This window comes from Rhizobium sp. P32RR-XVIII, assembly GCF_012641395.1.
In the GTDB taxonomy this organism is placed as follows: domain Bacteria; phylum Pseudomonadota; class Alphaproteobacteria; order Rhizobiales; family Rhizobiaceae; genus Rhizobium.
This window is the reverse complement of record NZ_JABAIH010000002.1, coordinates 1-448571: the sequence shown is the minus strand read 5'-3', so window position 1 is coordinate 448571 and position 448571 is coordinate 1. Positions and strand designations below refer to the sequence as shown.

At 60.8% G+C, this 448571-nt stretch carries 448 protein-coding genes, 3 tRNA genes, 7 pseudogenes and 1 other annotated feature (1 of these 459 running past the window's edge); of the genes and pseudogenes, 207 read left to right on the top strand and 251 right to left on the bottom strand.

Going from position 1 to position 448571, the window contains the following annotated elements:
* Together pstS and HGP14_RS07245 are read right to left on the bottom strand one after the other, a co-directional pair.
* Positions 1–613 carry the 5' portion of a phosphate ABC transporter substrate-binding protein PstS gene (gene pstS / locus HGP14_RS07250; RefSeq protein WP_168829182.1) on the bottom strand. It extends 410 nt beyond the left edge of the window, so only the first 613 of its 1023 coding nucleotides appear in the window; its start codon is at positions 611–613; the stop codon falls past the left edge of the window.
* Positions 614–907: 294 nt separating this feature from the next.
* The gene (locus tag HGP14_RS07245; RefSeq protein ID WP_205927057.1) at positions 908–1795 is read right to left on the bottom strand and encodes a LysR family transcriptional regulator; all 888 of its coding nucleotides are present in this window, start codon (positions 1793–1795) and stop codon (positions 908–910) included.
* Positions 1796–1893: 98 nt separating this feature from the next.
* Here HGP14_RS07245 and HGP14_RS07240 point away from each other — a divergent pair, with 98 nt between their 5' ends.
* Positions 1894–2304, top strand: a complete 411-nt coding sequence (locus HGP14_RS07240) for a CidA/LrgA family protein (RefSeq protein ID WP_168829180.1) — start codon at positions 1894–1896, stop codon at positions 2302–2304.
* Complete coding sequence (locus HGP14_RS07235; protein ID WP_168829179.1) at positions 2294–2998, top strand: LrgB family protein; 705 nt, start codon at positions 2294–2296, stop codon at positions 2996–2998. Before HGP14_RS07240 ends, HGP14_RS07235 begins: the two co-directional genes overlap by 11 nt.
* Here the strand turns inward: HGP14_RS07235 and HGP14_RS07230 are convergent, their stop codons facing one another.
* From HGP14_RS07230 to HGP14_RS07215, 4 genes are all read right to left on the bottom strand, one after another.
* Positions 2999–3343 carry a cupin domain-containing protein gene (locus HGP14_RS07230; RefSeq protein ID WP_168829178.1) on the bottom strand — a complete coding sequence of 115 codons (345 nt, stop codon included), beginning with the start codon at positions 3341–3343 and terminating at the stop codon, positions 2999–3001. It abuts the gene before it with no gap.
* Positions 3344–3351: 8 nt separating this feature from the next.
* Complete coding sequence (locus tag HGP14_RS07225; protein ID WP_168829177.1) at positions 3352–3969, bottom strand: LysE family transporter; 618 nt, start codon at positions 3967–3969, stop codon at positions 3352–3354.
* A gap of 12 nt (positions 3970–3981) precedes the next feature.
* Positions 3982–5265, bottom strand: a complete 1284-nt coding sequence (locus HGP14_RS07220; RefSeq protein ID WP_168829176.1) for an O-acetylhomoserine aminocarboxypropyltransferase — start codon at positions 5263–5265, stop codon at positions 3982–3984.
* A 103-nt stretch (positions 5266–5368) separates the two neighbouring features.
* Positions 5369–5797 carry a CoA-binding protein gene (locus HGP14_RS07215; protein ID WP_168829175.1) on the bottom strand — a complete coding sequence of 143 codons (429 nt, stop codon included), beginning with the start codon at positions 5795–5797 and terminating at the stop codon, positions 5369–5371.
* Positions 5798–5893: 96 nt separating this feature from the next.
* Between HGP14_RS07215 and HGP14_RS07210 the strand changes: the two genes are divergently transcribed.
* Both HGP14_RS07210 and HGP14_RS07205 read left to right on the top strand, forming a co-directional pair.
* Complete coding sequence (locus HGP14_RS07210; RefSeq protein WP_168829610.1) at positions 5894–6217, top strand: hypothetical protein; 324 nt, start codon at positions 5894–5896, stop codon at positions 6215–6217.
* A 450-nt stretch (positions 6218–6667) separates the two neighbouring features.
* Positions 6668–7504: an EamA family transporter gene (locus tag HGP14_RS07205; protein ID WP_168829174.1), complete on the top strand. Its 837-nt coding sequence runs from the start codon at positions 6668–6670 to the stop codon at positions 7502–7504.
* Here HGP14_RS07205 and HGP14_RS07200 read toward each other — a convergent pair whose 3' ends face one another.
* Complete coding sequence (locus HGP14_RS07200) at positions 7505–8338, bottom strand: enoyl-CoA hydratase (RefSeq protein WP_168829173.1); 834 nt, start codon at positions 8336–8338, stop codon at positions 7505–7507.
* Between the two features lie 368 nt (positions 8339–8706).
* On the opposite strand from HGP14_RS07200, the gene rplM reads away from it, so the two are divergent.
* Together rplM and rpsI are read left to right on the top strand one after the other, a co-directional pair.
* Positions 8707–9171, top strand: a complete 465-nt coding sequence (gene rplM, locus HGP14_RS07195; protein ID WP_168829172.1) for a 50S ribosomal protein L13 — start codon at positions 8707–8709, stop codon at positions 9169–9171.
* Positions 9172–9173: 2 nt separating this feature from the next.
* Positions 9174–9644: a 30S ribosomal protein S9 gene (gene rpsI / locus HGP14_RS07190; RefSeq protein WP_168829171.1), complete on the top strand. Its 471-nt coding sequence runs from the start codon at positions 9174–9176 to the stop codon at positions 9642–9644.
* 115 nt (positions 9645–9759) lie between these two features.
* Here rpsI and HGP14_RS07185 read toward each other — a convergent pair whose 3' ends face one another.
* Both HGP14_RS07185 and HGP14_RS07180 read right to left on the bottom strand, forming a co-directional pair.
* A complete protein-coding gene (locus tag HGP14_RS07185; protein WP_168829170.1) occupies positions 9760–10137 on the bottom strand; it encodes a VOC family protein in 378 nt (125 codons plus the stop codon).
* Between the two features lie 135 nt (positions 10138–10272).
* On the bottom strand, positions 10273–10734 hold the full coding sequence (locus tag HGP14_RS07180) for an Lrp/AsnC family transcriptional regulator (RefSeq protein ID WP_168829169.1): 462 nt from the start codon (positions 10732–10734) through the stop codon (positions 10273–10275).
* Positions 10735–10885: 151 nt separating this feature from the next.
* On the opposite strand from HGP14_RS07180, the gene HGP14_RS07175 reads away from it, so the two are divergent.
* From HGP14_RS07175 to HGP14_RS07150, 6 genes are all read left to right on the top strand, one after another.
* Entirely contained in the window at positions 10886–11677 is a 792-nt protein-coding gene (locus HGP14_RS07175; protein WP_168829168.1) for a phenylalanine 4-monooxygenase, read from the top strand.
* Between the two features lie 95 nt (positions 11678–11772).
* Positions 11773–12075 (top strand): putative quinol monooxygenase, encoded by a 303-nt coding sequence (locus tag HGP14_RS07170; RefSeq protein WP_168829167.1) that lies wholly within the window; start codon positions 11773–11775, stop codon positions 12073–12075.
* Between the two features lie 108 nt (positions 12076–12183).
* Positions 12184–13137: an agmatinase gene (gene speB, locus HGP14_RS07165; RefSeq protein WP_168829166.1), complete on the top strand. Its 954-nt coding sequence runs from the start codon at positions 12184–12186 to the stop codon at positions 13135–13137.
* A 75-nt stretch (positions 13138–13212) separates the two neighbouring features.
* The gene (gene argC / locus HGP14_RS07160; protein ID WP_168829609.1) at positions 13213–14136 is read left to right on the top strand and encodes an N-acetyl-gamma-glutamyl-phosphate reductase; all 924 of its coding nucleotides are present in this window, start codon (positions 13213–13215) and stop codon (positions 14134–14136) included.
* On the top strand, positions 14133–14273 hold the full coding sequence (locus HGP14_RS07155; protein ID WP_168829165.1) for a hypothetical protein: 141 nt from the start codon (positions 14133–14135) through the stop codon (positions 14271–14273). Before argC ends, HGP14_RS07155 begins: the two co-directional genes overlap by 4 nt.
* 60 nt (positions 14274–14333) lie before the next feature.
* Positions 14334–15098, top strand: coding sequence for a DUF4239 domain-containing protein (locus HGP14_RS07150; RefSeq protein WP_168829164.1), 765 nt, complete (start codon positions 14334–14336; stop codon positions 15096–15098).
* Between the two features lie 14 nt (positions 15099–15112).
* On the opposite strand, the gene HGP14_RS07145 is transcribed toward HGP14_RS07150, so the two are convergent.
* Together HGP14_RS07145 and HGP14_RS07140 are read right to left on the bottom strand one after the other, a co-directional pair.
* The gene (locus HGP14_RS07145; RefSeq protein WP_168829163.1) at positions 15113–15997 is read right to left on the bottom strand and encodes an aminoglycoside phosphotransferase family protein; all 885 of its coding nucleotides are present in this window, start codon (positions 15995–15997) and stop codon (positions 15113–15115) included.
* Positions 15998–16062: 65 nt separating this feature from the next.
* Positions 16063–17166, bottom strand: a complete 1104-nt coding sequence (locus HGP14_RS07140) for a COX15/CtaA family protein (RefSeq protein WP_168829162.1) — start codon at positions 17164–17166, stop codon at positions 16063–16065.
* A 112-nt stretch (positions 17167–17278) separates the two neighbouring features.
* Between HGP14_RS07140 and HGP14_RS07135 the strand changes: the two genes are divergently transcribed.
* Both HGP14_RS07135 and HGP14_RS07130 read left to right on the top strand, forming a co-directional pair.
* Positions 17279–17488, top strand: a complete 210-nt coding sequence (locus HGP14_RS07135) for a DUF2842 domain-containing protein (protein WP_168829161.1) — start codon at positions 17279–17281, stop codon at positions 17486–17488.
* 123 nt (positions 17489–17611) lie between these two features.
* Positions 17612–18850, top strand: coding sequence for a GNAT family N-acetyltransferase (locus HGP14_RS07130; protein WP_168829160.1), 1239 nt, complete (start codon positions 17612–17614; stop codon positions 18848–18850).
* A gap of 7 nt (positions 18851–18857) precedes the next feature.
* On the opposite strand, the gene HGP14_RS07125 is transcribed toward HGP14_RS07130, so the two are convergent.
* Positions 18858–19814, bottom strand: coding sequence for an alpha/beta hydrolase (locus HGP14_RS07125; protein ID WP_168829159.1), 957 nt, complete (start codon positions 19812–19814; stop codon positions 18858–18860).
* Positions 19815–19929: 115 nt separating this feature from the next.
* On the opposite strand from HGP14_RS07125, the gene HGP14_RS07120 reads away from it, so the two are divergent.
* Complete coding sequence (locus tag HGP14_RS07120) at positions 19930–21021, top strand: acyltransferase (RefSeq protein ID WP_281408073.1); 1092 nt, start codon at positions 19930–19932, stop codon at positions 21019–21021.
* 15 nt (positions 21022–21036) lie between these two features.
* On the opposite strand, the gene HGP14_RS07115 is transcribed toward HGP14_RS07120, so the two are convergent.
* The gene (locus HGP14_RS07115; RefSeq protein WP_168829157.1) at positions 21037–23190 is read right to left on the bottom strand and encodes a GumC family protein; all 2154 of its coding nucleotides are present in this window, start codon (positions 23188–23190) and stop codon (positions 21037–21039) included.
* 191 nt (positions 23191–23381) lie between these two features.
* Between HGP14_RS07115 and HGP14_RS07110 the strand changes: the two genes are divergently transcribed.
* The 6 genes from HGP14_RS07110 (at position 23382) to HGP14_RS07085 (ending at position 28531) form a co-directional block, all read left to right on the top strand.
* A complete protein-coding gene (locus tag HGP14_RS07110; RefSeq protein WP_168829156.1) occupies positions 23382–23957 on the top strand; it encodes a polysaccharide biosynthesis/export family protein in 576 nt (191 codons plus the stop codon).
* Positions 23958–23963: 6 nt separating this feature from the next.
* A complete protein-coding gene (locus tag HGP14_RS07105; RefSeq protein ID WP_168829155.1) occupies positions 23964–25145 on the top strand; it encodes a glycosyltransferase family 4 protein in 1182 nt (393 codons plus the stop codon).
* Positions 25146–25191: 46 nt separating this feature from the next.
* Entirely contained in the window at positions 25192–26739 is a 1548-nt protein-coding gene (locus tag HGP14_RS07100; protein WP_168829154.1) for an undecaprenyl-phosphate glucose phosphotransferase, read from the top strand.
* Entirely contained in the window at positions 26736–27977 is a 1242-nt protein-coding gene (locus HGP14_RS07095) for an O-antigen ligase family protein (RefSeq protein WP_168829153.1), read from the top strand. Before HGP14_RS07100 ends, HGP14_RS07095 begins: the two co-directional genes overlap by 4 nt.
* 39 nt (positions 27978–28016) lie before the next feature.
* A complete protein-coding gene (locus HGP14_RS07090) occupies positions 28017–28310 on the top strand; it encodes a helix-turn-helix domain-containing protein (RefSeq protein WP_168829608.1) in 294 nt (97 codons plus the stop codon).
* Positions 28311–28381: 71 nt separating this feature from the next.
* Positions 28382–28531, top strand: coding sequence for a hypothetical protein (locus HGP14_RS07085; protein WP_168829152.1), 150 nt, complete (start codon positions 28382–28384; stop codon positions 28529–28531).
* A 10-nt stretch (positions 28532–28541) separates the two neighbouring features.
* Here HGP14_RS07085 and HGP14_RS07080 read toward each other — a convergent pair whose 3' ends face one another.
* Entirely contained in the window at positions 28542–28754 is a 213-nt protein-coding gene (locus HGP14_RS07080; RefSeq protein WP_168829151.1) for a hypothetical protein, read from the bottom strand.
* Positions 28755–29049: 295 nt separating this feature from the next.
* Between HGP14_RS07080 and HGP14_RS35425 the strand changes: the two genes are divergently transcribed.
* Positions 29050–29313: a hypothetical protein gene (locus HGP14_RS35425; protein ID WP_168829150.1), complete on the top strand. Its 264-nt coding sequence runs from the start codon at positions 29050–29052 to the stop codon at positions 29311–29313.
* A gap of 92 nt (positions 29314–29405) precedes the next feature.
* Here HGP14_RS35425 and HGP14_RS07070 read toward each other — a convergent pair whose 3' ends face one another.
* From HGP14_RS07070 to HGP14_RS07060, 3 genes are all read right to left on the bottom strand, one after another.
* The gene (locus HGP14_RS07070) at positions 29406–30989 is read right to left on the bottom strand and encodes a Na+/H+ antiporter (RefSeq protein WP_168829149.1); all 1584 of its coding nucleotides are present in this window, start codon (positions 30987–30989) and stop codon (positions 29406–29408) included.
* A 1192-nt stretch (positions 30990–32181) separates the two neighbouring features.
* Positions 32182–32258: transfer RNA gene (locus HGP14_RS07065), tRNA-Pro, on the bottom strand.
* Positions 32259–32350: 92 nt separating this feature from the next.
* Positions 32351–33016: an HAD family hydrolase gene (locus HGP14_RS07060; protein ID WP_168829148.1), complete on the bottom strand. Its 666-nt coding sequence runs from the start codon at positions 33014–33016 to the stop codon at positions 32351–32353.
* A gap of 236 nt (positions 33017–33252) precedes the next feature.
* Here HGP14_RS07060 and HGP14_RS07055 point away from each other — a divergent pair, with 236 nt between their 5' ends.
* A complete protein-coding gene (locus HGP14_RS07055; RefSeq protein ID WP_168829147.1) occupies positions 33253–33567 on the top strand; it encodes a DUF1236 domain-containing protein in 315 nt (104 codons plus the stop codon).
* A gap of 40 nt (positions 33568–33607) precedes the next feature.
* On the opposite strand, the gene HGP14_RS07050 is transcribed toward HGP14_RS07055, so the two are convergent.
* Entirely contained in the window at positions 33608–35230 is a 1623-nt protein-coding gene (locus tag HGP14_RS07050) for a response regulator (protein ID WP_168829146.1), read from the bottom strand.
* 173 nt (positions 35231–35403) lie between these two features.
* Between HGP14_RS07050 and HGP14_RS07045 the strand changes: the two genes are divergently transcribed.
* Together HGP14_RS07045 and HGP14_RS07040 are read left to right on the top strand one after the other, a co-directional pair.
* Positions 35404–35751 (top strand): response regulator, encoded by a 348-nt coding sequence (locus HGP14_RS07045; RefSeq protein ID WP_168829607.1) that lies wholly within the window; start codon positions 35404–35406, stop codon positions 35749–35751.
* A 49-nt stretch (positions 35752–35800) separates the two neighbouring features.
* On the top strand, positions 35801–36865 hold the full coding sequence (locus tag HGP14_RS07040; RefSeq protein ID WP_246704376.1) for a class I SAM-dependent methyltransferase: 1065 nt from the start codon (positions 35801–35803) through the stop codon (positions 36863–36865).
* A 24-nt stretch (positions 36866–36889) separates the two neighbouring features.
* Here HGP14_RS07040 and HGP14_RS07035 read toward each other — a convergent pair whose 3' ends face one another.
* From HGP14_RS07035 to HGP14_RS07010, 6 genes and pseudogenes are all read right to left on the bottom strand, one after another.
* The gene (locus tag HGP14_RS07035; protein ID WP_168829145.1) at positions 36890–37426 is read right to left on the bottom strand and encodes a MerR family transcriptional regulator; all 537 of its coding nucleotides are present in this window, start codon (positions 37424–37426) and stop codon (positions 36890–36892) included.
* 182 nt (positions 37427–37608) lie between these two features.
* A complete protein-coding gene (locus HGP14_RS07030) occupies positions 37609–37947 on the bottom strand; it encodes an integration host factor subunit alpha (RefSeq protein WP_168829144.1) in 339 nt (112 codons plus the stop codon).
* Between the two features lie 110 nt (positions 37948–38057).
* Positions 38058–39029: a beta-ketoacyl-ACP synthase III gene (locus HGP14_RS07025; protein WP_168829143.1), complete on the bottom strand. Its 972-nt coding sequence runs from the start codon at positions 39027–39029 to the stop codon at positions 38058–38060.
* 19 nt (positions 39030–39048) lie between these two features.
* A complete protein-coding gene (plsX, locus tag HGP14_RS07020) occupies positions 39049–40095 on the bottom strand; it encodes a phosphate acyltransferase PlsX (protein ID WP_168829142.1) in 1047 nt (348 codons plus the stop codon).
* Between the two features lie 104 nt (positions 40096–40199).
* Entirely contained in the window at positions 40200–40754 is a 555-nt protein-coding gene (locus tag HGP14_RS07015; RefSeq protein WP_168829141.1) for a DUF177 domain-containing protein, read from the bottom strand.
* Positions 40755–40764: 10 nt separating this feature from the next.
* Positions 40765–41357 (bottom strand): annotated as a pseudogene (locus HGP14_RS07010) (ubiquinol-cytochrome C chaperone family protein).
* Between the two features lie 187 nt (positions 41358–41544).
* On the opposite strand from HGP14_RS07010, the gene HGP14_RS07005 reads away from it, so the two are divergent.
* Positions 41545–42072, top strand: a complete 528-nt coding sequence (locus tag HGP14_RS07005; RefSeq protein ID WP_168829140.1) for an outer membrane protein assembly factor BamE — start codon at positions 41545–41547, stop codon at positions 42070–42072.
* Between the two features lie 68 nt (positions 42073–42140).
* On the opposite strand, the gene HGP14_RS07000 is transcribed toward HGP14_RS07005, so the two are convergent.
* The 3 genes from HGP14_RS07000 to HGP14_RS06990 form a co-directional block, all read right to left on the bottom strand.
* The gene (locus HGP14_RS07000) at positions 42141–44276 is read right to left on the bottom strand and encodes a sodium-translocating pyrophosphatase (protein WP_168829139.1); all 2136 of its coding nucleotides are present in this window, start codon (positions 44274–44276) and stop codon (positions 42141–42143) included.
* Positions 44277–44469: 193 nt separating this feature from the next.
* Positions 44470–44952: a transcription antitermination factor NusB gene (gene nusB, locus HGP14_RS06995; protein ID WP_168829138.1), complete on the bottom strand. Its 483-nt coding sequence runs from the start codon at positions 44950–44952 to the stop codon at positions 44470–44472.
* Positions 44949–45410, bottom strand: a complete 462-nt coding sequence (locus tag HGP14_RS06990; protein WP_168829137.1) for a 6,7-dimethyl-8-ribityllumazine synthase — start codon at positions 45408–45410, stop codon at positions 44949–44951. Before HGP14_RS06990 ends, nusB begins: the two co-directional genes overlap by 4 nt.
* Before the next feature lie 333 nt (positions 45411–45743).
* Here HGP14_RS06990 and HGP14_RS06985 point away from each other — a divergent pair, with 333 nt between their 5' ends.
* The 3 genes from HGP14_RS06985 to HGP14_RS06975 all read left to right on the top strand — a co-directional run bounded on the left by HGP14_RS06985 (position 45744) and on the right by HGP14_RS06975 (position 47280).
* Complete coding sequence (locus HGP14_RS06985; protein WP_168829136.1) at positions 45744–46103, top strand: hypothetical protein; 360 nt, start codon at positions 45744–45746, stop codon at positions 46101–46103.
* A 112-nt stretch (positions 46104–46215) separates the two neighbouring features.
* Positions 46216–46719: a cupin domain-containing protein gene (locus tag HGP14_RS06980; RefSeq protein ID WP_168829135.1), complete on the top strand. Its 504-nt coding sequence runs from the start codon at positions 46216–46218 to the stop codon at positions 46717–46719.
* Between the two features lie 27 nt (positions 46720–46746).
* Positions 46747–47280, top strand: a complete 534-nt coding sequence (locus tag HGP14_RS06975; protein ID WP_168829134.1) for a GNAT family N-acetyltransferase — start codon at positions 46747–46749, stop codon at positions 47278–47280.
* Here HGP14_RS06975 and HGP14_RS06970 read toward each other — a convergent pair.
* The 8 genes from HGP14_RS06970 to HGP14_RS06935 form a co-directional block, all read right to left on the bottom strand.
* Entirely contained in the window at positions 47243–47863 is a 621-nt protein-coding gene (locus HGP14_RS06970; protein ID WP_168829133.1) for a riboflavin synthase, read from the bottom strand. The two genes, HGP14_RS06975 and HGP14_RS06970, sit on opposite strands and share 38 nt — an antisense overlap.
* Positions 47863–48945, bottom strand: coding sequence for a bifunctional diaminohydroxyphosphoribosylaminopyrimidine deaminase/5-amino-6-(5-phosphoribosylamino)uracil reductase RibD (ribD, locus tag HGP14_RS06965; RefSeq protein WP_168829132.1), 1083 nt, complete (start codon positions 48943–48945; stop codon positions 47863–47865). Before ribD ends, HGP14_RS06970 begins: the two co-directional genes overlap by 1 nt.
* A 3-nt stretch (positions 48946–48948) precedes the next feature.
* Complete coding sequence (gene nrdR / locus HGP14_RS06960; protein ID WP_022714748.1) at positions 48949–49425, bottom strand: transcriptional regulator NrdR; 477 nt, start codon at positions 49423–49425, stop codon at positions 48949–48951.
* A gap of 9 nt (positions 49426–49434) precedes the next feature.
* Entirely contained in the window at positions 49435–50733 is a 1299-nt protein-coding gene (gene glyA, locus HGP14_RS06955) for a serine hydroxymethyltransferase (protein ID WP_168829131.1), read from the bottom strand.
* A 165-nt stretch (positions 50734–50898) separates the two neighbouring features.
* Complete coding sequence (locus HGP14_RS06950; protein ID WP_168829130.1) at positions 50899–52203, bottom strand: murein L,D-transpeptidase; 1305 nt, start codon at positions 52201–52203, stop codon at positions 50899–50901.
* Positions 52204–52615: 412 nt separating this feature from the next.
* Positions 52616–53458: a glycosyl transferase gene (locus HGP14_RS06945; RefSeq protein ID WP_168829129.1), complete on the bottom strand. Its 843-nt coding sequence runs from the start codon at positions 53456–53458 to the stop codon at positions 52616–52618.
* A gap of 182 nt (positions 53459–53640) precedes the next feature.
* The gene (gene ldtR, locus HGP14_RS06940) at positions 53641–54156 is read right to left on the bottom strand and encodes a transcriptional regulator LdtR (protein WP_168829128.1); all 516 of its coding nucleotides are present in this window, start codon (positions 54154–54156) and stop codon (positions 53641–53643) included.
* 131 nt (positions 54157–54287) lie between these two features.
* On the bottom strand, positions 54288–54725 hold the full coding sequence (locus tag HGP14_RS06935; protein ID WP_168829127.1) for a DUF6163 family protein: 438 nt from the start codon (positions 54723–54725) through the stop codon (positions 54288–54290).
* Between the two features lie 126 nt (positions 54726–54851).
* On the opposite strand from HGP14_RS06935, the gene hemB reads away from it, so the two are divergent.
* The 6 genes from hemB to HGP14_RS06905 all read left to right on the top strand — a co-directional run bounded on the left by hemB (position 54852) and on the right by HGP14_RS06905 (position 58896).
* Complete coding sequence (gene hemB, locus HGP14_RS06930; RefSeq protein ID WP_168829126.1) at positions 54852–55865, top strand: porphobilinogen synthase; 1014 nt, start codon at positions 54852–54854, stop codon at positions 55863–55865.
* 70 nt (positions 55866–55935) lie between these two features.
* Positions 55936–56394, top strand: coding sequence for an RDD family protein (locus HGP14_RS06925; RefSeq protein ID WP_168829125.1), 459 nt, complete (start codon positions 55936–55938; stop codon positions 56392–56394).
* A gap of 169 nt (positions 56395–56563) precedes the next feature.
* A complete protein-coding gene (locus tag HGP14_RS06920; RefSeq protein WP_168829124.1) occupies positions 56564–57340 on the top strand; it encodes an arginyltransferase in 777 nt (258 codons plus the stop codon).
* Entirely contained in the window at positions 57341–58225 is an 885-nt protein-coding gene (locus HGP14_RS06915; RefSeq protein WP_168829123.1) for a DMT family transporter, read from the top strand. It abuts the gene before it with no gap.
* Positions 58226–58285: 60 nt separating this feature from the next.
* The gene (locus HGP14_RS06910) at positions 58286–58507 is read left to right on the top strand and encodes an AbrB/MazE/SpoVT family DNA-binding domain-containing protein (protein WP_168829122.1); all 222 of its coding nucleotides are present in this window, start codon (positions 58286–58288) and stop codon (positions 58505–58507) included.
* Positions 58507–58896, top strand: a complete 390-nt coding sequence (locus HGP14_RS06905) for a type II toxin-antitoxin system death-on-curing family toxin (RefSeq protein ID WP_168829121.1) — start codon at positions 58507–58509, stop codon at positions 58894–58896. Before HGP14_RS06910 ends, HGP14_RS06905 begins: the two co-directional genes overlap by 1 nt.
* Here the strand turns inward: HGP14_RS06905 and HGP14_RS06900 are convergent.
* Positions 58885–59340 (bottom strand): SRPBCC domain-containing protein, encoded by a 456-nt coding sequence (locus tag HGP14_RS06900; RefSeq protein WP_168829120.1) that lies wholly within the window; start codon positions 59338–59340, stop codon positions 58885–58887. The genes HGP14_RS06905 and HGP14_RS06900 overlap by 12 nt on opposite strands.
* A gap of 154 nt (positions 59341–59494) precedes the next feature.
* Positions 59495–61750 (bottom strand): DNA topoisomerase IV subunit A, encoded by a 2256-nt coding sequence (parC, locus tag HGP14_RS06895; RefSeq protein ID WP_168829119.1) that lies wholly within the window; start codon positions 61748–61750, stop codon positions 59495–59497.
* Positions 61751–61971: 221 nt separating this feature from the next.
* Between parC and HGP14_RS06890 the strand changes: the two genes are divergently transcribed.
* Entirely contained in the window at positions 61972–63159 is a 1188-nt protein-coding gene (locus HGP14_RS06890) for a hypothetical protein (protein WP_168829118.1), read from the top strand.
* Positions 63160–63206: 47 nt separating this feature from the next.
* Here HGP14_RS06890 and HGP14_RS06885 read toward each other — a convergent pair whose 3' ends face one another.
* Positions 63207–64694, bottom strand: coding sequence for a SulP family inorganic anion transporter (locus tag HGP14_RS06885; protein WP_168829117.1), 1488 nt, complete (start codon positions 64692–64694; stop codon positions 63207–63209).
* A gap of 67 nt (positions 64695–64761) precedes the next feature.
* Positions 64762–64817 (bottom strand) — a sequence feature (sul1 is cis-regulatory element that is thought to sense ions involved in sulfur or methionine metabolism; They are found in Alphaproteobacteria).
* Between the two features lie 95 nt (positions 64818–64912).
* A complete protein-coding gene (gene aspS / locus HGP14_RS06880; protein WP_168829116.1) occupies positions 64913–66703 on the bottom strand; it encodes an aspartate--tRNA ligase in 1791 nt (596 codons plus the stop codon).
* Between the two features lie 255 nt (positions 66704–66958).
* Here aspS and HGP14_RS06875 point away from each other — a divergent pair, with 255 nt between their 5' ends.
* The 4 genes from HGP14_RS06875 (at position 66959) to HGP14_RS06860 (ending at position 72358) form a co-directional block, all read left to right on the top strand.
* Positions 66959–68350, top strand: coding sequence for a multicopper oxidase family protein (locus tag HGP14_RS06875; protein WP_168829115.1), 1392 nt, complete (start codon positions 66959–66961; stop codon positions 68348–68350).
* Positions 68351–68640: 290 nt separating this feature from the next.
* Entirely contained in the window at positions 68641–69786 is a 1146-nt protein-coding gene (gene rnd / locus HGP14_RS06870; protein ID WP_168829114.1) for a ribonuclease D, read from the top strand.
* Positions 69787–69879: 93 nt separating this feature from the next.
* The gene (locus HGP14_RS06865; RefSeq protein WP_168829113.1) at positions 69880–70953 is read left to right on the top strand and encodes an adenylate/guanylate cyclase domain-containing protein; all 1074 of its coding nucleotides are present in this window, start codon (positions 69880–69882) and stop codon (positions 70951–70953) included.
* A 46-nt stretch (positions 70954–70999) separates the two neighbouring features.
* Positions 71000–72358, top strand: coding sequence for an esterase-like activity of phytase family protein (locus HGP14_RS06860; protein WP_168829112.1), 1359 nt, complete (start codon positions 71000–71002; stop codon positions 72356–72358).
* A gap of 64 nt (positions 72359–72422) precedes the next feature.
* Here HGP14_RS06860 and HGP14_RS06855 read toward each other — a convergent pair.
* From HGP14_RS06855 to HGP14_RS06835, 5 genes and pseudogenes are all read right to left on the bottom strand, one after another.
* A pseudogene (locus tag HGP14_RS06855) lies at positions 72423–73300 on the bottom strand (aldo/keto reductase family oxidoreductase).
* 133 nt (positions 73301–73433) lie between these two features.
* Positions 73434–74957, bottom strand: a complete 1524-nt coding sequence (gene ppx, locus HGP14_RS06850) for an exopolyphosphatase (RefSeq protein ID WP_168829111.1) — start codon at positions 74955–74957, stop codon at positions 73434–73436.
* Between the two features lie 12 nt (positions 74958–74969).
* Positions 74970–77174 (bottom strand): RNA degradosome polyphosphate kinase, encoded by a 2205-nt coding sequence (locus HGP14_RS06845; RefSeq protein ID WP_168829110.1) that lies wholly within the window; start codon positions 77172–77174, stop codon positions 74970–74972.
* A gap of 65 nt (positions 77175–77239) precedes the next feature.
* Positions 77240–77938, bottom strand: coding sequence for a DnaA regulatory inactivator HdaA (gene hdaA, locus HGP14_RS06840; protein ID WP_168829109.1), 699 nt, complete (start codon positions 77936–77938; stop codon positions 77240–77242).
* Entirely contained in the window at positions 77935–79056 is a 1122-nt protein-coding gene (locus HGP14_RS06835) for an AI-2E family transporter (RefSeq protein ID WP_168829108.1), read from the bottom strand. The genes hdaA and HGP14_RS06835 overlap by 4 nt, the downstream gene beginning before the upstream one ends.
* 242 nt (positions 79057–79298) lie before the next feature.
* Here HGP14_RS06835 and purM point away from each other — a divergent pair, with 242 nt between their 5' ends.
* Together purM and purN are read left to right on the top strand one after the other, a co-directional pair.
* Complete coding sequence (gene purM / locus HGP14_RS06830) at positions 79299–80372, top strand: phosphoribosylformylglycinamidine cyclo-ligase (RefSeq protein ID WP_168829107.1); 1074 nt, start codon at positions 79299–79301, stop codon at positions 80370–80372.
* The gene (purN, locus tag HGP14_RS06825; RefSeq protein ID WP_168829106.1) at positions 80369–81031 is read left to right on the top strand and encodes a phosphoribosylglycinamide formyltransferase; all 663 of its coding nucleotides are present in this window, start codon (positions 80369–80371) and stop codon (positions 81029–81031) included. Before purM ends, purN begins: the two co-directional genes overlap by 4 nt.
* Positions 81032–81036: 5 nt before the next feature.
* Here purN and HGP14_RS06820 read toward each other — a convergent pair whose 3' ends face one another.
* Positions 81037–82200, bottom strand: a complete 1164-nt coding sequence (locus HGP14_RS06820; protein ID WP_168829105.1) for an alpha-D-ribose 1-methylphosphonate 5-triphosphate diphosphatase — start codon at positions 82198–82200, stop codon at positions 81037–81039.
* A gap of 172 nt (positions 82201–82372) precedes the next feature.
* Between HGP14_RS06820 and HGP14_RS06815 the strand changes: the two genes are divergently transcribed.
* Positions 82373–82612 (top strand): type II toxin-antitoxin system Phd/YefM family antitoxin, encoded by a 240-nt coding sequence (locus HGP14_RS06815; RefSeq protein ID WP_168829104.1) that lies wholly within the window; start codon positions 82373–82375, stop codon positions 82610–82612.
* Positions 82612–83016 carry a type II toxin-antitoxin system VapC family toxin gene (locus HGP14_RS06810; RefSeq protein ID WP_168829103.1) on the top strand — a complete coding sequence of 135 codons (405 nt, stop codon included), beginning with the start codon at positions 82612–82614 and terminating at the stop codon, positions 83014–83016. The genes HGP14_RS06815 and HGP14_RS06810 overlap by 1 nt, the downstream gene beginning before the upstream one ends.
* Here HGP14_RS06810 and HGP14_RS06805 read toward each other — a convergent pair.
* Together HGP14_RS06805 and HGP14_RS06800 are read right to left on the bottom strand one after the other, a co-directional pair.
* Complete coding sequence (locus tag HGP14_RS06805; protein ID WP_168829102.1) at positions 83013–83606, bottom strand: NUDIX domain-containing protein; 594 nt, start codon at positions 83604–83606, stop codon at positions 83013–83015. The two genes, HGP14_RS06810 and HGP14_RS06805, sit on opposite strands and share 4 nt — an antisense overlap.
* Entirely contained in the window at positions 83603–85726 is a 2124-nt protein-coding gene (locus HGP14_RS06800; protein ID WP_409527063.1) for a molybdopterin-dependent oxidoreductase, read from the bottom strand. The genes HGP14_RS06805 and HGP14_RS06800 overlap by 4 nt, the downstream gene beginning before the upstream one ends.
* An 82-nt stretch (positions 85727–85808) precedes the next feature.
* Between HGP14_RS06800 and HGP14_RS06795 the strand changes: the two genes are divergently transcribed.
* The gene (locus HGP14_RS06795) at positions 85809–86678 is read left to right on the top strand and encodes a 23S rRNA (adenine(2030)-N(6))-methyltransferase RlmJ (RefSeq protein ID WP_168829100.1); all 870 of its coding nucleotides are present in this window, start codon (positions 85809–85811) and stop codon (positions 86676–86678) included.
* A gap of 58 nt (positions 86679–86736) precedes the next feature.
* Positions 86737–87333 (top strand): glutathione S-transferase, encoded by a 597-nt coding sequence (locus HGP14_RS06790; RefSeq protein WP_168829099.1) that lies wholly within the window; start codon positions 86737–86739, stop codon positions 87331–87333.
* A 52-nt stretch (positions 87334–87385) separates the two neighbouring features.
* On the opposite strand, the gene HGP14_RS06785 is transcribed toward HGP14_RS06790, so the two are convergent.
* On the bottom strand, positions 87386–88021 hold the full coding sequence (locus HGP14_RS06785; protein WP_168829098.1) for an outer membrane protein: 636 nt from the start codon (positions 88019–88021) through the stop codon (positions 87386–87388).
* A 368-nt stretch (positions 88022–88389) separates the two neighbouring features.
* On the opposite strand from HGP14_RS06785, the gene HGP14_RS06780 reads away from it, so the two are divergent.
* From HGP14_RS06780 to HGP14_RS06760, 5 genes are all read left to right on the top strand, one after another.
* A complete protein-coding gene (locus HGP14_RS06780; protein ID WP_168829097.1) occupies positions 88390–89157 on the top strand; it encodes an SDR family oxidoreductase in 768 nt (255 codons plus the stop codon).
* Positions 89154–91193 (top strand): excinuclease ABC subunit UvrC, encoded by a 2040-nt coding sequence (gene uvrC / locus HGP14_RS06775; protein ID WP_168829096.1) that lies wholly within the window; start codon positions 89154–89156, stop codon positions 91191–91193. The genes HGP14_RS06780 and uvrC overlap by 4 nt, the downstream gene beginning before the upstream one ends.
* Positions 91194–91303: 110 nt before the next feature.
* A complete protein-coding gene (gene pgsA, locus HGP14_RS06770) occupies positions 91304–91891 on the top strand; it encodes a CDP-diacylglycerol--glycerol-3-phosphate 3-phosphatidyltransferase (RefSeq protein WP_168829095.1) in 588 nt (195 codons plus the stop codon).
* Positions 91891–92145, top strand: coding sequence for a molybdopterin converting factor subunit 1 (gene moaD / locus HGP14_RS06765; RefSeq protein ID WP_168829094.1), 255 nt, complete (start codon positions 91891–91893; stop codon positions 92143–92145). Before pgsA ends, moaD begins: the two co-directional genes overlap by 1 nt.
* 255 nt (positions 92146–92400) lie before the next feature.
* The gene (locus HGP14_RS06760) at positions 92401–92862 is read left to right on the top strand and encodes a molybdenum cofactor biosynthesis protein MoaE (RefSeq protein ID WP_168829093.1); all 462 of its coding nucleotides are present in this window, start codon (positions 92401–92403) and stop codon (positions 92860–92862) included.
* 4 nt (positions 92863–92866) lie between these two features.
* On the opposite strand, the gene HGP14_RS06755 is transcribed toward HGP14_RS06760, so the two are convergent.
* Positions 92867–93763 (bottom strand): branched-chain amino acid ABC transporter permease, encoded by an 897-nt coding sequence (locus HGP14_RS06755; protein WP_168829092.1) that lies wholly within the window; start codon positions 93761–93763, stop codon positions 92867–92869.
* A gap of 67 nt (positions 93764–93830) precedes the next feature.
* Here HGP14_RS06755 and HGP14_RS06750 point away from each other — a divergent pair, with 67 nt between their 5' ends.
* Entirely contained in the window at positions 93831–94379 is a 549-nt protein-coding gene (locus HGP14_RS06750) for a CGNR zinc finger domain-containing protein (RefSeq protein ID WP_168829091.1), read from the top strand.
* Positions 94376–94885 carry a hypothetical protein gene (locus tag HGP14_RS06745; RefSeq protein WP_168829090.1) on the top strand — a complete coding sequence of 170 codons (510 nt, stop codon included), beginning with the start codon at positions 94376–94378 and terminating at the stop codon, positions 94883–94885. Before HGP14_RS06750 ends, HGP14_RS06745 begins: the two co-directional genes overlap by 4 nt.
* 236 nt (positions 94886–95121) lie before the next feature.
* On the opposite strand, the gene ndk is transcribed toward HGP14_RS06745, so the two are convergent.
* Both ndk and HGP14_RS36625 read right to left on the bottom strand, forming a co-directional pair.
* Positions 95122–95544 (bottom strand): nucleoside-diphosphate kinase, encoded by a 423-nt coding sequence (gene ndk / locus HGP14_RS06740; protein WP_168829089.1) that lies wholly within the window; start codon positions 95542–95544, stop codon positions 95122–95124.
* 84 nt (positions 95545–95628) lie between these two features.
* Positions 95629–95763, bottom strand: a pseudogene (locus HGP14_RS36625) (glutathione S-transferase family protein); the annotation flags it as partial.
* Positions 95764–95978: 215 nt separating this feature from the next.
* On the opposite strand from HGP14_RS36625, the gene HGP14_RS06730 reads away from it, so the two are divergent.
* From HGP14_RS06730 to HGP14_RS06715, 4 genes are all read left to right on the top strand, one after another.
* Positions 95979–97022, top strand: coding sequence for a diguanylate cyclase (locus HGP14_RS06730; RefSeq protein ID WP_168829088.1), 1044 nt, complete (start codon positions 95979–95981; stop codon positions 97020–97022).
* 53 nt (positions 97023–97075) lie between these two features.
* Positions 97076–98959: an ABC-F family ATP-binding cassette domain-containing protein gene (locus HGP14_RS06725; protein WP_168829087.1), complete on the top strand. Its 1884-nt coding sequence runs from the start codon at positions 97076–97078 to the stop codon at positions 98957–98959.
* Positions 98960–99110: 151 nt separating this feature from the next.
* Positions 99111–100037 (top strand): Gfo/Idh/MocA family protein, encoded by a 927-nt coding sequence (locus HGP14_RS06720; RefSeq protein ID WP_168829086.1) that lies wholly within the window; start codon positions 99111–99113, stop codon positions 100035–100037.
* 43 nt (positions 100038–100080) lie between these two features.
* Complete coding sequence (locus HGP14_RS06715; RefSeq protein ID WP_168829085.1) at positions 100081–100299, top strand: hypothetical protein; 219 nt, start codon at positions 100081–100083, stop codon at positions 100297–100299.
* Between the two features lie 42 nt (positions 100300–100341).
* Here HGP14_RS06715 and HGP14_RS06710 read toward each other — a convergent pair whose 3' ends face one another.
* Positions 100342–100791, bottom strand: coding sequence for a DNA polymerase III subunit chi (locus tag HGP14_RS06710; RefSeq protein WP_168829084.1), 450 nt, complete (start codon positions 100789–100791; stop codon positions 100342–100344).
* A gap of 8 nt (positions 100792–100799) precedes the next feature.
* Entirely contained in the window at positions 100800–102293 is a 1494-nt protein-coding gene (locus HGP14_RS06705) for a leucyl aminopeptidase (protein WP_168829083.1), read from the bottom strand.
* A gap of 162 nt (positions 102294–102455) precedes the next feature.
* Here HGP14_RS06705 and HGP14_RS06700 point away from each other — a divergent pair, with 162 nt between their 5' ends.
* From HGP14_RS06700 to rsmA, 7 genes are all read left to right on the top strand, one after another.
* Positions 102456–103229, top strand: a complete 774-nt coding sequence (locus HGP14_RS06700) for a phosphatase PAP2 family protein (protein ID WP_168829082.1) — start codon at positions 102456–102458, stop codon at positions 103227–103229.
* Positions 103230–103327: 98 nt separating this feature from the next.
* Positions 103328–104509: an LptF/LptG family permease gene (locus HGP14_RS06695; RefSeq protein WP_168829081.1), complete on the top strand. Its 1182-nt coding sequence runs from the start codon at positions 103328–103330 to the stop codon at positions 104507–104509.
* On the top strand, positions 104506–105594 hold the full coding sequence (gene lptG / locus HGP14_RS06690; protein ID WP_168829080.1) for an LPS export ABC transporter permease LptG: 1089 nt from the start codon (positions 104506–104508) through the stop codon (positions 105592–105594). Before HGP14_RS06695 ends, lptG begins: the two co-directional genes overlap by 4 nt.
* Positions 105594–107954: an LPS-assembly protein LptD gene (locus HGP14_RS06685; RefSeq protein ID WP_168829079.1), complete on the top strand. Its 2361-nt coding sequence runs from the start codon at positions 105594–105596 to the stop codon at positions 107952–107954. The genes lptG and HGP14_RS06685 overlap by 1 nt, the downstream gene beginning before the upstream one ends.
* 171 nt (positions 107955–108125) lie before the next feature.
* Positions 108126–109076 (top strand): peptidylprolyl isomerase, encoded by a 951-nt coding sequence (locus HGP14_RS06680; RefSeq protein ID WP_168829078.1) that lies wholly within the window; start codon positions 108126–108128, stop codon positions 109074–109076.
* A 5-nt stretch (positions 109077–109081) separates the two neighbouring features.
* The gene (pdxA, locus tag HGP14_RS06675; RefSeq protein ID WP_168829077.1) at positions 109082–110104 is read left to right on the top strand and encodes a 4-hydroxythreonine-4-phosphate dehydrogenase PdxA; all 1023 of its coding nucleotides are present in this window, start codon (positions 109082–109084) and stop codon (positions 110102–110104) included.
* Positions 110104–110931, top strand: a complete 828-nt coding sequence (rsmA, locus tag HGP14_RS06670; RefSeq protein ID WP_168829076.1) for a 16S rRNA (adenine(1518)-N(6)/adenine(1519)-N(6))-dimethyltransferase RsmA — start codon at positions 110104–110106, stop codon at positions 110929–110931. The genes pdxA and rsmA overlap by 1 nt, the downstream gene beginning before the upstream one ends.
* Here rsmA and gmk read toward each other — a convergent pair.
* The 7 genes from gmk to fabD form a co-directional block, all read right to left on the bottom strand.
* Complete coding sequence (gene gmk / locus HGP14_RS06665; protein ID WP_168829075.1) at positions 110928–111590, bottom strand: guanylate kinase; 663 nt, start codon at positions 111588–111590, stop codon at positions 110928–110930. The genes rsmA and gmk overlap by 4 nt on opposite strands.
* 3 nt (positions 111591–111593) lie before the next feature.
* Positions 111594–112481, bottom strand: a complete 888-nt coding sequence (locus HGP14_RS06660) for a YicC/YloC family endoribonuclease (RefSeq protein ID WP_168829074.1) — start codon at positions 112479–112481, stop codon at positions 111594–111596.
* A 14-nt stretch (positions 112482–112495) separates the two neighbouring features.
* On the bottom strand, positions 112496–113716 hold the full coding sequence (gene mltG, locus HGP14_RS06655; protein WP_168829073.1) for an endolytic transglycosylase MltG: 1221 nt from the start codon (positions 113714–113716) through the stop codon (positions 112496–112498).
* Positions 113717–113833: 117 nt separating this feature from the next.
* A complete protein-coding gene (gene fabF / locus HGP14_RS06650; RefSeq protein WP_168829072.1) occupies positions 113834–115096 on the bottom strand; it encodes a beta-ketoacyl-ACP synthase II in 1263 nt (420 codons plus the stop codon).
* Between the two features lie 95 nt (positions 115097–115191).
* Positions 115192–115428 carry an acyl carrier protein gene (locus HGP14_RS06645; protein ID WP_027507378.1) on the bottom strand — a complete coding sequence of 79 codons (237 nt, stop codon included), beginning with the start codon at positions 115426–115428 and terminating at the stop codon, positions 115192–115194.
* A gap of 283 nt (positions 115429–115711) precedes the next feature.
* Complete coding sequence (fabG, locus tag HGP14_RS06640) at positions 115712–116449, bottom strand: 3-oxoacyl-[acyl-carrier-protein] reductase (protein WP_168829071.1); 738 nt, start codon at positions 116447–116449, stop codon at positions 115712–115714.
* A gap of 30 nt (positions 116450–116479) precedes the next feature.
* On the bottom strand, positions 116480–117424 hold the full coding sequence (gene fabD, locus HGP14_RS06635) for an ACP S-malonyltransferase (protein ID WP_168829070.1): 945 nt from the start codon (positions 117422–117424) through the stop codon (positions 116480–116482).
* Between the two features lie 203 nt (positions 117425–117627).
* Here fabD and HGP14_RS06630 point away from each other — a divergent pair, with 203 nt between their 5' ends.
* Positions 117628–118671, top strand: coding sequence for an aldo/keto reductase (locus HGP14_RS06630; RefSeq protein WP_168829069.1), 1044 nt, complete (start codon positions 117628–117630; stop codon positions 118669–118671).
* 85 nt (positions 118672–118756) lie between these two features.
* On the opposite strand, the gene HGP14_RS06625 is transcribed toward HGP14_RS06630, so the two are convergent.
* Complete coding sequence (locus tag HGP14_RS06625) at positions 118757–120247, bottom strand: DUF1254 domain-containing protein (RefSeq protein WP_168829068.1); 1491 nt, start codon at positions 120245–120247, stop codon at positions 118757–118759.
* 631 nt (positions 120248–120878) lie between these two features.
* On the opposite strand from HGP14_RS06625, the gene rpsF reads away from it, so the two are divergent.
* From rpsF to rplI, 4 genes are all read left to right on the top strand, one after another.
* The gene (gene rpsF, locus HGP14_RS06620; RefSeq protein ID WP_168829067.1) at positions 120879–121337 is read left to right on the top strand and encodes a 30S ribosomal protein S6; all 459 of its coding nucleotides are present in this window, start codon (positions 120879–120881) and stop codon (positions 121335–121337) included.
* A gap of 12 nt (positions 121338–121349) precedes the next feature.
* Positions 121350–121598 (top strand): 30S ribosomal protein S18, encoded by a 249-nt coding sequence (gene rpsR / locus HGP14_RS06615; protein ID WP_004680498.1) that lies wholly within the window; start codon positions 121350–121352, stop codon positions 121596–121598.
* Between the two features lie 159 nt (positions 121599–121757).
* Positions 121758–122741, top strand: a complete 984-nt coding sequence (locus HGP14_RS06610; RefSeq protein WP_168829066.1) for a DUF2232 domain-containing protein — start codon at positions 121758–121760, stop codon at positions 122739–122741.
* 20 nt (positions 122742–122761) lie between these two features.
* Positions 122762–123343 carry a 50S ribosomal protein L9 gene (gene rplI / locus HGP14_RS06605; protein ID WP_168829065.1) on the top strand — a complete coding sequence of 194 codons (582 nt, stop codon included), beginning with the start codon at positions 122762–122764 and terminating at the stop codon, positions 123341–123343.
* A 58-nt stretch (positions 123344–123401) separates the two neighbouring features.
* On the opposite strand, the gene HGP14_RS06600 is transcribed toward rplI, so the two are convergent.
* The 3 genes from HGP14_RS06600 to HGP14_RS06590 are packed head-to-tail and all read right to left on the bottom strand — an operon-like array spanning position 123402 to position 126603.
* Positions 123402–124466 (bottom strand): HlyD family secretion protein, encoded by a 1065-nt coding sequence (locus HGP14_RS06600; protein ID WP_168829064.1) that lies wholly within the window; start codon positions 124464–124466, stop codon positions 123402–123404.
* 15 nt (positions 124467–124481) lie between these two features.
* Complete coding sequence (locus HGP14_RS06595; protein WP_168829063.1) at positions 124482–126149, bottom strand: MFS transporter; 1668 nt, start codon at positions 126147–126149, stop codon at positions 124482–124484.
* A gap of 10 nt (positions 126150–126159) precedes the next feature.
* On the bottom strand, positions 126160–126603 hold the full coding sequence (locus tag HGP14_RS06590; protein ID WP_168829062.1) for a MarR family winged helix-turn-helix transcriptional regulator: 444 nt from the start codon (positions 126601–126603) through the stop codon (positions 126160–126162).
* Positions 126604–126908: 305 nt separating this feature from the next.
* Between HGP14_RS06590 and HGP14_RS06585 the strand changes: the two genes are divergently transcribed.
* The 3 genes from HGP14_RS06585 to HGP14_RS06575 are packed head-to-tail and all read left to right on the top strand — an operon-like array spanning position 126909 to position 129101.
* Positions 126909–128402: a replicative DNA helicase gene (locus HGP14_RS06585; protein WP_168829061.1), complete on the top strand. Its 1494-nt coding sequence runs from the start codon at positions 126909–126911 to the stop codon at positions 128400–128402.
* 49 nt (positions 128403–128451) lie between these two features.
* Entirely contained in the window at positions 128452–128742 is a 291-nt protein-coding gene (locus tag HGP14_RS06580) for a DUF6516 family protein (protein ID WP_205927053.1), read from the top strand.
* Complete coding sequence (locus HGP14_RS06575) at positions 128739–129101, top strand: transcriptional regulator (protein ID WP_168829060.1); 363 nt, start codon at positions 128739–128741, stop codon at positions 129099–129101. Before HGP14_RS06580 ends, HGP14_RS06575 begins: the two co-directional genes overlap by 4 nt.
* 67 nt (positions 129102–129168) lie before the next feature.
* On the opposite strand, the gene HGP14_RS06570 is transcribed toward HGP14_RS06575, so the two are convergent.
* The gene (locus HGP14_RS06570; protein WP_168829059.1) at positions 129169–130395 is read right to left on the bottom strand and encodes an alpha-D-ribose 1-methylphosphonate 5-triphosphate diphosphatase; all 1227 of its coding nucleotides are present in this window, start codon (positions 130393–130395) and stop codon (positions 129169–129171) included.
* 285 nt (positions 130396–130680) lie between these two features.
* Between HGP14_RS06570 and alr the strand changes: the two genes are divergently transcribed.
* Positions 130681–131841 (top strand): alanine racemase, encoded by a 1161-nt coding sequence (gene alr, locus HGP14_RS06565; protein WP_168829058.1) that lies wholly within the window; start codon positions 130681–130683, stop codon positions 131839–131841.
* Between the two features lie 5 nt (positions 131842–131846).
* Here alr and HGP14_RS06560 read toward each other — a convergent pair whose 3' ends face one another.
* Positions 131847–132482, bottom strand: coding sequence for a LysE family translocator (locus HGP14_RS06560; protein WP_168829057.1), 636 nt, complete (start codon positions 132480–132482; stop codon positions 131847–131849).
* 163 nt (positions 132483–132645) lie between these two features.
* Between HGP14_RS06560 and HGP14_RS06555 the strand changes: the two genes are divergently transcribed.
* The 6 genes from HGP14_RS06555 (at position 132646) to HGP14_RS06530 (ending at position 138000) form a co-directional block, all read left to right on the top strand.
* On the top strand, positions 132646–132903 hold the full coding sequence (locus tag HGP14_RS06555; RefSeq protein WP_168829056.1) for a type II toxin-antitoxin system ParD family antitoxin: 258 nt from the start codon (positions 132646–132648) through the stop codon (positions 132901–132903).
* Positions 132904–132949: 46 nt separating this feature from the next.
* A complete protein-coding gene (locus HGP14_RS06550; RefSeq protein WP_312862120.1) occupies positions 132950–133207 on the top strand; it encodes a type II toxin-antitoxin system RelE/ParE family toxin in 258 nt (85 codons plus the stop codon).
* A gap of 4 nt (positions 133208–133211) precedes the next feature.
* A complete protein-coding gene (gene radA / locus HGP14_RS06545; RefSeq protein WP_168829054.1) occupies positions 133212–134615 on the top strand; it encodes a DNA repair protein RadA in 1404 nt (467 codons plus the stop codon).
* A gap of 94 nt (positions 134616–134709) precedes the next feature.
* Entirely contained in the window at positions 134710–135327 is a 618-nt protein-coding gene (locus HGP14_RS06540) for a CvpA family protein (protein WP_168829053.1), read from the top strand.
* A 172-nt stretch (positions 135328–135499) separates the two neighbouring features.
* Positions 135500–136990, top strand: coding sequence for an amidophosphoribosyltransferase (gene purF, locus HGP14_RS06535; RefSeq protein ID WP_168829052.1), 1491 nt, complete (start codon positions 135500–135502; stop codon positions 136988–136990).
* A gap of 269 nt (positions 136991–137259) precedes the next feature.
* Positions 137260–138000 (top strand): SDR family NAD(P)-dependent oxidoreductase, encoded by a 741-nt coding sequence (locus HGP14_RS06530; RefSeq protein WP_168829051.1) that lies wholly within the window; start codon positions 137260–137262, stop codon positions 137998–138000.
* 9 nt (positions 138001–138009) lie between these two features.
* Here HGP14_RS06530 and HGP14_RS06525 read toward each other — a convergent pair whose 3' ends face one another.
* Positions 138010–138762 carry a GH25 family lysozyme gene (locus HGP14_RS06525; RefSeq protein WP_168829050.1) on the bottom strand — a complete coding sequence of 251 codons (753 nt, stop codon included), beginning with the start codon at positions 138760–138762 and terminating at the stop codon, positions 138010–138012.
* Between the two features lie 337 nt (positions 138763–139099).
* Between HGP14_RS06525 and cysS the strand changes: the two genes are divergently transcribed.
* From cysS to rarD, 7 genes are all read left to right on the top strand, one after another.
* Complete coding sequence (gene cysS, locus HGP14_RS06520; RefSeq protein WP_168829049.1) at positions 139100–140476, top strand: cysteine--tRNA ligase; 1377 nt, start codon at positions 139100–139102, stop codon at positions 140474–140476.
* A 238-nt stretch (positions 140477–140714) separates the two neighbouring features.
* Positions 140715–141083 carry an endonuclease domain-containing protein gene (locus tag HGP14_RS06515; RefSeq protein ID WP_168829048.1) on the top strand — a complete coding sequence of 123 codons (369 nt, stop codon included), beginning with the start codon at positions 140715–140717 and terminating at the stop codon, positions 141081–141083.
* On the top strand, positions 141080–141559 hold the full coding sequence (locus HGP14_RS06510; protein WP_168829047.1) for a GFA family protein: 480 nt from the start codon (positions 141080–141082) through the stop codon (positions 141557–141559). The genes HGP14_RS06515 and HGP14_RS06510 overlap by 4 nt, the downstream gene beginning before the upstream one ends.
* Entirely contained in the window at positions 141556–142032 is a 477-nt protein-coding gene (locus HGP14_RS06505; protein ID WP_168829046.1) for a GFA family protein, read from the top strand. Before HGP14_RS06510 ends, HGP14_RS06505 begins: the two co-directional genes overlap by 4 nt.
* Positions 142029–142985: a prolyl aminopeptidase gene (gene pip / locus HGP14_RS06500; protein WP_168829045.1), complete on the top strand. Its 957-nt coding sequence runs from the start codon at positions 142029–142031 to the stop codon at positions 142983–142985. Before HGP14_RS06505 ends, pip begins: the two co-directional genes overlap by 4 nt.
* Before the next feature lie 33 nt (positions 142986–143018).
* A complete protein-coding gene (gene cimA, locus HGP14_RS06495) occupies positions 143019–144635 on the top strand; it encodes a citramalate synthase (protein ID WP_168829044.1) in 1617 nt (538 codons plus the stop codon).
* 108 nt (positions 144636–144743) lie between these two features.
* On the top strand, positions 144744–145658 hold the full coding sequence (rarD, locus tag HGP14_RS06490) for an EamA family transporter RarD (RefSeq protein ID WP_168829043.1): 915 nt from the start codon (positions 144744–144746) through the stop codon (positions 145656–145658).
* A gap of 108 nt (positions 145659–145766) precedes the next feature.
* Here the strand turns inward: rarD and HGP14_RS06485 are convergent, their stop codons facing one another.
* Positions 145767–146390 carry a TIGR00730 family Rossman fold protein gene (locus tag HGP14_RS06485; protein ID WP_168829042.1) on the bottom strand — a complete coding sequence of 208 codons (624 nt, stop codon included), beginning with the start codon at positions 146388–146390 and terminating at the stop codon, positions 145767–145769.
* A 156-nt stretch (positions 146391–146546) separates the two neighbouring features.
* Here HGP14_RS06485 and HGP14_RS06480 point away from each other — a divergent pair, with 156 nt between their 5' ends.
* The 5 genes from HGP14_RS06480 to HGP14_RS06460 all read left to right on the top strand — a co-directional run bounded on the left by HGP14_RS06480 (position 146547) and on the right by HGP14_RS06460 (position 152666).
* Positions 146547–148556, top strand: coding sequence for a LysM peptidoglycan-binding domain-containing protein (locus HGP14_RS06480; RefSeq protein WP_168829041.1), 2010 nt, complete (start codon positions 146547–146549; stop codon positions 148554–148556).
* 224 nt (positions 148557–148780) lie between these two features.
* A complete protein-coding gene (locus HGP14_RS06475; RefSeq protein ID WP_168829040.1) occupies positions 148781–150658 on the top strand; it encodes an ABC transporter ATP-binding protein/permease in 1878 nt (625 codons plus the stop codon).
* Between the two features lie 88 nt (positions 150659–150746).
* On the top strand, positions 150747–151493 hold the full coding sequence (locus HGP14_RS06470; RefSeq protein WP_281408072.1) for a phosphatidylserine decarboxylase: 747 nt from the start codon (positions 150747–150749) through the stop codon (positions 151491–151493).
* Positions 151494–151510: 17 nt separating this feature from the next.
* Positions 151511–152356, top strand: a complete 846-nt coding sequence (gene pssA / locus HGP14_RS06465) for a CDP-diacylglycerol--serine O-phosphatidyltransferase (protein ID WP_168829038.1) — start codon at positions 151511–151513, stop codon at positions 152354–152356.
* A 166-nt stretch (positions 152357–152522) separates the two neighbouring features.
* A complete protein-coding gene (locus HGP14_RS06460) occupies positions 152523–152666 on the top strand; it encodes a hypothetical protein (protein WP_168829037.1) in 144 nt (47 codons plus the stop codon).
* Between the two features lie 9 nt (positions 152667–152675).
* Here HGP14_RS06460 and HGP14_RS06455 read toward each other — a convergent pair whose 3' ends face one another.
* Genes HGP14_RS06455 through HGP14_RS06445 form a run of 3 tightly spaced genes read right to left on the bottom strand, consistent with a single transcriptional unit; the run spans position 152676 to position 154459 of the window.
* The gene (locus HGP14_RS06455; protein WP_168829036.1) at positions 152676–153299 is read right to left on the bottom strand and encodes a LysE/ArgO family amino acid transporter; all 624 of its coding nucleotides are present in this window, start codon (positions 153297–153299) and stop codon (positions 152676–152678) included.
* A gap of 34 nt (positions 153300–153333) precedes the next feature.
* A complete protein-coding gene (locus HGP14_RS06450) occupies positions 153334–154095 on the bottom strand; it encodes an SOS response-associated peptidase (protein WP_168829035.1) in 762 nt (253 codons plus the stop codon).
* 43 nt (positions 154096–154138) lie between these two features.
* Positions 154139–154459, bottom strand: a complete 321-nt coding sequence (locus HGP14_RS06445) for a YnfA family protein (RefSeq protein ID WP_168829604.1) — start codon at positions 154457–154459, stop codon at positions 154139–154141.
* A gap of 82 nt (positions 154460–154541) precedes the next feature.
* On the opposite strand from HGP14_RS06445, the gene HGP14_RS06440 reads away from it, so the two are divergent.
* The 9 genes from HGP14_RS06440 (at position 154542) to HGP14_RS06400 (ending at position 160215) form a co-directional block, all read left to right on the top strand.
* Positions 154542–154958 (top strand): NUDIX hydrolase, encoded by a 417-nt coding sequence (locus HGP14_RS06440; RefSeq protein ID WP_168829034.1) that lies wholly within the window; start codon positions 154542–154544, stop codon positions 154956–154958.
* Between the two features lie 61 nt (positions 154959–155019).
* On the top strand, positions 155020–155451 hold the full coding sequence (locus HGP14_RS06435; RefSeq protein WP_168829603.1) for a TIGR02301 family protein: 432 nt from the start codon (positions 155020–155022) through the stop codon (positions 155449–155451).
* 100 nt (positions 155452–155551) lie between these two features.
* The gene (locus HGP14_RS06430) at positions 155552–155809 is read left to right on the top strand and encodes a hypothetical protein (protein WP_168829033.1); all 258 of its coding nucleotides are present in this window, start codon (positions 155552–155554) and stop codon (positions 155807–155809) included.
* Positions 155810–155818: 9 nt separating this feature from the next.
* On the top strand, positions 155819–156568 hold the full coding sequence (locus HGP14_RS06425; RefSeq protein WP_168829032.1) for a hypothetical protein: 750 nt from the start codon (positions 155819–155821) through the stop codon (positions 156566–156568).
* Between the two features lie 73 nt (positions 156569–156641).
* Positions 156642–157481 (top strand): folate-binding protein YgfZ, encoded by an 840-nt coding sequence (locus HGP14_RS06420; RefSeq protein ID WP_168829031.1) that lies wholly within the window; start codon positions 156642–156644, stop codon positions 157479–157481.
* A gap of 26 nt (positions 157482–157507) precedes the next feature.
* Positions 157508–158083: an HD family hydrolase gene (locus tag HGP14_RS06415; RefSeq protein ID WP_168829602.1), complete on the top strand. Its 576-nt coding sequence runs from the start codon at positions 157508–157510 to the stop codon at positions 158081–158083.
* Positions 158080–158610: a tyrosine phosphatase family protein gene (locus HGP14_RS06410; RefSeq protein ID WP_168829030.1), complete on the top strand. Its 531-nt coding sequence runs from the start codon at positions 158080–158082 to the stop codon at positions 158608–158610. Before HGP14_RS06415 ends, HGP14_RS06410 begins: the two co-directional genes overlap by 4 nt.
* A gap of 67 nt (positions 158611–158677) precedes the next feature.
* Positions 158678–159577: a mechanosensitive ion channel family protein gene (locus HGP14_RS06405; protein ID WP_168829029.1), complete on the top strand. Its 900-nt coding sequence runs from the start codon at positions 158678–158680 to the stop codon at positions 159575–159577.
* 62 nt (positions 159578–159639) lie between these two features.
* On the top strand, positions 159640–160215 hold the full coding sequence (locus HGP14_RS06400) for a hypothetical protein (RefSeq protein ID WP_168829028.1): 576 nt from the start codon (positions 159640–159642) through the stop codon (positions 160213–160215).
* 29 nt (positions 160216–160244) lie between these two features.
* On the opposite strand, the gene HGP14_RS06395 is transcribed toward HGP14_RS06400, so the two are convergent.
* Together HGP14_RS06395 and HGP14_RS06390 are read right to left on the bottom strand one after the other, a co-directional pair.
* Complete coding sequence (locus HGP14_RS06395; RefSeq protein ID WP_168829027.1) at positions 160245–160760, bottom strand: superoxide dismutase family protein; 516 nt, start codon at positions 160758–160760, stop codon at positions 160245–160247.
* A 120-nt stretch (positions 160761–160880) separates the two neighbouring features.
* Entirely contained in the window at positions 160881–161204 is a 324-nt protein-coding gene (locus HGP14_RS06390) for a hypothetical protein (RefSeq protein WP_168829026.1), read from the bottom strand.
* A gap of 332 nt (positions 161205–161536) precedes the next feature.
* Here HGP14_RS06390 and HGP14_RS06385 point away from each other — a divergent pair, with 332 nt between their 5' ends.
* Both HGP14_RS06385 and HGP14_RS06380 read left to right on the top strand, forming a co-directional pair.
* Positions 161537–162181, top strand: coding sequence for an HD domain-containing protein (locus HGP14_RS06385; protein WP_168829025.1), 645 nt, complete (start codon positions 161537–161539; stop codon positions 162179–162181).
* A 9-nt stretch (positions 162182–162190) separates the two neighbouring features.
* Entirely contained in the window at positions 162191–163045 is an 855-nt protein-coding gene (locus HGP14_RS06380; RefSeq protein WP_168829024.1) for an MOSC domain-containing protein, read from the top strand.
* On the opposite strand, the gene recO is transcribed toward HGP14_RS06380, so the two are convergent.
* From recO to rpoZ, 11 genes and pseudogenes are all read right to left on the bottom strand, one after another.
* On the bottom strand, positions 163042–163809 hold the full coding sequence (gene recO, locus HGP14_RS06375; protein WP_168829023.1) for a DNA repair protein RecO: 768 nt from the start codon (positions 163807–163809) through the stop codon (positions 163042–163044). The two genes, HGP14_RS06380 and recO, sit on opposite strands and share 4 nt — an antisense overlap.
* A gap of 55 nt (positions 163810–163864) precedes the next feature.
* Positions 163865–164272 (bottom strand): annotated as a pseudogene (locus tag HGP14_RS06370) (response regulator); the annotation flags it as partial.
* A gap of 201 nt (positions 164273–164473) precedes the next feature.
* Positions 164474–165226, bottom strand: a complete 753-nt coding sequence (locus HGP14_RS06365) for a Crp/Fnr family transcriptional regulator (protein ID WP_168829021.1) — start codon at positions 165224–165226, stop codon at positions 164474–164476.
* Positions 165227–165379: 153 nt separating this feature from the next.
* On the bottom strand, positions 165380–166321 hold the full coding sequence (gene era, locus HGP14_RS06360) for a GTPase Era (protein WP_168829020.1): 942 nt from the start codon (positions 166319–166321) through the stop codon (positions 165380–165382).
* 7 nt (positions 166322–166328) lie between these two features.
* On the bottom strand, positions 166329–167048 hold the full coding sequence (gene rnc / locus HGP14_RS06355; RefSeq protein WP_168829019.1) for a ribonuclease III: 720 nt from the start codon (positions 167046–167048) through the stop codon (positions 166329–166331).
* Positions 167045–167788, bottom strand: a complete 744-nt coding sequence (lepB, locus tag HGP14_RS06350; protein WP_168829018.1) for a signal peptidase I — start codon at positions 167786–167788, stop codon at positions 167045–167047. The genes rnc and lepB overlap by 4 nt, the downstream gene beginning before the upstream one ends.
* A 111-nt stretch (positions 167789–167899) precedes the next feature.
* Positions 167900–168304: a holo-ACP synthase gene (gene acpS / locus HGP14_RS06345; protein ID WP_168829017.1), complete on the bottom strand. Its 405-nt coding sequence runs from the start codon at positions 168302–168304 to the stop codon at positions 167900–167902.
* On the bottom strand, positions 168301–168885 hold the full coding sequence (locus tag HGP14_RS06340) for a DUF2062 domain-containing protein (RefSeq protein WP_168829016.1): 585 nt from the start codon (positions 168883–168885) through the stop codon (positions 168301–168303). Before HGP14_RS06340 ends, acpS begins: the two co-directional genes overlap by 4 nt.
* Before the next feature lie 139 nt (positions 168886–169024).
* A complete protein-coding gene (locus tag HGP14_RS06335; RefSeq protein ID WP_168829015.1) occupies positions 169025–169174 on the bottom strand; it encodes a DUF3563 family protein in 150 nt (49 codons plus the stop codon).
* Between the two features lie 161 nt (positions 169175–169335).
* A complete protein-coding gene (locus tag HGP14_RS06330) occupies positions 169336–171552 on the bottom strand; it encodes a bifunctional (p)ppGpp synthetase/guanosine-3',5'-bis(diphosphate) 3'-pyrophosphohydrolase (RefSeq protein ID WP_168829014.1) in 2217 nt (738 codons plus the stop codon).
* 120 nt (positions 171553–171672) lie between these two features.
* Positions 171673–172077, bottom strand: a complete 405-nt coding sequence (gene rpoZ / locus HGP14_RS06325; RefSeq protein ID WP_168829013.1) for a DNA-directed RNA polymerase subunit omega — start codon at positions 172075–172077, stop codon at positions 171673–171675.
* 295 nt (positions 172078–172372) lie between these two features.
* On the opposite strand from rpoZ, the gene HGP14_RS06320 reads away from it, so the two are divergent.
* The gene (locus HGP14_RS06320; protein ID WP_168829012.1) at positions 172373–172954 is read left to right on the top strand and encodes an NYN domain-containing protein; all 582 of its coding nucleotides are present in this window, start codon (positions 172373–172375) and stop codon (positions 172952–172954) included.
* 128 nt (positions 172955–173082) lie between these two features.
* On the opposite strand, the gene smpB is transcribed toward HGP14_RS06320, so the two are convergent.
* Both smpB and dapA read right to left on the bottom strand, forming a co-directional pair.
* Positions 173083–173562, bottom strand: a complete 480-nt coding sequence (gene smpB / locus HGP14_RS06315; protein WP_168829011.1) for an SsrA-binding protein SmpB — start codon at positions 173560–173562, stop codon at positions 173083–173085.
* 110 nt (positions 173563–173672) lie between these two features.
* The gene (dapA, locus tag HGP14_RS06310) at positions 173673–174557 is read right to left on the bottom strand and encodes a 4-hydroxy-tetrahydrodipicolinate synthase (RefSeq protein ID WP_168829010.1); all 885 of its coding nucleotides are present in this window, start codon (positions 174555–174557) and stop codon (positions 173673–173675) included.
* Between the two features lie 214 nt (positions 174558–174771).
* Between dapA and HGP14_RS06305 the strand changes: the two genes are divergently transcribed.
* Both HGP14_RS06305 and HGP14_RS06300 read left to right on the top strand, forming a co-directional pair.
* Entirely contained in the window at positions 174772–176844 is a 2073-nt protein-coding gene (locus HGP14_RS06305; RefSeq protein ID WP_168829009.1) for a lytic transglycosylase domain-containing protein, read from the top strand.
* Positions 176845–176903: 59 nt separating this feature from the next.
* The gene (locus tag HGP14_RS06300; protein ID WP_168829008.1) at positions 176904–177788 is read left to right on the top strand and encodes an alpha/beta fold hydrolase; all 885 of its coding nucleotides are present in this window, start codon (positions 176904–176906) and stop codon (positions 177786–177788) included.
* Between the two features lie 91 nt (positions 177789–177879).
* Here the strand turns inward: HGP14_RS06300 and HGP14_RS06295 are convergent, their stop codons facing one another.
* A complete protein-coding gene (locus HGP14_RS06295) occupies positions 177880–178968 on the bottom strand; it encodes a porin (protein ID WP_168829007.1) in 1089 nt (362 codons plus the stop codon).
* A gap of 854 nt (positions 178969–179822) precedes the next feature.
* On the opposite strand from HGP14_RS06295, the gene HGP14_RS06290 reads away from it, so the two are divergent.
* The 6 genes from HGP14_RS06290 to HGP14_RS06265 are packed head-to-tail and all read left to right on the top strand — an operon-like array spanning position 179823 to position 185441.
* Positions 179823–180353 (top strand): hypothetical protein, encoded by a 531-nt coding sequence (locus HGP14_RS06290; RefSeq protein WP_168829006.1) that lies wholly within the window; start codon positions 179823–179825, stop codon positions 180351–180353.
* Between the two features lie 28 nt (positions 180354–180381).
* Positions 180382–181968: an ABC transporter substrate-binding protein gene (locus HGP14_RS06285; RefSeq protein WP_168829005.1), complete on the top strand. Its 1587-nt coding sequence runs from the start codon at positions 180382–180384 to the stop codon at positions 181966–181968.
* Positions 181969–183051: an ABC transporter permease gene (locus HGP14_RS06280; RefSeq protein ID WP_168829004.1), complete on the top strand. Its 1083-nt coding sequence runs from the start codon at positions 181969–181971 to the stop codon at positions 183049–183051.
* Positions 183048–183905 (top strand): ABC transporter permease, encoded by an 858-nt coding sequence (locus HGP14_RS06275; protein WP_168829003.1) that lies wholly within the window; start codon positions 183048–183050, stop codon positions 183903–183905. Before HGP14_RS06280 ends, HGP14_RS06275 begins: the two co-directional genes overlap by 4 nt.
* Positions 183898–184722 (top strand): ATP-binding cassette domain-containing protein, encoded by an 825-nt coding sequence (locus HGP14_RS06270; RefSeq protein WP_168829002.1) that lies wholly within the window; start codon positions 183898–183900, stop codon positions 184720–184722. Before HGP14_RS06275 ends, HGP14_RS06270 begins: the two co-directional genes overlap by 8 nt.
* A complete protein-coding gene (locus tag HGP14_RS06265; RefSeq protein ID WP_168829001.1) occupies positions 184719–185441 on the top strand; it encodes an ABC transporter ATP-binding protein in 723 nt (240 codons plus the stop codon). The genes HGP14_RS06270 and HGP14_RS06265 overlap by 4 nt, the downstream gene beginning before the upstream one ends.
* Here HGP14_RS06265 and HGP14_RS06260 read toward each other — a convergent pair.
* From HGP14_RS06260 to HGP14_RS06170, 19 genes are all read right to left on the bottom strand, one after another.
* Positions 185438–185605 (bottom strand): hypothetical protein, encoded by a 168-nt coding sequence (locus HGP14_RS06260; RefSeq protein WP_168829000.1) that lies wholly within the window; start codon positions 185603–185605, stop codon positions 185438–185440. The two genes, HGP14_RS06265 and HGP14_RS06260, sit on opposite strands and share 4 nt — an antisense overlap.
* Before the next feature lie 135 nt (positions 185606–185740).
* Entirely contained in the window at positions 185741–186040 is a 300-nt protein-coding gene (locus HGP14_RS06255; protein ID WP_168828999.1) for a YciI family protein, read from the bottom strand.
* A gap of 28 nt (positions 186041–186068) precedes the next feature.
* A complete protein-coding gene (locus HGP14_RS06250) occupies positions 186069–187010 on the bottom strand; it encodes an ABC transporter permease (RefSeq protein WP_168828998.1) in 942 nt (313 codons plus the stop codon).
* Between the two features lie 24 nt (positions 187011–187034).
* Entirely contained in the window at positions 187035–188546 is a 1512-nt protein-coding gene (locus HGP14_RS06245) for a sugar ABC transporter ATP-binding protein (RefSeq protein ID WP_168828997.1), read from the bottom strand.
* A 57-nt stretch (positions 188547–188603) separates the two neighbouring features.
* Positions 188604–189887: a sugar ABC transporter substrate-binding protein gene (locus HGP14_RS06240; RefSeq protein ID WP_168828996.1), complete on the bottom strand. Its 1284-nt coding sequence runs from the start codon at positions 189885–189887 to the stop codon at positions 188604–188606.
* Positions 189888–190064: 177 nt separating this feature from the next.
* The gene (locus HGP14_RS06235) at positions 190065–191129 is read right to left on the bottom strand and encodes a maleylacetate reductase (protein WP_168828995.1); all 1065 of its coding nucleotides are present in this window, start codon (positions 191127–191129) and stop codon (positions 190065–190067) included.
* Between the two features lie 9 nt (positions 191130–191138).
* On the bottom strand, positions 191139–192020 hold the full coding sequence (locus HGP14_RS06230) for an intradiol ring-cleavage dioxygenase (RefSeq protein WP_246704373.1): 882 nt from the start codon (positions 192018–192020) through the stop codon (positions 191139–191141).
* 15 nt (positions 192021–192035) lie between these two features.
* On the bottom strand, positions 192036–193094 hold the full coding sequence (locus HGP14_RS06225) for an SDR family oxidoreductase (RefSeq protein WP_168828994.1): 1059 nt from the start codon (positions 193092–193094) through the stop codon (positions 192036–192038).
* Positions 193095–193099: 5 nt separating this feature from the next.
* Entirely contained in the window at positions 193100–194083 is a 984-nt protein-coding gene (locus HGP14_RS06220) for a zinc-binding dehydrogenase (RefSeq protein ID WP_168828993.1), read from the bottom strand.
* 10 nt (positions 194084–194093) lie between these two features.
* The gene (locus HGP14_RS06215; protein ID WP_168828992.1) at positions 194094–195107 is read right to left on the bottom strand and encodes a Gfo/Idh/MocA family protein; all 1014 of its coding nucleotides are present in this window, start codon (positions 195105–195107) and stop codon (positions 194094–194096) included.
* Positions 195104–195388 carry a YciI family protein gene (locus HGP14_RS06210; RefSeq protein WP_168828991.1) on the bottom strand — a complete coding sequence of 95 codons (285 nt, stop codon included), beginning with the start codon at positions 195386–195388 and terminating at the stop codon, positions 195104–195106. Before HGP14_RS06210 ends, HGP14_RS06215 begins: the two co-directional genes overlap by 4 nt.
* Positions 195389–195407: 19 nt before the next feature.
* Positions 195408–196175, bottom strand: coding sequence for an SDR family NAD(P)-dependent oxidoreductase (locus tag HGP14_RS06205; protein ID WP_168828990.1), 768 nt, complete (start codon positions 196173–196175; stop codon positions 195408–195410).
* Positions 196176–196177: 2 nt separating this feature from the next.
* Complete coding sequence (locus HGP14_RS06200) at positions 196178–197251, bottom strand: 2,3-butanediol dehydrogenase (RefSeq protein WP_168828989.1); 1074 nt, start codon at positions 197249–197251, stop codon at positions 196178–196180.
* A 17-nt stretch (positions 197252–197268) separates the two neighbouring features.
* A complete protein-coding gene (locus tag HGP14_RS06195; protein ID WP_168828988.1) occupies positions 197269–198036 on the bottom strand; it encodes an SDR family NAD(P)-dependent oxidoreductase in 768 nt (255 codons plus the stop codon).
* 22 nt (positions 198037–198058) lie between these two features.
* Positions 198059–198847 carry a glucose 1-dehydrogenase gene (locus HGP14_RS06190; RefSeq protein WP_168828987.1) on the bottom strand — a complete coding sequence of 263 codons (789 nt, stop codon included), beginning with the start codon at positions 198845–198847 and terminating at the stop codon, positions 198059–198061.
* Positions 198848–198869: 22 nt separating this feature from the next.
* The gene (locus HGP14_RS06185) at positions 198870–199850 is read right to left on the bottom strand and encodes an ABC transporter permease (protein ID WP_168828986.1); all 981 of its coding nucleotides are present in this window, start codon (positions 199848–199850) and stop codon (positions 198870–198872) included.
* Complete coding sequence (locus HGP14_RS06180; RefSeq protein ID WP_168828985.1) at positions 199850–200815, bottom strand: ABC transporter permease; 966 nt, start codon at positions 200813–200815, stop codon at positions 199850–199852. Before HGP14_RS06180 ends, HGP14_RS06185 begins: the two co-directional genes overlap by 1 nt.
* Before the next feature lie 9 nt (positions 200816–200824).
* On the bottom strand, positions 200825–202315 hold the full coding sequence (locus HGP14_RS06175; protein ID WP_168828984.1) for a sugar ABC transporter ATP-binding protein: 1491 nt from the start codon (positions 202313–202315) through the stop codon (positions 200825–200827).
* 63 nt (positions 202316–202378) lie between these two features.
* The gene (locus HGP14_RS06170; protein ID WP_168828983.1) at positions 202379–203512 is read right to left on the bottom strand and encodes an ABC transporter substrate-binding protein; all 1134 of its coding nucleotides are present in this window, start codon (positions 203510–203512) and stop codon (positions 202379–202381) included.
* A 361-nt stretch (positions 203513–203873) separates the two neighbouring features.
* Here HGP14_RS06170 and HGP14_RS06165 point away from each other — a divergent pair, with 361 nt between their 5' ends.
* Both HGP14_RS06165 and HGP14_RS35420 read left to right on the top strand, forming a co-directional pair.
* Positions 203874–204803: an NAD(P)-dependent oxidoreductase gene (locus tag HGP14_RS06165; RefSeq protein ID WP_281408071.1), complete on the top strand. Its 930-nt coding sequence runs from the start codon at positions 203874–203876 to the stop codon at positions 204801–204803.
* 68 nt (positions 204804–204871) lie between these two features.
* Positions 204872–206650, top strand: a complete 1779-nt coding sequence (locus HGP14_RS35420) for an extracellular solute-binding protein (RefSeq protein WP_168828981.1) — start codon at positions 204872–204874, stop codon at positions 206648–206650.
* 42 nt (positions 206651–206692) lie between these two features.
* Here HGP14_RS35420 and HGP14_RS06155 read toward each other — a convergent pair whose 3' ends face one another.
* The 6 genes from HGP14_RS06155 to HGP14_RS06130 all read right to left on the bottom strand — a co-directional run bounded on the left by HGP14_RS06155 (position 206693) and on the right by HGP14_RS06130 (position 213658).
* Positions 206693–207673: an ABC transporter permease gene (locus HGP14_RS06155; RefSeq protein ID WP_168828980.1), complete on the bottom strand. Its 981-nt coding sequence runs from the start codon at positions 207671–207673 to the stop codon at positions 206693–206695.
* Between the two features lie 49 nt (positions 207674–207722).
* Positions 207723–209240: a sugar ABC transporter ATP-binding protein gene (locus HGP14_RS06150; RefSeq protein WP_168828979.1), complete on the bottom strand. Its 1518-nt coding sequence runs from the start codon at positions 209238–209240 to the stop codon at positions 207723–207725.
* Complete coding sequence (locus tag HGP14_RS06145; protein ID WP_168828978.1) at positions 209237–210262, bottom strand: ABC transporter permease; 1026 nt, start codon at positions 210260–210262, stop codon at positions 209237–209239. Before HGP14_RS06145 ends, HGP14_RS06150 begins: the two co-directional genes overlap by 4 nt.
* A gap of 16 nt (positions 210263–210278) precedes the next feature.
* Positions 210279–211385 (bottom strand): sugar ABC transporter substrate-binding protein, encoded by a 1107-nt coding sequence (locus HGP14_RS06140; RefSeq protein ID WP_168828977.1) that lies wholly within the window; start codon positions 211383–211385, stop codon positions 210279–210281.
* Between the two features lie 52 nt (positions 211386–211437).
* The gene (locus HGP14_RS06135) at positions 211438–212499 is read right to left on the bottom strand and encodes a ketopantoate reductase family protein (protein ID WP_168828976.1); all 1062 of its coding nucleotides are present in this window, start codon (positions 212497–212499) and stop codon (positions 211438–211440) included.
* 124 nt (positions 212500–212623) lie between these two features.
* Positions 212624–213658, bottom strand: a complete 1035-nt coding sequence (locus tag HGP14_RS06130; RefSeq protein WP_205927052.1) for a ketopantoate reductase family protein — start codon at positions 213656–213658, stop codon at positions 212624–212626.
* A gap of 496 nt (positions 213659–214154) precedes the next feature.
* Between HGP14_RS06130 and HGP14_RS06125 the strand changes: the two genes are divergently transcribed.
* Positions 214155–215249, top strand: a complete 1095-nt coding sequence (locus tag HGP14_RS06125) for a LacI family DNA-binding transcriptional regulator (protein WP_168828975.1) — start codon at positions 214155–214157, stop codon at positions 215247–215249.
* Positions 215250–215262: 13 nt separating this feature from the next.
* Here HGP14_RS06125 and HGP14_RS06120 read toward each other — a convergent pair whose 3' ends face one another.
* Complete coding sequence (locus HGP14_RS06120; protein WP_168828974.1) at positions 215263–215568, bottom strand: putative quinol monooxygenase; 306 nt, start codon at positions 215566–215568, stop codon at positions 215263–215265.
* 31 nt (positions 215569–215599) lie between these two features.
* Complete coding sequence (locus HGP14_RS06115) at positions 215600–216496, bottom strand: SDR family NAD(P)-dependent oxidoreductase (RefSeq protein WP_168828973.1); 897 nt, start codon at positions 216494–216496, stop codon at positions 215600–215602.
* A gap of 306 nt (positions 216497–216802) precedes the next feature.
* On the opposite strand from HGP14_RS06115, the gene HGP14_RS06110 reads away from it, so the two are divergent.
* The 4 genes from HGP14_RS06110 (at position 216803) to HGP14_RS36175 (ending at position 222933) form a co-directional block, all read left to right on the top strand.
* The gene (locus HGP14_RS06110; protein WP_168828972.1) at positions 216803–217834 is read left to right on the top strand and encodes an ABC transporter substrate-binding protein; all 1032 of its coding nucleotides are present in this window, start codon (positions 216803–216805) and stop codon (positions 217832–217834) included.
* Between the two features lie 141 nt (positions 217835–217975).
* Positions 217976–219007, top strand: coding sequence for an ABC transporter substrate-binding protein (locus tag HGP14_RS06105; RefSeq protein WP_168828971.1), 1032 nt, complete (start codon positions 217976–217978; stop codon positions 219005–219007).
* 135 nt (positions 219008–219142) lie between these two features.
* Positions 219143–220432 carry an alpha/beta hydrolase family protein gene (locus HGP14_RS06100; protein WP_168828970.1) on the top strand — a complete coding sequence of 430 codons (1290 nt, stop codon included), beginning with the start codon at positions 219143–219145 and terminating at the stop codon, positions 220430–220432.
* Positions 220433–221025: 593 nt separating this feature from the next.
* Positions 221026–222933, top strand: a complete 1908-nt coding sequence (locus HGP14_RS36175; RefSeq protein WP_168828969.1) for a flagellin — start codon at positions 221026–221028, stop codon at positions 222931–222933.
* Here HGP14_RS36175 and HGP14_RS06090 read toward each other — a convergent pair.
* The 5 genes from HGP14_RS06090 to HGP14_RS06070 all read right to left on the bottom strand — a co-directional run bounded on the left by HGP14_RS06090 (position 222930) and on the right by HGP14_RS06070 (position 227063).
* Positions 222930–223664, bottom strand: a complete 735-nt coding sequence (locus HGP14_RS06090) for a LuxR C-terminal-related transcriptional regulator (RefSeq protein ID WP_168828968.1) — start codon at positions 223662–223664, stop codon at positions 222930–222932. The genes HGP14_RS36175 and HGP14_RS06090 overlap by 4 nt on opposite strands.
* Positions 223665–224018: 354 nt before the next feature.
* Entirely contained in the window at positions 224019–224390 is a 372-nt protein-coding gene (locus tag HGP14_RS06085) for a hypothetical protein (RefSeq protein ID WP_205927051.1), read from the bottom strand.
* Between the two features lie 80 nt (positions 224391–224470).
* Positions 224471–224561, bottom strand: a tRNA-Ser gene (locus HGP14_RS06080).
* 84 nt (positions 224562–224645) lie between these two features.
* Positions 224646–225863, bottom strand: a complete 1218-nt coding sequence (locus HGP14_RS06075; protein WP_168828967.1) for an NAD(P)/FAD-dependent oxidoreductase — start codon at positions 225861–225863, stop codon at positions 224646–224648.
* A gap of 84 nt (positions 225864–225947) precedes the next feature.
* On the bottom strand, positions 225948–227063 hold the full coding sequence (locus HGP14_RS06070; RefSeq protein WP_168828966.1) for a Gfo/Idh/MocA family protein: 1116 nt from the start codon (positions 227061–227063) through the stop codon (positions 225948–225950).
* A 196-nt stretch (positions 227064–227259) separates the two neighbouring features.
* Here HGP14_RS06070 and HGP14_RS06065 point away from each other — a divergent pair, with 196 nt between their 5' ends.
* From HGP14_RS06065 to iolB, 5 genes are all read left to right on the top strand, one after another.
* The gene (locus HGP14_RS06065) at positions 227260–228135 is read left to right on the top strand and encodes a MurR/RpiR family transcriptional regulator (protein ID WP_168828965.1); all 876 of its coding nucleotides are present in this window, start codon (positions 227260–227262) and stop codon (positions 228133–228135) included.
* Between the two features lie 88 nt (positions 228136–228223).
* Positions 228224–230158, top strand: coding sequence for a bifunctional 5-dehydro-2-deoxygluconokinase/5-dehydro-2-deoxyphosphogluconate aldolase (gene iolC / locus HGP14_RS06060; protein ID WP_168828964.1), 1935 nt, complete (start codon positions 228224–228226; stop codon positions 230156–230158).
* A 195-nt stretch (positions 230159–230353) separates the two neighbouring features.
* On the top strand, positions 230354–232204 hold the full coding sequence (iolD, locus tag HGP14_RS06055; protein WP_168828963.1) for a 3D-(3,5/4)-trihydroxycyclohexane-1,2-dione acylhydrolase (decyclizing): 1851 nt from the start codon (positions 230354–230356) through the stop codon (positions 232202–232204).
* Positions 232205–232377: 173 nt separating this feature from the next.
* Positions 232378–233295 carry a myo-inosose-2 dehydratase gene (iolE, locus tag HGP14_RS06050; protein WP_168828962.1) on the top strand — a complete coding sequence of 306 codons (918 nt, stop codon included), beginning with the start codon at positions 232378–232380 and terminating at the stop codon, positions 233293–233295.
* Between the two features lie 172 nt (positions 233296–233467).
* The gene (iolB, locus tag HGP14_RS06045; RefSeq protein ID WP_168828961.1) at positions 233468–234265 is read left to right on the top strand and encodes a 5-deoxy-glucuronate isomerase; all 798 of its coding nucleotides are present in this window, start codon (positions 233468–233470) and stop codon (positions 234263–234265) included.
* Between the two features lie 40 nt (positions 234266–234305).
* Here iolB and HGP14_RS06040 read toward each other — a convergent pair.
* Both HGP14_RS06040 and HGP14_RS06035 read right to left on the bottom strand, forming a co-directional pair.
* Positions 234306–235672: pseudogene (locus tag HGP14_RS06040) on the bottom strand (MATE family efflux transporter).
* Positions 235673–235742: 70 nt separating this feature from the next.
* Complete coding sequence (locus tag HGP14_RS06035) at positions 235743–236180, bottom strand: glyoxalase superfamily protein (protein WP_168828960.1); 438 nt, start codon at positions 236178–236180, stop codon at positions 235743–235745.
* Positions 236181–236517: 337 nt separating this feature from the next.
* Here HGP14_RS06035 and HGP14_RS06030 point away from each other — a divergent pair, with 337 nt between their 5' ends.
* Positions 236518–236868 carry a hypothetical protein gene (locus tag HGP14_RS06030; protein ID WP_168828959.1) on the top strand — a complete coding sequence of 117 codons (351 nt, stop codon included), beginning with the start codon at positions 236518–236520 and terminating at the stop codon, positions 236866–236868.
* Between the two features lie 260 nt (positions 236869–237128).
* Positions 237129–237995: a LysR family transcriptional regulator gene (locus HGP14_RS06025; protein WP_168828958.1), complete on the top strand. Its 867-nt coding sequence runs from the start codon at positions 237129–237131 to the stop codon at positions 237993–237995.
* 41 nt (positions 237996–238036) lie between these two features.
* Here the strand turns inward: HGP14_RS06025 and HGP14_RS06020 are convergent, their stop codons facing one another.
* Positions 238037–238483 carry a host attachment protein gene (locus HGP14_RS06020; RefSeq protein ID WP_168828957.1) on the bottom strand — a complete coding sequence of 149 codons (447 nt, stop codon included), beginning with the start codon at positions 238481–238483 and terminating at the stop codon, positions 238037–238039.
* A 256-nt stretch (positions 238484–238739) separates the two neighbouring features.
* Here HGP14_RS06020 and HGP14_RS06015 point away from each other — a divergent pair, with 256 nt between their 5' ends.
* Complete coding sequence (locus HGP14_RS06015) at positions 238740–239147, top strand: PilZ domain-containing protein (protein ID WP_168828956.1); 408 nt, start codon at positions 238740–238742, stop codon at positions 239145–239147.
* A gap of 115 nt (positions 239148–239262) precedes the next feature.
* Positions 239263–240375: a pyridoxal phosphate-dependent aminotransferase gene (locus HGP14_RS06010; protein ID WP_168828955.1), complete on the top strand. Its 1113-nt coding sequence runs from the start codon at positions 239263–239265 to the stop codon at positions 240373–240375.
* A 103-nt stretch (positions 240376–240478) separates the two neighbouring features.
* Here the strand turns inward: HGP14_RS06010 and HGP14_RS06005 are convergent, their stop codons facing one another.
* Positions 240479–240745 (bottom strand): sel1 repeat family protein, encoded by a 267-nt coding sequence (locus tag HGP14_RS06005; protein ID WP_168828954.1) that lies wholly within the window; start codon positions 240743–240745, stop codon positions 240479–240481.
* A gap of 437 nt (positions 240746–241182) precedes the next feature.
* On the opposite strand from HGP14_RS06005, the gene HGP14_RS06000 reads away from it, so the two are divergent.
* On the top strand, positions 241183–241521 hold the full coding sequence (locus tag HGP14_RS06000) for a DUF2147 domain-containing protein (RefSeq protein WP_168828953.1): 339 nt from the start codon (positions 241183–241185) through the stop codon (positions 241519–241521).
* 55 nt (positions 241522–241576) lie between these two features.
* Here the strand turns inward: HGP14_RS06000 and HGP14_RS05995 are convergent, their stop codons facing one another.
* Positions 241577–242278 carry a glutathione S-transferase family protein gene (locus HGP14_RS05995; protein ID WP_168828952.1) on the bottom strand — a complete coding sequence of 234 codons (702 nt, stop codon included), beginning with the start codon at positions 242276–242278 and terminating at the stop codon, positions 241577–241579.
* Positions 242279–242442: 164 nt separating this feature from the next.
* Between HGP14_RS05995 and HGP14_RS05990 the strand changes: the two genes are divergently transcribed.
* Together HGP14_RS05990 and HGP14_RS05985 are read left to right on the top strand one after the other, a co-directional pair.
* The gene (locus tag HGP14_RS05990; protein ID WP_168828763.1) at positions 242443–242616 is read left to right on the top strand and encodes a hypothetical protein; all 174 of its coding nucleotides are present in this window, start codon (positions 242443–242445) and stop codon (positions 242614–242616) included.
* Positions 242617–242695: 79 nt separating this feature from the next.
* A complete protein-coding gene (locus HGP14_RS05985) occupies positions 242696–244195 on the top strand; it encodes an AMP nucleosidase (protein WP_168828951.1) in 1500 nt (499 codons plus the stop codon).
* A gap of 3 nt (positions 244196–244198) precedes the next feature.
* Here the strand turns inward: HGP14_RS05985 and HGP14_RS05980 are convergent, their stop codons facing one another.
* Complete coding sequence (locus HGP14_RS05980; protein ID WP_168828950.1) at positions 244199–244420, bottom strand: hypothetical protein; 222 nt, start codon at positions 244418–244420, stop codon at positions 244199–244201.
* Between the two features lie 154 nt (positions 244421–244574).
* Here HGP14_RS05980 and HGP14_RS05975 point away from each other — a divergent pair, with 154 nt between their 5' ends.
* Genes HGP14_RS05975 through HGP14_RS05960 form a run of 4 tightly spaced genes read left to right on the top strand, consistent with a single transcriptional unit; the run spans position 244575 to position 246912 of the window.
* The gene (locus HGP14_RS05975) at positions 244575–244931 is read left to right on the top strand and encodes a YciI family protein (protein ID WP_168828949.1); all 357 of its coding nucleotides are present in this window, start codon (positions 244575–244577) and stop codon (positions 244929–244931) included.
* A 10-nt stretch (positions 244932–244941) separates the two neighbouring features.
* Positions 244942–245301, top strand: coding sequence for a YciI family protein (locus HGP14_RS05970; protein WP_168828948.1), 360 nt, complete (start codon positions 244942–244944; stop codon positions 245299–245301).
* 3 nt (positions 245302–245304) lie between these two features.
* Complete coding sequence (locus HGP14_RS05965) at positions 245305–245664, top strand: YciI family protein (RefSeq protein ID WP_168828947.1); 360 nt, start codon at positions 245305–245307, stop codon at positions 245662–245664.
* Positions 245665–245667: 3 nt separating this feature from the next.
* Positions 245668–246912, top strand: coding sequence for an RNA polymerase sigma factor (locus tag HGP14_RS05960; RefSeq protein ID WP_168828946.1), 1245 nt, complete (start codon positions 245668–245670; stop codon positions 246910–246912).
* On the opposite strand, the gene HGP14_RS05955 is transcribed toward HGP14_RS05960, so the two are convergent.
* Positions 246880–247842, bottom strand: a complete 963-nt coding sequence (locus HGP14_RS05955; protein WP_168828945.1) for a lysylphosphatidylglycerol synthase domain-containing protein — start codon at positions 247840–247842, stop codon at positions 246880–246882. The genes HGP14_RS05960 and HGP14_RS05955 overlap by 33 nt on opposite strands.
* Positions 247843–247917: 75 nt before the next feature.
* On the opposite strand from HGP14_RS05955, the gene HGP14_RS05950 reads away from it, so the two are divergent.
* From HGP14_RS05950 to HGP14_RS05940, 3 genes are read left to right on the top strand one after another with little or no spacing between them, the layout of a single operon-like run.
* Positions 247918–248931, top strand: a complete 1014-nt coding sequence (locus HGP14_RS05950) for a glycosyltransferase family 2 protein (protein ID WP_168828944.1) — start codon at positions 247918–247920, stop codon at positions 248929–248931.
* Positions 248932–248950: 19 nt separating this feature from the next.
* On the top strand, positions 248951–250435 hold the full coding sequence (locus tag HGP14_RS05945; RefSeq protein ID WP_168829599.1) for a glycosyltransferase family 39 protein: 1485 nt from the start codon (positions 248951–248953) through the stop codon (positions 250433–250435).
* A gap of 1 nt (position 250436) precedes the next feature.
* Complete coding sequence (locus tag HGP14_RS05940; RefSeq protein WP_168828943.1) at positions 250437–251945, top strand: glycosyltransferase family 39 protein; 1509 nt, start codon at positions 250437–250439, stop codon at positions 251943–251945.
* On the opposite strand, the gene HGP14_RS05935 is transcribed toward HGP14_RS05940, so the two are convergent.
* A complete protein-coding gene (locus HGP14_RS05935) occupies positions 251942–253309 on the bottom strand; it encodes an aspartate aminotransferase family protein (RefSeq protein ID WP_168828942.1) in 1368 nt (455 codons plus the stop codon). The two genes, HGP14_RS05940 and HGP14_RS05935, sit on opposite strands and share 4 nt — an antisense overlap.
* A 53-nt stretch (positions 253310–253362) precedes the next feature.
* Between HGP14_RS05935 and HGP14_RS05930 the strand changes: the two genes are divergently transcribed.
* The gene (locus HGP14_RS05930; RefSeq protein ID WP_409527062.1) at positions 253363–254745 is read left to right on the top strand and encodes a glutamine synthetase family protein; all 1383 of its coding nucleotides are present in this window, start codon (positions 253363–253365) and stop codon (positions 254743–254745) included.
* On the opposite strand, the gene HGP14_RS05925 is transcribed toward HGP14_RS05930, so the two are convergent.
* Complete coding sequence (locus HGP14_RS05925) at positions 254742–255692, bottom strand: diacylglycerol/lipid kinase family protein (RefSeq protein WP_168828940.1); 951 nt, start codon at positions 255690–255692, stop codon at positions 254742–254744. The genes HGP14_RS05930 and HGP14_RS05925 overlap by 4 nt on opposite strands.
* 309 nt (positions 255693–256001) lie before the next feature.
* Between HGP14_RS05925 and HGP14_RS05920 the strand changes: the two genes are divergently transcribed.
* Entirely contained in the window at positions 256002–257222 is a 1221-nt protein-coding gene (locus HGP14_RS05920) for an MFS transporter (RefSeq protein ID WP_168828939.1), read from the top strand.
* On the opposite strand, the gene HGP14_RS05915 is transcribed toward HGP14_RS05920, so the two are convergent.
* Positions 257190–257585, bottom strand: a complete 396-nt coding sequence (locus HGP14_RS05915; protein ID WP_168828938.1) for a helix-turn-helix domain-containing protein — start codon at positions 257583–257585, stop codon at positions 257190–257192. The genes HGP14_RS05920 and HGP14_RS05915 overlap by 33 nt on opposite strands.
* Before the next feature lie 104 nt (positions 257586–257689).
* Between HGP14_RS05915 and HGP14_RS05910 the strand changes: the two genes are divergently transcribed.
* Together HGP14_RS05910 and mgtE are read left to right on the top strand one after the other, a co-directional pair.
* Entirely contained in the window at positions 257690–258703 is a 1014-nt protein-coding gene (locus tag HGP14_RS05910) for a zinc-binding alcohol dehydrogenase family protein (RefSeq protein ID WP_168828937.1), read from the top strand.
* Positions 258704–259011: 308 nt separating this feature from the next.
* Complete coding sequence (gene mgtE, locus HGP14_RS05905) at positions 259012–260388, top strand: magnesium transporter (protein WP_168828936.1); 1377 nt, start codon at positions 259012–259014, stop codon at positions 260386–260388.
* Here mgtE and HGP14_RS05900 read toward each other — a convergent pair.
* The 5 genes from HGP14_RS05900 to HGP14_RS05880 all read right to left on the bottom strand — a co-directional run bounded on the left by HGP14_RS05900 (position 260369) and on the right by HGP14_RS05880 (position 264711).
* Positions 260369–261181 (bottom strand): ABC transporter ATP-binding protein, encoded by an 813-nt coding sequence (locus HGP14_RS05900; RefSeq protein WP_168828935.1) that lies wholly within the window; start codon positions 261179–261181, stop codon positions 260369–260371. The genes mgtE and HGP14_RS05900 overlap by 20 nt on opposite strands.
* Positions 261174–262175: a FecCD family ABC transporter permease gene (locus HGP14_RS05895; protein WP_168828934.1), complete on the bottom strand. Its 1002-nt coding sequence runs from the start codon at positions 262173–262175 to the stop codon at positions 261174–261176. Before HGP14_RS05895 ends, HGP14_RS05900 begins: the two co-directional genes overlap by 8 nt.
* A complete protein-coding gene (locus HGP14_RS05890; RefSeq protein WP_168828933.1) occupies positions 262172–263170 on the bottom strand; it encodes an iron ABC transporter permease in 999 nt (332 codons plus the stop codon). Before HGP14_RS05890 ends, HGP14_RS05895 begins: the two co-directional genes overlap by 4 nt.
* 27 nt (positions 263171–263197) lie before the next feature.
* A complete protein-coding gene (locus tag HGP14_RS05885; protein WP_168828932.1) occupies positions 263198–264130 on the bottom strand; it encodes an ABC transporter substrate-binding protein in 933 nt (310 codons plus the stop codon).
* 107 nt (positions 264131–264237) lie between these two features.
* Positions 264238–264711, bottom strand: coding sequence for an Lrp/AsnC family transcriptional regulator (locus tag HGP14_RS05880; protein ID WP_168828931.1), 474 nt, complete (start codon positions 264709–264711; stop codon positions 264238–264240).
* Between the two features lie 145 nt (positions 264712–264856).
* Here HGP14_RS05880 and HGP14_RS05875 point away from each other — a divergent pair, with 145 nt between their 5' ends.
* The 3 genes from HGP14_RS05875 to HGP14_RS05865 all read left to right on the top strand — a co-directional run bounded on the left by HGP14_RS05875 (position 264857) and on the right by HGP14_RS05865 (position 266424).
* Positions 264857–265765: a DMT family transporter gene (locus HGP14_RS05875; protein ID WP_168828930.1), complete on the top strand. Its 909-nt coding sequence runs from the start codon at positions 264857–264859 to the stop codon at positions 265763–265765.
* A gap of 96 nt (positions 265766–265861) precedes the next feature.
* Positions 265862–266059, top strand: coding sequence for a type II toxin-antitoxin system VapB family antitoxin (locus HGP14_RS05870; RefSeq protein WP_168828929.1), 198 nt, complete (start codon positions 265862–265864; stop codon positions 266057–266059).
* Positions 266056–266424, top strand: a complete 369-nt coding sequence (locus HGP14_RS05865) for a type II toxin-antitoxin system VapC family toxin (protein WP_168828928.1) — start codon at positions 266056–266058, stop codon at positions 266422–266424. The genes HGP14_RS05870 and HGP14_RS05865 overlap by 4 nt, the downstream gene beginning before the upstream one ends.
* Positions 266425–266427: 3 nt before the next feature.
* Here the strand turns inward: HGP14_RS05865 and HGP14_RS05860 are convergent, their stop codons facing one another.
* Entirely contained in the window at positions 266428–268092 is a 1665-nt protein-coding gene (locus HGP14_RS05860; RefSeq protein WP_168828927.1) for an electron transfer flavoprotein-ubiquinone oxidoreductase, read from the bottom strand.
* A 240-nt stretch (positions 268093–268332) separates the two neighbouring features.
* Between HGP14_RS05860 and HGP14_RS05855 the strand changes: the two genes are divergently transcribed.
* The 7 genes from HGP14_RS05855 (at position 268333) to HGP14_RS05825 (ending at position 277834) form a co-directional block, all read left to right on the top strand.
* On the top strand, positions 268333–269724 hold the full coding sequence (locus tag HGP14_RS05855) for an FAD-binding oxidoreductase (RefSeq protein WP_168828926.1): 1392 nt from the start codon (positions 268333–268335) through the stop codon (positions 269722–269724).
* 51 nt (positions 269725–269775) lie between these two features.
* Positions 269776–270564, top strand: a complete 789-nt coding sequence (locus HGP14_RS05850; protein WP_168828925.1) for an SDR family oxidoreductase — start codon at positions 269776–269778, stop codon at positions 270562–270564.
* A gap of 153 nt (positions 270565–270717) precedes the next feature.
* The gene (locus tag HGP14_RS05845) at positions 270718–272004 is read left to right on the top strand and encodes an efflux RND transporter periplasmic adaptor subunit (RefSeq protein WP_168828924.1); all 1287 of its coding nucleotides are present in this window, start codon (positions 270718–270720) and stop codon (positions 272002–272004) included.
* Complete coding sequence (locus HGP14_RS05840) at positions 272001–275114, top strand: efflux RND transporter permease subunit (RefSeq protein ID WP_168828923.1); 3114 nt, start codon at positions 272001–272003, stop codon at positions 275112–275114. Before HGP14_RS05845 ends, HGP14_RS05840 begins: the two co-directional genes overlap by 4 nt.
* Positions 275115–275277: 163 nt before the next feature.
* Complete coding sequence (locus HGP14_RS05835) at positions 275278–276570, top strand: Hsp70 family protein (RefSeq protein WP_168828922.1); 1293 nt, start codon at positions 275278–275280, stop codon at positions 276568–276570.
* Between the two features lie 57 nt (positions 276571–276627).
* On the top strand, positions 276628–277509 hold the full coding sequence (locus HGP14_RS05830) for a uracil-DNA glycosylase family protein (RefSeq protein WP_168828921.1): 882 nt from the start codon (positions 276628–276630) through the stop codon (positions 277507–277509).
* A 133-nt stretch (positions 277510–277642) separates the two neighbouring features.
* Complete coding sequence (locus HGP14_RS05825; protein ID WP_168828920.1) at positions 277643–277834, top strand: hypothetical protein; 192 nt, start codon at positions 277643–277645, stop codon at positions 277832–277834.
* 141 nt (positions 277835–277975) lie between these two features.
* Here the strand turns inward: HGP14_RS05825 and HGP14_RS05820 are convergent, their stop codons facing one another.
* Entirely contained in the window at positions 277976–278869 is an 894-nt protein-coding gene (locus HGP14_RS05820) for a hypothetical protein (protein WP_168828919.1), read from the bottom strand.
* 186 nt (positions 278870–279055) lie between these two features.
* On the bottom strand, positions 279056–279994 hold the full coding sequence (locus HGP14_RS05815) for a DMT family transporter (protein WP_168828918.1): 939 nt from the start codon (positions 279992–279994) through the stop codon (positions 279056–279058).
* 395 nt (positions 279995–280389) lie between these two features.
* Between HGP14_RS05815 and pepN the strand changes: the two genes are divergently transcribed.
* Both pepN and HGP14_RS05805 read left to right on the top strand, forming a co-directional pair.
* Entirely contained in the window at positions 280390–283038 is a 2649-nt protein-coding gene (gene pepN, locus HGP14_RS05810; RefSeq protein WP_168828917.1) for an aminopeptidase N, read from the top strand.
* A 182-nt stretch (positions 283039–283220) separates the two neighbouring features.
* Positions 283221–285560, top strand: coding sequence for a PAS domain-containing sensor histidine kinase (locus tag HGP14_RS05805; protein WP_168828916.1), 2340 nt, complete (start codon positions 283221–283223; stop codon positions 285558–285560).
* Here HGP14_RS05805 and HGP14_RS05800 read toward each other — a convergent pair.
* The 4 genes from HGP14_RS05800 to HGP14_RS05785 all read right to left on the bottom strand — a co-directional run bounded on the left by HGP14_RS05800 (position 285550) and on the right by HGP14_RS05785 (position 292667).
* Positions 285550–288504, bottom strand: a complete 2955-nt coding sequence (locus HGP14_RS05800; protein WP_168828915.1) for a bifunctional [glutamine synthetase] adenylyltransferase/[glutamine synthetase]-adenylyl-L-tyrosine phosphorylase — start codon at positions 288502–288504, stop codon at positions 285550–285552. The two genes, HGP14_RS05805 and HGP14_RS05800, sit on opposite strands and share 11 nt — an antisense overlap.
* Before the next feature lie 347 nt (positions 288505–288851).
* Positions 288852–290261 carry a sensor histidine kinase gene (locus HGP14_RS05795; protein ID WP_168828914.1) on the bottom strand — a complete coding sequence of 470 codons (1410 nt, stop codon included), beginning with the start codon at positions 290259–290261 and terminating at the stop codon, positions 288852–288854.
* The gene (locus HGP14_RS05790) at positions 290258–290935 is read right to left on the bottom strand and encodes a response regulator transcription factor (protein WP_168829598.1); all 678 of its coding nucleotides are present in this window, start codon (positions 290933–290935) and stop codon (positions 290258–290260) included. The genes HGP14_RS05795 and HGP14_RS05790 overlap by 4 nt, the downstream gene beginning before the upstream one ends.
* 154 nt (positions 290936–291089) lie before the next feature.
* Positions 291090–292667 (bottom strand): Do family serine endopeptidase, encoded by a 1578-nt coding sequence (locus HGP14_RS05785; RefSeq protein WP_168828913.1) that lies wholly within the window; start codon positions 292665–292667, stop codon positions 291090–291092.
* 280 nt (positions 292668–292947) lie between these two features.
* Between HGP14_RS05785 and HGP14_RS05780 the strand changes: the two genes are divergently transcribed.
* Both HGP14_RS05780 and HGP14_RS05775 read left to right on the top strand, forming a co-directional pair.
* Positions 292948–293538 (top strand): ankyrin repeat domain-containing protein, encoded by a 591-nt coding sequence (locus tag HGP14_RS05780; protein WP_168828912.1) that lies wholly within the window; start codon positions 292948–292950, stop codon positions 293536–293538.
* 29 nt (positions 293539–293567) lie between these two features.
* Positions 293568–294086, top strand: a complete 519-nt coding sequence (locus tag HGP14_RS05775) for a YHS domain-containing (seleno)protein (RefSeq protein ID WP_168828911.1) — start codon at positions 293568–293570, stop codon at positions 294084–294086.
* 2 nt (positions 294087–294088) lie between these two features.
* Here HGP14_RS05775 and HGP14_RS05770 read toward each other — a convergent pair whose 3' ends face one another.
* The 25 genes from HGP14_RS05770 to HGP14_RS05650 all read right to left on the bottom strand — a co-directional run bounded on the left by HGP14_RS05770 (position 294089) and on the right by HGP14_RS05650 (position 317262).
* A complete protein-coding gene (locus tag HGP14_RS05770; RefSeq protein WP_168828910.1) occupies positions 294089–296293 on the bottom strand; it encodes an adenylate/guanylate cyclase domain-containing protein in 2205 nt (734 codons plus the stop codon).
* An 87-nt stretch (positions 296294–296380) separates the two neighbouring features.
* Positions 296381–296854: a cytochrome c-type biogenesis protein gene (locus HGP14_RS05765; RefSeq protein ID WP_168828909.1), complete on the bottom strand. Its 474-nt coding sequence runs from the start codon at positions 296852–296854 to the stop codon at positions 296381–296383.
* Positions 296851–298839: a heme lyase CcmF/NrfE family subunit gene (locus tag HGP14_RS05760; protein WP_168828908.1), complete on the bottom strand. Its 1989-nt coding sequence runs from the start codon at positions 298837–298839 to the stop codon at positions 296851–296853. Before HGP14_RS05760 ends, HGP14_RS05765 begins: the two co-directional genes overlap by 4 nt.
* Positions 298836–299288: a cytochrome c maturation protein CcmE gene (gene ccmE, locus HGP14_RS05755; RefSeq protein ID WP_168828907.1), complete on the bottom strand. Its 453-nt coding sequence runs from the start codon at positions 299286–299288 to the stop codon at positions 298836–298838. The genes HGP14_RS05760 and ccmE overlap by 4 nt, the downstream gene beginning before the upstream one ends.
* Positions 299285–300421 carry a c-type cytochrome biogenesis protein CcmI gene (gene ccmI / locus HGP14_RS05750; RefSeq protein ID WP_168828906.1) on the bottom strand — a complete coding sequence of 379 codons (1137 nt, stop codon included), beginning with the start codon at positions 300419–300421 and terminating at the stop codon, positions 299285–299287. Before ccmI ends, ccmE begins: the two co-directional genes overlap by 4 nt.
* Positions 300422–300556: 135 nt before the next feature.
* The gene (locus HGP14_RS05745; protein ID WP_168828905.1) at positions 300557–300982 is read right to left on the bottom strand and encodes a hypothetical protein; all 426 of its coding nucleotides are present in this window, start codon (positions 300980–300982) and stop codon (positions 300557–300559) included.
* A gap of 117 nt (positions 300983–301099) precedes the next feature.
* On the bottom strand, positions 301100–302503 hold the full coding sequence (locus HGP14_RS05740) for a sensor histidine kinase (protein ID WP_168828904.1): 1404 nt from the start codon (positions 302501–302503) through the stop codon (positions 301100–301102).
* Entirely contained in the window at positions 302493–303164 is a 672-nt protein-coding gene (locus HGP14_RS05735) for a response regulator transcription factor (protein WP_168828903.1), read from the bottom strand. Before HGP14_RS05735 ends, HGP14_RS05740 begins: the two co-directional genes overlap by 11 nt.
* Positions 303165–303215: 51 nt before the next feature.
* Complete coding sequence (locus HGP14_RS05730) at positions 303216–303461, bottom strand: hypothetical protein (RefSeq protein WP_168828902.1); 246 nt, start codon at positions 303459–303461, stop codon at positions 303216–303218.
* A gap of 182 nt (positions 303462–303643) precedes the next feature.
* Entirely contained in the window at positions 303644–303862 is a 219-nt protein-coding gene (locus HGP14_RS05725) for an iron-containing alcohol dehydrogenase family protein (protein ID WP_168828901.1), read from the bottom strand.
* Positions 303863–303884: 22 nt separating this feature from the next.
* Positions 303885–307724, bottom strand: a complete 3840-nt coding sequence (locus tag HGP14_RS05720; protein WP_168828900.1) for a glycoside hydrolase/phage tail family protein — start codon at positions 307722–307724, stop codon at positions 303885–303887.
* 336 nt (positions 307725–308060) lie between these two features.
* Entirely contained in the window at positions 308061–308513 is a 453-nt protein-coding gene (locus HGP14_RS05715) for an NlpC/P60 family protein (RefSeq protein WP_168828899.1), read from the bottom strand.
* The gene (locus HGP14_RS05710; RefSeq protein WP_168828898.1) at positions 308510–309400 is read right to left on the bottom strand and encodes a DUF2163 domain-containing protein; all 891 of its coding nucleotides are present in this window, start codon (positions 309398–309400) and stop codon (positions 308510–308512) included. The genes HGP14_RS05715 and HGP14_RS05710 overlap by 4 nt, the downstream gene beginning before the upstream one ends.
* Positions 309397–310035, bottom strand: a complete 639-nt coding sequence (locus HGP14_RS05705) for a DUF2460 domain-containing protein (RefSeq protein ID WP_168828897.1) — start codon at positions 310033–310035, stop codon at positions 309397–309399. The genes HGP14_RS05710 and HGP14_RS05705 overlap by 4 nt, the downstream gene beginning before the upstream one ends.
* Positions 310036–310042: 7 nt before the next feature.
* Positions 310043–310585 carry a phage tail tape measure protein gene (locus HGP14_RS05700; protein WP_168828896.1) on the bottom strand — a complete coding sequence of 181 codons (543 nt, stop codon included), beginning with the start codon at positions 310583–310585 and terminating at the stop codon, positions 310043–310045.
* A 156-nt stretch (positions 310586–310741) separates the two neighbouring features.
* Entirely contained in the window at positions 310742–310918 is a 177-nt protein-coding gene (locus HGP14_RS36620) for a phage tail assembly chaperone (RefSeq protein WP_246704397.1), read from the bottom strand.
* Between the two features lie 77 nt (positions 310919–310995).
* Positions 310996–311361, bottom strand: a complete 366-nt coding sequence (locus HGP14_RS05690; protein WP_168828895.1) for a gene transfer agent family protein — start codon at positions 311359–311361, stop codon at positions 310996–310998.
* Positions 311361–311768 carry a phage major tail protein, TP901-1 family gene (locus HGP14_RS05685; protein WP_168828894.1) on the bottom strand — a complete coding sequence of 136 codons (408 nt, stop codon included), beginning with the start codon at positions 311766–311768 and terminating at the stop codon, positions 311361–311363. The genes HGP14_RS05690 and HGP14_RS05685 overlap by 1 nt, the downstream gene beginning before the upstream one ends.
* Before the next feature lie 84 nt (positions 311769–311852).
* Positions 311853–312257, bottom strand: a complete 405-nt coding sequence (locus tag HGP14_RS05680; RefSeq protein ID WP_168828893.1) for a DUF3168 domain-containing protein — start codon at positions 312255–312257, stop codon at positions 311853–311855.
* A 102-nt stretch (positions 312258–312359) separates the two neighbouring features.
* Positions 312360–312692, bottom strand: a complete 333-nt coding sequence (locus HGP14_RS05675; protein WP_168828892.1) for a phage head closure protein — start codon at positions 312690–312692, stop codon at positions 312360–312362.
* Positions 312692–313261: a head-tail connector protein gene (locus HGP14_RS05670; protein ID WP_168828891.1), complete on the bottom strand. Its 570-nt coding sequence runs from the start codon at positions 313259–313261 to the stop codon at positions 312692–312694. The genes HGP14_RS05675 and HGP14_RS05670 overlap by 1 nt, the downstream gene beginning before the upstream one ends.
* 190 nt (positions 313262–313451) lie before the next feature.
* Positions 313452–314705: a phage major capsid protein gene (locus HGP14_RS05665; protein WP_168828890.1), complete on the bottom strand. Its 1254-nt coding sequence runs from the start codon at positions 314703–314705 to the stop codon at positions 313452–313454.
* A gap of 9 nt (positions 314706–314714) precedes the next feature.
* The gene (locus HGP14_RS05660) at positions 314715–315299 is read right to left on the bottom strand and encodes an HK97 family phage prohead protease (protein WP_168828889.1); all 585 of its coding nucleotides are present in this window, start codon (positions 315297–315299) and stop codon (positions 314715–314717) included.
* A gap of 138 nt (positions 315300–315437) precedes the next feature.
* Positions 315438–315752: a DUF6107 family protein gene (locus tag HGP14_RS05655; protein WP_168828888.1), complete on the bottom strand. Its 315-nt coding sequence runs from the start codon at positions 315750–315752 to the stop codon at positions 315438–315440.
* A gap of 352 nt (positions 315753–316104) precedes the next feature.
* Entirely contained in the window at positions 316105–317262 is a 1158-nt protein-coding gene (locus HGP14_RS05650; RefSeq protein ID WP_168828887.1) for a phage portal protein, read from the bottom strand.
* A gap of 182 nt (positions 317263–317444) precedes the next feature.
* Here HGP14_RS05650 and HGP14_RS05645 point away from each other — a divergent pair, with 182 nt between their 5' ends.
* Positions 317445–317888 (top strand): SRPBCC family protein, encoded by a 444-nt coding sequence (locus HGP14_RS05645; protein WP_168828886.1) that lies wholly within the window; start codon positions 317445–317447, stop codon positions 317886–317888.
* Between the two features lie 62 nt (positions 317889–317950).
* Here HGP14_RS05645 and HGP14_RS05640 read toward each other — a convergent pair whose 3' ends face one another.
* Positions 317951–318259: a Dabb family protein gene (locus HGP14_RS05640; protein WP_168828885.1), complete on the bottom strand. Its 309-nt coding sequence runs from the start codon at positions 318257–318259 to the stop codon at positions 317951–317953.
* Between the two features lie 21 nt (positions 318260–318280).
* The gene (locus HGP14_RS05635; RefSeq protein WP_168828884.1) at positions 318281–318964 is read right to left on the bottom strand and encodes a hypothetical protein; all 684 of its coding nucleotides are present in this window, start codon (positions 318962–318964) and stop codon (positions 318281–318283) included.
* Positions 318965–319092: 128 nt separating this feature from the next.
* Between HGP14_RS05635 and HGP14_RS36170 the strand changes: the two genes are divergently transcribed.
* Positions 319093–319227, top strand: coding sequence for a hypothetical protein (locus HGP14_RS36170; RefSeq protein ID WP_281408070.1), 135 nt, complete (start codon positions 319093–319095; stop codon positions 319225–319227).
* A 36-nt stretch (positions 319228–319263) separates the two neighbouring features.
* Here the strand turns inward: HGP14_RS36170 and HGP14_RS05630 are convergent, their stop codons facing one another.
* Positions 319264–320706, bottom strand: coding sequence for a terminase large subunit domain-containing protein (locus tag HGP14_RS05630; RefSeq protein WP_312862098.1), 1443 nt, complete (start codon positions 320704–320706; stop codon positions 319264–319266).
* Positions 320681–321355, bottom strand: coding sequence for a hypothetical protein (locus tag HGP14_RS35205; protein WP_205927048.1), 675 nt, complete (start codon positions 321353–321355; stop codon positions 320681–320683). Before HGP14_RS35205 ends, HGP14_RS05630 begins: the two co-directional genes overlap by 26 nt.
* Positions 321356–321711: 356 nt before the next feature.
* Between HGP14_RS35205 and HGP14_RS05620 the strand changes: the two genes are divergently transcribed.
* Entirely contained in the window at positions 321712–322821 is a 1110-nt protein-coding gene (locus HGP14_RS05620; RefSeq protein ID WP_168828883.1) for a calcium-binding protein, read from the top strand.
* A 119-nt stretch (positions 322822–322940) separates the two neighbouring features.
* Here HGP14_RS05620 and HGP14_RS05615 read toward each other — a convergent pair whose 3' ends face one another.
* The 3 genes and pseudogenes from HGP14_RS05615 to HGP14_RS05605 all read right to left on the bottom strand — a co-directional run.
* A complete protein-coding gene (locus HGP14_RS05615; protein WP_168828882.1) occupies positions 322941–323543 on the bottom strand; it encodes a hypothetical protein in 603 nt (200 codons plus the stop codon).
* Between the two features lie 135 nt (positions 323544–323678).
* Positions 323679–323978 (bottom strand): hypothetical protein, encoded by a 300-nt coding sequence (locus HGP14_RS05610; protein WP_168828881.1) that lies wholly within the window; start codon positions 323976–323978, stop codon positions 323679–323681.
* A 253-nt stretch (positions 323979–324231) separates the two neighbouring features.
* Positions 324232–324465 (bottom strand): annotated as a pseudogene (locus tag HGP14_RS05605) (transposase); the annotation flags it as partial.
* Positions 324466–324725: 260 nt separating this feature from the next.
* On the opposite strand from HGP14_RS05605, the gene HGP14_RS05600 reads away from it, so the two are divergent.
* Positions 324726–325223 carry a c-type cytochrome gene (locus tag HGP14_RS05600; RefSeq protein ID WP_168828880.1) on the top strand — a complete coding sequence of 166 codons (498 nt, stop codon included), beginning with the start codon at positions 324726–324728 and terminating at the stop codon, positions 325221–325223.
* Positions 325224–325353: 130 nt separating this feature from the next.
* Here HGP14_RS05600 and HGP14_RS05595 read toward each other — a convergent pair whose 3' ends face one another.
* Positions 325354–326268 carry an SDR family oxidoreductase gene (locus tag HGP14_RS05595; protein ID WP_168828879.1) on the bottom strand — a complete coding sequence of 305 codons (915 nt, stop codon included), beginning with the start codon at positions 326266–326268 and terminating at the stop codon, positions 325354–325356.
* Positions 326269–326371: 103 nt separating this feature from the next.
* Between HGP14_RS05595 and HGP14_RS05590 the strand changes: the two genes are divergently transcribed.
* A complete protein-coding gene (locus HGP14_RS05590; protein ID WP_168828878.1) occupies positions 326372–326953 on the top strand; it encodes a TetR/AcrR family transcriptional regulator in 582 nt (193 codons plus the stop codon).
* 72 nt (positions 326954–327025) lie between these two features.
* Positions 327026–328534 (top strand): mechanosensitive ion channel family protein, encoded by a 1509-nt coding sequence (locus HGP14_RS05585; protein WP_168828877.1) that lies wholly within the window; start codon positions 327026–327028, stop codon positions 328532–328534.
* Positions 328535–328536: 2 nt separating this feature from the next.
* On the opposite strand, the gene HGP14_RS05580 is transcribed toward HGP14_RS05585, so the two are convergent.
* Positions 328537–329013 (bottom strand): YcgN family cysteine cluster protein, encoded by a 477-nt coding sequence (locus HGP14_RS05580; RefSeq protein WP_168829595.1) that lies wholly within the window; start codon positions 329011–329013, stop codon positions 328537–328539.
* Between the two features lie 186 nt (positions 329014–329199).
* Here HGP14_RS05580 and HGP14_RS05575 point away from each other — a divergent pair, with 186 nt between their 5' ends.
* Positions 329200–331338: a transglycosylase domain-containing protein gene (locus HGP14_RS05575; RefSeq protein WP_168828876.1), complete on the top strand. Its 2139-nt coding sequence runs from the start codon at positions 329200–329202 to the stop codon at positions 331336–331338.
* Between the two features lie 11 nt (positions 331339–331349).
* Here HGP14_RS05575 and HGP14_RS05570 read toward each other — a convergent pair whose 3' ends face one another.
* Positions 331350–331670: a HigA family addiction module antitoxin gene (locus HGP14_RS05570; RefSeq protein ID WP_168828875.1), complete on the bottom strand. Its 321-nt coding sequence runs from the start codon at positions 331668–331670 to the stop codon at positions 331350–331352.
* Positions 331642–331926: a type II toxin-antitoxin system RelE/ParE family toxin gene (locus HGP14_RS05565; RefSeq protein ID WP_168828874.1), complete on the bottom strand. Its 285-nt coding sequence runs from the start codon at positions 331924–331926 to the stop codon at positions 331642–331644. The genes HGP14_RS05570 and HGP14_RS05565 overlap by 29 nt, the downstream gene beginning before the upstream one ends.
* 136 nt (positions 331927–332062) lie before the next feature.
* Between HGP14_RS05565 and HGP14_RS05560 the strand changes: the two genes are divergently transcribed.
* Together HGP14_RS05560 and HGP14_RS05555 are read left to right on the top strand one after the other, a co-directional pair.
* Complete coding sequence (locus HGP14_RS05560) at positions 332063–332650, top strand: DUF1214 domain-containing protein (RefSeq protein WP_168828873.1); 588 nt, start codon at positions 332063–332065, stop codon at positions 332648–332650.
* A complete protein-coding gene (locus HGP14_RS05555; RefSeq protein ID WP_168828872.1) occupies positions 332643–333194 on the top strand; it encodes a DUF1254 domain-containing protein in 552 nt (183 codons plus the stop codon). Before HGP14_RS05560 ends, HGP14_RS05555 begins: the two co-directional genes overlap by 8 nt.
* A 3-nt stretch (positions 333195–333197) precedes the next feature.
* Here HGP14_RS05555 and HGP14_RS05550 read toward each other — a convergent pair whose 3' ends face one another.
* Entirely contained in the window at positions 333198–333365 is a 168-nt protein-coding gene (locus HGP14_RS05550; RefSeq protein WP_168828871.1) for a hypothetical protein, read from the bottom strand.
* Between the two features lie 522 nt (positions 333366–333887).
* On the opposite strand from HGP14_RS05550, the gene HGP14_RS05545 reads away from it, so the two are divergent.
* Together HGP14_RS05545 and HGP14_RS05540 are read left to right on the top strand one after the other, a co-directional pair.
* On the top strand, positions 333888–334094 hold the full coding sequence (locus HGP14_RS05545) for a hypothetical protein (RefSeq protein ID WP_168828870.1): 207 nt from the start codon (positions 333888–333890) through the stop codon (positions 334092–334094).
* A gap of 230 nt (positions 334095–334324) precedes the next feature.
* Positions 334325–335350 (top strand): DUF2336 domain-containing protein, encoded by a 1026-nt coding sequence (locus HGP14_RS05540; protein ID WP_312862097.1) that lies wholly within the window; start codon positions 334325–334327, stop codon positions 335348–335350.
* Here the strand turns inward: HGP14_RS05540 and HGP14_RS05535 are convergent.
* Complete coding sequence (locus HGP14_RS05535; RefSeq protein WP_168828868.1) at positions 335347–335703, bottom strand: DUF1491 family protein; 357 nt, start codon at positions 335701–335703, stop codon at positions 335347–335349. The genes HGP14_RS05540 and HGP14_RS05535 overlap by 4 nt on opposite strands.
* Positions 335704–336118: 415 nt before the next feature.
* Between HGP14_RS05535 and HGP14_RS05530 the strand changes: the two genes are divergently transcribed.
* Complete coding sequence (locus HGP14_RS05530; RefSeq protein ID WP_168828867.1) at positions 336119–336748, top strand: TetR/AcrR family transcriptional regulator; 630 nt, start codon at positions 336119–336121, stop codon at positions 336746–336748.
* Positions 336749–336822: 74 nt separating this feature from the next.
* Here the strand turns inward: HGP14_RS05530 and HGP14_RS05525 are convergent, their stop codons facing one another.
* From HGP14_RS05525 to HGP14_RS05500, 6 genes are all read right to left on the bottom strand, one after another.
* Positions 336823–337938 (bottom strand): porin, encoded by a 1116-nt coding sequence (locus HGP14_RS05525; protein WP_168828866.1) that lies wholly within the window; start codon positions 337936–337938, stop codon positions 336823–336825.
* Between the two features lie 399 nt (positions 337939–338337).
* Positions 338338–339441, bottom strand: a complete 1104-nt coding sequence (locus tag HGP14_RS05520) for a porin (protein WP_168828865.1) — start codon at positions 339439–339441, stop codon at positions 338338–338340.
* Between the two features lie 323 nt (positions 339442–339764).
* The gene (locus HGP14_RS05515) at positions 339765–340871 is read right to left on the bottom strand and encodes a porin (protein ID WP_168828864.1); all 1107 of its coding nucleotides are present in this window, start codon (positions 340869–340871) and stop codon (positions 339765–339767) included.
* 341 nt (positions 340872–341212) lie between these two features.
* Positions 341213–341836 (bottom strand): TetR/AcrR family transcriptional regulator C-terminal domain-containing protein, encoded by a 624-nt coding sequence (locus HGP14_RS05510; protein WP_168828863.1) that lies wholly within the window; start codon positions 341834–341836, stop codon positions 341213–341215.
* Positions 341837–342677: 841 nt separating this feature from the next.
* On the bottom strand, positions 342678–343607 hold the full coding sequence (locus HGP14_RS05505) for a peptidoglycan-binding domain-containing protein (protein WP_168828862.1): 930 nt from the start codon (positions 343605–343607) through the stop codon (positions 342678–342680).
* A complete protein-coding gene (locus tag HGP14_RS05500) occupies positions 343579–345108 on the bottom strand; it encodes a HAMP domain-containing sensor histidine kinase (protein ID WP_168828861.1) in 1530 nt (509 codons plus the stop codon). Before HGP14_RS05500 ends, HGP14_RS05505 begins: the two co-directional genes overlap by 29 nt.
* Before the next feature lie 451 nt (positions 345109–345559).
* On the opposite strand from HGP14_RS05500, the gene HGP14_RS05495 reads away from it, so the two are divergent.
* Both HGP14_RS05495 and HGP14_RS05490 read left to right on the top strand, forming a co-directional pair.
* Entirely contained in the window at positions 345560–346051 is a 492-nt protein-coding gene (locus HGP14_RS05495) for a DUF5330 domain-containing protein (RefSeq protein WP_168829594.1), read from the top strand.
* 204 nt (positions 346052–346255) lie between these two features.
* Positions 346256–346678, top strand: coding sequence for a SufE family protein (locus HGP14_RS05490; RefSeq protein ID WP_168828860.1), 423 nt, complete (start codon positions 346256–346258; stop codon positions 346676–346678).
* A gap of 6 nt (positions 346679–346684) precedes the next feature.
* Here HGP14_RS05490 and HGP14_RS05485 read toward each other — a convergent pair whose 3' ends face one another.
* The gene (locus HGP14_RS05485) at positions 346685–347578 is read right to left on the bottom strand and encodes an AraC family transcriptional regulator (RefSeq protein WP_246704370.1); all 894 of its coding nucleotides are present in this window, start codon (positions 347576–347578) and stop codon (positions 346685–346687) included.
* A 165-nt stretch (positions 347579–347743) separates the two neighbouring features.
* Between HGP14_RS05485 and HGP14_RS05480 the strand changes: the two genes are divergently transcribed.
* Complete coding sequence (locus tag HGP14_RS05480) at positions 347744–348472, top strand: SDR family oxidoreductase (protein WP_168828859.1); 729 nt, start codon at positions 347744–347746, stop codon at positions 348470–348472.
* A gap of 93 nt (positions 348473–348565) precedes the next feature.
* Here HGP14_RS05480 and HGP14_RS05475 read toward each other — a convergent pair whose 3' ends face one another.
* Positions 348566–349339: a siderophore-interacting protein gene (locus HGP14_RS05475; RefSeq protein ID WP_168828858.1), complete on the bottom strand. Its 774-nt coding sequence runs from the start codon at positions 349337–349339 to the stop codon at positions 348566–348568.
* A gap of 352 nt (positions 349340–349691) precedes the next feature.
* On the opposite strand from HGP14_RS05475, the gene HGP14_RS05470 reads away from it, so the two are divergent.
* Positions 349692–350270, top strand: coding sequence for an HdeD family acid-resistance protein (locus HGP14_RS05470; protein WP_246704369.1), 579 nt, complete (start codon positions 349692–349694; stop codon positions 350268–350270).
* Between the two features lie 45 nt (positions 350271–350315).
* On the opposite strand, the gene HGP14_RS05465 is transcribed toward HGP14_RS05470, so the two are convergent.
* From HGP14_RS05465 to HGP14_RS05415, 11 genes are all read right to left on the bottom strand, one after another.
* Entirely contained in the window at positions 350316–351110 is a 795-nt protein-coding gene (locus HGP14_RS05465; protein WP_168828856.1) for a DUF6456 domain-containing protein, read from the bottom strand.
* Complete coding sequence (locus tag HGP14_RS35400; RefSeq protein WP_246704368.1) at positions 351103–351540, bottom strand: helix-turn-helix domain-containing protein; 438 nt, start codon at positions 351538–351540, stop codon at positions 351103–351105. The genes HGP14_RS05465 and HGP14_RS35400 overlap by 8 nt, the downstream gene beginning before the upstream one ends.
* 207 nt (positions 351541–351747) lie before the next feature.
* The gene (locus tag HGP14_RS05455; protein WP_168828855.1) at positions 351748–352179 is read right to left on the bottom strand and encodes a MucR family transcriptional regulator; all 432 of its coding nucleotides are present in this window, start codon (positions 352177–352179) and stop codon (positions 351748–351750) included.
* A gap of 431 nt (positions 352180–352610) precedes the next feature.
* Positions 352611–352943 carry a monovalent cation/H(+) antiporter subunit G gene (mnhG, locus tag HGP14_RS05450; RefSeq protein WP_168828854.1) on the bottom strand — a complete coding sequence of 111 codons (333 nt, stop codon included), beginning with the start codon at positions 352941–352943 and terminating at the stop codon, positions 352611–352613.
* A complete protein-coding gene (locus HGP14_RS05445; RefSeq protein WP_168828853.1) occupies positions 352940–353329 on the bottom strand; it encodes a cation:proton antiporter in 390 nt (129 codons plus the stop codon). Before HGP14_RS05445 ends, mnhG begins: the two co-directional genes overlap by 4 nt.
* Positions 353326–353799, bottom strand: a complete 474-nt coding sequence (locus HGP14_RS05440; protein ID WP_168828852.1) for a Na+/H+ antiporter subunit E — start codon at positions 353797–353799, stop codon at positions 353326–353328. The genes HGP14_RS05445 and HGP14_RS05440 overlap by 4 nt, the downstream gene beginning before the upstream one ends.
* Entirely contained in the window at positions 353796–355343 is a 1548-nt protein-coding gene (locus tag HGP14_RS05435; RefSeq protein WP_168828851.1) for a Na+/H+ antiporter subunit D, read from the bottom strand. The genes HGP14_RS05440 and HGP14_RS05435 overlap by 4 nt, the downstream gene beginning before the upstream one ends.
* 314 nt (positions 355344–355657) lie before the next feature.
* On the bottom strand, positions 355658–356035 hold the full coding sequence (locus tag HGP14_RS05430; RefSeq protein WP_168828850.1) for a Na+/H+ antiporter subunit C: 378 nt from the start codon (positions 356033–356035) through the stop codon (positions 355658–355660).
* Positions 356035–356454, bottom strand: a complete 420-nt coding sequence (locus HGP14_RS05425) for a Na+/H+ antiporter subunit B (protein ID WP_168828849.1) — start codon at positions 356452–356454, stop codon at positions 356035–356037. Before HGP14_RS05425 ends, HGP14_RS05430 begins: the two co-directional genes overlap by 1 nt.
* Entirely contained in the window at positions 356451–358829 is a 2379-nt protein-coding gene (locus HGP14_RS05420; RefSeq protein ID WP_168828848.1) for a putative monovalent cation/H+ antiporter subunit A, read from the bottom strand. The genes HGP14_RS05425 and HGP14_RS05420 overlap by 4 nt, the downstream gene beginning before the upstream one ends.
* A 192-nt stretch (positions 358830–359021) precedes the next feature.
* Complete coding sequence (locus HGP14_RS05415; RefSeq protein WP_168828847.1) at positions 359022–359222, bottom strand: hypothetical protein; 201 nt, start codon at positions 359220–359222, stop codon at positions 359022–359024.
* Between the two features lie 192 nt (positions 359223–359414).
* Between HGP14_RS05415 and msrB the strand changes: the two genes are divergently transcribed.
* Positions 359415–359825: a peptide-methionine (R)-S-oxide reductase MsrB gene (msrB, locus tag HGP14_RS05410; RefSeq protein ID WP_168828846.1), complete on the top strand. Its 411-nt coding sequence runs from the start codon at positions 359415–359417 to the stop codon at positions 359823–359825.
* A gap of 25 nt (positions 359826–359850) precedes the next feature.
* Here msrB and HGP14_RS05405 read toward each other — a convergent pair whose 3' ends face one another.
* The 4 genes from HGP14_RS05405 to HGP14_RS05390 all read right to left on the bottom strand — a co-directional run bounded on the left by HGP14_RS05405 (position 359851) and on the right by HGP14_RS05390 (position 362159).
* Positions 359851–360357, bottom strand: coding sequence for a hypothetical protein (locus HGP14_RS05405; RefSeq protein WP_168828845.1), 507 nt, complete (start codon positions 360355–360357; stop codon positions 359851–359853).
* Positions 360354–360860, bottom strand: coding sequence for a GNAT family N-acetyltransferase (locus tag HGP14_RS05400; RefSeq protein WP_168828844.1), 507 nt, complete (start codon positions 360858–360860; stop codon positions 360354–360356). The genes HGP14_RS05405 and HGP14_RS05400 overlap by 4 nt, the downstream gene beginning before the upstream one ends.
* Before the next feature lie 114 nt (positions 360861–360974).
* A complete protein-coding gene (gene trhA, locus HGP14_RS05395) occupies positions 360975–361643 on the bottom strand; it encodes a PAQR family membrane homeostasis protein TrhA (RefSeq protein ID WP_168828843.1) in 669 nt (222 codons plus the stop codon).
* A gap of 105 nt (positions 361644–361748) precedes the next feature.
* The gene (locus HGP14_RS05390; protein WP_168828842.1) at positions 361749–362159 is read right to left on the bottom strand and encodes a universal stress protein; all 411 of its coding nucleotides are present in this window, start codon (positions 362157–362159) and stop codon (positions 361749–361751) included.
* Between the two features lie 375 nt (positions 362160–362534).
* Between HGP14_RS05390 and HGP14_RS05385 the strand changes: the two genes are divergently transcribed.
* Positions 362535–363395: a VOC family protein gene (locus tag HGP14_RS05385; RefSeq protein WP_168828841.1), complete on the top strand. Its 861-nt coding sequence runs from the start codon at positions 362535–362537 to the stop codon at positions 363393–363395.
* A 101-nt stretch (positions 363396–363496) separates the two neighbouring features.
* Complete coding sequence (locus HGP14_RS05380; protein ID WP_168828840.1) at positions 363497–364663, top strand: AI-2E family transporter; 1167 nt, start codon at positions 363497–363499, stop codon at positions 364661–364663.
* Between the two features lie 27 nt (positions 364664–364690).
* On the opposite strand, the gene HGP14_RS05375 is transcribed toward HGP14_RS05380, so the two are convergent.
* The 3 genes from HGP14_RS05375 to HGP14_RS05365 form a co-directional block, all read right to left on the bottom strand.
* Positions 364691–365485: a polysaccharide deacetylase family protein gene (locus tag HGP14_RS05375; RefSeq protein ID WP_168828839.1), complete on the bottom strand. Its 795-nt coding sequence runs from the start codon at positions 365483–365485 to the stop codon at positions 364691–364693.
* 151 nt (positions 365486–365636) lie between these two features.
* Positions 365637–366239, bottom strand: a complete 603-nt coding sequence (locus HGP14_RS05370) for a hypothetical protein (protein ID WP_168828838.1) — start codon at positions 366237–366239, stop codon at positions 365637–365639.
* A gap of 307 nt (positions 366240–366546) precedes the next feature.
* A complete protein-coding gene (locus tag HGP14_RS05365; protein ID WP_168828837.1) occupies positions 366547–366936 on the bottom strand; it encodes a DUF930 domain-containing protein in 390 nt (129 codons plus the stop codon).
* Positions 366937–367177: 241 nt separating this feature from the next.
* Here HGP14_RS05365 and HGP14_RS05360 point away from each other — a divergent pair, with 241 nt between their 5' ends.
* Complete coding sequence (locus HGP14_RS05360) at positions 367178–369286, top strand: S9 family peptidase (RefSeq protein WP_168828836.1); 2109 nt, start codon at positions 367178–367180, stop codon at positions 369284–369286.
* A gap of 222 nt (positions 369287–369508) precedes the next feature.
* Positions 369509–370033, top strand: coding sequence for a DUF1697 domain-containing protein (locus HGP14_RS05355; RefSeq protein WP_168828835.1), 525 nt, complete (start codon positions 369509–369511; stop codon positions 370031–370033).
* Positions 370034–370053: 20 nt separating this feature from the next.
* On the opposite strand, the gene HGP14_RS05350 is transcribed toward HGP14_RS05355, so the two are convergent.
* Positions 370054–370692 carry a TetR/AcrR family transcriptional regulator gene (locus tag HGP14_RS05350; RefSeq protein WP_168828834.1) on the bottom strand — a complete coding sequence of 213 codons (639 nt, stop codon included), beginning with the start codon at positions 370690–370692 and terminating at the stop codon, positions 370054–370056.
* Between the two features lie 202 nt (positions 370693–370894).
* On the opposite strand from HGP14_RS05350, the gene HGP14_RS05345 reads away from it, so the two are divergent.
* Positions 370895–371851, top strand: coding sequence for a homocysteine S-methyltransferase family protein (locus HGP14_RS05345; RefSeq protein ID WP_168828833.1), 957 nt, complete (start codon positions 370895–370897; stop codon positions 371849–371851).
* Between the two features lie 9 nt (positions 371852–371860).
* Positions 371861–372112 (top strand): hypothetical protein, encoded by a 252-nt coding sequence (locus HGP14_RS05340; RefSeq protein ID WP_168828832.1) that lies wholly within the window; start codon positions 371861–371863, stop codon positions 372110–372112.
* Here the strand turns inward: HGP14_RS05340 and HGP14_RS05335 are convergent.
* Positions 372109–373557: a DHA2 family efflux MFS transporter permease subunit gene (locus tag HGP14_RS05335; RefSeq protein WP_168828831.1), complete on the bottom strand. Its 1449-nt coding sequence runs from the start codon at positions 373555–373557 to the stop codon at positions 372109–372111. The two genes, HGP14_RS05340 and HGP14_RS05335, sit on opposite strands and share 4 nt — an antisense overlap.
* Before the next feature lie 258 nt (positions 373558–373815).
* On the opposite strand from HGP14_RS05335, the gene HGP14_RS05330 reads away from it, so the two are divergent.
* Positions 373816–375318 (top strand): YdiU family protein, encoded by a 1503-nt coding sequence (locus HGP14_RS05330; RefSeq protein WP_168828830.1) that lies wholly within the window; start codon positions 373816–373818, stop codon positions 375316–375318.
* A 31-nt stretch (positions 375319–375349) separates the two neighbouring features.
* On the top strand, positions 375350–375901 hold the full coding sequence (locus tag HGP14_RS05325; RefSeq protein WP_168828829.1) for a glutathione peroxidase: 552 nt from the start codon (positions 375350–375352) through the stop codon (positions 375899–375901).
* A gap of 331 nt (positions 375902–376232) precedes the next feature.
* On the opposite strand, the gene HGP14_RS05320 is transcribed toward HGP14_RS05325, so the two are convergent.
* Both HGP14_RS05320 and HGP14_RS05315 read right to left on the bottom strand, forming a co-directional pair.
* Entirely contained in the window at positions 376233–377447 is a 1215-nt protein-coding gene (locus HGP14_RS05320; protein ID WP_168828828.1) for an MFS transporter, read from the bottom strand.
* The gene (locus HGP14_RS05315; protein WP_168828827.1) at positions 377444–377590 is read right to left on the bottom strand and encodes a hypothetical protein; all 147 of its coding nucleotides are present in this window, start codon (positions 377588–377590) and stop codon (positions 377444–377446) included. Before HGP14_RS05315 ends, HGP14_RS05320 begins: the two co-directional genes overlap by 4 nt.
* Positions 377591–377736: 146 nt before the next feature.
* Here HGP14_RS05315 and HGP14_RS05310 point away from each other — a divergent pair, with 146 nt between their 5' ends.
* Positions 377737–378630: a LysR family transcriptional regulator gene (locus HGP14_RS05310; protein WP_168828826.1), complete on the top strand. Its 894-nt coding sequence runs from the start codon at positions 377737–377739 to the stop codon at positions 378628–378630.
* A 103-nt stretch (positions 378631–378733) separates the two neighbouring features.
* Here HGP14_RS05310 and HGP14_RS05305 read toward each other — a convergent pair whose 3' ends face one another.
* The gene (locus HGP14_RS05305) at positions 378734–379780 is read right to left on the bottom strand and encodes a GGDEF domain-containing protein (protein ID WP_168828825.1); all 1047 of its coding nucleotides are present in this window, start codon (positions 379778–379780) and stop codon (positions 378734–378736) included.
* Between the two features lie 410 nt (positions 379781–380190).
* Here HGP14_RS05305 and HGP14_RS05300 point away from each other — a divergent pair, with 410 nt between their 5' ends.
* The 3 genes from HGP14_RS05300 (at position 380191) to HGP14_RS05290 (ending at position 383527) form a co-directional block, all read left to right on the top strand.
* Entirely contained in the window at positions 380191–380397 is a 207-nt protein-coding gene (locus tag HGP14_RS05300; protein WP_168828824.1) for a hypothetical protein, read from the top strand.
* 166 nt (positions 380398–380563) lie between these two features.
* On the top strand, positions 380564–382903 hold the full coding sequence (locus HGP14_RS05295) for a glucose/quinate/shikimate family membrane-bound PQQ-dependent dehydrogenase (protein ID WP_168828823.1): 2340 nt from the start codon (positions 380564–380566) through the stop codon (positions 382901–382903).
* A gap of 129 nt (positions 382904–383032) precedes the next feature.
* Positions 383033–383527 carry a hypothetical protein gene (locus HGP14_RS05290; protein WP_205927045.1) on the top strand — a complete coding sequence of 165 codons (495 nt, stop codon included), beginning with the start codon at positions 383033–383035 and terminating at the stop codon, positions 383525–383527.
* Positions 383528–383608: 81 nt separating this feature from the next.
* Here the strand turns inward: HGP14_RS05290 and bla are convergent, their stop codons facing one another.
* From bla to HGP14_RS05270, 4 genes are all read right to left on the bottom strand, one after another.
* Positions 383609–384499, bottom strand: a complete 891-nt coding sequence (gene bla, locus HGP14_RS05285; RefSeq protein ID WP_168828822.1) for a class A beta-lactamase — start codon at positions 384497–384499, stop codon at positions 383609–383611.
* Positions 384500–384573: 74 nt separating this feature from the next.
* On the bottom strand, positions 384574–385533 hold the full coding sequence (gene dmeF / locus HGP14_RS05280) for a CDF family Co(II)/Ni(II) efflux transporter DmeF (protein WP_168828821.1): 960 nt from the start codon (positions 385531–385533) through the stop codon (positions 384574–384576).
* A 21-nt stretch (positions 385534–385554) separates the two neighbouring features.
* Entirely contained in the window at positions 385555–385827 is a 273-nt protein-coding gene (gene dmeR, locus HGP14_RS05275; protein WP_168828820.1) for a Ni(II)/Co(II)-sensing transcriptional repressor DmeR, read from the bottom strand.
* A 155-nt stretch (positions 385828–385982) separates the two neighbouring features.
* Entirely contained in the window at positions 385983–387812 is a 1830-nt protein-coding gene (locus HGP14_RS05270) for a phospholipase D-like domain-containing protein (RefSeq protein WP_168828819.1), read from the bottom strand.
* A gap of 292 nt (positions 387813–388104) precedes the next feature.
* Between HGP14_RS05270 and HGP14_RS05265 the strand changes: the two genes are divergently transcribed.
* The gene (locus tag HGP14_RS05265) at positions 388105–388599 is read left to right on the top strand and encodes a GNAT family N-acetyltransferase (RefSeq protein ID WP_168828818.1); all 495 of its coding nucleotides are present in this window, start codon (positions 388105–388107) and stop codon (positions 388597–388599) included.
* Positions 388600–388633: 34 nt separating this feature from the next.
* Positions 388634–389212: a type 1 glutamine amidotransferase family protein gene (locus HGP14_RS05260; RefSeq protein WP_168828817.1), complete on the top strand. Its 579-nt coding sequence runs from the start codon at positions 388634–388636 to the stop codon at positions 389210–389212.
* 110 nt (positions 389213–389322) lie between these two features.
* On the opposite strand, the gene HGP14_RS05255 is transcribed toward HGP14_RS05260, so the two are convergent.
* From HGP14_RS05255 to HGP14_RS05240, 4 genes are all read right to left on the bottom strand, one after another.
* On the bottom strand, positions 389323–390282 hold the full coding sequence (locus tag HGP14_RS05255; RefSeq protein ID WP_168828816.1) for a hypothetical protein: 960 nt from the start codon (positions 390280–390282) through the stop codon (positions 389323–389325).
* A gap of 207 nt (positions 390283–390489) precedes the next feature.
* Positions 390490–391404, bottom strand: a complete 915-nt coding sequence (locus HGP14_RS05250; protein ID WP_168828815.1) for a cytochrome c — start codon at positions 391402–391404, stop codon at positions 390490–390492.
* Between the two features lie 104 nt (positions 391405–391508).
* Positions 391509–391952: a cytochrome c gene (locus tag HGP14_RS05245; protein WP_168828814.1), complete on the bottom strand. Its 444-nt coding sequence runs from the start codon at positions 391950–391952 to the stop codon at positions 391509–391511.
* 166 nt (positions 391953–392118) lie between these two features.
* A complete protein-coding gene (locus HGP14_RS05240) occupies positions 392119–392757 on the bottom strand; it encodes a LysE family translocator (RefSeq protein ID WP_168828813.1) in 639 nt (212 codons plus the stop codon).
* Between the two features lie 130 nt (positions 392758–392887).
* Here HGP14_RS05240 and HGP14_RS05235 point away from each other — a divergent pair, with 130 nt between their 5' ends.
* Complete coding sequence (locus HGP14_RS05235) at positions 392888–393583, top strand: YafY family protein (RefSeq protein ID WP_168828812.1); 696 nt, start codon at positions 392888–392890, stop codon at positions 393581–393583.
* A 4-nt stretch (positions 393584–393587) separates the two neighbouring features.
* Here HGP14_RS05235 and HGP14_RS05230 read toward each other — a convergent pair whose 3' ends face one another.
* On the bottom strand, positions 393588–394367 hold the full coding sequence (locus HGP14_RS05230) for an SDR family NAD(P)-dependent oxidoreductase (RefSeq protein ID WP_168828811.1): 780 nt from the start codon (positions 394365–394367) through the stop codon (positions 393588–393590).
* A gap of 172 nt (positions 394368–394539) precedes the next feature.
* Between HGP14_RS05230 and HGP14_RS05225 the strand changes: the two genes are divergently transcribed.
* Entirely contained in the window at positions 394540–395448 is a 909-nt protein-coding gene (locus HGP14_RS05225) for an AraC family transcriptional regulator (RefSeq protein WP_168828810.1), read from the top strand.
* Here HGP14_RS05225 and HGP14_RS05220 read toward each other — a convergent pair.
* The 3 genes from HGP14_RS05220 to HGP14_RS35395 all read right to left on the bottom strand — a co-directional run bounded on the left by HGP14_RS05220 (position 395445) and on the right by HGP14_RS35395 (position 397475).
* Entirely contained in the window at positions 395445–396290 is an 846-nt protein-coding gene (locus HGP14_RS05220; RefSeq protein WP_168828809.1) for a metallophosphoesterase, read from the bottom strand. The two genes, HGP14_RS05225 and HGP14_RS05220, sit on opposite strands and share 4 nt — an antisense overlap.
* Before the next feature lie 84 nt (positions 396291–396374).
* Complete coding sequence (locus HGP14_RS05215; protein ID WP_168828808.1) at positions 396375–396926, bottom strand: alpha/beta fold hydrolase; 552 nt, start codon at positions 396924–396926, stop codon at positions 396375–396377.
* A gap of 300 nt (positions 396927–397226) precedes the next feature.
* Positions 397227–397475 (bottom strand): hypothetical protein, encoded by a 249-nt coding sequence (locus tag HGP14_RS35395; RefSeq protein WP_246704367.1) that lies wholly within the window; start codon positions 397473–397475, stop codon positions 397227–397229.
* 368 nt (positions 397476–397843) lie between these two features.
* On the opposite strand from HGP14_RS35395, the gene HGP14_RS05205 reads away from it, so the two are divergent.
* Positions 397844–398728, top strand: coding sequence for an amino acid ABC transporter substrate-binding protein (locus HGP14_RS05205; protein ID WP_168829590.1), 885 nt, complete (start codon positions 397844–397846; stop codon positions 398726–398728).
* Between the two features lie 119 nt (positions 398729–398847).
* Here HGP14_RS05205 and HGP14_RS05200 read toward each other — a convergent pair whose 3' ends face one another.
* Positions 398848–399450, bottom strand: coding sequence for a superoxide dismutase (locus HGP14_RS05200; RefSeq protein WP_168828807.1), 603 nt, complete (start codon positions 399448–399450; stop codon positions 398848–398850).
* Between the two features lie 212 nt (positions 399451–399662).
* Here HGP14_RS05200 and HGP14_RS05195 point away from each other — a divergent pair, with 212 nt between their 5' ends.
* The 4 genes from HGP14_RS05195 (at position 399663) to HGP14_RS05180 (ending at position 403952) form a co-directional block, all read left to right on the top strand.
* On the top strand, positions 399663–399992 hold the full coding sequence (locus tag HGP14_RS05195) for a hypothetical protein (RefSeq protein WP_168828806.1): 330 nt from the start codon (positions 399663–399665) through the stop codon (positions 399990–399992).
* 209 nt (positions 399993–400201) lie between these two features.
* The gene (locus HGP14_RS05190) at positions 400202–401746 is read left to right on the top strand and encodes a hypothetical protein (RefSeq protein WP_312862096.1); all 1545 of its coding nucleotides are present in this window, start codon (positions 400202–400204) and stop codon (positions 401744–401746) included.
* A gap of 77 nt (positions 401747–401823) precedes the next feature.
* Positions 401824–403152, top strand: a complete 1329-nt coding sequence (locus HGP14_RS05185; RefSeq protein WP_168828804.1) for a hypothetical protein — start codon at positions 401824–401826, stop codon at positions 403150–403152.
* Entirely contained in the window at positions 403149–403952 is an 804-nt protein-coding gene (locus HGP14_RS05180) for a hypothetical protein (protein WP_168828803.1), read from the top strand. Before HGP14_RS05185 ends, HGP14_RS05180 begins: the two co-directional genes overlap by 4 nt.
* A 60-nt stretch (positions 403953–404012) precedes the next feature.
* On the opposite strand, the gene HGP14_RS05175 is transcribed toward HGP14_RS05180, so the two are convergent.
* On the bottom strand, positions 404013–404327 hold the full coding sequence (locus HGP14_RS05175) for a DUF2613 domain-containing protein (protein ID WP_168828802.1): 315 nt from the start codon (positions 404325–404327) through the stop codon (positions 404013–404015).
* Positions 404328–404401: 74 nt separating this feature from the next.
* The gene (locus tag HGP14_RS05170) at positions 404402–404548 is read right to left on the bottom strand and encodes a hypothetical protein (RefSeq protein ID WP_168828801.1); all 147 of its coding nucleotides are present in this window, start codon (positions 404546–404548) and stop codon (positions 404402–404404) included.
* 236 nt (positions 404549–404784) lie between these two features.
* Between HGP14_RS05170 and HGP14_RS05165 the strand changes: the two genes are divergently transcribed.
* Positions 404785–405516, top strand: coding sequence for a sulfite exporter TauE/SafE family protein (locus tag HGP14_RS05165; RefSeq protein WP_168828800.1), 732 nt, complete (start codon positions 404785–404787; stop codon positions 405514–405516).
* Between the two features lie 108 nt (positions 405517–405624).
* On the top strand, positions 405625–406026 hold the full coding sequence (locus HGP14_RS05160; protein WP_168828799.1) for a VOC family protein: 402 nt from the start codon (positions 405625–405627) through the stop codon (positions 406024–406026).
* A 308-nt stretch (positions 406027–406334) separates the two neighbouring features.
* Here HGP14_RS05160 and HGP14_RS05155 read toward each other — a convergent pair whose 3' ends face one another.
* Positions 406335–406676 (bottom strand): nuclear transport factor 2 family protein, encoded by a 342-nt coding sequence (locus HGP14_RS05155; RefSeq protein WP_168828798.1) that lies wholly within the window; start codon positions 406674–406676, stop codon positions 406335–406337.
* 171 nt (positions 406677–406847) lie between these two features.
* Here HGP14_RS05155 and HGP14_RS05150 point away from each other — a divergent pair, with 171 nt between their 5' ends.
* Positions 406848–408080, top strand: a complete 1233-nt coding sequence (locus tag HGP14_RS05150) for an MFS transporter (RefSeq protein WP_168828797.1) — start codon at positions 406848–406850, stop codon at positions 408078–408080.
* A 77-nt stretch (positions 408081–408157) separates the two neighbouring features.
* Here HGP14_RS05150 and HGP14_RS05145 read toward each other — a convergent pair.
* Both HGP14_RS05145 and HGP14_RS05140 read right to left on the bottom strand, forming a co-directional pair.
* A tRNA-Ala gene (locus tag HGP14_RS05145) sits at positions 408158–408233 on the bottom strand.
* Between the two features lie 142 nt (positions 408234–408375).
* Positions 408376–409263 (bottom strand): branched-chain amino acid aminotransferase, encoded by an 888-nt coding sequence (locus tag HGP14_RS05140; protein ID WP_168828796.1) that lies wholly within the window; start codon positions 409261–409263, stop codon positions 408376–408378.
* 253 nt (positions 409264–409516) lie between these two features.
* Here HGP14_RS05140 and HGP14_RS05135 point away from each other — a divergent pair, with 253 nt between their 5' ends.
* Together HGP14_RS05135 and HGP14_RS05130 are read left to right on the top strand one after the other, a co-directional pair.
* Positions 409517–410557: a zinc-dependent alcohol dehydrogenase family protein gene (locus tag HGP14_RS05135; RefSeq protein WP_168828795.1), complete on the top strand. Its 1041-nt coding sequence runs from the start codon at positions 409517–409519 to the stop codon at positions 410555–410557.
* Positions 410558–410644: 87 nt separating this feature from the next.
* On the top strand, positions 410645–411709 hold the full coding sequence (locus HGP14_RS05130) for a patatin-like phospholipase family protein (RefSeq protein ID WP_168828794.1): 1065 nt from the start codon (positions 410645–410647) through the stop codon (positions 411707–411709).
* On the opposite strand, the gene HGP14_RS05125 is transcribed toward HGP14_RS05130, so the two are convergent.
* Positions 411710–412594 (bottom strand): LysR family transcriptional regulator, encoded by an 885-nt coding sequence (locus tag HGP14_RS05125; RefSeq protein ID WP_168828793.1) that lies wholly within the window; start codon positions 412592–412594, stop codon positions 411710–411712.
* 77 nt (positions 412595–412671) lie between these two features.
* On the opposite strand from HGP14_RS05125, the gene HGP14_RS05120 reads away from it, so the two are divergent.
* Both HGP14_RS05120 and tam read left to right on the top strand, forming a co-directional pair.
* Positions 412672–413298: a cysteine hydrolase family protein gene (locus HGP14_RS05120; protein ID WP_168828792.1), complete on the top strand. Its 627-nt coding sequence runs from the start codon at positions 412672–412674 to the stop codon at positions 413296–413298.
* 128 nt (positions 413299–413426) lie between these two features.
* On the top strand, positions 413427–414197 hold the full coding sequence (tam, locus tag HGP14_RS05115) for a trans-aconitate 2-methyltransferase (RefSeq protein ID WP_168828791.1): 771 nt from the start codon (positions 413427–413429) through the stop codon (positions 414195–414197).
* A 1-nt stretch (position 414198) separates the two neighbouring features.
* Here tam and HGP14_RS05110 read toward each other — a convergent pair whose 3' ends face one another.
* Both HGP14_RS05110 and HGP14_RS05105 read right to left on the bottom strand, forming a co-directional pair.
* Entirely contained in the window at positions 414199–414507 is a 309-nt protein-coding gene (locus HGP14_RS05110; RefSeq protein ID WP_168828790.1) for a type II toxin-antitoxin system RelE/ParE family toxin, read from the bottom strand.
* On the bottom strand, positions 414504–414794 hold the full coding sequence (locus HGP14_RS05105; protein ID WP_168828789.1) for a type II toxin-antitoxin system ParD family antitoxin: 291 nt from the start codon (positions 414792–414794) through the stop codon (positions 414504–414506). The genes HGP14_RS05110 and HGP14_RS05105 overlap by 4 nt, the downstream gene beginning before the upstream one ends.
* Before the next feature lie 153 nt (positions 414795–414947).
* On the opposite strand from HGP14_RS05105, the gene zwf reads away from it, so the two are divergent.
* Complete coding sequence (gene zwf, locus HGP14_RS05100) at positions 414948–416453, top strand: glucose-6-phosphate dehydrogenase (protein WP_168828788.1); 1506 nt, start codon at positions 414948–414950, stop codon at positions 416451–416453.
* Positions 416454–416469: 16 nt separating this feature from the next.
* Here zwf and HGP14_RS05095 read toward each other — a convergent pair whose 3' ends face one another.
* Positions 416470–417363, bottom strand: coding sequence for a LysR family transcriptional regulator (locus tag HGP14_RS05095; RefSeq protein ID WP_168829589.1), 894 nt, complete (start codon positions 417361–417363; stop codon positions 416470–416472).
* Between the two features lie 99 nt (positions 417364–417462).
* Here HGP14_RS05095 and HGP14_RS05090 point away from each other — a divergent pair, with 99 nt between their 5' ends.
* Positions 417463–418878: an aldehyde dehydrogenase family protein gene (locus HGP14_RS05090; RefSeq protein WP_168828787.1), complete on the top strand. Its 1416-nt coding sequence runs from the start codon at positions 417463–417465 to the stop codon at positions 418876–418878.
* Between the two features lie 66 nt (positions 418879–418944).
* Here HGP14_RS05090 and HGP14_RS05085 read toward each other — a convergent pair whose 3' ends face one another.
* The 4 genes from HGP14_RS05085 to HGP14_RS05070 all read right to left on the bottom strand — a co-directional run bounded on the left by HGP14_RS05085 (position 418945) and on the right by HGP14_RS05070 (position 422866).
* Positions 418945–419247, bottom strand: a complete 303-nt coding sequence (locus HGP14_RS05085; RefSeq protein WP_168828786.1) for a hypothetical protein — start codon at positions 419245–419247, stop codon at positions 418945–418947.
* 158 nt (positions 419248–419405) lie between these two features.
* Entirely contained in the window at positions 419406–419753 is a 348-nt protein-coding gene (locus HGP14_RS05080; protein ID WP_168828785.1) for a hypothetical protein, read from the bottom strand.
* 57 nt (positions 419754–419810) lie between these two features.
* Positions 419811–422252, bottom strand: a complete 2442-nt coding sequence (locus HGP14_RS05075) for an arylsulfatase (RefSeq protein ID WP_205927044.1) — start codon at positions 422250–422252, stop codon at positions 419811–419813.
* 221 nt (positions 422253–422473) lie between these two features.
* Complete coding sequence (locus HGP14_RS05070; protein ID WP_168828784.1) at positions 422474–422866, bottom strand: hypothetical protein; 393 nt, start codon at positions 422864–422866, stop codon at positions 422474–422476.
* Positions 422867–423056: 190 nt separating this feature from the next.
* Here HGP14_RS05070 and HGP14_RS05065 point away from each other — a divergent pair, with 190 nt between their 5' ends.
* Positions 423057–424631 carry a helicase HerA-like C-terminal domain-containing protein gene (locus HGP14_RS05065; protein ID WP_168829587.1) on the top strand — a complete coding sequence of 525 codons (1575 nt, stop codon included), beginning with the start codon at positions 423057–423059 and terminating at the stop codon, positions 424629–424631.
* A gap of 216 nt (positions 424632–424847) precedes the next feature.
* Here HGP14_RS05065 and HGP14_RS05060 read toward each other — a convergent pair whose 3' ends face one another.
* A complete protein-coding gene (locus HGP14_RS05060; protein ID WP_168828783.1) occupies positions 424848–425150 on the bottom strand; it encodes an alkylphosphonate utilization protein in 303 nt (100 codons plus the stop codon).
* Between the two features lie 417 nt (positions 425151–425567).
* Between HGP14_RS05060 and HGP14_RS05055 the strand changes: the two genes are divergently transcribed.
* Positions 425568–427094: an ABC-F family ATP-binding cassette domain-containing protein gene (locus HGP14_RS05055; RefSeq protein WP_168828782.1), complete on the top strand. Its 1527-nt coding sequence runs from the start codon at positions 425568–425570 to the stop codon at positions 427092–427094.
* A gap of 100 nt (positions 427095–427194) precedes the next feature.
* Here HGP14_RS05055 and HGP14_RS05050 read toward each other — a convergent pair whose 3' ends face one another.
* The 5 genes and pseudogenes from HGP14_RS05050 to HGP14_RS36165 all read right to left on the bottom strand — a co-directional run.
* On the bottom strand, positions 427195–427953 hold the full coding sequence (locus tag HGP14_RS05050) for an alpha/beta hydrolase family protein (protein ID WP_168828781.1): 759 nt from the start codon (positions 427951–427953) through the stop codon (positions 427195–427197).
* 192 nt (positions 427954–428145) lie between these two features.
* Positions 428146–428808, bottom strand: coding sequence for a hypothetical protein (locus HGP14_RS05045; RefSeq protein ID WP_168829586.1), 663 nt, complete (start codon positions 428806–428808; stop codon positions 428146–428148).
* Positions 428809–429338: 530 nt separating this feature from the next.
* The gene (locus HGP14_RS05040; RefSeq protein WP_168828780.1) at positions 429339–429758 is read right to left on the bottom strand and encodes a cupin domain-containing protein; all 420 of its coding nucleotides are present in this window, start codon (positions 429756–429758) and stop codon (positions 429339–429341) included.
* A gap of 12 nt (positions 429759–429770) precedes the next feature.
* Positions 429771–430958: an MFS transporter gene (locus tag HGP14_RS05035; protein ID WP_168828779.1), complete on the bottom strand. Its 1188-nt coding sequence runs from the start codon at positions 430956–430958 to the stop codon at positions 429771–429773.
* A gap of 47 nt (positions 430959–431005) precedes the next feature.
* Positions 431006–431110 (bottom strand): annotated as a pseudogene (locus tag HGP14_RS36165) (IMP dehydrogenase); the annotation flags it as partial.
* Positions 431111–431259: 149 nt separating this feature from the next.
* On the opposite strand from HGP14_RS36165, the gene HGP14_RS05025 reads away from it, so the two are divergent.
* On the top strand, positions 431260–432156 hold the full coding sequence (locus HGP14_RS05025; RefSeq protein WP_168828778.1) for a LysR family transcriptional regulator: 897 nt from the start codon (positions 431260–431262) through the stop codon (positions 432154–432156).
* Positions 432157–432282: 126 nt separating this feature from the next.
* On the opposite strand, the gene HGP14_RS05020 is transcribed toward HGP14_RS05025, so the two are convergent.
* The 4 genes from HGP14_RS05020 to HGP14_RS35390 all read right to left on the bottom strand — a co-directional run bounded on the left by HGP14_RS05020 (position 432283) and on the right by HGP14_RS35390 (position 437589).
* Complete coding sequence (locus HGP14_RS05020) at positions 432283–432987, bottom strand: LssY C-terminal domain-containing protein (RefSeq protein WP_168828777.1); 705 nt, start codon at positions 432985–432987, stop codon at positions 432283–432285.
* A 218-nt stretch (positions 432988–433205) separates the two neighbouring features.
* Positions 433206–435560, bottom strand: coding sequence for an arylsulfatase (locus tag HGP14_RS05015; RefSeq protein WP_168828776.1), 2355 nt, complete (start codon positions 435558–435560; stop codon positions 433206–433208).
* A 233-nt stretch (positions 435561–435793) separates the two neighbouring features.
* Complete coding sequence (locus tag HGP14_RS05010) at positions 435794–437038, bottom strand: hypothetical protein (RefSeq protein ID WP_312862095.1); 1245 nt, start codon at positions 437036–437038, stop codon at positions 435794–435796.
* A gap of 218 nt (positions 437039–437256) precedes the next feature.
* Positions 437257–437589, bottom strand: coding sequence for a hypothetical protein (locus HGP14_RS35390; protein ID WP_246704365.1), 333 nt, complete (start codon positions 437587–437589; stop codon positions 437257–437259).
* Between HGP14_RS35390 and HGP14_RS05005 the strand changes: the two genes are divergently transcribed.
* Positions 437579–438232 carry a transglutaminase-like cysteine peptidase gene (locus HGP14_RS05005; protein WP_246704364.1) on the top strand — a complete coding sequence of 218 codons (654 nt, stop codon included), beginning with the start codon at positions 437579–437581 and terminating at the stop codon, positions 438230–438232. The two genes, HGP14_RS35390 and HGP14_RS05005, sit on opposite strands and share 11 nt — an antisense overlap.
* 65 nt (positions 438233–438297) lie before the next feature.
* Here HGP14_RS05005 and HGP14_RS05000 read toward each other — a convergent pair whose 3' ends face one another.
* The 4 genes from HGP14_RS05000 to HGP14_RS04985 are packed head-to-tail and all read right to left on the bottom strand — an operon-like array spanning position 438298 to position 443788.
* Positions 438298–438957: a ribbon-helix-helix domain-containing protein gene (locus HGP14_RS05000; protein WP_168828774.1), complete on the bottom strand. Its 660-nt coding sequence runs from the start codon at positions 438955–438957 to the stop codon at positions 438298–438300.
* Position 438958: 1 nt separating this feature from the next.
* On the bottom strand, positions 438959–440251 hold the full coding sequence (locus HGP14_RS04995) for an HlyD family type I secretion periplasmic adaptor subunit (protein WP_168828773.1): 1293 nt from the start codon (positions 440249–440251) through the stop codon (positions 438959–438961).
* Positions 440248–442407, bottom strand: a complete 2160-nt coding sequence (locus HGP14_RS04990) for a type I secretion system permease/ATPase (protein WP_168828772.1) — start codon at positions 442405–442407, stop codon at positions 440248–440250. The genes HGP14_RS04995 and HGP14_RS04990 overlap by 4 nt, the downstream gene beginning before the upstream one ends.
* A gap of 19 nt (positions 442408–442426) precedes the next feature.
* Positions 442427–443788, bottom strand: coding sequence for a TolC family outer membrane protein (locus tag HGP14_RS04985; RefSeq protein ID WP_168829584.1), 1362 nt, complete (start codon positions 443786–443788; stop codon positions 442427–442429).
* Between the two features lie 469 nt (positions 443789–444257).
* Here HGP14_RS04985 and HGP14_RS04980 point away from each other — a divergent pair, with 469 nt between their 5' ends.
* Positions 444258–444869 (top strand): GGDEF domain-containing protein, encoded by a 612-nt coding sequence (locus tag HGP14_RS04980; RefSeq protein WP_312862094.1) that lies wholly within the window; start codon positions 444258–444260, stop codon positions 444867–444869.
* A gap of 57 nt (positions 444870–444926) precedes the next feature.
* Here HGP14_RS04980 and HGP14_RS04975 read toward each other — a convergent pair.
* Positions 444927–448571: VCBS domain-containing protein (locus HGP14_RS04975; protein ID WP_168828770.1), on the bottom strand; the 3645-nt coding region annotated here is incomplete at its 5' end.

The following is a 448571-nucleotide window of genomic DNA, read 5'->3' as shown; positions in this document are numbered from 1 at the left end:
CGACGCCTTCGTTGCCCTTGCCGCCGATGCCGACTGGCCAGTTGACGGCGGTGCCTTCACCGACCTTGGACTTCCAATCCGGGTTGACCTTGGAGAGGAAGTTCGTCCAGTTGAACGAGGTGCCCGAGCCGTCCGAACGGTGGACGACGGCGATCTGAGAATCGGGCAGCTTCAGGCCGGGGTTGAGGTCGGCGATGGCCTTGTCGTTCCACTTGGTGACGTTGCCGAGATAAATGTCGGCGAGAACCTTGCCCGTCAGCTTCAGCTGGCCAGTCTTGATGCCCTTGACGTTGATGACCGGAACGATGCCGCCAACAACGAGCGGGAACTGGCCGAAGCCACCGGCTGTCAGGTCTTCAGGCTTCAGCGGCGCGTCGGAAGCGCCGAAATCGACCGTTGCAGCCTTGATCTGGGCGATACCGCCACCCGAACCGATCGACTGATAGTTCAGCTTGTCGCCGGTCTGCTTGTTGTAGTCAGCCGACCACTTGGACAGGACCGGATAAACGAAAGTAGAACCGGCGCCGGTGATGTCGGCGGCGGAAGCGGAGACTGCGAAAACGGCAGCCAGACCCGCACCGAGGCAGGCAGAAAGAAGTTTCTTGGTGAGCATTTAATCTCTTCCTGAATAGCACAAAACAACGGCGAGAGCGCTCCATGGAGGGGCTATCCACTTGTCTGGAGCACCGAAATTCCCGCCATAATAGGCGGGCTAGGCGCTCTACATTACAGTTTGATGACGGTTCGATGACGGCGGCACGACGGTTCGGCGAGCCGACCTACCCTTAGGTCGAGAAATCAAAGACTTAGCGACAAACGATTGGAAACATTACAAAACTTTAATGTGGGACTGCCTTGGTTTTGCCATACCGAAAGGGGCGAAGGTGCCGGGAAGAGACCGCGGCGCTCAGGCGTCAGGACCGCTCCGCGCGGCAGCCAGCTCCAGCCAGGTGCGCGCAGCGTCGGACATGTAGGAGCCGCGCCGCCATATCCAGGCCATGTGCCAGGCCATCGATGGCCGCGTGACGGCGACGTGGCGCACGCGGCCGTGCACCCGCTTCTCAGCAATGAAGCGCGGCAGGAAACCAATACCCAGGCCGGAGGCCACCAGCTCGACGATGAAGGTAATCTGGCTGGAGCGGGCAGCGATCGCCGGCGTGAAGCCCGCCAAGCGGCAGGCATCCAGAATCATCGGGTTCAGCGCAAAGCCGGTGTCGAACAGGATGAAGGGCATATCCTTCAGCATGGCCAGTTCGATTTCGCCAGCGCTGGCCAGCGGATGGTCAAGGGGAAGGAGCACGTCCATCGGCTCGTTGCGGACATCCTGCCATTCGAACTCGTCGGGTACCGGGAGAAGCGATACTCCGAGATCGACCTCGCCACTGCGCACGAGTTCCTCCAGCCGCTTGCTTCCGTGCTCGGCGAGCTGGATCTCGATGCCCGGATAACGTTTCCTATAGACCGCGAAGAGAGGCGCGAACAGCGCGTCGCTGCCGATCGGCGGAAGTCCGAGCCGCAGCCTCCCCCGTCTCAGGCCACGCAGCTCCGCCAATTCGGAAATCAGGTCGCTCTGCTCCGCCAGCATTTGGAGTGCACGCCGGTAGACGATATCGCCTGCCGCCGTCAGGCTGGACCGATGGCCGATCCTGTCGAGCAGAAGAACGCCGAGCTCGTCCTCGAGTTGCTTCACCGCCTTGCTGACGGCCGATTGCGTCAGGAAGACAGTCCTTGCCGCCTGAGAGAAGCCTCCCTGGCGCACGACCTCGACAAATATCCTCAGCGTCCGCAATTCCATGTTCATTCCAGTATGGACTTATTTGTATTCAATCAATTCATTTTTCTCATGGATCGGCCGGCTTTATATGCATGGTGCAGTTTTTAGAGAACGCAGCCATGTCCCTTGTTCGAATCGCCTCCATTACCCGTCTACGGGAGGGCCGCTTCCTCCAGATCGGCCTGATCATGACCTTCTGGATAACAGGGGAAGCATTCGCCCGCCTATCCGGCGTGCCGGTTCCCGGCAGCGTCATCGGCCTGTTCCTGGTGCTTGCGCTGCTTGCGGCCGGATGGATCAAACCTGCCGCCATGCGCCGGGGCGCGCAGTGGTTCATGGCGGAAATGCTGCTGTTCTTCATTCCGGCCGTGCTTGCCGTGCTCGACCATCGCGAGTTTCTCGGCCTCCTCGGCCTGAAGGTCCTTGCCGTCATCGTAACGGGAACGCTTGTCGTCATGGGTACGACGGCGCTTGCCGTGGAGCTTGTCCTGCGGCTGACGGCGGTCCCCGGAGGCCCCGATGATCTCTGAGGCCGCCCCTCCGCTGCTGCTCGCCGCCTTCTGGTCCGCGATCACCATTGCGCTCTACCTTTTCGCCAAGGCGGCTTATCGGCGCTGGCCGCGTCTGTGGCTGTCGCCACTTGTCTTCGCGCCCGCGCTCCTCATCATCCTTGCGATCGTGATGCGCGAAACCTACGCCGACTACATCCGCTCAACCCACTGGCTGGTGATGCTGCTCGGCCCTGCGACCGTTGCCTTCGCCGTCCCGATCTACGAACAGCGGGCGACGATCCGGCGTTACTGGCCGGCGCTCGCGCTCGGTGTCACCGTCGGCAGCGGCGTCGCGGTGGGCTCCGCCTGGGCGCTTGCGAGCCTCCTCAGCCTCGACGGCAACCTGCGGCTCAGCCTGCTGCCGCGCTCGGTCAGCACGCCCTTCGCCATGACGGTTTCGGCTGATATCGGCGGTGTGCCGGACCTGACCGCCGTCTTCGTGGTCATCACCGGCGTCCTCGGCGCGGCACTCGGCGAGACCCTGCTGCGTGTCCTGCCGCTGAGATCGGCACTCTCGCGCGGCGCGCTGCTCGGCATGGGAGCGCACGGCGCAGGCGTTGCCAAGGCGCAGCAGATCGGCGCCGAGGAAGGCACGATCGCCGGTCTCGTCATGGTGCTGGTCGGGCTTGTGAACGTTCTCGCGGCACCGCTGCTCAGCTTGCTGCTTCGCTAGTCAGATGCGGATCACATAATCCTTACGAGTCGTTTCAACGACTTCCCAGGTTCCCTTGAAGCCCGGTCTCAGGATCATCCGGCTGCCCGCCTTGAGATGGACGGGCTCGCCGCCATCCTCGGTAACGATGGAATGGCCGGAGAGAATGCTGAAATATTCCCATTCGTCGTAGACGATGCGCCATTTACCGGGCGTCGCTTCCCAGATGCCCGCATAGAGGCCGCCTTCGGCCTCCTCCAGGTTCCAGGTGCGAAATTGCGGATCGCCGGCGATGACGCGGTCGGCAGCGGGCGCTCCCATTTCGGGTTCGACAGCCTCGGGATCAAGGACGAGCTGGTGCTGCATGAGATCTCCTACCGGGCGGACGTCAGAAGCTTCATGCCGAAGCCCATGAAGATGACACCGGCCATGGCATCGATACCGCGGCGGCCCCGCGCATAGGCTCCGGCGACCGCAGGATTGCGCAGGATCGTGAACACGAAGGCGTACCACAGCGAGGAGACGAGAACCATGGTCGCGACCGCCAGGGCACCGTGCAGCCAGGAGTGCTCGGCAGGCAGCGTCGCCGCAAAGAGACTGGCAACGAAGAAGGCCGATTTCGGGTTCGCAAGATTGGTGACGAAGCCGGAATAGAAGGCCTGCTTCGTACCGATTGCCGGACGCGCGGCTGGCTCGCCGGAGGAACCGGCATTCGTATAAGTCTTCCAAAGGAGCTTTGCGCCGAGCCAAAGCAGATAGGCGCCACCGGCAATCTTCAGGAAGAGATAGGCAAAGGGCGCGGCCGCGAACAATGCGCTGATGCCGAGCCAGCCGGCCAGTCCCCAGCAGAAGGTGCCGAGGATGACGCCCGCAATAACGGCTACCGCCGCACTCCGAGATCCCTCCAGCGCCGTCCGTACGACGATGAAGAAATTTGGACCCGGCGTCATGGCGGCAACGGCCCAGATGGCTGCAACGGAAAACAGGAACATGAGAGCCTTTCCTCAGATCCTCGATAGCGACTGTTCGAGATCAGCGATGATATCCTGCACGTCTTCTATGCCGATCGAGAGCCGGACGACATCCGGGCCGGCGCCGGCGGCTGTCTTCTGCTCGTCCGTCAGCTGACGGTGCGTGGTGGACGCCGGGTGGATCACCAGCGAGCGCGTATCACCGATATTGGCGAGATGGGAGAAGAGCTCCAGCCCTTCAACGAGCGCCTTGCCAGCCTCGTAGCCGCCCTTGACGCCGAAGGTGAAGACGGAACCGGCGCCCTTGGGAGAATAACGCTGCTGCAGGCTACGGTTCGGATCATCGTCAAGACCGGCGTAGTTCACCCAGGCGACCTTGCTGTGTGCCTTCAGCCATTTGGCGACCGCAAGCGCATTGTCGCAGTGGCGCTGCATCCTGAGCGGCAGCGTCTCGATGCCGGTGAGGATCAGGAACGCATTGAAGGGCGAGATTGCCGGACCGAGATCGCGCAGGCCAAGGACACGGGCTGCAATTGCAAAGGCGAAATTGCCGAAGGCCGCATGCAGCACCATGCCGTTATATTCCGGGCGCGGGCTTGAGAGCATCGGATAGTTGCCGGACTTCGACCAGTCGAAGGTACCGCCGTCGACGATGATGCCGCCCATGGAATTGCCGTGGCCGCCGAGGAATTTCGTCAGCGAATGCACGACGATATCGGCCCCATGTTCGATCGGGCGGATGAGATAAGGCGTCGCCATGGTGTTGTCGACGATCAGCGGCAGGCCATGCCTGTGCGCCACCTCGGCGATGGCTGCAATATCGACGAACGTGCCGCCGGGATTTGCAAGGCTCTCGACGAAGATTGCCCGCGTCTTTTCATCGATCTGGTTTTCGAAGCTTGCCGGGTCAGCGGCATCCGCCCAACGCACCTGCCAGCCGAAATTCTCGAAGGCATTGCCGAACTGATTGATCGAGCCGCCGTAAAGCCGCGTCGCCGCGACGAAGTTTTCCCCCGGGCGCATGATCGTGTGAAAGACGATGACCTGTGCTGCATGGCCCGAGGCCACCGCCAGTGCCGCCGTGCCGCCCTCGAGTGCCGCCACACGCTCCTCGAGCACGGCCTGCGTCGGGTTCATGATGCGCGTATAGATGTTGCCGAAGGCCTGCAGTCCGAAGAGCGAGGCCGCGTGATCGGAATCATCGAAGACAAAAGCCGTCGTCTGGTAGATCGGCGTCGCCCGCGAGCGTGTTGCCGGGTCCGGCTGCGCGCCTGCGTGAATTGCCAGCGTGTTGAACCCCGGACCGTACTTCGCCATCTTTTCCTCCCTTGCTATCGATGGCGGGAGCATAGCCTAGGAACCGCAAATGTTAACCGCTTTGCGTTTCAACCATCGGACATCAAGAGAAAAATCCGTGCACTCACGCAGCCAGGCGGGGTATTTCGATTGCGGGACAACGGTCCATCACAACTTTGACGCCGGCCGCTTCCGCCTTCGCCGCGGCAACGTCGTCGCGCACGCCAAGCTGCGACCAGATCACCTTCGGCAGCGTGCGCAGAGTCAGCGCCTCATCCACCACGCCCTGGAGATGTTCCGAGGCGCGAAACACATCGACCATGTCGACCGGGACCGGAATATCGGCGAGCCGGGCATAGACGAGCTGGCCGTGTATCAGCTTGCCGGCCTGCCCGGGATTGACGGGGATAACGTTGTAGCCGCGCGACAGGAGATACCCCATCACGCCGTTGCTCGGCCGCGCCGGATTGGGGGACGCCCCGGTGAGTGCAATCGTCTTTACCGATTTCAGGATTCCGGCGATGTAGTCGTCTGGATAACGGTCATGATTCATCAGCTTTTTCTTCCATCCATTCTTCGCGGTAAATTGAAACCGGCAGTTCTTTTTAGGCGTATATATAATATCCGGCTTTCCAAGGAGGAATATCCTATGAAAAAAGTTGCTCTCGCTATGGCGCTGGTCCTTGTCGCCTCGCCCGCGCTGGCGATCTCCCGCTACAATCCGCTGTCCATGAGCTGCCAGAGCGCGCGGGCCGCCATTCACAACGAGGGCGCTGTTATCTTCCGCTGGACCTCGCCAAGGGGTTTGCCGATCTTTGATCGCTATATCCGCAACAGTCGCTACTGCGACGCTCACGAATATGCTGAGTGGAGGAACATCCCAACGGGAAACGACCCCACGTGCCCGGTTCTTTACTGCGAGGATATAGACAACCGAAAAGGGCTGTTCTTTATCCCTGACAACTATTTGTAGTGGCGAATACGGGTTGCGAAACCGGTTTCTCAAGGGCTGCAGCCTGCGGCTTGCGGCCCTCGCCGAGCCTTGAATGCCTGAATTACTACTTGAATTTGCGCAAACGTAACTACTGCAAAACTATAGAATATACTCTACTTTTCAGTGGTATAGCCGAGGTCATTAGTCATACTTTTTTCACAAAACCTCTTTCGTCTTCCTTTTGTTCATTTTTTGTTCTAGCGTCCATTAGTAACATCTCATAGTTGAAAGAAGAAATTCGAAATGAACGTATGTCGAGCGCCCTCTGAAAGCCAATTTTACAGCCAGGACACTGCGCGAACTGAGTGTCTGATTTGCCATTTTGGCCTCGAGGCCAGCCTACGGTTGTAAATACTTCTTGCAAGATTGATTTTCCGGCCGACACAGTTCATACCCGCTCACTGCCTGCCACCCATCCCGGTCTCCATCGTGCCCCTCGACGTCATCCTGCTTGTCCTCTTCGGCGCGTTTCTTCACGCGACATGGAACGCAATCATCAAGGCGGGGACGAACAAATCACTCGATGCGGCGCTCGTTTCGGCCGGCGGTGCCGTGGCGGCGCTGCCGTTCCTGCCCTTCCTGCCTTTGCCGCAGCCTTCAGCCTGGCCCTTCATAGGGGCGTCGGCTGTCTTGCAATTTGCCTATTTTCAGCTGGTCGCGGCAGCCTATCGGGCGGGAGATATCGGCCTGGTCTATCCGCTGATGCGCGGCTGCGCGCCGCTTCTCATCGTCGCCACTAGCGGCTTTGTGCTGGACGAGAAGCTTTCGGGCGGCGCGCTCATCGGCACCATGACGATCTGCGCCGGCATTCTGACGCTTGCTTTCGAGGCGCGGCGCGGCAGCAGACACGCCATCATGCTCGCACTCGTCAACGCCTGCGTCATCGCGACCTACACCTATGTGGACGGCATCGGCGCGCGCCTGTCCGGCAATGCGATTTCCTATACGCTCTGGATGTCGCTGCTGCCGCCGGTGCTGCTCTTCACATGGGCAATCTCGCGCCGCGGTATTGTCGCCGTCGCAACCCATGTTCGCGTCAACTGGTGGCGCGGCCTCATCGGCGGCTCCGGCTCGATCGCCTCCTATGGCCTGGCGCTCTGGGCCATGACGAAAGCGCCGGTCGCGACCGTTGCCGCCCTGCGCGAGACCTCGATCCTCTTTGCCCTCGTCATTTCCGTGCTGGTGCTGAAGGAAAAGGCAAGCCCCTGGCGCTATATCGCTGGCTTGGTCATCGCGCTCGGCGGACTGGCCCTGAAGCTGGCGTAGCTACTCGCCCTTCCATTCCGGTAAGCGCTTGCCGAGAAAAGCACCGATGCCTTCGATCGCATCGGCGTTGAGCATATTCTCCACCATGACCTCAGCCGCATAGCCATAGGCTTCGTCGACAGGCATTTCGAGCTGGCGGTAGAAAGCCTCCTTGCCGATCCTCAGCGCCGCCGGGGATTTCGAGGCAATCACCGAAGCATATTTCGTCACGACCTGCGTCAGATACTGCTTGGGCACGATTCGGTTGACGAGGCCGAAATCCTTGGCCGTCGAAGCGTCGATCGTCTCGGCGGTCAGCAGCATTTCCATGGCCTGCTTGCGGTGCGCGGCACGCGAGACGGCCACGGCCGGCGTCGAGCAGAAAAGCCCGATATTGGCACCCGGCGTGCAGAAGGTCGAGGTGTCGGTGCAGATTGCAAGATCGCAGCTCGCGACAAGCTGGCAGCCAGCCGCCGTCGCCAGACCGTCGATCTCCGCGATCACCGGCTTCGGCAGGCGGGTGATTTCCAGCATCAGATCCGCGGCGAGCGCGAAGGTTTCCTCGAAAAATGCCACGCCGCCATCCGCATCGGCGCGATGGGCCGTCAGTTCCGCCAGGTCATGCCCCGCCGAGAAGACATTGCCGGTCGAAGCGACAACCACGACCCGGACATTCGGGTCTCCTGCGGCGCTCTGGAGTTCGCCCATCAGCGTTTCCAGGACCGCGACCGAAAGGACGTTGACCGGCGGATTGTTTAGCGTGAGCCGCAATATCCCGTCGCCGAGCTGCCGAAGCACGAGCGCACCCTCCCCTGCCTTGTTTGGATCTTTCCGGAAGGATACGACTTCGGCCATGGACCAACTCCTCACATCGCGATTTTCGTGCCATCAATTCTGCCATAGGCTACCGGCAAATTCGAGGAGAAGCGATGCGCCAGCTATCGACGCCTCAGAGGAATTTGGACAAGCCATGGCCTCCCAACAAGGGATAAACTTACGGTATCATATTACCTCACAGATAACGCATTGATTCTAATAGATAATTTTTCATGTCATCCAAATCGGCAATCTTGACCGAAGAGGCCTTTGCCTTTATACACCGCGCCAGAACGCAGCCCTTTCCGGCTGCTTTCTTTTTTGCCGCGCCTCCGGGTTCGTCAAACCAAGCAACAAGAAACGCCCTTCGCCTTCGGGCACAAGGGATCCAAAAGAGAGTAACTACTATGGCAACTTTCTCCCAGAAGCCTGCAGAGGTGGAGAAGAAGTGGGTCATCATCGACGCCGAAGGGCTCGTCGTTGGCCGTCTTGCTTCCGTCATCGCTATGCGTCTGCGCGGCAAGCACAAGGCAACCTTCACGCCTCACGTTGACGACGGCGACAATGTTATCGTCATCAACGCCGACAAGGTCGTTTTCACCGGCAAGAAGTACGAAGACAAGGTCTACTACTGGCACACCGGTTATGCCGGCGGCATCAAGGAGCGCACCGCGCGCCAGATCATCGAAGGCCGCTTCCCGGAGCGCGTCCTCGAGAAGGCCGTTGAGCGCATGGTTCCGCGTGGCCCGCTCGGTCGCCGCCAGATGAAGAACCTCCGCGTCTACGCCGGTTCCAACCATCCCCACGAAGCACAGCAGCCGACCGTCCTCGACGTCTCCAAGCTGAACAAGAAGAACGTAAGGAGCGCCTAAGAATGGCTGACCTCTCCTCCCTGAAGGATCTCGGCACGTCGTCGGAAGCAGCAGTTGCTCCGGCTCACGTCCGCAAGGTCGATTCGCTTGGCCGTTCCTATGCGACCGGCAAGCGCAAGGACGCCGTCGCCCGCGTTTGGGTGAAGGCCGGCTCCGGCAAGATCATCATCAACGGCAAGGACTTCACGGCATATTTCGCCCGTCCGGTCCTGCAGATGATCCTGCGCCAGCCGATCGTCGCTGCTGCCCGTGACGGCCAGTTCGACATCGTTGCAACGGTTGCTGGCGGCGGTCTTTCCGGCCAGGCCGGTGCCGTTCGTCACGGTCTGTCCAAGGCCCTCACCTACTTCGAACCGGGCCTGCGCTCGGTACTGAAGAAGGGTGGCTTCCTGACCCGCGACAGCCGCGTCGTCGAGCGTAAGAAGTACGGTAAGGCCAAGGCCCGCCGTTCGTTCCAGTTCTCCAAGCGTTAAGCGCTTCGGAAATACGGATTTGGAAAAGGCCGGGTTTTGCCCGGCCTTTTTCGTTGATCATGTCTCTTTGAAATCTGGAGCGGCAGCATCACCGTCACGGCGCCGGGTTGCGCCGTCACTCCCCCATATTGAAATAGGCCTCGAGCCGGTAGCCGTCCGGGTCGATGATGAAGGCAGCGTAGTAGAACTGCCCGTAATCCGGCCGAATCCCCGGCTGCCCGTTGTCCTCGCCGCCGTTTGCCAGGCTCGCAGCATGAAAGGCGTCGACCGCCGCTTTGCTCGGAGCGACGAAGCAGAAGTGCAGGCCGGATCCTCGATCCGCCGGAACCGGTCTTTCGACCTCGCTCACCCAAAAGCGTGCCCTGTCCTCGCCATAGCCAACCGTGCCGTCAAAATTAGACAGACGCTCATAACCCAGCGCGGTCAGAGCGGCATCGTAGAACTTCCGCGCCCGTTCGAGGTCTTTGACGCCAATCGACACATGATCGAACATGAAGCACTCCTCTTGTTGCCCGCTGCGGAAACGAACAATAGCCAACGACCGACGCTTCGCAAGCGCCAAGCAGCAAGCTAAAGCTTATGACTGGGAGCCTCAAGTCAGCAAACCGGTGGATCGCTGCAACGCTTGTTAGATCGGCAGTTCGGTCGTCGACTTCAGTTCGCGCAGGACAAAGCTGGAAACCACGTTGCGGACATGCGGATTGCGCATCAGGTGGCGGGTCATGAAGGCCTCGTAGGCTTCGACGTCGCGCGCCCTGATCTTCAGCATGTAGTCGAAGGTTCCCGACAGCGCGTAGCACTCCATGATCTCCGGCCGGTCGCGCACGACGCTGGCAAAGGCTTCTATCGCCTCCTCGTGATGGTCCTCAAGCGTCACATGCGCGATGATGCAGAGCTTGAGGTCGAGTTTTGCCGGATCGAGAAGAGCAACCCGCTTGCGGATGACGCCCTCGGCCTCCAGTTCCTGCATCTTGCGCCAGGCGGTGCTTTGCGACATGCCGGCCTTCTCCGCCAGCGCAGCGAGCGATGAACCATCTCCGGTTTGCACGAGTCGCAGGAGCTTGCGGGCAGCTTGCAAGCTTTCTTTCATCTTTGGCGCCCTCCCGGATTATTCTCCCATATTCTAACCATAATCCGGCAATCCTGAAATGTTTACCCGGATTTTCGTGGATATAATGGTGATCTGGCAGCCGGCGGCTGGAACACCCCGGCTCATCGGACGTAAGGACGGGAGGCCGCTCATGCCCAAGGAAAGTACCTATACGGCGAACCTGCCGGATGCGGAGGGCATCTACCATTACACGGAAGAAGATGACCGGATCTGGAGCGAGCTCTATCAGCGCCAGATGACGCTGCTCGCCGACAAGGCCTGCCAGGAATATCTGGACGGCGTGAAGATGCTCGGATTGAAACCGGGCAAGGTTCCCCAGCTTGGCGATGTCAACCGGCGCCTCAACCAGACGACCGGGTTCGGTGTGGAGGGCGTGCCTGCGCTCATCCCGCCGTCGCGTTTCTATGAATTGCTGTCGCAGGGCAAATTCCCCTTGGCGACGTTTATCCGCCGCCGCGAGCACATCGACTACATCGAGGAGCCGGACATCTTCCACGAGGTCTTCGGCCATTGTCCGCTGCTCACCCACCAGAGCTATGCGAATTTCGTCCGCCGCTTCGGCGAGAAGGCCGTCGGGCTCGGCAAGGAATACTCCTGGCACCTGTTCCGGATTTTCTGGTTCACCGTCGAGTTCGGCCTCATCAACACGCCGAACGGCCGCCGCTGCTATGGCGCCGGTATCGTCTCCTCGCCGAACGAAACGCGTGCAGCAATGGAAGGCAAGGCATGCGAATTCCGCCCGTTCGACCTGATGACGGTGCTGAGAACCCCCTATCGCATCGATATCCTGCAGCCGATCTACTACGTCATCGAGAGCTTCGCGCAGCTGGAAACCATCATCGAGGAGGATATCGGCGCCCGCATCAAGGAGGCCAAGGCGCTCGGCGATTTCCCGCCAACTTTCGAGGCCAAGGCCTCCTGATCGCGGCAAGTGTTCTCAAAGCAGCTCAATTCGGTCGCGAGTTGATGTTAGCTTGATCGCCGGCGCTTAGAACGCGCAAGCCAGAGGAGGCAAGGATGACCAAGCTCGCACTGCATGTCGAACTGAAAGCCAGATCCGGCAAGGAAGACGAAGTCGCGGATTTTCTGAAGAGCGCCCAGGCGCTTGTCGCGGACGAACCCGAAACGACCGTGTGGTTTGCCGTGCGCTACGATCACAACACGTTTGCCATTTTCGACGCCTTCAACAATGAGGCCGGCAGGCAGGCACATTTGAACGGCAAGGTAGCGGCGGCCTTGATGGCGCGCGCCGCAGAACTGTTTGAAACGCCACCGCAGATCAAGAACCCGGAGGTTCTGGCGGACCGACTGCCCGGTTGACACTCGCCAGACGATAGGCCGGCTCCGTCCGGCCTTTTTCCTTCTCCTGCTTTCTTGAAGTCTGCTTCCAATCCGCTTAGTTGATCCATCCACTACGAGGAGCAAATCTTGGCGAGCAAGTCGATCGACCACGCCTTCACGGCAACCAGCCTCACTTCCGCCGCCAGCGATCCGACCTTCGCAGGAGCGCTTTCCTTCATGCGGCGCCGGTTCACCAAGGACCTGAGCGGCGTCGACACCGTCGTATGGGGCGTTCCCTTCGATGCGGCAACTTCCAACCGGCCCGGAACGCGTTTCGGGCCGCAGGCGATCCGCCGCGCCTCGGCGATCTTCGACAACGATCCGCAATATCCCTTCAACCGCGACCTCTTTGCCGAGATGGCGGTCATCGACTACGGCGACTGTTTGCTCGACTACGGCAATCACCAGGAGACGCCGGCGGCGATCGAGCGGCAGGCGAACACGATCCTCGATAGCGGTGCGTTCATGCTGACGCTCGGCGGCGACCACTATGTGACATGGCCGATCCTTAAGGCGCATGCCGCCCGGCACGGCCCGCTGGCGCTGGTGCAGTTCGACGCGCATCAGGATACCTGGCTCGACGACAACAGGCGTACCGACCATGGCTCCTTCGTGGCCCGCGCCGTCCGCGACGGCATCATCGATCCCGACCGCTCGATCCAGATCGGCATCCGCACTCATGCGCCGGAGGATTTCGGCATCCGGATTCTCTATGGCCACGAGGTCGAAGAGATGAGTGCCGCCGAGATCGCATCGACGATCATCGCCCACACCCAGGGGCATCCATCCTATCTCACCTTCGATATCGATTGCCTCGATCCGGCCTATGCACCGGGTACGGGCACGCCGGTTGCGGGCGGACCGTCGAGCGCCAAGATCCTTTCGGTGCTGCAGCGGCTGCAGCAGCTCGACATCCGCGGCGCGGACGTGGTCGAGGTCTCACCGCCTTACGACCATGCGGATATTACCGCCATTGCGGGAGCAACAGTCGCGATGTATATGCTGGGCCTCCGCGCCGAGAGGCGCGCCGCGGCCCGTTAGGCCGTTATCAAACTGATTCAACTTCATGGCAAACTGAAGCCGGAAGAACTTCGAACTCATCGAAAGCGCAGGATTATCATGGCAAAGATCTTCATCGATGGCGAGGCCGGAACGACGGGTCTGCAGATCCGCGGGCGTCTGGCTGAGCGCCGAGATCTTGAGTTGCTGTCGATCCCGAGCGAGAGCCGCAAGGACAAGGCCGTCCGTGCCGCCCTGCTCAACGAGGCCGATATCGCCATCCTCTGCCTGCCTGATGACGCCGCCAAGGAAAGCGTCAGCCTGATCGAGAACGACCGGACGAAGGTGATCGACGCCTCGACGGCGCACCGCGTCGCCGAAGGCTGGGCTTACGGCTTTCCGGAAATGAGCAAGGAGCAGGCCGGCATCATCGCCTCGGCCAAGCGCGTATCCAATCCGGGCTGCTGGCCGCAAGGGCCGATCGCCACGCTGCGCCCGCTTGTCGAGGCCGGCCTCGTCCCGGCCGATTTCCCGGTTACCGTCAACGGCATCTCCGGTTATTCCGGCGGCGGCCGCACCATGATCGAGGATTATGTCGCCAAGGGCGAGGACACGGCGGAATACATGCCCTACGGCCTGACCTTCCAGCACAAGCATCTGCCGGAACTGCAGCGCTACGCCAAGCTCACGCGCGTGCCCTTCTTCCAGCCGGTCGTCGGCAATTTCGCTCAGGGTATGGTCGTCACGGTGCCGCTGCAGCTCTCGCACCTGCCGAAGGTGCCGAAGGGTGCCGAGCTGCATGCCGCAATCGCCGACTACTACGCCGGCACCAAGGGCTTCGTGGAGGTCGCTCCTTTCGAAGCGCCGGAGCGCACGCCGGAGCTCAACCCGGAGATCTACAACAACACCAACCGCATGCGCCTGCACGTCTTCGCCAATGACGATACGGCACAGGCGCTTCTCGTCGCCGTCTACGACAATCTCGGCAAGGGCGCCTCCGGGGCGGCAGTCCAGAACATGGACCTGATGCTGGGCGCGTGAGGCTTGGGGCATTTTTTGCCCCTTCCGGCTCAAGCCTGTTCGACCTTGCGAAGGAAAACACCTTCCACAGGATTTATATCCTGGTTGCCGCATCCGCGACCGGCGGCGTGCCGGTCTGCGATCGCCTGCTGATCTGAAAACCGCCCGATTGCCCGTCTGCCGCGAAGGCCGTACACTTTGCGCGCGGGAGACGATTCATGACGTCAGTTTTGATTGGCATCGCCTTCACCGGGGGAACAACGGCGGTCGTGCTCGTGGCGTATTTCGCCATGCGTTTCCTCATGGGCGGCGATCCGGATGGCCGGGACCGAGAGCTTGCAAGCTCTGTCGCGACGCGCATCGCGAGCCTTCATGCCCTCATCCTGGCACTCGTCTTCGCACAGGAGATGCTGGAATATCAGGCGCTGAAGTCCGAAAGCGCGGTGGAAAGCAATGCCGTCGGCGACATCTATTACGATGCCGAGCGCTACGGCCCGCAGGCGCAGGCGCCGATCCAGAAGGCGCTGGCGGACTATGTCCGCATCGTCATCACTGAGGAATGGAACGAGCTCGCGCGCTCCGGAGAGCTTTCGTCGTCCGCCTGGGACCAGTGGAACATCGTCTATCTGACGGCTCTCGAACTCGCGCCCGCCAACGCGAAACAGGAAAGCCTGCGCAGCCACATGCTCGAGGAAATACACCTGATTTCGGAGTCCCGCGACCAGCGCGAAAACAGCGGCACCGACTCCGTCAGCCCGATCTTCTGGTTTGCAGCGATCTCGGGCGTGGTCTTCACCGCCATCGGCTACTACCCCTACCAGCCCGACAGTCGCAACCTGCTGCTGCTATCGATCTTCGGAGCCTTCACCGGCATCATCCTGTTCTTCATCTACGCCTTCTCGAACCCCTACAGCCCGCCCGCGACGTTGTTTCCCACCGCCTTCGAGCGATTGCAGGAGGAGATCAGCGGGCCGGATCCCTGACGCGAGAGCTGCGGTCAGGCGTAGCGGCGATGGTCCTCGATCACTTCGTCGATGATGCTCCAGGACTTCTCGATATCGCTCGGCTTACCCCCGGCCATGCCGGCGGCAACGATCAGCGCCTTCCAAATTGCCCAGCCGCGGCCGCGCGCCCAGGTGCCGCCGTCGAGCGACAGGACCTCACGATAGGCCGCGCGGCTCTTGCCTCCAAACATTGTCCAGGCGATCACCAGATCGCAGGCCGGATCGCCGATGCCTGATATGCCAAAATCGATGACCGCGCTAAGCCGTCCTTCCTCGACCAGAAGATTGCCGTAGGCGACATCGCCGTGAAACCAGACGGGCGGACGCTCCCATTCGGTCGACAGCGCCGCCTCCCAGACTTCCTTTGCGGCAGCCGTATCGACGCGGCCCTCCAGCATTTCGAGCGCCCGGCGCGTTTCCGAGTCATAGACCGCAAGCGAGCCGCCGCGAAAGAAATTGTGCGGTCCGGCCGGCGGCCCGCTGGTCGGATCGACTGACTTTAGGGCAAGCAGAAAGCGCCCGAGATCGACAGCGAACTCCGTAAGATCACGGATCCGATGCGGAAGTGCCGCCTCGCCCTTGCGCCAGGCATAGACCGACCAGCGGAAGGGATAGTCCTCCCCCGGCTCGCCCATCGCCAGCGGCACCGGGATCGAAAGCGGCAGGTGCGGGGCAAGCCGTGGCAGCCAGTACTGCTCCTTCTCGACCTGCGCGGCGTAACGTTCGGCGCTCGGCAGGCGAACAGTCATTGCATCGCCGAGACGGAAGGTGCGGTTGTCCCAGCCGCCGTCCGCGACGGGACGAATGGGAAGATGTGCCCATTGCGGAAACTGGGCGGCGATCAGGCGCGCGACGAGTGTGTTGTCGATGACAAGCATGGCGTTTCCTCGGCTGAAACGACGTTTAGTCGAGATGCCGCGCGTGCACCACCCTGAAGCCGGTCTCAGTCGCGACGGTCGACCGCAGTCTCACGCGGAAATTCGCCATAGAAGCCGCGCCAGTTGGCCACCGCAAAACCGAAGACGACCAACGCCCCTGCCTGGTGCAGGAGAGCGAGGTCCAGCGGCACCTGCATGACAAGTGTCGCGATGCCGATCGCCGCTTGCAGCATCACGAGCCCAAAGAGGAGGACAGCGCGGCGGGCGTGGGTGGTTTGAGGCGCAAAGCGAAGCGCGATCACCATGTTGACGAAGGTGATCGCAAGGAGCGTGTAGGCGCCGAGGCGATGGATGAATTGGACGGTCTTCGGATTTTCAAACAAATTGATCCAGGCGGGCTGCTGGATGAAAAGATCCGACGGGATGATCGCGCCGTCCATCAGCGGCCAGGTGTTGTAGGAAAATCCTGCATCGAGGCCGGCGACCAGCGCGCCGAGATAGATCTGGAAGAGCGAGAAGATCGCAATCACGCCGGCCCAGGTGTGCGAGCTTTTGGTCGGCGCCGGGTCGTTAGAATGCGGAGAGAGGCCGCGCATGATCCACATGCAGGAGGCAAAGATCAGGCAGGCCATGACGAGATGCGTGGCGAGGCGGTATTGCGAGACGCTGGTCAGCTTGGTGAGGCCGGAAGACACCATCCACCAGCCGATGAAACCCTGCAGGCCGCCCAATGCCAAAACGCCGACGAGCGGCCAGCGCAGCCGCTTCTCGATGCGGCCGGTGAACCAGAAGAAGATGAGCGGCAGGGCAAAGACGACGCCGATCGAGCGGGCCAGCAAACGATGCGCCCATTCCCACCAGAAAATCGATTTGAACTCGTCGACCGTCATATCGCTGTTCAGCTGCTGGAATTGCGGGATACGCTGGTAGAGCTCGAATTCCTCCTGCCATTCGACGGCGTTCAGCGGCGGAATGACGCCGTGGATTGGCTGCCATTCCGTGATCGAGAGGCCCGAATTGGTAAGACGCGTTGCGCCGCCAACGAGCACGAGACAGAAGAGTGCGAGCAGCACGAAACCAAGCCAGAGGCGCAGCCCGCGGCGGTTCCGGTCCTGCTTGCGGACCTTGCTCAAGATCGCCTGTTCCGTGGTCAAGTTCGCGACGGCCATGACTGCTCCTTCTTTCCGGCAGTTGATTTGCCCCACCGGCTCATGCAAAACAAGCCCCGAGCCTTTGCGGCATGCGGTCGCGCTGGCCATTCAGCCATCCGGAACATAAATCATGCCCATCCGCCTGCGCAAACTCATCGGTACGATCCTCATCGTCGTCCTCGTGCTGCTTTATGCGCTGCTGGCGAACACGATCGCGGTGGTAACGCTCGCGGACGCGCCGTCCTGGGCCCAATTTCTCTACTTCTTGCTCACGGGCCTGCTCTGGGTGCTGCCGGCGATGCTGATCATCAAGTGGATGGCCGGCCCGAAGGCGAAATGAGAGGCGTTAACGCCGGAATAACCGTGATCCGCGGAAAAACCGCTCTCACCACTTCCGTTTAAACCAAATGAAGGCGCTCGTCCGTTAGACCTCCGGCCAAGCCATCTTGACCGGAGAAGACGCGTGCAGACGCAAAAGCTCGATACCTATCAACAGGCGCCTGACGAAGCGGTGCGAACCGATGCGAGCATTTCGAGCCTCCTGTCGGTGAGCGCCAAGCTGGCGATCGCCGAACTCGAGGTCGTAGCCTTCGATACAATGGCTCCGCTGGAAAAGGACTGGCGCGCATTGGAGCGCGACAATCTGGTGTCGCTCCATCAAGGCTATGACTGGTGCAATGCATGGGTGAGTGCCTACCGGCGGCCGCTCGCGATCCTGCGCGGAAGCTGCGACGCCGAAACGGCTTTTATCCTCCCCATCGAAATCGAGCATTCCCACGGCGTGCGGATCGCGAGATTCATCGGCGCCGATCACAGCAACATCAATACCGGGCTTTTTTCGACAAGGTTTCTAGCCGGCATGGACGTTCTCGATTCGCGCCGCTTTGCCGAGAGCCTTCGACAGGCGCTTCGTGGAAAGGCCGATCTGCTGCTTTTACAGAACATCCCGCTGGAATGGCGCGGCCGGCGGAACCCGCTCGGCCTGCTCCCTACAGTGCAGAACCAGAACCACGCCTATCAGCTGCCGCTGCTTGAAAGCTTCGAGGCGACGCTCAAGCAATTGAATGCCAAGAGCCGCCGAAAGAAATTTCGCGTCCAGTCGAAGCGACTCGAGGCCCTGGGCGGCTTCGACTATATCGACGGCGGGTCGCCCAGCGAACAGCACGCCTTTCTCGACCGGTTCTTTGCGCAAAAAGCCGAACGCTTCAAGGCATTCGGGCAGCCGGACGTCTTCGCTGATGCGGAAACGCGGGCTTTCCTCCACGGTCTGATCGATGTTCGCAACGGCGATGGCTTCGGGCTCCAGATGCACGCGCTTCGCCTGAAGGGCGAGAACGAAGGACATATCGCGGCGCTCTCCGGCATCTCGCGCAAGGGCGATCATGTGATCTGCCAGTTCAGCTCGATCGACGAGCGTCTGGCGGCGGAGGCAAGCCCGGGGGAATTCCTCTATTGGCAGATGATCTCCGGCATGCATGGGAAGGGCGTCGCGCTTTTCGACTTCGGCCTCGGCGATCAGATCTACAAGCGCTCCTGGGCACCGGTTGAAACGGATCACCATGACGTGGTGCTGCCGATCTCGCGGATCGGAAGCATCGCAGGCTTGGCGCACCGCGCGGTGACACGCAGCAAGGCCTATATCAAGGCGCGGCCCGGCCTCTATAAATTCGCTCAACGCCTAAGGGCAAAGTTCGGGAGCTAGGGCGCTCTTATTTCGTGACATGGTCAATCAGGAAGTCAAAGAAGTCGTCATAGCGCGCCGGAATGCGTGCTGCACCATCGAGAAGCGTTATCGCCTGCCCGTTTTCTTTGGCGACCTTCTCAAATCCAGCCCCGAATTTCGGACTGTGAACGAGCGACATGTGATCGGTTGACTGATCCTGCAGTTCTTTGGAATACAAAAGCACGATTGGAGGCGAGTCCGCGCCCACCAAATGTGAGGGCGACAGCGCCATGATGGCATCGAGGAACTTGCTCCGTTGCGCCAGAAATGACTGAAAATCAGCCTCCGGCAGGCCAAAGGCATGTCCGCCGTAGTTGACCGACGGACTGACCCAATCGCGCATTTCCAGGGGATCGATCGTCGTTTGCGCATCGATTCCGCCCACAGCCTTGATCGGTGAAGGGTGCTCCTTCTCGACCGACAACGCGAGCCAAAGTGCATTGAAGCCGCCCGCTGAATCGCCCCATACGGCAAGCCGTGTGTTGTCGATACCCATGCTCCTCCCATTCTTCAGGAGGTATTGATAGGCGGATCTGGTGTCATCGAGCGGAGCCAGCACAGGCGGGAATATCGCGTCGCGTTTTGCCGCGACCAGATTGCGATAGTTGATAGCGACGACCGCGGCTCCCTTCGACACCATGTAATCTATTGTATCGTCGGTAAGAAACTTCTTGTCGCCGTTCCACCACCCGCCGCCGTGGACATAGATGATTGCCGGAAAGGGTCCCTTGCCGGGTGGCTTATAGAGATCCATTCGATTGCTGGGATCAGCTCCATAGGCGATGTCCTTAAAGTCTCTGCGATTGGCGTCGGACGACGCGAGAAGAACGTGCCATCCCGGCGCCAGCCAGAAAGACACGAGCCCGGCCAGTGCCAGCACCACCGCAATGCGTCCACTTAATCTAGAAAACACGTTATATATCTCACATCTTGCCATCTGCATGATGGTAAAAATATTTCATAGACAACATAATGTCAGTATGAATATAAATTCACCTTCAATCAATTCAAATAGATATTCTTTCTACTACTATTCTGGAGCGATGACGGTCTGAGGCATGAAGAAAACACATTATTATGTGATAGATCTAGTCAGAATATATGCTGCCGTCTTGGTTCTACTGTACCATTTCGCGACATTCGAGCTGCCTGAAGCGAGCGGGCGCGTCTTCCCGTTCCTCTGGCGCTTCGATGGGGTCGGCGATGTCGGTGTGGAAATCTTTTTCGTGATTTCGGGCTTCGTGATCTCCATGAGTGCCGAAGGCGCACGCAGCTTGGCAGGCGCCTTGCGTTTCATGCATTTACGGGCTGTCCGAATTTTGCCGGCCCTGTGGATTTCCAGCCTGATCGCATTTGCGGCATTGGCGTTTGCAGGGGAAGAGATTGGGTCGCTGGTCCCACCGCTCATCCGCTCTTCGGTTCTTTCGCCAGTTGGGCCTTACATCGACGGCGTCGTGTGGTCCCTCGTCGTCGAAGCGGTCTTCTATCTCATGGTGGGGATTACGATCGTCTTTGCGCCGCGCGTTTCCCTGGAAAGCCTCGCAAAAATCCTCTGCGCCATAAGCACGCTCTATCTCGTGGTCTGGTCGGTGGCATTTCTGCTCGACAAGGAGCTGTTTGCGGCGCTTTCGCGCTTTCCTTCGAAGGTTTTTCTCCTGCGCTATGGCGTATTCTTCGCGCTGGGAATGTTGCTGTGGCTCAGGCTACGCGGCAGTCGCTCCGTGACTGAAAACGGCCTACTCCTTCTCGCGGGTTTCATGTGCCTTGTCGAAATTTTCGTTGGCAGGGTTTTCTTGTGGGGGACCGGCACGGCAGCCGCCCTGCTCTGGCTGACGGCTGTCGGTCTCATGGTGCTGTGCATCACCCATTCAGACAGATTCGAAGTCCAGCTCAGCGACCTGCAGCGGAAAACGGTCCGATATCTCGGGAGCCTGAGCTACGCCCTATACCTTAATCACTACACCTTCGGCGGCTCGATCGTGCAGTCGTTGGCCACGATACTACCGCCCGTTTCCCCGGCATCGATGAGCCTGCTGTTCTGTGCCTCGATCGCTTGCGTGCTGTTGATTTCCTGCTTCGTCACCTCTGCTGAACGGCTCGTCAAAAAGCCGCTCATGTTGCTGCGCGAGCCGCAGTTGCGATCGAGCTAGAGGCGACAGATCCAACTAGGCCGCGTGGCGCGACAGGTCTTCCATCACGGCCTCGCCGCCCGACATCAGCACGACGCGCTCATAGCCAGCCTTCTCGAATGCCGTCATCGCCGAGACGAACTCCTCTTCGATCACTTCCGGCATCGAAAGGATGATTTCGACATCCTTCCTGCGCGTCAGACGCGAGACACCGGCAACGTCGGCCGCGCCGCATTCGACGATGACGAGATCGTAGGCGGAGACCAGTGCATCGAGAAGCAGTGAAAGCCGGTGCGCACCGCGCATCGCCTTGCGGACGTCGCTGGTGCCCTGCGGGATCAGATGGGCATCGGTGTAGCGATCGCCATGGATCGTATCGCCGAAGGCGGCAGCGCCGCACAGCAGATCGGTGACGCCGGGCGCATCCTGATCTTCAGCCATCAGCTCGGTCGGATAGCCGGACCCGGTCATGTCCACGAGAACCACGCGCTGGCCGGCATCGGCAAGGCTCCGAGCAAGCGAAACGGTTGCGGCGGAGCCGTCGTCACCAGTCGGTGATATGGCGATGGCGAGCGGGGCTCGGCTGCCGATCAGATATTCCGCGACCGAGCCGACCGAGAACTCGTTTTCTTCTTCGGGCGGCGCAGTCAGCTCTGCAGGCGCGTCTTCCTCCGGCTCTTCCTCGACCGGTGCTGACAGCATGCTGGGGGCCACTTCGCGCTTGGCTTTCGGTGCGGCGACGGCCTGCTGTTCGTCCTCGATCCGCGCCGCCGGCATGACGCCGCCCTCGACCGGGCGCAAAGCGCGACCACTGAAAAGCTCGGCGAGCATGATGACGATCGCGCTCATGAGCAGCGTCGCGACGGCGGCGACGATCACGATTGGCACGACCTTCGGGAAATAGGGATCGACGGGCTGGATCGCGCGCGAGACGATGCGGGCATCGGCCGGGCTTGAATTTTTGTCGGCGCGGGATGCGGCTTCGCGATAACGTACGAGATAGGTTTCGAGCAGTTGGCGCTGGGCGTTTGCCTCGCGCTGCAGGGCGTTCAGGCCGACCTCGTCCTCCCCCGCCTGGGCGCTGTTTGCCTGCAGCGTGCCGGACTGGCGCTCGAGCTCGGTAGCGCGAAGATCGGCGACCTTCGCTTCGTTCTCGATGCTGGCCAGAATTTTCTGCGTTTCCTGGTGGATCTGCGTCTTGATGTCGGCAAGCTGGGCGCGCAGGCTTTTCAACCTCGGATGATTGTTGAGCAGCGTCGTGCTGAGATCGGAAATCTGAGACTGGAGACCGGATTCAGTTGCCTTCAGCCGCTGCATGGACTGCGAAGACATGATGTCTGGCAGCGTATCCGAAGCCTCGCCCGAGGAGAGAGCATTGCGGACGGCCTGTGCGCGTGCCTCCGCATTCGCCTTTTCGCCGCGAACACGCGTGAGCTCGGCGGAAATATCGTTCAGTTGCTGCGTCGGAAAATTGCTGCCGCCGTTGGTCGGCAGGAGGCCGTGCTTGGCCCGGTATTCGGCGACCTTCTGTTCGGCGTCATTCACCTTCTGGCGCAGGCTTTCGATCTCCGGTTCCAGCCAACGGGTGGCTTCGGAATTCGTATCGAGCTTGGCGCCGCTCTGCGTGGCGAGATAGGCGCTCGCCATGGCGTTCGGAATGCGGGCGGCGAGCTTCGGGTCCTTCGACGCGAAGGCGATGCCGATGACGCGCGAACCGGGAACCTGAAAAACCTGGAGGCGCTCCGTGAACGCATCGATCACACGTTCCTCCGGCGGGTTTTCGAGCGGGTTCTTCTTGATATGCAGCGCGACGAGAATGTCGGTCAGCGCAGAGCCGCTGGCGGCATCGTCGAACTCGGGCAGGTCGTAGAGCTTCTCGCTGTTGATGACCTTCTTGATGAGATCGGCCGATTGCAGAAGCTGCACCTGGCTGGCGATATTCAGCTCGTCGAGAAGTGGCCCGGCGTTGCCGTCGTTCGATTGGGTGGTGTTGGCGAAAGCCGGTGCGCGCGGCTCGATCAGCAGACGCGTCTCGCCGCGGTACTGCGGCGAGATCATCTTGGCGCCCGCAAAAGCGACCCCTGCCCCGATCAGCGTGATCGCGACAACCTTCAGCCGGCGCGCCCAAACGGCGCGGACAAGCTGGCCAAGGTCGATGTCCACATCCTGATTACCCGCTACGCCGGACATACTCGTACTCCCAGAACAAACACGGTGCGAAGCGTAAACGACTACGGTAACCCAACGGTTAATGTCGCCAGGCCCGAACAAGCCCGGACTGATCGGGCAGAATCCAAAAAATCGCGCGCGTTTTTACCGCGCATTAACCCTAACGGATTGATAACGGCAGCACCGAGTTCATTTCCTGTGAGCCTATGCGGATGCCTTTCGCCCAGCCCAAGACGCTTCTGGCCCTGAGCCTTGTCGCCATGACTGCGGCGGTGAGCGGCTGCACCACCTATCAGCCCGCACCGAGAGCCTTCAATCAGGCCACGATACAGCCCTATTCGCTCGACAGCGGCGACCGCCTGCGCATCACGGTTTTCGATCAGCCCAGCATGACCAACACCTACATGGTCGATCAGGCTGGCTACATCGCCTTCCCGCTGATCGGGCAAGTGCCTGCGCGCGGACGCACGCTGCAGCAGCTGTCCGGCCAGATCGCCCAGAAGCTGAAACAGGGCTACCTGCGCGATCCCGACGTGACGATCGACGTCGACCGCTATCGCTCGGTCTTCATCATGGGCGAAGTCGGTCAGCCGGGCCAGTATTCCTATGTGCCGGGCATGACCGTGCAGAACGCGATCGCCGTTGCCGGCGGCTTCACCGCGCGCGCCAATCAGCGCATGGTCGATGTCACGCGCAAGATTAACGGCCAGGTACTGACCGGGCGCGTCAACATTTCGTCCTCGATCATTGCCGGCGACACGATCTATGTCCGTGAACGACTGTTCTGATCGCTGATGGCAGAACAGAAACCGCTCCGCATCCTCCATTGCTTCAGGTCCCCGGTCGGCGGAATATTCCGTCATGTCCGCGACTTGGTGGAGGAGCACAGCAGGGTCGGCCATGAGGTCGGCATTCTCTGCGACAGCTCCACCGGCGGCGAGCATGAGGATCGCCTTTTCGACGATATTCGTCCCTACCTCTCGCTCGGCCTGACGCGGATGCCGATCCGGCGCTCCATCGCGCTCTCGGATATCGGCGTCATATGGGAAACTTACAAGAACATCAAAAGTTTGCGGCCGGATGTGCTGCACGGGCACGGCGCCAAAGGCGGCGTGCTTGCGCGCCTTGTCGGCTCAGCCTTGCGGGTAAACAGGTATCGCGTTGCCCGCCTCTATACTGCGCATGGCGGAAGCCTGCATTATTCCCGCTCGTCGTTCGGCGGACAGTTCGTGCTCCGGATGGAGCGGCTGCAGGAATATTTCACCGATGCCCTCATCTTCATCTGCGAATACGAGCGCGACACTTATGCCAAGAAGGTCGGCCGTCCGAGAACCAAGACGCGGCTGATCTACAACGGGATCGGGGAGCGGGAATTCCAGATCATTCCCACCCGATCAGACGCCGTACACTTCATCTATGTCGGCATGCTTCGGGACCTCAAGGGTCCCGATCTGTTTGTGGACGCCTTTGCGAAGACCGAGCGGCTGATCGGCCGTCCCCTCTCCGCGCTGATGATCGGCGACGGACCGGACCGCGAAAGATACCGCGACATGATGGTCGAACGCGGGCTCGGCAAGCGCATCGGCATGCTGCCGCCGATGCGGGTGCAGGAAGCCTTCGCGATGTCGCGGAATCTTGTGGTGCCGTCCCGTGCCGAAGCCATGCCCTATATCGTCCTTGAAGGGCTCGGGGCCGGAAAGACGATCATCGCGAGCCGCGTTGGCGGCATTCCGGAGGCATTGGGAAAGAACAGCCCCGCCCTCGTCACGCCCAATGATGCGGATGACCTTGCCCGCGCGATGGCCGAAGCACTGACGACGCCCGGCTGGCATGACGCGGCCATGCCTTCGATCGAGTCGGTAAAGTCCACCTTTTCCGCCTCGGTTATGGCAAAGGATGTCCTGAAACTGTACTATCAGCTCGTCGAGAGACCGCCAGCCTCCGAAAGCTATGAGGCGTCCGTAAATCTTTCTTAGGGCCTTTCTGCTAATGCCGTTTGGGACAACGAGCGGCCGAAGCCCTATGACCAAAGCAGAGAGAAACGATCAGTTCGACGTGGAAGCGCTGCGCAAGCGGCTCTCCGAGATGAAGCCTGCCGACGAGCGGGAGAGCCCGGGCGAGATCAATCCTTACGCCCGGCAGATTGCCGAGCAATTCCGCGAAGGTACACATTCGCCGGCTATCGTCATCGGCCAGCTTCGGTTGTTCGAATTCGTCTCGCAATTCTTAATCGGACTCGCCGCCTTCCTGATCTGGCCGGGAGACGGCAGCGAGACCCTTGCGGCACGTGCCGGCATGGCCGCCATCGCCGCCGCGCTGGGCGTCCTGGCGCTGCAACTTGCGGATACCTATTCCATTCCAGCACTCAGGACCCGCGTGCGGCTGCTGCCGCGCATCTTCGGCGCCTGGACGGCTGCCTTTTCCGGAACGGAAGTGATTTTCTCGTTCTTTCGCGATCTCCCCTGGGCTCAGTTGAACCTGCATCTCCTCTGGTTCCTGCTTGCCGCCCTCTTCTTGCTTGGCTCGCGCTTCCTCGCCGCCCAGGGCATTCGCAGCTGGGCGCGCAACGGCATCATGGAACGCCGTGCCGTGATCGTCGGCGGCGGCGAGCCTGCCAAGGATCTGATCCGCATGCTCGAGTTGCAGGCGGACAACGACATCCGCATTTGCGGCATCTTCGACGACCGCGGGGAAAAGCGCTCGCCGGTCATGGTCGCCGGCTATCCGAAGCTCGGCACAGTTGCCGAGCTGGTTGAATTCGTGCGGCTGACCCGGATCGACATGCTGATCATCTCGCTGCCGCTCAGCGCCGAAGACCGTATTCTGCAGCTCCTCAAGAAGCTCTGGGTCCTGCCGGTCGATATCCGCCTTGCAGCGCATGCGAACCGCCTGCGGTTCCGCCCGCGTGCCTATTCCCACATCGGCTCCGTGCCGATGCTCGACATCTTCAGGAAGCCGATCCGCGACTGGGACTCGGTGGCAAAGCGCGGCTTCGACCTGTTCTTTGCGACGCTGGCACTTCTCCTGCTATGGCCGGTGATGGTTGTCACCGCAATCGCCATCAAGCTGACCTCCAAGGGGCCGGTCTTCTTCATGCAGAAGCGCCATGGCTTCAACAACGAGGTCATCAACGTCTTCAAGTTCCGCTCGATGTATACCAACATGAGCGACTACAATGCCAAGACGGTGGTGACCAAAGGCGACCCACGCGTGACGCCGGTCGGCCGTATCATCCGCAAGTCATCGATCGATGAGCTGCCGCAGTTGTTCAACGTATTGAAGGGCGATCTTTCGCTCGTCGGCCCCCGGCCGCACGCGGTCCTGGCGCAGACGAAGGATCGCGCCTGGGGCGACATTGTGGAAGGTTATTTCGCACGCCACCGCGTGAAGCCCGGCGTGACCGGCTGGGCGCAGATCAACGGCTGGCGCGGCGAGATCGACAACGACGACAAGATCAAGTTCCGCACTGCCTACGACCTCTACTATATCGAAAACTGGTCGCTGTGGTTCGACCTCAAGATCTTGTTCCTGACGCCGATCCGGCTGCTCAACACGGAAAACGCCTATTGAGCGCGATCGATGCGACATACTCCCGCGTCGCCCAGCCGCAGCGCGCGACGTTGCGCCTCATCGGCTCGGCCATGGTCGCCTTCGGCGTCTTCCTCTCCGGCTTCGTGATCGACGAGCCCGCGCCCTACGAGCTCTGGATGGCCGGGCTTGTCGGCATCTGGTTCATTCTCGGCCTTCGTATTTCGCGCTACACCGCAATCCTGCTAACGCTGCTCTTGACTTTCAATGTCGGCGGCATGCTTTCGCTGACGCAGATGAAGGATATGACCGGCGGTCCGATGTACATCGCCGTCTCGACGTTCCTTGCGCTGACTTCGGTCTTCTACGCCGCAATCATCGAAGACAGCGCCAGACGGCTAGCGCTCATCCTCAATGCCTGGGTCTTTGCCGCCCTCATCACATCATTGCTCGGTATCCTCGGCTATTTCCATGCCTTCCCCGGCGCGGAAGTCTTCACGCTATACGACCGTGCGAAGGGCGCGTTTCAGGATCCGAACGTCTTCGGCCCGTTCCTCGTCGCGCCGTCGCTCTATCTCGTTCACGGCATTCTGACGCGCGACCTGAAAACCTCGCTGCTTCGCGCCGGTGCATTACTGATCCTTGCGCTCGGCGTATTCCTGTCGTTTTCGCGTGCCGCCTGGGGCCTCTTCCTGCTCGGCGTAGTGCTGCTCATCTTCCTGATGCTCCTGAAGGAGAGAAGCGGCGCCTTTCGGTTGCGCATCCTCATCCTTTCCTTGTCGGCGATCCTCCTGATGGTCGCGGCGCTCGTCATCGCGCTGCAGTTTCCGAAGGTCAGCGACCTCTTCAGCACCCGGGCACAACTCGTCCAGCAATATGACGGCGAGTATCTCGGACGTTTCGACCGTCACCGCATCGGCTTCCAGATGATGATGGAAAGGCCGCTCGGTATCGGGCCGATGGTGTTCGGCACGATATTTCCGGAAGACGAACACAATATCTGGCTGAAGTCGCTGACGACCTATGGCTGGCTTGGCTTCGTCAGCTATGTGTCGATGTTCATCTGGACGCTTTACCTCGGCTTCAAGAACCTCCTCAAGGAGCGACCCTGGCAGCCCTACCTGATGGTCGCCTGGATCTGCCTCATCGGGCACGCCGCGATCGGCAATGTCATCGATCTTGACCATTGGCGCCATGTCTATCTGCTCTTCGGCATTGTCTGGGGATGCGCCGCGCTCGAACATAAGCACCAGTGCGATTTGGCTCGCTCAAGCAGCTAAGCACTTGAGAATGGCGAGATGAGCGCTAAACTCTCAAACATGATCACAGGAATTCAGATACGTGGCGCACGCGCCATGACCGGAATGAGCATCGATGAACTCGCAGCCGCGTCCGGCCTCGCGCCGGATATCATTGAAGCGCTTGAAGACGGCGATGGAGTGGGCGAACCCCGCGCTTTTCTCGCGGCCAAGCACGCGCTGGAAGCAGCTGGCGTAATCTTTATCTCAAGCGGCGGCCAGGACGAAGGCGGTCCGGGCGTGCGTCTTCGGGCGCGCTCGGAAAGCGACGATGGCATCCGTCCCGAATTTCTCAACGCCTCCAACGACGGCTAACAACTGCAACGCGGAACCCGAGTGAGCCTGCTGGCGTTTTCTCCGCACCGTCAACGGTTGGGGGATTTGTCTTGACCCGCAGCAATGGCCTCTATTTCGTCATCGGCGCTCTGGTCGTCATCGTCATCGGCTTGGGCGCCTATATTATCCACGAGGAACGCAAGCCCGAAGGCGTCGAGCTCCGCATCGGGGAGCATGGCATTTCGGTCGAGGAAAAGTGATAGGCGGAGCCTAGAGATAAGCCTGCGCAAGGGCCGTGAGTTTGGCGCAGTCCTTTGCGCCCTGGCGGTAGAGCTGGATAATTACCGCGCCGAGGCGTTCGGCCTCGGGTGTGTTGCGGCTCAGCCCTCTTTCCGCACAGACAGCGTCAAGCACTCTGGAAATCACATCCAGATCGCTTGAAAACAGCGGCAGATCAAGGGGATGAACTCGTGTATCCAGCATTGGGGCGCACTTTCCATTAGGGCGAAAGCACAACCGCTTCAATCACCGGCCGCCCATCCATAGCCGACGATGGTGATAGTATGCGCGCCGGCCTGCAGCTTGGCAACTGGCACGATTCCTCCAGAAAAATCTGGAGTGGCGGCGCGTTTTATGGGCTTTCCTTGTCGGCTTTTTTCGCGCGATAATTAAGCCTATGCTTCGCCGCATAGTAGTAGAGAGCCGTCAACTTTCGTGCTGCCGGCCTCTCGGAAAGAGCTGGCCGTCGCCCGTGGCAAATAATCAAAGGTCGCCAATGATGAAAATTTCAAGGATGATTTTGGTTGTTACCCTTGCGCTATCCGGCTGTAGCAACGCTTCCGAAGGCATCGAGCCAATCCGGGGAAGCATCACATATGGGGGTCAGCCAGCGGCGAAATTGACCAAATCGCCGCCCGGCTCCGTTCTTCCCCATACGTTTATCGACCCGACCGGCCGATGGGTCGAGGAGACATACATTATCCAGCCGGACAGGAGCCTCAAGCTCGTCAGGCGACGGGACGTGGTGGACAGTCACGACTGAGCAGACAGGCGGACAGCGTCGTCGACGCGGGAGGTCCGCATCGACGCGCCAGGTCTCTCTGCTTCTTCTCTCGTGAAATCAGGTTTGCCCCCTCACGACTTTGCAGAAATCGCACTTAGTTCCTCGAGATCGAGATCCCGTTCCAACTCCTGCAGCGTCTCGTCATCAATATCACCGGCTCGGTGAAGACGAATGAGTTCCCGGCGTCCAGTCGCCACGGCCCTGAGAACGACATCGAAATGAGCGTGTAGCACGGGCACGTACTGTTCCGTGCGCTCGGCATAGTCGATAATTGCGGTGGCCCTGCGCTGATATTGCTCCAGCAGGCGAGGATGAATGAGATTTCCCTCGGCGTCGTATGCCAGGCTTTGGACGGTCGCCAGTTGCGCCTGAGCCATGGCGGCTTCTGCCTGGCTCATGGTGAGGCGTGCTTTTTCCGACTCCGGATCGGTGAGCCTTACCCAACTGATCACCCGCCCCAACGTCGTGCCCTGCACGAGCACGGTTCCGATGATGACGGCGAACGACGTCACCAGAATGAAGTCGCGGCCAGGGAAGCCCTCCGGCAAGCTCAGGGCTAGCGCGAGCGTGACCACGCCGCGGACGCCCGCCCAGCTTAGGACGGTAGCGCCACCAACTCCAAGCGGCTGGGCTCTTTTCACGCCCAATGCGTTGCATAGCTTGATGACAAGATCGGATCCAAACACCCAGGCGAAGCGCGCGACCACGAGCGTAAGGAGGATTACCAATATCGGCAGCGCCATCGTCGCGACCACGGTGCCAAAGCCGCCGCCACGCTCGACGATGCCCCTCAGGGACAAGCCGATCAATATGAAGACCGAAGCTTCCATCAGGAAGATCATTACAGTCCAGAACGACGAGCCTCGCATGCGCGTTGCGGCCGAAAGCACGGTGTGCTGGTGCCAGGTCGCAATCAGGCCCGTGGTGACGGTGGCGATGACACCTGAAACGTGAAGCAGCTCTCCAAGCATATAGGAAATCCAGGCCAACAGCGTCGTCGCGGCGATGATAAGGTATTCATCGCCAAGGCGCCGAACGAATTTGACCCATGCGGTCCCGACAGCAACCCCTACGACGGCACCGCCGAGCCCCAGCAGGAAGAAGTTTCCAACGGCCTCGATCGTGCTGAAGGCTCCGGTTGCGGCGGCCGCAACCGCGAAACGAAAGAGCACGAGGCCGCTCGCATCGTTGAGAAGACTCTCGCCCTCAAGCAGAATCTGAAGCCGCCGAGGGAGTTTCACCCGCTCCAGAACGGCGCGGGCGGAAACGGCGTCTGGTGGCGATACGATCGCACCAAGGGCCGCGCAGGCAGCCCAGGGAAGCGACGGAAAGAGGAGATGGGTCACGACTGCCACGACGGCGCAGGTGAAGAACACCGCGCCGACAGCAAGCGAGGCGATACCGATCATATGGCGTTGCAAACGGGCGACGGCGATAGACCAGGCGCCGTCCAACAGCAGCGGCGGAAGGAAGATGACGAGCACGAGGCCAGGATCAACAGTGATCGCTGGCACGCCCGGCAGGAAGGCAAGCAGCGCGCCGCCGGCGAGCAGCGCGACGGAGGGTGGAAGCGTGAGCTTGTGGGCGGCATAATGAAGCGCGATGATCGCAAGAAACATCGCGATCACCAGCTCGAATAGGTGAATGCCCTCCATGCCCGCCCCCGGTGCTGGTTCATTGCGATGGTTCTCATCAAAAGGCGTAGTCAATCGAAATGCAATGGTTCCACAGCGTTGCTGCCTCATCATGGGAAAAGGCTGCCATGAGAGAGGGGGCATCAAACCATCGTCGCGCCCGCCGGCGTCCTTCGCGAAGAAGCAATACTTGGCAAGCGAGCGTGCGGATTCGTTTGCGGGTCGAGGACCGACATCGTGGGTGCTCCGGATTGTTATCGAAAGCTTCAGGCAAGCGAGTGAGGCGATAGAAGCGCTTGCAACAGGCGGCGTGAACATAGGTCTGGAGAATCGTTTCCGGCCGGCGCCCCACGATCATGAGGATCTTCGATTATGGTCTATGACTGGACCGGCGTGCGTACCCGTCGCATGCGCAACATTAAGCTGACAGCCGCCTCGATTCTGGCCTTGGTCATCGTCTCTGCACCTATTTTCGCTTTTGCCTGAGGCGTAGCGGCGCGACGGTACGCCTTCTCCTGGTCGTCACGATACTGCTTGCCGAAATCGGCCCCTTGGAGACCCTCGATATCCAGTTCCGCGTGTCGTATCGAAACGCGTCCGGTGGATATTAACCTGCCGTTATCCTTACCGGTTCATTGCAATGGCTCGAATCGCCCGGGCTCGATCAACAGTATGGGGCCGCATGCACCCCAGTGCGGCAAAAGGAGACCCGGCAAAAACCCTCCCAGGACCTAGGCCGGGTCTCCGCCATCGTTGCAACCCAATACCCGATACCCGCGCTTGGCAGGTCTAGGGCAAGGCTCACGGGCGTGGCCGGAGGTTGGCGCTCAGTAACCAGTGACGGGGTAGCTGGCTGATGTTCAGGTCCTGAACTTTGTGGATCGCACGTCTGGCCGGCCTCCGCAGACGACCGCGTCGACGTGATCGCCGCCTGCACCGAGCGCCCGCCCTATCCTTGGCCCCCGCTCCAACTCGCCTGCCGATTCACCATGGGCCTTTTCGATCAAGCACTCATCGACCCTGAGGTCCGTCGCGCGCACAAAGGCGACGATCGGTCAATTATTGTTCCCCTTGGCCGGGCGAGGACAATAATCCGAAATTTTGTTTGGGACTTTTCGGGCGTCGGAAAGCAGTATCCTGTCCGCTTTTCGCTCTGCTTCCTTGAGGTAGGAAGCGCCCAATAGTATTCTGACTGAGATTTCAAGGGGATAAATGGTCGGGGCGACTGGACTCGAACCAGCGACCCCTTGACCCCCAGTCAAGTGCGCTACCGGGCTGCGCTACGCCCCGACCTGCCGAAACGGCTTGTTTCGTTTAGTTTTTCGCCGCCTTTAATGCAAGCGGAAAAAGCCGCTATGCGTTCAAAAAAGCCGACATTCCTCTCACGCTCCTACCATCGTGATTGCGTTTTCGCCGATTGGCCGGACGCTCCATGCTTCGTAGTCCGCGATCGAAAAGTGCGGGGTCTCGAATGGTGTCGTATGTGTGGTGGTAATGACGGTGACGTCGGCTCCTGCGCCTTCTCCCGCAAGGATGCCCGCAACGGCATCTTCGAAGACCAGGCACCGCTTGGGATCGACGCCTAAGCGCTTGGCGCCGAGCAGATAGCATTCCGGACTGGGCTTGCCGGCGGAGACCTCCTCGCCGCTGACGATAACCTCAGGCATCGGAATGCCGGCGGCCGCCATGCGTCGTTTTGCAAGAGCGATCGGCGCGGAGGTGACGATTGCCCATTTGCCGGCGGGGACGCTCGCCAAAAACCGGATTGCGCCGGGGATCTCGACAATCCCGTCCACGTCCTCCATTTCCGCGATCAGCAGTTCCCTGGCCTCATGGTCCGGGTCCACGCCCGGAAGGGCCAACTGGCGAATGGTATCGCGGGCGCGCACGCCGTGTACCGTTTTCAGGAAGACTTCAGGCTCAAGGCCGTGACGCATTGCCCAATCGCCCCAGACGCGCTCGACCACTGGTATGGAATTGAGCAAGGTGCCGTCCATGTCGAAGAGGAAGGCGTCGTAGGGTTTACCGGGTACATTCGAGGTGGACACAGAAAATTCCTTGCAATGAAGCTTCGAGAGCAGGAAAGGCGGCGCGCGCTAGACCACGCCGGCAGAGGATCAGGATTGCGGTTGGCGTGCTCATGGCGCCAGACCGTTCCCTGCGATCCTCTGTAGCCAGATACAGCCGGTTTGCCAAGGTTGCGGACTGCCGCCGAGCTTTTCCGGAACAACGAACCTATGCGGGCGTTTTGACCATGGCTTGGTAAGAAAAGGAGAGTCATCCCATGCGCAAGACCATGCTGGCTACGGCCGCAGTAATGCTGACGGTCTGCTCTGCCGCCTTCGCGCAGAGTACGGTCGTCATCGACCCCGCACCGACCGGTTCCGTCGTGTTGCCGGGCGAAGTCCGCACCTATGTGATGGAGCAGCAAACGCCCTCCGTTGTCTATGACGGCGACGTAATCGTTGGCACCACGCTTCCGGATACCGTTGAAATCCACACTGTCCCCAACATGGACGGATATGCCTATACCGTCGTCAACGAACGCCGAGTGATTGTCGAACCAAAGACGCACCGGGTTATTCAGGTTCTTGAATAGCAGCGTCAAGCGCGAAGCCTCGACGGCTTCGCGCCCCCTCTCAAGGCGTACTCAGAAGCTCTCGGATTTTATGAGCGAGCTGCTCGAGGCTGAAGGGCTTGGCCAGCAGAGACACGCCGTGGTCCAGCACGCCGTTGTGGACGATCGCATTTCGCGTATAGCCAGTCGTGTACAGGATTTTCACGTCCGGCCATTTTTCGTTCACGGCGTCGGCGAGTTGCCTGCCATTCATCTCCGGCATGATAATGTCGGTGAAAACCAGATCGATATCGGGATTTTTCCCGAGCACCTCCAGCGCCTCACTGCCGCTCGAAGCCTCGAACACCGTATAGCCGAGTTCCCGCAGGCTCTCGATCGTCATGCGGCGGACCTCATCATCATCCTCGACGACCAGGATCGTATCTTTGGCGCTGCCTTGCGGCAGGGGCAAAGCGCCGGATTCGGCAAGCCGCCCGGTCTGCACTCCGACGTGACGGGGCAGGTAAATCTTCGCGGTCGTGCCCCCGCCAACCTCCGAATAAATCTTGATATGGCCCCGGCTTTGCTTCACGTAGCCGTACACTTGGCTCAAGCCGAGGCCGGTGCCCTTTCCCGGCCCCTTGGTCGTGTAGAAGGGATCGAAGGCGCGCTCTATGACCTCCTGCGACATGCCGATGCCGGTGTCTGTGATGCTCGTCATCACATATTGGCCTGCATCGACATCCGCATGCATGCGGGCGTAACGATCATCGAGTTCAGTATTTGCCGTCTCGATTGTCAGCTTGCCACCGCCGGGCATTGCGTCACGGGCATTCACCGCGAGATTGAGAATGGCGTTTTCAAGCTGGCTCAGGTCGGCGAAGGTCGGCCACAGCCCACCTGCGAGAACGGTCTCGATCTTGATGTGCTCGCCGAGCGTTCGGCGAAGAAGCTCGGACATGCCGCCCACCAGCCTGTTGAGATCAATGACCTCGGGCGCCAGGGGTTGCTGCCGTGAAAACGCCAGCAGCCGCGCCGTGAGCACGGCCGCACGCTGAGCACCGTCGCGCGCATTCTGGATGGAATTTAGAAGACGCGGATCCTCCTTCCCGGCCAGGCGGCGTTCCGCGAGATCGAGGCTGCCGATGATGATCGCCAGCATGTTATTGAAATCATGAGCGACGCCGCCCGTGAGCTGGCCGATCGTCTCCATCTTTTGAAGCTGGCGGACCTGCGCTTGTGCAGCAGCATGCTCCTCCATCTCATGCTTGAGTTGGGCGGTGCGCCGCGCCACGGTCTCTTCGAGCCGCGTGTTGAAATTTGCGAGTTCTTCCCGAAGCTTCCGCTGCCTGCGATGACTGATGATGATCGCCTGCATCAAGCAGATGACAATCAGGGCATTGATCAGAAACGTCGAAAGAGCGAGCCATTGCGAACCAACCTCGGGCCAGAACGCATTGTCCGGCTCAACAAAGAATAGCTGCACGAGAAAGGCGGATAGCACCGCCGCAAGAAGGCCCGGCCCGGCGCCGCCGAGGAAGCTCGCAAAAACAATCGCGGGAAAGAAACCCAGGAAGGGAAAACCGCTCAACACGTCGCCTGCGGCGAGCCGCAGAAAAAACGTTACAGCAACCAAGGCAACTGCCAGCGGATAGGTCATCCGGGGCTTTTGACGCAGCCAATCGGTCGCGCTCAACAAATCCATATAAAAGAGCCTTCCCTCACCCCTACGCCCGAGGCGTCCTTTCCGATTTTGCATATCGGATTCGAGGCGGCAATACGGGTTTTCTTCATCATTACGAATTCCATCTTGACGACACCCGCTCGCCCGGCAGAATATCGGTTCGACCACCTGGAGGAACACGGGTGCTGAGGGTCATCAAGGACATATTCATCGTCGAGGACGATGCGCTGATCGCGATGCTTCTCGAAGATATGCTCGGCGATATCGGATATCGCGTATCGGCAACCGCGGGCGATCTCGACCAGGCGCTGGCGAAAGCCGAGACCACAGAATTCGACGCAGCTATTCTCGACCTGTCGCTTGCAGGGCGGAGTTCGCTTCCGGTCGCAAAGCGGCTTGATCTCAGGGGAAAGCCCTATGTGTTTGCGACTGGCTATGGGGAACCGCCCGAAGGCATCGACGAGCGGACGCGCCCCATCGTTAAGAAGCCCTTTCAACTGTCTGATCTGCAGCAGGCACTGAGGAGCCTCGCTGGCGCTTGACGCCTGCAAGGCGTTCGCGAGCTTCCGCTATGCCACGCGAGGCGATGACATGCCAAACGATCCAACGCGATCTCATCTGGTGGCGATGAAAGGAGACGGCTTCTATAACCGTCATTCCGCGATGCAGGCGACTGGCATTGCCGCACTTCTTTCATTATGGGAAACCGCGTGCCGGACGGTAGTCGTTGGCGAAGGTCCCCTGACCATCGTTGATTACGGTTCCTCGCAAGGCCGCAATTCGATGGCCCCCATGCGCGTTGCGATTAAGACGCTGCGGTTCCGATCCGGCCCATCCGTGCCAATCGAAGTCGTCCATACGGACCTTCCATCGAATGATTTTTCGGCCCTGTTCGAAGCGCTTGTGTCAGAGCCGGGCAGCTATATGAACGACGCTTCTGATGTCTTTCCTTCCGCGATCGGCAGGTCGTATTTCGAGCAATTGCTCTCGCCTCAGCGCGTGCATCTTGGCTGGACAACCTGGGCATTGCAGTGGATGAGTGCCACCACGATAGAAGCGCCTGACCATATTCTCGCTGGAATGAGTGCCACGCCGACTGTGGTCTCTGCAGTGAAAGAGCAACAGGCAAGAGATTGGGAACGCTTCCTGACGCTGCGGTCGCGGGAAATGCGGCCTGGCGCTAAACTCTTAGCGGGGTTTACGGCCCGCACGGCGACCGTCACCGGCTGGGAATGGCTGCTCGGCGAGCTGTGGTCGGCTGTATGCGACATGAGGACGGATGGCCGGCTTTCGGAACGAGAGCAGAATCATCTCACGATACCGATTGGTCTTCGAACATTGGAAGAGATTCAGCAGCCGTTTATACAAGCTGAAAATTTCGCTGACCTTGAACTCGAGCATCTTGATCTCGTCAAACTCACCGATCCTTGTTGGGAGCAATTCGAAAGAAGTGGTGATGCATTGGCCTTCGCCAAGCATCACGGAGACATGACGCAAGCTTGGTGCGGGCCGATGATCGCCAGCTTGATTGAGCCGTCTCGCGAACAAGCCGCCTTGGTGACTGAGCTGTTTACCCGCTTTGAGCGTCGACTGTCTGAATGTCCCAGGCCCCATGAACCCTACATGGCCGCCGTGGTGTTGTCCAAACGAGCATAGCCGGATTCGCTCGGGCTTTGTCGCCTACCGGACCTGATCGAGAAGGCGCTTACATTCCAGGAGATCGTAAAGCGCCTCCTGAAGCAGCGCTCTATCCTCCTTGCCGACGCTCGACTTGCCGATCGAGACGTCGGCTTGATCATCGTCGCCGCTGACGAAGTTGAAGAAACGGCGCGTAATCGGTGCCTTTGCGCGCCCGACCAGCTGATCCTCATCTGCAACGCTGACGCGCGGCTCGCTCGAACCGCCATCCTTGGGGCCTGTCGCCAGTGCCTCGACGCTGGCGAGATCGCCTTGCGCAACAGCCACGACGAACTTGTTGCCGTTGGTCTTCAAGAGCTTCTGAACGCCCTTGATCGTGTAGCCGTGGTCATAAAGAAGATGCCGTATTCCCTTCAGAAGATCGACATCTTCCGGCCGGTAATAGCGGCGTCCGCCGCCTCGTTTCATCGGTTTTATCTGGGGAAAGCGGGTTTCCCAGAAACGGAGAACATGTTGCGGAAGATCAAGGTCGTCCGCAACCTCGCTGATTGTTCGGAAAGCATCGGGGCTCTTGTCCAACGTCGTACTCCCTACACCATCTAGCGTGGCGGTCGAAACCGCGACTCATCATATTTCAACGGTTTGAGGCGTCGAATTCAAGTCACGTCTTCGCGCAGCCCACAGATCGGAAGGCGAAACCGAAGAAAAAGATAGGGAGATATCAATCAGAGATAAGGAGGGCCAGCTCTTCGTCGGCGGCCTTACATGGCGGGATTTGCAGGCTTCTGCTTGATCTTCCGCATCGCGTGCGCCTTGAGAATGCGCGTTTTGAGGACATTCGAGGCCTTGAAGGTCATCACGCGGCGCGGCGAAATCGGAACCTCTTCGCCGGTCTTGGGATTTCGGCCGATGCGCTCGTTCTTGTCGCGGACCTGAAAGGTAGCGAACGAGGAAAGCTTGACGGTCTCGCCACGTACGATGGCGTTGCAGATTTCATCGAGCACGGTCTCTACGAGTTCAGCCGACTCGGTACGGGAGAGACCGACCTTCCGGAATACCGATTCCGCCAGGTCTGCTCGCGTCACTGTCTTTCCGGTCATGGTTTCCCCGCCACATTCTACAAATCTTTTATGAAAGTGAGCAAAGACTATTGTTCTTGCGTGTTACGGTCAAGCTCTTGTTCGTCGCCACTTTTTCGGATTTGTTACCGCTACCAGCGTAGGAGCATTGCCCCCCAGGTGAAGCCACCACCCATCGCCTCCAGCATCACAAGGTCGCCCTTTTTGATGCGCCCGTCGCCGGCCGCAGTGGCAAGCGCAAGCGGAATGGAAGCGGCGGACGTATTGCCATGCAGATCGACCGTCACCACCACCTTTTCGGGAGCGATGTTCAGCTTTTTGGCGGAGCCATCAATGATGCGGCGGTTCGCCTGATGAGGTACGAGCCAGTCCAGATCATCGGCCGTCGTGCCCGTTGATTCGAAGGCAGCCTGGATCACATCGGTGATCATGCCCACGGCATATTTGAAGACTTCGCGGCCTTCCATGCGCAGCTTGCCGACCGTGCCGGTGCTGGATGGACCGCCATCGACGTAAAGCTTCTCCTTATGGGATCCATCGGAACGAAGGTGCGCCGTCAGGACACCGCGGTCGGAAGTGCTGCCCTGCCCTTCAGCGGCTTCGAGCACGATCGCTCCGGCGCCGTCGCCGAAAAGAACACAGGTAGTACGATCGTTCCAGTCAAGGATACGCGAGAAGGTCTCGGCGCCGATCACGAGGGCGCGTTTAGCGAGGCCGCCACGGATATAAGCATCGGCCGTCGTCACCGCATAAACGAAGCCGGTGCAGACCGCCTGAACGTCGAATGCAAAGCCGTGGTGCATGCCGAGACGGTTCTGGATATTGACTGCCGTCGCCGGGAAGGTGTTGTCGGGCGTCGAGGTCGCACAGATGATGAGATCGATGTCAGCGGGCGTCAGGCCGGCATTGTCGAGTGCCGCGCGGGCGGCCTGCTCACCCAGCGAGGAGGTGGTTTCGCCCTCGCCGGCGATATATCTCTGGCGGATGCCCGTGCGCTGGACGATCCATTCGTCCGAAGTGTCAACGACATCTTCCATTTCGCGATTGGTCATTACGCGCTTCGGAAGTGCGGCTCCGAACCCGCGAACCACTGAACGGATCATTCTGCTTAAGTCCTATCGTTCATGCCGCTTCCGGCCCCTTCGGGGGCAAAGGCTTGGCATGATACCTCTTGAGATCGTTTTCTATTTTCTGATTGAGGCCATTCTTGGCCATGTCATAGCCGACTTCGATGGCAGCAGCGATACCATCGGCATTGGCGCCGCCATGGCTCTTGATGACGATGCCATTGAGGCCGAGGAACACGCCGCCATTGACCTTGCTGGGGTCCATCTTTTCGCGAAGCATGTCGAAAGCAGCCTTGGCGAAGAGATACCCGATCTTGGCAAGCAGCGTGCGCGTCATCGCCGCGCGCAGATATTCGCCGATCTGCTTTGCCGTACCTTCGGCCGCCTTCAAGGCGATATTGCCTGAAAAGCCCTCCGTGACGACGACATCGACGGTACCCTTGCCGATGTCATTGCCTTCGACGAAACCGGAATATTCGAGCGAATCGATGTTGGCCTCGCGAAGCAGCCGGCCCGCCTCCTTGACCTCTTCCTGGCCCTTCATTTCTTCGACGCCGACATTGAGCAGGCCGATCGTCGGGCGTTCGAGCTCGAACAGGGCGCGGGCCATGGCGCCGCCCATCAGGGCGAAATCCATGAGCTGCTGAGAATCGGCGCCGATCGTGGCGCCGACATCGAGAACGATGCTTTCCCCCCGCAGCGTCGGCCAGATCGCCGCAATCGCAGGGCGCTCGATATTGGCCATCGTGCGCAGACAGAACTTCGCCATCGCCATGAGCGCGCCGGTGTTGCCTGCCGAAACGGCTACATCGGCCTCGCCCGTCTTAACGGCTTCGATGGTACGCCACATCGTGGAAATATAGCGGCCGCGACGCAGCGCCTGGCTCGGCTTCTCGTCCATGCGGACGGCGAGCTCGCAATCGTGAAAAACGGAGTGTTCGCGGACTTTCGGAAACTTGGCAAGAACCGGATCACACTGCTCTTTCAGTCCGTAGAAGACGAATGAGATATCCGGATGCCTTTCCAGCGCCTTGGCGGCACCTGGGATGACAACCTCGGGACCGAAGTCGCCACCCATGAGGTCGAGAGATATTCTGATCACGCGTCCCTGATCCTTGATTCTTCCGCCGCGGGGCGAAAATTTCGGCCAAAATACCGGTTTTCCTGTCGCTTACAACTGAATTGTATCAAATACCCAACGGGTCTTCAGTCCTTCTTCCAGTCCTTGAGCGCTGCAAAGGCGGAGGGCTTTTTGTCGTTTTCGCCGGTATCCTCGATATGATCGGCGAACTCAATACCCTCTTTGCGTGGATAGGAATCGATCGCGAGCGCGGCGAATTCCGTGACCACTTCGCCTGCGTCGATCGTATCCCCGGTGAAGGTCTCGGGCAGATCCGGTCCGTCGGGATCGAGAACCATTTCGCCAGCGTCGTTGGCCGGGTGCCGGGCAAGTTTCGACGTCTCGGGTACGAAGATCTGTTCGAACTGCTCGTCGATCGAGGACGGCACGGGGTCGAGGGTGACGATGCACGCTTGAACGATCTTTGCCTGCACCCTGCCCTTGACGCGGATGCCGTCTTTTTTCCAGCGATTGATCTGGAGGTCGGCACGCAAATCATCGACGGAAAGAACGTCCCAGGCCTTCGCAAGCGCCTTCAACTCTTTCTGGTCCGCCTCGACGTGCACCTCGACGGGATTTGCGGAGATATGGCCGACCTTGACGAGGTAGGAAAACGGAATGTCGTCGTTGCGCTGTCTCATAGCTTCCTCCTTACGCTGCCTGCGGCAGCGTCGCCGAGCCCGTCGAGATCTTGTCCTCCGACTGAGCCGACAGATCGGCTTCGGCATCGAACATCCAGCTGGCAAGCGCCGTCATATCCTGCATGTCGGCAGTTGCCCCTGGGTGGATATTGCGCTGGAGAGCCACCGCAAGCGCCGCACGGTCGCCGGCATCCAATGCCGCCGAGTAGGACTCAAGCCGGCCGTAGAACATGCCGGCAAGCTTCTTCATCCGCTTCGGCACGCCCACGTCACCGATGCCAAGTTCGCGGATCGAATGGTCAATATCCTGAAAGAAGGCGTCCACGATCTCCTGAGCGATTTCCTGGCCGCTGGTCCCGGAGGAACGCGTGCGCCGGAAAAAAAGGATCATCACCAGAGACAGCATCTCGAAACGACCCATCACGGTGTCTGGGACATTCATGCCCTCATAGAATTGCGGCATGCGCGCTGCTGCGGTCAGCGTCGAGTACTACCGATCGATGATTGCCTGATTGCTGTTCTTCTTACGAAAAAGCCCGAAGATCATAGTTTCTTCCGGAAAAGCCTTATTCTTCACGCGCCGTAGCGCGGGCCGTGTTGCATGATTTCGAAAGCTGGTTTACCGAAGCAAGCGCGAATTGCAATGCCGAAGGTGACCACTTTCGGAACAGTGTCCTTGTAGGTTGGATCCTGGGGAATGGGAAAATTCGACCCCGGAAAGGCCACAAAGATTTTGCATCAGCGGTGATTGCAGGGCTCGAAGCTGCCTATCGATACTTAAAGGGAGTAAATGTCGTTGAAGAGACGGTATTTCAAGTATGACATGAAATTCTTCAGCAGCGCAGCCATTGCCATCATCATTTCCGCAGCAGGTCTTACCAGCTGCGAGAGCACCGGCACCGTCCTCAACGGCGGCTATGTCGTCGACCAGGAGTCCCTCAATCTCGTTCCCGAAGGTTCGAGCCGCGAACAGGTGCTCCTGTCGCTTGGCACGCCTTCGACCACGGCAACGTTCGACAGCGAGGTCTTCTATTATATTTCACAGAAGCGCACCCGTTCCGTCGCCTTCCAAAAGTTGAAGGTCGTGGATCAGAGCGTGCTTGCGATCTATTTCGACAAGGACGGCGTCGTGACACGGCGGGCGAACTACACCCTTCAGGACGGCAAGGTGTTTGATACGATTTCGCGCGTGACCCCGACGGGCGGCCGCGAGCTGAGCTTCCTTCAGCAGGTTCTGGCCGGCGGCGCCGGCAGCGCAGCCAAGAGCTTGTTCGGAACGCCCTCGGGCAATCCGGCGAACCCGGCAAGTATCCAGTAGGATCGAAACCCAAAAAGAAACCCGCCGGATCGCTCCGGCGGGTTTCTTTATTGTACCTTTCTGTTCGATCAGGCCAGCACGGCCAGCAGCAGCAAGGCGACGATATTGGTGATCTTGATCGCGGGATTGACGGCCGGCCCAGCGGTATCCTTGTAAGGATCGCCGACCGTATCGCCGGTAACGGATGCCTTGTGCGCATCCGAACCCTTCATATGGCGAACGCCGTTCTTATCGACGAAGCCGTCCTCGAAGGACTTCTTGGCGTTGTCCCATGCGCCGCCGCCCGAGGTCATCGAAATGGCGACGAAGAGGCCATTGATGATCACCCCGAGCAGCGATGCGCCAAGCGCCGCAAACGCCGAAGCCTTGGAGCCGGAGATCAGCAGGACGCCGAAATAGACAACGATCGGAGCCAGGACCGGCAGCAGCGAGGGGATAATCATCTCGCGGATCGCGGCTTTTGTCAGCAGATCCACCGCCTTGCCGTAGTCCGGCTTTTCGGTGCCCTGCATGATGCCTGGCTTCGTCTTGAACTGAAGACGCACTTCCTCGACGATCGCGCCGGCGGCGCGGCCGACCGCCGTCATCGCGATGCCACCGAAAAGGTAAGGAATAAGGCCACCGAAGAGCAGCCCCGCCACGACATAGGGATTCGACAGCTCAAAGGAGATCGTGCCGATATTCGCGAAGTACGGATATTGGTCGCCGTGCTGGGCGAAATACTGCAGGTCGTTCGCATAGGCTGCAAAAAGCACCAGCGCGCCGAGACCGGCAGAGCCGATCGCATAGCCTTTGGTCACGGCCTTCGTCGTGTTACCGACGGCGTCCAGCGCGTCCGTCGACTTGCGGACCTCCGGCGGCAGGTGAGACATTTCGGCGATGCCGCCGGCATTGTCGGTCACTGGGCCGAAGGCATCGAGCGCCACGATCATGCCGGCAAGTCCGAGCATGGCAGTGACAGCGATGCCGGTCCCGAAGAGGCCGCCCAGCTGGTAGGTCGCGATAATGCCACCGACGATGACGATTGCGGGCAGCGCTGTCGATTCCAGGGAGACAGCGAGGCCCTGAATGACATTGGTTCCGTGTCCGGTCACCGAGGCCTGCGCGATGGAATTGACCGGGCGCTTGTTGGTGCCGGTGTAATATTCGGTGATGACGACGATAAGTGCTGTCACCACGAGGCCGACCAAACCGCAGACGAAGAGGTTCGTGCCCGTGACTTCGGCACCGCCGACCTGACCGAGCGAACCCCATCCCACCGTCAGGGACGTTGCCAAACCAAGCCCAATGATCGACAGCAGGCCGGTGACCACCAGGCCCTTGTAAAGGGCGCCCATGATCGAGCCGTTGCTGCCGAGCTTGACGAAGAAGGTGCCGATGATCGAGGTGATGATGCAGGCGCCGCAGATTGCCAGCGGGTAGATCATCGCCGACTGCAGGATCGGTGCGCCGGCAAAGAAGATCGAGGCGAGAACCATGGTCGCGACGACAGAGACGGCGTAAGTCTCGAAAAGGTCGGCTGCCATGCCCGCGCAGTCGCCGACGTTATCGCCGACGTTATCTGCGATCGTTGCCGGATTGCGCGGATCGTCCTCGGGAATACCAGCCTCTACCTTGCCAACCAGGTCGCCGCCGACATCCGCACCCTTGGTGAAGATCCCGCCGCCGAGGCGGGCGAAGATCGAGATCAGCGACGCGCCGAAGCCGAGCGCGACGAGAGCGTCGATGACTTCGCGAGAACCGCTTTCGTGGCCGAGCAGGACGGTCAGGATGAAATAGTAGATGGACACGCCGAGCAACGCCAAGCCGGCAACGAGCATGCCGGTGATCGCTCCGGATTTGAAGGCGATGTCGAGGCCAGCGGAAAGGCTATGCGAGGCGGCCTGCGCCGTGCGCACATTTGCCCGGACGGACACGTGCATGCCGATAAAGCCGGCAGCACCTGAAAGAACGGCGCCGATCAGAAATCCGATGGCCGCCGTGCCGGAAAGAAGCAGCCAAGCTGCAATGAAAACAACGATACCGACGATCGCAATCGCTTTGTACTGGCGCATCAGATAAGCCTGCGCGCCCTCGCGGATATAGCCCGCGATTTCCTGCATGCGGCTGTTCCCCTGATCGGCGGCCAGCACCGACCGGGTTGCCCAGATGGCATAGGCCACCGAGAGCAGACCGCATATTATTACACTTATAAGAATGGTCATTCGCTCCTCCTCCCAATGCGCCGAAAACTCCTCCGCTCGGCGCGAGCGCAGCCGAATCGTCTTCTCTCCACTAAAACGGTCTAGCTTTGCGTCCGGAGATTGCGTGGCAGAAAACAGGACGTCAAGACCGCCAAGGGCGAAAACCCTTGCAGTGCAGCAGAAACAGGGAAATGGTGCGCTAGTGGACGGAAGGTTACTTCTTCGCCTCGCCGCGCACCTGCTTGGCGATGCGGTCGAGCACGGCGTTGACGAGCTTCGGCTCGTCATCTTCGAAGAAGGCCCGGGCGATCTCGACATATTCCGTGACGATCACAGCCACCGGCACGTCCTTGCGGTCGAGAAGTTCGAAGACCCCGGCGCGCAGGATGGCGCGCACGGTGCTGTCCAGGCGCGAAAGCGCCCAGTCGTCCTGGAGAGCGGAGGCAATCAGCGGATCAAGGCGCAGTTGCTCGCGCACGACGCCGGAGACGATGGAACGAAACCAGGCGGGATCGGCCTTGAGATAGGTTTCGCCGTCGATTTCCTGGCCGAGGCGATGCGCCTCGTATTCGGCGACAATCTCCAGAACACCGGCTCCGCCGACATCCATCTGATAGAGCGCCTGAACGGCAGCCAGCCGCGCAGCCCCGCGCTGGTTCGCCGTCTTCACCTGACGCTCCGGGTTTTCATTGCTCATTCGTATGCACCCAATTTCTTCTTCAGCTCGATCATCGTGAGAGCTGCGCGAGCGGCAAATCCGCCCTTGTCCTTATCCGAGCGGCGGGCGCGCACCCAAGCCTGCTCATCGTTTTCGACCGTCAGGATACCGTTGCCGATGGCCAGCGACTCGCTGACAGCGAGATCCATCAGTGCCCGGGAGGATTCGTTCGACACGATCTCGAAGTGATAGGTCTCGCCGCGGATAACCATACCAAGCGCGACATAGCCATCATAGTGCGTGCCGCCATTATCCGCGCCATCGAGCGCCATGGCGATCGTCGCCGGAATTTCCAGGGCACCGGGAACGGTCACGACCTCATAGGTCGCGCCAGCCTCTTTCAAAGCGAAGGTGGCACCCTCCAGAAGTGCGTCTGCCATGTCGTCGTAGAAGCGGGCTTCGACGATCAAAATATGGGGAGCGTTGTCTCGCGCCATGCATCACCTTCGGTTTTTGAGGACTTTGCCACTCGGCAGGCCGCGGTCAAAACACGCCTGCCGATGAATGGCAAGTAAATTCGGATCATGGCTGAAATGCAAATACGGAAATCGCTGCAACAGGATAGCAGATATGCGGGGCCACCCCTCGCGGCGAGCCCTGCCGAACGCCTTGAAAGGGGCAAATCAAGGGCAGCTAAAATGAATAATTTGTAATTATGTTTCAGTATGTTAGCCCATTGATTTCGCACGTCAGCTGACCCAATTCAAAATGCGTAACGCAGACGATCCCTGCATGACAGGCGACCGCCGCAGCTGATGAAAGGATACATCATGAACCGCGTTGCTAAAATCGCCATCGCTTCCGCCCTCTCCTCGCTCGCGCTTGCCGGCGTCAGCCGTGCTGAAAGCCTTGGCATGAACACCACAGGCGGCATCGACCAAACGCTGCGCAATTTCCACGGCACGGACTTTACCGTCCAGCAGTTCTACGCCTGGAACGGTGAGAACCCCGACGTAGAAGGTCCGCGCTCTGCTCCGCCGCGCTCGGCATACGATGTTCGCCGAATCCAGGCCTCGATCTATGCCAACCGAATGCTGACCCGTGAGCTCGCCAGTAAAGGGGTGAACGTCCATGATGTCGTCAACGCCGAACAGGCGGCGAACGGCAGCATCACGTTCTATACCAGCTGATCGAAAAGAGGCGGCGCAGTTCGCCGCGCCGCCTCTTTCAACAATTCTTCCGAAGCCTATTGAAATTCAACTCGGATTGGTGGTCTCCTGACCCTCGTAAAGGGGAGAAGACATGCCACGGGACATCAAACCGGTTCTCAATGTTGCCGATCTGACGCTCGAGCGCTGGACACAGGGCGCCCTCTATGAAAGCGCCGATGCTTCGTTCGGCCGCCTGCTCGGTCTTTCCAATCTCGGGATCTGCTACAACGAGGTGCCGCCCGGCAAATCGAGCTGTCCGTTCCACAATCACCATGTCGAGGATGAATTGTTCTTCGTGATTGAGGGAACAGGCGAATATCGCTTCGGCAGCGAACGTTACCCAATCAGGAAGGGCGACACGCTCGGCGCACCGGCTGGGGGCAAGGAAACGGCGCATCAAATCCTTAACACCGGTGCCACGACGCTGATCTATCTCGGCATTTCGACGATGGCAAAGACGGAGATCGTCGAGTACCCCGACTCCGGGAAATTTCTTGCCAAAACAAATCATGAGGAAGCGCAGTCCGGCCGCTTCCGCTTCATCGGACGGGCGGAAAGCGATCTCGACTATTGGGACGGCGAACCCGGCGCGTGAAATGGCGTTTTTCAGAGAACGATAGTCATGGTCAACATTCCCACCATCGAAACGCAGCGATTGATTCTGCGCGCCCATCGCCTCGAAGATTTCGATGATTATGTGGGCCTGTGGAGCGATGAAGCCGTCGTCCGCTTCATCAGCGGCATCCCCTCGACGCGCGAGCAAACCTGGGCGAGGCTGATACGCAGCGCCGGCATGTGGCATTTCATGGGCTTCGGCTTTCTCGCAATCGAAGAGAAGGAAACGGGCCGGCTTATCGGCGAAGCGGGCTTCCACGAGGTGCGGCGGGACATGAAACCGTCCCTCGAAGGCACGCTGGAGACCGGCTGGGTGCTGCTGCCGTCCGCGCATGGGCGCGGCTACGCCACCGAAGCCTTGAAAGCATTGCTTCGATGGGCTGAAGAAAATTTTCCCGGCAAGGCCGTGACCTGCATCATCAGCCCCGACAATGCGCGATCACTTCGCGTTGCCGAGAAACTCGGCTTTCGCGAGGTGGCGCGTTCCGACTATCACGGCGAAATCATTCTGCTTTCGCGGACGGGAACTCAGCCAGCCTAGCCGCATAGCGCGCCATCGTATCGACCTCGAAATTGACGAAATCGCCGGCCTTGCGCTCGCCCCAGGTCGTGACCTCAAGCGTGTGGCGGATCAACAGGACATCAAAATCGGCGCCGTCGACCGCATTGACGGTCAGCGACGTGCCATCGAGCGCTATCGAGCCCTTCGGCGCCACGAATTTGGCGAGATGCTCCGGCGCGCGCAGCCGGTAGCGCGTGGCGTCGCCTTCAGCGGTCACCGAGACGATTTCGGCTTTACCATCGACATGCCCGGAAACGATGTGGCCGCCCAGCTCGTCACCGATCTTCAGAGAGCGTTCGAGATTGACGCGCGTCCCCTCCTTCCAGGTCGCGATGGTCGTGAGCCGAAGCGCCTCCTCCCAAGCCTCGACCTCGAACCAGCGGCCGTTGCTGCCTTCGTCCGGCAGGCCGGTCACGGTCAGGCACACGCCCGAATGCGAAATCGACGCCCCCATATCGATGGTCGCCGGATCGTAAGCGGTGGCCACGCGGAGCTTCACGCCCTCGTTCATGGGGGAAACGGATTCGATCGTGCCGACGTCGGTGACAATTCCGGTGAACATCAAAGCTCTCTTTCGTATTCGTCCAGGCGGTCTTCGCCGAAAATAAACGTGCCTCTATGAGCAAAACCCGATGGCATGTCTGTCTTCTGCAGCGGCGATTCAATACCTCCCTCGCCGATCGTTCCCGGACCTTGATAAAGCTGGATGCGATCGACCAGCCCGGCGTCGAGGAAAAGCCGCGCCGTCTTCGCTCCGCCTTCCACGAGCAGCGAGGAGATACCGCGCGAGGCGAGTGCAGGTAGCAGCACCTCGGGATGGTAAGGATCGCAGGGAAGTATCTCGACGCCAGCAGACCGCAAGGGTTCGGCGCGAGCCTCGTCCATCTCTGGCCTCGCAACCACGATGACCGGCACGTCTCGCGCGGAGTTGACCAGTTTGCTGGTGAGCGGCAGCTCCAGCGCCGGATCAAGCACGGTGCGGATCGGCGATTGCGATTCGAGGCCGGGCGTGCGCACTGTCAGCAGCGGGTCGTCGGCGATTGCAGTACCAATGCCTACGAGGATGGCATCGGTTTCGGCACGCAGTGAATGAACCTGCGCACGGGCGGCCGGTCCGGTGATCGCAACCTGTCCTCCGCCTTCCCGCCCGATCATCCCGTCAGCCGAAATGGCAAGCTTAAGAGTGACATAGGGGCGGTTCTTTGTCTGCCGCGTGAGGTAGCCGGCAAGCGCACGGCGGCCCTCCTCCTCCAGCAGGCCGGCATCAACCTCGATGCCCGCAGCGCGGAGCAGCGCGATGCCGCGGCCGGAAACGCGTGGATCGGGATCGGTGACGGCAATGACGACGCGGGCGACGCCGTAGGCAATCAGGGCCTCCGCGCAGGGCGGTGTCTTGCCGTGGTGCGAGCAAGGCTCGAGTGTCACATAGGCGGTGGCGCCGCGGGCAAGCTCGGCTGCGTCAGCGAGCGCTTGCGGCTCCGCATGCGGGCGGCCACCCAGCGCGGTAACGCCGCGGCCGACGATCACGCCATCGCGAACGATCAGGCAGCCGACGGAAGGGTTCGTCGAGGTCAGGCCGGTATGCCAGCGGGAGAGCCGGATTGCCGCTGCCATGAAACGCTCGTCGTGCGGCCCGACGCCCATGGCTCAGGTCTCCAGCGTGTCGCGGCTGATCTTCGCGTTGATCTCGGAGATGACCTTTTCGAAATCCTCGGCATGCGAGAAATCCCGATAGACCGACGCATAGCGAACGAAGCCGACGTCGTCGAGGCTTTTGAGGGCCTCGAGCACCTGAAGGCCGATGGCCTCGGAACTGATTTCGACCTCACCGGAGCTTTCGAGGCGCCGGACGATGCCGGACACGGCGCGCTCGATGCGGTCGCGGTCGACCGGGCGCTTGCGCAGTGCGATCTCGAAGGACCGTACCAGCTTGTCGCGGTCGAACGGCACCTTGCGTCCGGTCTTCTTGACGACCATCAGCTCGCGCAATTGCACGCGCTCGAAGGTGGTGAAACGGCCCCCGCAATCGGGACAGATACGCCTGCGGCGGATGGACGTGTTGTCCTCCGCCGGGCGTGAATCCTTGACCTGGGTGTCTTCCGATCCGCAGAATGGGCAGCGCATGCGCTACTCTCAGCCGATGTAATCGTACATTGGGAAGCGGCCGGTCAGTTGGGTGACCTTGCCACGGACAGCGGCTTCCACAGCGGCATTCCCCTCGTCGGAATTGGCGACCTTCAGGCCGTCAAGAACCTCGACGATGAGATTGCCGATTTCCTTGAATTCCGCTTCCTTGAAGCCGCGCGTGGTGCCGGCCGGAGCGCCGAGACGCACACCCGAGGTGACGAAGGGCTTCTCCGGATCGAACGGGATGCCGTTCTTGTTGCAGGTGATGTAGGCGCGGCCGAGGGCTGCTTCGGCGCGCTTGCCGGTCGCGTTCTTCTTGCGAAGGTCGACGAGCATCAGGTGGTTGTCCGTGCCGCCGGAAACGACGTCGAGGCCGCCTGCGATCAGGGTTTCGGCCAGCGCCTTGGCATTCTTAACGATCTGGGCCGCGTAATCCTTGAATTCAGGCTGCAGCGCTTCACTGAAGGCAACGGCCTTGGCGGCAATGATGTGCATCAGCGGACCGCCCTGGAGACCCGGGAAGACGGCCGAGTTGAACTTCTTCGCCAGATCTTCGTCATTCGTCAGGATCACACCACCGCGCGGGCCGCGGAGCGACTTGTGGGTCGTCGTCGTCGCGACATGGCAGTGCGGGAACGGCGACGGATGCTGGTCACCGGCGACGAGACCGGCGATGTGGGCCATGTCAACCATCAGGTAGGCACCGACGGAGTCGGCGATCTCGCGGAAACGCTTCCAGTCCCAGATACGGGAGTACGCGGTGCCGCCGGCGATGATGAGCTTCGGCTTGTGCTCTTCCGCCTTGCGGGCGACTTCGTCCATATCGAGCAGGTTGTCGCCCTCGCGGACGCCGTAGGATACGACGTTGAACCACTTGCCGGACATGTTGACCGGCGAACCATGCGTCAGGTGACCGCCCGAGTTGAGGTCGAGGCCCATGAACGTGTCGCCCGGCTGCAGCAGCGCCAGGAAGACCGCCTGGTTCATCTGCGAACCGGAATTCGGCTGGACGTTCGCGAAATTGACGCCGAAGAGCTTCTTGGCACGTTCGATCGCCAGTTCTTCAGCGATATCGACGAACTGGCAGCCGCCGTAGTAGCGCTTGCCCGGATAGCCTTCCGCATACTTGTTCGTCATGATGGAGCCCTGGGCTTCCAGCACCGCGCGGGAAACGATGTTTTCCGAGGCGATCAGCTCAATCTCATGCCGCTGGCGGCCGAGTTCCTTCTGGATCGCGCCGAAGATTTCCGGATCGGTATCGGCAAGCGAACGATTGAAGAAGGTTTCGGTAGAAGCATTTGTCATCGGCGGGCTCCTCAACTGGAATGCGCGAAGCTTTAGCGTTCCGCCCTGCCAAGAGCAATACGAAGAACGACATTTGCTAGGCAAAGAGCGCGAGGTGGCAACCGCCGAACAAAAAACCGCGCTCGAAGGCGCGGTTCTCAGAAGACTGCGGTACAGCCGCCTATCTTATTGTACCGGCTGCTCCATACCCTGGGTCGTGTCGAGGGCGAGTTCGTCGTTGCCGTCGAGATGATAGATATCGTCGCGGAACTGAACGATGCCGTCCGGCATGCCCCAGGCGGAGATATAGACGAAATAGACCGGCACTTCCTCGGCAAGCGTGATCGGCGTGTTGACGCGGCTTGCGATGACCTGTTCCATCTGCTGACGCGACCAGCCGGGGGTTTCGCGCAACAGCCAGTTCGAAAGGTCGCGAACGTTCTGAACGCGGACGCAGCCCGAGCTATCGAAGCGCATCAGCTTGTTGAACAGGCCCTGCTCCGGCGTGTCGTGCATGTACTCGTTGTTCGGGTTATGGAAATTGATCTTCGTGGAGGCCATGGCATTGTTCTTGCCAGGGTCCTGACGGAACATCAGGTTCGGAGCCTTTTCAGCGTTCCAATCGATCGTTTCCGGCGCCACTTCGTTGCCCTTGCCGTCCAAGAGACGAATGTTGTTGCGCTCGAGATAGGTCGGGTCCTTACGCATCAGCGGCACGATGTCCTTCTCGATGATCGAGCGCGGTGCCGTCCAGTAAGGATTGAGGATGACCTCGTAGATCTTCGAGTTGATGATGTGCGTGGGGCGGGTGATACGGCCGACGATGGCCGCATGACGCGTCGCCACGCTGCCGTCCTCGACTGCCTCGACATAGGCGGCGGGAATGTTGACCATGACGTGGCGGCGGCCGAGATCTTCCGGGAAGGTCTGCATGCGGATCAGGTTGGTATTCAGCTGCTGCAGGCGCACCTCGACAGGAATATTCAACGCCTTCAGGGTGAATTCGCCAATGACGCCGTCGGCAGGCAAGCCATGACGGGCCTGGAAGCGCTTGACCGCGCCATCAACATAGGAGTCGAAGGCGGAAGACATGCCGGCTTCCTGCGGAAGGTCGCCGGTAATGGCCAGGCGCTGGCGCAGGGCCTGGACAGAAGGATCCGTCACGCCGAGCTGCAGACGCTGCTCGCCGGGATTGACCTGAGGCCAGCCGCCGGCCGAGGCGATCTGCTGATACTGCATAATCCCCTGCTGGATGCTCGGAACCGCCTGCGGGCTGAGGATCGGCGTATTGGAAACAACAGCGGCCGCCGTACGCGATGCCGCCTTGGCGTCGAACTGGTCGTCCCAATCGCCGCGGCGCGGTGCGTTGATCAGCGCATCAAGCGCCGACTGCGCGAAAGCCGGGGCGGCGATTGCGCTGGCGCCGACGGTTGCCGCAGACGCTAGAAAAGCGCGGCGCGAGAGAGCTTCAATACCATTCTTCTTCGACATATTCCCAACCACTGAATGCCGCAGCCTGAAAGGAAAACCGCGGGTTTGCGATTCACTGCGCCGCAACGCAGTCCAGTATCATTCCGTTTTTTTGGCACGTCACCATTTTTACGCCTCCGGACATCACAAGATTGCGAGCCGGAAGCGCGGACTACCTTGAATTACTGTGCCGGAAAGCGCCGCTTACGGTGCATTCCGCTCTCACACCAATATGGCCGATTCGTGTCGCATGACGCCCCGTATTGACAAACGCCGGCAGGTGAGCAGCACAGACGAAGCCATATCGATCCTCGAACCGTGCTGGTCAATAGCGGCTAAAAAGCGGCCTGGATACGGGCGACAACGCTTGGCTGCGATGCGTTGCAAAGATGACACGCAAGCGCGAAAGGCGCGAGCGCCCTTCCCTGCCGGCTCACTCGCGCCAGTGTTCGCCTACCCACGGCGTGGGGCGGATATAGTGGCGCAGGTAGCGGAACAACGGCCGCTTCTTCCGCCTGTCGGGGTCGAACATGCCGAGGATATGTTCGAGCGGCGTCGCCGCGCGTCCCCTCGGGCCGAACTGTCCCTCGACCGCAAATTGCGGATGAAAGCCGCGGGGGAACAGCACCACCCGCGCATCGGCCGGCAGGCGCGGCGTCAGGAAATAGTTCAGCGGCATCGGCCAGCGGCAATCCTGCCGGAAGTGCAGGACCCAGCGGCGCGGGAAGAACTTCGGCCCGCCGGGAGCATTCCGGGTCACGAAGCGCTGCTCGAATTCGTATTCGTCGGCCACGCCCTGCGGGTTGGAGCGGAACTTCTCCTGCAGGGGAACGAGCTTGCCGACCGAGAAGCGGAACAGCGAGGTCTGCCCCAGCCGTTCGAAGGGCGTCGTCTGGTTGCGGGACATCACGACGTCGTCCGCGTCGCCGATCTCGAAGAAGCCGTCAAGCGAACCGACGGTCACCAGATCGAGATCCAGAAAGAGGACAGGCCCTTTGAGATTGCCGAGCTTCGGACCCCAGAGACGCGCCTTGGGCCATATGCCTTTGGTGTTAACCGGCATGTTCTCGACATCGAGCGGTGGCAGGTCCTCGCAGAGGATCTCCGGATTGAGGTCGTTGCGATTATCGGTAAAGCAGGTGAAGGTGAAAGGCGGCGTGATATTGCGCTTCACCATGGCGTAGAGCCGGTTGATGAAGGGCGGGCCGTATTTCGTCCCCCAACTGATGCAGATCACCTGCTTGACGCCGCCGCTTGCGGCCAGAACATTTGTCATTGTCTTCCGTCGTTTCCGTTCCGGGCGGCGGATATAAAGTCCTTATCGGCTCGATGTTCAAGCCGCCTGCGTAGAATATCCGCTTCCGTCGCCGTCATTCATGAAAACGGAAGGGGTGTTCGAGCCGCGCCCGAACACCCCTGCCGAAGCGATCATTCCCGAATGTACCTGCCGCCAGAGCCCTAGAGGCGGTACATGATGCTGTCGTTCCAGAAGCGGTCGAGGCGCTGCAGGAGCTTGTTCATCTGGGTGAACTCGTCGGTGCCGATGCCGCCAACCTTGTCGATCGAGGTGATGTGGCGCTCGTAGAGCCTGGCGACCGTTTCGGCGATCTCGGCGCCGGTGTCCGTCAGGCTGATGCGGACGGAGCGGCGGTCGATGCGCGAGCGCTGGTGATTGATGAAGCCAAGGTCGACAAGCTTCTTGACGTTGTAGGAAACGTTCGAGCCGAGATAATAACCACGCGAGCGCAGCTCGCCTGCGGTCAGCTCGGAATTGCCGATGTTGAAAAGGAGCAGAGCCTGGATAGCATTGACGTCGCTGCGGCCCTGACGGTCGAACTCGTCCTTGATGACATCCAGAAGACGGCGGTGAAGACGTTCAACCAGATGAAGGGATTCCATGTAAAGATCACGGATGTCCTGGTCCTGCTGGTCACGGAAGTTCGATGCCGCCTGCGGCTTGATTTTCGTATTCATGATGACTGCCTCACTGTTTTGTTTGGCGGTGTTGGTTTTCTTCCCGCCTTGAGTGAGACCCTATCGAATACAAATAAAATTCTACTTAAACTGCAGGCTTAACAGCACCTTACCGGAAACCCCGCGTTGTATCAGGGTAAATCAACGCTTACCTGGCGGCGGTGGCGGCGGTTTTCCAGCCAGAGCACAAGGCGGAAAACCAGGTAGAGAAGCGCAACCACGCCATGCAGCAGAACGATGAGTCTGTTGGCGCCGAAGGTCTCGGGCAGCATGCCGTACATCAGAATCTGTCCACCGGCTGCGAGCACCCAGAGAACAGGCCCCCACGAAACCGTTAGCCAGAGACCGAGCGCCGCGACGGGGAAGAGAACGGCAAGGCTGGTGGCCGCGACCTTCCACGGAAGGCTCAGCAGATCGAAGCGCCCTGCCCCGGCCAGCGAATAGCCAACGAGCATCGCCCAGTATTGCAGGCCGAGACAGAAGCAGGAGATCGCGACCAGCCTCAGGAAGAGGATGAAGAGAATGTCCGTCAGCGTCCGCTTCGGCATTGTCGGAGAATCATGTTCCATGGCGCAGACGTTAGGTTTCCGGTTGGGCCAGCGGCTTGTCACCCGCGGCCAATCGCCCGGTTTGGTTTTCCAGGCTGTCGTGATAATGAGCGCACCGAGAAATAGAATGGTCAGGGACCAAAGACAATGCAGGACAAGACCCATCTCGTCGACGAAATCACCGGACACCGCCGCATGCGGCGAAACCGCAAGGCGGATTGGACGCGCCGGCTGGTGCAGGAAAATCGTCTGACGGTGGACGACCTGATATGGCCGGTCTTCGTGGTTCCCGGCTCCGGCATCGTCGAGCCGATCCCGGCCATGCCTGGCGTCAACCGCATGAGCGTCGACAAGCTGGTCGAAGCGGCCAAGGAAGCGGCCGATCTCGGCGTACCGGCGATCGCGACCTTCCCTAACATCGAGATGGCGCTGCGCGACGAAACCGGCTCCAACAGCCTCGAAGCCAACAACCTCATCAACCAGGCGACGATCGCACTGAAGAAGCACGTGCCTGATATCGGCGTGATCACCGATGTCGCCCTCGACCCCTTCACCAGCCACGGGCATGACGGCATTCTGCGCGGCGGCGAGATCGCCAATGACGAGACGGTCGATCAGGTGGCACGCGCTGCCGTCATGCAGGCCGATGCCGGTTCCGACATCATCTCGCCCTCGGAAATGATGGACGGGCGGATCGGCGCCATCCGCCGGGCGCTCGACGCCGCAGGGCATCAGAATGTCGGCATCATGAGTTATGCGACGAAATTCGCATCGGCCTTTTATGGCCCCTATCGCGAGGCGATTTCCACCGGCGGCCTGTTGAAAGGCGACAAGAAGACCTATTACATCGACCCCGCCAACGGCACCGAGGCAATCCGCGACGCCGCTCTCGATGTCGAGGAAGGCGCCGACATGCTGATGGTCAAGCCTGGCCTGCCCTATCTCGACATCTGTTGGCGGATGAAGGAAGCTTTCGGTCTTCCGACCTTCGCCTATCAAGTTTCCGGCGAATACACCCAGATCAAGGCTGCGGCGATGAACGGCTGGATCGATGGTGAGCGGGTGATGATGGAAACGCTGCTGGCCTTCAAGCGCGCGGGCTGCGACGGGATCCTGACCTATTTCGCGATCGAGGTCGCCAGACAGCTCGCCAAGCGGTGAGTTCACACATTATTGTATCTCCGGCCGCCGATACCATATCTTTGGCATCGTTTTTCCGAAGGAGACCTCGATGAGCATTAACCCGAACCCGCTCTATGCTGCACCGGAGGACTGGCGCGCCTACAGCGGCACGCTCAGCCGCCGGGTTTTTGCATTCATTCTCGACTACATCATCGTCCTGCTGCTCTGCGTTCCTGCCGCAGTGGTGCTGTTTTTCCTATCCATCCTGACATTCGGCTTGGGCTTTCTGCTCTATCCGGCGCTCTTCGTGCTGGTTGCCGGTCTCTACTTCGGCCTGACGGTCGGCGGGCCAAGCCAGGCATCGCTAGGCATGCGCGCAATGGGTATCGCGATCGTCCGCGTCGATGGACGGCCGATGGATTTCCTGACAGCGATCGTGCATCTGGCGCTGTTCTGGATCCTGAACTCGGTACTGACGCCGCTCATTCTGCTTGCTGGTCTCTTCATCGAACGCAGCCGCCTGATCCACGACCTCCTCGTCGGGACGGTTACGGTACGCACCGCCTGAGAGCCGCGCAATATAGTCCGCCACCGGTCTTTGCTGTCCGGTTGGCGATGCCATATCAACAAGAATGGAAAACGGATAGCGAGGACAGTTTAGCCGCGCTGTTGACGTTTTTTATTCTTAGGTCATGCTGTTATAAGGAAGACAGCGCAAAGGGGCACCTTTCCGGCAGATGAATACGCAGGTCTCGCCATCACCGCAGTTTTATCTGACTGCTCCGGCTGCATGCCCGTATTTGCCGCATGAGATGGAGCGGAAGGTTTTCACACATCTCGTCGGCCCGCGTGCTGCCGAAATGAACGACATCCTCACGCAAGGCGGCTTCCGCCGTTCGCAGAACATCGCCTATCGTCCCGCCTGCGAAGCCTGCCGCGCCTGCGTCTCCGTGCGTATTCTCGCCCAGGAGTTCCAGCCGACAAAGTCGATGAAGCGCGTGCTGGCGGCCAATGCCGACATCATCGCCACCGAATTTCCGGCACAGCCGTCCAGCGAGCAATATTCTCTCTTCCGCCGCTATCTCGACTACCGCCACCAGCAAGGCGGCATGTCCGATATGACGGTGCTCGACTATGCGATCATGGTGGAAGATACGCATGTGAACACCAGGATCATTGAATACCGCAGACGGGAAGAAGGCTCGGGCCTCGAGGCCCGTCCGCGGGGCGAACTCTTGGCTGCCGCGCTGACCGATTCGATGAGCGACGGCCTCTCCATGGTCTATTCCTATTTCAATCCGCAATATGACAAGCGCTCGCTTGGCACCTTCATGATCCTCGACCACGTAAAACGGACGCAAGCGCTCGGTCTTCCACATGTCTATCTCGGCTACTGGGTTCAGGGATCGCGCAAAATGGACTACAAGACGCGCTTCCAGCCGCAGGAACACCTGACCCCGCGCGGCTGGGAACGTTTCGATCCCGCCTCGCTGTCCGAAAGTACGCACGACTAAATGTTTCTCCCTGCCCTTTCCGATCATCGGAAGGGCCTCGCCCTGACGGCCGTCGGCGGCTTGGCTCTTTCCATGGACATTCCGCTCGTGCGTCTTGCGCACGGAGACATGTGGTCGATCCTCGGCCTTCGCAGCATCGCCACAGTTCTGGTGGCTCTGCTTATCGTCGCAGCGATCCGGATTTTTCGCGGGAAATGGCCCGTCCTGATCCCCGGCCGGCACGGCATCGTTGCGGGATTGCTCTATGGCCTGTCGACGCTGACGTTCCTGCTGTCGGTCTTCAATACGGCAACGGCCAACGTCGTCTTCATCGTCGCCTTCAATCCGATGTTCGGCGCTCTGCTTTCCTGGATCTTCCTCAAGGAACGGCCGCCGGTTTCCACCTTGTTGACGATGGCTGCCATGATTTTCGGCGTCGGGCTGATCGTCCATGACGGCATATCGAGCGGCCACATCTTCGGCGATGCGATGGCCTTGCTCAGCGCCCTTATCCTTGCCTCCGCAATCACCGTCGGCCGCGCCTCGCGGCGCGACATGGGCTTCGTGCCGCTTCTTGCCGCAATCTTTCCGGCGATCCTCGGCTTCGGCATGGCCTTGCCTGCAGGCATTTCGGTTGCCCATCCTGCCTGGATCATCTTCAACGGCGCCATCGTGATGCCCGTGGCCTTCTGGTGCCTGGCAACAGGCCCGCGCTACCTCTCCGCGCCCGAGGTCGGCATGTTCTATCTGCTGGAAACCGTGCTCGCGCCGATCTGGATCTGGTTCATCTTCGCCGAAGCGCCGGCGACGATGACGCTCGTCGGTGGCTCGATTTTGATCGCGGCGATCATGATGCATTCGCTGTGGATGGCTCGCGGAAGCAGCCTTCGGCAGGCAACGCAATAGGCGCAGCTTGCTGCTTTTAGTCCTTCATGTTATAACTTCGTTATCACGAAGGATAAAGCAATGAACATCACCATCCGCAAGATCGGCAATTCCGAAGGCGTCATTATTCCGAAAGAGATGCTTGATCGCTTCGGTCTCAAGGCGGGCGACTCTATGGAGTTACGTGCGGAAAACGGCGGCTTCTATATGCAGCCGGTCGAAGAGGACATTTCCGAGGAGCTCGAAGCAGCCCGCTACTTCATGGAGAAATACAAAGTCGCGCTCAAGAAGCTCGCGGAATAATGGCAATCAAGTTTCTGAACCGGCGGCTCATCGAGCAGTTGCATGGAATGCAAATCGAGCGGTTTGGCGGCCTTGCCGGACTGCGCGACGAAGGTTCGCTAGAATCTGCCATCGCGCGCCCCATCAACAAGGCCAATTACGGCTGCGAGGACATCATCGAACTGGCAGCTGCTTGTATATTCGGTCTCGCGCGCAACCACGCCTTTCTCGACGGAAACAAGCGCATCGCGATTGTCGCATGCGGCGTTTTTCTTCTTCGGAACGGCTACGAAATCGAGACGACTAATGCGCGTCTTTATGAATTCGATCTCGCCATTGCAGCCGGCGAGATCGATGAAGAAGGCGCTACGCGTTTTCTGCGTGATTTCAGCGTGCCTTTAGCTGGCTAGGCGGTTCGTCTGCTCCAGCACGCGTTCCAGGCCGAGCATCACATTCTTCCAGCCCTGACGGGTTTTCTCTTCGAAGGATGCCCATTCTGCGCACATTTCGTGCGCCAGCGTCAGCCGACTGCCCTCTCCGAGCGGTTCGATCTTGATGTCGACGCGGTCGGCATTGTGGTCGTGCTCCTCGGCGGAAAAGCTGAAGGCTATGTGTCTCGGCCGGCGAAGCTCCAGGAATATCCCCGAATGACAGGCATCGCCAGTGAGGCGCCGGTCAACGATAAGGAAGCGCCCGCCGACACGGGGGTTGATTTCGGCGCGGACAACGTGCCCCTGCTCGGTGGCGAAAAGAAAGCGCTTGGCGACCTGCGGGTTAAGCCACGCGTCGTAGATGACCGAAGGCGGGGCATTGTAGGTATGGTCGACGTGCAGCTTGATGGTATTGCAAGACATTGATGCTCCTCCCTGTGGGGGCAGTGCTCGCAAAGCAATGCCCACGTCATTCCAGCCGCCTTCGGAATGAACCTATCCCTTTTTTTTGGTAACAGGGGTGAGATAGAGGATGCGATCCGCTCGCCAAGAGTGGATCGCCAATTTGTTATTGCAGTCAGCCGTTGAATTTGCCGCTACGCGGGAAGCCCTTGGGGACAGTGCGGCCCGCCGAAGCGCGGTCAGCCAGCCACTCGGTGAGCTCTTCCTTGTTTTTCGTGAATGTGCGGCCCGCGCTGTCTTCCCAGACGAGGCCCTCGGCAATCGCGAAGGACCGGACGTCGGAAATACCGCCGTCCTTGTAGCGCTGCAGGCGCACTCCCTTGCCGCGAGCCATCTCCGGCACCTGCGCCAGCGGGAAGACCAGCATCTTGCGGTTTTCGCCGACGACGGCGAGGTGATCGCCGCTGATGGGAACGACAAGCTTGGTCTCGTCAGGCATGGAAACATTCATGATCTGCTTGCCCTTGCGGGTGTTGGCGGCCATTTCCGATTCCGACACGACAAAGCCGTTGCCGGCGGTCGAGACGATCAGCTGCTTGCGCGCCGGGTCATGAACGAAGGCCGTCAGCACATCCTGGTCGTTATCCATGTCGACCATGATGCGTAGAGGCTCGCCGTGACCGCGCCCGCCGGGCAGCTTGTCGCCGCCGAGCGTAAAGACCTTGCCGCCGGTCGTGACGACAAGGATCTTGTCCGTCGTCTGCGCCGGGAAGGCTATCTTCAGCGCGTCGCCCTCCTTGAAGGTCAGGCTCGCAGTGTCGGAGATGTGGCCCTTCAGCGCACGGATCCATCCCTTTTCGGAGACCACGACGGTGATCGGCTCCTTCTCGATCATCGCATGCTGGATCGCCTGCTCGTCAGCCTCGGGCGCCTCGGCGAACTGCGTGCGGCGACGGCCGAGTTCGGTCGCCTTGGCGAACTTCTTCTTCACCTCGCCGATTTCCCAGGCAACTGTCTGCCACTGCTTCTCATCGGAGGCGAGCAGCGCCTCGATACCCGCCTTCTCCTTGGTCAGTTCATCGAACTCGGTGCGGATTTCGAACTCCTCGAGCCTGCGCAGAGAGCGCAGCCGCATATTGAGGATCGCCTCGACCTGATTGTCCGTCAGCCCCCAGCGCGCCACCATCACCGGCTTGGGCTCGTCCTCCTCGCGGATGATGCGGATCACCTCGTCGATGTTCAGATAAGCGATCAGCAAGCCGCCGAGGATTTCGAGGCGCCTGTCGATCGCCGCAAGGCGGAAGCGCGAACGACGCTGCAGCACTTCCCGGCGGTGATCGAGCCACTCCTTCAGCACCTCGTTCAGCGCCATGACGCGCGGGATGCGCCCCATGGACAGAACGTTCATGTTCAAGGGGAAGCGGCTCTCCAGCTCCGTCAGCTTGAACATCGATTCCATCAGGATCGTCGGATCGACGCTGCGGCTCTTCGGTACGAGAACGACGCGCACGTCCTCGGCCGACTCGTCGCGAATGTCCTCGAGCAGCGGCAGCTTGCGAGCAAGCAGCAGCTCGGCGATCTTTTCGATGAGCCGCGACTTCTGCACCTGGAAGGGAATTTCGGTGACGACGATCTGGTAGCCGCCACGGCCCAGATCCTCGATCTGCCATTTGGCGCGCACCCGGAAGCCGCCGCGCCCCGTGCGGTAGCTTTCGATGATGCTCTCTCTGCTGTCGATGATGATGCCGCCCGTCGGGAAGTCAGGCCCCGGAACGAACTCGACCAGCTTTTCGACGGTGGCATCGGGATGCTTGATCAGATGCAGCGCCGCATCGCAAAGCTCATGCGCGTTGTGCGAGGGAATGGAGGTCGCCATGCCGACGGCAATACCCGAGGAGCCGTTCGCCAAAAGGTTCGGGAAGGAGCCCGGCAGAACCGTCGGCTCCTGATCTTCCTCGTTGTAAGTCAGGCGGAAGTCGACGGCGTCCTGTTCGATGCCTTCGAGGAGCAGCGCCGTGACATCGGTCATGCGTGCTTCCGTATAGCGGTAGGCGGCGGCATTATCGCCGTCGATATTGCCGAAGTTGCCCTGCCCGTCGACGAGCGGATAACGCTGGGAGAAATCCTGCGCGAGACGCACCAGCGCGTCGTAGACAGACTGGTCGCCATGCGGGTGGAACTTACCGATGACGTCACCCACGATGCGGGCGCATTTCTTGAAGGCAGCGTTCGGCCGTATGCCCATCTCGCTCATGGCGTGGATGATGCGGCGGTGAACCGGCTTCAGACCATCGCGCACGTCCGGAAGCGCGCGGTGCATGATGGTCGAAAGTGCATAGGCCAAGTAACGCTCTTCCAGCGCGGCCTTCAGATCAACCGGTTGAATATTGTCGTCATCCCCGCCGGAGGGTGGCAAAATCTCTTGTCCCATAGGCCCTGCCTAGCCCAGAAGGCGCTTCACGGCAAGGAATCAAGGGGGCTGGCCTGTGGATGACGTAACGGAAGGCGAGCAAAAAAAGCGACGAGCATTGCTTTCAATTTGGACTTCGGTTGCTGTTCCCTTCAACAGAATTTTAGAGACCTGCAAATATAAACCGCGTTCGATCCGTAGTAACTTCGCTGCACTCCCAACCGCCACCAAAGGATTTATCGATGACTTTTTTCCGGACCACCCGGCTGATGCTGTCTGGCGCCGCATTTCTGTCGCTCGCCGGCTCCGCGTTCGCGCTCGACGGACAGGATCTTCTGAAGAAGTTGAATGCCGCCTATAGCGCCGAGGGCGGAACGATCGCTGCCGAAGGCATTGATGTCGATGGTACGACCATGACCTTGAAGAATGCCACCTTCAAGCCGAATGGCGGCGAGGCCTTCACGATCGGCGATATCGCGCTCACCGGCGTCGAAGAGGACGAGGATGGCGGCTATTACGTCGAGGAAGCCAGGTTCCCGGACATCAACGCAGCCCAAGACGGCGCGACGATCACCGCATCCGAACTGACGATCAGCGGCATCTCCATCCCGGCCGATGCGAACGGCCAAGGGCTCGACTCCATGCTGCTCTACGAGACCGCTCACATCGGCCCGGTCAAGGTCGTCAAGGACGGCAAGGAAGCCTTCTCCATCGGCGACACAAAGATGAACCTCACGCTGCGCGAGGATGAATCCGGCTTCGACTTCGACGGCGCGTTCAAAGGCATGAAGGCAGATCTCAGCGATGCGCCGGATCCGCAGGCGAAGGAAGCGATCGAGAAGCTCGCCCTCCAGCACGTCAACGGCGATGTCACCGTGAAAGGCGCGTGGGACCTCGCTCCGGGAGCGATCGACATCTCAGAACTCACGTTTGATTTCACCAATATCGGCCGCCTGAACCTTGCCCTCAAAATCTCCGGCTACACCCTGCCCTTCGTGAATTCTCTGCGCGAAGCGGCCAAGGCCTCCGAGACGAATCCGAACAAGGAAGAAGCGCAGCAGGCGCTCGGGCTCGCCATGCTCGGCCTCATGCAGCAGCTTTCATTCAGCGGCGCCGAAATCCGCTTCGACGATGCTTCGATCACCAAGCGTGCCCTCGAATATGCAGGTGCTCAGCAAAACATATCGGCAAAGCAGATGGCTGACGCGCTGAAGGCAATGGCGCCGATCGCTCTGGCGCAGCTCAATATCCCCGAACTGCAAAATGCGATCTCGGCGGCGATCAACACCTATCTCGACGATCCGAAAAACTTCGTCGTCAGCGCTTCTCCGGCGCAGCCGGTCCCCTTCCCGACCATCATGGGCGCGGCAATGGGCGCACCGGACACGCTGCCCAACGTCCTCGGCGTGAAGGTGACGGCCAACCAGTAGGGTTCGAAGCTCAAAAGTAAGCCCGGCAGCGATGCCGGGCTTTCTGTTCAATGGGACGCACCGGAGACGGCAGCAGCTCCCTGCTTGTCATGAAGCGCAAAGCGATCAAGCATGTGCGCGCTCGCCGCATTGAGCCCTTTGACATCGACATCAATTCCCTTGCGGCGGTATCTCAGGACAACCTTGTCCAAAGCGCCCACTGCAGTGATATCCCAGAAGTGCGCTCTGCTGACGTCGATCGTCACTGTCTTGACCGGTTCCTCGAAATCGAAGGACATCGAGAAGCTCTCCGCCGACGCGAAAAACACCTGTCCATCGACCGAGTATGTCCGTGCGCTTCCATCTGCGGTCAGAGCGGAGTGAACGTGGAAAAGGCCGGCAACCTTGCCCGCGAAGAAGACACCCGACAGCAGAACGCCGACAAGCACGCCCTTCGAAAGGTCATGCGTGGCGACTACCGTTACGACAGTCGCGAGCATCACGAATGAAGATGACGGCGGGTTCCGGCGAACGTCGAGAATGGAGCGCCAGGAAAATGTTCCGATCGAAACCATGATCATGATCGCCACAAGCGCCGCCATCGGAACGACGCGCAGGATGTCGTCGAGCACCAGAAGCAGAACGAGAAGGAAGGCACCGGCAACGAAGGTCGAAAGGCGGCCGCGTCCACCTGAGGCAATGTTGATGCCCGACTGACCGATCATGGCGCAGCCGCCCATGCCGCCGATCAGGGCGGAGGCGATGTTGCTGGCGCCCTGCCCGAAGCACTCCTGGCTCTTGTTGCTCTGCGTATGGGTCATGTCGTCTACGATCTGGGCGGTCAGCAGCGACTCCAGCAGGCCGACGGCAGCGAGGCCGATAGAATAAGGGAAAATGATCCGGAGCGTTTCGAAGGTCAGCGGCACCTGCGGGATGGTGAACACCGGCAGGCTCGTCGGCAGTTCGCCAAGATCGCTTACGGTGCGGACATCGAGACCCAACGAGATGGTTACCGCGGTCAGTACCGCAATCGCGACCAGCGGTGACGGGATGACTTTCGTCACGTAAGGAAAAAGGTAGATGATCGCGAGCGCAACCACGATCATCACATAGGTTGTCTGCGGCATGCCAATGAGTTCCGGCAGCTGCGCCATGAAGATCAGGATCGCGAGAGAATTGACGAAGCCCGTCATGACCGAGCGCGATACGAAGCGCATCAGACGGCCCAGCTTCAGCATTCCGGCGATCAACTGCAAGACGCCCATCAGGATCGTGGCAGCGAAGAGATATTGCAGGCCATGCTCTCGGACGAGCGATCCCATGAGGACCGCGGTCGCAGCCGTAGCTGCGGAAATCATGCCAGGACGTCCACCGACGATCGCCGAGACGCAGGCAATGGCGACGGAGGCAAAGAGACCTATTTTCGGATCGACGCCTGCAATCACAGAGAAGCCAATAGCTTCCGGGATGAGGGCAAGAGCCACGACGATGCCGGACAGAATGTCGCCGCGAATGTTCGAGAACCATTCGCGCCTGTAAGCGGAGAGTTTGCTCATATCAGATTTTTCACAAGGTTCAGCGCAACCGGACTGAATCCGGCTCAACATAGGGAGAAATGTTGTGCGTTGTCTGGCGGATCGGCGGCCAGAAGAGCCACCCGGAGTTTCACCGGGTCCGGGGCGAATGCGAGACGTATAGTTGCAGCGTTTTGTCGTTGCAACATGAAAAAGCCCGGCAGCGATGCCGGGCTTTTCAATCTGTCCTGACGAGGACCTCAGTCCTTCTTGACCGGCGGGATCGGGCGGATCGCCAGTTCGCGCAACTGCGTCGGCGTCGCAGGCGTGGGAGCGCCCATCAGCAGGTCCTCTGCCTGCTGGTTCATCGGAAACAGCGAAATCTCGCGCAGGTTCTTCGCGCCGACGAGGAGCATGACGATGCGGTCGATGCCGGCAGCCATGCCGCCATGCGGCGGTGCGCCATACTGGAAGGCGCGGTAAAGGCCGCCGAAGCGCTCTTCGACGTCCGCATGGCTGAGGCCGACCTTTTCGAAGGCCTTCACCATCAGTTCCGGCGACTGGTTACGGATCGAGCCCGAGGCGATTTCGAAGCCGTTGCAAACCATGTCGTACTGGAAGGCCTTGATCGTCAGCGGATCCTGGTTCGCCAGCGCATCGAGGCCGCCCTGCGGCATCGAGAACGGGTTGTGCGCGAAGTCGACCCGCTTCTCGTCTTCATTCCATTCGAAGAACGGGAAGTCGACGATCCAGCAGAGTTCGAAACGGTCGCGGTCGATGAGGTTCAGCTCGTCGGCAGCGCGGTTGCGGGCTTCGCCTGCGAACTTGTAGAACTTGTCCGGCTCGCCGGCGACGAAGAAGCAGGCGTCGCCATCACCGAGACCGAGCTGGGTGCGGACCGCATCCGTGCGCTCTTCGCCGATGTTCTTTGCCAACGGGCCGGCGCCTTCGAGCTTGTCGCCTTCCTTGCGCCAGAAGATGTAGCCGAGCCCGGGCTGACCCTGGCTCTGCGCCCAGGCGTTCATGCGGTCGCAGAACGCGCGGCTGCCGCCGGTCTTTGCCGGGATCGCCCAGATCTCAACCTTCGGGTTGGACGCGATCATGTTGGCGAAGACCTTGAAGCCGGAGCCGGCGAAGTGCTCGGTCACCTGTTCCATGACGATCGGGTTGCGCAGGTCGGGCTTGTCGGAGCCGTACATACGGATGGCGTCATCGTAGGGGATGCGGCGGAACTGCTGGGTGACCGGCTTGCCTTCGGCGAACTCCTCGAAGATGCCGCGGATGACCGGCTCCATCGTGTTCCAGACGTCTTCCTGCTCGACGAAGCTCATTTCGAGGTCGAGCTGGTAGAATTCGCCCGGCAGGCGATCGGCGCGCGGGTCTTCGTCGCGGAAGCAGGGCGCGATCTGGAAGTAGCGGTCGAAGCCGGCGACCATCAGTAGCTGCTTGTACTGCTGCGGGGCCTGCGGCAGGGCATAGAAACTGCCGGGGTGGATGCGGCTCGGGACGAGGAAGTCGCGCGCGCCTTCCGGCGAGGAGGCCGTCAGGATCGGCGTCGAATATTCGGTGAAACCAACGTCTTCCATGCGGTTGCGCATGTCGCGGATGATCTTCGTGCGCGTAACGATGTTCTTGTGCAGCGTCTCGCGGCGAAGATCGAGGAAGCGATACTTGAGGCGCACGTCTTCGGGATAATCTGGCTCGCCGAAGACCGGCAGCGGCAGCTCCTTGGCGGCGGAGAGAACCTCGATCTCCTGCGCGTAGAGCTCGATTTCGCCGGTCGCCATTGCCTTGTTGATGGTGTCTTCCGTGCGAGCCTTCACAAGACCGTCGATGCGGAGAACCCATTCGCCGCGCACGGTTTCGGCCATCTTGAAAGCGGGCGAATCCGGATCGGCGACGACCTGTGTGATGCCGTAGTGATCGCGAAGGTCGATGAAGAGAACGCCGCCATGGTCGCGAACGCGGTGGACCCAGCCGGAAATGCGGGCGGTAGAGCCGACGTCCGACTTGCGGAGGGCGGCGCATGTGTGGCTGCGATAGCGATGCATTATTTCAATTCCCGGTATCTGCTGAGACGGCTGCAAGGGCAAAAATGACCCTCAAGCGCCGACAAGAAAATCGGGCGGAAAAGCGCATGGACGGTCTGATTTGTCAAGGCTTGGGCCGCAGGGACTGCCACTTTGGGGTGGTTTATTCCGAGCCTTGGGTAAAGGCAAGTGCGGCAGTTTGGTCTTCGCTTCCTTATTGATGAAATCCGCAGTCAACTTTAAAGATGGCGCCACCACCATGACCGGAGTGCCCCCATGCCCCTTCTCACCCGTCGCAATCTGCTGAAGGCATCCGCCGTTGCGGGCGCTTATGGCATCGGCATGGGCGCCGCAGGTAAATTCGGTTTGGCTGGATCGGAGCCGCAGCCACAAGTGCTGAAAGCGGTGAAGACCGAGGCCTCGCTCACAGACGCGGGCTCGACGAAGGACATCATGACCTGGGGCGACCAAGGCATGCCGCCGGTTTTGCGCATGCAGCGCGGCGAGCCGTTTGCGGCACGGCTGACGAACAGCCTGGACGAACCGACGACGATCCACTGGCACGGGCTGCGCATCGACAACAAGATGGATGGCGTGCCGTTCATGACGCAGCCTTATGTCTATACCGGCGACAGCTTCGATTACGCCTTCACGCCCCCCGACGCCGGTACCTTCTGGTACCATCCGCATTGCAATACGCTGACGCAGATGGGCCACGGCATGACGGGGATCATCGTCGTGGAGGATCCTGCGGACCCGGTCTTCGACGCGGAAATCGTGCTCAACTTGCGCGACTGGCGGCTCGGCGGCGACGGGCAGTTCATCGCGCCCTTCCGGCCGCGGGATGCGGCAAAGACTGGCACATACGGAACGGTGCGAACCGCGAACTGGCAGCGGGAACCGCAATACGATGCTCTAGCCGGTGGGCTGATCCGCCTGCGGATCGCAATAACCGACGTAACGCGCATCTTCTCTTTGAAGATGGAAGGGGCCGCCGCGACGGTGATCGCGATCGACGGCAATCCGGTGCCGAAGCGCTTTCCGCTCGAACTCTTGCAGGTCGGCCCCGGACAGCGGCTGGACCTTGCCGTGAGGATGCCGGACAGCGAGGGAGCGGTCGCAACATTGGAAGACATCCGCGGGACCACGCCAAAGACGATCGCGAGCCTGCGCGCTGTGGGAAAAACGCTGAAACGCGATGCGCTCGATCTTGGACGGCTGGCTGCAAACCCGGTCCGGCAAGCGGATTTGTCGTCGGCGGAGCGCATACCGCTGGTGCTTAGCGCGACGGCGGAAAGCGCGCCCGCCGACAGCATCTGCGGCACCCTCGGCTATAGCTTCTGGGCGATCAACAAGGTTCCCTGGCCGGGGGACACGCCCGATCCGACAGCCCCTCTCGCCGAACTGAAGCTTGGCAAGAGCTACATCTTCCAGCTCGAAAACGTGACGCCGCACCTGCACCCGATCCATCTGCATGGCATGAGCTTGACCGTCATTTCGTCCTCGACGCGCGAAGTCAGGCCACTCGTTTCCGACACCTATTTGATCCAGCCCGACGAAAAGGTGCAGCTCGCCTTCGTGGCCGACAATCCCGGGGACTGGCTGCTGCATTGCCACATCATCGAGCACCAGAAGACCGGCATGACGAGCTATGTGCGGGTGACCTGATCTAGTAGACCTCTCGGCCGCCATCGCACTACATTTGGAGGCAGATGTGCACTCAAAGGTTTGCTATCATGAACGGCATCGAAATCTTTGCTTTCATCATTCTCCCTGCGATTGTTGCCGCCGGGGCTGGATTGCCGTGCTCGCAAATGAACGCCACAACAGGGTAAAGCACAGGCTTCATCCCGGCGAATAGCCTTTGCCATACGTCACCCATCGCCCTCAACGTATTGACATATCCTGCGTAAAGGAGAAGGAAGGTTAATCGACCTTTTCCTTGCGAATGAATTGACATGATCGAAACAACCGCCGATTTGGCGGCCGCCTGCAAAGAGCTGGCCAAGTCTGAATTTATTACAATCGACACCGAATTCCTGCGCGAGACGACATTCTGGCCGGAGCTTTGCCTGATACAGATGGCGAGCCCGACGACGGAAGTCCTTGTCGATCCGCTGGCGAAGGGCATCGATCTCGCACCCTTCTTCGAACTGATGGCCAATCCGAACGTGCTGAAGGTCTTCCATGCGGCGCGTCAGGACATCGAGATCATCTTCCATCGCGGCGGGCTGATCCCGCATCCGATCTTCGACACGCAGGTTGCCGCCATGGTCTGCGGTTTCGGCGACAGCGTGTCATACGACCAGCTCGTCGGCAGGACGAAAGGCGTGCAGATCGACAAGTCATCGCGCTTCACGGACTGGAGCCGCCGGCCACTTTCCGAAAAGCAGCTCGACTATGCGCTGGCTGATGTCACGCATCTGCGCGATGCCTATCTTTATCTCAAGGCCGAGCTCGAACGCGAAGGCCGTTCGTCCTGGCTCTCCGAGGAGATGGACATTCTCGAAGCGCGCGAAACCTACGACCTGCATCCGGACGATGCATGGCAGCGCCTGAAGATGCGGTTGCGCAAGCCACAGGAGCTCGCAATCCTCAAATATGTCGCCGCCTGGCGCGAACGCGAGGCGCGCTCCCGCAACGTGCCGCGTTCGCGCGTCCTGAAGGACGACGCGATCTACGAGATCGCCCAGCAGCAGCCGAAGGATGCCGAGGCGCTGAGCCGACTTCGGACGATTCCAAAGGGTTGGGAGCGCTCCGCTGCGGGCGGCGCGGTTCTCGAAGCCGTCAACACGGCCCTTGCCCTGCCGAAGGCCGAAATGCCGCATGTGCCGCGCCACACGCAGGCGCCGGAAGGTGCTGCCGCTGCGGTCGAGCTGCTCAAGGTCCTGCTCAAGCTGATTTCCGAAAAACACGGCGTTGCGCCGAAAGTCATCGCCAACAGCGAAGACCTCGACAAGATTGCGGCGGAAGGCGAGAAAGCCGAGGTCGCGGCCCTTCACGGCTGGCGCCGCGAGCTGTTCGGCGCACCCGCGCTGCAGCTCATCAAGGGCGAGATCGCGCTCCGTTTCGCGGGCAAGAAGGTCGATACCGTTTCGCTTTGATGGCTACCGGCCTCTGAACCGCCCGCGAAAATTGCTTGACCGAAACGGCTTGCGTGGAAAAATGCGGGTGAACGTCAAAGCAGGCCGGATGCCATGAGAGAGATTTTTCCAGCGCAGAACTGGCTGCTCATCGCGGTTGTGATGGCTGCGAGCGGCGTCCTTTACGGCCGCATCTTCTTCCTGGAGGAAACACCCGTCATCGGCGCGATCTTCGCGCTACTCATGGGCATGCCGATCCTTTTATTCGAGCGGAGGGTCTTTCTTCGCGGCCTCTACCGGCGCATTCAGAGACTTCCGACGCTCGCCTTCATCATTTCCGGTCTCGTGATCTACGAGATCATGATGAGCATCGGTTACGCGCTTGCCGGCACGCTCCTCTCGTGGTTCGGCTTGCTCGAGCCCGCGCCGCCGAGCCACATTCTGATCATGCCCTTCAAGGTCTTCATCTACGCGCTGGCGGTCTGCGCCGTCATCATTTTCGTATTGCGCGTGCGTGAGCTGCTGGGGCGCGACGTCTTCCTCAGCATGCTGTCCAGCCGCTACCGGAATCCGGTCAAGGAGGAGCGCATTTTCCTCTTCATCGACCTTATCGATTCGACCCCTTTTGCCGAAAAACATGGCGACCTGCGGGCGCAACAGTTCCTCGGCGCGTTGTTTGCAACCTTCGCGGAGCCCGTGCGTCGCCACGGCGGCTCTATCGATGATTATGTCGGGGATGCCGCCATCATTACGTGGCCGCTCGCGCGCGGCTTGAAGGACGGCCGGTGCGTGCGCTGCGTCTTCGACATCCTGACCGCCGTCGAGGCGGATGCGGCAAGCTGGCTGAAGCAGTATGGACAGGTGCCCCGCCTGCGGGCCGCGCTTCACGGCGGGTTCGTCATCACGGCCGAAATCGGTGTCGACCACCACAAGATCACGTATTTCGGCGATACGGTGAATACGACCGCCCGGCTGGAAGGCCTCTGCAAAACACTGAACCGGCCTGTGCTGATTTCGAGCGAGCTTGCACAGCGCCTCACTCTGCCCGAAATGATAAACGCCGAAGATCTCGGCGTCCACGCTCTCAAGGGCCGGGGCCAGGGACTGGGCGTCATGGCGCTGGCCCGGGCTCTGCCCGCATCGGGAGCGTCACCAAAGCTTCATTCAACCTTCAATTCGGCGATATGAATGGACTGCTAATCGGGAACCGCCAACTCATTTGATGGGGGTCTCCATGAAAACAGCACTTTACGCTTCCGTGTCCCTATTGCTTCTGATTGCCACTTCCGCCTCCGCGGACCAGCAGGAGTTCACCGCAACGCTTGCCGGCCAGGCGATCCTGCCCGCCAACACCATCGTCGCCGCTCCGGCCGACGCCCCGGCCTTCCTGAAGACTTCCGGCAAGTTCACGACGCCGGATCGCAAGCGCACCGAAGCTCTCGGTAGCGTCCCGGGCAAGGACGGCGTCCGCGTCACCGACATCAAACTGCCGCTCGATGGCCAGCCAGTTCAGGGCTTCTCCGGCATCAAGATGATGGAAGACGGGACTTTCTGGACGCTTTCCGACAACGGCTTCGGCTCGAAATTCACCTCGTCCGACTCCATGCTCTTCCTGCACCAGATGAAGTTCGACTGGGCGGCGAACAAGGCTGAGGTCATGCAGAACCTCTTCCTCTCCGATCCGAACAAAATCGCTCCCTTCCCGATCGTCATGGAAGGCACCGACACGCGCTACCTGACCGGCGCGGACTTCGACATCGAATCCGTTCAACCGGTTGCCGACGGATTCTGGCTCGGCGATGAGTTCGGCCCTTACCTTCTGAAATTTGATACCAAGGGCCAGCTGACCGACGTCATCCCGACAACGGTCGACGGCAAGCCAGTCGTCTCGCCGGACAACGCGCTGATCCAGCTGCCGGCCAACCCGACCGCGAAGAACCCCGTCTTCAACCTGAAGCGCTCCGGCGGCTTCGAGGGGCTTGCCATGTCGAAGGACGGCGCCAAGCTCTACGGCCTGCTCGAAGGCGCGCTCTATCAGGACGACGGCAAGATGGAATCCGTTGACAGCCACACCGCGATCCGCGTCATCGAATTCGACGTCGCAGCCAAGAAGTGGACCGGCCGCAGCTGGCTCTATCCGTTCGAGGACAAGGGCGTTTCGATCGGCGACTTCAACATGCTGGATGACACGACCGCCCTCGTCATCGAGCGTGACAACGGCGCCGGCACGAAGGACAAGGCCTGCGCCGATCCGAAGCAGCCGAAGCCGGACTGCTTCGAGGCGCCGGCCGAACTCAAGCGCGTCTACAAGATCGAGTTCAACGACGCCAACGCCGGCAAGGCCGTGCGCAAGATCGGCTACATCGATCTCCTCAACATCAAGGATCCGGACAACAAGAAGAAGGCCGGAAACAAGGACGGTATCTACGACATGCCGTTCGTGACGATCGAAAACGTCGACCGCGTCGATGCCACACACATCATCATCGGCAACGACAACAACCTGCCTTTCTCGGCCGGCCGCGCAGTCGACAAGGCTGACAACAACGAGTTCAGCCTGCTCGAAGTGGGCGACTTCCTGAACGCGAAGTAATTCGTGTTCTGAAAAAATAAAGGGCGTCCGGCGAAAGCCGGGCGCCCTTTCGTTTGAGGCGCCGTCAGGCAGCCTTCGCCGAGGCAATGCCGTCGAGCTTCCTCACGGCGTCGGCCGGCAGAGTGATGTCGGCGACCGCAAGATTTTCCCTCAGATGCCCGCGCGACGAGGTGCCCGGGATCGGCAGGATGTTCGACGCGCGTTGCAGCAGCCAAGCAAGAGCAACCTGCATTGGCGTTGCACCGAGTTCGGCTGCGACATCCGAAAGCGTGGAAGACTGTAGCGGCGAGAAGCCGCCGAGCGGGAAGAATGGTACATAGGCCGCCCCTCCCCGGCAAGCTGCTGGATCAGCGCATCGTCTTGGCGATGGGCAAGGTTGTACTGGTTCTGAACGCAGACGATCGCCGTGATCTTTCGTCCGTCGGCGATCTGTTTGGCGGTGACGTTCGACAGGCCAATGTGTTTGACAAGCCCCTGACGCTGAAGATCGGCGAGAACGGTCAGCGGCTCCTCAAGAGAACCTTCCGCCGGTCCGTGGACGTCGAACATCGCGCGCAGATTGACCACCTCGATGATGTCGAGGCCGAGGTTCTTGAGGTTGTCATGGATCGCCTGGGTCAGCGCCTCTTTCGAAAAGGTGGGGTTCCAGGAGGCGTCCGCCCCGCGCGTTGCCCCTACCTTGGTGACGATCACCAGATCGTCCCTATAGGGATGCAAGGCTTCCTTGATGATCTGGTTGGTGACGTGGGGCCCGTAGAAATCGCTGGTGTCGATGTGATCGACGCCGCTTTCGACCGCTTCGCGCAACACCGCGACCGCCTCGGCGCGATCCTTTGGCGGGCCGAACACGGCCTTGCCGGCAAGCTGCATTGCACCGTACCCGAGCCGTTTTACGGCGCGGTCGCCAAGAGTGAATGCACCCGACTTTTCGATATTGGACATGATCTATCTCCGTTTCAAGACGACGCAAAATAGGCCACGGCGGCATCTTCGATAACTGGAGACAATCCGCACGGGCTGTCCGGATTTCCGGACAATGACTTCCGGCAAAGAAGCACGCCAGATCGCGACGCCCTTACTCGAAGCAGAAAGCCAGCCGCTTGTTCGTCAGCCTCGAGAGCTGCTGCATGCGTCCGTCGAGGCGCTCTCCGGCGAAGTCTTGGTATTCCGACGGCACGACGAGTTCGAGGTCGATTTCCGGATCGAATGATTTGCGGAACGTCAGGTTCTTCACCACGCCCGGCATCGATGCCGAGAAGAGATAGACGACACGCAGGATGCCACCGAGAAGCTTGGCGCGCTCGGCGAATTGCGGACCGGCAATCCTGGCAAGCGGCGCAGTGGATCCGTCATCGTTCAGCCCCTCGAAACGATGGTAATTGGCCAGCGCGATAAAGGCTCGGCCGGGATGGCTGATGCCGACGAAAGAGGAATGGGCGATGAGGTTCAACGCCTGCAGGCCGCGGTAATCCGGGTGCGCGCGCCAGCTGATGTCGGCGAGGAGGCAGGCTGCCTGCCGGTAGCGCGCTTCTTCGTCGGTTTCCGTGATGCCGAAATACAGCATTGCATTACCGGTCCACTCCGCAAGCTCCCGCGCATGCTCGGGCGAGCGGGCTCGAAGGATCGCAAGCTCGGAGGCTGCCGAAAGCAGCGGATCTGCGCGGCGCTCGCCTTCCGAGAGCAGCGAATAGAGATAACCTTCGCGTACGCCCTGCGCAGAGAAGGAAATGATGGCGGGCTTCATCGCACCCAGCACTTCCTTCATGGCTACGGCACCGAAGGGGAGAAGCGTGCGGCGGTGCTTCGAAACCGCCTGGAACGCCGGGTCCTTGGAATCCCTTGCCACTTCCACCTGCTCGAGGAACGTCATCATCGCCTCGAGAGAGACCTCGTAGCCCTGCATCATATGCAGTGGGTACTGCGTCATTTCCATGTGAAGCTTGGCGATGTTACGCCAGGTGCCGCCGACGGCGTAAAAGGTTCGGCCGGCGCCGTTTTCCAGAATTTTCGCAGCGCTTCGAACATGCTTGCGGGCAAAAGTATGGGCTTTGGCGAGAGAGCCGCCAGCATATTCCGAGAGGCGCAAGCCCCCGAGCGGCAAGGTAATCCCTTCGCCGATCTTGCGCTCATTGATGTCGATGAGCTCCAGCGAGCCGCCGCCGAGGTCGCCGGCAATACCGTCCGGATGGTAGAAGCCGCTGACGACGCCGAGCGCGGAGAACTTGGCCTCCTCGCCTCCGGACAATACCCGGATCTTGCGTTGGAGGATCGTTTCCGCCTTGTGAATGAAATCGGGGCCGTTGGAGGCTTCGCGCGCGGCGGCCGTCGCAAGCACGTACATGGTCGAGGCGCGTGCCTGCGCAGACAGAGCCTTGAAGCGGTGGAGAGCGGCCAGCGCGCGGGCGACGCTTCCTTCATCCATCTTGCCGGTCAAAGCGATGCCCTTCCCAAGGCCGCAAAGCACCTTTTCGTTGAAAAGGATCGTCGGCGACCGGGCGAGGCCCTCGTAAACGACCAAGCGGACCGAGTTCGACCCGATATCGATGACGGAGACCGGGGCTATTCCTGGAAGGCGCCCCTGGGCTTCTGATTCAACCATGCAGGTCCAGTTTTATCTCTTGGTCCAGCCGGAAAGCAGACTGGCAATCAGCTTTGGAGCGCTGGATTTCAGGGCTTCACCGCGGCCGGACAGGCTGGGGTTAGTCATGAAATACTGCTGCGCGTTGAACGGCTCTTCGCCCTTGCGCACTTCCATGCGCCGAGACGTGCCGTCGGGCAATATCTCGTAGCTCTGCTGATTGTCAATGATATTGCCGAGCATGATCTGGGACAAAACCTGCTCGTGGACAGTCGGATTGGTGAGCGGAACAAGCGTTTCGACGCGGCGGTCGAGGTTTCTCGGCATCATGTCGGCGGAGCCGATATAAACGAGCGCCTTGTCCGACGGCAGCCCATGGCCATTGCCGAAGCAGAAGATGCGGCTGTGTTCCAGGAAGCGGCCGACGATCGACTTGACGCGAATATTGTCCGACAGACCCGGTACTTGCGGCCGCAGGCAGCAGATGCCGCGAACGACGAGATCGATCTCCACACCGGCGCGGCTTGCCGTATAGAGCGCATCGATGATCTCAGGATCAACGAGCGCGTTCATCTTCATCCAGATAGCGGCAGGCGCTCCGTTCTTGGCATGGGCGATCTCCTCGTCGATGTGACGAAGAATGCGGTCGCGCAGCGTGTAGGGCGAAACCGCGAGCTTCATGCTTTCTTCCGGCTCGCCGTAGCCGGTGATGAAGTTGAAGATGTTCGCCATGTCGTGGGCGATCACCGGATTGCAGGTGAAGAAGGAAAGGTCGGTGTAGATCTTCGCGGTGATCGGATGGTAGTTGCCGGTGCCGAGGTGGCAATAGCTGCGGAGCCTGCCCTCCTCGCGGCGAACGACCAGTGACATCTTTGCATGTGTCTTGAGTTCGATGAAGCCGAAGACGACCTGCACGCCGGCGCGCTCGAGATCGCGCGCCCAGCGGATGTTCGCCTCTTCGTCGAAACGGGCCTTGAGTTCGACAAGGGCAGTCACCGACTTGCCCGATTCGGCGGCGTCAATCAGCGCGCGGACGATCGGGCTGTCATTCGAGGTGCGGTAAAGCGTCTGCTTTATCGCCAGAACGTCAGGATCGCGCGCAGCCTGGAGAAGAAACTGGACCACCACGTCGAAAGACTCGTAGGGGTGATGAACCACCATGTCCTTCTCGCGGATTGCGGCGAAGCAGTCTCCGGCGTGTTCGCGGACGCGCTCGGGAAATCGCGCATTGTAGGGTGGAAATCGGAGATCGTCGCGCGGCGCCTTGGTGATTTCCGAGAGCGTGTTGAGCGCCAGCAGGCCCGGCAGAACGGCGACGCGATTGTCGGGCACGTTCATCGCCTGCACCACGAAATGACGCAGCGACGCCGGCATTTCGGAATCCGTTTCGATGCGGATCACCTTGCCGCGGCGCCGGCGCTTGAGTGCTGTTTCGAAGAAGCGCACGAGGTCTTCGGCCTCTTCCTCGACTTCGATATCGCTGTCGCGGATGATGCGGAACGTACCCGAGCCCTGCACCTCGTAGCCGGGGTAGAGGCGGTGGATGAAGATGTTCGCCACGTCTTCCAGCGTGATGTAGCGGATCGTCCCTCCGTCATCCGGCAGGCGCACGAAACGGTCCAAGGCGGGCGGCAGGCGCAGCAGCGCCGTCATCGGCTCACGGCCGTGCTTGCTGGTAAGCTGCAGACCGATCGAGAAGCCGAGATTGGGAATGAAGGGGAACGGGTGGGCCGGGTCGATCGAGAGCGGCGTCAGAACCGGAAAGATCGCCTGTTCGAACTCTGCCGCCAGCCACTGCCGATCGGCGTCGCTGAGAGCGCCGGGGCGTACGAACAGAATGTCTTCCTTGGCGAGATACTGCTGCAGAACGGCGAGCGAAGCCTGTTGTTCCATCTGCAGATTGTCGATCTCCCGCAAAATGGCATCGAGCTGTTCGGCAGGTGTCTTGCCGTCCGGTGTGCGGATGGCGATGTTCTGCCGGACCTGGCCCTCGAGGCCCGCGACGCGCACCATGAAGAACTCGTCGAGGTTGGCGGCGGAAATCGACAGGAAGCGGACGCGTTCAAGCAGCGGATGCTCGGTGTTCAGGGTTTCCTCAAGAACACGGCGGTTGAACTGCAGCCAGGAAAATTCGCGGTTGATGAAGCGTTCAGGACTGCTCAGCAGCTCTTCCAGCGGAGGGACGACGGCCGGTGTTGGAGGAAGGGATTCCTGATGCTCTGCAACTGCACTGTCCATATGTCGATCCGCCCCGTTTATTCGTCCCTGCGAATTATATCAGTTTCACGACGGAACTGTGACAGTCAATCAAGCGAACCGGAATTTCCCAATTCATTCAATACCTCGGCTGCCATCGCTCGAGTGATCTTGGTGCCTCGCGACCAAGCCAGCCGATCGAGCCGCTCGACAATCGTCTGAGCCGCATTCAGCGACCGTTCCATCCGGTTGACGATATAGAGCACGAGTTTGTCATCTATATTAAGCTGACGGTCGGAGAAGAGCTTGACGATGACCTGCGACAGCAATTCCTCGTCGGGCTCGCCGATTTCGACGGTCGTCGCCGCCTTGAGCCTTGAGCGCAGGTCGGGAAGCTGAACGGGCCAAGACATCGGCCAGAGACGGCTGGTCATCAACAGGCTGTTGCCGTTTTCGCGCACGCTGTTGATGACGTGAAAAAGCTCGGTGTCGTCGAAGCCGAGGCGGTCGACATCCTCGAAAAGAACCGGACCGTTGGCAGCGGCAAGCGCGGCGTCGGATCCGGACTTCGGGTGAATGCGTTCGGCCCCGCTGCGCTCCTCCCAAATCGTCGCCAAATGCGTCTTTCCGGAACCGACCGGTCCGGCGAGAATGACGACAGGAGATGGCCATTGCGGCCAGGCGTCGACGATAGTCACGGCAGCGCTCAGGCGGTCCGAGATCAGGAGATCGTCCCGGCTGCTTGCGGCATCATGAGAAAAGACCAGCGGGAGCTGCTCCCCCGCGCTGCGCTTCACGTCGCTCATTTTGAATCGGCTTTTGTCTTCCGGGCCGCAGCAGGTTGCGACTGGCCCGCATAAAGATCGCTCTGAAGGTAGCGCGCGAGCGCAAAACGGACAAGCACGCCGACGACGGCGGCTGCCGGGACGGCAACCAGCAGGCCGACAAAGCCGAAGAGCGCACCGAACGCAAAAAGGGCGAACATCAGCCAGACCGGATGAAGGCCGACGCTATGGCCGACGAGCTTCGGCTGCAGGATATTGCCCTCCAGGAACTGACCGCTGAAGAAGACTGCCAGCACCGCGCCGATCCACAGGTAATCCGGCCAGAACTGCACGATGGCAACGCCGACGGCAAGAACCAGACCGACCAGCGAGCCGACATAGGGAATGAAGCTGATCATGCCGGCAAAGAGGCCGATGAGCAGGCCAAAGTTCAAGCCGACGAGCGACAGCCCGGCCGCGTAGTAAATCCCGAGGATCAGGCAGAGAGAGCCTTGCCCGCGAACGAAACCGGCAATCGCCTGATCGATTTCGCGGGCAATCTGGCGGACGTCGTTGAGATAGTCGCGGGGGATACACTGATCGACCTTGGCGACCATGCGGTCCCAATCGAGCAGCATATAGAAGGCGACCACCGGCGTTACGACCAGCAGCGAGATGACATCGACGATCGCCTTGCCGGAGTTCCATATCTGCGCAAAGAGGCCGGTGAGGAAGCCCATGCCTTCCGTAAGGACTGCGGAGAAATTGTCCTTGATCGTACCAAGCTGGTTCTTGACCCAGTCCGGCATCACGGAATCCTGTGCGTCGGCGATGTAGGCCTGCAACTGGCTGATATAGCCCGGAACGCGCTGCGCGAAATCGTTGAACTGGTTGATCAGCACCGGAATGAGGATCATCAGCGCCAGCGCGAAGACGATGACGAAGGCGACCAGTATGACGATCGTCGCCATCAAGCGGCTCATGCCCAGGCGCTGCAGACGGTCGGCGACGGGATCGAGGAAATAGGCGATGGCCATGCCGGCAATGAAAGGCAGCAGGATGGAGCTGAAGATGTAGAGGAAGATGACGAAGAAGACGAAGACGCCCAGCCAGAAAAAGATCTGACGCTTCAGACTAGCCCCGCTGACCTGATTTGGCATCGTTTTCCCCGTTCGTCCGCCCCTGGCGCGATCGCTTCGCGCCGGTACTTGAAGCACATAGGATGCAGGCTGGAACATGGTCAACCCTGCTGCGAAAAATCCCGTCATCCCCTATGGAAAGAGCAGGAAATTAGGGCTTTTCTCTATGCGGCGCCTTGCATAAAGCGCACTCTCATGCAATTGCGACCGGCATTGTGAAGATCGGTTAAAAAACCGCCCGAAGACAGCCATCGGAGATTAGCATGAGCCAGTCTGGAAAAAACGGCCTGACCTATAGCGACGCAGGCGTCGATATCGATGCCGGCAATCTTCTGGTAGAAAAAATCAAGCCTGCCGTGCGTTCCACGCGCCGCCCTGGCGCCGATGGCGAAATCGGCGGCTTCGGCGGCCTGTTCGACCTCAAGGCCGCGGGCTTCACCGATCCGGTTCTTGTCGCCGCCAATGACGGTGTCGGCACCAAGCTGAAGATCGCGATCGACGCCGATTATCATGAGACGGTCGGCATCGACCTGGTGGCGATGTGCGTCAACGATCTCGTCGTACAGGGTGCGGAACCGCTTTTCTTCCTCGACTATTTCGCGACCGGCAAGCTCGATCCGGACCAGGGCGCGGCGATCGTCGGCGGTATCGCCGCTGGCTGCCGCGAGGCGGGATGTGCATTGATCGGCGGCGAAACAGCGGAAATGCCGGGCATGTACTCCTCCGGCGATTACGATCTTGCAGGCTTTGCCGTCGGTGCCGCCGAGCGGGGCCAGCTTCTGCCTTCCGGCGACATTGCTGAAAGTGACATCATCCTCGGCCTCGCCTCCTCCGGCGTTCACTCCAACGGCTTCTCGCTGGTGCGCAAGATCGTCGAGCTTTCCGGCTTGAGCTGGGACGCGCCGGCGCCTTTTGCCGAAGGCAAGGTGCTCGGTGAGGCATTGCTCACGCCGACCCGCATCTATGTGAAGCCGCTGCTCAAGGCCATCCGCGAAACCAAAGCCATCAAGGCACTGGCGCACATCACCGGTGGCGGTTTTCCCGAGAACATTCCGCGCGTGCTGCCCAAACATCTCGCCGCCGAGATCGATCTTGCCGCCGTCAAGGTGCCGCCAGTCTTCTCCTGGCTCGCCAAGACGGGCGGCGTCGAAGCCAAGGAAATGCTGCGGACCTTCAACTGCGGCGTCGGCATGATCGCCGTCGTCTCGCCTGAAAACGTGGCAGCGGTAACCACCGTTCTGGAAGCCGAAGGCGAAAAGGTTGTCACCCTCGGCCGCATGATCGCCCGCGCGGAAGGCGCCGCCGGGACGGTTTACAAGGGCACGCTTGCCATATGACCATGCCGCGCAAACGCGTCGTCGTCTTCATTTCCGGCGGCGGCTCCAACATGATGGCGCTCGTTGAGGCGGCGAAAGCCGAAGACTTTCCGGCGGAGATCGTCGGGGTGATTTCCGACAACGCAAATGCCGGCGGTCTTGCGAAAGCTGCTGCTGAAGGCATTCCTGCCTTCGCCTTCATCCGCAAGGACTATGCAAGCAAGGAAGCGCACGAGGCGGCGATCCTCGAAGCGCTGGACCGGCTCTCGCCGGACATCCTGTGCCTTGCCGGCTATATGCGGCTTCTGAGCGCGACATTCATTCGGCGTTATGAGGGCCGGATGATCAACATTCACCCTTCCCTCCTGCCGCTCTTTCCCGGGCTGCACACGCATCAGCGCGCCATCGACGCCGGCATGCGGATCTCGGGCTGCACCGTGCATTTCGTGACCGAGGGCATGGATGAAGGCCCGGTGATCGGCCAGGCGGCCGTGCCGGTCTTCTCCGGTGATACGGCCGATACACTTGCTGCCCGCGTGCTCACCGTGGAGCACCAGCTTTATCCCCGGGCGCTGCGGCTTTTTGCCGAGGGCAAGGTGCGGATGGAAGGAAATAAGGCTGTCGGCGCGGATGCAGCCACGCTGGGTAGCTCCAATCACATCATTTCCCTGATCGCCTGATCGCTTCAGGCGGCGAGCGCCTGAAGCTGATGCAACGTGCCGTCGCTATAGACGAAGCGCCCGCCGCGGAAGGTCGCGCGGATGCGATGCACATTGCCCGGCTCGACCACGACCAGATCGGCACGCTGGCCGATGGCGACCTCGCCGCGATCCGTCAGACCTGCGGAGCGGGCGGCATTCCGTGTCGCCATCGCGACTGCGACCGGTATTGCGGTGTATTCCGCGATCTTGAAGATGCCGGGGACGAACGCTGCCGGGTGATAATCCGCCGCGATCACCGTCAAAAGGCCGGACTTGGCGGCATCGAGCGCGCTCAGATTGCCGGACATGGACTGGCCGCGAAGCGCATTCGGCGCGCCCATGAGCGTCCAGAGCCCGCGACGCCGGGCCTCCTCGGCCGCCGGCAGCGTGACCGGAAACTCGCTGATCGTCACGCCGAGATCATGCATCTCCGCGACCTTTTCGACGCTGTCATCGTCATGCGACGCAAGCGAAAGCTTCTGCTTCAGCGACAGCGCGACGATTTCCTTCAGCTTTGCTTCGATCTCGGGATTGTTGCGCAAGGCGATGCGCTTGGCGACCATTTCCGCCGCGATCTCCTCGGAGATCGCACGGCGCTCGGCGATGCTCAATATGTAGCTCTGAATGTTGTTGTACTGCCCCTGCCCCGGCGTATGGTCCGTCAGCGAAACCATATCGATCTGGCCGGCTTCGAGGAGTTTTTCGAGGGCGGGCGCGGCCCCCACATTGGTGATTTCGTAGCGGGCATGGACGCGGTGGTCGACCAGCAGATTGTGCTTGAGGCGATTGATCCCTTCGATGACGGCGTTCGTCGTTTCCAGCGATCGGACGTGGCAGTAAACACTTTCGGTCGCGAAGGAAATCGCCGCATAAGCCGTTGTCACGCCTGCCGCCGCGAGCTTCTTGTCCAGCTCGTGAATACCGAAGTCGATCGGCATAATGGCGTTCGGCCGCGGCGCGATTTCACGCTCGATCATGTCGCCATGTAGATCCACGAAACCCGGCATCAGCAACCGGCCCCCGCCATCGATCGCGGCGTTGGCGACTGGCTCGTTCCGTATCTCGGCAATCGCGCCGTCCTCAATGCGCACCGAGCCCTGGCTCACAACTTCTTCGGGCAGAACGAGCGTGAAATTGCTGAGCCACATGACTTTTCTCCTGACGGCATGCGATGATCGGCCAAGCAGCAGCGCATAGGCTTGCTTCGTGACAACGAGATGAATGGAAATGAGCTTTTTTCGGAGTCCACCATCACTTGACCAAGTGGTTGACCAACTTCTGATGGAGACATAACTTATGGGCTGGCTATGGAGTTTGGGCATGACGATCAAAGTGAAAGTTGGAGAGGCGAAAACTCATCTGTCGGACCTGCTGACCAAGGTGGAAGCGGGCGAGGAAATCGTCATCTCACGCGGCAGCCAGCCAGTTGCGCGAATGGTCAAATTCGACGATCGCCGGCTTCGCATGGAAGCCATCCGGTCGCTGCGGGCAGAGCGCGAAGCAAGAGCCGGCGCGACAGCCGCTGAAATCCAGGAATGGCGGCGCGAAGGCCAGCGCTGATGGCCTTCGTCATCGATGCATCCGTCGCCGCCGCCTGGCTTTTGCCAGATGAAACAAACGGCGATGCCGAGAAAGCCCTGTCACTTCTTGAGACCGAGGACGCACTCGTTCCGGACCTTTTCTGGCATGAAATCCGCAACATCCTGATTTCGGCAGAACGCCGGAAGCGCATCAGCGGCGAAGACATACTCGCCTGTCTCATGCGGCTCGACAGCCTGCCCATAGTAACAATTCCCGGCAGCGATCACGTTACGATCATCCGGCTTTCACGCGCCCATCGGCTATCGGCGTACGATGCAGCCTATCTTGCCCTTGCCATTTCCGAAGGCGCACCACTGGCGACCCTTGATGCGCGGCTGATCGAGGCGGCGCGCGCAGAGAAAGTTGCGCTTGCCGCGGGCTAGGTGAGCTTGTCCCTGTTCATCGCCGCCCATTGCAGCAGGATGATCGTTTTCATGTCGCAGATTTCGCCGGTTTCGATCATGGCGATCGCCGTGTCCAGCGGGATTTCCAGCACTTCGATATCCTCGTGCTCGTGGTCCAGGCCGCCGCCATGGGAAACGCGATCGGCGGTATCGATCTGTGCGGCGAAGAAATGCACGACTTCGGTGTTCGAACCGGGCGAGCTGTAGGCCTTGAAGAGAAAATCGACGTCCCGGATGCGGAAACCCGTTTCTTCCACGGCTTCGCGGCGGATCGCGGCTTCCGGCTCCTCGCCGTCCAGGAGCCCGGCCGGTGTCTCGATTATGAAGGCTGGCTCACCGTGAAGGTGGGGCGCCAGACGAAACTGTTTGACGAGGACGACGGTCGAGCGCTTCGGATCGTAGAGCAGGATCGTGGCGGCAGGCGTGCGGTGATAGACTTCGCGGTGGAGGCGATGGGTCTCGCCTTCGGAATCCGTGTAGTCCAGCTCATAGGTGCTGAGGCGTGTCCAGCCTTCCGAGAGCGTCGTTTCCGCGGCGATCTCGGCCTTTGCCTTGGCGAACTTCATCATGCGGCGTCCTTGCGCAGCCAGACCTTATTGTCGTGGACCGCCGCACCGCCATAGGGCGCAACGGGATCGGCGCCGGTCAGCACGTTGATGCCTTCGCCATCGACATGCGCCTTGTTCGGCCACAAGCCTTCGGCGATCAGCACTCCGGGCTTGACCTCTGTGGTAACGCGGGCATGCAGGCGCACTTCGCCGCGCTGGTTTCCGACCTGGACGAGATCGCCGTGAGATACGCCGTTTGCCTCGGCGTCCTCCGGGTTTATCATCAACTCGGGGCGCCCCTCCTTCTGCCGCGAGGTCTTCGTCTCGGCGAAGCTCGAATTCAGGAAGTTGCGCGCCGGCGAGGTTGCCAGCCGGAAGGGGTGGTCGGCATCGGCCACTTCAATGACGTCGACCTGGTTCGGAAAGGTTGGCAGCTCGGAATGCGGGCCGAGCAGGCCTACCGATTTCGGCGGGCGGTTGGGAGCCGGCTGGTTCATCCAGTCCGGCCGGAAGCGGAACTTGCCGTCCGGATGCGCAAAACCATTGAGGTAATGGGCCTCTTCGAAGGCAGGCTGGCGGTCGAACCATTTATGCTCGAGGAAGTGGTCGTAACCCGGCAGGCCGCTCGTCTCTAGAATGCGGTCGACCATTTCCCGTGCGGTAAAGCCGAAGCCGGGCCGATCCGCGACGCCGAGGCGCTTCGCCAGTTCTTCGATGACGAAAAGATTCGTGCGCACGGTCGGCGGCGGTTCGACCAGCTTCGGCCCGAGCAGGATATGGTTCTGCCCGCCGGCGCGGTAGATGTCGTCATGTTCGACGAACATCGTCGCGGGAATGACGATATCGGCCATTTCGGCCGTCTCGGTCATGAACTGCTCGTGCACGGCAATGAAGAGATCGTTGCGGGCGAAGCCCCGCTTCACCCGCCGCTGCTCGGGCGCGATGTTTACCGGATTGGTGTTCTGGATCAGCATGGCGGTGACGGGCCCGCGATGGCGCAACGCCACGGGATCGCCGGTCAGCGCGCGGCCGATCTGCGACTGGTCGAGCATCCGGATATCGGGATCCTTCATCGACCTGCCAGTCAGCTCCGCATTGTTCATGCGGAAGATGCCGCTGTTCGAATGGAAGGCGCCGCCGCCCTCGTATTGCCACGAGCCGAGCACAGTGGCGATCGAAGCCGCGGCATGCATGGCGACCGCGCCGTTGCGCTGACGGGTGAAACCGTAGCCGAGGCGGAAATAGGTTTTCTTCGTCGTGCCGACGAGCCTTGCGAAAGCCTCGATCTCATCGACCGAAAGGCCTGTGATCGCGGCAGCCCATTCCGGCGTCTTCGTCTTGAGGTGTTCTTCGAGGCCTGCCGGGTCGTCGGCATATTTCGCCATATAGGCCCGGTCGGCATAGCCGTCGCGGAAGGCGACGTGCATGACGGCGCAGGCGAGCGCGGCATCGGTGCCGGGCCTGACTGTCAGCGCCATGTCGGCCTGCTTCATCGTCGGATTGTCGTAGATGTCGATGACAACGATCTTGGCGCCCCGTTCCTTGCGGGACTTGATTGCATGCGTCATCACGTTCACCTGGGTCGAGACCGCATTGGTGCCCCAGATGACGACGCAGTCGGTGCGGCCCATTTCGCGCGGATCGGGGCCGCGGAGCGCGCCCGTCGCCATGGTGAAGCCGGTCCAGGCCGGGTTGGTGCAGATGGAATCGAAGAAGCCGGAATAGCGCTTGGCATGGCGCAGGCGATCGATGCTGTCACGCTGCACCAAGCCCATCGTGCCCGCATAGTAGTAAGGCCAGATAGCCTCGCTGCCGTCCTTCACTTCCGCCTTCACGAAGGCCTCGGCGATCTCGTCCAGAGCCTCATCCCACGAAACCTGCTGCCAGCGCCCCTCGCCTTTCACCCCGATACGGCGCAGAGGATGCATCAGCCGGTCCGGATGATAGAGACGCTCGGCATAGCGCGCGACCTTGGCGCAGATGACGCCCGACGTATAGCTGTGATCGTTCGCGCCGCGCACCCGGCCGATGCGGCCGTCTTCCGTGATGTCCACCTCCAGCGCGCAGGTGGAGGGACAGTCGTGCGGACAGGCGCTGTGGCCGATTCTTGATTTGGCGTGAGTGGGGGTCGCAATGTTCATGTGATTTCTATATGCCAAGCGGCAACCGGCCAAAAGCCGGAAAAAGCGCCGATCAGGCGAATTCATACAGGCATCAACGACCATGAATTACCGCCACATCTATCATGCGGGCAACTTTGCCGATGTGCTGAAACACGCCGTTCTGGCGCGCCTTATCCGCTATCTGCAGAAAAAAGATGCGGCTTTCCGTGTGCTCGATACGCATGCAGGCATCGGGCTCTACGATCTCTCCTCCGAAGAGGCGCAGAAAACCGGTGAATGGCGCGACGGCATCGGCAAGATCATGGAAGCTGAACTTGCGCCTCAGGTCGCCGGTTTGCTGGAGCCGTATCTTACGGTAATCCGCGAACTCAATCCGGATGGCGAAATCCGCTTCTATCCCGGTTCGCCGAAGCTTTCGCGCATGCTCTTCCGCCCGCAGGACCGGCTTTCGGCGATGGAATTGCATCCGGAAGACTACGCCCGCCTTCACCGGCTGTTCGAAGGCGATCACCACGCCCGCATCACCGAACTCGACGGCTGGCTGGCGCTCGGCGCGCATCTGCCGCCGAAGGAAAAGCGCGGCCTCGTCCTCGTCGACCCGCCCTTCGAGGAAGACGGCGAATATGCCCGGCTGGTCGAGGGCCTGGTGAAAGCCTATCGCCGCTTTCCGGGCGGCACCTATTGCCTGTGGTACCCGCTGAAGAAGGCCGTGCCCATCAAAGAGTTTCACGAATCGCTGCAGGCGACTGACATTCCGAAGATGCTGTGCGCCGAACTCAGCGTGCGCAGCGACCGCGAGATTACCGGCCTCACCGGGTCCGGCCTCATCATCGTCAATCCGCCGTTCACGCTGAAGGACGAGTTGCACGCGCTGCTGCCGGCGCTCAAGGACCATCTGGCGCAGGATCGCTTCGCCTCCCAACGCGCCTTCTGGCTGCGCGGCGAAGCGAAGGCGACAAAGGCTGATTGACCGCTTGCCGCGCGTGCGAAATAGTCCGCGCCGCAACTGCATTCCTTAAGGTGAAAATATGAAACTTCTTTGCTCCCCAGCGTCGCCTTTTTCCAGCAAGGTGCGTATGGCCGCGCGCTATCTGGAATTGGACGTCACCGAGATCAGGGTGGACACCAATGCCGGCCCGGCGATTCTCGTCGACAACAACCCGCTCGGCAAAATCCCCACGCTTCTGACGGACGACGGGCTCTCGGTCTTCGACAGCGTGGCGATCATGCATTATTTCGACCGGCTCAAGAAGGGGAAGCTCTATCCTTCCAACAACGGCAAGCGAACCCAGGCCGAGATTCTGGAGTCACTCTGCGATGGGATCTGCGACAGCCTGCTGGCGATCGTCTACGAGCGGCGCTTCCGCGACGAGGAGAAAGTCCACCAGCCCTGGATCGATCGCCAGTGGAAAAAGGTCGTCAGCGGTTTGCACCACATCAGCGCGCACCCGCCGAAAATCGGCAAGAAGCCGAACGGCGGCCACTTCGCCCTTGCCGCAACGATCGGCTATCTGGGCCTGCGCTTCAAAGGGCAATGGGAAGCCGAGCACCCCGAGTTAATCGACTGGGCAAGCAAGTTCGAAAAGAAGTTCCCTGCCTACGGGGAAATCAAGCCGCAGGGCTAAAATACAAAAGCCGGGCATGAGACCCGGCTTTTTCAAAGTGTTTTCGGCGGACTTAGAACTTGACGCCGATACCAACCTTGACGCTGTGTTCGTCATAGCCGCGAGAAACGCTCGTCGGACCGAGATCGAAGTCCTTGTCCTGGTAATCGCTGAAGCGATATTCGACGCGTGCGGTAATGTTGTTCGTCACCATTGCTTCGGCACCTGCGCCGACCGTGTAGCCGTAGGCCGTCTTGCTGTCGGAATCCCCGAAGCCGCTGACCTTGTTGTTCGCCGCAGCGACACCAGCCGTTGCATAGAGCAGGAACGGATTGAGGTCGTAGCCGACGCGGCCGCGAACGGAGCCGTTGAAACGATTCTTGTTGGTGACGCCGCCCGAGGTGCTGTCGAGACCCGAATAACCCAGATCAGCTTCGACACCATAGACGATCTGGCCGCTCTGCCAGTTGTAGCCGGTGTAAAGCTGGCCGCCGAGCGCATAACCGTCACTGTTGTGCGCGAAGTGGCCGACATTGTAAGTGCCCGCGCCGCCGAGATAGAAGCCTTCCCAATTGCCGGCGGGCGTGACCGGCTCATTCTGAGCAACCGGAGCTTCCGGGATCTGTTCGACCGCGTCTGCAGCATTGGCGGCGGAAACGCCGGCGATCACGAAGACGGACGCCATCAGGCTAGCAACAAATGTACGCATACTTAATTCTCCTTTCGCTCCCGCGCTCTTCGTGAACTGTCCTACATCGAAGCATTCGCGAGAAATTACTAGATGTCCCTCTCGGATCAGCCTCGAAGGTGGAGCTCAATTGCGGATTTGAAAGAGCCAAACTGTGAAATGATTGTGGCGGACACGTGGCTGAAATTCGATGTTGCTATGTCGCAACAGACTATTTATTAACCATAATCGTGCAGCTCGCTAATGAATACTCATATTAGCAACTTCTTTTCTTAAATAATACATAGAATAAGCTGAAGAAACAAAGGCGGCAATCATGCCTATTTATATAATTTGTCTCGGCGACTATATAGAGCGCACTGAGATTTGCAGGACCAAAAGGCACGCTTTTGAAAGAGAAAAGACTTAAGGCGGCACTCGTAACAGGGGCGGCCAGAAGAATAGGCCGGGCGATTGTCGAGGATTTGGCGGAAAGCGGTTTTGCGCTTGCGATTCATGCCAATGGCTCCATCGGCGAGGCCGAGGCAGTTGCGGCAGAATTGCGGCAGAAGGGCCATCGGGCGATTTCGATCCGCGCCGATTTGTGCGACGTGGATGACACCGCGCAGTTGATTAAGCGGGTGAACGCCGAGCTCGGGCCGCTCGATTTGCTGGTCAACAACGCCTCTGTCTTCCACGACGATTCTGCGCGCAGTTTCGACGCGGCAATCTGGGAAGAGCACTTCGCGCTGCATGTTCGCGCCCCCTCGATTCTCGCGGCAGGCTTTGCGGCGCAACTGCCCGAAGAGACGGACGGACTGATCGTCAATATCATCGACCAGCGCGTCTGGGCGCTGCGGCCCAGCTTTTATTCCTACACGCTATCAAAATCGGCCTTGTGGACGGCGACGCAGACCTTGGCGCAGGCGCTCGCGCCGCGCATCCGCGTCAACGCCGTTGGTCCCGGTCCCTCGATACCGAGCGAGCGGCAGTCGCAAGAAGACTTCCAAGCGCAGGTTTCAGCGCTTATCCTAAAGCGAGGGCCGAAGCTCGAGGAATTCGGCAGGACGATTCGCTTCCTCTACGATACGCCCTCGATCACCGGTCAGATGATTGCCCTCGACGGCGGCCAGCACCTTGCCTGGCAGACGCCTGATGTGGCGGAGATTACGGAATGAACGGACGGAAGCTGCCCGACGGCGGTATTCTTTATGACGAAACGGAAGACAGCGAAGACGATATCGAGGTGGAAAGCGATGCTTCCGCCTCGCCGCTTCCGTCTGCGATCGACTGGAACGAAGGCGGCGGCAACGAAAGCGGGCTGCGCGGTGCGGAACTGATCGGCGAGTTCGTCAAGCGGTTGCCGAACAGCCCTGGCGTCTACCGCATGTTCAATGCCGACGGCGATGTGCTTTATGTCGGCAAAGCCCGCAGCCTCAAGAAGCGCGTCGGCAACTATGCGATGGGCCGCGTCCATTCCAATCGGCTGGCGCAGATGGTGCGGCTGACGGCAAATATGGAATTCGTGACGACGCGCACGGAGACGGAAGCGCTGCTTCTGGAAGCGAATCTTATCAAGCGTTTGCGGCCGCGCTTTAACGTGCTTTTACGCGACGACAAGTCGTTTCCTTATATCCTCATTACGGGCGATCATCGCGCCCCGGCGATCTTCAAGCACCGCGGCGCCCGTGCCCGCAAGGGCGACTATTTCGGTCCCTTCGCCTCCGCCGGCGCAGTGGGCCGCACGATCAACTCGCTGCAGCGCGCCTTCCTCATCCGCACCTGCACGGACAGCGTCTTCGAGACGCGCACGCGCCCCTGCCTGCTCTACCAGATCAAGCGTTGTTCGGGCCCCTGCACCCATGAGGTCAGCGACGAGGGATATGCGGAGCTGGTACAGGAGGCGAAAGACTTCCTTTCCGGCAAGAGCCAGAAGGTGAAGGCGCAAATGGCGAAGGCCATGAACGCCGCCGCCGAGGACCTCGATTTCGAGCGCGCCGCGATCTATCGCGACCGCCTTGCGGCACTGTCGCATGTCCAGAGCCATCAAGGCATCAATCCCGCAGGCGTCGAGGAGGCGGACGTCTTCGCCATCCATCACGAAGGCGGGGTTTCCTGCATCCAGGTGTTCTTCTTCCGCACAGGGCAGAACTGGGGCAACCGTGCCTATTTCCCGAAGGCCGATCCGCAGCTTTCAAGCGCCGAGGTTCTGAGTGCCTTCCTTGCCCAGTTCTATGACGACAAACCGGTGCCGAAGCAGATCATGCTCTCGGAAACGGTCGAGGAAATGGAATTGCTGGCGGCAGCGCTTGGCGAAAAGGCGGGGCATAAAGTCTCGATCCTTGTGCCCCGGCGAGGCGAAAAACGCGATCTCGTCGACCACGTTGTCGCCAACGCCCGCGAGGCGCATGGCCGCAAACTGGCGGAGACCGCTTCGCAATCCCGGCTGCTCGGCGGCCTCAAAGCCACCTTCAACCTTGCCTATGTGCCGCAGCGGATCGAGATCTACGACAACTCGCACATCATGGGCACGAATGCAGTTGGCGGCATGGTCGTCGCAGGGCCGGAAGGCTTCGTGAAGAACCAGTATCGCAAGTTCAATATCAAATCGACCGACATCACGCCGGGAGACGATTTCGGCATGATGCGCGAGGTGATGACGCGGCGCTTTTCACGGCTGATCAAGGAAGAAGGCATTCCCGACCGGACGCAAGTCGTCTCGGGCACGGAGACTGCGGACATGCCCTTCCCTGCCTGGCCGGACGTCATCCTCATCGACGGCGGGCAAGGGCAGATGACGGCGGTGCGCGCAATCCTCGATGAGCTCGGCATAACCGATAGCGTGACGGCCATCGGCGTCGCCAAGGGCGTCGACCGCGAGGCGGGGCGTGAGCGGTTCTTTCCGCCGGGAGGCGAAAGCTTCACGCTGCCGCCGCGCGATCCCGTGCTTTATTTCATCCAGCGCATGCGAGACGAAGCTCACCGCTTTGCAATCGGCTCGCATCGCGCGCGCCGCAAAAAGGAAATGATCAAGAACCCGCTTGACGAGATCGGCGGCATCGGACCGTCGCGCAAGCGGGCGCTGCTTCAGCACTTCGGCACCGCGAAGGCCGTCTCGCGCGCCGCACTTTCCGATCTTATGACGGTCGACGGTATTTCCGAAACGGTCGCAAAGCAGGTCTATAACCATTTTCACGACGATGCCGCGAAATAGGCGGCTGCGGTCGCAAATTCCACGCAAATGCGGCGGAAAAGCAGAAAGAATGTTGACGATCTGCCCTCCGCACCCTCATCTACGGGCGTATAAATTCAGAGAACGGTTTCATGGCTTCGCGCGCATATAGCATCCCCAATTTGCTCACCTATGGCCGCATTCTCGCGGTGCCATTGATCGTCCTCTGCTTCTTTATCGAGGGACGACTCGCGATCAGCAACACGGCGCGATGGGTTGCGCTTTGGATCTTCATCATCGCCTCACTCACTGATTTCCTGGACGGCTATCTGGCGCGCATCTGGAACCAGACCTCGAATATCGGCCGCATGCTGGACCCGATCGCGGACAAGCTTCTGGTCGCCTCCATCCTGCTGTTGGTTGCCGCGGATCAGACGATCGCCGGCTGGTCGATCTGGGCGGCAATCACCATCCTCTGCCGCGAAATCCTCGTTTCGGGCCTGCGCGAATATCTCGCCGCGCTCAAGGTCAGCGTACCCGTCACGCGGATCGCCAAATGGAAGACGACGGTACAGTTGGTGGCGATCGCGTTTCTGCTCGCAGGGCCTGCGGGCGACGAGATATTCCCCTTTACCACCCAGACCGGCATTGGCCTTTTGTGGATCGCCGCCCTACTGACGATCTACACCGGCTATGACTATTTCCGCGCCGGTCTCAAGCACATCGTGGATAATGAATAATGACGCATCTCGTCTATTTCGCCTGGGTGCGGGAACGGATCGGCAAGAGCGAGGAAGACATCGCGCTTCCCTCTTCCGTCATCACCGTTGCCGATCTTCTTAATCATTTGAAGACGCTGGGCGAGGAATATGAGACAGCGCTTCAGCATGAGAACGTCATTCGCGTTGCGCTCGATCAGGAACATGTCGACCATGACGAACCGATCGGTGACGCCCGGGAGATCGGCATCTTTCCGCCGATGACGGGGGGGTGAGACAATGAACGTAGCGCCAGTCAGCCCCCCTCTGCCCTGCCGGGCATCTCCCCCACAGGTGGGGAGATTGGCTGGTCGCACCGGTCTCCCCAAACAATCAGCACCTCAGCCAGAACAAACGATGGAGAGGCGGGAAAGCAGTGCCGCTTGTGATCTCCCCACCTGTGGGGGAGATGGCCGGCAGGCCAGAGGGGGGCGGACACGGAACATCCTATCGCCATCCTTCGCAAGGACATCAGCGCAATGGCGGGTGCCATGACCATCACTCCCACCATCCGCGTCCAACGCGAAGACTTCGACCTGCAGACGGAGATCGACCGGCTCACCAAGGGCAGGTCCGGCATCGGCGCGGTCGTGACCTTTTCGGGCCTTTGCCGCGACGAAGGCGGCAAGCTCGCTGCACTCGAACTCGAGCATTATCCGGGCATGGCCGAGGCGGAGATGAGCCGTATCGCCAACTTGGCGATCGAGCGTTTCAAGCTGCTTGGCCTCACCGCGATCCACCGCTTCGGAAAAATCGCGCCCAGAGAGAATATCGTTCTGGTGATTGCCGCCGCGCCGCACAGGCAGGCGGCATTCGATGGCGCCAACTTCGTCATGGACTACCTGAAGACCTCTGCGCCTTTCTGGAAAAAAGAGCATGGCACGGACGGCGCGGCAGGCGATTGGGTCGCCGCCAAGGATGCGGACGATACCGCGCGCGACAAGTGGAAATGACTAATTAAGGAATCGCGCGCTCCCGCCTGCTCAGCACCAGCAGGAAGACGAGCAGCGAGAAGATGACGAAATCCCGCCAGAGGTAGGGGCCATAAGCCGTCCACAGGGTTTCGGCAAGACCGATACCCGCCGCGCCGCCTGCGGATTTCAGCGGATCCGAATAGCCGCCGGCTGCGGCGATCAGCAGGATCTTGAGGCCGAACAGCAGGCCTGCGCCAAAATTCATCGAACCGTAGTAGAAGGTCGTCAGGATGCCACAGCATGTGGCGAAGAAGACGGCGGCGACGTACGCAACCAGAAAGACGCGGCTTGCGCTGATGCCGCAGAGTTCGGCGGCCAGCGGATCGTCCGTCACCGCGCGCCAGATACGCCCCCAGGCGCTGCGCCGCAGGACAAGAGTGCCGATGGCGATCAATGCGCACATCAAGCCCGTGTTGATGAGCTGGATATAGGTCAGCGTCACCTTGAACGACGCGTCGCTCCAGAAAACCACGGTGCCGTTGAGAAACGGCGACAGCCAGAGTTCGCGCGTGTCCGACGCCAGGCGCGCCGTCTCCATGAGAAGGATCGTCACGCCAAGGGCCGCGACGATAACCGCGTTCGGCGAGCGGCTCACCAGCGGCTGTATCACCGAGCGGCCGATCCACAGACCGGCAACCAGCGAATAGACGAACGACATGAGGGCGCCGATCGCAAGCGACGCGGGCAGGACGAGCCAGAGGCGGTTATAGGCGAAATCGGTAAAGAGCAGCAGGATCTGTCCCGCAAAGGCAAAGACCGCACCATAGGTAATGTCGGCGCGCTTGGTAACGCCAAAGGCAAGCGCATAGCCGAAAGCAAGCGCGGCATAAAGCGCTGCCAACGGCACCGCGTTTGCCAATTGCTGCAGGAGATAGCCCATCAACGAACTCCGGATCGCTTGCAAAATAATAACTAGCAAAAATCGTTTTACCAGTTATATTTTCTCCATGAGCTTTACCTGGACTGCACATCGTTTTTCCGGCGGCGCATTAGCGCTGGACGTGGCCAACAGCGTCATTCTGCGGCATGATGAGGGGCGCAGCATCGACCGCTTTGCAGCGGATGAACAACTGGAGCGTTTTCCGGAAGCGGCTGCAGAATTCTGCGCCGAACGCGACCTCTTCGGCGAGGTGCTGCCGGTAGCGCCGGAGAACAGGCCCGGTTTCATTGCCCTGCGCGAAGCGACGGACCGCTATTTCCGGCAGCGCGTGGTGAACGGCAACGACGATGGCCTTCTTGCAGAGCTGCTTGAGAAACTTGCCGAGACGCTGCGAAATGCACGGCCTAACGGGCTCGATGCCGCCACTGCGCAGTCGGTCCTTCGGCTGATAGCGATGCCCGATCCGGAGCGCATGAAGATATGCCGCAATTGCGGCTGGCTGTTCATCGATCGCAGCAAGAACAAAAGCCGCGCCTGGTGCGATATGGCGGTCTGCGGCAACCGCGCCAAGGCCAACAGGCACTACCGAAAGAAGAAGGAGGAGGACGCCATATGAAGGCGAAAGCGAAGACGATCGCGGCTCTGATAGCGGGCATGGCGCTGCTTGCCGCCTGCACGCGCGAAATGGAAAAGATGGTCGAGGTGAGCGGCCATATCTTCGTGTTCAACTATCGCGTCGCAAGCGCGACTTATCTTGTCACATTGCGCAAAACCTCGCCGATCCCCGAGGGCGCCGTCGCGGTTGCCGAATTCGAGAACCCGGCGGGCGGCGATCCGATCGTGATCAGGGAGAAGATCTTTCCGGCATGGGACAAGATCACGCTCCAGAGCCCGAACATCCACTGCGTCCGCAAGGACCGCCCCTATTCCGTGCAAATCCGGCTGGTGGATGCAGGGGGCCAGACACTGCAGGAATTGAAGACGCAACTGGTTTCGGATGTCGATCAATCGATCTTGCCGAGCAAGCCGCTGGTCGTCGGACCGCTCTATACGCAAAACCCGGATGTCTTTAAGCCGGATGGAACGGCCGACTTCAGCAATACGGACAAGTGCCCTGCGTAGTTTGAACGGTATGGTTTCGCTGACGCGTCGCGTAACCCCCTCATCCGACCCTTCGGGCCACCTTCTCCCCAGGGGGAGAAGGGGACAGAGGAGTTGCCGCAAAATCCCTTCTCCCCGCCGGGGAGAAGGTGCCGGCAGGCGGATGAGGGGGCCGCCCGAGCATACAAAAAGCCGGAGCGAAGCCCCGGCTTTCAGAGTCATTTCAGCGATTTCAGCCCCTCGGCTGAAATTCCGATTCAGCCGACGATTTCCGTGTCGGAGAACCAGTACTTGATTTCCTGGACAGCCGTTTCCGGAGCGTCGGAGCCGTGAACGGAGTTTTCGCCGATCGAAAGAGCGTGGACCTTGCGGATCGTGCCTTCGTCGGCGTTTGCCGGGTTCGTTGCGCCCATGATTTCGCGGTTCTTGAGGATGGCGTTCTCGCCTTCGAGAACCTGAACGACCGTCGGGCCGGAGGTCATGGTCTCAACGAGTTCGCCGAAGAACGGGCGCTCCTTGTGAACGGCGTAGAAGCCTTCAGCTTCGCGCTTGCTCATCCAGACGCGCTTGGAGGCGATGACGCTCAGGCCGGCATCTTCCAGCATCTTGGTGATGGCACCCGTCAGGTTGCGCTTCGTTGCATCCGGCTTGATCATCGAAAAGGTGCGTTCAATCGCCATTGGGGTCAAATCCTCTGTTTCTCGGAGAAAAGTGGGCGGTCTTTACCCGCCCCCAGCCCCGAAAACAAGGGGCAAGCGCCAATTTCACGCCGCTGTCACAGTGCGTCCCCTGCCCTCATGCAGGTCAAGACCGCGCTCGAACCAGCGCATAATCGGGTCATCGGCTGATAGCATCGACAGCCGGGTTGTGACCTGCCTTTCGCGAAGAGTTTGGATCGCATTTCACAACAGATTGTCGCGGACGATCAAAATCAGGAATACCCATGGCCGTCATCGTTTAGAGCATGGCCGCTTCAAGGTTGTATTAACTGCACTTCAGCACTTCATAATAAATCCAATCAATACCGCTGAAAATTCAAGTTATTTTAAAATCTTTGAATGCATAACGCTACGACAGCCGCGGCCGGACAGGGCTGACGCAGCGAGGGACGGTTATGCAGAATGCAACCAGAAACGCAGTGCAGAACGAGGGCGCGCGCCCCGCTCCTGCCACTGAGGCGCAAAAAATCGCGCAGCATATGGCGCGGCTTAACATCGCGAGCCTGCCGCGAAATTACGAACTTTTCTATGAAGCGGTCGCCGGTCACAATGCAGCGCTCGCCAGCGACATTGCCGCGCTCGGCTCCCATCCGCAGCAGGCGAAGCTCGATGCGCTCGGCCTGCAACATCGTCTCGTCAGCCATTGCGGGATTGCCGCAGAAGCCGTCGGCAGCGAAGCGGGCAAGCTGCTGCTCGAAGCCGCAGAACATCTTTCCGAAAGCCTCCAGCAGAAACGCTCTTTTTCACGCGCCGCTGAAGCCCTGCTGCAGTCGATTTCCGGCAGTGGCGACCGGGGTATTGGATCTCTTATAAGCGAGATGGAATATCTCGCGGCGTCGCTTAAGAGCGTCCTTTCCTCCGAAACCGAACTCGAAGCAAAGCTGAAAGCCGCTGCCGAGCGGATCGAGACGCTGGAGCGCGGAATGGCCGCCGCGCAATCGGCATCGGTGACCGATGCGCTAACCGGCCTGCCAAACCGCATCGCGCTGACCAAGGCAATCAACGACCTTTACGAGCGCGAAGAAGGTGCGGCGGGCAGTGCCTTGATCATGGTCGATATCGACGATTTCAAGCAGGTGAACCAGAAATACGGCCTGCCGGCCGGGAACAAGCTGATCAAGAAGCTCGGCGGCCTCTTCCGCAAGTCCATCAAGAAGAACGATCTCGTCTCGCGCATCGAAGGCGACGAGTTCGGCTTCCTCTTTGCCAACGTCGGCATGCGCGATGCTGTGGCGATTGCCGAGCGACTGCGCAATTCGGTGGAAGACAACATGGTCTTCGCGACTCCCGAAGGCGGGCCGGGCAAGCTTACCATTTCGCTTGGCATCGCGCTGAGTTCCGATGCGGCGACGCCAGCGCAGCTTCAGGCCAATGCCCGCGTCGCTCTTCTTGCCGCCCAATCCAATCGCCGCCAGCCGGTGCAGGCTTTCGGGCGCTAGCCATCGTCCGAGCGCTCTTGCCTTGATCGCGCGTTTCGGCCAAAACGCCGCGCATGATCACGATTACCGATATCTCTGCGCGCATAGCCGGGCGCCTTCTCCTCGATAATGCCAGCGTAACGCTCCCGGCGGGAACGAAGGCCGGCCTTGTCGGGCGCAACGGCGCGGGCAAATCCACGCTCTTCAGGATCATCACCGGCGATCTCGGTGCAGAGTCCGGTTCGGTTTCCATTCCGAAGAATGCCCGCATCGGCCAGGTGGCGCAGGAAGCTCCGGGCACGGAGGATTCGCTGATCGAAATCGTGCTCTCCGCCGATAGGGAGCGCGCCGCGCTGCTTGCCGAATCCCACACGGCGACCGATCCTCACCGCATCGCCGAAATCCAGATGCGCTTGGTCGATATCGACGCGCATTCGGCCGAGGCGCGAGCCGCGAGCATTCTCGCGGGTCTCGGTTTCGACCGGGACGCCCAGCAGCGTCCGGCGTCCTCCTTTTCCGGCGGCTGGCGCATGCGCGTGGCTCTGGCATCGGTGCTGTTTGCCGAGCCGGACCTGCTGCTCCTCGACGAGCCGACGAACTATCTCGACCTCGAAGGCACGCTCTGGCTGGAAGACTATGTGCGGCGCTACCCGCATACGGTCATCGTCATCAGCCACGACCGCGACCTTCTGAACAACGCCGTCAATTCGATCATCCATCTCGACCAGAAGAAACTGACCTTCTATCGCGGCGGCTACGACCAGTTCGAGCGCCAGAAGGCGGAGGCCGACGAGCTGCAGATGAAGGCGAAGGCGAAGAACGATGCGGCGCGCAAACACCTGCAGAGCTTCATCGACCGTTTTAAGGCCAAGGCGTCCAAGGCACGCCAGGCGCAGAGCCGCGTCAAGGCGCTCGAGCGCATGGGCACCGTCGCTGCGGTGATCGAAGATCACGTGCAGCCGATCACCTTCCCCGAGCCGGAAAAACAGCCCGCCTCGCCGATCGTGGCGATCCAGGGCGGCGCGGTCGGCTATGAGCCGGGCAAGCCGATCCTCAAGAGCATCAGTCTTCGGATCGACAACGACGATCGCATCGCGCTGCTCGGCTCCAACGGCAACGGCAAATCAACCTTCGCGAAGTTCATCGCCGGCCGGCTCTCGGCCGAAAGGGGCGAAATCAAACTCGCACCGAACCTGAAGATCGGCTTTTTCGCCCAGCACCAGCTCGACGACCTCGTCCCGACCGAGACACCGGTCGAGCATGTGCGCCGGCTGACGCCGACCGAACCCGAAGCAAAGGTGCGTGCCCGCGTCGCGCAGATGGGGCTCGCGACGGAAAAGATGTCGACCGCTGCCAAGGATCTTTCCGGTGGCGAGAAGGCGCGTCTGTTGATGGGGCTTGCTGCCTTCCACGCGCCGAACCTTCTGATCCTTGACGAGCCCACCAACCACCTCGACATCGACAGCCGCCGGGCGCTGATCGAGGCCCTCAACGACTACGAGGGCGCCGTCATTCTCATCTCGCACGACCGCCATCTCATCGAGGCGACGGTCGATCGCCTCTGGCTGGTCAACAACGGCACGGTTTCGAATTTCGAAGGCGACCTGGAGGACTATCGCAACATCGTCGTTTCCTCCGGCAAGAAGAAGGACGAAAAGCCCGAGCCGGGTGAAGAAGCTTCCTCCAAGGCCGATCAGCGCAAGGCGAATGCCGGCAAGCGTGCCTCGCTTGCGCCCCTCAAGAAAAAGATCAACGAAATCGAATCCTTGACGGCAAAGCTCGAGAAACAGATTCAAGCCCTCGATGCGGAGCTTGCCGATCCGGCCCTTTACGAAAAGACGCCGGCGAAGGCGACGGAGAAGGCCAGGCAGCGCGCCGAGGTGGCAGCGAAGCTCACTACGGCCGAGGAACAGTGGCTCGAGCTTTCGACCGAATACGAGGACGCCATGGCGGGCTAGCGAGTCCGCTTGCGTACAGGAAATATCCCAACTGGTCGAAGCAACGTCGTTCAAGACGTGACAACGCCGCTTGCCCGGCGGTAACATTCTGATAAAACACCGCGCAATAAATCATACTTTTGAGCGAAACACCGAACGCGAGCTTTATCCCATGTCACCCATCAATCTCGCCATCGTCGGCGTCGGCAAGATCGTCCGCGACCAGCACCTTCCCTCGATCGCCAAGAACCCGGACTTCAAGCTCATCGCGACGGCGAGCCGCCATGGCACGGTCGAAGGTATCCCAAGCTTTACCAGCATCGAGGCCATGCTGGACGCCGTGCCGGCGATCGACGCCGTATCGCTGTGCATGCCGCCGCAGTATCGCTACGAGGCTGCCCATAAGGCGCTTTCCGCCGGCAAGCATGTCTTCCTCGAAAAGCCGCCGGGGGCCACATTGAGCGAGGTCGCCGACCTCGAAGCGCTGGCAGCCAAAAAGGGTCTTTCGCTTTTTGCAAGCTGGCACTCGCGCTACGCCGCCGCTGTCGAGGCTGCAAAAGCCTTCCTGGCGTCGACGACGATCAAAAGTGTTCACGTCATCTGGAAGGAAGACGTGCGCCACTGGCATCCGAACCAGGATTGGATCTGGCAGGCAGGCGGCCTCGGCGTTTTCGATCCCGGCATCAATGCGCTGTCGATCGTCACCCATATCCTGCCCAAGGCGATCTTCCTGACAGGCGCGACGCTGGAATTCCCGGAAAACCGGGACGCGCCGATTGCCGCCGATCTGCACTTCAAGAATTCAGATGATGTCCCTGTTCGCGCCGAATTCGACTGGCGCCAGACCGGCAAGCAGAGCTGGGATATCATTGCTGAGACGGCAGCCGGAACAATGGAGCTTGCGGAAGGCGGCTCGAAGCTTTCCGTCAATGGCGAGCTGAAATTCTCCGCGCCGGAAGAGGAATATCCGCAGCTCTACCGGCGCTTTGCGGAAATCGTCAAGGCGGGAAAATCCGACGTCGATCTCGCGCCGCTCCGCCATGTCGCCGACGCCTTCATGCTCGGCAAGCGGAAGTTTGTCGAAGCCTTCCACGACTGAGCCTAAAAAAGCGGCGATCAAATGATGAGTCAGGAGGGTGGACATGGCCGAGAACAAACCGGAGATGACCGCCCTCCTCAAGGAAGTCGCCGAGAGCCCGAAGCGCGACAACAGCGCCTACCACGCAGCGATAGCCGAAGCCCGTCAGGCATTTGAGACGGCCGAGGGCGCGCTGGGCGGTCGGGTCAAGGTGAAGACCAAAGCCAAGCTCAAACGCAATGGGGATTATGTTGTGAAGTGGACGTTCAAGCGCGCCGACTGACATTTGAGCGGACGGTCAGGCAACAAAGATCGGCCCGCAGGCTCAGGCCTTCTTCTCCCAGCGTCCCTCCGGGGTCTGCTGCCAATAGGTGAGACTGTGCCCCTCGCCTTTCAGCTTCTTCCACTGGGAGCGGGCGCCTTCGAGCTGTTCCTGGTCGTATCCATCGAACATGAAGACGATGCGGTCATAGGCGTCGACCGGCGGCGGCTCAGCGCCGTCAACAATAAAACGCACAGTCGCGGCATTGGCATTTCCGGCGGATGCCGTGAGCAGCACCGGCTGGTCTTCGGCAAGTTCTGCCTCGTCCGTGCCGTGCGGCAGAAAGCTGTCTTCACGGAAAGTCCAGAGATGCGCGTCAAGCGCATCCCTTCGAGCCGCTTCCTGCACCTGGATCGCAACACGCCAACCCCGCTCGACGCTCTTGTCGACGAGCGGGGGCAGCGCGTCCTCCAGCTTGGATTCGGTCAGGTGATAGAACAGGACTTCCGTCATCTCGGCGATCAGGCTTCGTACTTGTCGCGTACCAAGCGGTCCAGCAGGCGAACGCCGAAGCCGGAGGCCCAGGACTGGTTGATCTCATCCTGCGGCGACCCGATTGCGGTACCGGCGATATCGAGATGTGCCCAGGGCGTCTCCTGCACGAAGCGCTTGAGGAAGTGCGCAGCCGTGATCGAACCCGCGTAACGGCCGCCAGTGTTTTTCATGTCGGCGAATTTGCTGTCGATCATCTTATCGTATTCCTTGCCGAGCGGCATGCGCCAGACCCTCTCACTTGTGGAGGTGCCGGCCGCCGTCAGCTGCCCGGCCAGCTCATCGTCGTTCGAGAACAGACCGGCATGGACATTGCCGAGCGCTACCATGATCGCACCCGTCAGCGTCGCAAGATTGATCATGAACTTCGGCTTGAAGCGGTCGTTGCAATACCAAAGCGCGTCGCACAGCACGAGACGGCCCTCGGCGTCGGTATTGATGACCTCGATCGTCTGGCCCGACATCGAGGTGACGATATCCCCCGGGCGCTGAGCATTGCCATCCGGCATGTTTTCGACGAGACCGATGATGCCGACGGCGTTGACAGCAGCCTTGCGCGCGGCAAGCACATGCATGAGGCCTGTGACGGCGGCAGCACCACCCATATCGCCCTTCATGTCTTCCATGCCTGCAGCCGGCTTGATGGAGATGCCGCCGGTATCAAAGACGACCCCCTTGCCGATAAAGGCGACCGGCTTGTCCTTGGCCTTACCGCCCTTCCACTGCATGACGGCAAGGCGCGGCGGGCGGGCGGAACCCTGGGCGACGCCGAGCAACGCACCCATGCCGAGACGCTTCATCTCGCGCTCGGTCAGGATTTCGACCTCGACGCCGAGCTTTTCCAATTCCTTTGCCTTTGCGGCGAACTCGACCGGACCGAGGACATTCGGCGGCTCATTGACGAGATCGCGGGCCAGGTTGACACCATCGGCGACAACCTCGGAATCTGCAAAGGCCTTCTTCGCACCGCCCGCGTCATTGGTAACAATGGTTACCTTGACTGTCTTGCCGTTTGCCGCGTCGTCGTCATCGCCCTTCTTCGTCTTGTAATTGTCAAAATTGTAGGCCCGCAGCAGCATTCCGAGCGCGAAATCCGCAGCAGTCTTTCCGTCGACGGTAACGCCTGGGGCATCAACGAAGATGGTTGCCTTATCAACACCCTTGACCTTCGAGGCAGCCGTGCCGCCTGCCTTCAGCCAGTCATGAGCCGCAAGCTCTGCGGCCTTGCCGAGACCGACGACGACGATGCGATCGGCGTGAGAGCCTTCAGGGGCGACAAGATCAAGCGCGCTCATCGATTTGGCGGTGAATTTCGCAATTTTCGCAGCCTTGGCAATGATGCCCGCCGGGTCGGCAATTTCAGCTCCCGCCGCCAAATCGGACTCGCTGGCTTTCAAAAGAATTGTCAATCCGCCGCGGATCTGCGCCGACTTTGAAAATGAAATATCGAATTTGGCTGACATGTTTTCTCCATTCGGATTCTGCAGAATCCTATCCGGCGCGATAATTTCGGGTTTTAGCGCCTAAAACAAGGCTTGATCACGAGGCATGGACAAATCCGCTGTGCCGAGTCAAAAAGCCAGCGCCTCGATGCAGCGCAGCAAAACCATGAAAAGAAGTCCAACGTGAAGTCCGCTACCGAAAACCAGCTATCAAGGCCTAAAATTCGCCTTCCCAGGACGGCGGCCGGTAGTTTCGTTGCCCTCTTCTCTCTCTGGTGGGTACTGCTTGTCGTATTTCATGCCTTCCCGCAGATCGACATCGCCGCGTCCCGGTATTTCTTCGTTGTTGATACCTGCAAGAGCTCCAATGCCGCCGCGCAGATCTGCGGGCACTTCCCCTCCCGCCAGACGGCATTTCTGGATATCCTCAGAACAATCTTCTTCCGGCTGCCCTATGTCGTCGCGGTCGGGATGCTTATCATGCTGATTGCATGTTACGGACATCACGGCGCGACGTTCAACGCGCTTCGGGCTCGGAACCTCAAAATCGCTCTGACGTCTCTGCTGTTGGGGCCGGGCCTGATCGTGAACCTCATACTCAAAGAGCATTCGGGCCGGCCGAGGCCTATCAGCACACTCGACTTCGGCGGCACACTCGATTTCATACAGGCCGGATCCTTTGCCGGAAAATGCCTGTCGAACTGCTCGTTTGTCTCTGGAGAGGCAGCAAGCGCCGGCTGGCTCCTCTGCCTCCTCGTGCTGATACCGCAGCCGGCACGAACCGGGCTCTTTCTGCCGATTTTGGCAATCTCGATTCTCACGCCGCTGATGCGGCTGGCCTTCGGCGCGCACTTCCTGTCGGATGTCGTGCTCGGTTGGCTGCTGGCTGTGGTTGTTTTCGCTGGCGTCTTTGCGCTAGCCGATTCATCACACCGCGCAAAAAATTCTGAAATTTGAATGAAATTATGACGGCTGGTTGTCGCAAAAGCGCGGCAAAGAGCTTAGATGGTTCCAGCTGCGGTGCGTCCGCATCGCTTGTGTGTTCAAGGGCCGGCATGAAACTACTAGAGATCTACATATTGCGGCGCGTCGGCCAGATGTTCCTCGTAGCGCTCCTTCCGGTACTCGCTATCATCTGGACCACCCAAGTGCTGCAACGCATCAACCTGGTCACAGATAGCGGCCAGTCGATCGGCTCGTTCGCCATGCTTGCGACATTCATCCTGCCGTCGATCATTCCCATCGTGCTGCCGTTCGCCCTCGTGATCGGCGTCACACAAACGCTGACGACGATGAACAATGATTCGGAACTGGCCGTCATCGACGCGGCCGGCGCCAAGAGGGACGTGATCATCCGCCCGATCCTCGTGCTCGCGGCGCTCATCAGCGTGTTCTCCTTCCTGGTCGACAACGTCGTTGAACCGAAAGCAAAGACCGCCGGACGCCAGATGATTGCAGCGGCCTACGCCGATCTTCTGTCCACCGTCATGGAAGAAAAGAACTTCCGCAAGATCGATGATGGGCTGTACGTGCAGATTTCGGAGCGGCTGGCTGGCCGCGTCCTGAAGGGCCTGTTCGTCGTCGACGAGCGTGATCCGACCGCCGATATGATTTACTATGCACGCGAAGGTGCCGTCGACGAAAAGGGTACGTCGCTCATCATGCGTGACGGCGAGGTTCAGCGCAAACTCCACGACGGCAATGTCTCCATCATCAGATTCGACTCGTACTCCTTCGACCTGTCCGATCTGACCGAGAACCGCGGTCAGGCCACGCTGCGCGCCAGCGACCGCGACCTGGCTTTCCTGTTCAACCCGGATCCGACAGACAAAGACTATATTTCGAAGCCGGGATCATACCGCGCCGAACTCCACCGGCGGCTTACGGATTGGGTTCTGCCTTTCGTCTTCGCGCTTATTTCGCTGGCTATTGCGGGCGACGCACGTTCGCATCGCGAGGCGCGCCTGCATCCGATGGTAGCGGCTCTCACCTTTGCATTTGCATTGCGCTGGGCGTCCTTCTACGCAGCGAACCAGATCGATACCGATCCCTCATACATCGGCGTTCTCTATGCGATTCCGATCGTGAGCTCCGGGTTAGCGATCCTCTCGTTCAGCCTGCACAAGCGTCTTTCTGTTCCGGCTGCTGTGAGCGAGCGCGCGGCCGGCATGTGGCAGAAGATCGAACGGCTGCTGCCATCTGCAGCTCAAGGCAAGACACCCGGAGGGCGCTCATGATTTTCGGCACTCTGGGGCGCTATTTCTTGCGCCGGTATATCGCGATTGCGATCTGGTTCTTCCTCGGTGTGATCTCGATCGTCTTCCTCATTGATTTCAGCGAAACGGCGGGACGAATGTCGGGCCTGCCCGGCTATACCGTCACCGGCGGCCTGCTGATGACGGCCGTCCGCCTGCCGCTCATCATCCAGCAGACGATCCCATTCATTGCGCTTTTCGTCGGAATGACGGTGCTGATCGGCTTAAACCGCAAGTATGAGCTGGTGGTGGCGCGGGCGGCCGGCATTTCGGTTTGGCAGTTCATGTCTCCGTTCGTGCTTGGCGCCTTCCTACTCGGCGTCCTGACGATGACCGTCATCAACCCGCTGGCGGCCTGGGGACAGCGGCAGGCAGCTTTGGTCGAAACCGACTGGCGCGGCCAGGAAAAAGCGTCGAGCAGCAAATCGCAGATCCCATGGATCCGCCAGATCAGCGGAAAAGATGATGTCATAATCGGAGCGCGCACGATTCAAGAGAACGGAACGCTGCTGATCGATGCGGTTTTGATTCACTTCGATTCGAGCGGACACGTCATTCTGCGTCAGGATGCAGCATCGGCGAAATTGGAAGATGGTTACTGGCTTCTTAAGAACGTTGTCGAACGCCGGCCGGGCGAAATCGCCCTTCGCAAGGAAACCGTCGAACTTCGCACCAATTTGAAGCAGGATTTCGTGCGGGAGCGCCTGACGGCGCCCGAAACCATTGCTTTTTTTGATCTTTCCCATCGAATAGCGATCGCCAAATCCTTTGGCATACCGACGAAGGCGCTGGAGACGCAATTCCACTCATTGTTGTCCCAACCGTTGCTGCTTGTCGCAATGACTCTCATTGCTGCAACAGTGTCTCTAAAATTTAGCCGGTTCAACCAGTCGAGGTCGGTGATTCTGGGTGGAATCCTTTCAGGCTTCGTGCTTTATGTGGTCACGGCGCTTGTTAGAGCGTTTGGAAGCAGCGGAGTCGTGCCGCCTTTCGTGGCGGCTTGGATTCCTGTAGTCGTCGCGTTGGCTCTCGGCGCAACGATTCTGCTTCATCAGGAGGACGGCTAGTGGCGGCAGGCGACCGCAAGACTTTTAGTAAACAGATGGTTGCCCTGCTGGCCGGGGCGACTCTGGTTAGCTATTCGGGAACCATTCCTGCCGCCTTCGCGCAACAGAGCACGACGGTGGGAAGGCTGCAGCCGAAGATCGATCCCAACGCGAAAATGATCCTTTCGGCCAATGAGCTGGTCTACAACAGAGACCAGCAGATCGTTTCGGCCGTCGGAGGCGTGCAGATCAATTACGCCGGCTACAAAATGGTGGCCCAGCGCGTAGAATACAACCAGAAGACGCGCCGGATGATGGCGATCGGCAATGTCGAGCTGATCAGCCCCGATGGCAACCGCATGTATTCCGACAAGGTCGACGTGACCGACGACTTTGCTCAGGGTTTCGTCAGCGCGTTGCGCATCGAGACCACGGACAATACGCGCATCGCGGCCGAAAGCGGCCAGCGCGTCGATAGCAATTTGATGATCCTCAACAGGGGCGTCTATACGGCGTGCCTTCCCTGCGCCGAACACCCTGAGCGACCACCTTTCTGGCAGGTCAAGGCCGAGCGCGTTATTCAGAACGGCGAGAAGCATACGATCCGTCTGGAAAGAGCGCGTCTTGAGCTGCTTGGCAAGCCGATCGCCTTTGTTCCCTGGATCGAGGTTCCGGACCAGACCGTCAAACGCAAGTCCGGATTCCTGTTCCCGACGTTCAGTACGTCGCAGAATCTCGGATTCGGGGTTACTGTTCCATACTATTACGTTTTCTCGCCGAGCATGGACGCAACGGTTAGCGGCACCGGCTATACGAATCAGGGCTTCCTCCTGGACACCGAGTTCCGTCAGCGGTTTGAAAACGGTACCCACACGCTGCGCGTTGCAGGCATAAATCAGCTGAGCCCCGAAAGCTTCAGTGAGGGCACAAGCGACAACGAGGCTGATGCTCGCGGAATGGTGGGGTCCAAAGCAGAGTTTAGGATCAATCCTCGCTGGACATTCGGCTGGGATGTCATGGTTCAGAGCGACAATAATTTCTCGCGCACCTATGAACTCAAAGGCTTTGATCAATCGACCCATACCAATCAGGTTTATTTGACAGGTCTTGGCAAGCGGAATTACTTCGACATCCGGTCGTTCTATTTCGACGTGCAGGATGCCGATCCGGACAGCGAGCAGGAAAAGCAACAAGCGATCGTCTACCCAGTGATAGACTATCATGCGGTCGCTCCGCAGCCGCTCGCAGGCGGCGAGCTCTCACTCGACGTCAACTTCACAAATCTCTCGCGCACGCACGACAGCTTTTTCGACAACCCCGTGGGCGACAATCGCTTTCCGGGTCTCAAGGGCCAGACGTCCCGCCTGACCGGCGAATTGGAATGGAAGCGTACTTTCGTGACTCCTCAGGGCGTCCTTCTTACGCCCCTGCTTGCAGCACGCGGCGATGCGCTCGCGCTCAACATGGACGATCCGAACTCGCTCGCACCTTACGACGGCAATTTTGAGGACGGCGACGCCGCAACGCGCGGGATGGTCACTGCCGGATTGGAAGCGCGGTATCCGATCCTGATGACGACGGCCAACAGCACGCATGTGATTGAACCGATTGCACAGATCTACGCGCGTCCCGACGAGCCTCTGGCCGGCGCCCTCCCGAATGACGACGCGCAGAGCTTCGTGTTTGACGCGACGACACTCTTCGAGCGCGACAAGTACTCGGGCTATGATCGCATCGAGGGCGGAACGCGCGCCAATATCGGCTTCCAGTACACTGGCACGTTCGATAACGGCTACAAGCTTCACGGCATTTTCGGTCAGTCCTATCAGCTTGCCGGTCAGAATTCGTTTGACACGGCCGACCTCGTCAATGCCGGCGCCAATTCCGGTCTGGAGACGACAAGTTCCGACTATGTCGGCCTAGGCGGCATCGAGACGCCGCAGGGTCTTTCCTTCGCCGCCTCCTACCGCCTGGATGAGAAGGATCTGACTTTCCGCCGCGGCGATCTAACGACGGGTTTTCAGAACGATACGTTCCAGAGCCAGCTTCTTTACACCCATGTTGGCGCCCAACCGGACTATGGGTTTGACGAAGACCAAGACGAGATCCAGGCCAAGGGAAGGATCAAGTTCAGGGATTATTGGTCCGTCTTCGGCGGCATCGCCTGGGACCTCAACAACGATGTCCTGACCAGAAAGACGCTCGGTCTTTCCTACGAAGACGAGTGCACGATCTTCACAATCGCCTATACTTCGAAACGCGACACTTCCGACGAATCGGCAAGCGACTGGAGCATCGGCGCCAGACTTACGTTCCGCACCCTGGGCGATGTGAATATCGGAGAGTTTAACGATTTCCGCAGCAACATCTATAACAATTGAACGCGATATTGAGCGGCGAAAGAAAGGGAGCCTTTCTTTCGCCGTAACACTATGCAGGACATTGCCGTCAATCGGGTTATGAGGCGTCAGGAGTGTCGCTTAGGAACGACTCTCCGGCGACCTCGGCAAAGCTGTACTTGCTGCCGCAGTGTCTATGGGAAGGACTGGCTTATGATTGGCGCAGGAAAGACTGTCACATCTTTGTTGGCTGGAGCTGCATTATGCGCGCTCGCGGCGCTCGTTCAGCCGCAGGGCGGCTCGGCATTTGCGGCCAGCGAGGTTAAAGCCGTCGTGAATGGCGTTGCGCTTACATCAGGCGATATCGCAAAACGCCAGGCGTTCCTGCGTCTCCAGCATCAGAAAGCCGATGCGAAAGCTGCTGAAGAATCGCTGGTCGATGAGACACTGAAACGGCAGGAAGTCTCGCGCGTGCGAATGTCGGTCTCCAAAGAAGACGTCGATGCCTCCTTCGCGCGCTTTGCGTCCGGGAATAAGCTCACGACCGAGCAGCTCACACAAATTCTCACCCAGGCCGGCGTCGGCGTGGATCACTTCAAGCAGTTCATTGCCGTGCAAATGAGCTGGCCGCGTGTCGTCAACGCGCGGTATGGCTCCAGTGCTCGCATGTCGAGCAGCGATCTTGTCAGCCGCATGATGGAGAACAACAAGCAGAAGCCGGTTACCACCGAATATATGCTGCAGCAGATCATCTTCGTGGTGCCGCAATCGAAGAAGGGCATCACGGCCAAGCGCAAGAGCGAGGCCGAAGCATCGCGTTCGAAGTATCCGGGTTGCGACCAGGCGAAGGTCTTTGCTGCAACAATGCGTGATGTTTCCGTCCGCGACCTTGGCCGCATGCTGGCACCGGAGATTCCGGCCGACTGGAAACCATTGGTCGAACAGGCGAAGGGCAACACCACGGCGACACGGGTGACCGACAAGGGTGTGGAGTATCTCGCAATCTGCAGTCAGCGCGAAGTGTCGGATGACACGGCCGCCGAGATCATGTTCCGCCAGGAGGACCTCGACAAGGCGAAGGCAAACAAGACCGCGCCAGGAAACGAGAACGCCACCAAATACCTGGACGAGCTGCGCAAGAAGGCGCAGATCATCTACCGCTGATCGCCGTGTCCACCCCGTTTTTGCGCCCGCTTGCACTGACGCAGGGAGATCCGGCCGGGATCGGCCCTGACATCGCGTTGATGGCCTGGCTGAGGAGGCGTGAGCTCGGTCTGCCACCTTTCTTTCTGATCGGTGATCCCGATGTGCTGTTGGTGAGGGCGCGGCAGCTCGATCTTTCCGTCGCAATAGCCGAAGCGAGTGCAGCGACGGCCGCCGATGTTTTTGTCGATGCGCTGCCCGTCCTGCCCGTTGCCGCCGGCGTCCAAGTGGCCGCGGGCGAACCGCATGTCGCGACAGCGCCGGGCACGATTGCCGCAATTGAAACGGCCGTGTCGCTGGTCCTCAAGGGCGAGGCTGCGGGGGTTGTTACCAACCCCATCGCAAAATCCGTTCTCTACGAGGCCGGCTTTAAGTTTCCCGGACACACCGAGTTTCTAGCCGACCTCGCCGCCCGCGCGACCGGCAAGCCGGTCAGACCGGTCATGATGCTCGCGGGTCCCAAGCTGCGGGCGATCCCGGTTACCATTCATATCCCGATCAAGGACGTGCCCCAGGCACTCAGTGGTGAGTTGATCGCGGAAACCTGCCGCATCGCCCATGCCGACCTCAGGCAGCGCTTCGGCATAGAGAGGCCGCGCCTCGCGGTCGCCGGTCTCAATCCGCATGCCGGCGAAAGCGGCACGATGGGACGGGAAGACGAAGACATCATCTATCCGGCCATTGAGCTTCTGCGTTCCGAGGGCATCGATGCCATTGGCCCCCTGCCCGCGGATACCATGTTCCACGACGAGGCACGCGCCCGGTATGATGTCGCGATCTGCATGTATCACGACCAGGCGCTGATTCCCGCCAAGGCGCTGGGCTTCGACGATTCCGTCAACGTGACGCTCGGGCTGCCTTTCGTGCGGACTTCGCCGGATCACGGGACGGCGTTTGGTATTGCCGGCAAAGGCATTGCGCGTGAGCAGAGCCTGATTGCAGCCCTGAAGCTTGCAGCCCAACTCAGCCGGTCGGCGGTACAGCGCTGATGGCCGCACTTGATGGCCTGCCGCCGCTTCGCGACGTGATTCAGCGTCACGGCCTTGATGCACGCAAGGCTCTTGGCCAGAACTTTCTTCTCGATCTCAACCTGACGCAGAAGGTGGCGCGCACCGCTGGATCTCTCGAAGGCTCTACCGTCTTCGAGGTCGGGCCTGGGCCCGGCGGGCTGACGCGCGCCATTCTGGCGCTGGGTGCGAGAAAAGTGATCGCCGTCGAGCGCGATCCGCGCTGCCTGCCCGCGCTGGCGGAAATATCGGATCATTATCCCGGCAAGCTTGAAGTGCTCGGTGGTGACGCGCTGAAGACAGATTTCGAGGCGCTGGCGCCTGCAGGACCAATCAAGATCATTGCCAATCTTCCTTACAACGTCGGCACGCAGCTGCTGGTGAACTGGCTGTTGCCAAAGGAATGGCCGCCGTTCTGGGAATCCCTGACGCTGATGTTCCAAAAGGAAGTCGGCGAGCGCATCGTCGCGGAACCGGGCGAAGACCATTACGGCCGGTTGGGCGTGCTCTGTGGCTGGCGCACCGATGCCCGGATGGCCTTCGACATATCCCCGCAGGCCTTCACGCCACCGCCGAAGGTAACGTCGACGGTGGTGCATCTGACGCCGAAGGAAAGCCCGATCCCCTGCGCCGTCGCGAATCTCGAGAAAGTCACGCAGGCGGCGTTCGGACAGCGGCGCAAGATGCTGCGCCAGAGCCTCAAGCCGCTTGGCGGCGAGAACCTGCTGAATAAGGCAGGCATAGATCCGCAGCGCCGCGCTGAAACGCTGTCCGTCGAGGAATTCTGCCTGCTTGCGAATTCGCTTTAGAGAACCGGTGTCTCTTCCAACAGTTTGGTGACGAAATCGAAAACGCCGTGCCGCCGGTCGCGGCGCAGGCGCTCGGCCCTTACGATCGACTGGACCGCGTCGAATGCTGTCTCGAGATCGTCATTGACGATCACATAGTCGTATTCCCGCCAATGCGCGATTTCAGCGCGGGAATTAGCCAGACGGCGTGCAATCACGTCTTCGGAATCTTCAGCGCGCCGGTGAAGCCTCGACTGCAATTCGGTCATCGTCGGCGGCAGAACGAAGATGGAAACGACGTCCGCCGACATCTTCTCCTGCAGCTGCAAGGCCCCTTGCCAGTCGATATCGAAAAGCATGTCCCGCCCCTCAGCCATCGCCGCTTCCACCGGCTCGCGCGGAGTGCCGTAAAAATTGCCGTGCACTTCGGCCCATTCCAGCAGCGCATCAGAATCGCGAAGCCGCTCGAACTCGCGGATGCTTATGAAATGATAATGAATGCCGTCGACTTCGCTCGCGCGTCGCGGACGCGTTGTCACGCTGACGGAAAGGCCGATCTGGCTGTCCTGCGCAAGCAGCGTCCTTGCGATGGTCGATTTGCCTGCGCCCGACGGCGACGAGATGACGAGCATCAGACCGCGGCGAGCGATCGGAACGGGCGAGGATTTCGCCGGCTTCATGTCCTACTCCAGATTCTGGACCTGTTCGCGGAACTGGTCGATGACGACTTTCAGTTCGATGCCGGCGGCAGTGACCGCCGCAGCATTCGACTTCGAACAGATGGTATTCGATTCACGGTTAAATTCCTGTGCAAGGAAATCGAGCTTGCGGCCAACCGGACCGCCGCGCCCCAACAGATCACGTGCGGCCGCGACATGTGCCCTCAACCGGTCGATCTCCTCGCTGACGTCGGCCTTGGTGGCGAGCAGCGCGGCTTCCGCATGCAACCTGTCCCTGTCGAGCGTGCCCGCCCCGTCCATCAACAAGGCAATCTGCGCTTTGATCCGTGCCGAAATTTCCTGCGGCGTGCGCGAAGGGTCGCGTTCAATGGCATGCGCCAGGTTCTCGATGGTCGAAACGTGATTAAGCAGCACGCGGGACAGCGCAGCCCCCTCCTGCTCGCGCATGAGCTTGAGGTCGGAAAGAGCCGTCAGCAGGCCCGTCGCGATATCCGCATCGCGCGCGGCAATCTCTTCCGCGCTATCCTCGGTCTCGCGAAACTCGACGAGCCCGCGGATAGACAGAAGCGTGTCCAGGCGCAGCGGCTCGGGATCGATAATCCCGGCAAGCTGATCGCGCAGCGCAAGGACGTTCGCCAGTGTTTCCTGATTGAGGACCGCCTCAAAACGGTTCTCGCCCGCCGAAACCGAGAGATTGGCCTGCATGTTGCCTCGGCTGAACTGCTCGCCGGCGACACGGCGCACTTCAGTTTCCATGCGCTCGAGACCGGGCGGCAAGCGAAGCCTGAGGTCGAGCCCCTTACCGTTGACCGAACGCAGTTCCCATGCCCAGCGCCAGCGGCCGCTCGTACCCTCGCGCCGCGCAAAACCGGTCATGGACTGCAAAGCCATCCGAGCCTCCGAAATCAGTTCGTCTTTTTCTTCTGTTGAGCAGGTTCGTCGGCTTGCGCCGATCCTGGCTGGCCGTCAACCGCGATATTCGGGTCGCTCCCCTTTTCGGCCTGGAGCTTACGCCAGCGCTTCACATTGGCATTATGCTCGTCAAGTGTCGCCGCGAAAACATGCCCTCCCGTGCCATCGGCAACGAAATAGAGGTCTGCCGATTTCCACGGGTTGGCGACTGCTTCCAGTGCATCGCGGCCAGGATTCGCGATCGGCGTCGGCGGAAGACCCTTGATCGCGTAGGTATTGTAGGGTGTCTCTTTCTTTAGATCCGACTGAAAGATCGGGCGGTCAGCCGGCTTTCCGTCGCCGCCGAAAAGACCGTAGATGATCGTCGGATCGGACTGAAGCCGCATGCCCTTGCTGAGGCGGTTCAGGAAAACGGACGCGACATGCGCCCGCTCGTCGGCAACGCCGGTTTCCTTCTCGACGATCGAAGCGAGCGTGACGAACTCCTCCTTCGACTTCAACGGGACCGAAGGATCGCGCTTCTCCCAGATCTGATCCACGAGCTTCGTCTGCGCCGCGGCCATCTGGTCGATGATCTCGGTGCGCTTCGTGCCGCGGGAGAACTTGTAAGTATCCGGGCGTAGGCTGCCCTCCGGCGGAAGCGCCGTCGGCACTTCGCCTTCGAGTACGGCATCCTCGCCCATCCGGTTGAACATCTGACGGACTGTCAGCCCCTCCGGGAAGGAGATCGAATAGAGGATCGATTTGCCAGACTTCAGCAGTTCCATGATGTCGTTCATGGAGGCCTTGGCCTTGATTTCGTACTCACCGGCCTTGAGGCTCTCGCCGTCATTCAGGCGAGTGGCTGTCAGGTAGCGGAAGATACGAGCATCGGAGATGATGTTGTTGCGCTCAAGATTGGAGGCAATTTCCGAAAGGCCGGCTCCGTTGCGCACAATGAAATTGGTGTTCGTCTCCAGCGGACCGGGGTCCTGATAGCTGGAGATTGCATAATAAAAGGCGAAGATGCCGGCGGCGCAGGCAAGCACCACCATCGTCATGAGGAAGTTCAGGAAGATGATGACCTGGCTGCGCGCTTTCTTGGAACGCTTCGGCGGCTCCGGAACACGCTCAGGACGCAGCGCTTCGTTGGGCGACTTCGGAATGATCCGCCCGTTTTGCGCCGGCTGGCCGCTCTGGTCTGCCGATTCGTTGCTGTGGTTCGTATCGCTCACGGCAATCCTCTAATTTCGCCTATCCGCTGTTTTAAGAAGCAATACGGCAAAAAACAGGTGGCAGCACCTTTTCGAACGACGCTGGCACCCCTACTCCCGCAGCCTCAAAAACCGCGTTCAAGCTGTATAGCGGCGCAGCACCAGCGATGCATTCGTACCGCCGAATCCGAAGGAATTCGACAGTGCCACATTGATCTCTCGCTGACGAGCCTTGTGCGGAACAAGATCGATAGCGGTTTCCCGTTCGGGATTATCCAGATTTATCGTCGGCGGTGCAACGTTGTCACGGATCGCAAGCGTTGCAAAGATCGCTTCGATCGCGCCGGCCGCACCCAGCAGATGGCCGGTGGCGGACTTCGTCGAAGACATCGAGATCCTGGACGCCGCATTGCCAACGAGACGCTCGACGGCCCCAAGTTCGATCGTATCGGCCATGGTCGAGGTGCCGTGGGCGTTGATGTAATCGATATCGGCAGCCGTCAGTCCGGCGCGTTTCAGCGCCATGGCCATGCAACGCTGCGCACCCTCACCATCCTCCGACGGCGCGGTGATATGATAGGCGTCGCCCGAGAGACCGTAACCGACGATTTCTGCATAGATCTTCGCGCCGCGGGCCTTGGCATGTTCCAGCTCTTCGAGCACGACGATACCGGCGCCCTCGCCCATGACGAAGCCGTCGCGGTCGCGATCGTAGGGACGCGATGCCTTCTGCGGATTGTCATTATGTTGCGTGGAAAGCGCCTTGCACGCCGCGAAGCCTGCGAGGGAGATACGGCTGACCGGCGATTCCGTGCCGCCCGCCAGCATCACGTCGGCATCGCCAAGCGCGATCAGACGGGCCGCATCGCCAATGGCATGTGCGCCGGTCGAGCAGGCCGTGACGACCGAATGGTTCGGTCCCCTGAGCTTGTGACGAATCGAAACCTGGCCGGATACGAGGTTGATCAGACGGCCGGGGATGAAGAACGGCGAGATCCGGCGCGGGCCCTTGTCGCGGAGCGTGTAGCCAGCCTCGACAATACCCTCGATGCCACCGATGCCGGAACCGATCAGGACGCCGGTCGCGATCTGATCCTCATCTGCCTCGGGGTGCCAGTTGGCATCGTTCAGCGCCATATCGGCGGCTGCCATGCCATAAATGATGAAGGGATCGACCTTGCGCTGTTCCTTCGGCTCCATCCAATCATCGACGTTGAAGGTGCCCTCCGTGCCGTCACCGACAGGAATGCGGCAGGCGATCTTGGCGGGAAGATCCTCCACCTCGAATTCGGTGACGAGGCGGGCGCCGCTCTGGCTGGCGAGCAGCCGAGCCCAGGTGACTTCAGTTCCGCATCCCAAGGGTGATACCATGCCGGTACCGGTGATGACGACCCGTCTCATCGACAGCTTCCCCGCCTGTATTTTTCACTTTGAATAAAGCAATGCACAAATAAAAAGGGCGGACTCATGGCCCGCCCTTTGGAAATCACTCAGGATTAAGCCTGAGCCTTTTCGATGAACTTTACTGCGTCGCCGACCGTCAGGATCGAGTCTGCTGCGTCGTCCGGAATTTCCACGCCGAATTCTTCTTCGAACGCCATAACCAGTTCGACCGTATCGAGGGAGTCAGCACCAAGATCGTCGATAAAGCTGGCGCCCTCGACAACCTTCTCGGCGTCGACGCCAAGATGATCAATAACAATTTTCTTTACGCGTTCTGCGATATCGCTCATGTCGGTTTCCTCGACCTTATATCCTGATCAGAATGCCTTCCGGCACCCCTACCCTGTTTCAGCCTTCGGCGCCCTTTGGCACTTTCGGCAAACTCGTTAGCCCGGGCTTCTAAGATGTTCCACGCTGGCAAAAACCCGCCGGTGCCTTGGTTTCCGGGACGACTGTGACAGTCATGGCCCGCTTAACACGGTTTATGTCTGCCGCAAAGCCTGAAAATCAACCCCGTTCGGTTGCTCAACACGCTATTCAACCGAAAAACGCGGACGGCGCCGGTTTTCCGTTTCAGATCATGGCCATGCCGCCGTTTACGTGCAGAGTCTGGCCTGTCACATACGCAGCTTCCGAGGAGGCGAGATAGGCAACGGCCGAAGCGACTTCGGCGCCGGTGCCCATGCGCTTCATCGGGATCGCCCCCATGATCGCTTCCTTCTGCTTGTCGTTGAGCTTGCCGGTCATGGCGGATTCGATGAAGCCCGGAGCGACGCAATTGACCGTCACGTTACGGGTCGCGATCTCCTGGGCGAGCGACTTGGTGAAGCCGATCATGCCGGCCTTGGAGGCGCAGTAGTTCGCCTGGCCCGGGTTGCCCGTGACAGCGACCACCGAGGTGATATTGATGATGCGGCCATAGCGGCGGCGCATCATCGGATGCGTCAGCTCGCGCGTCAGCCGGAACATCGCGGTAAGGTTCACCTCGATGACGCTGTCCCAATCCTCGTCGCTCATGCGCACGAAAAGGCCGTCCTTGGTGATGCCTGCGTTGTTCACCAGAATATCGACGCCTTCGAGCTCGGCTTCCGCCTTGACGCCGAGCGCCTTGACCTCGTCACGGTCGGAGAGGTTCGCCGGGAAGATCTTGACGCGATCGCCAAGCTCGCTCGCCAGCGCCTCAAGCTTCTCGACGCGGGTGCCGTGGAGTCCGACGATCGCGCCCTGCTTGTGCAGGATGCGGGCGATTTCCTCGCCGATGCCGCCGGATGCGCCGGTGACGAGGGCCTTGCGGCCGGAAAGATCGAGCATGGGGGCGTTCCTTATATCTGGTGAAACCAATCAGGCCATGAGGGCGGCGACGGCCGCGTCGATGTCGGCAGGCGTATTGACGGCGATGCCGTTGACCGTCTTGTCGATGCGGCGCGCAAGGCCTGTCAGAACCTTGCCGGTGCCAAGTTCATAAAGCGTCGTAACATTGTTTGCAGCAAACCATTCCACGGTTTCGCGCCAGCGGACCTGGCCGGTGACCTGCTCGACGAGCAGCGCGGCGATTTCGCCGGCGTCCGTCACGTGTGCGGCGCGGACATTGGCGATCAAGGGTACGATCGGATCGGACTTCTTCACTCCCGCGAGCGCTTCGCGCATCGCTTCTGCGGCGGGAGCCATCAGCTTCGAGTGGAAGGGCGCAGAGACCGGCAGCAGGATGGCGCGCTTGGCACCCTTGTCGGTCGCAAGGCCCGCAGCTCTCTCGACGGCCGCTTTTTCACCGGAGATCACCAGCTGGCCGCCGCCGTTATCGTTGGCGATCTGGCAGGAGCCGATAGCGGAAGCCTCTTCACATACAGCCAGTACGTCTGCATGCTCGAGGCCGATGATGGCCGCCATCGCGCCGACGCCGACCGGAACGGCTGCCTGCATTGCATTGCCGCGAATGCGCAGCAGGCGCGCGGTATCAGCAAGCGAGAAGGTGCCGGCGGCACAAAGCGCGGAATATTCGCCGAGCGAGTGGCCCGCGACGTAGGATACCTTCGACTTCAGATCGAGACCCTTCGCTTGAAGGACGCGAACGACGGCGAGCGATACCGCCATCAGCGCCGGCTGGGCGTTTGCCGTCAGCGTCAGCGTATCTTCCGGGCCTTCGAACATGATCGTCGAGAGCTTTTCGCCGAGCGCATCATCCACTTCGTCGAAGACGGCTCGGGCCTCGGCAAAGTTTTCCGACAATTCCTTGCCCATGCCGACAGCCTGGCTGCCCTGGCCGGGAAATGTGAAAGCGACAGTCATCTAATGTCCCTTATTATGTCATTCGGGCGATTTCGCCTCCAATTGACGTTCTTGCAGGGAGAGTCAATAGCCACGGCAGGCTCTCCAAAGCCTTTTGCAGGCATGGAAAGCCACGACTTTTCCCTTGCGCTTGCGGAATTCGAGCCTAAATTCGCGCCGCCCTCCCCGGACACCTCTACTCATTCTGTTTTCAAGGTTTTCTAATGAAGCTCAATAAATTAGGCCGCACTGATATTTCCGTTTCGCAGATCTGCCTCGGTACCATGACCTGGGGCTCGCAGAACACAGAAGCCGAAGCGCACCAGCAGATGGATTACGCCGTCGAGAAGGGCGTCAATTTCTTCGATACCGCAGAGCTCTATCCGACGACGCCCCTCACGGCGGAAACGCAGGGGCGCACGGAGGAATATATCGGCAGCTGGTTCGAAAAGACCGGCAAGCGAAAGGACGTCGTTCTCGCGACCAAGGTCGCTGGCCAAGGCCGCGATTACATCCGCAATGGCCAAGGCGCCGATGCCAAGAACATTCGCCTTGCGCTCGACGCCAGCCTGAAGCGACTGAAGACCGATTATGTCGATCTCTACCAGATCCACTGGCCGAACCGCGGCCATTTCCACTTCCGCCAGAGCTGGAACTACGATCCTTTCGAACAGAACCGTGAAAAGGCGATCGCCAACATGGTGGACATTCTCGAGGCGGTCGGCGAACTGCAGAAGGCCGGCAAAATCCGCGCCTTCGGCCTCTCCAACGAAACCACATGGGGCACGCAGAAGTATCTGACGCTTTCCGAGCAGAAGAACCTGCCGCGCGTCGCAAGTGTCCAGAACGAATACAGCCTGCTTTATCGCCATTTCGATCTCGATATGGCGGAGCTTTCGCATTACGAGGATGTCGGCCTGCTTGCCTATTCCCCGCTCGCAGCCGGTCTGCTCACAGGCAAGTATCAGAATGGTGCCAAGCCCGCTGGATCGCGCGCCGCAATCAACGGCAATCTCGGCGGCCGCCTGCAGCCGCTGCAGGAAGCGCCGACCAAGGCCTACCTGGGGATCGCCGCAAAGCACGGCCTTGACCCCTCCGCGATGGCGATCGCCTTCTGCCTGACCCGCCGCTTCGTGACGTCCGCCATCATCGGCGCGACGACGATGGAGCAATTGAAGGTCGATCTGAGCTCGGTCGATGTAAGGCTTTCGAGCGACGTGCTGGCCGATATCGAGAAGGTGCACCGGCAGTATCCGATGCCGATATGAAGCGGCCGCATTCGCCTCTCAGAAGATGAAATGCAATCCGTGACAAGGGCGAGCAACCGCTCGCCCTTTCGTCCCTCATCCCCGGCTATTGAGCCGTAAGCACGGATGCTACGCTGGCCTTGGCAACCGGTGGCGGGTTCCACTTTCCCGTCAGGGCATCAGGCTTGGGTGCGTAGAGCCGCATTGTCAGGTTGAACGGCCCTTCCGGAGTTGGCAACCAGTTCCACTCCTTCTCCTTGCCCGGGCTCTCGCGCTGGAAATAGAGATCAAGCGAACCATCGGGATTGTATTGGAAAGGCATCCAGCTGCTGACAGCGAAGCGGTTGATGGAATTGGTGACTTGAAATCCCTTGTCGTCATATAGCGTCACCGACCAGAAGGCCTGGGCGGGCGGAATTTCAGACTTCTCGAAGTGGATCGTGTAGTTGTTCCCGCCATGGAGCGCCTGGCCGCTTTCGTCTGCCAGATTCAACGGATAGATTGCATCCTCTGGCAGGTTGGCGCCGAGACCCTGTTGCGCAACGATGGCGCGCTTCAGATAGTAGTTGCCGTAGACACCCATCGTGTCGGTGTTCATCGACCAGCCATTGGCCACGCGTGCTAAGGTCCTCACCTTCCAAGCCATCAGCTCCTGGGCGTCCTGCGGAACCGTCTCGAGTGCCTTCTGGACGGCCGGATCGGCCTTGGAGAGATCGAAGCTCTTGCCTGGCTCGATGCCGATCCGCTTCATTCGGGCAATGATCGGCTGATCCGTGATATGCGGAGGATAGACCTTCAGGAGTTCGGCAGCGTTAGCGAAATACGCTCCTGCCGACGCGGTATCGACCTGGGTCTTGGGCGGCGTCTTCATGTCGATCGACGGGTCGATCTTGACGTCGACCGGTTTTGCCTCCTTGCCCCACTCGGAGAGCACGGTGATCTTGTAACCGTCCTGAATCTTGTGAACGGCGTCATAGTCTGGCGGTCCGTCGGTCTTCGTCCGTCCGATGACCCAGACGTAGGGCGTCGGCGCATCGATCCTTTGCGTTCCTTCCGGCAGCTTGAATTCATCGAATTTGTCGCGCAGATCAGGCCGCCAGCCGGGAGGTGTAACCAGGAAGTGGCCGGCCCCGGTTCCGGTTGTCCGCCAGCCCGGCGCCGCAAACACATCCGTCCACATATCGAGCATGGGCAACAGGTAGTAGCGTCCGCCGGTGTCCGGTGCGGAAACGACAACGGGCTCCTTCGTCAAGTCAAGCCAGCCGCTGGAATACAGCGTGTCGAAATTCGGGCGGACCACCACCTTCATGTTCGCCGGCGGGAACTCGAGGATATTGTTGAAGCGATTGGGTGGGCCGCCGATGGCGCCTTCCTTGGCTTCGGCGTTAGTCAGCTGTTTCCGGGTAATATCCATCGACAGCAGAGGGTAGAAATAGACGTAGGCGTCCACACCTATCGCATGAGCTTCTTCTTCGGTGATTGCGTCTGCCGCATGCGCTGCGGCGATCGGAAATACTGTGAGGCTTAAGGCCAGAGGAATGAGTTGTTTCAGCTTGCAGAACGACTCCCGGTCGCCAACTGTTCTTGGTGCACGCATCGCATCCTCCCTATTATTAACTTCGAGTGAAGTGGCTACTCTCCAGATAGCGGTATGGTATAGTTGTATTGCTACAGTTGTATGTTCTATTGACCTACGAAACGATGAAATTAGCTTGCTTTTTCTTGTTCGCCGCACGAGTTATACATGAAATAATGACCTTGCGCTAGCTGCGCAAAGAGCCGACTAAGGCAGCGCTCTATTTGAAACGACGCAAAGGCTGCTACTTACAGGTGATTTCAGCTTCCTTCTGGGGGCGATTGGTCGCTAAAAGCGAAACCTCCTCCAAGGATCGCGCCGCTGGATGACGCCGTCGGTAAAGCGGCGGAGATCCGAGCAAAGCATTCGAATTGAGCCGTGCGCGTTCTTCTCGATTGCGGGTGCTCTTGCCTTCTGCCGAAAAATCCGTATAAGCGCCCCTGTTCTCAAACCCGGTCTTCTGGCTGGTGGCTGAACGGAGGGCCGGTTTCCCCGGAAATCGTTCGGAACGGAAGCGTTCCAGCCTCCCGTGTCTCCGCTCTCGACCGTCTCGGAAACGCTTTTCTTGCCTGGGTCCGCCCAATCAGGAGCAGTCGTTGAGGCTTAGCCGCCGAAGTTCGGGTTGAACCAACGCAAGAAAGGCAAAGCTGTCATGGCTCTTTATGAACATGTATTCCTTGCCCGGCAGGATATTTCCGCTCAGCAGGTCGATGCCCTCGTAGAACAGTACAAGGGCGTGATCGAAGCTAACGGCGGCAAAGTCGGGCGCATCGAAAACTGGGGCCTCAAGTCCCTCACCTACCGCATCAAGAAGAACCGCAAGGCTCACTACGCCCTGATGGACATCGATGCACCGGCAGCTGCCGTCCAGGAAATGGAACGCCAGATGCGCATCAGCGAAGACGTCCTGCGCTACATGACGATCGCTGTCGAAAAGCACGAAGAAGGCCCGTCTGCCATGATGCAGAAGCGCGACCGCGACGACCGCGGCCCGCGTGATGGTGCCGACCGTGGCCCGCGCCGCGAATTCGGTGACCGTCCGCCGCGCCGTGACGGCGACTTCCAGCGTGGCCCGCGTCCGGATCGCGCTCCCCGCGAAGACCGTGCATAAGGAGATCTAAGAATGTCTGAAGCTTCCTCCGCTCCGGTCCGCCGCCCGTTCCATCGCCGCCGCAAGACCTGCCCGTTCTCCGGCGCAAACGCTCCGCGGATCGACTACAAGGACGTCCGTCTCCTGCAGCGCTACATTTCCGAGCGCGGCAAGATCGTTCCGTCCCGCATCACGGCTGTTTCGCAGAAGAAGCAGCGCGAACTCGCTCAGGCGATCAAGCGCGCCCGCTTCCTCGGCCTGCTGCCGTACGTCGTCGCCTAATCGGCTGACGCGCTGAATTGAGGGAAGGCAGCGATGCCTTCCCTTCTCCCTTTCGCGATGGGCGCGGATCGGAACCCTTAAAACCCATGTTGAGGCGGGTTTCTCTGAAGTTGATTCAGGAAACATCCTCTAACTGCTTGATGAAGCAGGACAGCGAACGTGAACCGACTGAACTATAAAACGCTGCTGACCGGCGCTCTTGCCGGCATTACCGCCGCACTTCTGGTGCTCGGCGCGAGCGTTCAGTTGTCGTTCAGCGCTGTGCTCTACGCAGCTTCCGCGCTTCCGATTCTTCTCGTCGGCCTCGGCTGGGGCAATGCCGCGGCAATCTCGGCCGTCGTGACCGCTGCCGTGGTCGGCGCTGTCGCCATTTCCCCGACCTTCGCGCTGATGATGACGCTGGTAACGCTGCTGCCTGCGGGCTGGATCAGCCATCTTGCGAACCTCGCCCGTCCGGCCTCCGAACTCGGCGGACCCGAACACCTCATGGCCTGGTATCCGCTTTCCGATATCCTGCTGCATCTCTGCGGCCTCGTGACGCTCGCTGTCGTCGTGACCGGCTACATGATCGGCTATGGGCCGGAACTCATCAGCCAGATGGTCGATACGCTGTTCGGCTCGCTTTCGCAGCAGGAGCCGAGTTTCACTGCCGATGCCGCGGCCACCGCGCAGACAAAGTCGCTGCTCCTTCTGATGCTGCCCGCCATTCAGGGCGCGATGTGGGTCACCATGCTGTTTGCGGCCTACTACGTCGCAACGGGCATCGTGAATGCATCCGGCCGCGCCCTTCGTCCGCGGGAGGATATTCCGTCTGCGCTGCGCATGAGCCGCAACGCGATCTTCATCTTTCTCGCCGGCCTTGCCGCCACCTTCTTCAGCGGCGTTCCGGCGATGATCGGAGCAACCGTCGTCGGCACCTTCGGCGCCGGTTTCCTGCTTTCCGGTTTCGCCGCGGTGCATTTCCGCACGCGCGGCAAGGATTGGCGTCTCCCGGCGCTGATCCTCTGCTACCTGGCATCGCTTATCCTGATGTTGCCAGCCTTTTTCATTCTTGTCGTCGGTCTGTCCGATACGCGCAAAGCGATCGCATTGACCCCGAGCAAGAATGCCGATGCCCCCAAACCCACAGACAAGCAAATCTAAGACACGAAAGGAAAACGAAGATGGACGTCATTCTTCTCGAACGCATCTCCAAGCTCGGCCAGATGGGCGAAACCGTAAAGGTTCGCGACGGCTTCGCACGCAACTACCTCCTGCCGCTCGGCAAGGCGCTTCGCGCCAACGCTGCCAACAAGGCCCGCTTCGAAGCCGAGCGTTCGACGCTCGAAGCCCGCAACCTCGAGCGCAAGTCGGAAGCACAAAAGGTTGCCGACGTCCTCGCCGGCAAGTCGTTCATCGTTGTTCGCTCTGCCGGCGAAACCGGCCAGCTCTACGGCTCGGTCGCCGCTCGTGACGTCGTTGACATTCTGGCGGCCGAAGGCTTCAACATCGGCCGCAACCAGGTACACCTGAACACGCCGATCAAGGCAATCGGCATCCACAAGGTCGAGCTGCAGCTTCACGCCGAAGTCGAAATCCACGTCAATCTCAACGTTGCTCGCTCTGCCGATGAAGCCGAGCGCCAGGCCAAGGGCGAAACCCTCACCTCGGTCGACGCCATCTATGGTGTTGACGAAGACGCCCTGCGTCCGGAAGACTTCTTCGATCCGGAAGCCGACCGCGGCGACGAAGAAGAAGAAGCATAAGCTTCGCTTCGAGCTTGCTCATACAAAAAGCCCGGCTTCGCGCCGGGCTTTTTCGTTTCTAGTTCTCAGCCACGCTTTTGACGGGTGCAGCGCTCTTGTCGATCTTGACCACGACCGAGAGGCCCGGCGACAGATCCTTGGCCAATTCCTGGCCCGGATCGATGCTGATCCGAACGCCGACGCGCTGAGCAACCTTGGTGAAATTGCCGGTTGCGTTGTCCGGCTTGATGACTGCAAACTCCGAACCTGCTGCCGGCGAGAAGCGCTCGACGCGCCCGGTAAGCCGGCGGTGCTCGAGCGCATCGACGAAGATGGATACGAGCTGACCGATCTGCATGCCATCGAGCTGCGTTTCCTTGAAATTGGCGATCACCCAGACGTCCTCCGGAACGACGGCCATGAGCTGCGTCCCCGACGTCACATATTGACCGACCCGCACGCCGACTTCGCCGAGATGGCCGTCACGCGGCGCGACGATCGAGGTGTTCTGCAGGTCGATCTCCGCCAGATGAACCGCGGCTTCAGCGCCGGCAACGTTTGCCTCCAGAGACGAGCGGTTGACGATGATCGTCGCAAGGCTTTGCTTGGAGACTTCGAGCGCGGCCTGCGCCTGGTTCACTGCCGCCTTTGCCTGTTCGAGCGTGGCCTGGGCGGCTTCCGACTCGCTGGCGGACGCGATGCCGCGATTACTGAGGCTGTTGACGCGATCCCAGGCAAGCTGCGCGCGTTTCAAGGCAGCGGTGGCGCTGTCGATCGCGGCCTCGCTCGAGGCAATGGTGGCCTGGGCAGACACTTCCTGCTGATGCGAGTTGGCCAGCGACGCCTTCTGGGCGTCGAGGGCCGCGCGCGACTGGGCGAGCTTCTGCGCATAGATGCGATCATCGATCTTGGCGAGCACCTGCGCCTGCTTCACCTGCTCATAGTCCTTGACCGGCACGTCGACGACATAGCCGCTCACCTGGGGGCTCATCAGCGTCACATAACCGCGCACATAGGCGTTGTCTGTCGTCTCGACCGAGGTGACGAAGGGCGGCAAGCGCCATGCATAGAGAACCAGCAACACACCGGCGGCACCGGCGAGGAGGACGATCAGGGTACTCGGCGAGCGAAGGAACTTGAACATGCGAGGTGACTCGGCTCAGGATTGGGCAATGGCGGCGTTCGCTGCCCTCTGCCAAGGCAGGCGCTTCCATGCAAGTTGAAGGAGGAGAACGACAAGCCCTGCGACGCAGGCGACGAAGATGACGTAGAAGGCATCATTGTAGGCGAGCACGTAAGCTTCCTTCGTCACCTGCTGGCTGAGGAGCGACAACCCCTCGGCATTCAGCAGCGTCTTGTCGATGATCGCCTTGCCGTAGGCGGCGGAGAGTTGCGACACGCGCCACGCCACGACCGGGTCGGTGAGCAGTATATGCTCGACCAGCACGTTGGAATGAAACTTCTCCCGGATGGTCACGAAGGTGCCGAGGACGGCAGAAGCAAAAAGCGAGCCGATGCTCTGCGTGAAGAGGAAGATCACGAGGAAGTTGACGATGTACGGTATGCCCTTGGCCAGTGCGGCGGCGAAGCCCTTCGACATGACCGGTGGCAGGAACAACGCCGCACCGGCAGCCACCATAGCTTGGCTAAGATACATTTCGGTCGGCCGCGTCAGACTGGTGGACTGACTGTCGAGATAGGCGCCGGAGGCGATGAGCACGAGCGCCAGCACATGCGCCGTTTCCACGTAGCGGGTCACCATCAGGAACGCGCAGAAGAGCCCGCCAACAAGCGATGCCAGCAGGATGATCGCATAAAGATAGATCGTCTGGTCGTTAAGCAGACCGAGCTGCTGATAGAAGTTCGCCGCCGTCGCCGACTGTTCCGCGGCGACGAAGCGGAAGAGCAGCAGCAGGCCGGCGATCCGCATGTTCGGACCGGAGAAGAGCCAGCGCAGATCGATCATCGGATTTTTGCGCGGCAGTTCGATTGCGAACATCAGCGCCAGCGAACCGACGGCGACGGCAAGCACGGCGCCAAGCCATTCGGCCTCGAACCACCAGTAGAGACGGCCGAGCGTCAGCACGACGGCCAGGCAGCCGAAGCCAACGGCGAGCAGCAGGTAGCTCAGGATATCCAGCCGCTGGATGACCTTGGCGCGCGGCGGCGGAGTCAACGGCAGCAGGTAGATGACCGGCAAGGCGATCAACGCCAGCCCCATCTCGAAAGTGTAGAGCGCTTCGTATCCGCCAAGCTGCAGCAGCTGAGGTGAGATGATACGGGCGATCGGCGCCGCAAAGAGTGTGTTCATCAGCGCCAGGCTGAGACCGACGGAGAGCTTCTTGTCCGGTGGAAAGGCTTCCAGCATGTAAAGGAAGCCGAGCGTCGAAAGCGGCGCCGCGGCCATGCCGCTGAGAGTGCGCACGACGATCGCCGAATGCAGGTCGGTAATCAACAGGTTCATCAGCGAAGCGACGACAAAGCAGATGATGCTGAACTGGGCAAAGCGGCGAAGGCCATACTGTGTGCGGATCTTGAAGAGCCCGATCGTAAGGCTTGCATAGGGCGCCATATATGCGGCCGATAGCCACGAGATCTCGATAGTGGTCGCCGAGAATGAACCTTGAAGCTGGTAAATGTTGGCCGTTACCAAGTTCATGCCGAGCCCCTGCGTTAGGAAAAACAGCACGGACGAAGCCATATAGAGCGGCACCTTCCAGGCCGGCAGCGGCACTGGTGCCGGAGGGGCAGCCGACTGTTGCGCCTCGGCCTTTATCGGCTCGCGAGCGGGCGCAGCATTGTCATTTGCCGTCTCGGCGAGGCTCATGCGGGCGTCCTCATTGTCCGCGTACGGCTGCGAGGTTCGCCTGCATAGCGCGGATGACATTCAGAGCCGTCTTAAGATCGTTTTCGGGAATGCCCGCGACGACTCGGGCGCGCACATCCGCAGCAAGATCCTCAACCTCGGTGGCGACTGCCCGGCCCGCCTCCGTCATGTAGATTTCCTTCGCACGACGGTCGGAGCCGGCGACGCGGCGCTCCACGAAGCCCTGCCCTTCCATAGCATCGAGAATACGAACCAGCGTCGGCGTTTCGAGTTCCAGCCGCTCGGCGAGTTCCCGCTGGTTGATGCCGTCCTTCCGGTTCAGGGTAAAGAAAACGCGCGCGCGCGGCAATGTCATGTTGTGCTCGCGTACGATCGAAGCGAATGTCGCCTTCAATTTGCGAGTGAATGCAGAGATGTCCTCGAAGAGTTCACGTCCGACATGCTTATTCGACATGTGTTCCTATTTCGCCCCACTTTATTAGTGTGCTAATTATATTTCCTATTCGGGATCTTTTTTCAAGTGCCAAGCTCCCTGGCTTCGGGCTAAAATGCTCAGAGTGAGTCGCTATCCCCGCGCTGTGTCCTGTCGATGACACCGGCGGTATTTTCTCCAAGGTGCAGACCTGCGCTGTGGAGAAGTCGAACAATGTGCAAAGCGTTGGCGGACTTACGGCAAGCCACGAGCTGTTGCTGAGTTGCACTTGCATTTGCGCTTGCGAGCCTTCAAATCCGGTGTTGGAAAAGACAGAACGGACCACGATGAACGAAGCCGCGCGAAAGATTGCCGCCGTTGCTCCATCAGAGCAGCATTACCGCGAAGCACCCAACAATATCGAAGCCGAACAGGCGCTCCTGGGTGCTGTTCTGATGAACAATGACGCCTATTATCGGGTGTCCGACTTCCTGAAGCCGATCCATCTCTATGAACCCCTACACCGCAAGATCTACGAGGTTGCCGGCGACATTATCCGCATGGGCAAGATCGCCAACCCGGTGACGATCAAGACCTTCCTGAAGGCCGACGAGAAGGTCGGCGACATGACGGTCTCCGAATATCTCGCCCGCCTCGCCCGCGAAGCGGTGACGATCATCAATGCCGAGGACTATGGACGCGCCATCTACGATCTGGCGCTGCGCCGCGCGCTGATCACCATCGGCGAGGATGTCGTCAACATCGCCTATGACGCGCCGCTCGACATGCCGCCGCAGTCGCAGATCGAGGACACCGAGCGCCGCCTGTTCGAGCTTGCCGAAAACGGCCGCTACGACGGCGGCTTCCAGGCCTTCAACGATGCCGTCGCGCTGGCGATCGACATGGCGGCCGTCGCCAAGGAGCGCGATGGCGGTCTTTCCGGCATCTCCACCGGCATCCACTCGCTGGATGGCAAGATGGGCGGCCTGCAGCGCTCCGACTTGATCGTGCTTGCCGGACGTCCGGGCATGGGCAAGACCTCGCTCGCCACCAACATCGCCTACAACATCGCCGCCGCCTATGAGGGCGAAGTGCAGGCCGACGGCAGCATGAAGGCGAAGAACGGGGGCGTCGTCGGCTTCTACTCGCTCGAAATGTCGTCCGAACAGCTCGCCACCCGTATCATCTCCGAGCAGACGGAAGTCTCCTCCTCGAAGATCCGCCGCGGCGACATCAACGATGCCGATTTCGAAAAGCTCGTCGCCTGCTCGATGATGATGCAGAAGGTGCCGCTCTATATCGACCAGACCGGCGGCATCTCGATCGCCCAGCTTTCGGCCCGCGCCCGCCGCCTGAAGCGCCAACGCGGCCTCGACTGCCTGGTCGTCGACTATATCCAGCTCATGACCGGCGCCGGCAAGGGCGATAACCGCGTGCAGGAAATCACCCAGATCACCACGGGCCTCAAGGCGCTCGGCAAGGAACTGAACGTTCCGATCATCGCCCTTTCGCAGCTCTCGCGTCAGGTGGAAAGCCGCGACGACAAGCGGCCGCAGCTTTCCGATCTTCGTGAATCGGGCTCGATCGAGCAGGACGCCGACGTCGTGCTCTTCGTGTTCCGCGAGGAATATTACGTCAAGAACCTGGAACCGCGCGATCCGGCCGATCCGAAATATGCAGAATGGGAAGCGCTGTTCGAGAAGGTGAAGGGCACGGCCGACGTTATCATCGCCAAGCAGCGTCACGGGCCGACCGGCACGGTAAAGCTCGCCTTCCAGTCGGAGTTCACGCGCTTCGCGGATCTCGCCGACCCGTCCTTCATCCAGTACGAGGAACACTGAGTTCTATCGCAATTTGACAAGGAGCCCTCGTGTTGGCATCATCGCCAACATGAGGGCTCAACTGCTTTACCGTTCGAAAAGCGTGCTGTCGGACGGGGCCATCGTGGAGGCGGTCATCTGGAAGGTTCCGCAGCCTTTGCCGGGAAGCCTGCATAACTACAAATACAGCTTGTTCTACGGTTATCCAGGACAGCGCGTCGTTGGTTACGACAATGAAAGAGGCAAGGGCGACCACAGACACGTCAAGGGGCGCGAAGAACCGTATCAGTTCTCGACGATCGAGAAGCTTATCGATGACTTCCTCAGAGACGTAGAAACAAGGAGGCAACGCCGCCGATGACGACCGCCACTATCCGAATTCAGCGAAATGACGAAACCGCTCTCCGCCAAGCTCGTGAGGGATTTGTCGCTGCCTGGAAAACCGGAGAAGAACAGGACCATGTCTTTAGCTTCGCCTCCCCCGAGCAGCTTTTCAGCGTCCTGACACCGAAGCGCTGGACCCTGATCGAGACGTTGCAGAAGCTAGGACCTTCGACATACCGCAGCCTATCCGCGGCCCTTTCCCGCGACGTCAAGCGGGTCCATGAGGACACTGCGCCTCTTCTCGAATGGGGGTTGGTCGAGGTCAACGACGAAGGGCGTATTCACGTGCCTTACGACGTCATCCACGCGGATTTCGACCTTCGCAGCGTTGCCTGAGGCAGGCGGTTCCAAGCCGTTTTCCGGGGCTCCGCGTCTGCACGCCACCTCGGTACGCCGAGCAGTCTCAGCGGCCTGCCGGAGCCGCCCGATAGGCTTCCCGGCCGGCGACCCAGGTGCGTCGTACCGTCGGCGCGGCGCCTTCGGGCCACTCGACCAGCACGATATCGGCCCGCTTGCCGACTTCGATCACGCCGCGATCGTGCAGCCCGGAAGCGCGGGCCGGATTACCCGACACGAGAGGCCAGAGCGCATGGAGCGGCCCGACTCCGTCGGCCTTGAGCCGTGCCAGGCCGAGCAACATCGCCGGATAATAATAATCCGAGGCGAGGATGTCGCAGAGGCCCTCGCGGATCATGTCGGCTGCGCCGATCGAAGCGAGATGGCTGCCGCCACGCGTCGCGTTCGGCGCGCCGAAGACGATGAAATCGCCGGCTTCGCGGGCGGCCTGCGCCACCCGCCTGTTCATCGGGAATTCCGTGATCCGCGCACCGCGCGCGCGGAAGAAATCGCGCGTTTCGATCTGGCTGTCGTCGTGCGAGAGCATCGGTGCGCCGGCCGCCCGGCTAAGAGCCGCCACCGCCTCGATTACGCCCGGCACCTGCGGTCGGCGCTCCCACATGTCCCGAACGAGCGAGACCATGTCCGAAACCGGAATCTTTGCCCGCTTGGCGCGTTCCGCCATCTTAGCGGCGAAAGCAGGCGTTTCCGGATCAACCGCCGGGAAGACCGGATCGAGGTCGAACGGCCGCTCCTGCAACGGCACTGAGGGATGCAGCGTCGCCATCGATGTATGATCGTTGAAGGCAACAGAGGGAAGGCGCGGACCGGAAAGCGCCTCGCGGATCAGGTCGACAGCCTCGAAGCAGAATGTTTCCCAACGCAGTTGCACGCGATTATCCGCCGTCAGCCGCGGGGTGAGTGCATCGAGGGCGGAGACAACGGCGCGACCATTTTCCACCGATCGCAGCCCCGGCTCCCAACTCAACGTCAGGGCATGATAGGCCGTCGCAATGCCGTTGGCGGCAAGCTGACGGTCCGTTTCGAGCATAGCGGCGGCGACAGGGAGCATGGTGCCGGGCCGCGGCATGAGCTGCCGCTCGAAGGCGTCACCGTGGATATCCACGAAAGCCGGCGCGAGGATATGACCGCCGCCTTCAACCACATCCGCCCCGTCGCGCGCGCCGTCGATCGCCGTGATCCGGCCGTCCTCGATACGCACCGAGGCTTGCTCCAGACGGTCGCTGAAAACCACGGTCGCACCCTCGATCACAATTGCCGGATTGTTCCGCATCGCCCACTCCATAAAAAGAAGAGGCGCAGCAGCCATGTCACCTGACAGGCCACGCGCCATCCGGCGCTTCTATCCAGCCGATGTGACAGATTTGAGAAGGTTTCTGTGCAACCGATGCCTAACGCGGCGTCGGACAATCGGCGCGCCGCAGGGCAAGGCACTCCTACCCGGGACCTCATCTCTTAAAAGATTGTGCAGCGCGAAGGTTTTTCGCGTACCGGCCTTTTTCCCGTCCAGGAAACGGTTAAGGATCGCAGGACACGTTCCGATGACAAAAGGGCCTCGATGACCGATTTCGATGACGACCTCTCCAACGATTTCGACAGCGCACCCGTGCGGCTGACCGTCGATCTCGCAGCCTTGGTCGACAATTGGCACGATATGGCGCGGCGATCCGGCAAGGCGCGCACCGCCGCGGTCGTCAAGGCGGATGCCTACGGCATGGGGATCGAGGATGCGGGCGAAGCGCTCTTCCTGGCCGGAGCAAGGGATTTCTTTGTTGCGACGGTGGATGAAGGCGTGACCCTGCGCCTTTATGCACCGGAGGCGCGCATCTTCGTTCTCGCGGGTATCTGGCCGGGCACCGAGCGCCGCTTCTTCGAGAACGACCTGGTTCCCGTCATCTCGTCCGAAGAGCAGCTTGCCTTCTGGATGGCCGTGCTTGCGGATTATGGTGACTATCCTTGCGCACTGCACGTCGACACGGGCTTCAACCGGCTCGGTCTGCACATCGACGAGGCGCTGGCGCTTGTCGAGGATGTCTCCCGCCCCGCAAGCTTCGCTCCGGTGCTCGTCATGAGCCATCTCGCCTGCGGCGACGATCCGGCGTCGCCGATGAACAGGCAGCAGCTCGAATCATTCCGCAAGGTTAGCAGGGCTTATGAAGGTATCGAATCAAGCCTTGTGGCTTCCGCCGGTATTTTTCTCGGTGACGATTACCATTTCGACCTGACCCGCCCCGGCATCTCGATCTATGGCGGCGAGGCCGTGAACGGCATGGTCAATCCGATGCGGCCGGTCGCGACCGCGGAGGCCCGCGTCATCCAGGTGCGCACCGTAAGCGCCGGCGAATCCGTCAGCTACGGCCGCGCGCTCCGGCTCACGCGTGACAGCCGGCTCGCCATCGTTTCGGCCGGATATGCGGACGGCTACATGCGCAGCCAGTCGAGCGGCGGCGTGCCTCTCCGTCAGGCCGTGCCGCAGGGCGGTCAAGGCTTCTTTGAGGGCTACAAGGTGCCAGTCGCGGGCCGCATCACCATGGACCTCACCATTTTCGACGTGACGGACCTGCCGGAAAACCTCATCCGTGCCGGCGACTACATCGAGCTCTTCGGCAAGAACATCCTCGTCGACGATGCCGCGCGGGCGGCAGGCACGATCGGCTACGAGATGCTGACCAGCATGGGGCTGCGCCACGAACGGAAATATGTGGCGGAAGACGAATAGTGTCTTCAGCGTGTCGTCAGCGCCAGCCGCACGCCGAGCGCGACGAAAAGAGTGCCAAGCCCGCGGTCGAGCCACAGGCCGATCTTTCTGTTGCGTTTAAAGAGATCGGCAAGCCGTCCGCCAGCCAGGATCAGCGGCGGTTCAATGAACGCCGCAACCGCGATGATCAGCGCTCCGTGAACGGCAAGCTGCAGCCACGCCGGGCCTGCGCCTTCGACGACGAACTGCGGCAGGAAGGCGAGGAAGAAGATCGCGACCTTCGGATTGAGCAGCGAGACCAGCACACCCTGACGGTAGATCCGGCTCCAGTGCATCGTCTCGCCCGCAGCTTTGACGAAACCGCCCTCGCCGCCCGAGCGCAGCGCCTGGATACCGAGCCATACGAGATAGATCGCACCGATCCACTTGACGGCAGAGAAGGCAAGCGCTGATGCCGCAAGGATCGCCGATAGCCCGAAGGCAGCAAGCAGCACATGGATGCACGCCCCGGTCCAGATGCCGAAAACCGCCGAGAAACCCGCCCGTGTTCCGCTCTTGATCGTATGGCCGAGGATGAATGCCATATCCGGCCCCGGCGACAGGTTCAGAAGCACGGCAGCCGTCAAAAAGGCGACCCAGTGGGCGAGCGAGTAATCGAGCATAGGCGCATCCATCGTTTGAGGGTCCGATGCTGCCACCGCCACACCTGATAGGAAAATCATTAGTTTTGATTGGTGCAGGCTTCCGAAAGGCAGGCATCATGGCGGGTGGAAGTGTAGGAATATCGTCCGCGGGCTGCTATATTGGCGAGAAAAGGAGTCTTGCATGGCGGCAATTCAACTTCGCAAGGCGCAACAGGCATTCATCGACGAGCAGATCAAGGCCGGCCACTATGAGAGCGCCGACGCGGTGATCGAAGCTGGCCTGTCATTGCTGCGTCAGCGCGAGACCAAGCTTGAAGAAGTTCGAGTGCTGATCCAGGAAGGTTTGGACGACATTGCCGCCGGCCGCGTTGTCTCTTTCGAGAATGAGGGAGAGCTTGTCGAATACATCATCCGTGAAGCAGCGGAGAAAAAGAATTAAATCCCGGCGTCACCTTCTCTCGAAAGGCGTTAGCCGATCTTAATCCATCTACCCCTTTATCGCATTGGAAGACGCGATCGCTGCTCGCGGCCTTCTGCAGCAGATCGACAAAAAGATCATACAGACAGCGCGTTCCGGTTCCAGAGGCGTCAATCGCGAATGGCTGATGCCGGGATTGCGCGCCATTCCATTCAAGAATCACGGTATCTACTTTACGATCATCGACGACGAGCTACACGTCATCCGAATCCTCCACGGCCGTCAGAATATGATTCTGGCCAACTTCACCGAAAGCAGCGACTGACTTCATGGCAAAAGCCCGCACACAATTCATCTGCCAGAGCTGCGGCACGATCCATACCCGCTGGGCAGGCAAATGCGAAAACTGCGGCGAATGGAACACCATTGTCGAGGAAGATCCCATGGGCGGGATCGGTGGCGGGCCGGCGAGAACGCCGAAGAAGGGCCGCCCGGTAGCGCTCACCGCCCTCTCCGGGGAGATCGAGGAAGCGCCGCGCATCCATACCGGCATCTCCGAGCTTGACCGGGCGCTCGGCGGCGGCTTCGTGCGCGGCTCGGCGGTGCTGGTCGGCGGCGATCCGGGGATCGGCAAGTCGACGCTGCTGATGCAGGCGGCGGCTGCGCTTTCGCGCCGCAGCCACAAGATCATCTATGTCTCCGGTGAAGAAGCCGTTGCCCAGGTGCGGCTGCGCGCCCAGCGCCTCCGCGCCGCCGATACCGATGTGATGCTCGCCGCCGAGACCAATGTCGAGGACATCCTTGCGACGCTCGCCGAGGGCAAGCGTCCGGACCTCGTCATCATTGACTCCATCCAGACGTTGTGGAGTGAACTGGCGGAGTCCGCACCCGGAACGGTCACCCAGGTGCGCACCGGCGTGCAGTCGATGATCCGTTTCGCCAAGCAGACGGGAGCCGCTATGGTTCTCGTCGGCCATGTCACCAAAGACGGCCAGATCGCGGGACCGCGTGTCGTGGAACACATGGTCGATGCGGTTCTCTATTTCGAGGGCGACCGCGGCCATCACTACCGCATTTTGCGGACGGTCAAGAACCGCTTCGGTCCGACGGACGAGATCGGCGTCTTCGAAATGTCGGACGCGGGCCTGCGCGAAGTCGGCAATCCATCCGAGCTTTTCCTCGGCGAGCGGAATGAAAAATCGCCTGGGGCTGCGGTGTTTGCGGGCATGGAAGGGACGCGCCCGATCCTCGTCGAAGTGCAGGCGCTGGTGGCGCCGACCTCGCTCGGCACGCCGCGCCGCGCCGTCGTCGGATGGGATTCCGCGCGGCTTTCGATGATCCTTGCGGTGCTTGAAGCGCATTGCGGCGTGCGGCTCGGCCAGCACGACGTTTATCTGAATATCGCCGGCGGCTACCGCATCGGTGAACCGGCCGCGGATCTCGCGGTTGCGTCGGCACTCGTTTCCTCGCTTGCCGGTATTGCCCTTCCAGCCGATTGCGTCTATTTCGGCGAAGTCAGCCTGTCGGGGGCCGTCCGTCCGGTTGCGCACACCTCTCAGCGCCTCAAAGAAGCCGAGAAGCTGGGATTTTCTGCAGCGCTGCTTCCGTCAGCCTCCGCCGATTTGCCGAAGGGCTCGGCCGGGCGCTGGAGCGAGATCGAAAGCCTGCCGGATCTGGTCGCGCGCATTGCCGGGTCCAAGGGTGCGCTACGAGGTGTGGAAGACGAGGTTTGATCCTTTCATTGCCGCAAACGGTGATGATATAGGATGCACACGAATGAGGCCCGACTGAGCTGCCAACAGGCGGCGGTCCTGGAGTGGAATTTATATGCCCATTACGATCTTTGACGGCATTGTCATCGGCGTCGTGCTCTTCTCCGCCGTTCTGGCGATGGTTCGCGGTTTTTCGCGCGAGGTACTGTCGATCGCAAGCTGGGCGGGCTCGGCTGCGGCTGCCTACTACCTCTACCCCTATCTCGTGCCCTACGCGAAGAGATACACCGACGACGACCGCATCGCCATCGTCGGCTCGGCAGCCGTGGTGTTCCTGATCGCGCTGATCGTCATCTCCTTCACCACCATGAAGATTGCCGATTTCATCATCGACAGCCGGATCGGCGCGCTCGACCGCACTTTGGGCTTTCTGTTCGGCGCTGCGCGCGGCATACTTCTTCTCGTCGTGGCAGTGGCGTTCTGGAACTGGCTCGTCGACCCCAGCCACCGGCCGGATTGGGTCAACAATGCCAAGTCCAAGCCGTTCCTCGACTCGATGGTCGTGAAGCTGCAATCGGTCCTGCCGGAGGAATTCGCGCAGATGGTGAGAGCCAGCGTGCTTGACAAGGTTCAGCCGCAGGCCGAAAGCACGAATGATAATGCGCCTGCCGCCGAACAGGCCCCCGCGGATGATGCGGCCCCTGCAGGCAGCGCACAGCAGCAGTCGAATTGACGCAGTGTTCAACAGCTTGACCTGCCGCGTGGCAATTGCCATTTGAGCGGGACGTTAAGTCAAGGTCCGGCCGGGCATTGCGCTCCGCCGGACCTCCGCCGTTTAAAATGCATGCATCCGGCATCATGCTATGGAAGCCGATCCATTCTTGTGAGAGCAAAGGCCCGCATCAATGAACCAGTCCTATCCCTCCACGCTCAGAGATGAACTCGACGGAGATACGCTCCACGAGGAATGCGGCGTTTTCGGCATTCTCGGCCATAGTGATGCGGCGCCCCTGACGGCGCTCGGCCTGCACGCTCTTCAGCATCGCGGTCAGGAGGCTGCCGGCATCGTCACCTTCGACGGCCGCCAGTTCCACACCGAAAAGCGCATGGGACTCGTCGGTGACCACTACACGGATCCCGCAACGCTTGCGAAGCTGCCCGGTTTCATCTCCATCGGCCACACGCGCTATTCGACGACGGGCGAAGTCGCGCTCCGCAACGTCCAGCCGCTCTTTGCCGAACTGGAAGTCGGCGGCATCGCCGTCGCCCACAACGGCAACTTCACGAATGGCCTGACGCTCCGCCGCCAATTGATCGCCGACGGCGCCATCTGTCAGTCGACATCGGATACCGAAGTCGTTCTCCACCTGATCGCGCGCTCCAAGCAGACCTCTTCCTCCGACCGCTTCATCGATGCCATCCGCCAGATGGAAGGCGGCTACTCGATGCTCGCCATGACACGCACGAAGCTGATCGCCGCACGCGACCCGATCGGCATTCGTCCGCTCGTGATGGGCGAACTCGACGGCAAGCCGATCTTCTGTTCGGAGACCTGTGCTCTCGACATCATCGGCGCGAAATACATCCGCGACGTCGAGAACGGCGAAGTGGTCATCTGCGAAATCCAGCCGGACGGTTCGATTTCCATCGATGCCCGCAAGCCGGAGGCGCCGAAGCCGCAGCGCCTCTGCCTGTTCGAATATGTCTATTTTGCCCGGCCCGACTCCGTGGTCGGCGGCCGCAGCATCTATGTCGCCCGCAAGAACATGGGCATCAATCTCGCCAAGGAAGCCCCGGTCGAGGCCGATGTCGTGGTGCCGGTTCCGGATGGCGGAACGCCCGCGGCGCTCGGCTACGCCCAGCAGAGCGGCATTCCCTTCGAATACGGCATTATCCGCAATCACTATGTCGGCCGCACGTTTATCGAGCCGACCCAGCAGATCCGCGCCTTCGGCGTCAAGCTGAAGCATTCCGCCAACCGGGCGATGATCGAGGGCAAGCGCGTCGTTCTCGTCGACGACTCGATCGTACGCGGCACCACTTCGCTGAAGATCGTCCAGATGATCCGCGACGCGGGTGCCAAGGAAGTGCATATCCGCGTGGCGAGCCCGATGATCTATTTCCCGGATTTTTACGGCATCGACACGCCGGACGCCGACAAGCTGCTCGCCAACCAGTACAGCAGCCTGAAGGCAATGTGCGATTATATCGGCGCGGATTCTCTTGAGTTCCTGTCGATCGACGGCCTCTACCGCGCCGTTGGCGGCGAAACCCGCAACAACGACAATCCGCAGTTCACCGATCATTACTTCACGGGCGATTATCCGACCCGCCTGCTCGACAAGGAAAGCACCAGCAATGTGCGCAAGCTTTCCGTTCTCGCCAGCGGCGGCTGAGGCCAGTTAAGGCAGCCCGCCGGCTCGGGGCGAAGGCTGCATTCTCCCCGTCATTCCTGTGCTTGTCACAGGAATCCAGTCACGGCGCGTCTGCGCCGTGAAAGACTCTCTTAGCGCGCAAGGACTTGCGCGCACTGGATCCCTGTGACAAGCACAGGGATGAGGGAGGTGAGGCTGGCGCGCACGGCGAGACAAGCCGTTGGGAGCTTCTTCTCCATGAAAGATTTCGACGAACAATAGCGGCCGTGGTGCTGCATCAGGACGGCAATATGAACATCGATTTGAAGGGCAGGATCGCACTCGTCACCGGTGCATCGCGCGGCATCGGTTATTTCACGGCGCTGGAACTTGCAAAGGCAGGTGCACACGTCATCGCCTGCGCCCGCACGGTCGGCGGCCTTGAGGACCTCGACGACGCGATCAAGGCCGTGGGCGGCACGGCGACGCTGGTTCCCTTCGATCTCGCCGACATGAACGCCATCGACGCGCTCGGCGGCTCGATCTTCGAGCGCTGGGGCAAGCTCGATATCCTGGTCGCCAATGCCGGCGTGCTCGGGGTGATTTCGCCGATCGGCCATATCGAGGCGAAGGTCTTCGAGAAGGTGATGAACATCAACGTGACGGCGACATGGCGGTTGATCCGCTCCGTCGATCCTTTGCTGGCGCGTTCCGACGCTGGCCGCGCCGTCATCATGTCCTCGGGCGCGGCCCATAAGTGCAGGCCGTTCTGGGGCGTCTACTCCGCGTCCAAGGCGGCTGTCGAGGCGCTGGCCCGGACCTGGGCCGGCGAAACACAGCGCACGCCGCTCCGCGTCACCAGCGTCGACCCGGGCGCGACGCGCACCGCCATGCGCGCCCAGGCAGTGCCCGGCGAAGATCCGGAAACGCTGCCGCATCCTTCCGAAGTCGCCAAGGCGATCCTGCCGCTCGTCGGCCCGGATGTGACCGAGACGGGCAAGCTGTTCGTCGTGCGTGAGAAGAAGCTCGTGGACTACCGGCTGCCGGAGTAAGAGGGGCGGCTACTTCTTCGCCGCCAAGGACGAAAACAGAGCGGCGAATGGCGTTTGCGATGGACATAGCGCATTGAGGTCGACCGGCCCCTGAATGCCATCAAGCGTCCCGTTATCGGCAAATTGCCATATCGACCACTGGCCGCAATCCTTCCGATCGGGCGCCTTTGCTATGCTCCGCAGCCACAGATAGTGATCCGGGAACCTCGTTTCGTTGCCCTTCAGGTACTGATCGAAGAATTCCTGGTTGAGATAGAAGATCGGCTTGCCGGAGTAGCTCCCCTTCAGCTCGGTGACGAATGCGTTGATCTCGCCGCTCAGCTCTTCGAGCGTCGGAACCTTGCCGCAATTGCCGGTGAATTCGAGATCGATCGCGATCGGCAGCGTGCCCAGCTCCACGGGAACCGTCGCCAGTAGATTCTGCGCCTGCTCCCGGCCGGGGCGGCAGAAGGTGAAGAAATGATACGCCCCGCGCACGATGCCGGCGTCTTTCGCGGCCTGCCAGTTCTCCACAAAGAGCCGGTCCCGGTGATCACCGCCCTCAGTCGCCTTCATGATGGCAAAGCGGACATTCGGCTGGGCAGCGAGCCTCTTCCAATCGATGCTGCCCTGATGATGACTGATGTCGATTCCCTGAATGGGATAATTTTCAAGCGATGGAGGAGTGAAACGAAACATTGCGCGATCGTAGGCCAGATACAGCGCGGATGCGACTGCAAGAATGACGATGCCGATAATGGAGCGGCGCGCTGTTTTCCTCACGTGGCATCCCTGCAGAAATTCAGCTCTTCTCTAGCACGTTTGCGCGGGTGGCGCGCCCCGGCCCTGCGCTCGCGCTTCGGGCGTTCGTCGCTGCAATCGATTCACTGGATCGATTGCTCCGGCTGACGCCGGACCGCTCCTCACCCCCTTGACCAAACACCGTTCCCGCGCCATAAAACCCGCCATGAAAACGGTTATCTGCATCATCTGCCGGAAGATTATTCGCTAGCGCGCTCGCTGGCCTGGCCGTTTTCGTCTCCCAGATACGCAAAGATGAGAAACGCCCCGGCCCGCCGGTGCCGGTATTTTTCGGATCATTGCATTTGGGAGAATAGACATGGCCGGCCAGCCGGAACTCAAGCTGTACAACACGCTGACGCGCGAGAAGACGGATTTCGTCCCGATCGACCCGCAAAATGTCCGCATGTATGTCTGCGGCCCGACCGTCTATGATTTCGCCCATATCGGCAATGCGCGCCCGATCATCGTCTTCGACGTGCTCTTCAGGCTGCTTCGGCACGTCTATGGCGCCGAACACGTCACCTATGCGCGCAACATCACCGACGTCGATGACAAAATCAACGCGCGGGCGCTGCGCGATTATCCCGGCCTGCCGCTGAACGAGGCGATCCGCGCCGTCACCGAAAAGACGGAGAAACAGTTCCTCGACGACGCCAAGATGCTTGGCTGCCTCGACCCGACGGTGCAGCCGCGCGCGACCGACAGCATCCCACAGATGATCGAGATCATCGAGAAGCTGATCGCCAAAGGCCATGCCTATCAGGCGGGCGGCGAAGTGCTGTTCGACACCAGATCCATGGCGGATTACGGCGCGCTTTCGAAGCGCAATCTCGACGAGCAGCAGGCCGGCGCCCGCATCGCCGTCGATGCGCACAAGAAAAGCCCCGGTGATTTCGTTCTCTGGAAACTTTCGACCGAAATCGAGCCCGGCTGGGAAAGCCCCTGGGGCCGCGGCCGTCCGGGCTGGCATATCGAATGCTCGGCGATGAGCGAACGCTATCTCGGCGAGGTCTTCGACATTCACGGCGGCGGGCTGGACCTGATCTTCCCGCACCATGAAAACGAGATTGCCCAGTCGCGTTGCGCGCATGGCACGGATGTCATGGCGAACGTCTGGATGCACAACGGCTTCCTGCAGGTCGAAGGTCGCAAGATGTCGAAGTCCGAAGGCAACTTCGTCACCATCTATGAATTGCTGCACACCGAGACGTTCGGCGGCCGGCAATGGCCCGCCGAGGTGCTGCGGCTTGCGATGCTGATGACGCATTACCGCGAGCCGATCGACTTTTCGGTCAAGCGGCTGGAAGAGGCCGAGCGCCTGCTGTCGAAGTGGTCGGTGGTGGACGCCGGCACAGCGGCACCGGATCCGGCTGTGCTGAACGCGCTCGCCGACGACCTGAACACGGTTGCGGCCGTTCAGGCCCTTCATGCGCTGGCGCAATCCGGCGATGCGGCCGTTTTCGCTGCAAGTGCCGCCCTTCTCGGCATTCAGCCGAAGAAAACGGAAGTCGATGAGGCGGTCGCCGCCGAAATCGACGCCCGCGTGCGCGCGCGTCTAGAACTGCTGAAGGCAAAGAATTTCGCCGAGGCCGATAAGATCCGCGAAACGCTTGCCGCCGAGGGCATCCAGCTCAAAGACGGCAAGGACCCGGCGACCGGCGAGCGGGTGACGACCTGGGAGGTGAAGCGGTAATATGGGATGGGCGGCGGCACATACCCCCCTCTGCCCTGCCGGGCATCTCCCCCACAAGGGGGGAGATCGGCAAGACGTGCCGGCTTCCCGGAATATCGATCGCACTCCGAACAGCTTCGGCCATCCGAGGCCTTTGTTCAGGGCGGGAGTTCGCTACTATCCGATCTCCCCCCTTGTGGGGGAGATGCCCGGCAGGGCAGAGGGGGGTGCCCCGTTACTTCAGAGCAAGGAGCACGGTATGCCGCATGCACCGGTTCCGCCGCAACGGCGCGCGAACGCCCGGCGCATGCGCAAGGCGATGACGGATGCCGAGCTTCGTCTCTGGAACGAACTTCGCGCGCACCGCCTGATGGGTTTGAGCTTTCGGCGACAGATGCCGGTCGCCGGCTATATTGCCGATTTCGCCTGTCCGGAACATCGCCTGATTGTCGAGATCGACGGTTCGCAGCATGCATTGGCGCCGAACGCTCTCCATGACGATGTGCGCCGCGCGCGCCTGGAGCGGGACGGCTGGACAGTTCTTCGTTTCTGGAATGGCGACGTACTCAAGGATATCGACAACGTCTGCCTGCATATCCTGCGCGTCATAGGAAAGGATCGGGCATGAGCAAGATCTACACCGGCGGCTGTCAGTGCGGTGCCGTCCGCTTCCGGGTGGAGGGCGAGCTCACGCATTCCTCGATCTGTCATTGCCGCATGTGCCAGAAGGCGTTCGGCAGCTACTATGCGCCGCTGGTTTCAGTGCGCGGAGCCGATCTTGTCTGGACCCGCGGCGAACGGAAAAAGTTCCGCTCGTCCAATTTCGTCGAGCGCGGCTTCTGCGCCGATTGCGGCACGCCGCTGACCTATGAGGCGCCCGATGGGCTGGCGATCGCCGCAGGCGCCTTCGACGATCCGGCCCTTCTGCCGCCGACGATCCAATACGGCATCGAAGGTAAGCTGCCGTTTACGGACAGGCTGCACGAGCTTCCCGGAATGCGGACGGAGGACGATGCCGAGGCGGCCGAATTCATCAACGAGGTCGTCTCTTACCAGCATCCCGATCACGACACGACCCACTGGCCATCCGGAGCACAGACATGAGCGAACCCATTCGAACGGGCGGGTGCCAGTGCGGCGCCGTACGTTTCCGCATCAGCGGCAAGCTGGGGCGTCCGTCGATCTGCCATTGCCGCATGTGCCAGAAGCAGTTCGGCGGCTTCTTTTCCGCGCTCGTCACGGCGCCGGACGAAGGCATGGAATGGACACGCGGCGAGCCGAGCTATTTCCAGTCCTCGGTCAATATCGACCGCGGCTTCTGCAGCAACTGCGGCACGCCAATGACCTACCGGCATCCCGGCGGGTTGGAGCTTGCGATCGGCACCTTCGACGATCGCAGTGATCTCGCGCCGCAGATCCAGGTCAACTACGACTCACGCCTGCCCTGGGTCGAAACGATCTTCGAGGCTCCGGTCCACAAGGACCAGGATTTCTATTCCCGGCAGGAGCAAATCATCTCCTTCCAGCATCCCGATCACGATACCAAGACATGGCCCGAGAAAGGCTTGAAGATATGACCGAAGTCCTGCGTACCCTCTATCCCGAAATCGAGCCCTATGCGTCGGGCCATCTCGATGTCGGCGGCGGTCACAAGATCTATTGGGAGCGCTCGGGTACGCCCGGCGCCAAGCCTGCCGTCTTCCTGCATGGCGGTCCGGGCGGCGGTTTTTCGGCGGTCCACCGCAGGCTGTTCGACCCAAAGCTCTACGACGTCCTGCTGTTCGACCAGCGCGGCTGCGGCAAGTCCACCCCACATGCAAGCCTCGAGGCCAACACGACCTGGGATCTCGTCGCCGACATCGAGCGTCTGCGCGAGATGGTTGGAGTCGACAAGTGGATGGTCTTCGGCGGCTCTTGGGGTTCGACGCTAGCGCTTGCCTATGCCGAAAAGCATCCCGAGCGGGCTTCCGAACTCGTCGTCCGCGGCATCTATACGCTGACCAAGGCCGAGCTCGACTGGTACTATCAATTCGGCGTCTCGGAGATGTTCCCGGACAAATGGGAGCGCTTCATCGCACCGATCCCGCCGGAAGAGCGCCACGAGATGATGCAGGCCTATCATCGGAGGCTTACTGGTGCCGACCGGACGGTAGCCCTCGAAGCCGCCCATGCCTGGAGCATCTGGGAAGGCGAGACGATCACGCTTTTGCCCGAGCCGTCCACAAGCGGTAAGTTCGAGGGGGTGGAATTCGCCTATGCGTTTGCCCGCATCGAAAACCACTTCTTCGTCAATGCCGGCTGGCTTGAGGAAGGGCAACTCATCCGCGAGGCCCACAAGCTGAAGGACATTCCGGGCGTCATCGTCCATGGCCGCTACGACATGCCCTGCCCCGCCCGGTTCGCCTGGGCGCTGCACAAGGCCTGGCCGACGGCGGAATTCCATCTGATCGAAGGCGCGGGCCACGCGTTTTCGGAGCCCGGCATCCTGGATCGGCTGATCCGGGCCACCGACAAATTCGCCGGAAAGTAACAAGTGCCTTCGAGGCCGACGGAAACCTACATCATGACACGCGAAAAAATCTACCTCTTCGACACGACGCTCCGGGACGGGCAGCAGACGCCCGGCATCGACTTTTCGGTCGAGGACAAGATTGCGATTGCGACCATGTTGGACGAGTTCGGCCTCGACTATGTCGAGGGCGGATATCCGGGGGCGAACCCGACGGATACGGCCTTCTTCGGCGAGAAGCGCACCGGCCAGGCAAGTTTCGTTGCTTTCGGCATGACCAAGCGGCCCGGAGTTTCAGCCTCCAACGATCCGGGGCTTGCGGCGCTGCTGCAGGCAAAGAGCGATGCGATCTGCTTCGTCGCCAAGAGCTGGGACTACCACGTCGAAGTCGCGCTCGGATGCACCAAAGAGGAAAACCTCGAATGCATCGCCGAAAGCGTGAAGGCAGCCGTCGCTGCGGGCAAGGAGGCAATGGTCGACTGCGAGCACTTCTTCGATGGATACAAGGCCAACCCCGCCTATGCGCTCGCCTGCGCGAAGACGGCCTATGCAGCCGGCGCCCGCTGGGTCGTGCTCTGCGACACCAATGGCGGGGCGCAGCCGCCCGAAATCCGGGCCATCGTCGAAGCGGTGATTTCGACAGGCGTTCCCGGTGACTGTCTGGGCATCCACGCGCATAACGATACGGGCCAGGCCGTCGCCAATTCGCTGGCAGCCATCGAGGGGGGCGCCCGTCAGATCCAGGGGACGCTGAACGGCATCGGCGAGCGTTGCGGCAATGCCAATCTGGTGACGCTGATCCCGACACTCGCCCTCAAGGACACCTACAGCACGCGCTTCGAAACCACCATCGATGCGGAACGGCTGACGAATCTCACGCGCCTGTCCCACGCTTTCGACGAGCTTCTGAACCGTTCGCCGGATCACCAGATGCCCTATGTCGGCGCTTCGGCATTCGCGACGAAGGCAGGCATCCATGCCTCCGCCCTGCTCAAGGATCCGCGCACCTACGAACATATTCCGCCGGAAAGCGTCGGCAATTTCCGCAAGGTCATGGTGTCCGATCAGGGCGGCAAGGCGAATTTCATCAACGTGCTCAAACGCCGCGGCATCGAGGTCGCCAAGGACGATCCGAAGCTGGACCGGCTGATCTCCATCGTCAAGGAACGGGAAGCCTCGGGCTATGCCTATGAGGGGGCGGACGCAAGCTTCGAACTGCTCGCCCGCCGCACGCTCGGCACCATTCCGGAATTCTTCTCGGTCGAAGGGTTCCGGGTGATGGTCGAGCGCCGCTTCGATTCACACGGACGGGTGAAGATCGTCTCGGAAGCCGTCGTGAAGATCGTCATCGAGGGCCACACGATCATGTCGGTGGCCGAAGGCGACGGCCCGGTCAACGCGCTCGACCTGGCACTGCGCAAGGATTTCGGCAAGTACCAGCATGAAATCGACGATCTGGTGCTTGCCGACTTCAAGGTCCGCATCCTCAACGGCGGCACGGAGGCGATCACGCGCGTTCTCATCGAATCCACCGACTCGAGCGGCGTGCGCTGGTGGACGGTCGGCGTGTCGGAAAACATCATCGATGCCTCCTTCCAGGCGCTGATGGATTCCGTCATCTACAAGCTGATGAAGAACCGGCAGCTGGCGGGTAAGATCGCGGCGGAGTGAACCGGAGAGGTTCAACCGCCGCACATTCATTCACCGAAATGAATTGGCCTATTCATGCCGCTTGGGTTAATCGGGTCCATAACCAGAACAAATATGGAAACACCCCCGATGTCTGCCGAGGCGAGCCAACCTGCCGTCAAGAACGAGGATAGCGCACGCGGCTTCGCCTTCGCACTGACGGCCTATTTTCTGTGGGGATTCCTGCCCTTCTACATGAAGGCCGTGGCGCATATCTCGCCGGCGGAGGTGATCGCGCACCGCATTATCTGGTCTGTGCCTTTGGCAGGCGCCGTGCTGTTCGCCCTCGGGCGCACGCAGGACATTGCCATGGCGCTGCGCTCGCCGCGCATGCTGGCGATGGCGGCGCTGACGGCGGCACTCATCACCGTCAACTGGGGCACTTATGTCTGGGCGATCGGGGCGGACCATGCGCTCGATGCCGCGCTCGGCTATTTCATCAACCCGCTGTTCAGCATTTTCCTCGCTGCCGTCCTGCTCAAGGAGAGACTGCAGCCGCTTCAGATCGCGGCGATCTGCCTTGCCGGCATCGCTGTCATCGTGCTTGCCATCGACAGCGGCGGCATTCCCTGGGTTGCGTTGGTGCTCGCCGTCACCTGGGGCTTCTATGCTCTCTTGCGCAAGACGCTGCCGCTCGGCCCCAATCAGGGCTTCTTCCTCGAAGTGCTGATCCTCAGCTTACCCGCCCTCCTCTACATCCTCTATATGGAGCTCGGTAGCGGCGAGGGTCACCTCTACCGCACCGGCCTCGCCGATACGGCGCTGCTGCTCGGCTGCGGCCTGATTACCGCCGTGCCGCTGATGATCTATGCAAACGGCGCCAAGCTGCTCCGGCTGTCGACGATCGGCATCATGCAGTATATCGCGCCGACGATGATCTTCCTGATCGCCATCTTCGCCTTTCACGAGCCGCTCGGCACGGCACGCATGATCGCCTTCCCGCTCATCTGGGCAGGCCTCGTGCTTTATACGTGGTCGATGCTGAACGCGACGCGCGGGCGCTAAAGCATGTCTCCCGAAAGCGGGGACCGGTTTCGGGCTAAAGACGTGCGTGAAATCAAAGAATTAAGCGCTAAGCGAATCTGAAAGATCGCGACGCGCTTTAGCCCGTCCTTACATCTTCGAAATCACGGCATCCTCCCCCTCACGGTCGGCAGCGAGTTCGGCTGCCTGCGCCATGATAGCGGGGATGATTCCGGAAATATCGTCGATGACGAGCGGCTGAACCCTGTGAGCCGTGTGGACGAAGCCTTCTTCCGTCATGTGCCGCATCAGCTCCATCATCGGATCCCAGAAGCCCTTGATGTTGGCAAACACCATCGGCTTCTCGTGGCGGGCAAGCTGAGCCCAGGTCATGATCTCGACGATTTCTTCCAGTGTGCCGATCCCGCCCGGAAGCGCCACGAAGGCATCGGAGCGTTCGAACATCATGTGTTTGCGCGTATGCATGTCCGGCGTTACAATAAGTTCGTTGAGCTGGCCGAGGGAATGGCGAGTCGCCTCCATGTCGATCAGGAATTCGGGGATGATGCCGGTCACCTGCCCCCCATTGGAAAGCACGCCGCTCGCAACAGCGCCCATGATGCCCTTGGTGCCGCCGCCATAGATGAGGCGGAGGCCGTATTCGGCGATTTCCTTGCCGAATGCACGCCCGGCAGCCATGTACGCTGCGTCTCCTCCGGGTCTTGAGCCGCAGTAAACGCAGATCGACTGAATCGAATGAGATTGATCGTTCATAGGGGCAAACAACTATTCCATGCCTCAGCAGTCAAGAAAAATGAAAGAAAAGCTGCGCGTTGAGCCTGCGTTATTGCTTTGAATGCTTGTGCAAAGCAACGGGAATCGCTAGCAATTTTTGATGTACCGGCACATTTTGCCGCCTGGGGAGACGTAATGATGAGAAACCGCGCCGGCTTGCTGGCCTTTGCAGTGCTTGGAATTGCAATCCTTTTGATGGTCTTCGTGGTCATGCCCCGGATCGGCGACGATGCGTCAAAAATCGGCGATGCCATCAATCAAGCAGGCTCCCAGGTCAAGAACACGGCAGAAGAAGCCGGCAAGACCACGCGTAACGCGGCTGCCGACGCGGCTGCTACGACCGAAAAGGTCGGCAGTCTTGCAGCCGACGCAGGTCAGTCTCTCACGCAACTTAAGGCACTCTTCGCAGACGGCAAGGGTCCAACGGCCGAAGCATTCGGCGCCGCCAGGACAAAGGCGACAGACTCGTTGAAGGCGCTCGCCGATTTCGCAATTCCCGAGGGCTCCGATCCGGCGACGACGGCCACCGTCACGAAAGCCAAGGACGGCGCCGCAAAGGCGCTGGTCATCGTTCAGAACCTGCCGGAAAATATCGCCGATGCGCTTGCCGCACTCGTAAAGGCCGAGGCGGCACTCTCCGGCTCGGCCGAGAGCCAGTCCGCGGCGAACGCCCCTGCAGCCGAGGCCACTTCCGGACCCAAGCTTCCCGCTTTCGACGTCCTGCGCGTAGAGCCGGATGGCTCGACCGTGATCGCCGGTTCCGCCGCGCCGAACAGCAAGCTTGAAATTTTCGACGGCGACAAGCTGGTTACGACCACCGAAGTCGGCCCGACTGGTGATTTTGCCGCTGTTCTCGACAATCCGCTGGCGGCGGGCGACCATCAGCTCGTACTCAAGGCAACCGGCAAGGACGGCAAGAGCCAGACCTCTGAAGAAGTCGCGACCGTTTCAGTGCCGAAGGACGGCAGCGGATCCGAACTGCTGGCCATGGTTTCCAAGCCCGGCGCGGCAAGCCGCATCATTACGGCGCCCAAGGCCGAGACTCCGGCGGCTGCGACCGCGACAGGCGAACAGTTAGCCTCAACACAGCCGCCTGCCGTGGTGGCCGGCTCGGCCGATATCGCCAGTACGGCACCAGCGGTTTCAACCTCACCGCAGGCGGATGGCAATGCTGCACCTTCGGCACCTGCCGAAGTGATGGTCAACGCCGTCGAAATCGAAGGCAAGAAAATCTTCGTCGCCGGTAGTGCCAAGGCAAATGCAACCGTGCTTGCCTATGCCGACGACAAGCTGATCGGCAAGGCGACAGCCGGTGCCGACGGCCATTTCGTCATCGACGGCGCGATGGATCTCTCCGTCGGAGATCACAAGATCCGCGTCGATGTCGTCGATGGCAGCGGTAAGGTTCTGGTTCGGGCCTCCGTCAATTTCAACCGCCCGGCAGGCGACCAGGTCACGGTCGCGGCACAGCCCGCCAGCCCGGCTGCAGACGGCGCAGCGGCGATGGTTCCCCTCGACGAAGGCGAACTAGGCAAGCTGAAGACCGATGCGGGCAAGGCATTCGCGCTGCTGAAGGGTCTCTATGCCGAGGGCAAGGTTCCCAGCGACGAGCAGCTCGCGGCTGCTCGCTCTGCAACGGAATTTGCCCTCAGCTCCATCGCTGAGTTCCTTCCGGCAGCGAATGCAACGCCTGCCTTCAAGCAAGCGGCGGGCACTGCGTCGCAGTCGGCCTCCAGTACGCTCGCAATGCTTCACGCCCTGCCAACGGATGCGAAGTCGGTAGGCGCTGCCCTGGACAAGCTTGGAACGATGATCGACGGATTTGCGTCCGCACCGGAGGCAACCAGTGCACCGGCTCCCAACGAAGTCGCCACCAGCGACCCGAGCCAGCCGAAGACGATCGAGCAGGCGCCGCTGACGGCGAGCAACAGCACGGTCATCATCCGCCGCGGCGATACGCTCTGGCAGATTTCACGCCGCGTTTACGGCCTCGGCGTCCGCTACACGACGATCTACATGGCAAACGAGGCCCAGATCGTTAATCCGGACCGTATTCTGCCCGGCCAGATTTTCGGCGTGCCCAAGGACGCTTTGCCGAATGCCGAGGAGCTTCATCGCAAGCGTCTTTCCGGCCATCATCTCTAGACACGAGACCAGCCATCATCCGTCTGCCGCTCCCTTCTCCCCGCCGGGGAGAAGGGAAACGCGCTGACGCCCGACCTTAGCATTGTATTCGTCCGCCCCTTGGCCTATGTGGCGGGGACGGCGATCCTGTCTGCGGAGGCTCAATCGGGCATCTCCGCTTTTTGCACGTTTGCCGTACTGAAACGCCGCTTTCGCGGGCAGGCCCAACCGGGCTGGAGATAGACATGGCAAACGGCAAGACAGTCTCGGACTCCAAACTCCTCCGCACGCTCCTCAATCTTTGGCCCTACATGTGGCCGGCCGGCCGGCCGGATCTGAAGATGCGCGTCGTCTGGGCGTCGGTTTACCTGCTGGTCTCCAAATTCGTTTTGCTGCTTGTCCCCTATTTCTTCAAATGGTCGACCGATGCCCTGAATGGCAGGATGGATCTTTCCGGAACCCTGCCGCCGCTTCTCGCCGGCGCCACCGCGCTGGTTATCGCCTATAACCTCACGCGCCTGATCCAGCTCGGACTGAACCAGCTGCGCGACGCGCTCTTTGCCAGCGTCGGACAGTATGCCGTCCGCCAGCTTGCATACCGGACCTTTGTGCATATGCACGAGCTGTCGCTGCGCTTCCATCTGGAGCGCAAGACCGGCGGGCTGTCGCGCATCATCGAGCGCGGCACCAAGGGCATCGAGACGATCGTGCGTTTCACAATCCTGAACTCGGTGCCGACCGTCATCGAATTCCTGCTGACGGCCGTTATCTTCTGGTTGGGCTACGGCTTCTCCTATCTAGCCGTCACCGCGTTCACCGTCTGGGCCTATATCTGGTTCACGGTCCGCGCATCCGATTGGCGCATCGCCATCCGCCGGGCGATGAACGACAGCGATACCGACGCCAATACCAAGGCGATCGATTCTCTCCTGAACTTCGAAACCGTGAAATACTTCGGCAACGAAGAGATGGAGGCCAAGCGCTTCGACAAATCGATGGAGCGCTATGAAAAGGCGGCAACCGAAGTCTGGACCTCGCTCGGCTGGCTGAACTTCGGTCAGGGCGTCATCTTCGGCCTCGGCACGACGGTCATGCTCGTGCTCTCGGCCTTCGCCGTGCAGCGCGGCGAGCAGACCATCGGCGACTTCGTTTTCGTCAACTCCATGCTGCTTCAGCTTGCCGTGCCGCTGAATTTCATCGGCTTCGTCTACCGCGAAATCCGCCAGGGCATCACGGATATCGAGCACATGTTCGACCTGCTCGACGTGAAGGCCGAAGTGACGGATGCGCCGGATGCGACCCCCCTCAAGATCGGCCAGGGCGCGATCAGCTTCAAGGACGTGCATTTCTCCTATGATCCCGCCCGTCCGATCCTCAAGGGCATTTCGTTCGAAGTGCCGGCCGGCAAGACGGTCGCGGTCGTCGGTCCGTCCGGCGCCGGCAAATCGACGCTTTCCCGACTGCTCTACCGTTTCTACGACATCCAGAGCGGCGCAATCACCGTAGATGGCCAGGATATCCGCCGCGTCACCCAGAAAAGTCTTCGCACGGTGATCGGCATGGTTCCGCAGGATACCGTCCTTTTCAACGATACCGTCGCCTATAACATCCGCTATGGCCGCCCCTCGGCCAGCGATGCCGAAGTGAAGACGGCCGCGGAAATTGCGCAGATCGCGCATTTCATCGATCTAATGCCGGAGGGCTTCGAAACCAAGGTCGGCGAGCGCGGATTGAAGCTTTCGGGCGGCGAGAAACAGCGCGTCGCAATCGCCCGCACCATCCTGAAGGCTCCGCCGATCCTGATCCTCGACGAGGCGACGTCGGCGCTCGACACGACGACGGAGCGGGAGATACAGGCCGCACTCGACGTCGTTTCGAAGAACCGCACGACGCTTGTCATCGCTCACCGCCTGTCGACCGTCATCGGCGCAGACGAGATCATCGTCCTGAAGAGCGGCGAGATCGCCGAGCGCGGTACGCATACGGCTCTGCTGGAAAAGAACGGCCTCTACGCCTCAATGTGGAACCGCCAGCGCGAAGCGACACAGGCTGAAGAACATCTGAAGCAGGTGCGCGAAAGCGACGACATGGGCGTCGTTTCTCGCCTTGCTCCGGCAACGTAGCACGCGAACCAAACCGTCGCTCTGCCGTTTTGTTGTTTAGAACCACGCATCATGAAGGCCAAGCCGGACGCGGTGGCATTGCCCCCGCATGACTTTTTCTGTAACCGGAACGAAAAGCGCGAGGAGACCAGCGTCTATGAGCTTGCTCAATACCGTTCGAAATACGATCGTTCCGGTGCACAAGGAAGGCTATGTGTTCGTCGCTGCCTTCTTCGTAGCCTCGCTGATCCTTGGCTGGATCTACGAGCCGCTCTTCTGGATCGGCCTCGTTCTAACGGTCTGGTGCGCCTATTTCTTCCGCGATCCCGAGCGCATGACGCCGCAGGACGACGATCTCGTGATCTCGCCGGCCGATGGCAAGGTCTCCTCGGTCCAGATGGTGACGCCGCCTGCCGAGCTGAGCCTCGGCCACGAGCCGATGCTTCGCATCTCCGTCTTCATGAACGTGTTCAACTGCCACGTGAACCGCGCGCCGATGCGTGGCCGCGTGGTCAGCATCAACTACCGGTCGGGCAGCTTCGTGAATGCCGAACTCGACAAGGCGAGCGAAGACAACGAGCGCAACGGCCTCGTGATCGAAACAAGCCACGGCCAGATCGGCGTCGTGCAGATCGCAGGCCTCGTCGCTCGCCGCATTCTCTGCTGGGCAAACACGAACGAGCCGCTGGATGCCGGTGAGCGCTTCGGTCTGATCCGCTTCGGCTCGCGGGTTGACGTATTCCTCCCGGCCGGTGCCGTGGCGCGCGTTGCTGTGGGTCAGACAGCGATAGCCGGCGAAACCGTGTTGGCCGAATTCGGCTATCCCAAGGGACCGGTCATCAGCCGCCGCAGCTAAAACGAATGGAGCGCGATATGCAAACGCCTTTCCCGCCCTTCGAACCGAACGGCCCGAACGACTCGGCGCGCGGCCCGCGGCTACGTGAGATCCCGCTGCGCCTTGTGGTTCCCAATCTCATCACCATCCTGGCAATCTGCGCCGGCCTCACCGGTATCCGGCTCGCCTTCGAGAATCGCTACGAACTGGCGGTGATCATGGTGCTGATCGCCGCCTTTCTCGACGGGATCGACGGGCGTGTGGCGCGACTGATGAAGGCGACCTCCAAGTTCGGCGCGCAGATGGATTCCTTGGCCGACATCGTCAATTTCGGCGTCGCCCCCGCTCTCGTGGTCTATGTTTTCGCCCTGGACGGGGCGCGTTCCATCGGCTGGATCGCTGCGCTGATCTATGCGATCGCCGCAGGCCTGCGCCTCGCCCGCTTCAACGTCATGGCCGAGCGGGAAAACCGGGCGCCCTGGCAGTCCGAATATTTCGTCGGCGTCCCCGCGCCTGCCGGCGCCATGCTGGTGCTCCTGCCCGTCTATCTCGGCTTCCTCGGTCTCACGACGGACCGCACCTTCGCCTATATCTCGTCCGCCTATACCGTTCTCATCGCCTTCCTGCTCATCAGCCGCCTGCCCGTCTGGTCCGGCAAGTCGGAAGGCAACCGGCTGCGGCGTGATCTGGTGCTGCCGATGATGCTCGGAGTGGTGCTCTATGTCGCTCTGCTGATGAGCTTCACCTGGGAAGTCATGGTGTTCACGGTCGTCGTCTATCTGCTCTCCCTCCCCTTCGGAGCACGCAAGTGGAAGCAGAAATACGGAACGCTCACGATCGAAGAGCCGGGCGTTGGCGACGACGATATCGGCCGCCACATCTAATCCACTACGCTCTCGGTAAGTGATCACGAACGCGAGGCGTTGGCGTCAAACCTCGCGCAATGTGGTCGGCGGACACAATTCCTGATTGGCCATGCCTCGATTTTGTCGCTGTTGGAGGCGAAAGAGCGAAGGGTAAGAGTCTGGAGTAGCACGTAAGGAGAGTATCGTGACCTCGATTAAGACTGGCCCGGTGGAACAAACGCACAAACCGGATCTCACTGCAAATTACCGGCCGCTCGGCCTGAGGGCCGTGCTGGCAGCTGCGCTGATGTTGAAGAGCAAGCCACCCCTCGTCAAAAAGACTGCCTAGGTTCTCATCCTAAGCGGGCTTGAAAAAGCGGACGAGCAGACTGATTGCCAGCGGGCTCATGACGATCCCGATAATGACATCCAGGACCCGCCATGCGGCGGGTTTTGCGAAGACCGGCTGCAGCAGCCGCGCACCGTATCCCAGCCCGAAAAACCACACGAACGAGGCGATCGCAGCGCCTGCTCCATAGGCGATCCGATCCGGCCCGTGATAGGCGGCTGACAGGCTGCCAAGTAGCAGGACCGTATCCAGATAGACGTGCGGGTTGAGGAAGGTGAAAGCAAGGCAGGTTGCGATCGCCGCTTTCAGTCCCAGTCCTTCGGGCGTGCCCGCCTTCATGGCACCTGGATGGAGCGAGCGGCGGAAGGCCATCACGGCATATGCGCCGAGAAAAATCGCGCCGCCCAGCGTGACGACCGAAATCAGCAGCGGCGACTGCGACACCAAAGTTCCAAGACCGCCGACACCGGCGACGATCAGCAGTACGTCCGACAGAGCACAGATCAGGCAGATGACGAAGACATGCGAGCGCAGCAACCCCCGGCGCAGCACGAAGGCATTCTGCGCGCCGATGGCAACGATGAGGGATGCGCCAAGAGAGAAGCCCGAGAGGGCAGCGGAGAAAGAGAACATAAATTTTCCGGGAGTGCTTGATGGTGTGGAGGTTTCAGAAGAGGCTGAGCTGGCCGTCGCCGGGCTTTCTGCCGGGCGGTTTCGGCGGCTTCTCGATGACGACCGGCATCTGCAGATCCGCCCCCATGTTGGCAACCTTGTTGACCTTGTCGGAGACGGGGATCGCTTCGAAGAAATCCTCCTCGGCAGGCTTCATCAGGTCGGCGACATCGCGCGGCTCCTGCGTTTTGCAGTCGAGCCAGCGGGAGAAATCCTCAGGCTTGATGACGACCGGCATGCGATCGTGGATCGGCGCGATGGAAGCGTTCGCCGCCGTGGTGAGGATCGCGCCCGTATCGACCTCCGAACCGTCGGCCGAAGACCAGGTTTCCATCAGTCCGGCGAAGGCAACCACGCCGCCACGCCGGGGCTTGATCCAGTAGGCCTGCGAGCTCTCGCCTCTTTCCTTCGACGGGCGGTGCCACTCGTAAAAGCCGGAGGCCGGGACGAGCACCCGCCGATGGCGCATGGCGGCGCGGAAGGATGCCTTGCCGACAGCGGTTTCGGCCCGCGCGTTGATCAGCAGCGGAAACTCCTTCGGATCCTTCACCCAGGAGGGCGTGAAACCCCAACGCACCAGCACGGCACGGCGATCCGGCAGATTGCTGCCCTTCTCCTGGGATTCGCCGGAAACGACGACGAGAATCGGCTGCGTCGGAGCAATATTATAGCGCGCGGGAAAGTCCTCGAGCTCCAACAGCCCAAGCAGTTCCTTCAGCTCTTCCGGGGTTAGCGTCAAGGCATAGCGTCCGCACATCGGTTTGTCTTTGCACCCTGTTTCGCGGTGGTCAAGGCTTGGGTCAGCTGCGCGGCCCGAAGAGGATGATCGCCGTTCCCGCAAGGCAGACGGTTGCGCCGCCGATATCCCAGCGGTCCGGTGTCCGGTTTTCCGCCAGCCAGAGCCACAGAAGCGACGCAACGATATAAATGCCGCCATAGGCTGCGAAGATGCGCCCGGCCGCCTCGCTCGGCACCAGCGTCAACAGCCAGGCGAAAAGCGCAAGCGAAACCATGCCGGGCGCAAACCACCAGATCGGCTTGCCCATCCGCAGCCATGCCCAGAAAGCGAAGCAGCCGGCAATTTCGAAAACCGCTGCAAGAGCATAAATGATGTATGTCAGAGCGCCCTTCCCTTCGATTCGGCGAATGAATATTCAAGACGAGAATACGGCAATCCTCGGCTGAGTGCAGAAACGGCATATCATGACTTCGAATCCAAGAGCAGCATCTTCGGCGATCCTCGAGCGCGACGGCTGCTTCCTTCTCGTGCTTCGCCGCAATCCGCCGTCGGCCGACATGTACGCCTTTCCCGGCGGCCGGGCCGAGGATGGCGAGACGCCGGATCAGACGGCGCTGCGCGAATTCGAGGAGGAGACCGGCATCCGCGCCGTCAATCCCCAGCTCTTTGCCACCTACGACCTGAAGACCCACGCCGCAGACGGCAGCACCAGCAGTCATTTCTTCCTCTCGGTCTTCACAGTGGAGGCTGACCGGGGATCCGTGGCCGTCGCTTCAGACGATGCAGCCGCACTCGGCTGGTACACCGTTGAGGAGATCCGCCGTCTGCCGGTGCCCCAATCGGTGCTTGAATGTGCAGAGCGGCTATCGAGCCGAGAATAACGCGGTGGAAATTCGCGAGCCCGCCTTGTTCCGGCCATGGCGACAGTATCAAACTATCTTCATGATTCCCGTTCGACGCGTTTTCTTGTCTCTTGCCGTATGTGCCGGCTCCGCAATGACGGCTTCCGCATGGGCGCAGGACAAGAAGCCGCCGGTGGCACCCGAACCCGTACCAGTAGCACCCGCCGTGGTGCCGTACGACGACAAACTGTCTCGGCTGGCGGAGGTGATCGGTTCTGTTCACTACCTGCGCACGCTCTGCAAGGCGCAGGGCAGCGGAGAATGGCGGAACGACATGCAGCGGCTCCTGGATTCGGAGACGAAGGACGAGCCGCAGCGGAAGGAAAGACTGACGGCCGCGTTCAACCGTGGCTACCGTGCTTTTGCTTCCGTCTATACCGATTGCACTCAATCAGCCATCGTGGCAGAAGAGCGCTACCGTAACGAAGGTGCAACACTCGCCACAGAAATTACCTCGCGCTTTGGAAATTGACGTTAAATTAACCTGTTTTCACTCGCGGGCGTGTCGTTTCGGGAAAAGGCTGATAAAGTTCTTAACCAGACAGTAAGGCAGGCAGTTTGAGGAAGAGATGATGGAACCAAGCCTCAATGACATCGACGACATGATCGTCCACGAAAAGATGCAGGCGGCTCTGGAATACCACAACGAAGCCTGGGCCGATGGCATGGCTGATGGTATCGAGCCTGAAATTATCGCCGATACCGCAATCGTCCAGGCGCTTCGCGAAACCATCCGCCGTCACGGCGAGAAGGGCGCGGAAGAACTGCTCGATTCACTGCGCGAGCGTATGCTCGGCGGCGAATTTTCTCCGAAGCGCACCCTGCAATAAGGGGTTTTTATGCACACCGCTAAGGAAACCGTCTCGCGACGTTCGATCGCGCCGCTTCTGCTCGCTGTTTGCCTCGGCGCCAGTGTTCTGGCGGCTCCTTCGGCAAATGCACTTTCGGAACTGCAAAAGATTCCGGGCCAGCCCGATCCGCAGGCGACCGACCAGCAGAATGCCCAGCAGACCCAGACGCCGCCTGGAACTTCACCTGGCGTCCCCATGCCGGATCCGCTTGTGAGCCAGGATAGCGGCCAAAGCGCCGACAAGACGCCGGGCGCGAGCGACGATTCCAAGCCGGTTGAAGTTATCTACGACATCAGCAAGGCACCGGAGCCGGTGCGCCGCATGCGCGAGCAGATCGTGGAAGCGGCAGCATCCGGTGACTTGGAACGCCTGCGGCCGCTCATGGGCACCGGTGCTGACCAGACGCAAGTGACGGTGGGTGAGCCGACAGACGATCCGATCGGGGCGCTCAAAGACCTTTCCGGCGATCCTGAGGGCGACGAGATTCTCGCGATCATGCTCGACATAATCTCGACCGGCTTCGTGCATGTGGGCGCAGGCACTCCGGAAGAAATGTATGTCTGGCCCTATTTTGCCGAGAAGGACCTGAAGGCGTTGACGCCGCCGGAGCGCGTCGAGCTGCTGCGCATCGTTACCGCGGGCGACCTCTCCGACATGCAGGAATTCGGTGGCTACAACTTCTATCGTCTCGGTATCACGCCGGACGGCAAGTGGAAGTTTTTCACGGCCGGAGACTAGGCTCACTACCGCTTGCAGCGGGCGCACCGAAGACTTACTTCTGAGCGATAAACGAACGCGACAGGTTTTCGCCATGCCAGCCGTATTTCTGAACGATCGCGCGCTCATCCGCGTCAGCGGGACTGATGCCGAATCCTTCCTGCAGAATCTCATCACGACGGATATTGTCTCCCTTGCCGGCAATGAAGCGCGGCCCGGCGCGCTGCTGACGCCGCAGGGCAAGATCCTGTTTGACTTCATTATCTGGCGCGATGGTGCTGATTTCCTTATCGAAACCGATGCCGGGCAACGGGATGCGCTGTTGAAGCGGCTGACCATGTACAAGCTTCGCGCTGCCGTTCTTCTTGCGCCGGTCGAAGAGCAAGGCGTTACGGTCTCCTGGGGCGAGGACGCTGCCGAAGGCGTGACCGACACCCGCTTTGCGAAAGCCGGGGTGACTCTTCTACGCCGCAGCGGCAATCAGGGTTCGGCGAATGCAACGCTCTACGATGCTCTACGCGCCGAGCACGGCGTCGTCACCTCCGGCGCGGATTTCGCGCTGCAGGACGCATTTCCGCATGACGTGCTGATGGATCTGAACGGCGGGCTTTCCTTCAAGAAGGGATGCTATGTCGGCCAGGAAGTGGTTTCCCGCATGCAGCATCGCGGCACGGCGCGCCGGCGTGTCGTATCCGTCAAAGCGGACACCGACCTTCCGGCCTCGGGAACCGAAATCACCGCTGCCGGAAAGCCGGTCGGCGCTTTGGGCTCCGTCGTCGGCAACAAGGGCCTGGCGATCGTCCGTATCGATCGCGTGGGAGAGGCCCTCGCAACCGGCACGCCGCTGCTGGCAGGTGAAACCCCCGTTTCTCTGGCGCTGCCGCCCTGGTCCGGCCTCGCCTTCCCGGCCGGGGCCGACGAGGCGAGCGCGTGACAAAGGCGCCGCGTGCATGGCAGCGCATGATTTCCGGCCGGCGCCTGGATCTGCTCGACCCCTCACCGCTCGACGTGGAACTCAGCGATATCGCCCATGGGCTCGCGCGTGTCGCACGCTGGAATGGCCAGACGTCCGGGAACCACGCCTTTTCCGTTGCCCAGCATTGTATCGTCGTCGAGGAGATCTTCCGGCGCTTCAACGACGCAACCCCGGATGATTGCATGATGGCTCTGCTGCACGATGCGCCCGAATACGTGATCGGCGATATGATCTCGCCTTTCAAAGCGGTCGTCGGTGGCGGCTACAAGACCGTCGAGAAGCGGCTCGAGGCCGCAATCCACCTGCGTTTCGGCCTTCAGCCGCATCCATCGCGGGAGCTCAAGGACAACATCAAGAAGGCTGACACGATCGCGGCCTATTTCGAGGCGACCTGCCTTGCCGGGTTCACGCCTGCTGAAGCGCAGAAGTTCTTCGGCCAGCCGCGCGGCATCAGCAAGGACATGCTGATGATCGATCCGCTGCCGGCGCTTGAGGCGCAACGGCTCTACAGCGAGCGCTTCGAAGCGATCGAGACGATGCGCAAGGGCACGAAACCATGACGCGGATCATCGTTTCGCCGCTTTCCCGGATCGCAGAAATGGCTGTGCGCAACGGTGCGCGGGAAATGATCAGCCTCATGGCGAAGGAACAGGCCTTCCACCGGCCCGCGGTGATCGCCGCCGACCGCCATCTCCTGCTGCACATGAACGATATCGCCTTCAAGGGAACGGGAAATCTCGTCGCGCCCGAGGAAACGCATGTGCGCCAGCTGATCGATTTTGCCGCCGCGTGGGATCAGCGCTCGCCTCTGCTTATCCACTGCTGGATGGGCGTTTCCCGTTCGCCGGCAGCCGCCTTGATCGCCGCTCTTTCACTCGTCCCCGACCAGGATGAGACGGCGCTGGTGAAACGCCTGCGCAGCGCCTCGCCCTATGCCACGCCCAATGCTCGTATCGTTGAGATCGGCGATGCGCTGCTTCAAAGAAAAGGCCGTTTGGTGGGAGCCGTCAAAGCGATCGGGCGCGGCGCGGATGCCGACGGCAATGCGCCGTTCGTGCTTCCGATCGCTGCCGAACTCGCCGGTTGACGGTCCTGCGGCCCGCTCCATCTAGAGCCTACCAAATCGCGACCAAACAGGGGCATCGGCAGACAGCATGGAACAGGCAACAGACGCCATCGTGGCAACCCGCACGGCGCTCAGCCAAGCAAGCGCACTCGCCGTCCAATACTCGTTCGCGATCCTCGGGGCGATCATACTGTTGGTGGGCGGCTGGATCCTGGCGGGCTTATTGAGCCGCTGGGCCTTCGAAGGCATTTCGCGGGTGCGCGGCATCGATCAAACGCTGGCACGTTTCTTTGCGAACGTGCTGCGCTATGCGCTGCTGATTTTGGTTTTTGTCACCGTCCTCGGCCAGTTCGGCGTGCAGACCGCTTCGATCATCGCTGCTCTCGGTGCCGCCGGTCTGGCGATTGGCCTGGCACTGCAGGGAACGCTGCAGAACATCGCCGCCGGAATCATGCTGCTTATCCTGCGCCCGTTCGTTGTCGGGGAATGCATCGAAACGAGCACTGTCTCGGGCACCGTGCTTGAAATCGGCCTCTTCGCCACGGAACTGAAGACCAGCGACGGGCTCTACCGCATGGCGCCGAATTCGACGCTCTGGAACACGCCGATTACCAATTATAGCCGGGAACCGACGCGCCGGGACGAGTTGAAAGTCGCCCTCGCCTATGACGAGGATATCGACGTCGCCATGGAAAGACTGGTCGGCTTCGCCAAAGCGGATCAGCGCGTTCTCGAAACGCCGAGCCCGGCGGTGTTCATCGACGGCATAGACGGCACGACGATCAGCCTCGCACTTCGCTACTGGACGAAGACCGGCGACTGGTGGAGCGTGAGCCGCGATATGGTCAAGCGCCTCAAACTCGCGATCGACCAGACCGGGCATCTCAATCCCTTGTCCGGCGACGCAGAGCAAGCCGGATTGCCGCCGACCGACGCCGATATGACAGCTCAAGAAGGAGCAACCGCAAAACGAATAACCCGCCGCTAGGTAGTGATCCAGCAGCGGAACGTTTTGAGTCTCCATCGGTTAACCTCCCAAGGAGATAACCGATGCCGTTACCGGACTATCGCGATACGTTTCTGCAGTGCCTGCACACCCTGAAAGGGTTGACCGGACATTCGGATGAATACGTGCGGTTCCGGTGGCAAGCGATCTATCTGACGCGCGGCCGTTTTTCCTATTTCTTCCGAGGCGCACTCGATGGTCAGGCAATCGGCTTCTCCGGGCAACAGATGGACCTGGTAACGGGCGATGTCAGCGTCATTCCCGTCCGCTCCGTTACCCTTTACGGAGCGACTTTCGGACTGAACGAGGCGATCACGGTCTATAGCGGTCCCGAGAAGTCGGTCATCGAGGTCGCCCACGCCTTCAACGAGGAAAGCGAGATGACCTATGAGCCGGAGTTCCTTTATATCCGGATGGACCTGCTTCACAGCGCAAACGACAGCCGGATGGGCTTCACCAGCGATCCCCGGCTAAGGGAAAATACCAATCTGATCTTCGTCGGACTGGAAGATCAGGTGACGGCGAGCCTGCTGGAGGAAAGCGATATCGCCCGCTGGGTCGCACGCGAAAAGCCCATGGCTTCCACGGACTGGTACGCAGAGCGCTTCTACTACAGTTGAAGAAGGCGGCTAGCGGCTTCAGGATCACCTCATTTGATGACGGCGCAGGCGAGCCTTGCGCCGGCATCGCCGGACGGCTGGCTGCGATAATCATCCGAATTGGCATGGATCAGCAGCGCGCGGCCGCGAATGCCATCCTCCTTGCCGTCGAGTGTTACCATGCTGTCGAACACCTGAGCGCGCAAGATGCCATCCTGGCCTACATACTGGTTCGGCATGTCGCCGGCGTGGGGACCCTTGGCACTCAGCACGCCATGCTCGGCTTTCGTGGGATTGAAATGGCCGCCGGCAGAGTCATGGTGCGTCGCCGCATCGCATTTGCCGATTTCGTGAACGTGGAAAGCCACCCATCTGTTTGCCGGAAGACCGGAAACCTCGAGTTCGATCAGCACCCCGCCGTTGGCGGCAGCCGTCAGCGTCGCACGGCCATTTTCCTTGCCGTCCTCACCGACGAAGTCCGCCGTCGCCGTCTGCTTGTCCTGCGCAACAGCGGTCGAAGCCGTAGCGGCAAGAATGAGTGCTGCGATTCTCATGATCCTGGCCATCGGGATTTCCTTCCATTTGTGACTGTTGTTTTTCAACGCCCTGTTGAGAAAGGTGTTCCTGCTTCAAGCCATAGAAACAAAAAAGTCGGCGGAAGGGCCGACTTTTTCGATCGCTTTAGATTAGGCCCAGTACCCCACATCGGGGTCGTACTGACCGTAAGTCCGACGGTAGAGTTCGGAGGCGCGATCACTCGCCCCAACCGGGGAGCTCTCATCAGACGAACTAACCTGGCCAAGGTTCATCATAAGCGCGAGAACGTCGCTCGTGGCCGTGGAACGGGACTGGCGCGCCGTATCATCATCGCTAAGCCGCTTTAGAATACCGGGCTTTTCTTCAGCTGCGCGCTCTCCGCGACTCAATACGCCGTCGCCGTTGGTGTCTAACCGCGAGAGAGTTGCCAAATAGGCATAGGACGTTTCTGAAACAGGTGAAATATGCGTCATACAAACCTCCTTTCACCGCCTCTTTTTTCCGGTGATGTTTGTACGCAATACAATGTGGGACGATCAAAACTGACTCGGTGGATAGACCGATTTGCGAGTCGGGTCAATAAGCTGTTAACTTCCTATTAATCAAGATTGACAAAGTCTTTAAGCGAGGCCCTCCACCGACGTTTTGACTGCCCCGGCAGGGCAGGTCAGCAGGCTCGGGCGCCGCCGTTGCCTTCAACATCCCGCTCCGAGATTTTGACGAAAGCGAGCTGAGAGCTTCATTGCGACTCGGGTCTTGAAGCATTATGCGGAAGCCTCAGCTCTTCCAAAGTTCGGTGATCCGCATGTTCGAAGCCAAGGCCTTTTTCCCTTTCGAAAGCCTCGCAGCTGACCTCGTTCCGCATGCCGCCGAAGGCGATGACGGATCGCACGATCTGGCGCATATCCTGCGCGTCTTCAAAAACGCGATGCGCATCCATGCAGACGAAGGCGGCAACGGCAAGATACTGGCGGCAGCCGTCCTTCTCCATGATTGCGTTGCGGTCGAAAAAAGCTCGCCGCTGCGCTCCAAGGCTTCGGCGCTCGCGGCGGAGAAGGCGTCCGGCATTCTGCAGGCGCTCGGCTGGGCGGCGGATGCGATTGCGAGTGTGGCGCATGCGATCACCGCCCACAGCTTTTCCGCCAACATCGCGCCGGAAACGGTGGAAGCGAGGATTTTGCAGGATGCCGATCGGCTTGATGCGATCGGCATGATGGGAGCGGCGCGCTGCTTCTATATCGGCGGACGTATGGGTTCGGGCCTCTATGATCCATTCGATCCGGCGGCCGAGAACCGCACGCTCGACGATCGGCGCTATGTCATTGACCATTTCCAGACAAAGCTGTTCAAGCTTGCCGACGGATTTCAGACGGCGGCGGGGCGCAAACTTGCCGCCGAACGCGACAAACGTCTGCGCGACTTCCTCGCGGCATTCATGGACGAGATCTAGGAGAACGGAATGCGGGTCAGCAATCTTTTTATCTATCCGCTCAAGAGCGCCCGCGGCATCGCGCTTCCTTTCTCGTCGGTCGACGCCTTCGGCTTGCCCGGCGACCGGCGGGCGATGGTGACGGATCCTGACGGTCATTTCATCACGCAGCGCGAAATGCCGGCGCTCGCCCGGATCGAAGTCCGGCCGGAGCCCCGCGCTTTCCGGCTGATGATGGCCGGAAAGCCGGATATTGCAGTACGCTTGCCGCAGCCGGACAGCCGGATGGATGTGGTCATCTGGAAGTCGCTGGTAAATGCCGCGGTTGCCGACGACGAAAGCAATGCGCGGCTTTCCGAGTGGCTCGGGCGCGAGGTAAAGCTGGTCTTCTTCGACGATCGGGCGCAACGCATCGCTAATGCCGAGTGGGCAGGCGGAGAGACGCCTGTGACCTTCGCCGATGGCTATCAGATCCTTGTGACCACGACCGGCTCGCTGAAGGCGCTCAATGCTAACCTGGCCGCGAATGGCGAAGGCAGCGTCGGCATGGAGCGCTTCCGGCCGAACATCGTCATTGATACGGATGAAGCCTGGCCGGAGGACCGCTGGGCGGCGATCGAAATCGGCGGCATCCGCTTCGATCTCGTAAAGCCCTGCGCCCGCTGCATCATGACCACACAGGATCAGATGACCGGATCGCGCGACGTTCCGAACCCGATGCCGGCCATGGGCCGCATCCGCATGTCGGCGGACCGCCGCGTGCCCGGGCCGATTTTCGGCTGGAACGCTGTACCGCGCAGCACCGGCCGGATCGCGATCGGCGACGCTATCACCGTCCTCGAGGAACGGCCGGAGGGCTGGGCCTTCAAGGTGCGCGCGGGCTAACCTGCGAGGGGTGCCGCGGGAATGACCTTGACTGACGGATCAAGTGCCTTCAGAGCAGCCTGAATGAATCCGTCCCGGGCGGCGGCGGTGTCGATGCCGCGCGGTTCATAGACGTGACGATGCAGGAAGAAGCCGGTCAGGCGAAAGGCCGCGCTCAGACTATCGAAATCCGCGGCATGGTTACCCTCGGGCAGGAGAAATTCGGGAAGGACGAACATCTTGTCCGCCCAAGGGGCACCGGCAGCACGGCTGACGGCGCGGCCGGATTTCGGCGAGACATAGGCAAGATCGGTCCTCGCACCGGTTGCGGCGCATTCGGCAAGGTCAAGACCAAAGCCGAGATCGTTCAGGACGGAAAGCTCGAAGCGGACGAAGAGTTCGCCGGCGTCGGCGGGATTGTGGAGATTATCGAGGATGACTTCGAGAGCATCGTAAAGATGCGGATGCGGGTCGCGCTCCGGCAGAAGCCGCAAAAGCGCACCCATCGCCTGCACGCCATAGACGGCCGTGGCCGTCTCCATCAGCCGGGCAGCCCGCAGTTGCAGCGGCTCGATGCGGAATTCCCCGAGATGCTCGTGGAGACGCGCGCGCCAGATCACATCCACCTCGTTGCCGGGCTGAAGCACCGGTTGCATCGCGCGCGAACGGCCGGAGCGGACGAGGCCGAGATGACGCCCGCGGTCACGCGTCATCACCTCGGCGATGACGCTGGTCTCGCCATGGCGCTTGACGCCAATAATGATTGCATGATCCTGCCACTGCATCGTCGAACGTACCTTGAGCCTCAGGAATCGATCCTAAAGCAAGGCAACTCTTATGTCATGACGCTGGGTCGAGTTCGGCTGTCGGAAGCAGCTTCTTCAGGAATTCCCGCATCGCGCCTTCATCGAACGGCTTTACGAGAAGCGGGACATGCTGAAGATCCGGCGGGAAATCCTGCGTGTCGGAATAACCGCTGACGAAGCCGAAGGGAATGCCGGCTTCCTTCAAATGCCGCGCAAAGCCGAAGCTCATCGCCTCACCGAGATTGACGTCGAGCAGCGCGAAATCATAGCGCTCCACTTTGACTGCATCCATCGCCTGATCGAGGCTGTTGGCAATGTCGACCGTCTCCACGCCAACGACGCGAAGCATGTCTTCGACTTCCATCGCAATGATGAGATTGTCCTCAAGGACCAGAACACGGCTTGCGCTCATGATCTCCACGCCCCTAGCCGAACGCCATCTGTGGCGCACGCCCCCTGTCTAACCCGCATCTTTACCTCTGGTGCCCATGTAACTGAGTTGCCCGGCCATAGCTCCGCCTCCGGGACAGAATAGCCGCTCGTCCGATTTGGTTGACAGCAAGCAAACGGGATAAAAGTGACATCAGTGACCTTATTGTCTGTCCAAACGGTTTGCATTTAAAAAAGACATGGCTCCGCCATATTATATGAGAGGCCGCTTGGTTTCGCCAAGCCCCTCCCAGCCGGCAACTTCTTTCAATCCCTCGCCGTCCAGCACTTCGCAGCCACGCTCCTGCCAACGGATCAGCTTTCGTTCCGCCAATTTCTTCAACGTCTTGTTTGTGTGGACGATCGAAAGACCCAGCGTATCTGCGATATGCTGTTGGGTAACCGGAATGAACTTTCGGTCATTGAAAAGATCAAGTCGTTTGCCGCGCTCGAAAAGGAAGGCGATCAGATAAGCTGCCCGCTCCAACGCATTGCGCCGTCCAATACTCAAAAGGTGCTCGTCCAGCATCCGCTCCTCCTGTGCCGCGATCCAGGTGATATCCAAAGCCAGCGAGGGGTGCTTGTTATAAAGCGTCATCAGCTCGTCGCGCTCGAAAACGCAGAGCACGACCGGAGACAATGTTTCGACGGAATGCTGCATTTCACCGACAATCGTGCCCTGCAGGCCGATCAGATCGCCGGGCATGACGTAGTTCAGGATCTGGCGGCGGCCGTCTTCGAGTGACTTGTAGCGAAATCCCCAGCCGGCAAGGACGGTGTAAAGATGTGCGCTGTGAGCGCCTTCGACCAGGACCGTTGCCCCGGCATCTACAGCGAGCTCACCCTTCTTGAACCACGAAACGAACTCCAGCTCGTCGCGGGTAAAGTCCCTGAAATGCGGCAGCGGCCGCAAGGGACACAGCTCGCACGGAGTCTTGTATGCGTGAGTTGCTCTTGCCGTCGCCATTCCCGCCCTTGCTCTCGCAAAAATCGGCGCTCCCTCAAGGTAGCGCCGGTTGGCATGCTAATGCAAACGGTGCGGTTTTGTTCCGCCAACGGCGGAATTTTTTGGTTTGGAAACAAAGCGCTGGCTTCCAACCAGCAAAAATGTTGCCGTCCGTCAGTGCGGAAAGTCGAGCCCCATCTCGCGGAAGCGCTCGGGATCATCGCCCCAGTTTTCGCGAACCTTGACGAAGAGGAAGAGATGCACGGGCTGCTCGAGGATTTCGGAGAGCTCCTTGCGGGACGCCGAGGAGATCGCCTTGATCGTTTCGCCGCCCTTGCCAAGCGTGATCTTCTTCTGGCTGTCGCGCTCGACATAGATCACCTGCTCGATGCGAACCGAGCCGTCCTTCCGCTCTTCCCATTTTTCCGTTTCGACGTGGGAGGAATAGGGAAGCTCCTGATGCAGGCGCAGGAAAAGCTTCTCGCGGGTGATTTCGGCGGCAAGCTGGCGCATCGGCAGATCGGAAATCTGATCTTCCGGATAGTACCACGGACCTTCCGGCAAGGTCTTCGACAGATAGTCCATGACATCGCCGCAGCCGGAGCCGTTCTCCGCGGAGATCATGAAGGTCCGGTCGAAGGCGATCTTCTCGTTCGCGGCGCTGGCGAGCGCCAAAAGGTCTTCGCGCTTCACGCGGTCGATCTTGTTGAGCACGAGAATCTTCGCCTGCGGCACATCCTTGAGACCTTCCAGGATCGCCTCCGCGTCGCCACGCAGGCCACGCTCGCTGTCGATCAGCAGCATGATGAGATCGGCATCCTTGGCGCCGCCCCAGGCCGAGGTGACCATGGCGCGGTCAAGCCTGCGGCGCGGCTTGAAGATGCCGGGCGTATCCATGAAAACGATCTGCGCATTGTTGTGGATCGCGATGCCGCGCACGATGGCGCGGGTCGTCTGCACCTTATGGCTGACGATCGATACCTTGGCGCCGACGAAGCGGTTCACCAGCGTCGATTTGCCGGCATTGGTCGGGCCGATCAGGGCCACGAAGCCTGAATGCGTTTCGCCATTGGGTTCAGCGGCGACATCATGCGCCATATCGTTTTCTTCGGTCATTGTCCCGTCAATTTCCGGCAGAGGATTTCTGCCAAATGCCTTCGCGTTCCAGCATCTTCGTCGCGGCGACCTGCTCGGCCGCACGCTTCGAGCGCTCGACGCCCGTTTCCGGCTGAACGCCGGCGACTTCCACCGTCACCGTGAAGCGCGGATCATGATCCGGCCCGGTGCGTTCTTCAACCCGATATTGCGGCGTAACGCCGAATTTCGCGTGTGACCATTCCTGCAGCTCGGTCTTGGCGTCCCGTTTTGCACCGTCGGCGCGTACTGCCCGCTTCTCCCAGTATTTAAGGATGAAGCCGCGAGCGACTTCCAGGCCGCCGTCCAGATAGAGCGCTGCAATCAGGCTTTCGACAACATCGGCGCGCACGTTCAGCATGCGCTTGCCGGTGAGCTTCTTTACGTCCGCGCCTGTTCGGATGAAGAGGTGCAGGCCCAGTTCATCCGCCACGACCGCGCAGGTCTCGGCGCTGACCAGCTGGTTGAGGCGCACCGACAGCTCACCCTCCGCGGCCGTCTTGAACGTCCGGAAAAGCAGCTCGGCGACACAAAGGCCAAGCACCCTATCACCGAGGAATTCCAGACGTTCGTAATTACCGGCCTTCTGCGAGCGGGCGCTGGCATGCGTCAACGCGCGATCCAGGCGCTCCTTTTCGGCGAACTGATGGCCGATCAAAGCTTCAAGCTTTATCCGGTCCGCCGCCGAGAGCGTCTGCGCTTTACTCATTCAACAACCTTGAAGAGACGATCCCACCGCATGTTGGCCGGCCATTTCCAGATTTCGCGGAAGGAGGTGTCGTTTCCGAGGGAGAAGAAGATGATGCTGGCGCGGCCGACGAGGTTTTCCGCCGGAACGAAGCCGACATCAAAACGGCTGTCGAGGGAGTTGTCACGGTTGTCGCCCATCATGAAATAATGGCCTTCCGGCACGACGAATTCCTGGGTGTTGTCGCCGCGGGAAACCGGCGACTGGTCCAGCGTGTCATAGGTCTTACCGTCGTCCATCGTTTCGCGGAATACCGGTACGTCCTCACCCGGATCGAGCTTGTAATCGGAGGTGAAGGCGCCGTCCGGCACCTTTGGAACAGGCTTGCCGTTGACGTAGAGCACGCCTTCCTTCACCTGAATATGGTCCCCCGGCAGGCCAACGAGGCGCTTGATGTAATCGATGTCCGGGTTCGGCGGGAAGCGGAACACGACGATATCGCCGCGCGCAGGCTCGCTGCCGAAGATGCGGCCGCTGAAAAGGTTCGGCGAGAAAGGCAGCGAGTATTTGGAATACCCGTAAGCGAACTTGTTGACGAAGATGTAGTCGCCGACAAGCAGGGTCGGCATCATCGAGCCGGAGGGAATAGTGAACGGCTGGAAAAAGACCGTCCGGATCACCATTGCCAGCAACAGTGCCTGAATAATGACTTTAATATTTTCCCAAAGGGCGTTCGGCTTGGTATCGGCTTTTTCGGACACGCAGACTTGTTCCTTCACTGCCCCCGCGGGCGCATTCCTGTTGCTTCTCTCTAGCGACTTCGGCCGGTGGCGGCAATGGCACGAACATTAAAAGCGACGAGACGCCGCCCCTTACGCGCCTTCTGGCAGGGCTTCTATGATCACAAATGCCTGAGCGAGCGGATAGTCATCCGTTATCGTCAAGTGAACCACCGCCTTGTGCCCGGCAGGCAGCATGGATTGAAGCACGACGGCAGCACCCCCGGTCAGTTGTATGGTCGGCTTGCCGCTCGGCAGATTGACGACGCCCAGATCCTTCCAGAACACGCCTTGCGCCATGCCGGTACCGAGCGCCTTGGAACACGCCTCCTTGGCAGCAAAGCGTTTGGCGTAGGAGGCAGCCCGATTGGCACGCCGGTCAGACTTCGCCCGTTCAATGTCGGTGAAGCAGCGATTGGTAAAGCGCTCGCCGAAGCGTTCGAGGGATTTCTCGACGCGCCGGATGTCGATGAGATCGCTGCCTATACCGATGATCATACGCTTTCCTGCGCTGGGTGTGACAGCCGCACTCGGGCACGCTCCATCAAGCGTTCTCGGCGGCGCGACTGAAAGCCTTTGACCGCGTAGAAGGTTCCGAAATACACAATGACGGACGTCAGCAACGCAGGCGGAAGGGACCCGACAAGCATCGGCTCGAGAACCGGACGCCAGAGTTCGGTGAAATGCAATTCGTGGAACAGGGCGCCGAGGTCGATCGACTGGCCATGCATTGTATCCCGCCGCGCGAGCAGCAAGTGACCGATCTCCCACGTTGCGCCCCAGATGAACGGATAGGTCAGCGGATTGCCGAAGGCTGCGCAACCAAGTGCGGCGGCGACCATGTTGCCCGAGAAGAAATAGCTGAGCACGAATGCCATGACGAAATGGACGCCGATAAACGGGGTCCAGGACACGAAAATCCCCGCGGCAACACCCATGGCAACGCCGTGCGGCGACGCCGTCAAGCGCAAAACACGCATCGCCAGATAGCGAGCCGGGCGCAAGAACCCCTTGCGGGGCCATAGCAGCTCCCGCATCTTTTCACGCAATCCGGCTGGTTTTCTTCGGCGAAACAGCATGGCGGTTATTTAGTGCAGCACATGCCGTCATGACAAGAGCGACGAATTGACAGGCGCCGTTCAGCCGTCAAAGCTCTTCACGAATGGGCGCACATCATGCATGGCGCCCTCCCGCAGTTTTGGAAGCACAGGCCCGCGATTAGCGGCTACGGAACAGGCCCCGGTCAACCTGGCGCTGACGGTATTCGAGATCGATCCGGTCATGCGAGGCGTTGAGGTATGCGATTTCGCGTTCATGGACGCTCGGGACGCGGAGGGCGCGGGCGATTTTCTTGATGGGAGCAAACATTGCTTTGGTCTTTCTTCGTTCATTCTCTGATGACCAGAAGATAGGTGCTGCAGTGCACAATTACCAACGCGCTAAAATACGTACAGCCATGCATTCAGCGCATACATCGCCTTTCCGTCGTGCAGATGCGGTCGCGACATGATCACAAAATGTGCAAACACTTAGTCGTAGAGGCGGCGAACTGTCGCAATGCAGTCCAGATCCTTCAGTTGCGCAAGCAGCTGATTGAGCTGGCGGAGATCCCATACTTCGACATCGACAGCCATTTCAGTGAAATCTGCGGCGACCCGCACCGTGTTCAGCGACCGGATGTTCACATCGAGACCGGCAACGGTCTGCGCGACCTTGGCCAGCGTGCCCGGCTCGTTCAGCGCATTGACCAGCACACGTGCCATGAAGCGAGACTTGTTGGCCTCGTCCAGATCCCACCGCACATCGATCCAGCGATCGGGCTGATCATCGAAACGCTGCAGTGCGGACGACTGGATCGGGTAAATGGTGATACCCTTCTCCTTCTCCATGATGCCGACGATACGATCGCCAGGCACGGCGCCCGCCGGCGCGAACTGCACGGCGATATTGCTGGATATGCCACGGATCGGGCCCATATCGATCGTGGTCCCGCCGTGCGCCTCCCCTTTTTTATCAGGCACCTTGAAGATCATGCCCGAAGCGCTGCGGACATTGAACCAGCCCTCGTCGCCAACCGGTTTGACGGTAATGCGCTCGTCCTGATGATCGGGATAAACGGCGCGCAGGACATCCAGCGAGGACATCTCGCCCCGGCCGACAGCCGCGATCGCATCTTCGACGTCCTTCTGGCCGAGGCGGTGCAGCGCCGGCTTCATAGCGTCGCGGGAGAATATCTTGCCCGCCCGGTCGAAAGTGCGCTCCAGAATGCGGTGGCCGAGACCAGCATATTGCTTGCGGATCGCCATGCGTGTGGCGCGGCGGATGGCGGCCCGCGCCTTGCCGGTGACGACGATCTCTTCCCATGCGGCCGGTGGCACCTGTACGCCTGAGCGGATGATCTCGACTTCGTCCCCGTTGTTGAGGCGCGTGACGAGCGGCATGATGCGGCCGTTGATCTTGGCGCCGACCGTGGTATCGCCGATATTGGTGTGAACGGCATAGGCGAAATCGATTGGCGTCGCGCCGCGGGGCAGAGCAATCAGCTTGCCTTTCGGCGTGAAGCAGAAGACCTGATCCTGAAAGAGCTCGAGCTTGGTGTGCTCGAGAAATTCTTCGGGGCTGTCGCCTTCGGCCAGCGCCTCGATCGTATGCCGCAGCCAGGAATAGGCGCTCGATTCCCGCGAAAGAATATCGCCATCGGGCGTCGTTGCACCATCCTTGTAGAGCGCATGCGCGGCGATACCATATTCGGCGATCTCATGCATGCGTTTCGTGCGGATCTGCAGCTCGATACGCTGGCTGGACGGGCCGATGATGGTCGTGTGCAGCGAGCGGTAGTCGTTCTGCTTCGGCGTCGAGATATAGTCCTTGAAGCGGCCAGGTACGACGCGCCAGCGGGTATGGACGATCCCGAGCGCGCGATAGCAGGCCGGGACATCCTCGACGATGATGCGGAAGCCATACACGTCCGAGAGCTGTTCGAAGGACAGCGACTTCGACTGCATCTTGCGAAAGACCGAGTAGGGTTTCTTCTGCCGTCCCTTGACACGCGGATTTGTCAGGCCGTTTGCGACGAGCAGATCGCGCAGTTCGGTTTCAATCTTCTTGACCAGGCCCTCGTTGCGTTTGGAGAGTTCCTCCAGCCGCTTGGTGACGGTTTCGTAGGCCTCCGGATTGATGTGGCGGAAGGACAGCTCTTCCAGCTCATCGCGCATGTCCTGCATACCCATGCGGCCGGCGAGCGGCGCATAGATATCCATCGTCTCTTCGGAAATGCGGGCACGCTTGTCCGCCGACATATGGTCGAGCGTGCGCATGTTGTGCAGGCGGTCGGCGAGCTTGACGAGGAGCACGCGGACGTCATCGGAAATCGCAAGCAAGAGCTTGCGCAGATTCTCCGCCTGCTTCGCCTTCTTGGTGACGAGATCGAGCTTCTTGATCTTCGTCAGGCCCTCGACCAGCCGGCCGATATCCTCTCCGAAGAGCTCATCGATCTCGGCGCGCGTCGCCGTCGTGTCCTCAATCGTATCGTGCAGCAAGGCGACGGCGATGGTCGACTCGTCAAGATGCATGTCCGTCAGGATCGCGGCGACTTCGAGCGGATGGGAGATATAGGGATCGCCGCTGGCACGCTTCTGCTGCCCATGCTTCTGCATGGCATAGACGTAGGCTTTGTTCAGCAGAGCTTCATTGGCATCGGGCTTGTATTTCTGCACCCGCTCCACGAGCTCGTACTGCCGCATCATCCCCGGACTACTCCAATAAAAACAAAAGCGCGCCAATCACCGATTGGCGCACACAATGGCAATAATATGCCTTAGCAATAAAGGCGCAAGATTGACGATTGGTAATCGTCGCTCGCCTTCTTAGTAGTCGTCGCTCTTTTCCGGCGGCACGAGGCCTTCGATGCCGGCAAGAAGCTCTTCTTCCGACATCTGATCGAAAGTGATCGTCTCCGGCTGATCGTCCTGCTCCTCGCCTTCCGCAGCAGCAACACCGCCAGCGGCAATGAGGCTTGCCGGATCGGGCTCGGGCTCGTCGATCTCGACATGCTTCTGCAGCGAGTGGATCAGGTCTTCCTTCAGATCGTCCGGCGAAAGCGTTTCGTCGGCGATTTCGCGCAGCGCCACGACGGGGTTCTTGTCGTTGTCGCGATCGATGGTGATCGAGGCACCCTGGGAAATCAGCCGGGCGCGGTGGCTGGCAAGCAGAACCAGCTCGAATCGGTTCTCAACTTTGTCGATGCAATCTTCTACTGTGACACGGGCCATTGCCTGTCCTTTACGGTCGTGATTTCTGGATTGGCACGGCGATACAGCCAAAAGCCGGCGAATTCAAGTTTTTCGTGCACCACCAGTCTTCTGTACGGCATCCCGCTAAAAATTTCAGCGGTAATTCAGCAATTCCACCAGTAGTTGCTTGGAATATGCCGAATCGTGCCCTAAATCTTTTTTTATATGAATAATTCATAAATTAAGAATTATTCTCAGTCGTCAGATTAAGCCATTGTTTTTAAGCGACGTTTGGCGGATCAAATTTGGATTACTCTAATTGGATTGGGATGCGATGTTCGACCCACGCGAAAAAATTGCACTCTTCATTGACGGCGCCAACCTATACGCTGCATCCAAGAGCCTCGGCTTCGATATCGACTATCGCAAGCTTCTGAAGGCATTTCAGAAGCGCGGATATTTGCTGCGTGCTTATTACTACACCGCACTGATCGAAGATCAGGAATATTCCTCCATCCGCCCGCTGATCGACTGGCTGGATTACAACGGCTACAAGGTCGTTACGAAGCCCGCCAAGGAGTTCACCGACTCTATGGGCCGCCGGAAGATCAAGGGCAACATGGATATCGAGCTGGCGATCGACGCGATGGAGCAATCGGAGACCGTCGACCATCTCGTGATCTTCTCCGGTGACGGTGATTTTACGACGCTGGTCGAAGCGCTTCAGCGCAGGGGCCGCAAGGTGTCGATCATCTCCACGATGGCAACGCAACCGCCAATGATCGCCGACGACCTGCGCCGTCAGGCGGATCACTTCATCGACCTGCTGTCCCTGAAGAGCGAGATCGGCCGCGACCCGTCCGAGCGCCCGCAAAAGCCTGTCGAGGTCGCGCCCGTGACCGACTTCGAGGGATAATCCCCAACCGAACGCTGTGAAAGCACTGGATTAGGTTGGCGCCAGCCATTCCAGGGCGCCAGCTTACCCGTATCTTCGGCAGTTGGTGCCGCCAAAGTGCAGGGCGCGACCTTCGGCCGTTGCTGCGGTCAGCCGTTGCCCTTCAGCAGGCGGCTCTTCTGGCGATTCCAATCGCGTTCCTTCTCGGACTCGCGCTTGTCGTGCAGCTTCTTGCCCTTCGCCAGGGCCAGTTCCATCTTCGCCCGGCCGCGGTCGTTGAAATAAATTTTCAACGGGATCAGCGTCATGCCTTCACGGTTGATGCCTGCGCGCAGCCTGTTGATCTCGCGGCTCGAAAGCAGGAGCTTGCGGCGGCGGCGCGGCTCGTGATTGAAGCGGTTCGCCTGCAGGTATTCCGGCAGGTAGGAGTTGATCAGCCAGATCTCGCCATCTTCATCCGATGCGTAGGATTCCGCGATATTGGCCTTGCCTTCGCGCAGCGACTTGACCTCGGTGCCCTTCAGAACGAGCCCGGCCTCATAAGTATCGATGATTTCGTAGTTGAAGCGGGCCTTGCGGTTTTCGGCCACAACCTTCTTTACGACGCGCTGGCTGCCTTTGGGGGCCATGACTAATTCCAATTCGGCTACGGGCGCGCAAGACCGCGCCCCTTCTCTCGTCCTTATCTAGGGGAACAGCCGAAACTTGTGAAGGCGACGCAGCCGCCTTCCGCTTCGGGTCAGTTCAGAACGCCGGCGTGACGCATAGCGGCATCGATTGCCGCTTCCGTGGACGGTTCCAGCGCCGAGATCAGCGGTGAGCGTACGGTACGGCTCATGTGTTCGAGTTTCGAGAGACCGTATTTTGCGCCGCAGACGCCCGGCTCCATGAAAATTGCCTTGTGCAGCGGCATGAGACGGTCCTGGTATTCCAGCGCCTTCTTGTAATCCCCCGCAAGCGTTGCGGCCTGGAACTCGGCGCAGAGCCGCGGCGCGACATTCGCCGTTACCGAGACGCAGCCGACGCCACCATGGGCATTGAAGCCGAGCGCTGTTGCATCTTCGCCCGAGAGCTGGCGGAAATCCTTGCCGCAGGCGATGCGCTGTTCCGACACGCGTTCAATCTTGCCGGTGGCATCCTTGACGCCGACAATATTCGAATGCGCCTTGGCGAGCGCGCCCATCGTTTCCGGTGTCATATCGATCACCGAACGGCCGGGGATGTTGTAGATGTAGATCGGCAGCTTGACCGCCTCGGCGATGGCCGAGAAATGCGCGATCAGGCCCTTTTGCGTGGGCTTATTATAATAAGGTGTGACGACAAGCACGGCATCGGCGCCAGCCTTTTCGGCATGCTGGGCAAGCTCGATAGCCTCGCGCGTATTGTTCGATCCGGCACCGGCCATAACGGGGACCCGCTTTGCGGAGGCTTCGATGCAAAGTTCCACGACGCGTTTGTGCTCTGCATGCGACAGCGTCGGAGACTCGCCTGTCGTCCCGACCGGAACGAGACCACTGCTGCCTTCCTTGATCTGCCAGTCGACATGCGCGGCGAAAGCAGCTTCATCCACCTGTCCGGCATCAGTGAAGGGGGTAACGAGAGCGGGAATGGATCCCTTGAACATGCACAGCTCCTCACGGCCGGTATTGACGCCTCGGCCGCATTCCTCGAATATGGGTTGCGCACCATAAAGCGGCGAAACCGCCGCGACAAGCGCGCAGGGATCCATTTAGGGCAAATTCCGATACCAAATGTGAACGAATTTTACCGGCTTCGGTAAGGTTTCCTTAAGCAGCCTCTTGCGAGAGTTAGGGCATATTTTTCTTGCGAGTCTCCGGATGAAAAGAGCTGTCCTGATTCTCTCCGCCCTCGGCGTTACGGCCGCTGCGTGGAGCAGCATCGCATCGCCGCTTCCAGACGCGGGTGTACCAGTACCCGACGTTAAGCCGATCGGCTTCGTGCCGCAAACCTCTGCGCCGGAATCGATCATGACCGGCGCCATTCCGCGCAGCACGACCGTTGCGCCGGTCAGCGGCAACCTGAAGGCCGGATTGGACGCTCTATCCAACAAGAACCCTCAGCAGGCAATCGCGATCCGCAACGCGATGGGCAACGGCACGCTTGACCGGCATATCCTGACCTGGGCAATCGCCACGTCCGGCGCGAAGGGCGTTCCGTCGTACGCGATCGCCGGGGCGGCACAGGAACTCAAGGGCTGGCCGGGGCTCTCCAGGCTGCGCGCCTATTCCGAGCGCGCGCTCTACGATGAAAATCCTGACCCGGCGGCGGTTCTCGCCGCTTTCGGTAACACTGCACCGGAAACGACCGCCGGCGCGATTATTCTCTCGCGAGCACTGGTCTCGGCCGGGAGACAGACGCAAGCGGCAGGATATATTCGCAAAGTCTGGCGCAGCGAAGCGCTGGACAAGGCGACCGAAGACAAGATCCTGGCGGAGTTCTCCGGGCTGCTTGGCACAGCCGACCACAAAGCCCGCATGGACTACCTCATGTATCGCGGCCGGACGGCACAGGCAAAGCGCTTCGGCGACGCGGGACAGGCGCAATCGCTCTACAAGGCCTGGTCGGCCGTCGCCGCCAGCGCTTCGAATGCTGGTGCGCTTCTCAACGCCGTCGATGGAAAATGGTCCAATGATCCGGGTTATCTGTTCGCGCGAATCGAATATCTGCGCAAACAGGATAAATATGCCGAGGCGGCCAAGCTTCTGGCGGAAATGCCTTCCAAGCGCGACGAACTCGTGAATTCCGGCGAATGGTGGAACGAGCAACGCATCGTCAGCCGCGGCCTTGTCGACCAGGGCCAGTTCAAGGCCGCCTACCGCGTTGTGGCCAATCACGTCGCCACACGACCGGCGGACGTCGTTGAAGCCGAATTCCACGCCGGCTGGTACGCCCTGCGGGGACTGCAGGATCCCGCTACCGCCGAGACACATTTTCACAAGATTCTTCAGGTCTCGAGCGGTCCGATCTCCGCCTCGAGGGCTTGGTACTGGTTAGGCCGTGCCGCGCAAGCTGGCGGCCAGGGCAAGTCCAGTGAGTTCTATGCAAAGGCAGCAAGCTTCCCGAGCACCTTTTACGGCCAGTTGGCGGCCGAACAGCTGGGGCGCAAGACGCTCAACGTCTCCTATCCGTCGCCGAGCGAAGAGGACCGGCAACGCTTCCAGTCCCGCGAAGCCGTGCAGGCGATTTCGCGTCTGGAAGCCGCAGGGCATGGCTGGCGCGCCGCAAGCCTTTACCTGGCGCTGGCTGACCAGCTTCAAAGCCCCGGAGAACTGGCAATCCTCTCGGCACAGGCGGAACGTTCCGGCGACCATCACCTTTCGCTGCAAGTCGGCAAGATCGCCTACTCGCGGGGCATCGATGTCGCCGCCCTCGCCTTTCCGGTCGGCGTCATCCCTCCGAACGCGAATATCTCCGGCTCCGGCAAGGCGCTTGCCTATGCGATCGCCCGCCAGGAGAGCGCCTTCAATCCCGCCGCTGTTTCGGCCGCCGACGCCCGCGGCCTCCTGCAGTTGCTGCCCGGAACTGCCAAAGCCGTGGCCAAGCGCCACAACATCGCCTATTCGAAGGACAAGCTGACGGCGGATGCCGGCTACAACGCCACGCTCGGCGCGCACTATCTCGGCGAGCAGATCGACGCCTTCGGTGGTTCCTATATCCTGACCTTCATCGCCTACAACGCCGGGCCGAAGCGCGTGCCGGAATGGATCGGCCGCTATGGCGACCCGCGCGGCAAGTCCATCGACGAGATCATCGACTGGATCGAGCGCATCCCCTTCCCCGAAACGCGCAATTACGTTCAGCGCGTGATGGAGAACTATGAAGTCTATAAGGCGCGGCTGGGACAAACCCCGGACATTGAACGCGACCTGATCGGCGGGCGGTCGTCGTAGCCGGTTGCAATGGCTGCGACACTCAGTAGATTTCCCGGCGCAACTGCCGGGAGGTCGCGATGCATCCAGACGACAACAGCGGATTTCGAGAGAGATTCTATCGCTCGTCCGATGGGCTGAGGCTTTACGCGCGAGACTACCGCGGAACCGGCGCTGCGGAGAACTCTCCTCCGGTCATCTGCCTGTCGGGTCTCACGCGCAATTCACGCGACTTCCACGACCTTGCGCTCATCCTGTCGCAGCACCCTTTGCATCCGAGGCGCGTCATTACACTCGATTCTCGAGGCCGCGGTCGATCTGACTGGGACGACAACAAGCAGAACTACACTCTTGCGGTCGAGGCAGACGACGTGCTTGCCGCCTGCTCCGCGTTCAGGATTACCGGCGCCGCCTTCATCGGCACTTCGCGCGGCGGCCTCATTCTTCATCTGATTGCCGAGATGAAGCCGGAGCTCCTGGCAGCCGTTGTCCTCAACGATGTCGGTCCCGTACTCGAGCCGGAAGGGCTTCGGCATATTCAAAGCTATCTTGCAACTTCGCGGACACCGCGCGACTGGGACGACGCCGCCGGACTGCTTCGCGATCTGCACGAGGCGGAGTTTCCAACTCTTGCCGCCGAAGATTGGCGCGGCATGGCCCATGCCATCTATCGCGAAGTGGCTGGCCGACTGGCTGCGGACTTCGATCCGGCGATTGCCGAGGCAATGGTGGCTACGGACCTTAGCAAGCCGCTGCCGGACCTTTGGAAGCAATTTGATGCAATGTCGCATGCACCGCTCTTGGTCATCCGCGGCGAGAACTCGAAATTGCTATCGCAAGCAACGGCCGAAGAGATGGTCCGGCGGCATCTGGCAGCACGGCTGATCACGGCGAGAAACCAGGGGCATGCGCCGCTGCTGCATCTTGATAACGTGGCAACAGAAATCAGCAGCTTTCTCCTTTGACTGGGGAAAGCCTGCCAGGCTGAGAACTGCACAGACAAAAAAAGCCCGGCTCGAAAGCCGGGCTTTCCGATTTGACCGAAGTCAGATCAGATTAGAACGAACGCTGCAGGCGGAAGAAGCCGGTAACGCCATCATCGTCTTCAACGCCATTGTCATGGTCGTTGCTGATGTAGTTGACGGTGACCTTCGTCGACAGGTTTTCGACGATCTCGTAGTCGAGCGTCACACCAGCGCGCCACTGGCTACCGCTGTCGAAGTCGCCATCGGTATCGGTGTCGATGTTGTCGGTGTACTGGACAGCCGGGGTGATGGTGAACTTGTCAGTTGCCTTGACGGCGTACTGAGCAGCGATTGCCCACTCGCCGTTGTCGTAGTAGTCGCTCGGCTTGTCGGCATAAACGCCTGCAAGGCCGAGGGTGCCAGGACCGATGTCAGCGTAGAAGACCGTGCGAACAGCAACTGCTTCGCGATCGACGTCGTAGCCAACCAGGAGTTCTGCGCTGATCGCACCGAACTTGCCACCGATAGCACCGTCGATACCGATGTTGTTACCGCCGTCAATCGGAGCCAGAACAGGCACACCGTCGACGATACGCGTCTCGAAGCCCTCGGTCGTCAGCTCTTCAACAGCGATACCAGCGTAGAAGTCGCCGGAGTCGTACTGATAACGGATCGCGTTGAAGTTGGTGTTGTTGTTGATAACTTCCGTTTCACCGGAGAAGTCGTTATCCCACCAGTTGACGAACTTACCAACGCGGAAGCCGGCGATGTCCATGTAGGCTTCATCGATGATCGTCTCGTTTTCAATATCCTGGCTGTTGGCCGGGCCGTTCGGGCGGAAGTTCGCCTGGTAAACGATAACGCCAGTCAGCGGACCGTATTCGGTGTCGCTCTTAGCCGTGAAAGCGACCTGACCGCGGGTACGAGCAGACCAGTCTTCACCACCAAGGTTGTCAGCGAGATCACCAGCAGACCAGTCAACCTGGAAGCGGATGTAGCCCTGGATCTTCAGGCAGGTTTCCGTGCCCGGGATGTAGAAGTAGCCGGTGCCGTAAGCGTCGCAGACGCGAACGTATTCAACCGGTTCCGGCTCAGCAGCGACGATAGCGTCAGCGGCCTGAGCACCGGAAACTACTGCGAGAGCAGCAGCGGAGCCGAGAAGAAGGCTCTTGATGTTCATTATGACCTCCAATTCAAAGTTTCGATCGGGTCTGGGATTTTTCGCCTGAGCAGCGTTCCCTGCCCCATCCCCATGTTTCAAGAAGTCGGACGATCAACCGCCCTCGCTTCCGAGGTTGAAAATACAAGACCCCGCCCGTCACGCAATCACCAACTTGCTCGTTTGTGCTGTTTGCATCAGCCTTCACAGACCCCTGTTGCTGAAAGGCCACAAAGTTAGCAGGCACCGGTCGCAATTCTTTATGCTTTATTAATAACCGTCGATTTTGCAGGGGCTTAGCGTGGCGACATAAGTATGATGAAGGCGGTTTTGTGCCGCATTGATACCAATTTCCCGCCGGATTCGGCTACTTTCATGAACGGCGGCAGTGCCAGGCAGTCCAGCATAACAGATGCCAGCGCCCGCCGGATTCGCGGGCGATGATCGATTCTCTTCGGCTGAGTCCACGTGCGGAGATAGATTCGGCTCACGGCATGCGAGAATACGCCCGCGCTGATGCCGCGATGCAAGCCAACCTGATTCTCTGGTTGGCGAACAAAGTATCCGCCATAAATATTGGTGCACGGAATAGCGTTTCGTCTCACACAGCGCCCGGCGATCCGCTTGAGGAGCGCTGGCCACTCCTCCAGAATTCCGAGAACGCTGCTATCGATTTGCCGTCTGGGCTATGATGGCCAGGGCAATGCCAGTATCAAAGTTGCCGGAGGGGCGTCGCTACCTCATGTCAATGAAATCCCACCGAACTCCTGAGTGATGGAATATTTTTCGTCAGAAGCGCAGAAAGCTAGGTCAACAGAGTCTGCACAAATCAAAGGCTCGCTTCTAGCTTGGCAGCTTCTTGAAGAGCAGATGTCATGAGCCATATCCCTCAGATCGATTACGCGACCGCCCCCGATGAAATTGGAAAAGCACATGACGAGGAGATGCGGCGTCGCGGGCGCATGACCAATATGAAGCGGACGCTGCTGCATTCGCCGGAAGCGCATCGCATCTATGCCGAATGGTTCACGCTCAGGGCGGAGCTTAATCCCGCCATCAGCGACCGGGAAATCTGGGTCTTCTCGCATGCGATCTCGAAGACGCTGAACTCGAAGATTGCGGTCACCTTCTTCCGCCGCGCCCTGATCACCAACGGCTTCGACCCGGATGCGCTGGAGCTGACGGAGATCGAATCGCTGCTTAAACGTTTCGGTGAGGCGATCGTCGCCGATTCCAATAACGTGCCGGGCGAGATCTGGGCCGCGCTCAAGAAACGCTACGACGCCAAGGTGCTCGTCGATCTCGTCGCCTTCGCCGGCATCATGATCGCCACGGCGGTCTTCAACAATGTCGTCCAGGTCGATTTCGATTCGGAACTTGAGGCCTTCGCGGAAGGCGCCAACTGATCTTTCATCACCCAAGGGGAGTTACTCGATGTCCATCATCACCACTCGCTCGCGACTGCTCGGCACGGTCTTCGGCGTTGCGCTCGCTTTCGGCGCAACGGTCGCCAATGCCGAGACGCCGGCGAATGTTCTGGTCGTCGCCCAGTCGATCGACGATGCCGTCAGCTTCGACCCGGCCGAAGGCTTCGAGCTGACGACCGTCCAGTCCTTCAACAATCTCTACCAGCGTCTCGTGCAGTCGAACCGCGAGGACGGCACCAAGATCGAGCCGGCGCTTGCCGCCTCCTGGGAAGCCGGCAGTGACGGCAAGAGCCTGACCTTCACGCTCGCCGACGCCAAGTTCGCCTCCGGCAATCCGGTGCGTCCCGACGACGTGATCTTCTCGCTGACGCGGGCCGTGAAGCTCAACAAATCTCCGGCCTTCATCCTCAACGAGCTCGGCTGGAAAGCCGATAATGTCGATACCGCCATTACCAAGATCGACGACAAGCACGTCAAGCTGACCTGGACGGCCGATGTCGGTTCCGGCTTCGCCCTGTCGCTGCTGACGGCGCCGATCGCCTCGATCGTCGACGAACAGACAGTTGCCGCGAACGCCAAGGACAACGATTTCGGCAATGAATGGCTGAAGACGAATTCAGCCGGCAGCGGCGCCTATGCGATTGCCAGTTATACGCCACATGAGGCCCTTGTACTGCAGGCGAACGCCAATTCCAACGACAAGCCCAAGCTCGAAAACGTCATTATCCGCAACGTGCCGGATGTCGGCGCGCGGCGCCTGCTCGTCGAACAGGGCGATGCCGATATCGCCCGCGGCCTTTCCGCCGACCAGATCGAGGCGCTGAAGGACAAGAGCGGCATCAAGGTGCTGTCCGTTCCGTCTGCCCGTACCGATTACATCCTGCTGAACAGCAAGGCGAATACGACGCTCGGCAACCCGGCCTTCTGGGAAGCGGCCCGCTACCTCGTCGATTACGATGGTATCGCCAAGAACCTGCTGCGCGGCCAGAGCACGGTGCATCAGGCCTTCCTGCCGGTCGGCTTCCCGGGCGCGCTGACGAATACGCCCTTCAAGCTGGATGTCGAGAAAGCAAAGAAAATTCTGGCGGATGCCGGCATCGAGACGCCGTTCAAGATCGAATTCATCGTCTTCAACGACCAGCCCTTCCTGTCGATCGCCCAGTCGCTGCAGTCGACCTTTGCCCAGGCCGGCATCACGCTCGACATCCAGCCGGGTGTTGCAAGCGACATCTATGCCCGCGGCCGCGCCGGCAAGTACGAGATGACGCTGCGCTACTGGATCCCGGACTATTTCGACCCGCATTCCAATGCTAGCGCCTTTGCGATCAACAAGGATAACTCGGCCAATACCGTCGCTAGGCAGGCAGGCTGGGTGATCCCGGAACTGACCGACGAGACGCTTGCGGCCGTCAAGGAGCAGGATCCGGCCAAGCGCGTCGCCGCTTATCAGGACCTGCAGAAGAAGATCCAGGCAAGCTCGCCCTACGTCTTTACGCTTCAGGGCAATGACCAGGTCGTGCTAAGCGACAAGGTGAAGAACTATGCCCAGGGTCTCAACGCAGACCAGGTGTATTACGACAAGGTGGAAAAGTAAGTGCCGCAAGCGGCAACAACGCCTGATGCCGACAGGACCGACTCCCGCCAGCGCAAAGGTTGGCGGGAGTTGTCTTTGGTCTGGCCACTTCTCACATGGCTGTGGTCCTTCGCGCTGACGCTCTTGGGGCTGGCGCTGGTGACCTTTGCGATGACGCGTCTTTCGCCGATCGATCCGGCGCTGCAGTTGGTCGGCGACCATGCCAGCCAGTCCACCTACGAGCAGGCGCGAGTGGAACTCGGTCTCGACCAGCCGCTGCCAGTGCAGTTCCTGCGTTATGTCGAGACGGCACTATCCGGCAATTTCGGTCAATCGATCTCGACGGGACAGCCGGTAGCGAAGGACATCGCCCGCACCTTTCCGGCGACGATCGAGCTTGCGACGACGGCGATCATTTTCGGCGCGGCGATCGGCCTTGCGCTCGGCATCGCCGCAGCCATACGGCAGGGGACGTGGGTGGACAGCCTCGCCCGGTTCGTTTCGCTCTTCGGCTATTCGGTACCGATCTTCTGGCTCGGCCTTCTGATGCTGCTGCTGTTCTATGCGCGGCTGCACTGGGCTCCGGGGCCGGGCAGAGCGGATGTCGTTTTCCAATATACGGTCAAATCCGTCACCGGTTTTGCGCTGATCGATACCTGGCTCTCCGGCAAGGCCGGCGCCTTCCGCGATGCGCTGGCGCATCTGGCGCTGCCGGCGGTCGTGCTTGCCCTCTACGCGCTTGCCGCCATCTCGCGGCTGACGCGCGCCTCGATCCTGACGGAACTCGGGCAGGAATATGTGACGACGGCGCGCGCCAAGGGTGCCAGCCTCCGCCGTATCGTCTTCGTCCACATCCTTCCGAACATTTCCGGCACGCTGCTCACAGTGATTGCGCTTTCCTATGCCAGTCTGCTGGAGGGCGCGGTGCTGACCGAAACCGTTTTCGCCTGGCCGGGCATCGGCCGCTATCTCACCACAGCCATGTTTGCCGGGGACATGCCGGCAATTCTCGGCGCGACGCTCGTCGTCGGCGCCTCCTTCGTGCTGCTGAACGCGCTGACGGATCTGGGCGTGGCGCGGCTGGAAGCGGAGAAGAAGCGATGAGTGCGATCGTCCAGGCGCCACTCGGCGGTCCGTCCTTTCTCCGGCGCATGCTGCGCTCACCCTCCGCGGCGACGGGAAGCGTGGTCGTCATTTTCATTCTCGCGCTCGCGCTGCTGGCGCCTGTTCTAGCGCCCTACGATCCGAACCTGCAGGAGACGGCGAACCGGCTGATGCCGCCGAGCGCGGCGCATTGGTTCGGCACCGACGGCTTCGGCCGCGACATCCTCTCGCGGCTGATCTTTGGCGCTCGGCCGACGCTTCTGCTCGTGCTCGTCGTCGTGCTCCTGATGACGCCGCTCGGCATCCTCGTCGGCATCCTTGCCGGCTTCTTCGGCGGCATCACGGAACGCGTGCTGATGCGGATCACCGATATCGTCATGTCCTTCCCGCGGCTGTTGCTCGCCTTCGCCTTCGTCGCCATCATGGGACCGGGGCTGATCAATGGAGCATTGGCGCTGACACTGACGAGCTGGCCGGCCTATGCCCGCCAGGCCCGCGTCGAGACGGCGGCGCTCAGACGCAGCGATTATCTCGCGGCAGCGGAAATGGTGGGCATCGGCGGCGTCAGGCTGCTCTGGGGGCATATCCTGCCGCTGGTCCTGCCGTCTGCCATCATCCGCCTTGCGCTTGATCTTTCGGGCATCATCCTTGCCGCGGCCGGCCTCGGCTTCCTCGGCTTCGGCGTACGTCCGCCGACGGCAGAATGGGGCTCGATGGTGGCGGAGGGCACGCAGGTTATTTTCGATCAGTGGTGGGTGGCTGCAGTGCCGGGCTTTGCCATTTTCGTTACCTCCTTTGCCTTCAACCTGATGGCCGACGGGTTGCGTGACATCCTGGATCCGCGCCATGACTGAGCCGCTGCTTTCCGTCGAGGAGCTTTCGATCTCCTTTCCCTCCGTCGCCGGCTCGGTGCGCGTCGTCGACGGCATTTCCTTTTCCGTCGGCCGCGAGGTGGTGGCGCTGGTCGGCGAGTCCGGTTCCGGTAAATCGATGACCGGGCGGGCGATCATGGGGCTTCTGCCGCGGAGCGCGGCGGTGTCGGCCAAGCGCCTGGCCTTCGACGGGCAGGATTTGACGACGCTGTCACCCTCCGGCTGGAACGCGATCCGCGGCGATGGCATCGGCCTTATCCTGCAGGATCCGAAATATTCGCTGAACCCAGCCCACAAGGTCGGGCGGCAGGTGGAAGAGGCGCTGCTCCTGCATACGAGACTTTCCTCTTCCGAGCGCCGCGAGCGAGCGCTCGATATGCTCTCCCGTGTCGGGCTTGCCGATCCGATGCGCGTCTATGGCAGCTATCCCGCCGCGCTTTCCGGCGGCATGGGGCAGCGCGTCATGATCGCCGCGATGCTGATCAACCGGCCGAAACTTCTGATCGCCGACGAGCCGACCTCAGCGCTTGATCGCAACCTCCAGGACCAGATCCTGACGCTCTTGCGCTCGCTGACGGAGGAACTCGGCATGGGCCTGCTGCTCATCAGCCATGACCTGCAGCAGGTCTCGCGTTATGCCGATCGGGTAATGGTGATGCGGCATGGCCATATCGAGGACCAGATGGCCTCGGCCGATCTTTCCCATGCCAAGTCAGCCTATACGAGAGCGCTCTGGGCGGCGCGACCCTCGGCTGCCACCTATGGCACGCAATTGCCCGTCTATGGAGACGAGCCGTGAACGCGCTCACCGTTAAGGATCTCTCCGTCACCTTCCAAGCGGGCGCCAAAGGCTTCACGGCCGTGCGGGGCGTCGGCTTCGAGGTCGAAGCCGGGCAGACCTTCGGCCTGATCGGCCCTTCCGGCTGTGGTAAAACGACCGTGCTTCGGGCGATCGCCGGCCTCAATACCAATTGGCAGGGAGAGATTTCCGTTTTCAGCCAGCCGCTGCGATCGGGGCACAAGATCACCGGCGCGTTGCGGGCCGAGATCCAGATGGTCTTCCAGGATCCTTATTCCTCGTTGCATCCACGCCATCGGATCGCCCGCATTTTGGGCGAGCCGCTTTCGATCCGCGGTGCGCACAATGTCGAGGACGAGGTCCGCGAAACGCTCGCTCGGGTCGGGCTAACGTCGGCGGTCGCCGGGCGCTATCCGCATCAGCTTTCCGGTGGCCAGCGCCAGCGCGTGGCGATCGCCAGGGCACTGCTTTTGAAGCCGAAACTGCTTTTGCTCGACGAGCCGACTTCGGCGCTCGACGTTTCGGTGCAGGCGGGCATCCTAAATCTGCTCGACGAGCTGAAGACCTCGTATGGCATGACCTTCATTCTCGTCAGCCATGATCCCGGTGTTGTAGCTCATATGTGCGATCGGGCGGTGACGATGCAGGCTGGTCGGATCGAACGCGAGCTCGACCGCGCCGCGCTTGCGGCCGGTGGCTGGGAGATGCAGCCCTCCTAGGCAGAAACCATCGTCGCGAAAAACCCGAAATTATCGCTTCTCGCGTCTTTCAAATCTGGGCGAATGCCTCCGCGCAGGCACTTTTTGTTTTTCTTCCGGGCTTTCATCGAACCACCGGCGAGGTAGCAAAGCCGGGCGGGCGGCGGATGTTTGACCATGGTCAACGTGATATCCGCTATAGGCCATCCCGGCTTCTGTAAGCCAGTCGCGAACGCATTTCCAAATCAAGCTTCCAAACGCCCTCATTTTGTCTCCTCCTCCAGAAACCGATTGCGCTCTAATCGTAATCCCGCGTTAGGTCATCGCAGGCTCTGTTGACCCGCCTCGGTGATTGTCGGTTGCCATTCATAAATACGAACGCTCTCATATACCCCGTGGACCACAAATGGGTCCCCGGAATTGAAATCTTGCATCTCGTCGATGGAATTGACCTCGGCAACAACAACGCCTCCAGTGGCTCCTCCGAATTCGTCCAGAATAGGTCCTGATTGCACAATGCGAAGCCGGCCGGATCGCAAGTACCTTTTGTGATCCTCGATATAGCCCGTGCGAGCTTCAGCTTTTTCCGGATTCGACAGTGCGATACGAATGGCGAGCATTGCGTTAAGCTCCTTGGCTCAGGCTAGTTTACTTGACAATTTGATCCAGACGGCCGCGCTTGGTGGTGATCAAGACAGCCAGGATGACGACCGCGCCGCGAATGCCGACCTGGAAGAAGGGATCGACTTGCAGGAGCGTCATGCCGTTTGCCAGGATGACGATGGTCAGCACACCAAAGACGGTACGCAGCGGTCCGCCGACGCCGCCGGTGAGCAGCGTGCCGCCGAGGACGACCGCCGCAATCGTATCCAGAAGAAACGGATCACCCATGCCGGGAGAGGCCGAAAAGGTTCGGATTCCGAGCAAGATTCCCGCGAGTCCGGAAATCGCACCGGCCACGACGAAGACGGCAACCTTCAGCCGTGTCGTCGAAATACCCGACATCCGGGTCGTGCGCTCGTTGTCGCCGATTGCGTACATATATTGGCCAAAGCGCGTGTATCGGGCAACAAACGCACACATGAGCAGAACGGCGATCGCCCATAGGCCAATCTTGGGAAAAGATCCGAACACGACGCCGCCAGCAAGTGCGCTCGATGTGGGCGTCGTCCATGGCAACGGCCGCCCGCCGGATATGATCAAGCCGAGGCTCTGGAAGATGAACAATGAACCAAGCGTGACAAGAAAGCTCGGGAGCTTCAGGATAGAATTGAGAAGGCCGTTGAACGCGCCGCATAGGCCGCCGACGATCAGGCCGACAAGAATGCCGCTCTCACCGATGACCGGCACTAGGGTAATCGAACAGATAGCGGACAACGTCATGACGGCGCCGACCGACAGATCAATCGAGCCGATGAGGATGACGAAAGTCACCCCCATGGATGCTACAAGTAACACCGAGGACTGGCGAATGATGTTCCAGAGGTTCGGCCAAGTCAGAAATGCACTGTGCATGACGGAGAAGAACACGATCAGGAGAATTGCGGCGATGAAAGGCGTGAACCTTCCGAGGGCATTTATCTTCGACATTTCAATTCCTTGATTCCTGGCTGCTCAAAACATCATCGCAACGACGTCTTGCTCTTTCGGCTTGTTCTCGACAGGAGCGGGAATGGCCGCCGACAACGACCCGCTCGAAAGAAAGTAGAGGGTGTTCGAAAGCTCGATCAGTTCGACGAGGTCATCGGAAATCAGCAGGACGGCGCATCCGCCAGCCGTCACATCCCGGAGAAGACGATAAATTTCCTCCTTCGCGCCCGCATCGACGCCGCGCGTGGGGTTATCGACGATCAGTAGCCGAGGATTTCGCGCCAGCCATTTGGCCAGCACCACCTTCTGCTGATTGCCGCCGCTAAGCGTGCCGACGAGAGCCGCGTCGTTTGGCGCCTTGATCCGCAACTCATCTACCCGTTCCGATACGAAACTCGCAGCTTTGGGGAAGTCCAGAATGCCCCAGCGCGCGAAACGGTCGAGCGAGGGGAGGATGATGTTGTCCCGTATCGATCGGCCAAGCATCACGCCATCAAGATGACGGTGAAGCGGCACGTAGCCGACACCGAGTTCAATGCGATCCGATGCCGTAAGCGGGCTGACATCGCGGCCCAGGATTCTGACTCCGCCGCGGCTTGCCTCGACGCCCAATATCGCGCGTCCCAACTCGGTCTTGCCGGATTGGACCAGTCCGCCAATGCCGACGATTTCTCCTTCGCGGACCGAGAGCGTCACATTGCGGAAAAATTCGGTGGTGAAGTCAGTCAGTTCGAGCACTGGGGAGCCGAATTCGGAACGCTGCCGGTTGGTCGCATAAAAATCCGTCAGCCGCTCCCGTCCGACCATTAGGCTGTGGAGCTTCGCCTCCGTCGGTTCGGAGACATCGGCATCGACGACCTGACCGTCCTTGAGAACGACCACGTGATCGCAGAGGTGCAGCACCTCGTCGAGACGATGCGATATGAATACGACCGAAGCCCTGAACTTTTCTTTCAGCAGCCGGACGACTCCGTAAAAGAGATCGAGTTCCGGGCCGGAGAGTGAGGCTGTCGGCTCATCAAGGAGGACGAGCGGCCGATCGATCTTCAGCATTTCCGATTGGGCAACGACACGCGCGATTTCGATAAGCTGCCGGGTGCCGAAATTGAGGTCTCCGGTGACGGCCTTCGCATCAAGTGCGATGCCGAGCTCGTTCAAAATTCTTTGGGCTCGCGCCTGCATTTCGGCGAACTGCATAATCCCCAAGCGGGAGAAATGGTGTTCGAGACCGAGAAAGAGATTCTGAAAGATCGGGTAGACGAGAATGAGCGCCTGTTCCTGGTGGACGCGGAATATGCCCGCATGGGTCGCCTCGCGCGGCTGATCGAATTCGACGACCTCGCCATGGAGAACGAGCTGACCTTCGTCGGGCGTCTGGAGACCGCAGAGAATATCGAGAAGCGTGCTTTTACCAGCGCCGTTCTCGCCAACGAGCCCTAGGGTTTCGCCATGGTCGATACAAAAGGACACGTCCCGCAACGCGGTCACGCCAGGATAGCGTTTCGTGATGGAACGTAGTTCGAGATGCTGCTTCATTGATGCCGGTCCGATCTGCAGGATTGAGGAGCGCCGTTGCGGCGCTCCTCAAGAAAATCAGAATCCGAGGACGGTTTTCTTGGCGCGTGTCTGGCCGGCGACGTCGCTCAGTGGACCGGGGACGAAGTGGTCCCGGTACATCTTGTTGAGCTTGTCGGCATTGCCGGCCTTGAGGGAGGCCTCGACGCTTTCCGGCAACGTCCAGCCGCCGGGTTTGAGCGACTGCATGGAACCGACTTTCCCCCAGAAGTTCGATGGGTCGATGACTTCCATGCCCCATTGGATCTTCCAATTGTCGCCGTTCAGATGGCGCGACATCGACTTGAAGTCGAAGTTAATCTTGCCGCTCTGGTCCATGGCGCTGAGATATTTTTCGGCGACCTCGGGAGAATCGAGGAAGACGGAATCGAAATACCGCATTTTCTCGAGCGGATCGTAGGTAATGCCTTCCAGGGCATCATAGAGGGTTACGACCGAGTAGCCCGTCATGAAAGGCGCATTGATCGAGACCGTGCCCAGCGCGCTCTTGTCTTCTTTCATGCGGTTCAGCATTTCGCGCGTGGCATCGTTTCCGGCGGTGAAAATGGAGCCGGTCAGTCCTCGCTCACGCAAGACATCGAGGACGGCTATGGCCGTGTCGTCGTTATAGGAAATAATGGCGCTTACATCGGGATTGGCCGTCAGAAGATTTTCGACGATTGGACGGGCTGCCACACGGTTTTCGCCGCCCGGCTGCTCGCCGACAAGCTCGATATCCGGATTGTTCTCGAGTGCCAGCTTGACGCCGGCGGCGCGCGAATCTGCGGAGAAGTTGCCCGGCAATCCGGCGACGTAGAGCACCTTGCCCTTGTTACCGATCTTGTCGAAGAGGGCCTGTGCCATGGCGGCGATGCCGCGAATATTATCCGGCTGGCTATAGAGCATATAGGAACCTGCATACGCAGGGTCGTCGGCATCGAGCCAGGCAGCTGTCGAATGGGCGTTGGCGAGCTTGACGCCGACCTGACTTGCGGTGGCCGCCAAGGCTTTGATGACCTCGGCGTTTTGCGCAAACGTGACGACGGCGTTCACGCCGAGCGAAGGGGCCTGCTCGATCTGCGCGATCTGCTTGTCGACTGAATCTTCGAATGTCTGCGCGATATATTTAAGGCCAAGCTGTTCGGTCGCCAGCCTGCAGCCCGCATCCCAACCTTGCCAGTATTCATTTGCCAGCGTCGGGAAGGTATTGAGTATAGTTATTGTTTCATCGGATGCTCTCGCCGTCTTCCTCAAGACAAAGGGGGACGCGATCGATGATGCCGCAATCGCAGCCGTATATTTAAGCACAGTTCTACGATTCACGCCGCGAGCTTCGTGGCCATGCATTAGTAATCCTCCCATGTATGCGCGTGCCGGACTTTACCGGAAGCCTCAGTTTATTGGCTTATTCTCGAATAAAAACCTTGTAATTATCCATTCTGGATGTCGTCCTTCCGCCTTGCAATCGAGGGTACGCACTCCGTTGCATCCCCGCCAACGTCACGCTGACGCCGGCGGTTCTCCTCGGTAGGCCTGTTCAAGCAATTCGCTCAGCGCGTTCTTTTCGAGAGCCCGCGGATTCCAGTAGGCATTCGACATCGCCTGTTCGACTGCGTCGCCGACACTGTTTGCGGGCATGCCGAGATCTTTCAACGACATGACAGCCCCCAATCGCTTCGCAAGGTCATAAAGAGCCGCGGCTGGCTCGCCTCCTCCGAGCGCCCTGCTGATACGTGTCATGGCAGCCGGAGCGGCCTTGCTGTTGTAAGCCACCACATGGGGCAGAACGGCAGTATGCATAGGCGCATGCGGCAGGTTGAACATGCCGCCCAGCGTGTGGCAGAGCTTGTGATGCAGCGCCATTCCCACCGATCCGAGGCAGACGCCGCAAAGCCAGGCGCCATAGAGGGCATCGGCGCGTGCAGCCGTGTCCTGTGGGTTTGCCTGGATGAGCGGCAAAGCACGGGCGATCGCTGCAATCCCCTCCTCCGCCATCATCGAAATGATGGGATTTGTTTCCCTGGCGTAAAGCGCCTCGACGGCATGGGCGATCGCATTGATACCGCTTGTCACCGAAAGCGGAACGGGCAGGCTCAGCGTCAGATCGACATCATAAACGATGACTTCGGGTAGGATGCGCGGATCGGACTTGGTGACCTTTCGGCCCCCTTCTGTCTCCCCGAGGATGGGAGTGGCCTCCGATCCGGCATACGTCGTCGGCACGACAATCTGCGGCAGATCCGTGCGATAGGCGATCGCCTTGCCGAGACCCGTCGTCGATCCGCCGCCGATCGACACAACCGCGTCGGCGCCGAGCCGCTCGACGGTCCGCATGGCATCCGATGTCACGTCCACCGGCGTGTGCATCTGCGCTTTGGAATAAATGCCGGCAACACGAGAGCCTAGGTGCTGCGCAATGTCTTCCGCCTGCTTCGCCTGCTCCGGCGTGGAGAGAACCAGGACGGATTTAGCGCCCAGCCTGTCGGCTTCTTCCCCAAGCCGGGAAACCGTGCCGCTGCCAAAAATGACGCGACCGGGATTTGCATTGTAGATGAAATTTTCCAACTGCCCCTCCTATCGCGCCTGTTCTGGCCGCGCGAGGACGAAATCAAAATCCGAGCGCCAGAGGGTGTTGCCGTGCTCGACACGATCAAAGGGTGCGACAAGCGTCTTCTTCACTCCAAAGACAGTGTCCGATTCCAGATAGGTGTCTCGGCCGACGAACGTGTGGGTCACGAGCTTCTGAAAGCCGTCTGCACGAACCATGTAGTGCATGTGCGCCGGTCGATACGGATGCCGCCCAAGGGCGGCGAGCATTTTTCCTACCGGCCCATCGTCGGGGATCGGATAGGAAACCGGCTTGATGCCGACGAAGCTATAGCGTCCGTCCGCGCCCGTGACGAAAACACCGCGATTATTCCATTTCGGTTGGATGTCGGGCTGCTGAACGTCGTAGTAGCCTTCCGCATTGTCCGACCAGACGTCAATACGGGCGCCGGCAACAGGATTGCCGTCGTGATCGAGCACACTGCCTGTGAAAAGACAGCTTTCTCCCTTGCCGTCCAGGCAGATCTGATCGCCCATCTGACGCACGGGAGCGCCTTCGACATGGAAAGGGCCGAAGACCGTATTTTCCGTCGCGCCCTCCGGCCTTCGATTGTTGATGGCATCGACCAGCATGGAAAGGCCGAGCGTATCGGACAGGAGGATGAATTCCTGTCGCTCCTGCGTGCAGATCTGGCCTGTCCGGGTCAGGAAATCGATGCCGAATTCCCACTCCTCCTGCGTGAGTTCGATCTCCCGCGCAAAATTATGGAGATGTTTCACCAGGCAAGCCATTACCTGGGCAAGGCGTGGATTGACGTCCTTTCCCATTCGGGCATTGACCGTCTCGACGGAATTCTCTTCCGTGAAATAGCCGGTTGGCGCCATTGTTCCCAAGGTCTCCGCGCTCATCCGATACTCCTTGCTTTAGGGAATGATGCGATCTGCCCGAAGGCGATCGAAGGCGTCGGTGAAGGATTGGGTCGTGTCCTGATAGTCCAGAAAGCCCAGTTTCCGGCTACGCCCCATATCGTTGAATGTCTCGACTTGCCGTCCGAGATCGGCATCCGAATGCCAGAACGAGGCGACACGGGAGAGAGCGTTGGGTTGAAGATCATATTTCTTCACTATCCGATCCCAGATCGGCGCAGCATCCGCCATCTGGTTTTCAAGCGGGTTCGGCTCTCCCGAATAGACCGCGGCCTCGATGCCGAAATAGCTCGCAAGCCGTGGCCAGAGCCATTTCCATCGGAAGACCTCGCCATTGACGACGTTGAATGCAAGGTTGGCCGCGGCTTTCGTCGTCGACGCCCATTTGAGATGCCTGGCGAGCAGCCGCGTATCGGTGACGTCGGTGGCGGCCTGCCATTGCTGCGGAGAGCCGGGAAAGACGAACGGCCTGCCGGTCTCTTTGCAGATCGATGCATAGACGCCGAGCGTGGCGGCCATGTTCATCGCATTTCCGACCGCATAGCCGATCAGAGTATGCGGACGGTGGATGGACCAGGTAAAGCCATCGCGTGCTGCTGCTGCAAAGACTTCGTCCTCCTGGACGTAGTAGAAGTTTTCGCCAGGCAGACGCTCCTGCTCCTCGCGGAACGGAGTTTCCGGCTGCGTCTTGGCATAGGATTCGAACGGACCGAGATAGTGCTTGGTGCCGGTGGTCAGAGCGACATGCTCGACGCCACGTCCTTTCAGTGCATCGAGCACATGGCGGACGATGGCTCCGTTTACCTCGCAGTTCTTTGCCTCCGTGTCCTGCCGGGACCAGGCCGTGATGAAGACGTGGCTGGGCTTCGTATTCTCCAGCGCGGCCTGCACCGAGCCTGCGTCGACGAGATCGCATCGAAGCGTCTTGACGCCGGAGACCAGGCTTTCGGAGCGCGACAGGCCCGAAACCGTCCAACCGCCCTGCGACAGCAGGTGTTCTGCGAGGTTGCTGCCGGTGATCCCAGTAACACCGACGATCAGTGCGTGCTTGCTCATGGATTTTAACCGTTCAACAGAGTGATTTTGATGCTTTTCGTCGGGTCCTGCCCGAAGGCGAAGGCCTCGACCGCTTCCGTCAGAGCAAAGTCATGCGTCTGGATCGGCGACAAATCGATGCCGGTTCTTTCCAGGAAGCGGATGGCGGCAGGCCAGACGCCTGGCGATCCGATGCATCCGCGGACGGTCAGGTTCTTCATCTGGATCTGTCCGAGAACCACGGGGACCTTGCGGCCGATGTTTATGCCGACCATCGACATGCGACCGTCTTCGCGAGCGTAGTCGAAGGCGGCGGCCAGCGACGCGTCATGCCCGGATGCTTCGATCACGAGATCGGCGCCGTTTCCGCGCGTAAGGTCGCGGATTTTTTCAGCCGCGCCGCCATCCGTCGGATCGATGGCGACATCGGCTCCGAGCTTTTTCGCGACCTCGCGACGCGACGCCAGCGGGTCGACGACGATAACGCGGGCGCCCATGCCGATTGCCGCGGCGGCCGAGACCAGTCCGATCGTACCCCCGCCGGACACTACAACGGTTTCGCTGGCATTCGTGCCGCCCGAACGCAGGACTGCGTAAAAACCGCAGGTAAAGGGTTCGATCAAGGCCGCCTTCTTGTCATCGACCGCATCGGGAAGCTTGTGAAGCCACTCGGGATTGACGGCGAAAAACTCGCGATCGGCGCCGCTCAGCGAAAAGCCGAAATGATGCAGGCGCTCGGGGGTGCGCACGACGCATTCGCCGACTACGCGGTCCCCTTTACGGAATCCCGTCACGTTGCGCCCGACTTCGACGATCTCGCCGCTCCATTCGTGGCCGGGCGTCACGGGATAGGAGATGGGGATGATGTAGCGCCCCGCCAGCAATTCGTAATCGGAGTGGCAGATGCCGACTGCCCGCGTGCGTACCAGCACCTCGTTCGGGGAGATGTCCGGCATGGCCGTCTCCACGATAACCGGCTTTTCCGGCGCTTCGAAAACCAGAGCCTTCATGTCGTCCTCCTCAAACCTGTTCCAGGGCGCCCGTTCGGGCGGAACGAACGATCGCCTCCAGCAATGCGATATTGTTGATCATGTCCTCGCCAGTGATCGGATAGTCCTTTTGGCCGCGCACGGCCCGGGCGAAGGCTCGCAAATTGTCGCGGACCGGCTCGGCAGGTGCGACTTCCCGCACCGTGATCGGTTTGTCCTTCCACCCTTCCGTCACCACCCAGCCATCGGGCGCTTCGACATGCGCCTTGTCGCGCACCTCGATCCATCCGAGCGTGCCGTAGACGGCAAAACGGGAGACGAACGGAGTGGCGAGCGTGGCGGAGACATAGGCCGACCCGCCGTTTCCGAAGCGGATGTGAGCACTCATCGTGTCGCCCTGGGGTATTTGCGAGGCAAGGTTTTCGCAAATCACCCGAACATCCTTTGCCGGTCCCATCAGCTTGACGGCAAGGTCCGTTAAATGAATTCCGGTCGCCGTCATGCCGCCTGCCGGCGCCTGGTCGGCCTTCAACCGCCAATTCGACGGATCGAGACCAAGGAACTTGTCGTGGCTGAAATTCGCTTCGATCTGCAGCAGACGGCCAAGCCTTCCCTCACCGGCCGCCGTCAGGATTTCGGCGATCGGCGGTTCAAAGCGGCGTTCATGACCCATTCCGAGGACGACGCCCGCCCTCCTGCATAGAGCCACCGAGGCCTCGGCGCCGGCTCGTGTCAAATCCAGCGGCTTTTCACAGAAGACATGCTTTCCGGCCGCGACGACCTGAGCGATCTGCTGTTGATGGAGCGAATGCGGCGTGGCGAGCACCACCGCCTCGATGTTCGGATCGGCGAGCGCTTCGGCAAGATCGGTGGAGAACTGCAGACCGGCCTCTTTCGCAAAGGTCTCGGTCTCCGGATTCGGGTCGATGCCGCGAACGAAATGCATCTCCGCCCCGCCGCTATTGACGAGGCTCGCCATCTTCTTGCCCCACCAGCCGAGACCGACGAGGGCTGCGATGACTGGCCTTTCCTCAATCATCGTCATCGATTGTCCACCCGCTTGCTGAAAGGGTGGATATTGACGGTCCTCCAGACACCCGCCTTCGTGAAGGGATCGGCCTTGTTGAACGCGACGACTTCTTCCTTGCTGTCGGCTTCAAGAAGGAAGAGAGAGCCGATCATGGTCTCGTTGTCATCGGCCAGAAGCGGCCCGGAGATGACGGTCTTGGTCGACGCGTTGGCGAGATAGGCCTTGTGGGCGTCGTAGTTGGCAAGGCGCTTTTCGACGCCGCCTTCGTGGTCGAGGCAATGAACGATATAATGCATGGGAATTCCTTTCGAAAAATCAGGCGATCGAATAGCCGCCGTCAACCATCAGCAGATGCCCGGTGATGCCGCTCGCCGCATCGGACAGAAGGAAGGCGGCAGCGGAAGCGATTTCCTCCGGCTTGATCAGACGGCCGACCGGAGTGTCGTCCATCCATTGCTTCATGACCGCAGGCTGAGTTCGGCCGACTTCGGCCAGCATGACGGTATCGGTGTAGCCAGGCCCGACGGCGTTGACGCGCACGCCCGATTTTGCCCACTCGGCGGCAAGGACGCGGCACATATGGGCAACACCTGCTTTGGACACGTCGTAGCCGACATGCAGTTCCGGCCGCACCGCCTTCACGCCGGCGATGGAAGCCGTCATGACGATAGCCCCCTTCCCGGCTTCGATCATCGATCGGCCGAAAGCCTGGACGGTCCAGAAGACGCCGTCGAGATTCACCGACATCACAGTGCGCCAATCCGCCTCGCTGTGATCCAGGGCAGGCCGTTCATACGACATGCCGGCATTGGCGAAGATCCCGTCCAACGGCCCGAAACCCTCCCGGACGCTCGCCGCGGCCGCCTCGACAGAATTCTTGTCGGCGACGTTGAAGACAACGCTCTCGGCCTTGCCTCCCGCGGCGCGGATCTCGTCGCGAGTCTTTTCGACCGAGGCGTCACGATCGGCTGCTATCACCGTCGCACCCAGCGAGGCCAGATAGCGGCAGGCGGCGCTGCCGATTCCGCCGGCCGCGCCCGTGACCAGGATCTTGCGCCCATTGATGTCCATCGGGTTCTTCATGATCAGGCCTTCATGTTGACGAGGATCTTCATGTGCGACGCCTTGGGATCGAGCAGTGCTTCGAAGCCCTTTTCGACGACGTCTTCCGGCGCGATTTCCGCCGTCACGATCTTTTCGACCGGGAAGATGCCGGCGCCAATCATCGCGGCGATCCGTGGCCAGATCTGTACCGGATAGCACCAGGTCGCTTCGACAGTGATATCCTTGAGAGCCCATAGCATTGCGTCGATCGCTGCAGGCTTCACATGAAGACCGACCTGAACGACAGTCCCCTGGCGGCGGACGGCCTTTGCGCAGAGGTTAAGGGAGGCTTCCGCGCCGACGCATTCCAGCGCGACGTCGACACCGACACCCTCCTCGGTCTCGTCGCGGAAAAGCTTCTCGGTATCCGTTTCGCGGGGATCGAAAACGATCGCTTCGGGAACGAGCTTTTGCGCCAGCGCGCGCCGGTTGGGATTGAGTTCGGACACAAAGATCTTCGTGGCCCCGGCCGCCTTGGCTGCCAGCAGGACCAGCGCTCCGATCGGACCAACGCCCGAGACCAGAACGCTGCTTCCGCTCGTGACACCGCCGCGGTCAACGCCATAGAGTGCCACCGCCGCCGGCTCGATCATTGCTGCCTGAATATCGGAGACGGTATCCGGTACCGGGAAGACGTTGTAACCGTTGACGACGGCGCGTTCGCTCATGCCGCCCCAATCCCAAGACAGACCGACGCAGGCCATCTTTTCGCTGAGATGGAAGAGACCGCGGCGGCCATAATAGTCGTCACGCGGCGAAATCAGCGGCTGGATGGAAACACGCGAACCCGGCTGGACATGCGTGACATTCTTGCCGACCTCGAGCACACGGGCGGAAAATTCGTGGCCGAGGATCTGCGGCAGCGTCGCGCCCGAGTAGACGTGCGGCGTAGCCGGAGTGACGATCGGGCCGGCGATATATTCGTGCAGGTCCGTTCCGCAGATGCCGCAGACGAGAGGTTCGATCAGGACCATGTCGTCCCCAAGCGGTCCGCTCGGTGCAGGCACGTCCTCAACGCGGATGTCTTTCTTCGAGTAGTATCGTACAGCTTTCATTGCCATGCCTTTCTGAGTTATTGCGCGGTGTAGCCGCCGTCGCAGACCAAGCTGCTGCCTGTCACGAAACGGGCTTCGTCAGAAGCCAGAAAGAGGACGCAGTTGGCGACATCGACGGGCTCGCCAAGCGTCAGCGGATGCTTTGCCTTCATCATTTCGAGATAATGGTCGAGGCCGCCGGGGTAGGTTTCACCGGCCTTCATGAACAGCGGCGTCTTCGTCGAGCCCGGATGGACGGCATTCACGCGGATGCCGTGCGGCGCATAGCAGACGGCGTCGGTCTTCGTCATGGCAAGAACCGCGCCCTTGGTCGCGTGATAGGGAGGAAGGTCGTCATTGCCGATCAAGCCATAGATCGACGAAAAGTTGACGATCGATCCGGCCCTCGCCGCCATCATCGGCTTGACCGCGTGCTTGGTGCAGAGAAAAACACCGCGCACGTTGATCGCGAAGATGCGATCCCACTCGTCGACCGTCACCTCATGGGCGAGCTTGTTGACGCCGGTAACGGCAGCGTTGTTGACGAGAATGTCGAGCTTGCCCCATGCGCCGACGACCTCGGCCATCGCCGGTGCGACGTCATTCTCGTTGGAGACGTCCACCCTGTGGAAGACGGCCTCGCCGCCCTTGTCCTTGATAGCTTGCGCGACCCGCGTGCCCTGTTCGGCGCTGACATCGAAGATCGCGACCTTGGCGCCCTCCTCCGCGAAGCGGTAGCAAGTCGCTTCGCCGATGCCGGTGCTTCCGCCGGTGATGATGGCGACTTTGTTGGCCAACCGTGCCATTAGCTCCTCCCTGATGCCCGTTTTAGATCAGAACCATGCCGCCATCGACCATGACGGTCTGGCCGGTGATGTAGTCCGAGGCGTCGGACGCCAGGAATGTCGTCACGCCGGCAATGTCCCTCGGAACGGACACACGGCCGAGCAGAATCGATTGCGAGAACTCGTTGATCGCCTGATCCGGCTTGGAGGTCAGTCCATGCTCCATGAACTCCCGGTCGAGCTGCTGCCAGAGTTCCGTCGCAACGACGCCCGGGCCGAAGCAGTTGACGGTGATCTTGTGTTCGGCAAGCGCACGGGCGGCAGCCTGCGTGATCGCCACGACGGCGAACTTCGAGGCGCAATAATGCGCAAACAAGGGATAACCCTGCTTGCCGGCGATCGATGACGTGTTGATGATCTTGCCGCCGTGACCTTGCTGGATCATCTGCTTGGCCGCTTCCTGCGTTCCGATCAGGACGCCGAGGCCATTGATCTTCATGATCCGATTGAAGTCTGCTTCGGTGACCTCCAGAAACGGGCATGTCTGGCTGATACCGGCATTGTTGAACATGACGTCGAGCCGCCCGAAATGGGACACTGTTTCGCCGATCAGCGCTTGAACGCTGTCGCGGTTCGAAACATCGACGCTAAGCGCAATCGCGCTTCCACCGTCCGAGGCGATTTTCGATGCGGTCTGCTGCGCCGCATCGGCGTTCAGATCGGCGATAACGACCTTGGCACCCTTTGCAGCCAGGTCGGCGGCGATACCGGCTCCGATGCCACGGCCGGAGCCGGTCACGATGACGACCTTGTTGTTGACTGATCCGCTCATTGGACCTCCCTTTCTCTTTTGATTACCGAACCGCTCGAACGTAGAGGCTGGCGGCCACGATGATGACGATGCCCTTGACGATAATTTGCAGCTGGACGGGCATGCCGACCATGACCACCGCGTTTGAAAGGACGACCAGGATCGCCGCGCCGGCGAGCGCCCCGGGAATCGTCCCTCTTCCTCCCGAGAGGGCGACGCCGCCCATGACGGCTGCGACGATCGAGTCGAGCTCGAAGCCGCGTCCGACGAAATTGTCGACGACTCCGACGAAACCGGACAGCAGGAGTCCCGCAACGGCCGCCATGACACCGCAGATCATATAGCAGAGGATGGTCACGCGGTCGGCCGAGATGCCGACGAGACGCGCCGTGATCGGATTTCCGCCGGTGATGTAGACGCGCCGGCCAAATGCGGCACGATGCAGCAGGATTGCGAAGAAGATCGCCAGCACCGCCATGACCAGGAGATTGTAAGGCACGCCGGATAGGGTTTCGGAGCCGAGCGATCTATAAAGCGGTGGCACATTGCCCGAGGGGGCTCCCTGGGTTGCCGCAAAGCGAAGTCCCTGAAGAACGATCATCGTTGCGAGCGTCGCCAGGAACGGCGAAACGTTGCGTTTCGTCACCAGGATGCCATTGGCCAAGCCGGTCGCACAACCCATAGCCACGCAGGCGAGCAGGATGAGTAGCGCATCGCTGTTCTGGCCGTTGAAGCTGGTCGCGATGACCGCCGCGGTCGCCATGACGGATGCGACCGAAAGATCCAGTCCCCGGACAAGGATGACGAAGGTCTGGCCGATCACGACGATGGCGAGCGGCGCTAGCTGCATCAACATGTTCGAGACGTTGGCAGGGCTCAGAAAGGCCGGGCTTACGGCTGTCGTCAGGAGAATGGCAGCAAGCAGAAACAGGTAGATTCCGTACTTCCTGCCGATATCACCTGCGCGAATGCCGGTGGGGGACCTCGACGTACTGATCGCCTCGTTAACTTTAGCGATGGCCATTAGGCTATCCTCCTCTTTTCCACGTAGACGGAAACGGCGGCGATGATGACCAATCCCTGCGCGACGAGCTGGATGTGCGTCGACACGCCAAGAAAGTTCAAAAGATTGTTGAGCAGCGACACGAGATAGACGCCGAGCAGCGTGCCCATCACGCCGCCGCGGCCACCCGCCAGCATCGTGCCGCCGACGACGACAGGAGTGATCGACGCGAGCGTGTAGTTGGCGCCCGTGTAAGGCTGACCAACGCCGAATCTGCTGACCAGATAAACACCGGTCAGTGCGGCAAACAGGCCCGACAGCATATAGACCAACAGGATCACACGCGTCTTGGGCAGCCCCATCAGCGTCGCCGCATGGGGGTCGTCGCCAACCGCGTAAATGTAGCGACCTAGCCTGGTTTTCACGAGAAGGAACGCGGCCAGAAGGGACAGGACGACGGCGAAAGTAGCGCCGATCGAGAGTCCGCCCGGCAGGCGGCCGTAGGCGAAATAATCGAAACCCTTCGGAACTTTGCCAATGGGACCGAGCCCATACAGCAGGGCGACGCCCTGGATGACCGCACCTGTGCCGAGCGTGACGATCAGCGGGTGCACGCCAGTCGCGATGATGACGCCTCCATTCACAGCACCGATGAGGATACCGAGAAGGAGAACGCCTGCGATCACCGGCACGACCATGCTCTGGTCGCCATTGATCAATCCGGAGGTGAGCATCGAGGCGAGGCTGATGACCGAACCGACGGAAAGGTCGATGCCGCCGGTCAGAACGGCAAGCGTCTGGCCTAGGCTGACGAGCGCGAGGCCTGTCGACTGTTCGTAGACGTTGAAAATGTTTCTCGTCGTGCCGAAGCGGTCAGAGACCAGGACACCGGTTGCGAAGAGGATGACCAACAGCGCGATGACGACGGCAATCGCCGCGCGCGAACTGTTGAAGATGGATCCAAGTTTGATGGAAGAGCTGTTCATTGTCCCACCTCACGCTGCAAGTTGATGGGTCGCGAGAGCGATTACCGCTTCTTCGCTGATCGTATCCGCGTCGAGCGAACCAACGATCTCGCCTTCCCGCATGACGAAGACGCTATCGGACAAGCCGACGATTTCCGGCAGCTCCGAGGAAATCATCAGGATCGCGATGCCGCGGTCGGCAAGTTCCTGGATGATGCGGTAGATTTCGGTTTTTGCACCGACGTCGACGCCGCGTGTCGGCTCGTCGAGAATGAGGACGCGCGTGCTGGTGCGCGCCCAGCGGGCCAGAATGACCTTTTGCTGGTTGCCGCCTGACATCAGCGACACCGCTGTCGACGGACCACGGCAGGCTATGCGGTAGTTGCTGATCTCACGCTTTGCGATTTCGTCTTCCTGGCGGCGGTCGACAAGGCCGAGCCGGGTCACGCTTGGCAGGGTCGAAGCCGTGACATTGGCTGCGATGTCGAGTTGCATCGCGAGCCCCTGGCCTTTGCGATCTTCGGTAACAAGGCCGATACCCGCGGCGATCGCGCGCGAGGGACTAGTTCTGGAGATATCCTTGCCGTCCAAAATGACCTCGCCGCCCGACTTCTCCAGCGCGCCGAATATGGCGAATGCGAGTTCGGATCGGCCCGCGCCCACCATGCCCGCAAGCCCGGTGATTTCGCCGGCACGCAAGGTGATGGATGCGTTACGCACCCGGCCGGGAACCGAGACATTCTTCACATCGAGGACCACGGAGCGATCCGCCGGCAATTGGCGGCGCGGCGGAAAGAGCTCCACGAGCGAGCGGCCGACCATCATGGAAATAAGCTCGTCGCGATTGACGTTCGCGATGTCGCGCGTCCCGACGTACCGGCCGTCCTTCAGCACGGTCACGCGATTGCAAAGTGCAAAGATCTCCTCCAGGCGGTGGGAGATGTAGATGATTGCGACACCGGCGTCGCGCAGCGAACGGAGACGAGCAAAGAGGACTTCGACTTCATGCCCGGAGATGACAGCGGTCGGTTCGTCGAGGATCAGCAGCTTGACATCATGAACGAGCGCCTTGGCGATCTCGACCATCTGCTGGTCTGCAACCGACAGGTCCTTCACCAGCGCCTTCGGGTCGAGGTCCAGGCCGAAGCGGGCGAGAAGTTCCTTGGCGTCGGCCGCCGCCTTGCGATGGTCGATCAGGCCCAGGCGATTCCGGCGCTCGTGGCCGATGAAGATGTTCTCAGCGACGCTCAGATGCGGGAAGAGCACGAACTCCTGATAAATCACGTGTATTCCGGCCTGTTTGGCCTCTCGGGGCTTGGCCCATTTGACCGCCTTGCCGTCAAAGGTGATGGTGCCCGTGTCCGGCTGGTGAACCCCGGCGATGACGCGCGTCAGCGTCGATTTTCCGGCGCCGTTTTCGCCTACGAGCGCGTGAATTTCACCGGCGCGAACATCGAGCCCCATGTCTGTGAGCGCATTGACGCCGGGAAAGGATTTGCAGATTCCCGTCAGTGACAACATATCTTGTCCTCGCAATTGTGAAGCCGGCGGGGCACCTGTCGCCCCGCCGTGTCCTGGGAGGACTTATTGCGGATAGTCGACTTTGAAGGTCGACGGATTGTAGTCGGGGCCCATGCCGCCCGTTACCAGCATGTCCGCCGGTGCATTCGGCAACACCATGTCCTTGACGTGCAGATCGGGACGAATGGACGGCGTCTCGTCACCATCGGTCGTCGCGATCTGCGCGTTGATTTCGTAGGTGCAAGGAACCTTGGCGCCGGAAAGTACCTTGAGGGCGACGTCAATCGCTGTACCGCCCATGGCCGGCGGATAGCCGACCTCAAGCATCGGAACCTTGTATTTGAGCGCCAGCTGCAGGGGCCCGTTCACGTCCGAGGTGGTGTGTGGCGGAATCTCGCCAGGCTTGAAGCCGGCTTCGAGGAACGCTTCGATCGAGCCTGGAGTCTGCAGCCCATGAGTCGACAGTACGGCGTTGATGCTCTTGCCGTATTTTGCAATTACGGCCTGCATGACTTGCTTGCCCTTGACCGGGCTCCAGTCGGAATAGACGGTATCGAGGATTTTGATGTCCGGATACTGGTCGAGCACCTGCTTTGCCGCCTTGACGCGCAGCTCGTTGGGGCTCGAGCCTGCTTGGCCGCCGAGAATGACGATATTACCTTTGCCATGCAGCTTTTCAGCGATCCATTGTCCGAACAGACGTCCCATCATCGCGTCGGACGCTGTCACGAAGGTGACGAAGTTGTCGGAGGAGACACGGCGATCGACCATGACCACCGGAATCCCCTGCTCCATTGCGCGCGACACGGCCGGATCGACAGCCTGCTCGGTGTTGGCGCTGACGATGAGCAGATCGACGCCCTGTGAAATCAGATCCTGAATGTCGGACACCTGCTTGGCGTCGTCATGACCGGCATCGGTGATGAGCAGATGACTGATCTGATCCTTGTGCTCAGCGGCGGCCTTTTCCATCGAATGCAGCATCACCACGCGCCAGCTATCGCCGAGGCCGGCATTCGAGAAGCCGATCGTGTACGGACCTTCCTTCTTGTACTCCGCGGTATCCTTGAAGCAGACATCGAGCGACGGGTTGAACAGGAAGGTTCTGGGAACACCTGCGTACGTGTCTGCGAATGTCGAAACTGTGCTGGAGAGCAGAGCCAGTGAAGCGATAAGGCCGATGGCTTTGTTTTTCATTTTGGATTCTCCTCCGATAAACTCGTCAAACCGCTCTGCAACAAAGTATCGTTCGCGGAAAACCTTGTTTTCCGCGGCAACTCTCTTTTGTTGACGGCCTATATTCCTCCCGTAGGAACCACCGTGCGATCCGAAAAGAAAGCTAAGGGATGAACCTGTGCTTCCACAAACCTTTAATTATCCAAAATGGATATTTTAGATGCAGCAATCCGGCTTCTGTCGAAGATACTATTCTTGCGGGAGGATGGTGCGTCTGCACACAAACGTCGGTTTGTTCACGTGCCTGTACGTTCTTCCCTGAGATAGCGGCATTTAAAAAAAGCTCCGGCAAGTTTGTTCTGGCTGGAAAGGAAGGTTGTGTATGAGCGAAACGTTGAAAGTCGGATGGGCCGGAATCGGGAAAATGGGCATGCCAATGAGCCGCCGCGTTCTGGAAAACGGATATGCGCTGTGGGTCTATGAACCACTGCCCGAAAATCGGGCCTCCGTGGTCGCGCAGGGCGCAAATGTCGCGCACTCGCTTGAAGATCTTGCGGAAGCAGCTGATGTTATCATGCTGACCATTCCCAACGACGCAGTTCTTCGGCAATTGACACTGTCGCCCGGGGCCCTCGCCGACTTGCTGAAGCCTGGTCAGATCCTTGTCGAAATGAGTACTGTCTCTCCAGAACTGTCGGCCGAGGTCAATGATGCCCTCAGCAAGAAAGGCGTTGCCTATCTGCGGGCGCCTGTGTCCGGCAGCACCGTAACGGCGTCCTCCGGCATGTTGTCCGTGATGGTTTCCGGGCCTGAGGAGGCCTATCGTAAGGTAGAGCCAATACTCGCCTGCTTCTCCTCTCGCCGGTTCTATCTCGGCGGGGGCGAAGAAGCCCGTTACCTCAAGCTGGTGTTGAATGCCCTCGTCGGTGCGACGGCCGCTCTTCTGGGCGAAGCCTTGACACTCGGGCTCAAGGGTAATCTCTCAGTCGAAACAATGCTCAACGTCATCTGCGAAAGCGCGGTCGCCTCCCCATTGATCGCCTATAAGCGGGATCTGCTCGTCAATCGCAATTTCGACCCAGCGTTCTCCGTTTCGCAAATGATGAAAGATTTCGACCTCATCCTGGGTGCGGCCAAGTCCGACCACGTGCCGATGTATCTCGCATCGATGATCCGGCAGCAGTACGAGGCCGCCTTTGCCGAAGGGCTGGCGGAGAAGGACTTTTTTGTTCTTTTCGAACAGTATGAACGTCTGGCCGGATTGACGGCACGCGACACCACTGCCAGTCCCCGGGATCTGAAGGCTGTCTGAATGGGCTGGCAAAGCTTGCCTTTGCCAGTTAACCTTATCTTCGACCGCGCGACGGTTGGGAGGCCGACGTGAACGAATATGAAATGCTGCGGGTCATCGACTTTATCGAAAAAACGCGGCGACCCTTCAGAGACGTCGTTGAGCCTGCAGATGACGATGCCATATGGCGGGTCGTCACCTATCTCATCAAGTCGCATATTCTGAGCCAGACGGTTTCGATCTCGACGCTCGGACAGGAATCCGGTCTTCCCTATGCAACGTCGATGCGATTGATAAACCGCCTCATCGATGGCGGCTATATCCAGAAAGTGGCCAAGGGCACCACCGGCAAGAGTTTCTCCTTGCAACCCAGCGCGCAGCTTTTGCGCTCGTTCGAATCCTATGCCCGCAAGACGAAGTCCCTGCTGGCGCAAACGCTCGGCTTGCGCGCCGGCGAGGAGGAAGATGAGTATTATTTCGGCGGAACACCGCTCGGCTCGCAGATCATTCCACCCATGCGTCTCGTCCAGAAACGCGCGGAATCGCAGATCGAGCTGCGGTTTCTGCTGAATGACGACAATTACTTTTCCGCGATGCGCAACATGTGGGCGGACTTCCGCAACAATCTCGCATCTCGTAAAAATTTCGATCTCCTGCCCCTGCCGGAGCTTTACACTCGAGCACGCGAGAACGGTGCGAGAGCGGTTTCAGACTATGATGTGATCGCCATCAACATGCCGTGGCTTGGCGAGTTTGCCGAGAGCGGCATCATCCGGCCTATGGATACCTATATTCAGAAGACCGGCATCAACCCGCTCGATTTCCACCCTTCCATATGGTCCACCGCGACATGGGAGGGAAACGACTATGGAGTGCCCGGCTACTGCACGGTCGAGTTTCTTGCGGCGAGAAAGGACCTCTTCTCCGAGGCCGAACTGCCCTTCCCCAAGACCTTCGACGACGTCATTGCCGCCGGGCGCCGCTTCCATTCGCCAAACGACGGCATGTTCGGAGCGGTCTGGGACGGTGCGCGGGGCATGCCGATAGCATCGAGTTTTCTATTTTTCCTCGGGGCGTGCGGACAGCCGGCGATATCGTTACGAAAGACGCGATCAGGCTTTACGCTCGACGGAGCCGATCTCGAAGAGCTGACTTGTACAATCCTGTCGGACGCCGGGTTTGCCGCTCTTGAATACATGCGCCGGCTGATCGAAATTTCGCCTCCCAAGATTCTCGAAATGGCCTGGGACCAGACCCTTGCAGTCTTCCTCAAGGGAAGAGCGAGCCTCGGCTATTTCTGGACGATGCGGGCTGCCCGGTTTGAATATGACGTTCAGTCCGTGGTGAAGCGGCGGGTGGAGTATCTGCCGCAACCATCCGGTTCAGGAGGCACCCGCGCTTCGCCGATCGGCGGCTTTCTTTTTTGCATTCCAACCAACCTGCCGGAAGAGCGGGTGGAACTGGCGGCTGATGCCATTGCCTGGATGGCGTCGAGAGAAGCAATGAAGGCGCACGTCAAGAACGGTTTCCCGGTTGCTCCGCGCTTTTCGGTCAGCGCAGATCCGGAGGCGGCGGCAAGTTCGCCGATCGTCCGTTTCGTCGATCAACTCGCGAAGAAGAATCTTCTGCATACGTGGCAACGACCAAATATCCCACAATATACGATGATCGAGAGGACATTGGGCGTGGAGATCCACGACGCGCTATTGGGAAACAAATCGCCGCGGAGTGCCCTTGAGGATGCTGCGCAGCAAATTGAATTCAGCTTGAAATCCGGTCGCGGAAAACGGCCCAGACAAAACTCGGCTTCGACCCTCAATTCGGAGCACTTTCCGCTTGGTGGCACAAGCCGCGTGACTGAAAACTAGCCACCTTTAACATGTGCGCCGTCTCGCAACCGTCGGGTCACATCACTTGATGATGCCGAGCTTGCTGCGATCGGTGGTGAGGGCAACTGCCACCAGGGCCGTCAAGCCGAATACGATGTTCTGCGCCGTCGGCTGTACGCCAATGATGACCGTGACAATCCTCAGCCAGGAGGTAATCAAACCGCCCACGACTGCCGGGAGCAGTCCGCCGACGCCGCCCGATATTGCCGTGCCGCCCAAAACGACGCCGACGATCGAGAGCAACAGCAAATTGCCTGCAAGCGTCGGCGAGCTGAACGTCGTTACGGATATCAGAAACAATCCGGCAATTGCGGCGCAACCCGCCGATACGGCGAAGATGGTCGTACGCACCGCGATCACGTTGACCGCCGACATGATTGCCGCGCGCTCGCCGGTGCCCAAAGCATAAATATCTCTTCCAAGGCGCAGATAGCGCAACAAGGTTCCCAAGAGCGCGACGATGACGACGAGTGCGATCACTGTATTGGGAATTTCCGCGGTGCTGTCCGCAAGCCAGGTCACAAACAGGTCATTGTCAGGAATCGGCTCGGCCGTGGCGTTCGAAAGAAGCAGCGCCAGACCGGACAGCATGCTTAGCGTCCCCAGGGTTACGATGAAAGAGGGCAGTTGCAGCCACGCATGGAACCACCCTTGCGCGGCTCCGAAACACATGGCGATCAGGATAACGACAACCGACGTCCAGGGGCCGAAGATCGGATTGAGGACGACGACCAGAACGCCGGCCAGGGATGCAACGCCGGCGACGGACAGGTCGATGCTGCCTGCCAGAATCGGCAGCGTTCCGGCGATGACGAGTGCTACGACCGGCGCGGCGTCCGAAAGGAAACTCAAAAGGGAATCCGTTTCGAGCACCCCCGGTGCGATCATGGCGCTGGCCAGCACGAGCGCAATCATGACAAGCATCGGGGCTAGCGCCTGCAGGATCGTCGACCGTTGCCCGCCAAGAGCGCGGATAAGCGTACTGTCGAGTGCGTTTTGCATCGTGATGTTCCCTATGAATTTCAGCGGCAGCGGGGCCGTCGGATGGATGTCAGACCATAGCCGCCACGACTTCTTCTTCCTTCGGCAAAGCGCCCGTCCTTAGATCGAAACGGGCGGTGATTTCGCCGTCACGCATGACGACGATACGATCGGAGAGTTCCAGAAGTTCCGAAATCGTGTCTCCGACGAAGATGATCGAAAGTCCGTTTTTTGCCTGTTGGCGGATGACAGCAAAGAGATCATCCCTCGCACCGGGATCAAGACCCCTGCTTGGATGATCAAGCAGCAAAACCTTGAGGTCTTTCGCCATGAGCCATTTTGCGAGCACGGTCTTCTGCTGATTGCCGCCGCTGAGGCTGGAAATCGGAGCAAAAGGCGTGTGCATCTTCACCTTCAAGCGCCGCATCCATTCAAGCGCGACCGGGCGCTCCTTGCCTCGCCGCAGTAGAAGCGATCGCCAGCCGTAATCGAGGCCGAATGTCAAAACGGCATTCTCGAACAGAGACCGGCTGGGCAGCATGCCCTCCGAGCGCCGGTCTGCCGGAAGATAGCCTATACCCCGCCGGACGGCCGTACGCGGGCTGCACGAGGTCATCGTTCTGCCACTCAACGCAATGCTGCCGGTATCGACGCGCTCCGCGCCGAACACCGCCCGGCAAACCTCTTCGGCACCGGAGCCGAGAACGCCGGCTATCCCTAGAATCTCACCGCGGCCGACTGCAAGGCTGACATTGCGGAAATGCGCTCCGCTGCCCAGCCGTTCCAGCCTGAGGACCGCAGTCGCATCCTGTTTCGCCAAACCACGGTTTCGGCCAGGCTCGGTCGTGCGCTGCCGCCCGACCATCAGTTCATAGAGCTCGTTGCGGTCGACCGAGCGGCTGTCCCGCTCCGCCACCTTTCGACCATCCGTCATGACGACGATCCGGTCGCTGATTTCCAGCACTTCCTCCAGCCGGTGCGAGACGAAAACGATCGTTGCGCTTCCGCGCAATCTGTTGATCTGCTTGAACAGCAATTTGATCTCGTCGGGGGTGAGCACCGACGTAGGCTCGTCAAACAAGATGATGGGCGGCCGATCGACAAGCTCCTCGATTGCGAGCACCTTGGCGAGTTCGACCTGCTGGCGTTCCGCAAACCGTAGATCCTCCACCGGGACGTGGGTCGGCAGATCGACCGAAATCTTGTGCAGTTGCATGCGCGCTGCCTCGTTCAGCGCCGACCATCTATAAAGCCCATTTCGCTTGGCAGGATGCGGCTTATCCAGAAAGATGTTTTCAGCGACAGTCAGGTTTCGAATGAGCGATTGTTCCTGGTGAACCATCCCGATGCCATAGCTGCCGGCTGCTGCTGCAGACCCCAGGACGATCGGCTTTCCATCAAGCAGCAGCCGGCCCTGATCCGGCATCGTGAGCCCTGCCAATATCTTCAGCAAGGTGGACTTTCCGGAGCCGTTCTGGCCGATCAGACCGAGGACCTGCCCGGCAGGAATCTCCAGATCAATGTCTTCGAGAGCGACGACATTGCCATAGGTTTTGCGCATGCCTTGGAGAACAAGCGAACCTGTCATTTTACCACCCTCAGTTTGCTACGGCGGTGCCATCCGCCGGCGGCAACTGCGACGATGATGACCGCGCCGCTGATAATGTGGCGTGTATAGGGACCTGCGCCAATCTGGATCAGGCCGTTGTTGAGCACTTCGAGGATCAAGGCGCCTAACGCGGATTGCACCGCTCCGCCCCGCCCGCCGGTCAGAACCGTTCCACCCAGCACCGAGGCACTAATCGCAGGAAACAGCAGGCCATTGCCGATATTGGCATTGCCGGTGCTCAGTTGTGCGGACAGCAGCACGCCGCACAACCCCGCCAGAAGGCCACAGATTGCGAAAGCCGCGATCTTAATGTGCCGGAGGCGCAAGCCGGAGGCGACCAGCAAACTCTCGTCACCACCGATTGCGTAGATCATCCGCCCAAGCCTCGTATAATTGAGGACGAGTTGACTGACGACGATCACTGCCAGCGCGATGTAGACGACGAGGCTCAAGTCGAAGATCCGAAGTCTTGCCAGGTTTAGGACAAGCGGATCGTTGATCTGCGGCACGCGTTCCGGGAAAAGCACCGCCGCGATCCCCAACCCGACAAACCATGTGCCGAGGGTGACGATCAGCGACGGCATCCGCAAAATTGCGTTGAGCACCGCGTTGAAGAAGCCGAAGGCCAAGCCGGCCGCAAGCGCGGCCAGCAAGCCCATCATGCCGTAGTCGTTGCCGTTGACGCCGTTCGCAACCAACAGAGCGACGATCATGCTCGTCGCAGCCATGATGCCCTCCAGCGACAGATCGATGGAGCCCATGATGACCACGAAACTGATGGCAGCCGCGAGTATTGCCGGGACCGCCGCTGCCTCGACGACGGATTTGAGGTTGTCGATCGTAAAGAAGCTTCCACTGACCAGTTGAAAGCCCACGGACAGCACGATCAGTGCTGCGATGGGACCAGCGAACTGGGTCCATGGCAACTTGCTTCTGACCGTGTCGAGGACCGTCAGTGAGCGAGCGACCGTTTGGGAGTGCATCCTGGTAGCGGCCTCCATCGACCCCTCCTTCCGATTAGTTATTCTCGTTTGCGCCTTCGGGAATCTGACCTGCGGAATCCTTCCAGAAGTCCTGCTTGATCTGGTCGTACGTGTAATTCGGCGCGTTCTTCTTGAGATCCAGATACTTGTCGACGTTGTCCTTCGTCACGACGTCCTGCTTGAGATAGAAATCGCGCTGCGCATGCGTCAGCTTCTCCGGATCGATGTCGCCGATTGCTGCGGCGTAGGCCAGCGACATGGAAACCGCGCCTTGCAAGACCGGGTCATTCCAGACTGTCGCAAGCATGTCGCCGCTCTTGACCATTTCCAGGCCGATGTTCGATCCGTCCGAACCGGTGACCAGGATCTTGCCGTTCAGGCCTTTTTCCTTCAGCGCAGCGACTGCTCCGCGGCCCATCGCATCGTTGGAGGCAAAAATACCCTGCAGTTGGTCGCCGTAACGCGCGAGCCAGGTGCGGGTTATGTTTTGCGCCTTGGTTTCCTGCCAATCGCCAACCTGGGTGTCGACGAGCTCCAGTCCGGGGCATTCCTTGAGCGCTTTCTTCAAGCCGGCGATACGCTGAAAGGCCGGCGGCGTCGACGGAACACCCTCGATCGCGGCAATCTTGCCCTTGCCGTTCAGCGCCTTGCAGAGCGCCATGGCCTGATAGTAGCCAGACATCACACCGTCGAAGGACGTATGGGCGACCCAGTACTTCGAATTGGTGTCCCAGGGATGGATGTCTTCGGGCCGGTTCCAGATCGTGACGACGTGCACCTTGGCCTTGGCCGATCGGTTCACAACCGCCTTCACGAAGGCATTCGACGACGGATCGGTCGCAAGCGCGCATTGATTGCACCCAGCTGAGTAGGTGGCGCCAAGCTGTGCCAGCAACTGATCGCCCTGATAATTGCTCGTCAGAACGGCGGGCTCCTTGCCGAGCGACGTCGCGATATCCTTCACGCCCTGCAGATATTCCGACCAATATTCCGAGGCCGTCTCGTCGATACCGACGATCAGACGTCCGCCCTTCGCTTCGCCGGCGGTTGCTTGGCCGGCCGGAAGCACGATGCTTGCGCACGCGGTGGCGGCTGTCAGCAGCCACCCGGCGAACAGGCCGAATTTCAAATGCGATTTCATGCCATTCTCCTCCTCAGGTTAAATGCACATAGATGCGCCGCACCTCCGCGCTTCATCGGCGGTCGGCGATAGCCTCATGGGCTTCGATCAGAAGCCTGGAGTTTTGCGGTTGCGCTTCGAGTCTCCCGGCTTCGATGTCGAAGGCCACCTCCACGACGCGCTGGTTGATCGGCGATGACTGACCGTGAGTTCGCAGGATATCCACGACCCAGCCGTTGACCTCCTGCACCTCCGCGCGCCGGCCTTTGCGCCAATCCTGCAGGGACGTGGTCAGCGTGTCCGGCTGCGAGAACGTCTTCAGCACTTCCTCGAAAATCTGATCGACGTACCGTTCGGGATGATTGGTCGTGACCGGTGGCATACCGATAATCGGAACGATCTTTGCCCCGTCGGCGAGCGCTGCCTGCATCGCCTCGTACCCGGCGGCCCGCATCACCTCGAGCATTCCCGGGGCGCGGGCGGCATCGGCCAATGCCAGATTGACGATTGCCGAGGGGATCAGTTCAGCCGCGTTGACGACGAGCTTCATCCACTTGGCGGAGCGAATGTCGTCGACGACCTCGACCGTGCCGGAGTTGCGCAGCAGTTCGGCAACGTCCTCCACACGCTCCTGCGTCTTCGGATCGAGCGCGCCAAGCGCAAACCATGACGTATCATGGTCATTCTGCCTGTTGGTGATGCCCGGCACGAACATATTGGAGGCGATTTCGATAACCGCACCGATCGTTCGTTCCCGGCCGACGATGGCGGCGATGTCCTCATGTGTCATGCCGTTCTGAAGGCCGACAACCAAGCCGTCCGGAGCCAGGCACGGCTCTATGAGCTGACACGCCCACTTGGTGTCGTAGGCCTTGACCACGAGAAAGACGACATCGAATGGCTCCTTGATTTCCGCAACCTGGCAGAGATGAAGCGCCGGAACCTTTGCATTGATGGTCCGTGTCGGCAAGTTTACGGTTATGCCGTCCTCGCGTATCGCCGTGACATGCTCGGGCCACTGCTCGATGAAGGTGACATCGAGACCGGCCAGGGCAAAGTCAGCACCGATCGATGCCCCTTGCGCGCCGGTTCCGACGAACGCGATCTTCGGGCCGCGCGTTTTATCCCAAGTCATGTGGCTCTCTCCTTTGCAAATGGCATGCGCTGCTCGCGCGGTTAAAACATTTCCAGCCGTTCGACTGGCGCGCCCGAAATTCTCCCCTGCAGGACCAATGCGGATGCCTCCTTCACGCATTTGGTCACGCGACGAGAAGGGAGCTATTGGATGGCTGTGCCTGCAGTTCGCCTCTCTCGATCGACAGCGCGACCTCGACGATCCTGCTGTTGACGGGCGCAGACCGACCGGCCTTCTCCAGCGTCTTCACGACGTGGCCGTTGATGTCGAGAACTTCGCCGCGCCGACCTTTTCGCCAGTCCTGCAGGACGGTCGTCAGCGTATCGGGCATCATGAAAGTCTTGAGAACCTCGTCGAAGATCTCATCGACATATCGTTCCGGATCGTTGGTTTTCGTCGGCGGCATCCCGAGGATCGGAACAATCTTTGCCCCGTCAATTTGCGCGGCCCGCATTGCCTCGTAACCGGCAGCTCGCATGACGCCCTCCGTGCCGGGCGCTCTCACCGCCTCCGCAAACGGAAGGTTCAATATCGCTGATGGAACGAGTTGAGCGGCATTGACGATCAGCTTCATCCACTTGGCGGAGCGAATGTCGTCGGAGACTTCCACACGACCGCTGTGTCGCAGCAATTCGGCAATCCGCTCGACACGTTGCCGATTGCCTGCATCAACGGCACCAAGCGCAAACCAGGAGGTATCGTGATCGTTCTGACGATTGGTGACTCCAGGCGTGAACATGTTGGAGGCCATGTCGAATACGGCGCCCACGCAGCGCTCATCGCCGACCACGGCAGCGATGTCGTCAAGCGTCATCCCATTCTGGACCCCGACGACGAAGCCGTCAGGCGCCAGAACGGACTCGACCAACTGGCATGTCCAACGGGTATCATAGGCCTTGACGACCAGAAAAACGACGTCGAAAGGCTCACGAAGTTCCGCCACGTCGCATAGATGTAGAGCGCGAACGTTTGCATTGATTGACCTGGAAGGCAGATGGACGGTTATGCCATTCTCTCGCATGGCGCAGACATGCTCCGGCCATTGCTCGATAAACGTCACATCCAGCCCGGCCAACGCGAAATCAACCCCGATTGATGCGCCTTGAGCGCCCGTCCCGACGAACGCGATCTTCAAATCACGCGTCATATCCCAGGCCATTGCAGATTCCTCTCCATTGTCCCGCCGGCACCCGATGTTGCCGCCTCCGACCGCATCGATAAAAGGGATAAGGACCAGAGTCAAGTGCAAACGTTTGCGCAAAGTTTCTCAAGTTTCCGCGACGTTTTCTCTTGATACCTTTGAAAGGGCGAGACGCTCGATGCCTCTACCAACCGTTTCTTTGTGCAACCGTTTGTCTTTATTTATAGTTTGGAAGTGACGCGGCGGCCAGGATGCGGGACGGCGCCGATGTCCTCCGCCCTGTTTTGTGACGTCAGTCCACTTACAAACCGATGAGGCAAACGCTGTTTTTTTCTGCAAATGAGTCGTCGGAGAGCCTTTCACGGTCAGAGCTGATTAAAGTTTCCCGACTATGGCTTTTGCGGTAATCGTTCTGAGTGCTCCGGCGGTTCCAGACACGCTCGCTTGTGCGCAAAGGTTTGATCGCTTATTTTCCTGAAGTAGTACTGAATCAATGCAACGTGGCTGGAACGAGATGAGTGACACTCTCCGCGAGGATCAGAAGAAGCGTTCGCGCGTAACCATTGTCGACGTCGCAAACAGTGCCGGTGTGCACGTTTCGACTGCCTCTCGGGCGCTCAACCCGAAGGCAAGCCATCGGATTTCAAGCAAGGTCGTCCGGAAAATCGAAAAGGTCGCGGAGCAGCTCGGCTACAAACCCAACACGCTGGCTTCCAGTCTGCGTACGCAGAAGACCGGCACGATTGGTCTTATTGTACCCAATCTGAGTGACCCGCTGTTCTCGCCGATCATCGCGTCCATCGAAGAGCGCGTCGCGGAGGAAGGTTATGTGACCTTCGTCGCGAACTCAGACTACAATCCGACAAAGCTGCGTTCGATTATCGAACGCATGGGCAGCCAGTTCGTCGCCGGCCTCATCGTGGCAAGCTTCGAACTCAACGACCCGTCAGTGGACCTGTGCCTGAAGCTTGGGATACCGACGGTCGCGGTTCTGCGCGATCCCCGGGACAGCCGCATCTCTTCCGTCTCGATGGACGATGTCGTCGGAGTCCAAGCGCTCGTTGAACATATGCTCGATCTCGGCCATCGGGACATCACTTATGTGACACCGCCATTGGCCGCATCGACGGCCCAGAACAGGCTCGCTGGCTTCAACGCGGGCACGCGATTGGAAAAGGCTGCCGGCTGCCGCTTCGACGTGATCGAGGCACAAGCCTATGATGTTGCCGAGGGCGAGCGCATCATGGGACAGATGCTGGCGAACGGGCTGACCAGCAGCGCGGTCCTCGCTTTCAATGATCTTCTGGCAGTTGGGTGCCTCGTGGCCCTCAGATCGGCCGGTGTCGCTTGCCCGGAACAGATTTCGATCGCCGGCGTCAACGATCTTCCGTTTATGAACATGCTCTCGCCGCCCTTGACCACTTTGCATACCGCCGGCCGTGATCTCGGATCTGAAAGCGCGGAGCTCTTGATGAGCCTGATCGACAATCTCCATCAGCCTGTAAAACGCATTCTCCTGACCCCGCACATGATCGTGCGGGGAACAACAGGGCCAGCGCGCAAGCGGGGGACGAATTTGCCCTCGAATGAGAGGGCGCAGCCTGCTTAGGCGCATGAAATCGCTATTTCCGCTTGGATATCATAGTCATGAGCCGGACATCCGGTTCCAGCGCGAGGAACTCGTCCTTTCGTTCGACCAATTCCTTCAAGTAGGGCGTCTCCATATGCCTGTCCAAAGCCTCTCGGCTGATCCAGTTCTCGTAAAACGAAAACTCGGCTGGATTGTCGTCGCTTTGGTGTAAGTCGTAGTCGACACACCCGTTCTCCGCACGGGTTCGCTCAATCAACGACATTAGAAATGCCCTGGTTTCATCGACCTTTTCGGGCCGAGCCACCAGGTGTGCCATCACCGTTACCTGATCCGACATTTGCGGCTTTCCTCCTCGAGTGACCGTGCGATTACGTGAATCGGCAGCCGCCGTTGACGTCGAGCGTGGCGCCGACAAAGTAGCTGGAATCCTCTGTCGAGAGGAAATAGATGGCCGAGGCAATTTCCGCAGTTTCCGCCGGGCGGCGCATCGGAATCTTGTTCCATTCGATGGAGCGCATTTCATCAGCGGAAATGCCGCGTTGCTCTGCCTCGACGGCGAGGGCGTTGAAATGCATTGGCGTGTTGATGTTTCCAGGGGCTACGCAGTTGACCCGGATAGCCGGCGCCAGCTCTGCTGCAACGCTTTGCGTCAGGGAGATCAGCGCCGCCTTCGAGGCGCAATAGGGGCTGAAGTATGCATGCCCTTCCCGCCCCCAAAAGCTTGAAACAGTCGCGATGGAAGCATTTCCGGATTTCCGCAGCAGTGGAACGCAAGCACTGATGAACTTGACGTTTGCCCGGAGGTTTACGTTATGCACCTTATCCCAGAGGGACATGTCCATCTGCTCTATGCTGATTGCCGGATGGTTGATGGCGGCGATCAGTCCAAGGAAGCGCAACGGGATCCCTAGGCCGGCGGCTGTTCTGGCGACAGAATCAACTTCGGCATCATTGGTCAGGTCCATCTGAATCCCGAAGCATTGACGTCCGAACTCAGTGGAGAGACCTTCCGCCAGTGCTTTTACGTCATCAGTTCGGTCACAGAGGATCATCGACCAGCCACTCTCAGCGAAGCGCCTAGCGGTCGCCCGACCGACCTCGCCAGCGGCGCCTGTCAGAATGCAAAGCTTTGTATCTGCCATTTCACTGTTCTCCTCCCACGCATCCTGTGAAGGGTACAAACAATCGATGGAGGGAGAAGGGAATAATTGTCCATTTTGGACTTCGGCTTTTGGAGGTCGCAGACGAGAAAGGCCATTGAGCAATAAATGAGATGCCTGGCGGTCGAAATTTCGCGCTGCGCCCCCAATGCTTCACCAAACCGGCCATGAAACGCAACTTAGGTAGGAAGCTAAAAATTAGCTTGCTAACCAATACAATTTATCTTTGTCGGGAAATGCAGTCCGTGTAACGCTGAATTTATTCCGGCGTGGAGGATATTGCCGGAAGATCGTGTGCCCTACCGACGGACCAGTCTCCGCACCTGTATCCAGATACGAGATAAAAGGCAACCTGGCATTTTGCCCGGGCGCTGTCGTTTGGCCTTGATGGCGAAATATGGGAGGAAATTCATGAGAATACTCGTAGCGCGACTGGCAGTGGCACTGCCGTTGCTTTTCGGTGCAAACATGGCGGCGTCTGCGGACAGCGCAATTGATGTCGCCCTTGGGGATGTCTCGCTGAACAAGGTGGCCTTCCTGGTCGCCGCCGATAACGGCATCTACCAGAAGAACGGCCTGACCATTCATCAATTCATTACCAAGGGGGCAGCCTCGCGCATCAGCCGCAGCGGCATCAATGTTCCGGCAGAATTCGTCGGCACCGACGAGCAGGACGAGAAGGCGCCGATCTCGGTCGGCGGCGGCAGTCCGCTGATCGTCTCCATGACCACGGATGCGCGTTCGACCGATCGCGTCATCATCGCCACGACCGACAGCCAGGCCCGGTTTCATATCATCAGCTCCAAAGCGCTCAATTCCGTCGACGATCTGAAAGGAAAGCGTCTCGGTTATTCGAGCTTTGGCTCCGTCAGCCATCTGATGGCCTTGGAATTTCTGCGCCAGAAAGGATGGAGCCAAAACGACGACATCTCGCTGATGGAAGAAGGGATGGCCTATTCGGCGCTGAAAGAGGGTAAGGTGGATGCGTTCATCGGCAGCGAGATCTACTACACCATGGCCGAGAAGAACGGCGCCAAGGATCTCGTCAACCTGACCGACTACAAGATCCCGCTCGCCGGCTCCGGCATCAATGTGGAACGCAAGTGGCTTGCCGATCATCATGATGAAGCAATGAGCTTCGTCAAATCGACCATCGAAGCCTATGCGCTGATGAAGTCGGACGAGAATGTCGTGAGAGCCGTCCTCACCAAATGGTATGGCATCAACGATCCCAAACAGCAGGATGCGATGTATGCCCAGGTCGTCGCCGCGCCGGAAAAGCCTTATCCCGCCGCCGACGGCATCAAGCTCGTGAAACAACTCTTCAATCATCGCGAACTCAAGCGCCATGACGCCGACTATTTCTACGACGACAGTTTCGTCGCTGAATTGGACAAGAGCGGCTTCATCGACAAGGTCTATGCCGATCCCAAGGCGAACTGACCGTCGCCTGGAGCGCCCGGCAACCAAGCTGCTCCGCCTGCACTGTTTTCATCTCGCTGTACCAGCCTGTCGCGGTCGTGTTGCCACGGCCGCGGCGAGACAAATTGGATTTTCTTCATTATCGATTTTGGGAGGATCACGATGATCAGAAATCTGCAGATCTCAACAGCTTTATCCTTGGCGCTCCTGGCTGGCGCTCCTGCCTTTGCCGCCGACTCGAAGCCGATCGATGTCGCTCTTGGCGACGTTTCGATCAACAAGGTAACCTTCCTTGTCGCTGCCGATGCGGGAATCTACGAAAAGAACGGGCTGAACGTCCATCAGTTCATCACGCCGGATGCCGCGGAGAAGATCCGTCATAGCGGCATCAATGTGCCTGACAGCTTTGTCGGCAAGGGCAGCAAGGCAGCGCCGATCTCGATCGGGGGCGGCGTCCCGATGATGTACGGCATGGCGACGGATGCGAGGGCGGTCGACCGCGTCATTCTCGCAACCACGGACGACAAGCTGCAGGACCATATCATCGTCGCTCACGACATCACCTCGCTCGACCAGCTGAAGGGCAAGCGGCTCGGCTTTTCCGGGCTCGGCTCGGTCACCCATGTCACGGCACGCCTTTTTGCCGAGCATATGGGCTGGGATCCCGATCACGACATTTCGCTGATGGCGAATGGCAACAATATCAACGCGCTGGAGAAGGGGCAGGTCGATGCCGTGGTCGGCAGCGAATTGATCCAGGCAATCGCGGCCAAGGAAGGCTGGCACGACCTCGTCGACCTCGCGAGCTACAATATCCCGCTCGTCGGCTCGAGCGTCACCGTCGAGCGCAAATGGCTCCAGGACAATCCCGACGCGGCCGCCCGCTTCGTCAAATCCACCGTCGAGGCTATCGCACTGACGAAGACCAACAAGCAGGTCGTCTTCGACGCCCTGGCGAAATGGTTCAACATCACGGACCGGGATGCGCAGCAGCACATGTATGACCAGGAAATCGCCGAGCTGCCACAGAAGCCCTATCCTTCCGTCGAGGGCATCAAGAAGGCGATGGAAGTCTATAATTTTCACCAGATGACCATGCATCCCGCCGAATATTACTACGACGCCCATTTCATGGCCGATCTCGACAAGAGCGGCTTCATCGACAAGCTCTACGGCCAGGCGAGCGCCAACTAACTACGCCGCCCATTACAAACCAGCAAAGCCTCTTTAAGGCGCCGATCATCGGCGCCCTCCTCTTCCCTTTGCCTTTCATCACTGTCTGAAACGGAGGAATATATGTTTTCAATCCATAAGTTATTGGCTTTAGCATTGGCACTTGCAGCTAGCTTTGCCCTGGGCGGCACGGCCTACGCGCAAAGCCACCCGGAATATATCCAGTTTTCGCCAAGCGCCACGAAGGGCGCGCTTTATAAGCCGGATAACGGCACCAACTCACCTGTCGCCTTCCTGGCGATCCACCGCACCTCGAACTTCATGAGCATGATCGCCACCAAAGAACTCGCGCAGCGCGGCTTCATGGTCCTCGGCATGAATCCGCGCTCGGACAATAACGAGGCTGCGGTCAATTTCGAGGATATCGCGCTCGATATTAAGCAAGGGGTCGAATTCCTGAAAAAGCAGCCCGGTATCAAGGCGGTGATCCTGATCGGCCATTCCGGCGGCGGACCCAGCACGAGCTACTATCAGGCCGTTGCGGAAAAGGGGGCGTCTTATTGCGACGGTCCGAACAAGCTCTCAAAATGCTCGGCGGAGGATGTCAAGGATCTGCCGAAGGCAGACGGCGTGGTCTTCCTCGATGCCCACCCCGGCAATACGATCAATACGTTACGTGGGCTGAACCCCGCGGTGACCGACGAGAGCAAGCCAGACGATCTCGACCCGGCGCTCGATCCCTTCAATCCGGCAAACGGGTTCAATCCCAAAGGCGACTCGCATTATTCGGCCGAATTCGTCGAGCGCTATTCAAAGGCGCAGTCTGTTCGCATGAACAAGCTGATCGACAAGGCCCTGCAGATGGAGGCAGACCTGAAATCAGGCAAGGATCGGCGCGGCGACGACGAGCCCTTCATCGCGTATCGCGACCGCGCCCGCCTCTCCGACATCTCGACGGATGTCTGGTGCTGCACCCAGCGGCCGGAAAAACTCCTGAAGAATGACGGCTCGATCTCGACGGAGGTGATCCGCTCGGTCCGGGTGTCCACCCCGAAGAATGCCAAAGTCGATGCGAGCCTCAATGGCGGCGCGCTGTTCCTGACCGTGAAATCCTTCCTGAGCGCCAATGCCATCCGTTCCAAGGATGCATTGAACGACATCGATATCTGCTCGAGCAACAACTCGACCCTCTGCGCGGTGCAATCGATCACCATACCGACGCTGGTGATGTCGATGGGCGGTCATTACTTCGTCAGAGACGGGGAAACGATCTTCGATCTCTCCGCCAGCAAGGACAAGGACTTCATCGTCGTCGAAGGCGCCGTTCACGGCATGACGCCCTGCAAGCCCTGCTCCGAGCAGACCGGGGTGTCCTATGACAACGCCACGAAGAACCTTTACGACTACGTTGCCGCCTGGGCCAACAAACGGTGGCCGAAAGGCTGAGGGTTTATCGGCTTAGGCGAAACGGAGATTCCCGGCTGTGCCGGGAATCTCGCACAAAATCTATTGCGACCAGCTCTACGAACACTGTCCCTGTTTTAAGAAAGAAACGGGTAGGTTACAGAGCAATCGCCAATCTCGTTGGCCTTGACGGCGCCGCTGGCCGAGCCCGCACCTGACATGGAATGGCTTTGAAGCCATGACGCCAAAGCTGGGTCAAAAAAATGTTGGCCGCGAAGCCCTGATTTTCCCAGACATCCAGACATGAAAAACGGATGGTGGAGAAGATGGATTCCTCGCCAAGTCGGCCGTAACCCATTGATTCACGAGTCGCCGAAACCTCGGTTTGGGTACATTGGTCGGTACACGGCAAAACTAGAGTCCAGCTCTTCTGTCATCAACCGATTTTCGTCGATCAGCGGGACTTCAACGCGATCGGATTTCGGAGCTGCGGGCGGTATTTCTACGGGTATTTCTACCCTCCCGGTTTACCTTTTCCGTTAACTCCTCGTGAACCATAGTCGGCGCGAGGCATAAAGCCGTGCTGGCATCATGATGATACCGAACATTTCAAGCTTCGATTTGGGCGTAGTCTGATGACCAGTATAATGACCAACACTTCCGCCACGGCGGCTCTCCAGACTTTGCGGTCGATCGGTTCTAGGCTTGCCGATACCCAAAGCCAGGTCAGCTCTGGACTTCGAGTTCAGACTGCTTCCGACAATGCGGCTTATTGGTCGATCGCGACCACGATGCGGTCGGACAATGGTGCGACTTCCGCAGTTCAGGATGCGTTGGGGCTGGGGGCGGCGAAGGTCGATACGGCCTATGCCGGGATGAGCGCCGTCGTCGACATCATGAGCCAGTTCAAGGCCAAGCTTGTAGCAGCCGAGGAGGACGGCGTTGATAAGACGAAGATACAGAGCGAACTCGAACAGCTGAAACAGCAGGTCCAGTCCATTGCCGAAGCCGCGAGTTTCAATGGCGTCAATTATCTGAACACTGACATCGCCGATATATACGACGACGACCTAACCCGCTCCTCCAACACATCGGCCTTCATCCGTGACGATGCCGGAAACGTCAGGGTGGATACGATCGACCTGCAACTCTCCAACGTCGCCCTTTTCAACAGCACGGGCGGCGGTCTGTTGCAGGCCGATGCGCGCGATGTCGGGGACATTGGCGGCATGCGCTCCATTGTCAACAAGGCGGGTCTTTCATCCGACTGGATCGACTATTATTCGAACCTCGCGTCGAATGGCGGTGCTACCGTGTACAACGGTAAAGAAGGCTCCGGCTGGATGCGTCCTGAATGGAACTCAGGGAGCCCTGGCGTGATCTCGTTTGACGACTTCCCTGTCGGGTCGCCTCTGGACTTCAATCTGCCCGGAGCGCAGATTCAGTTCGACCTCATCCTGGATAAGGAGGCTTCTAATCCACCTGGTACGACAGCCGGGCTTGGTGATCTTCCGGGGCCTTATTACGCAGGTTATTCCAGACAAATCACGATCACCAAGGCGGATGTCGATGCGTACGAAGCGAGCTTGGGCGGGGTTATCTTGGGCGGCGTCATATCGACCAACACCCAGTTCGCAGGGCTTCTGAATTCCGTGCTGCATCCAGATGCATCCGTGCCTGCAGATGCCTATGTGAGTTGGGATTTGATGTCTGACGGCGCGGGCCATACGGTTCCCGATCCGAAGACGATAAATATCACGACACGTCAACAGCACGGCAATGGGTCTTACGTGGAAATCGCCAAGCTGAGCAGCGTTGGCGTCAGCACCGGCGGCCTGCAGGAGACGTCGGATTTCGGAACGCGCGGGTCGGGCAAGGAATTGGGTTTCAAGCCCTTCATCGTTTACAAGGACGGTGATAATGAGGACGGGATAAATGTCAGCTTCACCTTGTCCGTGAACGGCAACACGACCACCCACTCCTTCAACCGGACCTATGTCAACGAGGTTCTTGGCAAGGATACAGGCAAGGTGGAAACGGCCGAGGAATGGGCGACCCTGCTCCATTCAATGCTTGATCCGGATTATGGGAACAGTCTTGTCATCGAGGCGACAGACGCTGATCACGTCATGGTGAAGTCGAACCCGGCGGTGGACCGGAAATGGGGGAGTGGCACGCATATCGAGTTCAGTGATATCTCCGTTAGCAGCGAGCCACGTTCGACGATGAATTTCCTTGATATCGATGTCGCCAAGCATCCCGAAATGCTGGATGATTATATCGACTATATTAATGTGGTGACCACGAAGATCACGGATGGCACCGCCGCCCTCGGGTCGATCAAGAAGCGTTTGGAACTGCAAACCGATTTCACAAGCAAACTCATGGATTCCATGGATAGTGGCGTCGGCAAGTTGGTGGACGCCAACATGGAAGAAGAGTCGTCGAAGCTGAGCGCCCTGCAGACGCAGAAGCAACTCGCTATTCAGTCGCTGTCGATCGCCAACTCGAACGCCGCCAACATCATGCAGTTGTTCCGCTAGTGCTCGGCCTCGGTAGCAATCGCGGGGTGGATCGCATTGGCGTCCCGGCCGCGGGGAGAGAGTGTGTCGATATGCGTAGCGATGAGCATGGCGACCAAATGGACGGTATTTCGCGCTCCGTAGCGCACCTTCATCTTCTCCAGGCGATGCTCGACAGTCCTGTGAGAACTCCCGAGAGTCGCCGCGATTTCCTTCGCCGAAGCCCCCTCGATTAGCAATTGAACAATTGCTTCGTCTGCTACATCCAGCTTTTCGCGCCTTTCCGGAGGACTTAGCAGGAATTGCGCGTAGGTGGACGAGATCACCCATTCCGGACGCCGGACGTTCTTCTGCGGCAGGAGAATGCGGTCGTATCCAAGGTTCACGCCGAACAGCTTGGTTTTGACAAGTTCCGTTGCCGGCTGTTGCCGCTCCAGAACCTCTCTCAGGCGCGGAATAACAGCCTCGTCCATGTATCGCCTATCCTTAAAGTCACCGATACGGCCGTCGCTGAATATCTTGTTGATGGGGAGAACCCGCGACGTGAACCCGGAGTGGCGGATCACTTTGATGCTCCACTCCAGCGGATCGTCGCCCTCTATTCGGAAGACGGTCAGCCGCATCTTGATCCCCAGCATGTCGAGGACACCACCATAGATTTCGACGGCGGCGGCCGGCTGTTCCGGACTGGTTTGAATCCAAGCATCGAGCATACGGCGGATGACGACGGCAAAAGGTGTTTCTCGAGTCATTTAAACATTATTAAGTTGAAAAATCTTGCCTTACACTCGCGGCAACGGCCCGGCAAGAGGAACGCAGCAATGTCGTGAAACGGCGTCGACAGGCGGCCTCATGGCTGCCTGTCCTTCGGCCCATCCCGATCGTTCGATGGATCAGGACAGTTGTTGCTGCTGCCGGGAACAAAGCCATTTCCCACATACCGGACCCACAGGCCCGGAACGTCGCCATTGGGATCGAGCGTGTGAGCCATGCCAGGGTCGACGTCAGGAGCCGGACGTCGGTGTTTCGTATTGGAAGGAGATCGACGTCACGCTCTGCCGCATTGGGCGCGCCACAGCGCTACGCGTCAGAGCGCCAAAAAGCACTCAGCACGCGCCCAGCTGTTCGCCCCGCTCGCGGAGATGTTCATAGAGCTGCCCGGGACCGAAAAGCACATCGTTCAGCCCCTCGCGCACCTTCTCGGAATCCTGCTTGCTCATAGCCTCGTGAGCCGCAAACGCATCCATGATAGCGTTCTTGAGGTCCGGGAGTTGGAGAACTGTTCCTTGGTGTTGTTCTCCGCCTGTTGCACCAAAGTTTCGGATTGCAGAAGCTTTCCCTTCAGGACGTTGTTCACATAGATCAGGCGGTCGTCGTCGCATCGCGCTTCCGGACATCATGGCGCCGAGAATCGGAACCAAGTTAGCCGGATTTCGCCGCTGGAAGCGATAGCCGTTGCCATGACGCGAGATGTACATTGAAAAGCCTCTGGGCACAGTCGTGGGTACGAACCCAAACCGAGGCTTCGAAAAACGCAATGAAATCAATTACGGCTGAATGGCGGAGAAGATGGGATTCGAACCCACGATACGCTTTTGACGTATACTCCCTTAGCAGGGGAGCGCCTTCGACCACTCGGCCACCTCTCCGGTGGGAGCCTGATAGAGTTATTCGGCAGGTGAATCAAGCTCTTTTTAGGCTTTTTCACGGACGGTCGAAGACGTCCTCCCGCATCACGAAAGCAGTTGCTTGAGGTCGGCCGATGCGTCGGCGAGGACCGCCTTGTCCGGTTTGACGCCCGATTCCAGGAGCTTCTTGCCGGTCACATAGGCCTTTGCGTCGTTGATCGCATCGACGGCGATGAACTCGCCCTTCCTGAAATACCAGATGGAGTGCGCGCCTTCGCGGACTCCGGGGCGGAGAATCGTCTCGTCGTAGCCGAGATTGAAGCCGGCGATCTGCAGCTTCATGTCGTACTGATCGGACCAGAACCACGGGTTCGGGTCGTATGGAGCATCGCCGCCGGCAATGATCGCGGCCGCGGCTTCGGCCTGGTCGACGGCGTTCTGCACCGATTCGAGCCGGATTCGCCCGCCGTGCCACGGCAGCATGGCGCAATCGCCGGCGGCGTAGATCGAGGGATCCGACGTACGGGCAAACTCGTCGACGATGATGCCGTTTGCAATATCAAGGCCCGCGTCCTGGGCCAATTGGTCGTTGGGGACGACGCCGATGCCGACGATGGCGAAATCGATGTCGATGACGGAGCCGTCGGAGAGTTCTGCTCCGCAAACACGCCCATCCTTGCCGACAAGGCGCTTGAGGCCAGTGTGTTCGCGAATCGCCACATCATGCGATTGGTGAATCGCCCGGACGATATCAGCCGTCTCCTTGGCGGCGACGCGCTGGAGGATTCGTTCGGCCATTTCGATGACGGTCACTTCAAGCCCGCGATGGCGCGCGACAGCCGCCGCTTCGAGGCCGATATAGCCGCCGCCGATGATAAGGACACGGCGGCCGGGGCGCATCTCGTCGGCCAGAAGATCGGCGTCACGCTTGTCGCGGGCGACATAGACGCCATCAAGATCGCCGCCGACCGCTGCCGGGAGCCTGCGCGGCGTCGAGCCCGTCGTCAGCGCCAGCGTGCCGTAGTCGAGAATGGAGCCGTCCTGCAGCGCGACCTGCTTCTGATCGCGGTAGATCTGCTCTGCCCAGGTTGCGAGGCGAATTTCGACGTCATTGTCGGGATACCAGTGCTCCGGGCGGAACAGCAGGCGATCGAAGGTCATCTCGCCCAGCAAATATTTCTTGGTCAGCGGAGGGCGCTGATAGGGCAGAACGTCTTCGGCGCCGACGATGGTGATCGGCCGGGTGTCCTTCAGAGCACGGAGCTTTGCCGCCATCGCGAAACCCGCCTGCCCCGCACCGATGATTACCAATCTGTCCGTCACGTCTCACTCCCGGAAACTGCGTTTACTATAGAGGCGAGAGGTAGCCCTCGCCCCCAGCGCCGTCAACAGGAGCAATCTTCCTCGTCAGACGATCTCGATCCAGCGGCGCTCGTGGAAGGACTGTGCCATGGCATGAACAGACTTCTCTATCCTGAGACCGTCTTCGAATGTCACCAAGGACGACGGCGCGCCGGAAATGGCCCGTATCAGTTCACGGCATTCGATAATCTTCAGGTCATTGAAGCCCAATCCGTGGCCGGGCGCCGGAATGAAGCGGTCGTAGGGCTGGTGAGCGGGTGCGGCGAGGATCTTGCGGTAGCCCTGCTCCGTGCCGCGGCTGTCAGCCTGATAGAGCTCGAACTCGTTCAAGCGCTCCTGATCGAATGTGATCGATCCTTTCGATCCGAATATCTGCAGGGCGATGCGACCCTTGCGGCCCCAGGCTGCGCGGTTGGCCATCAACACGGCGGAAATGCCACCGCCAAGGCGCATCAGGACGCTTGCGGCATCATGATTTTCGACCGGCCGCCGCCCGCCATCCCTGAGCGGGCGATCTGCGTAAGGCTTCACCATGTCGGCAATGACGGCCTCGACATGGCCGAAAAGATACCAAAGCAGCGATAGCGGATGCACGGCGAAGTCGTCGATCGCGCCGTAACCGGCCGACAGTTCGCTCTTCCAGTAGAGGAAGGCCTCAGGATCGGCCATGAAGTCCTCGTCCATCTCGACGCGGATATGGTTGACGGTGCCGATCGCGCCCTCGCCGATCAGCGTCTTGATGTGCCGCATGATCGGGTTCTGTATATAGTTGTATCCGAGCACCGCGATTTTGCCAGAAGCCCTCGCCGCTTTCAGCATGCGCTCGGCGTCGGTATAAGAAGGCGCCATCGGCTTTTCGCACCAGACATGCTTTCCCGCCTCGAGAGCTGCAATCGCCATCTCGGCGTGAAACTGGTTCGGTGTCGTGACCGAGACGACATCGACCTGCGGATCGGCGATCAGCGCTTTCCAGTCCGCCGTTGCCTTTTCGAAGCCGAATTCGGCGGCCCGAGATTTGGCGAGTTCCACTGTTGTTTCGGCGAGATGCACGAGCCTTGGACGCTCGACATCGCCGAAGACGGGTTTCACCGCATTCCAGGCCAGCGCATGGCACTTGCCCATATAGCCGGTGCCGATCAAACCGATTCCGAGTGACTTCATGCCGGACGCTCCTCCATGTCCTGCAGCGATTTTTGGAATATCTGGACCGTTTTGACAAGCGTTGTCGCTAAGCCATTCGCGGGAAGCGGGAGCCAGTCCCGGCCAAATTCCTTTGAATGAAAACAGTTAGGATCAAAAACCCAAATCATCTATAGTCCGATCATGGAATATTTGTTTCATCCAGTGGACGGCCCTTATGGATAATGACGCCAAGACACTTGCCCGCGTTCCGCGCGATTTCGAAAGCCTGCGCAGTACCATTATCGAGCGCAAGGCAAGCATGCCGAAGCGCCTTGCCCAGGTCGCCGCCTTCGCGCTCGCCAATCCCGACGAGATCGCCTTCGGCACGACGGCAAGCATTGCGGCGGCGTCGGAGGTCCAGCCATCGACGCTGGTCCGGCTCGCGCATCACCTCGGTTACGAGGGCTTCTCCGATCTCCAGAGTATTTTCCGCGCGCGGCTGCGCGACCGGACCTTGAGCTACGAGGAACGACTCGTCACGCTGGAACAATCGGACGGCGGCGACGAGGATGCCAATCTGCTTTCCGGCTTCATCTCGGCAGCGAGCCAGTCGATCAGCCGCATGGCCGCGACGGTTGACGCGGAGACCTTCGCCAAGGCTGTCGATATTCTGGCCGCGGCGGACACCATATATCTCATAGCGAAGCGCCGCTCCTACCCTCTGACGGCGCATCTGACCTACGCCTTTTCGAAACTGAACATCCGCCATCAGATCGTCGCTTCGCCGAACGGGGTCGATTTGGAGATGGTGCAGTTCGCGAGGCCGACGGATGCGGCGATCGCAGCAAGCTTTTCGCCCTACGCGGCCGACAGCCTCAGCCAGGCCGCGGAACTCGTCAACCGTGGCGTGCCCGTCGTTGCGATTACCGACTCGGCCTTTTCGCCGCTCGCCTCGCAGGCGAGTTGCTGGTTCGAAGTTGCCGAAGCGGACTTCGCCGGTTTTCGCTCCCTTTCGGCCGCCATGGCGCTGACAATGGCGCTGCCGGTGGCGATTGCCGAGCGCCGGCGCAAACTTAAAGTCCGAAAAGCCGAAAAAGGAGAAATGGAATAGATATTCCGAATTGACAAAAATTCGGAACCGATGTTTCATTGCGGAAGCTGCAGGCGGCAACGGTCTGCAAAATCCCGCGGAGGAGACCATGGTGCAACCGAATCCGGGTCCACAGCCCGAACCGTCTCTCGATGTCATCACTATCGGCCGCTCTTCCGTCGATCTCTATGGCCAGCAGATCGGCTCCCGGCTGGAAGATATCGGCTCATTTGCGAAATCCGTCGGCGGCTGCCCGGCCAATATCGCGATCGGTACTGCGCGTCTCGGCCTCAGGTCCGGGCTTATCACCCGCGTCGGCAACGAACAGATGGGCCGCTTCATCATCGAGCAATCAGCACGCGAGGGTGTCGCAACGGATGGCATCGTCACGGACAAGGAGCGATTGACGGCCCTCGTGCTTCTGGCGGTGGAAGCCGAAGGCGTTTCGCCGATGATCTTCTATCGCTCGGATTGCGCCGACATGGCGCTCGATGAAGGCGACATCGACGAGAACTTCATCAGGTCGTCCTGCGCCGTTCTGGTGTCCGGTACGCATTTTTCCCGGCCGAACACCGAAGCCGCGCAGCGCAAGGCGATCCGCATTGCCAAGTCGAACGGCCGCAGGGTCATTTTCGACATCGACTACCGGCCGAATCTCTGGGGTCTGGCCGGTCACGCGGAAGGTTTCGAGCGCTATGTGAAATCCGACCGCGTTTCCTCGAAGATGAAGGAGACATTGCCGGATTGCGACCTGATCGTCGGCACGGAAGAGGAAATCCTGATCGCCTCCGGCGCGGATGACGTGCTCGGCGCGCTGAAGGAAATCCGCCGTCTGTCGCCGGCGACAATCGTGCTGAAGCGCGGCGCGATGGGCTGCGTCGTTTATGACGGACCGATTTCGGACGATCTCGAGGCGGGCATCGTCGGCCAGGGCTTTCCGATCGAAGTCTTCAACGTTCTCGGGGCCGGCGACGCCTTCATGTCTGGGTTCCTGCGCGGCTGGCTGAAAGACGAACCGCTGAAAACCTGCGCCACCTGGGCCAATGCCTGCGGCGCGTTTGCTGTCTCCCGCCTGCTCTGTTCGCCAGAATACCCAACCTGGGCGGAGCTCGATTTCTTCCTGAAGAACGGCAGCAAGCACCGGGCGCTGCGCAAGGACGAGGCGATCAACCACGTCCATTGGGCGTCGACTCGCAAGGGCGAAATTCCGCTCTTGATGGCGTTTGCGATCGACCATCGTTCGCAGCTGACCAGCGTTTGCGACGAGCTTGGCACCGACTACAAGAAGATCGCCCAGTTTAAGCGTCTTGCTGTCGAAGCAGCCGCACGCGTTGCCGATGGCCGCAGCGGCTACGGCATGCTGATCGACGAACGCTTCGGGCGAGATGCCTTTTTCGATGCGGCGACGAAGAATTTTTCCTGGATCGGCCGCCCGGTCGAGTTGCCGGGCTCCAAGCCGCTGAGGTTCGAATTCAGCCAGGACATCGGCTCGCAGCTCGTCGAATGGCCGCTCGACCATTGCATCAAGTGCCTGTGCTTCTATCATCCGGATGATCCGGCCGACTTGAAGAAGGAGCAGCAGGAAAAGCTTCGCACGCTTTTCGAAGCGGCGCGCAAAGTGGGCCGAGAGCTGCTGGTCGAGATCATCGCCAGCAAGAACGGGCCGCTCACCGACGACACGATCCCGACTGCGATGGAGGAACTCTACGCGCTCGGCATCAAGCCCGATTGGTGGAAGCTCGAGCCGCAGGCTTCGAGTGCTGCCTGGAAGAAGATCGACGCCGTGATCGCCAAGAACGATCCGTGGTGCCGGGGCATCGTGCTGCTTGGGCTGGAGGCGCCCGCCGAGGAGCTCGTGAAAGGCTTCGAGGCGACGCTCGCCGCGCCATCCGTCAAGGGTTTTGCGGTGGGGCGCACGATTTTCGCCGACGCCGCACGCGCCTGGCTCTCCGGCAGGATGAGCGACGAAGAAGCGATCGCCGAGATGGCTGACCGTTTCAGGCAGTTGACCGAGGCCTGGTTGAAAACGCGCGGGCTTAACTGAGGAATTAAAACCCCTCCCCAGCCCCTCCCCACAAGGGGGAGGGACTTAACTTGGGGCACCGCTCTAGCAAACAGCAGCCATCCTGCGGGATAGAAACGCTGTAGAAACATGAGGCGATGCGGCTGGTTAGCCCCTCCCCCTTGTGGGGAGGGGTTGGGGAGGGGAAAATAAAAAGGAAGGATGCGGGAGGACCCGATGGGCAAGACGGTAAGATTGACGATGGCGCAGGCTGTCGCGCATTTCCTCAAGAAGCAGATGACGGTGATCGACGGCAAGAAAGTGCCGATCTTCGGCGGCGTCTGGGCGATCTTCGGCCATGGCAACGTCGCGGGCATCGGCGAAGCGCTTTATCAGGTGCGCGGCGAGCTGCCGACCTATCGCGCCCATAACGAACAGGGCATGGCGCACGCCGCGATCGCCTATGCCAAGGCGAGCTTCCGCCAACGCTTCATGGCCTGCACGACCTCGATCGGCCCCGGCGCCTTGAATATGGTGACGGCGGCGGGGGTTGCGCATGTCAACCGCATTCCCGTCCTCTTCCTGCCCGGCGACGTCTTCGCCAATCGGGCACCGGATCCGGTGCTGCAGCAGATCGAGGACTTCGGCGACGGCACGGTTTCGGCCAACGACGCCTTCCGCCCGGTCTCGCGCTATTTCGATCGCATCACCCGCCCCGAGCAGATCATGACGGCGCTGAAGCGCGCCATGCAGGTGCTGACCGATCCGCTCGACTGCGGTCCGGTGACGCTGTCGCTCTGCCAGGATGTGCAGGCGGAGGCCTTCGACTACCCGGAAAGCTTTTTCGAGGAACGTCTCTGGACGCAGCGCCGGCCGCGCCCGGATGCGGACGAGTTGGCGAATGCCATCGCACTGATCAAGAAATCCGAAAAGCCGGTGATCGTCGCTGGCGGCGGAGTGCTTTATTCGCAGGCAACGAAGGAGCTGACCTCCTTTGCCGAAGCCCACGGCGTTCCCGTCGTCGTTAGCCAGGCCGGCAAGTCGGCAATCGACGAGCGGCATCCGCTGGCGCTCGGTTCGGTCGGCGTGACGGGTACGTCGGCTGCCAACGCGATTGCCGAGGAAACCGATCTCATCATCGCCGTCGGGACCCGGCTGCAGGATTTCACGACCGGCTCCTGGGCGCTCTTCAAGAATGAAAGCTTGAAGATGATTGGCCTCAACATTGCGGCCTACGACGCGCTGAAGCACGACGGCCATCCGCTCGTTGCCGATGCGCGAGAAGGCTTGAAGGCGCTGTCGAGCGGCCTTGCCGGCTGGAAGGCTCCGGCGGCGCTCGCCGAAAAGGCCGCCAGCGAAAAGAGCCGCTGGATGGATGCCGCCGCAAAGGCGATGGCAACCACCAATGCCGCCCTGCCCTCCGACGCGCAGGTGATCGGCGCTGTCACGCGCTCGATCGATCTGGAGAAGTCGATCGCCCTTTGCGCAGCCGGCGGCCTCCCCGGCGAGCTGCACAAGCTGTGGCCGGCCACGGTCCCCGGCAGTTACCACCTTGAATACGGCTTCTCCTGCATGGGCTACGAGATCGCCGGCGGCCTCGGCGCCAAGATGGCCCATCCGGAAAGGGAGGTCGTCGTCATGGTTGGCGACGGGTCCTACATGATGCTGAATTCCGAGCTTGCGACCTCGGTCATGCTTGGCCTCAAGCTCAATATCGTCGTTCTCGACAATCGCGGCTACGGCTGTATCAACCGGCTGCAAATGGCGACCGGCGGCGCGAACTTCAACAACCTGCTGAAGGATGCCCGCCATGAGGTGATGCCGGAGATCGACTTCCGGGCGCACGCCGAAAGCATGGGGGCCATCGCCATCAAAGTCGCTTCGATCGCCGAACTCGAAAGGGCGATCGTCGATTCGAAAAAGAACGATCGCACCTCGGTTTTCGTCATCGACACCGATCCGCTGATCACGACGGAGGCCGGCGGCCACTGGTGGGATGTTGCCGTGCCGGAAGTCAGCCCGCGCGGTGAGGTCAACAAGGCGCATGCGGCTTACGTCAAGGCGCGCGCTGCCCAGCGCGTCGGGTGATCGATTTTGAGACGTTAGAGCTAGAGGCCCCCTCATCCGACCCTTCGGGCCACCTTCTCCCCGCGGGGAGAAGGGAACGGAGACGTCGCGGCACATCCCTTCTCCCCTCGGGGAGAAGGTGGCGGCAGCCGGATGAGGGGGCCACGGCCACCAAAATATGAGGAGAAATAGTAATGAAGGCCAAACTCGGCATGTCGCCCATCGCATGGTGGAACGACGACCTTCCTGAGCTCAGCGACGACGTGTCCCTCGAGGAATGCCTGCGGCAGTCGCGCAGCGCGGGCTTTACCGGCATGGAAAAGGGCCGCCGCTTCCCGGAGGATCCCGAAGTGATGCTGCCCATCCTACGCGCCGCCGACGTGACGCTGTGCGGCGGCTGGTTCTCGGGCACGCTGGTCAATGAGGAGCTTGCCGCCAACAAGGACCGCATCGCGCCGATGATCGAACTGTTCAAGGCGGTCAATGCGCCTTGCATCGTCTATGGCGAAGTCGGCCGCTCGATCCAGGGCGACCGTTCCAAGCCGCTCGCCACCAAGCCGCGCCTTGCCGACGACGAGATGAAGGCCTATGGCCGCCGCGTGACCGAGTTCGGCGAATGGTGCGCCGAGCAGGGAATGCCGCTTTCCTACCACCATCACATGGCCGCCGTGGTCGAAACCGAGCCGGAACTCGACGCCTTCATGCGGAATTCCGGCGAAGGCATTCCGCTGCTGCTCGATGCGGGCCATCTCGCCTTTGCCGGCGGCGACGTGCTGCGCGCCATCGACAACCACCACGCCCGCATCAACCATGTTCACGTCAAGGACATCCGCAAGCCCGTGGTGGATGGGCTCGACCGCAGAAAGCAGTCCTTCCTCGACGCGGTGGCGCTCGGCGCCTTCACCGTGCCGGGCGACGGCTCGCTCGATTTCGGCGCCATCGTCCAGCGGCTGGCCGACTACGGCTATGAAGGCTGGTTCGTGGTGGAGGCCGAACAGGACCCGCGCAAGGCCCCGCCGCAGAAGATGGCCGAGATCGGCCATGCCGAACTGATGCGCGTCATGACGGCCGCTGGCTATACGGTAGAGACTGAAGGTTTTCCAAAGGGGTAAGCCTTCGAAACCGCCGGAGCGGAAGCCCCCTCATCCGCCCTTCGGGCACCTTCTCCCCGCTGGGGAGAAGGGAAACGAGGCCGGCGCGGCAAATCCCTTCTCCCCAGCGGGGAGAAGGTGGCGGCAGCCGGATGAGGGGGCCGCATCCATATAATTCGTGAGGAGAACACCAATGCCAAACCTCAAGGTGAAACCATCGGGCACGAACGGCCGCGTCACCCACGTCACGCCGGAAAGCGCTGGCTGGACCTATGTGGGCTTCGACCTTCACCGGCTGAAGCCGGGCGAAACGGCGTCCGGCCAGACCGGCGAGCGTGAAGTCTGCCTCGTCTGGGTGAGCGGCAAGGGCACGGCCAAAGCCCGGACGAAGGACTTCGGGACGCTCGGCGAACGCATGAGCCCGTTCGAGGGGCCGCCGCATGCGCTTTACATCCCGATGGAATCGGCATGGTCGGTGACGGCCGAGACCGATCTGGAACTCGCAGTCTGCTCGGCCCCCGGCGGCGGCACCTACGAGGCAAAGGCGATTCTGCCGGGCACGCATCCGCCCGTCACACGTGGCAAGGGCACGAATGTCCGCTACGTCAACAATATCATGCCGGAGGATGACGGCTCGGCGCATTCGCTCCTCGTCGTCGAAGTGATCACGCCCGGCGGCCACACGTCCTCTTACCCGCCGCACAAGCACGATCAGGACAACCTTCCGCACGAGAGCATGCTGGAAGAAACCTATTATCACCGGCTGAACCCGCCGCAGGGCTTCGGCTTCCAGCGCGTCTATACCGACGACCGTTCGCTGGACGAGGCAATGGCGATCGAAGACGGCGACGTGACGCTGGTGCCGAAGGGTTATCACCCCTGTGCCGCCACGCACGGTTACGACCTCTACTATCTCAATGTCATGGCCGGCCCGAAGCGCATCTGGAAGTTCTACAATGCGCCCGAGCATGAGTGGCTGCTGAAGGCCTGATTCGGTGAATGCTTGCCGCGCCTGACGGCGCGGCATTGTCTCAAGCGGGCAACAGCCCGTACTGCCAGCCTCGGCTCCTTGCCAGCCGCGAGAGCACGACGCCTGCTAGGATGAACATGCAGGCTTCGGCAAAGACCGGCACCATCCAGATCCCCATTTCTCCAATAATCCTCGGCAGAAGAAACGTCAGGGGCAAAGTGAATACATAGGGTCGCGACAGGCCGAATACGGCCGCCCTTCTCGCATCCCCGATCGACTGGAAATATCCGGACAGGACGATCATCTGGCCGAACAGGAAATAGGCGCCGATCGTCCAGGGCAGGATACGCGAGACCTCGCCGATTACGATCGGATCGGCGACAAAGATAGCACCGATCCGATCCGCGAGCAGTTCAATCATCAGCTCCACTGTGGAGCAGTAGACCAGTGCAGAGAGGAGCGCGATCTGCAGGCTGCGCCCGACGCGATCCAAACGGCCGGCGCCGTAGTTGTTGCCGCATATCGTCTGGAAACCGATATTGAGGCCGAGCAGCGGCAGATAGGCGAAAGTCATGATGCGGGTGATGATGCCATAGGCGCCGACGGTCGCGACATAGTTCGACATTTCGAAGATCGAGAGATTGAGGATGACCGCCGCCGAGCCCAGCGAAATGCCGATGAAGCCGAGGCTCATCGGCGCGCCGAGGGCAATGATCGGTGCCACTCCGCGACGTTGAACGCGCCTGCCGGGCGAAGCGCCGTAGGGCTATGCGAGCGATAGAGGAGAACGGCTCCAAGACAGATCGCCTGCGCGATCACGGAGCCGATCGCGGACCCCGCGACGCCCCAATGCATAACGGCCATGAAGAGCCAGTTCGCCAGGATGTTAAGCAGGGTCGACACCAAGGTCACCGCCGTCATGAAACCGATCTTGCCCTCGCAACGCAGCGCATCGATGTTCAGCGACAGGAAGAAGGCGACGGGTGAACATCCGATCATGATGGCCATGAATCGTGTGGCATTCACCGCGACCTGATGATCACCCGATGCGGCAGCATCGATGATGCCGGGGCCCGCAAACCAGTAGATCCCGTTCAAAGCGACGATGAACAGAACGGCCAAGGCATGAGCCGCTGCGAATGTCCGCCGGGCACCGTCGCGATTTCCAGCCCCGAGTTGCCGCGCCAGGATGCTCGCCATGCCGTTCGACACAAGCGATTGCAGCGCGATGATCATCATCAGCCCCGGGAAAATCAGGGTAACGGCAGACAGAGCAGCCAGTCCGACATAGGCACCCAGGAAATAAGCGTCGACCACAGCGAAAAGGCCGCTGATCGTGGTGATCAGGACGATGGGCAATGCCGTGCGGGCGAAGACGGGCAACAGGCGGCCCGATAGAAAAATGTTCTCTTGGACAGTTTGTGTCATTTGGAAAATCCATGCGAACAAGCAACTCGCGAAATGCGATGGCTGCCAAAATTGACCCATAGATGAAAGATCAGAGATCAAGCACCAGATGCGGCAGGCCGTTCGAGGTCTTTCTTGGAGACACGCCGCTCGCGTCCACCTGCGCGTTGATGCGCTGCCGGAACGCCGAAAAGCTCTCGAATGTCACCACGTCCACCGGCTCGTCAAAATGGATGGTGATCTTGTGGAGCCCGCCGCCGGCTTCCGCGAGCGCCAGTATCTTGCCGGTGAACGGCTGGTTCAGGTAGCGGCCTCGAACATGGGAGCCGACGGAAAGCGCGGCGATCGGTTCGGCATTCGGTCTGGTTGCGAGAGCGGAGAGCGTATTCCAATCACGCATGCCGTGCTGTTCGGCAACGAGTTCGAGTGCCGCACCGTGCGAGATTGCGGTGCCGCGCGTTGCCATCGCCTGACGCAGGCGCTTCGCCTGGGCCTTCAGCTCATTGGTCGTGGGATAGGTCGTCGTCATGGGTTCAGCCCTTCGGAAGGCATGCCGTTTCGACTGCAAAAGGGAGCTCGCATTGCCGTCAGTCAGCATGCACCAATTGGCTGCGACGTGAACTTCGAGAACTTCACCATGGACTTTCATCCGCGAGCGGCAGGCGCCTCGAACCGGCGCCTGATATGGCGGAAGCAGCGCTGCCTGTCAAGAATGCCCCAGAATGGGATCGCCCAGCTCGCTTGGGATCACGAAATGCAGGACTTTTCTGTCCCGCCACGCACAAGGCTCAAATTCTACTAATCCCGTTCAGCATCTGTCAGCATTCATGCGTTACCCTTTAACCGTACAACAAGCGGAGGCTGATATGGCCTTTCAGACGCACCTCAACGATGACAATGGCGAGCGGGAGAAATCGTATCGAGATTTCACGCTCGACCGGCCCGGCAAGATCATCTTCGTCGGCCATCACCTCAGCACCGGCACGCAGGTTCGCTGCCTTATCCGTACGATCAACCTCGCCGGCGCCGTCCTCGAAGTAAACCCGGGGATCGAGCTTCCGCACCATTTCTTCCTCGAGATCCTCGGCATCCAGGACGAGATCGGCTCGACCGTGGTCAAGCGCGAGGGCGAGCTTGTGACGATCAGCTTCAACATGCTGATCAACGCAGAATTCCTGCACCACGTGTTGCGCCTGAGCTTCGAGACGGACGTCTGACACGGTCTGGATGGCGGGCATCGTTGCGCGAGGCAAGCCGCGAGATCACCGGCGCGAGCCATCGGAGGCCTTGCCATTCCGGCCCTTCGAGAGGGTCGGCGAGAGGGTCGTGGCGGTTTCTGTTTCTAATCTCCAGTTCGTTCCAGAGAACTACCCAGTTGAGAAGCATTGTCGGGTTCTCCATCTATCTGCCGGAGCACCTGAACTAAGCCTTCGCCGCAGCCGGATGTAGAGCCGCGGAAGAAAGGGGGTTTTCAAAAATGAAAGACGCGAGCTGGGACGACCTCCAACTCTTCTATCATGTCGCGACAGCCGGCGGGCTGTCAGCGGCTGCGGCCCAGACCGGCCTCAGCGCGCCGACGATCGGCCGGCGCATGCTGGCGCTGGAGCGCGCGACCGGCCGCGCGCTTTTTACACGCGGGCCGACCGGCTACGGCTTGGCGAAAGACGGCACGGCGCTCCTGGAGCGCGTGCGCCTGATGCAGGAAGCCGCGCAATCGATCTCCGACTGGCGCGGCGAAGTGCTTACGCTGCCGATCGTCTCAATGGCCGCCGATAGCTGGACATCTCGTTTCATTGCCGACCATCTGGCCAAGGTCTGGACGCCGAAAGACCGTTTCCGCATGTGCTACAAGACCTGCGATACGAGCGTCGATTTCACCTATCGTGAGGCGCATGTCGCCGTCCGGCACAGGCGTCCCGAAAGCGGCAATGTTGCGATCCGCCGTTCGGTCTCAGTGGCGCACACCGTCTATCAGGCGGCTGGCTTCGGCGGCGACAATTGCAACTGGATTTCGCTCGGCACCGATATCGCGATCACGCCCGCCGACAAATGGACGTTCGAGCAGCCGGACTACTGGATTACCGGCTGGACGAATACGCCGCACATGCTCTTCCACCTGATCCGCGGCGGTGCTGGTCGCGGTGTCCTGCCCTGTTTCATAGGCGATGCCGACCCCGGCCTCACGCGCGCCGGACCGATCATCGAACCCCTTACCTATGAGATGTGGATCACCGCTCATGACGACGAGCGCCAGCGGCCGGAAGTACGCGCCGTCATCGACAGGCTGGCGGCGCTTTTCGGCGAGAACGAGGATTTGTTTGCGGGACGAGAAAGCCGGCCATGAAAAGCGCGAGGGTTACCCGCGCTCTTTCGGCAGCGAGCCGGTCAAGCAGCCAGGTGGCGCTCGATCTCCCCGACCGGCATATTGGTGTAATCCTTGGCGACCTCGGCGGAGAGAGCGGCTTGCACATCCGGGCTGAGGTTCGGCCGCAAGGTGCCGAGTGCCTTCGGTGGCGCCACCAGTATGATGTGATTGGCGTTCTTCTCATGGACGAGCTCATCCAGCTTTGCAGCGATTCGCCTGAGGAAATCGGCTTCCGCCTGCTCTTGCCAGCTCGTTTCCTCCATGGCGCTGGCGCTCGTGCCGTCCGGCGCATGTGCGCGCCCCGGCTTATCTGAGCCGAGCTCACGGTCCGGTTCGTTCGGGTGGCTCAGCGTTTCGCGCACCTGCAGGTTCATGAGCTCTGCATCGCCGGCATTCTGCATGATTAAAGCCTTCGCTCCATCGCAGACCACCACCCATGATTCCCACGGCACTCTGATGTCAGCCATTTTCGTTTCCTCTTGATGATTGTTCGAAAGCGAATTTGCTTCATCGACAGAGAGAAAACGTGCGGCAATTGAAAGAGTTCGGAGAAACCATGGATAAATGGAGCAGCGCTTCGTTCAAGCGCTCATGGAATGCGCTGAAATGCTAATTCCGGTTTCGTTAAAATTGTCCGGATTTGTTTGACGAATATGAAAAACATTCATGTGACGCTATGCGACGGAACCAGTATGAGATTGTGTTCCAGGGGAGAGCCGCGTCATGCCCATGCTCCGAGCCACGCACCTTGCCACGGTCAAGTCGGAAGTTTACGACGTGCGGTGGGAACAGTTCAACGTGCGGCGCCCGGCGCGCATCGTCGCCGTCCGCCCCTGTTTGACAGGCATGTCGGTTCGAAGCGCGGAGATCCTCGATATTTCCCGCGGCGGCGCCACTCTCGCCGTCTCGTCGACCGCCGGCCTGCCGAAACACTACTATCTCAACATTCTCGGGCTCGCCTATCGCATCGGCTGCGCGGAAGCCTACCGCAGGAACGAGCGCATCAGCGTCCGCTTCATCAACACGATGGATCCGGAAGTCCTTCGACGCGTCGTGCGGGCCGACTTCATGGCAGGCAACATGGAAGCCATCGAAGCATACCGCGCGCCTCGCATCGAGCTGAGGCCATAAATCTTTCAAATGCTGGAGTGGTTTCCGAACCGGTGGCGGAAATAATCGTCCTTGCCTTGAGGATGGCAACGCCTATTGTTGGCCGATTTTTCACATCCTGGGAATCTGAAATTCGATGTCCGCTTTTTCGCGCTTCACGCCGCTGGTCAGCGCCCTCCCCTCTACCGTTCCGTTTGTCGGGCCTGAGGCCATCGAGCGTCGGCAGGGTCTCAAGGTCGAGGCGCGCATCGGCGCCAATGAAAACGGCTTCGGCCCCGCGCCTTCGGTGCTTGCTGCAATCCGCGAACAGGCCGGCGATACCTGGAAATACAACGATCCGGAAAACTTCGATCTCCGCGAGGCGCTGGCCGCCCATCTCAGCGTGACGGCCGCCAATATCGCAATCGGCGGCGGCATCGACGAGCTTCTCGGACAGATCGTGCGCCTGGTGATCGAGCCCGGCATGCCGGTCGTCACATCGCTCGGCGGCTATCCGACATTCAACTTCCATGTGGCGGGTTTCGGCGGACGCCTCGTGACCGTGCCTTATGTCAACGACCGTGAGGATCTGGACGGTCTGCTCGATGCGGTGAAGCGTGAAAACGCCCCGCTCGTCTATTTCTGCAACCCGGACAATCCGATGGGGAGCTGGTGGGACGCGGAGAAGATCGTCGCCTTCGCCCGCGCCCTTCCGGAGACCTGCCTGATGGTGCTCGACGAGGCCTATAGTGAAACGGGACCGGCAAGCGCCCTTCCCTCGATCGAGTCGCTGATCGACCTGCCAAACGTCGTGCGCACGCGCACCTTCTCGAAGGCCTATGGTCTCGCGGGTGCGCGCGTCGGCTATGTCATTTCGACGCCCGGCACGGCCCAGGCCTTCGACAAGATCCGAAACCATTTCGGCATGAACCGGTTGGCGACTGCCGCAGCACTCGCCGCACTGAAAGACCGGACCTATCTCGCCGAAGTCGTCGGAAAGATCCACGCCGCACGCGAACGGATTGCCGGCATCGCGAGAGCCAACCAGCTTTCGCCTCTGGCATCCGCGACCAACTTCGTGGCGATCGATGCCGGGCGCGACGGGACCTACGCCCGCTTAATCGTCGATGGGCTGATGCAGCATGGCGTTTTCATCCGCATGCCGGGGGTCGCGCCGCTCAACCGGTGCATCCGCGTCAGCGTCGGGCCGGAGAGCGATATGGCCCGCTTCGAAGAGGCCCTTCCCCAAGTCCTTCGCTCGCTGGGTTAAAACGGAAACCGCGCCGGCCTTGTTTTTGCCGGTCGCGGTTCCGTTCTCCGGGCGCAGGCACACGCGCCCCGCCAGTTCCCTCTTTTTCGAGGTTGTTATTGTCTTAGTGGATCGTCATCCACTCGCGGGCGGCGCGCAGCGCTTCGGCGAGTTGCATCTTGTTCATCGATGCGGCGACATCGGCACGAAGCTCGGCAGCGCGGTCGCTGCCCTTGATCGCGGCGATGTTCAGCCACTTGTGAGCGGCGACCAGATCGACCTCGCAGCCGCGGCCGGTCGCATACATCAGACCCATTTCGCAGAAGACGTCGGCGTTTCTGTCGCCACCCATGGTGGCCATTTCAGCATTGTGCATTTCAAAGCGTGCCATCGGTTTTATCCCTGTTTAGCCTGTTATCGGTTTGCCCTGTTTTACCTTCCGGGCCGTGCCGTCTGTCGCAGCTTTCGGTCCCTTCGGTCCGGCGGGTTTGCCCCGCTCGTTTGATGGCTCCACTATGCCGCCTGGCTTTCAAAAAACGCCTAAAATGCATGATTAATTTGAGACAAACAAAGTGCAAATGCCTGGTAAAATTGGGTTTTCGTTAAACATCGGAATCCCTGCCTATTAAGGACTTTCCGCGAACTTTTACGAAAAGTTTACTTTTGAAAATAAACCTTTCGTTCACCACGAAATGAGCTTGCAAGAAGAAAGCTGGAAATAATCCGGGGCGAAAGCAGCCTGAAAATCCGCCGTTTTTACCCCCGGCATCCTTTACCCTTACGTTCGCGTTAGTTACTTTGCGCGCAACGGACATGAGGGAGGGGATAATGATCCGAACACTTATTCTGGCCGGCGCATTGGCGCTTTCGGCAAGCTTCGCCTATGCCGAGGAGCCTATCGTCGGCAACTGGAAGACGGTCGCCGGCGACACGGCGGTGATTGCCCCTTGCGGCGGCGGCTATTGCATAACGCTGAAGACCGGCAAGTTCGCCGGCAGGAAGATCGGAACGCTGGCCGGCTCCGGCGGCACATACAGTGGCGAGATCACCGATCCGAGCAATGACAAGACCTACAGCGGTTCGGGGACCGTGTCCGGCAATTCGCTGAAGATGAGCGGCTGCGTGCTCAAGGTCTTCTGCAAGTCACAGACCTGGACGCGGCTCTGAACAAAAAAAAGCGCCCGGCGATGACCGGGCGCTTTTCCAACTGCGCTTCCACACCTCAGCGGGCGCGCTGATTGAAAAGGATCTTCTGCGCTTCCTTGTCTTCGGCCAGATTGGCCTGACGTTCGCGCTCTTCCTTGCCGACGGCAATGCCCTTCAAGACCGCAGGTCGCTGATGCATACGCTCGAACCAGGCCCTCAGGTTCGGGAAATCGTTGAGGTCCTGTCCCTGCCGTTCGTAGGGGATGACCCAGCCGATGCAGGCCATGTCGGCGATCGAATATTCGCCGGCGAGATAATCCCGGCCTTCCAGCTGCTTGTTCATGACGCCATAGAGGCGGTTCACTTCGTTCGTATAGCGGTTGATGCCGTATTCGATCTTTTCCGGCGCATAGTTGCGGAAGTGGTGGGCCTGACCGGCCATCGGGCCAAGACCGCCGACCTGCCAGAAAAGCCATTCCTCGACCTGCACGCGCTTCCGCTCGTCGGTGGGATAGAACTTGCCGTATTTGCGGCCGAGATATTGCAGGATGGCACCGGATTCGAAGACGGAGATCGGTTCGCCACCGGGGCCATCCGGATCGATGATGGCCGGCATGCGGTTGTTCGGCGCGATCTTCAGGAAGTCCGGCGCGAACTGCTCGCCCTTGCCGATGTTGATGTACTTCACCTCGTAGGGAACGCCGAGTTCCTCGAGCATGATGCTGATTTTCCAGCCGTTCGGGGTCGGCCAATAGTAAAGTTCGATCGGTGCCGTCATGAAAATCTCCTTAGCGGGACTAAACACATAAGTAGCGAGAGACCGCCTTCAAGCAGTCAATCATTGTGAACGCCAAATGAACCGCGATCTCAGCGCCCGTTCAGACCGGGTGTGGCAGAACTTATCTCAACGATAGGGCGCACACTGGCTCAGGGATCACGGACGTGCTTATTCTGGCAAGACGGTTCACCGTCATTACACTCTTCATGGCGGTTTTCGCGATCACATTCTCGGCAGCCGTCGTACACGGCGGCGGGGGTGGCGGTTCGCAGTCGCATTTCGGCGCGAGCTACACCTGCCTCAATTCGACCAGCCCCTTCTGCACCAACATGCGCTAAGATCAAGACTGCCTAATATTCTCCGATTGGTCACCGGGGGCGTCGCTTGCTTGTTAACAACGGCAACCTATAATGCGCCATGAGCAAACGAATCTCACCTCTCGATATTTCTTCGCCACCTGCCTTTGAACCGCAAAGCTTCGATGATCCTGTAAAGGCCGTCGATGCGCTCACCGAGCTTTACGAACGCAATACAGCCTTCCTGATCGACAGTTTTGCGGAGCTCGCCAAGGGCGCGCCGATCACTTCGCGCTACCGCGCCTTCTATCCCCAGGTCAGCATCGAGACGACCAGCTTCGGCCATGTCGATTCGCGTCTGTCCTATGGCCATGTGACGGCGCCGGGCGTTTATACGACAACCGTCACCCGGCCGAAGCTTTTCCGTCACTACTTGAGGCAACAGCTGGCGCTGCTGATGCGCAGCCACAATGTCCCGGTCGTCGTATCCGAATCATCGACGCCGATCCCCTTGCATTTTGCGTTTGGCGAAGGCGCGCATGTCGAGGCGTCGGCATCGGCCTTCATCGACATCCCGATGCGCGACCTTTTCGATACGCCGGACCTCAACACCACCGACGACGAAATCGCCAACGGCGAATACATTCCGCCGCCGGGCGAACCCTCGCCGCTTGCCCCCTTCACCGCGCAACGCATCGATTATTCGCTCGCCCGCCTCGCGCACTACACGGCAACCAGCGCGCAGCACTTCCAGAACTTCGTCCTGTTCACGAACTACCAATTCTACATGGACGAATTCTGCGCCTGGGCGCGCGAGATGATGGCCAAGGGGGGCGGCGAAGACGGCTATACGGCCTTTGTCGAGCCCGGCAATATCATCACCCATGCGGGATCCAGCCAGCCGGAAACAGACGTCACGCTTGCCCGCCTGCCGCAGATGCCGACCTATCATCTCAAGAAGAAGGGCCATGCCGGGATCACGATGATCAACATCGGCGTCGGCCCGTCGAACGCCAAGACCATTACCGACCACGTGGCCGTGCTTCGCCCGCATGCCTGGCTGATGCTCGGCCATTGCGCGGGCCTGCGCAACAGCCAGCGCCTCGGCGACTATGTACTGGCGCATGCCTATATGCGCGAGGACCACGTTCTGGACGACGACCTGCCGGTCTGGGTTCCGATACCGGCGCTTGCCGAAGTGCAGGTTGCGCTGGAAGCGGCGGTTGCGGAAATCACCGGCTACGAAGGCTTCGAACTGAAGCGCATCATGCGCACGGGGACCGTCGGCACGATCGACAACCGCAACTGGGAACTTCGCGACCAGCGCGGCCCCGTCAAGCGGCTCTCTCAAGCCCGTGCCATCGCGCTCGATATGGAATCGGCAACGATTGCGGCCAACGGCTTTCGCTTCCGCGTGCCCTACGGCACGCTGCTTTGCGTTTCGGACAAGCCGCTGCACGGCGAGTTGAAGCTGCCCGGCATGGCAAGCGCCTTCTATCGCACCCAGGTCAACCAGCACCTGAAGATCGGCATCCGCGCCATCCAGAAGCTTGCGGCAATGCCGCCGGAAGCGCTGCATTCCCGCAAGCTCCGCAGCTTCTTCGAAACGGCGTTCCAATAACGATTACCGAGCCTCGACGGATGCGACGCGATCCGCAACCCACTGCGGATCGACGTTGTGCGTGCTGGACATCTGCAGTGCGGCGATGACGGCTGCAAAGACTGCTAGCGCAACGACCAGCCGCACAAGAACCTCTCGAATATCCGCGTGGTAAAGCGCGTCCAGTCTCTCGGCCTTTCGCCGTGCGCAGATGAAATTCGTGATGGCGACTTCCAGGATTCCCATGTCCGTGCTCCTCGATGTGATCGATGGAGCCTTGTCGAATGCGCGTCCGCCATTTCGACAATAGAGCGCGAACAAAGATTTTTTCCTTTGCTGTCGAATTCCGCCTAGTCTCTTCGTCAACAGGCTGTGAGAGGCAGCCGGGAGGACGTCAGCAATGAAATATCTGTGCCAGGTTTGGTTCGAGCCTTCGGTGCTCGAGCGCATGACGGAGGAGGAGAAGAAGACCCTCGACAGGGATTCGCTCGGATACGACGAGGACCTCGCCGCAAGCGGCCATATGATCCATGCGGAAGCCCTGCAGTCGCCGGAAACGGCCGTGACCGTGCGCGTCCGCAACAGCGAAATGTCGGTCACCGATGGCCCCTATGCGGAGACCAAAGAACAACTCGGCGGCTTCATTCTCATCGAAGCCAAGGATCTGAACGACGCGATCCGCGTTGCGGCGGGTATTCCGCTTGCCAAACTGGGCAGCATCGAGGTCCGCCCGATCTACGATTTCAAGAATGGTTAGGAGGCGGCCGATGAAGTTTCTCTGCCAGATCTGGTTCGACACCGAAAAGAGCAAACTCGTGCCCCAGGAAGAGTGGGATGCACTCACCCAAAGATGCATCGAGAGCGATGATCGCTGGCGCGTCAGCGGGCATCTGCTGACCGCCCTCGCCCTGCGAAATCCGTCGACGGCGATGACGGTCCGCAGGCATAACGGTGCCCTATCGGCGACCGACGGCCCCTTTGCCGAAATCAAGGAACATCTCGGCGGCTTCGTGCTGCTCGAAGCCAGGGACATCGACGAGGCGACAGAGATCGCCTCATCCTTTCCGATCGTGGAATACGCGTCGATCGAGGTGCGACCGGCCTATTCGATCAAGGACGGGGATTGAAGGATGCGCTATATTTGCTTGATCTATAATTCTGCCGACGTCGATGGCACGCTGACGCCGAAGGAAACCGACGAGATCGTCAGAGCGCATTTCAGCTTCGACGAGGAGCTTCGCCGCAAGGGCATCATGATCCATGCGGATGCACTGGAGATGCCGGAAAAGGCGACGGTGCTCAGGGTTCGCAACAATGCCCTGCAGGCAACCGATGGGCCCTACGTCGAAACCAAGGAGCATCTTGCCGGCCTTTACGTCATCGAAGCGCCTGATGATGTGGCGGCGAAGGCGATTGCTGCGCGCATCCCTTCGGCGCGTGTTGGTGCCGTGGAACTGCGGCCGGTGCGTATGCTGACTTTACCGGAGTAGCGCTTGGAGAAACTGATCGAGGACATCTACCGGTCGCAATCGCGCAGGGTGCTGGCAACGCTCATCCGGCTGCTCGGAGATTTCGACCGTGCGGAGGAAGCGCTGCACGACGCCTTTGCGGCAGCAGCGCGCATATGGCCGCGCGATGGTGTTCCCGCCAATCCTTTCTCCTGGCTTGTCTCCACGGGCCGCCACAAGGCGATCGACCATCTGCGCCGCCGTTCGCGGTTCGACGCGTCGCTCAAGGATATCGAAGACAGCCTTTACGGCGAAGCCGGGGCTACGGAAATCGGCGACATGGAGCTCATTGGCGACGACATGCTGCGGCTGATCTTCACCTGCTGCCATCCGGCCATTCCGGCCGACGCGCAGATGGCGATGGCGCTTCGCGAAGTCTGCGGACTGACGACAGAGGAGATCGCGCATGCGTTCCTCGTTTCGGCACCGACGGTCGCCCAACGCATCGTGCGCGCCAAGAGCAAGATACGCTCAGCCGGCATTCCTTACGAAGTTCCCGACCTTGATGAACTTCCCGAGCGGCTCGACCGCGTTCTGCACGTCATCTACCTGGTTTTCAACGAGGGCTATTCCGCCTCCTCGGGCGCCGAGGTGACGCGGACCGATCTGACCGTCGAGGCGATCCGGCTGGCGCGGCTGGTGGAGGACCTTCTTCCGCATCCCGATGTCGCCGGTCTGCTTTCGCTGATGCTGCTGCAGGATTCCCGCAGCCTTGCGCGGCACGGCGCGGATGGCAGTCTGATCTTGCTCGCCGAGCAGGATCGATCGGCTTGGGATCCACGGAAGATAAAGGAGGGCTTGAGGCTCTTGCGACGGGCGATGGAGCCCGACGAAATCGGTTTATATACCGTCCAGGCAGCCATCGCTGCCGAACATGCCAAGGCCCAAACGCCGGAGGCGACGAATTGGTCCCGGATTGCCGCGTGCTACGATCTGCTGATCGAAGCACAGCCCTCGCCGGTTGCCGAACTCAATCGCGCCGTGGCGATTGCAATGTCGGAGGGACCGCAGAGAGGGCTCGAGCTCATCGAGGGCATCATGGAATCCGGCAGGCTCGGCAGCTATCATCTGGCGCATTCCGCACGCGCCGATTTCCTGCGGCAGCTGGACCGCAGGGAGGAATCGATCGCGGCTTACGAACGCGCGCTCTCCCTCTGCCATCAGGGACCCGAGCAGGCTTTCCTGCGAAAGAGGATCTCAGAGCTTATGGCGGCGCCCGAGCGGCAGTGAGATCGCCGTTCCCGTCAGGGCGGAGACTATAATCAGCAAGTGTGCATTAATGCTCGCCTGGGCGAGCGCGGCGAGCGCCGCCTTCTCGCTCGAAGCGCCGAAGGCGACTGCGCCGGCGGTTACCCCCGCCGGGTAGGTGCCGACGCCGCCCGGCGCATGGACCGGCAGCACCGAGGAAAGCTCGCCGCCGAGCGCCCCGCCGAAGCTTGCCGTCAGCGGCAGAACGCCCATGAGGCTGAGCGCCCAGGCGAGCACGATGACCTTCACCAGCCAGTTCACCGCCGTCATGGCCCAGGCACGTGCGAATGCAAGGCCATTCACGGGCAGGCCGTTTTCGATCTCGGACAGGAAGTGTTGCGCCTTGGCGGGAAAGAGCTTGAAGCTGAAGCGCAGCAACGGTTTGCGCACAAGAAAGGCCCCAACCGGCAGCAACAGAAATGCGGCCCACAAGACCCAGGCCGCGACAGCATCCGGAGCGGCTACTGCAATCCCCATGCCTGCTGCGGCAAGCAGCGCGTGCAGATCGAGCAGACGCATGACCAGCAGCGCCGAGGTTCCCCGCGTCAACGGAATGCCGAACTCCGTGCGCATGAGAACTGGAAAGCTCGTCTCGCCGGTGCGGAACGGCAGCATGATATTGAGCAGATTGTGAATCTGCGTCACGCGGAAAAGAGCGCGAAACTGACCTTTCGTCTCCCGCGGGAAATAGTCGAGAATGCGCCATGTCCGCAGGAAGTAGGTGCTGGTCAGCAACACAAGCGCCACGAGGATCGGGATGACGCCGACGGCCGCCCATTGAGCGATGATTACCGACCACCCCCAAAACCATTCGATGAAAAGCGCATAGGCAGCGACAATCGCGACTGTGAGCAGCGTCATGCGATTGCGCGCAAACCAGGATTGTCGGCTAGCGCCAACCGGAGAGTTCATGTACTAGGCTTCCTGACTTCAGCGGTCCCAAATGCCGCTCGACTGGCCATGACGGCCTTTTAGGAGCAATAAGAGTTGCAGACAACGTCCGAGTCGCTTCAAAGCGCAAATGATCTGATCCAGTCGCTTGAACTTTCGCTTGTGGTGCCGGTGTTCAACGAAGAGGAAAGCGTCGGCCCGCTCGTCGAGCGGATATGCGATGCGATGTTGGCCTACCCCAGCCGGTGGGAACTCATCCTGGTGGATGACGGCAGCACCGATGCGACCCTCGTCAACGCCCGCAAGTATGTAGGACGTGAAGGCCTTACGCTCAGGATCGTCGAGCTGCAGCGCAATTTCGGCCAGACCGCCGCAATGCAGGCCGGCATCGACACGGCGCAGGGCCGGCTGATCGCGACGATGGATGGCGACCTGCAGAACGATCCGAAGGACATTCCGTCGATGGTCTCCGAACTGGAGCGCCGCGAACTCGACCTTCTGGTCGGCTGGCGCAAGAACCGCAAGGATGGGCTGCTGCTTCGCAAGATTCCCTCCTGGTGCGCCAACTACCTGATCGGCCGCATCACCGGCGTGAAGCTCCACGACTACGGCTGCAGCCTGAAGATCTATCGCGCCTCGATCATCAAGCAGGTGAAGCTGATGGGCGAAATGCACCGCTTCATCCCGGCCTGGGTCGCAGGCGTCGTCCCGAGCTCGCGCATCGGCGAAATGGCCGTGACCCACCATGCCCGCCAGCACGGCCAGTCGAAGTACGGCATCTCGCGCACCTTCCGCGTGATCCTCGACCTGCTGTCGGTGATGTTCTTCATGCGCTACAAGGCACGGCCCGGCCATTTCTTCGGCTCGCTCGGCCTTGGTCTCGGCGCGATCGCAGGGCTGATCCTGCTCTACCTCTTCTTCGACAAATTCATTATGGGAAATGACATCGGCACCCGCCCGATGCTGATGGTCGGCGTCGTCTTGCTGCTATCGTCGGTGCAGTTGATCACCACCGGCATTCTGGCGGAAATGATTGCGCGCACCTACTATCGCGACGATGCGTCGCCGAACTACATCGTGCGGCAGATCTTCGATGGAAGCGACGTTTGACAAACGGCGGGGCGACTCGCTGATCCAGGGTTTCGGCAAGACGATCGGCAATGCGAGCGTGCTGCTTGCCATCTATTTCCTGCTGAACATCGCGCTTCGCGCCACCCTGCCGCATTCGCTCGAACTCGACGAGGCGGAGCAAACCTTCTACTCGCAATATCTGCTGGCAGGCTACGGGCCGCAGCCGCCGTTTTATAACTGGCTGCAATATGCTGTCGTCGCCGTTGCGGGCCCATCGATCTGGGCGCTGAGTATTCCGAAAAACCTCCTGCTCTTCCTATGTTACGTCTTCTATGGCCTCGCCGCGCGTGAAGTGCTGAAGAGTCCGGTCCTTCAGGCGGCCGCGATGCTTGCGCTGATCACCCTTCCGCAGGTTTCCTACATGGCGCAGCAGGACCTGACGCACACGGTCGCGCTGCTGTGCGCAACATCGCTCTTCCTCTTCGCCTTCTTCCGGACGCTCGAGCGTCCGAACGTCCTCAGCTATCTCGTTCTCGGGATCGCGACCGGGATCGGCGTCATCTCGAAATACAATTTCGCCCTGATGCCGTTCATTGCGATTGCCGCCGCGATTCCGGACCGGGAATGGCGGCGTCGCATCTTCGACTGGAGGATTTTGCCGGCATCCATCGTCGCGCTGACGATTACATTGCCGCATCTCCTCTGGCTTTACGGGAACATGGAACTGGCGTCCGCCGGCACGCTGAGCAAGATGGTTGATGGCGGAGAGGGAAACGGCGTTTTCCAAGCAGCCGAAGGCCTGCTCTCCCTTGTCATTACGATCGTCGCGTTCGCCGTTCTCCCGCTCGTCATTTTTGCCGCCGCCTTCCGGCGCGATTTTCTGCGGTCGCTTTCGGCGGGCGATCGATGGACGCGGCTGATGGAGCGGATGATCATTATCAGCCTCGTCGCGATCGTCGTGGTGATCCTGGTCACCGGCGCGACCCATATCCGCGAACGCTGGCTTGATCCGTTTCTGCTGGTCCTTCCCCTCTATTTCTTCCGCAAGCTCGAAGTGGCGGGCGGCGATCTCTCGCTTGGCATCAGGCGTTTCCTGGGCTCTGTCCCCGTGCTGATGGCGCTCGTGATGGTCGTGCTTGCCGTAAGGGTCGCCGGAGCGGAGTACATCGGCTCCTATACGAAGCTGAACGTTCCCTTCGCGGATTTCGCCAAGGCGATGACCAACAAGCAGCGCCCGGCGCTCATCGTTGCCAGCGACAGATATGTCGGCGGGAATCTTCGGCTTCAATTCCGGGACGTACCGGTGATGATCTCCGGCTTTCCCGGATCAGGAATCCCTGCGGATGCCGCTGCCGAACGGCCGCTGCTTGTCGTCTGGCGCGGACGGACGCCGAAGGATGCGCCGATGCCGGCAGACCTGTCGAACTGGCTGAAGAACAGCGGCATCGAACCGGATGAGATCGGCACGCTTGCCCTTCCCTACCACTTCGGCAAGGACGGCGACACGTTTGCGCTCGGCTATGCCTGGCTTGAACGGAAATGAAATGACCGAGCACAGGAACGAGACCCGCCAGATCGATATGCGATGGGTTTTTGCCCTGCTTGCCGCCTACTTTCTCCTGCAGGTCGCGGTCCGCATGGTGATGCCGCCGACGCTCGGGCTCGATGAAGCGGAGCAGTCCTTCCGCTCGCAATGGCTTGCCGCTGGCTATGGTCCCCAGCCGCCGTTCTATAACTGGCTGCAATATGCCGCCTTTTCACTCAGCGGCGTCTCGCTGCTGTCGCTGGCCGTTGTCAAGAATACGCTGCTGTTTGCCTCCTACGTCCTTTACGGTCTCACGGCGCGGATGATCCTCAAGAGCAGCATGCTCGCGGCAATCGCAATGCTCGGACTTTTGACGCTTCCGCAGGTCGCGTTCGAAATGCAGCGCGACCTGACGCACACGGTCGCCGTGTTCTTCTCCGGCTGCCTGTTTCTTTACGGATTTGTCCGCTCGCTCAAAAAGCCGGACATGCTGTCATATTTCGTGGCGGGCGTTGGCCTGGGCATCGGCCTGCTGTCGAAATACAACTTTGCCCTCCTGCCCGCCTCCGCGCTTCTGGCGGCGTTGCTCGACCCACAGATGCGCAAGCGCGTCTTCGACTGGCGCACGGTGGTGACCGCCGTCACTGCGCTCATCACCACCCTGCCGCATCTCTTCTGGCTCAAGGACAACCTCGGATTCGCCACAGCCCGGACACTGGAGAAACTGACGGACAGCGGCAACGCGAGCTACCTCGTGCAGGTGGCGATGGGCTCCGGTTCACTCATACTGGCCGTGATCGGCTTTTGCGCCGTGGCAATGCTGGTCTTCGCGATCGCGTTCGGCAAGCCGTTCTTCTCGGCCGTCTCCGGCAGATCGGAGTGGACGCGGCTCTTCGAGCGCATGATGCTCTTTGCCATTCTCGGCATCCTGCTTCTGGTCGTCTTCGGCGGAGCAGCCCATGTCAAAGACCGCTGGCTGGTTCCACTCTTCTTTGTCGCGCCCCTTTATTTCTGCCTGAAAATCGAGGCGTCGAACGTCCATGTTCCGAATGCCTTGCGGCGCCTCATGCCGATCATCGCGACGATCATGATCGCAGTTCCCGGGATCCTCTTCGGTCGTATTGCGGCGGCAAGTCTCAACGGCGATTATGAGCGCCTGAATACGCCCTATGCGCGGCTTGCCGCCGCACTCCGGCAACAGGGCGAAGCGAGTGCAATTGTGGCGGAAAGCAGCCTGCTTGCCGGAAATTTGCGGAAGGATCTCCTACCGGTCACCGTGATTTCGCTGGATTATCCGGGGTTCACGCCTGCAATCCCGATCTCGAAACAGCAGCCAATCCTCATCGTCTGGCAGCTGGGCCGGAAAGAAGGCGGTGCCCTGCCCGCCAAAGCCGCCGAATGGCTGAGATCGGTTCCGGAGCTGAGCGGCGCCACGCCCAAGGTTTCGACGATCGAGATTCCGTATTACTACGCCCACAACGGCGATTCCTACCGTTTCGGCTATGCGTGGGTCGCGCCTGCCGACTAGGCTTTGAGGTCGCGCCACGCCGCATCCAGAGCGATCCTGGCGATCCGCACCATTTCATCGACCTCTTCGTGGCTGATCACCAGCGGCGGAGATGCAAGCATGCGGTCGGCGGTCGCCCGCAGGACGAGGCCGTTCGCGAGCGCATGGTTGCGGACCAGGGCGCCGATCGCATCCGGCTTTTCGAAGCGAGTGCGCGTCTTCTTGCCGGCAGTCAGCTGGAGCCCGCCCATGAGGCCGATGCTGACCGCCTCGCCGACAAGCTCGTGGTCGCCAAGAGCAGCCCACGCTTTGGCGAAGTAAGGGCCGATGTCGTCGCGGACGCGATCGACCAGCTTTTCCTCCTCGATGATGCGCAGGTTTTCCAGTGCCGCCGCGGCGCAGACCGGGTGGCCCGAATAAGTGAAACCGTGGTTGAACTCGCCCACCTCGTTGATCATCACATCGGCGATGCGATCGCTGACGAGCACGCCGCCAATCGGCAGATAGCCCGATGACAGGCCCTTGGCGATCGGCGCGAAATCGGGCTCGACGCCGAAATACTGATGGCCAAACCATTCGCCCAGCCGCCCGAAACCGCAGATCACTTCGTCGAAGACGAGCAGGATGTTGCGGGCCTTGCAGATCCGGGCAATTTCCGGCCAATAGGTCTCCGGCGGGATGATGACGCCCGCAGCACCCTGGATCGGCTCGGCCACGAAGGCGGCGACATTGTCTTCGCCCAGTTCATCGATCTTCGCCTCCAGTTCGCGAGCGACCTTGAGACCGAACTCGGCAGGCGAAAGATCGCCGCCTTCGCCATACCAATAAGGCTGGCCGATATGGACGATGCCTGATATCGGCAGATCGCCCTGCTCGTGCATGTATTTCATGCCGCCCAGGCTGGCGCCGGCGACGGTCGAGCCGTGGTAGCCGTTCTTGCGGGCGATCACGATCTTCTTCGAGGGTTTACCGACCGCGCTCCAGTAGACCCGCGCCATGCGGAACCAGGTGTCGTTCGCTTCCGATCCCGAGCCGGTGAAGAAGACATGGTTGAAGCGCGGACCGGCATGCGACGTCACCTTCTCGGAGAGCAGCGTCGTGGGTATGCTCGTAGTGCCGAAGAAGGTGTTGTAGTAGGGCAGCTCATTCATCTGCCGCATGACGGCATCGGCGATCTCCTTGCGGCCATAGCCGACATTGACGCACCAGAGTCCCGCAAAACCGTCCAGATACTTCTTGCCTTGGCTATCCCAGATGTAGACGCCCTCGCCGCGCTGGATGATGCGCGTGCCGTCGGCGTTCAGCTTCTTCATGTCGGAGAAGGGATGCAGATGGTGGGCGGCATCGATGGCGGCGAGATTTGAGAGCGGGTAAGTATCGGACATGATTTGCAAAACACCCTCTGAGATTGAAAGGCTCGTCTCAATGAGCTACGACCTTGGCCTTGTCCGAGGGGATTTTCAAGATCATGACGGCTGACATCGTGCACGGCAAAGCTGCGGAGGGCGAACCGCGGATCGAGATCCTGATCGTCGGCATGAACGGCGACCTGCGCGGCAAGCAGATCCCGCTCGACGCCCAGAAGAAAATCTGGGAAGGCGAAGTGCGCCTCCCCACCTCGACGCAATCGCTGGATATCTGGGGCGACGACAATGACGACATCACCGGCCTCTCGCTGACGATCGGCGATCCGGACGGCAACTGCCTTCCCGATGCGCGCAGCCTTGCACCGATGCCCTGGGCGCCGGAAGGGTCGCTACACGTGCTCGCCACGATGCACGAACTCGACGGCAGCCCGAGCTTCATGGATCCGAGGGCGATCCTGGCCGCGGTGCTGAAGCGTTATGATGAGCGCGGTCTCACGCCGGTCGTCGCGACGGAACTCGAATTCTATGTGGTGGAGCCGGACTGGCGCGATACTGGTCGGCCCTCGCCGCCCAAAAGCCTCAGCTATCGCGGCGAACCGAACGGTTTCCAGCTCTACGACATGAGCGCCGTCGATGCGCTCGACGACTATCTCCAGACAGTGCGTGCCTATGCAAAGGCGCAGAGCCTGCCGGCGGATGCGACAACAGCCGAGTTCGGCCCCGGACAGTTCGAGATCAACCTGCTGCACCGGCCCGATGCCCTGGCGGCGGCCGACGACTGCATTTACCTGAAGCGCATCGTCGAACAGGCGGCGCGCAAGCACAACCTCAAATCGACCTGCATGGCCAAACCCTATTCCGACCATGCCGGGTCCGGCCTGCATGTGCATGCCAGCATCATCGACAAGGATGGCCGCAACATCCTCGATGCGAAGGGCGGAGAGCCGAAGAGGCTGAAATCCGTCTGTGCCGGAATGCTCGACACGATGCGCGAGGCGCAACTCGTCTTTGCGCCCTTCGCCAATTCCTATCGCCGTTTTCAGCCGGGCTCCTTCGCCCCGGTCGATCTAACCTGGGGCACAGGACACCGTGGCACGGCAATCCGGATTCCGGACGCCAACGGGCCGGCAGCGCGCATCGAGCATCGCGTCGCCGGCGCGGATGCCAACCCCTATCTGCTGCTTGCGGCAATTCTCGGCGGAATGCTGCTCGGCCTCGACAACGAGCTTGATCCCGGCGAAGAGACGACGCCGTCCCATGCCCCGGAGAAGACGGAACGGCTGACGCATGATTTTCTGACGGCGGTCGAAGCCTTCCGCGCGTCGCCCTTCATCAAGGACGTCTTCGGCGAGCGCTATCAGAAGCTCTATGGCGACACGAAATACAAGGAGGCGCTGGCCTATCTGCGTACCGTGTCTGACTTCGATTACCGGACCTATCTGCCGCGAATTTAGAGCCACGCCGCCGGTTCGCGGCGTTCGGCCTCCTCCATCTGCGAGGCAAGGCCCTGCTTCACGAGCACCTTCAGTTCTTCGCGATGCAGCTTGATGAATACGTCGCGCTCGAGCGGCAGAAGCTCGCCGTCCATGACGCAGTTTGCCTTGGCACGCAGCTTGGGGAAGTGGAGATGGACTTCCGCCGGATGCATGATCATCACGTCGGCATTTTCCCTCACCTTGCCTCTTAGCAGATCGACGGCCAAGCGCGCGACGCCGAGCGGTTTCAAGGGGTTGGCAGTATAAAAACCCAGTTCGCCGCTGGTGAGGCTGTCTGCATAAAGCAAGGCGTTCGCGCCGAAGGGGTTGTTTGACACCGAGACGGCGGATACCCGGCGACGCTCGTGAACGCCGGCCGCTTCAAAGTCGACCTCGAACTCGGGCGGATTCAGAATGACGCCGAAGGCTGCACGGACGCTGGCGCGCATCTTGCCGAGGCGGGAGCGGTAACTAAAGGAGTTGCGGTAGCGCACCATACGGGCATGCAGCCCCGCCGAAAACTGGTGGATGAAGGGCCGGCCGTTGGCGCTTGCAATGTCGACATGATCGACTTCGCCAAAAGCCAGGGTATCAAGCGCCTGCCAGATATCGAGCGGCACCTTCAGTGAGCGGGCGAAGAGATTCATGGTGCCGGCGGGGATCACGCCAAGGGCAACACCGTTCTTCCAGGCGATCGATGCCGCTGCCGAAATGGTGCCGTCGCCGCCGCCGGCAACGATGCCGTCGATGTCGTCGCGCCGGGCAGCGCGCTCCATCGCGGGAACGATCTCCTTGCCGGAAAAGACGATGGCCTCGAAGTCATGACCCGCTTCCCGGAAGGTCGCCTCCGCCCGCTTCTCATAGGCCTCCATATCGGTGGTTCTGAAGGTACCGCCGTCTTTGTTGAAAAAACCTACAAGCTTCATCAGGCGTGCTGCTCCCGCATCGCGCGTCTCAATCCTGTGTGCGTAAGTTGGTCTGAGCCTCCTTCATTTCAAGCGTCGTGTTCCGGCGGCGAGGCAGGCCCGCGAAACGCACAAACGCAAATATTGCAACGGACATATGCAGATAGCAGGACGCTGCACTGCAAAAAACGCACTCGACGCTTTGCGGGCAATCAGGGATAGAGTGAAGATGGAGGTACGTACCTCCCTTCCCGCCATAGCCCGGCCGACCATCCTGCGAACACGAAGCTTCCGGATCGTTTGCCATTGAGACATGCCTCAGGAGCTCCCGTGAGCCAGATCGCCGTAGACGATTCCATCGATTCCAGTCCGGTTTCGGAAGCCCCCTCGCCCATGGCAGTCGCGCTGGTGCAGCTGGCGCTCGCCTGCGGCGGCTTCGGCATCGGCACGGGTGAGTTCGCAATCATGGGGCTGCTGCCGAATGTGGCCGATACTTTTTCGGTCACGACACCGCAGGCCGGTTACGTCATCAGCGCCTATGCGCTCGGGGTCGTCATCGGCGCTCCGGTGATTGCTGTCCTTGCGGCCAAGATGGCGCGCCGTTCGCTGCTTCTCCTGCTGATGGGTATTTTTGCAGTCGGCAACATTCTGAGCGCCCTGGCGCCAACCTTCGAGAGCTTCATCGCCCTGCGCTTCATTACCGGCCTGCCGCATGGCGCCTATTTCGGCGTCGCCGCGATTGTCGCCGCCTCTATGGTGCCGGTGCACAAGCGAGCCCGCGCCGTCGGCCGGGTAATGCTCGGCCTTACGATCGCAACCCTGCTCGGCACGCCACTCGCAACCGTCTTCGGCCAGTCGCTCGACTGGCGCGTCGCCTTCACGTCGGTTGGCGTCATCGGGCTCGTGACGGTCGCGCTCATCTGGTACTACGTGCCGCGTGATCAGGTGGATGACGGCGCAAGCTTCCTGCGCGAACTCGGCGCCTTCCGGCGGCCGCAAGTCTTGCTGACGCTCGGCATTGCAGCCGTTGGTTATGGCGGCATGTTCGCGATGTTCAGCTATATCGCCGGCACGACGATGAAGGTCGCGATGCTGCCCGAAAGCATGGTCGCTGTGATGATGGTCCTCTTCGGCCTCGGCATGAACGCCGGCAACATCGTTGGTTCCTGGCTCGCCGACAAGTCGATCATGGGCACGATCGGCGGCTCGCTGGTCTTCAACATCGTCGTGCTGACACTGTTTTCGCTGACCGCCTCAAGCCCGTTCATGCTGGCGCTCTGCGTCTTCCTCGTCGGCTGCGGCTTTGCCGCCGGTCCTGCCCTGCAGACCCGGCTGATGGATGTAGCGGCCGATGCGCAGACGCTTGCCGCCGCCTCCAATCACTCCGCCTTCAACATCGCCAATGCCCTCGGAGCCTGGCTCGGCGGTCTCGTCATCGCCTGGGGCTATGGCTTTGCGGCCACCGGTTATGTCGGCGCGTTCCTGTCGTTCCTCGGAATGTTCGTGTTCGCCGCCTCGCTACGCCTTGAGCGCCGTAACGGGAGCGCATGACGGATCGCGCAGCTCCATGCCATCGGGGCGGCAGAAGACATATTCGTCACCCCAGGCCGCCAGCGCACGAATGACCGGCCTCAGCGTTTCGCCGAGCGGGGTCAGCGCATATTCCACGCGCGGCGGCACGACCGGATAGACGGTGCGCGAAACGAGACCGGATTCTTCCAGTTCCCGCAACTGCTTGGTGAGCATACGCTGCGTCACCGCCGGGAGCTTGCGGCGAAGCTCGTTGAAGCGCAGCGTTCCATCCATCAGATGGAACAGGATCACGCCCTTCCACTTTCCGTCGAGATAGCTCAGCGTTGCTTCGACTGGGCAGCCGGGGAAATTCTTCGTCAGCTTGGCGCGGGGCAGCGACATTCGACAGTATCCTTTTTGGTACTACGTACAGAATTTGTGCATTCTTGCGCTTATGAAGTATAAGACGCATCTAGCCTCTGTGCAACGAACACAGGAGTTTCCCCATGCGCGCCGTCGCCTACAAGACCCCGCAGCCCATTTCCGCCGAAACCTCGCTTATCGATGTCGACCTGCCGGTGCCGGAAGCGAAGGGTCACGACCTGCTCGTGGAGATCAAGGCCGTTTCCGTCAATCCTGTCGATACGAAGGTGCGCGCCGGCGTGACGCCCGCTGGCGATGAACTCAAGGTGCTGGGCTGGGACGCCGCCGGCATCGTCAAGGCCGTCGGGCCTGACGTCACGCTCTTCAAGGCCGGAGATGAAGTCTATTATGCTGGTGCGGTCAACCGCCCTGGCTCGAACGCGGAGTTTCATCTCGTCGACGAGTGCATCGTCGGTCGCAAGCCCAAAAGCCTGGATTTCGCGGCCGCTGCCGCCCTGCCGCTGACGTCGATCACTGCTTACGAAACACTGTTTGACCGGCTCAAGGTTCAAGATCCGGTGCCCGGCGGCGCACGGTCTTTGCTTGTCATCGGTGGCGCTGGTGGCGTCGGCTCGATCACCATCCAGATCGCCCGAGCCCTGACGGACCTGACGATCATCGCGACCGCTTCCCGTCCGGAAACACAGGAATGGGTCAAGGAACTCGGCGCGCACCATGTCGTCGATCACTCGAGGCCGATCGCGCCGCAGATCGCGGAACTCGGCATCGGCGCACCGGGTTTCATCTTCTCGACCACCAATACGGATTCTCACATCGCCAACATCGTCGAGGCGATCGCGCCCCAGGGCCGCTTCGCACTGATCGACGATCCGAAGGTGCTCGATGTCGTGCCGTTCAAGCGTAAATCGGTCTCGGTGCATTGGGAGCTTATGTTTACCCGGTCGCTCTTCTCGACGCCGGACATGATCGAACAGCATAAGCTGCTCAACAAGATTTCCGAGCTTGTCGATAGTGGCAAGATCCGCACGACGCTAAGCGAAACGGTGGGCACGATCAACGCAGCCAACCTGAAGAAGGCGCATGGGATGATCGAGAGCGGCAGGATGAAGGGCAAGGCTGTTCTCGCCGGCTTCTGAACCGCTTTTGCGCCAGCCGCCTTTCCGGAAACATCCGGTAAATCATGTTCGCAAAGAATGCCGCGCCTGACGGTGCGGCATTCTGCCATTAACCATCTATCCTAGTTGACTTTTTCAGTGTTCAGGACCACGTAGTATGACACGCGGATGACGCTCGTCAGACCGCGGATATCAACGGAGCCATCAATCAGATGCCAAGCGACAGTAGCAGTCGATTGCCTTTGCCGTACGCGGCCCTTTCGCGCTAACCTGGTTGCTCCGGGCTCGCCCGATCGGACGCTACGGCGGATCGACGGAAAGGCGAGCTAATGAACTTCAATCGCTTCCCCCTGCGGGCAGGACATGCCGCCCGTTTCTTCGCCAGCGACAGCCTCGGAGCGGTCACCACCGCAGAGCGCGTCGAGCGTCTGAACGGACTCGAAATCCCGGAGGCAGCGGCCATCCTCGCTACGCTTCCGCAGCAGAAGGCCGTCCGCATTCTCGGCAGGCCGGAACTGCACAACGCTGCCGCAATCCTCGCCGAAATGCCGGTCGAGCATGCCGCGCGGCTGCTGAACTCTACCGCGAACGACCGCGTCGCCGACATCTTCCATGAACTGGACGAGGATTCACGCGCCACCCTTTTCGCGAAACTCGACCGCCCCACGGCGCTCGCCGTAAAGCACCTGATGGGCTACCCGCCGCGTACGGCAGGCGGCATCATGACGACCGAGTTCGTCAGCGTGCCGGATAGCTGGACCGTTCAGCAGACGCTCGACCACGTTCGCCGAGTCGAACGCTCACGCGAGACGGTCTATGCGATCTACGTCCTCGACGCGCTAACGCAGGTGCTGACCAATGTCGTGACACTGCGCCGCCTCATCACCGGCGATCCCGGCGAATCCGTTCTCACGGTTGCGCAGAAGGAAGGGGTTGTTCGCTGCGACCCGCTGATGACGCAGGAGGAGGTCGCACGGCTGATCCGCAAGCATAATCTTCTGGCGCTGCCGGTCGTCAGTGACGACGGCCATATGCTCGGCATCGTGACCGTCGACGACGTCATCGATACGATGATTGCCGATACGACCGAGGACGCGCAAAAATTCGGCGGCATGGAAGCGCTCGGCAAGCCCTATATGAAGGTCGGCTTCGCCGGCATGATCCGCAAGCGCGCCGGATGGCTCTGTGCCCTCTTCCTCGGCGAAATGCTGACGGCAAGCGCCATGCAGCATTTCGAAGGAGAACTCGAGAAGGCCGTCGTGCTGACGCTCTTCATTCCGCTGATCATGAGCTCGGGCGGCAACTCCGGTTCGCAGGCGACGTCGCTAATCATCCGTGCGCTGGCGGTCGGAGAACTCAAGCTGTCCGATTGGGGGCGGGTGCTGCTGCGCGAACTGCCGACCGGCTTCGTGCTCGGCGCGATCCTCGGTCTCGTCGGCATGCTCCGCGTCATCTTCTGGCAGACGGCCGGGCTTTACGATTACGGCCCGCACTGGGTGCTGGTCGGCATCACCGTCTTTGCGGCGCTCGTCGGCATCGTCACCTTCGGCTCGATGTCGGGCTCGATGCTGCCGTTCCTGCTGCAGCGCCTGCGGCTCGATCCGGCAACGGCATCGGCTCCCTTCGTCGCGACGCTGGTCGATGTGACCGGTTTGGTGATCTACTTCTCCGTCGCGCTGCTGATCCTCAGCGGGACGCTTCTCTAGCAGGGGCGAGCGGAAGGCAAAGCGGGGTGCCGTCCACAGGATGCGGGACGACCGCGGCGTCGATCCCGAAGACTGCCTTGATGAGCTCCGGCGTCAGCAACTCGCCGGGGCTTCCTGCCGCGTGAATGCCGCCATCCGCAACGGCAATGATGTGATCGGCGTATTGGGCCGCGTGGTTCAGATCGTGGACGACCATGACGATGGTGCAGCCGCGATCGCGATTGAGCTCGCGCAGCAGCTCCAGAACCTCCAATTGGTGTGCGATATCGAGATAGGTTGTCGGCTCATCGAGCAGCAGGATCGGCGTCTCCTGCGCTAGCGCCATCGCGATCCAGGCGCGTTGCCGCTGGCCGCCCGAGAGCCGGTCGAGCGGCCGCGAAGCTAGATCGGTAAGCCCGGTGGCGGCAAGTGCTCCATCCACCACGTCCTCGTCATGCGCGCTGGTGCGCGACAGCAGGCCCTTGTGCGGATGGCGGCCGAAACGGCAGAGCTGGCGCACCGTCAGACCATCCGGCGAGACCGGGCTCTGCGGCAGCAATGCGAGCTTCTGGGCGATCGCCCTGCCCTGCATCGCGGATATCTCCTTGCCGTCGAGATAGACGGTGCCGGATGCGGGTTCGATGATGCGGCCGAGCGCCTTGAGCAGAGTGGACTTGCCGCTGCCGTTCGCACCGATCAGCGCGGTTATGCGACCATCGGGAATGGAGACATCGACATTTTCGAGCACCTGGAGAGCGGCGTAGCCCAGGGTCAGCCTTTCTCCGGCAAGGCGGGATTGCGCGGCGTTACTCATGGCGGCCGGTCTCCTTGATGAGCAGGAAAATCAGATAAGGCCCGCCGATCACCGCGGCGACGATGCCGGCCGGGATCTCGTTCGGCAGCGCCACGAGCCGTCCGGCAAGATCGGCAGCCGAGAGCGCGAGAGCTCCTATCAGCGCACTGGCGGGCACGAGATGTCTGGCGTGGGGACCGACGAGCAGGCGGGCCGCGTGCGGCGCGAGCAGGCCAAGAAACCCCATGCTGCCAACGCTGGCAACGGCGCCTGCGCAGAGCAGCACGGAAACGACAATCAGCCCGCCGCGCAGCCAGCCGGGCGACATACCGAGGCTGATCAACGTATCGTCGCCGAAGCCGCCGGCATCGAGGCGCGCGGCAGCCAGCAGAATGAGCGGCAGGCAGGCGAGCAGCCAGAGACCGAGGATCAGCACGTCGGTCCCGGAACTACCGTAGACGCTGCCCGCAAGCCAGACCATCGACTGGTCGGCACGGGTCGGGAAGATTACCATCACATATTGCATCAGTGCCTGCGCCAGCATGCCGAGCGCGACGCCGACGAGCGCAAGCGCCGCAATGCCGCCGCCAAAGGCACGGCCGATCGAGAGCAATAGGACGGCGCCAAGAATTGCCCCTACCACTACGCCTGCCGGTATCGCCCAGATCGCCCAAGCGGGAGGCGCCATCATCCCGGCAAGGAAGGCGCCGAGGCCGGCGCACTTGGTGATGCCGACGACATCCGGCGAGGCCAGCGGGTTTCGGAGTGCCCCCTGCAGGAAGACGCCAGCGAGGCCGAAGGAGGCGCCTGCAAGGATCGAGACGGCAACACGCGGCACCCGGTACTGCATGACGATGAAAGCGTTCTTGCCACCGCCGATACCGTCCAGCACCTGCGCAATACTCAGCGTCACAGCCCCGATCGTCATGCCGAGAACGGCAAGGACCGCAATAAGAGAGGCGATGGTGAAGCAGACCGTCAGCGCCCGCATGTTGCGTCCGGCAAGCGCGTTCATCGGATCCGCTGCCTCCAGAGGATCAGCAAAAAAGTCGGGGCGCCGATCAGCGCAGTGACGATGCCGACCGGCATTTCCGAGGGGTAGGCTGCAACGCGGCCCGCGAGATCGGCGGCATTGAGCAGCAGCGGACCGGCGATGGCGCTCAGCGCAATCAGGGTCAGCTGGTCGCCGCCGGCTATGCGCCGGATGATATGCGGCACGAGCAGGCCGATGAAGCCGATCGGGCCGCTGACGGCGACGGCCGAACCGGCCAGCACGACGATCAGCAGCGCCGCCAGCCCGCCGACCCGCGTGGCGTTCTGCCCAAGAGAAAGGCCTGTCGTTTCATCGAGCGCCAGCACGCCGAAATGGCGCCCGGCCAGAAGTGCTGCGCCGCCGCCGATGAGGGTGAAGGGCAGGATGATCCAGACCTTTTCCCATTGGGCGCCGTTGATCGATCCGGCCAGCCAGTAGACAATATCTTGCGCAGCATTGTTGGCGATCAGGATTGCCTGAACCAGGGCCGCAAGAACGAGCTGGATGGAAATGCCTGCGAGCGCCAGCTTCATGTCGTTCATGGCGCCCGAGACCGAAAGCGCCCACATGGCAAGCCCGACGGCAGCGGCACCGGCGAAGGCCGGCCATACGGTGCCCGCTCCCTTCAAGGGCGGAAAAGCAATCAGGCAGAGGACGATAACAAGCGACGCCCCGGCATTGATGCCGAAGGTCTGCGGCGAGGCGAGCGGGTTGCGTGTCAGGGTCTGGATCAGCACGCCCGCGACCGCCAGATTGGCGCCGACCATGACGGCGAGCAGCGCACGCGGCAGGCGCACGTCCCAGACGAGCGCGCTGTCCGGCGAGCCATCGGGCGCGATAAAGAGGAAAAGGGCGCGCAGAACCGGCAGTTCCGAAACGCCAAAGGAGACGGCTGCGACGATCACCGCAACCAGAGCGGCAAACAGCAGGCAGCCAAGGGTGAGCGGCTGCAGCCGCCAGCCCGCCTTAACTGCCATCGTTGCCGCCTTGCCGCTCACTGCCGCTCACGCTGCGCTGTAAACCTTGGCCAGGATTTCCCGAGCAACCATCTCGGCCGTCTTCAGGCCGCGGAAGCGCGAGAACTGATTGCGGTCGACCTCGAAGATCTTGCCGTCCTTGACCGCGGAAACGTTGGCGAAGGCGCTGTTGCCTTTCCACTGGTCGAGCACCGTGCCGCCGGCATCGGTTGCGACCAGCAGCACATCGGGATTGACGGCGATCAGCCGCTCCAAGCCTGCGCCGCTTTCCACGGCATCGGAGGAGTCGACCGCCGGCGTCAGTCCCATCGCCTTGAAGACGGAGCCGGTGAAGGACGACGAGGTGTGCAGGCTCATGGAATCGGGCGTTGCGACCGCCAGAAGGAAGCCGCGCTTCTCGCCCGCCGGAATTTTGGCGACGAGGGCCGCGATTGCCGCCTCGTGATTGGCAACCGCCCTCTCGCCCTTCGCCTTGTCGCCCAGTGCATCGGCGATGATGACGACGCCGTCCTTGATTGTCTGGTAGCTGCCCTCCCAGCTGTTCAGCACGATCGTCGGAGCAATGGCGCTGAGTTGCGAATAGATGGCGGAATGGCGGATTTCATCGGCGATGATCAGGTCGGGCGTCAGGGCGCTGACAAGCTCGAGATTCGGCTCGAGGCGCGTGCCGACGGAGCTGTAGTTGATCTTCTTGCCGAGCAGCTGCTCGATACGCTTCGGCTGGTTGTCGTCAGTGACGCCGACCGGTACGACCCCGATGGCGTCCAGCGCCTGGACGAACGAGAATTCCAGCGCGACGACGCGCTGCGGTTTGCCGCTGATGTCGGTCGAGCCGAGCTGGTGCTTGATCGTGCGGGCTGAATCTTGCGCGAAGGCCGGCCTGGTTGCGGCTGCCGCTGCGGCGGCGCCGAGGAGGAGGCCAAAATGGCGGCGTGAAATCGGGTTCTGCAATATGCTCATGTCAAACTCCCAGCTGAAACGGGCGACGGGAGGCAGCTCCCGCTTTTAAATTTTCCGCTACAGAATTGACGTGCAGACTTCAAGTAAAGTTTACAAAAAAACTCACCTTATTTTCCTTCGGGCAGCTTCAACGGCCCGTGAGTCTTCATGCTGCGAATGGCGAAGTTCGAGCGGATGTCGCTGACATTCGGCAAGGTCAGCAGCGTATCGGTGAGAAGCCGCTCGTAAGCGGCCAGGTCCTCGACCACGACTTCCGCCAGGAAGTCCGCCGTTCCTGAGATCAGGAACCACGAGACCACTTCGGGAATGGCAAGCAATGCCGCCTCCTGCGCCTGCGCGTTCTCGCGGCTGTGGTGGGCGACCTTAAGTTCGACAAAAACCGTCAAGCCGAGGCCAACCTCCTTGCGGTCGATATCAGCGCGGTAGCCGCGGATGACGCCCGTCTTTTCGAGGTTGCGGATTCGGCGCAGGCAGGGGGACGGCGACAGATTGACCTTCTCGGCAATCTCGACGTTGGTCGCCCGCGCATCCTCCTGCAAACACTTCAGTATCGCCAAGTCAAATTTATCGAGATTTGGCATAATTGCTAAAATCCCCGGTGCCTTTTGGCATAACATTGCCGATGATACTGCTTTCGCGCCACAGATAGCAAGGATATGCCCCGCGCTTCTCGCCTATTCTTTTCTCAACCGGACAGCGATCCGATGACAATGAGAGGATAGATCCATGAGCGTCCTTGCCTTCACCAACAATGCCAAATCCGCCTCGACGTCCGTCGGATATGCGGGCGCCGTTGTTACGGTCCTGATCTGGGCTGCCTGGATCCTTGCGACACGTCACAGCGCCGCAACACAGCTCGGGACGATCGATATCGGCCTGATCCGCTACGGCATCCCGGCGCTCGTGCTGGCACCGGTCTGGCTGAAGACCGGCCTGTTACCGAAGGGGGTGCCGCTTGGCCTGCTTGCCATGATGGTCGCCGGCGCCGGCGCCGTCTTCTTCCAGCTGACCACTTCGGCGATTCATTCGACCCCTGCGTCTGCGGCCGGAATTCTGCTCGGTGGCTCGATGCCGCTCGCTGCCGCCCTCATCGGCGTCGTCATCTTCCGCGAAAGACCGGATGTCTCGCGCTGGCTAGGATTGGCCGCGATCGTCGTGGGCGTCGCCATTCTGCTCGTCCGCAGCCTTGCAGGGACTGCCCTCCCCTGGACCAGCTTCGTCCTGCTGCCGATGGGCGCAATCCTCTGGGCAGCCTACACGCACGCCTTCCGGCGCTCCGGCCTGACCGCAGTGCAGGCAAGCGCGATCATCGCCATCTGGTCATTTCTGATCCACGCCGGCCTTGCCTTCATCTTCGGCACGTCCATCGCGAGCGCCCCGCTTGCCGAGGTCGGCCTGCAGATGCTGACCCAAGGTGTCCTCTCGGGTCTTGCCGCAACCGTTGCCTATGGCCTTGCCGTGCATGCTTTGGGTGGCACACAGGCGGCCGCCTTCACGGCGATCACGCCGGTGCTGGCCACGATCGGCGGCGGCGTGCTGCTCGGAGAGGAAATCGGCGTCGCCGAGATTGCCGCCGCCGTCATCACTGGGATCGGCGTTGCGCTTTCGACCGGCATCGCGGCTCGGAGACGCTAGAAAAGCCGGCCTGCCCGCCGAGTGCTCATTTCCGCTTTTCCGATGCATTGAAAGCGGCATCATGTGATGCTAATTTTGATGCGTAGGAGACAGGTGATGCGCACAACGTTAAGCATCGACGACGAACTTTTGTCAAAAGCGCGTGACGCGACCGGTATTGCGGAAACGTCCTTGATTGTTCGGGAAGCGCTCCGCGCTCTCGTCGAACGCGAGGCGGCGCGGACGCTTGCCCGGCTCGGCGGAAGCGCACCCAATTTGGTTGCACCGCCGCGCCGCAGGCTGGGCGACGAATGATCCTTGTCGACACCTCGGTATGGGTCGACCATCTGCGGGCAAGTGATCCAAATTTGCGCGATTTTCTGGAAGCACGGGAAGTTCTCTCTCATCCTTTCATTATCGGTGAAATCAGCCTCGGCAACCTACCGCAATATGACCTGGTGCTGAGCAGCCTTGAGCTTTTGCCGAAGGCCGTCAAAGCGTCAGATGAAGATGTTCTCCACCTTATCAAACAGCGAAAGCTTTTTGGCATAGGCATCGGCTATGTCGACGCACACCTGCTGGCCTCCGTCCTGCTGACACCTGAAGCACGCCTCTGGACCAGAGATAAGCGACTCGAAAAGACGGCGTGGGCGTTGGGCCGGAGCCTGAGCAACGCCTGACCTTCACATATTCGGATAGACAGGCCCCTCGCCGCCCTGCGGCGGCACCCAGTTGATGTTCTGGTTGGGGTCCTTGATGTCGCAGGTCTTGCAGTGGACGCAGTTCTGGGCGTTGATGACGAAGGTTTCCTTGCCGTCCTTTTCCACCCATTCGTAGACGCCGGCCGGACAGTAGCGCGTCGAGGGGCCGGCGTAGACGTCGTTTTCGGACGATTTCTGCAAATCCATGTCCTTGACCTGCAGGTGCACCGGCTGGTCTTCCTCGTGGTTGGTGTTCGACAGGAACACCGAGGAGAGGCGGTCGAAGGTCAAGACTCCGTCCGGCTTGGGATAGGCGATCGGCTTGTGCTGCGCGGCAGGTTCGAGCGATTGGGCATCCGTCTTGCCGTGCCTCAGCGTGCCGAAGATCGAAAGGCCGAAGAGCTGGTTGGTCCACATGTCGAAGCCGCCGAGCGCCACGCCGATTGCCGTGCCGAACTTCGACCACAGCGGCTTGACGTTGCGCACCTTCTTCAGGTCCTTGCCGATGTCGCTGGCGCGCCAGTCGTTTTCGATCTCCACGACCTCGTCATTGGCGCGTCCGGCCGCAATCGCTTCGGCAATCCTGTCGGCCGCCAGCATGCCCGACAGCACCGCATTATGGCTGCCTTTGATGCGCGGCACGTTGACGAAACCGGCCGAACAGCCGATCAACGCTCCGCCCGGGAAGGAGAGCTTCGGCACCGACTGGTATCCGCCCTCGGTGATGGCGCGCGCACCATAGGAGAGCCGCTTGCCGCCCTCGAAGGTGCCGCGGATCGCCGGATGCGTCTTGAAGCGCTGGAACTCCTCGAATGGATAGAGATAGGGGTTCTTGTAGTTCAGGTGGACGACGAAGCCGACGGCGACGAGGTTGTCCTCCAGGTGATAAAGGAACGAGCCGCCGCCGGTCTTGAAGCCGAGCGGCCAGCCGAAGGAATGCTGCACGAGGCCGGGCTTGTGGTTCTCGGGCTTGACCTCCCAGAGCTCCTTGAGGCCGATACCGAATTTTTGGGGCTCGCGACCCCGCGACAGATCGAACTTGGCGATCAGCTGCTTGGCGAGCGAACCGCGCACGCCTTCGCCGATCAGCACGTATTTGCCGTGAAGTTCCATGCCGCGGGTAAAGTTCGGGCCCGGCTCGCCGTTCTTCTCGATGCCCATGTCGCCGGTGGCGACACCGATGACGGCGCCTTCGTCGTTGTAGAGCACTTCGGTTGCGGCAAAGCCCGGATAGATCTCGACGCCGAGTTCCTCTGCCTTTGTCGCCAGCCAGCGACAGACATTGCCGAGCGAGACGATGTAGTTGCCGTGGTTGTTCATCAGCGGCGGCATCATAAAGTTCGGCAAGCGAACCGAGCCTGCCGGGCCGAGCACCAGGAAGTGGTCGGCCGTCACTTCTGTCTTGAACGGATGACCCTCCTCCTCGCGCCAGCCGGGCAGCAGCCGGTCGATGCCGATGGGATCTACCACAGCACCGGAGAGGATATGGGCGCCGACTTCGGCGCCTTTTTCCAGCACGACGACCGAGAGTTCCGGATTGACCTGTTTCAGACGTATGGCGGCCGAAAGGCCAGCCGGACCGGCACCGACGATCACCACGTCGAATTCCATCGCCTCGCGTTCAGGTAGCTCAGTTACCTCGGTCATTCATCCGTCTCCGCTCGGCCGCGCAAAGCGGCCACAACCCCATATCAGGTCTTCTCTTGTCAAAACCGGAAAGCATTGTCGAGCCGGGAAGCGACAGCCAATCCTCCAATTCGCACAATGCCAATTGGCGGAGGATATGAATCAATTACCCTTACGTCAACGTCATATAAATTGACGGCTTGATTGACGTTGCCGTTCCGGACTAGAGCCTTTCAAGGCGGAAAGGAAAGGCAGGCGCTTTTGACAGCGGACGAGATCCACGCAGCACTTCGCGGCCTTCACGCGGAACTCACCGTGCTTGGACCCGACGACCTCAAGGGGCGCGATCCGGGCGAGCATCCGCAGAATTTCGGCGCCGGGGTCATGGCCCTTCCGTCCTCCTCCGCAGCGGCCTCGGCCGCCATTCGCTGGTGCGGTGAAAATGGGGTCGCGATCGTACCACAAGGTGGCCGGACGGGACTTGCGGGAGGTGCCGTCAGCAGAGCAGGCGAGCTCATCCTGTCCACGTCGCGGCTGACGACGATTGAAAAAGTGGATGCCGCAGAAAGGACCGCCACTGTCCAGGCGGGCGTTACGCTGGAGGCCCTGCAGGCGGCAGCGGCCAGCTTGGGCCTGATACCAGGCATCGACCTTGCCTCACGGGGCACCGCCACGATCGGCGGCATGATCTCGACCAATGCGGGCGGCATTCTCGCCTTTCGAAACGGCGTCATGCGCCATCTGGTGCTCGGCCTGGAAGCCGTGCTGCCCGATGGAACCATCGTCGACGACATGACCCGCGTCGTGAAGGTCAGTGCCGGGCCTGATATCAAGCAGTTGCTGATCGGCGCGGAAGGCGCGTACGGCTTCATCACCCGCGCCGTCATCACGCTCGAGGCTATCCGGGCATTCCGGGCGACGGCGCTGCTCGGCGTTTCCGGCGCCGGATCAGCGCTTGCCGTCATTGCGCGGCTCGAATCGGAAGCAGGCATCAGTCTCGAAGGCGCGGAGTTGATGTGGCGGCGCTTCTACGAGCGGAGCGCCTCGGTCCAGGGACTGCATCTCGGATGGCTCGAAGGCGATGCGGACGCTGTGCTGCTCGTGGAGATTTCTGCCGCCAGTGAAGCCGAGGCCGCCGCCAGCCTGGAAGGCGTCCTTGCGGAGATCTGGGAGCGCGCAACCATTGCAGGCGGAATCATCGCGCAGTCGCATGATCAGCGCCGCCGTTTCTGGGCGTTGCGGGAGCAGTCGGAGTTCATCTACCGCGATTTTCCCGATGCACCGTCCTACGACGTCTCCATTCCGCCGCTCGCGATCGATTCCTATGTCGCCACGTTGCAGCGGCGGCTCTCGGCAATCGATCCGGATTACCGCCCTTTCATCTACGGCCACGTCGCCGACGGCAATCTGCATATCGCGATCGATCGCGGTGACATCGACTCGGAAGACCGCAAGCGCGCCATCGACGATGCTGTTTACGAAGGCATCACGTCGAGCGGCGGCAGCTTTTCCGCCGAACACGGCGTCGGTTTCGACAAGCGGCACGGATATCTTGCGCATGCAAATCCAACGAAGGTGGAAATAGCACGCCGCCTGAAACAGCTTTTTGATCCGGCCAATCTTTTCAATCCGGGCAAAGTGCCATTTACGTAGCAGAGCGGCCGCAAGGGCTTTCACAGGTTATCATTCAGGGAAGACATCATCATGGATCTCGGTATTGCCGGCAAACGCGCACTCGTTCTGGCTTCATCGCGTGGGCTTGGCCTCGGCATCGCGGTGGCGCTGGCGCGCGAAGGGGCGAACGTGCTTCTTTGCGGCCGCAGCGGCGAGCAGCTCGAAGCGAACTGCAAGGCAATCAACGCCGAAGGCAAAGGCAAGGCCGACTGGATCTGGGCAGACCTCGCCGACGAGAAGTTTGTCGAGACGGTGACATCCGCCGTGAAAGCGAAACTCGGCGGCCTCGATATCCTCGTCAACAATACCGGCGGCCCGACGCCGGGGACGACCGAGGACATGACGGCGGAGAAGCTGGAGACCTATTTCTTCTCCATGGTGCTGCGGGTGATTTCGCTGACCAACGCCCTGCTTCCGGGCATGAAGGAGCAAGGCTGGGGACGTATCCTCACGGTCGCGTCGTCCGGCGTCATCGAGCCCATTCCGAACCTGGCGCTTTCCAACACGCTGCGCCCTGCCCTTGCTGGCTGGAGCAAGACGCTCGCCTCGGAAATCGCAAGTTACGGTGTGACCACCAATCTTCTTCTTCCCGGCAGCATCCTGACAGCACGCCTTGATGACCTCGATGGCGCGGCCGCCAAGCGTACCGGCAAAAGCATGGAGGAGATCCGCAGCGACAAGGAAGCGCGCATTCCTGCCGGTCGTTACGGCAAGGTGGAGGAGTTCGCCGCGACCGCCGCTTTCCTTTGCAGCCAGCCGGCAAGCTATATCACCGGCTCGCTGATCCGCTGCGACGGTGGCGCAGCACGGTCGGTCTAAAGGCAGGTGCCGAAAGCGAATATTCGATCATTACGAAATTGTAAGGGATTATAACGAGTTATTGAAAGGGTGCAGCGTTTTCGCGCTGCAGTATCTGTGGCACAGTTGGGACCGGAAAACTTCGCGCAACCCCCGCCAACACCGGTCTCACGAATGAAGAAATCTTGGATAACCGCTAGCGTTATTGCTGTAGCTGCCATTGGCGTCTGGCAATTTGGCTACAGGATCCCGTTTGTCGCACAACTTCCTTATGTCTCGCAGTTGATCAGGAAGCCCGCCGACCAAGGCGGCGATGCGCAACAGACGGCCGCCGGCCAGGCGCAAACCGGCCGGCAAGGCGGCGGGCAGCGTAACCGGCGGGGCGGTGGCGGCCCGACGGTCGTCAAGACGGTCGCAGCCGTCAGAACGACACTGCCGATGGACGTCACGGCCACGGGATGGGCCGACGCCGAGGACAATACGACGATCGCCGCGCAGGAACAGGGCCTCGTCGTCAGCATCGCCGCCCAGGACGGCGCAACGGTCAAGGCCGGCGACCTGATCGCCAAGCTCGACGACCGGACGGCCCGCTCCACGGTCGACAAGGACAATGCGATGATCGTCCGCGACAGCGCAACACTCGCGGAAGCCGAGACGGCGTTGACGCGCGCGCAGGATCTGTTGACGCGAAATGCCGGAACGCAACAGACCTACGACCAGGCCAAGGCCGCCCGCGACACGGCGGCCGCGACGGTGGAAGCCGACAAGGCGACGCTCGCCTCCGATCAGGTGCTCCTCGAACATACGGAAATCCGCGCGCCCTTCGACGGCCGCCTTGGCGACATCGCCGTCAGCCAAGGCGCCTTCGTCAACGCTGGTGCGGCGATCGTTACCATCGCCAAGTACGATCCGATCTATGTGAAGTTCCACCTGCAGGAGCGCTACCTGCACGAGCTGAAGCAGGAGCTTGCCGCCGGCCCCGTCGAGGTGAGTACGGCGCCCGATTCGACCAAGGGCGAAATCCGCAAGGGCGAGATCAGCTTCTACGACAATACGGTCGATACGGCATCGGGCACGATCCTCGCCAAGGCAAAGTTCGAGAATGCCTCCGGCGCCCTATGGCCCGGCCAGTCGGTCAACATCGTCGTGCATTTCAGCAATGACGAGCAGCAGGTCGTCGTGCCGACCGTGGCCGTCAGCCCCGGTCCGGACGGCTTCTTCGCCTTCGTCGCCAAGGACGGCAAGTCGCATCTGACGCCGGTCACAGTCGCCCGCTCGAACGGCGGCTTCACGGCGGTCGCTTCCGGCCTTTCGGAAGGCGACCATGTCGTCATCGAAGGCCAGGGCCAGCTCAACGACCAGCAGGCGATCAACGAGAAGTTCGACGACAAGGTGCTGAACGTCGCCTCGGCCGATGAACCGCGGCAGATGGAGACGGTGGCGACGGGGGATCAGCAATGATTCCAAACCTCTGCATCCGGCGCCCTGTCGCAACGACGCTCCTTGCCATCGGCGTCGTGCTTGCCGGCCTCGCAGGCTATCAGCTCGTGCCGGTCGCCGCCCTGCCTCAGGTCGACTTTCCGACCGTTAACGTTTCGGCGCAACTCAGCGGCGCCTCGCCGCAGAGCATGGCGACCTCGGTCGCCACGCCGCTCATCAAGCAGTTCGAGACCATTCCCGGCATCAGCGAAATCAGCGCATCGAGTTCGCTCGGTAATACCAGCATCGTGCTGCAGTTCGACCTGAACCGCAACATCGACGCGGCCGCCGCCGACGTGCAGGCGGCGATCTCGCACGCGACCCGGCAACTGCCGGACAACATGACGACGCCGCCGAGCTACCGCAAGACGAATCCGGCCGACGCGCCGATCATGCTGCTTGCGGTCCAAAGCGATACGATGCCGCGCAGCAAGCTCGACGAGATCGCCGAGGACATCATCTCGCCGACCCTCTCGACACTGCCGGGTGTTGCTGAAGTGACCGTCTTCGGCGCACAGACCTATGCCGTGCGGGTCGAGGTCGATCCGAACAAGCTGCTGACGCGCAACATCGGCATCGACACCGTCAACAAGGCGATTGCCGCCGCCAACAGCCAGGCGCCGGTCGGCACGCTGCAGAACAATTCGCAGTCGATGACGATCAACGCCGACACGCAGCGCACCAATGCCGAGGAATTCCGCTCACTCGTCGTCGCGACGCCGAATGGCGCGCCGATCCATCTCGGCGATATCGCCGAGGTGCAGGACAGCGTGGCGAACCAATATACGGGCAGCTGGTACGACGGAAACCGCGGCATCATCCTCGCCATCCAGCGCCAGCCGGATGCCAACACGGTCGACGTTGTCGACGCGATCAACGCCAAGCTGCCACAGCTTCACGCCGAAATCCCGCCTTCGGTGAAGACCGTCGTCATGAACGACGCGGCAAAGCCGATCCGCGATGCGATCGCCGACGTGAAGTTCACGCTGCTCCTGACGATCGGCCTCGTCGTTCTCGTCATCTACCTCTTCACCGGCCACCTGGCGGCAACGATCATCCCGGGTCTTGCCGTACCGCTATCGCTGATCTCGACCTTCGGCATGATGTACGTGCTGGGATACAGTATCGACAACATCTCGCTGCTCGGGTTGACGCTCGCGGTGGGGCTCGTGGTGGACGACGCGATCGTCATGCTGGAAAACATCCTGCGCCATGTCGAGGACGGCATGCCAGTGCGGGAAGCGGCGATCAAAGGCGCCGGCGAAGTCAGCTACACGATCATCTCGATGTCGGTCTCGCTGATCGCCGTCTTCATCCCGATCCTGCTGATGGGCGGTGTCGTCGGCCGCGTCTTCAACGAGTTCGGCATGGTGGTGGCGATCGCCATCATCTCCTCGGCGGTCGTTTCGCTGACGGTAACGCCAATGCTCGGCTCGCGGCTTTCTCCGAACCACAGCCAGCCGCCGCTCTTCGTACGCATCTTCGATGCCGGCTTCGAGCGGACGCTGCGCGGCTATGACCGGGGCGTTGGCTGGTGTCTTCGCAACCGCCCTGCGGTCCTCGGCGTCTTCCTCGCCTCGATCGCGCTGACGGGCTATCTCTTCATGACGCTGCCGGCGAGCTTCTTTCCGCAGGAAGACATCGGCCGCCTGCAAGTCACCACCCAGGCCCGCCAGGACATTTCCTATCCGGCGATGGAGGCCCTGCAGCAGCAGGCGGCCGCCATCGTCAAGGCGAACCCGGCGGTCAACCATGTCATGTCGACGGTCGGCGGCAATGCCCGGAAGCCGCTGAACAACGGCACGATGTTCGTCGAACTGAAGGACAAGGACCAGCGTCCGCCGCTTGACCAGACGTTGCGCGAGCTGCGCACGGCGATCAACAAGATCCCCGGCCTGCAGGCCTTCGTCACGCCGAACCAGAGCCTGCGCTTTGGCGGCCGCCAGACGGCGAGCCAGTATCAGCTCATCGTCCAGGCACTCGATGCCGACCAGACCAACCTCTGGGCCAACAAGATCCAGACGGCACTCAGGGCCGATCGGCGCTTCACCGACGTGACGACGGACGCGCAGAACAATGCGCTGCAGGCAAACATCGTCATCGATTCCGAAAAGGCGGCTGCCTACGGCATTGACAACGACCAGCTGCGCCGCACGCTGCAGGAATCCTTCAGCGGCTACACCGCCGCCGAAATCCAGTCGACCGGCGACAGCTACGACGTCATCGTCGAATACGAAACCAGCAAGCCATGGGACGACCAGAAGCTTGCGGAAATCCGCGTCGCCTCCGGCAACGGCAGCCTCGTGCCGCTCTCGAACTTCGCGCATGTCGAGCGCACGACCGGTCCGGTTACGATCAACCAGACGGGCCAGCTCGTTTCGACCACGGTCTCCTTCAACCTGCCGGCCGGGGAATCCCTCGGCGATGCGACGGCGGCGATCGACCAGATCAAGAAGGACATCAACATGCCGTCGGATGTCTTCACGTCCTATGGCGGCTCGGCGCAGATCTTCCAGCAGTCGCAGGGCAACACGCCGCTCTTGATCATCGCCGCCGTGCTGACGATCTATGTGGTCCTCGGCGTGCTCTACGAGAGCTTCATCCACCCGCTGACGATCCTCTCCGGCCTTCCCGCCGCCGCCCTTGGCGCACTGCTTGCTCTGAAGGTCATGGGCTTCGACCTCTCGATCATCGCCCTCATCGGCCTGCTGATGTTGATCGGCATCGTCAAGAAGAACGCGATCATGATGATCGACGTGGCGCTGGAAAACCTCAGATCGACGTCGATGACACCTACGGAGGCGATCCACGAAGCTTGCGTACGCCGTTTCCGGCCGATCATGATGACGACGTTCTGCGCACTCCTCGGCGCGTTGCCGATCGCGCTCGGCACCGGCGCCAGCTCGGAATTGCGCCAGCCATTGGGTATTGCGGTGGTCGGCGGCTTGATCGTTTCCCAGGCGCTGACGCTCTTCATCACGCCCGTCATCTTCATCGAGATGGGCAGGCTGAATAATTGGGTCCAAAGTTTCGGACGCCGGAAGAAGCGGGATCCGGAAGAAGAACTTCCGACGGCGATCGCAGCGGAATGATGCAAAAGGCGGGCGCTTCGGCGCCCGTTTCATTTCCGGCGCGCGCCCTTGAATCGACGGGTCCGCTGTGGCATCACGTGCCTCCCTAATTCCGGCGCTCGTTCTGCGCCCGCGAAGCACACGGCTTCGTTCCCATAGACAATCGGCTTAAAGAGGTGCGGCCATGGCTCAGGCGCTGGGTCTTGATTTCGGCACGACGAACACGGTTCTCGCCACGGCGAATGGCGGGACGACGCATTCGATGGCGTTCACAAGCGCGGCGGGCACCGCCGACAGCATGCGTACGGCGCTCTCCTTCATGAAGGATCCGCAGCTTGGGAGAGCAGCCCTGAAGGTCGAGGCGGGACATGCAGCGATCCGGCAGTTCATTGACAATCCCGGCGAGTGTCGCTTCCTGCAGTCGATCAAGACTTTTGCGGCAAGTGCCCTCTTCCAAGGCACCCTGATCTACGCCAAGCGCCATAGCTTCGAGGACCTGATGGAAATCTTTATCAGGCGGCTGCGCACCTACGCAGGCGACAACTGGTCGACGGAGGTCAGCCGTATCGTCGCGGGACGGCCCGTGCATTTCGCCGGGGCCAATCCCGACCCAGCGCTGGCGACCGAGCGCTACAACGAAGCACTCTCGCGGTTTGGCTTTCCGGAAATTCACTACGTCTACGAGCCGGTGGCCGCCGCCTTCTACTTCGCGCAGAACCTGAAGTCCGACGCGACGGTGCTCGTTGCCGATTTCGGCGGCGGCACGACGGACTACTCGCTGATCCGCTTCGAAACCATTGCCGGCATGCTGACCGCCACGCCGATGGGCCATTCGGGCGTCGGCGTCGCCGGCGATCATTTCGACTACCGGATGATCGACAACATCGTCGCGCCGCAGATCGGCAAGGGGAGTCATTTCAAGAGCTTCGACAAGATCCTTGAAGTGCCGTCGAACTACTATTCCAGCTTCGGCCGCTGGAACCAGCTGTCGATCTTCAAGACCTCTCGTGAATTCGAGGATCTGAGGAAGCTGGTGCGCACGGCGCTCGAGCCGGAGAAGCTCGAAACCTTCATCGATCTGGTCGACCACGACGAGGGTTACCCGCTCTATCAGGCCGTCTCGGCCACCAAGATGGCGCTCTCTGCCGCAGAGGAAGCACCCTTTGATTTCGCGCCGCTCGGCCGCGGCGGTCACCGAACCATAAAACGCAAGGACTTCGAAAGCTGGATCGCCGATGATCTCTCGCGGATCGAAGGCGCGCTCGACGAAGTGCTGGAGAAGACGCAGACCAGCGCCGATGCCATCGACAAGGTCTTCCTGACCGGCGGGACCTCCTTTGTGCCGGCCGTCCGCCGCATCTTCACCGAACGCTTCGATCACGACAGGATCGAAACGGGCGGCGAGCTTCTCTCCATCGCCCACGGGCTTGCGCTGATCGGCGAGCGCGAGGACATCGCGCAATGGACTGTGCAATAGCCGCGGGCGGTGCCGCCTACCCTTTCATTGCCGCTGCCACTTCGCTAAGGTCGCCGAATGGTTTCCGTCAACGAACTCTCTCCGGCCGAGCTTGCCGCGCTTTTGCATTTCCATGCGGAAGCCGGCGTCGAATGGCTGCTGGAGGAGGAAGCGATCGACCGCTTCGCCGAGTTCGAGACGATGAAGGCCGCGCGGCGTAACGCTGCCCCTGCTGCGCAGCCCCTCCCGCCAGCCGATCGGCAGCCGCCAGCGGCAACGCAACGCCAGGCGCCCGCGCCGGCCGAACGCGCCGCCGCCCGGCCGCAGCCTGCCATTCCCGATGGCGAAGCAGTGCAGCAGGCGCGCTTTGCCGCCGAGAGCGCCCGATCGCTTGCCGAACTCAAGACTGCACTCGAAGCCTTCAACGGCTGCAACCTCAAGCACAGCGCGCGTTCGACGATCTTTGCCACCGGCAATGCTGAAAGCGGCATCATGGTGATCGGCTCGGCGCCGGGTGCCGATGACGATCGCGAGGGGATGCCGTTTGCCGGACGGCCCGGCCAATTGCTCGACAAGATGCTGGCGGCGATCGGACTTGATCGCACAAACATTCTTTTGACGCAGGTCATCCCCTGGCGTCCGCCGGGCAACCGGGTTGCCTCCGCTGCCGAAATGGACATCTGCAGGCCTTTTATCGAGCGCCAGATCGCCCTCGCTGAACCGAAGGTCATCCTGCTGTTCGGCAATTTCGCCGCTCGCTTCTTCTTCGGCGAAAACGACAGCATTCATGGTCTGCGGGGCCAGTGGAAGGAGATCGGCGCGGGATCGATTCCGATACCAGCGATCGCGACGCTGCATCCTCAGGATCTGCTGACCGCGCCCATCAACAAGCGACTTGCCTGGAATGATCTGCTGGCGTTTCGCTCCCGGCTCACATCAGTTGGTCTGCTTACAAAATAGCCGAATACCAACTCTTTATGACAATATCCATGCGCGCTCCGCATACCTGCATTTTAATATAATGCATTGCGGAATCGATGCTGCGCTGCAATATATGACGTGTCTTGGGAGGAATCTGACAGGAACCAAGGCAATGAGCACACGTTTTCGTCCTATCCACTGCGGGTTTGAAACCCTGCGCGTAGCAAGCGATCCGGTTCGCACCACACAGGGCTACAGCCGTCTTGGCTTTGCCACCAACGAGCAGATGATCGCCCGCGGCACCGGCATCAGCAGCCGGACGACGCGCCCTGCCGCGATCTTCGCGGATTTTCAAGAATATTGAGATGAATGTGCGGCCCGGCATCGGGCTGCTGCTTCATAACCTCTGAAGGTCTGATCTCGCTTCGAGCGCATCAGCGCGGCGGTCCGGGCTTCGAGGAAGTTGAGCGCGATCACCTCCAGTGCAGGAAATCGCGCGAATGCGCTAGACCGTTTCCGGCGCCCTGACCGGCATGCGCTCGAGTTCTGCCCTGGCGAAGTGGAAAGCTTGATCCACATAGGCAAATTTGACCGCTTGCCATGCGCAATATTCGCGGACAAATTCGCGCGAGACCCAGAGTTCCGTCTTCTTCGGCTCGTCGTACCATCCGACGCAGCCCCGCTGTACCGCCTTTGCGAAGAGACGCTGCAGGTGCGTTCGCGACATCATGAAATCGCTGGCAAGATTGCGGGTTTCGACCCGCCCGACGCTAAATCTCTCCGCATCCGTGCCATCGATATCGACCCTCGCCAAGAGGTGATCCACCACCAGCCCGCCAGCCGCCGTCCACAAAAAGAGTCCGATCTGCGCGGGCGGCTCCCGCCAGGCGGTATCTTCAAGACAGTTGCGAGCAAGCAGAGGCTGAGCGATCCGGATCAGTTCAGGGTGCGCCTGGAAATAGGCGGCGCGACCGCTGTCGTCCAACAAATCGAGGGCGGTGAGATTGGCGAGAAGCCATCCGCACATGGCCTGATGGCTGACTTCGGTGGGTCCGAAATGGCGCGGGCGGCGGCGCCCCGCCTCGCCCGATGCATGCGCGATAAAGCGATAGGTGAAGAGTTCCTCGATGAAGTTTAGAACAGTGTTGCGGCTCGCCACCTTGTATTGGGTAATGAGAGCCGTCAACGCGACTGCCGAAAAGCCCGACGAGGGATCGTTGGAATCATGCTGCATCGCAAGCGCATAGGCTGTTTGGGTGAGCAGCCAGCGCTGATGGGAGGTGAGCATGCGGGCGAGACGCGGAGCGGCATCGAACATGCTCCGCAAAGTGCCAGCTAGATGACGGATGCTGAGCAGAAAGCCGGGATGCCGCGACAGTTGTTCCGCCGTAAAGCTCATACGCACCTCCGCTCGCAAGCCAGCGTTCGGGGCAGCGAAGGGCAGGAACCAGGTCCGGCATCAGCGGCCAATCAGACATGCAAGGCTTTGAATAAATGACGTTTCGTCATTTTCAAGAACCACATTCGCAGACTGGTTGGTATCCTAAGATTTCGCCAGTGAGCGGCCATAACTCTATCGATATACTCAGGTCTTCGGCCCGCCCGCTTGCCGCGCGCGGCGACGTTCCAGACCGAGCTGATGCTCCCGGTAGATAATGAATATCCCGGCTGCGATGACAATCGCCGTTCCGACCATCATATGCCCCCCGGGGACATCGCCAAAGACGAAATAACCCACGATGCCGCCGAGAAGGATCGAGGTGTATTCGAAGGGTGCCACCGTCGATACCTCCGCATGACGGTAGCTTTCCGTCAGAAGGATTTGTGCAACGCCGCCGCAAAAACCGGCCGCGACCAGCAGAAGCACCGTCCGAAGTTCGAGCGAAGCCCAGCCGAATGGCAGCGTCGCCAGCGAAAAGAGCGATGCAATGATCGAGAAGTAAAGAACGATCGTGGCCGTCCTTTCCTCTTCGACCAGCTTGCGAACCTGGATCATCGCCATGCCGCCGAGCACGGCGGCAATCAGGACGCAAATCGCTCCCACCGCCTGCTCCGCCTCCATGCCACCCTGCCTGAAAAGCGTCAGCTTCGGCCATGAGACGATGGCGACACCCACCATACCGAAGAAGACGGCACTCCAGCGGTAGATTCTGACCGTCTCGCCGAGGAACACTGCCGCGAATATGACCGCGACCAGGGGCATTGCGTAGCCGAGTGCAATCGCCTCCGGCAACGGCAGATGCAAAAGACCGTAGAAGCCGAAGCCCATGGAAACGATCCCGATCGTGCCGCGCTTCAGATGGCCGATCGGATTTGCCGTATAAAAGGCCGCTTTCAGCTGCCCGCGATAGGCCAGGTAAGCCATGATCGGAAAGAGCGCGAAGAAGGAGCGATAGAACGTCACCTGCCCCGGCGCGATATTTGTACCGCCAAGTTTGATAAAGGTTTGCATGCCGAGAAAGACGACCACCGAGGCCACTTTGAACGCAATACCTCTCAGCGGATTTCCAAAGGCCGACTGCATGTCAGAACTCGCGTTAAAGTTGTTTATGGCAGGAAAGCACGCCAGATTCGACGCGTCATGACTGTGGCAGGCGTTTTGTCCGATGAACAGTCAAAAATGACAATATTTGGTTCTTCGCTCCCGTACATTTTCATTGGCCAACATTCATCAGCAGTCGGATGGGTGTGGTACGGGTGTCGTTCAGCGGACCGGGGACGATGTTGGCGTGCGGTCTGTGCTCAATCTGAGATAGCGCGGTTTGTCCTCCAAGCATCTCCACCATTGCGTCCATGAAACTTGCTTTGCTTGCATTCGCTTTAAAGTTATTTCAGACTTTATTGTAATTATGCCGGCAAATTTAACGGCAGAGCATTCGCTTCTGCCTCAGGCATCGACAACGGTCTTCAGGGAACACAATGCGTACAGACATGGGCCAGGTCATCAATCTGGCAGACTACCGCCCCACCGATTTTGTGTTGGAACGTGTGGACCTGACCTTTGAGCTTGATCCTACAGAAACGAAAGTCGAATCACGCCTGATTTTCCATCGCCGCGAGGGCGTCGATGCGAAGGCGCCGCTCATCCTCGACGGCGACGAGCTTTCCCTCGCAGGCCTGCTCTTCGATCAGGTGGAGATGCCCTCGGAGCGATTTACGGCAACGTCCGAGAGCCTGACAGTCTACGACCTTCCGGCAACCGACCCCTTCGAACTGACGATCACGACGATCATCAACCCCGAAGCCAATACCCAGCTCATGGGTCTCTACCGCACCGGCAGCATCTACTGCACCCAGTGCGAGGCCGAGGGCTTCCGCCGCATCACCTATTTCCCGGATCGCCCGGATGTGCTGGCGCCATATACGGTCAACATCATCGCCGACAAGGCCGCCAACCCGCTTCTGCTGTCCAACGGCAACTTTCTCGGCGGTGCCGGCTACGGCGAAGGCAAGCATTTCGCCGCCTGGTTCGATCCGCATCCGAAGCCGAGCTACCTTTTCGCGCTCGTTGCCGGCGACCTCGGCGTTGTCGAAGACACGTTCACGACGATCTCCGGCCGCGAGGTCGCGCTGAAGATCTATGTCGAGCACGGCAAGGAGCCGCGCGCGGCCTATGCCATGGACGCGCTTAAGCGTTCGATGAAATGGGATGAAGAGGTCTTCGGCCGCGAATATGATCTCGACATCTTCATGATCGTAGCCGTGTCCGACTTCAACATGGGCGCGATGGAGAACAAAGGCCTCAACATCTTCAACGACAAATACGTCCTTGCCGATCCGGAAACGGCAACCGACGCCGACTATGCCAATATCGAGGCGATCATCGCGCATGAATATTTCCACAACTGGACCGGCAACCGCATCACCTGCCGCGACTGGTTTCAGCTCTGCCTCAAGGAAGGTCTGACGGTCTATCGCGACCACGAGTTCTCGTCCGACCAGCGTTCGCGCGCGGTCAAGCGCATTGCCGAAGTCAGGCACCTGAAGTCGGAGCAGTTTCCGGAAGACAGCGGCCCGCTCGCGCATCCCGTCCGTCCGACAAAGTACCGGGAAATCAATAACTTCTACACTACGACAGTCTATGAAAAGGGCAGCGAGGTCACGCGCATGATCGCCACGCTGCTCGGCAAGGACACCTTCAAGAAGGGCATGGACATCTATTTCGATCGCCATGACGGCCAGGCGGTCACCATTGAGGACTTCGTCAAGTGCTTCGAAGATGCGAGCGGTGCCGATCTAGCGCAGTTCTCGCTTTGGTACCATCAAGCGGGAACGCCGCTCGTCACGGGGTCCGGTAGCTATGACGCGAGCGCCAAGACCTTCAGCCTTTCGCTCGAGCAGATGATTCCCGCAACGCCGGGCCAGACCGACAAGAAGCCGATGCACATCCCGCTCAGCCTTGCGCTCTTCGCCGAGGACGGAGCGCAAATCGTACCGGCATCGGTTGACGGCGCGGAATATGCCGGCGAAGTGCTGCATCTGACTGGCCGCACCCAGACCGCCGTCTTTCACGGCGTCGCCGCACGGCCGGTCGTTTCGATCAACCGCAGCTTCTCAGCGCCGATCAATTTGCATTTCGACCAGTCGCCCGCCGACCTTGCTCTGCTCGCCCGCTACGAGACGGATCATTTCGCCCGCTGGCAGGCGCTGAGCGACCTCGCGTTGCCGAACCTGCTGCAGGCGGCGCGCGATGCGCGTGAGGGCAAGCCAGTCGCCTGCGGATCGACCTTCGTCGATGCGCTGCTCGCCGCTGCTGGCGACGAAAGCATTGAACCTGCGTTGCGCGCTCAGGCGCTGACGCTGCCCAGCGAGTCCGATATAGCCCGCGAACTCGGCGGCAATAACGACCCGGACGCGATCCACGCCGGGCGTCAGGCCGCCATGAAGCAGATTGCCGATCAGGGCGCCGCCCTCTTCGCCAACTTGTTCGAAAAGATGACGACACCGGGCGATTTCAGCCCGGATGCAAAAAGCGCCGGCCGCCGTGCGCTGCGCAATGCCGCGCTGATCTATCTGTCCTATGCCGAAAACAGCCCGGCGCGCGCCAAGGCGACCTTCGACGCCGCAAACAACATGACCGAACTCTTGCATGCACTGTCGATCCTGTCGCATCGCTTTCCGGAAAGCGGCGAAGCGATCACCGCTCTTTCGGCTTTCCGCGACCGCTTCGCGGAAAATGCCCTCGTCATCGACAAGTGGTTCTCCGTGCAGGCAACCATTCCTGGCGCAGGAACCCTCGACCGGGTCCGCGGGCTTATGGAGAGCCCGCTCTTCAACCGTGCCAATCCGAACCGCATGCGCGCATTGGTCGGCGCCTTTGTCTTCAGCAATCCCACTGGCTTCGGCCGTGGCGATGGTGAAGGCTACCGCTTCCTTGCCCACGAGATCCTCGATATCGACCGGCGCAATCCCCAGCTTGCCGCCCGCCTCCTAACGTCGATGCGTTCGTGGCGATCGCTGGAGCCGGTCCGCGCCGGTTTCGCCCATGACGCTCTCACGGAGATCGAGCAAGCGCCCGGCCTTTCGACTGACGTTCGGGATATTGTCGAACGGACGCTCAAGGGGTGATTTGCGCGTCGAGGCGCTGCCGGAACGAACCGCGCCTCGAAACCGACTCGCAAAACACGAGCACCTATAAATAGTTAATAGAATTTTACCTTTCTCTCTGGACACGGCGAATCAGTAGTGATTCATTGAGTGAGGTTCACGCGAGCGGCGCGCGAATCACATGAGGGATCAAGGCGATAGCGATGATGAACGTGCGGCGGGCAACTGCGGCCGAGGGACGGCTGCGTGTCGATTTTGAGGCGCTTCGCGCTTGGCGAGGTCAGGCCCTCAGCCGCACCACCCCCATCTCCAGGCCGATTTCCTCCAGGTCGATTTCACGCTCCCTTCCGCAAGCCGAAACCCTTCTGAAGCGCGCCATACCGGCCCTGATCGTTGCTTTCCTTGCCGTTGTCGCAGCCTCGCATCTCTTCGGGATGATGTCCGAGTACGCGCGCATGGGGGCGGCGGCGCGGCATACGACCGCGCTTTCGGCGGCAACCGCCGCGGCTGTCTTTGCCGACGCCGGCGATCTGTTCGAAAACGGCAATGCTGTGGAGGCCCAGGCGAAACTTCAGAAATTCCTGCCGCAGGACCGCCTCGACAGCAATTCCTTCATCTTGCTCGTTGAGGCGAGCGGCAAGGTCTTTGCCGCTTCCACGGCAGGCCTTTCCTATGTCGGGTCGAATGTCGCCGATTTCTTTCCCGAGGTCTCCGCCATCCGCCGCTTCGGCGATCGGGCCGATGTGATCGAAACGACAATCGGCGGCAATCCGCATTATGCCGAAATTACTTTGGTCGGCAGCGCCGGCGGCTATATCATCGCCGCGACCTCGCTGCACGAAATCGGCAGGCTGTGGCGCGAGGAGCTGACGCTCAACGTCACGCTGTTTGCGGGCGTCTCGTCGATCCTGCTGGTGGTGCTGTATGCCTATTACATGCAGGTCAGGCGGGCACGCGAAGCCGATGAAATCTTCGTCGAGTCGAACCAGCGCGTCGAAACCGCGCTCTCGCGCGGCCGCTGCGGACTTTGGGATTTCGATTTCGACAACCGCGAATTCTTCTGGTCGCGCTCGATGTATGACATGCTCGGCCTAGCAGCTTCGGACAAGACGATGTCCTTCGCCGATGCGGCCCGGCTGATGCATCCGGACGATGGCGGGCTGCACGAAATTGCGCGGTCGATCGTCAAGGGCAGCTCTGGCCAGGTCGACCAGATTTTCCGCATGCGCCACGCCAGCGGCCACTATGTCTGGATGCGCGCCCGCGCCCAGATGATCCGCAGCAATTCCGGCCGCGTCCACATGATCGGCATCGCCATGGACGTGACCGAGCAGCACCGGCTTGCACAGCGCTACGCCGAGGCCGACCAGCGCCTTGCGGACGCCATCGAATGCACCTCGGAAGCCTTCGTCCTCTGGGACAAGAACGACCGTCTCGTGATGTGCAACACGCATTTCCAGCAGGCCTATGGGCTTCCGGACAGCGTGCTTGTTCCCGGTACCGAACGCAGCACCGTCAATGCCGCCGCCGCCCGGCCGGTGATCGAGCGCCGCATGGCGGATGCCGAGGGGCCTGGCCATTCCCGCACGACGGAAGTCCAGCTTGCCGACGAACGCTGGCTGCAGATCAACGAGCGCCGGACCCGCGACGGCGGCATGGTGTCGGTCGGCACCGACATCACGCTTCTGAAGCGCAACCAGGAGCGCCTGCGTGACTCAGAGCGTCGCCTCATCGCGACCATCGCTGACCTCAAGGCATCGCGTCAGACCCTTGAAAGCCAGAAATCCGCGCTTTCGGTCGCCAATACGAATTACCTGGCTGAGAAGGAGCGCGCGGAGGCGGCGAACAAGGCAAAGTCCGAGTTCCTCGCCAACATGTCGCATGAGCTCCGCACGCCGCTCAACGCCATCCTCGGCTTCTCGGACATTCTTCAAAACCAGATGTTCGGTCCGCTCGGCTCATTGAAATACGACGAATACGCGCATGACATCCACGAGAGCGGCAAACACCTGCTCAATGTCATCAACGACATCCTCGATATGTCGAAGATCGAGGCGGGCCATATGAGGCTGCAGCGGGAGACGATCGATCTTGCGCCGCTGATCGAGGAGAGCCTGCGCTTCACGACCATGCCGGCTGCCGCGAAAAACATTGTTATCGAGCAGCGCATTTGCGACGGCATGACGCTTATCGCAGATCGCCGCGCCATGAAGCAGATCCTGCTCAACCTTCTCTCAAATGCGGTCAAGTTCACAAACGAGGGCGGCCGTGTCGCGCTGCGCACCCGCCGCGACGCCTTTGGCGTTGTCGTGACGATCGCCGACACCGGCATTGGTATTCCACGCGATGCCCTCACCAAGCTCGGGCAACCCTTCGAGCAAGTGCAGAACCAATATGCCAAGAGCAAGGGCGGCTCCGGCCTCGGCCTTGCCATCTCCCGTTCGCTGACGACGCTTCACGGAGGCAGGATGCGGATCCGCTCGCGCGAATCGATCGGCACCGTCGTCTCCTTCCGCATTCCAGACGAGCCTGCTATCGCTTGAGCGTTGCCTGGAATGCCTTCCGAACATTTTTCGAAAGCCGCTTGACCTCGCCTTCAAGCGTCTTGATATCAGGACAATCACCTGCCCGGCACACCAGCTCGATTAGACCGGCGGGCGCCTTTTCCGGATCGAATTCGCCGTCAATGCAGAGTCGGATGAGCTGCGAAATATCCGTGTAAAGCGACAGCACCGCCAGGCAGAGCTCCAGGTCGTTACGATCCATCAACTCCGCGCCGAGAAGCTTCAGCTGACCCGCCGTGTTGAAGTCGTCCTCATTGATGACGAGGCCCTTTGCAGAGGCCACGAGCCGCAGGTATTGCGCAATGAATTCGATGTCGATCAGTCCGCCGGGAATGAGCTTCAAATCCCAGATACTCGCCGGCGGCTTCTCCTTTTCGATCAAGGCCCGCATCTCTGAGACATCCTTCGCAATCCGCGTCGGGTCGTTCTTCGACGAAAGCACCTCGGCGATGATGCGCTCAGCCTCACTGATCAGTTCCCTGTCGCCGCACACGAGGCGTGCCCGCGTTAGCGCCATGTGCTCCCAGGTCCAGGCCTCCTCGCGCTGATACTTTTCGAAGGACTTGATGCGAGTGGCGACCGGTCCCTTGTTGCCCGAGGGCCGAAGGCGCATGTCGACCTCATAGAGCACGCCTTCCGCCGTCGGTGCAGAAAGAGCGGAGATCAGCCGCTGCGTGATGCGGGTGAAGTACCGCGTCGCATCGAGCGGCTTCGGCCCGTCGGATTCACCTGCGTCATCCTCGTAGTCGTAAAGGAGAATAATATCGATGTCGGAGCCGGCAGTCAGTTCGAAGCTGCCGAGCTTGCCCATGCCGGCGACGGCCACACGGCCGCCTGGATAATCTCCATGCGTCGCCCTGATCTCCTTCATCACCGCTTCGAGCGCCGCTTCGAGAACAAGATCGGCCAGATGGGTAAAGGCGCGACCGGCCATCGCGCCTCTGATTGCACCAGTGAGCAGGCGGATGCCGATCAGAAAACGCTGTTCGGCCGCAAAGATGCGCAACCGGTCTAGGACCTCTTCATAGTGCCGGGCTGGCGCCAGAAAACCGCGAATCCGTTCGGCAAGATAGTCGCGCGTCGGCAGCTCCGCCATGAGCCCGGGATCGAGCATGCCATCGAAAACATGCGGCTTGGCGGCGATCACTTCGGCAAGCTTCGGTGCCGAGGACATGATGTTCACGATCAGTGACAGCAGAGCCGGATTGCTGCCCAGCAGCGAAAAGAGTTGAATACCCGCAGGCAGGCCGGAAATGAAATTGTCGAAGCGCAGCAGTGCCTCATCCGCGCGTTCGCTTTCTCCGAAAACGCGGAGCAAATCCGGAGCGAGCTCAGTCAACCGCTCCCGTGCCTCGACGGATTGCGTCGCGCGATAGCGGCCGTAATGCCAGGTCCGGATGACACGGGAAATGTCCGACGGGCGTTTGAACCCGAGCTGCTTCAGCGTCTCGAGCGTGTCCGGATCGTCGCCCTGCCCCGTGAACACCAGATTGCCGCCATGGGTCGATAGCTTGGCTTCCTGTTCGAAGAGCCGTGCATAACGCCGCTCGACGGTCCGGAACACCTCTACCAGCCGCTCCGAGAAGCTCGACGTATCGGTAAAGCCCATCATGAACGCGATGCGCTTCAGCTCGGCTTCGGTTTCCGGCAGCAGATGCGTCTGCTCATCGCGCACCATCTGAATGCGATGCTCGACATCGCGGAGGAACCAATAGGCCTCCGCCAGCTCGTCGCGCGTTTCCGGATCGATCCATTTCGCTTTGGTAAGTTCGGCAAGCGCTTCCTCCGTGCCGCGGCAACGCAGCGCCGGCATCCGGCCGCCGGCGATCAGCTGCTGCGTCTGGACGAAGAATTCGATCTCGCGGATACCCCCGCGGCCGAGCTTGACGTTGTGCCCCTTCACCGCGATGGTGCCGTGGCCCTTGTGCGCATGGATCTGGCGCTTGATCGAATGAACATCGGCGATCGCGGCGTAGTCCAGGTATTTGCGGAAGACGAACGGCACGAGCCCGCGCAGAAAGGCCTCACCCGCTTGCATGTCTCCGGCGACGGGGCGGGCCTTGATAAAGGCTGCCCTCTCCCAGTTCTGGCCGCGTCCCTCATAATAGATCATGGCTGCATCGACCGGGATCGCAAGCGGCGTCGAGCCCGGATCCGGGCGCAGCCGGAGATCGGTGCGGAAGACATAACCGTCGGCGGTCCGCTCCTGAAGAATGCGCACCAGCCGCCGCATCAGCCGCGGAAAGATGTCTATCGCGTCGTCCGGCTGGGACACGATGCCGGCGTGCTCGTCGAAGAAGACGACGAGGTCGATGTCAGACGAATAGTTGAGTTCCGACGCCCCGAGCTTGCCCATTCCGAGCACGACCAATCCCGAACCTTCGCTCGGGCTTTCGGTGTTCTTCAGCTGCAGCTTGCTGCTCTCATGGGCTGATAGCAGCAGATGATCGATCGCCGCAGCGACGGAAGCTTCGGCGAGCGCACTCAGCCACGCCGTCGTCCGCCGTCCGTCGAAAAGCTTGGCGAGATCCGCCAGCGCGACAAGAAACGCCACCTTTCGCTTGACGGTGCGCAGCCGGCTCATGACCGCAGTTTCCGTGGGAGCGATCCCATCCCGGGGCTGCCAGCAGTCGCGCGCCTCGGCAATCAGCCTGTCGATCTCGGGCTCTAGCGGCGATGAAATGGCGGCGGCGAGAATCGCACCATCGATATTGGCGACCTCGCGAAGGTAAGGCGATAGAGTGAGCGCCGCAGCGATGAAATCGCAGAGCGGACCGCCAGCCTTCAGCATCCTAGCGACTGCCGGTTCACTCTTGCCGATGTCCTGAAGGTCGGCCAGTGCCAGCTTGAGCTCGGATTGATTCAAAGGGCGCAGCAGCCCGCTGCCCACGTCCTTCAGACTGTGTGTCAAGTTCGTCAGCATTCCGCCTCCCAACGGCCGCGCCCGGAATCGGCGCTATCATGACCGGCCCTAACCTAGGGTCACAATCCGGAGGAGCCAAGCCTAGGGTCAGGATCTATTGAATTCATCCATTCTGCGTGGCGGATTTTGTTTCTGACGAGAAGGAAAGACGCCGGAAGTGCCCCACACTTTCAAGTCTTTCCGACACGGTCAGGAGCGAAATCCGCCTCGCCCTTCGGGTTGGGCAGCATCGGCCGTCTGATCGCAAACAATGCTCGCCAAGGCTAAAAAGCCTTGCCTTGCGCTTGTTTGCTTCCATCCAATCCGATGCTGCCCAACAGAATGGATGAATTCAATAGATCCTGACCCTAGACTGGCTTGATCGGAAAAATCATGCTGACGGTAAGGCCTCGTCTTTCCGCCTTTTCCGGGTCGGTATCGGAAAGCTCCAGCGTGCCGCCATGCAGTTCCATCACCGCCTCGACCAGCGAGAGGCCAAGCCCGGTGCCGGGTTTCGACCGGCTCTCGTCAAGCCGCACGAAGCGCTTGACGACGTCCTCACGCTTCTCGGCCGGAATGCCCGGACCTTGATCGGCGACCGAGAGGCAAATACCGTCAGGGCGGCGCGACAGCTTCAAAGCAATTTCGCCGCCGCCCTCCGGGTCGTCGGCATATTTGATCGCGTTGTCGATCAGGTTGAATATCGCCTGCGCGATCAATTCACGGTTGCCTTGCACGGATATCCCTGGCTCGATGCTTGATGTCAGGGTCAATCCGGCTTCTTCTGCGACCGGCTCGTGAAGCTCGGCGCTATCGGCGACGATCGAGGAAAGCTCGATCGGCGACATCTCCGCCACGACCGACCCCGCCTCTACACGCGAAATCATCAGGAGAGCGTTGAAGGTCCGGATCAACTGATCGGACTCGGCAATGATCCCTTCGAGCGCGGTACGCCTCTGCTCCTCTTCCGTCGTGTCCAGCGCATCCGTAGCCTTGTTGCGCAGGCGCGTCAGCGGCGTCTTGAGGTCATGGGCGATGTTGTCGGAAACCTGCCGCAGCCCTTCGTTCAGCTTCTCGATGCGCTCCAGCATCGTGTTCAGAGAAACCGACAGACGGTCGAATTCATCGCCTGAACCGCCGACCGGCAGGCGCTGGGAAAGATCGCCCGCCATGATCTTCTTGCCCGCGTCCGACATGCGGTCGATGCGCTTCAGCGCGTTGCGGCCGATGCCGAACCAGATGACGATTGCGCCGAGCCCCATGATCGCAAGCGCGATCATCAGCGCCTGGCGCACCAGAACGCGGAAGCGCTCGGGCTCGCCGAGGTCGCGCCCGACGAGGACGCGCAAGCCGTTGTCGAGGACGAAGATATTGGCGATCGCCATGTGTTGGCGATCACGGTCGCTATCGGCGTAACGCTGATAGGAAAACGGAACCGACGTCCAGCCGGTTTCCTCGAACACGCCCGGCTGCACGGACGCAACGTTGCCTGCTAGAATATCTCCGGAGGGACCCGCGATAATGTAAAGGTTGGCGCCTGGCTGGCGGGCACGCCGCTCCAGCGTGCGCAGGAGGCCGTTCATGCCGCCCGTGCTATAGGCGCGTGTGACGGCGTCGACTTCCTGTTGGACTGCCTCCCGTATCTGCTGGGTGAGCAGCCCCTGGGACATCGCCGTCACGTAGAATACGAGAGTTGCGGCGCAGATCGCGAAAAGCAGGATATAAAGTGCCGAAAGGCGGACTGCAGTGGACTTGAAGAGAAACCAGAAGCGGTTCATCCCTCGTCCTTGATCATGTAACCGGCGCCGCGGATGGTCTTCAGCAACGGCTGGCTGAAGTCCTTCTCGATCTTCGAGCGCAGGCGCGAGACGTGCACGTCGATGACATTCGTCTGCGGATCGAAGTGATAATCCCACACATTCTCGAGAAGCATGGTGCGCGTGACGACCTGCCCGGCATTCTTCATCAGATATTCGAGAAGGCGAAATTCCCGCGGCTGCAGCGGGATTTCCTTGCCGCCACGCCGGACTTCATGCGCAAGCCGGTCAAGCTCGAGATCGCCGACGCGATAGACAACGTCCTGCTCCGGCGTGCCCTTGCGGCGGCCGAGCACCTCGACGCGGGCCAGAAGTTCGCTGAAGGCGTAAGGCTTCGGCAGATAGTCGTCGCCGCCGGCGCGAAGGCCGGTCACGCGGTCATCGACCTGCCCAAGGGCAGAAAGAATAAGCACCGGTGTGTGAATGCCCTTATGCCGAAGTTCGCTGATGACGGAAAGACCGTCGCGGCGAGGAAGCATCCGGTCGATGACGATTACATCATAGGTATTCTCTGCCCCCATGAAGAGGCCGCTGTCGCCGTCACTGGCATGATCAGCCACGATTCCCGCCTCGCGAAAGGCTTTGGTGAGGTAGGCCGCAGCTTCAAGGTCGTCTTCGATAATAAGAATCTTCATGCGGCCGACATTACCTGCCGTCTGGGTTTCGGCAAGGTTCAAAGCGTCTTGAGGTGAGAGTGGGGGCATCGAGGTCGTCCCTGAAAAGGATACGGAAAGGGAGCCGCGCGAAGGTTGGGAACGCGCGGCTTCCTTTTTCAGATCAAGGAGGGGATTAGCCCTGACCGTTGATCGGCAGAGCCACGAACCGGCTGCCTTCCTTGGACTGGATCTGGAAGAGTGCCCGGGTGCGGCCGTCCTTCTTCGCCTGGTTGAGAACCTTGACGACGTCGTCGGCATTCGAGACCTGCTGGTTGTTCACCGAGGTAATCGTCTCGCCTTCCTTGATGCCCTTGTCGGCAGCATCCGAGTCAGGGTCGATGCCCGTAATCGTCAGACCCTTGCCATCATCGGACGGGCCGACGGTCAGGCCCAGATCCGCAAGCGCCTTCTCGGAAGCCGGCGCCTCAGGCTGCTGCGGCGTCTGATCGCCGTCATCATTGGACGCATCCTTCTGGTCATCCGGAAGCGTGCCGAGGTCGACGGTGACGGACTGAGCCTTGCCGTCGCGCCACACCGAGAGCTCGACCTTGCTGCCCGGCTGCATGGCACCGATGCGGCGGCTGAGATCGCGGGCGTCCTTGACAGGTTCACCATTGACGGCGGTCACAACATCACCCGCCTTCATCCCTGCCTTCTGACCAGGGGTACCGTCCTGGGCAGAGACGACCAATGCGCCATTTGCTTCCGACAGACCGAGCGAGTCGGCGATATCCTTGGTAACAGGCTGGATCTGTACGCCGAGATAGCCGCGGGAAACCGAACCGTCCTTCATCAGGTCGGCAACGACATCCTTGGCCGTCGAGGCCGGAATTGCAAAGGCGATGCCGACGCTGCCGCCCGATGGCGAGAAGATCGCGGTGTTGATGCCGACGACCTGACCACTGAGGTTGAAGGTCGGACCACCGGAGTTGCCGCGGTTCACCGCCGCGTCGACCTGCAGGTAATCGTCATACGGACCGGAGCCGATGTCGCGGCCACGGGCAGAAATGATGCCCGCGGTCACCGTGCCGCCGAGGCCGAACGGGTTGCCGACTGCAACCACCCAGTCGCCGACGCGAACGCCATTGTCGTCTGCCCAGTTGACATAGGTGAACTTGCGGCCCTTGGCGTCAACCTTGAGAACGGCGAGGTCGGTCCGCGGGTCCTTGCCGATCAGCTTGGCATCCAGCTCGCTGCCATCGTTCAGGACGACAACAAAAGCCGAGCCATCGGAAACCACGTGGTTGTTGGTGACGATGTAGCCATCTTCGGAAATGAAGAAGCCGGAGCCTTGCGCGACCGGGCGCAGGCGGCCCTTACCATCACGCTGACCATCGCGCTGGCCGAACTTCCTGTCGTTCTGACCGCCGTGGGGACCGTTTTTCCCCTGCTCGCCGAACTGTTTGAAGAAGCGCTTCAGGGGATGATCGTCGGGAAGATCGTCAAAGCCGCGGCCGTTGAAGTCGAAAGCAAAACCATCGCTGTTGTCCGCGGCGGGATTGATGCGCGATTCGACGCGAACCGAAACGACGGCGGGAGACACGGCATCGACGACGTTTGCAAAGCTCGGGACTGATGGAGCCTGGACGTTGACGGCTTCAGCATAGGCACGCGTGATCTCAAGCGGCGCGGCAGTCGCGAATACTGCTGCAGCGAGACCTGCGACCGTAGAAGCCTTCAGCATGGTACTGACGGAGGGGGTCTTTATCATTCTTGGTACCTTCTCTTGTTTTTGTCTTTCGTTCCGGTCTGGTTTTTGTTTTTCGTTCCGGCTGGAGCCGGACCGGTCGATGACCAACGATATAGTATCCTTCACATTACTGCGAACTGTCTGGTCCATGAAAATTTGGTAATGTACGATAGCGCCCTCACCAGCCGCCAGGACAGGCGGTGCGAAGAGGCTGAGCGGCTGCGATCCTTGATCCGCGCAATATATTCATGATATCTTAAATATACTTCTGCTCAGAGGCCGTATGTTGGCGAGGCGCGCGATGAGGGTCGTCGGCACATCGATGCTAGGACTGTTGCTTGGGGTCTCGATGGCCTGGGCCGGGCCGTTACACGACGCGGCGCGGAACGGTGACCGCGAGCGTGTGGGGCAGCTTATCGATCAGGGAGCCAATATTGCCGAACCGAACGAGTCGGGAGAGCCGCCGTTGATGATCGCGGCTCTTGGAGGACACGCGGATATCGTGGCTCTTCTGCTGGAGAAGGGCGCCGATATCGAAATCAGGAACAAGGGCGGTCTTACGGCATTGCATGCTGCCGCCTACGGCGGAAATCTCGAAGTCGTCGAATTGCTCGTATCGAAGGGCGCACTCGTCAACGACGACAAGAATTTCTACCACATGTCGCCGCTACATGCCGCTGCCGAAGAAGGTCATGCTGATGTCGTCGCCTTTCTCGTCGCGCAGAAGGCAAACATAGAGGCGAAGGAACGCAACGGCTACACGCCGTTGACGCAAGCCGGATGGCGGTCCCATTGGGACGCCGCCGATCTGCTTTTGAAAGCGGGCGCCGTCTGCCAGCCGACCGAACTGGTCGGAGACTGGCTGTATGGCGAGTGCACGAAGCGGAAATAGCGCTTCGCCCGAACCGGGAGAATGGACACATGGCATATCGCAGAAAGACAGGCTTTATCGCCTCGATGATAGTCGGTGCCGCGATCGTTTTCGCGCTCGGGCAACCGGCGACGGCGGAAGAGCCCGTGAACACCGGGTATTTTGGAGACGTGGCCATCAAGGGCTACGATCCGGTGGCCTACTTCACGCAGAACAAAGCCGTGGAAGGATCTCCGCAATATTCGCATCGCTGGCTGGGTGCCGAGTGGTATTTCGCCAGCGCCGAGAACCGCGACCTCTTCGTTGCTGATCCCGGCAAGTATGCTCCCCAATATGGCGGGTATTGCGCCGACGGCGTTTCCTTCGGAACGGTTACGACCAACATCGACCCGAAGGCATGGAGGATCATAGAGGGCAAGCTCTATCTGAGCTATGACCCCGGCGCCGCAGACGGCTTTGAAAAGAAGCCAACCAAAGTCGTCGATTCCCAGAAGCATTGGTCGGAAGTGCAGAACACCCTGATTTCCGACAAGATGCATAAGGACTGGCAGCATATGCCAGCCAACTGAATTCAGGGTACGAGTGAGAAGAACTTGAGTGCTTGCGCGGTGACATGCACATAGTGGGCGCCGGCTTGTCCGGCGTCCTTGTTTTTGTAGATCTTGCCGCACACCATGCGATCGAGAAAATAGCCGCCGAACCTCTCGCACAGCCTGTTTCCCTGCACCTCGACCGTCCCGGTGATATTGGTATTTGCACTGCGGTATGCGGTATTGCCGGCATTGTCGAAAAACTGGACGAATGCCGTTCCGTTCTTGTGTTTCCCGCTCCACGTCTTGTTGTTGATCAGGTCGCGCAAAGCGTCGGCGTTGAGCTGATCCGCTTCTGATGCGGCGAATCCGAAGGGCCATTCGGGAATACCGGCAGCGCGCAATCCCGTCAGGTGGTGCTCCAGATCTTCTGGGCGCCAGTAATCGTAGAGATAGCTGTAGTAAGTGAGATTGCTCTCCGGAAACAGCTCCAGAAGCTTGGCCTTTTCCTGGGCCCCGCGCACCCGATCCCCTTCATAGGCATAGGCTGCCGTCAGGTACTCGCGTGCAGCCTCCGCATTGGGCAGGGCGTCCCGCGCAGCCTCGATCAGAGGAATCGCGCGCCTGCTGTCGCGCGCAGTGTAGAAGACGATTCCCGCCAGCAGTCGAAAACTCGCCGTTGGCGCAGGATCGAGCCGAAGAGCCTTTTCCATCTCGACAACCGCCTGTTCATGATCCCCGGTATGAGCAAGGATCAGGGCGAGATTGCCGAAGGCCTCCGCGCTATTGGGTTGCATCTCCACGGCCCGGGTTGCCGATTCCCGCGCCTCCACCGGGCGCCCATCAACCAGCTGCAACAGGGCGAGAACCGTGTGAGCTCGCGCATTTTTGGGGTCCAGCTTGAGCGCCTGCCCGGCGGCGTCGTAGGCGATCTTGCGGGCGACTGCCGCTGACCAGAGGAAATTATAGTCGTTACGCCAGACATCGACCGCGACGCGCGCAATACCCGCATGCGCGTCGGCGAAATTGGGATCGAGGTCGATCGCCTTCTGATAGTATGACAGTGTGCGGCGGTAGGTATCTACGTCGCTATAGACGAGGCCCTCCTGTTCCGCCCTCATGTAATAATCATAGGCTTCCAGGTTGTCGGTCGGTATCCGCTCCAGTTGGGTGCGCTCGACGTCGTTGAGCTCTATCTCGAGCGCCGAGATGATTTTGCCGATGACGTCGTCCTGAACCGCAAACAAATCGGCATACTGACGATCGTAGCGCTCGGCCCACATCGAAAGTCCGGTCAGCGCGTCAATCAGCTTGACATTGATCCGCAAGCGCGTGCCAGCGCGCTGCAACGTGCCCTCGAGCACGTAGTGCACGCCGAGCTCCGCCGCCACGTCTTGGATCTTGGCTGTACCGTTTTGAACGGCAAAAACCGAGTGCCTGGCGATGACGAAAAGACCGGAAACCTTGGACAGCTCGGTGATCAGGTCGTCGGTAAGCCCCTCTGCCAGATGATCCTGCTCTGAATCGCCGCTGACATTGATGAACGGCAGCACCGCGACCGATGGCTTGTCCGGCAGTGGATAGGCGAAGCGCTCGATGAGCGCTGGCGCCTGGCCAAGCTCCCAAGGCTGCCACCAATAGGCTGCAGCACCCGCAAGCAGCAGAAATGCAACGGCAGCTGCGAGACCGACAGGTTTTCGCAGGCGCTTGACGACAGTTCGCCCCGTCTTCGCATCAAGGACTACCTGGTAAACCCGTATCGGTTCGGCAATGCTCCTCACTTTCTGCCTGCCGAGCGAGATATAGCCGACGTCAAGCTTGGTCTTTACCTGATCGTAGGTCGTGCCGGAGATGGCGATGCCGCCCCGGTCGGCCAGCGCCTGGATGCGGTCGGCGATGTTGACGCCATCGCCGTGAATATCATCGCCTTCGACAATGATATCGCCAAGATTGACGCCGATGCGGAAATAAAGCCGCGGAGCCGGATCGACGCCCGCATTTCGCAAGGCCTTCTCGCGCTGCACATCAATTGCGCAGTGTAACGCATCGACGACGCTGTGAAATTCGACAAGAAGACCGTCACCCATGGTCTTAACCAGCCGTCCGTGATGTTCGGTGATCTTGGGCCGGAAGATGTCCTCCATGTCCGCCTGAAAGCGGCGACGCGTGCCAACCTCGTCGATCTGGCTCAAGTGACTGTAGCCGGCGACATCAGCGATCAGGATTGCTGCGAGGCGGCGCTCCATGGTCTTGCCCACATGCGAATGGACCCCGTGAGCATCTTACCGCAGGTTGATTGGTGAGACCATTGGAGCCTTTCAAGGCTCAAACTTTCAGGATGTCCGATCGGACCGCGGGCCAAGCAGTTCGTCAAGCCGCGCCCGTTCCTCCGCCGTCAACCGGCTTCCGGTCGGCTTGCCAGCCCGCCGCCTGGCGAAAATGAGCAGCGAAATGCCCCCGGCGACAATCAGCACAATGGGGGCGCCCCAAAGCAGAACCGTTCGAACGCTCAACCGGGGCTTCAGAAGCACGAATTCGCCATAGCGCGAAACGATGTAGTTCAGGACCTGTTCGTCCGTATCGCCGTCGGTCAGGCGCTCGCGCACCAGAAGCCGCAGGTCCTTGGCGAGATCGGCATTGGAATCGTCGATCGACTGGTTCTGGCAGACCATGCAGCGCAGCTTGGCAGAAAGCGCCCTGGCTCGGGCCTCCAGAGCGGGGTTGGCGAGTACCTCGTCCGGGTTCACGGCGAAGGCCGGAACTGCAGTAAGAAACAGAACGATTGCTAGGACGATCCCCCGGATCATTCTGCCGGCTCCATCACTGCGGGGACCGCTCTTGCCTTGCGGCGCGGCGCACCGACCCGAAGACGCCGGTCGCTGAGCGACACGAAGCCGCCGATCGCCATGATCAGCGCCCCGCCCCAGATGCAAAGAATGAACGGCTTCCACCAGATGCGAACGACAATGCCGCCGTCGTTGGTTGCATCGCCAAGCGAAACGTAGAGCTGGCTGAGCCCGAAGGTCAGGATACCCGCTTCGGTGGTCGGCATCTGCTGGGCGACATAGACGCGCTTTGCCGACCAGACATCCGCAACCTCAACGCCGCCGCGACGGATGCTGAAGTGTGCGCGATCTTCCTTGTAGTTCGGACCTGTCGCCGGTTGCATGCCGTCGAAATGGATGCTGTAGCCGCCCGCCTCCGTGGTTTCGCCGGGCTTCATTTCAAGCACATGCTCGGTCGCAAACGTCGTCACGGCGACAATGCCGAGAACGGTGACGCCCAGCCCGGCATGTGCCAGTGCCGTGCCGAAAGCCGACCGCGGCAGGCCGGAAAGCCGCCGCCATGCGACTTCTCTCGCCACCTTGCCGATGCCCGCGCGATACCAGAGGTCGGCAACAGCACCGAAGACGAGGAACAGCCCCGCCGCAAGCCCAAGAACAGACAACACCGGTCCGCCATGCTCGACATAGAAAAAGACCAGCGCTGCCGCGAAAGCCAGTGCGGCAACCACATAGAGCCTCTGCATCACGCCAAGCAGATCGCCGCGCTTCCATGCAAGCAGCGGCCCGAACGGCACGACCAGCAGCAATGGCGCCATCAGCAGGCCGAAAGTCATGTTGAAGAACGGCGGGCCAACGGAAATCTTATCGCCAGTCAATGTTTCCAACAGCAGCGGATAGAGGGTGCCGGTCAGCACCGTGCCACATGCGACCGTGAGGATGAGATTGTTGAGCACCAGTGCACCTTCGCGCGAGATCGGTGCGAAAAGCCCGCCCGCACTCAAAAGGGGCGCACGGAAGGCAAACAGCGAAAGCGCGCCGCCGATGAAGATCATCAGAATGCACAGGATGAAGACGCCGCGGCTCGGATCGCTCGCAAATGCATGAACCGAGGTCAGCACGCCGGAGCGCACCAGGAAGGTACCCATCAGCGAGAGCGAGAATGTCAGGATCGCCAGCAGCACGGTCCAGATCTTCAGCGCCTCGCGCTTTTCCATCACCAGCGCCGAATGCAGCAGCGCCGTTCCCGCCAGCCACGGCATGAAGGAGGCGTTCTCGACCGGATCCCAGAACCACCAGCCGCCCCAGCCGAGCTCGTAATAGGCCCAGTAGGAACCCATTGCGATGCCGAGCGTCAGGAAGGTCCAGGCGGCAAGCGTCCAGGGACGCACCCAGCGCGCCCATGCCGCATCGATGCGGCCCTCCATGAGCGCGGCGACCGCGAAGGAAAAGCAAATCGAAAAACCGACATATCCCAGATAGAGCAGCGGCGGATGGATCGCGAGACCGACATCCTGCAGTACCGGATTGAGGTCGCGTCCCTCTGCCGGCGCCGGATCGAGGCGGATGAACGGGTTTGACGTCAGCAGAATGAAGAGGATGAAAGCAACCGAAATCCACGCCTGCACCGAAAGCACATTGGCCTTGAGGGTATCCGGCAAATTGCCCCCGAAGACCGCGACCAGCGCGCTGAACAGCGCGAGGATCAGCAGCCACAGCATCATCGAGCCTTCGTGATTGCCCCAGACGCCCGAATATTTGTAGATCAGCGGCACCAGCGAATGCGAGTTCTCCCAGACGTTCTTGACGGAGAAGTCTGAAACGACGTGCGCATAGGTCAGAACGCCGAACGAGAAGGCCACCAGCCCGAACAGCACCACGGAGCCGAGCGGCGCGACATCCATCATCGCCCGGTCGAGCCTGCGCGCGCCAATCGCCGGCACGATCGAAACAACGATCGCCGCCGCCAGCGCCAGAACGAGTGCGTAATGCCCAATCTCGATGATCATTGCGTGCCCTCGCCTTCCTTCCATAGACCCTGCGACTTCAGCCTGTCGGCGACTTCCTTGGGCATGTATTTCTCATCGTGCTTCGCAAGCACGGTGTCGGCGACGAACTCATGGCTGCCGGCTTCGAACTTGCCTTCAGTGACCACGCCCTGGCCTTCGCGGAAAAGATCCGGAAGGATGCCGGTATATTTCACCTTCACTGCATCGCCGCTGCCGTCGGTCACGGCGAATTCGACCGTCGAACCCGTGCCACGCACGACGCTGCCCTCGCCGACAAGCCCGCCGAGGCGGATGCGCGTCTCCGGCGCCACCGGCGTCTTGGCAAGATCGGCAGGCATGTAAAAATAAGCAACGGACTGGCTGAATGCGAACATGACAAGCAGCACCGCGGCAATGATGAAGCTCATGCCGCCGCCGATCACCGCCAGGCGCTTCTGCTTGCGCGTCATTCCGTCATTCCTTCCGCCGCAATACCCAGCTCATGTGCCAGCGCGATCAACTGCTTGCCCTGCTCGCTCGCTGCCGGAAACGCTGCAAGCCCGCGCTTCAGTGCCTGGCTCGCGCGATCCTTGTCATTCAATACGGCATAAGAGCGGACAAGCCGCATCCACCCTTCGAAATTGTTCGGGTCTGCGGAAAGCTTAGCGTCGAGGCTCTCGATCATGCCGCGGATCATCTGCTGGCGGTCGCCGCTGCTCATGTCCCGAGCCGCCGCAACGTCGTCTTCCGTCGGGTTGCCCGGCGCCTTGTCATCCGCCACCGCCGGAGCGCCGCCGTTCTTGGCGATGTGCTCGTTGACGAGCGGCAGCCACGGCGCGTCGTCAGGAGATTCCTTTGCCAGAGCCTCGAAGGCTGCTTTCGCATCCGCCGCCCGCCCTGCCTGCTCCATGCTCAGCGCCACATAGAATTTCGCGCGCGGGTTGTTAGGCTCCAGAGTCAGCGACTGTTCGAGCACCTTGCGCGCATCGTCGGTCACGACGCCGTTCGCTCCAGCCATCAGGGTTTCGGCAAGTCCGTCGAGACGGATCGGGCTCGGCCCAAGCAGGCGGATGGCATTGCGGTAGGCGTTCTCGGCATCGGCCATGCGCATGGTATTGAAATAGATCGGCGCCAGCACGTCCCAGCCCTTGCCGTCATCCGGGTTTTGCGCCAGATGCCGTTCGGCTTTCGCAACGAGGACCGTCATATCGTTGCCGGGGTTCTCCAGGCGCGCCTCCAGCGGCTGCGAGGGCAGATCCGGTCGGCCCATCGCGATGTAAAGAGAGAGCCCGAGCGCCGGCAACAGCAGGAGAACGAACGCTTCGCTGAAGCGATGCTGGCCAGCGGCCTTGTGCTGTTCTTTTGGCTCGACAGCCGAGACCGCAATCAGCCTGCGGCCGATTTCCGCCCGCGCATACTCGGCTTCTTCCGCCGTAATCAGCCCGCCGGACAGATCCCGGTCGAGTTCGCGCAGCTGATCGCGATATACGGCGGCCTCGCCAGCACGTCCGTCGTCAGCCGCCTTTGCTCCGCGCAACAGCGGATAAAGCAGAAGAGCGGCCACTGCCGCCGTCATAATGGCCACGAGAATCCAAAACATCATACCGGCCCAAATACTTGAAGCGCGGCATCATTCCAACTGCCAAAGCCGGAATGACGAAGATTTGACGCGCTTGGCCGCATTTCACGAGCGAAAGCGACCCGCCGGTGCGCGACCGCATCGCCAGCCCGTCAAAATTCAGCCCAGCGGCGACCAGCTGCCGTCGCCGTTGCGGCACGCTGCGCCGCGCACAACGGTATCCTTGCCGTCAACGATCAGCGTATGCGTATACTGGCGACAGTTCTGTGAGCCCACCTGATAGGGCGCGGCGGCGACAACCCTGCCGCTTGCATTGCGTCCGCTCCAGGCGACCGGCTGGCCGACGGCAGCGCCTTCGAGCGCACGATATTCCGCCTCGACCGCCCGCTGCTTGTCGCTGTCGCTCAGCTCTACGCCACTGCGCCCGGCGATACCGCCCTGAAGCGCCGTGATGAAAGCGGCCGATGCCGAAGGCTTCCGGGAAAATAACCCTCCAGAACCGCCGCTTTTCGAGGTCGCGCACGAGGACAGTGCCATGGCAATAGCAAGCGAGAAAACCATCATGGTATTCGGGCGTAAGATCATTCGGTCAAACCAGCAGTAGATTGGAATCAATGCCGCCAGAAGCGCATCGCGCCTTGTCGGGATTAAGGCAAAGCATGCTATGCAACTGCCTATGTCTTTGTGGCATCAAGCAATTGCTCATGCAACATCCTTTGTGACGCCGGGCAGAATAAGCCGCGCCTTCAGGCCGCCCCACTCTCCGCGGGAGAGTTCGAGCCGGCCCTGATACTCATTGGAAATCTCCGTGACGATCGAAAGGCCGAGGCCCGTTCCCGGCTTGCTTTCGTCCAGTCGCCGCCCGCGTTTCAGCGCTTCGCGGATCTGATCCGGCTCCAGCCCAGGCCCATCGTCCTCGACGACAAGCTCCACCCAATGCCGCCGCGAACTCCCTTCGGCGCCCTTCACATCGTCGGCCGCTTCGGTCGCGCTGAGCCGCACCTTGGTCGTGGCAAAGCGCGAGGCATTTTCCAGGAGGTTGCCGACAGTCTCCTCCAGATCCTGTTGCTCCATGGCGACCGCAAGGTTCTGCGGCGCTACGGTGAACTCGAATTCCTTGTCGACGTTCAGCCGCCGCATCACCCGCACCAGCCGCTCCAGGGCAGGCTCGGCATCGGTGCGCGCCAGCACGGATTCGCGCTGTGCGGCGATGCGGGCCCGGTTGAGATAGGATTGAACCTGCCCCTGCATCACCTCCGCCTGGTTGCGGACCAGGTCCCCGTGCGAGCGCTCCAGAACCCTCGCTTCGTTGAGCAGAACCGCAATCGGCGTCTTCAGGGAATGCGCCAGATTGCCCACCTGCATACGGGCGCGCTCGACAATGCGCCGGTTGCTGTCGATCAGCGCATTCACTTCGTTCGCAAGCGGCAGGATCTCCCGCGGGAAATCGCCCTTCAGTAGCTCGCTCTCGCCCGCACGGATTCGCTCGAGTGCGGCGCGTGCCTTGTCGAGCGGCTTCAGACCGTAAAGAATGGCGAGTGCATTGACGATCAGACTGCCAACCCCAAAGCCGGCGAGCGCCAGATAGAGACTGTGGGAGAAAGTGCTGACATCGCTCTCCACGACATCGACATTGCCTGTCACCCGAAAACGCGCCGCACGTCCGTCGGTATCGAGGACCACCTCGGTTTCCGCCACCTGCACCCGGTTGCCGGACGAGTCCGTCACCTGATAATAGCGCTCGTAGTTCTTGTCGAAGGGCGCTTCCACCACCGAAGGAACCGGGATCGTTGCCGACCCCAGCGAAGGCGAAACCAGCGGCGCTGTCGTATAGGTTCCAAGCGGCTCAACCACCCAGTACCAGCCGGTCCGAGGCTGGGCGAAACGCAGGTCCCCCAATTGGGGACTGCCGCTCAACGCACCCTGATCGCCGATCGTCACGGAGTTGATGACGTTGTAAAGCTGCGCTCGCAGCAGATCCTGAAAGCCCCGCTCCGCACTGCGGCGATAAAGCGTCGAAATCACCAGGCCGATCACCACGAGCGCCACGGTCGACCAGACGGTCGTCAGAAGCAGGACGCGTGCGGTGAGCGATTTAATTCGCATTGTTCGGCGGTTGGATGCGGTAACCGAGACCGCGCACCGTTTCGATCAGGTCCACGCCCATCTTCTTGCGCAGCCGGCCGACGAACACCTCGATCGTATTGGAATCGCGATCGAAATCCTGGTCGTACATATGCTCGACAAGCTCGGAGCGGGAAACCACCTCGCCCATGTGATGCATGAGATAAGCAAGCAGACGGTATTCGTGCGATGTGAGCTTCAGCGTTACGCCGTTGACTATCGCCTTGGAAGTCTTGGTGTCCAGCCGTACCGGGCCGCAGATGATCTCCGAGGAGGAATGCCCGGCCGCACGGCGGATCAGCGCGCGAATGCGCGCCAGTACTTCCTCGACGTGGAAGGGCTTGGTCACATAATCGTCGGCACCGGCGTCGATGCCGGCGACCTTGTCGCTCCAGCGGTCGCGGGCGGTGAGGATCAGCACCGGCATGCCGCGACCGGCCCCGCGCCACTTCTCGAGCACGGTAACGCCGTCCATCTCCGGCAGACCGATGTCGAGGATGATCGCGTCGTAAGGTTCGGTATCGCCGAGGAAATGACCTTCCTCGCCATCGAATGCCTGATCGACGACGTAACCCGCTTCCTTCAGCGTGTCAGTGAGTTGCCGGTTCAGATTGACGTCGTCTTCGACTACAAGAATGCGCATCGGTCCGCTTCACCTCGAATGTATCACTGGTGTTACATAGGCCAATTCCGCCTACATCGGAACCCTTACGGTTACCTTGCGTGGACGCTGCCCGTTGCCCTGCACGAGAACGGTGATGATGCACGTGTTGCCGGACGGCTGTACGGAAAGAAGCTGCCCGCCGGTCTGTTCTACAACCTGTTCAGCCGCTGCGCTGCAATCGCCTGCTACGCGCACGACGATGCTGCGTGAAAAATCCGGTGAGGGCGCCGATACCGCCAGCCCGGCGGCTAAAGCTACGACGCTCAAAGAGGCCATGTGCAGTGCTTCCAACATAGATCCAACCTGGTCCCGACTATGTACTCAGATGACCTGAATGGCAAATGAATGCCCCAGTTCCGGGGAGTTACTGCAATCTTAAGGCGTATATTCCTGCGCATTCACATCCAAAACGAGATAAAGGCGGAAAGCGGCAGATGCACTTTCCGCGATGAAATGTGTCAGCCGGCAGGCTGTCGAATCGCCGAGGTGGCCGTCAGTCGGCCGTAGACCGCCAGCAGGCCGCCCACCGCTCCGGCTATGCTCACGATTGAATCGACGATCTGCCCCTGATCGCCGGCTGTAACCTCGAAACCCGTCGCATGCAGCATGGAGGCACCAACGGAAATCAGCGCACCCCAGATCGTCTTCGAATGATACCAATGCTTCAAATCATCCATCGCTAGCTCCTTGCGTTGAAAATCAGAAATCAACCGTCGCCATGGCCGGCAGGCCCAGCGGCATCCGCTGTCCCATCTGCCGGACGCGTATCGTCAATGCCGTCTGCAGGCTGCCGAAATCGGCAAGTTCATCCGCCTGTAGGTAAGTCCAGGTGGCCGCGGTGACATCGGCCTGCCGCTTCACCACGTCTCCGCTCAGCATTTCCACGCGATAGCGCTCGAACGGCTCGTCGAGCGGGATGTCGGCTGCCATCCAGTTATCGGCATCGATTCGTCCCCGTCTCACCCAGGAAAAAACGGCCGCCCCGGCGCCATCACGACGCGCGCGGACATGGACGGGTGACAGGGGCGTCTCCGCCCGCATACCGCCCTCGAAGGGGAACGGCCCTGCCTTGCCCGGGGTCCCCGCCGCTTCGGCGATCCAGTTCAGCCGCAGCCCGATCTCCTCGCTGCCGAGCGAAAGCGGTACCACCGCGCTATCAAGCACGACCACCGCCGCGCCGTCCTCCGCCCCGGCATCCATCGCATCGTCGGTTCCTGCCAGAGCGCGAAGCAAGCCTCCAAGCCGCCAGCGTCCCGCCGAGATCTCCTCTGCCTGCTGAAATGCCAGAACCTCCCAGGCGCCATTGCCGGACAGCACAGCGATCAGGTTCCCGCCGTTCAGAACGGAGACCGCCGATGCCGAAGACAGTTCGCCGGACGCGAGATCGACCTCGACCGTCTTCGACCAGTCGAACCGCCCGCGCACGCCCGCCGAAAGCGGCCCGGCGAGCGTCCCAACCTTCGCCGGCCTCTCGATCAGCGCCCGGCCGCGATAACCCTCTTCGCTCACCGAAGAGGACAGCCCGATAGTGCGCCACGGCCGCGCAAAAACCGCCCCCCGTGCGAAGCTCGCCGCCTCGCCGCTCTCGAAGCGCGGCAGGTCCATCAGGTGAACGACCGGCGCGAAAAGGCTCGACGGCTGCCCGCCATTCTGCTTGCCGCCCATCTCTTCTGCCGGTGCGCTGCCTGCAGACGGTGAAAACTCGCGCGCTTCGACCTCCCGGACCTCGCCATCCTCGATACGCGAGATGAGGAAACGGCCTTGCGGCCCATCCGGCAACGTCACCACATCGCCCGGCTGAAACCGCAGATCGTGTGGCGGCAGCGCGAAGCGAATGGAGCGGCGCCCGATACGGTTGTCACGCAGCAGCCCCTCGGCCGCAGCCAATGCCGTCTGCTCGGCGACCACTGCCGGAAGATCGCTCTTCAATACCCTGTTGGTCGCCGATTGCGTTCGGTGCGACCGCACGCCGGCCTGCTCGTAGTCAAGGTCCGGATTGTAGAAGGTCACCACCGCTTCGGCGGCAAAGTCGCTATCGTGGCCGCGGGTCTCCTGCCACAGCGGGCGCTCCTCGAGATCGGCAAGCACCGGCGCCGCCATCGCTGGAAGGCTTGCTTTCCCCCGGGAGCGAAAGCGAAGCAACCCGCCATCTTCTAAGGCATCTATCTGGAACGTTTCCAGCAGCGGCTCGATGAGGTTTCGCGCCGACGTCAGATCGCCCTGCACATAGCCCGTCAGATCGCCGGAGACTTCCGAAACGTCGAAATCCTCGAAGACATGATCGCGAAGGACCGTCGCGATCACATCCGCAAGCGTGCCGCTCCCCAGACGCCCGTTCAGCCAGTGCCCCGTTCGCCAATTCGGCCCATCGGTCCAGGTTGCGGCATTCTGCGGAAATGCCGGATAGGGCCTTGCATCCCAGGACCAGAGAAACAGATGTCCGGGATCGACCATGCTGTCCGGCGCGCCGCTGCCGCTCCACCAGTCGTGATGCGCCTCCAGGAACCGCCGCTGCATCGCATCGGAGCGCATCCGGTTGGAGAAGTAGGGTGCTGCACTTTCTGCGGATTTCGGATCGGCAAAGACATTGGGCTGATTGCCGCCCTTGTCCACCGCGCCGCATCCGAGCTCCGTGAACCAGACCGGCTTGCTTCGTGCCAGCCAGGCGGTCGGGCTCGCCTTCTCCACACCACCGACGCGCTCGTAATGCCGGTTCGCCCACCAGCCCTCGATATCCTTGTAGCGGAACACCCAAGGCTTGCCCGCAAGCCCGTCGCTGATCGGCGAACGGACCCTCGCCTTGCGAGCCGCCTCGCTCGCGTAATACCAATCGAAATCCTCGCCGCTTTCGATCCCGGCCATCAAACCGGCAGGGTCATCGGCGGTCCGCATCCCGTCAGGATTGGCTTGCGCAAGATCATCGTCCCGCCAATCAGAAAGAGGCATGTAGTTGTCGATGCCGATGGCGTCGATTGCATCCGCGGCCCAGAGCGGATCGAGATTGAAGTAGACATCCCCGCTACCATCCTGCGGGTGGTACCCAAAATACTCGCTCCAATCGGCCGCATAGGTGAGCTTCGTCGAAGGCAGGAGCGCCTTCACATCAAAGGCCAGTGCCGAAAGCGCATTCACAAAGGGAAACGCGCCTGTTTCGTCGCGCACCTGGGTCAGCCCACGCATCTCCGAGCCGATGATGAAGCCCTCGACGCCACCCGCCGCCTTGGCGAGCTGCGCATAGTGCAAAATGAACCGCCGGTAGCTTTCCTCACCGCCATAGGTCACGCGCTGCCCGGAGACGCTGAAATGCCCAGCCTGCGCCGAACCGCAGAATGCCTCTATCTGGCCGCGTGCCACTGCTGTTTTGTCCGCTGCGCCGCTCTGCCCGATCGCCGGATCGCAGGTCAGGCGCCCGCGCCAGGGATAGGCCGCCTGGCCCGTACCGCCATAGGGATCGGGCAGCGAACTCCCCTCGCCGATGTCCATCATCACGAAGGGATAGAGGAAGACCTTCAATCCCCGCGCCTTCAGGTCGGCAATCGCCGAAACCACGCTCGCGTCGTCCGGCGTCCCGCCATAAGCCGGCCCGCCATCTAGCCGGCTCACGAGATAGGCTTCGGCGCGCGAGACACCCGACACCGACCAGGGGCTGCTTTCGTTGTTCCTGGAGCGCACTTCGACGCCCGGGACGATCCGGCAGTTCCCTGCCCTGAGATCGGTTCCGAACCACGACACCACCAGCGCCACCCCCTCGACATTGGGGCAGACCGCCATCAGTTCGTCGACCGAGACCACCCAGTCCGTCGGCCCCTGCAGGATATTGCGGTTGATCACACGCGCACTGCCCGCACCGGTCTTCTCCGAAACCGCCACCGTCCGATAGCCATGCTCGGTTGCGCCCGGCGTGATGCAGATCGCCCTGACCTGCTCTTCCAGCCTTCCGATCGGCCGCACCACTTCGAACTGCATCAGCGGAATGCGGTTGCCATAATTGTCGAGCGGCAGACGTTCGAAAACGACATAGGCCAGCCCCCGATAGGCAGGCGCGATGCCCGCACCTTGCTTCGCCTCGATCAGCGGATCCGGCAATTGCTCGCCATCGCCGGGATAGAACCGCATCTCGACCTTCGTCAGGTCAAGCTCCTTGCCATCCACCCACACCCTCCGGACGCTCGCAACCGGTCCCTCGCAAAGCCCGACGGCAAAATTGGCGAAATAGCGGAAGGTCTCCACCCGCGGCCCCGAGGACGACTTTCCGCCTGTCCGCTCGCTCGTCACCTCCTCCTCGAAGCGCGTCGCCCAAATCATCGTCCCGCCGATCCTAGCCGCGCCGTAGACGCGGTTGATCGCCGTTCCCTCGTCGGCGCCGGGGATCCGCGCGGTCGAAAGCCGCGACCCGCGCACTGTCGTCCCGCCGCCGATCAGCGCCCGATCGACTGCATTGCCCGCCAGCGCCCCCGCCGCCCTGCCGATGATCGCGCCCACCGGCCCGAAAACGCTGCCCAGCGCTGCCCCGGCCGCCTGAAGAAGAAGTGTAGCCATCGAAACCTCGCGCACGAAAACATCGCACATCCGCGAGGATGGCGTTTGATTATTCGCGCAATGATTGTGTTAAGGTACAGCGATCGGGAGCAGAAGCAGCAAGCGCCGAGACCAGCCGGCGCGCTGGAGAGGATGGGCCTCTCCAGCCTCGGCAAAGGCCTTGCTCTCGATCAAGGAGGTGATGCGATGTGGTTCTTGCCACTAAGTATCACGCTTAGTGCAAGGAAAACCCGGACGGGCTGGTCCATAGCCATCCGGGTCAGATTCCTAAGCTAAGCAAACGGTGGGCGGGGTTGCCTCCCCGCTCACCACTCCTGAAACATACTCGCAAGCAGGTCATCTTTCAAGTTGCGGTACAACCTCCGGGAACCGGAACACCGCCGCAATCCGCCGCCGCCAGCTCGGCACCAGCGCCGAGCGGATCACCGCCGCCTGCTCGTAGGCATGGATGAAGCTCTTCTCGCCGGCGAAGATGCCCGCATGCTTCGCCGCCATATCCGGCCGCCAGCGAAAGAGCAGCAGGTCGCCCGGCTGCGCTTCGTCCGCCGGCAAAGCCTCGCCGAAATGCCGGAGTGCGGCATCCATCAACCGATCCTTGCCGCTTCGCTCCGCCCAGGCACGGGCATAGGGCGGCGGCAGTTCGGGCTCTTCGCCATAGAGCTCCCGCCAGACGCCGCGGATCAATCCAAGGCAATCGCAGCCGATCACCTTCGCCGAAGCCTGGTGCCGGTAGGGCGTGCCAATCCACCCCTCGGCCGCGGCCAGGGCTCTTTCGCTCATCGTCGTCATTTGAACAGCGCGCTCCCGTCATGGACGCTTTCGCCGTCCGCATAGGTATAGGCAAAGTCGGCGCCCGGCATATGCGGAAAGCCCCGGAAATTTTGCTGGTTGGAGAATTTCGCCCGGCAGGTGCCAAACGTCTTGTCGCACCCCGCCGTCAGGCGCACGCGATCGCCCGCTTCGGGCGCCCGCGCCATCGGCAGCCACAGCGTCAGCTCAACGCTCACGCCCGCTACCGAATGCACCTCGATATCCATCGTCTCTCCGGCATTCACGCCATCGAGGAAAGTCGCAACGCCATGATGAAAGAAGCCGTCCGGAAAGGCGCTGACTCCGGAGAGCACAAGCCGCGTTGCGTCGACGATTGACTCTACGGAACCTTCCCTCCCGAATTGACTCTGCGTCAGGTCGATCCCGCAGCGTCCGTCACCGAGCGTCGCGTCGCAGCGCCGGCTGTAGAGCCGCCCTTGCGGCTGGTTCAGCCGATGCGCAAAACTCCTGAGCTCCGCCCGGAACTGGCTTGAGTCGCGCGTCACCTCGCCGATCTCTTGCACTTTCAAGAGCAGATGCTGCTCGGGTGCCGCCCAGTTGACGAGAAACACCTCGACCCGTGCGGCGTCATAAAGCCCACGCTGCAGGTCAACCTCGCTGATCGCCTCGCTCGAAAATCCGCCTGCGACTTCGCTCGTTGCCGCGGGCAGGCCAGCACCTTCCTCGGTGGCGCTTGCGGAAAAGCCGCTCGCCGCCAGGAATGCCGTTCCGTCGAAGCCGAGATCGCGATCGTGCTCGGTAAAGCCCAGCACGGCACCGTCGCGTCGTGTGACCCGCCAGGCATGGCAAACGGTCGTGGCATCGCCATCGAGATGCGCCTTGAGCGCCGCATCGATCGTCCTCATGGCAAAATCTCCGTCAGCGGAATGGCCGGAATGCGCCCGGCGTTGAAAGCCGTCAGGTTCACGTCGATCCGGCCTGTCGCAAAGCGCACCGGCACGTCGAATTCGAAGCCTGCCGTAACACTGGCCCCGTTTGCCGGAATATGTCCGGCCGCAAACGTTACGATCCCCGTCGCGGCATCGCAGGCGAAGGCCGAAGGCGGCTTCACCGCCCCGTTGACTGCAACGACGACGGTCCCGGCCACCGGCTTGGCAATCTGCCGCACGGTGCTCGCCGCCGCATCGCCATAGGTCTTGGCCAGCTGGAAACTCGCGTTGGTGCCGTCTCCAATCCCGATCGCCTGATCGAGCGCCGTCACCGGCTCATCCGGCCGCCCCGATTTCCAGTCGATCGGATCGCGGAACCTGAAACCGTAAAGTTCGCCGCTCCGTGCCTCGAAAAACGCCAGCACCTCGTAGAGGTCGCCGATCGACCGAATGCCCGAACCGGCATCGTAACTGCGCCTGGCATCCCGCCAACGGCTGTTGCGGCTTTCCCGGCCGTTCGAGAGATTGACGATATCGGTCCGCCGCACCGGTCCGCCGCTCGTCGAAAGCGAAAGCCGCAGCGGAAAGCGCACCTCATGAAATCCACCCATGCCCGCCTCACAAATTCCGCTGGCCGCGCAGCGCCGTGCGCGCCAGCATCGCGGCGATCTGCGCCTCGCTCTTCTGGAAGCTCTGCGCATCGGTCGCCGTCACGTTGAAGATGATCTGCGCCCCGCCCCCGCCTGCAGCGGCAACGCCGAGCGCGCCGTCCGGCCCGCGCTTCAGCGGCAGGATCGCCTCGCTTCCCGCCTCGCCCATCAGCCCCATGTCGCCGCCCATCGGAAAATAGGTCGGCGCCGAAACCACCCCGCCGTCGGCGAAGGGCAATATCTTGCCGCCCCCGCCGAACATCCCCGACACCGTTCCGCCGATCAAATTCTCCAGCGGCTTCATGCCGGCCGAAAGCGTAATATCCGCCAGCCGGTTGCCAAGGCTGCGCAAGACATCCTCAAGCCCCTTGCCGCCGCTGACAGCACTTCTCAGTGCACCTGAGAGCGCCGACCCGAACGAGCGCGACCGCCCCTCCAGATCATCGAGTGCCCGGCGCAATTCCTCCGCCTGCCCCGCCATCGCCGCGAGGTCCGTCTCGTCGTCTTCCATAAAAGTTCTCCGTTGGGCCAGATCGCCGCCACTTGCCTCTTCTCCCCAGCGGGGAGAAGTGCCGGAGCGCAGCGAGGCGATGAGGGGGTGAGCGGCAACGCCGCGAATGCATGAGCGAAAAGCGAAGGCAAGCGACCCGCAGAAGGCGCCGCTCCCTCATCCGCCCTCCGGGCACCTCCTCCCCGCTGGGGAGAAGGGTCTATCCGGAAACCTCTCCATCATCCCCACCAGTCCAGCCCGGGAAAGCACCGCCGTCCGCGGCGCAAGCCCGCCCGCGGCCGCATGAAACTCAGCGGGTGTCATGGCCCAGAAAGCCTCGGGAGGAAGCCGCAGCAGGCAGAGGCCGATATGCAGAACACGCGCCCACGGAAACGGCTGAGCGTCCCGCGCGGTCTTGCTGCCTGCTGCGGCTAGAGGGGGCGGAGGGAGGTCGTTTCCGCCCCGGTTTCGGGTCCTGCGAATGTCGCCGTCAGAAGCTCGCCGACGATCGCCGCGTATCCGGCGATTCCGCCCTCGACGCTCGCTTCCGCCACGTCCTGATCCGAATAGAGATTGCCGCCGCCGCGAAGCCCGGCGCCGATGATGCGGATCATGTCCTCGGCCTTCAGCCGCCCGGCCGAAAAGCGCTCCGCCAGTCCCGCGAGATTGTCGGCCGCAAACGCCGTCTCAAGCTCCGAAAGCGCCCCAAGCGTCAGGCAGAGGATCCGCCGCTCGCCGTCAACCATGGCCTCGATTTCGCCCCGCCGGCGGTTTGCCCTTGCTCCCGCCGCCCGCATCAGAGCGCCCCAAAGGCCAGCGCGCCCGCAGATTCCAGCGCCAGCTCGAACATGACCTCGCCGTTGTGCTGGCCGGAATATTCGAGCGCGGTCGCCTGGAACGGCCCGGTCACCGTCCCAAAATCCGGAATGACGATCTGCCAGTTCAGGATCGATGCATTGAAGAAGGCACTCCTCACCAGCGCGTCCGAGCTGGCGTCCTTGAAGATGCCCGCGCCGGAAATCGAGGCGCGCTGCACGCCTGCTCCGCCCAGCAATTCACGCCAGCGTCCTGCGCTTTCCGCATCGGTCGCGTCGACCGTTTCTGCATTGAAGGCGAGGCGCTTGGAGCGCAAGCCCGCCACCGTCTCGTAAGCCGTGCCGTTATGGATCTTCAAGAGCAGATCCTTGCCCTTCTGCGCCACCATTTTCCCACCTTCCAAAAAGAAAAGGGCACCCGAAGGCGCCTACCAACAATCCCGAAATGCTGCCTCCGCCGCGTCGCGAGATACTTATCCCGGTTCCGTCACAGCCCTGAATCGCATCTCCGCCGCATGCAGCTTCGTCTTCGCCTCCCGCCGCGTCCGCGTCAGCCGGTGCTGCAGGCCGACGAGGTGATGCCCGGCAAGCGTCAGCGCCGCATCGTCGAGCAACGCGTGCACGATCCCGGCAATCTCCTGCGCCTGCTTGCGCCCGCCCGCCTCGCACCAGATTTCCAGCACCAGCAGATGCTCCTCGCCCGCCTCGCTGGCGGTCGAATAATTGCTGCTCGTCATCTCGCCGATGACGATGCACGGCAGCCTCCTGCCCGTCACCAGCCGGTCGCGGATGCCGTCTTCGCCGATCAAGCCCGCAAGCCCGGCGTCGCCCGAAAGCCGCGCATGGATCGCCGCCAGCAGTTCATTTGCCGCGCTCATCATCCGCCTCCCGTTCGCGTTTCTCCGTCCGCGCGCCTTCGCGCGCAATCCTCGCCAGCACTGCCGCGAGATCCGGCAGCGTGATTGCCGCAAGCGCCTTCATCAGCCCGCCTCCTCGCAGAGGCAGACGATATAGCGTGCCGTTTCATCCGGATCGCGCCAGGCGCCGATCGCAAAGATCCGCGAGCCTTTGCGAAGCCGCATACCAGCCTGCAGGTCGCTTCGAAACGGCAGCCAGATGCGATGCGTCAGGGTGAACACATCCGCCCCCGCCCGCTCCTCGCGCACTTCACCGAGAGGCTCGACGCGCGCCCAAAGAGCGGCAACGGCCTCGTAGGAGACCGCAGCGCCGCCCTGCCCGTCCGGTGTTGCGACGGGCCGCTCGAGCTCCAGCCGCGCCGTCATCTGCCCTGGATCGAAGAAGACCGATCGCATCAAAGCCTCCGCATCAGAAAGGGCGCGATCAGCCGGTCGTAGCCAGCCGGAATATCCGCCGGCTGGTCCGCGACTGCTACCGCACCGCGGAAGGCGAACATCTGCGCCACATGCATCAGCATCGCCCGTTTCAACACATCGGGCACATCCGCGCCGCTCTCGCCGAAGCCTGCGGAAAAGTCGATTTCGATGCCGTTGATGGCCCGGCCGAAATTGACGTTCTGATTCAGGACCAGGCGCGCCGGCCGCGCATTGCCATCGAGCATATGCCCCGTCAGCGGCAGCGACACCTCTTCGCCACTCGCATCGTAAAGCGTCACGCCTTCAATGGCTTGCACCGGTCCTTTGGCAATCTGAATCCCGCCCTCTTCAGGAACTGAATCAAGATAAAGCCGCCAGCCCTGCGTCATCAGGCAGAGCCCGGTCACGCGCTCCAGATGCTCGCGCGCCACCCGGATCAGCGAGGTCAGAAGCGCATCCTCCTCGTTCCCGTCCAGCCGCAGATGCACCTTCACATCGGCAAGCGTCAGCGCCTCCGCCAGCGGCGGAGCGGTCAATGCATAGGTCATGGAAATTTCCCTTGAAAAACTATTCAGCCGCGGAGCAAGCCGCCCCCTCATCCGCCTGCCGGCACCTTCTCCCCGCCTGGGAGAAGGGATATGCCGCAACGTCTCCGTTCCCTTCTCCCCTCGGGGAGAAGGTGGCCCGAAGGGTCGGATGAGGGGGCCCCTATTCGCTATTGGCTATTGGCTCGCCCCATCAGCTCACCGCAAACTTCACCAGCTTGATCGCCTCGAAGTTCTGCACCCCGCCGCCAACACGCTTGGTCGTATAGAAGAGCACATAGGGCTTGGCGGAATAGGGATCGCGCAGCACCCGCACGCCTGTGCGGTCGACCACGAGATAGCCGGCACGGAAGTCGCCGAAAGCGATCGACAGCGCGTTCGCCGCAATGTCCGGCATGTCCTCGGCCTCGACAACCGGGAAGCCCAGCAAGGTCGCCGCTTCGCCAGCACTTGCCGGCGGCTGCCAGAGATAACGCCCTTCGGCGTCCTTCAGCTTGCGGACGGAAGCCTGCGTCTTGCGGTTCATCACGAAGTTGGCGTTCTGCCGGTGACCGGCCTTCAGCGCATAGATCGTATCGACCAGCACGTCGGATGCGCCGCTCGCCGCAAACGCACCTGCAGCGCCGGTCGCGATATAGCCGAGATTGCCCCAGCTCCAGTCGCTGTCGGCCACCGCGGTATAGCTCAGGAAACCCTTCGGCTTGTTGGTGTCTTCGCCGGAAACGAAGGCCGCGCCTTCCTGCTCGGCAAAGACCGTATCCACCTCGCTCGAAATCCAGGCCTCGATATCGACGGCGGCGTCATCGAGCAGCGCCTGCGTAGCGGCCGGCATCGCATAGAGCTCCATGGTCGGGAAGGAAAGCTCGGCAAGCTGTGCCGTATTCGTCTGCGGCCGCGTCGCCGTCTCCGCCACCCAGCCGCAAGCCATGCCCGCGGTCGAGAACGGCTTCTTCAGCACCGAGCCGGAAACCTGGCGTACCGTCGCCAGCGCCCGGATCGGCGAGACGACCGAAAGCCTGCGGCCGATTTCCGTGTCCGTCTCCGGCGGCACGAGGTAACCGCCATCGGCGCCGGTGCCCACCGACATCGCCTTTGCCTCGATCTCGCGCAAACCCGCCTCGTCGCCGCGGCGGATGTAGTTCTCGAAGGCCGCCTTGTGCTCGGCGGCCTCGACGCCACCGGCCCCTGAGCGCCCGAGCGGAGGCCGCGCCTTCTTCAGCGCCAGCTGGTCGAGCACCTTCTTCTGCTCGTCCATCGCGCGGTTGATGCGGTCCATCTTCTCGCGTGTGACGACGTCTGCCGTCAGCTTCTCCTCGATCTCGCCGAGGCGCCGGTCATTGGTTTCCTTGAAGGCCTCGAAGGCCTCCATGAAGTCGTCGAAGGCAGCCGTCATCGTCTCCGGCACCGCCTTGATCTCCGGCGCCGTCTTTGCAGTCATATCCGTCATGAAACAATCCTATCTGAAGGTTTCGGTCAGCATCGCCCTAGCCGCCCGGCGCATGGCGCGGACGAGCTCGGTCTCCTTGTCGCGGAACCACCGCGCATTCTTGATGTTCTGCACGCGCGCCGAAGGCAGCATCGGGAAGGTCACCACCGAGATCTCCCAGAGGTCCGCCTCGAAAATGCGCCGCACGCCGCTTTTCGCATCGGTCCTGGCCCTCACCGTCCGGAAGCCGATCGAGAGCCCGTCGAGCGCGCCGTTCTTGATCAGCTGATGCACCTCGCGGGCCCGTGCCACGCCGTCGGCGAGCACGCCCTCGACGAAGAGCCCGCGGCTATCCTCGCGGATCGTCTTCCAGGCGCCGATCGGCTCGGACGGATCATGCTGGAAAAGCATGCGCACGCCCTGCGGCCCACGCTCGGCCAGCGACTTGCGGAACGCGCCGCGCTCGACTTGATCCTTGCCGAGATCGACTTCGCCGAAGACGCTGGCATAGCCGGAAAACGTCCCGTCGCGCTTCAGCCCGCGCAGTTCCAGGTTGGCGAATTTGCGCGTGTCCGCGCCCACGGGCGAGCCTGCCCGAACGAGCGATACGTTCATGGTTGAATGCTCCTGATTGTTTTAGAAAAGCTTGGCTGCAGGCGAATAGCGAATAGCGAATAGCGAATGAGAGTAAGCTGCGAACGCTGCCAACAAGGGCCGCGGCCCAACTATTCGCTATTCGCTATTCGCTACTCCCTATTCGCTCCCCTTCCACCGCTCCGCCACCCGCGCCAGAATGCCTAGCGCCCACCAGGCGCAGAGGCTCGCCGCCGCCGATCCCGAAAGCATCACTTCGGAAGCCGAAAGCATGTCGGCCAGCCCCAGCCGCTCCATGAGCCAGAGACCGGTCGGCCCGCCAAAGATCAGCCCGCAGGAAAGCCCCGAGAAAAACCGGCTTGCCGCCTCCCGCCTGCTCTTCGGCAGGAGATAGACCAGCGACACCGCCGCTCCCGCCGACGCCCCCAGCGCACGGCTCATCCAGAGCCCGCCTTCATTGGAAAAGTCAGCCATTGTTGAACTCTCCTGTGTAAGGATGCGCTGACGAACGCGGCGCGCGACCGCGCACAGCGCGCCCGCCGCGACATTTCACCGAATCCTTTGAATCGCTTGCCGGGGGATCTTTGAAGATCGCGTCAGGCGCTTGAGACGTTGAATCAGCTTGGCGGACATCGAAGCCACTGATCTGAAAATCCATCTGGATGTCGTCCACATAACACACGTCGTGCCGGATACCCCCTCATCCGCCCTATCGGGCACCTTCTCCCCGAGGGGAGAAGAAGGACCCGAGACGCCGCGGCATATCCCTTCTCCCCGCCGGGGAGAAGGTGCCGGCAGGCGGATGAGGGGGCCATCTGGCCCAGCCTCAATACCCCACCGCCTCCCGCTTCTCCTCATCCGTCAGGAAGCTCGCGCTTCCCACCCGCGCCCACAGTTCCCCGCGCTCGGCCGAAAGCCCCGCCACCTTGTCGAGGTCCGGCTCCAGCCGCAGTGCATCGCCGTAAGCCGATGCCAGCCACGCCGAAAGCGAGGCGGCGGTGCGCGTCAGCATCGGCAACACGGTGAGACGATAGAAGGCGCGGTTCGCCTCCTGGTAGTTCGCATAGGTGTTGTCGCCCGGAATGCCGAGCAGCATCGGCGGCACGCCGAAGGCGAGCGCGATGTCGCGGGCCGCGCCATTGCGCGCCTCGACGAAGTCCATGTCCTTCGGCGAAAGCCCCATCGCCTTCCAGTCGAGACCGCCCTCGAGCAGCAGCGGCCGGCCAGCGCGCATCGGGCCGGAATAGCCCTGGTCCAGTTCCTGGCGCAGCCGTTCGTACTGGTCGGGCGAAAGATTGCCGCCCTCCTTCGGCTGATAGACCAGCGCGCCCGAAGGCCGGGCGGAATTGTCGAGCAGCGCCTTGTTCCAGGTCGCCGCCGCATTGGAAAGATCGAGAGCGACCTGCGCCGCCGCAAGCGGCGGAAAGCCCAGGTGATCGTCAAGCGGATGAAACAGCTTCAGATGCAGGAGCCCCGGCCCGTCGGTCTCCGCCGCAAAGCGGCGAACCGAACCGCCGGCCCGGTATTCGTAGGCTTCCGGCCATCCGTCGGGGCCCTCGATCACGCTGATCCGGTCGGGCCTTAGCAGATGCAGTTCCCGCAACGCCCCGCCCACGGCGAGCGGCTCGATATAGGCATTGCCCGAAAGCAGCAGATGACCGTAGAGCGTCTCGAAGAAATCAGGCCCGCTCATCCGCCCGTTCGGCTGCCTGATCAGCCCCGCGGCCGGATGCTCCGCCCGTTCCCGGTCGCCCTCGTAGACCAGCCAGGGCACGCAGGCGGCCGCCTCCGCCACCAGCCGCACGCAACGATGTGCCACCGGGTTCTTCATGAAGCCCTCGCGCGACAGCGCCGCATAGGAGCGTCCCGTCCAGCTCGCCTGCCCTTGCGCGGCAAGCGACAGGAAGCCGGACGCCGCCTTCTTCTCGGGCAGAGGCTTTCGGCCCGCCGCGGAGCCCCACGGCAGGAAAGATCGGATGTTCATGATGTTTTCCTATGGTTTGGGCGTGACTCTCAGGCTGCAGGGCCAATTTCCACCTTGGCGGCGATCTTGCATGCGAGGCGCCAAGTCATTTTACTTCAATAACCGATCGAGCCCATGTCGGATCGGCAAAGCCTCGTTCGTCCTTGGGCTGTCTAATCGATCAATTCAGAAGGATCACGACTATGCCGAGCACCATACGCCTGCACCGCGTTCTGGCGACCAACCCAGAGAAGGTCTATCGCGCGTTCATCGAGTCGGACGCGCTTGCCAAGTGGCTTCCCCCCAACGGCTTTGCCTGCACTGTGCACCACCTCGAAGCAACGGTCGGCGGCAAGTTCAGAATGTCTTTTCGGAACTTTACGACAGACAAAAGCCATGCGTTTGGCGGCGAATACACTGAGCTCGTTCCGGGCGAACGCGTCCGCTACACGGACAAATTCGACGATCCCAATCTCCCTGGTGAAATGGAGGTAACGGTTACGTTGAAGAAAGTCTCGGTCGGGACCGAGGTGGACATCACGCAGGCCGGTGTGCCAGACCTCATTCCGGCTGAGGCCTGCTATCTCGGCTGGCAGGAGTCGCTGCGAAACCTGGCAAGGCTCGTCGAGCCGGAGATCAACCAGTAGAGTAGGATCGAGCAAGGGCTGTCGAGATCGGATCGCGTTGACGTTTTCCGCGATCCGGCTCCTCACCGTATCGGCCGCTTCACCGCCTTGTCACTGTCATAGTCCGCCGCAATCCGGATTTCCCTGAGCGGCCGCACCATGTCGATCGAGCGCTGGTAGTCGGGGTGCGCCTTGTAGGCGGCAAGTGCTGCCTCATCGTCGAATTCCCCGTACACCACCAGATCGACGTCGGTTCCCAGCTGGTCGGTCTTCACATTGGTGCCGATTTCCAGAAGCCGCGCATGCGGTATCGCCGTCAGCACCGAGAGACCGGCCCGCACCTTCTCCAGATTTTCCGCCTTGGCTGTGAAGAAAACGATATGGCGGATCACCGGGTACTCTCCATCTCATTGTCAACCGAGCCGCGCGATAGCACGCTGAAGCCACCCCTTCAACCGCTGCCAGGTTCCTGGCGCCGCCTCGGGGCGCAATGCCGCGTAGAACGTCTTGCCGTATTCGGCGAGCTTTTCCGCCCGGTCCGTGCCGTTGACGATCCGCCGCGCGTTCACCCAGTCTTCCTTGTCGGTGTTCAGGTGATCGGCGAGCTTGTGTCCGGTGAAACTGCCGGCCACCATGCCCTCGATCAGGATCCTCACGGCCGTTGCCATCTCCATCGCCCGATCCGGCTCGGCCACGAGATCAAAGCCGGTCATCGGGCTCATCGCCTCGTAGTTCCGCTTGTGGGTAAGCTGCACCAGCCCGCGACCCAGCCAGCTTTTGCCATCCTCGTCCGGGCGCCAATAAACCGTCTTGACCCAGGGAAGCTTGCCCGCCGCATAGGCGCGATCCAGAATCTCGATCGCCTTGGCGTCGCTGTCGGCCAGCGTCTCGCGCACCGGCTGCATCGTATACGCCGTCTCGTGAAAAGCCGTCGCCAGGATATAGGCCAGCCAGCGCAAGTCGCCGTCCGGCATGTGCGTCTCGAAGTAGTCGAGGATCGCGGTCATGCCCTCGACCTGCTCCTCGGAAAGCGTGCCCTTGAACAAACTGTCGCGGACGGAATCGAAGAAGAATTTCCGGTCTATGTGGATAGCCATGAATCTGTCCTGCTCTTAATCGATTAAAATTATTTTAATCGTTTAAAGCATTTAAGCCCCTGATTTACAGCGCATTTACCCTATGTCATTCCTTGATCGTCGAAGCTCGTTGAAGGACAGGAGACCGAATGCAAACGCCCGCCAACAGCCAGCCTACCACGATTCCGCAGCACCTCGTCGACCAGATGGAAAACGAGTGGCGCCAGATCCGCACCCCGCGCGAAACACCGCGCCCGGCACCGCAGCCATCCAATCAGCGATAACTCTCTAAAATTAAAAAAGGCGGGACGGCGAACACGTCAAATGCCTCGCACCCGCGGTTCGCCGCCGCCGTCCAGCATCAGCGCCGTCAGCGCCCAGACAAGTGCGTCCAGCCTGTCCGGCGAGCGGCCATTCGAGAGCCCATCAGGGCCGAAATCACACATCTGGTCTTCGAGCGCGGTAAAGCGGCCGGCATGCGCCACGCGGCCCTGCTCGTAGAGTGCCGCCACCGGCTCCGCCCTTAGGAATTTGCCGCGCGTCGCCCTCACCGCCAAAACCGGCAGCGTCGCATCGATGCTCCGCAGCATCGCGGATACCATGTCCCCGCCCTGGTTCACTTCGGCGACGATTCGATCCGCGCCGAAACGGTGGTAGGCTTTCGCCACGGCACCAGCCCAGCCCGCCGGGCTTGCGCCCTCCACCGAACAATCGGCAAGCACGACCGCCCGTCCAGAGGCCTCCAGTCCCGCAACGACGATGCCGCAGCAGGACTGCGCGCCCGCCGAGGCCGGCGGATCGACCGCAACGACGATGCGCCGCAACGTTCCCGTAAACCGGACCGTCAGCGCCTCGATCGCATCGCGCTTCCAGAGCCCGTCCTCGCGATCCTCGATCAGTTCGCCATCCAGCTCCTGCCGTCCCAGCCGCGTGCCGCCGTATCGCCGCGAAAGCGCATCGATGAAGCCCGGCGCCAGGTTGCGTGCATTCGCTAGGGTGCTGATGCGCTTGAGCCGCGTGCCCGGATCGGCGATCAGCGCCCTCAAAAGCGGCACCGGCCGCGGCGTCGTGGTCACCAGCTGCCGCGGCGCCTCTCCCAGCCTCAAGCCGAATTGCAGCATGTCGAAAGTCTCCTGCCCATGCTTCCATTTCGCCAGCTCGTCGCACCAGGCCATGTGAAACTGCGGTCCGCGCAGGCTTTCCGGATCCTCGGAGGAAAAGACCTGCGCCACCGCCCCGTTCGGCCAGACCAGTCTACGCCTGGAAATCTCGAATTCAGGCCGGTTCTTCCGGGCGATCCGGCAGATGCCGGAAATGCCGTCGATCATCACCTCGCGCGCGTCGCCCAGTGTCTCGGCAATCAGCGCGATGCGCAGATCCGAACGGCGTCCAGCGCTGGCAACCGCATGCACCCATTCCGCGCCTGCCCGCGTCTTGCCGGAGCCGCGCCCGCCAAGCAGCAGCCATGTCCGCCAGTCGCCCTCGGGCGGCATCTGTTCCGGCCGTCCCGCAAAACTCCATTCCTTCGGCGCCTGCGGAAAATCCGAAAGCAACCGGGTGCTGATCTGCTCGAACTTTTGCAGCGCGGAGAACGTCGCATCAAGCGCCATCGGCCAAACTCTCGCGCCATCCTCTAGCGGCGGCGGATCAACCTCGGCCAAACCCGCTTCGCTGATCACCGCATCGCCCATGCCCGCATTGCCCGCGACATCAACGCTGACCTTGCGGAGAGCCGCTTCACGCTTCGCCGTGATACGGCCCATCCCTTGCTCCAGCGCGTTCGTCACCGCCTGCGCCCGGGCCATCGCCCGCACAAGCTCCGCTTCCCTGCGCCGGCGATCCTGTCGCCGCGAACCCGTTGCCGCTGTTTGCCGAAATGCCGTCATATCCTGCAGTCTCCAGCGCGCGCAGTCTCTCTTCAACCATCAGCGCGGCCTTCTCTTCGGCGCGCTCCTCGATGATCTGCAGCAGCTGCGCCTTCGCCTGGACATACCCTTGCGCCTCTTCGCGGCTCTCTGCCTCCAGCTCGCGGTCGCGCGCCAGCTGGCGCTGCAGCTGGTCGATCTTTTCCAGCGTGCGGACGATCAGCCCCATGGCGTCGACAGCCGCCTTCAGGTCGGCCCGCGCAAGCTTTCCCGCCGCCTCGTCGCCACCCTGGACCGCCGCCGTCTCCGCCGCCTTTCGAAGCTCGACGAAGGCGGAAAACTGCTCCCGCATCTCCGCCGTCATCTGGTTCAGCATAACGCGCAGCTCTTCGCCGGGTGATGCCTCGCCAGACTTGGTCTCAAGAAAATATTCCTGCACTGCAACCCGTGTCTCCTGCTCGCTCCAGCCGCCACCGGCCTCGCCGCCATAGACACGCCTCTCCGGCCAGAAGCCGCAAAGCTCCGGCGCAAATCCTTCGACGCTCATCGTGCAATCCCCATCGCGTAGCGCTAAGCCATGCTGCAGAAACGAAAAACCGGGTCAACGCCCGGCCCGATCTCGAAACCACGGCCGCACCACTCTGCAGCCGCAACTTTCCGACTATGCCTGAACCCTATCAGACGACCGTTACGCCGTCAAGGATTATTTTCCTATTTCTGCGAAATGCAACCCAAAGTGATCAGATGTAAGGAATCGCAACTGTTTTTATGCGGTTGTTAACGAAATGCAATCGATAGTCGCATCGTCTCATCCCTATATAACGCTTTGGGCATGATGCCACGAGGCCCTGTTTCAATAGGCCGGCGCCGATGTTGGTTTCCGGTCGATGAGAGGAAAGCTGCATGACATCGATTTCATCTCTTCATGCCTCGTCGGCCATGGTCATTCTCAATGCCAGCAGGGCGCAGACATCACAGCCTCCTGCCTCTGCCAGCGGCGTCATTCTGGACTCCATCATCGGAGGGGATCCGTCCACGAAGAAAGCCCAGGCCTCCCTGCTCGGCATCCTGACCGGCGTTCTCGTTAACGGAAGCAAGGGCGACGACAATATCTGGGCGAATACCGGCACCGCCATCAAGACCGGCAAGGGCAATGACCATGTCGAGGCGAACAGCGGAAACATCATCAAGACTGGCGCTGGCGACGACAGCGTTCACGTTAATGCCGGCAACACCGTCTTCACGGGCAAGGGAAACGATTACGTCCAGGCGAACGCCTCGAACGTGATCCACACCGGCGGTGGCGATGACCTGCTATTGGTCAACGCCAGCAACACGATCGTCACCGGGAGCGGCGACGATAAGCTCTTCGCGAATGCCTCGAACACGATCCACACCGGCGGCGGCGACGACCAGCTGACGGTCAACGCCGCCAACACGATCACCACCGGCGCCGGCAATGATAAAATCTTTGGGAATGCCGAGAACACCATCGACGCCGGCGATGGTGACGATATCGTCTCGGTCAATGCCGGCAACATGGTCGCGGGCGGCGCCGGCAACGACAGGATCAACGGCGGCGGGAACAATGTGATCGACGGCGGCGATGGCGACGACCGCATTTTCACCGGCTCCGGTCAGGCCCTCGGCGGCGCGGGCAACGATATCGTCACCGTGTTTGGCAGCGGCGGCGTGATTGCGGGCGGCACGGGCGACGACCAATTGACGATCGGCTCCGGGGGCCTCATCCGCTACGATGCCGGCGACGGCAAGGATATCGTCCATGGTGGCAGCAATTCCACGCTGGCTTTCGGCGAGGGAATATCGGCCGACGACCTGCGGATCGAAGTCTCTGGAAACACCACAACGATCTCCTTTGCCGGCAGCGATACGGACAGCATCACGCTGGACACCTCGGCGGCCAGCACGCTGACGCTCGCCTTTGCCGATGGCAACATGCAGAGCCTTGGCGGTCAGGCCGCCAATGTCACCAACGCCTACCAGCAAAGCTGATCGCGCTACCCTGCGGAAATGACTGACGGAGGGCGATGCACATCGCCCTCCGCTCCTCGAAGCATTCAGTTGCCTTATTCTTGGGGTCGAGAGCTTGGGCGCTGGGTGTCCCCGGAGGACTACCCAGCGGATCCACGCGATTTAGTGAGTTGGGTGTATTCGGATATGGCGAAGTACGCCGACAACTGCGCGGACGCCATTGATTTACCCCAAAGGTAGTCCTCTTCCCCTTCTAGCCAGTCGTAGAACTGAATGATGGACCCAGCGTAATTTTCCAGCGCTCGTATTGCTCTGGAAAGGGCGTAAATCTCGTCGGAAGATATAGGGGCGTAGTCGCCAAGAAGGATCTCAAGTTTATTGAACGGCACCTTCTTGAAGCGAGTTTTGTATGTGTGTCGTTCGAATGATTCAGATCCATAGTAGTAGATCGGGTCATGCACATATCTGTTGCGGTTTACTCTGATGTCTCCGTCGATCATGTCCACGAGTACGGGGATATGATCGCAGTGATCGTGCCAGTGATTTGCGACAGCATGGCCTTTACAGACTTGAATTGCTCTCCTGAAATCCAGCTCGTTGCGAATAAGTTGATAGGCGGTGTCTTCGGTGCCCATGATAAAGAAGAGGATAGAGAAGCAGGCCTCCTCTAAATGCGCCCACGCGGTACACATATCCCCTAAGGCGTGCTTAATCCTGTCAATCTCGAACTCATCGTAGGCCATGTCAGAAACCGAAAAGAAAATTGACGAAAAGAAAGGCGACGACATTTTGAAGCGAATGCTCAAGTCGCCGCCCGATCACAAAACCCCTCCCAAGCCGAAGCCTGGGAAGGGTAAGCCTCACAAAGGCTCCGATGACTAAGCAGCCTTGGAGCGTTCGTTTGCTTCGAACGATGCCTTAAAGGCATTGCCGTCAACAAGGAGGCGTGTCCATGCCGCATCTGCCATCTCGGTCACAATCAGAAGATCATTCTGACTCAGGATACGCCGTATGTAGTCCCTCAGTTGCGGGGAGTTGGTCGGTCCCGCAAGAAACCATACGGTTTCCAGAATGCGGCCACGCAAGAACGCTGGCCCCAGCGCCAGCAAATGATCGTCCATTTGCTTGTGAGACGGAGCAGGTCCGTTCAGATCGTAGGTGATAAGAAAGTTTGCCAATACTGGCTCCTGTGATTTGCGCACACGGAGCACTTGACGGGCTCGCCTAGAAAAGTAGGTTGGCGATCGAGATACATGACTAAGTCGCTCCGTGACTTGGTTTCAATAGCGGTGACAGCTTTTTTGGGAGAATCAGGTGTCACCGCTATTCATGTAATCGCAACTTTGACGCGGAATCAAAGTTAGGGAGCGCGCTTTCCACAAGCGCTATTTGTTCTTTTTTCGTTTCCACAGGAATTTGCGCGCTTTTTGCTTAGGCGTGAGCGCTCTCGTCAATCCGCCGATACGTAAGACGCTTGTCGCGAGCCTGACGAAGCAAGTCTTCGGCGCGCTCTGCATCCGAGATTTTCAGAGCGGCGCGGCGGTTATACCTGAAATCAAACTCAGCAAGGTAACGGTGAAGATGGGCTTCGCCGCAATGCTGATAGACGCCAATCATGCCGCGCTTGAAGACAGAGAAGACGCCCTCAATGGTGTTTGAGTGGATCGCAAAGCCTTCGCGTCACGCGGCTGGAACCACGCCCTTTCGCCATTCCACCAGGATCCCCTACGCTACGGCTGTCACCGCTATTTTCTTCCCCATCAGTTGTCCGCCATGTAAATCCTGGTGCAAGCAAGAGGATGACTCGAAGCAGAAATACTCGCTTCGCTTTCGGAGTGGTCCGAATTGCTAACTCCTTTGCTGTAGTTGCCGCCCGCATTCCTCGCTGATACTTTCGCGCTTCTCAAAACGGGGAGATCATTTTCATGCATCCGATTTGGAAATACGCAATTCTTGTCAGCCTTCTCTGTCCCACCCTCCTTCCGGCGCCGGCTTCGGCCGCAGAGAGTCCCGTGGAGCGCGGCAAGTACCTCGCCACGATCGGCGGTTGCAATGATTGTCATACACCCGGCTATTTCTTCGGCAAGCCCGATACCGCGCGCACGCTCGGCGGCTCGGATGTCGGCTTCCAGACGCCAAGCGGCACCTTCGTCGGGCCGAACCTGACGCCGGACAAGGAGACCGGGCTCGGCAAGTGGACGAGCGAGGAAATCGTGACCGCGATCCGCACCGGCGTAAAGCCCGACGGGCGGATGCTCGCCGATGTCATGCCGTGGCGCGGCCTTTCTCATCTCACCGACAGCGATGCACAGGCGATCGCCGCCTATCTGAAGAGCCTGCCGCTGGTCAAGAACAAGGTGCCAGGCCCGCTCGGTCCTAACGAAAAGCCGCAATTCCCGGTCCTGACGATCGTCATGCCATAGTAACTGCTTTCCGCCGGGGCGGCCCACGACCGCCCCGCAGGCGTGCCGTGATCTAAGACGAGCCGGTCGCCTTCGCGCTCGGATTGCCGCACCATTGAAGCAAATGGACGCGTGAGCTCCTGAGACCGCCTCACCGATATCCTGCTACATCCGCCTCCTTACCGGCCTCCATCACCTCGTCCATATAGCGCCAGCAATCCGGCCGCGAACCGTCCACGTCGTCGAAGCCATAGATCTTCGCCAGCCCGCCGCTGGACAGCGACTGCCCGTTGAAGCGGGCGCGATCCGAATCGGCGGCAAGGGCTGCGACGGCGCGGCCGGTGAAGCGCGGGGTCTCGGAGATCACGAAATGCGGCTGCACCTTGGTCGCGTCGCGCCAGTTCTCCTCGCGCACCTGATAGGCATCCAGCATCATTTCCGAGCGCATCCAGCCCGGCGTCAGCGAAACCGCCGTTGCGCCATGCGGCGCGAGGTCCCTGGCATGCGCCCAGGCCGCGCGCGTCACACCGGTCTTCACCAGGTCGTAATAGGGGTTCAGCCGGTAATGCGTGGCGTTGTATTCGCTCGTCCCGTCGGTCAGCTCCACCAGCAGTCCGCCCGGCCTTTCGATCATCAGCGGCAGCGCGAAATGGGCGGTGATCAGATGCGTGTCGATCGCCAGCCGCAGCATGCGCAGCCCCTTTTCCAGCGAGTGCTCCCAGACCGGCTTGTTCCATTCCGTCAGGTGCTCGCCGCCCCAGATATCGTTGACGAGAATGTCGAGCCGTCCCTCCTCGTGGCGGATCTTAGCCACCAGTGCCTCGACCTCGGCCGCCTTAAGGTGATCAACGCGCACCGCGATGCCCCTGCCGCCGGCGGCCGTGACCATTTCGGCGGTTTCCTCGATGGTCTCGGGTCTCGCATATTCCGATTGCCGGTCTTTCGTCGTGCGCCCGGTCACGTAGACGACAGCACCTGCTGCGCCGAGTTCCACCGCGATCCCGCGTCCGGCGCCGCGGGTGCCGCCCGCAACCAGTGCCACCTTTCCTCTCAGGTCTGCTGTCACTTTCCCGTCCTCCACGCTAGAAAAAATCGGCCTGCCTCACCGGCTTGCTTGAATATAAACGAACGTTCGTTCATAAATGTCACGAACGCAAGAGGAAAATTTCATGCCGCGTCCGCGCACGCTTTCCGACGAGCAGTTGTTTGCCATGGTTCTCGCGCTTGTCCGGGTCGAAGGGCCGGATGCCGCGACCTTCGCGGCCGTTTCGAAGACAAGCGGGCTTTCCGGCTCCACGCTGGTGCAGCGCTTCGCCACCAAGGCCGGCATGCTGCGCGCCGCCCTGCTCTACGCCTGGGACCGGCTGGATGCCGAGACGGCGCGGCTTGCCGAGAGCGTGCCGAAGACCCCGGAGGGCGCGATCGCGCTTCTCACCCGCCTGTCCCGGGACTACGGCGACAACCCCTCAGCCTATGCCGAAGGGCTGCTTCTGCTGCGCGAGGATTTTCGCGATCCCATACTGCGCGGCCGGGGTGCTGCCTGGGGTGCCGCGCTGACGGCAGCGCTGGCCGAACGCCTTGCCGGACAGAAAGAACCGCAGACGGTCGCCCGACTGATGCTTTCGCAATGGCAGGGTTGCCTGCTCTGGTGGGGCTTCTCCTCCGAGGGCGCGGTGGCCGGTTATGTGGAAGCGGAACTGCGGCTGATGCTGAAGGCGGTCGGCATCCCCGCCAAATTTGCACCAACCTGACCCCTGTGCCAACGACATCGTTTATTCATCCGTGATATAGGGGCGGAGCACCCCTTACTCAGGATGAAATGCATGTCACCGCTTATGCTGGCAGATCCGCTGGTCCAGTTCATCGCTCTCGTTCTGCTCAGCGCCATAGCGCGGTTGATCTTCGGGCGAAATCCGACTTTCCGGCTGATTGCCAGCGTGATCTTCTTCGCGCTGCTGACGATCCTGCTCGTTTCGCACGGCATCGCGCCCTATACGGCCGACACGGGCAATGCCGACGATCTCTTCCGGCGGATTTTCGTCGGGATTGCCAAGGCCGTCTGGTGGATCGGCGGGGCGATGGTGCTGACGAGTTCTGTGCGGCTCTTCCTCATTTTCGAGCGCAAGCCGCATGAGGGGCGGCTGCTTCAGGATCTCGTCGTCGGCATCATCTATCTCGGCGCCGGCCTTTCGATAATCGCCTATGTGTTCAGAGTGCCGATCGGCACGCTCATCGCCACATCGGGCGTCTTCGCCATCGTGCTCGGTCTTGCGCTGCAGAGCACGCTGAACGACGTTTTTTCCGGCATCGCCCTCAATCTCGGGCGGCACTACAGCGTGGGGGACTGGATCGTTCTCGATGATGGTGTGCAGGGCCGCGTGGTCGAGACGAACTGGCGCTCCACCCATCTGCTGAACGGCACGAACGACCTCGTCATCGTTCCCAACAGCGCGCTCGCCAAGGCCCGGCTCACGAACCTCACCAGCCCGGAGGAGGCGCACGGCGTATCCCTGAAGATCCGGGTTCTCCCGTCGAGCCCGCCGGCGGCGATCGAGGAGACGATGCGCACGGTGCTGCTGAGCAGCAATGCCATCCTGAAAACCCCTGCCCCGACCGTCAGTGTCGTGGGGCTGGACAGCAATGCGATCGAATTCGAATTGTCCTTCCGCGTCAGCGGTCTCGGCGAGGCAAATGCGGCCAGGAACGAAGTCTATGATCTCGTCTATCGCCACGCCAAGGCGGCCGGCCTGCAGCTTGCGCCGTCTGCCGGGTCGCCGGTTTCCCCAGGCCCCGATTCGCCGGAGGCGGCCGGAAAGCATCCGGACTCGGCCCGGCGGCTGCTCAACGCCATACTGCTCTTTGCCTCGCTGACGGAAGACGAGAAGGAGACGCTCGCCGCAGACATGAAGCGCCTGACCTTCCGGAAGGACACGCTCATCGCCACGCAGGACACCTCGCTGACCTCGCTGATGATCGTCAGGCGCGGCGTTGCCGTGGTGGAGCGGAAGGATGCCGGCGATACCGTCGAGCTGACGCGGCTTGCGCCGGGCGACCTGTTCGGCGAACGCGGCGTGCTGATGGGAGCGCTGGAGCCCGGCAATATCCGCGCGCTGACAGCCGTTGTGGTCTACGAGATTTCCAAGGAGCATCTCGCCTGCATCATGCAGGCACGGCCGGCGCTTGCCGAAGAGCTGGGCCTGCTGCTTTCGCGTCGCATGGAATCCGAAAAGCATCTTTTCAGCGCCGGCATGCCGGGGGAAGGCAGCCATCCGACCACGCTGGCAACGCGCATCAAGCATCTGTTCCAGATCCCTTACGGCACCTGGCCTTGATATCAGCCGGCCCTTTCCTCCGCATCGTCGCCCACCGTCAGCGGCCAGTCGACGACGTAATCCTCCAGATCGTCCGGATCGACCTCCGTCTCGCTGATCGTCCGCCCGCGGGCTGAAATGCCGGCCTGGTGCACAGTCTCCGGATCGCCGGAGACGAGCGGATGCCACCAGTAGAGGTCCCGCCCCTCGTTCACCAGCCGATAGGCACAGGTCGGCGGCAGCCATGCGATCTCCGGCACGTTCTCCCTCGTCAGCTGCACGCAGTCCGGCACGAAATCCCAGCGCTTCTCGTAGTTCGAACAGCGGCAGCTCTCGCCATCGAGAAGCTTGCACGCGACGGAGGTGAAATAAACATCTCCGGTCTCCCACTCCTCGAGCTTGTTCAGGCAACAGAGCCCGCAGCCGTCGCACAGGCTCTCCCATTCCTCGCGGCTCATTTCGTCCAGCGTCTTGCGCCTCCAGAAGGGTACTTCGTCCATCATCTGTTTTTCTGCAACAGCGCTCCGCAAATCAGCGTGAGACGCCTTCAACTCTCTTGTTATCGACCGCCAGATCAACCAATTATTCAGCATGCTCCTTTAGTGAAGAGCGCAGTGCTGAAGATTGGCTGTGCTCTGACGCCTGGCTCGCCAGCCGTCAAGGGCGATCAGGCGGGAATCTAGAACGTGCAGGATCCGGACAATCCAGAAAAACGCCCGCGCAAGAGCCGGCACATCCTGCTGAAGATCGACTCGTGGATCGATTCCACGCTTTGGAATGCCGGCTTCCGCTCCGCCGAAATCTGGGAAGACATCACCATCTTCTTCCGCCGTTTCCGCGTCCGCGGGTGGAAGCGCATCGTCTTCGAACTCGGCGGTGAAGCTTTGACGCTCGGCACGGCCGGTTTCGTGCTTATGCTTGCTCTTGCTCAACCCGCATTCGAAGCTACCAAGGAAGATTGGCGCAATCGCGGCGATTTCGCCGTCACCTTCACTGACCGCTACGGCAACGTCATCGGCCATCGCGGGGTCATCCATCAGAACTCGGTGCCGATCGACGAGGTGCCGGATTCGCTCATCAAGGCCGTGCTTGCCACCGAGGACCGGCGCTTCTTCGACCATTTCGGCATCGACGTCATCGGCCTCTTCCGCGCGTTCGTCACCAATGCGCAGGCGGGCGAAGTCGTGCAGGGCGGCTCGACGCTGACGCAACAGCTTGCCAAGAATCTGTTCCTGTCCAACGAACGCTCGATCGACCGCAAGATTACCGAAGCCTTCCTGGCGCTCTGGCTCGAGGCCAATCTCTCGAAGAAGGAAATCCTCTCTACCTATCTCGACCGCGCCTATATGGGTGGCGGCACCTTCGGTGCGGCTGCGGCGGCCCAGTTCTATTTCGGCAAGAACATCACAGACGTCAATCTCGCCGAATCGGCCATGCTCGCCGGCCTCTTCAAGGCGCCGGCGAAATATGCGCCGCACGTCAACCTGCCGGCGGCCCGCGCCCGCGCCAACGAGGTGCTGACCAATCTCGTCCAGAGCGGAATGATGACCGAGGGCCAGGTGATTGCCGCCCGCCGCACCCCGGCGACCGTCGTCGATCGCAACGAGCAGGAAGCGCCCGACTTCTTCCTCGACTGGGCCTTTGACGAGGTCCAGCGGCTCGCCTCGCGCTTCCATCAGCATTCGCTGATCGTGCGGACCACGATCGACATGGGCATCCAGAAGGCGGCGGAAGATTCCATCGAAACCTCGCTGCGTGAGTACGGCGAGTCCTACCATGCCAAGCAGGGTGCGATGGTGATGCTTGAAAACGGCGGCGCGGTGCGCGCCATGGTCGGCGGCCGGGATTATGGCGAAAGCCAGTTCAACCGCGCCACCAAGGCGCTGCGCCAGCCGGGCTCTTCCTTCAAGGTCTACACTTATTCGGTGGCCATGGAGAGCGGCATGACCCCGAAGACGACGATCATCGACGCGCCGATCTACTGGGGCAACTGGAGCCCGCACAATTATGAAAACCGCTATGCGGGCCGCGTGACGCTGGAAACGGCGATCGCCCAGTCGATCAACACGGTCCCGGTGCGTCTCGCCAAGGAAAAACTCGGCATCCAGCCGATCCGCGCCATGGCCAAGGCGATGGGGGTGGAGTCGCCGGTGCGCGACGACGTGACGATCCCGATCGGCACGTCCGAAGTCACCGTGCTCGACCAGGCGACCGCCTATGCCGTCTTCCCGGCGGGCGGCTACCAGTCGCGCCGCCACGGCATTACGCAGGTTCTCGATTACGACGGCGACGTGCTCTACGATTTCGATCGCGACGAGCCTCCGGCGAAACGCGTGCTGTCGGAACAGGCCGACACCTACATGAACCAGATGCTGACCCGCATCCCTTATGTCGGCACCGCGCGCAAGGCGGCGCTCGACAACGGCATTCTCACCGGCGGCAAGACCGGCACCACGCAGGCCTATCGCGACGCCTGGTTCATCGGCTTCACCGGCAACTACACCTGTGCCGTCTGGTTCGGTAACGACGACTACACGTCGACGAACAACATGACCGGCGGCTCGCTTCCCGCCATGACCTTCAAGCGCGCCATGGACTACGCCCATCAGGGCATCGTGCTGCGCTCCATCCCCGGCGTTCAAAATCCCGCGCCCTCGGCCAAGGACGCCGCCAAGACCGTCGCCGCCAAGCCGGAAGACGGCATCCCCCAACTCATCCGCCCCCGCATGCTCTCGGTGGAATCGACAAGGATCCTCAAGGACCTCGGCGAAAAGCTCAAGGACGCCCTGCCGCTCGATGCGCAGAAGGTGGCGAGCGCGAGGTAGGTTTCGCAGGTTCAGGCGGCGTGCGGCATGATCGAGGATAGATCGGCCCCGATTTCCCTTCGGCGTTCCATCAAATCGTAGTCAGCCTGAAGCCCCAAAAAGAACCCTTCCGATAGTCCAAAATAACGAGCCAGCCGAAGGTCCGTGTCGGCCGTGACATTACGCTTGCCGAGTACAATCTCGTTGATCCGCCGCGGCGGAACATGGATCGCACGTGCCAAAGCATTCTGGCTAAGTTCCATCGGCTTCAGGAACTCTTCCAGCAAGATTTCGCCCGGATGCGGATTGGCCAGCAGATCGCCTTCATCCGTGATAATCGACGATTTCGACATTGTGGGCTGCTCCTTCCTGCCAGCTAAAACAAATCCGCCATTGATCGTTGACCCGAATGGAATGTTGACCGCGGCGATCGCCTTTCAAAGCTTCGAGCCTGTTTCCCGGTGGCACGCGCAGATCGTCTATCGTCCTCGCCTGATGGATCAGGCGCAGCTTCCGTAAGGCGACCGGCTGAATATCGGACGGCAGTTTCCGACTTCGCAGGCCGCTCCAAACTCTCTCGGTTTCGGCATCCGCGAAGCTCTGGATCATTCAGATAGCATAACGCCATGCGTTATAGAACGCAACGCGTTATGCGCCCCTTTGCCTGCGCATTAGCCACTCGACCATTCCACCCTGCCGGAATCAATGCTAACCCTTTCGCCTGATTTGTTTTCAAGGGCCTGCAGTGTTTCGATTCCCGCTCTTCATCGCGATCACGCTGGTTGTCGCTTTCGGCGGCGGGATCATGGTTTCGCTTTATGCGCTGGATGCCACGCAGGGCTTCGGCGCGATCAAACTCGGCGCCTGGGAGGCTTTTCCCGAGCTGCAGACCGCCGATGCCGATCCTTATGCGAAGTCCCACCGCGCGCGCGCCGGCAAACTGCTTTACGGCACAGCCGAAGGGCTGGCTTTCACGGCGAGCGTGGACGACAACGGTGACCGGCTGAATGCGGCGTGCACTTATCGCATGAGCGGGCAGACGCCGCCTGCGCGGCTTTGGACGTTGTTCACCTCCGATAATAGCGGCAATCCCGCAGCGGTGCGGGCCGGCCTGCCGGCTGCGTTGAATTCCTGGACGGTCCTGCGCAACGCCGACAGCAGTTTCACGATCGAGATCTCGTCACATGCCAAACCGGGAAACTGGCTGGCGCTGCCTGCGGCCGGCACCTTCCGTCTCGTCCTGACACTCTTCGACACCCCGACCGCCGGCAGCTCCGGCGTTATCGATCTCGCCATGCCGAAGCTTGAGAAGATCGGGTGCGGCAATGCTTAGGATGATCTTCGCGGTCCTGACCGGCCTCTTCGGCGCTGCGCTGCTGCATCTCGTCATCATCCTCGCCCTGCCGCACTATACCGGCAGGGATGCCGCGACGCGGGTACTTGCCGAGGGCGATTCGAACACGTTCTATCTCCTCTCGGCACTGGGCGATGAAACGGGGCTTGCAAACAATGATCCGTTCGTGCGCACCGCCGTCTGTTCCTTCGATCTCGAGGACGGTCCTGTTCGCTTCACCGGTCAAGGGAATGTGCCGTTCTGGTCGGTCGCCGTCTATGACAGCGCCTCGAACGAGGTCTTCAGCATGAACGACCGGACGTCGGTTGGGGGAATGCTGGATGTTCTCGTCGCAACCCCGATCCAGCTGACGGGGCTTCGGAAATCGCTTCCGGCAGAACTGCAGCCAACCATCCTTGTCGAGATGACGCAGCCGCGGGGCTACGCAGTGCTGCGAACCCTTGCACCGCAGGCAAGTTTCGATGAGGCAGCCAGGAGCTTCCTACAGGACGCCGGCTGCAGTCTCTACGCACCTGCCAACTAGACTCTACTCGTTTTCCACAACCGGTGCGCGCTGCGGTTTACGCTTCGGCATCTCTACGAGCCGCTCATACCGCACGCCGGTGAAGAGCAGAATCTGAGCCTTGACGGGCTCTCTGTCTTTCGGGCGGGGTGCTTGCGGCCGCCGGTCCGCCAATGCGACTACTATGGCCATTCTCGTCTCCATGTATTGCCCGAGACGGATGAATGTGAGCGGATTTCACCCTGCCCGCCTGCGCGAGCCAGCGCGTCCTGAGGTCCCGAACTTTTCGGGCCCAGGGCATTCGCGCCTTTCTCACGGCTCCTGTTCGAAATACCGTGAAGCGGAATCTTGACGACCGAAGCACTCAATCGCGCCATTCCCATCCGAATTGAGACACATGATAGTTAACAGTTTACTAATATGCGACTTCATGGCGTCTGGGCGACAGACCGATAACTAAACGTCGCTGCCGGCCGATTGGTTTCAAACCGTACCAACAAAAAAGCAGATTATGTTTCCACATAGGTTTCAGGGAGTTAGAAATTCGAGGCGGCCCAATGACATGAAAGTGTCCTTGCAGCCTGTTCGCGTCACGAAAATATCGATTGCGGTGCCTCGATATGGGCGTATGGTCGTCTCATCGGTCGTACATATGAAGGCAACGACCGCTTGGGAGACCATATATGCTCTTGCCGTAATAACGGAGGGCAGGAAATGTCTTTACTGGTGAATTCATCATTCTCATCAGAAGACCTCGATGTTCTGAGAAGCGCATTGGATGCATGGTGCACGGAACGACGCGTGGACATTAAAAGCACCGAGGCGCAGTCTGCCGCCTCTGCCGCGCTCGATCTCTACCAGGCCGGCTATACCGATAACGAGAAGCTGCTGACGGCCCTGCGGGCCCACAAGGCTCTTTGAGACTTCATCTTCAGTCATGTCCGGACGCGCCTTGCGGCTGCAGGGTGCGTTTTTTATGGCTCTGCGGGCCGGCCAACGCGCACGCTTAACGTGCGTCATTCCTGGGCATTTGATTAAAATCTTAAGCGAGCATTAACCCTGCCGGTGTAGACTTTGTTCATCTTCGCGTGGGCTGATTGTGCGTGCCGCCAGCGCATGTGGTCCGAGTTCGGCGTTTCCAGGGTGTTCGTGTGCGTGACCGGTTTCGAGACCTAGAGGGCCCCTTGGGCATCCGGAAAAAGGATGTGGTATTGATGGCGACCATCAGCAGCTTCGAGGGGTTGGTGCATCCCACGCGATCCGAGCTGCGCCAGTTCGCCGAACTGTTCGTGCCGCTCTTCCAGGCTTCTTCCGACGAAGCACGCCGCCAGGCGGTTGCCGCGCTTTCCCAGTGCAAGACCATACCTCCGGCCGTCGCCCTCTTCATCGGAAGTCAACCGATCGCAATCGCCGCGCCGTTTTTGACGGCGTCGCAGGCGATCGACGACGATACGCTGATCATCATTGCGCGGTCGCAGGGTGTGGCGCACGCCAGAGCGATCGTCAGCCGCGAGAGCCTGTCGCCGAAGGTCATCGATGCGCTCGTGGCGCTGCGCCAGGCAGAGCCGCGGGCCCGTCCGGGCGCGATTGTCGAAGAGCCGGCAGAGGTGCTCTCACCACCGCCGGTCACTGCCTCCATAGAAGACGCGGAATTCGCCGAGCGCCTTGCCAGCGAAGAGGCAATGCGGAGGCGGATCAAGGGGCTGGCGAGACATCTCGGACACAGAGACGGCGACCGTCTCGGACTGCGCACGCTCACCGATGTTCAGCAAGCTCTGCTTGTCCGCTTTGCCCGGGCGCGCGACGCCAGCCATTTCGCAACGGCGCTTGCCGATGCGCTTTCGGCCAGCCGCTGGCTTGCCGAACGCATCATGCTCGACATTTCCGGCCATCAGCTCGCAATGACGCTGACCAGCCTTGGAATGGGTTTTCTCGACGCGGTGTTCGTGCTGGAGAGACTATACCCCCAGCTTGCCGACCGGCAGCACAATGTCACCCGTGCCTGGGCGGTTCTTGATGCGCTCGATCCCGAGGAATGCCATCAGCGGGTCGAAGCCTGGCGCCGCGCCGACAGCTATACGTACAAACCCGAAGACGAGGTTCCCGCAGCGCCGCGCCTGGCGCGCCGGGTGCCGGCCGGAGACGACATCCGCATCGTCAGCCGCCGTAGGATCTAAAGAGGGTTTTTCCGCTCCTCGGCAAGCGGAAGGAGTTCCGCAACCTCGTCGGCTTCGAGTTCGACGATCCAGAGGTCCGGGTCGAACCTGCGTTCACGCTGGAGCAGTTCCCACACGTTTTCGGCCTCAGCCTTCTCAAGCCTGATCTCGAAAAGACGGGTGCCGCTGTCCTCCTCGTCGAAGAAGCTTTGCGGCGCCGGGCCGTATAGCGTCTCCAACCCGTCGCGGAAGCGCTGGCGAATGAAGATCGCGCCCGCCTCCTCCGCGCCCTTCTTCTCGACGGCTGCGAAATCCCCCTTGGCGAAGACCCGGCGCAGCAGGGCCGAAACGAAAATGTCGGTGCGCAATCTCATGGCCGCGGTATAGACCGGGCGGGAGCAAGCGGCAACGCAATACCTCTGCCGCCAGCCGCAGCCCGCTCCGCTACCGTCCCTGGACGGAAATCGCGCGGACAATCTTTGATCACCGGAATGCTGCCTATGTCGCCACTCCCCGCGTACATTAGGGAAGCTTCACGTAATATGGTTAATAAGTTGCAAACAGCGTCAGATTTTGTTGGCCGGCGGCAGACAATTAGAACGTGCCTGCAAGGAACTTCATATTCTCTTCAAAGTTTGCAACAATGAGTGACCGATCAGGCGGGCAATTGGGGGTCCCCTGAGCAGAACGGAGGCTGTCTGAAACGATTTAGTTGATGGTGCTGTACCAGCTGCGCGCGTTCATGTATCGGTGAACGCAAGGGGAATGAATTATAAGCGGGGAGAAATCGTGAACTCTAACGCAGAATTGAAGAGGCCGCGCGGACGTCCCAAGTGCGTGGACTCCGATCAGCGGAGAAATGACATCATCAGCGGGGGCCGTGATGTCTTCATTGAAGCGGGATACGTCAACACGACGGTTGACGTGATCGCCGCCAGATGCGGCATTTCGAAAAGGACTTTCTACGAGTTCTTCGACGGAAAGGCCGACCTGCTGCGCGAAATACTGAAGTCTCGAAGCGAGTTCATTTTCTTCATCCCTGCGATGGATGAACGGTCGCCGATCGAGGAGATGCTCGAGCGAACTTTTTTCCTCGATAATGGTAGCAGCACCCAGGCCGCTGATATGAGCGACTACTTTTTGGTTGAGGTCGGCTGGGAGGCAGCCGACTATGTTCCGGAATTGAGAGAGGATTTCACGGTTGCCCGTGAAAAGCTATCCGACTGGTTCAGGCGGCTCAGGCAGGAAGGCCGCATTACCGTGATCGACGCCGACGCCGCGGCAACGATGCTGATCGGCATCGTCTTCGGAAGCCTGAGCATCGACCGTGCGGGGGTCGAGCTGGAGGCACGCGCAAGAAAGACGAAAAGCTATCTGCGATCCAGCCTGCGAATCTTCGCGCAGGGATTGCAGGTCTGAACGACAAAGAAGAGCCCGGGAGCCGGGCTCTTCTTTTCGAAACCGGTCGGAAATCAATCCAATCAGTTGTATTTCTAGAAGTCGCGCTCTAGGCGAAAGAAGCCTTCAACCCAGTCCTGATCCGGCGCAGCGTCGTGCTTGTCGGAGACGTAGGTTGCTGTGAGCCTCGTGGAGAGGTTCTCTACGATCTTGTAATCGAGGGTCACGCCAGCGCGCCACTCGCTACCGCCGTCCCAGTTGCCGTTGGCGTCGGCATCGATGTTGTCGATGTACTGAACCGCCGGGGCGACCGAGAACTTGTCGGTTGCCTTGAGCTCATACTGGCCGACAACCGACCATTCGCCGGCATCGTAGTAGCCGTTGAACTGGTTGCCATCAGCATCTACAGCATCAGACAAACCGCTGGAGTAGATGCCGGCGACCGAGAGGGTGCCCGGGCCAATGTCAGCACCCATCTTTGCAAGGACTGCGCCTTCCTGGGCGTCAGAGTCGTAACCGGCCATCACCGCGTAGGTGAAACCACCGACCTTACCGCCGATCGAACCGTCGATACCGAGGTTGTTGGCGCCGCCGTTGGTTTGAACAAGTTCTTCGAGAGCGATACCGGCGTAGAAGTTGTCATCGCCGTACTGATAACGAATGGAGTTCTGCTTCGTCGAACCGTTGATGGTCGTCATCAGGTCGGTTTCGCCCGAGAAGTCGTCATCCCACCAATTGGCGAACTTACCAACACGGAAGCCGGCGATGTCGAGGTAGGCTTCGTCGATGACAGTGCTGCCGTCCTGGTCACCGCCGACCGAGGACGACCATGTCGCCGTCTTAGCGGAGGTAGGAACGCCGTTCGGCCGGAAGTTGGATTCAAAAATGATCGCACTCGTCAGCGTGCCGTATTCCGTATCACTCTTGGCGATGACATTGAGATGCGCACGCGTGTGAGCATCCCAGTCGTCCGAACCGTTGTTGTCGTAGGCATCGCCCGCGCCAAAGCCTACTTCAAAACGGAGGTAGCCGCCGATGTTGAGGCAGGTTTCGGTGCCGGGGATGTAGAAGTAGCCAGCGCCGTAGGCGTCGCAAACGCGAACATACTCAACCGGTTCCGGCTCAGCAGCGACGATAGCGTCGGCAGCATGGGCGCCGGATCCTGCTGCCAGAGCAGCAGCGGAGCCGAGAAGGAGGCTCTTGATGGTCATCTGTGTCTCCGTTCCAGAGGCTAACCTGACGGTTTGGCTCTTTACTTGCGCGATGGATGCGGTCCCCTGAAAGTTCAGTCCGCCAGGAGTTCCCGAACACAACGCCCTTAAAAGACAGGAGACCTCGCGGCCCGTCAATTGTTTAGTAAACGTGCCGGTATTGACGAGCAATTTTCCATTATGGACGACATCGGCAGGTTAGTCCGCAAAGCCGCAGACATAGCCCTCATGAGAGATTGGAATGGAGGATTCGATAGGGCGGCTAACGTAACCGTTCCGGGGCGGACTTAGCGCACAGGGATTACAAGTCTGAACGACAAAAAGAAGAGCCCGGCTGGGATACCGGGCTCTCCTCTCGAAACTGATCGGAGGTCAATCTGATCAGTAGTATTTCTTCGATTAGAAGTCGCGCTGCAGGCGGAAGAAGCCTTCAACCCAGTCCTGATCCGGCGCACCGTCGTGGTTGTCGGAGACGTAGGTAGCAGTGAGCTTCGACGATAGGTTCTCGACGATCTTGTAATCGAGGGTCACGCCAGCGCGCCACTCGTTGCCGTTGTCCCAGTTGCCGTCAGCGTCGGCATCGATGTTGTCGATGTACTGAGCAGCCGGGGTGACCGTGAACTTGTCGGTTGCCTTGAGCGCATACTGAGCGAGAATCGACCATTCGCCGGCGTCGTAATAGCCGTTAAAGTGGTCGGCATCATCAGACAAACCACTGGAGTAGATGCCAGCGACCGAGAGCGTGCCCGGGCCAATGTCAGCACCGATCTTTGCGAGTACTGCGCCTTCCTCGGCGTCCGTGTCGTAACCGGCCATCACCGCGTAGGTGAAGCCACCAACCTTACCGCCGATCGAACCGTCGACGCCGAGGTTGTTGGCGTTGCCGCTGTCGGTCTGCACCAGCTCTTCGAGAGCGATACCGGCGTAGAAGTCGCCGCTGTCGTACTGATAACGGATGGAGTTCTGCTTCGTCGAACCGTTGATGGTTGTCATCACGTCGGTTTCGCCGGAGAAGTCGTCATCCCACCAGTTGGCGAACTTACCAACGCGGAAACCGGCGAGGTCGATGTAGGCTTCATCGATGCCCGTGGTGTTCTGAGAGCCGCCGAACGTGGAAGATGCACCAGCCGTAAATGCATCGCTACTGAAACCGTTCGGACGGTAGTTGGATTCAAGAATGATCGCGCTCGTCAGAGTGCCGTATTCCGTATCGCTCTTTGCAATAACGTTGATGTGTGCACGCGTACGAGCATCCCAGTCGTCCGCACTGTTGTTCTTGAATGCATCGCCGGCGCCGAAGCCAACGTCGAAGCGGAGGTAGCCGCCGATGTTAAGGCAGGTTTCGGTGCCGGGGATGTAAAAGTAGCCGGTGCCATAGGCGTCGCAAACGCGAACATACTCAACCGGTTCCGGCTCAGCAGCGACGATAGCGTCGGCCGCATGAGCGCCCGATACTGCTGCCAGGGCAGCAGCGGAGCCGAGAAGAAGGCTCTTGATGGTCATTTGTGTCTCCGTTTCAGCGGCCAACCTGACGGTTTGGCTCTTCACTTGCGCGATGGGTGCGGCCCCCGGTCCGCGAAGCGTTGCCGAGCAGGCGCTTCGGCAACGAGGCCCATGAAACAGCGCCCCCCCAACTCGTCAATTATTTAATAAACGTGTTCGTACCAGAAATTATTTCTTTTAAGTTTACGTTGTATTTTTGTCACGTGAAGCGCGGACCCGAAGGCTCTGCCAGGCCTCCTACGAACGAAAAGAGCCCGGCTGGGATACCGGGCTCTCCTCTCGAAACTGATCGGAGGTCAAACTGATCAGTTGTATTTCTTCGATTAGAAGTTGCGCTGCAGGCGGAAGAAGCCTTCAACCCAATCGTTGTCCGAAGCGTCGTCGTGATCGGCCGATACGTAGGTAGCAGTGAGCTTCGTCGAGAGGTTCTCTACGATCTTGTAATCGAGAGTCACGCCAGCGCGAATCTCGTTGCCGCTGTCCCAGTCGCCGTTGGTGTCGGCATCGATGTTGTCGATGTACTGGACAGCCGGGGTGACCGTGAACTTGTCGGTCGCCTTGAGTGCGTACTGAGCAGCAACAGACCATTCGCCGGCGTCGTAATAGCCGTTGAAGCCTTCGTCGCCCAGACCGGTGGAGTAGATACCAGCGACCGAGAGCGTGCCCGGGCCAACGTCAACACCGATCTTTGCGAGTACTGCGCCTTCCTCGGCATCCATGTCGTAAGCACCGATGACTGCGTAGGTGAAGCCACCGACCTTACCGCCGACCGAAGCGTCGATGCCGAGGTTGTTGGCATTGTGACCGTTACCGTTGTCGGTCTGAACCAGTTCTTCGAGAGCGATACCGGCATAGAAGTCGCCAGTGTCGTACTGATAACGGATGGAGTTCTGCTTCGTCGAACCATTGAGGGTCGACATGATGTCGGTTTCGCTCGAGAAGTCGTCATCCCACCAGTTGGCGAACTTACCAACACGGACGCCGGCGAGGTCGATGTAGGCTTCGTCGATGCCCGTGGTGTTCTGAGAGCTGCCGAACGTGGAAGACGCTCCAGCCGTCGGCTCGTCGCTGCTAACAGCGTTCGGACGGTAGTTGGATTCAAGAATGATCGCGCTCGTCAGAGTGCCGTATTCCGTATCGCTCTTTGCAATAACGTTGATGTGTGCACGCGTACGAGCATCCCAGTCGTCCGCAGCGTTGTTCTTGAATGCATCGCCGGCGCCGAAGCCAACGTCGAAGCGGACGTAACCGCCGATGTTGAGGCAGGTTTCCGTGCCGGGGATGTAGAAGTAGCCGGTGCCATAGGCGTCGCAAACGCGAACATACTCAACCGGTTCCGGCTCAGCAGCGACGATAGCGTCGGCGGCATGAGCGCCCGATACTGCTGCAAGGGCAGCAGCGGAGCCGAGAAGGAGGCTCTTGATTGTCATTTGTGTCTCCGTTCCAAAGGCCAACCTGACGGTTTGGCTCTTTACTTGCGCGATGGATGCGGTCCCCTGAAATTTCAGTCCGCCAGGCGTTGCCGAGCGATTTGCTTCGGTAACGCGATCCTTAGAACAGGACGGGTACGGGTCGGTCAATTATTTAATAAACGTTGTCGTACCATAAATCTAATACAAGCGAACCGAGTTGCATTTTTGCCACGAACTGATCCGCTGGCTGCTCGATTTGGTTGATTCATGAAGACAACAATCCTGATCCTGCGCCGTCGCACGATCGGGAGGAGCGGTGCCGCCCCAAGAGAGGGCGACTCAAAAATCTCGGAATAGCGCTAGGGATTCTGGGAGTCGGGCGAGCGCTCTTCCCTGCGGCAGCCCCGCACGAAAAGCTGAATGCAGCCTTTGAGGTAGGTAATGAGTTGTGCCCGGTCGGGCAGCCCCTCACCGGCGGTCACGCGCGATGCCATCCCTCCGAACATCATGGAGATCAACATCGTCGCCGCCTCATCCGGATCGTCTATCAGAAGCACCTGCTTGGCGCCCTGGAACGAAAGCCAATCGGCCAGCTGCGCCACGGTTCTCTGACCGTCATTTTCCTGATGGTCCGCCTGCAGGCGGGGGCCGGAAGGATAGAGAGCGGCAATACAGGTGGTGATTCGTCTCTCCACCTCGACCGGATCATTCAGGTCCAGATGGAATATCGCCATCAGCACCTCTTCAGGCGCCCGCGATTCCTCTAGAGGACGGGGAAGGTTGAGAAGCCCGCGCGGCGGAGCGACCCGGGACGTATTCCAGTGAAGCGCTGCCCCCTTCGTGTACTTCCGCGCCCTCGAATTCAAAAGCCGCGTGACGGAAGCAAAGCGCGAGATGTCGGAATAGGTAACCTCGAAGGTCAGGTCCTGCGAACCTCGAAGCAGCCGGAAGGTCTGATCTCCACCCAGATGAAACTCTGCCATGCTCGATTTCGAGACCGCAGGATAAACGGTGGAAAAGTGGTCAAACAACGTCTTGTAAAGACGCTGGTTATCGGAACTCGTTAAAGAGGCAATTGACTTATACATCGTGCGACCAAGAATATCGGTTTGCGGGGTCGCCGCCGGAGGCTTCGCGCATCATTCGGCCAAACTGGCAGATGTGGAACACGGCTCATTCCGGCCGCACACCCTCTGACCAACCGTATGCTGGGACACGCAGATAACCTTCCGATCGGCATCTAAGCGAAATAAGTGACTTTTCAATCACACCTTTCAGTTCCTGACTGACCCCCCGGTCGCAGGTCGACTCGATAACACCAGGGGCGACTCTGCGCGCATCATTTTTTTGTGAAACGCTGGGCATGCGGCATATTCGGCAGTGCTTCTCTGCCCGCTATGCGCGCAAAATCTCGATGAGCCGAAGGGTGACGGGTGGGGCAAGCATTTTGTCATATGATTTATCGATAGCGTACTAATTAATTCCGCAGATAGGATCCCGCTGGAATTAATTCAAGGAGTTCCGCCACATTATGATCTGGCTAGCTCGGGGATCTGTTACGCTTTGAGTGACCGGCAACGCGGGTATTTGGGCCCGCAACCTCAATGAATCCGGCCAGAACTCCCGTACGGCGAAGGCATGCGAGCAGCTACAGGGGAGCAGCGGGTTGCGGCATCCGGTCACACCCATCCGCCTCGCCTTCGGTCAAGAAATGACGCGATGGGCTGCCGTCGATCGATCTGGACGAAACGGGGCCTGCCAATGTTAAAGGCAGATCAGAGCACCTGAGAGTGGTATTTTACAACTTTAATCTGAGAACCAGCCCTAGATCGCGCCGATTTCCTTGAGCTTCTTCAGCACCGCCGTATTGGGTTCGCCATTTTCCGGCAGGTTGTAGTGCTTCTGGAAGTGGCGGATGGCGGCGCGGGTTTGTTCGCCGGCGACGCCGTCGACGCCGACATTGGCGTAGGCCATGTTGGCGAGGCCCTTCTGGATCTCCAGCACCAAATCGACATTGGTAAGCTCGGATGACGGGACGCGTTTCGGCGCGGAAGGCGCCGTCCTGACCTGTTTCTCGGCGCTGCGGATTGCGGCAGCGACCGGGTCTTCGGCAGAGGCTTGCGATGACACGTCCTCGGGCGGCTTCTCGGCCGGAATGGTCGTAGGCCCGATGGAACCGGTCTTCAGCGCCGCGAGTACTTCCGGCGTCGCATCGCCGCCCTGCGGCATGCCGACGGTCTCCTCGAAGAACAGGATCGCAGCGCTCGTTCGCGGGCCGATGACACCATCGGCCGTGCCGTTATAGAGACCGCGGCGAATCAATTCCTGCTGGATGTCCATGACGAGCTGGCTCGGCTGCTGGCCGGGTGCAGCCGCCGGCGGCGTCGCACTGGTGGTGACGGCAGCACTTTCGTCGCCCGGGCGCTCGATCTTGAAAGTGGTGACGTCAGCCGGGTTCGGTTCGGTTGAAGCCGAACGGCCGATCGAGAAGGGAAACCGCGCATCACGGGTGCGGAAGAAAGGATGCGGATGTGTGCCCGGCTGGTACCACAGCGCATTGGCGGCGACGAAGCTGAAGATCACGATAAAGGCAGCGGTACCGCCCGCCAGCGACGGGTTGCGCGCAATGGCGCCGCCGAGCGCCGAAGCGCCCGTCATGCCCACGCCGCCCAAGGCGGCAGCCCCTGTGAGGAGCAGGCCCGGCTTTTGCCGGCCTCTCCTTCCGTTAGGCGATTTTCGCTTGCGCGCGGCCATCGAAAAATCCCTCTTCCCGTGCAGCGACAGTCTTCAGGCGCGGCGGAAACTCGACGGTCCGGTCTCTGGCCGCCTCCGCGGCGCCGGCGCCGGAACCATCCGCCGCGATCGAAATGGTGATGATCGTGCCTTCGCCGGGCACGCTGGCGATCGCGAAGTGACCGCCATGCAGCGCCACCAGGCCCTTGACCAGCGATAGGCCCAAGCCGGTGCCCTCGTACTGGCGGGTGTAGTCGTTCTGGACCTGCACGAAGGGCTGGCCGAGCGTTTCCAGCCTGTCGGCCGGGATGCCGATGCCGGTGTCGCTGACACTGAGCTGCAGAACGCCGCCGCGCACCGCCGCATCGACGGTAACAGCGCCGCCCGCCTCGGTGAACTTCACGGCATTGCCGACGAGATTGATCAGGATCTGCTGAATCGCCCGCTGATCGGCGACGACCTCATCGAGATCGCGCTGGATGCGGCTGGTCAGCGTTACCCCCTTCGACTTTGCCTGCAGCGCAAGCATCGCTTCGCAGGACCTTACAGAGGCGCCGATATCGAAAGGCTCGAGCACCAGCTCGTAGCGTCCAGCCTCGATCTTGCTCACGTCGAGCATGGTGTTGACGACGGAAAGCAAGTGCGCGCCGGAATCACGCACAAGGTTCACATATTCCCGCTGGCGCTCGTTCTCGAACTTGCCGAAATATTCGCCGATCAGGATATCCGAGAAGCCAAGGATGGCGTTCAGCGGCGTGCGCAGCTCGTGGCTGACAGCGGCGAGGAAGCGCGACTTGGCATCGTTGGCTGATTCGGCATCGGCCGCCCGGCTTTCGGCTTCGAGGCGCAGCTGATGCTCGATCGACACGTCGCGTAGCTGAGCAACGATGGCGCGGAGCCCGCCGTCCAGATCGCGCTGCGCCGTCATGTCCATTCTCAGATGCGCAAACTGGCGCAGGTCCCGCGATACGCTGGGCCGATCGACCCGTAGGTCGACGCTGGCGCTTTCCGCACCCTGGCGCAGCCGGTCGAGAGCCTGGAGAAACAGAATGCGGTCGGAGATATGCACCTGCTCGATGAAGCCCCTGCCCCTCGGATCGCGCATCCAGGCAAGGAATTCGCCGCTGTTGCGGCCGCCTGCAGCCGTCACATGGCCGTGGGGATCGAGGAAGAGAACGAGGCCGGCACTGTTTTCAAGGAAGAACTCTTCCGCGGGCGCTGCCGCGACGCTTGCCGCTACGGCGCTGTGGCGCGAAAGCGCGATGCTGCCGACGGCCGAAAAGAGGAAGGCAGCGCAGACGGTCGCGACACCCGCCGGCAGAGCAACGGCCGGGCTGGTGACGAAGGAGAGGCCCGCCGGCGTCGCGACGAGCGCTGCCGAGGAGAGAAAGATGAGGCGGCGCAGGATCACGAGCTCCCGCTCGGCAACGGCTTCGCCGCTTCCCATACGGGAAAGCCAGCCTCTCGCCGCACGATCCACGAGGGCTGCCGCCCGTCCACCAATGTCACTCAATACTCGCACGCAATACCCGCCCCAAGAGGCCTTCAAGACAGCCGGAGAATAGGCCTGCGCGGCTTAAGGAAAGGATAAGGCAAAGACGCGCTCCACAGCCCAAACGCCGCAAAAATCCCATTTTGAGCCATCCTGAAGGCGCTTTGTTTTTTGTGGTTAATAGGGGGTAAGCGGCGGATTTCGCTCACATTTCAGGTTTGCGTTAACTTTTGGGGCAGGCGCGCGCCGGAGAACCCTTGCAATTCCAGAGGGCAGCCTCTGGCATGCTTAACGCCGATGGCTACAATTTGACTGAAATGCGGTGCGAACGCCTTTATTTAAAATTCGAATTAAATTTGCCGCAAATGCCACCAAGTTTCGAAAACCGGCATTTGCACTTCATCGCTAGGGTGAAAGCACACCGGAAAACCGGGCCTGATTCGGCGGCAAGACCGAACGGGAAAACAGGATGGGCACGATAATGTGGTTACTGATCAAAGGATCGTTCTGGTTCGGCCTTGTGCTGCTACTGCTGCCGCTCTTCAGCTCGGAGAGTTCGACGCGGCTTGCGGGCGACCCCCAAATTCAATTCTCCGACGCCTTCACTGCCGTCAGCGGCGCCTATGACTATATCACCGGCATGTGCAGCGAGAAACCGGAGGTCTGCGCCAAGGGCGGCGAGACCCTGACGGCACTCGGCTACCGGGCCCGCGAAGGCGCCCGTGTCGCCTATGAGCTGCTCGATAGCAAGTTCGCCGACAATAAGACCGCCGCACCGAAGCTGGCAGAGGCAACGCCTGACGCTCCGCTTGGCGCAGCACCCGTTGCGGCCGTTGCGCCTTCCATGACGGAGGAAAAGGCTGCCGCGCTGAACCAGCCGATGCCCTACCGCCCGCCTGTGGATGACGGTTCGGCCTCCGACGAGGTCGTGACCGGCACCATTCCGCTGCCGACGCCAAAGCCGGTTCTCTAAGAATTCCGCGGCCCAAGCCGCATCCCAAGCTTGCACCGGCAGTCCGCAGAGGTGGAGATGTCCCGTGCCTGACGTGCCTGCCCTGTTTGCTTTCAGCGTTTGCTGCGCCGTGAGGATGCCCATCCTTCACGGCGTTTTTCTTTTTACTGGTTCAAAAGCGGCGCCACTTCACCTATATCACTGGCAACAGCGAAAGGCCCGACCATGGCATCTCTCGACGAGATCATCGACGATTTCTCTTTTCTCGACGACTGGGAAGACCGCTACCGCTATGTCATCGAGCTCGGCAAGGCGCTGCCGAACCTTCCGGACGACAAGAAGACCTCCGAGAACAAGGTGATGGGGTGCGCAAGCCAGGTCTGGCTGGTGACGCAAACCGCGGGCGATCCGGAAAATCCGGTCCTGACCTTCGAGGGCGATTCCGATGCGCACATCGTGCGCGGCCTCGTCGCCATCGTGCTCGCCACCTATTCCGGCAAGAAGGCTTCGGAGATCGCCGCGCTCGACGCCTTCGAGATCTTCTCCAAGATCGGCCTAGTCGAAAACCTCTCCTCGCAGCGTTCCAACGGGCTGCGCTCGATGGTCAACCGCATCCGCGAGGAAGCACGGGTCCGCGCCGCGGCGTGAGCACGCTCAGACGTCGATCAGTTCGCTGCTTTCGGAATTACGCGCCCTCAATCTTCCGGCATCGCGTGCGGGCGACAGTCCGAACTGGCGCGCATATTCCCTGCTGAATTGGGTGGCGCTTTCATAGCCGACGGAAAAGGCGACGCGCGCCGTATCGCCCGGATCGGCGAGCAGGCGGCGGCGTGCCTCATGCAGCCGAAGCTTCTTCTGGTACTGAATCGGGCTCATCGCCGTCACATCCTTGAAATGCTTGTGGAAGACGGACGGGCTCATGCCGGCAATGCAGCTAAGCGTTTCGATCGTCACGCTCTGATCGAAGTGTTCGCGGATGTGGCTGATGGCGCGGCGGACTTGGCCGAGGCGGCTGTCACTGCGGGCGAGCTGGCGGATCATCGGTCCGTGCGGCCCCTGCAGTACGCGGTAGATGATCTCACGCTCCAGCATCGGCGCCATGATCGGAATGTCGGCAGGTGTATCGAACAGCTTCACCAGCCGCAGCCATGCATCGGCAAGTTCATGCGTCACCGGACTGATGCCGAAACCGGGACCATCGGCAATTGGCGGGAGGCCTGGCATGTCGATGATGATTTCCGCAACCGTCGGGATGTCCAGCGTCAGGGCGAGTGCAAGATAGGGACTTTCAGGACGCGCCTCAACGATCTGGCAGGCCCCAGGGACTTCGATGCTTGCCACGAAATAGCTCGCACGGTCGTAGTGCAGCCTTCTGTCGCCGATGATCGCGCATTTTGCGCCCTGGAGAACAAGGCAGAGCATCGGCTCATAAATGCCCGGCGTCATGCCCGTCAGCGCCGCGTCCTTGGTGATCGTCACGCGCGGTACCAGCGTTTCAGTGCGCTGGCCCTGCGCGTATCTCAGCGCGCGATCGCGCAATTCGTCCATCGCTTCCATCATGGACATATGGTGGCATGGCCGCCGGACGCAAGACAAGGCACCGGCGCGCTGCGGGCAGCAGCTCAGGAGGAATAGGCAAGAAGCCGGGATTTTGCGGCTCACACCAAGGGCGTGATCTGCACGATCTGTGATGCTCCACAAACGGAGTGACACATGACCATCATGAAGACTGCAATGGTGACCGGCGCCAACAAGGGTATCGGATTGGAAATCGCAAGACGCCTGGCGGCGGAGGGTTACCGGGTCTGGCTCGGCTGCCGCGACCGGGAACGCGGCGAAGAAGCCGCCGCAAAGCTAAGGGCCAAAGGCCGCGATGCGCGTTGGCTCGAACTCGATGTGACGGACGACCGCAGCGTGGCCGCGGCAGCCGCGGCTCTTGCCGGACAGACCGGCTCTCTCGACGTTCTGGTCAACAATGCCGGAATCGCCGGAAGCTTCGGCCTCTCGCCGCTCGATGAGCCGATGGAGTCCATCAAAGACGTCTACGAGGTGAATGTCTTCGGGCCGATCCGGGTGACGCAGGCTTTCCTGCCGCTGCTCAAGGCCTCGAAGGCCGGGCGCATTGTGATGATGAGCAGCGAACTCGGCTCCATCCAATCGCTGCTCGATCCGGAGAATGAGTTCTACGGCGTCAACGTGCTGGGATACAACAGCTCCAAATCCGCACTCAATGCCGCGACGGTGTCAATCGCCAAGGCGGCTGAGCCGTTTGGCATCAAGGTCAACGCCGCCGATCCCGGCTATACGAGCACCGAGATGAACGGCAATACCGGATACCGGACGGTCGAGCAGGCAGCCGAGGTCGCCGTGACGCTAGCGACGCTCGACGATAGCGGCCCGACGGCTGGATATTTCAACCACAACGGCACGCTGCCTTGGTGATGACGGGAACCAGAGGACATCCCTAGAATGACCGGACCGCGCCGGATGCCCTGCTCTCCGGCATCCGCGCGCTTTCCGCCGCTGGGTCTAAAACTAACCGAACTTCTCGGTCGTATCTGCCTTGCCCCTGACCCAGTAGCCGGAAGCCTTGATCCAGGCGAGCGGGTAGCCGCGCTCCTCGACGAGATGGGCGCGGATTGCCCGCACCACCGATGCTTCGGCAGCGACCCAGACCAGTGTTTGCGGAGCTATGTCGATGCCGCTCAAGGCGGCGATCAGGGGCGCGGCATTGGTGGCATCGGATAGCGGGCGGTGCACCCAGCGCGTTGTCAGCGCCGCGGCCGTTTCAAAAGATTGTTCCTCCTGCGGTCCGGCGACAGCGCCGAGAAGGCTGATCGCCGTTCCCGCGCCGCTCTCCTCGATGCGGCGGCCGATTGCGGGCAGCGCAGTTTCGTCGCCGACCAGCAGCCAGCTCTTCACGGTGCTGGAGACCACTGCCGAACCGCGCGGACCGCCGATTTCGAGGGCCGTTCCCGGGCGGGCATCGATCGCCCATTGCGTGACGGGACCAGCCTCGTGAAGGGCGAAGTCGATGGTCAGGCTGCGAGCGGCGTTGTCATAGCGGCGCGGGGTGTAGTCGCGGCGCTCCTCGGCGCCATCGGCGGCGGGCACGATGACCTTGATATGGTCGTCGGGCGCAAGACTGACGAAATCGACGAGGTCTTCGCCCGTGAGAACGATTCGCCGCATGCGGGGGGTGACGTCGGCCACGCTCTCGACCGTCAGCAGGCGGCGACGCAATTCATGGCGGACCCGCTCAATGGCGGGTGCGGATAGCAGGGGGTTTGCGGATTGATTGTTATCCATCATGTCCTTCCGGGGCTTCGGGAAACGATCCGCAGGACATAGTCGCGCAGATCGAAGCCGCAGAGCCGTTCGATCATACGCGTTGAGTGACGTTAACGCTTACGTGGCCGGAATGCGCCCGGCCGGTGACGGCTCTTCTGTAGTGGTGGTCCGCCAGGGGCGCAATGGCGAAACATCGAATGTTGCTAAACTTTAATTTTCGGGCGGCGCAGCGTAGCAACCGCAGCACCTGACGAACCCGCCAAATTCGTGCTAAAATAGCAAATATCGGGTAGCCGCTCCGACATAGGCTTAGCCGTCGGGCGACTGCAAGCGAGGGGATTGCCGGGGAGGAAAAGCCATGTCGATGTCGATGGATGCGGCGGCGGAGGTCTTTCGCGACGCCGTGAGGCAGACTGTCAAGCGTTACTCACTGTGGTATCTGATCCAAGGTATCCTGCTGATGGCGGCGGGGGTTCTCGCGATCATCTATCCGGTGATTTCATCGGTGGCGGTCATCGTCCTTTTAGGATGGCTGCTGATCATCAGCGGCGTCCTGCAAGGTTTGAGCCTCCTCGGTGCGCGCCACGTGCCGCATTTCTGGCTGCAGTTGATCTCGGTGATCCTTGCCCTGCTGATCGGTTTTCTTTTCCTGCGCGATCCCGCGCAAGGAATGCTGACGATCACCCTGCTTCTGATCGTCTTTTTCATGATCGAGGGCATCTCCAAGGTGGTCTTCGCGCTGACGATCCGGCCACTCCCGAACTGGGGCTGGGTGCTGGCTAGCGGGCTGGTCGGCATTCTTCTCTCGCTGATCCTGTGGAGCAGCCTGCCGGTGACGGCCCTGTGGTTGGTCGGCTTTCTGCTGGGGATCGAGCTCATCAGCGTGGGTGCGGCACTCGCATATTTTGCCTGGCAAATGCGGCAGAGCAGCCCTGCGGCGCCGGTCTGACGGCAAGCTGAAGCCCTTGGGATTTCAGCCGTCGGCCCCGGCACTTCACAGATCGGGCCGATAGCCTTCCGCGCCCCAGTGCTGAACGCGGGCCTGGCGGCGGGGCGGGTCGTAGTGCCTGGAAAGCGCAAGCAGCGCGGTTCTCAGCATCAGCTTGGCGGAGCGGACCGGCCATTGGCGTTCGCGTTCGACGGTTTCCAGCCCTTTCATGAAGCAGCAGACGTCGAGAGCCACACCGGAGAGCTCCGGTCCCATGGCTTCGATCGCGCGGTTGACGGCGATGCGCGCGGCGACGGCGCTATCGGCAAGATCCGCCATGCCGCCGCGCTCGCCCTTGATGCGGCCGGACAATCGGGGCTGCCAGGAGGATGTCACGAGCGGCTGAAGCTGCGCCCGCGTGAAATCCGCAAGCAGCCGCTCGCCGGCGACAAGCGCCTCCTTCGGCAGAAAGGGCGAGCCGCTCCTGTCCTTCAGTCGCGACAGCGCGGCGAGCGGCGATTCGGCCTCGTTGACGCGCACGGACTGGCGCGCACCATCGATCTCGGCGACGCGAAGCGCAATCTCCCCATGCTGTTCGAGAAACGCCTCTTCGCGTTCGGCCGCGGCACGGCGCAGATAGGCGCGGGCCGGTGGTGCGAGACGGACGCTGCTCGCGGCCGTAGTGATGAGGCCAAGCGATACGGCCTCCTCAAAAAGCGCCGTCGGGAGCGCATGGGTGCCTCCCCCGTGCCGGAGCGTCAGCTCACCGCCCTCCCCGCGCTCCACGGCCGCCTCCCCCTTCGCGAGAAATTTCAGCAGCCGAACCAGAGACTTGCGGCCAGCATCGGTTCTTTCACTCATGCGCAGCGCCTCCGGCGGAACGAAAGATGGATTTGACGGCCCGTTCGACGGCGGAAACAAAGTCGTCGAAGGCGGCATCCTCGCGCCGTTCTTCGACGGTCATGCAGGCATGACCGACCGTGGAGCGATTGCGGCCGAACGCGCCGGCAATGTCGTCATGGGGAATCTGCAACGCCACATGGCAAACATACATGGCGATCTGCCGGACGTGACAGAGCGTGCGCCGGCGGTCTCGGCGCGCCAGAAGTCTGCCGCCCACGAGCATGACCATCTCGGTGGTGAGCTCCTGGGCAATTCGGCAAACCGCATCGATCGGAAGAGTGGAAGAAGGCGGCGCGTAGCCCTGGAAAGCGGGAGGGACATCGCTGATGAGAGGCCGCAGGGCAAGTTCGAGCCGAAGACGCGGCAGAGGCGGATTTTCAATAGGCATATATGAAAACTCCCAACAAAATAGGAATTAATTCATATAATGTACGCGACCAAAAAGCTGGCTGGAAAGCACTGCCGAACAACTTTCTCGTGTTACAGCGGTGCTTTCTTGGCAAGGCTCTGAAAATAAATAGGATTATTTTCCTTAACCTCTCGCAGTCGCGCAAAAAGCCGGGTTGCCCCGGCTCTTACGTCTGGAGCGTCAGGCTCAGCCGCGCCCGCGTTTGCGGCGCTGGCCGAGGCCCATTTCCTTGGCGAGGCGCGAACGTGCCTCGGCATAGGCTGGGGCGACCATGGGATAATCGGCGGGAAGATCCCACTTCTCGCGGTATTCTTCCGGCGAGAGGCTGTGATGAGTCATGAGATGACGCTTGAGAGACTTGAAGTTGCCGCCGCATTCCAGGCAGGTGATCTGATCGTCCTGTACTGACTTGCGCACTGAAACGGCGGGCTTCTGCTTTTCGATGATGGCTGCGGCGGGTTGCGGTGCAGACGTGTTGCTCAGTGCGGAATGCACGTCGGAAATCAAATTGGCCAGGTCACTGACCGGGACCACATGATTGCTGACATATGCCGCTACGATATCAGCTGTCAGCTCTACCAGCAATTCCGGCCCATTGCCGGTCGCGGTATCCGTCATATTTCGTTCTCCTGTTCGCATGCGTGAATGACCCTCCTTGCGGAGGACCGTCTTCGTAGAGGCAAACAGTAAAAGCCCAGACCCTGGCTTCATGTCCTAAAACGCGAATCCACCCCTAGATTCTTGAGACCGAAAGCTGCTCTTATACTGTCCGAATACGAGTCAAAATCGCTGCGTTTTTCTAACCACAACCTTAATTAGACATTGGAAATTAAAGCTGAGGACGAATAACGGCAACGATTCTAGTTCGAAATTCGAACTCTACTTACAATTCAATTAGCACCGATTTACGCGGAGGCCAATTGTTATTTGTGTCGTTTCTACTGAAAATTCACAGAAGAGTAAGATTTTCGGGCGTAGATACGACTTTAGTTTGGCTGCCACATACGTAAATTTGCGTTAATCCAGCTCCGTTGGTCAAATTTATACTCTTATCGGCCCTCCATATCATCTCGAACAGAAAATTCCCATAGCCTATGTCCGGTGTCTCGCGCAGCTTTTGCCAGCAGATGCGCCGCGACCGGAGCCGTCAGCAGCAGAAATACAACGCCGACGGCCGCGCGGGCAAAGACTGCAACCTCCCCGGACGAGAAACCGGCAGCCAGAAGCAAAAGACCGGAGCCGACGGTGCCTGCCTTGGAAGCGGCATGCATGCGCGAATAAAGGTCCGGCAGGCGCACGACACCGATGGAGGCTGAAAGCGCGAAGAAGGCGCCGGCAAGCATCAGCACCGCGATGGCTGTGGCAAGCACGTATCCCATCATCCTGCCTTTCTTGCCGGTTTCCCGCCTGGTCTCTTTGCCGACCTGCGCTTTGTCTCTTTTTTTCGCTTGTCTGCCGGTCTCCCGGGGGGTGGCGGCTCGGGCGCTGGCGCACCGCGCGACAAGACGAAGCGGGCGAAGGCGACCGTGGCGAGGAAGCCAACCAGCCCCAGCGCGATTGCGATGTCGATGTAGAGCGCGAAATGCGTCTTGACGGCAAGTGCGGCGATGAAGCCGATGGCGATGCCGGTCAGCGTGTCGAGCGCAAGGATGCGGTCCGGCAGCGTCGGCCCGGCGATGACGCGATAGGCGGTGAGCACAAAGGCGATGCCGAGGATCGCGAGCGTGAGCGTCGCAGCCCCCGAGATGATGGCGAGCGGCGGCATCATCGGAAGGCCTCCATGATCTTGCGTTCGAAGCCGTTCGCGATGGCGCGCTTCACCGCCTCCGGATCGGCGCAGTCGAGCGCGTGGACGTAAAGCGTCTTGCGATCCGCCGAAACATCGACGGAGAGCGTGCCCGGCGTCAGCGTGATGAGATTTGCAAGCAGCGTGATCTCGAAATCGCGGTCGACGGTCAGCGGAAAGGCGAAGATGCCGGGCCGGATGTCCATCCTCGGCCTCAGCACCGTCCTTGCGACCACCCAGGCGGAGAGCGTCAGCTCCTTCATGAAAAGCAGCGCCAATGACAGGATGAGGCGCGTGCGGCGAAGATAGCCCTTGCCGCCGAAGGCCTCGCGGACGATGGCGAGTGCGACGGCGCTGAGCACGAAACCCAGGACGAGATTATGCAGCGAGGCGCTGCCGGAGACGGCGACCCAGGCGATGGCGAGCAGCAGATTGAAGAGGAAGGCAGTCACGGCGCGGTTCCTCCCGGGAAGACAGAATGGATATAGGCGCCGGGGTCGGCAAGGCTTCCGGCCGCCGCCTGCGCCAGCGACAGGAGCTGTTCCGGCAGGACGCCGAAGCCGATGACGAGTGCGGTGAGTACCAGCAACGGCAGCGCCGATTGCCAGCCGATGGCGGCCGTATCAACCGGCCGGCTTGCCGGGCGCCAATAGACAAGCAGGAAGACACGGCCGAAGCAGATGGTCGTCAGGAAACCGCCGATCAGGAGGGCGGCGGCAAGCCACCACGCACCGATATCGAGCGACGCCTTGACGAGGATCACCTTCGGCCAGAAGCCGGAAAACGGCGGCAGCCCGCAGGCGGCCAGAAACAGGATCAGCGAGACGGCGGCAAGCCAGCCGCGTCCGCGATAGAGCCCGCCGAGCGCTGCAAGCGAGAAGCTGCCTCCGAGCCATGCCACCTGCCCCGCCAGAAGATAGAGCGCCGTCATCAGAACCACGGAGTGCAGTGCGTAAAAGACGGAGCCGCTGACCCCGCCCGGCGTGCCGATCGCCACACCGACGAGCATGTTGCCGACGCCCGAGATGAGGACATAGCCGAGCATGCGGCGGATGTCGGTCTGCGCCAGCGCGCCGAGCGCGCCGACGATGACGGTGGCGGCGCCGACGACTGCGATCATCAGGCTCAATGCCTCTCGCTCGACCGGCAGCAGCATCACCATGACCCGAATGAGGGCGTAGATGCCGACCTTGGTGAGCAGACCGGCAAAGAGCGCGGAGACGACGATGCGCGGCGTATGATAGGACGCCGGCAGCCAGAAATTCACCGGGAAAGCCGCCGCCTTCATCGCGAAAGCAAGCAGGAAGAGCGCCGCCAGCGTTATGAGCGGCGCTCCGTCCCGCAGGCCGGCCGCCTTCAGCGCGATATCGGCCATGTTGAGCGTGCCGAAGATCGCGTAGAGATAGCCGACGGCGATGAGGAAGAGGGTCGTGCCGATTAGGTTCAGCACCGCATATTTCATTGCGCCGTCGATCTGCTCGCGCTCCGAGCCGAGGACCAGCAGGCCGAAGGACGAAATCAGCAGCACCTCGAACCAGACATAGAGATTGAAGACGTCGCCGGTGAGAAACGCTCCGGTAACGCCCGCCATCAGGAACATCAGGAACGGGAAGAAGCCAAAGCGCCGCCCGCCCGCATCGATGTCGGAGAGTGCATAGAGGCTCGCCGCAAGGGCAGCGATCGCTGCTACAAGCGCCATCAGCGCGCCGAAGAGATCGACGGTGAAGGCGATGCCGAAAGGCGGTAGCCAGCGCCCCATGACCATCGTGACGGGGCCGCCATCGACCACCGTGGTCAAGAGCACCGCATCGATCAGCACCAGCGCGGCAAGGCCGAGTACGGCGATCATCGCGTGCAGGCGCACATGGACGCGCAGCACCAGCATCAGTGCGCCGAGCACGATACAATGCGCAACAGGCAGGATCACCAGCCAATTGTGTATCGGCACGGGCGCTGCGACGAGTGCGACGGAGAGGTCGGAGACAGGCGCGGCCATTCAGAGTGCCCTCCTCTTCTCCCCAGCGGGGAGAAGTGCCGAGCGGAGCGAGGCGATGAGGGGGGCGAGCGGCGTAGCCCGCGAGCGTCTGGAGCGAAAGCGACGGACATCATATGCCGCGCTCACCCCCTCATCCGGCCCTTCGGGCCACCTTCTCCCCGCTGGGGAGAAGAGGGAATATGCGGACCGTGCAACATACCAATCTCCGCCCTTGTGGGGGGCTCGAAGAGCGGGTCGAGACACGTGGCTCGACCCCGGAAGGCCGCCAGGGCAGAGGGGGGTCAGCATCCGCACGATCACTCTCATCGCCATCCTCAGTACCCCAGCGGCGGAAGCGGCGGATCGTCGGGCTCCGCCACCCGCATCTCATCGGTGTTGTCGGTGCCGAGATCCTGATAGGCCCGGTAGGTCAGCACCAGCATGAAGGCGAGGAAGGAGAAGGAAATCACGATTGCCGTGAGAATCAGTGCCTGCGGCAGCGGGTTGGCGGCGCCGGCCGGCAGCGTGTCGAGACCGGCCGGAATGATCGGCGGCACCTCGCGGGTCACGCGGCCGGCGGTAAAGAGCAGGAGGTTCACGGCGTTTCCGAGGATCGCGATGCCGAGCATGATGCGGATCGAGAATTTCGACAGCAGCAGATAGACCGCCGCCGAAAAGAAGAGGCCGACGAGGATCGCAAAAAGCGGCTCCATCACTCCACCTCCCTTTCCTCGAGCGCCAAAGCAATGGCGGTGATCGCGCCGACGACGACGAAATAGACGCCGATATCGAAGAGCATGACCGTCGAAAGCGGTACCTCGACCCCGAGGATTACGGGATAGACCCAAAGGCCGGTCATGAACGGAACGCCGGCGGCAATCGAGGCGAGTCCCGCGACCGACGACATCAGGAGCCCGGCTCCCGCGATCGACAGAGGATGAAAGCGGATCGCGCTGCGAACCGCGGGAACGCCGTTGGCAATGCCGTAGATCGCCAGCGCCGAGGCAGCGATCAGCCCGCCGATGAAGCCGCCGCCCGGCTCATTGTGGCCGCGCAGCAGGATGAACACCGAAAAGACCAGCATCAGCGCGACGAGGAACGGCGCCATGGTGCGGAAGATGAGGGTATTCATGGCCGCTCCGTCCCCAGATCCCGCGGCTTGCCCGGATCCTTTGCGGCGAGCTTCCGCTCTGCCCCCGCCCGCAGCCCGATCAGGGCGACGATGGCAAGGCCGGTGATCGCGACGACGGCGATTTCGCCGAGCGTATCAGTGCCGCGGAAATCGACGATGATGACGTTCACGACATTGGCGCCATGGGCGATGGTTTTCGAATAGGTGTTGAAGAAATCCGAAAGCGCCGTGCTGAACGGCCCCTCCGTGGCCTTCATGAGAAGGAGCGAAAAGCCAAGGCCGCAGGCGAGCGCGACGGCGCTGTCTCCAAGTCGCTGGCTGAGCGGACGCGGATCGGTCGGCGAAAGGCGAAGCCGCGTCATGACCAGCGCCAGAATGACGACCGACAGCGTCTCGACCAGGAATTGGGTAAAGGCAAGATCCGGGGCGCCGAAGAGCAGGAAAATCAGCGCCACCGAAAAGCCCTGGATGCCGAGCGAGACCATCGCCGTCAAAAGATCGCGGGCGGCAAGGACAGCGGCAAGGCCGATCACCGCAAGCAGGAAAACCGCCCATTCATGAAACTGCACATCGTGCGGCCAGGCAGGAAGGGCAGGAAATTCGCCGTAAAGCGCCGGCACTAGCAGGAGGATCGCCGCGACACAGAGAAAGGTGCAGATCACGTAGATTTCCAGCCTGCCCGGCTGGACGATGCGGGTGGCGCGCCAGCCGAAGCGAACGAGCCCGGCAACGAAACTGTCGAAGCCGCGGTCCGGCCCCGACCCCGCCGCGTCCAGGAAAGACACCATGAGGCCGCGTGCGCGTTCTATCTGCCAGTAGGTCGCCATCCCGAGCATGATGGTCACGATGGAGAGGGCAAGCGGCAGGCCAAGATGCGGCACCAGGGAGACCGTGACGTTGACCGCATCGCCCTGGACGGCAGAAGCCATGGGCGAAGAGACGTAGCCGTGCGTGAAGCCGGAAAAGAGGGCTGCGGCCAGACCGAGGAGCGCCAGCACGCCGGGGCCGAGCCAGAGCAGAACGGGCGCCTCATGCGGATGGTTCGGGGTTTCGCCGACGGCGCCGATGAAGGGCCTCAAGCCGACCGAAAAGGCGATCGCAAACATCAGCACATTGCCGAAGATGGCGATTACGGTGAAGACCACCGCGCGCAGGTTGCCTCCGGTGAGCGCGGCATAGACCTCTTCCTTGGCGAGAAACCCGAAGACAGGTGGGAGCCCGCCCATCGAGATCGCCGCAAGCAGCGCGATCGCGAAGGTCAGCGGCATGGCGGCGGCAAGTCCGCCGAGCTTCGTAATGTCTCGCGTCCCGGTTTCGTGATCGAGAATGCCTGCGACCATGAAGAGCGCGCCCTTGAAGAGCGAGTGCGCCACGAGATAGAGCACTGCCGCTTCCACGGCATATGACGAGCCGAAGCCGGTGAGCAGGACAAGAAGGCCGAGCGAAGAGACCGTCGTATAGGCCAGCTTCAGCTTCAGGTCGGACTGGGCAATCGCCAGCGCCGAACCGGCAACCAGCGTCATGCCGCCGAAGAAGGGCAGCAGAATTTCCCAGGCAGGCGTTTCTCCCATGACCGGGTTCAGGCGCATCAGAAGAAAGACCCCGGCCTTCACCATCGTCGCGGAATGCAGGTAGGCGGAAACCGGCGTTGGCGCTTCCATGGCGTTCGGCAGCCAGAAATGAAACGGAAACTGCGCCGATTTGGTGAAAGCGCCGCAGAGCACCAGCAAGAGCGTCGCGAGATAAAAGGGGCTGCCGCGTACGACGTCGCCGAAGTGCGAAAGCAGCGACATCTGCGTGACGCCGGTGATATCCCACAGCAGCAGCAGACCCGCCAGCAGGCAAAGTCCGCCGCCGCCGGTCACGACGAGCGCCTGAAGGGCGGCCCTTCGCGCCGCTTCCCGCTCATGATCGAAGCCGATCAGCAGGAACGAGGTGATGGAGGTCAGCTCCCAATAGATGAAAAGCATCAGGAAACTGTCCGAGATGACGACGCCCAGCATCGCGCCCATGAACAGGCAGATGAAGGCGAAGAATCGCCCCTGCTCCGGATGCCCCCTCAGGTAGCCGCCGGAATAGAGCACGATCAGCGTACCGATGCCGGTAATGAGCAGCGCGAAGGTCAGCGACAGGCCGTCCAGGAACCAGGAGAAACTGAGATTGTAGCTCGGCACCCAGACATAGCCGCCGGTCACGACCTCGCCGCGGGCGATCTCCGGCACGAAGCCGAGAAAGTGCAGAAATGACAGAAGCGGCACCATCGCCAGCAGCCAGGCGCCGTTCGCACCGAGGCGGCGAATGACGAAAGGAGAGATCAGGGCGCCGAGCAGAGGCAGGCACAAGGCCAGAAATGTCAGACCAGTGACACCGGCCATGTCCCCTCCTTCAAACGAAACCCGGAGCCCCGGCGATAACTGGATGGTTTCGAAGAATTAGGTCAATCGGCGGATAGCCTCAAGCGTTTTCGGAACCTGCCCACTGCAATCATGCACTTTCATACTGCAGAAGCGTCGCCACCAAAGGTAGCGGCCGCCCAAGTGAGCAAAAGTAAGTGAGCGCCGGAATAGCTAAAGGGTTTGTTGCACGGCCGCGTGGCGGGCATGCAGCACGAAGACGACAATCAGGAGCGGCCAGAGAAGGCACGAGGCGAAGCCTGCCATCCGCCGCAGGCCCCAGCCGTCGTGATTGGCCCAGCCTTCCAGAAAGGTCATGGTCATAAAAAGCGTGGCTCCCAGGCCATAGGCCCAGAGCAGAATATCAACGAACACTTCAAATCCCCCGCCGGCAAAGCCGTTATAATTAATAGTACGTTAATCACACAGCCAAGATCAAATCATCATTTCGGATTAGAGCCGCTGAGTATATTGCCAGGTAAACTGGCCTATCTTGATCCATTGTGCGTTGCGCACCACATTCTGGCCGAACGGAATCGCCTCTCCGGCGCGAAAGGAGTAAGCCTCATGTCCGATACCGGAACCGTCAAAGTCCAGAAGACCGATGCAGAGTGGAAAGAGCAGCTGACGCACGAGCAATACCGCGTCACGCGCCAGCACGGTACGGAGCGCGCCTTTACCGGCCCCTATTGGGATAGCTTCGAGACCGGGCTCTACCGTTGCGTCGGCTGCAATGCCCCGCTTTTCCGCTCTGACACCAAATTCGATGCGGGCTGCGGCTGGCCGAGCTATTTCGAGCCAGTCTCGCCGAATGCCGTGACCGAGCACCGCGACACCGCCTATGGCATGGTGCGCACCGAGATTCGCTGCGGCACCTGCGAGGCGCATCTCGGCCACGTCTTCCCCGACGGCCCGCCGCCAACCGGCCTGCGCTACTGCATCAACGGCCATTCGATGGTGTTCGAGCCGGGGAAATGATTGCGAAGACGAGGCGGTGCGGACTTTATGCCCTTAGCCGGGCAACGACCCGGGCAACGGCCTCGTCAAGCGTCAGTGTTGAGGTGTCTAGTATCTCGCAGCCCGCCTCCTCAGCCTCGCGGCGAAGATAGGCTGCCCAGTTCATCATATCCGCGCCTGCGATTTCCGGCTGGCTACGGTCAACGATGAGACGAGTTCTGCGCGTCTCGTCGTCGCAATCGACGAGGATAGGCAGGCAATCAATCCCAGCCGTCGCGGCGGCATCCTTGAGGAAAGCAAGCCGCATCTGCCCTTCGAACAGCGCGGGGCGCTCCGGCTGCATTTCAGCCGCGAGGCGTGTCATCCATTCGACGGTCATTGCGTATTGCCATCCGGCGGGCGAACCGTGTTCGGCGATCATCTCCTCGACCGGCGGAACGCCGATGCTATCGAAATAGCGGACGTCGAATTCCTCACTGTGACGCAGGTCAACGGCTTTTGCGATCGCCGTCTTGCCGGAACCGGATGCGCCCGTGAGAACGACGAGGCTCACTTCAAAACCCTGAGTTCCATGCAAGTGAGATCGAGCCAGCGGCCGAACTTGGTGCCGACCTCGGAGAAGGTGCCGGCGACGCGGAAGCCGAGTTTTTCGTGCAGGCGGATCGAGGCCACGTTCTCCGCCTCGATCCCGGCGATCATGACGTGAATGCCGTTTTCCGCCGCCCTCTTGATAAGCGCCTGCATCAGAAGCTTGCCGACGCCGCCTCCGCGACAATCCTTGTCGACATAGACCGAATGCTCGACCGTATGGCGATAGCCGTCGAAGGCGCGCCAGTCGCCGTAGGAGCCGTAGCCGACGACCTGCCCCGCCTTTTCCGCGACCAGAACCGGAAAGCCCTTCGCCTTTCGCGCCCTGAACCACTCGGCTCGATTTTCGAGATCGACGAGCGTCTCGTTCCAGATCGCCGTCGTGTGTTCGACGGCGTGGTTGTAGATGTCGCGGATCACTGGAAGATCGGCTTCGGTTGCGTCGCGCACGAGGACGGCGTCGGTCATGTCAGGTCCATTCCAATTCGTTTCGGCCAAGCGCATACGCCCGGCCTCCGGCGATGTAAACCGCGAATCGGCGCTAACGAGATGGGACGAGGCCGGGCTCCAGGAGGCAGGTGATCAGACGCCGGACGCGCTCATGCTGAAGCATGTCAGCACCGCCGAGTAATGCACCGCAGCGGCGGCAACCACGAAGCCGTGCCAGATGGCGTTCTGAAAGCGCAGCTTTTCCCAGATATGGAAGATCACGCCTGCCGAATAAATCACGCCGCCGATAATGATCAAGAGCGTCGAAGCGAAGGGAATGTGCGAGGCGACAGTGTCGGCAACCAGAAGTCCGCTCCAGCCCATGGCGAGATAGAGCAGGATCGCGAGCTTGTCGTATCGTCCCGGAAACGCGCATTTCAGGAAAATGCCGACGGCGGCCACCACCCAGATGCCGATCATCATGCCGAAGAGCAGCGGATCGTCAGCTCCGCGTTGAAGGAACGGCGTATAGGTCGCCGCGATCAGGATGAAGATCGCCGAATGATCGAGCCGGCGCAGGTACCATTTGGTGCGCGAGACGGGCCAGGCATTGTAGGAAAAGGATATGGCAAGCGTCAGTACCAGGCCGACTCCGTAAATCCATGCCGCCGCGATCTGGCCGTTGGAGCTCCAGACCATGGCATAGAAGATCAGCACGGTCGCACCCACGAGCGCCAGCGCGAGGCCGACGCCATGGACGATGCCATCGGCGATCAGCTCGTATTTGTCATAAGCCCAGCGAATTCCGTTGAACTCGGCCATCCATGCGCACCCGTTTTCCTCCCTTGCCGATGCTCGCATTGAACAAGCGGCGACGCAACAGACGGCAACGCCGGCTGCGGTAAAACTTGGTAAAATCCTTTAATCCTACCTGTCCACCAGCACCGAGCATTTCGCGTGACGCACCACCCGGTCAGCGGTTGCACCGATGAAATAGTTCGAGAAATCCGGAACATGCGAGGCGACGATGATGAGGTCGGCCCGGTGCGCTTCGGCCGACGCAAGGATGCCATGCGCCGGCGGACCCCGGCCGATCTCGACGATCGCCGCTATCCCGGTCTTTAACCGCAGCTGTTCCAGCCTCTGGCGGCCGTCCTCTATGGTGTTTTCGATCAATTGGGGCGGGAGGTCAACGGCGATGTAGGTGGGCACATCCTGCACGACATTGAGCAGGACGATCTCGCCGCCTTCATCGAGCAGCGTCGCCGCCTTCCGGAATGCCCTCTCACCCCTTTCAATCGTGCCGATTTCCACCGGGACGATAATCTTCTTGTACATGATTGCCTCCCCTACCAGCCTGTCTATCTAGAATAGATAAGGCGCGCGAGGCAGGATCAAGCGCGCGCAAGCGATCGTCAACATGCGATGAACGCTTCATCATCAAAAACTGGTCTTCTGTGAACAATCGAAATGCGGCATAGAGGGTGCAAGTACAGCAGCCGAGGGGACGTGAAGGCGAATGCACCGGCGAAAACTCCCCTCCCTCGCTATGGGCGGCATCCTTGCCGCAGCGCATGATCCCGTAAATCCGCGTGGATTTGCGGGAAGGCTTATGCGCCAGCAAAAATGCCGTCGCGTCCTTTGCCTGCCCCTCGGGACAGGCAGCGCAGCGGTGCCGGTGCGCCTTTCCAATCCAAGGCAGGAGAAAGACCTATGACGACCGAACCCTCTTATGCATTGAGGCGCCCTGCCTATATCAGCCAGTCGCATCTCCTCGTCGCAGACCTGCCGCTGGTTTCCAGCTTCTATCAGTCGATAATTGGCCTCAAGGTGATCGAGAAGGCGCCGAACGGCGAGGTGCTTGGCGTCGGCGGTGTGCCGCTCCTGACGCTGACGACCGCCGGCAATGCGCAGATCGGGCCGCGAAATGCGGCTGGCCTCTTCCACACGGCCTTCCTGGTGCCGAACCGGGCGGAACTTGCCCGCTGGCTCCGTCAGGCAGCGCATAATAATGTCCAGCTCGAAGGCGCCTCGGACCATCTTGTCAGCGAAGCGATCTATCTCTCCGATCCCGAAGGCAACGGCATTGAGATCTATGCCGACCGGCCGCACGACGTCTGGAAGTTTCATCAGGACGGCCAAGTGGAGATGGCGACCCACCGCCTCGATCTTCAAGCGCTCTACAACAGCGTGCCGGAGGACGCCTGGAACGGCATGGCGGACGGCACGGCGATCGGGCACATCCATCTGCAGGTCGGCGACATTCCGGAAGCGGATGGCTTCTATCGCGACGTTCTCGGCCTCAAGCTGATGGCGCGCTATCCCGGCGCAAGCTTCTTCGCGACCGGCGGCTACCATCATCATGTCGCAGCCAATATCTGGAACAGCCGCGGAGCAGGCCCGCGCGCCGAGGGCATGACTGGCCTTTCCGACTTCACGATGCGCTTCAACGACAAGGCAGCACTCGACAACGCCGTTCAGGCGCTCGACAGGCTCGAGATCAAGACCGAGAAGCGCGACGGCGGCATCTTCCTCAAGGACCCCTGGGGTATCGGGCTGACGCTTTCGGCTTGAGATGCAGGTTCTGCCGCAGACCGCGCCGCCCTCCCCGGAACCAACATCCCGCCGACGCGTTCTCGTGCCGAGGCAATTCGGCTTCCGGGGACATTCCATAGATGGGCATCGCCAATGGCATCAAGAAACAGGCAAAAAAGATCGCGATTGGCGAGCGACGGACGAGCGCCTGGGCGGAGACACTGACCGCCGCGGCCGAAGAGATGCCACAGGCTCCCGCGCATCGCGTCGAGAAAGACGGCCTCGATATCAGCATGGCGTGGGCGGTCATCGGGATCTTCCTGATGCTTGGGCTCGCCGCCTTGTACCAGATGTCGCTGATCCTCATTCCGGTAACGCTTGCCGTCGTGGTCGGCATGATTCTGGGCATGGCGGCGGAGAAACTGAGCAGGCTCGGCGTACCGCGCGTCACCAACGCGGTGATCCTTTCAAGCGCCGTTGCGCTGGTGATCTTCATTGTCGTCAGTTCGCTTGCGGGACCTTTGACGACGCTTGCCAACGAGGCTCCCGCCTTCATCGAGAAGACCATCACCCGGATCATCCCCTATCTGGAACGGATACGCTGGCTGCACATAACCGCGGAAACATTCCAGAGCGGGCCGACGTCGATCAACGCGCTGCTCGAAAACACCGGCAGCGTTCTGCATGTGGTGACGGCAAACCTGACCCCGGCCCTCGTGCAGACGCTGATTTTCTTTGCGGCGTTGCTGCTCTTCCTTTCCGGCCGCGTTCATCTGCGCAAGACGATCATCATGACCTTCCGGACGAGGCAACAGCGCCTGGCGGCAATTCGCGTCATCAGCTCGGTCGAGCAGGTGCTTGGCTTCTATTTCGCAACCGCCTCGATCATCTATGCCGCACTCGGCGTCATGATGACAGTGATCGCCTGGGCCGGCGGGCTCTCGGCGCCGGTCCTCTGGGGTTTTTTCGCCTTCCTGTCGAGCTTCATCCCCTATCTCGGCATCACCGTGATGACCCTGTCCGTCGCGGTTGCGGGCATCATCACGCACGACGGCATCGTCGCCGGCCTGTTGCCGGCAGCCGCGTTTTTCACCATCCACCTCGCGATGGAAAACCTGATCTTCCCCGCGGTGATGGGCCGGCGGCTGGAGATCAACCCGTTCCTTATCTTCATCGCGATCATCTTCTGGACGTGGCTGTGGGGCGCGGTCGGCGCGATGCTTGCGCTTCCTCTGTCGCTGATCGTCATGGCGATCGTCGACGAACTCTTCATCGAGGAGAAAGTGCAGCCGCAATTGCCGAAGTGATGGCAAAGCGCCTGAGGACGCCGAGTATTACTGCGTCGTGCTGTCGTCGCCCATGTCTGCGACATCCTGCAGCCGGACGAATTCGGCTCCCCTGACCTTCAGATCAAGAAGCGCTTTTGCGACGCCCTCGCCTGCCGCGTGGGTCGGCTGATTGATGTGGGAGATGACGACATCCCCGTCCTTCGCCGAGGCAATGCGCTTTTCGGTGATCGAAGCGCCGAGAAGCGACCCGCCGTCGCCGTTCACCGAGTAGCCGGCAATGCGATAGCCCATCGCGCGGATCTCGGCGATTGCCGAAAGATCGTATTTCGCCGTCGAGCCGCGGAACCAGTGCGGCGGCGTAATTCCGGCAGCGCGCATCGCGTCGGCACCGCCCTCTACCTCCTGCCTGACGGCCTGCGGCGAGCCGGCGGCGGCGATGCCGTAGATCGAGACGGGCTTATCCACGGCCGGAATATGGTTCTGCCCGTGATTTTCAAGCTCGAAGAGATCGGGATTGTGCAGAAAGACCGAGAGCGCTTGCGGATTGCGCTTCAGCCAACGCCCGGTGACGAAAATCGTTGCCGGAATGCGCTCCTTTACCAGCGTCGAGATGATCCGGTCGTCCGCCTTGCCCATGCAGGCGTCGAAGGTGAGCGCGATGCGCGGATGGCTCGACGCACCGGAGCGGACGATATGCAGATGTGGCTCGACCAGCTTCGGCGCCGCGATCTTCGGCGAGGCGGGAGGAGCCACAGGCATCGCGGCAGGAGCGACAGCGGCCGCGAAGGCGGCCGAGACGGAGGTTGCAAGCAGCACGGGCACGAGGAGGATGCGGATCATGGAAAGTCAGTTTCTAATATCTCGATAGAAAGGCTTTATGCCTTGCCGCCCGCCGCGGCCATGCGGCCTGATGCCGCCGTCACCCGCAGCACCTCATCCCTGTGCCCGTTACAGAAATCCTGCGCTGTTAGCGTAAAAGTGTTGGAAGAAGCTATTCGAACTCAATCATGAGGCTTTCAAGCGCTCCCCCTGCGCCTTCCTCGAAACCACCGCTTTGCTGCATTTCCATGGCAAACCTGGATCTTTCTTGGCCAGTCATCGAGCAGAAACCGCCCACTCGATAAATCGCAGCTTTTCGCTTGTCGACCAGACCGTAGAGTTCGTCTGCCACTTTCCTGGCCTCGTCGGTCAAATCCGGTGACCTCAGATAGCTGGCAAGCACCTCCGTCTGGGCAGCGAGCGCCTCCAGAAAATTACACAGATACTGCAACTCATCGAGCCCACGGGCGTAGACACGATGCCTGTTCGGCATCTTTGTGTCGTCGCACGGCTCGGTTACATCGACGTATCCCATCTTTGTCGCTCGTTTGAGCGCGACCATGGTTCTCCCCATCCTTTCAAGATGTTTGGAAAACCTCTCCTTGGGGACCCCGTCGGCGATCGCATCGCCAGATGATCTTGCAATTTTTCGAAAGAGGTTGCCCAGACGCTCGAAAACGCGCCAGTCTTCAATTCTGGGGTCTTCGTTCGCCATCGCCAGCCCCGGCATTGTGGCGACGCAAAGGGAAGCAAGTAAAAAGGTTCTCCTGTTCATCACAGTTCCCCCTTTTCGATATGACGGGCCGAATTAGGTAGACAACAGAGATGCAGGTAAGATGAGCTCGTAAAACCTACGCAACGGCCACGGGATCCCCGCCGAGCGTATGAAGCATCCTCGGGCAGCAAAACTACCACAAAACGAGTCGCGCGTATATCAAGTGCCCCAGATGCGAATGGCCGCGTTTCCTGGGCGCCAAATCCTTGATGTGGCGATTCATTCAAGAAACAGCAGTCATTTCACGACGCAGACGCGCCGTGGCTGGATTCCCGTGACAAGCACAGGAATGAGGGAACGGGCTTATTCAATCGTAGAGGTAATACTTCGTCCACTTATCCTTCGGCACCTTCTTGCCGATCTCGTACTGCAACTCGCGGACATTGATGTGCTTCGGGCCGGTGATGCAGGAGTAGGAGAGATGATACCAGTCGCCCTTGCTGCGGAAGACGGCGCCGGGGGCTTCGAGGCGGTCTTCTGTCAGGACCGGGTCCTTGAAGGTGTAGGCGATGACCTTGTCTGGGCTGAAGCCGGTCTTGTCCTTGTTGATGCGGCTCATCGCCTCGGTATCGCAGCTCTGCTCGAGGCGAGTGGCAGGATCAAGCTTCTCGAGCTGCTTCTTGATGGCGGGATCGACAGCGAAGGCGGCGGAGGCAAGGCTCAGGAGAGCCATGGACAGGACCAGGCGTTTCGGCATTAAGGAATTCCTCTGTATGCTCATGCGGGAACCCGCTTGACTGGTACCCCCGAGCCAAAACGAAGCGTAAATTCCGCGCGACGGTAGCGGACATTCTTAAACAATGTGGTGACATCATGGCAACGTGAGGAAGTCTTCGATTCCCGCCGAGCTTATCCCCGATGGCTTGCACGGCGCTTGATCTGGCCTGTCCGCACCATTATCTCTTGCGCACCCCGCAATTCCGATCCGGAGCCTTTGCTTGTCCGTTTTCAAGAACCTGCCCACCCCGCCCGCAGCCCCGAAAAAGCCCGTCACCGACACCCGCCATGGCATCACCCGGACGGACGATTATGCCTGGCTGCGCGCCGATAACTGGCAGGCGATGTTCAAGGATCCATCGATCCTCGATCCCGAGATCCGCAAGCATCTGGAAGCGGAAAACGCTTACATGAACGCGGCGATGGAAGACACCAAGGCGCTGCAGAAGACGCTCTTTGCCGAAATGCGCGGCCGCATCAAGGAAGACGACAGCTCGGTTCCCATGAAGGACGGCGCTTATGCCTACGGCACGTTTTTCGTGACCGGCGGCGAGCAGCCGCGTTATTTCCGTATCCCGCGCGAAGCCAACGCCAAGGACGAGACGATCCGCTCTGTTCTCCTCGACGGCGACAAGGAAGCGGGCGGAAAGGCCTATTTCCGGCTCGCAGGCCTCGACCATTCGACCGACCACAGCCGCGGCATCTGGGGTTATGACGACAAGGGTTCGGAGTTCTTCACGCTGAAGGTGCGCGATCTCGCAACCGGCGAGGACCTGCCGGACCGGATCGAGAACACCGGCGGCGGCGGCGTCTGGGCGCCCGACGGCAAGAGCTTCTTCTATTCGGCGCTGGACGAAAACCACCGGCCCTCCAAGGTTTTCCACCACATCTTGGGTCGGCCGCAATCCGAAGACCGGCTGGTCTACGAGGAAAAGGACGCCGGATTCTTCATGGGCGTCGGCGGCTCGTTGCTCGACGATTTCATCTACATCGACATCCACGACCACGAGACGAGCGAATACCGGCTGCTCTCGACCAAGGATCTGATGGCCGAGCCCAGGGTGGTGGCGAAGCGCCAGACTGGCATTGAATACGAGATGACCGAGGGCGGCGATGTCTTCTACATCCTCACCAATGACGGCGGCGCCAAGGATTTCAAGATCATGGAAGCGCCCGTTGAAAATCCGGGCAAGGAGAACTGGCGCGAAGTGGTGCCGCACAAGCCCGGCACCCTGATCCTCTCCCAGATGGCCTATGCGCGCCATCTCATCTGGCTGGAACGCAAGGACGGCCTGCCGCAAATCATGATCCGCGACCGGAAGACCGGCGAGGAGCATGCGATCGCCTTTGCTGAAGAGGCCTATTCGTTGGGGCTTTCAGGAGCTGCGGAATACGACACAGACACCATCCGCTTCTCCTATTCGTCGATGACGACGCCGAACCAGCTTTATGACTACAACATGGTGACGCGCAAGCGCACGCTCTTGAAGACGCAGGAAGTGCCTTCCGGCCATAATCCCGAAGACTATGTGACCCGCCGCGTCTTCGCGCCGGCATGGGACGGCGTTGAGGTGCCGGTCACCCTGCTCTATCGCAAGGATACGCCGCTCGACGGCTCAGCCCCCTGCCTGCTCTACGGCTACGGCGCCTACGGCATCACCATTCCGGCGGGGTTCAATACCAATTGCCTGTCGCTTGTCGATCGCGGCTTCGTCTATGCCATCGCCCATATCCGCGGCGGCAAGGACAAGGGCTTCCAGTGGTACGAAGACGGCAAGATGGGCAAGAAGACCAACACGTTCAAGGACTTCGTTGCCGCCGCCGACTATCTGAATCAACAGAAGTTCACCTCCTACACTGGTATCATCGCCGAGGGCGGCTCGGCCGGCGGCATGCTGATGGGTGCGGTCGCCAACATGGCGCCGGAGAAGTTCGCCGGCATCATCGCCGCCGTGCCCTTCGTCGACGTTTTGAACACCATGCTTGACGACACGCTGCCGCTGACGCCGCCCGAATGGCCGGAATGGGGCAACCCAATCGACAGCAAGGACGACTACCATCACATCGCCAGCTACTCGCCCTACGACAATGTCGGCGAGAAAGCCTATCCGCCGATCCTGGCGCTCGGCGGGCTGACCGATCCGCGCGTCACCTATTGGGAGCCGGCGAAGTGGGTCGCCAAGGTCCGCGACAAGACGACGGGCGCAGCACCGATCCTGCTCAAGACCAACATGGATGCCGGACACGGCGGCGCCTCGGGACGCTTCCAGCGGCTGGAGGAGATCGCCTTCGAATATGCGTTTGCGATCAAGGTGGCGGGCAAGATGTAAGATTTGGATGGGGCGTGCCCTGGGCACCCCCCTCTGTCCTGCCGGACATCTCCCCACAAGGAGGGAGATCACAAGCGGCTTTCGTTTCTCGCCTCATTGTCGATATGCCGTGCTGAAGCATTAGTTGTTTGGGGAAGCCTTCGCGCCCAGCCAATCTCCCCACCTGTGGGGGAGATGCCCGGCAGGGCAGAGGGGGGCCTGCGACCATTCTTGGAGGAAGAAATGCCCGTCTATGTCGCCCTGCTTCGTGCCATCAATGTCGGTGGGACCGGTGCCCTGCCGATGGCTGAGCTGAAAGCGATCTGCGAAGGGTTGGGCTACACCGATGTCAGGACCTACATCCAGAGCGGCAACGTCGTCTTCCGCTCGGATGACAGCGAAAAGGCAGCCGGCGAAAGGCTCGACGCGGCGCTTGGCGAAAAGCTCGGCAAGAAGCCGGGCGTGATGATCCGAAGCAGCAAGGAACTGCAGAAGATCGTCGCCGGGGCGCCCTTCCCGGATGCCAAGCCGAATTTCCTGCTGGTGAACTTCCTGCCGGAAGCGGCGCCGAAAGATGCGCTTGAGAAGATGGTGGCACCGGATGGCGAGGAGGCAGAGATCGCCGGGAGCGAGATCTACGTGCACTATCCGATCGGATCCGGAAAATCCAAGCTGAAGCTTCCCGCGCTGAAGCCCGGCACCTCCCGCAACCTCAACACCGTTCGCAAGCTTGCCGAAATGGCCGCAGCGATGGAGGATGGCGGCTGAATCCTCACGCGGCTTGGGCCTCAGTGCCGGACGCCGTTGAGGTCGGACGCGCGGGGCTGGAAGAGCAGCTTGACGAAGGTCCTCAGCACCAGGATCTGCTCGGAGAGGCTGTTCGGTTCCTTCAGCGCCCTGGACAGGACGATGCCGCCTTCAATGACCGTCGAGACCATGTCGGCCAGCTGGTCGACATCAAGCGGTTCGCGCGGCGTGTAGACGGCCATGATTTCCTCGAACATGCCGCCGAAACGCCGTCGCCATGCGAGCACTGCGTTTTTGTTGGCTTCCTGTATCTCGCGATCGAAGAGGCGTTCGTAATAGCAGACGGTTGCGACGAGGCAGCCCGGATGGCCGTTCGGCAGGTCTGAAAGCAGTTCGGACAAGAGCTTGAGGCCGAGAAGGAAGGACTGCAGCGGATCGTCCATCAGCTCGCGAGCCCGGCTGAAGATCTCGTCGTAGATACGCTCGTCGTTTTCGATGTAGCGATTGAGCAGCGCCTTCGCGAGCTCGTTCTTGTCCCTGAAATGATAGAAGAAGCCGCTTTTGGTGATGCCGGTCTCGGCAATCAGCTCCTCGATGGAGGTGCCGCCGAATCCCTTCTGAAGCACCGCCGCTTCGGCGACGTCGAGAATACGGGTTCTTGTTTCCTCGCCCTTGCGCATGCGCCCTCCTGCACCGTCGGTACAGTTTTCGCCGTGACGCTACGCAAGACCCATGCCGTCCCGTTCATTAACCCATTGATTTCCGCCGCTAACCCGGAAACCGCCCTCAGTATACCGCAAGTGGGCTAGATTGGCAGGCTATAGCGAGAGAAATTTGATCGTCTGGATGATCCTACGGGACGAATGAGGGACGGACGCTGAGATGAGCAAATACAGAAACAGGCTGCCGCAGTTAACGGGGCAAACATTCATCACCGACGGCGGCATGGAAACGTCGCTGATCTTCCATGAGGGCATCGAGCTTCCGCATTTCGCCTCCTTCGTCCTTCTCGCATCGCCCGACGGGCGGCGGAAGCTCAAGCATTACTATAGACCCTATCTCGATATCGCCCGGCAGCACGGTACCGGCTTCGTGCTCGATACTGCGACCTGGCGGGCCAGTGCCGACTGGGGCAACAAGCTCGGCTATTCTCCTGAGGCGCTGCGCGCCGCAAACGAGACGGCAGTCGATCTGGTTGCCGAACTTCGAGCCGAATTTGAGGGGCCGCAGAGGCCGATCGTCATCAGTGGTGCGATCGGTCCGCGCGGCGACGGCTACAAGGCGGGCCCGATGGACGCGTCCGAAGCCGAGGATTACCACGCCGAGCAAATCGCGACCTTCGCCGGAACGGAAGCGGACATGGTGTCGGCCGTCACGCTGAACAATATCGATGAGGCGATCGGCGTCGCCCGCGCCGCCAAGGCGCACGGAATCCCGTCCGCGATCGCGTTTACGGTGGAAACCGACGGCAGGCTCGTGACCGGGCGCAGTATTCAGGATGCGATCGAAACGACGGATTCGGCAAGCGGCGGCGCTCCGGCCTACTACATGATCAACTGCGCGCACCCGAAGCATTTCGAGGCGGCGCTCGATCATCGCAGCAGCTGGGTGAAGCGCATCTGGGGCATTCGCGCCAATGCCTCGGCGATGAGCCATGCCGAGCTTGACGAAAGTGAAACACTGGACGCCGGTGATCCGATCGATCTCGGGAATCGTTACCGCAGGCTGCTTGCCCGCATGCCGCATATACGCGTGCTCGGCGGGTGCTGCGGCACCGATCACCGGCACGTCGCCGCAATCTGCGAAGCATGCCTGCCGCCGCAGGGTGCAACCGCCTGAGGTATGTCAATGAAGACGATGGAAAATTGGCGGCCGGGCCACTTGTTTTATGAAGCCGTTCGCTATGCGTTCAACCGCAAGCAGAAACATGACGCCTTCGAGCTGTTCGATGCCGGGCTGATGCCTTTCGAGGGCCTCGACGGCCATCTGATGCGGGACATCGGCATCGGCCCGAACGGGCACCATGCGCATGTCAGCGATCTGCCGGCCGATACGCGCCAACTGCGCCCGGATCAGGGCCTTTGCCCGGATGGCGCCTAGTGTCCGGCCCCGGAGCCGGCTTTGGCCGCGTGCCCACTGATCTCAGCCCCTGCCGTGGGTGAGAATCGCAGATTCCAGAAGGTCGCGGTGAGCGAGATGACCGCGACGACGATGAAGGCTGCGGAGAAATCACCAAGCTGCGGCACGAGATTGCCATTGACGGTCATCGAGCCGTGCAGGGCCAGCGCCCCGAGGCAGATACCGAGCGACAGCATGAGCTGCTGGAAGGTGGTGTAGAAGCTGGTGGCGGAGCTCATGCGCTCTGGGCCGATCTCGTCATAGGCGATCGTGTTGTAAGCCGTGAACTGAAACGACATGAAGAAGGCGCTGAGCACCAGGATGATGAAGATCAGCGGCATCGACCAGTCCGGCCGAAAGGCGGCACAGAGGCCGTAGCCGATCGTACCGATGATGCCATTGAGCACAAGACTGCGACGGAAACCGAGCCGGCGGAAGACGGCCTTGGCGAGCGGCTTCATGAAAAGCGCGCCGAGCGCGGTCGAGATGATGATCTGACCGGCCGCCGCGGCCGAAAGACCAAAGCCGATCTGGAAGAGCAGCGGCAGCAGGAAGGGCTGGGCGCCCTGGGTGATGCGCGTCAGCGAACCGGCGATAACCGAGGTGCCGAAGCTCGGCACCTTCATCAGCGAGAAATCCATGATCGGCGCCGGATGGTTGCGGGCGTGGCGCAGATAGGCAATGCCGAAGAGCAGGCCAATGGCGATCAGGAAGATCGAAAACGACCCCTCCCCGTCATGGCTCGACAGTTCGAAGCCGAAGAGCATCGAGCCGAGCGAAATGCCCGAGAGGATGAAGCCGATCGTATCGAAGGGGCCGGTGGCCTTGCCCTTCAGCTCGTCGATATAGATCGACACAAAGATCATGCCGATGATGCCGATCGGCACGTTGATATAGAAGATCCAGCGCCAGTCGAGATAGGTGACGATGAAGCCGCCGAGCGGCGGGCCGACGATGGGGCCGATCAGCGCCGGCACCAGCAGCCAGGACATGGCGCTGACCATGTCCTTACGGGCGACGCTGCGCATTAGGACAAGGCGGCCGACGGGCATCATCATGGCGCCGCCGATGCCCTGCAGCAAGCGAGCCAGCACGAGGAACGAGAGCGTGGGCGCGAAGGCGCAGAAGATGGAGCCGATCACGAAGACGGCGATGGCGGAGCGGAAGACGGTGCGGGAACCGAAACTGTCCGCCATGCGGCCGCTGGCGGGAATGAAGATCGCCAGACTCAGCAGGTAGGAGGTCAGCGCGATCGACATGGCCGGGGCGCTGACGCCGAAATCGCGCGCCATTGTCGGCAGCGCGGTCGCCAGCACGGTAGCATCGACGTTTTCCATCAGCATGGCGCACGCGACAATCATCGCGATCACCCGGAAATTGGGTGTCGCGCGCCGAACCATCGGCGCCTGGTAAATCTGATCCGACATCGTCAGGGATCACTCGCAATGGCGCGGCGGAGCACACGAGGCGACAGGACCGCGGGGGATGACATGGCAATGATGCCAAGGAGGGATGATTTGCTATACGCCTGCAATCATGGCAGCGCGATGTCTTTTATGGCATATCTGCTTTGACGGGTGGTAAACGGAGATCACCATTCCTTGCATTCCATTGCCCTTCGTGAAGGGATGGTTTGCGGGTAAAATCGGCTTGCGTGGCCTGCCATGCGACCCTACCTATTAGCCATGACCTCTGCTCTTCAAAAAGACGCGCCGGATGGCGCCTTTCCATTCGACAACAGCTATGCGCGGTTGCCGCCGAACTTCTTCGTGCGGCAGGCGCCGTCACAGGCAGCCGAACCCCGGCTGATCAAGCTGAACGAGGAACTCGCCGCCGAGCTTCGGCTCGACGTCGAATTGCTGAAGCGCGACGGCGAGGCGATCTTTTCCGGCAATCTTCTGCCTGATGGCGCCGACCCGCTGGCGATGGCCTATGCCGGGCACCAGTTCGGGGGGTTCGTGCCGCTTTTGGGAGACGGGCGCGCGATCCTGCTCGGCGAGGTGATCGACAGGAACGGCAAGCGGCGGGACATCCAATTGAAAGGCGCCGGGCAAACGCCGTTTTCACGGCGCGGCGACGGGCGCGCCGCACTCGGGCCCGTGCTTCGCGAATATATCGTCAGCGAGGCGATGTATGCGCTCGGCGTTCCGGCGACGCGGGCGCTGGCGGCGGTGACGACCGGGCAGCCGGTCTATCGCGAGGAAGTGCTGCCGGGTGCCGTCTTCACGCGCGTTGCGGCAAGCCATATCCGAGTCGGGACTTTCCAGTTCTTCGCCGCCCGCGGCGATGCCGAAGCCATCAAGGCGCTGGCCGACTATGTCATCGAGCGGCATTATCCGGAGCTGAAGGATGCCGAGAACCCCTATCTGGCGCTTTACCGGGAAGTTTGCGAACGGCAGGCGGCACTGATCGCCCGCTGGCTGCATGTCGGCTTCATCCATGGCGTGATGAACACCGACAACATGACGATATCAGGCGAGACCATCGATTTCGGCCCCTGTGCCTTCATGGATTCCTATGATCCGGCAACCGTGTTCTCCTCGATCGACCACCAGGGCCGATACGCCTATGCAAACCAGCCGGGCATCGGACAGTGGAACCTTGCACGCCTCGGCGAGACCCTGCTGCCGCTTTTCGATGCGGACCAGGAGAAAGCCCTCGAACTCGCGAACGAGGTCATCAAGCTCTATGGCGAGCGGTTCCAGGCGCATTGGCTTTCCGGCATGCGCCGCAAGATCGGGGTCGTTTCGGAAGAGGACGGCGATCTCGAGCTGATCCAATCGCTGCTGGCGCTGATGCAGGCCGGACAGGCGGATTTCACGCTGGCCTTCCGGCGCCTCTCCGCGCTTGCCGGCAACGATGCGGCGGAAGCGGCCTTTACCGCGAGCTTCCGCGAGCCGGAGGCTTGCGGCGAGTGGCTGGGGCGCTGGCGCGAGCGGTTGTCGCGCGATCCGCAATCGCCGGCCGGGCGCGCCGAAGCGATGCGGAAGGTCAACCCGGCCTTCATTCCCCGCAATCACCGCATCGAGCAGGCGATCCTTGCGGCGACCGAGGATGGCGATTTCTCGCTGTTCGAGGCACTGCTGACCGTGCTCGCCAAGCCCTATGACGACCAGCCGGCGCTTGCGGCCTACATGGAACCGCCGCAGCCGGACGAGCGGGTACTGCAGACGTTCTGCGGAACGTGATTTCAGGCCAATGCAATATTAACTGGAGATAATGATGACCGACCTTCTCGACATTCCGGTCAAGACCGTTCAGGGGCGCGAGACGACGCTCAACGACTTTCGCGGGCAAGTGCTGCTCATCGTCAACGTCGCCTCCAAATGCGGGCTGACGGTCCAGTATGAAGGGCTGGAAAAGCTCTATGCCGACAAGCGCGAGAGAGGCTTCGTCATCGCCGGCTTCCCGGCCAACGACTTTAAGGGCCAGGAGCCGGGCACCGACGCGGAAATCCTGGAATTCTGCACCAGCACCTACGGCGTCGATTTTCCGATGTTTTCCAAGGTTGTCGTCAAGGGGCCGGACAAGCATCCGCTCTACAAGGCCCTGACGACATCAGGCATGGAAACCACAGGCGAAGGGCCAATGCGCGAGCGGCTGAAAGACTATGGCATGGATTTTCCCGAGGACGGCGAAATCCTCTGGAATTTCGAGAAATTCCTGATCGGCCGCGACGGCAGGATCGTTGCCCGCTTCGCCCCCGACGTGACGGCGGATGACAGCCGCCTCGTCTCGGCAATCGACCGGGAGCTGGCAAAGGCGACCTAGCGCCGTGACGGGGGTGCCATGAGAAACGCCTGCTGGGTTGGGGGTGCCTCGCCCTGCTCAATGACGACGTTGAAGACGCGGACCGGCCGGTTGGCACCCGCCGCAGTCTGACTATCGATAGATGAGCCAGTCCTTGGGCACGTGCGCGACGCTTGCGGCACCAATCCTTTCATGGGAGCTCGACGCAGCACTGCCGAATTGTATGGCGAATACCGCCAAACGGCAGCTTGCGGCCCAAAGCGGACCTGGATGACCCTGAGCCGCCAATCGGGGAGACCCACTATTGCAAGAAGCGACCAAGGTTCGAAAGGCCGAACCTTGGTCGCTCACGTTAGTGCGCGCGCACCCCCGCGGATGTCGTTCCGGTGCTGCGGAAGGCCCTGTTCAATAGGGCGATGATGAGAGCGGGGATCAGAAGGAACAGCAGCGACCACGGCAATGCCGAAGCGCCAAGGCTCTGCAAGATCAGCCCGCCGCCGAATGCACCCCCGGCAATGGCGATGTTCCAGACTGTCACGATGATAGCTGCCGCCGTGTCGGCAGCCGGACCCGCCGCGCGGATTAGAGCGGTCTGGAAAATCGTGCTTGCTCCGCCAAAGGCAAGGCCCCAGATGGCAGCCGCCCCATAAACAACCAGAGGGGAGACGGCACCGATCGTCAGCAGCAGCGCGGCAGCAATGAAGAGGCCGACGTCAACCACGGTGAGCAATCTGAGTGCCCGGTCAACGGTCGCGCCGACGATCGCGATGCCAGCCAGTGAAACGATGCCGAAGGTCAGCAGAACGCGATCGGTCTGACCGCTCGCTCCGACGGTATCCAGAAGCGGCGCGATATAGGTGTAGAGAATGTTCTGCGCCAGCACATAGGCCAGGATGGTCACAAGCACAGGCAGGATGCCTGGCATCAGGATGACCTTCCACAGCGAAAGCTGCTGCCCGCCTTTTTGTTCTCCGGCAAAATCAGGCACCTTCACCAGCACCCAGCCTATGAGCAGAACGGCGATAAGCGTCATGAGACCAAACGCGACACGCCAGCCTAACGCAATTCCGATGAAGGTGCCGGCCGGAATACCGATCGACAAAGCCACCGGGATTCCGGCAAGTGCAATGGCCATGGCCCGCCCGGACAGATGTGCCGGCGCCATGCGCACTGCATAGGGCGTCATCAGGGCCCAAAGCAGCCCTGCGGAAACGCCTCCCAGGAAGCGAGCAACCAGAATGACGGCAAAGTTGCTAGAAAGGGCTGTGACAGAGTTGGCAATTGCGAAGCCAACAATCGTCATGACGAGAAGCGATCGTCTCCGCCAGCTGCGCGTCGCCGCCGTCAGCGGGATAGTTGCCAGAAGGGAGCCGATGGCGTAGACTGAAATGAGTTGTCCCGCCCAAGATTCGCTGACGCGCAGGTCGGAGCCCATCTGGGGCAAAAGACCGGCTGGCAGAGCCTCGGTGAGGGTTACCAGAAAGCTCGTTGTGGCGAGCGCCAGAAGGCCCAGAAGTGGCAGGCCGGAGCGAGTCGCCCCAGCGGCTGTGGTCGCCTGGGCGGTCATAGTCGTGCCCCTCCCGTCAGGCGTTCGGTGTAGCCGCAGCTGACGATCGTCAAAAAGCTTGTGGAATGCGGCACTGGCCGGCCAGCTTCGTGGGCGGGCTCAAGCCTGCCGCTCGAGATGCCGCCGTTCTCAAAATCGTCCACTCGAATCTTCCCGTATCTCATCGCTATTTCTTTCCATCGTTTCCGGCCCGCTTGCGCGACCAACCAAGAAATAGCGAAGCGACTAATCAAGAAAAACAGCCCGGCATTCCGGTGACTGCGGAACCAAATTCCGTTATACCAGCCAAATGGAACATCTCGGCACCATGAGCTTGTTTGTACACGCCGCGGAAACTGGCAGTTTCGTCGCCGCCGGCCGGCAGGCAGGGCTGTCAGCGTCTGCGGTAGGCAAGGCAGTTGCGCGCCTCGAACAACGCTTGGGGGTGCGGCTCTTTCATCGCAACACACGCAATATGACTCTGACAGAAGAAGGGCGGCTGTTTCTCGATCGTTGCCATCGGATCTTTGAGGAAATCGAAGCGGCGGAGATGGAGCTGACCCAGACGGTGGCCGCGCCGAACGGCAGGTTGCGGGTTAGTTTACCCATGGTTGGCATGCTCCTGATGCCGGTTATCGCTGACTTCATGTCGGCATATCCGGCCGTCACACTCGACCTCGACTTCACCGACCGCCTGGTCGACGTGATTGAGGAGGGATTCGACGTGGTGATCAGGACGGGAGTTGCAAATGACAGCCGCCTGATGCGCAAGAGCTTGGGAAGGTTTCGCTCCAAGCTCGTGGCATCGCCCGCCTACCTCGACCGGCGCGGCATACCTGCCTCGCCCGCTGATCTGGCGTGGCACGATTGTCTTCGGCAGCGCTCCCAATCTACGCGCAAGATCCTCGACTGGCCGCTGAAAACCAGCGGTGGCGTCATTGCGATCCCGGAGACCATGAGTGCCAACACCATAGAGCCGCTGGTGCACCTAGCTGAAAAGGGCTTCGGCATCGCCGCTATGCCGCCCTTTGCCGTCGCCGCCCAAATTGAAGCTGGATCGCTGGTGTCCTTTTTGGACGACCACATCCTTACGACTGGCGAGCTGGCGGCATTATGGCCGACCAGCAGGCAACTCTCCCCCCGCATTCGCGCTTTTGTGACGTTTCTTACCGGGCATCTTCAGATCGGCGATGGGCCCGGTTGATCGGAGTCTGCTCATGGCGCAATGCGGACACGGTGCCATGACTGCCCTCAATGACGACGTTGAAGATGCGGACCGGCCGTGTTGGCAACCCGCCGCGGTCTGACTATCGATAGATGAGCCAGTCCTTGGGCACGTGCGAGACGTTCGCCACGCCATGGATCGAGACATTGTCTCCGCCCGATGCCTTTGCCATGCCCAGCGCCTGCTCGGCGAATGCGATAAGGGCATCAGCCGTCCGGGCCTCCTTCGACATGCATATCCCGACCGAGAATGAAAGCGCAGCGCAGCGTTTTCCCGATACCGGATGCACGACCGGAAGTCCCTTCAGTCGATCGCGCAGCCTGTCGATGAGCCGCATGATTTCCGTCTCATCTGCGGTTCGGAAAATGAAACCGAAGCGACCTCGATCGAAACGGCAGGCCAGGTCCTCTTTGCTGAACAGCGCCCGGATCAGCTCACCGATACCGTTGAGGACGGGTTCCAGGAGGTTCGGAATAGCGGCAACAGTCTCATAGCCGTCAATGTCCGCAAAGGCCACTCCACACAAGTCAGGCAGCCCTGACTTCTCGTAGATCTTGGCCAGTTCCTTGTTGAACACACGGCGGTTGCCCAGCCCGGTCACCGTATCGACAAATCTGGCGGCATTCGCCGCGGCTGTCTCGTGCTGCACCTGCTCGAGCTTCTGGGATTTCTCCACCACCTTCGAGGCGAGCATTGCACTTTGTGCCTCGCGAGCGTGTGTTGCCGAACTCACCGATTGCAGCGATCGCGTGAGTGCGACCTTGTCTGTCACATCATTGGCTTCGAAAACCCTGGCGGCTTGGCTGATGACACTTCCATAGCGCGTCAATGCCGACTTTTCCTCGTCGAGCAGCGAGAGAATGCTCTGCAACTCCTGTTGCACCTGGCCCGAACGTGTCTCAAGCAGACTGCCTTCGAAGTGATGGGGCAGGTAACGCCGACCAATGGCATCCAAGGCGTCCTGCGTCTTGACCGTGCCAAGCGACCTGAGTTCGCGGGTGAGATCCGGGCTGTTGCCGGTCATCGCCTCGAACACGAGTTCGTAGTTCCGCGGCAGTCCCTCGATACCTAGTTGTTGCAAGACCGTTGCAACGCGAAAGGCCAGATTCGTGGGCGTATTGGGCTGCACCAGATGCTCTCCAACGTGACTTTGCGTTTACCACCGACGACACGGGCCGGGTCATGGGCAGCCGGGTCGCTATTGCAAGCAAGGGAGCTTTCTGCGACGGCCTTCGGCCGTGCCGGAAAGCATAAGAGAGATGCATGATAGAGAACCGCAGGAGCATCATGCTCGAGCGGCAAGCAACGTCTGGTAGCAATATTAAGCGTACCTAATTAAGGCAAAGTAAATGCGGAATCCGGAACAGGAGGGCCCGAAATTTCTGGCAGGCGTTTCGCTCTTGCGGGAGAAAGATCCTTCAGATTCCCTGAATTCCTTCGCGAAAATGGAGCTCCGGCTTGAATTAGTAACGCATAAGTTACGATTCGCTAATACGTTCACGCGAAAATAGGTGGAACTCGTAGCAACTGGCGGAAACCATGTTTGTCGTATCAGTCGTCGATGATGGGCAAGAGCGCAACCTCGTCGCCACCAAGGTCTGGATGGAAGACGGCGTCGTCGTCGTGCAGGCCGGTGGAAAGCAGCACGCATTTCCCGCCTCAAGCCTCGTCGAAATCATGGCGATCGAAAAAGAATATGAGCGGGAAGACCGCTGGGGCCCGCGACGAAGAGCGATGATCAACTGACGGCAATCCTTCGTCCCGCTGCGGCGGCTTGGCTACCCAACTCAGCAGCCGATCCCCGCGTCAAAATGTGGCCATTGAAAGGCATGTCCGCCGCCCTAAGTGGCTGATTCTGCGGCATTGTCCGCGGTCCACCATGCCCAGCTCACCTCAGCGGGAGACCGGCTTTATGGCAATCGTCATTACTTCCATCCTTTTTCTCATCATTGGACTGGCGCTCGGCGGCGGCGGGCTGTGGCTCGTGACGCTCGGCGGCAGCGTCTTTTACCTGTTTGCAGGCTTGATGTTCATTGCGACGGCCGCGCTTCTCCTTTTGCGCAGGGCCGCAGCACTCTGGGTCTATGCGGCGCTGGTTGTCGTCGCGCTCATCTGGGCGGTGTGGGAGGTCGGCTTCGACTGGTGGCAGCTCGGTCCGCGCGGTGGCCTCATCATCCTGCTCGGCCTCTGGTTGCTGACACCGTGGATCCGGCGGCCGCTCGGGTTTTCGAGCCCGAGCGGCCTTCCCTACCCAGCCAATCCCTGGCCGCTCGCCGTGCCCGTCATTATCGCCGTTCTCGTTGCCGGCTATTCGATGACCACCGATCCGCACAGCCTTGCCGGCGATCTGCCGAGTGGGGTCGTGGCGGCCGCCCCGCCCTTCGGAGGCAATGTGCCGGATGGCGAGTGGCATCAATATGGCCGCACGCCTTTCGGCCAGCGCTACTCGCCGCTCGACCAGATCAACAAGGACAATGTCAAGGACCTCAAGGTCGCCTGGCAGTACCAGACCGGCGACGTCAAGCAGCCCGGCGATATCGGCGAGACCACCTATCAGGTGACGCCGCTGAAGGTCGGCGACACGCTCTACCTTTGCACGCCGCACAACTGGGCGATCGCGCTCGACGCGAAGACCGGGAAGGAGAAGTGGAAATACGATTCCAATTCCGGCTTGAACCCCGACCGTCAGCACCAGACCTGCCGTGGGGTGACCTACTATGCCGATCCGGCAACCTCAGCCGGCAAGCCCTGCGCCGAGCGCGTCTATCTGCCGACTTCGGATGCCCGATTGATCGCGCTTGACGCGGCCAACGGCAAGGTGTGCGAAAACTTCGCCGACAAGGGCACGCTGCATCTCGAGACCGGCATGAAATACAATCCGGCCGGCTATTACTATTCGACCTCGCCGCCGGTTGCTGTCGCCGGCAAGATCATCGTCGGCGGGGCTGTCAACGACAACTATTCGACCACGGAGCAGTCCGGCGTCATCCGGGCCTTCGACATCAATACCGGCGCTCTCATCTGGAACTGGGACTCCGGCAATCCCGACCAGACCACCCCTTTGCCCGAAGGCCAGACCTACGTGACCAACTCACCGAACAGCTGGTCCGTCTCCAGCGTCGACGAAGGGCTTGGCATGATCTTTGTTCCGCTCGGCAACCAGGTGCCGGACCAGCTCGGCATGAACCGGAGCGCCAATGTCGAGAAGTTCTCCTCCTCGGTGGTGGCGCTCGACATCAATACCGGCCAGGTGAAATGGGTGAGGCAGTTCGTCCACCATGATCTCTGGGACATGGACGTTCCGGCCCAGCCCGTGCTCTTCGACATGACGAAGCCGGACGGCAGCGTCGTGCCTGCGCTCGTCGCGCCGACGAAACAGGGGGACCTTTATGTGCTTGACCGGCGCAGCGGCGAGCCGATCTTTCCCGTGAAGGAAATCCCCGCACCATCAGGCGCAATTCCAGAGGACCATACGGCGCCGACTCAGCCGATCTCGGACCTCACCTTCACGCCCGATCCGCTGAAGGAAAAGGATATGTGGGGGGTCACGCTGTTCGACCAGCTCGCTTGCCGCATCGAGTTCCACCGCTACAAGTATGAGGGCCGCTATACGCCTCCGTCGCTTGTCGGCTCGATCATCTATCCGGGCAATTTCGGCACGTTCAACTGGGGCAGCGTCGCGGTCGATCCGGAGCGGCAGATCATGTTCGGCATGCCGACCTATCTCGCCTTCACGTCGCGGCTGGTGCCTGCCGCCGACATCCCGCCGAGGGGTCAGGACGAAAAGGGCAGCGAACAGGGTTTGAACCGCAATGACGGAGCGCCCTATGGCGTTTTCATGGGGCCATTCCTCGGCCCGCTGCAAATCCCCTGCCAGGCGCCGCCATGGGGCTATGTCGCGGGCGTGGATCTGAGGACTGGCAAGATCGCCTACATGCACAAGAACGGCACGGTGCACGATATGACGCCTCTGCCGCTGCCCTTCAAGGTCGGCGTGCCGGGCATCGGCGGGCCGATGCTCACCAAGGGCGGCGTCGCCTTCCTCGGCGCTGCCGTCGACGATTACCTGCGCGCCTACGACGCCACCAACGGCCGCCAGCTGTGGGAAGCCCGGCTTCCGGCCGGCGGTCAGGCAACGCCGATGACCTATACGACCAGCGACAACAAGCAGTATGTCGTGATGGTCGCTGGCGGGCATGGATCGGTGGGAACGAAGCCCGGTGACTATGTGATTGCTTATACGCTGCCGTAAGGGGCTCATCTCTTTTCCCGTCGAGGGAAGAGATGAGCGCCGCTTTCTGCCGCTCCGGCGCCGCGCGCAAGCTCCGGGCAGGCTCGCGGGTACAATCTCCCCTCGAAATTTTTCGAGGGGAGAATTTTCATGAAGATCGGTGACAGCATTTCGAGCTATTACGGACTTGGCAGCCTTTTTGCGCAGCAGAGCCAGTCCAAGACCCAGCAAGGCGGGGATTTCGACATGGGTGTTGCCCGAAGCGGTACCGGTCCCGAGCCTGCCTATACGCCGCCTTCGCTCTCCAAGGCCATGTGGGACATGCAGCCGGCCGGCGATACGACGATTGCCGAGGAAACGGACGCGGATCGCGAGGCGAAGGCGCGTCACGACCAGCTTGTCAGCGACTTCTCGGAATATGCGAACATGTCGCCGGCAGAGATGATCCGTAAACGGATCCTCGACCAGCTCGGCCTCGACGAGAACAGCCTGAAGGCGATGCCGCCGGAAGAGCGTGCCGCAGTCGAAAAGCAGATCGCCGACGCCATCAAGCGCGAGCTGACCGGCATCGACGGCGGCGACAGCAATTCGGCAACCTCGGACGTGCCGCAGACCGCGTCGAATACCGACGCGCAGAACGCCTGAGTTCGGTTTTCACCTGAGATTTTGATTCAAGCCGATGCGGCGGAGATTCACCTCACCGCCGTATCTTTCTGAATTTCCTGATTATCCTGCCATGCTCGCGACGATCTTCGCGACCTCGGCAAAAACGGGGTTCAGCTCGTTTACCGGCGCAGTTGCCTCCGCCACGTAGGCCGTCACGAGAATGGGACCGCGATCGTTCGGCCAGATGATGGCAACGTCCGCGGCCGTGCCGCCGGAGCCGGTGCCGGTCTTGTCCCCCACCTTCCAGCCATCCGGCAAGCCGGCGCGCAGGCGCGCCCCGCCGGTGGTGCTCGCCACCATCCAGTCGATCAGCGTTGCGCGCGACGGCTCGGAAAGCACCGAGCCGAGCGCGACGTTTCCGAGCGTGTCGAGCATTGCGTCAGGGGTTGTCGTGTCGCGCGGGTCGTCCTTCTTTCCCTCGTTGAGGGCCGTCTCCCAGCGATCGAGGCGGGTCGAGCTGTCGCCGATCGAGCGCAGCCACTTGGTCAGCGCCTCCGGGCCGCCGAAGCTTTCCAGCAGCAGATTGCCGGCGGTATTGTCGCTGAGGGTGATGGCCGCCTTGCAGAGCTCGCCGACGCTCATGCCCTCGCCGCCGACGTGTTTTTCCGTCTCCGGCGAATAGGAAACGAGCTTGCCTTGATCATAGATCACGCGGCGCTCGAGGTTTTCCGCTCCCTTGTCGACGCGTGATAGCACCATGGCCGAGGCGAGGACCTTGAAGGTGCTGCACATGGGGAAGCGCTCGGTCTGGCGAAAGCCGAGCGTGATATTCGTCTCCGTATCGATGACGGAAACGCCGAGCCTGCCGCCGGTGCGCTTCTCGAGGTCCGCAAATCGGCGATCGATGTCCTCATCGCTCTCGGTAGCATCGGCGAAAGGGGAAAGGCCCAGTGCTGGAAAGAGCATCGCCGCACCCAAAAGCGTGCGACGACGGATCGAAAATTCTTTCATGAAATCCCTCCGGCAGAATCAACAGCCAAAGAGCTAGGCGCCGATTGTGGCGCCTTGTCGTCACATGCGCTCAATCAAGCCGCCTGCAGCTGGGTGACCTCGACGGTGACATGCGAAAGCTCATGGAGCTCTTCCAGCTTCGCCCGATAGAAGGCGGGCTCGCGCGACTCGGAGGTTGTGACGGCGACGATGGCGGCGTGGTGGCCGGGACCGACTTGCCAGACATGCAGGTCCGTGATCCGGTCGCCGCCGGCTTCGATCACCTGGCGGATTTCGTCGGGGAGATCTTCCCCATCGGCAATCACATCGAGAAGCACGCGGCCGGAGGACTTCATCAGGCCCCAGGACCACTGTGCGATGATAATGCCACCGACAATCCCCATCAGCGGATCGAGCCAAAGCCAGCCGTAGATGCTGCCGAAAGACAGCGCGGCAATCGCGAGCACCGAGGTCAGCGCATCGGCGATGACATGGATGTAGGCGGCGCGCAGATTGTTGTCGGCTGCCCCGCCATGGTGGGCGTGGTCGCCGTGATGATGATGGTCATGATGGTGGCTGTGACCATGATCGTGACCGTGGTGATGGTGGTCGTCCTTGAGCAGCCAGGCGCTGGCAAGATTGACCGCGAGACCGACGACGGCAACGCCGATGGCCTGCGCGAAGCTGATCGGCACCGGATGGGTGATGCGCACGAAGCTCTCCCAGGCCATCAGCAGCGCGATCATGGCGAGAATGATGGCGCTCGCAAATCCCGCCAGATCGCCGAGCTTGCCGGTGCCGAAGGTGAACCGGGGATTGCGCGCCTGCCTGCGTGCATAGAGATAGGCAACGGCGGAGATCAGAAGCGCGCTTGCGTGCGTCGACATATGCCAGCCGTCAGCGACGAGCGCCATGGAGCCGTAATATGTGCCGGCGCCGATTTCGACGACCATCATCACCGCCGTCAGGGCGATCACGAACCAGACGCGGCGCTCGTTGCGCTCGTGGTCGGCCCCGAGGAAGACGTGTTCATGTTCCAGCATTCGTGCGCTCATCGCGCGCTCCTTCGATTCCCGTCAGCGGATGTAGGTCCGCAGCACTTCCGAAATTTCCCCGACCGCCTGTGTCCGCGCCGCTTCGTCGGCGGCCTGCAGCACGTGTTCGTGCAGGTGATCGTCCAGCACCTCGCCCGTCAGCCCGTTCAGCGCGCCGCGGATCGAGGCCAGCAGCTGCAGGATGTCGCCGCAGGGACGCTCGGCCTCCAACGCCCTTTCGACGGCCTCGAGTTGCCCCTTGAGACGGCTGACGCGGGCGATGAGCTTCTTCTTCTGGTGGGTCGTGTGGGACATGGCAGCCTTCAATTTAATATAGGGGGGTATAGTATATTCCGCCGAAAAAGGGAAGTGAAACTTGCGTGTTCCCGGCGGCAATATCCCCTTCCCGCAACTGGGGAGAAGGGGAGCACGACCGCTATGACGCTGCCGGCAATCGCCCCGTCAACCCGCTACAGCGTCTTCGCACCCGCCATTTTGGTGAACACCTGCACGCGCTTCCAGCGCAGCGTGCCAGGCTTGTATTTCTTCAGCCACTCCCGGGTTTCGCTCTCGTCCAGAAAGAGGCTTGCGCTGCCGTCGGCCGAGGCATTCGCCTGGCCATCGCTCCGCCCGGCCATGACCTCCTGGATCGACCGGAAATAATAGTGGTTGAACAGGCGGTTGAACTCGGTGAAGTAGATGTCGGCAACGCGTTCGCTGCCGCGGATCAAGAGCATGTTCTCGTCGTTGCTGTTGGTGGAATCCTCGGAGAAATTCGCCGAACCGGTGATGACGATCGGATCGGGGCCGAGCGGATCCTTTAGCAGAAACTTCGAGTGGACGTAGGCCACATGCTGATTGAGCTCCAGGGCTCGCGCATTGGTTTCCCGCGTCCACTGATAGACCGGATCGCGCAGGAACGATCCCCAGGCCTGATAGACGTTCTGTTTCGCATTTAGCGGCACGAAAGGATCGCTGGCGCGGGGATTGGGCTTGTCCTGTTTTTCCAGAAGCAGAAAGAGCACGGGACGCTGCGGCATGTTGGCTGCGGTGTTGTCGACAAGTGCAGCCTTGAATTTCTTGTTGATGCCGAAAGCGAGGGTGATGCCGCCGTAGTCGGTGGCGGAATCCAGCGCATCGACATACATGTCGAGCACCTTGCTTCCCGAACGCGGACTGAAAACGCTCGATACGCCGGCCGGAATATCCTCCCAGTCCGCGGGAACCACCGCCAGTGCCATCACGGCGTCGCGATAGGCCTTGCGCTTGGCATCGGATACGGGTCTCGTTTCGCCCTCCACCGCCCCAGGATCATCCACGAGAACTTCCCAGTAGGCTTTGAAGGCCACTGCAACATCCGTGTTGCGCACCCAATGGCCGACATTCGTCTGCCCATGGATGCCGCCCATCGACATGTTGGTCGAGCCGGTCCAGACTTCCTTTGGTTCCTGCGCGGCGCCTTTCAGCAGGACCAGGAACTTGTTGTGCTGGATGTTGTTCGGGTTGTTTTCTCGCCGGCGGGCAATCGCCGTCGCAGGCAACCTGGCCTTTTCGACGGTAGCCTTGTTGTCCTCGCGCGGAAAGCTTGGATGGAACTTGCCCTTCTTGTCGGTGTATTCGTTGATCTTCGCGTCAAGGATGAGCTTGACCGTGACGCCGCGATCGATGGCGGCCTTGAGACGTTCGGCGACCGGCAGGTAGCGAAATTCGTAGAAACATCCGAGGAGCGTATCGCCGGTCTGCGCCTGATCGATAAACCTGAAGAGCGCCTCGTCGAGGTCGCGGCTCAGCCATTGCAACGCTTCAAGACGCTTCTCCGCCGGCTTCAGGTCGTCAGGCTTGTGGTTGCCGAAACGGCGCTGATAGGCCTGGCTGCTGGCGACGCCGCGGTTGAAGAAGATGTCGTGCTCGAGATCTGTGAAAAGCGGCTCCGTCTTGACGGCGATCTTCACGGGCGACGCGCTGCGGTCGATGTTCTTCGGCTCGCCTTTCAGCGGGTAGAAGAAATATTCGTAGCGCCGGTCGGGCTTCGCGGTGAAATCGTCCCAGACGAAACTCTGCACCGGATGATCGTAGGTGGTGACGACCGTCTTCTCGTCCGGCTGCTGGATGACGCTCGCGAAGACCTTCATGCCGTAGACGAAATAGCGCTGATTTTCCGTCGGGTCGTATCGCTCGACCGCGAAACCCAAGAGGCCTTTCGTATCGGCGTTCTCATAGTCGATCGCGAATGAGACAGTGTTGACGCCGGTAACTGCGAAAATGCGATATCCGTCAACTTCCTTGGAAACGAAACGCATGATTCCCCTCCGTAAAAGCGTTCGTCTGGAAAATGAGATTTCTACATAAAGCTGCGTCGCCACGTTACACAACTTAACGGACAGTATCCATCGTTGATGACACCCCATTGACAAACGCGCCGTTCTGGAGAATCTATCGCACATGATCAAGAACGCGCATCACTCTCGCTCGTATTTTTGGCTGTACCTGTAAGGGGCGGCCGACAGATCATATTGTCAACAAGCCGCCGTCAGGCGGCTTTGTTGTATCGGCAGCGTCCTGACGGCAGAACACAGATAGGACGCGAAGGCCATGATTGAAATCGAAGACAGCGAAGTCTCACTGATCCGCCCGCCGGTGGTCACCATCCGCGCCGCAAAGCCGCGGGACCTGCCCGCACTCAACGACATGATCGCCCTGCTTGCCGCCCATCACGGCGATGCGGCCATGGCGACGCCGGAACAGCTGGAGCGCGACCTCTTCGGTCCCGTTCCCTGGATTACCGCGCTCGTGGCAGAAACCACCGAAGGGCTGATCGGCTACGCGATCCTCGTGCCGCTCTACAGGGCGCAGGAAGGCAAGCGCGGCATGGACCTGCATCACCTCTTCGTCCGCGACGGCCATCGCGGCCACGGTATCGGCCACCATCTCGTCAACCGCGCCCGCGAAATGGCGAAGACCGCCGGCTGCGACTACCTTTCGGTCAGCGCCGCGACCGGGAACATCCAGGCGCATCGCTTCTACCAGCATATGGACTTCACCCCTCGACCGGTGACCGGCATGCGCTATATGCAGGCGCTGGCTTGAGCGCCTGCCGTTCCGGTTACGAGGGAGAGATTGCATGACACGGCTTGCAGTGGTTCTGACGGAGGCTTTCGCGGATTGGGAGGTCGGGCAGCTGACGGCTTCCGCCCGTACCGAGTTCGGTTTCGACGTGGTGACGGCATCGCCCGGCGGTGCGGAAGTGCGCTCCATGGGCGGCCTGCGCGTGACGCCCGATACGGCGGCCGAAGCGCTGCGCGCCGAGGCTTTCGACGGGCTCGTGCTTTGCGGCGGCATGATATGGGAAACCGAAAAAGCGCCGGACCTGAAGCCTGTCATCGACGATTTCATGGCGCGCGGCAAGCTGGTTGCGGGCATCTGCGGCGCGACACTGGCGCTCGCCAAGGCGGGTGCGCTGAACAATGCCGCCCATACGAGCAACGCCTTGCGCTTCATCACCGATCTGCCCGGCTATTCCGGACACGCCCATTACAACGACGTGCCGACTGCGGTGCGCGGCGGAATGGTGGTCACCGCTCCCGGCTCGGCGCCAACCACCTTTGCCGCCGAAATCTACCGGGCACTGGATTTCCGCAACGAAGACCTCGATCAATATCTGTTGATGTTCGGTGCCGAACATCAGCCGAAGGCGGCCTAAAGCGCGTCGCGATCTTTTAGATTCGCTGAGCGCGCTTTAATTCTTTGTTTTCACGCATGTCTTTCGCCCGAAACCGGTTCCCACTTTCGGGAGACATGCTTTAGGCTCATTCATCGTATAACGGGCTCGCCATGAAACCGACGGCGAGAAGGTTTCGACACGCCAAATCCCACTTCCATCATCAATCGCGGCGCCGCCTTCGCGACGGTTCCCATATGGAAGCCGAAAGGATCCTCGACGAAACCATGACCCGCCTTTCCGGTCAGCGTCACGGCGTTGTCCGGTCCGTAGAAATCGAGGATTTCACCTGCCGGGTGGCCGACAAGAAGCGTCAGCTGGTGTTTGAGCCGCCGGCGGTTGTGGCTCCCTTTGACATAGACATGCGGGCCGGTGTTTTCATCGACATCGACCAGGTAGAAGAAGAACTTCAGCATACGCCAGTCGTCCAGGTCGAAATGGTATTTGTCCAGCGACGCCAGGCTCCGGTCCGCTTCGCTGGCCTTCGTCGGAAAACTCCACCAGATGCGCGTGGTAATCAGTTGGGCCTGGGCGCCAAGATATTGTCTTGCGACAGCCGAAAGCAGCGGATCGCGCTGGACCGCAAGGACCGCTTCGCAATCCAACGCGCGTTCGAAGTGGTGACCGCTGAGAATAGGCCGGCCGTGCCTTGCTTCGGTATCGCCGTGCTGCGGAGCCAAAAATTCTATTCGGCGATCGAAGTTACCGAAGCACGGTGTTTCGCTCGCGAATCTCGCGATTTCGCGGTGAATGGCGTCCGGAAGAACAAGACCGGAGAATAGCCCCTCCGCCTTCAACGAATCGACAACGGCCGCGGACTCGATGCCTTCAAACATCGATGGCAGGAGATCGGCGTTGTCGTGAGGTTGTTTGGCCGCAAGCCAGTGAGCTCTGCGGCCCGGTATGGTGCGCGCCAACAGGAACATCGGCAACCATGCCGGATTTTCCCGAACATCGGCAAGATAGGTCGGGATGCGTACTGCCATGCGGCGCAGCTTTCCGCCTTTGCGAGCGACGGATTCAAGGTCATTGGAGCGGGATATGCCGTGCATTCAACTATCCTTTTTCTTCGGAAGCCTGGGGGCGCTTCAGTCAGCGACGAACATGAGATCGCCGAAAGGGGGTATTGAAGAGCAGCGGTTAGGCTTGTGCTGCAATGCGGCATTTCTTTGATCGGCGTGGAAGATTAAGCCTTTGTTTTCTAAATATAACCTTGGCGCGAATAAATGCATGCGCTTCGCCCCGCAGATAACATCTCGTCACCGCTTCGGCACGGCCTTGAGGTAGGCGGCGATTGCCTCGAGGTCGCTCTTCGGCAGGTGCGCGAGGTTCCTCTGGACCTCGGCCATCGAACCGCCGACGGTATCGAAGTCCGGGGTAAAGCCGGTCTCGAGGTAGTTCGCGATATCGCCCTCGCTCCAGGAGCTGACGTCTTTGGACCCTGGCGTGATGTCCGGGATGCGGCCCGGGCCGTCCGGATTCGGAGCGCCCGCGAGCCACATATCGTTCTCGAGGCCGCCGAGCGCGTCACGCGGCGTATGGCATTCGCCGCAATGGCCGGGGCCTTCGACGAGATACTGGCCGCGCTTCAGCTTGTCGTCCGGATTAGCGAGCGCGACGTGTTGCGCGTCGTTCAGATAGAGCAACTTCCAGCCGCCGAGCGCCAGCCGGATGTTGTAAGGGAACGGCAGCTCGTGCGGCGGCGCGACATTGGGGCTCTTCGGCAGCGTCTTGATGTAACCGAAAAGGTCGTTGATGTCCTTGTCGGTCATGCGCGTATAGGAGGCGTAGGGAAAAGCCGGATAGAGGTGCTGACCGCCGGGGCCGACGCCACGCTTCATGGCATTGCCGAACTCCGCCAGCGTCCACGAGCCGATGCCGGCCTTTTCGTCCGGCGAAATATTCGGCGTATGAAATGTGCCGAAGGGCGTTTTCAGCGCAAGGCCGCCTGCGAGCGTGAGCTTTGCATCGCCTTCGGAACCAGGTGCCGCATGGCAACTGACGCAGCCGCCTGTCCAGAACACCTGCTCGCCGTTCTTCAGATCCGGCGCACCGAGATTGGCCCAGTGGCTTTCCGGCAGCGCGCTCGGCGCGGTGACGAAGTAGAAACCAGCACCGCCAATAACGACGACACCGATGAGACAGAGCACAAACCGGATGAATCTACGGACCACGCGCCGTTTCCTCTTTTTACCGATGCAACGGCTAAAGATAAACCGGTCCGCGCCGGCGGCAAGGCAGGCGCGGACCGATGGATTGGAGGGGAATAGTCTGTTTGCTATTCTGTCTTCAGGCGGTAGATCTCGTGACAGCCGCCGCAATTGGCGCCGAGCGTCTTCAGCGCACCGCCGACTCCGGCCGCGTCGGCCGGAAGCTGGGCAAGGATCGTCTCAGCGTCGGTTCCGAGCTTCGCGGAGCGTGCCTTGAAGTCATCCATGTTCTGCCAGATCTTCGGGCTCGCGGCCTTGTCGCCCGTTTCCGTGCCCGGCTTGAACTGGTCGGGGAAAACCTTGGCCGTTTGAGAGATCGTCGTCAGCGCCGTCTTTATCACCTCGGCGTCGTAGGGCTTTTCACCTTTGGCGATCGCCGCCAGCGCGCCGGCGGCAGCACCGTTCTTCTTCATCAACGCTGAGCGCGCTTCGTGCGTGCCGTCCTGCGCGAAAACCGCCGTCACCGCCACGCCGACAAGAAAGACACCCGCCGCAATTGCCTTGAATTTCATATCTTCACTCCTTTTGATACCGAGATCTTTGGAGGCCGGCGCCTCATATTCGCGGCCGCATGATGGCAAATATATTCAAGGCTCGAAGTAACAAGTGGGTGATATCACAACAAATTCAGAATGGTAATGGCGCGCCTCCACGCGTTCCTGGCGGAGGCGTTCCATCCTATTGCACCATCTTCCAGCCATGCCAGGCGGTCAGCACGGAGACGATGATCAGCAACGCACCGGCAACGCGGCCGACGACGATCGTTGCCTGCGGATTGGAAATCAGCAGCGTCCTGCTTCGCGATGCCGTCAGCGCCACCGCGCCGTAGATGGCGAACTGCGTGGCGAGCGTCATTGCGCCCATGACGAGCCCCTGTAGCCAGATCGGCCCGTAGGCCGGCTTCAGGAACTGGGGGTAGATGGCGAGCATGAACAGGTAGGCTTTCGGATTGATGAGGCAGGTGATTGCACCCTGCCGGAAGGCGCGCCAACCGGAGCGCAGGCTTCCCTCGCCCACCGCATTCACCGTGATGGAACTGCGGATCAGCGTGAAGCCGATCCAGATCATGTAGGCCGCCCCCAGAAAGAGCAGCGGATTGAACAGCGAGGGAATGAGGCTCGCGAGGATGCCGACGCCGATTGCGCCGTAAAGCGAATGCACCGCCCCGCCGGCCATGATGCCGGCGGTTGCCGCCATGCCACGGCTTCGGCCGCCGGTCAGCGAATTGGCGAGCACGAAAAGCATGTCCATGCCCGGCACGATGATGATGCCGAAGAGAAGCGTGAAGAAGAGCCAGAGGTTTTCGGTGTAGGTCATGTCAGTTGTCTGCCTTAAATTTCGGCGACCGGCCTTCCGAACCGCCTTTTATTTCAATTCGATAGGCAGGTGGTATACGCAAGGCCAACTGACAGTGTATTGTCAGGAGCGTTCGTGGAGACCGGCAAAAATGCGCAAGGCCGCGCGCCTATTCGAGATCATCCAGATTCTTCGGCTGGCGAAGAAGCCGATGACGGCTCAGGCCATGGCCGATGCGCTGGAAGTGACCGTGCGCTCCATCTATCGCGATATCGCAGCACTCCAGGCGATGCGCGTGCCAATCGAGGGCGGGCGCGGCATCGGCTACATCATGCGACCCGGCTTCGACCTGCCGCCGCTGATGTTTTCGATCGAGGAGATGGAGGCGATCGTCCTGTCGCTGGCGCTGCTCGAGCGAACCGGCGATGCCGAGCTGAAGCAGGCGGCGAAGCGGGTGAACCAGAAGATCGCCGGCGCAGTGCCCGGCCCGCTGCGTCAGGCGATGGAGAACAAGGCGCTATTTGCCTGGGGAACCGTGGCGCAACCGCCAGCCGGTTTCGATCTCGGCATGGTGCGCCGGGCGATCCGCGACGAGCAGAAGCTGGCGCTCGACTATCGCGACGAACTCGGACGCGCCACCGAGCGCACCGTCCGCCCGATCGCGCTGATCTACTATTCGCACTATGCCAATATCGTCGGCTGGTGCGAGCTGCGGCAGGCGATCCGCAATTTCCGCAGCGACCGGGTCGAGCATTGTGAAACGGCGGCCGCCTTCTTCCGCGGCGAAGGCGACCGGCTGCGGGAGGAGTGGATGAACGGCTGGGCCACCCCTCCGGCGGCCGGCTAGGGCATCAAAGGTTCGCGCCGCCGGAAACCTCGATGCGCTGGCCGTTGACCCAGCGGTTGTCGTCCGACAGCAGCGAGGCGATCATCGGGCCGATATCATCGGCGATCCCGGCACGGCCGAGCGCGGTCGAGTCGGCGACCATCTTGTTGTACTGCGGATTGTCGCGCACCAGACCGCCACTGAAATCCGTCTGGATGGCGCCGGGTGCGACCGTGTTGGCGGTGATCCCGCGCGGCCCCAATTCCTTTGCGAGATAGCGGGTGAAAACCTCGATCGCCCCCTTCATCGAGGCGTAGGCGGAAATGCCGGGTACGGTGAAGCGCGCAAGTCCGCTCGATATGTTGATGATGCGGCCGCCATCAGCCATCAGCGGCAGGAGCTTCTGCGCCAGGAAATAGACGCCCTTGAAATGCACGTTGACCAGTTCGTCGAACGCGTCCTCGGTCATCTCGGCGATCGGGGCATGGTGGCCGGCCCCCGCATTGTTGACCAGATAGTGAAACTGAGTCTGGCCAAGGGCTTGCAGGGCATCTCTCACCTGGCCCACGAAGCCGTTAAAGTCGGCTATCCGCCCGGTGTCGAGCTGCAGCGCAATGGCCTTCGCGCCAAGCGCCTCGATCTCGGCGACCGCGGCGTCGGCTTCTGCCCGATTTGTGCGATAGGTGAAGATGACATCGACACCGCGCTTTGCGAGATTGACGGCGGTGTTGCGGCCCAGGCCCCGGCTGCCGCCGGTGACGATAGCAACCCTGGATACTGTTTTTGCTTGATTTTCGTTCGGCATCTTTTCTTCCTCTGTCGGAGTTGATGGCTGCAGAGTAAGCCCGGGAGGCGGCCCTCTTGAATGCCGGAACTCTCGAATTTCTTGCCTATTCCTCCAACCGCCTTGCGGGTAACGCGCGCATGCCTCATATGGTTTCAGCGGCCGGACCGTAGGCGGCAAGGAGAATTCAGGAATGCTGAAAGCGCTGAAAGAGGCAATCCAAAGCTATATCGACAGCACAGCCGGATCGGCGGACGGCCGCTTCCAGACGCCGGTCGAGGCGCTCTCCGTGTCGCGGGTCAGCCAGCCGGTGATGCCCCATCACATGATCTACCGGCCGACCATCTGCATCGTCGTCCAGGGCGCCAAGCAGATCATGGTCGGCGACCGCTCTTTCGACTATCACGAGATGCAGTCGCTCGTCGTCACCTTCGAGGTGCCGGCCCTCGGGCAGATCACCAAGGCGAGCGAGGAGGAACCCTATATCGGCCTCAACATCGACTTCGATGCCGGGATCCTGCGCGAGGTGATGGAGGCGATGGAAGAGCCTCCGCGGCCTTCGGGCGACGGTGCTGCCGGCGTCTTCGTACAGGATTTCGACGGCGTGCTGGCCGACTGCGTGCTGCGGCTTGTGCGCCTGACGCAGACGCCGAAGGCGATCCCCGTCCTCTATCCGGCCATCATGCGCGAGATCTGCTACTGGCTATTGACTGGCCCGAACGGCGCGGATGTCAGCAAGCTCGCCCTGCCCGGCAGCCATGCGCGCCGGATGACCGATGCGATCAACCTGCTCAGGGAGAACTTTGCCGAGCCCATGCGCATCGAGCAGCTTGCCGCCGTGGCGCGGATGAGCCCCTCCTCCTTCCACCAGCATTTCAAGCAGCTCACGGCGATGACGCCGTTGCAATACCAGAAGAATCTCCGGCTGCTGGAAGCGCGCCGCCTGATGGTTTCGGACGGCCTGAGCGTCGCAAGCGCCGCCTATCAGGTGGGCTATGAAAGCGCCTCGCAGTTCAGCCGCGAATACGCCCGCATGTTCGGCACGCCGCCGAAGCGCAACGTGACGGAAATGAAGATCCAGCCGCTTCAGGCGGTCGCCTAAAACGCGAGCGTGCGGCTTTCCTCGCGGCCGAAGCCGCGGATTTCCAGACGGTCGGCGAAGACTTCGACGATGGCGAAGGTGTTTTCCGTTTCGGTGTCGACCATGCCCTTGAAATTGACGAAATGGCAGCCGCCGTTTAGGCCATAATTGCCCACGTGGTTGTGTCCGCAGAAATAGGCGACCGCGTTGTCGTGCTCGGCAAGCAGGCTCACGATGCGCTCGGCATCCCACATATTGTGGTCATTTTCCGGATAAACCGGATAGTGGCACATGACGATGACGGGCTCGCCGGCGGCCTGGGCCCTCTTCAGGACAGCCCGCAGCCAGAGGAACTGCACGTCGCCCAGGGAGGCGTTCCAGGGATTGGCATTGATCGCACCTCGTGCCCTCAGCGCCTTCAGCCGCTCATCCGCCAGCGCGCGGCGCGGGTCGTTCTCGGGCGGCGCAAAGACGCTGACCTCGTTGCCGTCGAGCATGACGAAACGGGTGCCGCCGACGGCGAAATCATAATAGGGCTCGCGCATGCCGACCCTGTCGAAGACGGAGGCAAGATGGTCCTTCGCGACGGCGAAATCGTGGTTGCCGAGCAGGAAATGGCGCTCGTGCCTGAGCTTGTCGTAAAGCGGCAGGATGGCGTCGAAGCTTTCCCAATTCCCGTCGATGATATCGCCAAGGGTCACGACGAAAGCGAGATCGGCCTTGTTGAATTCGGCGATGGCTTCGGAAACCTTCGCGAGACTGTTGGCATAGTAGCGGTCCATCGCGAGATCGGGCGCGAGGGCGGCATATTGCGGGTCGGCGATGATGCCAAAGCGAAAAAGGGGATTTTCGGTAGAGGACATGGGGCTCGTTTAGGATTGACGGGTGACAGGGATGTGACGATGGCGGGCGTATGTTTGGTTGCTTTGCGGACCGGTGCATTCGGCTCAACCGAGTGAACGGATATCCCGAGCGACCTCGCTCATATCATTGTTGAGTTGGTGATCCCTGCGCTCGAACGTGCGGACCACGGCGTTCGGAATCGCTTTCGCATAGAGATAAACATGGGCAGCCGGCACCACGGCATCGCCGGCGCCATGATAGAGATAGACGGGAACGCCGGGCGGAAGGCGTTCTGAGAGGTCCTTGCAGTCGTCGATATCACCGCTCGGCCATCCGCCTTCTCCGATGAAGGGTGCCGCGATGACAAACAGCCCGTCGAACCTTTGTTTCGGTGGCTGCTCGGCAAGCACATGGATCATAATGCTGCCGCCAATCGAGTGGCCGACGAGAATTACCCCGTCCTCCAGGGATTCGAATTCTCCGATGAGCGCAACCTTCCAGGCCGAGTAACTAGGATCGTCCTCGCCGGGCATTCGGGGGTAGCGGACGGCATAGCTTTCGCCGAGTTCGCGCTCAAGGCTCGCCACGAGCTTATCGTCCCAGCGATCGTGGACGCCTTCGCCGGCTCCTTGAATGAAGAGGACCTGCTTAGCCATGGCGGCATTTTATTCGGCAAATGCTGCTGGGTGCAAGGCCGGGCTACGGCGGGTTATGTTTGGCTGCTTTGCGCCAATAGGAGACGTAAGCTTCAGGTCGCTCGTGCGGCTCCCTTGTCTTCCTTCCGGCTGAAATTCATGTGCGCGAACTGAAACCCCGCCATCTGAAACCCTCCCGATCACAGGAGAAGCTTGCCCACGGGAGGAGCCAGAATCCATGTCATTAGAGACCGAGTAATGACATGGAAGGTGTCGTCGGCCCTCCGGGAGCCCTGGGGCCTAGGTACGTTAATGATGCCATCATGGGAAGCTCAAGTCCAAACCGAGCATCCTGCTAAGGACGAAGGTGACTAGCCCCACGCCTAGGAGCGCTAGCACGAAGACTGCGGCCATCTTGCCGCCCGTGCGTAGCACCGCTCGCCTCTCCCCCTTGTCCCCTTGATCGAAATGCCACTTGATGGCGAAGAACATGGCTGTGCCTAACGCGAGAACCTTGAACGTAACGAAGACTATAGGGACCCAATCCACAATAAAGACCCTCATGTGCATAAGCTACGCGCCTTATGATCTTATTTTAGGCAAACGCATACGACTTATTATGCAAGGCTGATATGTAATAGCAGGTGGCGGTTCCTGGCCTTTATCGTTGGATTCGGGAATGACCGTTTTGGGCCAAAAGCCGTCGTCGCACTGCGCCGCATTGCGCCAGTAGCGGTCATGGGCGACTGACCGACGCACAAGCCGACGTTCAAGACAGCGGTTCTCCAAACGTGATCCGAGGCCGAACCCTGGTTCAAGATGGGGCAGTCAGTTCCAGCATCGCCGAGGGGTCCTCAGTTGACAAATGACCGGCGGCCCATAGTCTGCGTGTACGCCTTTGAGATCGCCATCGTTTTTCGGAGATGAGGATCATGCCTATGGCAAAGTGCTTGAGACGGTTTCTGCTGGTGAATCTTGCCCTTTGCCTTTCTGCTTTCGCGGCGGGCGCTGCGACGCTGGACACGCTCACCCAGCGCGGCAGCGTGCGCATCGGCTATATCGCCGACGAGGCGCCCTTCTCCTCCAGCAAGCCGGGCGCCAATCCGACGGGATATGCCATCGATCTCTGCGGCAAGATCGCCGATGAAGTAGAGCGTCAGGTTCCGCAACTGAAGCGCGAATACATCGAGATGACGCTCGCCAACGGCTTCGATGCGGTGAAGAATGGACAGGTCGATCTGCTCTGCGGTGCGATCACCGTCAATTTGAAGAGGCGGGACGTCGTTGACTTCTCACAGCCAATCTTCCTGACGGGGGCGACCGCGCTGCTCCGCAAAGATTCGCCCAACAACCTGCAGACTCTTTTCCTCGACAAGCCCGCTGTCCGCGCCGTTAGCCGGCGTGTCGCATCCACGCGCGTAATCGGCGTGCGTGCAAGCACGACAACGGCAGCGACGCTGCGCGAGGCACTGGCAACCCAGGTGTCGGAAACGAGGCTTGCCGATTTCGAGACGCACGAGGACGGGCTTGCAGCGCTGGAGGATCACAAGATCGATGCCTATATCGCCGATCAGGTGCTGCTCATCAGCCTGGCCACGCGGGCGCGCGATCCGTCCTCGCTCGAGATCGGCGATCGCCTGCTTACGCATGAACCCTATGCGATAGCGCTACGCCGCGACGACGCCGAGTTCCGCCTGCTGGCCGATCGTGCGTTGACGGATTTCTATCTGTCGGACGATTTTCTGCCGCTGCTGGAAACCTATTTCGGAGCGGAGGCGCCGATGCTGCACACGCAAATCATGATGGAGCATGTGCCCTATTGATATCTCGCGACATACGACCGCTTCGGGCCGGAGCCAGTCCTCAACTACGCAGGAAGCCCAAACGAAAACACCCGGCGTCGCAAGGCGCCGGGTGCTGAAAACGGATCGCGAGGGACCGCTTACTTCGTTGCCGCTTCGTAGCGCTCCAGGACGTAGTCCCAGTTGATCAGGCTGTCGATGAAGGCTTCGAGATACTTCGGGCGGGCGTTGCGGTAGTCGATGTAATAGGAATGCTCCCAGACATCGACGCCGAGGATCGGGGTCGCGCCGTGAACGAGCGGGTTTTCGCCGTTCGGGGTCTTGGATATCTCGAGCTTGCCGTTCTTGACGGAAACCCAGGCCCAGCCGGAGCCGAACTGCGTGGCGCCGGCATTGGCGAAGTCGGCCTTGAACTTGTCATAGCCGCCGAGGTCGGAGTTGAAGGCTGCTTCGAGCTTGCCCGGCAGCTTGTTGCCGCCGCCGCCCTTCTTCATCCACTTCCAGAAATGGATGTGGTTGTAGTGCTGGGCGGCATTGTTGAAGAGGCCGGCGTTGGTGCCGAAGGACTTCTTCACGACCTCTTCGACCGAGAGGTCGGCCATGCCTGCTTCAGCCGCGAGCTTGTTGCCGTTATCGACGTAAGCCTTGTGGTGCTTGTCGTGGTGATACTCCAGCGTCTCCTTCGACATGAAGGGCGCAAGTGCTTCGTAGTCGTACGGGAGTGCGGGCAATTCGAAAGCCATTGTAGTCTCCTCTTGGCAGTAGATTGCGGATCGGCAGGTGAGGCGGAACATAGGAGCGGAAGCGGACAGAGGCAACGGTTGAAACGCCAAAAAAAGACAGCCACCGAGGAAAATTTGCCTCGCGTTCAGGTCTCGCTTCAGCGGCAGAAATCGCCGATCATCGCGGCATCGAACCAAGCTTTGCGCAGGCACCAGACCGCAAGGAACCAATGATGCAAAGGAATAATATCCGCCTTCTCACAACCCTGCTTGTCGCGATGACCGCAGGCAGTGCGGTGGCGTCCTCGGACGATGCGTGGAAGGAATTTGCCGCGGATGTGGAGGCCAAGTGCAAGGAGGCCGCCGCCCCATCGGTAGCCGACGCAAGGGCCGTGGTCGATCCCTTCGGCAGCGAGCATTACGGACTGGCGCTGGTGACCGGCAGGCCGAAAGGCGCCAACGGCTTCGTCACGCATATCTGCGTCTACGACAAGCGATCGAAGGCTGCGGAAATCGGCAGCGAGCTGGACACGCAGGCGCTCGACCTGCTGCCGGACGAATAAGGCGCGCCGCCGCCCCGCCTGCGCATCAAAAAGCTGTTGATTTCATCGAAGGATGTTTTGACATGCCTTAATCTCGTGGCGTTAGATGCGCCACAAGTTATCCGGGCAAAGGTCGTTAGGGCAACCTTTGAGAGGATCAACTTAATTAGCGTGAATTCATAAATTGAACTGCTTTTTGACATCGAACTTTTGGGGCGCGAGTGATGGTCATGAGTTTTTTCCGCCGCGGCGAAGAGACCGGCAAGACGGGGGTGCAGGCAGCAAGCCCAGCCTATCGTCAGATTTCGATAACCGAACAGCCGGTGAGCCTGAAGGCGGCAGCGCCCCAGCCCTACCAGGTTCCGGAGATCAACGATTTCGAGGCGTTCGGCTCGGCTCTGGAAGAAAACCAGCAGAATTCGCAGGACCTGCTTGCCAGCCTCTCCTCGCTGCAGGAACGGGTCTCGACGCTGCTCGGTGCCCATGGTCAGTCGTTGAACGAGACGGGTGCGCTCAGGGCAGAATGCACACGGATCAGCTCGCTTCTGGACTATGAAAGCGGCGCCCGCCGCAAGGCCGATCAGGAGAATGCCCGCCTGGCGGGCGAAAACAAGGACGTCCGCACGGCCAACACCCAGCTGCGCACGGAGATCGATGCCATTCGCGAGGAATTCGCCAAGCTGCAGAATGTCCATGGCGTCACCTGCGAGGAGTTCAGCATCATCGAGATGCGCCTGCGCGACGCCGAGGGCGAACTCGCCGAGCGGGCGATGCAGTACGACGAGGCCTCGACGCTTCTGAAGCGCGCCCAGCAGGAGCTCGACAGCCGCAGCCGCGAGCTTTCCGCGACCCGCGAAAAGCTCGATCTGGAAACGACCGCCCATCAGCTTCTGGCCGAGACCTCGCGCCGTGAAAGCACCATGCAGGCCCGAGACCTCGCCCGCCTGACGGAAGAGCGCGGCCACCTGAAGGCAAGCCTGATGGAACAGGAGGCGCTGGTTGCCAACCTGCAGACGGCGGTCGCCAACCTGAAGCAGGAACTGTCGCTGGTGGAGGAACGCCACAAGCGGGCCGAAGTTGAGCTGCATACGTTGCAGACCTCCTCGGCGCTCGAAATCGCCCACCTGACGACCAAGACCGAGGCCGTCGGCTCCAAGGCGGAACTCGTCGAAAAGCTGCTCATCACCTCCAACGGTCGCAACAAGATGACGGACGAGGAGCTGCAGGCAGCGCGCGCCGAGATGAAGCGGCTGAAATCCGAACTCGCGGCGACGATTTCGCGCGCCGAGCGCGTCGAGGACGAGCTGCGCCGCGCCCGCATGAGCGGCACCGAGAGCGAGACGGCGCGCCGCGAACTTGCCGCCTACAACAACGAACTGACGGTGAAGCTGCGCGAGACCGAAAGCCTGCGCTCGCGCCGCGACCGCGAGGCGGATGCCATCAAGCGCGATCTCGATACGCGCATCGATTCCGACCGCCACGAGATCAGCCAGCTGCGCACCAGCCTGGAGATCGCCAAATCGGAAATCCGCCAACTGCGTGCCGAGCGGGCGATCCTGAACGGCCAGCTGGAGGTGGCGCGCGGCGAGCGGGCGACGGCAGCTCCCATCGTTTTCGAGGAGCAGGAAAGCGCGCGGATGCCGGCAGCGCATTTTTCGCCGATCATCGAGATTTCCGAGAAGTCGCTCCGCATGCATGACGGCGCAGTTGCGGCCGATGAAGACGCTGCGCTTTACGAGCGTGGCGAGCGACCGGGTATGCCCACCGCGGAGTAAGCGAACCGCTGCACCTCCAGGCCTTGTTTTCGCCGGTATTTTAATGGTTTCTTAAGAAGTTACCAGCGGAGGAGACCATGGCGCTCGGGGCATCTCATCGTTTGCAGGACGGCATCGATGCCGTGGAGACAATGACGCGTTTCACGCTCGCCGTTCTGGCGCTTGCGTCCGGCGTCTATACCTATCTCGGAGTGCGCAGCATTCTCGACGGGTCGCCGACGGCGACCTTTTTTGCCGCGATGATCTATTCGGCCGCCGTGTCGGTGGCGATCTATTCGTTCTGGACCTATCTCGCCCGCTTCTATCCGCATGTGACGAGTGTTGCGGCGCGCACGGCGCTCCTGGGCATCATGGCGCTCGGCTGCGCGATGATCATCGCCATGGCAAGCTGGCTGAACGCCGCAGCCCTTGCGGGTTCCGCCGCCCTCGAACAGCATCTTGCCGAGACGCTGGAAGACTATACGGGCGATCTCGACAGGGCGCATCAGAACGCGCTTGCGGCACAAAGCCTGCTGCCGGATATCCAGCGCACCCAGGAGCGGTTCGAGCGGCTGGCCGACCAGGAGCGCGAAACCGGCGCGCTGACCGGCACGACCGGCGCCGGCAGCGTCGTGCAGCTCTTGTCGCAGATGGCCTCGCAACTGACCGAGCTTGAAAACGGTATCAATACCTCCCGCGAACGCGTCACCTCGCTTTTTGACGAGGGCCGCACGCATCTGGCGACCATGCGCACGCTGGTTTCCGCCCCCGGCGCGATCGATCCGCGCGCCGACCAGTTCGCTGCCGAAGTCGTCGGGCTTACCGGGGTCATCACCTCGCTGGAGCAGACCTCGATCGCGCCTTCGGTGAAGCGCGCCGCGGAAGACCTGTCGCTCGGCTTCATCGCCCCCGTTGCCGACGGCCGCGAGGCCGATCTCGTCAACCGGCAGGACCAGGTGATGGAGACGATCCGCTCTTCGGTCGCGGCGCAATCCAAGGTGCTGTCGCAGGCCGCCGACCAGATTCTCGCCCGCGAGCCGGTCGCCGAGCGCCGTTTCGTGCCCCTCTCCTCGGCCGAGGCGGTGCTGCGATACGCTTCCGACTTCATCCCGAGCTGGGCGGGCGCGATCTCGATCGACCTCTTGCCCGCCGTGCTGATCTTCATGCTGTCGGTCGCGCATGGAGCGCTGCGCCGCCAGGAACAGAGGCTGCCGTTTGCCGAGCGAATCACGGCTGCGGAACTGCTCGATGCGATCGAGGTGCAGCGTGCGCTTCAGGCACGCGGGATCGATATCGAAGCGGCGGTTGCCAGCGCCGAGGCGGCCGCGCCCTCGAAAGCGGCCGAAGTTGCGGATGAAACGGAGCCTTCGAACATCGCAAGCTTCGACATGACCGGCAAGGCGCCGCGCAAGGGGCCGCAGACATGAAGCTCGCAACCGCAGGGCACCGGCTGAAGGATGCCGCGCTTTCGACCGATGACGCGACGCTGCTGCGCCTCGCCTTTCATGGCCTGCTCGCCGCGTCGGTGGTCTTTCTGGCGATCGATTTCCGGGAGATCAGCGCGGCCAACGCCGGGCTGCCCGGCTTCGATCCGGCGCAGCCGCAGACCACGCCCGTGCTGCCGCCGGCGCTGACCGAGGGCGGGCCGCAGGCTGCGCCATCCGAGATCAAGACCGGCGTCGATCTGCTCAAGCAGCCGATCCGCTTCGAGCTCCAGCCGGGCGGCGTGCTCTTGGCGCAAGGGGCGATCGAGCCAGGCGCTGCGGGCCGCTTCGAAAAGGAGCTGGAAGCGCGCGGCGAATATGTGAAGACCGTTTCGCTGGATTCGCCGGGCGGCTCGGTGGGAGACGCGCTTGCCATATCGAAGCTCATCCGTGAACGAAACATCGGCACGAGGGTCGCAAACGGCGCGCTCTGCGCCTCCTCCTGCCCGATCATCATGGCGGGCGGCGTCAGGCGCGAGGCCGAGGAGGGTGCGGTCATCGGCGTGCACCAGGTGTTCAACGGCTCCAGGGACAAGCTGTCGCCGGAGCGCGCCATGTCGGAGGCGCAGCGCACCACGGCCGACGTTACCCGCCATCTCGGCAAAATGGGCATCAAACCGGGCCTCTGGCTGCATGCGATGGAGACCCCGCCCGACCGGCTCTATTATCTGACGCCGGAGGAAATGCGGGAATTCGCGCTGGCGACAGGACCGGAAAAAATAGCCGCCAGCAAGGCAAAATAAAGCCGGGGCGAAAGGTCGTCCCGGCTTCGTCAATCTCAGCGTTACCGATCGGAACTTGGCTTAAAAGCTGCTGCGTTCGTAACGGTCATAGCGGTCATGGCGGTCGTAGCGGCCCCAGCCGCGACCCCTGTCACCGTACCAGTCACGGCGATAGTGCGAGCGCTCCCAGCCCCAACGCGGCGGCGGGCGGTGGAAACGAGGACGGCATTCGCCCCAACGCGTCAGGCGCCAGCCCGGCCCGCAGGCATAATCGACCTTGGTGACAGCGGACGAGGCGGCGGTATCGGCATGCACCGGCGCCATCGGCATCGCTTCGGCGGATACTACCGAAAGGCCCCCGATAACGAGCGCTGCAGCCAGCGAAATGATCTTCATTGCGAGTCTCCAATAAATCCAGCCGAAGCGAGATTTAGCCGCCGGGCCTGAACCGATGATGAACCATCCGTTCATCAATTCCCGCGCACGGGCGCGAGACGCGAGGTCTTTGCCAGCTGGATTTCCGGCCAGTTCGACTGGGGCGCAGGCTGACTGCCGGCCGCGGCTATCGAGACGACGATCGCGGTTACGGCCGAGAAAAGCACGAATGCATAGGTCATAGCTTCCGATCCTCAAAGGTTGGTTCCCAGCCGCCCGAGGCGCAAACTGATGCGAGAGGATGAACGAAAGCCTAAGCGATATGGTTAAGTTCACGTGATTTTCCCGAAAGGGAACACGGGGCTGGCGTCGAACCCCTCGGAAGAAACTTTCCTCGGACCGCTCATCGCCAAAGTCTCGGAACTTTCCCCGCCCGCCGCTCGTTCTTTCGCAGGCCGCCGGTCCGGGGGATTTTTCGATGACGCTTGATTTTCTCTTCTTCGTGCTGGTCGGCTTCTGCGCGCAAATCATCGATGGCGCGCTCGGCATGGCCTTCGGGGTACTGTCGACCACGAGCCTGCTCGCGCTCGGCGTGCCGGCTGCCAATGCCAGCGCGATGACGCATGTGGCGGAGCTGTTCACGACGGTTGCGTCGGGCGCATCGCATGTCTATCAGCGCAATGTCGATTGGAAGCTGGTGGTGCGGCTGGCGCCGGCCGGGATGGTCGGCGGGGCGGTTGGGGCCTATATCCTCGCCAATGCCGATGGCGAGGTGATCAAGCCCTTCGTTTCAGCCTATCTGATCGCTGTTGGTTTCGTCATTCTCTTCAAGGCGTTCCGACCGCTCTGGCCGCGCGACGTCAGGGACTGGGCCGTGCCGCCCATCGGGCTTTGCGGCGGTGTGCTCGATGCCGTCGGCGGCGGAGGCTGGGGGCCGATCGTCACCAGTTCGCTGGTGGGCCGCGGGCACGATCCGAAGAAGGTGATCGGCTCCACGAACCTCACTGAATTCGCGGTGACACTGGTCATCTCGCTCACCTTCGTTCTGACGCTCGGCTGGTCGGAACTCCACGCGGCAATCGGCCTCATCGTCGGCGGGGTGATCGCCGCCCCGCTCGGCGCCGTCCTCGTCAAGCGTCTGCCGGTCAGACCCTTGATGGTCGCCGTCTCGATCATCATCATCTCGACTTCGGCGATCCGGTTCCTCTAAAGCACGTCGCGATCCTCAGATTCGCCTGGCGCTTTTTTCTTTGTTTTCACGCATGTCTTTCGCCGAAACCGGTTCCAGCCTTCGGGAGACATGCTTTAGGAGGCAGCGATGGAGTTTCATCAAGGGCGGCTGATCGACCATGTGCACCTGCGCGTGCGCGACCTCGACGCAAGCCGGGAATTCTACCAGGCGGTGCTCGGCGCGCTCGGCCGCCGCTTCACCCATGAAGGCGAAGACTTCTTCGCTTCCGACGAGCTTTATGTCGATGCCGCCGATCGCTACGAAAGCCGGGTACACCTCGCCTTCCAGGCCGCCGATCATGATGCAGTGGAGCGTTTTTACGAAGCGGGCCTCGCCCATGGCGGGCGAGACAATGGCGTGCCGGGCGAGCGCAATTACCATCCCGGCTATTATGCCTGCTTCCTGCTCGACCCCGACGGCAACAATATCGAGGCCGTCTATCACGGCCCGACGAAGCGCTCGGCCGACGAGATTGTTGTCGAGGGGTAGGCGGAGGACGCAGTTCCGTTTCGTTTGATCCGGACCCGGGTGCCCCCTCACCCTGCCCTCTCCCCTCGGGGAGAGGGGGACGTGGCGCAAGCGGTTTGCTCCCTCTTCTCCCCAGCGGGGAGAAGGTGGCCCGAAGGGCCGGATGAGGGGGACGGCGCGGCAGAGGCCACGTTCGCTTACCCCCTCATCGCCTCGCTATCGCTCCGGCACTTCTCCCCGACGGGGAGAAGAGACAAGCGGTAGGCTCCGGCTCCCTTTCGCCCCAGGAAAAGCGGCCGCGCCTTGATCTTGAACCCGCGCAGGGTGAACTACGCTTCGCGCCCGAAATAGACATCGACCGATCTGATCCTGTCACCGGCGAAGCGAAAGCTCTCGATGTTGCGGAAGCTTTTGCCGTCCTGCAGCACGGCACGATAGCGAACCACTGCTTCATCACCCTGGACCGCCAGGAACTCGATATCGAAGGCTTTCAGCTGCGGCTCATTCGGCCAGCACCGCTCGAAATAGGTGGCGCGATCGATGTAATCGTCCCGTGGGCTCGAGAAAGTGAAATCCTCGGTCAGCATGGCTCCAACGAGGTCCTTGCGCCTGTCGATATAGGCGGCGTAGAGGGCGCGGAGGGTTTCTTCGCGGGTTTTCGTTGCGGTCATCGCAGTTCTCCTGCTGAAATCCGATTGCAAACTACAATCAGTTTATAACAGAAAATGACAACAGGCGCAAATCGCCGAACGGTTCCGGCCCGATCCGGCCTTGGCACCAAGTAAAGCGGGGCGTAGGTTGGCCCCTCCCCAAGACGACGATATCGCACAGAGATCCCTGATATGACCGACACCCCGATGGACGCAGCGGATGCAGCGGCCGGGTCAGCCTACTGGAAACGAAACCTGACGATCTCGCTGATCGGCTCCTTCACCACCATCGTGGCGATGACGCTGCTCCTTCCCTTCCTTCCGCTCTATGTCGAGGAACTCGGCGTCAGCGATCATGCCGCGATCGTGCAGTGGTCGGGCATCGCCTATGGCGCGACCTTCTTTGCCGCCGCCTTCGTGGCACCGCTCTGGGGGCGCCTCGGAGACATCTACGGGCGCAAGCTGATGCTGGTGCGCGCCAGCCTCGGCATGACGATCGCGATCTCGCTGATGGGCATGGCAGGCAGTATCTGGCAGCTGGTGGCGCTGCGCCTCTTCGTCGGGCTCGCGGGCGGCTATTCCTCCGGCTCCATGGTGCTGGTCGCCACGCAGACGCCGAAGGACCGCTCGGCCTGGGCACTCGGCATGCTCTCTTCGGGCATCATGGCGGGCAACCTCGTCGGGCCGCTGATCGGCGGCGCGCTGCCGCCCATCATCGGCATCCGCGGCACGTTTCTCGCCGCAGGCGGCATCATCTTCCTCGCCTTCCTGGCGACGACCTTCCTGATCAAGGAAGAGAAGTCCCCTGCCCGCAAAAAGGCGGCGAAGGCAAGCGGCGGCTGGGCCTCGATCCCCGACAAGGGCCCGGTCATCGCGATGCTGCTGACCGGCCTGCTCCTGATGCTCGCCAACATGTCGATCGAGCCGATCATCACCGTCTATGTCGCTGATCTCGTCGAGGATCAGGCACGGGTGACGATGATCGCCGGCATCGTCATGTCGGCGGCGGCGCTCGGCAGCATTCTTTCGGCATCGCGCCTCGGCAAGCTCGCCGACCGCATTGGCCACTGGCCGGTGATTGCGGGCGCGCTTGCCGTCGCGGCGCTGCTCTTGATCCCGCAGGCTTTCGTCACCGAGTCATGGCAGCTGATTGCCCTCCGTTTCCTGATGGGAATTGCGCTCGGCGGGCTGCTGCCCTGCATTTCGGCGGTGATCCGCCACAGCGTACCGGACAGCGCGGCAGGCGGCATCCTCGGTCTGTCGGTCTCCTCGCAATATGTCGGCCAGGTCGCCGGTCCCGTGCTCGGCGGCTTCGTCGGCGGCCATATCGGCATGCGGGCGGTGTTTCTCGGCACCTGCGTGCTGCTGATGTCGGGCGCCGCCTTTGCGTGGTTGGTCCGGCCGAGGAACTCGGACAAGCCGTGATCCTGACATTCGGCTCGCGGTCTCGATAGCGTTTGGCGGCCGTCAAGGGGCGACCCGGGCCGCCGGGCGAGCTGTCTTGGTGGAGTCGAGCGGGCTCGAACCGCCGACCTCCGCAGTGCGATTGCGGCGCTCTCCCAGCTGAGCTACGACCCCAAGGCAGACCTCATGGACCTGTCGGGCTTGGATCCTGACTTCTGCACTATAGCATAGGCGCACGACACCGGGGAATATCCGGGCCGCAAATGCCGCCAATCCAGGTCGGATCGCAGAGTTCCTTTTCCCCTGGCGCGGACGCCTATTCGCTGCTGCCACTGCGCCCGTAGGCCCAGTCCATGTAGAGATCGAGCGCCTTGCGGGTAATCGGACCCTCCTGCAAATTGCGATCGTCGAGGCGGTTGACGCCGACGACCTTCGAGTAGTTGCCGCTCGTGAATATTTCGTCGGCATTCATGAAGTCTTCCACCGAAAGCGTGACTTCGCGCACATCGAAGCCTGCCTGGCGCAGCAGCCCCATGACGCGGGCGCGGGTAATGCCGGCGAGGAAGGTGCGGTTGGCGACCGGCGTATAGACGACCCCGTCCTTCACCATGAAGACGTTGGAGGATGCCGTTTCGACAACATTGCCGTTCATGTCGCGCATCAGGGCATTGTCGAAGCCGCGGCTTTGGGCTTCGGCGATCGCACGGCCGCTGTTCGGATAGAGCGAGCCCGCCTTGGCGTCCGTCATCGCCGTTTCCGGAGACGGGCGGCGGTAGGGCGATACCGTCAGCGACGAACCACCGTGGCCGCCCATCGGCGCCTCGAAGAGGCAGAGCACAAAGCGGGTCGATTCGCCATCGACGGCAACGACGCTGCCCCGCGAACCGTGTTCGCCCCAGTACATCGGCTTGATATAGATCGGCGTCTTGCCGTCGAACTTCTTGACGCCTTCCCAGGCGAGCGCTTCGATCTCCTCGGCGGTCTTGAGGGGCTTCAGCCCCATTGTGACGGCCGAGCGGTTGACGCGCTGGCAGTGCAGGTCGAGATCCGGCGCAATGCCGTCGAACCAGCGGGCGCCGTCGAAAACCGTGGAAGCGAGCCACATGGCATGCGAGGTCGGGCCGATCAAAGGTGGATTGCCGGGGAGCCACTCGCCATCGACATAAGTCCAGGTGGTCGAGCGGGGCGATGTATCGACGGGCATGATCTCTTCTCCTAGCAAAGCCGGATAAGCAAAATCCCTCCCCGCAAGCACGGTCAAGCAGAAATTCCGCCGCTAAATCGGGACGCAAGAAAAGTGCCGGAACCACGCATAATACCGCAACAATCATGCGCGAGTACTTGTGCCCAAGCGATGGGTGCATAAGCAAAAATGATCGAACGGAGTGTTGGAGCGCCAAGCTTGCGCGTGGCATCATAGTGGCCAAATCACAGAACGAAGCAGTGGAGGCCGCCAAATGAAAGCCATGTATTACGAAGCCTTCGAGCAGACGCCTGAAATCCGCACCCTGCCCGACCCGACGCCCAGCGAAGACGGCGTCGTTATCGCCATCGGCGCGACCGGACTTTGCCGTAGCGACTGGCACGGCTGGATGGGACACGATCCGGACATCCGCCTGCCGCATGTTCCGGGGCATGAGCTTGCAGGAAAGATCGTCGCCACCGGCAAGGGCGTGATGCGCTTCAAGATCGGCGACCGGGTGACCGTGCCCTTCGTTTCCGGCTGCGGCCATTGCAGCGAATGCCATTCGGGCAACCAGCAGGTCTGCCCGAACCAGTTCCAGCCCGGTTTCACGCACTGGGGCTCCTTTGCGGAATATGTCGCGATCGACTACGCCGACACCAATCTCGTGCACCTGCCGGACAGCGTCGACGATGCGACGGCGGCCAGCATGGGTTGCCGCTTCGCCACGTCGTTCCGCGCCGTTGTCGACCGGGCGCGAACCGGACCCGGCGAGTGGATCGCCATCCATGGTGCGGGCGGCGTCGGCCTCTCGGCAATCATGATCGCCAGCGCGCTCGGCGCAAATCCGATCGCCATCGACATTTCCGACGAGAAGCTAGCCTTTGCGCGCGAATGCGGGGCCGTGGCGACGATCAATGCGGCGGTTGCCGGCGACGTGGCGGAAGCGGTGCGCGAAATCACCAAGGGCGGCGCGCATGTCTCGATCGACGCGCTCGGCCATCCCGTCACCTGCTTCAACTCGATCCGGAATCTCCGCCGCCGCGGCCGTCACGTGCAGATCGGCCTGATGCTCGGCGAATATGCGACGCCGCAGGTGCCGATGGCCGAGGTGATCAGCCGCGAGCTGGAGGTCTACGGCAGCCACGGCATGCAGGCCTGGCGCTACGACGCCATGCTCTCCATGCTTTCAACCGGCAAGATCGCGCCGCAGAAGCTGATCGGCCGGACGATCAGCCTGGAAGAGGCAGTGCCGGCGCTGATGGCGATGGACAAGGCCGAGGGAACGGGCATCAGCGTCATTACGCGGTTCTAGCCATTTATTGGTGCATTCCATCCGGTTGCAATTGGTCGGGCATGATCCATAATTCCGCGCCGGAATGACTCCGGCGTGGAGAGAAACATGGCCATTCGTTTCATTCTCTCGATCGATGGCGGCGGCATCCGCGGCCTCATTCCCGCAATGATCATCGAGGACTTCGCCAAGCGCCTGCCCGGCCTGCCGATGCATCAGGCGTTCGATCTCATCGGCGGCACCTCGACCGGTGCGATCATTGCCGCGGGACTCACCTGCCCCAGCCCCAGGAGCAAGAAGAAGGCCGCCTGCACGCCGGCCGATCTCGTCAAGCTCTATGCCGACGAGGGCCAGGACATCTTCCATTCCAAGCTGATTTCCCGGCTCATCAACATCGGCGGCTGGCAGGAGGAGCGCTACAACGCCACACCTCTGGAACAGAAGCTTCAGGCCCGTCTTGGCGCCAACACGCTGGTCGCCGACGGGCTGACGAAGGTGGTGATCACCGGTTACGACATCGAGCAGCGCGAAGCCGTGTTCATCACCAATTGCGACGACGAGTACGCCATGTTCCGCTTCTGGGAAGCGGCTCGTGGTTCCTCCGCCGCGCCCACCTATTTCGAACCGGCGCTCATCGAAAACCTCGGCAGGCCGCCAAACGACGAGCTCAGAAAGATCCCGCTGATCGACGGCGGCGTGTTCGCCAACGACCCGGTGCTGGCCGCCTATGTCGAGGCGCGCAAGCTCTGGCAGGCGGCAAGCGACAGCTTCGTCGTGCTTTCGCTCGGCACCGGCCAGCAGAACCGCAAGATCCCCTACCAGCAAGCCAAGGATTGGGGCGCCTTCGGCTGGATCAACCCGCAGAACGGCACGCCGCTGATCTCCGTGCTCATGCAGGGACAGTCAAGCACCGCCGCCTACCAGGCAAACAAGCTCCTGAACCCGAAGGGCGCCAAGCTGAATAGTCAGGGCGCGACCGACATGAGCTTCGCCAAGCCTGACACGCTCAATTATTTCCGCATCGACGGAAAGCTCGACGGAGCGAGCGACGACCTGGACGATGCCAGCGCCACCAATATCCTGCAGCTGAAAACGGTGGCGCAGCGGTTTATCAATCAGAACGGTGCGGTGCTCGAGGCTGTTGCGAAGAAGATCTTGGCGGAGAAACCCTAGTTATCGGTGTTCGGTGTCGAGAAACAGAGCAGATAGCCGTTCCCATATGGCCCGGACCCGCGGCACGTCCAGAAGGCTCGGCGGAGCGAGCATCCAGAGTTCGCGGTCAGGCAGCACGTCCCCGAAGGCGACCTCTCGGAGCGATGGGTACTGCCGTGCCAGGAAGCGCGGCAGCATGGCGATGCCAAGACCGCTGACCGCGGCAATGGCCTGCGTGACGGAGCTGCCGGAACGCACCGAATAGGCACGATGCGCATGATGCGCCTCGAGCCAGCGCGCCTCGGCAATGAAGAGATCGCTGTTGAGGTCGTAGCCGATGAGCGGAATATCCTCTCCCGCCTGGAAGCACCGGGCCACATCTTCATTGGCGAAGAAGGCGTGCGAGACTACTGCGACGCGCTTACCGGTCAGCTCGCTGTCCTTCGGACGGCCGAGACGAAGGGCAATGTCGGCTTCCCGATGCGCAAGGCTCTGCACCCGCACATCGGTGATGATTTCGAGCTCTACCGCAGGAAGCCGGCTAAGGAGATCGGTGAGCCGCGGCGCCAGGACAAGATCGGCGATGGAGCGGGTGGTGGTGATACGCACCCTGCCGCTCGGCCCTTCCGGCGAGGCCACGCGGTCGCGGATCGCCGAAGCCGCCTCTGCCATGGCGGTCGTCTCCGTGGCGATCGACTGGCCATGAGCCGTGAGCGCATAACCGTCGGGGCGGCGTTCGAAGAGCTGGACGCCAAGTACTGCCTCGAGGGCCGACATCCGCCTAGCCACCGTTGCGTGGTTGACTTTCAGCGCCCGAGCAGCGGCCGAAAGGCTGCCATGCCGCGCCAGGGCTGTGAAAAAGCGGAGATCTTCCCAGTCGACATCTGTGCGTTTTTGCTCAGCCATTGAGCGTGAATAGCGAATTTTCGCGCAATCGGGAAGACGCTAGATCATGCGCTGTCGCTCAAACAGGAGATGAACACATGGCTCCCCTCACCCTTCTGCAGCATGCTGGTGCCGCCGCAAAAATCACCGACTGGACGAAGTCCGTCATCGTCGTCATCGACGCCCAGAACGAATATGTCGACGGCAATCTGCCGCTCCATGGTGTCGGCGGGGCCGTGGGCGAAATCAGCCGCCTACTGGAGGCTGCGCGTATCGATGGCGTACCGGTCATCCATATCGTCCATCACTCGGCTCCCGACAGCAGGCTCTTTGCCGCGGGCTCGCATGGCGCCGAAATCATCCCGGCACTCCGACCCGCCGAAGGCGAAAGGATCGTCCCGAAAACGCTGCCGAATGCCTTTGCCGGTACGAGCCTCAAGGCCGAGCTTTCGGCCATCGCCGCTGAGACAAGCCGCACCGACATCATCCTCGCGGGTTTCATGACGCATATGTGCATCAGCGCGACGGCGCGTGCTGCGCTCGACCTCGGTCTTAAGGCGACGGTCATCGCATCGGCCACGGCCACCCGCGACCTGCCCGATCCACTCGGCGGCATCATTCCGGCCGACGTCGTCCACCGCACGGCGCTCGCCGAGATTGCCGACCGCTTCGCGACAGTCGTCCGCGACATCTCGGCCGTTGCCAAACCAGACGCGAAGGTCTAACGCGGCGTTGCCGCAAGAAAAAGAATCAAAGGGACGCCAGTCTCCGACTCCAGTGTGAAGACCTTCGCCGAGACGGGCCTGAAGGTGGCCTTCGTGATGGCGGTATTGCAGAAAACGAGGAAGTGCCCATGGCGTGGTCCGCAAGCCAGTATGTGAAGTTCGAGGATGAGCGCACGCGTCCGGTGCGCGATCTTCTGGCGCAGGTGCCGCTGGAGCGGGTCGCCAAAGCGATCGATCTCGGCTGCGGGCCGGGAAATTCCACCGAACTCATCATCGACCGTTACGGCCGGCAAGCCGTTTCCGGCCTCGACAGCGACCGCAATATGCTGGAGGCCGCGCGCAAGCGGCTGCCGGACACGAGCTTCACCGAGGCCGACCTTGCGACCTGGCAGCCGGACAAGCCCGCCGATCTGCTTTTTGCCAATGCCGTGTTCCAGTGGCTGCCCAACCATCTCGACATCTTCGAGCGCTTGATGGACGGCCTCTCCGAGGGAGGCGTCCTCGCGGTGCAGATGCCCGACAACCTCGGCGAGCCGACGCATCTTGCGATGGAGGAGACGGCACATGCCGGGCCATGGAAGGCCGCATTCGAGCAGAAGAGCGCGCGGCGCAATACTCTGCCCCCGGCCTCGACCTATTATAGCCGCCTGATCGGCAAATCCTCGCGCGTCGATGTCTGGCATGCGATCTACAATCACCCCATGGCCGATGCCGCCGCGATCGTCGAATGGGTGAAGGGAACGGGGCTGATGCCCTACCTCGCCACTGCCGGCGAAGAACACCGCGAGGCGTTTCTGGCGGACTATCTTTCGCGCGTCGAGAAAGCCTACCCGAAGATGGCCGACGGCCGCGTTCTGCTGCGCTTTCCGCGGCTGTTCATGGTGGCCGTGAAGGCTTGAGCTAGTCGTCGTCTGCCGTATCGAAAGTGACGTTTCTGCCTGCATGGAATACGCGCAGAATCGTCACGATATCTCCGTTAATGCGAAAGGCGATTGTTGCCTTTCGCCTAAAGCCGATAATCCGCAGGCCCGGAAAGATATGATTCAGGCGTGCACCGCGCTCAGGAAAGGTTTCGAAGGATTCGCAATAGTCGATGATGCCATCAATACATCGAGTAGCGATGCGCTCTCCAGCTTCCGGGAGAAGGTAAAGGTAGATCTCTTGCAGATCCGATTCGGCCGCAGCGTCGAAAACAACGGTGTATTTCATCCGCGCTTGGGCTTTTCGACTTTATGGGCGTCCATAAATGCTTGAATCCGCCTGCGCGCTTCCTTTACGGGGATGGCCCGGCTGGGATCGGCGTCGAGGGCCTTTATCGTCGGTACGACTTCTTCGCGGAGCCATTTCTCGATCGCAGCATCCTGAGCCGCAAGAGCCCGAAGGCCATCGCGGATGACTTCGCTTTCGCTGGCGTATTCGCCTGAGGCAACCTTGTCCTTCACCATCTTTGCCATTTCGACGGGAAGCGTAATGCTCAGCGGCTGAGTGGTTCGCATGATCGATCCTTCCTGAGTAGGATTTAATCCTATCATGCTAACCCGACATTTTATAGTGCCACTCCTGTGCACCGCAAAATGATCAACCCGACGCTTGAGGTACTGCGCAGCCGCTTTATTATCCGGCGGGATAATCACGGAGCGCGATCCACAATGCCCTTTGCTCAGCCTACACCGCCTACGACTCTCGTCATCTTCGGTGCTACCGGCGATCTGACGCGGCGGCTTCTTATTCCGGCCCTCATCAATCTCACCCGCGGCGGCATGATCGGCGACGACCTGCAGATCCTCGGTGTCGCCGTGGAACCGGGCGGCGACGAGATGCTTCGCGACCGGCTGGACGATTTTCTGTCTGGTCTTGGCGACGGTGAACCACTCGCCACGGATGCGGCCTGGAAAGGACTGAGGCAGCGGATCAGCTATTTTTCGGGCGATTTCACCGGGGACGACGTCTATCTGGAAATCGGCAGGCGGCTGAGCGGCAATGCAGCTTTCTATCTCGCCGTGCCGCCGGCTTTCTTTGGCCCGATTATCGAGAAGCTCGCGGAACATGGGCTGACCGATGAGAGCGAAAACGCCTTCCGCCGCATCGCCATCGAGAAGCCGTTCGGAACCGACCTCGCCTCGGCGACGGCGCTGAACGCTCAGATCCTGTGCAAGGTCGCGGAAAGCCAAGTTTACAGGCTCGATCATTTCCTCGGCAAGGAAACCGTACAGAACATTCTGACGGCGCGCTTCGCCAACATGATTATCGAGTCGCTATGGAACAGCCGCTATATCGACCATGTGCAGATCACCGCCGCCGAGATCGTCGACGTCGGCACGCGCGGCAAATTCTACGACGCCACCGGCGCGCTGCGCGACATGATCCCCAACCACCTGTTCCAGCTTCTTGCAATGATCGCCATGGAGCCGCCGAACGGTTTCGACGCCGAGGAGATCCGCAACGAGAAGAGCAAGGTGCTGAAGGCGCTGCGCATCTTTACGCCCGAGGAGGCCGAGGCGCATGCGGTGCGCGGCGCCTATGGGGCGGGCACGCTCAACGGCGCCGAGCTTCCGGCCTTCCGGGAAACGAAGGACGTGGCGCCAGACAGCCGGACGGAGACCTTCGTCGCGCTGAAGCTTTACGCCGACACATGGCGCTGGGCTGGCGTTCCCTTCTATCTCAGGACCGGCAAGGCGCTCACGGCACGCGATACCGAGATCGTCGTCCAATTTCAGCCGGTGCCCTTCACGCAGTTCCGCGAAACGGACGTGCGGTATAACCTTCCACCGAACCGGCTGATCATCCAGGTGCAGCCCGACGAGGGCATGAGCATAGAGATCTCCATCAAGTCGCCGGGACTTTCCGTCGAAACGGTGCCGGTGTCGCTCGACTTCCGCTATGCCGACAAGTTCGACATCGGCAAGATGACCGGCTACGAATCGCTCCTCTACGACCTCTTCATCGGCGACCAGACGCTGTTCCAGCGCGCCGACGGCATTGAGGCCGGCTGGGCGGCCGTACAGCCCTTCCTCGACATCTGGGCGAAGGACGGCAAGACGCCGGAGCTCTACGCGCCGGGCAGCACGGGACCGACTTGCGCCGATGAACTCATCGAGCGCGACGGCCGGAAATGGCACGCGATCGGCGAGGCAACGAAAAAGGACGGGCACTAAGCGGCTATCGGCCTTATCAATCCTGCCTCACCTCCTTGATGAGGTCGACGAAGGCGCGCAGCTTTGCCGGGATATGGCGGCGGCCGGGATAATAGAGGCAAAGGCCCGGATAGGGCGGCGTCCAGTCCGCCAGAACCTGGATCAGGCGGCCCGCGGCAATGTCGTCCGCGACCTGCCATTCGTTGAGATAGGCAAGGCCTGCCCCTTCCCGCGCCGCCCGCAGCATCAGGTCGCTTTCGTCCAACGTCAGCGACCCCGGCACGTCCATGGTAAAGGCTTCGCCGCGTTTTTCGAACTCCCAGCGATAGATCGAACCGCTTGCCATGCGGGCGCGGATGCAGCGGTGGGACTGCAGGTCGGCGGGGACGAGCGGCGTGCTCTTTTCCTCAGAATAGCCGGGCGAGCCGACGATTGCCGGGCGGATAAACCGGCTGACCGGGACCGAGATCATGTCCGGCGGCACGGACTCCAGCAGGCGCAAGCCGGCGTCGAAGCCCTGGGCGTTGATATCGACCAGCGCCCCCTCGGTGACGATTTCCACCTGCATGCGCGGATAGCGCCGCAGATATTCGAGCACGAGCGGAGAGAGAATCATGCGCGCAGCGCCGATCGAGGTGTTGAGGCGCAGCGTTCCCGACGGTTCCAAACGGTGCTCATCGGTGAGGTCGATGGCGTTGCGGATAGCCGCCAGCGCCGGCGTGACTTCCGCCACGAATTGTTCGCCTGCCGAGGACAGCGTGACGCTGCGGGTCGTGCGATTGAAGAGGCGCACACCGAGCCGGGCTTCGAGCGCGGCGACCTGCTGGCTGAGCGCCGAGGAGGAAATGCCGAGTTCGCGGGCTGCCGCCCGGAAGCCGCCGCGCGCCGCGACCGTCACCACCGCTTCCAGCTCCGCCAGCGTGCCTCGCATCATTGTCCGCAAATCCTTATCAGCTTGTCCGATATTGGCCAGCTTATCAGATCAATCGGCCGATGCCAGATAGGGCGTATCGCACAAAGGAGAAAAGCGATGCGCAATATTACTGAGATCTATATCGACGGTGCTTTCGTGAAGCCGCACGGCGAGGAAATTGGCGACCTCTTCAACCCCTCCACCGAAGAGAAGATCGGCACCGTTCGCCTCGGCGACCGCGAGGACGCCCGCACGGCGATCGCCGCCGCCAAGCGCGCCTTTCCGGCCTTTTCGCGCACAAGCAAGGCAGAGCGGATCGCGATGCTGAAGCGGCTGAGCGTTGCCGTCTTCGCCCGCGCCGAGGAGATGACCGCGGCGATGGCGGAGGAATACGGCGCGCCGCAATACTTCACCGGCTTTGCCGTACCCCATGCCGCCTCGACCTTCCTGAACATGGCCGAAACGCTGGAGAATTACGATTTCACGCGTAAGATCGGCCGCGCCGACGTGACCATGCAGCCGCTCGGCGTCGCCGCCGCGATCACGCCATGGAACAGCAATTACGGCTTCATCTGCTCCAAGCTTGCAACCGCGCTGGCGGCGGGTTCGACGGTCGTCATCAAGCCCAGCGAAATGAGCGCGATCCAGACGCAACTGATTACCGAATGCCTGCATGAGGCCGGTCTGCCGAAGGGCGTGTTCAACATCGTCAACGGCCGCGGCGATGTGGTGGGTGCCGAGTTCAGCGCGCATCCCGATATCGCCAAGGTGAGCTTCACCGGCTCGACCGCGGTCGGCAAGCAGATCCTTCGGGCGGGCGCCGAGACGCTGAAGCGCGTAACGCTGGAGCTCGGCGGCAAGGGGCCGAACATCCTTCTGGAAGACGCCGACCTCGATACCGCCATCCCGGCGGTGCTGATGGCGGGGCTTGCCAATAGCGGCCAGGCCTGTATCGCCGGCACGCGCATCCTTGCGCCGGAAAGCAGGCTTCCGGACATCCTGGAGCGGCTCAAAGCCGGCATCGAGGCGGTCAAGACCGGCGATCCAGGGGATCCCGAGGTGCGCGTCGGGCCGATGGTGAGCCAGAAACAATATGATCGGGTACAGTCCTATATCCGCCTTGGACTAGAGGAAGGTGCGCAGATCCTGACGGGCGGCACCGGCCGTCCTGAGGGTATCGAGCGCGGCTGGTTCGTCCGCCCGACGGTCTTTGTCAACGTCGACAACAGCATGCGGATCGCCCGCGAGGAAATCTTCGGGCCGGTGCTTTTCGTCATCGCCTACAAGGACGAAGAGAACGCGATCCGCATTGCCAACGACACCAGCTATGGCTTGCAGGCCTATATCCACAGCAGCGACCTCGACCATGCCAGGCGGGTCGCCGAGCGGATGGAATCGGGCCGCGTGGTGATCAACGGCGCACCGCATGAGCCGCTTGCCCCCTTCGGCGGCTTCAAGCAGTCCGGCGTCGGCCGTGAGTTCGGCGTCTCCGGGCTGGAAGCGTTCCTCGAGCCGCGGGCTATTCTCTGTTAATCGCAAATGGCGTCACCGCCCGCGATTAAACGCGGGCGGGGGGATTTAAAGGCCGGGGCGGCGACCTTAGTTGCTCTGATCCGGGCAGGCCGCATTGACCGAACCGTCGCCGCGGCCGCGCATGCCTTCGCGCCGTGGAGCGCAGGGCGCCTGCCAGGTGGACGGGCGACTGATGGTGATGCTGCCGGTCTCGATCGGATCGAGCGGGATTTCGAAGCCTCCCTGCTGCGCATCATATTCCGGCGATGTGCCGGGCGGCGGACTGCCATCGAAACGGCCGTTCGGATCGATGCCCATGCTGGACTGTGCAAGGGCCGGGGCTGCAATGGACAGAAGCACTATGGATGTCACTGAAATGAGCCTGCGCATGATCATGATCCTTCCGGTGCGATGATCGCGGCAGAAACAGCAGAAGCGATGCTTTTGTTCCGCCCTTCCAGCAGGCAAATTCGGCGATTGGATATGGAGATTTCATGATGCCAGGCGAACCGCGAATCTTGAGGCATCAAGCTTCGGTGCGGCAAGAGTTACACGGTCCCAGTTTTCGCCCAAGTGCGCCAGAGCAAGATTGACAAAATCGCATGGAGTGCCACCGCTGGCCAGAGAAGCACACCAGCGAACCCACCTCCGAAACCGACGTAAGCAAGATAGAAAGTCACCGCTGCACTGTATGCCAACATGCCGAGCAAAGCCGAATTCCACCAGCAAGCGATACCCAGGGCGATCAGGGCAATGCCCGCCACCCGAGCCGTGGGTATCGCGACACCAGTCAACACTTCGCCAAGCAGCACCTGTCCCACCAAAGACGGCACAATGAGCAGTGCGGCGCCTGTGGCGATTTCGCCCACAGCAGCGACATCAAGCACGCGTATCATAGATACGTCCCTTTGCTCACGGTTCGCCTGCGACCCTTTTGCATTCGACGCTCCGTTTTAAGGTGCTGCACCCGCCTCGGGCTTCAGCTTGAACATCAGCTTGTCGATCTTGCCGGTGAACTTGAATGGAGTGTCGTAGCGGTACTCCAGGAGCGCCACGCCGGTGCGCGTGTCCTGGCCGATGTCAAAGGTTTCGTCCTCGGGGAACGTCACCGGAATTCCGTGTTCCATGGAGTTCTTGGCCACTTCCTTGCCGTCGACGGAAAGTATGCCGGTGCCGCCCTTGCCCAGGCCGGCGCCGTCTATCTTGTAGTCGAAGACGATGGTGTGCTTGCCGGCTTCGAGTTCCGGCCCCTCCCACATCGTGCGCTTGAGGTCGAGAAGGTTGTAGAGGAACACGACCCGGCCTCCGCCGACGCCAAAGTCCCCCTTGCTGAGGAACAGACCGTAACCGCCGAAGCGCCCGCCCTGCGTGACGATCATGCCTTCCGCGCCGCCTTCGGGTATCTCGATCTCCGCGGTGATGGTGTAGGACTTATTCAAGGTACCCGGGGCGGCGCTGGCCGGCACGCCGGTCAATTCACCGGAATAGGTGAATTCTGTCCGGCCGGCAGTGAGGCTCGGGCGCGGTGTGTTCCAGCGCGCGAGCGTTGAGTTGTCAAGCGGCAGCACGTTGTATTTCTTCGCTTCCGAATAGAAGAGGTCCTGCATCTCCTTGAGCTTGACCGGCATCTTAGCCGCCAGATCATCGAACTGGGTGGGGTCTTCCGCGATGTTGTAGAGCTCCCAGTTGTAGCCGGTGATTACGTCCGGCGGCGTCTTGGTACTGAGTTCCCACGGCAGCGTCGCGGGCGTCGTCGCCGCTATCCATCCGTCGTGAAAGATGGCGCGGTTGCCAAGCATCTCGAAATATTGCGTCGCGTGCCGCGTAGGCGCATTCGCGTTGGCCTTGTCCCACGTGTACATCATGCTCACCCCTTCGATGGGACTTTGCTTGATACCGTCGATCGTATCCGGTGCGGGGATACCGGCTGCCTCGAGGATGGTCGGCGCCATGTCGATGAAGTGGTGGAACTGCCTGCGGATGCCGCCCACGTCGGTGATATGACCCGGCCAAGACATCACCATGCCCTGCGCGGTCCCGCCGAAATGCGAGGGAACCTGCTTCACCCACTTGAACGGCGTATCCATTGCCCAGGCCCAGCCGGCGGCGAAATGCGGGAAGGTGCGTTCCGACCCCCAGAAGGGATACCACAGGAACTGGTCCGTGACCGGCACGGACACGCCGTTGAAGGTGGTGAACTCGTTCGGCGTGCCGTTGACCATGCCCTCGGCGCTCGCGCCATTGTCGCCGCCGATGTAGATGATCAGGGTACCATCGAGTTCGCCCAGGTCTTCCACTGCCTGGATGATCCTTCCGATCTCATTGTCGGCATATGCAAGGTACGCCCCATAGACATCCGCTTGCTTGATGAAGAGCTTCTTCTCATCTAAGCCGAGAGAATCCCATTCCGGCAGCCCTTTCGGCCACGGCGTCAGCTTGGCGTTTTCCGGCATAATGCCAAGTCGCTTCTGATTGGCGAAAATCGTCTCCCGCAGTTTGTTCCAGCCGTCATCGAAAAGATGCATGTCGCTGATCTTCTTGATCCACTCCGGCGTCGGATGGTGTGGCGCATGGGTGGCACCGGGCACGTAATAAACGAGCCATGGCTTGCCGGGAGCAACCTCCTTGAGTTGTTTGATGTACTGGATGGCCTCATCGGCCATTGCCGTCTCCATGTTCCAGCCGGGATTGCCCTCGAACGGATAGATGGCCGTGGTGTTGCGGAACAGGTTCGGCTGCCATTGGCTGGCGTCGCCGCCGACGAAGCCATAGAAGTATTCGAAGCCCATTCCCGTCGGCCATTGATGGAACGGCCCGGCCTGGCTCGACTGATAGGATGGGGTGTTGTGGTCCTTGCCGAACCACGAGGTGGCGTATCCATTTTCCTTGAGGATCGTGCCGATCGTGCCCTTTTCAATGGGAATGATTGAATCGTACCCCGGATACCCCGTCGCTATTTCGCCGACGACCCCGTAGCCAACCGAGTGGTGGTTGCGCCCGGTGATCAGCGCCGCCCGAGACGGTGAGCAGAGTGACGTGGAGTGAAAGTTGGTAAAGCGCAGGCCCTGGTTGGCGATGCGATCCATGGCCGGCGTTGGGATCATGCCGCCGAAGGTGCTCGGTGCGCCGAACCCCTGGTCATCCGTCATGATGAGGAGCACGTTGGGCGCGCCCTTGGGCGGCACGACGCGCGGAGCCCACCATGGTGTCGATTCCGACGCCTTCTCGTTGATCACGCCACCGAATTTCGGATCAGGCGGTGGAAGTTGTTTTCCGGTGATCGTGGCGGTGGCTTCGGGCGAACCCGGAGTACCGGTGACCTGTTGAGCCCATCCTGAGACACAACCAAGGGCTAGGAAGCCCGCACCCGCAAGCATGCTCCGGCCAATTTTCATGACGGCCCCCTGCTGCAGAGGAAAACGCGATCAGAATATTACCATTATCTAAAATACACGAGTTGATCCGTGCGAAAAAGGATGCATCTCCCTCGGGCACACATACATGCTGTGCACTCCGCAACAAACACGGCGCCAAATATCATCACCAAGCAAAAGCCGCTCACAACGAGCTGTTTCGAGCGGCTTTTAGCTCCTGAAGGTTGTCCGATACAGCTACTTTAAACGAATTGACTCAATCCCGGGACCGAGGCAACGACCTGGTCGACGACGTCCTCGCCGGCATATTGCTTGGCGACCGCGATGGTTTCCTTGGCAAGCGCGGTGATTTCGCCCATGCCGAGGCCCTGGCTCATCAGCTGCTGGCCAAGGCCCATGATGCCGCCGCCGCCGAGCGCACCCATCAAGCCGCCCAGCAGGCCGCCACCGCCCGCACCTTCGCCGTTGAACTTCGCGACGAGATCAGCGGCGCCTGGGATTGCCTCGATCATCTGTGCGACCGGGCCGTCCTCCGCCTCGCGCTGCAGGAAGCCGAGCATCATGCCCACCGACTTCTCTGCCAGATCGGGGGCAATGCCTACGCGATCGGCGATCTGGGTCACAACTTCATTCATCGTCAGCCTCCTGCCATTTGACGTTAACGTCAGCGTTATTCGAGTTTCTTCCCTGACTCAAGGCATGCCTGCAGTTGTCGCCATGCCTCTCCCTGCTTATAACAGACAGACGATGGCAAAATGAATGCGGCGGACCATGATTGCCGCATTTGAACGCAAGCGGCGCATCGGCCGGAGGGAGAACTGCTTCATGCTCGAGGACGGCAAGATTTTCATCGGCGCCAGCCGCAATCCTGACGACAGCATCAACAAACCGGAATATCTCGACCTCAGGTTCGGTAACCGCCATGGACTGGTGACCGGCGCGACCGGCACGGGCAAGACGGTGACGCTGCAGGTGCTGGCGGAGGGTTTTTCCCGGGCCGGCGTTCCGGTCTTCTGCGCCGACATCAAGGGCGACCTTTCCGGCATCGCCGAGAAGGGCGAGCCAAAGGATTTTCTTACCAAGCGCGCCGAGCAGATCGGCTTTACCGACTACGAATTCGACCAGTTCCCGGTCATCTTCTGGGACCTCTTCGGCGAGAAGGGGCACCGGGTCCGCACCACGATCGCCGAGATGGGGCCGCTGCTGCTCGCCCGCCTGATGGATGCTTCCGAGCCGCAGGAGGGCGTCATCAACATCGCCTTCAAGATCGCCGACAAGGCAGGCCTGCCGCTACTCGATCTCAAGGACTTTTCCTCGCTCCTGAACTACATGGGCGAGAATGCGAGCGAGCTTTCGAGCCAGTTCGGCCTGATTTCCAAGGCTTCGATCGGCTCGATCCAACGCGCGCTGCTCGTCCTCGAACAGCAGGGGGCCGAGCAATTCTTCGGCGAACCGGCGCTGAAAATCACCGACATCATGCGCACCAGCAACAACGGCCATGGGCAGATTTCGGTGCTTGCGGCCGACAAGCTGATGATGAATCCCAGGCTTTACGCCACCTTCCTGCTGTGGCTCTTGTCGGAACTTTTCGAAGAGCTGCCGGAAGTCGGCGACCCCGACAAGCCGAAGCTCGTCTTCTTCTTCGACGAGGCGCATCTGCTGTTCAACGACGCGCCCAAGGTTCTGACCGAGCGCGTGGAGCAGGTCGTGCGGCTGATCCGCTCCAAGGGCGTCGGCGTCTATTTCGTCACGCAGAACCCGCTCGACGTGCCGGAAACCGTGCTCGCCCAGCTCGGCAACCGCGTGCAGCATGCGCTTCGTGCCTATTCGCCGCGCGAGCAGAAGGCCGTGAAGACTGCCGCCGACACCTTCCGCCCCAACCCCGCCTTTGATTGCGCCACCGTGATCACCAATCTCGGCACCGGCGAGGCGCTGGTTTCGACGCTGGAGGCCAAGGGCGCGCCGTCGATCGTCGAGCGCACGCTGATCCGCCCGCCGTCGGGCCGCGTCGGCCCTGTAACGGATGCCGAGCGCCGGCAAATCATGGATAAGAGCCCCCTGCTCGGCCTCTATGACGAAGATGTCGATCGCGAATCCGCCTTCGAGATCCTCGCCGCCCGCGCCAAGAAGGCGGCCGAATCCGAAGCCGCCCAGCGCGCGCAGCAAGAGGCCGCGAGGCAGCAGCCGACCGAGGCCGGCACGACCTCCGGCTGGACGCTGCCGGGCTTTGGCGGCGACAGCGGCGACGACCGGGCGGGCCGCGGCCAAGGCCGCGGGCGCTCCTCCGGCTACCAGCGCGAAACCGTCGTGGAAGCGGCGATGAAGAGCGTGGCGCGGACCGTGGCGACCCAGGTCGGCCGGGCGCTGGTGCGCGGAATTCTTGGGAGCTTGAAGCGGTAGTCTTCTGGCGTAGTGGGTGTGGCACCCCCTCTGCCCTGCCGGGCATCCCCCCGCAAGGGGAGATCGGTTGGGGCAATCGCTCGCCCGATTTGGCCAAGTGCTGAAATCGCACTGATCGGAAATTAACGCGGGAAACCCACGGCTTGTGATCTGCCCCCTTGTGGGGGAGATGCCCGGCAGGGCAGAGGGGGTATTCCGCGGCACACCCGCCACCCCTCACCGCTTACGAACAAACTCTGTCCGCAGCACCAAGCCCTTGATGGTGTCGTGGCGGCAGTCGATCTCTTCGGGATTGTCCGTCAGGCGGATCGAGCGGATGACCGTCCCCTGTTTCAGGGTCTGGCCGGCACCCTTGACCTTCAGATCCTTGATGAGAGTAACGGAATCGCCGTCCTTCAGGACGTTTCCGGAAGCATCGCGCACCTCGGCGGCGGCCGTCGCGGCCGCGGCGATTTCCGATGCCGGGCGCCATTCGCCCGTCACTTCGTCATAGACATAATCGTCGTCATCGCCCGCCATCGGCGTCTCTCCTGAAAATCAGCATCTGTCGGATCGGCGCTTATAGCAGCCGGCGGCATCGGGCAAGGTCGGGGGTCAAGGTCGGCAGTGCGCGGTTGCTCGGCACCGTCCGGTTGCATTCGCCTGGCCGCGATGGTATTTCAGCATCGCGCTCTAAGAGAAAGGAGGGTCGCGTGCATAATTTCTATTTCCGGTTCTACCGGCAGCGTGGCCCCGTCAACGCCCTGCAAATGCGTTTGCAGGGCTGACTAGAGACCGTTTCTCACAAAGCCTCTCTTCCTGGTCTGCCCTTCGTGGCCTGCAGCGCCGAGCTTATCGCTCGAGCGTCTGCGATTATCACTCGCCGCTGACGCATCGCATCGATGATGGCCGAGAGCCCTCGATGGATGATCGCCCGGTCAAGACCAGAGAAAAATCATGACTCTCCTCAATATCCGCAACCTCGGCATCACCCTGTCGAGCCCGCTGTTTTCCAAGCTCAACCTCGTCGTCAATGCCGGCGACCGGATCGGTCTTGTTGCCGCGAACGGCCGCGGGAAATCGACGCTGTTCCGCTGCATCGCCGGCACGCTCGACGCGACGGAAGGCGAGATCACCCGGGCGCGCGGGCTGACGGTCGGCTATGTCGAGCAGAACGTGCCGCCTTCCCTCTTCGGCCGGAGCTTTTACGAGGCCGTTCTCGATGCGCTGCCCGCCGAGCAGACCGAAAGCGAGAGCTGGCGCGTCGACGTGGTGCTGGAATCGCTGGAGGTGCCGGAGGAATTGCGCCAGCGCCCGCTTTCGGCGCTCAGCGGCGGGTGGCAGCGGCTGGCGATGCTCGCCCGCGTCTGGGTGACGGAGCCGGACCTGCTGATGCTCGACGAACCGACCAACCATCTCGATCTCGGCAAGATCGCGCGGCTGGAAGACTGGCTGAACGCACTGCCCCGCGATGTGCCGGTGATCCTCGCCAGCCACGACCGCGCCTTTCTCGATGCGGTGACGAACCGCACGCTTTTCCTGCGGCCGGAGCAATCGCAGGTCTTCGCCCTGCCCTACAGCCGGGCTCGGATGGCGATCGACGAGATCGATGCCGCAGATGCGCGCCGCTACGAGCGCGACATGAAGACGGCCGATCAGCTGCGCAGGCAGGCGGCGAAGCTCAACAATATCGGCATCAACTCCGGCAGCGACCTGCTGGTGGTGAAGACCAAGCAGTTGAAGCAGCGGGCGGAGAAGCTCGAGGATGCGGCGAAACCGGCGCATCTGGAGCGCTCCGCCGGGACGATCCGGCTCGCCAATCGCGGCACCCATGCCAAGGTGCTGGTGACGCTCGAGGATGCGGCCGTGCAGACACCGGACGGCACGCTTCTTTTCAGGACGGGCAAGCAATTCATCTGCCAGGGGAACCGGATCGTGCTGCTCGGCGAAAACGGCGCCGGCAAGACGCGGCTGATCGCGATGCTGCGTAAGGCGATCGAAAACCCTGAATTAGCCGAGGACGGCATCAAGGCCACGCCCTCGCTCGTACTTGGCTATGGCGACCAGGCGCTTGGCGATCTCCGCGATGCCGATACGCCGATGGAGACGATCATCCGGCGCTTCGACGTCGGCGATCAGCGGGCACGAGCGCTTCTTGCCGGGGCCGGCATGTCGATCGAGATGCAGGGACGCCCCGTCCGCCAGCTTTCCGGCGGGCAGAAAGCGCGGCTCGGGATGCTGGTACTGAGACTTTCCAACCCGAACTTCTATCTGCTCGACGAACCCACCAACCATCTCGACATCGACGGGCAGGAAGCGCTCGAAGGCGAGTTGATGGCGCATCAGGCGAGCTGCCTGCTCGTTTCCCACGACCGCAGTTTCGTCAGGGCGGTCAGCAACCGCTTCTGGCAGATCGAGCGGAAGCGGCTGGTGGAGGTGGAGAGCCCGGAAGCGTTCTTTGCCTCGGCGGCGGGGGTGCGGTGAGTTGTGGCAACGCGTGTGCCGCCCCGCAGGAAGCGGTCGGCCGCCCACGCCCTTCGCAAGGCGGAGGAAAGTCGGCTTCCGACCCGAAGGCCATGTGTGCTTAGTGATACGTTATGAATGGATCGAATATCCCTTCCAGGAAGGGCCGGAGAACTCCCTGCGAGTATTCGCGCGGAATACGATGTCCGCATTCGAACACGCTGAGATTGACTGGAACTCCAGCGTCGGACAGGGCTTCGGAGAATATCTCGGCCTGGGCAACGGGGGCACGGTCGTCGTGTCGTCCATGCAAAAGCAAAATTTCCGACCGAATGTTATGCGCATGATGTAAAGCCGAGCGAGCCAGAAAGGCTTCATCCGACAAGCCTGCCTCATTCTCGATTGCTCTTCGCAGGCCACCCGAACTGCTTCTAAAAGCTGCTTTAAGATCATAGACGCCGCTTGAGAGAATGACTGCTCGCAGATTGGAAACCTGAGCAGCTACCATTGCCGAGGCAACGGCGCCCCTGCTGTTGCCATAAAGAACAATACGGCCAGGATCGATAGACGGCTGCTTCTTTAGAAAGGACAGAGCGGCCATGATCGCCTGCTGAGTGCATGGACCGCAGAAGTCGGCAGGGCCGTCTGAGGCGCCGAAGCCGGGCTGTGAGACTGCTGCCGCGGAGATATTCAAGCGAGACGAGAACCGAAGCAACGCTCCGTTATCGACGACTTCTCTCGCCCCTAGAAGAAGGCCGCCCTGATTGCCGTGGACAAACAGTATCGCGCCCGCAGGCGTGGCGCTGGAGGCCTGAGCTTGAAAAAGCTCGACAGCAGCTCCATCACCTCGTTCAACTAGATGTCGCGTCACCGTTGGCATAACCGCCACCAAGTTCTGTTTGCGACGGCACGATAGGCAGCCCTAAGAGCTTGTCAATGTCCGCTTCTGGCGCACACCGGCCGAGGTTGGCGCCCTCTTTAGGCCGAGATAGTCGTTGTCTTTTCGACCTCGCGAAATGGGGCCGAGACGGCGACGGCGAGTTCGCCAGGATGGCGCGCATTAAAGAACCCCTCAATCTGCCTGCATGTAATCCGCCACGCTGTAGCAATGGCTCGCCTGATAGGCGTTCCGCCCCCGGTTCATGTGCGTCAGGTTGAACGTCCGAATGGCACGCAACACGCGGCGGCTTGTGAGGAATTTGCGGATCGAGACAGAGCCGCGCACATTGATGCCGAAAATGTCCGCACCACGCGGGAAGAAATAACTGACATGCTCTGGCATCGCGACGCTTTGCTCGAGAAAGGGTTCGTCCACCCGGCTCGGCGTTGCTGAACGATCTGTAGTGAAATCCGAAAGATGCACGATGAATCTGGCGCGGATATCGTCGCCTTGAGCATAGAGCGTGAAAAGCTCCATCCAGCTCGCATTGACGCGTACGAGCGGCTTGTCCGAGGTCGACGGCAGACAGGAAACCGACCAGTAGTAGCGCTCGGTCTTACGCAGGATCGGAATGCAGTTTGGGCCGTATAGCCTAAGAATCTCCAGTACTTCCCCTGCTTGCGGGCGACTAAGTAGCTTCTCAAATCGAGCGACATATTTGAAGCGCTGTTCCAGGGACTCTAAGCGGTCGCCTGTGTCCGGCAACTCGATCTTGCCCGCTATCCAATCGCGCTGCTGCTCAAGGTCGAGGAATTGCCGCAGGCCAGTGGTTCTCGGGCGAGAGGTCGCGCCCATCTCAGACGTCCTGCGAATGCGCGTCATCGGCAGACTCCTGTATTCTCGCTCAGGCGTTTGCGAGTTTAATATCCCGCTCAATGCGCCTCCGAATGATACCTCGTAGATAGTGAATTTGGAACGTCTGCACGACCATGAGGAGAAAGTTGCATGACTGTTCGCCGTCTTGGCAACGACTCAAGACTGGTATTGCCAGCGCTGCAGAGCGGCCGCTTCCAGGATCAGAGTTCGATCTAGCTGACGGCCGCAATGGGGGCGCAATGCGGACACGGTGCCATGACCGCTCCCGGCCATTGCCGTCATTGCGAACCCCGCTCTTTCTTACCTCACAAGATGATCTATCTTCGTCCCGACATCCTCAGAGAGGCGATATGGCTGAGGCAGACGAGAACAAGGATGCGGCTCGCGCGACGCTGGAGCAACATCGACGTGTTGCAGACTTGTCGGCCGAGCTTGAGAGGGAGCGTGCAGAAACTGCCACGCTGCGATTCAACGCCAACGGCTTGCAGTGTTGGAACGATATAACAGCGTCACGCCCTAGCTATGGGTTGTTGCCAAGCCTCATATTGCTCGTTGGTGACCTGCTCCATCCAGTCGACGACCTTGCCATCAAGATTCTCCTGAATGGCGATGTGGCTCATGGCGTTGTTCGGAGCAGCACCGTGCCAGTGCCGCTCGCCGGGTTCGAACCACACGACATCTCCTGGGCGGATTTCCTCGACAGAACCGCCTTCGCGCTGGACCCGGCCGAGGCCGGCGGTGACGATCAGGGTCTGGCCAAGCGGATGCGTATGCCAGGCCGTGCGTGCCCCTGGTTCGAAGGTGACGAGGGCCGCAGCGGCACGACGAAAACTGTTCGGTTGGAACAACGGATCGACGCGGACCGTGCCGCTGAACCAGTCGGCGGGACCCTTGCTTGACGCCTGCGAGCCATTTCGGATGATATCCATAAGTAATACTCCTTATGCGTTTTTGTACGGCGAGCGCGTAAATATGACCGCGATGATCGCCGATGCCAGAAAAACAGCCGCGCTGAACACGAACGGACTCCACCATCCGGCGCTGTCGAATAGTAGCCCACCCGCGAATGCCCCTGAGGTGATCGCGAACTGAATAAGCGCGACGAACCACGCCCCGCCTTCTTCAAGGTGGTCGGGGATAACGCGGGTCATCCAGGTCGTCCAAGCCGCCGGAACCGGCGTCGTCAGCAAACCCCAAAGAACCAGCAGACCAGCCGTTGCGAACGCAAAGGAACCCAGACCGACAAGCGCCAAGGCAATGATCACCAGGACCACCGGGAACCCGATCAGAACGTGCGCCATGTGAGCGCGCAGGATGGAGGATATCAATGAGGTTCCGGCGAGACCCGCAAGTCCGATCCCGAGAAGGACGAGCGAGAGCACGTTGACACCGAGACGGGTGATGTCCTCAAGGAACGGCCTCAGGTAGGTCGACAGTGCGAACTGTCCCATGAAGAACAGGATCATCGCTGTCATACCAAGCGCGAACTCGCGGTTGCCCATGAGGCTGAACGTCCGGCCAAGCGAACCGCCCTGGCCACCCGGCATCCGGGGCAAGACGATGGCCTGCCAGGCGAAGGCGACAACGGCGATCGGCACCACGACGAAGAACGCGCCGCGCCAGCCGATCAGGCCTCCCAGGAAGCTTCCGAGCGGAGCCGCGATGACCGCCGCCAGGGCGCTGCCACCTTGGAGCATGGCGAGAGCCTTCGGCACATCGGAACCGGATGCGATGCGGGCGATGATCGCGGTCGACAACGACCAGTAGCCGCCGATCGACACCCCGATGAGGGCGCGGCCGAACATGAACACGAGGTAGTTGGGAGCAAACGTGACCGCCAGACCCGAAGCCACGAGCACGATGGTGTAGGAGAGGATCACCATCCGTCTGTCGAAACCCGCGAGTACTACGTTGCTGAACAAGGCAGTGATGACCGCGAAGAAGCCTGAGATCGAAATCGCCTGACCCGCCTGGCCTGCGGTGATCCCCAGTTCGTCAGCGATCGGCGTCAGCAGGCTGACCGGCATGAATTCCGACGCGACGAGCACGAAGGAGGTCAGCATCATGCAGATGACGGCACTCCAGGGCGTGGTCTTCGTTTCCGTCCTCATGTCGTAGGTCATGTCCATCGGTCGTTCACCTCGAAAGGGGCTGTTCATGCAGTAGGGACGGTTGCGGACGCAGAGAGCTTGATGATCGCGTCGGTGGGTTTCTGAACTTTGGGTTCCGCGACTTCTTCGCAGCGGATGTGGCCGGGGGCGCGAAGCGCTGTGCTGAGCATGGTCGTCTCCTGTTCGGGCCGAATGCCCGCGTCATTCTTTCGGGAGATAGATAGCACCACTGGATAGTTCGGATTAGCCGTCGCAATTTGCATGGACTTATCGAATTCGGCTATTAATAATCTGCAGCCGACCCATCCGGAGAGTCATCATGGCGCGCGAGAACTTCAATGAGCTGCTCCTGTTTCTCGCGGTCGCGGAGGAGCGCAGTTTCACGAAGGCCGCGGCCAAGCTGGGCGTTGCGCAGTCGACGCTCAGCTACGCGGTCAAGGAACTCGAAGCACGGATGGGGCTCAGGCTCCTGACACGCACGACACGGAGCGTGGCGACCACGGAAGCTGGCGAGCGCCTTCGGCAATCGCTCGCGCCGCGCATCTCGGAGATCGAGGCCGACATCGAGGCCTTGATGGCGTACAGGGACAAGCCTGCGGGCACCGTAAGGATTACCCTGTCAAACCACGCAATGGAGAGCGTGGTGTGGCCGAAGCTCTCCCCCATCCTCGGGGAATATCCAGATATCAAGTTGGAACTTAACGTCGACAGCAGTTTCCGCAACATCGTCGAAGACGGCTTCGACGCGGGCGTGCGCCTCGGCGAGAGCCTTGAGAAGGATATGGTCGCGGTGCGGATCGGGCCGGACTGGCGGTTGGTCGCTGTGGCGTCCCCCGACTATTTCAAGACCCGCTCTGTGCCAGCGACGCCGCAAGAGCTTATGCATCACAACTGCATCAACAGGCGTCTCGACCGGGTCGGCGGGCTCTACGGCTGGGAGTTCGAAAAGAACGACGAGGAGGTCCGGGTAAGGGTGGAGGGCCAGCTCATCTTCAACACTGATCGTGAGATGGTGGACGCAGCCCTTCAAGGATATGGCGTCGCCTTCGTGCCGGAAAGCTATGTCGAAAGGCATGTCGCGGAACGGCGTCTCCAGCTCATCCTAGACGACTGGACACCCAAGTTCGCGGGCTACTACCTTTACTATCCAAGCCGTCGGCAGAATCTTCCCGCGTTTTCGGTGATCGCGGAGGCTCTTCGAGAGAAAAGTCTTTGATGATCGCCAAGCCTTATGGCCGCTTATGGCGCAAAGGCGACATCGACAGATGACCGCTTCCGGCCCATTCCGGAGGTCAGCGATCTTCCGCTGCTGGCCTAATGCGGACATTGAATGCTCGGCCTTCTACCGGTTTTGAAGCACGCCGATGAGAGCCTTTCCGTCGGTGAAATAGGGATCCCCGCCTCCGTTGCGGCCGTCTTTTGTCGCTCCGATGCCATCGATCTCATAGCTCGACAAAAGTTGTCCGGCCTTGAGAAGATCGCTGATCATCAGGTTTCGCTCTGCGTCGACATTCGGGCCGATATGATGCGTGATTTGACCGGTATCGTGGCTGAAGCCGACACCCCGATCAAAACTTGCCGAGCCTAGCCAGTGCGGGCGGTGATTTGGGCCGGTTTGTTCGGTCAGCCAGAAACGAACATGGTTGCGTTCGTCGGCGCTTCTGCCCACGGGCTTTTCGAAAGCCAGATCCTGTTTTCTGCCCTCGAATAGCAGTGGACTAACCGGCGCATCGAGATCGGGCCGATCAAGCACCACGCTCAATCCAATATCGATCGATGTGCGCAAGGTAATTTTATCCGCAGGATCCCATCCAGCAGCCGCGAACGCCCTGATTACTTCTTCCTTCGAACCAACAAGACCGACATTGATGGGGTCGCCGGGAATACCCTGCTCCGTGGTCGTGACCATGTTGCCAACCTTAACAACTCGGTCAGCGTCGTGAAAAATCCAAATCTCGGGGATGACGAAATAGGCAAGCAGCAAATAGGTGAACAGCACGGCAATCAAGGCGCTCATCGCCATGCGGGTTTTCGTGCGATGACGCATCGGAATTCGCCCACCCCCAAAGATTGAAGGAGGATCATACGCCGAACATGCGGCGGGGACATCCAGAATTTGCTTTGGCAGAAACTGCCACCGATCGCTTCTGGCGCGACGCAACTGAGGCTATCGTCGGCTGTTGGCCAGAAGCGCGCATTCGGACATTCGGGCGCGGGATCAGAACTAGTCTCCCCGCCTGAACCGACAGGGAGACTTGGGCATTGCTACTGCAGTTCTATGGTCACCTTCTCAAGCTTGCCAGCGAACTCGAAGGGCATCCGGTTCTCGTAGTCGGGTATAACCGCTGATCCTGTGTCAGCCCCGACGTCAAAGGTTTCGTCGAGGGAAAAGCGGCAGCAAATGGTCCTGTCGATGTGGGCCTGGGCAACTTGCTTGCCGTCGACCAAGAGTTTGCCGTTGCCGCCCTTTCCGATGCCGCCTCCGTCATAGGTGAACTCAAAGCGAATGACGTGCTTGCCAGGGGGAAGTTGTTCCGTCGATGCCACCTTGAACTTGTGCTGCGGCTGGTTGGAAAGCGCATGAACGAACATCGGCTTTCTGTCGATAACCAGCAGCCCCCACCCACCGAAATCGCCTCCCTGCGTGGCAAGGACACCATCCGAACCATTCTGCGAAATCTCGACATCGGCACTGACGCTATACGACCTGTTCTTGATGTCCGGAGTGCTGCCCTCGGGGATACGGATCATCCCTGGATAATAGGTAAACACGTTGCGGCCGCGCGTAAGGCTGGGACGAATGGCGGGATCGACGCGTTCCGCAAATGACGCATCCAAGGGCAGAACGTTGTAACGAGCACCCTCTGCCCAGAACAAGTCCTGAAGTTCTCGAAGCTTTTCGGGGTTCTGCTTGGCGAGATTGTCCGCTTGGCTGAAGTCTTGCGCCACGTGATAGAGCTCCCAGTTGAAGGTCAGCGGGTCATCCGCGCCAGGGACAGCCTTGGGCTGCCACGGCAGTCGCTTCGGCGTCGTCGAGGCTATCCAGCCATTGCTGTAAAGCGCCCGGTTTCCCAGCATTTCGAAATACTGGGTCTTGTGCGTCGAGGGAGCTGCCGCATCGTCAAAGGCATAGACCATGCTGACGCCTTCAATCGGTTTTTGCGCTACCCCGTTGAGCATTGCTGGCGGATTTATGCCAAGCACCTCATAGATTGTAGGAACGATGTCGATGACGTGGTGGAACTGCGTCCGAATGCCACCGCCAGCCTTGATGCGATCCGGCCAGGAGATCACCAGTCCGTTCCGCGTTCCGCCGAAGTGCGATGCCACCTGCTTCGTCCACTGAAATGGCGTGTCGAAGGCCCAGGCCCAGGCCGCTGGCATGTGATTGTAGGTCTTCGGACCGCCCAACTCGTCTATCATCGATAACAGGTAGGGGAGGTCCTCGGTGACCCCGTTCGCGTTGACAGCGACTTCATTACTGGTCCCTTGCAGTGTTCCTTCGCCACTGCAACCATTGTCGCCATTGATATATATAATCAGCGTGTTGTCGAGTTCGCCGAGTTCGTCAATTGCATCGATGACCCGGCCAATGTTGTAGTCTGCATGGGAGAGTGCACCGGCGTATGTTTCAGCCATCCGCGCGTACAGCCTCTTCTGGTCGGCTGAGAGGCTATCCCAGGCAGGGAGTTCCGCCGGGCGCGGGGTGAGCTTGGCGTTCTCCGGGATAACGCCCATTTGTTTCTGGCGAGCGAAGGTTTCCTCTCGCACGCGATCCCATCCCTGGTCGAATTTTCCCTTGAACCTGGCAATCCAGTCCTTGGGCGCATGATGCGGCGCGTGGGAGGTACCGGTTGCGTAATAGGCAAGGAAGGGCTTCTGAGGGGCAACGGATTTCTGCATGCGAATCCAGTCGATTGCGTGATCGGCGAGGTCGACATCCAGGATATAGTCGGGCTTGCCCGCATACGGCTCGATAGGCTTGGTGCCCTCGAACAGCGCTGGACGCCATTGATCCGTGTCACCGCCTATGAAGCCGTAGAAGTAGCTAAACCCGAGCCCGGTTGGCCAGAGGTCGAACGGCCCCGCCTGGCTCGTTTGCCAGTCCGGCACGTTGTGGTTTTTGCCGTACCAGGAAGTCGTGTAGCCGTAGTCCTGAAGCACTTGGGCGACCGTGCCGTTTTCCTTCGACATGACCGAGTTGTAGCCGGGGTAGCCGGTTGCGAACTCCGTGATGACTCCAGTCTGCACGGAGTGGTGGTTCCGCCCTGTGATAAGTGCGGCTCGTGTGGGCGAGCAGAGTGCGGTGGTGTGGAAATTGGTGAAGCGAAGTCCTGACTGCGCCAGGCGGTCCATTGTTGGCATTGGTATGGGGCCTCCGAACGCGCTCGAAGTGCCGAACCCCGCGTCGTCGGTAAGAACGAGCAGGATGTTTGGCGCGTCCTTCGGCGCTTCAATGGGCTTAGGAAAGTCAGGAGTGGAGTCATTCGCTGTCCGTCCTATTACGCCTTTGAATGGCTGATCTGGACGGGGCAGAGTATCTTGCGCAAGGGCGGTTCCGCCACCGAGCGCCAAAACGCCTGTGACGTACAAGGCTGATAGTCCGAGTGACCGACACATGAGTTAGTCCTCCAAAATGAAAACCTCCGGGTCTCGATTTTTTTTGATGCGGATAGCTGGGTACACGTCGCGACAAGGACGGCGCTGACGTTGAAAGTACAGGTTGAATTATAGCACAGCCGGTGCACGCTATAAAATCCGAATCCTGCAGACTGTGCGCCGTTTGAAAGCGGGATGTCCGCTCATCGCGCAAAGCGGCCGCTCCCGCTATGGCCCGGCCTCGCGAGGCCTCCTCAGAACGACTTCGGCGCGGCGCTCAGCAGGTTCAGCTTGCCGCCGCTGATGGTGTAAAGGCTAAGCTTGCGTTCGACACTGCCTGCGGGGCTGAGCCGGAAAAGCCCGGTCACGCCGCGAAAGCCGGTCTTCATCGTCAGGTTCTCCGCCGAAAGGCCCGTCGGGCCCTTCACGCGGATGATGCCGGCGGCGATCGCCACGGAATCGTAGCCATAGGCCGCATCCGTCGACAGCGTGCGGTTATAGTGGCGCTTGTAGCGATCGGCGATCAGGCTTGCATCGTCGGGTTCGACCATGGCGATCATGGCGCCCGCGACGGCGGGATCGCCATAGGCCTGCGACGGCCAGGCGCTGGTGCCGACGAGAACGAGGTTTGTCTGGCCGCTTGCCTTGATCGCACCGGCGATGGTGGGCACGATGACGCTCTTGCCGAGGACGACGACCGTATCGGCCTGCTGCAATTGAGCCTTCGATTTCTGCACCGCATCGGCGGCGGCCGCATCGCTGAGATCGTAGCGCGCAGTCCCGACGTAAACGCCTTTGCCCGCGCGGATCGCATCCGCGAGACGAGTCTCATAGGCGGGCGAAAAATCCCTCGGGGCGAACACCATCACCTTCTTATGGCCGCCCGTGGCAGCCGCACGGATGCCTTCAAGCGCGCTGTCGAGTTCATCCGAGGCGAAGTTGTAGACGTTGCCGGCGGTTGCCGGAACGTCATCGTCAAGGTTGACGAGCGGCGGGCGCTCACCGGAGGGCATGGCGGCAATCGCCGACGTGACCGCGGGCGAAGCGTAGCTGATAAGCAGCACCGAATTGCGCGCCTTGGCGGCGCTGACGGCGGCCGGCACTGCGCCTGGACCGCCCGAAACATCGACGACTTTGACGAAGACCTGGCCATTGCCGAGCTCGCCGACGCCGAGTGCGGCCCCGTCACGCACGTCGCGGGCAGTGCCCTCGTAAACGCCGCTTGCAGCCTTCGGCAGCAGCAGCGTGATCTCCGCGCCGGTTTCACCGAAGGATTCCTCGACTTTGCTTGATGGCGGCTTCATGTCGGTATTCTTGACGGCATTGAGGCCGTCCGAACCCGACTGGCAGCCTGCAAGCAGGCCGGCGACGAGAAAAAGTGAGAGCGGCAGCAAGCGAGCCCCGCGCCGGCGCTTCGACGCGGCCACCGGAGCAACGTCCAAGGGCTTGCCGCGTAAACCATACGCGGGTCCGGTCTTCAGCTTCAAATGCGGCGTCACTGCTTCCCCCGAATGCGGCATGCCGGCCTTGGCGGCCCGTTAGAAGGCGTTCATTTCTGCACCGGGGGCAGATGAAAATCAAACCCCTCCCCCAAACTTGGTTGACGGCAAAACTAAAGTTTTATCCGTCTTTGAGTGGAATATTTGTACTTAGTTTATCCATGCTTCCAAACGGCATGTTTATAGGTGTTCGGTATATTTCTCTCGAACAGGGAGAGTTAAAACCCGATGAAGCGCAGAATAAAACTAAAAATACTTAGTGCTTTTACTTTGGCATCCTTCGCGTCACTGTCTTTGGCGTCACCTTCACTCGCGCAGATGCCGGTTCCGCAAATCAGTGCCGCGTCATATACGCCGATACTTTCCGCCAATACTGCTAATATGCTCGCACAGGCGACGAGCATGGCGGGTGTTTTCAATCTGATCAGGACAGCCGCCAGCGACGTTTCGAGCTCTGTCCAAGCGATTAATCTTGCCTCAGTGGCGCAATTGCGACAGGCAGACAACGCGTCCTTCACGACCGCCTCCATCAAGCCGGTCATGCCGTCCAAGGCGACCTCTCCGAACGAGGCCGTTTTCGGCTCCGTCACCATTCCGTTCAAGCGGCTTGCTGCCGTCAAGCGCCTGGCACCTTCGCTCGCCGAAATGGAGAGCGGCGCAGCCATCAAGTGCGGCAAGAACGGCTGTTCGAATGCCACCGGGGTCATCAAGGCGGCGCTCGACCAGACGGCGCAGGCTTCGATCCGCGACAAGCTGAATGCGGTGAACGTCGCGGTCAACCACTCGATCCGCTACCGCCGGGATAGCGACATCTATCAGGTGGCCGACTACTGGGCGACGCCTTCCGAGACCCTTGCTCGTCAGCAAGGCGATTGCGAGGATTTCGCGATCCTGAAGATGGCAGCGCTTCGCGCGGAGGGCGTCGACAACAAGGACATGTCGATCGTCGTCCTCTTCGACCAGAAGCGCCACTTCTATCACGCCGTGCTGTCGGTCGCGGTCAACGGCAATTACTTCATTCTCGACAACATGCGTGACCAAGTGCTGCCCGACAGCCGCCTTCCCGACTACCAGCCGCTCTTTTCGATTGCCGACGGCAAGGGATATCTCCACGGACTGCGCGCCGGCACCAAGCAGGTTGCCTCCAGCATGCCGCTGGAAAAGGTCGCACCCGGCGAAGGCGCGGCATACTGAAACGCGTGAAAGCGTATGACGATAAAGGCGGCTGCAGGATGCGGCCGCTTTTCCGTTTTAAGGCATCAGTAGCGCGAGATGTAGCCGATCAGCATCGACTTCTCGTGGGTCGGCGCCAGCGCGAGATTGATCTGGCCGCGCATCGCCTGGGTGCCGATGCCGATGCTGAAGCCGGTGTTCAGCGTCTTGCCGCGGTTCAGGTTCAGCGTCGTGATCGCTTCCTCGATCTGCGTATCGATGGAAAAGCGCAGGCCCTTGGTGAGCTGTGCCGTGTCACCCGAGGGCAGGCGCTGGCGCAACATCGAGAGGAACGGATCGTTGAAATACTGGATCTTCTTTTCCCGCGTGAGCAGGATCGTCGGCGACGGCGAGGCCTGAATGATGGCGTTGAGGTTCGCCATCGAGGCAATATCCTCGACGGTGTCGAGGCGACGCAGCGCCCATTTGAGGCTGAGAACGCGCAGCAGCGAGGCAAGATTGCCGGATTCCGGCAGCTGCGAGGCCGTATAGTGCACCAGATCGGCGGTGCTCATCTTACCGGCGGAGGACATGCGGCCGAGGCCGTCCCAATAGATACGCTCCAGGCGGATGCCGCGGCGCTCGCCTCCCCGGCCGGCGACGGCGCGAAAGCGGGGCTCGATTTCCTCGGCGCCGATGATCGGCAGCGACTCGTCGGCCGGCTCGGCAGTCGTCAGATCGCTCGCACGCGGCTTGGAAATCAGCATCTCACCGCTCCGTCAGCGCTTCTGAACGCGCCTTATTGATCGGCTTCAGCAGGTAGCTGAGGACCGTCTTGTTGCCGGTCATGATTTCCACGGAGGCGACCATGCCCGGAATGATCGGATAGGGTTTTCCGTTGCGTTCCAGCTCCGATTTGTCCGTCTTCACCTGGACCAGGTAATAGGTCTCGCCTTTTTCCTTCTCCACCAGGCTGTCGGCCGAGACGTTTTCGACGATGCCTTCAAGCCCGCCGAAGATCGAGAAATCGTAAGCCGTGACCTTGACCACCGCTGGCTGGCCGCGGCGGACGAAAGCGACGTCGCGAGGCGATATCTTCGCTTCGATCAGCAGCGTATCGGCTGTCGGCACGATGCCGGCGATGACGCGGCCGGGATCCACATAGGCGCCGATCGTGTTCACTTCCAGCGTGTTGACGATGCCATCGACCGGCGAGCGGATATCGGTGCGCTTGACGCGGTCGGAGGCGCCGCGGATGGTCTCATCGACCACGGAAAGCTCGGCAAGCGCCGTCGCCTTGTCGGTCAGCGCCTGCTGACGCAGCTCAAGCGCCAGATCGCCGAGCTGCAGCTTCGCCTCCTGCACGGCAGCTTCCAGGCGATCGATGCTTTCCTGATAAACCTTGAGCTGGCCCTGCTGATCCGTCAGGTCGCGTTCGACCTTTAGAATTTCAGTCTGCGCCACCAGCTTCTTCTGGGCCAGCGGGCTGATAAGGTCGTACTGGCGCTGCGCACCTGTAATGTTGTCCTCCAGGCGGGCGATATTGGCATGCGCTTCGTTGAGTTCGTTCTCGCGCTGTTTGACACGCTCCTGAAGAACGCCGAGCTTGTTTTGATAGCTCGCTCGGTCGGCGGCAAAGAGGCTCGTTTCGTTGCTGCAGACATCCTTGGCGACGGCCAGAATGTCCGGCGGGCAAACATAGGGCGCGTCGTACTGGCCTGCCTCTTCGAGTTTCAGCCTTGCGACCTTGGCGCCGAGCGCGCGCGCCTTGGCGACAGATTCCCCGAGCGTCGATGTCGTGGTCGTATTGTCGAGCTGCACCAGCAGCTGGCCCTTGCGGACGACCTGGCCGAGTGTCACGGCAATCTGCTGGACGACGCCGGGTTCCGACGACTGGATGATCTGGGTCTTCGAAACGGGAATGACCTTGCCTTCGCCGCGGGCGATCTCGTCAATGCTGGCAATCGCCGCCCAGCCGACGAAGCTTGCAATCAAGAGCGCGCAAAGCGCCAGGATGGCGCGGGCGAAAAGCGGCGGATGGTCGAGACGATTGGCCCTCATTGCTGCCCCGCCGGTCTGCGCTGCATGGCCTCGATCACGGCCTGCTTCGGGCCGTCGGCGATGATGCGGCCCTTGTCGATGACGATCAGGCGGTCGACGAGCTCGAGCATGCTGTGGCGATGGGTGGCGATCAGAAGCGTCGTCTCGGGGCCGAACGCGCCGGACAGCTTGGAAATCAGATGCCGTTCGGTGGCAAGGTCCATTGCGCCGGAGGGCTCATCCAGGAAGACGATCTTCGGCCTGGTCAACAGCAGCCGGGCGATCGTCAACGCCTGCTTCTGGCCGCTCGACAGATTGGTGCCGCGCTCGCCGACGGGCATATCGAAGCCGCGCGGATGGTTGGAAACGAACTCGTCGACGCCGGTCATGCGGGCGACCTCGAGAATTTCCTCGTCCGTCGCATCGGCGCGGCCGATCAAGAGGTTTTCCTTCACGGTGCCGGAGAACAGATCGGAGGACTGGCCCGCAACGGCAACGGCCGCGCGCACTTCCGCCATATGGTATTGCCGGATATCGACGCCATCGATCAACACGCGACCGCTTGCCGGAGCAAAGAGGCCATCGAGCAGGCGGCCGAGCGTCGTCTTGCCCGAGCCGATGCGGCCGATGATGCCGATCTTCTCACCCGGACGGACATTGACGGACAGGCCGTTGATGACCGGATAATCGGAGCCCGGATACTGGAACGAGACGTTCTGGAAGCTGAAGCTGCCCTGCTGGATCTGGCGATTGACGAAACCGACCGTCGAAGGCCGGTCGTCGGGCTGCTCCATGATCTTGTCGAGAATGCGCAGCGACATGGTCGCCTGGCGGAAACGCGCGAGCGTCATGGCGATCTGGCCAAGCGGGGCGCCGGCGCGGCCTGCCAGCATCACGGTCGCGACGATGGCGCCCATGGCGATGCGGCCGGCAGCAAATTCATAGGTGCCCGCAATCACGATCAGGACACTCACCATCTGCTGGATGAACGTCGTCATGTTGATGGCGTTCGTCGAGACATGCTTGATGTCCTCGCTGGTGCGGCTCGAATATTTGGTGAGCTCCTGCCAGCGGCGCAGCATCGCCGCCTCGGCGCGAAGGCTCTTCAGCGTCTCGATGGTAGAGATGGTTTCGATGAGCAGCGATTGGCGGCGCGAGGCTTCGTTTGCCGCTGTCGCCATGCGCTTGCCAATCTTCGCCTGCGCCCAGAGGCCGATGGCAACGGACAGGACGAAGGCAACTGCCGGAATGACAACCAGCCAGCCGGCAATCAGATAGATGACCGCAAGGAAGATGAAGACGAACAGGCTGTCGATCAACACGCCGATGGTGTTCGAGGTGAAGAACTCGCGGACGAATTCATACTGCGTGACGCGATTGGCATACTCGCCTGTCGAAAGCGGGCGGGATTCCAGCGTCGAATTCAAAACCTTGTCGAAGATCAGCTGGGAGAGCCGCAGATCCGCCTTGCGGCCGGCATAGTCGATCAGCGACGAGCGGGCCGTCTTCAACAGGAAGTCGAAGAGATAAGCAAGCGTGATGCCCGCCGCGAGAACCCAAAGGGTCGCCTCCGCCTTGTTCGGCAGCACGCGGTCGTAGACATTCATCGTAAAGAGCGGCGAGCCGAGCGCGATGAGATTGATGAAGAGCGCCGACACCATGACGCGAACATAAGTCCGCCAATAAGGGACCAGCGTTGTTGCCAGCCAGTGGCGCTTTTCAATCTCCACGGCGTTGCCGACCAGCGCCTCTTCCGAAGCATTCTGATAGTAAAGCGTGAAGGCAAAGGCCATCTTGGGCTTCAGCGCCGCGAGCTCTTCGGGGGTAAGCTTGATCGATCCGCCGCTCACCGGAACGATATCGGTGACGTAGGCGCCATCTTCCGCCACTTCCAGCAACGGCAGAACGCCGCCATCGGCAAACGAGACGATGGCCGGGCAATCGAAATTGCCCAGGCGGCAGTCGCGTTCCTGATGCCTGATGACCTGAAGGCCGATGCGCTCGGCCATCTGCTCAACGTCGTCAAGCTCCAGCGATTCGGTGACCTCGTCCGGCAGGCCGGAAAAGAGTACCGTGTCTGAGCTTGGCCGGCCATAGAACGCGGCCACGGACTTGAAAGCGGCCTTGAACGTTTGGAGCGGGGTGCCGCTTGAGGTCTCGAGTGCTACGTTCAGCATAGTTCCATGGCCGTATCGACTACTGCTGTCGAATCGGCGCTAGAAGGTCCAACGGCAGGCCGGCTTTCTGATGTGAATCAAGCTCGACGTATCCCGGATCTGCGACGCCCGCGGGGACAACAAACTCTTCCCGCGCATAAGACTGGGCCTGCGCGACCGGCTTCAGCTTCATCGTCTGAAGCAGATTGCCGGAAGCGGCCAGGATTTTGTACTCGGCGAAGACCGACGCGACGCGCGCCGTATCGGCGAGAACCCTGGTGTTGAAATTGGTGTTCTGCGCATCGAGCACGTCGAGCAGCGAACGCTGGCCGACGCTGAACTGCTGCCGGTAGGAGGTGACCAGCTGGGCGTTGGTCGTGGCCTGCTGGCCGAGGATGCCGGCAAGCTTGCCGCGGCTTACGCGCTCATTCCACGCGGAGCGGACGGACTCCCCGACTTCGCGCTGCACCTGTGCCAATGCATAGCGCTGCTCATCGGCGCGGCGGATCTGCTCCTGCTCGCGGGCAACATCGATGCCGCCGCGATAGAGGTTCCACCGGGCGACAACTTGCACCTGGTAGTCATTCGTATTGCCGCTGTCGTCGTTGATGTCGTCGCCAAGCCGGGCGGTGCCTTCGAGGTCGACCTTCGGCATGTAATTGGCGCGCGCGCCGCGCACGCCAGCATCCGCCGCATCGATATCCGCATTGGCGGAGTAGATACGGGGGCTGTTCTTGCCAGCGACGAAGACGGCGTCGTTCAGCGTCTTCGGCACGAACTTGGCGACGGAAGGCGGAGTCTGCGCGCCGGTGATCGGCTCGCCCACGACCTGCAGGAAGCGAATCTTCGTCGCTTCCAGCTCTTCGTTGGCTTCCTGCAGACGGGCGGCGGCAGCCTGCTGGCGCTCGACGCCCTGCAGACGGTCGGCGTCGGTCAGCGTGCCGCCCTTGATGCTCTGCTCGATGTTGCCGAGGATCTGGTTGTGGAAGGCGAGGTTATCCTGGGCCGCCTTAACGATCTGGTTCTGAAGGATATATTCGAGATAGTCCTGCGTCACCTCAAGCGCGAGCGATTCGGAACGCTCGAGCACGCGGAACGAGGCGCCGTCGACGCGCGATGCCTGCTGATCCACCTGCGCCCGGCGGTCGCCGCCGTCGAAAAGCCGCTGCGTGATAGTGAGGCCGACGCTGTTGGGAGACAACCAATCACTGTCGGAGTTCAGCGTTCCGCTCGAAGAATTCGACAGACGACGGCGGCCGCTTCCCGCGTCCAGGTCAACAGAGGGCAAGTAAAGCCCGCGCGCCTGGCGAAGTTCAAATTCGATTGCTTCACGATCCTTCGCAGCCTGCAAGATCTGCGGGTTCGTCTTCATGGTTTTTTCAATAGCTTGCTGCAGCGAAATAGCATTAGCGTCAACGCAAAATGCAAAATTCAAAGCAACAGTCGCAGACAGTGCTGCGAAAATTCTTTTGCCCCTAAACAAGACCGATGCCCTCATCACCTGTGATTAATCCGCCTACCTATCTACCCGGATTCTTTCTCACCGGTAAGCAAGTAGCATTAAGTTATCCATACTCCAACTGGCCTGCGGCTTCTTCCTTCGAAGACAGTTAACTCTAAGGTTTTCCCACTTAAAGCAACAATTTTACGGGATTTTTTAATCGGTATTTTTTGTGCTAGCGGTTAGCTAAACGCTCACCCTCAGTGAGTACATAACCGCCATGATCTTTGCTAACCGCTACTCCCTAGCCTCTCTAAAACCCGCCCTGCTGCGCGCTGCAATCGGCGCGTTGTGCTGCGTCGCGGGCTCCACTGGATTTTTACTTATCTTAAACCTTCTACTCCCGGATAAACCATTTTTGGTAGGATTTGTGAGTATTCCTTTAATTTCGTTTGTTGTTGCATTTCCGCTGCTGTTGGCGCTGCAGCTGCGTAACGCCGAACTTGCGGCGGTGCGCGCCAGGATGAGCCATGCCGCGCGCCACGATCCGGTGACGAATGCGCTCAACGGCACCGCCTTTGCGGCTGCGATGACGCATTATGTCGATCGCCGCAGGAAGATCGCAACCGATGCCGGCGGCATCATGATCGCCGTGGTCGTCGAGACGTTCGATACGGTCAGCCGCCGCTACGGGCCGCAATGGGCCGACACCGTGATGCAGTCGCTGGCCGAGATCATCAAGAGCTCGATCAGAAGCGGTGATCTCGTCGCACGGCTGGCCACCAACGAACTCGGCATCTTCCTTCCAGGCGCCACGCCGGAAAACGCGCAGGACATCGGCGCCCGCATCCGCAGACGCGTCGAGCAGGCCGCGTTCGAAACCGCCGAAGCCCCCCTCGACCTGAAGATCAAGCTCGGCGGCGCGCTCTTCGAGGGGACCGAGGATTTCAATCGCATCAGGCAGCTCGCGGACGAGATGGCATTCGACGGCACGACCGAGGACGGCGAGCCGATGGCAATCGCCAGATTGCCGGCGGCCTGACGCCCAAAAGCAGAAAGGGCGCTTTCGCGCCTTTTCTTGGATTTTCGTCCGATCCTATCAGCCGACATGCGGTGCAGTCGTTGCGTCGTGCTTGTCGTCGTAGAGGATCTTGACCGCTTCCGCGGTGCCCTGAAGAACCGCCACGTCGTGCCAGGCGCCGTTGTCGTTGACGCTAACGACGGTATTTGCACCGCTGACCGTCGTCTTGACGCTGGAGAGCGCTTCCGCCTCGCTTGCCTCGTGACCGAGCAAGGAGTTGAGAAGGTTCGATACGTCGAGTGTGTCGCCTTCGCTTGCCTTGTAGTCGGTGATCACGTCAGCCAGCTTCACATCCTTGAAGGCGTCGGCATCGAGGACGAAGGTGTCGGCCCCTGCCCCGCCGGTCATCGTGTACATGCCAGCGCCGCCATGGAGGTGGTCGTCGCCGTCAGTGCCGATCAACGTCGTGCTGTTCTGATCCGCCGCGCCGAGCGTCGTATCAAAAGCAACCTCAACGAAATGGCCCGTCGAGCCGTCCGCCAGGGTGTAGCTGCCATCAGCAAGGATGGACTGGCCGTTGATCTGCGCATCGGACGCCGAGGCGTCGAGCGAGATGCTGCTGATCGAGTGATCCGCCAGGCTCGACAGCTCGCCGTTGTCAGTGATGCCGTTGTGGTTGAGGTCCTGCCAGACGGTGAGCTTCGAGAAGGCCTCGTCGGCCGCGTCGACCTTGCCGTCATGGTTGCTGTCGAGGGTCGAAAGCGCCGCCAGGCCATCCGCATAGCTGCCACCGGCAAAGTGCGGCGAGAAGATCTCGCTGCCATTGTCGATCTTGCCGTTGCCATCGACATCGAGCGCCAGGATGCCGTCGCTGCCGGCCGTCCAGGCAATCTGATCCTTGTGACCATCGGCATTGATATCGAACTGGACGCCGTTGTCGAGCGAGGTCAGCGCGACGCCGTTGTGATCGAGGTCGAGGACGATGGGGTCAATTGCTTTGTTGGTACCAACCAAACCACTCAGATCATTGGTGTTGAAACCCTGAAGGTCGACCAAGGTGAACTTGGACTGGTTCCATGATTCTTGTTGTTCATAGACGAAAGTATGCACGCCGTCCGAAAGGGTCGCCGCGAACGCTACGACATGACCGTCACCGATGCTGCCGCCTTGGAGATACTTTACTGCGGTTGCAACATCAGCCAGCGAATTCAGGCTCACGATACCGCTACCGTTATTGAAGGTAACCAGACCATTCGCGATTTTATGTGTGGCGATCGTAATATTGCCGGTCACATTGTCAAAGTTTCCATTCGTGGTGCTAGTCGCGAGGCTCACATTGCCCGGCAAGCTCAGCTTGTCTCCCTCGCTGACATTGAAGTCCGTGATTTTGTCATAACCTGAGATCTGGGTGGTCCCAGAAAGGGCCGGCGAAGAATCGCCCCTTGCGACTACAAAAGTATCCGCGCCACTTCCCCCGGTCAGGATGTCTGCCCCCTCACCACCGGTAAGGGTGTCGTTGCCGCTACCGCCAATGATCGTGTCCTTGCCGGAACCGCCGATAATCGTGTCGTTGCCGCTCGAACCGTTGATTGTCAGCGCCTCCGTCTGGTTGGACAGATTGAGCGTACCATTCGACGCCATCGTGACGTTTTCGATGTTGCTGATCTGGTTATCGCCAGTGCTGGTAAAGTTTCCGGCTACCTTCAGCGTATCGCCGGCATTCGAGCCACCGACGAAATTATCGATGTCGTCAATCGATGTGAAGCCGGTTGCCGTGTGTGCGCTCAGGTCAACAGTGATGGCCTCGGTCGTACCGGCATAGCTCAACGTATTGGTCCCACCAGCGAGGTCGACAGTCACCTGCTCGATGCCGGAAACCGTACCGCCCGCGAACTGTGTAATCACGCCGTTGGAGACGACAACATTGAGCATATCATTGCTGTTCCCTCCCGAGATCGCCAAAGTATCGGTGCCGGTACCGCCGACGACGATGTCAGCACCATCACCAATCGCATACTTGAAGGTATCGTTGCCTGCGCCACCGAGCAGGACATCGTCTCCAGCGCCGCCAGTGATCGTGTCGTTGCCATCACCACCATCGACGAAGTCGTTTCCGTCTCCACCGAGCAATGTGTCATCGCCACCCATGCCATAAACTGCGTCGTCGTCCGCTCCACCGTCGATGGTGTTGCTGTCGCCGTTTCCGATCACAACATCATGGCCGGCGCCAGCCAAAAGCGTCTTGTTCTTGGCAGCATGCTCGTCAATCACAATCAGATCGCCGACGCTCCTATTGGCGTCAGAATAGGAACTCCCGCTACCGCCACCATTGTTCGTGACCGTAATCTCTCGGCCGCTCGACTCGATGGCATTGAAGGCGACATACGTGGTCTGTTGCGCGCCAGTGCTCCCATCGGTAGCCGTTACGCGGTAAACATAGAGACCCGCATCTCCATCGATATCATAGAATGATCCGGTGATCTCACGCGGGTCGCCGGTGACCGTCACACCCTTGGTCAGCCAGTCGTCGGAATCGGTGGCGGACACTTTCTCGAAATCATAGGTCATAGACCCCGAGCCGCCACTGAACAGCGTCGATACGTCGAAGCCAATCTTGTTCGGCCGGTCGTCGTTATCCGTGAAGGCATAGCGGCCTGTCGGATCCGTGCTTTCATTGACGCTGGCCGGAAGTGCCTCATTCGCTCCGTTGATGGTAAAGCTTACATCCTTCGTGGTGCCGTCCGCAGAGGTGATGCGGAAGGTTTCAACCTTCGACTGATTGGCATTGAGATATTGAACGGCAGCGTTCGATACCGAGTAGGTGTAGTTGCCATCCGCCGACAAGATAAGCGTGCCCAGATTGGTGCCGACATTTGTCACAGACGTGCTGAACGACGACTGATCGTGGTCCTTGTCGACGATCGAGATGCTGCCCGTTGCAGTGAGCATTCCGTTGCCATTGACCGCGACATCTTCCGTCACCGCAGAAACCGTCGGCGTGCCGATCGCCGCCGCGTCGTCAGCGCCGTTGATCGTGAAGCTGACATTCTTGGTCGTACCATCTGCGGCGGTGATGGCGAACGTTTCAGTCCTGTGCTCATTGCCGCGCAGGTACTGAACATCCTCGTTCGCAACGGAGTAAGTATAGCTTCCGTCAGACGACAGGGTCAGCTTACCCAGGTTTTCTCCGACGTCCGCAACCGTAGCCTTGAATGTCGCCTGCCTGGTATCGGCATCGCTGACCGAGATCGTCCCGACGGCGGTCAGATTGCCGCTTCCGTTGACGCCGACATCTTCCGTTACCACCGAAACCGTCGGCGTGCCGATCACGGCCGCATCGTTCGCGCCGGTGATCGTGAAGCTGACGTCCTTCGCCGTGCCGTCGGCAGACTTGATGGTGAAGGTTTCCGTCTTCTGCTCATCGGCCTGCAGGTACTGAACCGCCGCATTCGACACCGAGTAGGTGTAGCTGCCGTCGGCCGCCAGAACCAGAGAGCCGAGGTTGCCAGCCGCGCTCGTCACTGTCGTCTGGAACAACGATTGGCCATGGTCGGTATCGCTCACCGAGATCGTACCGGTTGCCTTCAGCAAGCCGCTGCTCACGCCGACATCTTCGGTCACGCCCGAAACCGTCGGCGTGCCGATCACGGCCGCATCGTTCGCGCCATTGATCGTGAAGCTGATGTCCTTCGTCGTGCCGTCGGCAGACTTGATGGTGAAGGT

Coding starts and splice junctions, on each gene's coding strand:
- HGP14_RS05955 (WP_168828945.1), bottom strand. CDS start 247,842: ATGAACTCTCCGGTTGGCGCTAGCCGACAATCCTGGTTTGCGCGCAAT.
- HGP14_RS05490 (WP_168828860.1), top strand. CDS start 346,256: ATGGCATCTCTCGACGAGATCATCGACGATTTCTCTTTTCTCGACGAC.
- HGP14_RS35205 (WP_205927048.1), bottom strand. CDS start 321,355: ATGAGCGTCGAAGGATTTGCGCCGGAGCTTTGCGGCTTCTGGCCGGAG.
- HGP14_RS06070 (WP_168828966.1), bottom strand. CDS start 227,063: ATGAAGTCACTCGGAATCGGTTTGATCGGCACCGGCTATATGGGCAAG.
- parC (WP_168829119.1), bottom strand. CDS start 61,750: ATGGGACAAGAGATTTTGCCACCCTCCGGCGGGGATGACGACAATATT.
- rnd (WP_168829114.1), top strand. CDS start 68,641: ATGATCGAAACAACCGCCGATTTGGCGGCCGCCTGCAAAGAGCTGGCC.
- HGP14_RS06275 (WP_168829003.1), top strand. CDS start 183,048: ATGAGTGCGATCGTCCAGGCGCCACTCGGCGGTCCGTCCTTTCTCCGG.
- HGP14_RS05780 (WP_168828912.1), top strand. CDS start 292,948: ATGAGGGTCGTCGGCACATCGATGCTAGGACTGTTGCTTGGGGTCTCG.
- HGP14_RS05095 (WP_168829589.1), bottom strand. CDS start 417,363: ATGCGAGGCACGCTGGCGGAGCTGGAAGCGGTGGTGACGGTCGCGGCG.
- smpB (WP_168829011.1), bottom strand. CDS start 173,562: ATGGCCCCCAAAGGCAGCCAGCGCGTCGTAAAGAAGGTTGTGGCCGAA.
- HGP14_RS07220 (WP_168829176.1), bottom strand. CDS start 5,265: ATGGCGAAGTACGGTCCGGGGTTCAACACGCTGGCAATTCACGCAGGC.
- HGP14_RS06730 (WP_168829088.1), top strand. CDS start 95,979: ATGCAGAATGCAACCAGAAACGCAGTGCAGAACGAGGGCGCGCGCCCC.
- HGP14_RS06725 (WP_168829087.1), top strand. CDS start 97,076: ATGATCACGATTACCGATATCTCTGCGCGCATAGCCGGGCGCCTTCTC.
- HGP14_RS06175 (WP_168828984.1), bottom strand. CDS start 202,315: ATGTTGTCACTGACGGGAATCTGCAAATCCTTTCCCGGCGTCAATGCG.
- rpsI (WP_168829171.1), top strand. CDS start 9,174: ATGGCTGACCTCTCCTCCCTGAAGGATCTCGGCACGTCGTCGGAAGCA.
- HGP14_RS06750 (WP_168829091.1), top strand. CDS start 93,831: ATGAGCTTTACCTGGACTGCACATCGTTTTTCCGGCGGCGCATTAGCG.
- HGP14_RS05295 (WP_168828823.1), top strand. CDS start 380,564: ATGGCAATCGTCATTACTTCCATCCTTTTTCTCATCATTGGACTGGCG.
- HGP14_RS07100 (WP_168829154.1), top strand. CDS start 25,192: ATGACCAAAGCAGAGAGAAACGATCAGTTCGACGTGGAAGCGCTGCGC.
- HGP14_RS05245 (WP_168828814.1), bottom strand. CDS start 391,952: ATGAAATTCAAGGCAATTGCGGCGGGTGTCTTTCTTGTCGGCGTGGCG.
- rnc (WP_168829019.1), bottom strand. CDS start 167,048: ATGAGTAAAGCGCAGACGCTCTCGGCGGCGGACCGGATAAAGCTTGAA.
- HGP14_RS05935 (WP_168828942.1), bottom strand. CDS start 253,309: ATGTCCGATACTTACCCGCTCTCAAATCTCGCCGCCATCGATGCCGCC.
- recO (WP_168829023.1), bottom strand. CDS start 163,809: ATGCAGTGGCAGGATCATGCAATCATTATTGGCGTCAAGCGCCATGGC.
- HGP14_RS05715 (WP_168828899.1), bottom strand. CDS start 308,513: ATGACGACGATGAGCGAAAGAGCCCTGGCCGCGGCCGAGGGGTGGATT.
- HGP14_RS05075 (WP_205927044.1), bottom strand. CDS start 422,252: ATGAAAATTGGCCGGAGCATGCTTGCGGGTGCGGGCTTCCTAGCCCTT.
- purN (WP_168829106.1), top strand. CDS start 80,369: ATGACCATGCCGCGCAAACGCGTCGTCGTCTTCATTTCCGGCGGCGGC.
- HGP14_RS05885 (WP_168828932.1), bottom strand. CDS start 264,130: ATGAGCATATTGCAGAACCCGATTTCACGCCGCCATTTTGGCCTCCTC.
- HGP14_RS06970 (WP_168829133.1), bottom strand. CDS start 47,863: ATGTTCACCGGAATTGTCACCGACGTCGGCACGATCGAATCCGTTTCC.
- HGP14_RS06890 (WP_168829118.1), top strand. CDS start 61,972: ATGACTTTTTTCCGGACCACCCGGCTGATGCTGTCTGGCGCCGCATTT.
- HGP14_RS05620 (WP_168828883.1), top strand. CDS start 321,712: ATGACATCGATTTCATCTCTTCATGCCTCGTCGGCCATGGTCATTCTC.
- HGP14_RS05670 (WP_168828891.1), bottom strand. CDS start 313,261: ATGACCTATGCATTGACCGCTCCGCCGCTGGCGGAGGCGCTGACGCTT.
- HGP14_RS05240 (WP_168828813.1), bottom strand. CDS start 392,757: ATGACCTACACCGAAAACCTCTGGCTCTTCTTCACGCTTCTCTTCGGC.
- ribD (WP_168829132.1), bottom strand. CDS start 48,945: ATGGGCGTCGGGCCGCACGACGAGCGTTTCATGGCAGCGGCAATCCGG.
- HGP14_RS05385 (WP_168828841.1), top strand. CDS start 362,535: ATGACGACCGAACCCTCTTATGCATTGAGGCGCCCTGCCTATATCAGC.
- hdaA (WP_168829109.1), bottom strand. CDS start 77,938: ATGAGCGACGTGAAGCGCAGCGCGGGGGAGCAGCTCCCGCTGGTCTTT.
- HGP14_RS05160 (WP_168828799.1), top strand. CDS start 405,625: ATGGAGTTTCATCAAGGGCGGCTGATCGACCATGTGCACCTGCGCGTG.
- HGP14_RS05820 (WP_168828919.1), bottom strand. CDS start 278,869: ATGAGCTTTACGGCGGAACAACTGTCGCGGCATCCCGGCTTTCTGCTC.
- HGP14_RS06975 (WP_168829134.1), top strand. CDS start 46,747: ATGGTCAACATTCCCACCATCGAAACGCAGCGATTGATTCTGCGCGCC.
- HGP14_RS05745 (WP_168828905.1), bottom strand. CDS start 300,982: ATGATCTTACGCCCGAATACCATGATGGTTTTCTCGCTTGCTATTGCC.
- HGP14_RS05925 (WP_168828940.1), bottom strand. CDS start 255,692: ATGAAGCTTGTAGGTTTTTTCAACAAAGACGGCGGTACCTTCAGAACC.
- HGP14_RS05740 (WP_168828904.1), bottom strand. CDS start 302,503: ATGCGAATTAAATCGCTCACCGCACGCGTCCTGCTTCTGACGACCGTC.
- HGP14_RS05035 (WP_168828779.1), bottom strand. CDS start 430,958: ATGGACATGACCTACGACATGAGGACGGAAACGAAGACCACGCCCTGG.
- HGP14_RS05725 (WP_168828901.1), bottom strand. CDS start 303,862: ATGGATGATTTGAAGCATTGGTATCATTCGAAGACGATCTGGGGTGCG.
- HGP14_RS05345 (WP_168828833.1), top strand. CDS start 370,895: ATGAGCAAATACAGAAACAGGCTGCCGCAGTTAACGGGGCAAACATTC.
- HGP14_RS05985 (WP_168828951.1), top strand. CDS start 242,696: ATGAGCAAACGAATCTCACCTCTCGATATTTCTTCGCCACCTGCCTTT.
- HGP14_RS06560 (WP_168829057.1), bottom strand. CDS start 132,482: ATGCTCGATTACTCGCTCGCCCACTGGGTCGCCTTTTTGACGGCTGCC.
- HGP14_RS05800 (WP_168828915.1), bottom strand. CDS start 288,504: ATGCTGACGAACTTGACACACAGTCTGAAGGACGTGGGCAGCGGGCTG.
- dapA (WP_168829010.1), bottom strand. CDS start 174,557: ATGTTCAAGGGATCCATTCCCGCTCTCGTTACCCCCTTCACTGATGCC.
- HGP14_RS07005 (WP_168829140.1), top strand. CDS start 41,545: ATGTCGTTGAAGAGACGGTATTTCAAGTATGACATGAAATTCTTCAGC.
- HGP14_RS06300 (WP_168829008.1), top strand. CDS start 176,904: ATGCATCCAGACGACAACAGCGGATTTCGAGAGAGATTCTATCGCTCG.
- HGP14_RS06595 (WP_168829063.1), bottom strand. CDS start 126,149: ATGAGCCTCGCCGAGACGGCAAATGACAATGCTGCGCCCGCTCGCGAG.
- HGP14_RS07070 (WP_168829149.1), bottom strand. CDS start 30,989: ATGGAGGGCATTCACCTATTCGAGCTGGTGATCGCGATGTTTCTTGCG.
- ppx (WP_168829111.1), bottom strand. CDS start 74,957: ATGGTTGAATCAGAAGCCCAGGGGCGCCTTCCAGGAATAGCCCCGGTC.
- HGP14_RS06720 (WP_168829086.1), top strand. CDS start 99,111: ATGTCACCCATCAATCTCGCCATCGTCGGCGTCGGCAAGATCGTCCGC.
- iolD (WP_168828963.1), top strand. CDS start 230,354: ATGGGCAAGACGGTAAGATTGACGATGGCGCAGGCTGTCGCGCATTTC.
- HGP14_RS06400 (WP_168829028.1), top strand. CDS start 159,640: ATGCCGTTACCGGACTATCGCGATACGTTTCTGCAGTGCCTGCACACC.
- HGP14_RS06000 (WP_168828953.1), top strand. CDS start 241,183: ATGATCCGAACACTTATTCTGGCCGGCGCATTGGCGCTTTCGGCAAGC.
- HGP14_RS06185 (WP_168828986.1), bottom strand. CDS start 199,850: ATGGCCATCGCTAAAGTTAACGAGGCGATCAGTACGTCGAGGTCCCCC.
- HGP14_RS05550 (WP_168828871.1), bottom strand. CDS start 333,365: ATGGCCATAGTAGTCGCATTGGCGGACCGGCGGCCGCAAGCACCCCGC.
- HGP14_RS05535 (WP_168828868.1), bottom strand. CDS start 335,703: ATGAGATTGCGCACCGACATTTTCGTTTCGGCCCTGCTGCGCCGGGTC.
- era (WP_168829020.1), bottom strand. CDS start 166,321: ATGACCGAAGAAAACGATATGGCGCATGATGTCGCCGCTGAACCCAAT.
- HGP14_RS05690 (WP_168828895.1), bottom strand. CDS start 311,361: ATGCGGGCGGCGGGAGCAAGGGCAAACCGCCGGCGGGGCGAAATCGAG.
- HGP14_RS06210 (WP_168828991.1), bottom strand. CDS start 195,388: ATGCATTATATCGTTCATTGCCTCGACCACGAAGGCGGCGTCGAAAAG.
- HGP14_RS05890 (WP_168828933.1), bottom strand. CDS start 263,170: ATGGCAGTTAAGGCGGGCTGGCGGCTGCAGCCGCTCACCCTTGGCTGC.
- HGP14_RS05545 (WP_168828870.1), top strand. CDS start 333,888: ATGTCTTTACTGGTGAATTCATCATTCTCATCAGAAGACCTCGATGTT.
- HGP14_RS06245 (WP_168828997.1), bottom strand. CDS start 188,546: ATGAAGCAGCATCTCGAACTACGTTCCATCACGAAACGCTATCCTGGC.
- HGP14_RS05860 (WP_168828927.1), bottom strand. CDS start 268,092: ATGACCGAGGTAACTGAGCTACCTGAACGCGAGGCGATGGAATTCGAC.
- HGP14_RS06065 (WP_168828965.1), top strand. CDS start 227,260: ATGGATAATGACGCCAAGACACTTGCCCGCGTTCCGCGCGATTTCGAA.
- HGP14_RS05665 (WP_168828890.1), bottom strand. CDS start 314,705: ATGACGGATATGACTGCAAAGACGGCGCCGGAGATCAAGGCGGTGCCG.
- tam (WP_168828791.1), top strand. CDS start 413,427: ATGGCGTGGTCCGCAAGCCAGTATGTGAAGTTCGAGGATGAGCGCACG.
- HGP14_RS06390 (WP_168829026.1), bottom strand. CDS start 161,204: ATGACGCATATTTCACCTGTTTCAGAAACGTCCTATGCCTATTTGGCA.
- HGP14_RS06645 (WP_027507378.1), bottom strand. CDS start 115,428: ATGAGCGATATCGCAGAACGCGTAAAGAAAATTGTTATTGATCATCTT.
- ldtR (WP_168829128.1), bottom strand. CDS start 54,156: ATGAATACGAAAATCAAGCCGCAGGCGGCATCGAACTTCCGTGACCAG.
- HGP14_RS06090 (WP_168828968.1), bottom strand. CDS start 223,664: ATGACTCGAGAAACACCTTTTGCCGTCGTCATCCGCCGTATGCTCGAT.
- iolC (WP_168828964.1), top strand. CDS start 228,224: ATGGTGCAACCGAATCCGGGTCCACAGCCCGAACCGTCTCTCGATGTC.
- HGP14_RS07135 (WP_168829161.1), top strand. CDS start 17,279: ATGCCCATCCGCCTGCGCAAACTCATCGGTACGATCCTCATCGTCGTC.
- HGP14_RS06290 (WP_168829006.1), top strand. CDS start 179,823: ATGAGCCATATCCCTCAGATCGATTACGCGACCGCCCCCGATGAAATT.
- HGP14_RS06335 (WP_168829015.1), bottom strand. CDS start 169,174: ATGTTTGCTCCCATCAAGAAAATCGCCCGCGCCCTCCGCGTCCCGAGC.
- HGP14_RS05185 (WP_168828804.1), top strand. CDS start 401,824: ATGGCGCTCGGGGCATCTCATCGTTTGCAGGACGGCATCGATGCCGTG.
- HGP14_RS06710 (WP_168829084.1), bottom strand. CDS start 100,791: ATGACGGAAGTCCTGTTCTATCACCTGACCGAATCCAAGCTGGAGGAC.
- HGP14_RS05795 (WP_168828914.1), bottom strand. CDS start 290,261: ATGAACCGCTTCTGGTTTCTCTTCAAGTCCACTGCAGTCCGCCTTTCG.
- HGP14_RS05050 (WP_168828781.1), bottom strand. CDS start 427,953: ATGCCAACGGTGACGCGACATCTAGTTGAACGAGGTGATGGAGCTGCT.
- HGP14_RS05710 (WP_168828898.1), bottom strand. CDS start 309,400: ATGAGGACGATCGATGCGGCGCTCAAGGCGCATCTCGATGGCGATGCC.
- pgsA (WP_168829095.1), top strand. CDS start 91,304: ATGGCTTCGCGCGCATATAGCATCCCCAATTTGCTCACCTATGGCCGC.
- HGP14_RS05310 (WP_168828826.1), top strand. CDS start 377,737: ATGGAACATCTCGGCACCATGAGCTTGTTTGTACACGCCGCGGAAACT.
- HGP14_RS05645 (WP_168828886.1), top strand. CDS start 317,445: ATGCCGAGCACCATACGCCTGCACCGCGTTCTGGCGACCAACCCAGAG.
- HGP14_RS05765 (WP_168828909.1), bottom strand. CDS start 296,854: ATGATCCGGGGGATCGTCCTAGCAATCGTTCTGTTTCTTACTGCAGTT.
- HGP14_RS06010 (WP_168828955.1), top strand. CDS start 239,263: ATGTCCGCTTTTTCGCGCTTCACGCCGCTGGTCAGCGCCCTCCCCTCT.
- HGP14_RS05125 (WP_168828793.1), bottom strand. CDS start 412,594: ATGGCTGAGCAAAAACGCACAGATGTCGACTGGGAAGATCTCCGCTTT.
- HGP14_RS06015 (WP_168828956.1), top strand. CDS start 238,740: ATGCCCATGCTCCGAGCCACGCACCTTGCCACGGTCAAGTCGGAAGTT.
- HGP14_RS06285 (WP_168829005.1), top strand. CDS start 180,382: ATGTCCATCATCACCACTCGCTCGCGACTGCTCGGCACGGTCTTCGGC.
- rpoZ (WP_168829013.1), bottom strand. CDS start 172,077: ATGGCCCGTGTCACAGTAGAAGATTGCATCGACAAAGTTGAGAACCGA.
- pssA (WP_168829038.1), top strand. CDS start 151,511: ATGCAAACGCCTTTCCCGCCCTTCGAACCGAACGGCCCGAACGACTCG.
- HGP14_RS05335 (WP_168828831.1), bottom strand. CDS start 373,557: ATGTCGGATCAGATTTACCAGGCGCCGATGGTTCGGCGCGCGACACCC.
- HGP14_RS36175 (WP_168828969.1), top strand. CDS start 221,026: ATGACCAGTATAATGACCAACACTTCCGCCACGGCGGCTCTCCAGACT.
- HGP14_RS05020 (WP_168828777.1), bottom strand. CDS start 432,987: ATGCGTCATCGCACGAAAACCCGCATGGCGATGAGCGCCTTGATTGCC.
- HGP14_RS05045 (WP_168829586.1), bottom strand. CDS start 428,808: ATGGGCGCGACCTCTCGCCCGAGAACCACTGGCCTGCGGCAATTCCTC.
- HGP14_RS06590 (WP_168829062.1), bottom strand. CDS start 126,603: ATGTCGAATAAGCATGTCGGACGTGAACTCTTCGAGGACATCTCTGCA.
- HGP14_RS07175 (WP_168829168.1), top strand. CDS start 10,886: ATGCCCAAGGAAAGTACCTATACGGCGAACCTGCCGGATGCGGAGGGC.
- HGP14_RS06695 (WP_168829081.1), top strand. CDS start 103,328: ATGAAACTACTAGAGATCTACATATTGCGGCGCGTCGGCCAGATGTTC.
- HGP14_RS06745 (WP_168829090.1), top strand. CDS start 94,376: ATGAAGGCGAAAGCGAAGACGATCGCGGCTCTGATAGCGGGCATGGCG.
- purF (WP_168829052.1), top strand. CDS start 135,500: ATGAACCAGTCCTATCCCTCCACGCTCAGAGATGAACTCGACGGAGAT.
- HGP14_RS05880 (WP_168828931.1), bottom strand. CDS start 264,711: ATGCCAAATCTCGATAAATTTGACTTGGCGATACTGAAGTGTTTGCAG.
- HGP14_RS07180 (WP_168829169.1), bottom strand. CDS start 10,734: ATGAAAGAAAGCTTGCAAGCTGCCCGCAAGCTCCTGCGACTCGTGCAA.
- HGP14_RS05215 (WP_168828808.1), bottom strand. CDS start 396,926: ATGGCTAAGCAGGTCCTCTTCATTCAAGGAGCCGGCGAAGGCGTCCAC.
- HGP14_RS07055 (WP_168829147.1), top strand. CDS start 33,253: ATGCGCAAGACCATGCTGGCTACGGCCGCAGTAATGCTGACGGTCTGC.
- HGP14_RS05630 (WP_312862098.1), bottom strand. CDS start 320,706: ATGGGCCGTATCACGGCGAAGCGTGAAGCGGCTCTCCGCAAGGTCAGC.
- HGP14_RS06900 (WP_168829120.1), bottom strand. CDS start 59,340: ATGTCTTGCAATACCATCAAGCTGCACGTCGACCATACCTACAATGCC.
- HGP14_RS07170 (WP_168829167.1), top strand. CDS start 11,773: ATGACCAAGCTCGCACTGCATGTCGAACTGAAAGCCAGATCCGGCAAG.
- HGP14_RS05785 (WP_168828913.1), bottom strand. CDS start 292,667: ATGATAAAGACCCCCTCCGTCAGTACCATGCTGAAGGCTTCTACGGTC.
- HGP14_RS06170 (WP_168828983.1), bottom strand. CDS start 203,512: ATGAAAAACAAAGCCATCGGCCTTATCGCTTCACTGGCTCTGCTCTCC.
- HGP14_RS06885 (WP_168829117.1), bottom strand. CDS start 64,694: ATGAGCAAACTCTCCGCTTACAGGCGCGAATGGTTCTCGAACATTCGC.
- HGP14_RS06250 (WP_168828998.1), bottom strand. CDS start 187,010: ATGTCGAAGATAAATGCCCTCGGAAGGTTCACGCCTTTCATCGCCGCA.
- HGP14_RS07245 (WP_205927057.1), bottom strand. CDS start 1,795: ATGGAATTGCGGACGCTGAGGATATTTGTCGAGGTCGTGCGCCAGGGA.
- HGP14_RS05300 (WP_168828824.1), top strand. CDS start 380,191: ATGTTTGTCGTATCAGTCGTCGATGATGGGCAAGAGCGCAACCTCGTC.
- cysS (WP_168829049.1), top strand. CDS start 139,100: ATGGCCGGCCAGCCGGAACTCAAGCTGTACAACACGCTGACGCGCGAG.
- HGP14_RS06475 (WP_168829040.1), top strand. CDS start 148,781: ATGGCAAACGGCAAGACAGTCTCGGACTCCAAACTCCTCCGCACGCTC.
- HGP14_RS06755 (WP_168829092.1), bottom strand. CDS start 93,763: ATGGGCTATCTCCTGCAGCAATTGGCAAACGCGGTGCCGTTGGCAGCG.
- HGP14_RS05155 (WP_168828798.1), bottom strand. CDS start 406,676: ATGACCGCAACGAAAACCCGCGAAGAAACCCTCCGCGCCCTCTACGCC.
- HGP14_RS05505 (WP_168828862.1), bottom strand. CDS start 343,607: ATGGCCGCGCGCAAGCGAAAATCGCCTAACGGAAGGAGAGGCCGGCAA.
- HGP14_RS06305 (WP_168829009.1), top strand. CDS start 174,772: ATGAAAAGAGCTGTCCTGATTCTCTCCGCCCTCGGCGTTACGGCCGCT.
- HGP14_RS05700 (WP_168828896.1), bottom strand. CDS start 310,585: ATGGAAGACGACGAGACGGACCTCGCGGCGATGGCGGGGCAGGCGGAG.
- HGP14_RS05965 (WP_168828947.1), top strand. CDS start 245,305: ATGCGCTATATTTGCTTGATCTATAATTCTGCCGACGTCGATGGCACG.
- HGP14_RS07120 (WP_281408073.1), top strand. CDS start 19,930: ATGAAGAAAACACATTATTATGTGATAGATCTAGTCAGAATATATGCT.
- HGP14_RS05675 (WP_168828892.1), bottom strand. CDS start 312,692: ATGCGATCGGTCTTCTTCGATCCAGGGCAGATGACGGCGCGGCTGGAG.
- HGP14_RS05465 (WP_168828856.1), bottom strand. CDS start 351,110: ATGAGTGAAAGAACCGATGCTGGCCGCAAGTCTCTGGTTCGGCTGCTG.
- HGP14_RS07230 (WP_168829178.1), bottom strand. CDS start 3,343: ATGCAGCACCAGCTCGTCCTTGATCCCGAGGCTGTCGAACCCGAAATG.
- HGP14_RS06405 (WP_168829029.1), top strand. CDS start 158,678: ATGGAACAGGCAACAGACGCCATCGTGGCAACCCGCACGGCGCTCAGC.
- HGP14_RS05790 (WP_168829598.1), bottom strand. CDS start 290,935: ATGAAGATTCTTATTATCGAAGACGACCTTGAAGCTGCGGCCTACCTC.
- HGP14_RS06580 (WP_205927053.1), top strand. CDS start 128,452: ATGAGGGCTCAACTGCTTTACCGTTCGAAAAGCGTGCTGTCGGACGGG.
- HGP14_RS06215 (WP_168828992.1), bottom strand. CDS start 195,107: ATGACGATGATTGAGGAAAGGCCAGTCATCGCAGCCCTCGTCGGTCTC.
- HGP14_RS05390 (WP_168828842.1), bottom strand. CDS start 362,159: ATGTACAAGAAGATTATCGTCCCGGTGGAAATCGGCACGATTGAAAGG.
- HGP14_RS05770 (WP_168828910.1), bottom strand. CDS start 296,293: ATGGAGCGCCGCCTCGCAGCAATCCTGATCGCTGATGTCGCCGGCTAC.
- HGP14_RS06435 (WP_168829603.1), top strand. CDS start 155,020: ATGATTCCCGTTCGACGCGTTTTCTTGTCTCTTGCCGTATGTGCCGGC.
- aspS (WP_168829116.1), bottom strand. CDS start 66,703: ATGCATCGCTATCGCAGCCACACATGCGCCGCCCTCCGCAAGTCGGAC.
- rpsF (WP_168829067.1), top strand. CDS start 120,879: ATGGCTCTTTATGAACATGTATTCCTTGCCCGGCAGGATATTTCCGCT.
- HGP14_RS05555 (WP_168828872.1), top strand. CDS start 332,643: ATGCTTAGGATGATCTTCGCGGTCCTGACCGGCCTCTTCGGCGCTGCG.
- HGP14_RS05915 (WP_168828938.1), bottom strand. CDS start 257,585: ATGTCGCTGCCCCGCGCCAAGCTGACGAAGAATTTCCCCGGCTGCCCA.
- HGP14_RS05065 (WP_168829587.1), top strand. CDS start 423,057: ATGCTCGAGGACGGCAAGATTTTCATCGGCGCCAGCCGCAATCCTGAC.
- HGP14_RS06440 (WP_168829034.1), top strand. CDS start 154,542: ATGACTTCGAATCCAAGAGCAGCATCTTCGGCGATCCTCGAGCGCGAC.
- HGP14_RS06270 (WP_168829002.1), top strand. CDS start 183,898: ATGACTGAGCCGCTGCTTTCCGTCGAGGAGCTTTCGATCTCCTTTCCC.
- HGP14_RS06810 (WP_168829103.1), top strand. CDS start 82,612: ATGGCCTTCGTCATCGATGCATCCGTCGCCGCCGCCTGGCTTTTGCCA.
- HGP14_RS05685 (WP_168828894.1), bottom strand. CDS start 311,768: ATGGTGGCGCAGAAGGGCAAGGATCTGCTCTTGAAGATCCATAACGGC.
- HGP14_RS06860 (WP_168829112.1), top strand. CDS start 71,000: ATGAAAACAGCACTTTACGCTTCCGTGTCCCTATTGCTTCTGATTGCC.
- HGP14_RS05680 (WP_168828893.1), bottom strand. CDS start 312,257: ATGAGCGCGGCAAATGAACTGCTGGCGGCGATCCATGCGCGGCTTTCG.
- rsmA (WP_168829076.1), top strand. CDS start 110,104: ATGGCCGCACTTGATGGCCTGCCGCCGCTTCGCGACGTGATTCAGCGT.
- HGP14_RS06570 (WP_168829059.1), bottom strand. CDS start 130,395: ATGCGGAACAATCCGGCAATTGTGATCGAGGGTGCGACCGTGGTTTTC.
- HGP14_RS06110 (WP_168828972.1), top strand. CDS start 216,803: ATGAGAATACTCGTAGCGCGACTGGCAGTGGCACTGCCGTTGCTTTTC.
- HGP14_RS06255 (WP_168828999.1), bottom strand. CDS start 186,040: ATGCTCGCCATTCGTATCGCACTGTCGAATCCGGAAAAAGCTGAAGCT.
- HGP14_RS07030 (WP_168829144.1), bottom strand. CDS start 37,947: ATGACCGGAAAGACAGTGACGCGAGCAGACCTGGCGGAATCGGTATTC.
- HGP14_RS05135 (WP_168828795.1), top strand. CDS start 409,517: ATGAAAGCCATGTATTACGAAGCCTTCGAGCAGACGCCTGAAATCCGC.
- HGP14_RS05435 (WP_168828851.1), bottom strand. CDS start 355,343: ATGGCCGCGCCTGTCTCCGACCTCTCCGTCGCACTCGTCGCAGCGCCC.
- HGP14_RS06200 (WP_168828989.1), bottom strand. CDS start 197,251: ATGAAAGCTGTACGATACTACTCGAAGAAAGACATCCGCGTTGAGGAC.
- HGP14_RS07185 (WP_168829170.1), bottom strand. CDS start 10,137: ATGTTCGATCATGTGTCGATTGGCGTCAAAGACCTCGAACGGGCGCGG.
- HGP14_RS05970 (WP_168828948.1), top strand. CDS start 244,942: ATGAAGTTTCTCTGCCAGATCTGGTTCGACACCGAAAAGAGCAAACTC.
- HGP14_RS06165 (WP_281408071.1), top strand. CDS start 203,874: ATGAGCGAAACGTTGAAAGTCGGATGGGCCGGAATCGGGAAAATGGGC.
- HGP14_RS07050 (WP_168829146.1), bottom strand. CDS start 35,230: ATGGATTTGTTGAGCGCGACCGATTGGCTGCGTCAAAAGCCCCGGATG.
- rplI (WP_168829065.1), top strand. CDS start 122,762: ATGGACGTCATTCTTCTCGAACGCATCTCCAAGCTCGGCCAGATGGGC.
- HGP14_RS35425 (WP_168829150.1), top strand. CDS start 29,050: ATGAAAATTTCAAGGATGATTTTGGTTGTTACCCTTGCGCTATCCGGC.
- HGP14_RS06385 (WP_168829025.1), top strand. CDS start 161,537: ATGTTCGAAGCCAAGGCCTTTTTCCCTTTCGAAAGCCTCGCAGCTGAC.
- radA (WP_168829054.1), top strand. CDS start 133,212: ATGGCAAAAGCCCGCACACAATTCATCTGCCAGAGCTGCGGCACGATC.
- HGP14_RS07110 (WP_168829156.1), top strand. CDS start 23,382: ATGCCTTTCGCCCAGCCCAAGACGCTTCTGGCCCTGAGCCTTGTCGCC.
- HGP14_RS06625 (WP_168829068.1), bottom strand. CDS start 120,247: ATGCGTGCACCAAGAACAGTTGGCGACCGGGAGTCGTTCTGCAAGCTG.
- HGP14_RS06135 (WP_168828976.1), bottom strand. CDS start 212,499: ATGACTTGGGATAAAACGCGCGGCCCGAAGATCGCGTTCGTCGGAACC.
- HGP14_RS06600 (WP_168829064.1), bottom strand. CDS start 124,466: ATGTTCAAGTTCCTTCGCTCGCCGAGTACCCTGATCGTCCTCCTCGCC.
- HGP14_RS06530 (WP_168829051.1), top strand. CDS start 137,260: ATGAACATCGATTTGAAGGGCAGGATCGCACTCGTCACCGGTGCATCG.
- HGP14_RS06585 (WP_168829061.1), top strand. CDS start 126,909: ATGAACGAAGCCGCGCGAAAGATTGCCGCCGTTGCTCCATCAGAGCAG.
- HGP14_RS05015 (WP_168828776.1), bottom strand. CDS start 435,560: ATGTGTCGGTCACTCGGACTATCAGCCTTGTACGTCACAGGCGTTTTG.
- nrdR (WP_022714748.1), bottom strand. CDS start 49,425: ATGCGCTGCCCATTCTGCGGATCGGAAGACACCCAGGTCAAGGATTCA.
- HGP14_RS06845 (WP_168829110.1), bottom strand. CDS start 77,174: ATGGACAGTGCAGTTGCAGAGCATCAGGAATCCCTTCCTCCAACACCG.
- HGP14_RS06145 (WP_168828978.1), bottom strand. CDS start 210,262: ATGGAGGCCGCTACCAGGATGCACTCCCAAACGGTCGCTCGCTCACTG.
- HGP14_RS35395 (WP_246704367.1), bottom strand. CDS start 397,475: ATGCACATGAGGGTCTTTATTGTGGATTGGGTCCCTATAGTCTTCGTT.
- HGP14_RS07125 (WP_168829159.1), bottom strand. CDS start 19,814: ATGCAGATGGCAAGATGTGAGATATATAACGTGTTTTCTAGATTAAGT.
- moaD (WP_168829094.1), top strand. CDS start 91,891: ATGACGCATCTCGTCTATTTCGCCTGGGTGCGGGAACGGATCGGCAAG.
- HGP14_RS05175 (WP_168828802.1), bottom strand. CDS start 404,327: ATGAAGATCATTTCGCTGGCTGCAGCGCTCGTTATCGGGGGCCTTTCG.
- HGP14_RS05420 (WP_168828848.1), bottom strand. CDS start 358,829: ATGGCCGGTGTCACTGGTCTGACATTTCTGGCCTTGTGCCTGCCTCTG.
- HGP14_RS06330 (WP_168829014.1), bottom strand. CDS start 171,552: ATGATGCGGCAGTACGAGCTCGTGGAGCGGGTGCAGAAATACAAGCCC.
- HGP14_RS05055 (WP_168828782.1), top strand. CDS start 425,568: ATGACTCTCCTCAATATCCGCAACCTCGGCATCACCCTGTCGAGCCCG.
- HGP14_RS05875 (WP_168828930.1), top strand. CDS start 264,857: ATGAGCGTCCTTGCCTTCACCAACAATGCCAAATCCGCCTCGACGTCC.
- HGP14_RS06505 (WP_168829046.1), top strand. CDS start 141,556: ATGAGCGAACCCATTCGAACGGGCGGGTGCCAGTGCGGCGCCGTACGT.
- HGP14_RS05485 (WP_246704370.1), bottom strand. CDS start 347,578: ATGGACGAATTGCGCGATCGCGCGCTGAGATACGCGCAGGGCCAGCGC.
- HGP14_RS05660 (WP_168828889.1), bottom strand. CDS start 315,299: ATGAACGTATCGCTCGTTCGGGCAGGCTCGCCCGTGGGCGCGGACACG.
- HGP14_RS07080 (WP_168829151.1), bottom strand. CDS start 28,754: ATGCTGGATACACGAGTTCATCCCCTTGATCTGCCGCTGTTTTCAAGC.
- HGP14_RS06705 (WP_168829083.1), bottom strand. CDS start 102,293: ATGTCAGCCAAATTCGATATTTCATTTTCAAAGTCGGCGCAGATCCGC.
- HGP14_RS04995 (WP_168828773.1), bottom strand. CDS start 440,251: ATGAGGGCCAATCGTCTCGACCATCCGCCGCTTTTCGCCCGCGCCATC.
- HGP14_RS05355 (WP_168828835.1), top strand. CDS start 369,509: ATGCCCGTCTATGTCGCCCTGCTTCGTGCCATCAATGTCGGTGGGACC.
- HGP14_RS06515 (WP_168829048.1), top strand. CDS start 140,715: ATGCCGCATGCACCGGTTCCGCCGCAACGGCGCGCGAACGCCCGGCGC.
- purM (WP_168829107.1), top strand. CDS start 79,299: ATGAGCCAGTCTGGAAAAAACGGCCTGACCTATAGCGACGCAGGCGTC.
- HGP14_RS06365 (WP_168829021.1), bottom strand. CDS start 165,226: ATGGCGACGGCAAGAGCAACTCACGCATACAAGACTCCGTGCGAGCTG.
- HGP14_RS06980 (WP_168829135.1), top strand. CDS start 46,216: ATGCCACGGGACATCAAACCGGTTCTCAATGTTGCCGATCTGACGCTC.
- HGP14_RS05565 (WP_168828874.1), bottom strand. CDS start 331,926: ATGATCCAGAGCTTCGCGGATGCCGAAACCGAGAGAGTTTGGAGCGGC.
- HGP14_RS06455 (WP_168829036.1), bottom strand. CDS start 153,299: ATGTTCTCTTTCTCCGCTGCCCTCTCGGGCTTCTCTCTTGGCGCATCC.
- HGP14_RS06320 (WP_168829012.1), top strand. CDS start 172,373: ATGTTCGACCCACGCGAAAAAATTGCACTCTTCATTGACGGCGCCAAC.
- HGP14_RS05815 (WP_168828918.1), bottom strand. CDS start 279,994: ATGCAGTCGGCCTTTGGAAATCCGCTGAGAGGTATTGCGTTCAAAGTG.
- HGP14_RS06990 (WP_168829137.1), bottom strand. CDS start 45,410: ATGGCGCGAGACAACGCTCCCCATATTTTGATCGTCGAAGCCCGCTTC.
- HGP14_RS35400 (WP_246704368.1), bottom strand. CDS start 351,540: ATGCCTATTGAAAATCCGCCTCTGCCGCGTCTTCGGCTCGAACTTGCC.
- HGP14_RS06125 (WP_168828975.1), top strand. CDS start 214,155: ATGAGTGACACTCTCCGCGAGGATCAGAAGAAGCGTTCGCGCGTAACC.
- HGP14_RS05375 (WP_168828839.1), bottom strand. CDS start 365,485: ATGATCCGCATCCTCCTCGTGCCCGTGCTGCTTGCAACCTCCGTCTCG.
- HGP14_RS05340 (WP_168828832.1), top strand. CDS start 371,861: ATGAAGACGATGGAAAATTGGCGGCCGGGCCACTTGTTTTATGAAGCC.
- fabG (WP_168829071.1), bottom strand. CDS start 116,449: ATGCTCGATCTTTCCGGCCGCAAGGCCCTCGTCACCGGCGCATCCGGC.
- HGP14_RS05070 (WP_168828784.1), bottom strand. CDS start 422,866: ATGAATGAAGTTGTGACCCAGATCGCCGATCGCGTAGGCATTGCCCCC.
- HGP14_RS05090 (WP_168828787.1), top strand. CDS start 417,463: ATGCGCAATATTACTGAGATCTATATCGACGGTGCTTTCGTGAAGCCG.
- HGP14_RS05995 (WP_168828952.1), bottom strand. CDS start 242,278: ATGACGGCACCGATCGAACTTTACTATTGGCCGACCCCGAACGGCTGG.
- HGP14_RS05260 (WP_168828817.1), top strand. CDS start 388,634: ATGACACGGCTTGCAGTGGTTCTGACGGAGGCTTTCGCGGATTGGGAG.
- HGP14_RS06835 (WP_168829108.1), bottom strand. CDS start 79,056: ATGCCAAATCAGGTCAGCGGGGCTAGTCTGAAGCGTCAGATCTTTTTC.
- HGP14_RS05110 (WP_168828790.1), bottom strand. CDS start 414,507: ATGAAATACACCGTTGTTTTCGACGCTGCGGCCGAATCGGATCTGCAA.
- HGP14_RS05060 (WP_168828783.1), bottom strand. CDS start 425,150: ATGGCGGGCGATGACGACGATTATGTCTATGACGAAGTGACGGGCGAA.
- HGP14_RS05430 (WP_168828850.1), bottom strand. CDS start 356,035: ATGGAGCCGCTTTTTGCGATCCTCGTCGGCCTCTTCTTTTCGGCGGCG.
- HGP14_RS07200 (WP_168829173.1), bottom strand. CDS start 8,338: ATGGCCGAAGTCGTATCCTTCCGGAAAGATCCAAACAAGGCAGGGGAG.
- msrB (WP_168828846.1), top strand. CDS start 359,415: ATGTCCGATACCGGAACCGTCAAAGTCCAGAAGACCGATGCAGAGTGG.
- HGP14_RS06805 (WP_168829102.1), bottom strand. CDS start 83,606: ATGATGAAGTTCGCCAAGGCAAAGGCCGAGATCGCCGCGGAAACGACG.
- HGP14_RS06630 (WP_168829069.1), top strand. CDS start 117,628: ATGAAGCTCAATAAATTAGGCCGCACTGATATTTCCGTTTCGCAGATC.
- HGP14_RS06085 (WP_205927051.1), bottom strand. CDS start 224,390: ATGTACATCTCGCGTCATGGCAACGGCTATCGCTTCCAGCGGCGAAAT.
- HGP14_RS05080 (WP_168828785.1), bottom strand. CDS start 419,753: ATGATACGCGTGCTTGATGTCGCTGCTGTGGGCGAAATCGCCACAGGC.
- HGP14_RS05850 (WP_168828925.1), top strand. CDS start 269,776: ATGGATCTCGGTATTGCCGGCAAACGCGCACTCGTTCTGGCTTCATCG.
- HGP14_RS05585 (WP_168828877.1), top strand. CDS start 327,026: ATGTCACCGCTTATGCTGGCAGATCCGCTGGTCCAGTTCATCGCTCTC.
- HGP14_RS05330 (WP_168828830.1), top strand. CDS start 373,816: ATGACCTCTGCTCTTCAAAAAGACGCGCCGGATGGCGCCTTTCCATTC.
- cimA (WP_168829044.1), top strand. CDS start 143,019: ATGACACGCGAAAAAATCTACCTCTTCGACACGACGCTCCGGGACGGG.
- HGP14_RS05845 (WP_168828924.1), top strand. CDS start 270,718: ATGAAGAAATCTTGGATAACCGCTAGCGTTATTGCTGTAGCTGCCATT.
- HGP14_RS05570 (WP_168828875.1), bottom strand. CDS start 331,670: ATGTCGAAATCGTCGATTATCACGGATGAAGGCGATCTGCTGGCCAAT.
- HGP14_RS06340 (WP_168829016.1), bottom strand. CDS start 168,885: ATGCTGTTTCGCCGAAGAAAACCAGCCGGATTGCGTGAAAAGATGCGG.
- HGP14_RS06420 (WP_168829031.1), top strand. CDS start 156,642: ATGCCAGCCGTATTTCTGAACGATCGCGCGCTCATCCGCGTCAGCGGG.
- HGP14_RS06920 (WP_168829124.1), top strand. CDS start 56,564: ATGAATACGCAGGTCTCGCCATCACCGCAGTTTTATCTGACTGCTCCG.
- HGP14_RS07240 (WP_168829180.1), top strand. CDS start 1,894: ATGTCCCTTGTTCGAATCGCCTCCATTACCCGTCTACGGGAGGGCCGC.
- HGP14_RS05370 (WP_168828838.1), bottom strand. CDS start 366,239: ATGAACAGGAGAACCTTTTTACTTGCTTCCCTTTGCGTCGCCACAATG.
- HGP14_RS05255 (WP_168828816.1), bottom strand. CDS start 390,282: ATGCACGGCATATCCCGCTCCAATGACCTTGAATCCGTCGCTCGCAAA.
- HGP14_RS05650 (WP_168828887.1), bottom strand. CDS start 317,262: ATGAACATCCGATCTTTCCTGCCGTGGGGCTCCGCGGCGGGCCGAAAG.
- HGP14_RS06220 (WP_168828993.1), bottom strand. CDS start 194,083: ATGAAGGCTCTGGTTTTCGAAGCGCCGGAAAAGCCGGTTATCGTGGAG.
- uvrC (WP_168829096.1), top strand. CDS start 89,154: ATGAACGGACGGAAGCTGCCCGACGGCGGTATTCTTTATGACGAAACG.
- HGP14_RS06555 (WP_168829056.1), top strand. CDS start 132,646: ATGGCGGCAATTCAACTTCGCAAGGCGCAACAGGCATTCATCGACGAG.
- HGP14_RS05510 (WP_168828863.1), bottom strand. CDS start 341,836: ATGGCAGAGTTTCATCTGGGTGGAGATCAGACCTTCCGGCTGCTTCGA.
- HGP14_RS06815 (WP_168829104.1), top strand. CDS start 82,373: ATGACGATCAAAGTGAAAGTTGGAGAGGCGAAAACTCATCTGTCGGAC.
- HGP14_RS05775 (WP_168828911.1), top strand. CDS start 293,568: ATGGCATATCGCAGAAAGACAGGCTTTATCGCCTCGATGATAGTCGGT.
- HGP14_RS06865 (WP_168829113.1), top strand. CDS start 69,880: ATGAGAGAGATTTTTCCAGCGCAGAACTGGCTGCTCATCGCGGTTGTG.
- HGP14_RS05870 (WP_168828929.1), top strand. CDS start 265,862: ATGCGCACAACGTTAAGCATCGACGACGAACTTTTGTCAAAAGCGCGT.
- pepN (WP_168828917.1), top strand. CDS start 280,390: ATGCGTACAGACATGGGCCAGGTCATCAATCTGGCAGACTACCGCCCC.
- HGP14_RS07140 (WP_168829162.1), bottom strand. CDS start 17,166: ATGGCCGTCGCGAACTTGACCACGGAACAGGCGATCTTGAGCAAGGTC.
- HGP14_RS06985 (WP_168829136.1), top strand. CDS start 45,744: ATGAACCGCGTTGCTAAAATCGCCATCGCTTCCGCCCTCTCCTCGCTC.
- HGP14_RS05180 (WP_168828803.1), top strand. CDS start 403,149: ATGAAGCTCGCAACCGCAGGGCACCGGCTGAAGGATGCCGCGCTTTCG.
- HGP14_RS06915 (WP_168829123.1), top strand. CDS start 57,341: ATGTTTCTCCCTGCCCTTTCCGATCATCGGAAGGGCCTCGCCCTGACG.
- HGP14_RS06415 (WP_168829602.1), top strand. CDS start 157,508: ATGATTTCCGGCCGGCGCCTGGATCTGCTCGACCCCTCACCGCTCGAC.
- HGP14_RS05425 (WP_168828849.1), bottom strand. CDS start 356,454: ATGAATACCCTCATCTTCCGCACCATGGCGCCGTTCCTCGTCGCGCTG.
- HGP14_RS06790 (WP_168829099.1), top strand. CDS start 86,737: ATGAAACTTCTTTGCTCCCCAGCGTCGCCTTTTTCCAGCAAGGTGCGT.
- HGP14_RS06925 (WP_168829125.1), top strand. CDS start 55,936: ATGAGCATTAACCCGAACCCGCTCTATGCTGCACCGGAGGACTGGCGC.
- HGP14_RS06035 (WP_168828960.1), bottom strand. CDS start 236,180: ATGACGACGACCTATCCCACGACCAATGAGCTGAAGGCCCAGGCGAAG.
- gmk (WP_168829075.1), bottom strand. CDS start 111,590: ATGAAGCCGGCGAAATCCTCGCCCGTTCCGATCGCTCGCCGCGGTCTG.
- glyA (WP_168829131.1), bottom strand. CDS start 50,733: ATGACAAATGCTTCTACCGAAACCTTCTTCAATCGTTCGCTTGCCGAT.
- HGP14_RS05480 (WP_168828859.1), top strand. CDS start 347,744: ATGACCATCATGAAGACTGCAATGGTGACCGGCGCCAACAAGGGTATC.
- HGP14_RS06205 (WP_168828990.1), bottom strand. CDS start 196,175: ATGAAGAACCCGATGGACATCAATGGGCGCAAGATCCTGGTCACGGGC.
- HGP14_RS05590 (WP_168828878.1), top strand. CDS start 326,372: ATGCCGCGTCCGCGCACGCTTTCCGACGAGCAGTTGTTTGCCATGGTT.
- HGP14_RS07145 (WP_168829163.1), bottom strand. CDS start 15,997: ATGCTTGTCATCGACAACACACTCGTCGCGCGCCTGATCGCCGCCCAG.
- HGP14_RS05825 (WP_168828920.1), top strand. CDS start 277,643: ATGAGCACACGTTTTCGTCCTATCCACTGCGGGTTTGAAACCCTGCGC.
- iolB (WP_168828961.1), top strand. CDS start 233,468: ATGCCAAACCTCAAGGTGAAACCATCGGGCACGAACGGCCGCGTCACC.
- HGP14_RS05840 (WP_168828923.1), top strand. CDS start 272,001: ATGATTCCAAACCTCTGCATCCGGCGCCCTGTCGCAACGACGCTCCTT.
- HGP14_RS06140 (WP_168828977.1), bottom strand. CDS start 211,385: ATGAAATCGCATTTGAAATTCGGCCTGTTCGCCGGGTGGCTGCTGACA.
- HGP14_RS05165 (WP_168828800.1), top strand. CDS start 404,785: ATGACGCTTGATTTTCTCTTCTTCGTGCTGGTCGGCTTCTGCGCGCAA.
- HGP14_RS05120 (WP_168828792.1), top strand. CDS start 412,672: ATGGCTCCCCTCACCCTTCTGCAGCATGCTGGTGCCGCCGCAAAAATC.
- pip (WP_168829045.1), top strand. CDS start 142,029: ATGACCGAAGTCCTGCGTACCCTCTATCCCGAAATCGAGCCCTATGCG.
- HGP14_RS06155 (WP_168828980.1), bottom strand. CDS start 207,673: ATGCAAAACGCACTCGACAGTACGCTTATCCGCGCTCTTGGCGGGCAA.
- HGP14_RS05730 (WP_168828902.1), bottom strand. CDS start 303,461: ATGGCCTCTTTGAGCGTCGTAGCTTTAGCCGCCGGGCTGGCGGTATCG.
- HGP14_RS05200 (WP_168828807.1), bottom strand. CDS start 399,450: ATGGCTTTCGAATTGCCCGCACTCCCGTACGACTACGAAGCACTTGCG.
- lptG (WP_168829080.1), top strand. CDS start 104,506: ATGATTTTCGGCACTCTGGGGCGCTATTTCTTGCGCCGGTATATCGCG.
- HGP14_RS05365 (WP_168828837.1), bottom strand. CDS start 366,936: ATGCCGAAACGCCTGGTCCTGTCCATGGCTCTCCTGAGCCTTGCCTCC.
- HGP14_RS06190 (WP_168828987.1), bottom strand. CDS start 198,847: ATGAGCGGATCAGTCAACAACAAGGTCGTCATCGTGACCGGCTCCGGC.
- alr (WP_168829058.1), top strand. CDS start 130,681: ATGACCGATTTCGATGACGACCTCTCCAACGATTTCGACAGCGCACCC.
- HGP14_RS05940 (WP_168828943.1), top strand. CDS start 250,437: ATGACCGAGCACAGGAACGAGACCCGCCAGATCGATATGCGATGGGTT.
- HGP14_RS36170 (WP_281408070.1), top strand. CDS start 319,093: ATGCAAACGCCCGCCAACAGCCAGCCTACCACGATTCCGCAGCACCTC.
- HGP14_RS04990 (WP_168828772.1), bottom strand. CDS start 442,407: ATGCTGAACGTAGCACTCGAGACCTCAAGCGGCACCCCGCTCCAAACG.
- dmeF (WP_168828821.1), bottom strand. CDS start 385,533: ATGAGCGCACGAATGCTGGAACATGAACACGTCTTCCTCGGGGCCGAC.
- HGP14_RS05895 (WP_168828934.1), bottom strand. CDS start 262,175: ATGAACGCGCTTGCCGGACGCAACATGCGGGCGCTGACGGTCTGCTTC.
- HGP14_RS06760 (WP_168829093.1), top strand. CDS start 92,401: ATGACCATCACTCCCACCATCCGCGTCCAACGCGAAGACTTCGACCTG.
- HGP14_RS06485 (WP_168829042.1), bottom strand. CDS start 146,390: ATGAACGATCAATCTCATTCGATTCAGTCGATCTGCGTTTACTGCGGC.
- HGP14_RS05445 (WP_168828853.1), bottom strand. CDS start 353,329: ATGATGCCGCCGCTCGCCATCATCTCGGGGGCTGCGACGCTCACGCTC.
- HGP14_RS06480 (WP_168829041.1), top strand. CDS start 146,547: ATGATGAGAAACCGCGCCGGCTTGCTGGCCTTTGCAGTGCTTGGAATT.
- HGP14_RS06120 (WP_168828974.1), bottom strand. CDS start 215,568: ATGTCGGATCAGGTAACGGTGATGGCACACCTGGTGGCTCGGCCCGAA.
- HGP14_RS05190 (WP_312862096.1), top strand. CDS start 400,202: ATGAGTTTTTTCCGCCGCGGCGAAGAGACCGGCAAGACGGGGGTGCAG.
- HGP14_RS06795 (WP_168829100.1), top strand. CDS start 85,809: ATGAATTACCGCCACATCTATCATGCGGGCAACTTTGCCGATGTGCTG.
- HGP14_RS05270 (WP_168828819.1), bottom strand. CDS start 387,812: ATGCGTTTCGTTTCCAAGGAAGTTGACGGATATCGCATTTTCGCAGTT.
- HGP14_RS06680 (WP_168829078.1), top strand. CDS start 108,126: ATGATTGGCGCAGGAAAGACTGTCACATCTTTGTTGGCTGGAGCTGCA.
- HGP14_RS05580 (WP_168829595.1), bottom strand. CDS start 329,013: ATGGACGAAGTACCCTTCTGGAGGCGCAAGACGCTGGACGAAATGAGC.
- HGP14_RS06180 (WP_168828985.1), bottom strand. CDS start 200,815: ATGAACAGCTCTTCCATCAAACTTGGATCCATCTTCAACAGTTCGCGC.
- HGP14_RS07225 (WP_168829177.1), bottom strand. CDS start 3,969: ATGTTCCTGTTTTCCGTTGCAGCCATCTGGGCCGTTGCCGCCATGACG.
- HGP14_RS06380 (WP_168829024.1), top strand. CDS start 162,191: ATGCGGGTCAGCAATCTTTTTATCTATCCGCTCAAGAGCGCCCGCGGC.
- HGP14_RS06785 (WP_168829098.1), bottom strand. CDS start 88,021: ATGCGTACATTTGTTGCTAGCCTGATGGCGTCCGTCTTCGTGATCGCC.
- rpsR (WP_004680498.1), top strand. CDS start 121,350: ATGTCTGAAGCTTCCTCCGCTCCGGTCCGCCGCCCGTTCCATCGCCGC.
- HGP14_RS05760 (WP_168828908.1), bottom strand. CDS start 298,839: ATGATCATCGAGATTGGGCATTACGCACTCGTTCTGGCGCTGGCGGCG.
- HGP14_RS05705 (WP_168828897.1), bottom strand. CDS start 310,035: ATGGGTGGATTTCATGAGGTGCGCTTTCCGCTGCGGCTTTCGCTTTCG.
- HGP14_RS05455 (WP_168828855.1), bottom strand. CDS start 352,179: ATGACGGATACCGCGACCGGCAATGGGCCGGAATTGCTGGTAGAGCTG.
- HGP14_RS05830 (WP_168828921.1), top strand. CDS start 276,628: ATGGTTTCCGTCAACGAACTCTCTCCGGCCGAGCTTGCCGCGCTTTTG.
- ccmE (WP_168828907.1), bottom strand. CDS start 299,288: ATGACGCGCAAGCAGAAGCGCCTGGCGGTGATCGGCGGCGGCATGAGC.
- HGP14_RS06150 (WP_168828979.1), bottom strand. CDS start 209,240: ATGACAGGTTCGCTTGTTCTCCAAGGCATGCGCAAAACCTATGGCAAT.
- HGP14_RS05225 (WP_168828810.1), top strand. CDS start 394,540: ATGCTGAAAGCGCTGAAAGAGGCAATCCAAAGCTATATCGACAGCACA.
- ndk (WP_168829089.1), bottom strand. CDS start 95,544: ATGGCGATTGAACGCACCTTTTCGATGATCAAGCCGGATGCAACGAAG.
- HGP14_RS06540 (WP_168829053.1), top strand. CDS start 134,710: ATGCCCATTACGATCTTTGACGGCATTGTCATCGGCGTCGTGCTCTTC.
- HGP14_RS07215 (WP_168829175.1), bottom strand. CDS start 5,797: ATGAATCATGACCGTTATCCAGACGACTACATCGCCGGAATCCTGAAA.
- HGP14_RS06425 (WP_168829032.1), top strand. CDS start 155,819: ATGCACACCGCTAAGGAAACCGTCTCGCGACGTTCGATCGCGCCGCTT.
- HGP14_RS07000 (WP_168829139.1), bottom strand. CDS start 44,276: ATGACCATTCTTATAAGTGTAATAATATGCGGTCTGCTCTCGGTGGCC.
- rarD (WP_168829043.1), top strand. CDS start 144,744: ATGTCTGCCGAGGCGAGCCAACCTGCCGTCAAGAACGAGGATAGCGCA.
- HGP14_RS07115 (WP_168829157.1), bottom strand. CDS start 23,190: ATGTCCGGCGTAGCGGGTAATCAGGATGTGGACATCGACCTTGGCCAG.
- HGP14_RS05735 (WP_168828903.1), bottom strand. CDS start 303,164: ATGCGCATTCTTGTAGTCGAAGACGACGTCAATCTGAACCGGCAACTC.
- HGP14_RS05290 (WP_205927045.1), top strand. CDS start 383,033: ATGAAGATCGGTGACAGCATTTCGAGCTATTACGGACTTGGCAGCCTT.
- bla (WP_168828822.1), bottom strand. CDS start 384,499: ATGAAAGAATTTTCGATCCGTCGTCGCACGCTTTTGGGTGCGGCGATG.
- HGP14_RS06025 (WP_168828958.1), top strand. CDS start 237,129: ATGAAAGACGCGAGCTGGGACGACCTCCAACTCTTCTATCATGTCGCG.
- HGP14_RS05230 (WP_168828811.1), bottom strand. CDS start 394,367: ATGCCGAACGAAAATCAAGCAAAAACAGTATCCAGGGTTGCTATCGTC.
- HGP14_RS06910 (WP_168829122.1), top strand. CDS start 58,286: ATGAACATCACCATCCGCAAGATCGGCAATTCCGAAGGCGTCATTATT.
- HGP14_RS05085 (WP_168828786.1), bottom strand. CDS start 419,247: ATGCGCAGGCTCATTTCAGTGACATCCATAGTGCTTCTGTCCATTGCA.
- HGP14_RS06905 (WP_168829121.1), top strand. CDS start 58,507: ATGGCAATCAAGTTTCTGAACCGGCGGCTCATCGAGCAGTTGCATGGA.
- HGP14_RS05380 (WP_168828840.1), top strand. CDS start 363,497: ATGGGCATCGCCAATGGCATCAAGAAACAGGCAAAAAAGATCGCGATT.
- HGP14_RS05615 (WP_168828882.1), bottom strand. CDS start 323,543: ATGGCCTACGATGAGTTCGAGATTGACAGGATTAAGCACGCCTTAGGG.
- HGP14_RS06660 (WP_168829074.1), bottom strand. CDS start 112,481: ATGGCTTTGCAGTCCATGACCGGTTTTGCGCGGCGCGAGGGTACGAGC.
- HGP14_RS07090 (WP_168829608.1), top strand. CDS start 28,017: ATGATCACAGGAATTCAGATACGTGGCGCACGCGCCATGACCGGAATG.
- HGP14_RS06715 (WP_168829085.1), top strand. CDS start 100,081: ATGGCCGAGAACAAACCGGAGATGACCGCCCTCCTCAAGGAAGTCGCC.
- HGP14_RS05025 (WP_168828778.1), top strand. CDS start 431,260: ATGGCGCGCGAGAACTTCAATGAGCTGCTCCTGTTTCTCGCGGTCGCG.
- HGP14_RS05320 (WP_168828828.1), bottom strand. CDS start 377,447: ATGACCGCCCAGGCGACCACAGCCGCTGGGGCGACTCGCTCCGGCCTG.
- HGP14_RS05205 (WP_168829590.1), top strand. CDS start 397,844: ATGGCAAAGTGCTTGAGACGGTTTCTGCTGGTGAATCTTGCCCTTTGC.
- HGP14_RS06020 (WP_168828957.1), bottom strand. CDS start 238,483: ATGGCTGACATCAGAGTGCCGTGGGAATCATGGGTGGTGGTCTGCGAT.
- rplM (WP_168829172.1), top strand. CDS start 8,707: ATGGCAACTTTCTCCCAGAAGCCTGCAGAGGTGGAGAAGAAGTGGGTC.
- HGP14_RS05520 (WP_168828865.1), bottom strand. CDS start 339,441: ATGACCATCAAGAGCCTTCTTCTCGGCTCCGCTGCTGCCCTGGCAGCA.
- HGP14_RS05220 (WP_168828809.1), bottom strand. CDS start 396,290: ATGTCCTCTACCGAAAATCCCCTTTTTCGCTTTGGCATCATCGCCGAC.
- HGP14_RS06510 (WP_168829047.1), top strand. CDS start 141,080: ATGAGCAAGATCTACACCGGCGGCTGTCAGTGCGGTGCCGTCCGCTTC.
- mnhG (WP_168828854.1), bottom strand. CDS start 352,943: ATGATGGGATACGTGCTTGCCACAGCCATCGCGGTGCTGATGCTTGCC.
- HGP14_RS05600 (WP_168828880.1), top strand. CDS start 324,726: ATGCATCCGATTTGGAAATACGCAATTCTTGTCAGCCTTCTCTGTCCC.
- HGP14_RS05105 (WP_168828789.1), bottom strand. CDS start 414,794: ATGCGAACCACTCAGCCGCTGAGCATTACGCTTCCCGTCGAAATGGCA.
- HGP14_RS06195 (WP_168828988.1), bottom strand. CDS start 198,036: ATGGCACGGTTGGCCAACAAAGTCGCCATCATCACCGGCGGAAGCACC.
- HGP14_RS05170 (WP_168828801.1), bottom strand. CDS start 404,548: ATGACCTATGCATTCGTGCTTTTCTCGGCCGTAACCGCGATCGTCGTC.
- HGP14_RS05325 (WP_168828829.1), top strand. CDS start 375,350: ATGATGACCGACCTTCTCGACATTCCGGTCAAGACCGTTCAGGGGCGC.
- HGP14_RS06945 (WP_168829129.1), bottom strand. CDS start 53,458: ATGACAAATGTTCTGGCCGCAAGCGGCGGCGTCAAGCAGGTGATCTGC.
- HGP14_RS06800 (WP_409527063.1), bottom strand. CDS start 85,726: ATGAACATTGCGACCCCCACTCACGCCAAATCAAGAATCGGCCACAGC.
- HGP14_RS05720 (WP_168828900.1), bottom strand. CDS start 307,724: ATGGCTACACTTCTTCTTCAGGCGGCCGGGGCAGCGCTGGGCAGCGTT.
- HGP14_RS06950 (WP_168829130.1), bottom strand. CDS start 52,203: ATGTCGAAGAAGAATGGTATTGAAGCTCTCTCGCGCCGCGCTTTTCTA.
- HGP14_RS05130 (WP_168828794.1), top strand. CDS start 410,645: ATGGCCATTCGTTTCATTCTCTCGATCGATGGCGGCGGCATCCGCGGC.
- dmeR (WP_168828820.1), bottom strand. CDS start 385,827: ATGTCCCACACGACCCACCAGAAGAAGAAGCTCATCGCCCGCGTCAGC.
- HGP14_RS06875 (WP_168829115.1), top strand. CDS start 66,959: ATGCCCCTTCTCACCCGTCGCAATCTGCTGAAGGCATCCGCCGTTGCG.
- mgtE (WP_168828936.1), top strand. CDS start 259,012: ATGAACTTCAATCGCTTCCCCCTGCGGGCAGGACATGCCGCCCGTTTC.
- HGP14_RS05265 (WP_168828818.1), top strand. CDS start 388,105: ATGATTGAAATCGAAGACAGCGAAGTCTCACTGATCCGCCCGCCGGTG.
- HGP14_RS05910 (WP_168828937.1), top strand. CDS start 257,690: ATGCGCGCCGTCGCCTACAAGACCCCGCAGCCCATTTCCGCCGAAACC.
- HGP14_RS05635 (WP_168828884.1), bottom strand. CDS start 318,964: ATGGCTATCCACATAGACCGGAAATTCTTCTTCGATTCCGTCCGCGAC.
- trhA (WP_168828843.1), bottom strand. CDS start 361,643: ATGGCCGAGTTCAACGGAATTCGCTGGGCTTATGACAAATACGAGCTG.
- HGP14_RS07210 (WP_168829610.1), top strand. CDS start 5,894: ATGAAAAAAGTTGCTCTCGCTATGGCGCTGGTCCTTGTCGCCTCGCCC.
- HGP14_RS05000 (WP_168828774.1), bottom strand. CDS start 438,957: ATGCTGATTTCCAAGCCGCGTGCGAGCGATCTGACGACTGCCGAGCCG.
- HGP14_RS06470 (WP_281408072.1), top strand. CDS start 150,747: ATGACTTTTTCTGTAACCGGAACGAAAAGCGCGAGGAGACCAGCGTCT.
- HGP14_RS06105 (WP_168828971.1), top strand. CDS start 217,976: ATGATCAGAAATCTGCAGATCTCAACAGCTTTATCCTTGGCGCTCCTG.
- HGP14_RS05865 (WP_168828928.1), top strand. CDS start 266,056: ATGATCCTTGTCGACACCTCGGTATGGGTCGACCATCTGCGGGCAAGT.
- HGP14_RS07025 (WP_168829143.1), bottom strand. CDS start 39,029: ATGATCCGTTCAGTGGTTCGCGGGTTCGGAGCCGCACTTCCGAAGCGC.
- HGP14_RS05350 (WP_168828834.1), bottom strand. CDS start 370,692: ATGCGCAAGGGCGAGGAAACAAGAACCCGTATTCTCGACGTCGCCGAA.
- HGP14_RS06820 (WP_168829105.1), bottom strand. CDS start 82,200: ATGTGGCTCAGCAATTTCACGCTCGTTCTGCCCGAAGAAGTTGTGAGC.
- HGP14_RS06030 (WP_168828959.1), top strand. CDS start 236,518: ATGGCCTTTCAGACGCACCTCAACGATGACAATGGCGAGCGGGAGAAA.
- HGP14_RS05470 (WP_246704369.1), top strand. CDS start 349,692: ATGGATGCGGCGGCGGAGGTCTTTCGCGACGCCGTGAGGCAGACTGTC.
- HGP14_RS05475 (WP_168828858.1), bottom strand. CDS start 349,339: ATGGATAACAATCAATCCGCAAACCCCCTGCTATCCGCACCCGCCATT.
- HGP14_RS05235 (WP_168828812.1), top strand. CDS start 392,888: ATGCGCAAGGCCGCGCGCCTATTCGAGATCATCCAGATTCTTCGGCTG.
- HGP14_RS05975 (WP_168828949.1), top strand. CDS start 244,575: ATGAAATATCTGTGCCAGGTTTGGTTCGAGCCTTCGGTGCTCGAGCGC.
- acpS (WP_168829017.1), bottom strand. CDS start 168,304: ATGATCATCGGTATAGGCAGCGATCTCATCGACATCCGGCGCGTCGAG.
- HGP14_RS07105 (WP_168829155.1), top strand. CDS start 23,964: ATGGCAGAACAGAAACCGCTCCGCATCCTCCATTGCTTCAGGTCCCCG.
- HGP14_RS07150 (WP_168829164.1), top strand. CDS start 14,334: ATGACGTCAGTTTTGATTGGCATCGCCTTCACCGGGGGAACAACGGCG.
- HGP14_RS06575 (WP_168829060.1), top strand. CDS start 128,739: ATGACGACCGCCACTATCCGAATTCAGCGAAATGACGAAACCGCTCTC.
- HGP14_RS05515 (WP_168828864.1), bottom strand. CDS start 340,871: ATGACAATCAAGAGCCTCCTTCTCGGCTCCGCTGCTGCCCTTGCAGCA.
- HGP14_RS05005 (WP_246704364.1), top strand. CDS start 437,579: ATGCCGTCCAAGGCGACCTCTCCGAACGAGGCCGTTTTCGGCTCCGTC.
- HGP14_RS06410 (WP_168829030.1), top strand. CDS start 158,080: ATGACGCGGATCATCGTTTCGCCGCTTTCCCGGATCGCAGAAATGGCT.
- ccmI (WP_168828906.1), bottom strand. CDS start 300,421: ATGATGTTTTGGATTCTCGTGGCCATTATGACGGCGGCAGTGGCCGCT.
- iolE (WP_168828962.1), top strand. CDS start 232,378: ATGAAGGCCAAACTCGGCATGTCGCCCATCGCATGGTGGAACGACGAC.
- HGP14_RS07015 (WP_168829141.1), bottom strand. CDS start 40,754: ATGAGACAGCGCAACGACGACATTCCGTTTTCCTACCTCGTCAAGGTC.
- HGP14_RS05400 (WP_168828844.1), bottom strand. CDS start 360,860: ATGACCGACGCCGTCCTCGTGCGCGACGCAACCGAAGCCGATCTTCCA.
- HGP14_RS05805 (WP_168828916.1), top strand. CDS start 283,221: ATGATGAACGTGCGGCGGGCAACTGCGGCCGAGGGACGGCTGCGTGTC.
- zwf (WP_168828788.1), top strand. CDS start 414,948: ATGCCCTTTGCTCAGCCTACACCGCCTACGACTCTCGTCATCTTCGGT.
- HGP14_RS06935 (WP_168829127.1), bottom strand. CDS start 54,725: ATGGAACATGATTCTCCGACAATGCCGAAGCGGACGCTGACGGACATT.
- HGP14_RS05495 (WP_168829594.1), top strand. CDS start 345,560: ATGTGGTTACTGATCAAAGGATCGTTCTGGTTCGGCCTTGTGCTGCTA.
- HGP14_RS05525 (WP_168828866.1), bottom strand. CDS start 337,938: ATGACCATCAAGAGCCTCCTTCTCGGCTCCGCTGCTGCTCTGGCAGCA.
- HGP14_RS06430 (WP_168829033.1), top strand. CDS start 155,552: ATGGAACCAAGCCTCAATGACATCGACGACATGATCGTCCACGAAAAG.
- HGP14_RS05140 (WP_168828796.1), bottom strand. CDS start 409,263: ATGCCCGTCGATACATCGCCCCGCTCGACCACCTGGACTTATGTCGAT.
- HGP14_RS07040 (WP_246704376.1), top strand. CDS start 35,801: ATGCCAAACGATCCAACGCGATCTCATCTGGTGGCGATGAAAGGAGAC.
- HGP14_RS06225 (WP_168828994.1), bottom strand. CDS start 193,094: ATGAGCAAGCACGCACTGATCGTCGGTGTTACTGGGATCACCGGCAGC.
- HGP14_RS05195 (WP_168828806.1), top strand. CDS start 399,663: ATGCAAAGGAATAATATCCGCCTTCTCACAACCCTGCTTGTCGCGATG.
- HGP14_RS05150 (WP_168828797.1), top strand. CDS start 406,848: ATGACCGACACCCCGATGGACGCAGCGGATGCAGCGGCCGGGTCAGCC.
- HGP14_RS06130 (WP_205927052.1), bottom strand. CDS start 213,658: ATGGCCTGGGATATGACGCGTGATTTGAAGATCGCGTTCGTCGGGACG.
- fabF (WP_168829072.1), bottom strand. CDS start 115,096: ATGAGACGGGTCGTCATCACCGGTACCGGCATGGTATCACCCTTGGGA.
- HGP14_RS06450 (WP_168829035.1), bottom strand. CDS start 154,095: ATGTGCGGACGCTATGCCTTGACGCTAACCCCGGAAGAGCTGAAGGAA.
- HGP14_RS06395 (WP_168829027.1), bottom strand. CDS start 160,760: ATGGCCAGGATCATGAGAATCGCAGCACTCATTCTTGCCGCTACGGCT.
- HGP14_RS05900 (WP_168828935.1), bottom strand. CDS start 261,181: ATGAGTAACGCCGCGCAATCCCGCCTTGCCGGAGAAAGGCTGACCCTG.
- HGP14_RS05655 (WP_168828888.1), bottom strand. CDS start 315,752: ATGGCTGACTTTTCCAATGAAGGCGGGCTCTGGATGAGCCGTGCGCTG.
- HGP14_RS05835 (WP_168828922.1), top strand. CDS start 275,278: ATGGCTCAGGCGCTGGGTCTTGATTTCGGCACGACGAACACGGTTCTC.
- HGP14_RS05040 (WP_168828780.1), bottom strand. CDS start 429,758: ATGGATATCATCCGAAATGGCTCGCAGGCGTCAAGCAAGGGTCCCGCC.
- fabD (WP_168829070.1), bottom strand. CDS start 117,424: ATGACTGTCGCTTTCACATTTCCCGGCCAGGGCAGCCAGGCTGTCGGC.
- HGP14_RS07235 (WP_168829179.1), top strand. CDS start 2,294: ATGATCTCTGAGGCCGCCCCTCCGCTGCTGCTCGCCGCCTTCTGGTCC.
- HGP14_RS06005 (WP_168828954.1), bottom strand. CDS start 240,745: ATGGCACGCTTTGAAATGCACAATGCTGAAATGGCCACCATGGGTGGC.
- HGP14_RS05980 (WP_168828950.1), bottom strand. CDS start 244,420: ATGGGAATCCTGGAAGTCGCCATCACGAATTTCATCTGCGCACGGCGA.
- nusB (WP_168829138.1), bottom strand. CDS start 44,952: ATGAGCAATGAAAACCCGGAGCGTCAGGTGAAGACGGCGAACCAGCGC.
- HGP14_RS06230 (WP_246704373.1), bottom strand. CDS start 192,020: ATGAGCGCGGAGACCTTGGGAACAATGGCGCCAACCGGCTATTTCACG.
- HGP14_RS06295 (WP_168829007.1), bottom strand. CDS start 178,968: ATGAACATCAAGAGCCTTCTTCTCGGCTCCGCTGCTGCTCTCGCAGTA.
- hemB (WP_168829126.1), top strand. CDS start 54,852: ATGCAGGACAAGACCCATCTCGTCGACGAAATCACCGGACACCGCCGC.